407 protein-coding genes, 1 tRNA gene, 9 pseudogenes and 4 riboswitches (1 of these 421 only partly in view) are annotated in these 461,373 nt (G+C 43.6%); of the genes and pseudogenes, 293 read left to right on the plus strand and 124 right to left on the minus strand.

Going from position 1 to position 461,373, the window contains the following annotated elements; all coding sequences use genetic code 11:
• Positions 1 to 90: 90 nt before the first annotated feature.
• Positions 91 to 873 (minus strand): GNAT family N-acetyltransferase, encoded by a 783-nt coding sequence (locus ACY8D0_RS11555; protein WP_462410653.1) that lies wholly within the window; start codon positions 871 to 873, stop codon positions 91 to 93.
• A gap of 393 nt (positions 874 to 1,266) precedes the next feature.
• On the opposite strand from ACY8D0_RS11555, the gene ACY8D0_RS11560 reads away from it, so the two are divergent.
• On the plus strand, positions 1,267 to 2,064 hold the full coding sequence (locus tag ACY8D0_RS11560; protein WP_462410654.1) for an SDR family NAD(P)-dependent oxidoreductase: 798 nt from the start codon (positions 1,267 to 1,269) through the stop codon (positions 2,062 to 2,064).
• Positions 2,065 to 2,152: 88 nt separating this feature from the next.
• Here the strand turns inward: ACY8D0_RS11560 and ACY8D0_RS11565 are convergent, their stop codons facing one another.
• The gene (locus ACY8D0_RS11565) at positions 2,153 to 3,772 is read right to left on the minus strand and encodes a PTS sugar transporter (protein WP_462410655.1); all 1,620 of its coding nucleotides are present in this window, start codon (positions 3,770 to 3,772) and stop codon (positions 2,153 to 2,155) included.
• Between the two features lie 342 nt (positions 3,773 to 4,114).
• Between ACY8D0_RS11565 and ACY8D0_RS11570 the strand changes: the two genes are divergently transcribed.
• From ACY8D0_RS11570 to ACY8D0_RS11585, 4 genes are all read left to right on the plus strand, one after another.
• A complete protein-coding gene (locus tag ACY8D0_RS11570) occupies positions 4,115 to 5,443 on the plus strand; it encodes an Nramp family divalent metal transporter (protein ID WP_462411349.1) in 1,329 nt (442 codons plus the stop codon).
• Between the two features lie 123 nt (positions 5,444 to 5,566).
• Positions 5,567 to 6,070: an RNA polymerase sigma factor gene (locus ACY8D0_RS11575; protein ID WP_462410656.1), complete on the plus strand. Its 504-nt coding sequence runs from the start codon at positions 5,567 to 5,569 to the stop codon at positions 6,068 to 6,070.
• Positions 6,070 to 7,392, plus strand: coding sequence for a hypothetical protein (locus tag ACY8D0_RS11580; RefSeq protein ID WP_462410657.1), 1,323 nt, complete (start codon positions 6,070 to 6,072; stop codon positions 7,390 to 7,392). Before ACY8D0_RS11575 ends, ACY8D0_RS11580 begins: the two co-directional genes overlap by 1 nt.
• Before the next feature lie 22 nt (positions 7,393 to 7,414).
• Complete coding sequence (locus ACY8D0_RS11585; protein WP_462410658.1) at positions 7,415 to 7,957, plus strand: hypothetical protein; 543 nt, start codon at positions 7,415 to 7,417, stop codon at positions 7,955 to 7,957.
• 40 nt (positions 7,958 to 7,997) lie between these two features.
• Here ACY8D0_RS11585 and ACY8D0_RS11590 read toward each other — a convergent pair whose 3' ends face one another.
• Positions 7,998 to 9,281 carry a M20/M25/M40 family metallo-hydrolase gene (locus tag ACY8D0_RS11590; protein WP_462410659.1) on the minus strand — a complete coding sequence of 428 codons (1,284 nt, stop codon included), beginning with the start codon at positions 9,279 to 9,281 and terminating at the stop codon, positions 7,998 to 8,000.
• A gap of 120 nt (positions 9,282 to 9,401) precedes the next feature.
• Between ACY8D0_RS11590 and ACY8D0_RS11595 the strand changes: the two genes are divergently transcribed.
• A complete protein-coding gene (locus ACY8D0_RS11595) occupies positions 9,402 to 10,361 on the plus strand; it encodes a tetratricopeptide repeat protein (protein WP_462410660.1) in 960 nt (319 codons plus the stop codon).
• A 231-nt stretch (positions 10,362 to 10,592) separates the two neighbouring features.
• Here ACY8D0_RS11595 and ACY8D0_RS11600 read toward each other — a convergent pair whose 3' ends face one another.
• Positions 10,593 to 11,171, minus strand: a complete 579-nt coding sequence (locus tag ACY8D0_RS11600; protein WP_462410661.1) for a DUF2087 domain-containing protein — start codon at positions 11,169 to 11,171, stop codon at positions 10,593 to 10,595.
• Between the two features lie 307 nt (positions 11,172 to 11,478).
• Here ACY8D0_RS11600 and ACY8D0_RS11605 point away from each other — a divergent pair, with 307 nt between their 5' ends.
• The 4 genes from ACY8D0_RS11605 (at position 11,479) to ACY8D0_RS11620 (ending at position 15,262) form a co-directional block, all read left to right on the plus strand.
• Positions 11,479 to 12,192 carry a DUF5058 family protein gene (locus ACY8D0_RS11605; RefSeq protein ID WP_462410662.1) on the plus strand — a complete coding sequence of 238 codons (714 nt, stop codon included), beginning with the start codon at positions 11,479 to 11,481 and terminating at the stop codon, positions 12,190 to 12,192.
• A gap of 23 nt (positions 12,193 to 12,215) precedes the next feature.
• Positions 12,216 to 12,932 carry a small-conductance mechanosensitive channel gene (locus ACY8D0_RS11610; RefSeq protein ID WP_462410663.1) on the plus strand — a complete coding sequence of 239 codons (717 nt, stop codon included), beginning with the start codon at positions 12,216 to 12,218 and terminating at the stop codon, positions 12,930 to 12,932.
• Positions 12,933 to 13,038: 106 nt separating this feature from the next.
• On the plus strand, positions 13,039 to 14,466 hold the full coding sequence (locus ACY8D0_RS11615) for an amidohydrolase (protein WP_462410664.1): 1,428 nt from the start codon (positions 13,039 to 13,041) through the stop codon (positions 14,464 to 14,466).
• A 223-nt stretch (positions 14,467 to 14,689) separates the two neighbouring features.
• Positions 14,690 to 15,262: a hypothetical protein gene (locus tag ACY8D0_RS11620; protein WP_462410665.1), complete on the plus strand. Its 573-nt coding sequence runs from the start codon at positions 14,690 to 14,692 to the stop codon at positions 15,260 to 15,262.
• Between the two features lie 293 nt (positions 15,263 to 15,555).
• On the opposite strand, the gene ACY8D0_RS11625 is transcribed toward ACY8D0_RS11620, so the two are convergent.
• Positions 15,556 to 16,344 (minus strand): glucose-1-dehydrogenase, encoded by a 789-nt coding sequence (locus ACY8D0_RS11625; RefSeq protein WP_462410666.1) that lies wholly within the window; start codon positions 16,342 to 16,344, stop codon positions 15,556 to 15,558.
• Between the two features lie 10 nt (positions 16,345 to 16,354).
• Positions 16,355 to 17,212 (minus strand): GRP family sugar transporter, encoded by an 858-nt coding sequence (locus ACY8D0_RS11630; protein ID WP_462410667.1) that lies wholly within the window; start codon positions 17,210 to 17,212, stop codon positions 16,355 to 16,357.
• Positions 17,213 to 17,658: 446 nt separating this feature from the next.
• Here ACY8D0_RS11630 and ACY8D0_RS11635 point away from each other — a divergent pair, with 446 nt between their 5' ends.
• Positions 17,659 to 19,050: a C40 family peptidase gene (locus tag ACY8D0_RS11635; RefSeq protein WP_462410668.1), complete on the plus strand. Its 1,392-nt coding sequence runs from the start codon at positions 17,659 to 17,661 to the stop codon at positions 19,048 to 19,050.
• Positions 19,051 to 19,138: 88 nt separating this feature from the next.
• Here ACY8D0_RS11635 and ACY8D0_RS11640 read toward each other — a convergent pair whose 3' ends face one another.
• The 4 genes from ACY8D0_RS11640 to ACY8D0_RS11655 form a co-directional block, all read right to left on the minus strand.
• Positions 19,139 to 19,642, minus strand: coding sequence for a DUF5381 family protein (locus ACY8D0_RS11640; RefSeq protein ID WP_462410669.1), 504 nt, complete (start codon positions 19,640 to 19,642; stop codon positions 19,139 to 19,141).
• 171 nt (positions 19,643 to 19,813) lie between these two features.
• Positions 19,814 to 21,166 (minus strand): (Fe-S)-binding protein, encoded by a 1,353-nt coding sequence (locus tag ACY8D0_RS11645; protein ID WP_462410670.1) that lies wholly within the window; start codon positions 21,164 to 21,166, stop codon positions 19,814 to 19,816.
• A complete protein-coding gene (gene glcD / locus ACY8D0_RS11650) occupies positions 21,163 to 22,575 on the minus strand; it encodes a glycolate oxidase subunit GlcD (RefSeq protein WP_462410671.1) in 1,413 nt (470 codons plus the stop codon). The genes ACY8D0_RS11645 and glcD overlap by 4 nt, the downstream gene beginning before the upstream one ends.
• Positions 22,576 to 22,887: 312 nt before the next feature.
• Positions 22,888 to 24,690, minus strand: coding sequence for a SpoIID/LytB domain-containing protein (locus ACY8D0_RS11655; protein WP_462410672.1), 1,803 nt, complete (start codon positions 24,688 to 24,690; stop codon positions 22,888 to 22,890).
• Positions 24,691 to 24,978: 288 nt separating this feature from the next.
• On the opposite strand from ACY8D0_RS11655, the gene ACY8D0_RS11660 reads away from it, so the two are divergent.
• From ACY8D0_RS11660 to ACY8D0_RS11720, 13 genes are all read left to right on the plus strand, one after another.
• Positions 24,979 to 25,968, plus strand: a complete 990-nt coding sequence (locus tag ACY8D0_RS11660; protein WP_462410673.1) for an N-acetylglucosamine kinase — start codon at positions 24,979 to 24,981, stop codon at positions 25,966 to 25,968.
• Between the two features lie 131 nt (positions 25,969 to 26,099).
• The gene (locus ACY8D0_RS11665) at positions 26,100 to 27,053 is read left to right on the plus strand and encodes a GNAT family N-acetyltransferase (protein ID WP_462410674.1); all 954 of its coding nucleotides are present in this window, start codon (positions 26,100 to 26,102) and stop codon (positions 27,051 to 27,053) included.
• A gap of 63 nt (positions 27,054 to 27,116) precedes the next feature.
• The gene (gene murQ, locus ACY8D0_RS11670; RefSeq protein ID WP_462410675.1) at positions 27,117 to 28,031 is read left to right on the plus strand and encodes an N-acetylmuramic acid 6-phosphate etherase; all 915 of its coding nucleotides are present in this window, start codon (positions 27,117 to 27,119) and stop codon (positions 28,029 to 28,031) included.
• Between the two features lie 5 nt (positions 28,032 to 28,036).
• Positions 28,037 to 29,086 (plus strand): serine hydrolase domain-containing protein, encoded by a 1,050-nt coding sequence (locus ACY8D0_RS11675; protein WP_462410676.1) that lies wholly within the window; start codon positions 28,037 to 28,039, stop codon positions 29,084 to 29,086.
• A 17-nt stretch (positions 29,087 to 29,103) separates the two neighbouring features.
• The gene (locus ACY8D0_RS11680) at positions 29,104 to 29,820 is read left to right on the plus strand and encodes a PIG-L deacetylase family protein (RefSeq protein ID WP_462410677.1); all 717 of its coding nucleotides are present in this window, start codon (positions 29,104 to 29,106) and stop codon (positions 29,818 to 29,820) included.
• A 16-nt stretch (positions 29,821 to 29,836) separates the two neighbouring features.
• Positions 29,837 to 31,432: a beta-N-acetylhexosaminidase gene (gene nagZ, locus ACY8D0_RS11685; protein ID WP_462410678.1), complete on the plus strand. Its 1,596-nt coding sequence runs from the start codon at positions 29,837 to 29,839 to the stop codon at positions 31,430 to 31,432.
• A 95-nt stretch (positions 31,433 to 31,527) separates the two neighbouring features.
• Positions 31,528 to 32,694, plus strand: coding sequence for an anhydro-N-acetylmuramic acid kinase (locus ACY8D0_RS11690; RefSeq protein ID WP_462410679.1), 1,167 nt, complete (start codon positions 31,528 to 31,530; stop codon positions 32,692 to 32,694).
• 129 nt (positions 32,695 to 32,823) lie between these two features.
• A complete protein-coding gene (locus ACY8D0_RS11695) occupies positions 32,824 to 34,155 on the plus strand; it encodes an ABC transporter substrate-binding protein (RefSeq protein WP_462410680.1) in 1,332 nt (443 codons plus the stop codon).
• A 73-nt stretch (positions 34,156 to 34,228) separates the two neighbouring features.
• Positions 34,229 to 35,161, plus strand: coding sequence for a carbohydrate ABC transporter permease (locus ACY8D0_RS11700; RefSeq protein ID WP_462410681.1), 933 nt, complete (start codon positions 34,229 to 34,231; stop codon positions 35,159 to 35,161).
• Between the two features lie 12 nt (positions 35,162 to 35,173).
• The gene (locus tag ACY8D0_RS11705) at positions 35,174 to 36,130 is read left to right on the plus strand and encodes a carbohydrate ABC transporter permease (RefSeq protein WP_462410682.1); all 957 of its coding nucleotides are present in this window, start codon (positions 35,174 to 35,176) and stop codon (positions 36,128 to 36,130) included.
• Between the two features lie 384 nt (positions 36,131 to 36,514).
• A complete protein-coding gene (locus ACY8D0_RS11710) occupies positions 36,515 to 37,666 on the plus strand; it encodes an exo-beta-N-acetylmuramidase NamZ family protein (protein WP_462410683.1) in 1,152 nt (383 codons plus the stop codon).
• A 27-nt stretch (positions 37,667 to 37,693) separates the two neighbouring features.
• Positions 37,694 to 38,647 (plus strand): GNAT family N-acetyltransferase, encoded by a 954-nt coding sequence (locus ACY8D0_RS11715; RefSeq protein WP_462410684.1) that lies wholly within the window; start codon positions 37,694 to 37,696, stop codon positions 38,645 to 38,647.
• A 57-nt stretch (positions 38,648 to 38,704) separates the two neighbouring features.
• Positions 38,705 to 39,553, plus strand: a complete 849-nt coding sequence (locus ACY8D0_RS11720; protein WP_462410685.1) for a MurR/RpiR family transcriptional regulator — start codon at positions 38,705 to 38,707, stop codon at positions 39,551 to 39,553.
• Positions 39,554 to 39,621: 68 nt separating this feature from the next.
• Here the strand turns inward: ACY8D0_RS11720 and ACY8D0_RS11725 are convergent, their stop codons facing one another.
• A complete protein-coding gene (locus ACY8D0_RS11725) occupies positions 39,622 to 39,936 on the minus strand; it encodes a DUF2628 domain-containing protein (protein WP_462410686.1) in 315 nt (104 codons plus the stop codon).
• Between the two features lie 275 nt (positions 39,937 to 40,211).
• On the opposite strand from ACY8D0_RS11725, the gene ACY8D0_RS11730 reads away from it, so the two are divergent.
• The 7 genes from ACY8D0_RS11730 (at position 40,212) to ACY8D0_RS11760 (ending at position 46,901) form a co-directional block, all read left to right on the plus strand.
• Positions 40,212 to 40,697, plus strand: a complete 486-nt coding sequence (locus ACY8D0_RS11730) for a DUF456 domain-containing protein (protein ID WP_462410687.1) — start codon at positions 40,212 to 40,214, stop codon at positions 40,695 to 40,697.
• Positions 40,698 to 40,844: 147 nt separating this feature from the next.
• Positions 40,845 to 42,089 (plus strand): ATP-binding protein, encoded by a 1,245-nt coding sequence (locus tag ACY8D0_RS11735; RefSeq protein WP_462410688.1) that lies wholly within the window; start codon positions 40,845 to 40,847, stop codon positions 42,087 to 42,089.
• Between the two features lie 278 nt (positions 42,090 to 42,367).
• Positions 42,368 to 44,044, plus strand: coding sequence for an alpha,alpha-phosphotrehalase (gene treC, locus ACY8D0_RS11740; RefSeq protein WP_462410689.1), 1,677 nt, complete (start codon positions 42,368 to 42,370; stop codon positions 44,042 to 44,044).
• A 149-nt stretch (positions 44,045 to 44,193) separates the two neighbouring features.
• The gene (locus ACY8D0_RS11745) at positions 44,194 to 44,571 is read left to right on the plus strand and encodes a GntR family transcriptional regulator (protein WP_462410690.1); all 378 of its coding nucleotides are present in this window, start codon (positions 44,194 to 44,196) and stop codon (positions 44,569 to 44,571) included.
• Positions 44,568 to 45,488, plus strand: a complete 921-nt coding sequence (locus ACY8D0_RS11750) for an ABC transporter ATP-binding protein (RefSeq protein ID WP_462410691.1) — start codon at positions 44,568 to 44,570, stop codon at positions 45,486 to 45,488. Before ACY8D0_RS11745 ends, ACY8D0_RS11750 begins: the two co-directional genes overlap by 4 nt.
• On the plus strand, positions 45,448 to 46,197 hold the full coding sequence (locus ACY8D0_RS11755) for a hypothetical protein (protein ID WP_462410692.1): 750 nt from the start codon (positions 45,448 to 45,450) through the stop codon (positions 46,195 to 46,197). The genes ACY8D0_RS11750 and ACY8D0_RS11755 overlap by 41 nt, the downstream gene beginning before the upstream one ends.
• 2 nt (positions 46,198 to 46,199) lie before the next feature.
• Complete coding sequence (locus ACY8D0_RS11760; protein WP_462410693.1) at positions 46,200 to 46,901, plus strand: hypothetical protein; 702 nt, start codon at positions 46,200 to 46,202, stop codon at positions 46,899 to 46,901.
• Positions 46,902 to 46,965: 64 nt separating this feature from the next.
• Here the strand turns inward: ACY8D0_RS11760 and ACY8D0_RS11765 are convergent, their stop codons facing one another.
• Positions 46,966 to 47,808 (minus strand): serine hydrolase, encoded by an 843-nt coding sequence (locus tag ACY8D0_RS11765; protein ID WP_462410694.1) that lies wholly within the window; start codon positions 47,806 to 47,808, stop codon positions 46,966 to 46,968.
• A gap of 334 nt (positions 47,809 to 48,142) precedes the next feature.
• On the opposite strand from ACY8D0_RS11765, the gene ACY8D0_RS11770 reads away from it, so the two are divergent.
• From ACY8D0_RS11770 to ACY8D0_RS11790, 5 genes are all read left to right on the plus strand, one after another.
• Positions 48,143 to 48,430 (plus strand): autorepressor SdpR family transcription factor, encoded by a 288-nt coding sequence (locus ACY8D0_RS11770; RefSeq protein ID WP_462410695.1) that lies wholly within the window; start codon positions 48,143 to 48,145, stop codon positions 48,428 to 48,430.
• Positions 48,427 to 49,053 carry an SdpI family protein gene (locus tag ACY8D0_RS11775; RefSeq protein ID WP_462410696.1) on the plus strand — a complete coding sequence of 209 codons (627 nt, stop codon included), beginning with the start codon at positions 48,427 to 48,429 and terminating at the stop codon, positions 49,051 to 49,053. Before ACY8D0_RS11770 ends, ACY8D0_RS11775 begins: the two co-directional genes overlap by 4 nt.
• A 200-nt stretch (positions 49,054 to 49,253) precedes the next feature.
• Entirely contained in the window at positions 49,254 to 50,240 is a 987-nt protein-coding gene (locus tag ACY8D0_RS11780; RefSeq protein WP_462410697.1) for a PrsW family glutamic-type intramembrane protease, read from the plus strand.
• Positions 50,241 to 50,459: 219 nt separating this feature from the next.
• The gene (locus ACY8D0_RS11785; RefSeq protein WP_462411350.1) at positions 50,460 to 51,794 is read left to right on the plus strand and encodes an L-cystine transporter; all 1,335 of its coding nucleotides are present in this window, start codon (positions 50,460 to 50,462) and stop codon (positions 51,792 to 51,794) included.
• Positions 51,795 to 51,953: 159 nt separating this feature from the next.
• Positions 51,954 to 52,106, plus strand: a complete 153-nt coding sequence (locus ACY8D0_RS11790; RefSeq protein WP_462410698.1) for a hypothetical protein — start codon at positions 51,954 to 51,956, stop codon at positions 52,104 to 52,106.
• Positions 52,107 to 52,216: 110 nt separating this feature from the next.
• Here the strand turns inward: ACY8D0_RS11790 and ACY8D0_RS11795 are convergent, their stop codons facing one another.
• The 6 genes from ACY8D0_RS11795 to ACY8D0_RS11820 form a co-directional block, all read right to left on the minus strand.
• On the minus strand, positions 52,217 to 52,690 hold the full coding sequence (locus ACY8D0_RS11795; RefSeq protein ID WP_462410699.1) for a hypothetical protein: 474 nt from the start codon (positions 52,688 to 52,690) through the stop codon (positions 52,217 to 52,219).
• A 167-nt stretch (positions 52,691 to 52,857) separates the two neighbouring features.
• Positions 52,858 to 53,514 (minus strand): helix-turn-helix transcriptional regulator, encoded by a 657-nt coding sequence (locus ACY8D0_RS11800; protein ID WP_462410700.1) that lies wholly within the window; start codon positions 53,512 to 53,514, stop codon positions 52,858 to 52,860.
• Positions 53,515 to 53,945: 431 nt separating this feature from the next.
• The gene (locus tag ACY8D0_RS11805) at positions 53,946 to 55,391 is read right to left on the minus strand and encodes a 6-phospho-beta-glucosidase (RefSeq protein ID WP_462410701.1); all 1,446 of its coding nucleotides are present in this window, start codon (positions 55,389 to 55,391) and stop codon (positions 53,946 to 53,948) included.
• Between the two features lie 59 nt (positions 55,392 to 55,450).
• Complete coding sequence (locus tag ACY8D0_RS11810; RefSeq protein ID WP_462410702.1) at positions 55,451 to 56,833, minus strand: PTS transporter subunit EIIC; 1,383 nt, start codon at positions 56,831 to 56,833, stop codon at positions 55,451 to 55,453.
• Positions 56,834 to 57,683: 850 nt separating this feature from the next.
• Positions 57,684 to 57,833 (minus strand): aspartyl-phosphate phosphatase Spo0E family protein, encoded by a 150-nt coding sequence (locus tag ACY8D0_RS11815; protein ID WP_462410703.1) that lies wholly within the window; start codon positions 57,831 to 57,833, stop codon positions 57,684 to 57,686.
• Positions 57,834 to 58,054: 221 nt separating this feature from the next.
• Positions 58,055 to 59,362 (minus strand): MFS transporter, encoded by a 1,308-nt coding sequence (locus tag ACY8D0_RS11820; protein WP_462410704.1) that lies wholly within the window; start codon positions 59,360 to 59,362, stop codon positions 58,055 to 58,057.
• A 313-nt stretch (positions 59,363 to 59,675) separates the two neighbouring features.
• Between ACY8D0_RS11820 and ACY8D0_RS11825 the strand changes: the two genes are divergently transcribed.
• From ACY8D0_RS11825 to ACY8D0_RS11840, 4 genes and pseudogenes are all read left to right on the plus strand, one after another.
• Positions 59,676 to 60,278 (plus strand): TetR/AcrR family transcriptional regulator, encoded by a 603-nt coding sequence (locus ACY8D0_RS11825; protein ID WP_462410705.1) that lies wholly within the window; start codon positions 59,676 to 59,678, stop codon positions 60,276 to 60,278.
• A 356-nt stretch (positions 60,279 to 60,634) separates the two neighbouring features.
• A pseudogene (locus ACY8D0_RS11830) lies at positions 60,635 to 61,548 on the plus strand (Nif3-like dinuclear metal center hexameric protein).
• Between the two features lie 214 nt (positions 61,549 to 61,762).
• Entirely contained in the window at positions 61,763 to 62,188 is a 426-nt protein-coding gene (locus ACY8D0_RS11835; RefSeq protein WP_462410706.1) for an SRPBCC family protein, read from the plus strand.
• Positions 62,189 to 62,247: 59 nt separating this feature from the next.
• Positions 62,248 to 62,691, plus strand: coding sequence for an SgcJ/EcaC family oxidoreductase (locus ACY8D0_RS11840; protein ID WP_462410707.1), 444 nt, complete (start codon positions 62,248 to 62,250; stop codon positions 62,689 to 62,691).
• 75 nt (positions 62,692 to 62,766) lie between these two features.
• On the opposite strand, the gene ACY8D0_RS11845 is transcribed toward ACY8D0_RS11840, so the two are convergent.
• From ACY8D0_RS11845 to motA, 4 genes are all read right to left on the minus strand, one after another.
• Positions 62,767 to 62,904 (minus strand): hypothetical protein, encoded by a 138-nt coding sequence (locus ACY8D0_RS11845; protein WP_462410708.1) that lies wholly within the window; start codon positions 62,902 to 62,904, stop codon positions 62,767 to 62,769.
• A gap of 132 nt (positions 62,905 to 63,036) precedes the next feature.
• Entirely contained in the window at positions 63,037 to 63,156 is a 120-nt protein-coding gene (locus ACY8D0_RS11850) for a DUF3789 domain-containing protein (protein ID WP_462410709.1), read from the minus strand.
• 41 nt (positions 63,157 to 63,197) lie between these two features.
• Positions 63,198 to 63,281, minus strand: a riboswitch (cyclic di-GMP riboswitch).
• Positions 63,282 to 63,411: 130 nt separating this feature from the next.
• A complete protein-coding gene (locus ACY8D0_RS11855; protein ID WP_462410710.1) occupies positions 63,412 to 64,134 on the minus strand; it encodes a flagellar motor protein MotB in 723 nt (240 codons plus the stop codon).
• A complete protein-coding gene (motA, locus tag ACY8D0_RS11860) occupies positions 64,131 to 64,931 on the minus strand; it encodes a flagellar motor stator protein MotA (protein WP_462410711.1) in 801 nt (266 codons plus the stop codon). The genes ACY8D0_RS11855 and motA overlap by 4 nt, the downstream gene beginning before the upstream one ends.
• Positions 64,932 to 65,012: 81 nt before the next feature.
• Between motA and ACY8D0_RS11865 the strand changes: the two genes are divergently transcribed.
• The 10 genes from ACY8D0_RS11865 to ACY8D0_RS11910 all read left to right on the plus strand — a co-directional run bounded on the left by ACY8D0_RS11865 (position 65,013) and on the right by ACY8D0_RS11910 (position 76,380).
• On the plus strand, positions 65,013 to 65,450 hold the full coding sequence (locus ACY8D0_RS11865; RefSeq protein WP_462410712.1) for a YaaR family protein: 438 nt from the start codon (positions 65,013 to 65,015) through the stop codon (positions 65,448 to 65,450).
• 15 nt (positions 65,451 to 65,465) lie between these two features.
• Entirely contained in the window at positions 65,466 to 66,302 is an 837-nt protein-coding gene (locus tag ACY8D0_RS11870; RefSeq protein ID WP_462410713.1) for a flagellar hook-basal body protein, read from the plus strand.
• Between the two features lie 5 nt (positions 66,303 to 66,307).
• Complete coding sequence (locus ACY8D0_RS11875) at positions 66,308 to 67,084, plus strand: flagellar hook-basal body protein (RefSeq protein WP_462410714.1); 777 nt, start codon at positions 66,308 to 66,310, stop codon at positions 67,082 to 67,084.
• 181 nt (positions 67,085 to 67,265) lie between these two features.
• On the plus strand, positions 67,266 to 67,532 hold the full coding sequence (gene flgM, locus ACY8D0_RS11880; RefSeq protein ID WP_462410715.1) for a flagellar biosynthesis anti-sigma factor FlgM: 267 nt from the start codon (positions 67,266 to 67,268) through the stop codon (positions 67,530 to 67,532).
• Positions 67,525 to 68,001: a flagellar protein FlgN gene (locus tag ACY8D0_RS11885; protein WP_462410716.1), complete on the plus strand. Its 477-nt coding sequence runs from the start codon at positions 67,525 to 67,527 to the stop codon at positions 67,999 to 68,001. Before flgM ends, ACY8D0_RS11885 begins: the two co-directional genes overlap by 8 nt.
• An 11-nt stretch (positions 68,002 to 68,012) precedes the next feature.
• Complete coding sequence (gene flgK, locus ACY8D0_RS11890) at positions 68,013 to 69,479, plus strand: flagellar hook-associated protein FlgK (protein ID WP_462410717.1); 1,467 nt, start codon at positions 68,013 to 68,015, stop codon at positions 69,477 to 69,479.
• A gap of 24 nt (positions 69,480 to 69,503) precedes the next feature.
• A complete protein-coding gene (gene flgL, locus ACY8D0_RS11895; protein ID WP_462410718.1) occupies positions 69,504 to 70,382 on the plus strand; it encodes a flagellar hook-associated protein FlgL in 879 nt (292 codons plus the stop codon).
• Positions 70,383 to 70,460: 78 nt separating this feature from the next.
• Positions 70,461 to 70,943, plus strand: coding sequence for a PilZ domain-containing protein (locus ACY8D0_RS11900; RefSeq protein ID WP_462410719.1), 483 nt, complete (start codon positions 70,461 to 70,463; stop codon positions 70,941 to 70,943).
• A gap of 98 nt (positions 70,944 to 71,041) precedes the next feature.
• The gene (locus ACY8D0_RS11905) at positions 71,042 to 72,310 is read left to right on the plus strand and encodes a flagellin N-terminal helical domain-containing protein (protein ID WP_462410720.1); all 1,269 of its coding nucleotides are present in this window, start codon (positions 71,042 to 71,044) and stop codon (positions 72,308 to 72,310) included.
• Positions 72,311 to 72,417: 107 nt separating this feature from the next.
• On the plus strand, positions 72,418 to 76,380 hold the full coding sequence (locus ACY8D0_RS11910) for an OmpL47-type beta-barrel domain-containing protein (protein WP_462410721.1): 3,963 nt from the start codon (positions 72,418 to 72,420) through the stop codon (positions 76,378 to 76,380).
• Between the two features lie 23 nt (positions 76,381 to 76,403).
• Here ACY8D0_RS11910 and ACY8D0_RS11915 read toward each other — a convergent pair whose 3' ends face one another.
• Entirely contained in the window at positions 76,404 to 77,399 is a 996-nt protein-coding gene (locus tag ACY8D0_RS11915; protein WP_462410722.1) for a nuclease-related domain-containing protein, read from the minus strand.
• Between the two features lie 291 nt (positions 77,400 to 77,690).
• On the opposite strand from ACY8D0_RS11915, the gene fliD reads away from it, so the two are divergent.
• Complete coding sequence (gene fliD / locus ACY8D0_RS11920) at positions 77,691 to 79,235, plus strand: flagellar filament capping protein FliD (protein WP_462410723.1); 1,545 nt, start codon at positions 77,691 to 77,693, stop codon at positions 79,233 to 79,235.
• Positions 79,236 to 79,255: 20 nt separating this feature from the next.
• Here the strand turns inward: fliD and ACY8D0_RS11925 are convergent, their stop codons facing one another.
• A complete protein-coding gene (locus tag ACY8D0_RS11925; protein WP_462410724.1) occupies positions 79,256 to 79,939 on the minus strand; it encodes a glucosaminidase domain-containing protein in 684 nt (227 codons plus the stop codon).
• Positions 79,940 to 80,047: 108 nt separating this feature from the next.
• Here ACY8D0_RS11925 and ACY8D0_RS11930 point away from each other — a divergent pair, with 108 nt between their 5' ends.
• From ACY8D0_RS11930 to ACY8D0_RS12050, 25 genes and pseudogenes are all read left to right on the plus strand, one after another.
• Entirely contained in the window at positions 80,048 to 81,127 is a 1,080-nt protein-coding gene (locus ACY8D0_RS11930) for a flagellar hook-length control protein FliK (RefSeq protein WP_462410725.1), read from the plus strand.
• 12 nt (positions 81,128 to 81,139) lie between these two features.
• Positions 81,140 to 81,556 carry a flagellar hook capping FlgD N-terminal domain-containing protein gene (locus tag ACY8D0_RS11935; protein WP_462410726.1) on the plus strand — a complete coding sequence of 139 codons (417 nt, stop codon included), beginning with the start codon at positions 81,140 to 81,142 and terminating at the stop codon, positions 81,554 to 81,556.
• A gap of 12 nt (positions 81,557 to 81,568) precedes the next feature.
• On the plus strand, positions 81,569 to 82,375 hold the full coding sequence (locus ACY8D0_RS11940) for a flagellar hook-basal body complex protein (protein WP_462410727.1): 807 nt from the start codon (positions 81,569 to 81,571) through the stop codon (positions 82,373 to 82,375).
• Positions 82,376 to 82,527: 152 nt separating this feature from the next.
• Positions 82,528 to 82,614, plus strand: a riboswitch (cyclic di-GMP riboswitch).
• A gap of 124 nt (positions 82,615 to 82,738) precedes the next feature.
• Positions 82,739 to 83,680 (plus strand): flagellar motor switch protein FliM, encoded by a 942-nt coding sequence (fliM, locus tag ACY8D0_RS11945; protein WP_462410728.1) that lies wholly within the window; start codon positions 82,739 to 82,741, stop codon positions 83,678 to 83,680.
• A gap of 97 nt (positions 83,681 to 83,777) precedes the next feature.
• Positions 83,778 to 84,047: pseudogene (gene fliN / locus ACY8D0_RS11950) on the plus strand (flagellar motor switch protein FliN); the annotation flags it as partial.
• 15 nt (positions 84,048 to 84,062) lie between these two features.
• On the plus strand, positions 84,063 to 84,422 hold the full coding sequence (locus ACY8D0_RS11955; protein ID WP_462410729.1) for a flagellar protein FliT: 360 nt from the start codon (positions 84,063 to 84,065) through the stop codon (positions 84,420 to 84,422).
• 13 nt (positions 84,423 to 84,435) lie between these two features.
• A complete protein-coding gene (gene fliS / locus ACY8D0_RS11960) occupies positions 84,436 to 84,807 on the plus strand; it encodes a flagellar export chaperone FliS (RefSeq protein WP_462410730.1) in 372 nt (123 codons plus the stop codon).
• A 33-nt stretch (positions 84,808 to 84,840) separates the two neighbouring features.
• Positions 84,841 to 85,230, plus strand: a complete 390-nt coding sequence (gene flgB, locus ACY8D0_RS11965; RefSeq protein ID WP_462410731.1) for a flagellar basal body rod protein FlgB — start codon at positions 84,841 to 84,843, stop codon at positions 85,228 to 85,230.
• A 5-nt stretch (positions 85,231 to 85,235) separates the two neighbouring features.
• Complete coding sequence (gene flgC / locus ACY8D0_RS11970; protein WP_462410732.1) at positions 85,236 to 85,670, plus strand: flagellar basal body rod protein FlgC; 435 nt, start codon at positions 85,236 to 85,238, stop codon at positions 85,668 to 85,670.
• An 18-nt stretch (positions 85,671 to 85,688) separates the two neighbouring features.
• Positions 85,689 to 85,985: a flagellar hook-basal body complex protein FliE gene (fliE, locus tag ACY8D0_RS11975; RefSeq protein ID WP_462410733.1), complete on the plus strand. Its 297-nt coding sequence runs from the start codon at positions 85,689 to 85,691 to the stop codon at positions 85,983 to 85,985.
• Between the two features lie 31 nt (positions 85,986 to 86,016).
• Positions 86,017 to 87,621 carry a flagellar basal-body MS-ring/collar protein FliF gene (gene fliF / locus ACY8D0_RS11980; protein WP_462410734.1) on the plus strand — a complete coding sequence of 535 codons (1,605 nt, stop codon included), beginning with the start codon at positions 86,017 to 86,019 and terminating at the stop codon, positions 87,619 to 87,621.
• An 18-nt stretch (positions 87,622 to 87,639) separates the two neighbouring features.
• Entirely contained in the window at positions 87,640 to 88,641 is a 1,002-nt protein-coding gene (gene fliG, locus ACY8D0_RS11985) for a flagellar motor switch protein FliG (protein WP_462410735.1), read from the plus strand.
• The gene (locus tag ACY8D0_RS11990) at positions 88,631 to 89,371 is read left to right on the plus strand and encodes a FliH/SctL family protein (RefSeq protein ID WP_462410736.1); all 741 of its coding nucleotides are present in this window, start codon (positions 88,631 to 88,633) and stop codon (positions 89,369 to 89,371) included. The genes fliG and ACY8D0_RS11990 overlap by 11 nt, the downstream gene beginning before the upstream one ends.
• Positions 89,364 to 90,689 carry a flagellar protein export ATPase FliI gene (gene fliI, locus ACY8D0_RS11995; RefSeq protein ID WP_462410737.1) on the plus strand — a complete coding sequence of 442 codons (1,326 nt, stop codon included), beginning with the start codon at positions 89,364 to 89,366 and terminating at the stop codon, positions 90,687 to 90,689. The genes ACY8D0_RS11990 and fliI overlap by 8 nt, the downstream gene beginning before the upstream one ends.
• On the plus strand, positions 90,686 to 91,129 hold the full coding sequence (fliJ, locus tag ACY8D0_RS12000; RefSeq protein WP_462410738.1) for a flagellar export protein FliJ: 444 nt from the start codon (positions 90,686 to 90,688) through the stop codon (positions 91,127 to 91,129). Before fliI ends, fliJ begins: the two co-directional genes overlap by 4 nt.
• 24 nt (positions 91,130 to 91,153) lie before the next feature.
• Complete coding sequence (fliN, locus tag ACY8D0_RS12005) at positions 91,154 to 91,501, plus strand: flagellar motor switch protein FliN (protein WP_462410739.1); 348 nt, start codon at positions 91,154 to 91,156, stop codon at positions 91,499 to 91,501.
• Positions 91,502 to 91,514: 13 nt separating this feature from the next.
• A complete protein-coding gene (locus ACY8D0_RS12010) occupies positions 91,515 to 92,117 on the plus strand; it encodes a flagellar biosynthetic protein FliO (RefSeq protein ID WP_462410740.1) in 603 nt (200 codons plus the stop codon).
• Positions 92,118 to 92,140: 23 nt separating this feature from the next.
• On the plus strand, positions 92,141 to 92,866 hold the full coding sequence (gene fliP / locus ACY8D0_RS12015; RefSeq protein ID WP_462410741.1) for a flagellar type III secretion system pore protein FliP: 726 nt from the start codon (positions 92,141 to 92,143) through the stop codon (positions 92,864 to 92,866).
• Between the two features lie 11 nt (positions 92,867 to 92,877).
• Positions 92,878 to 93,147, plus strand: coding sequence for a flagellar biosynthesis protein FliQ (gene fliQ / locus ACY8D0_RS12020; protein ID WP_462410742.1), 270 nt, complete (start codon positions 92,878 to 92,880; stop codon positions 93,145 to 93,147).
• 6 nt (positions 93,148 to 93,153) lie between these two features.
• On the plus strand, positions 93,154 to 93,927 hold the full coding sequence (gene fliR / locus ACY8D0_RS12025) for a flagellar biosynthetic protein FliR (protein WP_462410743.1): 774 nt from the start codon (positions 93,154 to 93,156) through the stop codon (positions 93,925 to 93,927).
• Between the two features lie 2 nt (positions 93,928 to 93,929).
• Positions 93,930 to 95,012 carry a flagellar biosynthesis protein FlhB gene (flhB, locus tag ACY8D0_RS12030; RefSeq protein WP_462410744.1) on the plus strand — a complete coding sequence of 361 codons (1,083 nt, stop codon included), beginning with the start codon at positions 93,930 to 93,932 and terminating at the stop codon, positions 95,010 to 95,012.
• Positions 95,013 to 95,024: 12 nt separating this feature from the next.
• Entirely contained in the window at positions 95,025 to 97,055 is a 2,031-nt protein-coding gene (flhA, locus tag ACY8D0_RS12035; protein WP_462410745.1) for a flagellar biosynthesis protein FlhA, read from the plus strand.
• On the plus strand, positions 97,052 to 98,197 hold the full coding sequence (flhF, locus tag ACY8D0_RS12040; protein WP_462410746.1) for a flagellar biosynthesis GTPase FlhF: 1,146 nt from the start codon (positions 97,052 to 97,054) through the stop codon (positions 98,195 to 98,197). Before flhA ends, flhF begins: the two co-directional genes overlap by 4 nt.
• Positions 98,151 to 99,032, plus strand: a complete 882-nt coding sequence (locus ACY8D0_RS12045) for a MinD/ParA family protein (RefSeq protein WP_462410747.1) — start codon at positions 98,151 to 98,153, stop codon at positions 99,030 to 99,032. Before flhF ends, ACY8D0_RS12045 begins: the two co-directional genes overlap by 47 nt.
• 198 nt (positions 99,033 to 99,230) lie before the next feature.
• Positions 99,231 to 99,938 (plus strand): sigma-70 family RNA polymerase sigma factor, encoded by a 708-nt coding sequence (locus ACY8D0_RS12050; protein ID WP_462410748.1) that lies wholly within the window; start codon positions 99,231 to 99,233, stop codon positions 99,936 to 99,938.
• Positions 99,939 to 100,069: 131 nt separating this feature from the next.
• Here the strand turns inward: ACY8D0_RS12050 and ACY8D0_RS12055 are convergent, their stop codons facing one another.
• The 5 genes from ACY8D0_RS12055 to tagU all read right to left on the minus strand — a co-directional run bounded on the left by ACY8D0_RS12055 (position 100,070) and on the right by tagU (position 109,701).
• Entirely contained in the window at positions 100,070 to 100,666 is a 597-nt protein-coding gene (locus ACY8D0_RS12055) for a sortase (protein ID WP_462410749.1), read from the minus strand.
• 37 nt (positions 100,667 to 100,703) lie between these two features.
• Entirely contained in the window at positions 100,704 to 106,484 is a 5,781-nt protein-coding gene (locus ACY8D0_RS12060) for a beta strand repeat-containing protein (RefSeq protein WP_462410750.1), read from the minus strand.
• Between the two features lie 345 nt (positions 106,485 to 106,829).
• Positions 106,830 to 108,029 carry an MFS transporter gene (locus ACY8D0_RS12065; RefSeq protein ID WP_462410751.1) on the minus strand — a complete coding sequence of 400 codons (1,200 nt, stop codon included), beginning with the start codon at positions 108,027 to 108,029 and terminating at the stop codon, positions 106,830 to 106,832.
• A 130-nt stretch (positions 108,030 to 108,159) separates the two neighbouring features.
• On the minus strand, positions 108,160 to 108,699 hold the full coding sequence (locus tag ACY8D0_RS12070) for an O-methyltransferase (RefSeq protein WP_462410752.1): 540 nt from the start codon (positions 108,697 to 108,699) through the stop codon (positions 108,160 to 108,162).
• Positions 108,700 to 108,777: 78 nt separating this feature from the next.
• The gene (tagU, locus tag ACY8D0_RS12075) at positions 108,778 to 109,701 is read right to left on the minus strand and encodes a polyisoprenyl-teichoic acid--peptidoglycan teichoic acid transferase TagU (protein WP_462410753.1); all 924 of its coding nucleotides are present in this window, start codon (positions 109,699 to 109,701) and stop codon (positions 108,778 to 108,780) included.
• A gap of 471 nt (positions 109,702 to 110,172) precedes the next feature.
• Between tagU and ACY8D0_RS12080 the strand changes: the two genes are divergently transcribed.
• A complete protein-coding gene (locus ACY8D0_RS12080) occupies positions 110,173 to 111,666 on the plus strand; it encodes a carboxylesterase/lipase family protein (RefSeq protein WP_462410754.1) in 1,494 nt (497 codons plus the stop codon).
• Positions 111,667 to 111,718: 52 nt separating this feature from the next.
• On the opposite strand, the pseudogene gpmA reads toward ACY8D0_RS12080, so the two are convergent.
• Positions 111,719 to 112,486 (minus strand): annotated as a pseudogene (gene gpmA / locus ACY8D0_RS12085) (2,3-diphosphoglycerate-dependent phosphoglycerate mutase).
• 196 nt (positions 112,487 to 112,682) lie between these two features.
• On the opposite strand from gpmA, the gene ACY8D0_RS12090 reads away from it, so the two are divergent.
• Positions 112,683 to 113,456, plus strand: coding sequence for an SDR family NAD(P)-dependent oxidoreductase (locus ACY8D0_RS12090; RefSeq protein WP_462410755.1), 774 nt, complete (start codon positions 112,683 to 112,685; stop codon positions 113,454 to 113,456).
• A gap of 176 nt (positions 113,457 to 113,632) precedes the next feature.
• Positions 113,633 to 114,655, plus strand: coding sequence for an NADH:flavin oxidoreductase/NADH oxidase (locus tag ACY8D0_RS12095; protein ID WP_462410756.1), 1,023 nt, complete (start codon positions 113,633 to 113,635; stop codon positions 114,653 to 114,655).
• Between the two features lie 72 nt (positions 114,656 to 114,727).
• Here the strand turns inward: ACY8D0_RS12095 and ACY8D0_RS12100 are convergent, their stop codons facing one another.
• Complete coding sequence (locus tag ACY8D0_RS12100; protein WP_462410757.1) at positions 114,728 to 115,462, minus strand: DUF4230 domain-containing protein; 735 nt, start codon at positions 115,460 to 115,462, stop codon at positions 114,728 to 114,730.
• A 166-nt stretch (positions 115,463 to 115,628) separates the two neighbouring features.
• Here ACY8D0_RS12100 and ACY8D0_RS12105 point away from each other — a divergent pair, with 166 nt between their 5' ends.
• Both ACY8D0_RS12105 and ACY8D0_RS12110 read left to right on the plus strand, forming a co-directional pair.
• Positions 115,629 to 115,937, plus strand: coding sequence for a hypothetical protein (locus tag ACY8D0_RS12105; RefSeq protein ID WP_462410758.1), 309 nt, complete (start codon positions 115,629 to 115,631; stop codon positions 115,935 to 115,937).
• Entirely contained in the window at positions 115,874 to 116,482 is a 609-nt protein-coding gene (locus ACY8D0_RS12110) for a GNAT family N-acetyltransferase (protein ID WP_462410759.1), read from the plus strand. Before ACY8D0_RS12105 ends, ACY8D0_RS12110 begins: the two co-directional genes overlap by 64 nt.
• Before the next feature lie 101 nt (positions 116,483 to 116,583).
• On the opposite strand, the gene ACY8D0_RS12115 is transcribed toward ACY8D0_RS12110, so the two are convergent.
• Positions 116,584 to 117,552, minus strand: coding sequence for a sugar phosphate isomerase/epimerase family protein (locus ACY8D0_RS12115; protein ID WP_462410760.1), 969 nt, complete (start codon positions 117,550 to 117,552; stop codon positions 116,584 to 116,586).
• A gap of 176 nt (positions 117,553 to 117,728) precedes the next feature.
• On the opposite strand from ACY8D0_RS12115, the gene ACY8D0_RS12120 reads away from it, so the two are divergent.
• From ACY8D0_RS12120 to ACY8D0_RS12150, 7 genes are all read left to right on the plus strand, one after another.
• Positions 117,729 to 118,718, plus strand: a complete 990-nt coding sequence (locus ACY8D0_RS12120; RefSeq protein ID WP_462410761.1) for a LacI family DNA-binding transcriptional regulator — start codon at positions 117,729 to 117,731, stop codon at positions 118,716 to 118,718.
• A gap of 14 nt (positions 118,719 to 118,732) precedes the next feature.
• Positions 118,733 to 119,749 carry a Gfo/Idh/MocA family protein gene (locus ACY8D0_RS12125; protein ID WP_462410762.1) on the plus strand — a complete coding sequence of 339 codons (1,017 nt, stop codon included), beginning with the start codon at positions 118,733 to 118,735 and terminating at the stop codon, positions 119,747 to 119,749.
• 208 nt (positions 119,750 to 119,957) lie between these two features.
• The gene (locus ACY8D0_RS12130) at positions 119,958 to 120,764 is read left to right on the plus strand and encodes a sugar phosphate isomerase/epimerase family protein (protein WP_462410763.1); all 807 of its coding nucleotides are present in this window, start codon (positions 119,958 to 119,960) and stop codon (positions 120,762 to 120,764) included.
• A 20-nt stretch (positions 120,765 to 120,784) separates the two neighbouring features.
• Positions 120,785 to 121,780 carry a Gfo/Idh/MocA family protein gene (locus ACY8D0_RS12135; protein WP_462410764.1) on the plus strand — a complete coding sequence of 332 codons (996 nt, stop codon included), beginning with the start codon at positions 120,785 to 120,787 and terminating at the stop codon, positions 121,778 to 121,780.
• A gap of 113 nt (positions 121,781 to 121,893) precedes the next feature.
• Entirely contained in the window at positions 121,894 to 122,856 is a 963-nt protein-coding gene (locus ACY8D0_RS12140; RefSeq protein ID WP_462410765.1) for an ABC transporter substrate-binding protein, read from the plus strand.
• A gap of 207 nt (positions 122,857 to 123,063) precedes the next feature.
• The gene (locus ACY8D0_RS12145; protein WP_462411351.1) at positions 123,064 to 124,539 is read left to right on the plus strand and encodes a sugar ABC transporter ATP-binding protein; all 1,476 of its coding nucleotides are present in this window, start codon (positions 123,064 to 123,066) and stop codon (positions 124,537 to 124,539) included.
• Positions 124,529 to 125,578, plus strand: coding sequence for an ABC transporter permease (locus ACY8D0_RS12150; RefSeq protein WP_462410766.1), 1,050 nt, complete (start codon positions 124,529 to 124,531; stop codon positions 125,576 to 125,578). Before ACY8D0_RS12145 ends, ACY8D0_RS12150 begins: the two co-directional genes overlap by 11 nt.
• 61 nt (positions 125,579 to 125,639) lie before the next feature.
• Here ACY8D0_RS12150 and ACY8D0_RS12155 read toward each other — a convergent pair whose 3' ends face one another.
• Together ACY8D0_RS12155 and ACY8D0_RS12160 are read right to left on the minus strand one after the other, a co-directional pair.
• Positions 125,640 to 126,161 (minus strand): thioredoxin domain-containing protein, encoded by a 522-nt coding sequence (locus ACY8D0_RS12155; protein WP_462410767.1) that lies wholly within the window; start codon positions 126,159 to 126,161, stop codon positions 125,640 to 125,642.
• Positions 126,162 to 126,472: 311 nt separating this feature from the next.
• On the minus strand, positions 126,473 to 130,576 hold the full coding sequence (locus ACY8D0_RS12160) for a phosphodiester glycosidase family protein (RefSeq protein ID WP_462410768.1): 4,104 nt from the start codon (positions 130,574 to 130,576) through the stop codon (positions 126,473 to 126,475).
• A gap of 311 nt (positions 130,577 to 130,887) precedes the next feature.
• Here ACY8D0_RS12160 and ACY8D0_RS12165 point away from each other — a divergent pair, with 311 nt between their 5' ends.
• Both ACY8D0_RS12165 and ACY8D0_RS12170 read left to right on the plus strand, forming a co-directional pair.
• Positions 130,888 to 131,241 carry a carboxymuconolactone decarboxylase family protein gene (locus tag ACY8D0_RS12165; protein ID WP_462410769.1) on the plus strand — a complete coding sequence of 118 codons (354 nt, stop codon included), beginning with the start codon at positions 130,888 to 130,890 and terminating at the stop codon, positions 131,239 to 131,241.
• Positions 131,242 to 131,292: 51 nt separating this feature from the next.
• A complete protein-coding gene (locus ACY8D0_RS12170) occupies positions 131,293 to 131,673 on the plus strand; it encodes a MerR family transcriptional regulator (protein ID WP_462410770.1) in 381 nt (126 codons plus the stop codon).
• A gap of 107 nt (positions 131,674 to 131,780) precedes the next feature.
• On the opposite strand, the gene ACY8D0_RS12175 is transcribed toward ACY8D0_RS12170, so the two are convergent.
• Together ACY8D0_RS12175 and ACY8D0_RS12180 are read right to left on the minus strand one after the other, a co-directional pair.
• A complete protein-coding gene (locus ACY8D0_RS12175) occupies positions 131,781 to 132,680 on the minus strand; it encodes a hypothetical protein (protein WP_462410771.1) in 900 nt (299 codons plus the stop codon).
• Positions 132,681 to 132,976: 296 nt separating this feature from the next.
• The gene (locus ACY8D0_RS12180; RefSeq protein ID WP_462410772.1) at positions 132,977 to 134,647 is read right to left on the minus strand and encodes a glycoside hydrolase family 13 protein; all 1,671 of its coding nucleotides are present in this window, start codon (positions 134,645 to 134,647) and stop codon (positions 132,977 to 132,979) included.
• A gap of 325 nt (positions 134,648 to 134,972) precedes the next feature.
• Here ACY8D0_RS12180 and ACY8D0_RS12185 point away from each other — a divergent pair, with 325 nt between their 5' ends.
• The 21 genes from ACY8D0_RS12185 to ACY8D0_RS12285 all read left to right on the plus strand — a co-directional run bounded on the left by ACY8D0_RS12185 (position 134,973) and on the right by ACY8D0_RS12285 (position 159,476).
• The gene (locus ACY8D0_RS12185; RefSeq protein ID WP_462410773.1) at positions 134,973 to 136,433 is read left to right on the plus strand and encodes a sensor histidine kinase; all 1,461 of its coding nucleotides are present in this window, start codon (positions 134,973 to 134,975) and stop codon (positions 136,431 to 136,433) included.
• Entirely contained in the window at positions 136,430 to 137,116 is a 687-nt protein-coding gene (locus tag ACY8D0_RS12190) for a response regulator transcription factor (protein ID WP_462410774.1), read from the plus strand. The genes ACY8D0_RS12185 and ACY8D0_RS12190 overlap by 4 nt, the downstream gene beginning before the upstream one ends.
• 53 nt (positions 137,117 to 137,169) lie before the next feature.
• Entirely contained in the window at positions 137,170 to 137,766 is a 597-nt protein-coding gene (locus tag ACY8D0_RS12195) for an undecaprenyl-diphosphatase (protein WP_462410775.1), read from the plus strand.
• A 155-nt stretch (positions 137,767 to 137,921) separates the two neighbouring features.
• Positions 137,922 to 139,106 carry an MGDG synthase family glycosyltransferase gene (locus tag ACY8D0_RS12200; RefSeq protein WP_462410776.1) on the plus strand — a complete coding sequence of 395 codons (1,185 nt, stop codon included), beginning with the start codon at positions 137,922 to 137,924 and terminating at the stop codon, positions 139,104 to 139,106.
• A 36-nt stretch (positions 139,107 to 139,142) separates the two neighbouring features.
• Positions 139,143 to 139,838 (plus strand): polysaccharide deacetylase family protein, encoded by a 696-nt coding sequence (locus ACY8D0_RS12205; RefSeq protein WP_462410777.1) that lies wholly within the window; start codon positions 139,143 to 139,145, stop codon positions 139,836 to 139,838.
• A complete protein-coding gene (locus tag ACY8D0_RS12210) occupies positions 139,835 to 141,520 on the plus strand; it encodes a DUF6044 family protein (RefSeq protein ID WP_462410778.1) in 1,686 nt (561 codons plus the stop codon). The genes ACY8D0_RS12205 and ACY8D0_RS12210 overlap by 4 nt, the downstream gene beginning before the upstream one ends.
• 14 nt (positions 141,521 to 141,534) lie before the next feature.
• Positions 141,535 to 142,527 carry a glycosyltransferase family 2 protein gene (locus ACY8D0_RS12215; protein ID WP_462410779.1) on the plus strand — a complete coding sequence of 331 codons (993 nt, stop codon included), beginning with the start codon at positions 141,535 to 141,537 and terminating at the stop codon, positions 142,525 to 142,527.
• An 8-nt stretch (positions 142,528 to 142,535) separates the two neighbouring features.
• On the plus strand, positions 142,536 to 142,961 hold the full coding sequence (locus ACY8D0_RS12220; RefSeq protein ID WP_462410780.1) for a GtrA family protein: 426 nt from the start codon (positions 142,536 to 142,538) through the stop codon (positions 142,959 to 142,961).
• A 177-nt stretch (positions 142,962 to 143,138) separates the two neighbouring features.
• A complete protein-coding gene (locus ACY8D0_RS12225) occupies positions 143,139 to 144,521 on the plus strand; it encodes an MFS transporter (RefSeq protein ID WP_462410781.1) in 1,383 nt (460 codons plus the stop codon).
• A gap of 93 nt (positions 144,522 to 144,614) precedes the next feature.
• Positions 144,615 to 145,763 (plus strand): MGDG synthase family glycosyltransferase, encoded by a 1,149-nt coding sequence (locus ACY8D0_RS12230; protein WP_462410782.1) that lies wholly within the window; start codon positions 144,615 to 144,617, stop codon positions 145,761 to 145,763.
• A 302-nt stretch (positions 145,764 to 146,065) separates the two neighbouring features.
• Positions 146,066 to 147,247, plus strand: coding sequence for an acyl-CoA dehydrogenase family protein (locus ACY8D0_RS12235; protein WP_462410783.1), 1,182 nt, complete (start codon positions 146,066 to 146,068; stop codon positions 147,245 to 147,247).
• Positions 147,237 to 148,109 (plus strand): transporter substrate-binding domain-containing protein, encoded by an 873-nt coding sequence (locus ACY8D0_RS12240; RefSeq protein WP_462410784.1) that lies wholly within the window; start codon positions 147,237 to 147,239, stop codon positions 148,107 to 148,109. The genes ACY8D0_RS12235 and ACY8D0_RS12240 overlap by 11 nt, the downstream gene beginning before the upstream one ends.
• 21 nt (positions 148,110 to 148,130) lie before the next feature.
• A complete protein-coding gene (locus ACY8D0_RS12245; protein ID WP_462410785.1) occupies positions 148,131 to 148,838 on the plus strand; it encodes an amino acid ABC transporter permease in 708 nt (235 codons plus the stop codon).
• Between the two features lie 12 nt (positions 148,839 to 148,850).
• A complete protein-coding gene (locus ACY8D0_RS12250; RefSeq protein WP_462410786.1) occupies positions 148,851 to 149,564 on the plus strand; it encodes an amino acid ABC transporter permease in 714 nt (237 codons plus the stop codon).
• A 22-nt stretch (positions 149,565 to 149,586) separates the two neighbouring features.
• Positions 149,587 to 150,342, plus strand: coding sequence for an amino acid ABC transporter ATP-binding protein (locus ACY8D0_RS12255; RefSeq protein ID WP_462410787.1), 756 nt, complete (start codon positions 149,587 to 149,589; stop codon positions 150,340 to 150,342).
• A 255-nt stretch (positions 150,343 to 150,597) separates the two neighbouring features.
• Positions 150,598 to 153,768, plus strand: a complete 3,171-nt coding sequence (locus ACY8D0_RS12260) for an efflux RND transporter permease subunit (RefSeq protein ID WP_462410788.1) — start codon at positions 150,598 to 150,600, stop codon at positions 153,766 to 153,768.
• Between the two features lie 189 nt (positions 153,769 to 153,957).
• Positions 153,958 to 154,923, plus strand: coding sequence for a class II fructose-bisphosphatase (gene glpX, locus ACY8D0_RS12265; protein WP_462410789.1), 966 nt, complete (start codon positions 153,958 to 153,960; stop codon positions 154,921 to 154,923).
• Positions 154,924 to 155,099: 176 nt separating this feature from the next.
• Positions 155,100 to 155,498, plus strand: coding sequence for a MerR family transcriptional regulator (locus tag ACY8D0_RS12270; RefSeq protein WP_462410790.1), 399 nt, complete (start codon positions 155,100 to 155,102; stop codon positions 155,496 to 155,498).
• The gene (locus ACY8D0_RS12275) at positions 155,491 to 156,402 is read left to right on the plus strand and encodes a DMT family transporter (RefSeq protein WP_462410791.1); all 912 of its coding nucleotides are present in this window, start codon (positions 155,491 to 155,493) and stop codon (positions 156,400 to 156,402) included. The genes ACY8D0_RS12270 and ACY8D0_RS12275 overlap by 8 nt, the downstream gene beginning before the upstream one ends.
• A 123-nt stretch (positions 156,403 to 156,525) precedes the next feature.
• Positions 156,526 to 157,884 carry a M20/M25/M40 family metallo-hydrolase gene (locus ACY8D0_RS12280; protein WP_462410792.1) on the plus strand — a complete coding sequence of 453 codons (1,359 nt, stop codon included), beginning with the start codon at positions 156,526 to 156,528 and terminating at the stop codon, positions 157,882 to 157,884.
• A gap of 50 nt (positions 157,885 to 157,934) precedes the next feature.
• Positions 157,935 to 159,476: an AbgT family transporter gene (locus tag ACY8D0_RS12285; protein ID WP_462410793.1), complete on the plus strand. Its 1,542-nt coding sequence runs from the start codon at positions 157,935 to 157,937 to the stop codon at positions 159,474 to 159,476.
• A 251-nt stretch (positions 159,477 to 159,727) separates the two neighbouring features.
• On the opposite strand, the gene ACY8D0_RS12290 is transcribed toward ACY8D0_RS12285, so the two are convergent.
• Positions 159,728 to 160,639 carry a reverse transcriptase-like protein gene (locus tag ACY8D0_RS12290; protein ID WP_462411352.1) on the minus strand — a complete coding sequence of 304 codons (912 nt, stop codon included), beginning with the start codon at positions 160,637 to 160,639 and terminating at the stop codon, positions 159,728 to 159,730.
• 234 nt (positions 160,640 to 160,873) lie between these two features.
• Between ACY8D0_RS12290 and ACY8D0_RS12295 the strand changes: the two genes are divergently transcribed.
• Positions 160,874 to 161,560 (plus strand): YjjG family noncanonical pyrimidine nucleotidase, encoded by a 687-nt coding sequence (locus ACY8D0_RS12295; protein WP_462410794.1) that lies wholly within the window; start codon positions 160,874 to 160,876, stop codon positions 161,558 to 161,560.
• Positions 161,561 to 161,760: 200 nt separating this feature from the next.
• Here ACY8D0_RS12295 and ACY8D0_RS12300 read toward each other — a convergent pair whose 3' ends face one another.
• A complete protein-coding gene (locus tag ACY8D0_RS12300) occupies positions 161,761 to 162,864 on the minus strand; it encodes a glycerol dehydrogenase (RefSeq protein ID WP_462410795.1) in 1,104 nt (367 codons plus the stop codon).
• A 360-nt stretch (positions 162,865 to 163,224) separates the two neighbouring features.
• On the opposite strand from ACY8D0_RS12300, the gene ACY8D0_RS12305 reads away from it, so the two are divergent.
• Positions 163,225 to 163,944, plus strand: coding sequence for an SDR family oxidoreductase (locus ACY8D0_RS12305; RefSeq protein WP_462410796.1), 720 nt, complete (start codon positions 163,225 to 163,227; stop codon positions 163,942 to 163,944).
• A gap of 184 nt (positions 163,945 to 164,128) precedes the next feature.
• Here ACY8D0_RS12305 and ACY8D0_RS12310 read toward each other — a convergent pair whose 3' ends face one another.
• From ACY8D0_RS12310 to ACY8D0_RS12350, 9 genes are all read right to left on the minus strand, one after another.
• Complete coding sequence (locus ACY8D0_RS12310; protein ID WP_462411353.1) at positions 164,129 to 164,836, minus strand: ABC transporter ATP-binding protein; 708 nt, start codon at positions 164,834 to 164,836, stop codon at positions 164,129 to 164,131.
• Positions 164,829 to 165,608 carry an ABC transporter ATP-binding protein gene (locus ACY8D0_RS12315; protein WP_462410797.1) on the minus strand — a complete coding sequence of 260 codons (780 nt, stop codon included), beginning with the start codon at positions 165,606 to 165,608 and terminating at the stop codon, positions 164,829 to 164,831. Before ACY8D0_RS12315 ends, ACY8D0_RS12310 begins: the two co-directional genes overlap by 8 nt.
• A gap of 1 nt (position 165,609) precedes the next feature.
• Positions 165,610 to 166,545, minus strand: coding sequence for a branched-chain amino acid ABC transporter permease (locus ACY8D0_RS12320; RefSeq protein ID WP_462410798.1), 936 nt, complete (start codon positions 166,543 to 166,545; stop codon positions 165,610 to 165,612).
• A gap of 9 nt (positions 166,546 to 166,554) precedes the next feature.
• The gene (locus ACY8D0_RS12325) at positions 166,555 to 167,433 is read right to left on the minus strand and encodes a branched-chain amino acid ABC transporter permease (RefSeq protein WP_462410799.1); all 879 of its coding nucleotides are present in this window, start codon (positions 167,431 to 167,433) and stop codon (positions 166,555 to 166,557) included.
• 82 nt (positions 167,434 to 167,515) lie between these two features.
• Positions 167,516 to 168,694, minus strand: a complete 1,179-nt coding sequence (locus ACY8D0_RS12330; protein ID WP_462410800.1) for an ABC transporter substrate-binding protein — start codon at positions 168,692 to 168,694, stop codon at positions 167,516 to 167,518.
• Between the two features lie 424 nt (positions 168,695 to 169,118).
• Positions 169,119 to 170,960 carry a bifunctional diguanylate cyclase/phosphohydrolase gene (locus tag ACY8D0_RS12335; protein ID WP_462410801.1) on the minus strand — a complete coding sequence of 614 codons (1,842 nt, stop codon included), beginning with the start codon at positions 170,958 to 170,960 and terminating at the stop codon, positions 169,119 to 169,121.
• 193 nt (positions 170,961 to 171,153) lie between these two features.
• Positions 171,154 to 171,738 (minus strand): DUF5317 domain-containing protein, encoded by a 585-nt coding sequence (locus tag ACY8D0_RS12340; protein ID WP_462410802.1) that lies wholly within the window; start codon positions 171,736 to 171,738, stop codon positions 171,154 to 171,156.
• Between the two features lie 215 nt (positions 171,739 to 171,953).
• Positions 171,954 to 173,456: a sensor domain-containing diguanylate cyclase gene (locus ACY8D0_RS12345; protein ID WP_462410803.1), complete on the minus strand. Its 1,503-nt coding sequence runs from the start codon at positions 173,454 to 173,456 to the stop codon at positions 171,954 to 171,956.
• A gap of 90 nt (positions 173,457 to 173,546) precedes the next feature.
• The gene (locus tag ACY8D0_RS12350) at positions 173,547 to 174,020 is read right to left on the minus strand and encodes an NUDIX hydrolase (RefSeq protein WP_462410804.1); all 474 of its coding nucleotides are present in this window, start codon (positions 174,018 to 174,020) and stop codon (positions 173,547 to 173,549) included.
• A gap of 415 nt (positions 174,021 to 174,435) precedes the next feature.
• On the opposite strand from ACY8D0_RS12350, the gene ACY8D0_RS12355 reads away from it, so the two are divergent.
• On the plus strand, positions 174,436 to 175,068 hold the full coding sequence (locus ACY8D0_RS12355; protein WP_462410805.1) for an FMN-dependent NADH-azoreductase: 633 nt from the start codon (positions 174,436 to 174,438) through the stop codon (positions 175,066 to 175,068).
• Positions 175,069 to 175,143: 75 nt separating this feature from the next.
• Here ACY8D0_RS12355 and ACY8D0_RS12360 read toward each other — a convergent pair whose 3' ends face one another.
• On the minus strand, positions 175,144 to 175,779 hold the full coding sequence (locus tag ACY8D0_RS12360) for a GGDEF domain-containing protein (protein ID WP_462410806.1): 636 nt from the start codon (positions 175,777 to 175,779) through the stop codon (positions 175,144 to 175,146).
• Positions 175,780 to 175,801: 22 nt separating this feature from the next.
• Complete coding sequence (locus ACY8D0_RS12365; protein ID WP_462410807.1) at positions 175,802 to 176,785, minus strand: HD-GYP domain-containing protein; 984 nt, start codon at positions 176,783 to 176,785, stop codon at positions 175,802 to 175,804.
• Positions 176,786 to 177,130: 345 nt separating this feature from the next.
• On the opposite strand from ACY8D0_RS12365, the gene ACY8D0_RS12370 reads away from it, so the two are divergent.
• Entirely contained in the window at positions 177,131 to 177,556 is a 426-nt protein-coding gene (locus tag ACY8D0_RS12370) for an OsmC family protein (protein WP_462410808.1), read from the plus strand.
• A 203-nt stretch (positions 177,557 to 177,759) separates the two neighbouring features.
• Positions 177,760 to 180,276, plus strand: a complete 2,517-nt coding sequence (locus ACY8D0_RS12375) for an EAL domain-containing protein (RefSeq protein ID WP_462410809.1) — start codon at positions 177,760 to 177,762, stop codon at positions 180,274 to 180,276.
• A 97-nt stretch (positions 180,277 to 180,373) separates the two neighbouring features.
• On the opposite strand, the gene ACY8D0_RS12380 is transcribed toward ACY8D0_RS12375, so the two are convergent.
• Positions 180,374 to 181,015, minus strand: coding sequence for a GNAT family N-acetyltransferase (locus ACY8D0_RS12380; RefSeq protein ID WP_462410810.1), 642 nt, complete (start codon positions 181,013 to 181,015; stop codon positions 180,374 to 180,376).
• A gap of 305 nt (positions 181,016 to 181,320) precedes the next feature.
• Between ACY8D0_RS12380 and ACY8D0_RS12385 the strand changes: the two genes are divergently transcribed.
• Positions 181,321 to 182,082, plus strand: coding sequence for an SDR family oxidoreductase (locus ACY8D0_RS12385; protein WP_462410811.1), 762 nt, complete (start codon positions 181,321 to 181,323; stop codon positions 182,080 to 182,082).
• Between the two features lie 78 nt (positions 182,083 to 182,160).
• Here the strand turns inward: ACY8D0_RS12385 and ACY8D0_RS12390 are convergent, their stop codons facing one another.
• The 5 genes from ACY8D0_RS12390 to ACY8D0_RS12410 form a co-directional block, all read right to left on the minus strand.
• Positions 182,161 to 182,760 carry a 4Fe-4S single cluster domain-containing protein gene (locus ACY8D0_RS12390; RefSeq protein WP_462410812.1) on the minus strand — a complete coding sequence of 200 codons (600 nt, stop codon included), beginning with the start codon at positions 182,758 to 182,760 and terminating at the stop codon, positions 182,161 to 182,163.
• Positions 182,761 to 183,630, minus strand: a complete 870-nt coding sequence (locus ACY8D0_RS12395) for a ComEA family DNA-binding protein (protein WP_462410813.1) — start codon at positions 183,628 to 183,630, stop codon at positions 182,761 to 182,763. It lies immediately after the preceding gene.
• Between the two features lie 97 nt (positions 183,631 to 183,727).
• Positions 183,728 to 184,456 carry a hypothetical protein gene (locus ACY8D0_RS12400; protein ID WP_462410814.1) on the minus strand — a complete coding sequence of 243 codons (729 nt, stop codon included), beginning with the start codon at positions 184,454 to 184,456 and terminating at the stop codon, positions 183,728 to 183,730.
• 1 nt (position 184,457) lies between these two features.
• The gene (locus tag ACY8D0_RS12405; RefSeq protein ID WP_462410815.1) at positions 184,458 to 184,685 is read right to left on the minus strand and encodes a DUF2997 domain-containing protein; all 228 of its coding nucleotides are present in this window, start codon (positions 184,683 to 184,685) and stop codon (positions 184,458 to 184,460) included.
• Between the two features lie 20 nt (positions 184,686 to 184,705).
• Positions 184,706 to 186,370, minus strand: coding sequence for an AAA family ATPase (locus ACY8D0_RS12410; protein WP_462410816.1), 1,665 nt, complete (start codon positions 186,368 to 186,370; stop codon positions 184,706 to 184,708).
• A gap of 465 nt (positions 186,371 to 186,835) precedes the next feature.
• Here ACY8D0_RS12410 and essC point away from each other — a divergent pair, with 465 nt between their 5' ends.
• The 14 genes from essC (at position 186,836) to ACY8D0_RS12480 (ending at position 206,284) form a co-directional block, all read left to right on the plus strand.
• On the plus strand, positions 186,836 to 191,431 hold the full coding sequence (gene essC / locus ACY8D0_RS12415; RefSeq protein WP_462410817.1) for a type VII secretion protein EssC: 4,596 nt from the start codon (positions 186,836 to 186,838) through the stop codon (positions 191,429 to 191,431).
• Positions 191,424 to 191,675: a methyltransferase gene (locus ACY8D0_RS12420; protein ID WP_462410818.1), complete on the plus strand. Its 252-nt coding sequence runs from the start codon at positions 191,424 to 191,426 to the stop codon at positions 191,673 to 191,675. Before essC ends, ACY8D0_RS12420 begins: the two co-directional genes overlap by 8 nt.
• 29 nt (positions 191,676 to 191,704) lie before the next feature.
• Positions 191,705 to 192,010, plus strand: a complete 306-nt coding sequence (locus tag ACY8D0_RS12425) for a WXG100 family type VII secretion target (protein WP_462410819.1) — start codon at positions 191,705 to 191,707, stop codon at positions 192,008 to 192,010.
• A 28-nt stretch (positions 192,011 to 192,038) separates the two neighbouring features.
• A complete protein-coding gene (locus ACY8D0_RS12430; protein ID WP_462410820.1) occupies positions 192,039 to 192,344 on the plus strand; it encodes a WXG100 family type VII secretion target in 306 nt (101 codons plus the stop codon).
• A gap of 121 nt (positions 192,345 to 192,465) precedes the next feature.
• Positions 192,466 to 193,206: a hypothetical protein gene (locus ACY8D0_RS12435; RefSeq protein WP_462410821.1), complete on the plus strand. Its 741-nt coding sequence runs from the start codon at positions 192,466 to 192,468 to the stop codon at positions 193,204 to 193,206.
• A gap of 2 nt (positions 193,207 to 193,208) precedes the next feature.
• Complete coding sequence (locus ACY8D0_RS12440; protein ID WP_462410822.1) at positions 193,209 to 194,861, plus strand: Mbeg1-like protein; 1,653 nt, start codon at positions 193,209 to 193,211, stop codon at positions 194,859 to 194,861.
• A gap of 18 nt (positions 194,862 to 194,879) precedes the next feature.
• Entirely contained in the window at positions 194,880 to 195,107 is a 228-nt protein-coding gene (locus ACY8D0_RS12445) for a hypothetical protein (protein WP_462410823.1), read from the plus strand.
• A gap of 12 nt (positions 195,108 to 195,119) precedes the next feature.
• Complete coding sequence (locus ACY8D0_RS12450; RefSeq protein ID WP_462410824.1) at positions 195,120 to 195,425, plus strand: WXG100 family type VII secretion target; 306 nt, start codon at positions 195,120 to 195,122, stop codon at positions 195,423 to 195,425.
• Positions 195,426 to 195,437: 12 nt separating this feature from the next.
• Positions 195,438 to 195,743: a WXG100 family type VII secretion target gene (locus ACY8D0_RS12455; protein WP_462410825.1), complete on the plus strand. Its 306-nt coding sequence runs from the start codon at positions 195,438 to 195,440 to the stop codon at positions 195,741 to 195,743.
• 56 nt (positions 195,744 to 195,799) lie between these two features.
• Positions 195,800 to 197,035 (plus strand): DUF6382 domain-containing protein, encoded by a 1,236-nt coding sequence (locus tag ACY8D0_RS12460; RefSeq protein WP_462410826.1) that lies wholly within the window; start codon positions 195,800 to 195,802, stop codon positions 197,033 to 197,035.
• A 17-nt stretch (positions 197,036 to 197,052) separates the two neighbouring features.
• Positions 197,053 to 197,820 carry a PP2C family protein-serine/threonine phosphatase gene (locus ACY8D0_RS12465; RefSeq protein ID WP_462410827.1) on the plus strand — a complete coding sequence of 256 codons (768 nt, stop codon included), beginning with the start codon at positions 197,053 to 197,055 and terminating at the stop codon, positions 197,818 to 197,820.
• A 15-nt stretch (positions 197,821 to 197,835) separates the two neighbouring features.
• Positions 197,836 to 199,521: a serine/threonine protein kinase gene (locus ACY8D0_RS12470; protein ID WP_462410828.1), complete on the plus strand. Its 1,686-nt coding sequence runs from the start codon at positions 197,836 to 197,838 to the stop codon at positions 199,519 to 199,521.
• A 10-nt stretch (positions 199,522 to 199,531) separates the two neighbouring features.
• Complete coding sequence (locus tag ACY8D0_RS12475) at positions 199,532 to 200,188, plus strand: hypothetical protein (RefSeq protein ID WP_462410829.1); 657 nt, start codon at positions 199,532 to 199,534, stop codon at positions 200,186 to 200,188.
• 63 nt (positions 200,189 to 200,251) lie between these two features.
• On the plus strand, positions 200,252 to 206,284 hold the full coding sequence (locus ACY8D0_RS12480; RefSeq protein ID WP_462410830.1) for an InlB B-repeat-containing protein: 6,033 nt from the start codon (positions 200,252 to 200,254) through the stop codon (positions 206,282 to 206,284).
• A 347-nt stretch (positions 206,285 to 206,631) separates the two neighbouring features.
• Here ACY8D0_RS12480 and ACY8D0_RS12485 read toward each other — a convergent pair whose 3' ends face one another.
• From ACY8D0_RS12485 to ACY8D0_RS12505, 5 genes are all read right to left on the minus strand, one after another.
• Positions 206,632 to 208,596 (minus strand): zinc ribbon domain-containing protein, encoded by a 1,965-nt coding sequence (locus ACY8D0_RS12485; protein WP_462410831.1) that lies wholly within the window; start codon positions 208,594 to 208,596, stop codon positions 206,632 to 206,634.
• Positions 208,597 to 208,822: 226 nt separating this feature from the next.
• Positions 208,823 to 211,450 (minus strand): protein kinase domain-containing protein, encoded by a 2,628-nt coding sequence (locus tag ACY8D0_RS12490; RefSeq protein WP_462410832.1) that lies wholly within the window; start codon positions 211,448 to 211,450, stop codon positions 208,823 to 208,825.
• A 170-nt stretch (positions 211,451 to 211,620) separates the two neighbouring features.
• Positions 211,621 to 212,172 carry a zinc-ribbon domain-containing protein gene (locus tag ACY8D0_RS12495; RefSeq protein ID WP_462410833.1) on the minus strand — a complete coding sequence of 184 codons (552 nt, stop codon included), beginning with the start codon at positions 212,170 to 212,172 and terminating at the stop codon, positions 211,621 to 211,623.
• Between the two features lie 184 nt (positions 212,173 to 212,356).
• Positions 212,357 to 213,217 carry a zinc ribbon domain-containing protein gene (locus ACY8D0_RS12500; protein WP_462410834.1) on the minus strand — a complete coding sequence of 287 codons (861 nt, stop codon included), beginning with the start codon at positions 213,215 to 213,217 and terminating at the stop codon, positions 212,357 to 212,359.
• A 35-nt stretch (positions 213,218 to 213,252) separates the two neighbouring features.
• Positions 213,253 to 214,722 carry a zinc ribbon domain-containing protein gene (locus ACY8D0_RS12505; protein ID WP_462410835.1) on the minus strand — a complete coding sequence of 490 codons (1,470 nt, stop codon included), beginning with the start codon at positions 214,720 to 214,722 and terminating at the stop codon, positions 213,253 to 213,255.
• 412 nt (positions 214,723 to 215,134) lie between these two features.
• Here ACY8D0_RS12505 and ACY8D0_RS12510 point away from each other — a divergent pair, with 412 nt between their 5' ends.
• Both ACY8D0_RS12510 and ACY8D0_RS12515 read left to right on the plus strand, forming a co-directional pair.
• Positions 215,135 to 215,701 (plus strand): M20/M25/M40 family metallo-hydrolase, encoded by a 567-nt coding sequence (locus ACY8D0_RS12510; protein WP_462410836.1) that lies wholly within the window; start codon positions 215,135 to 215,137, stop codon positions 215,699 to 215,701.
• On the plus strand, positions 215,688 to 216,590 hold the full coding sequence (locus ACY8D0_RS12515) for a M20/M25/M40 family metallo-hydrolase (protein ID WP_462410837.1): 903 nt from the start codon (positions 215,688 to 215,690) through the stop codon (positions 216,588 to 216,590). Before ACY8D0_RS12510 ends, ACY8D0_RS12515 begins: the two co-directional genes overlap by 14 nt.
• Positions 216,591 to 216,689: 99 nt before the next feature.
• On the opposite strand, the gene ACY8D0_RS12520 is transcribed toward ACY8D0_RS12515, so the two are convergent.
• Positions 216,690 to 216,836, minus strand: coding sequence for a hypothetical protein (locus tag ACY8D0_RS12520; RefSeq protein ID WP_462410838.1), 147 nt, complete (start codon positions 216,834 to 216,836; stop codon positions 216,690 to 216,692).
• A gap of 164 nt (positions 216,837 to 217,000) precedes the next feature.
• On the opposite strand from ACY8D0_RS12520, the gene ACY8D0_RS12525 reads away from it, so the two are divergent.
• From ACY8D0_RS12525 to ACY8D0_RS12535, 3 genes are all read left to right on the plus strand, one after another.
• Positions 217,001 to 217,450, plus strand: coding sequence for a DinB family protein (locus ACY8D0_RS12525; RefSeq protein WP_462410839.1), 450 nt, complete (start codon positions 217,001 to 217,003; stop codon positions 217,448 to 217,450).
• Positions 217,451 to 217,588: 138 nt separating this feature from the next.
• Positions 217,589 to 218,431 carry a pentapeptide repeat-containing protein gene (locus ACY8D0_RS12530; protein WP_462411354.1) on the plus strand — a complete coding sequence of 281 codons (843 nt, stop codon included), beginning with the start codon at positions 217,589 to 217,591 and terminating at the stop codon, positions 218,429 to 218,431.
• Positions 218,432 to 218,642: 211 nt separating this feature from the next.
• Positions 218,643 to 218,960 carry a hypothetical protein gene (locus ACY8D0_RS12535; protein ID WP_462410840.1) on the plus strand — a complete coding sequence of 106 codons (318 nt, stop codon included), beginning with the start codon at positions 218,643 to 218,645 and terminating at the stop codon, positions 218,958 to 218,960.
• 224 nt (positions 218,961 to 219,184) lie between these two features.
• On the opposite strand, the gene ACY8D0_RS12540 is transcribed toward ACY8D0_RS12535, so the two are convergent.
• On the minus strand, positions 219,185 to 220,249 hold the full coding sequence (locus tag ACY8D0_RS12540; RefSeq protein WP_462410841.1) for an XdhC family protein: 1,065 nt from the start codon (positions 220,247 to 220,249) through the stop codon (positions 219,185 to 219,187).
• 376 nt (positions 220,250 to 220,625) lie between these two features.
• Between ACY8D0_RS12540 and ACY8D0_RS12545 the strand changes: the two genes are divergently transcribed.
• The 4 genes from ACY8D0_RS12545 (at position 220,626) to ACY8D0_RS12560 (ending at position 223,461) form a co-directional block, all read left to right on the plus strand.
• The gene (locus ACY8D0_RS12545; protein ID WP_462410842.1) at positions 220,626 to 221,792 is read left to right on the plus strand and encodes a TraB/GumN family protein; all 1,167 of its coding nucleotides are present in this window, start codon (positions 220,626 to 220,628) and stop codon (positions 221,790 to 221,792) included.
• Between the two features lie 65 nt (positions 221,793 to 221,857).
• Positions 221,858 to 222,346 carry a GNAT family N-acetyltransferase gene (locus tag ACY8D0_RS12550; RefSeq protein ID WP_462410843.1) on the plus strand — a complete coding sequence of 163 codons (489 nt, stop codon included), beginning with the start codon at positions 221,858 to 221,860 and terminating at the stop codon, positions 222,344 to 222,346.
• Between the two features lie 237 nt (positions 222,347 to 222,583).
• Positions 222,584 to 222,913, plus strand: coding sequence for a PadR family transcriptional regulator (locus tag ACY8D0_RS12555; protein ID WP_462410844.1), 330 nt, complete (start codon positions 222,584 to 222,586; stop codon positions 222,911 to 222,913).
• A complete protein-coding gene (locus ACY8D0_RS12560) occupies positions 222,910 to 223,461 on the plus strand; it encodes a DUF2812 domain-containing protein (protein WP_462410845.1) in 552 nt (183 codons plus the stop codon). The genes ACY8D0_RS12555 and ACY8D0_RS12560 overlap by 4 nt, the downstream gene beginning before the upstream one ends.
• A 65-nt stretch (positions 223,462 to 223,526) precedes the next feature.
• On the opposite strand, the gene ACY8D0_RS12565 is transcribed toward ACY8D0_RS12560, so the two are convergent.
• Positions 223,527 to 223,715, minus strand: coding sequence for a hypothetical protein (locus tag ACY8D0_RS12565; protein WP_462410846.1), 189 nt, complete (start codon positions 223,713 to 223,715; stop codon positions 223,527 to 223,529).
• Positions 223,716 to 224,266: 551 nt separating this feature from the next.
• Between ACY8D0_RS12565 and ACY8D0_RS12570 the strand changes: the two genes are divergently transcribed.
• Together ACY8D0_RS12570 and ACY8D0_RS12575 are read left to right on the plus strand one after the other, a co-directional pair.
• A complete protein-coding gene (locus tag ACY8D0_RS12570) occupies positions 224,267 to 225,619 on the plus strand; it encodes a glycosyltransferase family 2 protein (protein WP_462410847.1) in 1,353 nt (450 codons plus the stop codon).
• Positions 225,620 to 225,892: 273 nt separating this feature from the next.
• The gene (locus ACY8D0_RS12575) at positions 225,893 to 226,942 is read left to right on the plus strand and encodes a M14 family zinc carboxypeptidase (RefSeq protein ID WP_462410848.1); all 1,050 of its coding nucleotides are present in this window, start codon (positions 225,893 to 225,895) and stop codon (positions 226,940 to 226,942) included.
• 242 nt (positions 226,943 to 227,184) lie between these two features.
• On the opposite strand, the gene ACY8D0_RS12580 is transcribed toward ACY8D0_RS12575, so the two are convergent.
• Positions 227,185 to 227,613, minus strand: a complete 429-nt coding sequence (locus ACY8D0_RS12580; protein ID WP_462410849.1) for a hypothetical protein — start codon at positions 227,611 to 227,613, stop codon at positions 227,185 to 227,187.
• A 256-nt stretch (positions 227,614 to 227,869) separates the two neighbouring features.
• Between ACY8D0_RS12580 and ACY8D0_RS12585 the strand changes: the two genes are divergently transcribed.
• Positions 227,870 to 229,930 carry a beta-galactosidase GanA gene (locus ACY8D0_RS12585; RefSeq protein ID WP_462410850.1) on the plus strand — a complete coding sequence of 687 codons (2,061 nt, stop codon included), beginning with the start codon at positions 227,870 to 227,872 and terminating at the stop codon, positions 229,928 to 229,930.
• A gap of 131 nt (positions 229,931 to 230,061) precedes the next feature.
• On the opposite strand, the pseudogene ACY8D0_RS12590 reads toward ACY8D0_RS12585, so the two are convergent.
• Together ACY8D0_RS12590 and ACY8D0_RS12595 are read right to left on the minus strand one after the other, a co-directional pair.
• Positions 230,062 to 231,740, minus strand: a pseudogene (locus tag ACY8D0_RS12590) (multicopper oxidase family protein).
• A 218-nt stretch (positions 231,741 to 231,958) separates the two neighbouring features.
• Entirely contained in the window at positions 231,959 to 232,243 is a 285-nt protein-coding gene (locus ACY8D0_RS12595) for an HNH nuclease-like protein HlpB (RefSeq protein WP_462410851.1), read from the minus strand.
• Between the two features lie 231 nt (positions 232,244 to 232,474).
• Positions 232,475 to 232,556: riboswitch (glycine riboswitch) on the plus strand.
• A gap of 90 nt (positions 232,557 to 232,646) precedes the next feature.
• Between ACY8D0_RS12595 and ACY8D0_RS12600 the strand changes: the two genes are divergently transcribed.
• From ACY8D0_RS12600 to ACY8D0_RS12625, 6 genes are all read left to right on the plus strand, one after another.
• Positions 232,647 to 232,922: an ACT domain-containing protein gene (locus ACY8D0_RS12600; protein ID WP_462410852.1), complete on the plus strand. Its 276-nt coding sequence runs from the start codon at positions 232,647 to 232,649 to the stop codon at positions 232,920 to 232,922.
• Positions 232,923 to 232,940: 18 nt separating this feature from the next.
• On the plus strand, positions 232,941 to 234,302 hold the full coding sequence (locus tag ACY8D0_RS12605; RefSeq protein WP_462410853.1) for a PFL family protein: 1,362 nt from the start codon (positions 232,941 to 232,943) through the stop codon (positions 234,300 to 234,302).
• Positions 234,303 to 234,730: 428 nt separating this feature from the next.
• Positions 234,731 to 235,060, plus strand: coding sequence for a GtrA family protein (locus ACY8D0_RS12610; RefSeq protein WP_462410854.1), 330 nt, complete (start codon positions 234,731 to 234,733; stop codon positions 235,058 to 235,060).
• A gap of 44 nt (positions 235,061 to 235,104) precedes the next feature.
• Positions 235,105 to 235,749 carry a phosphatase PAP2 family protein gene (locus ACY8D0_RS12615; protein WP_462410855.1) on the plus strand — a complete coding sequence of 215 codons (645 nt, stop codon included), beginning with the start codon at positions 235,105 to 235,107 and terminating at the stop codon, positions 235,747 to 235,749.
• A gap of 226 nt (positions 235,750 to 235,975) precedes the next feature.
• On the plus strand, positions 235,976 to 236,362 hold the full coding sequence (locus tag ACY8D0_RS12620) for an FxsA family protein (RefSeq protein WP_462410856.1): 387 nt from the start codon (positions 235,976 to 235,978) through the stop codon (positions 236,360 to 236,362).
• A 221-nt stretch (positions 236,363 to 236,583) separates the two neighbouring features.
• Entirely contained in the window at positions 236,584 to 236,754 is a 171-nt protein-coding gene (locus tag ACY8D0_RS12625) for a hypothetical protein (protein ID WP_462410857.1), read from the plus strand.
• Positions 236,755 to 237,083: 329 nt separating this feature from the next.
• On the opposite strand, the gene ACY8D0_RS12630 is transcribed toward ACY8D0_RS12625, so the two are convergent.
• On the minus strand, positions 237,084 to 237,626 hold the full coding sequence (locus tag ACY8D0_RS12630) for a chromate transporter (protein ID WP_462410858.1): 543 nt from the start codon (positions 237,624 to 237,626) through the stop codon (positions 237,084 to 237,086).
• Positions 237,627 to 237,641: 15 nt separating this feature from the next.
• Positions 237,642 to 238,271 (minus strand): chromate transporter, encoded by a 630-nt coding sequence (locus ACY8D0_RS12635; RefSeq protein ID WP_462410859.1) that lies wholly within the window; start codon positions 238,269 to 238,271, stop codon positions 237,642 to 237,644.
• 206 nt (positions 238,272 to 238,477) lie between these two features.
• Between ACY8D0_RS12635 and ACY8D0_RS12640 the strand changes: the two genes are divergently transcribed.
• The 4 genes from ACY8D0_RS12640 (at position 238,478) to ACY8D0_RS12655 (ending at position 241,651) form a co-directional block, all read left to right on the plus strand.
• A complete protein-coding gene (locus ACY8D0_RS12640) occupies positions 238,478 to 239,365 on the plus strand; it encodes a LysR family transcriptional regulator (protein ID WP_462410860.1) in 888 nt (295 codons plus the stop codon).
• Between the two features lie 230 nt (positions 239,366 to 239,595).
• Complete coding sequence (locus ACY8D0_RS12645) at positions 239,596 to 240,132, plus strand: transposase (protein WP_462410861.1); 537 nt, start codon at positions 239,596 to 239,598, stop codon at positions 240,130 to 240,132.
• 348 nt (positions 240,133 to 240,480) lie between these two features.
• The gene (locus ACY8D0_RS12650) at positions 240,481 to 240,909 is read left to right on the plus strand and encodes a CBO0543 family protein (protein ID WP_462410862.1); all 429 of its coding nucleotides are present in this window, start codon (positions 240,481 to 240,483) and stop codon (positions 240,907 to 240,909) included.
• Positions 240,910 to 240,973: 64 nt separating this feature from the next.
• Positions 240,974 to 241,651: a uracil-DNA glycosylase gene (locus ACY8D0_RS12655; RefSeq protein ID WP_462410863.1), complete on the plus strand. Its 678-nt coding sequence runs from the start codon at positions 240,974 to 240,976 to the stop codon at positions 241,649 to 241,651.
• A 270-nt stretch (positions 241,652 to 241,921) separates the two neighbouring features.
• Here ACY8D0_RS12655 and ACY8D0_RS12660 read toward each other — a convergent pair whose 3' ends face one another.
• Positions 241,922 to 242,176, minus strand: coding sequence for a DUF1292 domain-containing protein (locus ACY8D0_RS12660; protein ID WP_462410864.1), 255 nt, complete (start codon positions 242,174 to 242,176; stop codon positions 241,922 to 241,924).
• Positions 242,177 to 242,440: 264 nt separating this feature from the next.
• Here ACY8D0_RS12660 and ACY8D0_RS12665 point away from each other — a divergent pair, with 264 nt between their 5' ends.
• Positions 242,441 to 243,835 carry a S8 family peptidase gene (locus ACY8D0_RS12665; RefSeq protein ID WP_462410865.1) on the plus strand — a complete coding sequence of 465 codons (1,395 nt, stop codon included), beginning with the start codon at positions 242,441 to 242,443 and terminating at the stop codon, positions 243,833 to 243,835.
• A gap of 78 nt (positions 243,836 to 243,913) precedes the next feature.
• Here ACY8D0_RS12665 and ACY8D0_RS12670 read toward each other — a convergent pair whose 3' ends face one another.
• From ACY8D0_RS12670 to ACY8D0_RS12685, 4 genes are all read right to left on the minus strand, one after another.
• Complete coding sequence (locus ACY8D0_RS12670) at positions 243,914 to 244,684, minus strand: YhcN/YlaJ family sporulation lipoprotein (protein WP_462410866.1); 771 nt, start codon at positions 244,682 to 244,684, stop codon at positions 243,914 to 243,916.
• A gap of 165 nt (positions 244,685 to 244,849) precedes the next feature.
• Positions 244,850 to 245,746, minus strand: a complete 897-nt coding sequence (locus ACY8D0_RS12675; RefSeq protein ID WP_462410867.1) for a DMT family transporter — start codon at positions 245,744 to 245,746, stop codon at positions 244,850 to 244,852.
• A gap of 72 nt (positions 245,747 to 245,818) precedes the next feature.
• The gene (locus ACY8D0_RS12680; RefSeq protein WP_462410868.1) at positions 245,819 to 246,391 is read right to left on the minus strand and encodes a lysophospholipid acyltransferase family protein; all 573 of its coding nucleotides are present in this window, start codon (positions 246,389 to 246,391) and stop codon (positions 245,819 to 245,821) included.
• A 54-nt stretch (positions 246,392 to 246,445) separates the two neighbouring features.
• The gene (locus tag ACY8D0_RS12685) at positions 246,446 to 246,865 is read right to left on the minus strand and encodes a PaaI family thioesterase (protein ID WP_462410869.1); all 420 of its coding nucleotides are present in this window, start codon (positions 246,863 to 246,865) and stop codon (positions 246,446 to 246,448) included.
• Between the two features lie 266 nt (positions 246,866 to 247,131).
• Here ACY8D0_RS12685 and ACY8D0_RS12690 point away from each other — a divergent pair, with 266 nt between their 5' ends.
• Together ACY8D0_RS12690 and ACY8D0_RS12695 are read left to right on the plus strand one after the other, a co-directional pair.
• Positions 247,132 to 247,701: a TetR/AcrR family transcriptional regulator gene (locus ACY8D0_RS12690; protein WP_462410870.1), complete on the plus strand. Its 570-nt coding sequence runs from the start codon at positions 247,132 to 247,134 to the stop codon at positions 247,699 to 247,701.
• 57 nt (positions 247,702 to 247,758) lie between these two features.
• On the plus strand, positions 247,759 to 248,706 hold the full coding sequence (locus ACY8D0_RS12695; RefSeq protein ID WP_462410871.1) for an SDR family NAD(P)-dependent oxidoreductase: 948 nt from the start codon (positions 247,759 to 247,761) through the stop codon (positions 248,704 to 248,706).
• Between the two features lie 102 nt (positions 248,707 to 248,808).
• Here the strand turns inward: ACY8D0_RS12695 and ACY8D0_RS12700 are convergent, their stop codons facing one another.
• The 3 genes from ACY8D0_RS12700 to ACY8D0_RS12710 all read right to left on the minus strand — a co-directional run bounded on the left by ACY8D0_RS12700 (position 248,809) and on the right by ACY8D0_RS12710 (position 250,951).
• Positions 248,809 to 249,378, minus strand: a complete 570-nt coding sequence (locus tag ACY8D0_RS12700; RefSeq protein WP_462410872.1) for a DUF6241 domain-containing protein — start codon at positions 249,376 to 249,378, stop codon at positions 248,809 to 248,811.
• Between the two features lie 216 nt (positions 249,379 to 249,594).
• Positions 249,595 to 250,230, minus strand: coding sequence for a class D sortase (locus ACY8D0_RS12705; protein WP_462410873.1), 636 nt, complete (start codon positions 250,228 to 250,230; stop codon positions 249,595 to 249,597).
• Between the two features lie 4 nt (positions 250,231 to 250,234).
• Positions 250,235 to 250,951 carry a cell wall anchor protein gene (locus tag ACY8D0_RS12710; protein ID WP_462410874.1) on the minus strand — a complete coding sequence of 239 codons (717 nt, stop codon included), beginning with the start codon at positions 250,949 to 250,951 and terminating at the stop codon, positions 250,235 to 250,237.
• A gap of 184 nt (positions 250,952 to 251,135) precedes the next feature.
• On the opposite strand from ACY8D0_RS12710, the gene ACY8D0_RS12715 reads away from it, so the two are divergent.
• A complete protein-coding gene (locus ACY8D0_RS12715; protein ID WP_462410875.1) occupies positions 251,136 to 251,570 on the plus strand; it encodes a VanZ family protein in 435 nt (144 codons plus the stop codon).
• 59 nt (positions 251,571 to 251,629) lie between these two features.
• Here the strand turns inward: ACY8D0_RS12715 and ACY8D0_RS12720 are convergent, their stop codons facing one another.
• Positions 251,630 to 251,767, minus strand: a complete 138-nt coding sequence (locus ACY8D0_RS12720) for a hypothetical protein (RefSeq protein WP_462410876.1) — start codon at positions 251,765 to 251,767, stop codon at positions 251,630 to 251,632.
• A 723-nt stretch (positions 251,768 to 252,490) separates the two neighbouring features.
• On the opposite strand from ACY8D0_RS12720, the gene ACY8D0_RS12725 reads away from it, so the two are divergent.
• The 3 genes from ACY8D0_RS12725 to ACY8D0_RS12735 all read left to right on the plus strand — a co-directional run bounded on the left by ACY8D0_RS12725 (position 252,491) and on the right by ACY8D0_RS12735 (position 255,326).
• Positions 252,491 to 253,327: a hypothetical protein gene (locus ACY8D0_RS12725; RefSeq protein WP_462410877.1), complete on the plus strand. Its 837-nt coding sequence runs from the start codon at positions 252,491 to 252,493 to the stop codon at positions 253,325 to 253,327.
• A gap of 66 nt (positions 253,328 to 253,393) precedes the next feature.
• Positions 253,394 to 254,974, plus strand: coding sequence for a prolipoprotein diacylglyceryl transferase (locus ACY8D0_RS12730; RefSeq protein WP_462410878.1), 1,581 nt, complete (start codon positions 253,394 to 253,396; stop codon positions 254,972 to 254,974).
• Between the two features lie 181 nt (positions 254,975 to 255,155).
• Entirely contained in the window at positions 255,156 to 255,326 is a 171-nt protein-coding gene (locus ACY8D0_RS12735; protein ID WP_462410879.1) for a hypothetical protein, read from the plus strand.
• A 262-nt stretch (positions 255,327 to 255,588) separates the two neighbouring features.
• On the opposite strand, the gene ACY8D0_RS12740 is transcribed toward ACY8D0_RS12735, so the two are convergent.
• Both ACY8D0_RS12740 and ACY8D0_RS12745 read right to left on the minus strand, forming a co-directional pair.
• Positions 255,589 to 256,770 carry an aminotransferase gene (locus ACY8D0_RS12740; RefSeq protein WP_462410880.1) on the minus strand — a complete coding sequence of 394 codons (1,182 nt, stop codon included), beginning with the start codon at positions 256,768 to 256,770 and terminating at the stop codon, positions 255,589 to 255,591.
• Positions 256,767 to 257,270 carry an Lrp/AsnC family transcriptional regulator gene (locus ACY8D0_RS12745; RefSeq protein WP_462410881.1) on the minus strand — a complete coding sequence of 168 codons (504 nt, stop codon included), beginning with the start codon at positions 257,268 to 257,270 and terminating at the stop codon, positions 256,767 to 256,769. The genes ACY8D0_RS12740 and ACY8D0_RS12745 overlap by 4 nt, the downstream gene beginning before the upstream one ends.
• 445 nt (positions 257,271 to 257,715) lie before the next feature.
• Between ACY8D0_RS12745 and ACY8D0_RS12750 the strand changes: the two genes are divergently transcribed.
• Positions 257,716 to 257,841: an anti-repressor SinI family protein gene (locus ACY8D0_RS12750; protein ID WP_462410882.1), complete on the plus strand. Its 126-nt coding sequence runs from the start codon at positions 257,716 to 257,718 to the stop codon at positions 257,839 to 257,841.
• A 177-nt stretch (positions 257,842 to 258,018) separates the two neighbouring features.
• Here the strand turns inward: ACY8D0_RS12750 and ACY8D0_RS12755 are convergent, their stop codons facing one another.
• Positions 258,019 to 258,849 carry an N-acetylmuramoyl-L-alanine amidase gene (locus ACY8D0_RS12755; protein ID WP_462410883.1) on the minus strand — a complete coding sequence of 277 codons (831 nt, stop codon included), beginning with the start codon at positions 258,847 to 258,849 and terminating at the stop codon, positions 258,019 to 258,021.
• Positions 258,850 to 259,021: 172 nt separating this feature from the next.
• A complete protein-coding gene (locus ACY8D0_RS12760) occupies positions 259,022 to 260,593 on the minus strand; it encodes an N-acetylmuramoyl-L-alanine amidase (protein WP_462410884.1) in 1,572 nt (523 codons plus the stop codon).
• A gap of 258 nt (positions 260,594 to 260,851) precedes the next feature.
• Between ACY8D0_RS12760 and galE (ACY8D0_RS12765) the strand changes: the two genes are divergently transcribed.
• A complete protein-coding gene (gene galE, locus ACY8D0_RS12765; RefSeq protein ID WP_462410885.1) occupies positions 260,852 to 261,823 on the plus strand; it encodes a UDP-glucose 4-epimerase GalE in 972 nt (323 codons plus the stop codon).
• A gap of 78 nt (positions 261,824 to 261,901) precedes the next feature.
• Here galE (ACY8D0_RS12765) and ACY8D0_RS12770 read toward each other — a convergent pair whose 3' ends face one another.
• Positions 261,902 to 263,200, minus strand: coding sequence for an NCS2 family permease (locus ACY8D0_RS12770; RefSeq protein ID WP_462410886.1), 1,299 nt, complete (start codon positions 263,198 to 263,200; stop codon positions 261,902 to 261,904).
• A gap of 211 nt (positions 263,201 to 263,411) precedes the next feature.
• Between ACY8D0_RS12770 and ACY8D0_RS12775 the strand changes: the two genes are divergently transcribed.
• The gene (locus ACY8D0_RS12775) at positions 263,412 to 266,456 is read left to right on the plus strand and encodes an efflux RND transporter permease subunit (RefSeq protein WP_462411355.1); all 3,045 of its coding nucleotides are present in this window, start codon (positions 263,412 to 263,414) and stop codon (positions 266,454 to 266,456) included.
• A gap of 93 nt (positions 266,457 to 266,549) precedes the next feature.
• The gene (locus ACY8D0_RS12780; RefSeq protein ID WP_462410887.1) at positions 266,550 to 268,511 is read left to right on the plus strand and encodes a bifunctional 2',3'-cyclic-nucleotide 2'-phosphodiesterase/3'-nucleotidase; all 1,962 of its coding nucleotides are present in this window, start codon (positions 266,550 to 266,552) and stop codon (positions 268,509 to 268,511) included.
• Positions 268,512 to 268,548: 37 nt separating this feature from the next.
• On the opposite strand, the gene ACY8D0_RS12785 is transcribed toward ACY8D0_RS12780, so the two are convergent.
• Genes ACY8D0_RS12785 through ACY8D0_RS12795 form a run of 3 tightly spaced genes read right to left on the minus strand, consistent with a single transcriptional unit; the run spans position 268,549 to position 271,584 of the window.
• Positions 268,549 to 269,445 (minus strand): glycine betaine ABC transporter substrate-binding protein, encoded by an 897-nt coding sequence (locus ACY8D0_RS12785; protein WP_462410888.1) that lies wholly within the window; start codon positions 269,443 to 269,445, stop codon positions 268,549 to 268,551.
• Positions 269,445 to 270,296: an ABC transporter permease gene (locus ACY8D0_RS12790; protein WP_462410889.1), complete on the minus strand. Its 852-nt coding sequence runs from the start codon at positions 270,294 to 270,296 to the stop codon at positions 269,445 to 269,447. Before ACY8D0_RS12790 ends, ACY8D0_RS12785 begins: the two co-directional genes overlap by 1 nt.
• 1 nt (position 270,297) lies before the next feature.
• Positions 270,298 to 271,584: a quaternary amine ABC transporter ATP-binding protein gene (locus tag ACY8D0_RS12795; RefSeq protein ID WP_462411356.1), complete on the minus strand. Its 1,287-nt coding sequence runs from the start codon at positions 271,582 to 271,584 to the stop codon at positions 270,298 to 270,300.
• A gap of 286 nt (positions 271,585 to 271,870) precedes the next feature.
• Here ACY8D0_RS12795 and ACY8D0_RS12800 point away from each other — a divergent pair, with 286 nt between their 5' ends.
• Positions 271,871 to 272,437: a GbsR/MarR family transcriptional regulator gene (locus ACY8D0_RS12800; protein WP_462410890.1), complete on the plus strand. Its 567-nt coding sequence runs from the start codon at positions 271,871 to 271,873 to the stop codon at positions 272,435 to 272,437.
• A 24-nt stretch (positions 272,438 to 272,461) separates the two neighbouring features.
• Here the strand turns inward: ACY8D0_RS12800 and ACY8D0_RS12805 are convergent, their stop codons facing one another.
• Positions 272,462 to 276,001: a bifunctional 2',3'-cyclic-nucleotide 2'-phosphodiesterase/3'-nucleotidase gene (locus tag ACY8D0_RS12805; protein ID WP_462410891.1), complete on the minus strand. Its 3,540-nt coding sequence runs from the start codon at positions 275,999 to 276,001 to the stop codon at positions 272,462 to 272,464.
• A gap of 543 nt (positions 276,002 to 276,544) precedes the next feature.
• Here ACY8D0_RS12805 and ACY8D0_RS12810 point away from each other — a divergent pair.
• On the plus strand, positions 276,545 to 277,378 hold the full coding sequence (locus ACY8D0_RS12810; protein ID WP_462410892.1) for a YitT family protein: 834 nt from the start codon (positions 276,545 to 276,547) through the stop codon (positions 277,376 to 277,378).
• A gap of 43 nt (positions 277,379 to 277,421) precedes the next feature.
• Here ACY8D0_RS12810 and ACY8D0_RS12815 read toward each other — a convergent pair whose 3' ends face one another.
• Positions 277,422 to 277,568, minus strand: a complete 147-nt coding sequence (locus ACY8D0_RS12815) for a hypothetical protein (protein ID WP_462410893.1) — start codon at positions 277,566 to 277,568, stop codon at positions 277,422 to 277,424.
• A 329-nt stretch (positions 277,569 to 277,897) separates the two neighbouring features.
• Here ACY8D0_RS12815 and ACY8D0_RS12820 point away from each other — a divergent pair, with 329 nt between their 5' ends.
• Complete coding sequence (locus ACY8D0_RS12820) at positions 277,898 to 278,338, plus strand: ferritin-like domain-containing protein (RefSeq protein WP_462410894.1); 441 nt, start codon at positions 277,898 to 277,900, stop codon at positions 278,336 to 278,338.
• 85 nt (positions 278,339 to 278,423) lie between these two features.
• Here the strand turns inward: ACY8D0_RS12820 and ACY8D0_RS12825 are convergent, their stop codons facing one another.
• Together ACY8D0_RS12825 and ACY8D0_RS12830 are read right to left on the minus strand one after the other, a co-directional pair.
• Positions 278,424 to 278,702, minus strand: a complete 279-nt coding sequence (locus tag ACY8D0_RS12825) for a hypothetical protein (protein WP_462410895.1) — start codon at positions 278,700 to 278,702, stop codon at positions 278,424 to 278,426.
• A 400-nt stretch (positions 278,703 to 279,102) separates the two neighbouring features.
• Entirely contained in the window at positions 279,103 to 279,666 is a 564-nt protein-coding gene (locus ACY8D0_RS12830) for a glycerol-3-phosphate acyltransferase (RefSeq protein WP_462410896.1), read from the minus strand.
• Between the two features lie 124 nt (positions 279,667 to 279,790).
• Here ACY8D0_RS12830 and ACY8D0_RS12835 point away from each other — a divergent pair, with 124 nt between their 5' ends.
• Positions 279,791 to 280,126 (plus strand): hypothetical protein, encoded by a 336-nt coding sequence (locus ACY8D0_RS12835; protein ID WP_462410897.1) that lies wholly within the window; start codon positions 279,791 to 279,793, stop codon positions 280,124 to 280,126.
• 64 nt (positions 280,127 to 280,190) lie between these two features.
• Here the strand turns inward: ACY8D0_RS12835 and zupT are convergent, their stop codons facing one another.
• On the minus strand, positions 280,191 to 281,000 hold the full coding sequence (gene zupT, locus ACY8D0_RS12840) for a zinc transporter ZupT (protein ID WP_462410898.1): 810 nt from the start codon (positions 280,998 to 281,000) through the stop codon (positions 280,191 to 280,193).
• 487 nt (positions 281,001 to 281,487) lie between these two features.
• Positions 281,488 to 282,900, minus strand: coding sequence for a S1C family serine protease (locus ACY8D0_RS12845; RefSeq protein ID WP_462410899.1), 1,413 nt, complete (start codon positions 282,898 to 282,900; stop codon positions 281,488 to 281,490).
• Between the two features lie 163 nt (positions 282,901 to 283,063).
• On the opposite strand from ACY8D0_RS12845, the gene gloA2 reads away from it, so the two are divergent.
• Positions 283,064 to 283,450 carry an SMU1112c/YaeR family gloxylase I-like metalloprotein gene (gloA2, locus tag ACY8D0_RS12850; RefSeq protein WP_462410900.1) on the plus strand — a complete coding sequence of 129 codons (387 nt, stop codon included), beginning with the start codon at positions 283,064 to 283,066 and terminating at the stop codon, positions 283,448 to 283,450.
• A gap of 431 nt (positions 283,451 to 283,881) precedes the next feature.
• Positions 283,882 to 284,100 (plus strand): annotated as a pseudogene (locus tag ACY8D0_RS12855) (TM2 domain-containing protein); the annotation flags it as partial.
• Positions 284,101 to 284,112: 12 nt separating this feature from the next.
• Here the strand turns inward: ACY8D0_RS12855 and ACY8D0_RS12860 are convergent.
• Complete coding sequence (locus ACY8D0_RS12860; protein WP_462410901.1) at positions 284,113 to 284,313, minus strand: hypothetical protein; 201 nt, start codon at positions 284,311 to 284,313, stop codon at positions 284,113 to 284,115.
• Between the two features lie 51 nt (positions 284,314 to 284,364).
• On the opposite strand from ACY8D0_RS12860, the gene ACY8D0_RS12865 reads away from it, so the two are divergent.
• The 9 genes from ACY8D0_RS12865 (at position 284,365) to ACY8D0_RS12905 (ending at position 294,275) form a co-directional block, all read left to right on the plus strand.
• The gene (locus tag ACY8D0_RS12865) at positions 284,365 to 285,021 is read left to right on the plus strand and encodes a 5-bromo-4-chloroindolyl phosphate hydrolysis family protein (protein WP_462410902.1); all 657 of its coding nucleotides are present in this window, start codon (positions 284,365 to 284,367) and stop codon (positions 285,019 to 285,021) included.
• The gene (locus ACY8D0_RS12870) at positions 285,018 to 286,193 is read left to right on the plus strand and encodes a toxic anion resistance protein (protein ID WP_462410903.1); all 1,176 of its coding nucleotides are present in this window, start codon (positions 285,018 to 285,020) and stop codon (positions 286,191 to 286,193) included. The genes ACY8D0_RS12865 and ACY8D0_RS12870 overlap by 4 nt, the downstream gene beginning before the upstream one ends.
• Positions 286,194 to 286,376: 183 nt before the next feature.
• Positions 286,377 to 286,461, plus strand: a riboswitch (cyclic di-GMP riboswitch).
• A 55-nt stretch (positions 286,462 to 286,516) separates the two neighbouring features.
• On the plus strand, positions 286,517 to 286,681 hold the full coding sequence (locus ACY8D0_RS12875; RefSeq protein WP_462410904.1) for a hypothetical protein: 165 nt from the start codon (positions 286,517 to 286,519) through the stop codon (positions 286,679 to 286,681).
• Positions 286,682 to 287,336: 655 nt separating this feature from the next.
• A complete protein-coding gene (locus ACY8D0_RS12880; RefSeq protein WP_462410905.1) occupies positions 287,337 to 287,483 on the plus strand; it encodes a hypothetical protein in 147 nt (48 codons plus the stop codon).
• Positions 287,484 to 287,793: 310 nt separating this feature from the next.
• Entirely contained in the window at positions 287,794 to 289,479 is a 1,686-nt protein-coding gene (locus ACY8D0_RS12885; RefSeq protein ID WP_462410906.1) for a serine hydrolase domain-containing protein, read from the plus strand.
• Between the two features lie 21 nt (positions 289,480 to 289,500).
• Entirely contained in the window at positions 289,501 to 291,567 is a 2,067-nt protein-coding gene (locus ACY8D0_RS12890; RefSeq protein ID WP_462410907.1) for a glycoside hydrolase family 3 protein, read from the plus strand.
• A gap of 27 nt (positions 291,568 to 291,594) precedes the next feature.
• Positions 291,595 to 292,851, plus strand: a complete 1,257-nt coding sequence (locus ACY8D0_RS12895) for an exo-beta-N-acetylmuramidase NamZ family protein (RefSeq protein WP_462410908.1) — start codon at positions 291,595 to 291,597, stop codon at positions 292,849 to 292,851.
• 137 nt (positions 292,852 to 292,988) lie between these two features.
• On the plus strand, positions 292,989 to 293,945 hold the full coding sequence (locus tag ACY8D0_RS12900; RefSeq protein ID WP_462410909.1) for a DUF4405 domain-containing protein: 957 nt from the start codon (positions 292,989 to 292,991) through the stop codon (positions 293,943 to 293,945).
• A 201-nt stretch (positions 293,946 to 294,146) separates the two neighbouring features.
• On the plus strand, positions 294,147 to 294,275 hold the full coding sequence (locus tag ACY8D0_RS12905; protein ID WP_462410910.1) for a hypothetical protein: 129 nt from the start codon (positions 294,147 to 294,149) through the stop codon (positions 294,273 to 294,275).
• Between the two features lie 20 nt (positions 294,276 to 294,295).
• Here the strand turns inward: ACY8D0_RS12905 and ACY8D0_RS12910 are convergent, their stop codons facing one another.
• The gene (locus tag ACY8D0_RS12910) at positions 294,296 to 295,240 is read right to left on the minus strand and encodes a nuclease-related domain-containing protein (RefSeq protein WP_462410911.1); all 945 of its coding nucleotides are present in this window, start codon (positions 295,238 to 295,240) and stop codon (positions 294,296 to 294,298) included.
• A gap of 205 nt (positions 295,241 to 295,445) precedes the next feature.
• Between ACY8D0_RS12910 and ACY8D0_RS12915 the strand changes: the two genes are divergently transcribed.
• The 5 genes from ACY8D0_RS12915 (at position 295,446) to galE (ACY8D0_RS12935) (ending at position 300,273) form a co-directional block, all read left to right on the plus strand.
• Positions 295,446 to 296,348 carry an ABC transporter ATP-binding protein gene (locus ACY8D0_RS12915; protein WP_462410912.1) on the plus strand — a complete coding sequence of 301 codons (903 nt, stop codon included), beginning with the start codon at positions 295,446 to 295,448 and terminating at the stop codon, positions 296,346 to 296,348.
• Position 296,349: 1 nt separating this feature from the next.
• On the plus strand, positions 296,350 to 297,087 hold the full coding sequence (locus ACY8D0_RS12920) for an ABC transporter permease (protein WP_462410913.1): 738 nt from the start codon (positions 296,350 to 296,352) through the stop codon (positions 297,085 to 297,087).
• 5 nt (positions 297,088 to 297,092) lie between these two features.
• Positions 297,093 to 298,226: a sensor histidine kinase gene (locus tag ACY8D0_RS12925; RefSeq protein WP_462410914.1), complete on the plus strand. Its 1,134-nt coding sequence runs from the start codon at positions 297,093 to 297,095 to the stop codon at positions 298,224 to 298,226.
• Positions 298,223 to 298,825 (plus strand): response regulator transcription factor, encoded by a 603-nt coding sequence (locus tag ACY8D0_RS12930; RefSeq protein ID WP_462410915.1) that lies wholly within the window; start codon positions 298,223 to 298,225, stop codon positions 298,823 to 298,825. Before ACY8D0_RS12925 ends, ACY8D0_RS12930 begins: the two co-directional genes overlap by 4 nt.
• 467 nt (positions 298,826 to 299,292) lie before the next feature.
• Positions 299,293 to 300,273, plus strand: a complete 981-nt coding sequence (gene galE, locus ACY8D0_RS12935; protein WP_462410916.1) for a UDP-glucose 4-epimerase GalE — start codon at positions 299,293 to 299,295, stop codon at positions 300,271 to 300,273.
• A gap of 277 nt (positions 300,274 to 300,550) precedes the next feature.
• Here galE (ACY8D0_RS12935) and ACY8D0_RS12940 read toward each other — a convergent pair whose 3' ends face one another.
• From ACY8D0_RS12940 to ACY8D0_RS12950, 3 genes are read right to left on the minus strand one after another with little or no spacing between them, the layout of a single operon-like run.
• Positions 300,551 to 301,696, minus strand: coding sequence for a glycosyltransferase family 2 protein (locus ACY8D0_RS12940; RefSeq protein WP_462410917.1), 1,146 nt, complete (start codon positions 301,694 to 301,696; stop codon positions 300,551 to 300,553).
• 17 nt (positions 301,697 to 301,713) lie between these two features.
• Positions 301,714 to 302,712: a glycosyltransferase family 2 protein gene (locus ACY8D0_RS12945; protein WP_462410918.1), complete on the minus strand. Its 999-nt coding sequence runs from the start codon at positions 302,710 to 302,712 to the stop codon at positions 301,714 to 301,716.
• Positions 302,713 to 302,736: 24 nt separating this feature from the next.
• Complete coding sequence (locus ACY8D0_RS12950; RefSeq protein WP_462410919.1) at positions 302,737 to 303,738, minus strand: glycosyltransferase family 2 protein; 1,002 nt, start codon at positions 303,736 to 303,738, stop codon at positions 302,737 to 302,739.
• 368 nt (positions 303,739 to 304,106) lie between these two features.
• Between ACY8D0_RS12950 and ACY8D0_RS12955 the strand changes: the two genes are divergently transcribed.
• Both ACY8D0_RS12955 and ACY8D0_RS12960 read left to right on the plus strand, forming a co-directional pair.
• Positions 304,107 to 304,814 (plus strand): glycosyltransferase, encoded by a 708-nt coding sequence (locus ACY8D0_RS12955; RefSeq protein ID WP_462410920.1) that lies wholly within the window; start codon positions 304,107 to 304,109, stop codon positions 304,812 to 304,814.
• A complete protein-coding gene (locus ACY8D0_RS12960; protein WP_462410921.1) occupies positions 304,811 to 305,497 on the plus strand; it encodes a glycosyltransferase family 2 protein in 687 nt (228 codons plus the stop codon). The genes ACY8D0_RS12955 and ACY8D0_RS12960 overlap by 4 nt, the downstream gene beginning before the upstream one ends.
• A 333-nt stretch (positions 305,498 to 305,830) precedes the next feature.
• Here ACY8D0_RS12960 and ACY8D0_RS12965 read toward each other — a convergent pair whose 3' ends face one another.
• Entirely contained in the window at positions 305,831 to 306,610 is a 780-nt protein-coding gene (locus ACY8D0_RS12965) for a hypothetical protein (RefSeq protein ID WP_462410922.1), read from the minus strand.
• A gap of 513 nt (positions 306,611 to 307,123) precedes the next feature.
• Positions 307,124 to 307,450 carry a hypothetical protein gene (locus tag ACY8D0_RS12970; protein ID WP_462410923.1) on the minus strand — a complete coding sequence of 109 codons (327 nt, stop codon included), beginning with the start codon at positions 307,448 to 307,450 and terminating at the stop codon, positions 307,124 to 307,126.
• 441 nt (positions 307,451 to 307,891) lie between these two features.
• Here ACY8D0_RS12970 and ACY8D0_RS12975 point away from each other — a divergent pair, with 441 nt between their 5' ends.
• The 3 genes from ACY8D0_RS12975 to ACY8D0_RS12985 all read left to right on the plus strand — a co-directional run bounded on the left by ACY8D0_RS12975 (position 307,892) and on the right by ACY8D0_RS12985 (position 312,144).
• A complete protein-coding gene (locus ACY8D0_RS12975; protein WP_462410924.1) occupies positions 307,892 to 309,559 on the plus strand; it encodes a MotA/TolQ/ExbB proton channel family protein in 1,668 nt (555 codons plus the stop codon).
• A 75-nt stretch (positions 309,560 to 309,634) separates the two neighbouring features.
• Entirely contained in the window at positions 309,635 to 310,369 is a 735-nt protein-coding gene (locus tag ACY8D0_RS12980) for an OmpA family protein (protein WP_462410925.1), read from the plus strand.
• Between the two features lie 26 nt (positions 310,370 to 310,395).
• The gene (locus ACY8D0_RS12985; RefSeq protein ID WP_462410926.1) at positions 310,396 to 312,144 is read left to right on the plus strand and encodes a hypothetical protein; all 1,749 of its coding nucleotides are present in this window, start codon (positions 310,396 to 310,398) and stop codon (positions 312,142 to 312,144) included.
• Between the two features lie 69 nt (positions 312,145 to 312,213).
• Here ACY8D0_RS12985 and ACY8D0_RS12990 read toward each other — a convergent pair whose 3' ends face one another.
• The 7 genes from ACY8D0_RS12990 to ACY8D0_RS13020 all read right to left on the minus strand — a co-directional run bounded on the left by ACY8D0_RS12990 (position 312,214) and on the right by ACY8D0_RS13020 (position 326,094).
• Positions 312,214 to 315,033 (minus strand): GAP1-N2 domain-containing protein, encoded by a 2,820-nt coding sequence (locus ACY8D0_RS12990; protein WP_462410927.1) that lies wholly within the window; start codon positions 315,031 to 315,033, stop codon positions 312,214 to 312,216.
• Complete coding sequence (locus tag ACY8D0_RS12995; protein ID WP_462410928.1) at positions 315,030 to 316,298, minus strand: TRAFAC clade GTPase domain-containing protein; 1,269 nt, start codon at positions 316,296 to 316,298, stop codon at positions 315,030 to 315,032. Before ACY8D0_RS12995 ends, ACY8D0_RS12990 begins: the two co-directional genes overlap by 4 nt.
• Before the next feature lie 13 nt (positions 316,299 to 316,311).
• Positions 316,312 to 316,950, minus strand: coding sequence for a beta-mannanase (locus tag ACY8D0_RS13000; protein WP_462410929.1), 639 nt, complete (start codon positions 316,948 to 316,950; stop codon positions 316,312 to 316,314).
• Between the two features lie 31 nt (positions 316,951 to 316,981).
• Complete coding sequence (locus ACY8D0_RS13005) at positions 316,982 to 318,268, minus strand: vWA domain-containing protein (protein WP_462410930.1); 1,287 nt, start codon at positions 318,266 to 318,268, stop codon at positions 316,982 to 316,984.
• Between the two features lie 102 nt (positions 318,269 to 318,370).
• A complete protein-coding gene (locus tag ACY8D0_RS13010; protein ID WP_462410931.1) occupies positions 318,371 to 320,734 on the minus strand; it encodes a hypothetical protein in 2,364 nt (787 codons plus the stop codon).
• Between the two features lie 95 nt (positions 320,735 to 320,829).
• Positions 320,830 to 324,213 (minus strand): tubulin-like doman-containing protein, encoded by a 3,384-nt coding sequence (locus ACY8D0_RS13015; RefSeq protein WP_462410932.1) that lies wholly within the window; start codon positions 324,211 to 324,213, stop codon positions 320,830 to 320,832.
• 111 nt (positions 324,214 to 324,324) lie between these two features.
• Positions 324,325 to 326,094 (minus strand): vWA domain-containing protein, encoded by a 1,770-nt coding sequence (locus ACY8D0_RS13020; RefSeq protein WP_462410933.1) that lies wholly within the window; start codon positions 326,092 to 326,094, stop codon positions 324,325 to 324,327.
• A 230-nt stretch (positions 326,095 to 326,324) separates the two neighbouring features.
• On the opposite strand from ACY8D0_RS13020, the gene ACY8D0_RS13025 reads away from it, so the two are divergent.
• Genes ACY8D0_RS13025 through ACY8D0_RS13035 form a run of 3 tightly spaced genes read left to right on the plus strand, consistent with a single transcriptional unit; the run spans position 326,325 to position 329,197 of the window.
• Positions 326,325 to 326,474 carry a hypothetical protein gene (locus ACY8D0_RS13025; protein WP_462410934.1) on the plus strand — a complete coding sequence of 50 codons (150 nt, stop codon included), beginning with the start codon at positions 326,325 to 326,327 and terminating at the stop codon, positions 326,472 to 326,474.
• Positions 326,467 to 327,399, plus strand: a complete 933-nt coding sequence (locus ACY8D0_RS13030; protein WP_462410935.1) for a hypothetical protein — start codon at positions 326,467 to 326,469, stop codon at positions 327,397 to 327,399. The genes ACY8D0_RS13025 and ACY8D0_RS13030 overlap by 8 nt, the downstream gene beginning before the upstream one ends.
• A 13-nt stretch (positions 327,400 to 327,412) precedes the next feature.
• A complete protein-coding gene (locus ACY8D0_RS13035; RefSeq protein WP_462410936.1) occupies positions 327,413 to 329,197 on the plus strand; it encodes a hypothetical protein in 1,785 nt (594 codons plus the stop codon).
• A 29-nt stretch (positions 329,198 to 329,226) separates the two neighbouring features.
• On the opposite strand, the gene ACY8D0_RS13040 is transcribed toward ACY8D0_RS13035, so the two are convergent.
• Positions 329,227 to 329,526 (minus strand): hypothetical protein, encoded by a 300-nt coding sequence (locus ACY8D0_RS13040; RefSeq protein ID WP_462410937.1) that lies wholly within the window; start codon positions 329,524 to 329,526, stop codon positions 329,227 to 329,229.
• 400 nt (positions 329,527 to 329,926) lie between these two features.
• On the opposite strand from ACY8D0_RS13040, the gene ACY8D0_RS13045 reads away from it, so the two are divergent.
• Entirely contained in the window at positions 329,927 to 330,838 is a 912-nt protein-coding gene (locus ACY8D0_RS13045) for a CPBP family intramembrane glutamic endopeptidase (RefSeq protein ID WP_462410938.1), read from the plus strand.
• A 43-nt stretch (positions 330,839 to 330,881) separates the two neighbouring features.
• On the opposite strand, the gene ACY8D0_RS13050 is transcribed toward ACY8D0_RS13045, so the two are convergent.
• Together ACY8D0_RS13050 and ACY8D0_RS13055 are read right to left on the minus strand one after the other, a co-directional pair.
• On the minus strand, positions 330,882 to 331,502 hold the full coding sequence (locus tag ACY8D0_RS13050; protein ID WP_462410939.1) for a hypothetical protein: 621 nt from the start codon (positions 331,500 to 331,502) through the stop codon (positions 330,882 to 330,884).
• Positions 331,503 to 331,821: 319 nt separating this feature from the next.
• The gene (locus tag ACY8D0_RS13055) at positions 331,822 to 331,950 is read right to left on the minus strand and encodes a hypothetical protein (protein ID WP_462410940.1); all 129 of its coding nucleotides are present in this window, start codon (positions 331,948 to 331,950) and stop codon (positions 331,822 to 331,824) included.
• A 419-nt stretch (positions 331,951 to 332,369) separates the two neighbouring features.
• Here ACY8D0_RS13055 and galU point away from each other — a divergent pair, with 419 nt between their 5' ends.
• Complete coding sequence (galU, locus tag ACY8D0_RS13060; protein WP_462410941.1) at positions 332,370 to 333,242, plus strand: UTP--glucose-1-phosphate uridylyltransferase GalU; 873 nt, start codon at positions 332,370 to 332,372, stop codon at positions 333,240 to 333,242.
• A gap of 50 nt (positions 333,243 to 333,292) precedes the next feature.
• On the opposite strand, the gene ACY8D0_RS13065 is transcribed toward galU, so the two are convergent.
• A complete protein-coding gene (locus ACY8D0_RS13065; protein WP_462410942.1) occupies positions 333,293 to 334,279 on the minus strand; it encodes an LCP family glycopolymer transferase in 987 nt (328 codons plus the stop codon).
• A 281-nt stretch (positions 334,280 to 334,560) separates the two neighbouring features.
• Between ACY8D0_RS13065 and ACY8D0_RS13070 the strand changes: the two genes are divergently transcribed.
• The gene (locus ACY8D0_RS13070; protein WP_462410943.1) at positions 334,561 to 335,478 is read left to right on the plus strand and encodes a glycosyltransferase family 2 protein; all 918 of its coding nucleotides are present in this window, start codon (positions 334,561 to 334,563) and stop codon (positions 335,476 to 335,478) included.
• Positions 335,479 to 335,526: 48 nt separating this feature from the next.
• Here the strand turns inward: ACY8D0_RS13070 and ACY8D0_RS13075 are convergent, their stop codons facing one another.
• The gene (locus tag ACY8D0_RS13075) at positions 335,527 to 336,417 is read right to left on the minus strand and encodes a glycosyltransferase family 2 protein (RefSeq protein WP_462410944.1); all 891 of its coding nucleotides are present in this window, start codon (positions 336,415 to 336,417) and stop codon (positions 335,527 to 335,529) included.
• Complete coding sequence (locus ACY8D0_RS13080) at positions 336,404 to 337,699, minus strand: flippase (protein WP_462410945.1); 1,296 nt, start codon at positions 337,697 to 337,699, stop codon at positions 336,404 to 336,406. The genes ACY8D0_RS13075 and ACY8D0_RS13080 overlap by 14 nt, the downstream gene beginning before the upstream one ends.
• Before the next feature lie 381 nt (positions 337,700 to 338,080).
• On the opposite strand from ACY8D0_RS13080, the gene ACY8D0_RS13085 reads away from it, so the two are divergent.
• From ACY8D0_RS13085 to ACY8D0_RS13110, 6 genes and pseudogenes are all read left to right on the plus strand, one after another.
• On the plus strand, positions 338,081 to 343,279 hold the full coding sequence (locus ACY8D0_RS13085; protein ID WP_462410946.1) for a PA14 domain-containing protein: 5,199 nt from the start codon (positions 338,081 to 338,083) through the stop codon (positions 343,277 to 343,279).
• 367 nt (positions 343,280 to 343,646) lie between these two features.
• A complete protein-coding gene (locus tag ACY8D0_RS13090; RefSeq protein WP_462410947.1) occupies positions 343,647 to 346,268 on the plus strand; it encodes a YfhO family protein in 2,622 nt (873 codons plus the stop codon).
• A 186-nt stretch (positions 346,269 to 346,454) separates the two neighbouring features.
• The gene (locus ACY8D0_RS13095) at positions 346,455 to 347,315 is read left to right on the plus strand and encodes a DUF6056 family protein (protein ID WP_462410948.1); all 861 of its coding nucleotides are present in this window, start codon (positions 346,455 to 346,457) and stop codon (positions 347,313 to 347,315) included.
• Between the two features lie 489 nt (positions 347,316 to 347,804).
• A complete protein-coding gene (locus ACY8D0_RS13100; protein ID WP_462410949.1) occupies positions 347,805 to 348,782 on the plus strand; it encodes a glycosyltransferase family 2 protein in 978 nt (325 codons plus the stop codon).
• A gap of 103 nt (positions 348,783 to 348,885) precedes the next feature.
• The gene (locus tag ACY8D0_RS13105) at positions 348,886 to 349,290 is read left to right on the plus strand and encodes a GtrA family protein (protein ID WP_462410950.1); all 405 of its coding nucleotides are present in this window, start codon (positions 348,886 to 348,888) and stop codon (positions 349,288 to 349,290) included.
• A 335-nt stretch (positions 349,291 to 349,625) separates the two neighbouring features.
• A pseudogene (locus tag ACY8D0_RS13110) lies at positions 349,626 to 350,258 on the plus strand (transposase); the annotation flags it as partial.
• 99 nt (positions 350,259 to 350,357) lie between these two features.
• Here ACY8D0_RS13110 and tnpC read toward each other — a convergent pair.
• Positions 350,358 to 351,955, minus strand: a pseudogene (tnpC, locus tag ACY8D0_RS13115) (IS66 family transposase).
• A gap of 91 nt (positions 351,956 to 352,046) precedes the next feature.
• Complete coding sequence (gene tnpB / locus ACY8D0_RS13120) at positions 352,047 to 352,331, minus strand: IS66 family insertion sequence element accessory protein TnpB (protein WP_462411357.1); 285 nt, start codon at positions 352,329 to 352,331, stop codon at positions 352,047 to 352,049.
• A gap of 159 nt (positions 352,332 to 352,490) precedes the next feature.
• Between tnpB and ACY8D0_RS13125 the strand changes: the two genes are divergently transcribed.
• Genes ACY8D0_RS13125 through ACY8D0_RS13135 form a run of 3 tightly spaced genes read left to right on the plus strand, consistent with a single transcriptional unit; the run spans position 352,491 to position 355,732 of the window.
• Positions 352,491 to 353,732 (plus strand): site-specific integrase, encoded by a 1,242-nt coding sequence (locus ACY8D0_RS13125; protein WP_462410951.1) that lies wholly within the window; start codon positions 352,491 to 352,493, stop codon positions 353,730 to 353,732.
• Complete coding sequence (locus ACY8D0_RS13130; RefSeq protein ID WP_462410952.1) at positions 353,725 to 354,732, plus strand: tyrosine-type recombinase/integrase; 1,008 nt, start codon at positions 353,725 to 353,727, stop codon at positions 354,730 to 354,732. The genes ACY8D0_RS13125 and ACY8D0_RS13130 overlap by 8 nt, the downstream gene beginning before the upstream one ends.
• Entirely contained in the window at positions 354,707 to 355,732 is a 1,026-nt protein-coding gene (locus ACY8D0_RS13135) for a site-specific integrase (protein ID WP_462410953.1), read from the plus strand. The genes ACY8D0_RS13130 and ACY8D0_RS13135 overlap by 26 nt, the downstream gene beginning before the upstream one ends.
• Before the next feature lie 159 nt (positions 355,733 to 355,891).
• Here the strand turns inward: ACY8D0_RS13135 and ACY8D0_RS13140 are convergent, their stop codons facing one another.
• Positions 355,892 to 356,086 (minus strand): hypothetical protein, encoded by a 195-nt coding sequence (locus tag ACY8D0_RS13140; protein ID WP_462410954.1) that lies wholly within the window; start codon positions 356,084 to 356,086, stop codon positions 355,892 to 355,894.
• An 85-nt stretch (positions 356,087 to 356,171) separates the two neighbouring features.
• On the opposite strand from ACY8D0_RS13140, the pseudogene ACY8D0_RS13145 reads away from it, so the two are divergent.
• Positions 356,172 to 357,001: pseudogene (locus ACY8D0_RS13145) on the plus strand (transposase); the annotation flags it as partial.
• A 146-nt stretch (positions 357,002 to 357,147) separates the two neighbouring features.
• A pseudogene (locus ACY8D0_RS13150) lies at positions 357,148 to 358,349 on the plus strand (IS256 family transposase).
• A 392-nt stretch (positions 358,350 to 358,741) separates the two neighbouring features.
• Here the strand turns inward: ACY8D0_RS13150 and ACY8D0_RS13155 are convergent.
• The gene (locus ACY8D0_RS13155; RefSeq protein WP_462410955.1) at positions 358,742 to 359,692 is read right to left on the minus strand and encodes an LCP family glycopolymer transferase; all 951 of its coding nucleotides are present in this window, start codon (positions 359,690 to 359,692) and stop codon (positions 358,742 to 358,744) included.
• 477 nt (positions 359,693 to 360,169) lie between these two features.
• On the opposite strand from ACY8D0_RS13155, the gene ACY8D0_RS13160 reads away from it, so the two are divergent.
• The 12 genes from ACY8D0_RS13160 (at position 360,170) to ACY8D0_RS13215 (ending at position 373,059) form a co-directional block, all read left to right on the plus strand.
• Positions 360,170 to 360,868: a glycosyltransferase family protein gene (locus ACY8D0_RS13160; protein WP_462410956.1), complete on the plus strand. Its 699-nt coding sequence runs from the start codon at positions 360,170 to 360,172 to the stop codon at positions 360,866 to 360,868.
• A gap of 72 nt (positions 360,869 to 360,940) precedes the next feature.
• Positions 360,941 to 361,558, plus strand: coding sequence for a YveK family protein (locus ACY8D0_RS13165; RefSeq protein WP_462410957.1), 618 nt, complete (start codon positions 360,941 to 360,943; stop codon positions 361,556 to 361,558).
• Positions 361,559 to 361,601: 43 nt separating this feature from the next.
• Positions 361,602 to 362,804 carry an O-antigen polymerase gene (locus ACY8D0_RS13170; RefSeq protein WP_462410958.1) on the plus strand — a complete coding sequence of 401 codons (1,203 nt, stop codon included), beginning with the start codon at positions 361,602 to 361,604 and terminating at the stop codon, positions 362,802 to 362,804.
• Between the two features lie 2 nt (positions 362,805 to 362,806).
• Entirely contained in the window at positions 362,807 to 363,643 is an 837-nt protein-coding gene (locus ACY8D0_RS13175; RefSeq protein WP_462411358.1) for a glycosyltransferase, read from the plus strand.
• Positions 363,644 to 363,659: 16 nt separating this feature from the next.
• Positions 363,660 to 364,358: a glycosyltransferase family 2 protein gene (locus ACY8D0_RS13180; RefSeq protein ID WP_462410959.1), complete on the plus strand. Its 699-nt coding sequence runs from the start codon at positions 363,660 to 363,662 to the stop codon at positions 364,356 to 364,358.
• 107 nt (positions 364,359 to 364,465) lie between these two features.
• Positions 364,466 to 365,344: a glucose-1-phosphate thymidylyltransferase RfbA gene (rfbA, locus tag ACY8D0_RS13185; RefSeq protein ID WP_462410960.1), complete on the plus strand. Its 879-nt coding sequence runs from the start codon at positions 364,466 to 364,468 to the stop codon at positions 365,342 to 365,344.
• A gap of 14 nt (positions 365,345 to 365,358) precedes the next feature.
• On the plus strand, positions 365,359 to 365,919 hold the full coding sequence (gene rfbC / locus ACY8D0_RS13190; RefSeq protein WP_462410961.1) for a dTDP-4-dehydrorhamnose 3,5-epimerase: 561 nt from the start codon (positions 365,359 to 365,361) through the stop codon (positions 365,917 to 365,919).
• A 10-nt stretch (positions 365,920 to 365,929) separates the two neighbouring features.
• Positions 365,930 to 366,955 carry a dTDP-glucose 4,6-dehydratase gene (rfbB, locus tag ACY8D0_RS13195; protein WP_462410962.1) on the plus strand — a complete coding sequence of 342 codons (1,026 nt, stop codon included), beginning with the start codon at positions 365,930 to 365,932 and terminating at the stop codon, positions 366,953 to 366,955.
• Complete coding sequence (rfbD, locus tag ACY8D0_RS13200) at positions 366,952 to 367,803, plus strand: dTDP-4-dehydrorhamnose reductase (RefSeq protein ID WP_462410963.1); 852 nt, start codon at positions 366,952 to 366,954, stop codon at positions 367,801 to 367,803. The genes rfbB and rfbD overlap by 4 nt, the downstream gene beginning before the upstream one ends.
• Positions 367,804 to 368,158: 355 nt before the next feature.
• Positions 368,159 to 369,220, plus strand: coding sequence for a glycosyltransferase family 4 protein (locus ACY8D0_RS13205; RefSeq protein WP_462411359.1), 1,062 nt, complete (start codon positions 368,159 to 368,161; stop codon positions 369,218 to 369,220).
• 158 nt (positions 369,221 to 369,378) lie between these two features.
• Positions 369,379 to 371,886 (plus strand): N-acetylmuramoyl-L-alanine amidase, encoded by a 2,508-nt coding sequence (locus ACY8D0_RS13210; RefSeq protein ID WP_462410964.1) that lies wholly within the window; start codon positions 369,379 to 369,381, stop codon positions 371,884 to 371,886.
• A 108-nt stretch (positions 371,887 to 371,994) separates the two neighbouring features.
• Positions 371,995 to 373,059 carry a glycosyltransferase family 4 protein gene (locus ACY8D0_RS13215; RefSeq protein ID WP_462410965.1) on the plus strand — a complete coding sequence of 355 codons (1,065 nt, stop codon included), beginning with the start codon at positions 371,995 to 371,997 and terminating at the stop codon, positions 373,057 to 373,059.
• 101 nt (positions 373,060 to 373,160) lie between these two features.
• Here ACY8D0_RS13215 and ACY8D0_RS13220 read toward each other — a convergent pair whose 3' ends face one another.
• On the minus strand, positions 373,161 to 373,802 hold the full coding sequence (locus ACY8D0_RS13220) for a YigZ family protein (RefSeq protein ID WP_462410966.1): 642 nt from the start codon (positions 373,800 to 373,802) through the stop codon (positions 373,161 to 373,163).
• Positions 373,803 to 374,045: 243 nt separating this feature from the next.
• On the opposite strand from ACY8D0_RS13220, the gene ACY8D0_RS13225 reads away from it, so the two are divergent.
• From ACY8D0_RS13225 to ACY8D0_RS13245, 5 genes are all read left to right on the plus strand, one after another.
• The gene (locus ACY8D0_RS13225) at positions 374,046 to 375,188 is read left to right on the plus strand and encodes a sensor histidine kinase (RefSeq protein ID WP_462410967.1); all 1,143 of its coding nucleotides are present in this window, start codon (positions 374,046 to 374,048) and stop codon (positions 375,186 to 375,188) included.
• 95 nt (positions 375,189 to 375,283) lie between these two features.
• Entirely contained in the window at positions 375,284 to 375,976 is a 693-nt protein-coding gene (locus ACY8D0_RS13230) for a response regulator (protein ID WP_462410968.1), read from the plus strand.
• 162 nt (positions 375,977 to 376,138) lie between these two features.
• Positions 376,139 to 376,978, plus strand: coding sequence for a DegV family protein (locus tag ACY8D0_RS13235; RefSeq protein WP_462410969.1), 840 nt, complete (start codon positions 376,139 to 376,141; stop codon positions 376,976 to 376,978).
• A 134-nt stretch (positions 376,979 to 377,112) separates the two neighbouring features.
• Positions 377,113 to 378,606 carry an ATP-dependent helicase ComFA gene (locus ACY8D0_RS13240; protein WP_462411360.1) on the plus strand — a complete coding sequence of 498 codons (1,494 nt, stop codon included), beginning with the start codon at positions 377,113 to 377,115 and terminating at the stop codon, positions 378,604 to 378,606.
• 16 nt (positions 378,607 to 378,622) lie between these two features.
• Entirely contained in the window at positions 378,623 to 379,339 is a 717-nt protein-coding gene (locus ACY8D0_RS13245; RefSeq protein ID WP_462410970.1) for a ComFC family protein, read from the plus strand.
• Positions 379,340 to 379,392: 53 nt separating this feature from the next.
• On the opposite strand, the gene ACY8D0_RS13250 is transcribed toward ACY8D0_RS13245, so the two are convergent.
• Positions 379,393 to 379,887 carry a spore coat protein gene (locus ACY8D0_RS13250; protein WP_462410971.1) on the minus strand — a complete coding sequence of 165 codons (495 nt, stop codon included), beginning with the start codon at positions 379,885 to 379,887 and terminating at the stop codon, positions 379,393 to 379,395.
• Between the two features lie 270 nt (positions 379,888 to 380,157).
• Between ACY8D0_RS13250 and hpf the strand changes: the two genes are divergently transcribed.
• The 5 genes from hpf to ACY8D0_RS13275 all read left to right on the plus strand — a co-directional run bounded on the left by hpf (position 380,158) and on the right by ACY8D0_RS13275 (position 384,663).
• Complete coding sequence (gene hpf / locus ACY8D0_RS13255; protein ID WP_462410972.1) at positions 380,158 to 380,703, plus strand: ribosome hibernation-promoting factor, HPF/YfiA family; 546 nt, start codon at positions 380,158 to 380,160, stop codon at positions 380,701 to 380,703.
• 270 nt (positions 380,704 to 380,973) lie between these two features.
• On the plus strand, positions 380,974 to 382,536 hold the full coding sequence (locus tag ACY8D0_RS13260; protein WP_462411361.1) for a gamma-glutamyltransferase family protein: 1,563 nt from the start codon (positions 380,974 to 380,976) through the stop codon (positions 382,534 to 382,536).
• Positions 382,537 to 382,701: 165 nt separating this feature from the next.
• Complete coding sequence (locus tag ACY8D0_RS13265) at positions 382,702 to 383,274, plus strand: chromate transporter (protein ID WP_462410973.1); 573 nt, start codon at positions 382,702 to 382,704, stop codon at positions 383,272 to 383,274.
• On the plus strand, positions 383,271 to 383,801 hold the full coding sequence (locus ACY8D0_RS13270) for a chromate transporter (protein WP_462410974.1): 531 nt from the start codon (positions 383,271 to 383,273) through the stop codon (positions 383,799 to 383,801). Before ACY8D0_RS13265 ends, ACY8D0_RS13270 begins: the two co-directional genes overlap by 4 nt.
• Positions 383,802 to 383,817: 16 nt before the next feature.
• Positions 383,818 to 384,663 carry a DUF1028 domain-containing protein gene (locus ACY8D0_RS13275; RefSeq protein WP_462410975.1) on the plus strand — a complete coding sequence of 282 codons (846 nt, stop codon included), beginning with the start codon at positions 383,818 to 383,820 and terminating at the stop codon, positions 384,661 to 384,663.
• Positions 384,664 to 384,822: 159 nt separating this feature from the next.
• Here ACY8D0_RS13275 and secA read toward each other — a convergent pair whose 3' ends face one another.
• On the minus strand, positions 384,823 to 387,330 hold the full coding sequence (gene secA, locus ACY8D0_RS13280; protein WP_462410976.1) for a preprotein translocase subunit SecA: 2,508 nt from the start codon (positions 387,328 to 387,330) through the stop codon (positions 384,823 to 384,825).
• Between the two features lie 553 nt (positions 387,331 to 387,883).
• Between secA and ACY8D0_RS13285 the strand changes: the two genes are divergently transcribed.
• The 15 genes from ACY8D0_RS13285 to ACY8D0_RS13355 all read left to right on the plus strand — a co-directional run bounded on the left by ACY8D0_RS13285 (position 387,884) and on the right by ACY8D0_RS13355 (position 406,014).
• Positions 387,884 to 389,272, plus strand: coding sequence for a cytochrome c3 family protein (locus tag ACY8D0_RS13285; protein WP_462410977.1), 1,389 nt, complete (start codon positions 387,884 to 387,886; stop codon positions 389,270 to 389,272).
• A gap of 27 nt (positions 389,273 to 389,299) precedes the next feature.
• A complete protein-coding gene (locus ACY8D0_RS13290; RefSeq protein ID WP_462410978.1) occupies positions 389,300 to 390,454 on the plus strand; it encodes a NapC/NirT family cytochrome c in 1,155 nt (384 codons plus the stop codon).
• Positions 390,455 to 390,585: 131 nt separating this feature from the next.
• On the plus strand, positions 390,586 to 391,290 hold the full coding sequence (locus ACY8D0_RS13295) for a tetratricopeptide repeat protein (protein ID WP_462410979.1): 705 nt from the start codon (positions 390,586 to 390,588) through the stop codon (positions 391,288 to 391,290).
• Between the two features lie 16 nt (positions 391,291 to 391,306).
• Entirely contained in the window at positions 391,307 to 392,272 is a 966-nt protein-coding gene (locus tag ACY8D0_RS13300; protein WP_462410980.1) for a 6-bladed beta-propeller, read from the plus strand.
• A gap of 173 nt (positions 392,273 to 392,445) precedes the next feature.
• The gene (locus ACY8D0_RS13305) at positions 392,446 to 393,615 is read left to right on the plus strand and encodes a cytochrome c3 family protein (protein ID WP_462410981.1); all 1,170 of its coding nucleotides are present in this window, start codon (positions 392,446 to 392,448) and stop codon (positions 393,613 to 393,615) included.
• 179 nt (positions 393,616 to 393,794) lie between these two features.
• Entirely contained in the window at positions 393,795 to 394,826 is a 1,032-nt protein-coding gene (locus tag ACY8D0_RS13310; RefSeq protein WP_462410982.1) for a cytochrome c3 family protein, read from the plus strand.
• Between the two features lie 179 nt (positions 394,827 to 395,005).
• Positions 395,006 to 396,820, plus strand: a complete 1,815-nt coding sequence (locus ACY8D0_RS13315) for a cytochrome c3 family protein (RefSeq protein ID WP_462410983.1) — start codon at positions 395,006 to 395,008, stop codon at positions 396,818 to 396,820.
• 186 nt (positions 396,821 to 397,006) lie between these two features.
• Positions 397,007 to 398,108 (plus strand): peptide chain release factor 2 gene (gene prfB / locus ACY8D0_RS13320; RefSeq protein ID WP_462410984.1). Its coding sequence is split into 2 segments (ribosomal slippage): positions 397,007 to 397,078 and positions 397,080 to 398,108, totalling 1,101 coding nucleotides; the frame shifts between segments, so codons are not numbered across the junction.
• A 244-nt stretch (positions 398,109 to 398,352) separates the two neighbouring features.
• A complete protein-coding gene (locus tag ACY8D0_RS13325) occupies positions 398,353 to 399,168 on the plus strand; it encodes a YitT family protein (protein ID WP_462411362.1) in 816 nt (271 codons plus the stop codon).
• A gap of 51 nt (positions 399,169 to 399,219) precedes the next feature.
• Entirely contained in the window at positions 399,220 to 399,531 is a 312-nt protein-coding gene (cccB, locus tag ACY8D0_RS13330; RefSeq protein WP_462410985.1) for a cytochrome c551, read from the plus strand.
• A 374-nt stretch (positions 399,532 to 399,905) separates the two neighbouring features.
• Positions 399,906 to 400,592 (plus strand): cell division ATP-binding protein FtsE, encoded by a 687-nt coding sequence (gene ftsE, locus ACY8D0_RS13335; protein WP_462410986.1) that lies wholly within the window; start codon positions 399,906 to 399,908, stop codon positions 400,590 to 400,592.
• Positions 400,582 to 401,475, plus strand: a complete 894-nt coding sequence (gene ftsX / locus ACY8D0_RS13340; protein ID WP_462410987.1) for a permease-like cell division protein FtsX — start codon at positions 400,582 to 400,584, stop codon at positions 401,473 to 401,475. Before ftsE ends, ftsX begins: the two co-directional genes overlap by 11 nt.
• Before the next feature lie 116 nt (positions 401,476 to 401,591).
• Positions 401,592 to 402,872, plus strand: a complete 1,281-nt coding sequence (locus ACY8D0_RS13345) for a murein hydrolase activator EnvC family protein (RefSeq protein WP_462410988.1) — start codon at positions 401,592 to 401,594, stop codon at positions 402,870 to 402,872.
• Positions 402,873 to 403,112: 240 nt separating this feature from the next.
• Entirely contained in the window at positions 403,113 to 404,567 is a 1,455-nt protein-coding gene (locus tag ACY8D0_RS13350; protein WP_462410989.1) for a S41 family peptidase, read from the plus strand.
• Positions 404,568 to 404,820: 253 nt separating this feature from the next.
• A complete protein-coding gene (locus ACY8D0_RS13355) occupies positions 404,821 to 406,014 on the plus strand; it encodes a PDZ domain-containing protein (protein ID WP_462410990.1) in 1,194 nt (397 codons plus the stop codon).
• Positions 406,015 to 406,113: 99 nt separating this feature from the next.
• Here the strand turns inward: ACY8D0_RS13355 and bacA are convergent, their stop codons facing one another.
• On the minus strand, positions 406,114 to 406,911 hold the full coding sequence (gene bacA / locus ACY8D0_RS13360) for an undecaprenyl-diphosphate phosphatase (RefSeq protein WP_462410991.1): 798 nt from the start codon (positions 406,909 to 406,911) through the stop codon (positions 406,114 to 406,116).
• A 289-nt stretch (positions 406,912 to 407,200) separates the two neighbouring features.
• Between bacA and ACY8D0_RS13365 the strand changes: the two genes are divergently transcribed.
• On the plus strand, positions 407,201 to 407,437 hold the full coding sequence (locus tag ACY8D0_RS13365; protein ID WP_462410992.1) for a hypothetical protein: 237 nt from the start codon (positions 407,201 to 407,203) through the stop codon (positions 407,435 to 407,437).
• Between the two features lie 79 nt (positions 407,438 to 407,516).
• Here ACY8D0_RS13365 and ACY8D0_RS13370 read toward each other — a convergent pair whose 3' ends face one another.
• Entirely contained in the window at positions 407,517 to 408,575 is a 1,059-nt protein-coding gene (locus tag ACY8D0_RS13370) for an ABC transporter permease (RefSeq protein ID WP_462410993.1), read from the minus strand.
• Positions 408,572 to 409,297 carry an ABC transporter ATP-binding protein gene (locus tag ACY8D0_RS13375; RefSeq protein ID WP_462410994.1) on the minus strand — a complete coding sequence of 242 codons (726 nt, stop codon included), beginning with the start codon at positions 409,295 to 409,297 and terminating at the stop codon, positions 408,572 to 408,574. Before ACY8D0_RS13375 ends, ACY8D0_RS13370 begins: the two co-directional genes overlap by 4 nt.
• Positions 409,298 to 409,750: 453 nt before the next feature.
• Between ACY8D0_RS13375 and ACY8D0_RS13380 the strand changes: the two genes are divergently transcribed.
• The 6 genes from ACY8D0_RS13380 to ACY8D0_RS13405 all read left to right on the plus strand — a co-directional run bounded on the left by ACY8D0_RS13380 (position 409,751) and on the right by ACY8D0_RS13405 (position 414,439).
• Positions 409,751 to 410,206, plus strand: a complete 456-nt coding sequence (locus ACY8D0_RS13380; RefSeq protein WP_462410995.1) for an RrF2 family transcriptional regulator — start codon at positions 409,751 to 409,753, stop codon at positions 410,204 to 410,206.
• On the plus strand, positions 410,184 to 410,381 hold the full coding sequence (locus ACY8D0_RS13385) for a YezD family protein (protein ID WP_462410996.1): 198 nt from the start codon (positions 410,184 to 410,186) through the stop codon (positions 410,379 to 410,381). Before ACY8D0_RS13380 ends, ACY8D0_RS13385 begins: the two co-directional genes overlap by 23 nt.
• 149 nt (positions 410,382 to 410,530) lie before the next feature.
• Positions 410,531 to 411,595, plus strand: coding sequence for a sulfate ABC transporter substrate-binding protein (locus ACY8D0_RS13390; protein ID WP_462410997.1), 1,065 nt, complete (start codon positions 410,531 to 410,533; stop codon positions 411,593 to 411,595).
• A 14-nt stretch (positions 411,596 to 411,609) separates the two neighbouring features.
• A complete protein-coding gene (gene cysT, locus ACY8D0_RS13395; RefSeq protein ID WP_462410998.1) occupies positions 411,610 to 412,446 on the plus strand; it encodes a sulfate ABC transporter permease subunit CysT in 837 nt (278 codons plus the stop codon).
• Between the two features lie 56 nt (positions 412,447 to 412,502).
• The gene (cysW, locus tag ACY8D0_RS13400) at positions 412,503 to 413,321 is read left to right on the plus strand and encodes a sulfate ABC transporter permease subunit CysW (protein WP_462411363.1); all 819 of its coding nucleotides are present in this window, start codon (positions 412,503 to 412,505) and stop codon (positions 413,319 to 413,321) included.
• A gap of 32 nt (positions 413,322 to 413,353) precedes the next feature.
• The gene (locus ACY8D0_RS13405; protein WP_462410999.1) at positions 413,354 to 414,439 is read left to right on the plus strand and encodes a sulfate/molybdate ABC transporter ATP-binding protein; all 1,086 of its coding nucleotides are present in this window, start codon (positions 413,354 to 413,356) and stop codon (positions 414,437 to 414,439) included.
• 17 nt (positions 414,440 to 414,456) lie between these two features.
• On the opposite strand, the gene ACY8D0_RS13410 is transcribed toward ACY8D0_RS13405, so the two are convergent.
• Complete coding sequence (locus ACY8D0_RS13410; protein ID WP_462411000.1) at positions 414,457 to 415,074, minus strand: TetR/AcrR family transcriptional regulator; 618 nt, start codon at positions 415,072 to 415,074, stop codon at positions 414,457 to 414,459.
• 165 nt (positions 415,075 to 415,239) lie between these two features.
• On the opposite strand from ACY8D0_RS13410, the gene ACY8D0_RS13415 reads away from it, so the two are divergent.
• From ACY8D0_RS13415 to ACY8D0_RS13435, 5 genes are all read left to right on the plus strand, one after another.
• Positions 415,240 to 415,824 carry a putative ABC transporter permease gene (locus ACY8D0_RS13415; RefSeq protein WP_462411001.1) on the plus strand — a complete coding sequence of 195 codons (585 nt, stop codon included), beginning with the start codon at positions 415,240 to 415,242 and terminating at the stop codon, positions 415,822 to 415,824.
• Positions 415,825 to 416,023: 199 nt separating this feature from the next.
• Entirely contained in the window at positions 416,024 to 416,569 is a 546-nt protein-coding gene (locus tag ACY8D0_RS13420) for a GNAT family N-acetyltransferase (RefSeq protein ID WP_462411002.1), read from the plus strand.
• 376 nt (positions 416,570 to 416,945) lie between these two features.
• Complete coding sequence (locus ACY8D0_RS13425) at positions 416,946 to 417,317, plus strand: ArsR/SmtB family transcription factor (protein ID WP_462411003.1); 372 nt, start codon at positions 416,946 to 416,948, stop codon at positions 417,315 to 417,317.
• A 139-nt stretch (positions 417,318 to 417,456) separates the two neighbouring features.
• Positions 417,457 to 418,386 (plus strand): cation diffusion facilitator family transporter, encoded by a 930-nt coding sequence (locus ACY8D0_RS13430; RefSeq protein ID WP_462411004.1) that lies wholly within the window; start codon positions 417,457 to 417,459, stop codon positions 418,384 to 418,386.
• A 198-nt stretch (positions 418,387 to 418,584) separates the two neighbouring features.
• Complete coding sequence (locus ACY8D0_RS13435; RefSeq protein ID WP_462411005.1) at positions 418,585 to 419,094, plus strand: DoxX family protein; 510 nt, start codon at positions 418,585 to 418,587, stop codon at positions 419,092 to 419,094.
• Positions 419,095 to 419,151: 57 nt separating this feature from the next.
• On the opposite strand, the gene ACY8D0_RS13440 is transcribed toward ACY8D0_RS13435, so the two are convergent.
• A complete protein-coding gene (locus tag ACY8D0_RS13440) occupies positions 419,152 to 421,503 on the minus strand; it encodes an immune inhibitor A domain-containing protein (RefSeq protein ID WP_462411006.1) in 2,352 nt (783 codons plus the stop codon).
• 428 nt (positions 421,504 to 421,931) lie between these two features.
• Between ACY8D0_RS13440 and ACY8D0_RS13445 the strand changes: the two genes are divergently transcribed.
• The 29 genes from ACY8D0_RS13445 (at position 421,932) to ACY8D0_RS13585 (ending at position 451,284) form a co-directional block, all read left to right on the plus strand.
• A complete protein-coding gene (locus ACY8D0_RS13445) occupies positions 421,932 to 423,230 on the plus strand; it encodes an ABC transporter substrate-binding protein (protein WP_462411007.1) in 1,299 nt (432 codons plus the stop codon).
• 51 nt (positions 423,231 to 423,281) lie between these two features.
• A complete protein-coding gene (locus tag ACY8D0_RS13450) occupies positions 423,282 to 424,223 on the plus strand; it encodes a carbohydrate ABC transporter permease (protein WP_462411364.1) in 942 nt (313 codons plus the stop codon).
• An 11-nt stretch (positions 424,224 to 424,234) separates the two neighbouring features.
• Positions 424,235 to 425,059, plus strand: coding sequence for a carbohydrate ABC transporter permease (locus tag ACY8D0_RS13455; protein WP_462411008.1), 825 nt, complete (start codon positions 424,235 to 424,237; stop codon positions 425,057 to 425,059).
• Positions 425,060 to 425,215: 156 nt separating this feature from the next.
• Complete coding sequence (locus ACY8D0_RS13460) at positions 425,216 to 425,452, plus strand: CsbA family protein (protein WP_462411365.1); 237 nt, start codon at positions 425,216 to 425,218, stop codon at positions 425,450 to 425,452.
• A gap of 378 nt (positions 425,453 to 425,830) precedes the next feature.
• Positions 425,831 to 427,810, plus strand: a complete 1,980-nt coding sequence (gene uvrB, locus ACY8D0_RS13465) for an excinuclease ABC subunit UvrB (protein WP_462411009.1) — start codon at positions 425,831 to 425,833, stop codon at positions 427,808 to 427,810.
• Between the two features lie 7 nt (positions 427,811 to 427,817).
• Positions 427,818 to 430,691 (plus strand): excinuclease ABC subunit UvrA, encoded by a 2,874-nt coding sequence (uvrA, locus tag ACY8D0_RS13470; protein WP_462411010.1) that lies wholly within the window; start codon positions 427,818 to 427,820, stop codon positions 430,689 to 430,691.
• A gap of 129 nt (positions 430,692 to 430,820) precedes the next feature.
• On the plus strand, positions 430,821 to 431,135 hold the full coding sequence (locus ACY8D0_RS13475; RefSeq protein ID WP_462411011.1) for a magnetosome magnetite crystal formation protein family: 315 nt from the start codon (positions 430,821 to 430,823) through the stop codon (positions 431,133 to 431,135).
• Positions 431,136 to 431,214: 79 nt separating this feature from the next.
• Positions 431,215 to 432,324, plus strand: a complete 1,110-nt coding sequence (locus ACY8D0_RS13480; protein WP_462411012.1) for a DUF4097 family beta strand repeat-containing protein — start codon at positions 431,215 to 431,217, stop codon at positions 432,322 to 432,324.
• Positions 432,325 to 432,336: 12 nt separating this feature from the next.
• Complete coding sequence (locus ACY8D0_RS13485) at positions 432,337 to 432,705, plus strand: phage holin family protein (RefSeq protein ID WP_462411013.1); 369 nt, start codon at positions 432,337 to 432,339, stop codon at positions 432,703 to 432,705.
• A 156-nt stretch (positions 432,706 to 432,861) separates the two neighbouring features.
• Positions 432,862 to 433,797: an HPr(Ser) kinase/phosphatase gene (gene hprK, locus ACY8D0_RS13490; RefSeq protein ID WP_462411014.1), complete on the plus strand. Its 936-nt coding sequence runs from the start codon at positions 432,862 to 432,864 to the stop codon at positions 433,795 to 433,797.
• Positions 433,798 to 433,817: 20 nt separating this feature from the next.
• A complete protein-coding gene (lgt, locus tag ACY8D0_RS13495; RefSeq protein WP_462411015.1) occupies positions 433,818 to 434,633 on the plus strand; it encodes a prolipoprotein diacylglyceryl transferase in 816 nt (271 codons plus the stop codon).
• Between the two features lie 41 nt (positions 434,634 to 434,674).
• A complete protein-coding gene (locus ACY8D0_RS13500) occupies positions 434,675 to 435,619 on the plus strand; it encodes a nucleoside recognition domain-containing protein (protein WP_462411016.1) in 945 nt (314 codons plus the stop codon).
• Positions 435,612 to 436,256 (plus strand): pyrophosphatase PpaX, encoded by a 645-nt coding sequence (gene ppaX, locus ACY8D0_RS13505; protein WP_462411017.1) that lies wholly within the window; start codon positions 435,612 to 435,614, stop codon positions 436,254 to 436,256. Before ACY8D0_RS13500 ends, ppaX begins: the two co-directional genes overlap by 8 nt.
• A 4-nt stretch (positions 436,257 to 436,260) precedes the next feature.
• Positions 436,261 to 436,803 (plus strand): acyltransferase, encoded by a 543-nt coding sequence (locus ACY8D0_RS13510; RefSeq protein ID WP_462411018.1) that lies wholly within the window; start codon positions 436,261 to 436,263, stop codon positions 436,801 to 436,803.
• A gap of 179 nt (positions 436,804 to 436,982) precedes the next feature.
• Positions 436,983 to 438,155: an ATP phosphoribosyltransferase regulatory subunit gene (locus ACY8D0_RS13515; protein ID WP_462411019.1), complete on the plus strand. Its 1,173-nt coding sequence runs from the start codon at positions 436,983 to 436,985 to the stop codon at positions 438,153 to 438,155.
• Positions 438,148 to 438,777 carry an ATP phosphoribosyltransferase gene (hisG, locus tag ACY8D0_RS13520; protein ID WP_462411020.1) on the plus strand — a complete coding sequence of 210 codons (630 nt, stop codon included), beginning with the start codon at positions 438,148 to 438,150 and terminating at the stop codon, positions 438,775 to 438,777. Before ACY8D0_RS13515 ends, hisG begins: the two co-directional genes overlap by 8 nt.
• A 4-nt stretch (positions 438,778 to 438,781) precedes the next feature.
• Positions 438,782 to 440,065 carry a histidinol dehydrogenase gene (hisD, locus tag ACY8D0_RS13525; protein ID WP_462411021.1) on the plus strand — a complete coding sequence of 428 codons (1,284 nt, stop codon included), beginning with the start codon at positions 438,782 to 438,784 and terminating at the stop codon, positions 440,063 to 440,065.
• Between the two features lie 96 nt (positions 440,066 to 440,161).
• Positions 440,162 to 440,749, plus strand: a complete 588-nt coding sequence (hisB, locus tag ACY8D0_RS13530) for an imidazoleglycerol-phosphate dehydratase HisB (protein ID WP_462411022.1) — start codon at positions 440,162 to 440,164, stop codon at positions 440,747 to 440,749.
• Between the two features lie 33 nt (positions 440,750 to 440,782).
• The gene (gene hisH / locus ACY8D0_RS13535; RefSeq protein ID WP_462411023.1) at positions 440,783 to 441,409 is read left to right on the plus strand and encodes an imidazole glycerol phosphate synthase subunit HisH; all 627 of its coding nucleotides are present in this window, start codon (positions 440,783 to 440,785) and stop codon (positions 441,407 to 441,409) included.
• A complete protein-coding gene (gene hisA / locus ACY8D0_RS13540) occupies positions 441,406 to 442,131 on the plus strand; it encodes a 1-(5-phosphoribosyl)-5-[(5-phosphoribosylamino)methylideneamino]imidazole-4-carboxamide isomerase (RefSeq protein ID WP_462411024.1) in 726 nt (241 codons plus the stop codon). Before hisH ends, hisA begins: the two co-directional genes overlap by 4 nt.
• Positions 442,132 to 442,893 carry an imidazole glycerol phosphate synthase subunit HisF gene (hisF, locus tag ACY8D0_RS13545; protein ID WP_462411025.1) on the plus strand — a complete coding sequence of 254 codons (762 nt, stop codon included), beginning with the start codon at positions 442,132 to 442,134 and terminating at the stop codon, positions 442,891 to 442,893.
• Positions 442,890 to 443,522, plus strand: coding sequence for a bifunctional phosphoribosyl-AMP cyclohydrolase/phosphoribosyl-ATP diphosphatase HisIE (gene hisIE, locus ACY8D0_RS13550; RefSeq protein WP_462411026.1), 633 nt, complete (start codon positions 442,890 to 442,892; stop codon positions 443,520 to 443,522). The genes hisF and hisIE overlap by 4 nt, the downstream gene beginning before the upstream one ends.
• A 573-nt stretch (positions 443,523 to 444,095) precedes the next feature.
• On the plus strand, positions 444,096 to 445,589 hold the full coding sequence (locus ACY8D0_RS13555; protein WP_462411027.1) for a tetratricopeptide repeat protein: 1,494 nt from the start codon (positions 444,096 to 444,098) through the stop codon (positions 445,587 to 445,589).
• 140 nt (positions 445,590 to 445,729) lie between these two features.
• Entirely contained in the window at positions 445,730 to 446,680 is a 951-nt protein-coding gene (gene trxB, locus ACY8D0_RS13560; RefSeq protein WP_462411028.1) for a thioredoxin-disulfide reductase, read from the plus strand.
• Positions 446,681 to 447,121: 441 nt separating this feature from the next.
• The gene (locus ACY8D0_RS13565) at positions 447,122 to 447,580 is read left to right on the plus strand and encodes an 8-oxo-dGTP diphosphatase (RefSeq protein ID WP_462411029.1); all 459 of its coding nucleotides are present in this window, start codon (positions 447,122 to 447,124) and stop codon (positions 447,578 to 447,580) included.
• A gap of 45 nt (positions 447,581 to 447,625) precedes the next feature.
• Positions 447,626 to 448,519 carry an RNase adapter RapZ gene (rapZ, locus tag ACY8D0_RS13570; RefSeq protein WP_462411030.1) on the plus strand — a complete coding sequence of 298 codons (894 nt, stop codon included), beginning with the start codon at positions 447,626 to 447,628 and terminating at the stop codon, positions 448,517 to 448,519.
• A complete protein-coding gene (locus ACY8D0_RS13575; RefSeq protein WP_462411031.1) occupies positions 448,516 to 449,499 on the plus strand; it encodes a gluconeogenesis factor YvcK family protein in 984 nt (327 codons plus the stop codon). Before rapZ ends, ACY8D0_RS13575 begins: the two co-directional genes overlap by 4 nt.
• 514 nt (positions 449,500 to 450,013) lie before the next feature.
• Entirely contained in the window at positions 450,014 to 450,964 is a 951-nt protein-coding gene (gene whiA / locus ACY8D0_RS13580; protein WP_462411032.1) for a DNA-binding protein WhiA, read from the plus strand.
• 62 nt (positions 450,965 to 451,026) lie between these two features.
• Positions 451,027 to 451,284 carry an HPr family phosphocarrier protein gene (locus ACY8D0_RS13585; RefSeq protein ID WP_462411033.1) on the plus strand — a complete coding sequence of 86 codons (258 nt, stop codon included), beginning with the start codon at positions 451,027 to 451,029 and terminating at the stop codon, positions 451,282 to 451,284.
• Positions 451,285 to 451,496: 212 nt separating this feature from the next.
• Here the strand turns inward: ACY8D0_RS13585 and clpP are convergent, their stop codons facing one another.
• Positions 451,497 to 452,099 carry an ATP-dependent Clp endopeptidase proteolytic subunit ClpP gene (gene clpP, locus ACY8D0_RS13590; RefSeq protein WP_462411034.1) on the minus strand — a complete coding sequence of 201 codons (603 nt, stop codon included), beginning with the start codon at positions 452,097 to 452,099 and terminating at the stop codon, positions 451,497 to 451,499.
• Positions 452,100 to 452,305: 206 nt separating this feature from the next.
• Between clpP and ACY8D0_RS13595 the strand changes: the two genes are divergently transcribed.
• The 9 genes from ACY8D0_RS13595 to gpmI all read left to right on the plus strand — a co-directional run.
• Positions 452,306 to 452,377 (plus strand) — tRNA-Arg (locus ACY8D0_RS13595).
• Between the two features lie 235 nt (positions 452,378 to 452,612).
• Positions 452,613 to 454,385, plus strand: coding sequence for a hypothetical protein (locus tag ACY8D0_RS13600; RefSeq protein ID WP_462411035.1), 1,773 nt, complete (start codon positions 452,613 to 452,615; stop codon positions 454,383 to 454,385).
• A gap of 175 nt (positions 454,386 to 454,560) precedes the next feature.
• Positions 454,561 to 455,883, plus strand: coding sequence for an RNA polymerase factor sigma-54 (gene rpoN / locus ACY8D0_RS13605; protein WP_462411036.1), 1,323 nt, complete (start codon positions 454,561 to 454,563; stop codon positions 455,881 to 455,883).
• Between the two features lie 23 nt (positions 455,884 to 455,906).
• On the plus strand, positions 455,907 to 456,152 hold the full coding sequence (locus ACY8D0_RS13610; protein ID WP_462411037.1) for a glutaredoxin family protein: 246 nt from the start codon (positions 455,907 to 455,909) through the stop codon (positions 456,150 to 456,152).
• A gap of 141 nt (positions 456,153 to 456,293) precedes the next feature.
• Positions 456,294 to 457,316, plus strand: a complete 1,023-nt coding sequence (locus tag ACY8D0_RS13615; protein WP_462411038.1) for a sugar-binding transcriptional regulator — start codon at positions 456,294 to 456,296, stop codon at positions 457,314 to 457,316.
• Positions 457,317 to 457,395: 79 nt separating this feature from the next.
• A complete protein-coding gene (gap, locus tag ACY8D0_RS13620; protein ID WP_462411039.1) occupies positions 457,396 to 458,403 on the plus strand; it encodes a type I glyceraldehyde-3-phosphate dehydrogenase in 1,008 nt (335 codons plus the stop codon).
• Positions 458,404 to 458,524: 121 nt separating this feature from the next.
• Positions 458,525 to 459,709: a phosphoglycerate kinase gene (locus tag ACY8D0_RS13625; RefSeq protein WP_462411040.1), complete on the plus strand. Its 1,185-nt coding sequence runs from the start codon at positions 458,525 to 458,527 to the stop codon at positions 459,707 to 459,709.
• Positions 459,710 to 459,734: 25 nt separating this feature from the next.
• A complete protein-coding gene (tpiA, locus tag ACY8D0_RS13630) occupies positions 459,735 to 460,496 on the plus strand; it encodes a triose-phosphate isomerase (protein WP_462411041.1) in 762 nt (253 codons plus the stop codon).
• Positions 460,489 to 461,373, plus strand: the 5' portion of a protein-coding gene (gpmI, locus tag ACY8D0_RS13635) for a 2,3-bisphosphoglycerate-independent phosphoglycerate mutase (protein WP_462411042.1). Its footprint extends 651 nt past the window's final position; the window shows 885 of its 1,536 coding nt (coding positions 1-885); it begins with the start codon at positions 460,489 to 460,491; its stop codon lies off the right edge, out of view. The genes tpiA and gpmI overlap by 8 nt, the downstream gene beginning before the upstream one ends.

Below are 461,373 nucleotides of genomic sequence, written 5' to 3' on the forward strand. Positions count from 1 at the left end.
GACCCCCGGTGCAGTAACGCATTAACGTGCTGGGGGCCTGACCCCCGGTACAGTAACGCATTAACGTGTCGGGGGTAAGGCCCCATCTCACTATCGGTACATGGTCCACATGCCGATGTCTTGGAAGCCAAGCCGCTTGTAGATTCGGCCTGCTTCGGGGTTGTCATAGAATAGGCACAGGGTTTTTCCTTCGGCAAGGACGTCTTTGATTAATTGATTCATGATGGTTGTTGCCAGGCCTTTGCGGCGATGGTGCTTGCTGGTGCAGACTCCGACAATCATAGCGGACAGGGAGTTTTCAGCAGCGGTGGAAACACATGAAGTGATGACACCGTCTTCAGCCGTATAATATGTTCTGGCTGTTTTGGTTTCCATGGAATGAACTAACATCTCCCGTGCATTATTGGGTATTTGAAACTCATCGATGGAACGGCGCAGTTCAATAATCTGATCTACATCCTCCATAGAGGCGACTTTTATATCCAGATTCTCTTTATTCAGAAACTCATCCGTCACGCATTCAGCAAAGAAGGTAACTTGCTTTTTCCCTAGTTGTAACCCTTCGGCCGCTTCAAACTTTTCCACTATTTCGGTCTTTCCTGAGAGTTGGATTGGCTGCTGATAGTTTTGAATAATGGAAACAAATCCAGCCAGGTCGAAGTCTCCTTTGGCATAAGGAATAAAAGATTGATAGTATCTCAGCAGTACAGCCTTAATGGTGCCCTGTTCATTAAACTCCCCCCAAAGCTCCTGAAAATCAGAAGAATATCCAAAAGCCTCGATGTCGCCGATCATGAACAGATTGATAGATGGTTCCTCGCTCAAAAAAGCAAGGACTTGCTGATGGTCTTGCACTGTCAGCTTTCGAATCACGGCCATTTCCCCCTTTATTTTCTATATAGATTAAACATTAATTTATGAGAATTCAAGAAATTTTTAAAATAAGGATTGAATAGGAAAAAGCGGGATCATTATATCCACGCTAATTTTTGTTGTTTACCCATTAATACCAACAATTAAAAATTATTATTAACTTTTTGCCTTGAAAAGTTTAAGTGTAAACGGGAATCCGAAAGAATAAAGTATATATTTATAATGTTCACAAATTTTTCACTTCCGCATGTAATCGCAACCAATGTTGATGAATTGGTGATGTTAACATTTTATAATGGAAACTATGTGATAATTTTCACATACCTTTTTTTGATAAAGGTTTTAAATCAAAGTGTACATAAAATTACCAAAGCAAATAAGGAGGAATGGAAAATGGAATTTGGGTTAAAAGGACGAGTTGCCATAATCACCGGTGCTGCTTCAGGAATTGGAAAAGAAACAGCCCTGACTCTAGCGGGAGAGGGATGTAATCTTGCTATTTGCGATATTAACCCTGATAGGCTTGAACAAACAGCTGCTGAACTTCGCAGTAAAGGAGTTCTGGTACTAGCAGAAAAGGTTGATGTATCCAAACTCGAAGAAACTGATGAATTCGTTGCAAAAACAGTGAAAGAATTCGGCAAAATTGATATTTTGATTAATAATGCCGGTACTGGAAGACTAAGTGATCCGATGGAACTTCCTGAAGACGAATTTAGGCGTAATCTTGATTTAATGTTGTTTGCCGTCATTCGGTTGATTCGGGCAGTTGCTCCACATATGCGTAAAGCAGGATGGGGACGTATTATTAACCTTTCATCCATGTTTGGAAAACAGCCTGGAGGATTATTGGATTATGATTCGATCAAAGCGGCTGTTATCATGATTACAAAAGAATTTTCCAACTATCTTGCAGCAGATAATATTTTGGTGAATGCTGTCTGTCCAGGCCCGATCCGTACTCCACTATGGGAAGCTCCTGGACAACTTGGTGAACAACTATCCCAAATGCTTGGTAAACCATTAGAAGAAGCGATTGATTTTTACGCAAAAACTAATATTCCGTTAGCGCGTTATGGCCAGCCGAAGGAAATAGCCAACACAATTGCTTTCCTCGCCTCTGATAAGGCAAGCTACATAACGGGACAAGCCATCAATGTGGATGGAGGAATGGTAAAAACCACGGTTTAATTTAATTAAAATGAGCAAGGGTAGAGAGGACGTTCTCTACCCTTGTGTGTTTATGGAATTCAATACTCAAACTACTAGATGAAAAAGGTTACCCAGCTATCTGCTTCGTTTTACCCTCCGCATCAATAGCATGGTTATTTTTCTTTGCTAATTTGTTCGCCAAAAAGGTAATTAAAAACGAGCAAACTAAGCTTCCGGCCATGGCGATGATGAAGCCTACTGCGTGATTGGATAGCAGTGGCGCCATAAACGATGGAACATACGCTGTGCCGCGGACATTAAACAATCCGACCAGCAATCCGCCGACACCGGCAGAAAAAATTGCTCCCCCAAATACCACCTTGCTCGAAAACATAAACGGGTAAGCCGCCTCAACAAAGGTGCCGAATCCCATGTTAATCGCAAAACCAGGTGCCGCTACCGCCGCCTCGCCTTTATCGCGCGGTGCAATAATATTGGCAAGGGTAATCCCTGCCGACACCATAACCAAACCGACCATATCCACAGCGCCCAAGAAGCTGTTTCCGGTTTTCTCCATTTCCAAAAGAACAATTGGAAGAATGGCAGCATGATAAACCCCACCCATGATGGCCGGCCAAATCAAAAGCCCGGCAATCAAACCGGCTAACGTACCGTTTGTGGAAACAAGTAAATCAATCAACCAGCGAATTCCGCCACCCAACCATAACGCAACTGGGGCAATCAGAAAATAGACGGCTAACCCAGAAATCAATCCAGAGATACCGCCGGCCGCAATATTAACGGTCGTTGCCGGAAACCGCCACTGAATGCATTTTCTGAATATGTATTGAACCAAGAGACCCGCGCAGATACCTCCAATGATTCCGCCAATAATGCCGCCTTTCACCGATAAAACACCCGCAACAATCCCAGCAACAATCGAGACATCATCAAGATCTGCCACCTGCTTGGCAGCGACAACCGCCAACACTACAGGCAGGGCATTGATCATTAAATCAAATACGTCGCTTAGCCCAGATAACCCGGGAATCTTGCTGATGGCCAGCACCAGGGCCATGGCAATAAATCCAGGGAGAGACGATAACATCATCCCGCGCAGGTTAATCCGTTTGAATGGTGAGCCCGACGATAGTTGATCCTGCTTTGCCGACTTGCCGATAATTGGACGGTAGGATAGGCCAAAATGTTTGGCCAAGGTCGTCAAAAACGTTACGGCCCTTGTCCGGTTGGTGGTGCCAGTGGTACCGGAAGTGGCAATGACGTTTACCCCTTTGGACGCGATGGTGGCCATGGAGGTACCGCCTGTCCCCGTTGCGGGCAGTCGTTTTATTGCTGCCGCCTCAACGGCCTGTTGATTGGCCCCTTTTGGGTCGGCACTCATGAAAATAACCGCATCGATTTCCCCATTCGTAATTTGAGAAGCGATTTCCTTATCGAGCTGGGCAGCCGCCTCATTCACCTCAGCAATTTTGCCCAACGCTATAACGGTTGGTTTTTGGTTTTGCCCGTCCCAAGCATACAATTCCGCCAAAGTATCCTCTTTTATATTGTCCATGGATGCTTTTGCGGCAATAAATTGCAGGGAGCCGCAAGCCATGCCGGCTGCCTCTATCTGTAGCAGCAGTTCATCCAATAGTTTTTCAGGATCCTTGCCGCCTAAATAAAATAAATTTCCTCCGCTGCTGCCAAGAATGGCAATTCTCTTCTTTGTACCAGCTTCCCCCATCTCATTCACCCTTCCAAACTGTCGAATATTGTTATTTTATAATAGAATCATCCGTTACTCTAATAATAAGGTAAAACTTTAAATTATTAAAGCGTTAAATGATTTTGTACAAAATCATTTATTTTGAATATTGGCTCCTTTTTATACAACCAATAATTTTTTATAAAGGAATGTTTTTTGGTTGAAGGAAACTTTCTGAGGGAGTAGAATATAATAAACATAAAAAGATTGTCTAATCTGAAAGTTGCCCTTGTGCAACATTTATATCCTATTTCAAATTTAAAAATTTAAATAAAATAAAGGATGGTGAAGAAAGTGAACCAACAGGAAGCAGCATCCCATTTGGCGGATGAGAAGAAATCTTGGCAAAATGAAAATGTTACCCCAAGTCTGCAAGAGGTTCACAAATCGATCCCCATCAAAAAAACGGGAAGCTTTTTTCGGAGATTACTAGGTTTTATCGGTCCAGGCTATCTGGTAGCTGTCGGATATATGGATCCTGGAAACTGGGCGACCTCGATTGCAGGGGGATCGGCGTATGGCTACTCGCTCCTTTCGGTGATATTAATTTCTAACTTAATGGCGATTCTATTGCAAGCCTTGTCGGCGAAATTGGGGATTGTCTCTGGACGGGATTTGGCCCAGGCCTGCCGGGACCATTTCAGCAAACCGGTTTCGTTTGTACTCTGGATCTTATGTGAATTAGCGATTGCGGCGTGCGATTTAGCCGAAGTGATTGGGGCCGCGATTGCCTTAAATCTATTGTTTAACATTCCGCTTTTATATGGGGTATGTCTTACCGCTTTTGATATTTTACTGATTTTGCTTTTGCAAAATAAAGGATTTCGCTATATCGAGTCTTTCGTCATTGCTTTGATTGCCACCATCGCGGTTTGCTTTGGCTTTGAACTGATCCTATCAAAACCGGAAATTGGGGGCGTCCTCCACGGTTTTATTCCAAGCGGTGAAATTGTAAAAAATCCCGATATGCTTTATATTGCCCTTGGCATTTTGGGAGCAACCGTGATGCCCCATAACCTATATCTTCATTCCTCCATTGTTCAAACAAGGAAATTTGATGATACAGTGGAAGGGAAACGGACAGCGATCAGGTTTGCCACCATTGATTCAACGGTTGCCTTAATGTTTGCCCTGTTTGTGAATGCGGCAATTCTGATTTTGGCATCAGCCGCCTTCCATACAACGGGGCATCAGGATGTGGCAGAAATACAGGATGCCTATCATTTGCTGGACCCACTGCTCGGTTCAGGCGTGGCGGGAATCTTATTCGGGGTCGCACTGCTTGCTTCCGGACAGAATTCCACATTGACGGGAACTTTGGCAGGCCAAATCGTCATGGAAGGATTCTTGAATGTCCGGTTAAAACCATGGCTGCGCCGGCTCATCACACGAATGATTGCCATTATTCCAGCCGTGATTGTCACCTTCCTGTACGGTGAAAAAGGTACTGGCGAATTATTGATTTTAAGCCAAGTCATCCTGTCCGTCCAATTATCATTTGCCGTGATCCCGCTTGTCCTATTTACCAGCGATAAACATAAAATGGGCCCTTTCGTCAATAAACCATGGGTCAAAACAATAGCTTGGCTAATCACCTCCATCATTGTTGTCCTAAACGTATACTTGCTTTGGAGTACTTTTTTCGGTTAAGAAAAATCCCCATTCATTTGGGGATTTTTTTATTTTAAAAGAGGGTGCTTTAGTGTGTAACTTCTTTTTAAAATCAACGTTTTGATTTGTATAGACGTCTAGAAGAAAAAAGGAGCACGACAAGTGGATTGGGAGAAAATATGGATTGATCATTGGAAAGAGATTTATGTGTTTGTCTTTTTACGAACCCGCCATAAACAGGAAGCCGAAGATATCACGCAGGAAACATTTATCCGGGCAATCCGGACAGAGGGACGGTATGCGGATGAAACGGTCAATATCCCGGCCCTACTAAAAACCATCGCCAGAAACCTGATCATTGACCGATGGAGGAAAAAGCAAAAAACGGAGGACCCATTACCCCTGGAACCCGAACAGGTCCTGGTCGATAAGGGGAACGATTTAGGAAGAATGCTCGAGCAAAAAGAGCAGGTAGCCTATGCCCTGTCCTTATTAAAAGAAGAGCAGAGGAAAGTGATTGTACTGCGTTTGTTACAGGGACTTTCGATAAAAGAAACCGCTGCCCAGCTTGGGAAGTCGGAAAACTATGTGAAGGTGACCCAGTTCCGGGCGATTCAAAGGATTAAGGAACTGGTGAAGAAGCAATTTGTGGAGGAGGCTTTGTAATGAATTTTTCCAAAGAAGACAGACTTTCCATGTATATCGATCATTTGAACCTTCAAAAAACCGGGACGGACCTAGATATACCGGATGATCAAGAATGGGAAGAGCTGATCGATACCGTTCACTTGGTTCAAATAACAGGTCTAATAGATATGCCAACTCCTGATTTTCAAGAAAAAGGGAAGCAGAGAATCAAACAAGAGTTAGAAGAAAGACAACGGAAGGCCATCGTGATCGAGGCGCCCAAAAAACGCTCGTGGAAAAAATATTATCTGCCATTAGCCGCTGCTTGTGTAGTTGCTCTATCTATTATCGTGCCGACACTATTTCCGGATCAAAAAGTGGAAGCGGTGCAAATTCGGGCCGTGAAGGAGGAACAGCTGGTTTCGTTGGGCGTGACGAAGGTCAATCATCCAGTGATGCTGTCCGGCGGTGCGGGCATTAGTTTTGAAAAGGATGAAAAAATTGTGAAGTGGAACCAAGCCGATGCTTCCTTCAAAGAATACCCACTGGAATCCTTTCAATATATGAGAAGCCCGGATTGGTCCCCAAACGGCAAGCAGATCGCCTTTTCCGGGTATCAGACCATGAATGCAGGAATTTGGGTAATGGAAGAGGATGGCTCGAATGTTCATCAACTGGCCGCCCCCGAATCTCCAGATGAATTTTATGACCACCCGTCTTGGTCCCCTGACGGCAAGAAGCTCGCTTTTGCCAAGAAACGATATACCTTGAATGATTCACATGGCGTGAATCAAACAGGTGAAGAAGTATGGACGATTGAGATGGATACGGGGAAGTTAACGAAGGTTGCGGAGGGCTCTGAACCTAGATGGTCCCCCGATGGCAACCAGATTGCCTTTACTAAGACTAGAAAAGACGGTGAATCGACACAAAAAGAGGTTTGGTTAATCAACACCGATGGTACCCATTCGAGAAAATTAACCGATGGGATGGAAGCCAGTTGGTCGCCGGATGGTCAATTTATCACGTTTGCCAAGGATACCATAACTCACAAAAAATCAGAAAAGCCAAAAGCGGAGATTGTGACCACTTTCCGCGAGATTTGGGCGATTCATCTGGATAGTAAAAAGGAATCCCGTTTAACGACGTCAAAAATAAATGAACAACAGTTAAACAGCCTGATTTCGTCTTCCAAATCAGAAACAAGCAATTTGCCCATGGAGTTTGTCGTGAACGGGCAATATAGCGATTGGCAGCCAAGCTGGTCCAAGGATGGGAAATCCATCGTGTTTGTCAGGGATACCAATGAGGAATCGGAAAATCACTTCAGCTTAATGAAAATCTCTTTGAAATATGAATAATCACAGAAAGAAGGACAACAACATGAAGTCGGGAATCGCCATTTGTTCTGTTTTACTTGCCATGGCCGTCATGGCAGGCTGCGCTCACGTGTCCTCGGCAAAAAAGGAAGTTACGAATCATGAAGACAAGGCGGTCAATGATCCGAAATCCACAAAGAAGGAGACGGCCGAAAATACGAATGCTAACGGACAAGAGGTCCAATTGGATCATTTAAAATTAACCGTAAGCAGCAAATGGAAAGTCGAGAAAGGCTTGGATTCTGCTGCCTTTTCCATCGATGGCAAACCAGTAGGGCTCATTGAGAGCTTGGCTTATTCTGATTCATTGGAGGCGCTGCTGCCGAATCAATCCATTGTAAGCAATAAACAGAAGCTTGAACAGCTGCCATTTGAGGCGTACCAGGTCACAACAAGCAGTGACGCCGTCCAGTCAGCTTCCAAAAAGGAGACCCATATCTATATTTTCGTAGAGCCAAAAAAAGAAGTCTATGACATGCACTTTGATGCAAATGCCGTCAACCAAGAAACCATCCTGGAAATGGTGAAATCCCTTTCCATCTTTTAAAACTATGGGGAGGGTTCTCCTGGAGCCCTCCCCGTGGATCTTACTTAATTAACTGGTGATGCAATACCGACTCTACGAGCAATACGGTTTCGAAGGTGGACTTGTAGTCGACGGATTCTGTTTCCCTGTGCTCGTTCTGGTAGCCGGCGGAAAGGTTGACAGAAGGAATGCCAAACTCGGCAAAAACCATGGCGTCGCTAATGCCTCCAGGTGTGATGCACCAATTCTCCATTCCAGCCAACCGGCCTGCCTCCTCAAACAACCTGCCGTACTCCTCAGTGCAAAATGGCACAAAGTCACTCCAAGAAGTCACAATATCCCTGTTGCCGCGGCGGTCAATCACGATGGCGGCATCCACATCTTCGATAAAATCTTGGTCGATTTCCCGTGAGCCGTGGCAGCCGATTTCTTCTTGAACGGTAAACGCAACTTTTAGGGTGCCGCAAAAATTGGTCTTTTTGACTCTGGCCAGAATTTCCATAATGGCGGCAATTCCTGCCCGGTCATCGGCGCCGAGAATCCCTTCCGAACTTTTTAGAACGGTTCCCTCCTCGAGTATTTCACGGCCTTCGACAATCTCCATGACTGTGTCCATATGGGCGGACAGCAGAATCGTCGGGCCATCGCCAAGTTCAAGATACCCGAGCAGGTTGCCTTTCCGGTCCACATAAGTATAGTCGGCTAGGCGTGATAACCGCCCCTTTAACCGTGACCGGAAATGCCGCTCATTCGTGCTTGCTCCAGGAATATTAAGCATTTCGATTAAACTTGCTTTAAAATGTTTTGCGTGAAGATCGATTAAATATTGAGGATTCTTCCACACATGGTACAGGTTTTCTGCCAAATCAAGTAATAGTGCCTGCTCGTCCTTTGGATACAAAAAAGTAACGTGTTTACCCTCGATTCGTATGCTTAAGCTTGGAGGGGTGGCCGCTTTCAGGATGCTAATGTGCTTTCCCGTAAGGTAACTTTTCAAAAAGATTCTGGCGGTACCCCTGCCATGGCCGTCGCAACTGCCATACGTCTGCATGCCAAGCTCGTTCATCCAGCGGATTACTCCGCGGATGCAGGGGTCAAAATCAGAAAGCGGTAAATCACCGTGAACCGGATCAATCAGCATGCCACGGCCTGGGGATTCAATCCCATAGACAGCTTCCTGCAAGCAAGAAATCAATTGTTCGTCGGTTCCCCCGTTCGTTTCATGAATCACTTGCTCCGCAGCCATAAGCAATTGGCCTGCGTTACTTAAGTCTCTTTTAAAAAATACCATCCGATCTTGTTCCTGTAATCCATGTCTTGCCAATAAAATATTTTTGTTTTTCATATCCAACATCTCCTCTTAAGTTCTACAATGAGTATAACGAAGCTGGTGTGACACGCTGTCACGGCAGAAAAACAGAAATTTCCCTGTCTTAAGAGAAATTTAAAAAAAGAGGTGAAGGCTGTGTTGGATAATGAATACGAATTTCATCCGATGATGGAGGAAACAAGAATTAAAGAGTCATTGGAAAAGGCGAAAAGGCAGAGGGACAGGAGCAAGGTAGAGGAAGAGACCAAGAAACTGGTAAATTTATATGTTTCCCAGGGAGAGTATTTTAAAATGGGGGACCGGCCGGACCCGAATATGGCTAAACGCTATTTAATCAAGGCACTTTCTTTGCAAAAAGATCACCCTGTTGCCAATTACCGGTTAGGTTTTCTGTATTATCGGGAAAAACAATTCACCAAGGCCGTATCCTATTTTGAAAAGGCCTTGGACGGCTCGCGTGATGAGGACGTGGAAGAATTAAACGATACCCAACGGATGCTCTCAAACATGTTTCTGGTTAATTGCGGTATCAAGATTGCCAAAGAAGCAATCCGCGAGATTGATTTTATCGAGGAAAACCTTTATTCCGACCTGGAAATCGACCGGATTGAACGTTATAGAAATGAGATTCTTGTCTTGGAAGAGGACATTTTTGATAAAATGTTTTACCGGAAAATAGAAGATGGGGTAGAAGAAAAGATTGGGGAATACGAGTTTAATCATTTTATTCCGGCGAAAAAACAAGTCTTATTGAAAAGCTCCGATCAAGGTTTGCAAATCGTACTTCAACATGAAAGACCGGTTTCATTAAACCCAAAAGCTTTCTATGTCTTATATGGCATTCTGACAGGAAAAGGGTTTAAAACCTATAATGAGTTAAAAGAGATAGCTGGTGAAGGCAGCGGCCAGGAAATTACCGATGATTATCTCCGGCAAATCATCAGGCGGCTTTCCAGGGACCTCCCTTATTGGGACAGGATCGTTGAAACGTCGATGATTCTAAATCCGGACACGAGAAGAAATGTGGCGGGCATCAAGCTTGCCGAGGGATATTCTGCCTGTATTCTTTGCCGGGTGGAAGATCGATTGCCTTGAGGTGCCCATGGGAACCGTCCGAGGGCAATGTGAAAATCCGTTTGAAGAGATAAGAAAGCTAATAGCCTGGAATGCAGGCCGTTAGCTTCTTTGATTTAATAAGTTCATTTCTAACATCCCTATTTCCCCGAAGGCTCTTTTTCCTATGGCATGGTCTTTTGGAGCCCTTCCTATTTCTGCTCGGGCGTTATAATTATTTTCGGTCCAGTACGAACAGTCGAAATGGTTTCTTTAACTCAGCCACCACAGCTCAACCGGATTTAGCTCATATTGATTGTTTTCCCGATACATAAACTGGCACATGATCAACTCGCGCCTCAATGTGGCGTAATCCTCATGAAATTGCTTTAAATATTCATTGATTTCCTTTTCCGGATAGACCCTCCCGAATTCCAATCCTTTGGCCATATGCTCAAGCACTACCAGCTTCTTCTTCCGCTGCGCTGGGTAGTTTTTCAGTTTTCCATCCTTTGTAAAGAAGTTCTGTATAATCGCTGCGCGTTCCTCGGCTGTAACGGTCATTTCCATGCGTGCATCACCGCCTGTTCCCACATTTAAAATGGCTTTTGCGCTTCCTTCTAGAATTTTGGTATTCAAAGAAAAATAGATGGTATTTTTCTCCCGTTTCTCTTTAATCAATCCGACCTCCCGCAGTTTCGCCACATGGTGAGTAATGGTCGGAGGCTTTAACCCAAGCTTTTCGGCAATCGCTTGGCCATGCATGGGACCTTGTTGGAGCAGGCCGATAATCCGAATCCGGGTTAGGTCGCCCAGCGCTTTATGAAATTCAACCAACCTGTTCAATTGCATTAATATATCCACCTACTTTGACGTTCATCTAATTAGATTATAATCGAATTAGTTTGAAAAGCAAGAGGGAGTGAAGTGTGGAGACAATACTTGTAGCCATTTACATGGACCACCCATTGGAAGCGTTTTAAATAAAAAGCTTGTCAGAATGCCTATCAGAATGATTGATTACTGGTAAAAATTGGTTTTAAATATGATTTATATTCATCAGGATGAGCGGCCGCTCAAGATGAATGGCGGGAGGTGACCGGTTAAACAAAGTATTTTTTTCGTCCATAAAATATAACAAACGATTAGGGGGAGTTAAATGGAACATGCCATGAAATTAGCCACGAGTTCTCCGGTTTGGGTGTTTGCCTCCATTGTTATTTGTATTGTCATTTTTCAAGCCATTGTTTTTATTCGACTAGCGTCCAGAACGAGCCAGAGTGTGGGAATGACAAGGTCGGAGGTGAAGAGCGCGCTAAAGGTGGGGGCCATCAATTCCATTGGTCCGGCGATGTCTAGCTTGATTATCGCCATCTCGCTGATCACCTTTCTTGGTGAGCCTGTCACGTTCATGAGGTCTGTTGTCGTCGGGTCTTCCGCGACTGAAGCTGCCGGAGCGAGTCTTGCAGCCAATGCGTTTGGAACCGAAATCGGCGCGAATGGCTTCAATGAACAGGCCTATACAGTCGTGGTTTGGACATTGTGCCTGGGAGGGTTAGGCTGGCTGCTGGTTGCAGCTTTGTTCACGAAATCGCTTGGCAAGTTTCAAGAGAAAATCTCCAAAAAAGGCGGCAATAAAAGCGTCAATATTATGGCCATTGTCTCCGGTGCCGCCATGCTGGGTGTGTTCGGCAACTTTGCCAGCGGCGAGCTGTTGAAGGGAGTTACCAATGCAACGGTTATTCTAACCTCTGCCGTCTCCATGTTTGTGATTTTAGTCTTCGCCAATAAATGGAAGCAGAATTGGTTAAAGGAATGGTCACTCGGGATTTCGATTTTAGCCGCGCTAACGGTAGGTTTCTTTTTGGCATGATAAGGTAGAAAGGGGACTAAAAAATGGAAATGAATAATAAGGCCATCACGGCCGGGGAATTAGTCGTCAGTCCTGTCAACTCTCGTCTGGAAATGGCAGAATTCCATCAAAAATCCCATTTTTGGGGCCGCCTCACCATGTGGGCGGTGATTATTCTAAGTGTCTCACTTCCTATGTATCTATCATTTGTAATGGGCTACCATCCAGGATGGCAGCCGATTATCGCCGCTTTTGTGGCATATGCGGCCATGGTTGGCTATGCATGGGTGGTTGAACCAATTTCCTACTATCCGACCTTGGGGGTTTCTGGAACCTATATTGCGTTCTTGACCGGCAATATCGCCAACATGTGCCTTCCCGCGGCTGCTGCCGCCCAGCATGTGGTCGGTGCCGAACCGGGGACTAGAAAAGGGGAAATTACGGCAGCCTTGGCCATCTCCGCAGCTTCTTTGGTCAATGTGTTTATCATATCCATCATTATTGCCACTGGTTCTTATCTCATCTCAGTCATACCACCCTCGATTCAAGCATCCTTCCAATTTATCGTACCAGCTATCTTTGGCGGCATACTGGCGCAGTTTGCCATCAAAAAGCCACTATTCGGCCTCTTCGCGATCGCAGTCGGCTTAATCATTAACCTGACACCAATCGTGCCATTCTTCAGAGGAATCATCTGCATTATCATCACCGTCACCGTCAGCATTTACATCGAAAAACTAAAAGCCCGCAAATTGGCGTAAAGCAGGGGGACGGTTCCCCTCACCGTAAAGTGAATGAAGGTGAGGCACTGGGAACAAGTTCACTGTTTTCATAAAAAAACTTTCATATGAGGAGCTGATGTTTTACATGAGTAAGGAAAACATTTTGGATTGGATTCAATGCCATCAGGAGGATTTTACAGGCATGGCCAAAAAAATCTGGGAGAACCCGCAGATTGCTTATGAAGAAACATTTGCGGCCGAATTGCAGATGGCCACGTTGGAAGAGGCTGGGTTTACGATTGTGCCCAACGCGGGCGGGGCTCCCACTGCGTTTGTGGCCGAATATGGTTCCGGCAGTCCAGTAATTGGGATTCTGGGAGAGTATGATGCCTTGCCGGGATTGTCGCAAACGGTCAGCACGGTACATACCGAGGTGGTGCCGAATGGACCGGGACACGGCTGCGGCCATAATTTGCTAGGAACGGCGGGAGTCGAAGCCGTCATGGCGGTAAAAGAGGCAATGAAATCAGAGGGGCTGGCGGGAACGATTCGGTATTATGGCTGCCCGGCGGAAGAGGTGCTTTCAGGAAAAACATTCATGGCGCGGGAAGGTGTGTTTGATGATTTGGATTGTGCGTTAACCTGGCACCCTGGGATGTCAAACTTTGTGGCCAATATGAGCATGCAGGCCATGGTTTCGGTTAAGTTTCATTTCAATGGGATCACGGCCCATGCCGCGGGAGCGCCGCATGCCGGCCGGAGCGCCTTGGACGCAGTGGAGTTGATGAATGTCGGCTCGAACTTTATGAGAGAACATATGCTGGATGGGTCACGTATCCATTATGTAATCACCAACGGGGGACTGGCGCCGAATATCGTTCCGGATCAGGCGAGTGTCTGGTATTACCTAAGGGCGGCAACCAAGGAGCAAGTGGACGATATGCTCCGCAGAGTAAAGAATATCGCGAAAGGGGCAGCGTTGATGACGGAAACGGAGGTCCAATCTGAGATTTTGGCGTTTGCTTATCAGACCCTTCCTAATGATGCGTTGAACGACGTGATGTATGAAAATATGAAACTGGCCGGGGAGGTTTGTTTTACGGAGAGCGAGAGGGAATTTGCTCGTGAGTTGGTCGGCACAGTTGATCCCGCCATCGTGGAAATGTCGAAGCGGCAGTTCGGCGGCCGCATGGAGGAGATCCTGCCGACAACGTTTGACTATTACAAACATATGAAGGGAGTAAGCGTCGGCGGTTCAAGCGATGTCGGGGATGTCAGCTGGATTACGCCGACAGGCCAGATCATGACGACCTGTGCCCCGGTAGGCGTTCAAGCCCATTCATGGCAGGCTACTGCTTCTTATGGCTCAACTATCGGATTCAAAGGTATGCACCTCGCTGCCAAAACAATGGCGCTATCCTTATTTGACCTATTATCAAATCAGGATCTTATTGACCAAGCAAGGGAAGAGTTCGCGGCCGTCACGAAAGGGAAGCCATACATTCCGGGAATACCGGAAGAAGTGGAGCCGCCGGTGGGGAAAATTGAGAAAACGCCAATCCCGGCAATTTAATAGATGGGGGAGTGATGAAAGTGGGGGGCTTGTCCCTCCACTTTTATTGTGTAAAATTTTTTCGATAATGTTCCGGAGAAGGAGAACCGTCACTATGATGACAATAATTCAATTTCTGGTAAAAGCATCCGCAGGTACCAATGAAACTTTTACTCAAATAAAATCGTATATGTACAAGTGATCGCAAGTGTTTATTTGAATGGAAATGGAATGAGGTTTAAAATTGGAGAAAAAAATTAGCTTCTGGAAAAGTCATGCCATGTACTTATTGCTGGTCTTCTTCATTGGAGCCATATGCAGCCTACTTCCAGAAGAATCGTATGTCATGTTTAGGATTAATATGGGAATATCTCTAATCGGTATGATGCTGGCTTATTATTGGTATCGAACGATAGAAGATTACCTACGGTATAAAGCATGGGTCTCGTTTCTTATGATTTTTTTATTAGGACTTTTTGCCGTGATACCATTGCTGAGGGCAACGTTTCATACATTTCTGTTTTACCCTGCTTTATTATTCTATTTGGCGATGCTTATATATTCCATGCTGGTCGCCAAAACAATTTTACCTGTATTACATAGGCTGATCAGTATCAAATCGGCTACCATCATAATGTTAGTTCTCTTCCTGGTTAATGTGATTTGCACCTTCACCGTAACAGCGGATGACCGCGTGATCTATCTCAGTTTACTAGATCAGTACGGTAACGGTATGTTTTTCTCTTCTCTCTTTTTTGGATGTGGTTTATTGTTTACCTTTTGTACCTTCGTTACTCTTGACAAATGGAATTATTAACATGAACATGGGGACGGTTCCCTTGTCCAGAAAAAGCCAAGGGAACCGTCTGAGAACACTGGAAGATACTTTCAAATAAATGGAAGGACTCAAATGAGGTTTCTATTGGACATTGGGTTAAAAATAACTGCAGGATGTACCCTATAGTCCCTCTAAGAGACATTTTTATTCAAAAACACAAGCAATGTGTCTAATATAAGTGTTCTATAGGACATTATGGATCTAAAAATAAACAAACTGTCCAATAGAGCTCCTGCCTATTTTTTCAGTAGTTTCGAACAGTCCCCCTGGACCTACCCTTTCCCCGCTTGGAATCCGGGGAATTTTGTCATTCCTCCATCGGCGAATATCGTGATTCCGGTTACGTAGCTGGCTTCGTTGGAGGAGAGCCAGGCGGCGACGGAGGCGATTTGCTCAGGTTTTCCGATGTAGCCCATAGGAATGAGTTTTTCGACCTCGGCTTTCTTTTTCGGATCGGCAAACTTCTCCGCATTAATCGGCGTATCAATGGCACCAGGTCCAATGCAGTTCACGCGGATCCCTTTTGGAGCAAACTCCAGTGCCAGCGTTTCCGACATTAGTTTGATCCCGCCTTTGCTTGCGGCATAATGAACGAAGTGCGGCCAAGGAATGACCTCATGCACACTCGACATATTGATAATCGAGCCTTTAATATGGTTCTCCACCATATAATCAATGGCTTCCCTGCAGCCGAGAAAAGCGCCTGTCAAGTTGGTGGCAATCACCCGGTTCCAATCCTTTAGAGACAAATCCTCTGACGGGACCTCGTTTTCGACCCCCGCATTATTTATCATGACATCAAGACTGCCAAAATGGGAAACCGCCGCATGGACCAGATGTTTGACATCTTCCTCCTTAGTTACATCTCCTTGAATGCCAATGGCGTCTCCACCAAAGCTTTTAATCTGGGCAATCATTTCTTCAACGGCAGGATCATCATCCTTATAAAAATTGATGACCACTTTCGCTTGTTCCTGCCCAAACCGGTAGGCCATCGCTTGGCCAATCCCTGTGGAGGCACCCGTAATCACAACCACTTTTCCTTTTAAATCCGGATACATAAAAAGCCTCCTATTTTTTAGTCAACCCTAACAGCACTCCACCTGCAATGATCAGGACACAGCCTACAATCATAAACACAATTTGCCTTTTCGATTTTTTTTCATGGAGGAGAAAAATCCCGCCGAGAGTGGAGATGATAATCCCGGTTTGGGAAAGTGAGAAGCTGGTGGCGACACCTATTTTGGGTATGGATAACAATAGCCCAAGGTTGCCCGCTGCCCACAAGATTCCGGTGAGTGTATTTCGAATGGCAAACTTATTAAACGGTTTGTGCCGGAAGGTGAGAAGGATGGCGCCAAACAGCATTCCAAAGGCTTGAGGCAGGATAGCCGCCCACCCATCTAAGTTAAACCATCTGACAATCACAACATAAGCCAAAAAGCCTGCGGTCGAAATTAGTAATAAGACATAGCCCTTTTTTGTGCTTCCGCTATTTTTCTCCCTATCTTCCTTATCTCGTATGGCTGTAAAAATGACTCCGACGATAATGAGAAGAATGGCCATCATGCCAATGATGATGACGTTCCGGGTTGTCCATTCTTTAAAAACAAGGACCCCGATGAGAGTGGTTGCGGCCAATTGCATGCCTGTCGAAAGAGGCACTGTTTTTGACACCCCTAAGTACTGAACCGTTCCAAGTTGGTTCCGTTGGCCGACTGCCCAAAAAATCCCCGAAAGAATGCCGATGATAAAGGTGAGCGTCGTAATGGGAGGGTGGACGATAAAAAATAATACAATCGAAAAAAGCAACGCCCCAAAGGTAATTCCTAACGTCTGGCTGTAAGCATCGCCGCCAAGCTTGACACTAACTAGAACAATGCTGCCCCAACAAAGGGCTGGTATAAGTGCTAATAAAATTCCGGCCAAATTCTCCCCCTCTTTCGAATATTCCTAAAGATATATTTACCAATATTTTGTGTTTTAACCCAAGGTGAGTGATCAGGGGGGAGGGATCTGCTGACATACTCAATGAAAGTTAAAAAGTCTCTATAGACCACAAGTAAAACGCTGTTGTTGATTAATTTAAATAAATCCCCCACGATTATGGCTCTGAAATCATGGAAGGCCCATGGGAGAGTGAATAGTAAAAAGGAAAATCTTGGGTAAAGGGGATGTTTGGAAAAATACCATGAGAATCGTCTTCGCCCAAAAGGAAGTTTTCTTTCCCATTTTTATAGTAAAAAGTTTTGCCTTTTCTTCATTTACCTTTGTAGATCCCTATTAAACTGCCACTTTTGACGGATGGTCATTTGTCGAAAAATACATTATTATGTCTATTGATGTAAATTAAGGAAAGGTAGGAAATTGTTGAAGTGAAGAAAAATCTAGTAACAGCAGCGGCCACGGCTGGGCTTGTCCTTACAGCTTTTGGAGCCACAGCAAGTGCAGAAGAACCCGCATATACCGTTCATCCAGGAGACAGCCTTTGGAAAATTGCCCAAACCAATCATTTGACTGTTAATCAATTAAAAGAGTGGAATGCTCTTACAAGTGATAAAATCTATGTAAATCAAAAACTTTCACTCACTTATACCGTAAAAAAAGGGGACAGTCTTTGGAAGATTGCTAAAGAAAATGGAACAACAGTAAGTGAGCTAAAACGCTTGAATGGAATGACTTCTGGTTACCTTCAAGTAGGAAAGCAATTGAAGATAGCAGAATCAGATGTAACGGATTCTTCTTATACGATTCAAAAAGGAGACACTCTTTCCGAAATCGGGGCGCGGTTTAATCTAACAGTTTCTCAGCTTAAATCTATGAATCAATTATCTTCTGATACGATTTATGCCGGAAAAACGTTAAATGTAAGCAGTGCAGGTGCCACTGAAACGACGCAGACAAATGTTGCTTCAACTACTGATGACGCTGCGGGAACTAATGGTACATCCGAGGGGAATACGGCGGTAACTTCTGACGCAGCAACCTCGGTGGTTTCAGGTACCGAAACAGATGCAGCATCAGGAACTACAACAGCTCCGGCAGCTACAGAAACAGCGACAGATGTAACAGCGCCGGCCGCTTCAAGTGGAACTACAACCGAAAACACACCAGCGCCATCAAGTGCGGCCACACCGGAAACGCCAAAGGCAGAATCAAGTGCCGGTACAACGGTAACAGCACCAAAAGTATCTAGTCCGTCTCCATCGGCGACAACACAAGACGACTCGAGTACAACAACGACGGTAACACCGCCAGCGACATCAAGTACACCGGCACAGGCAACCACACCTGCCGCTTCAAGTACAGCTAAAACTGAAACAGCACCGGCGGCTTCTAGTTCGACAGCAGCTGCTCAAACGCCGACAGCATCTACTGAAACAGCCCAAAAACCTGCTGCATCATCTGCTTCTCTCGTGGAAGATGTGATTGCCGAGGCGAAGAAATATATCGGTTCTCCATATAAATGGGCAGGAAACACTCCAGCAGGATTTGATTGCAGCGGCTATACAAAATATGTATTCGCCAAAGTGGGAATCACCTTGCCGCGAACCGCTGAAACGCAATGGAATGCAACTAATCCGGTAAGCTCACCAAGTGTGGGAGACCTAGTTTTCTTTCAAACTTATAAAGTCGGACCTTCCCATGTGGGAATCTATCTAGGAAACAACAAGTTTATTAGCGCAGCATCAACTGGCGTTGTCATCTCCGATATGACATCTACCTATTGGAAAACTAGATACCTAGGCGCAAAAACCCCTTATTAAGGGGGAAATTGAGACGGTTCTTGTGGCCAAAAAGGCTACTAGAACCGTCGCTGAACCTCATTTTGTAGTAGAAGAACCTTCCCCTGCTTCACGCACTCTGCTTTTGTTTCCGTTTCTCCCAATTGTTCTTTAATTCTGGTGCAGCATGAGGAATAACATAGGTTTCAATGACATAGTCGATGGCATCCTCGTTTACTAAGTTATATGTATTGAATTTAATCCTTTTATTATGGAGGGTTCGGACAATTAATATCTTGAATGAAAGTCCGGTCCAGTAGATATCTTTTATCTCATGAAAGGCTACTCGTTTTTTTCTGCTCTCAAGGTAGCCGTTTTCAACCGTCAATAGCACCTTGCCATGTAAAATGGCTGATAAAAGTTGAAATAATTTTGTGGCAAAAAATAAACCCCCAAAAATACCAATGGGGATGCCGGCGATGGCTCGTGAGATACTTGAATGAGGTACAATATAAAATAGAATGAAAAGCGAAGCAAGTGTCATAAGACCAATACCAGAAACCATACAGCCGGCCCAAAATTTTAAGTAGACAACTTCTACTTTACCGTTTGTCACTTTAATATTATTTGTCATATCTATAATCCATTTCTTTCGTAATTACCAAATTATAGTCAAATAAATATCTAACAGCAATATACCAAATCGTATATCCTTCTATTATCCTATTTGATTCCGGAGAAAAGTCCTAGAAATTAATAAACCACCCAAGGCGTTGAAAGCCGGGTGGTTCTGTAAACTTGTTCATCATGTCCTTGAAGCAGGAGCTTCATCCTTTAGCTTCACTGCCTCAATTAATAGATCGACGATATGGACGCCCCGCATTTTGGAGCTCAGTCCTTCTTTTTCGATGCCAAGTTGCATTTGTAGCAGGCAGCCGGGATTGGCGGTGACAATGGTGGTGGCCTGGGTGGCCTTGGCCTGGGTCATTTTGTAGTCCAGCATGACCATCGAGCTTTCCGATTCAATGATGTTGTAAATCCCCGCTGAGCCGCAGCAACGGCCGGCGTCTTTCATTTCCTTGTATTCTACGCCTTGGATTGATTGGAGCAAAGTCCTTGGGGCGGACTCCGTTTTCATCACATTTTTCAGGTGGCAGGAATCCTGATAGGTAATCACCTGTTGCGGGAGCTCCAATTTCACCTTTTCATGGAAACCAACCCTAACCAAGATCTCCGAAATATCCTTGATTTTTTCCGTGAACCTCTTAGCCCGTTCCTTCCACTGGGGGTCGTCCTTCAGCAAATGATCATATTCGACCAAAAAGGCCCCACAGCCCCCGGCATTCGTAATGATAAAATCCACCTGCAAGTCCTCGAAAGCTTGAATGTTTCGTTTTGCGAGATCCTTGGCGCCTGCTTTCTCACCGCTGTGCCCGTGCAAGGCGCCGCAGCAGGTTTGATTTGGTGGAATGACAATCTCACAACCGGCCATTTGCAGCAGCTTCATGGTGGCATCGTTGGTCTTCAGAAACATCGTATCCATCAAACAGCCACTGAAAAACGCCACCCGATGCACTTGCTGGCCAATCGCCGGCAGATGTTCCGGCCGATTTTTCATTTCCTTCATGGTTGGCACTTTAGGCAGCACTTTTTCCATGGCAGCCAGCTGATCTGGCAGCAGTCCCAAAAAGCTGATATTTCTGGCGAATGTCTGCAGGCCGGAACGCTGGTAAAACCCTAGCAGGCCCGTCACCGCCCGCATGCGGTTTTGGTTAGGGAATAACCCTTGAAACACGGTTTTCCGGACTACCCGCGCTGGCAGAGAATGCTTCTTGTTTTGATTGATGATATCGCGGGCTTCCTCGAGCAAATGCCCGTAATTCACACCAGACGGGCACACCGGCTCACAGGCCCTGCAGCCGAGGCACAACTCAAGGGACCGCTCAAAGTCTTCATCCGGTTCGATCACCTCGTCGACCACGGCCTTCATTAAGGCAATCCGGCCGCGGGGAGAATGCGATTCCTTGAAGCCTGATTCGATATAGGTGGGGCAGGATGGCAGGCAAAACCCGCAGCGCATGCAGTTTAATAGTTCATTTTCGTCCATCCGGGCTTTGAATTGTTCCTGGATTTTGGCTTGTTCTGTTGCCGTCGTCATCTTGCTACCACCACGCGTTTTCTTGTTTCCTTGGCAAACACCTTGCCCGGATTCATGATATTGTTGGGATCGAATGCCGACTTTATTGCTTTCATGGCGGCAATTCCTTCTTTTTTCAGCTTCCATTCGAGGTAAGGGGCTTTCATCTCGCCAACCCCGTGTTCACCGGTAATCGTGCCGCCCAATTCAATCGCTTTTTCAAAAATCTCGGCAAATGCTTTTTCGACCCGTTCCATTTCCTCGTAATTCCTAGAATCGGTGGCACAAGTGGGGTGGAGGTTGCCGTCACCGGCATGGCCGAACGTGCAAATGGTTAGCTGATATTTTTCGGTAATCTCATTAATCGCCTTGACCATATTGGCAATCTCCGATCTTGGAACGGTTGCATCCTCAAGAATGGTCGTTGGCTTTAATCGGGCGACGGCGGAAAGAGCGGCGCGCCTTGCCGTCCGTAATGCATCGGCCTCCGCTTCAGATGCGGCAATCGTTACCGACACCGCGTTTTCCAGCCGGCAAATTTCCGCAATTTTTTCGATATCCCGTTCGACCACTTCAAGTGGACCGTCCTGCTCAATCAGCAGAACTGCCTCTACATCGGTTGGCAAGCCGATTCGCGCGAAATCCTCCACGACTTTTAAGGTCGGCTGGTCCAAAAATTCAAGCGTGGCCGGAATGATTTTATTGGCAATGATTTTTGAAACTGACTTGGCAGCAGCGGCAAGATCTTGATAGTGGACCAGCATTGTTTTTCTTGTCTCTGGCATCGGAATCAGCTTCAACATCGCTTCGGTAATGATAGCAAGCGTCCCTTCCGATCCGACCAAAAGGCGGGTCAAGTCATAGCCGGCCACATCCTTGGCCAGCTTTCCGCCGGTCCGGATAATATCGCCATTGGGCATTACGGCTTCAAGGGCAATCACATAATCGCGGGTTACCCCATATTTGAGACCGCGCAAACCGCCGGAGTTTTCGTTGATGTTGCCGCCAATGGTCGAGATTTTCATCGAGCTCGGGTCAGGCGGGTAGAACAATCCCTTTTCCTCGACCCTATTAATCATATCCAGCGTAATCACGCCGGGCTGGACCGTCACGGTTAGATTTTCCTCATCAATTTCGAGGATATGGTTCAAATGTTTAAAAAGAAGGACAATCCCGCCTTGAGTGGGGCAGGTGCCGGCGCAAAGATTGGTTCCTGAACCGCGCGGGACAATTGGTACTCCATGTTCGCTGCAAACCTTGACAATTGCGGAGACTTCCGCCGTATTCCGCGGGCTGACAACAGCTTCCGGCATTGATTGGAAGTTAGGCGTGGCGTCATAGGAGTAGACCAATCGTTCCGTCTTGGAATCGGCAAAGTTTTCCGCCGTTACAATGTTAATGAGTTTTTCTTTTACTTCGTTGGAGAGCATCCTGTTTTCCTCCTGTTTGACAAAGAAGATTATGTTCTATGAATCTATAATATAAAAAAAACAGGTTCATGCCTGCTGTATTTTTAAAATTTATTATGAATTTTTTGAAAAATAGGTGTAGGAAGAAGTGCCGGTACATGAAAAGTTGCACTTTATATTGAACAAATAAATGGTCGTATGTTTCTCAGGACAGAACAAATCAAGTCAAAAACTATAATCCGCTTGGAAAGTATATAAAATCTACCAATCATTACATTCATTTTTAACAGGGGCGGCCAGTATCGGCAACCCCTGCTTAGACTACTACTCGGTCTAGTTATTTCCTTTTGGTTCTGGTGCCCCAACCACCGATACATTTACTAGATTCATATTCGGATAGTAGGAGGTTAAGATTTTGTCAAAACTTACTCCAGCTAAGCCCAGCTGGGAAGCACCGTATTGGCTCATCCCAACACCATGTCCGTTGCCGCCGCCATAGAAAGTGATTCCAGTTTGGTCATTAATCTCAAAGCTGAAGAAGGCTGATGGCAGGATAGAATAGTTTACTAATGCTGTATCCGTATAGTTGGTGCTTCCACCTTTTGCACGATATACAATTACGGCTGGTCCGCCAGTGAATGTTGCTTGAGGGCGAATCGTAAAGCGAATATTGTATTCTTTCACAATTTTATAGGTGCCTGTTGAACCTTCGATGACAAGCTCCATAATATTGCCGCCGTCACCGCGCTTTGCTACGTACATGTTTTTGAATTCACCGATACCAGCAACAGGTATTGGTTGGCTAACAAACTCGCCAGCTTCATTTTGGGTTAAAACAAATTTTGGATCAGCGCTATATCTTGCACCAATGTTTTTATTAATTGTGTTTGCCAGCTCTTGTTTGGAGAGACTAATCTTCCATCTGAAATATAAGGAAGTATCATCATAGCCTCTGTATGACAAGTTTTTGTAAAAATTAAGAACTTGCTCTTCATTGTGTGTATCAATTTGCAGCATCTTGGACGAGTCGCTTGGATCAAACGTATAGCTTTGGCCCAAAAGATATGGAGCCACTGTTCCAGGGAAAGAGCCATCGGCATCTGACCAAACCTGATGTCTGGAAGCTCCAAAGCCGCCGGAAGTGGAATAGTATCTGGCATCTACTAAGCTGCCATCATTTCCATACATAATTGTACCTTTTGTTTCTTGAACGGCTTGTGTGGTAAGAGCATTTTCAGCCGAGTTGTTATACACCTGGCTCATGACACTATCCAGTACAAAATAACCGTCTTTAGCGAATCGGTCACCGAGGTAATCACCCAATGCATAGGTTCTCGCAGCAACCGCTTGTGCTTTTAAAGCATTTAAACCAAAGGAAGACGGCATTTCGCTTGGCACCACCTGGTAAAGGTAATGCTCTAAGTCAACCTCGTTAATTAAGTGCAGCTTATTTCCCGCAACAGAAGTAATCTCAAAAGAGCCTCTATATGCAGGCGTAAAAGCAGAACTTCCTGAGCCTCTCTTAATATTTTCCACTTTTATCTTACTAGATTCATCCGTAGAAACGTAGATTCTATTTTTTGTAGAATATAATTCTGAGCCATCTGCCTTGGTGATAGAAACAGTGCCGTCAGCAGATTTGAATGTGATGACCTCATTGGCATCTGCCGAAACAGTGTGTTTTGCAAGCTTGTCCACAATTGTAAGACCAGTCGGTGAGCTTAATTGAATTTGGTCATGCTCCATTGAGCCGAAGTTTGTTGTCATAATTCCGACTCTCATGTTTTCGACCGGGGTAACCCCATCAAGAGTGATTTTGGTGATTTCACGATCGCCATTCACCTGAATGGTCGCATTCTCAGCGCCAACTCGAACGTCCGCAAGGGACTTTGGATATTGTTTGCCATTTACCCATTGTTGGATGGTGTAGTCTTCAGCAAGCTTTAAATTTCCTTGATACTCAAGCTCTATGGTTGATGCCGCTGCATTTTTTGCCATGATTTTTTCCGTAAAAGTCCTTTCAGGCTTTGCGGCGGAAACAGTTGATTGGCTGGAGAAGAAACTAAAAAAGAGAGCTGTCACAATCATAAGGATTGACCAGGCACTAACGACTTTTCTTGCACTTTTTATACGCATTTTATTCCTCCTGCTTTCACTTTTTTGGTGGCGAAGCTTTCAAAGGTAAAAATACCCAGTTACTAAAGACACCTCTCTTTCTATAAAATATTCATTCTATGATGTCTAAAAGTTAAGTATCTAACATAATATTTCAAATTAAATATAGAATATTTGAAATGGTGTTTCAATGAGCCTATAGTCCCAGTGTTCCTATTTTTTGACATTATTTTAAAATTTAATTTTATTAAACTAATAAATTATTTGAAATAATATTTTGAAAATGTATAATAAAGGTGTAAAAAACTTATGAGTTTTAGGAGTTTGATTGACATGTATGTACTTGGAATTGATGGTGGCGGGACGAAAACAAAAGGCGTCATCGCTGACCAATTTGGAACAGTTTACGCGAGTGCGGCCGTTGGCCCGACTAATCAGAATGGTGTGGAAATACAGGCTGTGGAAAGGGAACTGTCCGCATTATTTGCATCATTACAAAACCAGAACCCAAATGTATTTTCTCTGCTGCATACAGTGTTTGCTGGAATGTCCGGGGTTGACAGGCCTGAGGCAAAGGAGGTCATGAAAAAGCTTCTGGCAAAAAATCTTCCCGCCCATGTCAACATTATCGTCGATAACGATGCCGTAAACGCCTTGTACTCGGGTACATTGGGGGTCCCGGGAATCGTGCAAATCGCCGGGACCGGCTCCATCACTTATGGCATGAACGGGGACGGCGAACGGCAAAGGACAGGCGGCTGGGGCTATTTGGTTGATGATGAAGGCAGCGGCTATGACATGGGAAGGGCTGCCGTTAATGCTCTATTTAAGGCATTCGATGGAAGAGGTCCCGAAACCATTCTGACAAACATGGTCCTTGAGCATTTCCGTGTTCAGGAACCGCCTGAGCTGATTCCATTCCTCTATGAAACAGGGAAATCGAGATTGGCCATCGCGCCGCTCAGTCAATATGTTTCAACTGCCGCAGACCGGAACGATGAAGTAGCCAAACAAATTATCCAGCAGGCCGGCGGCAAAATAGCTCAATCGATCGGGAGTTTAAGCATAAGACTATTTAAGGACCATCCTGGGCCGATTCCAGTGGTCACGGTTGGCGGGGTCTTTAATCGGGCAGATTTACTCACACCCGCCATACAATCAAAACTGCAAGAAATGAACATAAAGGTTCATTTCATCCAACCGAAAATTGCTCCTGTATGCGGTGCTGTAATTGCTGGTTTGGCCAGCATGAATCAAGCAATCGAAACAAGCTTCGTAGAAAATATGAGGAACGTGTGAAATAAAAATACAAAACTGTTCAATTATTTGTGATTTTTTATTTCAAATTTTCTGGTATCTTGGTATAATGGAACTATCAAATAAAACGTAAAAAAATGAACCATCAGGCTGGGATAAAGGAGTGGCCATGGATGAGATATATACCATGGGATGTACAACGATTACTAGAGTTAGTCAATCTGTGGAACTCCAGTATTGGCGATCAATTCCCGATGACAGGGGAACTTTTTAAACAAAACAGCTTTGATGATGTCAACATCTTGCCGCAAGGATCGTTAATTGCGATTGACGACCATGAGCAAGTTGCTGGGTTCATTGTATCAAAGAGATTTAAAGAGAGAATCCCTATACAATTAAATGAAGAAACAGGCTGGATACAGGCTATAATGGTTCGTTCTAATTCTCGTGGTAAAGGCATTGGGAGCGCTTTATTAAGGGAAGCGGAGTCTGCCTTCAGGGAAAGCAACTGCAAGAAGGTGTTTCTAGGGCGTGACCCATACCATTACTTTCCTGGTGTGCCATTGGAATATAAGGAAACAAAAAAGTGGTTTGAACGAAGAGGTTATCTGGCCGCTGGCATAGAATCGGATTTAATCCATCACTATCAGCCAGATGATAAAAATACATGGCCGGAGCTTGAGAACGTTCAAATTTCACTCCTTCAAGAGCAGGAAAAGGAAGCCTTCTTGTCTTTCTTGCACCGATGTTTCCCGGGGAGATGGGAATATGAGGCCTATCACTATTTTCTTCGGGGCGGGAAAGGCCGGGAATTCGTCGTATTCAAAAAAGCGGGCGAAATGATTGGATTCTGCAGGATCAATGATGCCAATTCCCCTTTTATCGCCCAAAATGTGTACTGGTCGCCTCTGTTTAAGGAACCCTTGGGAGGGATTGGCCCGCTTGGAATTGACCGATCGGAACGGAAAAACGGATATGGATTAGCCATCGTTCAGGCTGCCGTTTTCTTTTTGCGAGAAAGAAAGATTAATAAAATCGTCATTGATTGGACAGGATTAACAGAATTTTATGGCAAGTTGGGTTTCAAAGTATGGAAAGAATATCAACAATATTTTAAAGACTTGTAATCCTTTCTAAGAGCAATCATAGATTCACCGTTATTTAAGTAACTTTGGAAAGGCGTGTCGAATGTGAATGTTAACATTACTAGCTTAACAACAGAGCAGCGAAATGAACGGTCACGTAATATTGATCAGCTTTCAACGCTTGAAATGATCGAACTGATGAATCAAGAAGACAGTACGGTCGCCACGGCTGTGGAAGCGGCATTGCCGCAAATCGGAACCGCGATTGATGCTATCTATCAGGCGCTGAAAAACAATGGACGTTTATTTTATGTCGGGGCAGGTACTAGCGGGAGGCTCGGAGTGCTGGACGCGGCGGAATGCCCGCCGACCTTTTGCACGCCGCCAGAGCTGGTGCAGGCAATCATAGCCGGCGGTGAACAAGCCATGTTTACGGCGGTTGAGGGGGCAGAAGATAATCAGGAACAGGGAGCAAAAGATTTGGAAAGCAGAGGCTTCAGACAATCTGATGTGGTTGTCGGAATTGCCGCAAGCGGAAGAACCCCTTATGTGATCGGGGCCCTGCAGTATGCGCGGCAGCTTGGGGCGTTCACCATCTCGCTCTCCTGTAACGCAAATGCAGAAATGAGCCAATATGCTGACCATAAAATCGAAGTGGTGGTCGGACCGGAAGTGTTGTCAGGCTCCACAAGGTTAAAGTCGGCAACGGCCCAAAAGATGGTATTAAACATGCTGTCCACCGCCACGATGATAAAGCTTGGCAAAATATATGACAACCTTATGGTGGATTTAAATGCGAGTAATTTAAAGTTAGTCGAAAGGGCAAAACGGATCGTCATGGAAATCACCGGTGTTCCGTATCAGGAAGCGGAGGAAGCCCTTAAGAAAACCAATCAAAAGGTAAAACCGGCTATTGTCATGTTGACAGCCGGGGTCTCAGTGGAGAAAGCATATGAACTACTCGGGCAAGCAGATGGTTTTACCCGAAAGGCAATCGAACTTGCCAAAGAAGGGAAGTAATCTGCATGAAAAAACATGTACTCGATTTTCTTCAAGCTGAAATCGACCAGGAACACATTCCTGGGGCTGCCATCCATATATCCTATCAAGGGGAAACCCTGCTGCAAGAAGCGGTCGGCTATCGGGCCGTTTATCCTGCGAAGGAGCCGATGCGGCCAAATACGGTGTTCGATCTGGCTTCCTTAACCAAACTCGTTGCGACACTGCCGGTTGTTCTCAAGCTAATGGAGGAAGGGAAATGGCATCTTGACGACAAGGTGGCCCGCTTCTTGCCGGAATTCGGGAAGCACGGAAAATCGGAGATTACGCTCAAACATTTATTGACCCACACTTCAGGCCTTGCCGCCCATTATGAATATTATCGTGAGAATCTGTCAACCGAGCAAATATTGGACCGGATTTATCAGGACCAGCTTGTGGCTGGCATCGGGGAAAAAGTGATTTATAGCGACCTTGGATTCATCACGCTTTACAAATTGATTGAAACGGTAACGGACGAACCGTTTGAGGAATATGTGAAACGGGAATGGTTTGAGAAGCTCGATATGCATGAAACAGGCTTCCGCCCCCGTTTTGAACGGGAACGATTTGCCGCGACAGAATTCAGTGAAAAGCTAAACGGTTATAAGCATGGGATTGTTCATGATGATAATACCGAAAGCATGGGCGGCATCAGCGGCCACGCCGGTTTATTTTCGACGATTCATGACCTGGCCCATTATGCTTCGGTGATTGAAAATGAGGGAGTTTTTAACGGAAAGCGCCTATTATCGAAGCAATCGCTGCGGATTGCCCGAATGAATTATAGTTCCTTCAGCCCAGAATTCAGGGGCTTGGGCTGGATATTAAAAAGCCCAGCCAACTCAAGCTGCGGCGACTTGTTTTCTGGTTCGTCCTATGGCCATACAGGCTTTACCGGAACGAGCATATGGTTTGACCCTGAAATCCGTCTGCATGTAATTTTGCTGACCAACCGGGTCCATTTCGGAAGGCAGGATCCTATTCTTCGTTTGCGGCCCAGGTTGCACAACATCATCCGGTCACATTTCAATTGACCAAGGGGGAAATCGATATGACCAAGAAAATTCACCTTATGCTGGTTGGCGCCCATTGCGGCGACGTGGAACTCCAAGCGGGTGCCATCGCCCACAAATACGCCAAAGCGGGACATGAGGTAACGTTATTGCATCTAACGGCCGGTGAAAAAGGGACACCGGCAGGATTGAGTGTGGAGGAGTATCGCGAACAAAAGATCAAAGAGGCTGAAAAGGCCGCTTCTGTGTTGGGCGCGAAAAGCATTACCCTTGATTACAAGGACGCGGAATTAAAGGATGACGATGAAACCATTTCCCGTGTCGCCACCATCTTCAGGAAGCTAAAGCCGAATGTGGTCATCACCCATTGGGAAAACAGCATGCATCCCGACCATGCCCTTTGTCCAAAAATTGTTCAAGCCGCGTGGTTAAAGGGTGCCCTGCCAGGCTTTGATCTCGAGGGGCTGCCGCCGCATTCTTTGACCAGAATGTTCCATAGCGAGAATTGGGAGGACATGGAAGGTTATATCCCCGATATCTATGTGGATGTGACCGATGAATTCGATACGTACCTTGAGGCATTATCCCAATATTGGTTCATCATGAATTCAAAGGATTTCCGTTATTACGATTATTATAAGGCACTTGGAACCATGCGGGGCTGCCTGAACCGGACCACCTATGCCCAAACATTGAAGTTTCCTACAGGAGCGAATATCAGAAGAGGACCAAGCATTCCAGGGTTTGATCTGTAAAAGGGGGAGCCAAATCTTGAATAGCAGTGAATTGCGTAAAAAGGCAGGCCAGCTGTTGGTCATAGGATTTAAAGGAACAACAGCTTCCGAAGAAATAAAGGAATTAATCAGAGAGCATCATGTCGGGGGGATTATCCTGTTCGGACGGAACATCGGGACACCCCAAGAAATTTTAAATTTGACTAATGAACTTCAAAGGGAGGCCAAGCTGGCAGGTCACGAAAGGCCGCTCCTCATTTGCATCGACCAGGAAAATGGGGTAGTCCGGCGGCTTGGCGAGGGAACGACGATCTTCCCTGGGGCTATGCTGCTCGGGGCGACCGGCCAGCCAGAAAATGCCTATCAGGTAGGAGTGGCTACCGGAAAAGAGCTAAAAGCGCTGGGCATCAATTGGAACTTGGCGCCCGTGCTCGATGTGAATAATAACCCTGAAAATCCGGTCATTGGGGTCCGGTCGTTTGGCGAGTCGGCCGAAATGGTCAGTCTATTTGGCAAAATGGCCATGAAGGGGATGCAGGACGCCGGGGTTATCACTACCTTGAAACACTTCCCGGGACATGGGGACACCAATGTGGACTCGCACCTCGATCTTCCCGTCATTTCCCATGGGTTGGAGAGGCTTCAGGAAATCGAGCTAAGGCCTTTCATCGAAAGCATCGAAGCAGGTGCCGATACGGTCATGTCCGCCCATGTGTATTTTCCGGCTATCGAGGATACGCCTGGCGTGCCGGCGACTCTTTCGAAAAAGGTCATCACGGGCCTTCTCCGCGAACAGCTTGGCTTCGATGGTGTGGTAACAACCGATTGCATGGAAATGAATGCGATCGCCAATACGATCGGAACAGCCGCCGGCGGGGTGGCCGCGATTAAAGCGGGTGCCGATTTGGTCATGGTATCCCATCTGCATCATTTGCAGAAAGACACCATCGATAAAATTGCTGCGGCGGTAGAAGCGGGAGAAATCGACGAATCGACGATAGATGCCGCGGCAGGCCGAGTTCAAAGATTAAAAGATAAATATATTCATTGGGATGAACTGAACCTTGATCAAGAGGCGACTGTTCCGGCAGTCGTTGGCTGCGAGGAGCATGGTCAATTGGCAGAAAAGATCTATCAGCAGGGTGTGACCGTTGTTAAAAACAACCATCTCTTGCCACTAGATCCCATTGGCGGGCAAAAGGTACTGGTGGTGTATTCGGAAAATAAATACACCATGCAAGTGGAAGATAAACGCTACTCGTCTATGCACCTGGGGCAAGCCATCAGGGAGTTTGATCCTGAAGCGGAAGTGGTGGAACTATCGAATCCGGCAACAGATGAAGAAATCGATAGCGCAACGGTAAAAGCAAAGGATTTTGATGTCATCATCATTGGCACGTTGACCGCCAAGCCAGGGGATTCTCAAGTTAAATTGGTGGAAAAACTTTACGAAACTGGCGTGCCGGTAGTCGTTGTGGCCACGAGAAGCCCGTATGATTTGGCGTATTTGCCTGATGTTCATGCCTATATATGCACATACGAATTTCCATACCCGGCCCTAAAAATGGCCGCCAAAGCAATTTACGGGTCCGAAAATGTGACAGGCCGGTTGCCAGTGACCATTCCCCTGTGATAGAATTTTTAGAAAATTCACCATAAATGTCTAATAATGGGGGAGAAACACCGGACTTTGTCGAAATTATACAGGTGTGAGGGAGGCCTTTAAACTTGCAGACACAAAATCAAAAGTTGGTTGTCGGGCTGATGTCAGGGACTTCTTTGGACGGAATTGATGCGGCATTGGTAAGGATTGCCGAGGATGCAGGGGATATTCAACTGAAACTTCTGCATTTTGCCACCATGCCTTATCCGGAATCGGTGCGGGAACAAATTTTACAATTATGCGACCCGAAACAAGCGCGGATTGAGGACATTTCGGCGATGAACATGCTGCTCGGCGAGCTGTTTGCGGATGCGGCCCAACAGGTCGTGACCGAAGCGAACAGGACGATGGACGAGATCGATCTCATCAGTTCGCATGGACAAACGATTTTTCACCAGCCGGAAGCAGTGGAAATCGCCGGCTATCCGGTGGCCTCCACCTTGCAAATCGGCGACATTGGCATGATTGCCGAGCGGACCGGCGTCACGACCGTGGGCGATTTCCGAACACGGGACATGGCGGCCGGCGGGCAAGGGGCCCCATTGGTGCCTTATGCCGACCACCTGCTATTTCGGAAAACAGAATATGGGCGTGTATTGGTCAACATTGGCGGAATCGCCAATATCACGGTGCTGCCGCCTGAACAAAGCGAAGCGAGGGTCCTTGCCTTTGATACCGGGCCTGGGAATATGATTATCGATGCCTTTGCCGGCTGGGCTACAAATGGAAAACAGTCCTATGACGAAAATGGCTCGATGGCAGCAAGCGGGCAAGTCGATGAACCATGGCTCGCCGAACTGCTATCACATGATTATTATAAACAAACAGCGCCGAAAAGCACTGGCAGGGAATTGTTTGGCATCGAGTACGCCAAGAAACTATGGGAAGAGTCAAGCCATCTTTCAGCCGCCGATAAACTGGCTACCATCACGGAATTGACGGCGTGGACAATTGCTTCCGATATTTCAAGATTAATAGACAGCCATCAAATAAAAGAAGTGTTTGTCAGCGGCGGCGGATGGCATAACCGTACGTTAATGAACAGCTTAAAAAGCCATTTGCCTGGAACCGTAACGATTGGAAGCACCGACGACCTCGGTATCTCAGGTGACGCGAAAGAAGCCGTTGTATTCGCCCTGTTGGGTTACCAGTGTTTGATGAAACGGTTCAACAATCTGCCGGCGGCTACAGGGGCAAAAAATGAAGTCATCATGGGAAAAATCGCTTGGTAATTGCGGCGATTGAATAAAAGAAAAAGAGCTGCTGAAGGGGGGCGAGGGCCGGAAACAAACGGTGATTAGGTGTTGCTGGGTAATGAAACATGAACTTATTTTATGATTGTCATTAAGGGGGAAAATCTAATGAAGAAGATGCTTAGCCTTTTTCTTGCCGCTTCATTAAGTGTGGGGACTTTAGCGGCATGCAGCAGTAATGAAAAAGAAGCTTCCAAAACCACTGACAGCGACAAAGATTGGACAGGCACCATTACCGTTTGGGATGGTCCGCGCTGGCCGGATGATAAAGATAATAAATACCACTGGATGGAGCAAAAAATTAAGGATTTCGAAGCGGAACATAAAGGCGTCAAGGTTGAGCTTGTTCAAGTTCCATGGGCCGAGCTTCCTAACAAGCTGGGTGTTTCCATTGCCGGAAAATCTTGGCCGGATATCGCGCCGGTAGATATTAGCGGCAGCGCGGTCTCGATCGACCAAATCGACCAAGGCGTTCTCGAATCCGTGGATAACCTGTATACAAAAGATGAATTAAAGGATTTCTATCCAAATGCACTTGATGCCTACACGTATGATGGCAAGTTATATGGTATTCCTAACTCCATGACCGTTCACACTATGCTGTTGAACCTTGACCTATTTAAAGAGCGTAACGTAGAACCGCCGAAAAATGGCGAATGGACTTGGGATGAGTTCCTTGATACAGCGGAAAAGTTGACGTTTGACCGCGATGGCGATGGCAAAACCGATGTATATGGTTTCTCCACTTACATCCTGCCTGGCTACTATGAAGCATGGCCATTCTTCTATATCGATGGCGGAAGTCCGTTAAATAAAGATTTGACCAAGTTCACTTTCAATGATCCTAAAGCGGTTAATGCAATTCAACGCTTGGCAGACCTGAAATTAAAAGACAAAGTTTCTCCTGAATCATCAGGCGGTGCAGACGTTGGCGGAACATTCCAAGCATGGGCCAATGCGCAGCAAAGAACGGTTGCCATGCAGCCTTGGGCCACATGGGCAATTGGTGCAGCACAGGGCAAATACCCTACCAATTTCGCGGTTGCTAACTACCCAACCGGCAAATCCGGTAAACCAGTTACGATCGGCGGCGTAGGCGGCTGGACCATGTTCCACCAAGAAGATGCCGGCAAGAAGAAAGTCGTTGGCGAATTCATGAAGTATATCAATACAACAGACGAACAATTCGAGATGGCCACCAAATATGGCACGTTCCCTGCACGGAAAAGCACGGCCGACAAGGATCCATATAAAGACAATCCACAAATGGCCCGCGCTCAAGAGATGTCTTCTCAAGCTGTCATGCTTCCACGCCATCCGGAATGGAAAAAAATTGATGAAGCCATCCAAACCGAACTTCAACTCGTGTTTAACGGTGAAAAAACAGCCAAACAAGCGATGGACGATGCCCAAAAGAAAGTCGATGAGTTCCTGAAATAAGCAGTAACCAACTTGGCGGGCCCATGCGAAAAGCAGGGTCTGCCATGTTTCAATCAAGATTGGGGGAGTTAACTTGAAACCCGTTCAACATGTAACCAGCAGTGCTGCCAAACCATTAGATTTGGCAAGAAAAACATCTGTATGGACCCAAATGAAAAAGAATTATGCCGCCTACCTCTTTTTACTTCCAAAATTAATCCTGTTTACAGCATTTATTGCGATACCAGTGGTATGGGCATTCGTATCATCCTTCCAGGAATACAAAATCTTTGGAAGCGAGTGGGTCGGCTTTGAAAATTATGTGAAAGTTTTTCAAAGCAGTGCTTTTTACGATGCATTAAAGAACACGTTTCTTTTTACGGTCGTAACGGTACCATTTAACGTCATAAGTGCACTCATTATTGCTTCTCTCATTCATCCCCTCGGCAAATGGTCCCAGAGCTTCTTCCGCGGAGCCTTTTATCTGCCAACCGTCACCTCCATGGTTATTGTCGCGATGGTTTGGCGCTGGATGTATAACCATGATTTCGGATTATTCAACTATGTGCTGGGCTGGTTTGGAGTCGAACCGATTAACTGGTTAGGCCAAACCTCTACCGCACTCTGGTCCTTGATCATCATGCAATGTTTGATTCCATTTGGTGTGGGGATCATTTTATATCTTGCCGCGATGGGATCGATTTCGCACTCATTATACGAAGCGGCCACCATTGACGGGGCGAGCGGGTTTCAAAAATGGCGGCATATCACGATACCGATGCTGAAGCCGACCACCCTCTATTTGGTGTTGTTAAGCACGATTGGCTCCTTCCAGGTATTCACCCAAATCATCATGATGACGGGCGGAGGACCAGGTACAGCCACAGAAACACTTGTCCATTTAATCTATAAAACAGGCTTCCGCGATTTCGAATTCGGTTACGCCGCGGCACAATCGATCGTTTTATTCTTTATCATTCTTATATTTTCAATTATTCAATTCCGTGTGCTTCGGTACGACGATTAGGAGGGAAACACCATGGAAAAATTAAACAAAACAATCATCTATGTAGCACTGCTTGTCTTTTCTGTCGTTTCCCTCATGCCGTTGTATTGGGTATTCAGCACCTCCATGCAATTAAGCAAATACCAGGATGAAGACTTGAAACAATCGGTTTCCTATGTCGATTCCAATCCTCCGAAATTGTATCCGATGGGGGTTCCGGAATATTTCGAGCACTGGGGCAAAGCGCGTGATGCCGAAAAGGCCGGGGATGACAAGGCTGCCACCTATCACAGGGAAATCATGCATGAAATTGTAAAGGACAGTTTTTCCGGATTTACGACATTGTTTAGTAAAAATAACATCGGCCGCTGGTTCATCAACAGCACGTATATCGCTGTGGTTGTGACCGTGGGGATTCTGTTGTTCGACTCGATGGCGGGGTATGTGCTCGCCAAGAAACAATTTCCGGGGCGAAACCTGATCTTCTATATAATAGTGGGGACGATGATGATTCCAGGCCAAGTAACCTTGGTTCCGATGTTCATGATGGTGAAAAACTTGGGGATTATGGATACCCATTGGGCGCTGATTTTCCCTGACTTGTCCATGGTATTTGGCGTGTTCCTGATGAGACAGTTTATGTATTCTGTTCCGGATGAGCTTCTGGATGCCGCTAAAATTGACGGCGCCGGCGAATGGAAAACTTACTGGAGTATTGTTTTGCCTCTGGCAAGGCCGGGGCTGGCCGCACTGGGAATCTTCACCTTTATGAACGTGTGGAATTCCTTCCTATGGCCAATCATCGTTTTGAATGATGCCAACCTTTATACGCTGCCGGTCGGATTAAAATCACTGCAAGATGCCAACCTGGCCAGCTTTAAGTTGTTGATGAGCGGGGCCGCGATTGCCTCCATTCCAATGATTATCGTGTTCGTCTTATTCCAGCGCCATTTCGTCAAAGGCTTGACCTTGGGCGGCGTAAAGGAATAGTAGAAGCGGAGTGATGGCTTGGGACTACTAAACTATTTTTATTAACGACCGATTCAGCAGCAAGAAGGTTAAAAGGGGCGTTAATAGAGTGGTATTAACGACCGAACTCCCTCTAAAAAGGGCTAATAGGGTAGTTAATGACTCGTATTAACGACCAATCTCAGGCAAAATGGCCTAGAAGAGTAGTTAATCAGACATATTAACGACCGTTCTCAACCAAAACGGCTTCATAAGGTAGTTAATCATAAGAATGCAAAAAACACTGTTACCACTCAAAATAACGTCACAGGGTCGTTAACGAGGGTACCTCACCTTTTAAGCCAGGTCCAAGTGGTAAAAGCCATAGAGTTTTTTAACAGCCCTTTTATGAAAAGAGGTATATCAATGAAAATCGGCCTTGATGTTCTTTTTGAAAAAAATACTTTGGACTATAAAGGAAAAAGAATCGGCCTTGTCACGAACATGACAGGGGTCAATCAAAAACTAACCCCAACGATTGACCTGTTTCATGGGCATCCGGACCTGCATCTGACAGCCCTTTATGGACCTGAGCACGGAATACGCGGGAGTGCTAAAGAAGGAGAAAAGGTCGAGTCTTTTGTCGACCCTTATACCAATGTGCCGGTGTATAGTTTGTACGGGGCTTCCAAGAAACCAAGCAAGGACATGCTGGATCCGGTCGATGTGGTGTTCTTTGATTTGCAGGACATCGGGGCAAGGTATTACACCTACATTTATACCATGGCCTATATGATGGAATCCTGTGCTGAACACGGGAAGCAATTTGTCGTTCTTGATCGTCCCAACCCGATTTCCGGAACAGTCGTGGAGGGAAATTTGGTCGAAGAGGGTTTTCGCTCCTTTGTCGGCTTGTATCCCATCCCTAACCGGCATGGCATGACGGTCGGAGAATTGGCCCTCATTTTTAAGCATGAATTCGGCATTGCTTGTGATCTCACGGTCATTCCGATGGAGGACTGGAACCGCGGGCAGTATTACGATGAAACCGGGCTGTTCTGGGTTCCGCCTTCACCCAACACAACAGGAATCGATATGGCTACCTTGTATCCTGGCACCTGTTTGATGGAGGGCACGAACCTGTCGGAGGGAAGGGGCACGACACGTCCGTTTGAATATGTCGGGGCTCCTTATATCGATGGCTACCGGTTGGCCAAGGCGTTCAATGAAAAGCGGCTGCCTGGTGTATTGGCACGCCCGATTTCGTTTAACCCCACCTACCAAAAGCACAAAGATAGCACATGTGAAGGGGTTCAGCTTCATGTGGTGGACCGGAAGGCAATCCATTCGTTGAAAACAGGCCTGACCTTACTCGAAATCATTGCGGAAATGTATCCAAATGATTTTGGTTTTGTCCAGTACGGCGAAAAACCACGGTATATGATGGACTTGCTGGCTGGTACAGACCGTTTAAGGAATCAAATCCTGACTGGAACAACCAACGTGTTTTTAGAGCAGTGCGAGGAACAATCAGAGGCTTTCAAAACCAAAAGGGAGCCGTATCTTTTGTACAAATAAAGCTTATAAAATCCCGAAAAGGAGCAAATGATGGTGATATCCTATCGTTATTATCAGCCTGGCGATGAGCAGAAAATTGTGGGGCTATGGAACGAAAGCCTTCCGCATGACCCGATTACTTCCAAGCGATTCCGCAATCTTGTGCTGCTGGACGCGAATTTTGACCCGAAAGGCCTGCGCGTGGCTACGGAAGATGACAAATTCATCGGATGTGTATATGCTGTAAGAAGACTGCTGCCGATGGACGGTACAGAGTTAGAACCGGAAAACGGCTGGATTCCATTCTTTTTTATCCATCCGGATTACCGGCGGACCGGGGTGGGTGAAACGTTAATGAAAGCAGCCGTTGACTTTCTTGCATCCGAAGGCCGGAAACAGGTGTTTTTTGCCTCTTATGCGCCCAATTATATTTTGCCTGGCATCGATGAACAGGCTTACCCGGAAGGTTACGCCTTTCTTTTGAGCCAAGGATTTGAAAAGCAATACTCGCCCGTGGCTATGGACCGCAGCCTGGTCGGCTATGCCCCATCCGACCTTGTCATGGAGTTGAAAAAGCAGCGCGAGCAAGAAGGATACTCTTTCGCAACTGCCGAGGATAAAGACTTGTACGAAGTCATTCAATTTGCCAATCTCGAATTCAATCCGGATTGGGGCCGGGCGATTCGGGAAGGAATCCTGCAAGGCCTTCCGCTGCACCGTATTTTGGTTGCGAGAAACGACCAAAAACTGGTTGGTTTTTGTATCTACGGCGGCTACGAAGGTATCCCAGACCGCTTTGGACCGTTTGGGGTCGACCCAGAGGAACAAGGCAAGGGGTTAGGGAAAATTTTATTAAACGAATGCCTGAAAAACATGCGCGCCGAAGGGCTGCATGGCGCTTGGTTTCTGTGGACCGGCGAAAAGAGCTCTGCCGGATACCTTTACAAAAATACCGGATTTGAAATCACACGCCGGTTTCATGTAATGAAAAGAACCATTTAAAATAGAAACAAACTAAGAGAGATGATGCCCATGTCATTCATGACCGGAGGACTCGTGATGCTGTCAGAAATGCATTCGAGCCTTCCTCCATCCGAACAAAAAATTGCCTTGTATATCCTAGATAATCCGCAAGAATCGATTTCTTTAACCGCAAGCGAGCTGGGGAAGCGGAGTTCCACCAGCAGCGCCGCCGTGATCAGGCTTTGCAAATCACTTGGCTTAAAAGGGTTCCAAGACCTGAAACTTCGCATCGCCGGTGACTTGCAAAAAAACAAACCGGTTGGAATTCGCGATATCGAGCCAAACGAGCCTGCTGTGTCCATCATTGAAAAGATGACCAATAACAGCATCCAAACCATCCGTGAAACAGCGGAATTGCTGGATTATGAAGAACTAGAACGGGCCGTGAAGGCATGCCAAAACGCTGAAATGATTCACTTTTTTGGGGTCGGCGCTTCCAGCATCATTGCCCAGGATGCCCAGCAGAAATTTTTGCGCATTGACAAAAAGGCGACGGCTTTCCCGGATTTCCACATGGCCGCCACCATGGTGGCAAACGCCAATGAAAATGACGTGGTAGTGGGGATTTCTTTTTCTGGTAAAACCTTTGAGGTGGCCAAAATTCTTGAGCTTGCCAATAAAAAGGGCGCCCATACGATTAGCTTGACGAAGTATGGTTCATCATTGGTTTCCGACCAAGCCGATATCAAGCTGTATACTTCCGCCACAAGGGAACCCACGTTTAGAAGCGGGGCCACCTCCTCAAGGATTGCACAGCTCCATGTAATCGACATCCTCTTCATGTGCGTGGCCTCACAAGCATACGAAGAAACCGTCAAACACCTGGATGCAACCAGGGAGATGATTGACATTCTACGGGATAATATCAAACAAAGGCAAAAATAAAGAAAAGCACAGGCGCGTATGTGTTTTTAAAATCAAAAATGGCTGACACTTAGTGTCAGCCATTTTTATTATGCAGTTCTAGAAAGGATTTGTTGGCTTTCCAACAATGCTTTTGACTGTTCATCAGCCGGTTGGTAGCCTTTTTCAATCAATTCTTTAATATAAATTTTATTATAAACAAAAGAGAAGACAACTCCGCTGACCCATGCACCAATACCAAGAGTAAATGAGCCAAGTACCAATTCGATGACGACCTGGATGACGGCCCATTTTAAATCGCCGCGGAATAAGGCAGGGAAAAAGCCAAAGAAAAATGTAGTCCAGCTAAATCCAACCTTTACTTCCTTTGTTAATCCACCAGAATTTTTTAAAACAGCTTTCAAGTAAACAACCCCCTATATTTTATCTTATCTTTGTAATGAAGAGAAACATAGGCTTAAACGGTAAATAAGAAATAATAGCTACATCATTGATTATATTCCTCTTCTGTGACAATAATACCACAAATCCGACATTTTTTTTACCTTTTTTACAAATATATTTAACAAATTAATGGGAATTTTGGTAGAAGGAAGACCAATTGTAGGATGGGTTCCAATGTTACAAATTGGTAAAGAGAGCCTAAAATGGATTATAATTGGGTGAGAGGTGACTTTGCATGGTAGATGTCCTATTGTGGATTCTTGTGATTGCCTGTTTTATCTTGAGTTTTGTTGGCCTAGTGTACCCAATCATCCCGGCGGTATTGGTGATTTGGGCCGGGGTCTTGGTGTATCAATTTGGGATTGATTCGAATGAACTTTCGTGGATTACGTGGACCATGCTGGCACTGATGACGATTTTATTGTTTTTGGCCGATTATTTGGCTAATCTCCATTTCGTCGATAAAGCCGGAGGATCCAAATGGGGGATGCGGGCGGCGACCATAGGACTGATTGTCGGCAGCTTCGTAATTCCACCATTTGGCGTAATTATCGTACCATTTATCCTGGTGCTCCTTATCGAATGGCTGCAAAAAAAATCGTTCCAAGAATCCCTAAAAGTCGCGTTTGCTACGCTTATTGCCTTTTTAAGCGGAACCCTGGCCAAAGCCGTCATTCAACTGATTATGATTGGGGTTTTTGTGGCTGATGTATTTATCTAGAACTATCGGGACGGTTAAGGTGGTAAAAGCCACAAAACCTTCCTATGTTTTTTCATTCTAATAATTGACAAATTTTTTAAAATATTTAAAAATTAGTATACATAGTAATTTGTTTCCTCCCTTAATATCTAAGTTTCGAGGTGCCGCATGGAAATTACTAACCACTTTTTCTTTAATCTATCTTTATTGCTGATTATTCTATTTTTTAGTGTGATTTGGGTTGAGAGAAAACAAGGGAAAGTGGTTTCCAAACTTTGGCTATATGTGTGGTTCATGGCCCTTTTAGGATCGTGCCTCCTGTTTTCCTATCATAAAGACCACTATATTTATTTGGATTTGAGGTCCATTCCCATCTTAATTGGCGGTCTTTATTTTGGCATTGGCCCCTTATTATGTGTCTCGGTGATTTTACTTCGGGGATTCTATGGACTGGACATGGGATTTTTTCTTAATGTCTTGCTGTATGTGGCCCTTGCCATGGTTTTCTGGAAAGTCCACCCATTGTTCTGGGCGCAAACTCCGAAACGCCGCTGGCTTTTAACGATTCTCTCAGGAATTCTTTTGAACATCCTGACCGTTGTTTTAATGGAGGTTGTCAGCCCGCCGGAAAACCGGTTGGACGCCTACTTTGCTTATCTTGTCATTCCTTCGTTAGGGCTCGGGATGATTTCTTATGCGATTGAGTTTGTCAGCAAGAATTCGCAAATGCGGCTCGAATTGGTGAAGACGGAGAAACTGCATGCGGTGGAGCAAATGGGAGCGGCCATCTCCCATGAGATTCGAAATCCATTGACCGCCGCTATCGGTTTTGTCCAACTGATGCAGGAACATCAGGTGGCCCCAGCGAAAAGGCAGGAGTATTTGTCGATTATCAGGGGGGAACTCGAATCTGCCGAGCGTGTCATTCAAGATTATTTGACGTTTTCAAAGCCTACTTTGGATAAAATTGAATCCATTGATGTTAACCGGGAACTGCAGCAGGTGGTGAAAATCCTAAAACCGACAGCGAATAAGCATTCTGCCAAGATTGTTACCAACCTAGCTATCAGTTCCTTTATTTACGGAGACCGCCAAAAATTCCACCAATGCTTTATCAATGTGATCAAAAACTCGATTGAATCCATGCCCCATGGCGGATTTATATTAATCGAGACCAACACAAGCGAATCGGATATCACGATTTCAATCAAAGATACCGGAGTCGGCATGACGAAAGAACAGATTGAAAAGCTGGGCGAACCTTATTATTCCACCAAAGGTTCAAAAGGAACCGGACTCGGGATGATGGTGGTTTACAGCATCATCAGGGCGATGGAAGGAAAAATATATGTCGACAGTGAGGTAGGGTCCGGGACGGTATTTCGATTTGTATTGCCTTTAAAAAATATCTAGGGAAAAAAATCTGTGTCCGGTGGATGCAGATTTTTTTGTGGATTCCAGTAAGTACCACTTAAATCTACGCAGGGTTCTTTTAGGGTCTATTGACAAACTTGTATATACAGGTGTAGGATAAAGGCATGCACTAACCTGTATATACAAGTTGCAGGCGCATGGATGAAAGCGATTTATTCTAAGGACAATACGGTCCAGTGGGATTATTTTTTCAAAATGAATGGTAAACGATAATACGAGGTTAAGTAAGTATAAACAATAATGGGATGGTGAGAGAAATGGCACATCCTTGGTGGAAAAAAGCAGTCGTCTATCAAATTTATCCGAAAAGTTTTTATGATACAACAGGCAATGGAATTGGCGACTTGCCGGGGATTATCGCAAAATTGGATTATTTAAAGGAATTGGGCGTAGACGTGGTCTGGCTGACGCCCATCTATAAGTCACCGCAGCGTGACAATGGCTATGATATCAGTGATTATTACGCTATTCACGAGCAATACGGAACAATGGCGGATTTTGACCGCTTGCTGGAGGAAGCCCACAAGCGCGGCATGAAAGTCATCATGGACATTGTCGTGAACCATACGTCAACGGAGCACGAGTGGTTTAAGCAGGCTGCTTCTTCAAAAGATAACCCGTACCGCGATTTTTACATCTGGCGGGACCCAAAGGAAGATGGGAGCGCACCGACGAACTGGGTGAGTAAGTTTGGCGGCAACGCGTGGAAATATGATGAAAAAACCGGCCAATATTACCTGCATCTGTTTGATGTCACACAGGCTGATTTAAACTGGGAAAATGAGCGGGTCCGTGAAAAAGTCTATGAAATGATGAAGTTCTGGTTCGAAAAGGGCGTCGATGGCTTCCGCTTGGATGTCATTAACTTGATTTCGAAGGACCAGCATTTCCCTGACGATGAAACAGGAGACGGACGGAAATTTTACACGGATGGCCCGCGTGTCCATGAATTTCTGCAGGAAACCAACCGTGAAGTGTTTTCCAAATATGAGGCAATGACTGTAGGGGAAATGTCCTCAACTACGGTGGAAAATTGTATTCATTATACCCGTCCAGACCAGCACGAGCTGAGCATGACGTTTAATTTTCATCATTTAAAGGCGGACTACCCAAATGGCGAGAAGTGGACGGTTGCCGATTTCGATTTCTTATGGTTAAAAAAGATCCTCTCTACCTGGCAGGTGGAAATGAACAAAGGCGGCGGCTGGAATGCTTTGTTCTGGTGTAACCATGACCAGCCGCGGATTGTGTCACGCTATGGGGATGATGGCCGGTACCGGGTGGAGTCGGCCAAAATGCTGGCAACGGCAATTCACATGATGCAAGGAACGCCATACATCTACCAGGGCGAGGAAATTGGCATGACCAATCCGAACTTTGATAGGATAGAAGATTATCGCGATGTGGAATCCTTGAACATCCATAAGATTAAGCTGGAGGAAGGCTTGAGTGAGGAAGCAATTTTAGCGATGCTTAGGCAGAAGTCACGCGATAACTCACGGACTCCGATCCAGTGGAATGCAAGAGATAACGCCGGTTTTACTTCCGGGACACCTTGGATTCCGGTTGCGTCCAATTACCAAGACATTAATGTCGAGACTGCGTTAAATGATGAAGAATCGGTGTTTTACCACTATCAGAAGTTGATCCAGTTGCGGAAGCAATACGACATCATTACCGATGGGGACTATCAATTGATTTTAGCCGACCATCCTGACCTATTTGCCTATGTGCGGAATGGGGAGAACGAAAAATTGCTGGTGGTTAATAATTTCTATGGAAAAGAAACGAAGTTTGAATTTCCTGACGAAATCGAAACCGAGGGATACGGGATTGATATCCTGCTCTCAAACTATAAAGACTCAACCAGTGATGTCGACAACTTAAACTTGCGTCCATATGAGTCCATTGTTTATCATCTAAAAAAACAATAATTTGATGCTGCAGGGGGTCGATTCTTGTGCTTTATTTTAGAGCACAAAGAACCGGCCCCCTGCTTTTATCTATTGACTAATATTACCAATTAATATATACTGCATTACAACAGTAATGCACTATATCGGTAGGAAGGAGGGCTGCCTAAATGCTAAATCTCGACGGATCCAAGCCGATTTATGTTCAGTTGGCGGAGTGGCTGGAGAATGAGATATTGAACGGAGAATTTGGCAGCGGCCAAAAAATCTACTCCCAATACCAGCTGGCGGAAATGTTCAATATCAATCCTGCCACCGCGGCCAAAGGGTTAAATATGCTCGCGGATGAAGACATTCTCTATAAAAAGCGGGGCCTTGGGATGTTTGTTTCAGAAGAGGCAAAATTAATCATCCTGACGAAACGGAAAACCCAGACCTTAACGGGATTGGTGGAGGAACTGGCTACAGAGGCGAAACGTCTGCAAGTCAGCAAAGAGGAACTAATCGACATGATTAAGGCGGCCATGACAGGGGAGGGAAAGGAATGAATGTCATTGAATGTACAGGATTGACCAAAACGTATGGAGGGATTAGAGCGCTTGATAATTTCTCCTGCAGGATCGAGGAAAATAAGATAACCGGTTTAATTGGCCGCAACGGTGCCGGGAAAACCACTTTGCTCAAAATAATTGCCGGCTATTTGCGGCAAACTTCTGGGGAAATCAAGGTTTTTTCATTGACCCCTTTTAACAACCTGACCGTATCGGCGAACGTGATGTTTGTCCACGACCAACTGAATCTGCCCACCGCCTTGACCCTTGAAGAAATATTGACAGTGGCAGGGAGTTTTTACCCCAATTGGGACCGTGAACTTGCTGCTCGGCTGTTTGCTTATTTTTCTTTCCATCCGCTTCAGTATTATCAGGGCCTGTCCAAAGGGATGAAAAGCACTTTCAACATGATTCTTGGCTTATCCGCCCGCTGTTCCTTGACCTTGTTCGATGAGCCGACAACCGGAATGGATGCGGCGGTGCGGAAGGATTTTTACCGGGCATTGTTAAAGGACTATATGGATCATCCGCGGACCATTATCCTGTCCAGTCACTATTTGGATGAAATCGAGGATTTATTGGAGGATCTTCTCGTTGTAAAAGCAGGCAAGCAACTTCTCCATTCTCCTATTGCCGATTTACAGGACTGGGCGGCAGCCGTTCAAGGCAAGGATTCCTTAGTAAAAGAATGGGCTGGAGACAAACAGATACTTTTTTCCAAAAGTATCGGGGACGACAGGATGTACACGGTTGTCAGGAATGATTTCTCTGGTAAAGAACGGCAACGTGCCCGTGAAGCGGGGCTGGATTTGATGCCAGTCTCGACAAGCGATCTATGTGTCTACCTAACCGGCAACTCGAAAGGGGGGATTGATGATGTCTTTGATGGACATAACGATGACGGAGGTTATTAAAAAGCAGTACGCTTATAAAATGCGGGCGTATATCCAAGTTTTTGTCTCTCTTATCTTCCTGCAGTTGTTAGCGGTCCTCTTCTCTTTATCAGGAGTGGGTTCCATGGGCTCAAGTGACGGAATGGTGGAAACGGAGGTCCGTTATTATTCGGCCGATTTCGTGGAGGTGTTTACCATGCTGTGGGGCTTTATCAGCGCGGTGCTCATCACGACAAAGGCTTACCGGAACGATGACTTTATGTTCATCACGAGCCGGGTCACAAGCAATCTATCCAATATGCTATTCTTGTTGACTGCCAGTTTTATAGGAGGAATAACGGCAATTCTGTCATCCTATCTGCTAAAACTCATCGTGAACCTGTTCATCAGCGATTATTTTATCAAAGGCACGCCGGTTCTATCGGTATCTTCGGAAATCCTGTTGGGGCTGTTCTCGGCATTCCTGTACATTTTTCTGTTCAGCATGCTGGGGTATTTGGCAGGAACGCTGGTCCAGCTGCATAAATCGTTTGCAGGCCTGCTTCCGGCAGCGTTTTTGGGAAGCCTGTTCCTGGATACGGCAGACGGAAGGTCCGGGGTCTTTGCCCATGTGTTCCAATTTTACCATTCAGAGTCTTCCATTCTTCTTTTCACCGTAAAAATCATGGTTACCGCCCTTGTGCTGTTCCTGGCATCGGCCTGGTTGTCCAATCGATTGGAGGTACGCTGATCATGAGCCTGATCATCCTAGCTCTTTTGCTAGCTGGAGTAGTTGTTTTCGTCACAAAAGTGATGAATGGAGGAACTGTCAGCCGGGGAATGTTTTCTTATCAAAAACGGGTCAAAATGGTGTTCTCCGGGTATGTAGCCGTGCTGCTCATCTGCATGGCCGTGACGATGTTGTTTCCTCCGCCGGGAGCAACCGACTTGAAGCAGGTGAAGGACAAAGACATTGACCGGGAAAGCCAACAACTTTATCAAATGGCGCTTGCCGGACGAATTGAAGAGGTGGGTCCTGAATTTTTAGGAAAGAAGTGGGATTATGATTTTGGCGGGCAGCAGCTAAATTTGTCTACAATGGATGACGGAACCATGAGCATGCCTGTTATGGTAAAAAGAAAAACCGGAGATGACGGAAAAATTGAAGTGGCCTATTACCGGGCCAGATACAGTATGGACGGCTACGATCTTACAGAACAAATCGGGCCGCCGCGGATCCAACTGTCAGGAAATACCCTAACAGTGCTTAAACCAGCGAAAAACAAACTAAAATTTACCGAGTTTAACAGCGTCTATTCAGTCAAGCAATTCACCGGAGAGTCCGACACTGGCCATTCTTCCTACACCATAGGAGGCACACGGATCCTATACCTCTCCATCCCTGAAAATCTTGAACTCAATCCCAACAATCTCGATATTCAGTATGTGGAATGAGGCTTGGGACAGGTCAAACGAAAGAAAAAGGCACAACTGCTCGTTGTGCCTTTTTGCATGTTTCCTATTTAGCTCCTTCTTCCAAAAAACGGAATACAGCTGCACCGATTTTTTGCACAATTGGATTCCCGATTCTTTGAGCAGTGTCGTAATCGGTGGTGGTGGTCACTTCGGCCAATACTGCAATGGAGACCTCGTGGCTCGGGATGAGAAAGTAGCCGGCATCATGTGTCACGTTATCGGTTTCACCGGTCTTATGGGCGATGGGTTTCCCCTTAAGAACGGATCCGAATTTGCTATCCACTTGCTGGCCTTTCATCCACGTAAGAATCTGGCCGCGTGACTTGGGAGACAGGAAATCACCGGTATAGATTGCATTCAGTAACGCTATGGTATCGGCCGCATCTGTCACATTCGGCGGCTCGTTGATAAGCGGGCCGGGAAACATCTGCCGGTTAAACTTCATGACTTTCAGCCCGAGATCATCCAGAAGTTCTTGGACGGTCGGGATCCCGACATAGTAAAACAATACATTTGTCGCGGTGTTATCGCTGTATACGATTGTGCGGCGGGCTAACTCCGATACCGTCGTGTTAAAAGGCATGGCCTCATCTTGGGTGATGCCGGAACCGCCAACCACCATGTAGGGGGAGACGGTCATGGGGGCATCAAGGGTGATGACCCCGCGGTCGGCCTGCCGCATCAAGGCGGCAATTAACGCGAGTTTAATCACGCTCGCGGGATTGTAAGGAGCCGTTGAACCTAGTTGAAGCGAACGTTGGACACCTTTCCCTGATAAATCAGTCATCGCAATCGATACCCGCACGCCCCTTGCTTTTGCCTCTTTCAGTAACGGCACGATGACCGCCCCTATTTCAGGCCATGATGTTAGTTGTTGGTCTTTCAATTCTCTTCACTGCTTTCTTGTTGATAGGTATTTTTAGAACTCTCATTCAAAAATTCTGCAAATTCCATAAGAATCCTTTTTGATTCTCTAAAGACTTTTAAGAGTTTATCAAAATATTTAACAAGTGGTCTTGTCTTATCCCTATTATTAAAATATTATATATTTAGATGTTTATCTAAATAACTAAACACAGCTTTTTTTAAAAAGAAGTCTCTGTAGAATTAGGTTGTTGATTTCCGCTCCAGCCCCGTTCTCCCGCAGGAGTCGAGCTTATCAGCTCCAATCAACAGAGTTAAATAATTAACTTTTTCGATTAACAGACAAAAAGAAAAGAGTGTTTGATATGAATGATGCTTTCAAGGCGTTGTCGGACCCCAGCAGGAGGAAAATTCTCCAGTTGTTGAAAAAGCAAGACCTGTCGGCTGGTGAAATTGCCGATCATTTCAGTATGTCAAAGCCCAGCATATCCCACCATCTGAATTTATTGAAACAGGCCAATTTGGTCGATGCCGAAAAAAAGGGCCAGCAGGTGATTTATTCTCTTAATACAAGTGTGTTTGAGGATGTGGTCACTTGGTTTATGGACTTTCTGACAAAAGAGGAAGAGGGAGAAACGAAATGAAAAAGCATTGGTTTGGCTTATTTATGTTATTATTGACCGTCATTGGAACGGTAGTGGCATACCCGTATTTACCCGACCAAGTGGCTGAGCATTGGAACTATAAAGGAGCTCCCGACCGCTATGGCCCGAAACCCTTTGGTTTATTTTCCATGCCGCTGATTATGTTAATTTTGTACCTTGTCACCATGATATTGCCTAAAATTGATCCGAAGAAAAATAATTACAAACGTTTCGAAGGCACGTATTACCTAATCATGAACGGAATTCTTTTCTTCTTGTTGCTATTTCAAGCTGTCAAAATCACAACTGGTTTAGGATTCGTCAACCCGGAATATGTGGTTCCTGAACTAGTCGGCTTCTTGTTTATCTTTATTGGCAATTTGAGTCCCAAATTCAAACACAATTACTTCGTCGGCATCCGGACGCCGTGGACCTTGGCGAGCGAAGACGTATGGAAAAAAACACACCGTTTCGGGGGAAAGGTGTTTGTCATATCAGGAATTTTGCTGCTGATGGTCCCCATCATACCGGCAGCCATCCAAGCCTACTACGTCATACCGATTATTGTGCTCAGCATAGCCCTGATTATGTTATCTTCCTACTATTTCTATATCAAAGCCTAAATCTTGTGTGAAAACCGCGGGAACAGTTCGTGTGGAGGTAACCTTCCCCGCACCCGCACATTTTTAACCAATAGTTGGGCATACTCTTTCCTGAGATTGTTATTGATGGTTAAGAGGGGTGAGGTTTTTTGAAATGCCCGCAATGTGTTTATTCGAATCCGGATGGGGTGAAGTTCTGCCTAAATTGTGGCGAAAAGTTTATGAAGAATAACACGCCGGAGGAAGATACTAGCTTTTTTTATGAGTTTGCCCATTATGTCGATGCGGTACCGAAGTTTGAGCGTTCCATTGAACCAAAATTTCAAAACGTCTTTTCCCGTGTTCTCCGGAATCACAGCGACCTGGAAGCAGAGCGGCTGTTTATTGTCGGTACGGCGCTGACCACTCCCAAAATTACCGAAGTGACGGACACCTGGCCAAAGCCTTGGCTGTTTGCGAGGGTGTTCATCATTGCGCTTCTGGCGTTCGCGGGTTTTTATGCAGGTGTCAGCTATTTTGGGAATGTGAATTTTATCCCAGGACTCATCCTCGTCGGTTCCTTTGCAGTTCCCTTTACGACATTGATTTTCTTTTGGGAGATGAACGCCCCGCAAAACATCGCTTTTTACCGGGTAATGTATTACGTGTTGGTGGGCGGCATACTCTCGATGTTAGTCGCTATCGGTTTTTTTGATATCCTTCGAAATGTCATTAACCCCATCACAATTGGCATAGCTGAGGAGCTGGCCAAAGCGATTACAGTCATAATTTTTGTGCGATACCGGAAATACAAGTACATTTTGAACGGGCTATTAATCGGTGCTGCCGTCGGCGCGGGGTTTGCTGCGTTTGAAACGGCGGGATATGCCTTAAGGTCACTACTTTCCGGAGATGGTGCCAATCTTATTAACACCATCCTGTGGCGGGGGGTTTTTGCTCCAGGCGGGCATGTCGCTTGGGCAGCCCTGACAGGTGCAGCTTTTTGCAGGGTACAAGGGGAACAGCCGTTTAATCTCAAACTGTTATTTCATTTTAAATTTTGGCGCGTTTTTGCCCTGGTCGTGGCGATGCATGCACTTTGGGACACTCCTATCACAGGAATGTTTCCCTTTGGTCATATTTTTTTGATGGTTGCTTCATGGATCGTCGTTTTCCTGCTCATTCGTGCCGGACTGAAGGAGATAGGAAAGAGGAAATCAGTGGTTTAGATCAAGGGACTGTGTCTGTTCTTCCGAAATTGGAGGATGGGGCAGTCCTTTATTTTATGAAAATAAATTATATTAGAAAAATAAAAAATATGTCTAATATAACTATTCCTACTTGATATATAGGATTAATAGTATTAAAATGGCATAGTAAAATATAAGGGGGGAAACAAATTGAATACTGTACTTATCATTATTAATATCATTATTTTACTGGCATTAATGGCTGGTTTATTTGCCATGCAAAAAAAGCATGTTTCTTTTTCCAAACGTGTTTTCACTGCACTGGGCTTAGGTATCGTTTTTGGCTTTATTATTCATCTGATCTATGGTACCACTTCTGCTATCACCACAAATACAATAGATTGGTATAACATCATCGGTAACGGTTATGTCAAACTGTTGCAAATGGTGGTTATGCCGCTTGTATTTATTTCGATTGTAGGTGCGTTTACGAAATTAAAACTGACTAAGAACATCGGAAAAATTAGTTTCTTAGTTATTGCTCTCTTGCTTGGAACCACTGCGGTTTCGGCTGCCCTTGGGATTGGGTCCGCACTGGGTTTTCACTTGGACGGCATCCACTTGAGTGAAGGGGAAGCGGAAAAGGCCCGCAATGACATGATTCAGGAAAAAGTGGTCACTGTACAAGATATGACCGTACCACAGCAAATCGTTGAGTTGCTTCCGAGCAACCCATTCCAAGACTTGACTGGTGCCCGCCCAACTTCCACGATTGCCGTCGTTATTTTTGCTGCCTTTATTGGGGTTGCTTATCTAGGAGTAAGGCGCAAACAGCCTGAACAGGCAGAGTTTTTTGCCAAAATCATTGATACGTTGTACACGATCATTATGCGTGTTGTCTCATTGGTTCTCCGATTAACTCCTTACGGCATTTTGGCGATTATCACGAGAGTTATGGCAACGAGCGATTATAACGCCATCATAAAATTAGGGAAATTTGTCATCGCTTCTTATGTGGCATTGATTGTGATGTTCCTTGTGCATTTGCTGCTCATCACGATAGCGGGATTGAATCCTGCCAGCTATGTGAAAAAAGCATTGCCAACCTTAACATTTGCTTTCTCTTCACGTTCGAGTGCAGGAACCTTGCCATTGAATATCAAAACACAGACGAAGGATTTGGGGGTTTCGGAAGGGATTGCCAACTTTGCGGGTTCATTTGGACTATCCATTGGTCAGAATGGCTGTGCCGGCATTTATCCTGCGATGTTAGCCATCATGGTGGCACCGTCGGCAGGAATTGACGTAACCAGCATTTCCTTCATTATTACACTGATTCTTGTAGTGGCAATTAGTTCGTTTGGTGTTGCCGGAGTGGGCGGCGGCGCGACATTTGCTGCCTTGATTGTCTTGTCCGTCTTAAACTTGCCTGTGGCCATCGTCGGTCTGTTAATTTCAGTCGAACCACTGATTGACATGGGTCGTACAGCATTAAACGTAAGCGGCGCAATGACAACCGGTGTTTTAACTGCCAAAATAACTGGCGAACTCGATCAAGAAACCTACCAACAGTCAAACATCGCGGAAGCATAAAAGAAGAGGGGGACTATTCTTGTGCATCATTTATATGAGCACGAGAGTAGTCCCCGTTTTTTATAATTCGGGAGAACTTCCCCCGGGATGTAATTGGATATTCCTTGACGTTTAGCCCAAAACTAATATGGAATTCAATGAAAGAAAGAGAGTGGGACCATGTCAAAAGCCAAAGCCAATAACAATAAGCCAAGACAAAACACGATGGACGGCGGCCCGATTGCCGAAGGCGTTAATAGTGATAACTCTTTCAGCGATCATGGTTTGGAAAACGCCAGCAAGTTAAGCAAAGCAATGAAAAAGGGAAAATGAACCCTTGAAAGGTTCTGACTGTTTTTAAGCTGCAAGGTGGCTATCGTGCAACAACAAAGGGAAGGCCGGATTCTCTAAGAATCCGGCCTATTGTGTGACCAATGTATTGGTTAAAACCCGTTAAATCTTCTAGTCTTTTCAATCAAAAACTGTATACCATAAAGTAGATAAGCTTTGTAGTTTAAGTAGATAAAGAACTGGATATGATTTATTCGGTTAAGGCTGATGATTTTTAATTTTTTCAGGATGTCAATAAAAAGAAAAGCAAACAGCCCGTCAGCGATAGCATTGAGTAATACAAACTTTTTAAAGTTACCATAGGAAAACTTCAGTAACCACATGGAAAGCGGCATATAGGGTCCGATACTAAAAGGAAGTTCATCCTTAAAAAATGATTTATGCCCATCGTAAAACTTCCACCAATTCCGTCTGTTGCCATAAATATGATTCAAGATTTCAAAAAAAACAATAAACACACCCGCTATAGAATAACGTTTGAAACTTCGCTTACCTATAAATAACAATGTTAACCATGGAACTAATATTAGCAGCAAATTAAAAATTAAGTGTCTCTTTTTGATCATAACGAATTCCACCCCAACCACTGTCTTTACTCTGTCTTATGATATCCAAATAATTCCTTATCATTCAGGATAAAGTTCCCCTTCATCAGGTTAGCAGTGGAAGACTACAGACGATAACCCACAGAGGTATGTGAGCTGTCCAATGACATGCCTACTGGGGTTGGTTATTACTGCTGAAATTCTTTTAAGTAGCGATAAATCGTTGGTTCAGAAGTGTCCAAACGGTTAGCCACTTCTGTGACCGCACCCTTTAATAGAAATACTCCTTTTGTATGCAAATCCCCAACGATCTTTTTTTTCTCTTCCAAAAGAATTCTTGAAGGATCGGGATCATACCCTTTCAAGACCTCAACAATCGTTTGATGAAGAAGTTCTTCCATAGTAGGGGTGAATTGCTCTTGCCTATTGTCTTCGTCCTTAGTATCTTCTAGATTCTCAATCATTAACAAGTTATCCAAAGTCATTCTCGCTTGGTGCAACTCTGTCACATCAATATTGACGCAAAGCATGCCTATTACATTCATTTCTTCATCTTTAATGAAAAATGTAGATGATTTCAAGATCTTGTCTGTATTGGCTACTCTTCCTACATAGTTAGTAATATAATTTTTATGCTCATATTCTTTAGCCTGGAGAATCTTTAAGGCTAAGCCAGTAATAGGACCTTCAATCTCTCTGCAAGTGATGTGATTATTACTTATGGCAATAATTGATTTTTCCATATTCCGCAAATCATGTAGAATAACTTCACAGTTTTTTCCGTAGATTTTAGAAATAAATTCTACCATTGGTTTATAAGAATTAAGAATGGCTTCTGGTGACAAAATTCATTCTCTCCTTGCCTTGTATTTATCATATTACAGTTTAGGCTATCATTTTTGATCCAATCAGAATCATAAGGAATACCGAAAACTCGATAGCGGTGATAAAATAGTATCACTTTGATTATTTTTTATCAAACAAATTCCTTTCCAATCCTCTTACCCTCCTTCCCGAGCCCAAAATGTTAGGTGCAGTACACATTTCATTGAAAATAACGTCAAAAAAATGCGATACCTCCATCTCAACATTGGAAATACCGCATTTTTTTATTTTTTTCATTATGACTTTATGGATACTTTCTGACCATCATTGATAACCTTTTTACGCTGTTTGTGTGTCAGATGGGTGTCCTTTGTGGGTTTCTTGAAAAAAACCCTTGAAACTGGCCATTTATTCTCTTCCATTCATGATCATTTCATAAGATATTGATTGGTTAGTTAAGATTTTCACCGTTCGTTTCGATTACCTTTTGATACCAATGAAAACTATCCTTTTTCAATCTTTTCAATGAGCCAATCCCTTTGTTGTTCTTATCGACGTAGATAAAGCCGTATCTTTTTTCCATTTCACCTGTAGAACAACTTACTAAGTCGATGATTCCCCAAGGGGTATAGGCGATGAGTTCTACTCCATCCGTTATCGCTTCTTGCATTTGCTTGATGTGCTCTTTCGTATAGGAAATTCTATAATCGTCATGAATTTTGCCATCTTCGACCACATCAAATGCACCAAGACCGTTTTCTGTAATCATAACGGGCACCCGATACCTGTCATATACATGATTCAAAGTCCACCTTAAGCCCTTTGGGTCAATCTGCCAATTCCAGTCATTCATTTCTAAATACGGATTTTTTGCCCCGCCCATAATATTTCCGGATGTTTGAGAGGTATCAGGGTTAGCCGTTTTGCAGATTGTCATATAATAACTAAAAGTGTAGTAATCGCAGATACCCTCTTTCAAAGCTTGTTTATCTTCTTCGGTGATATCTAATGTAACATTATTTTCATTAAAGTAGGTTAAAGCATAATAAGGATATTCACCTTTTAACATGACGTCCCCACAGAAACAGTTGCGAAATTGATCTTCTTTTTGTGCGAGCAGCATATCATCAGGATGACAGGTTAATGGGTAAACCGTGATGTGACAAATCATGGTTCCAAATTGAAAATCCGGATTAATTTCTTTGCCCAATTTTACAGCCAAAGCGCTGGCAACGAGTTGATTATGTAATGCCTGAAAGCGCATATTTGGTTCATCTTCCTGATGCTCAAAATAGACTGTTCCTTCATGAATGATACCTCCGTGATTCCAGTTGCCTAGAGGAACGGTCAAAGCGTTTATTTCATTAAAAGTAATCCAATACTTTACATCATCTTTATATCTTTCAAATAGGACCTTGCTGAATCTTATATAATGATCGATCACTTCTCTAGAAGACCATCCTTGACACTTGGTTACTAAATGATAGGGCAATTCATTATGATAGATACTTACCAACGGTTCGATATTATATTTCTTTAACTCTTTAAAAACATGATCATAAAATTGCAGGCCCGCCTCATTTGGCTCTAAATCATCGCCATTTGGGAAAATTCGAGTCCAGGCGATAGACATGCGAAACATTTTTAATCCCATTTCCGCAAATAGTTTAATATCTTCTTTGTATCTATGATAAAAGTCAATTGCTTCATGGGAAGGATAGTATTCTCCGTCCATTACACCGGGAGTGATTCGGCGGGGAGATTCTTTCGCCCCATCTGTCATGACATCGCTGATGCTAACACCCTTGCCGTCTTTATTCCAAGCTCCTTCAAATTGATTGGCAGCTGTGGCTCCTCCCCAATAGAAATGATCAGGAAAAGGTTTCAGTTGTCTCATTAAGCATTCTCTCCATTACTTTATTCAATTTATTGACTTCCAGTTGCTGCGATACTCGATTAACTCGCTTTTTCAAGTGCTGCCTCTTCTGCTGGATCATCTTTAAATCCAACAATATAGGTGGCTATGGCAGCTACAATAAAAGCTACAGAAAAGGCGAGAGCTACATAAAATACATTTCCGGGATCCCCGATGAACATTGGTAAGGTTAAAAAGGATGGTCCTCCCATTGCATAAGCTTTAGCCTTCAAGAAACCGGCAATACTTCCGCCAACCATTCCTCCAAATGCTGCGCAAAAAAAGGGCCGTTTTAATCTTAAATTAACTCCATAAATGGCAGGCTCTGTTACACCGGATAGTGCTGAAATGGTGGCGCTGGCTGCGACTGTCTTAGTATTTTTATTTTTAGATTTTAACCACACACCAAATGATGCGCCTGCTTCGGCCATATTCGCGCTTCCAGATGCCGGGCTAATGTAGTTAAATCCAGAACGGGATAAACTATCCACTAACACAGGGACCATACCGTGATGTAACCCTGTTACAACCATTGTGGAATAAATCGCACCATATATTAGTCCTGCAAAGATGCCGCCTTTTTCAAATAACACACTCACTCCACCAGCAATATAATTCCCTAGAACTTGTCCAAGCGGTCCGATTAATAACAAGGCGACAGGTGCTGCTATTAATATCGTAAAAGCTGGCACGACAATGATCTTTAAAGCTTTTGGTGTTCCTTTGTCTAATAGTTTTTCCACATAAGAAGCAAACCATATCGTCAGAACAATAGGTAAGACACTGCCGTTGTATTTAATCAAGCTCATCGGAATATGTAAAAAATCAATTTTTGAGACTCCCTCAGCAATCATGCTGGAAAAAGTAGGATGCAGCATAGCACCAGCAATACCGAGAGCTACATACGAATTCATCCCAAAAATCCTGGCACATGAAAAAGCTAATAGAAATGGAAGATAGGTAAATACACCATCGCTTATGGTAGTTAATACCGTATAAGTTGGACTATCTCCTGAAAGAAGTTTAACAGCAACTAACATGGCTAAAATAGCTTTAATGAGTCCGGCTCCGGCCAATGCGGGCACGATAGGATTGAAGATGCCGGCAATGGTATTTAGTATTCTAGTGAATACACCATCTTTGGATTTATTTAATTCTTGTTTGTTTCTGTGATTATCACCAATTCCGGCTGTTTTTACAAACTCCTTGTAAACATTTGAAACATCTGGGCCAATTACAATCTGTATTTGGTTCCCTTTTTTTACAACTCCTAGTACACCTTTGATTTTTTCTAAAGCCGTTTTTTGAACTTTACTTTCATCGGCAATTTGGAGTCTTAAACGTGTCATACAGTGAGTGGCCTCAATTATATTTTCTGATCCGCCAACATTTTTTAAAGTACTTTTTACCAATTCCTCATACATATTAGTCACTCTCCAACTTTTAGTGAAAGCTATTCTGTTGTTTCAGAAATTTTTTGCTCCTATTAAATGGGGGGTGTAAAAGTTTTTCTAATGTATGCAAAATATTGTCTAAGTTGATTTCTGTATTTTGAAGGTTCCTCATACTTGCTCCAATAATCGTTTATAGACTATTTTTGCCTGAAGTAAGTTTATTTGCCACCCGCCTATTCATGTTTGTATTTATCGCGACTATAGTATTTTTATATAGTGAACAAAAGATTGTTCTACTCACTCTTTTGGTTCATTCTATAAGACTCCTTATAGTCAATAAATTAAGAGTTAAGAGTTTTTTATATTAAATCGAGAAATTAGTAAACTCCATAATAATTTATTATTACGATAGTAATTTTATATTATCCAATCTTATTTTTACTGTCAATTGAGTTTTTGGAATTTTCAAACAAATAATCTTGATAAAAAATTATCATACCATTTATTGAACTGGTGGATGAGGTAATGATCCATGAACCTAGTTACCCTAGTAATTTTCTCAATCCCAAGATTTTGGGCGGACTGCTGCGGAAGTCAGTCAATATATTATTGATTATGCCGATGTAGTAGTAAATGAAGGAACTCCTTACAGCAGCAATGGTGAGGGGGATTTAAGAGTTGTTCAAGGATGTTCTAAAGAGGAATAGAGGAAAAGGTGATCGTTCCATATCTATTGGAAGAGATCACCTTCTGACATCTTACCCAAAGGTCTGTAAAATTTAGTTATTGATAACATTTTCTAATCTATTTTATATAGAAAGTAAAGTAAAAAAATACAAAGGTGGCTATTAGATGTATTGGTGGATAGACCAAGACTTTATTAGCTATGACTCATTTTCAAAAAGATTAATTCGTCCAGCAGATGGCTAAGTTTAATCGTTTCCGGCGAGGTGAATCCTTTGCTCATCCCCGTATTGATCATCTTGTTTCTTACTGTTTCAATTCTATTAATTAACTCTTCTGCACTCATTATATAATTCCCCTTTTTTTACAACACTGGATTTATTTTAACAAGTGAAAGCGTATTCAATGCAAGCATTTTTTTACATATTTTTAACATTTTTCAGCTGATTCCTCAGTTTTGACAATAGATTGACAAAATTTGCTACTAAAGTTCTAGATTTTAATTGGTATTTAGAAATTATTAAATGTAAAAAAACGCTAAACGAAATTCGTCTAGCGTTTTTTCTTTTAAACGGATATGGATTTGTTATCCTTCAGTGGTACAACACTATCATCATATCTAGATATTTTTCTGGTATCTGGGATAAAGAAGGAAAGAATGAGAGAAAAGGCCACCCCTGTCATCATGAATCCTCCAAACACATAAGGGGAAGCCCCATACTTTTCTAACATCGTGGTCCACATCATTGGTCCAAAACCCGCAACAGCTGCTGAAACTTGATAGCCGAATGATAAGCCTGTATAACGGACTTTAGCTGGGAACAGCTCTGAAAAGATGGTTCCTTGCGTTGAGAAGATAGCCCCCCAGACAATACCTAGAACAATTACTTGCATGATATAGAAAGGAACCGTTCCCTTAGGAATAATCGTAAAGTAAGGTATTGCCAGGATGAGAAACAGAACTAACGAACTAATATAGATAATCTTTCTGCCAACAAAATCCGAAAGATAGCCGACCAGTGGAATAGAAACAATCATGGTTGCACAGCCGATGGTAACAGCGGTTAAAGCAATTTCTCTTGAATAACCGAGATGAGTGGTTGCATAGACAAGAATAAATGACATGGTAAAGACATTAAAAAAACCATCACCCAGTTTCATACCAATCAAGTGAAACACATTTTTCCAATAATGACGAAAGGTTTCTACTACTGGGACCTTCGTAAGATCCCCACTATTTTTTTGCTGCTTAAATGCTGGTGTCTCATCAATCCCACTGCGAATCCAAAATGCCAATACGATCAGCACAGCGCTAAATAGGAAAGGAGCCCGCCATCCCCATGCTAAAAATTGAGCATCGGTTGTTAGGGAGCTAATAAAAGTAAAACTAAACGTTCCTAAGACTAACCCTAAAGGTACACCAAGTTGAGGGATGGAACCATAGAGTCCGCGAAGACCTTTTGGTGCATATTCTGTAGCCAATAAAACAGCTCCTCCCCACTCACCACCAAGGGCAATCCCCTGCAGGAGTCGAAGCAGAACTAATAGAATAGGAGCAAGTATACCAACTTGTCCATATGTCGGAAGGACACCGATGAGCAGCGAACTACCGCCCATCCCAAGCAGGGTTAACATCAAGCTTGCTTTTCTGCCTAATCGGTCGCCATAATGACCAAAGATTAAGCTGCCAATAGGTCTAGCGGCATAGCCCACTCCAAACGTCGCAAATGCGAGTAGAAGTGAAATAGCAGGATTTGTGCTTGGAAAAAAGAGCTGTGAAAAAACTAGTCCAGTAGCTGTACCATACAAATAGAAATCATACCATTCAATAACAGAACCAGAAACACTTGCAAATAAAACACGTGCTTTATTCATAACGTAACCCCTTTCAGTATTCAACTCATTCAATCAGTAGGTTTGGAAAGTACTCTACAGGTTTGTCCAAACTCAAACGATCTTGTCCCCCTAAAACGCTTACCCCTTTGTTAGATAATTTCACAGACCGTAGTCTGTAATTAATTCTAATGAACAAGAAACTTACAGTCAATATTCTTTATTAAAATATTCTAAATTTAATTAAAATTATAAATATAATTACCGTATTATAGTTTTGAATTGTTTCTTAATTAAAAGATTAGTAAAATAACAGTGAAAGCACTTACAATTTGCGGAGAAACGGAGCTTGCAAATGTCACGACCTACCAAAAGACAACAGAAAGCCATGCAAACTAAACAGCGAATTATAGATACAGCTCTGGAGCTCTTTGGTAGAAAAGGATTCGACTGTGTTTCAGTTGATGAAATAGTCAAGACTAGCCGTACATCAAAAGGAGCTTTTTATGTACACTTCAATTCCAAATATGAGGTGCTCCTCGAAAAATTTAAAGAAATGGATGAGTTTTTTGCCGAGTATATTAACACATTGCCAGAAGAGACAAGTAATTATGAAAAAATACTCCTTTTCACCGAATCCCAATTGATATATTTAAGAGATTGTATGGGCATGGATTTAATCAGAACTCTTTATATGAGTGCTTTAGTTCCAAATCAACCCAAATTCCTTTCGAATACTGACCGCCATCTTTTTAGGATTGTCCATACATTTGTTCATAATGGGCAAGAAACCGGAGAGTTTAAGAAAAATTTATCAGCCCAAGAGATTACCATGTTAATTACTCGCTGCATGAGAGGCACGCTGTATGATTGGGCATTGTTTGGCGACGAGTTGGATCTTGTTAAAGAAGGGAAAAAGTTTATCCAAACCATCCTAAACGGAATCCTCACAAAATAAAAAACACTAAACCTCAAAATGCAAGGTTAGAGTTTTTCCCCTTGATGAATGACCATTCTCTCAAAACTAGCATATAAAATGGATGCAAACACCCTTGGTGAATGGTAACACGTGTGATAAGTGTAACGAGTTCACTTTATATGTACAAATTACCAACCTAATTACAAGTAAAAACGCATTAGGATTCTAAGACGAATTCTAATGCGTTTTTCTGTGTTATAGAATAATCAAGTTTAAAACAACAGAAGTGATTTTATATAAGGAAAAGGAGAATTTATGTTAAGATTTTTCTATCATTAAGTGAAAAATTATATTAAAAAATAAAAAACTTAAAAACCATCTGGGGGAGTTATTTTATGGTTGAGCTCAAGGAAATAGTGTCTAAGTTAGATGATGAACTTGATATAAAATCATATGGAAAGGATGCATCTTTCAGTCGATTCATACCAAGAGTTTATGAACCTTTAAATTTTGATTGGAAAGCAGCCTTTGAAAAAGACTTTGTGGAATTATTTAATGGCCTCATGTTAAAAGGGGATACAAATGTAGAGAAAATTTTTCTAGCTGTGTTCCCTACAGACCAAGTATTGAAACGGTTTATAGAAGAAAGCAAAAGCGGTGACTTCCTTTTTATGCACCATCCCTTATTGATGGAGTGTGGGGACCCAAAAGGGGAATGGGGACAAGGTTTTGTGCCAATTAAAGAAAAATACATTCAACAAATGAAAGAGAAAAACCTGTCCGTTTATACTTGCCACATCCCATTGGATTGTCATAAACAATTGGGCACAAATATAGCCATGGCCAAAAGGCTAAATGCCGAAATCCTTGTTGATGCATCATTGCAGGCAAAAAATGAATATGTCCTATATGCTAATATCGAAAAAACAAACTCTGACAAGCTGATTTCCACTTTAGAGAAAATCTTTGAAATTCCTTATGTTGATTTTGAAGGTCAAAAATTGGCAGATATTCAAAGGGTTGCGATTGTTGCTGGATGTGGTGATGTAGTGGATTGGATGAAAGAAGCGGAAGAGAATGGTGTTCAAGCTTACATTACGGGCGAAATCCATTGTCATATTGATAATGAATATGGTAAAAAAAATACAAACAAATGATGGACTACGCTTCGAATACTTCGATGTCTTTAATCGGCGTTTCCCATTCCGCATCGGAATATCTTGTTCATAGGACATTAATGAAGGAATGGTTCGAGAAAAACTTTCCTATTGAAACAGTTTTAATCCCACAGGAAAAATGGTGGTTATAAAGGTAAGCTGTGAAATGAGAGTTAGATCTTTTGATTTGGGCTTCTAGTCATTATGCTGCCCTGTTGTGTTTATTAAGCCATTTTTGCAAATGATATGATGGATTGATTGCATGTGAGTTCGTTGAAAAAGGGAAACTATTTGACATAACACTAAAAGGTGTTATTATAACTAGTGACATTAAAAGGTGTTATATAGATTTGGAGGTATTAAGGAATGGAAATAAATGAAACACTACCGGAAATCCGCAAAACGATGGTACTGAAAGCACCGATTGAAAAGGTATGGAAGGCCGTTTCAACATCAGAAGGCATAGCTGCTTGGTGGATGCCTAGTACCCTTGAACCGCTCATGGGCCATGAGTTCGTTCTTCAAGCAGGGCCATTCGGGGATTCTCCTTGTAAAATTACCGAGCTTGACCCTCCAAATAAGATTGGTTTCAACTGGGGAAAAGACTGGCATCTTGAATTTGAATTGAAAAAGGTAGATGAGGCGGCCACGGAGTTTACCTTGATTCATTCTGGATGGGATGCAGAAAAAACCACGGAATTTGGGCAACCGCACACAGTCATTCGTGGAGTGATGGACGGCGGCTGGGAGAAAATCGTCAAAGAAAAGCTTCCTCACTATATCGAAGGATAATCTATTGGATGCATCCTTTTTCTTAATAGAAATTAAATACGGATGAGGAGAAAATCTATATGGAAAAAATAGACATAGTAAAAACAGTATATACTGAGCTTTTAGATGCTTGGAATCATCGGAATGCACGTGATATGGCCAAGTTATTCGCTAAGGATGGAGAGATGATTGGGTTTGATGGAAGCCAAGTTATTGGCAATCAGGAAATTTTTGCGCATGTAGCGCCCATTTTTGAGCATCATTTAACTGCCCGATATATCAGCAAAGTGAAGCATATCCAGTTTCTTAGTCCTGATATTGCTATTTTGAGGGCCATTGCTGGTATGGTGCCCCCTCAGCAAACGGATCTCAATCCCAATGTAAATGCGCATCAAACTTTGGTATTGGTAAAGATGGATGGAGTATGGCGTATTCAACTGTTTCAAAATACACCGGCACAATTTCATGGAAGACCCGAGTTGGTGGAGCAAATGACAAATGAATTGAGGGAGTTGTTGTCATAAAACGGAAGTGAGCTTTTTACTTTTATCGGTCTAGGGAAGCAAAGGGGGAAGTGCTATTCACTTCCCCTGTTTTTCTCAATATTGGTTTGTCAGCAAGGTCAATAGTGTACTAAGGACTGCGGTGCCAAGCAGTATAAACACATAGGCTGCCTTCTTTTTTAACCGTTTCCTCCGGACATATTCTTCCGGTGTGGTCCATAAACTTTTTGACATAAAACATTACTCCTTTATGATGAGGCTGTGTTAGGCTTGCTTGCTTTTTTCCGCCCCAATGCGCTTTTTTACACAGCCGTTATAAAAAAATGAATAGACCCTAAACGGAGGATTGTGTTAGGGTCTATGTCACTATTCTTTCGTTACAGATAATTCGATATGGCGGTCTGCCTCTTTGGCAGCTGTCATTAGACTCATAATTACTAGCATGAAAAAGGACCCCGTCACTAAACCTGCAGCAAAAGCAAACATTGTGTTCCCTCCGTTTTACATAAATCGCAGGAAGGTTCATATTCGGTAACTGGCTAGCATAGCGTTGCGCCTTAGCCCCTGTAGTTTTGCGCCATCACCTTTCGGTCATTTTGCCCTTTCGTACGAGTTATGAATGTGATTAACAGTATTTACCTGTTATTTTTTATATCGGCATCCTTCTCCAAAAAGTTTAGGGTTCAAATAACAACTTTTTAAAAAATAATTCCTACACAAGTAAAATTGCGGCAGCCATCATCAGCTGCCGCGCAGAATTACGATGGTCACCCGGCGGTTGGCCTGGCGATGCTCGTCTGAGTCATTGGGATAAAGGGGCTTAAATTCACCATATCCGGAAAACTGCATCCGGCTTGGGGCTACCTGCTGGGTCTCAAAATAGTGAAGCACGCTTGCGGCACGCGCCGCGGAAAGCTCCCAGTTGGAAGCATAACTCGTATTGTGGGCCGGCACATTATCCGTATGCCCTTCAATATTGATTGGATTAGGCACCGTATTGATCAGGCCGACAATTCCGTTTAGAGTCTGATACGAACGCTCCTTCAATTCCGCCCGTCCGGAATCAAACAACACCACTTCTTTTAGGGACACCTCGATTCCTTTTTCTGTTTCCTGAAGCGTAACCGAGCTTTGCAGATTGTTGGCGTTGATGTAACTTTCCAACTGCTGCTTTAACACATTGAGTTCTTTGTCATTGTTTTCTCCGGTCTCTTCCTGTTCGGCATCCGCTTTAGGGAGTGTAGGAGACAGTCCGGCTTTTTTCTCCTCAATTTGGGTTCCCGTCAGTTCCGACTGGAACGATTCCATGATGGATTGATATTTCTCTTTGTCAATCGTGCTGGCCGCATACAGCACAATAAATAACGCCAGCAGTAATGTAAGCAAATCCGCATAGGGGATCAGCCAGGACTCGTCCGTATGTTCTTCGTGTTCGTTGTCAAACACCCGCTGCCGTCTTTTCATGCCATGCTCTCCTCCAAGTCCTCCCCAGGTTGTTGTTTTTCTAAGGCCTTTCGTTCGGAGGGTGGAATATGGACAGACAGTTTTTTCTCTAAAGCGCTTGGGAGCACTCCTTGATAAATCGACAATAGCCCCTCAACCATTAAAAGCTTTAATTCCTGCTCCTGTTTGGACAGCCGCTTTAACTTGTTGGCTAGCGGGTTCCACAGCACATATCCGGAAAAAATCCCGAGCAGGGTGGCGATGAAGGCAGCGGCGATGGAATGGCCGATTTTTTCAATTTGCGATAACGAACCGAGAGCGGCAATCAAACCGACGACGGCACCAAGCACCCCAAGTGACGGAGCATAAGTGGCTGCTTGTGAAAAAATCAGCGCACCTGTCTTGTGGCGCTGACTAATCGCTTCTATCTCCTCCATTAACACTTCCTCGATAAATTCAGTTTCATACCCGTCAATAATCATTTCTAATCCTTTCTTGAAAAAAGGGTCATCTGCGGATTCGGCCATTTCCTCCAGTGCCAAAAATCCTTCCCGTTTGGCAACTTCCGCGCATTCGATTAAAATCTTTACCTGTTCTGCTTTCGAAGGGAGCTTCGGTTCAAACAGGGCAATTTTCAGCAACTTCGGGAAATTCTTGATTTCGCGAAACGGAAACGCAATCAACAAGGCGGCAACGGTACCGCCAAAAATAATCAAAAATGCCGCAGGGTTGTTCAAAGCCGTGAGCGGCGCGCCTTTTAAAATCATTCCGACTCCGATGACGAGCAGTGCTAATAAAATTCCAAAAATACTAGACATAATTTTCTCCTTTGGTTTATTCTTTAGTGTAGTTTTATCAAAAGCAATTGCTCCGTGTACTTTGCGAAAGGGGTGCCTCGAATGAAGATCCAACAGACCCATGGAGTCAGCCAGGAACGCTTTGTATCTGTCCGGGAAAAGGGAAAGGATTCCCTTGCTTTCCAGCAAGTTTTTCATGAAACACAGCACGATTTCACCGGGGAACGCCTGCAGACGCTTCTGAAACAGCTGGACCAAAACGGAAGCCGCCTTGCTGCCTCCCAATCCGTTAAGGATTTGCTTGACTATAAACAAAGCATCCAGGATTTTTTAAAAGAGGTCGTGCAGAACGGTTATTCCTTAGAAGAGTATCGGCATTTTCAATCCAATGGACGAGATAAGAAGCTGAAAATTATTAAACAAGTTGACCAGCAGTTGATTAAAATTTCGGAACAGGTCATGGAAAAACAAACCTCATCGGTGGAGCTGTTAAAGACCATCGGCGAAGTAAAGGGATTGTTGGTCAATTTATATACATAAGGGAGGACTGAGAATATGCTGAGAGGGATTGATACGGCCGCATCCGGCATGATTGCGCTGCAAAGAAGACAAAATGCGTTGACGAATAATCTAGCAAACGCGGAAACGCCCGGTTTTAAACAGGACAGCAGCCCATTGCGGTCATTTCCGGAAATGCTGCTGTCGCGCATCAATCAAAATACAGGGATGGCACCCAAAATTGGGACTTTATCCATGGGGGTCTATAACCAGGAGAACTTGCCCTTATTTTCGCAGGGAAGTTTGGTAAGCACGAACCTGCCGTTTGATGTGGCGATCAACGACCAAGCACTTGCACCAAATCTGGAAAACGGCCAGACTGTCCAGCCGGCTGCTTTTTTTGCGGTACAAACAGCGGATGGGGGAATACAATTAACCCGCAATGGCCGGTTTTCGGTCAATGAAAATGGCCAACTGGTGACAGCCGCTGGAGATTTGGTATTGGGAAAGGACGGCCAGCCGATAGCGGATGCAGAAATTTCCGGTGGTGATATCTCCATCGGAACGGATGGTGAAATTATTGTGCATCCGGGAGACACTGCGAGTGCACGGATTGTTGGTTCGCTCGGCATCATGGTGGTAGACAATCCCAATCAATTAGTCAAAAAAGATAATGGATTATATGAACTGGAGGGTGCCACGGCGGTGATGCTGGAGCAAACCCTCCCAGCTGGATTGCAGCTGCAACATAAAATGATTGAGCAGTCGAATGTCGACCTGTCGCAAACAATCACCGACATGATGGGCAATATCCGCCTGTATGAGGCCAATCAAAAAGTCCTCCAGGCTTATGACACAACGCTTGAACAACTAAACACGATTGGAAGGGTATAACGGGTATGAATACATCTTTATTGATTGCCTCATCTGGAGTCCGGGCCTATCAGGGCAAGCTGGACACGATCGCGAATAATATCGCGAATGTGGACACTGAGGGCTTTAAACGACGGGAAGCCACCTTTTCCGAAAACTTGACGGTTTCGATTCAAAATCAGGCGGATACACAAGAGGAGGTTGGACGGAAGTCGCCGCTTGGAATCCGGACCACGTTTGGTTCCCGGATTGCGGCTACACCGATTGAGTGGACCCAGGGTGCACCGAAGCAGACTGATCAGCCGTTTGATTTCATGATTGAAGGCAGCGGGTATTTTCAGGTGCGCCGATCGACTGACTCGGGAACGGAAGTTTTATACACGAGAAGCGGAGCGTTTCAGCAGACCCCGATCGGAGCCGGACGCTTCCAGCTCGTTAATGCCCATGGTGATGTGTTGTTAGACCAAAACGGCAATCCGATTGAATGGAGCAACGACCAGAAGTTTGTTGTGGCGGCTGACGGAACGATTGAAGGGACTAACCAAAGAATTGGCGTAGTCAATTTTACCAATCCCCAATTGCTTAAAGAGGACGGCGGCGTTTACCGGTTATCTGGTGGAGCGGTTACAGGGGCGGGCTCGGATGTTCAAATCAGGCAAGGATATTTAGAATCGTCCAATGTCGACCTAAATCAAGAGATGACTGATATGGTTAAGACGCAAAGGGGCTACCAAGCAAATGCCCGAGCACTAAGCTATGCGGACCAAATGATGGGGATCGCCAATGGCATTATGAGATCGTAACGATGAAAGGCGGCGGCATTTTTACAGTGCTGCCGTCTTTTTTAATAGCCATAGACCCAATCGGGAGTCGAATGTGGGTTCTTTGGAAAAACTTTAACAATTTCAAAGAAAAATTCCCTAAACAACAAACCATCAAGTGCCGATACATCAGGTAAGGAAAGAGTTTAAAGGAGCGGGCGTAATGAAAATCAATCCAATCAACCGAATTGATGCGGCTTATCAGGCATATCAAAAGAATCAACAGCCTCGGACGGAGGAAAAGAAAGAGGCACAAACCGATAAAGTGGAATTATCAAGCGAAGCCAAGCTGCAAATCCAAAAAGACAAAGAGGCCAAAATTGAGCAACTGAAAGCACAAATTGCCAATGGCACGTACAAAGTCGACAGTGAAAAGCTGGCCGAAAAATTGTTGTCAGTCTGGAAGTCGGGTGCAAAAATCGATGAATAGCCTGACCGAAGTTTTGCGGATGTTAACCGACCTGCACATGACTCTGCTCGAGACCGCCAAGAAAAAACAGGAAATTCTAATATCTGCAGAAATCAATCCGCTGTTGGCCGTGATGGCGGATGAATCCAAGCTCATCAAAAAAATCAAAGCAGTGGACCGGATGAGAATGGATGTGTTAGAGCATGACTATTCATATTTTCCACTTTCAAAACTGATTGAAGAACAGCAGGATGATGAGATAAAAGCAGAGTGGACGGCAAAACTGGAGCTATTGCAGCGCTTGTTTGAGGAAATCGAAAAAGTCAACCAGATGAATCAGCAGCTGCTTGAGCAGGCGCTAACCTATACTCAGTTCATGATCGAGCAAATGCTGCCGCGACGGCAGGAAACCGGGCTTTATAATGCGGGCGCAGAAACCGCTTCTCAGGATGCTCGAGAGTATGCGTTATTATTTGACTTAAAGGCATAGGGGAGAAAACAATGTATTCTACCTTCCATGGTTTAGAAATCGGAAAAAGAGCGATTTTATCACAACAGACAGCCCTCAGCACGACCGGACAGAATATTGCCAACGCCAACACGAAAGGGTACACACGGCAGGAGTCAGTGCTTTCGTCATCCATTCCTCTCGCATCCCCGAGCCCCAATAACGGCACGATTCCGATGCAAATGGGTACGGGTGTGGAAGTGTCCGAGTTTCGGAGGATTCGTGAAAACTATTTAGATTCCCAATTTCGCAATGAACAGCAGCAGGCTGGGTTTTTGGAAGCCAAGGCAGATTCCTTGTCCCAACTGGAGGATGTGTTCAACGAACTTTCCGGCACGGGCTTAAGCACCTCTCTCAATAATTTTTGGCAGGGGCTGCAGGAGCTGGCGAAACAGCCAGAGAGTTTATCGGCGAGAGTGATCGTTACAGCGAACGGAAAAGATTTGGCTGACAACTTAAATCAGCTTTACTCAGGAATTGCCGATGCAGAAAAAAGTATGGAGGAACAGCTTCAGGCAAAGGAAGCTGAAATTAATTCTGCTGCCAGTGAAATTGCTTCTCTTAATCTGCAAATCTCTAAAAGTATAGGCTCCGGACAACAGCCGAATGATTTGTATGACCGCCGGGATTCGCTGCTTGATAATCTTTCGAAACTGGTGGACATTGATGTAAGGCAAGGTGATAATGGCCGGGTCAATGTTTTGGTTGGCGGCGAGAAGCTGGTCAATGGGAATAATGCAAGCGAGGTTAGCATCGACCCGGATAAAGGCGGGTTGCTCGTATCCGACAGGCTAGTCTCGTTAACTGGCGGTGAAATCCAGGGATTACTTGAAACCCATGGTTATACGGATACCAATGGAAAAACGGTTGGACGGATTCCTGAATTGCGGACGAATCTCGACCTTTTGGCGACGACCATAGCGGAGGGCTTAAACGAGATTCATGCCAGTGATGAAGCGAGAAATTTGGATGATATTCGGGCGCGGAGCACGGATCCAAATGCCGCACTGGATCAACTAAAGTTTTTTGTCGATAAAGACGATCACACCCAGCCGCCGAAAAATGCCGGGAGCATGATCGTGAATCCGGAGCTGCTGGATAACCCATCTAAAGTGGCTGCGGCCACATCGGATAATTTCGGCGATGGTTCGAATGCCTTGAAAATGAGTGATTTGTTTACGGGAAAACTTAATATCGGCGATACCAACACGACAATTGGAGACTTCTATCAAACAGTCATCGGCCAATTGGCAACGGAGGTTCAGTCGGCAGAGCAGTCCAGCAACGATGCGGATATGATGGTGACCATGGTGGATAATCAGAGACAGTCCGTATCGGGTGTGTCGATTGACGAAGAAATGACGAACATGATCCGTTACCAGCAAGCCTACAATGCCGCTGCCCGTTATGTGTCGGCGGTCAATGATTTGCTGGATACGTTGATTAACGGAATGAAATAATTATGACGGGAAAGGGGGATGAGGATGCGAATTACGCAGCTAATGATCAGCCAGCAATTCATTCAAAATTTTCAGCGCAACAATACGTCCATGGAGAAGATCAATGGACAAATTTCCACTGGGAAAAAGTTTGAAAAAGTATCGGAACAGCCCGGTGCGGCGTTAAAGGGTTTAACGCTTCGTTCCTCCCTGAGTCAAGTGGAGCAGTACCAAAAAAACGCGCAGGACGGCATTGATTGGAGCACCGCGGTGGATGGGGAGATTGGCAATGTCACCGATGTGCTCCAGCGCGTTCGCGAGCTGACGGTCGAGGCCAGCAGTGATACGGTGAACGAAAATGACCGGAAAAATATCGCCGTAGAGATTAGCTCCCTGATCCAGCAGGTGGGAGATATCGCGAATACCGCCTATGGCAGCGGCTACTTGTTTTCGGGTACGGACTTGAACACGCAGCCATATCAGGATGGTGTTTTGCAAGAGACCAACCCTAGCGGAAAAGAGTGGACGATTGGCCAGGGCATGAGTGTGAATGGAAAGGTTCATGCCGTTTCGGTGTTTGGTTTTTCCCCTGATGGGAAAAATTTGTTTGAAACATTGGATGGCCTAGCACAAACTTTAGAGGGCGGAGAGAACCCGGGCTCGCTATTAAATTCGATTGACCAGCAGCTGGATAACTTGATCACCCAGCGGACAATTGTCGGGACGAATCAAAACCTGCTTGAGTTGGCGGCTAACAAGTTAGATCAGGCCCAGTATCTGCAGCAAAAAATGTTGTCCGATACGGAAGATACCGACATTGCGGAAGCCTATACGCAACTGACCCAGCAGGAAACAGCCCTGCAGGCGGCAATGACGGCTGGCAGTAAAATATTGCAGCTCAGCTTGGCGGACTTTTTACGATAAACATAGAGAACACAGCGGTGTCCCCATCTTGGAAAGAAGGTGGGGATGTCTTATTTATAAAAGATATGAGGGGAAAGCATGGTAATTTTAGCAGGGGTGGCAGGAGTTATTCTAGTTATTTCTATTATATATGCAATGAACGCTAAAAAAACGGAAAAACGGACGGAGGCAAAACCTGAGCCGAAACCGGTGAACCGCCGGGATAATTTCAGGGTTCGGGTCAACCTCCAAAATTCGGTGATGGAGGTTCTTCAGGTAGGTGCCAATAATCTGCAGGAGTTTGACGAATGTGAAGTAAAGGATATTAGTGTGGGCGGAGTGGGCCTTGTCAGTTATTATGACCTTCCATTGCAACAACAAGTGTTTGTCAAGTTGCACTTCTACCTGAACGGAGAGGCGTTTACTCTGGATGGCCGGATTGTCCGCAAAATCGAAAGGATAAACCGGAGCAGTTTCTTCTATGGAGTCGAGCTTCTTAATCTATCCAACAAAGATGAAGAACGTCTATTGAAAGAAATTGTTGCTTTGGAAAATCGTCGCAGAAAAACGGCCATAAAATAAATTATTTTTCTCGTTTTTCCCTCTACACCATGGGGAGTGGTGTCGATACATAGAAGTACAGAGGGAAAAAATTCCTCAATTACAGGAGGTATACAAAAATGAGAATTAATACTAATGTTGCAGCTCTTAACACTCATCGTCAGTTAACGGCCGCATCCAACAATGCAGCAAAAAACATGGAAAGGTTGTCATCAGGTCTTCGGATCAACCGCGCCAGTGATGATGCAGCAGGTCTTGCCATCTCTGAAAAAATGCGTGGACAAATCCGCGGATTGGAAACAGCACAACAAAACGCACAAAACGGTGTTTCTTTGCTTCAAACGGCTGAGGGTGCTTTGAACGAAACTCACTCGATTCTTCAGCGTATGCGTGAGCTCGCTGTTCAGTCTGCCAACGATACCAACACTTCTTCTGACCGTGAAAAGCTTCAAGCAGAGATGAATACTCTATCAGAAGAAGTAAGCCGCATTGGTTCCACTACTGAGTTTAATGGTAAGAAACTGTTAAATGGTTCATTTGATGGTACATTCCATATTGGGGCCAACCAAGACCAAAACATGAGCATCCAAATTGGTGATGCCCAGTCATTTAGTTTAGGGGTAGCAGGTTCTGTCGGTATTGAACAAACAAGCACCTATACTGCTGGCTCGGCAACAACAGGAGATACATTAAAGGCTGGAACTTACAATGTTTCTAAAAACGGATCAACATATGAAGTGAAAGATGAAAATGGAAAGGTAGTTGCGGATAGCTCTGACGGCTTAACCTTTACTACAAAAGCATTTGATGGAACTACTGGGGATGATTCCTTTACATTTAGCCAAGCTGTTACTTCAGGTACATTAAGCTATGACGGTACAGATGTTAAAGCAACAGCTCAGTTTACCAACAGCGGACTTGAAGCAGGTTCCTATACTTATAACGCAACGGATAATGTCCTTTTGGATGCGCATGGGGAAGTGGTGGCACGTTCTACAGACGGCGTTGATTTCAAGGGTGATAGTGGAACCTCAGTATTTAAAGCCACAGTAGCATTAACAGATGGCGATGAACTTAAAGTAGGCGGAGCGGACATTTCTAATCAAGATGCAGCCAATACAGCGATTACTTCCATTAACAATGCGATTGAAACAGTTTCTGCAGAGCGTTCTAAAATGGGAGCCGTGCAAAACCGTCTAGAATTTACCAATAACAGTTTAGGAACTACTGCTGAAAACTTAACATCAGCTGAATCCCGTATTCGTGATGTTGATATGGCAAAAGAAATGATGACATTCACTAAGAATAATATTCTTTCTCAAGCAGCCCAGGCTATGCTTGCTCAGGCTAATCAGCAGCCACAAAATGTTCTTCAATTACTTCGTTAATAGATTGAAAAGTGAAAGCTTACTATTTTCTCTCATCTTTTTGTATAAAGCCGGAATCTCGCTATTCCGGCCCTTTTAAATATTTTTTAAAAAAGGAGGGGTTTTTTTTGAGGAAGCTCAAAACACTCCCACTGATCGTCAGTGTTTTGCTGATTGCACAACTGTTCTTTCCGATGATTGGCGCTCTGGCGGCGGAGCTGCAGGCGCCTGCTAATCTGAAAATCTATGAACGGTATCCTGGCAGTGCAGTCATTGAATGGGATACGGTTCCATACAGTTCTGGATATAAAGTGTACCGCTTGGACGGGGATGTAAAGACACAAGCGGCCCAGGTTACTACTAACAAGGCGTATATCTCCCTAAAAGAAGGAACCTATACCTATGCAGTCACCTCGATTGTAAATGGGCAGGAATCACCCTTATCTCAACCTGTGTCCATTGACATCGTTTATCCAGAAATGCAGGCACCCACAAATATAAACGCATCAGTACAACGTTATTATGATGTAACTCTAAGCTGGGAAAGTGCCAGCTATGTTCACTATTATAAAATCTATCAGGTAGTGGATGGAGTCAGGAAATTAATTACTACAACAGAACAAACCACTTATCCTTTTAAAACCTTGTCTGAAGGACATTATGTATATGAAGTTACCAGCTATAATAGTATCTTTGGAGAATCAGAGCAGGCGGCCCATATTGAAGTGGATGTCGTTTATCCACAAATGGAGGCCCCTGCTAATCTCAAATATTCTATAGCAAATGGTAATGATGTAACATTAAGTTGGGACCGTGCCACCAATGCAAATAAATATAATGTTTATGAAGTAGTTGATAATAACAAAACACTTGTTACTTCTACGACTGATTTATCTGCTGTGATAACAAATGTATCGGAGGGAGCCCATCATTATGAAGTGACCTCCTACAGCTATACTTTTAAAGAATCACAGAAAGCAACTGCAATTGATGTTGAAGTCATTCATCCAGATTTACAGACACCAGGCAATTTGAAGTTTTCAATCACAAACGGCAATGATGGAGCCTTAAGCTGGGGCAAGGTGGATTATGCAACGAACTACAAGGTCTATCAAATCATTGACGGGTCAAGAGTGCTGCTAAAGCAGACTCCTTATCAGCAGTTCAGTTTTACCAACATGGAAGAAGGAAATTATATTTATGAAGTAACGGCATTCAGTGACCGATTTGGTGAGTCGGCCCCAGCAAGGCTGGAGCAGCAGGTGGTTTATCCTGAAATGCAGAAACCTGCAGGATTTGCTGCGACGGTTTTAAATGTCAATACCCTCTATCTAAAATGGAACAAGGCGGAATACGCAACAACTTATAAAGTGTACCAGGTGGTAGATGGGGAACGGAAATTTGTTGCTGATATCAACAATACATATACAGCAATAAATAATTTACCGGAAGGTCATTATGTATATGAAATTACCTCCTACAGTGACCGCTTTGGAGAATCAGCTGAGGCTTCGCGTGTAGAAGCGGATATTGTTTATCCAGAAATACTTCCGCCGTATGTACAGGCATATGCTAATCAGGAAGCAAAGTCAATAGCTCTCTGGTGGGATGCAATCGATTATGCCACCTCCTACGATATTTACCAAGTAGTAGATGGACAGCGCACGCTCCTGCAAAATACACCGAATAACCGGATTGTTTTTAACAATATGCCTTATGGGGCATATACCTATGATGTCGTCGGGCGCAGTAAATATGGAGACTCTGATCCTTCTAATCAAGTCACGGCCAGCATTGAGCCAATTTTAGAAGCGCCAACCACTCCAAAAGCTTCGGTTACAGGGAACGACGCAGTCCTTAGCTGGGATCCAGTAAAAGATGCGGACTCTTATAATGTATATGAAGAGGTCAATGGGGAACGGCTTCTTGTCGATAACACGACAGATTCGGAATTAACGTTAGAAGACCTGGAGCCTGGTGAACATACGTACGTCATAGTTCCTGTTTCCGTAACAGGGAAAGAATCCAGCAGCTCCACAACCATCAATGTGGACGCCCAACAATTGGATACCACCCCGCCAGTAACAGAATCAAATGTAGTAGACAAGTGGTATCAAGGGGAAGCAGCAGTAGAACTAACCGCAAACGATGATTTAAGTGGCGTTGCGAAGACTTATTATTCTTTAGATGGAATCAACTTTGCTGAAGGCACAAACTTCGTAGTAAGTGAACCAGGAATCAAGACCGTTTATTTCTACAGCGTAGATAACGCAGGCAACCTAGAAGAAGTAAAAACAGCTGAAGTGAAGGTTGACGAAGCACCTCCAGTAACTACCTCTAATGTACCTGAGGGGTGGCTAAACGATTCATTCCTAGTTGACCTAACTGCGACAGATGATTTTAGCGGAGTCGAAAAAACCTATTACTCTATCAACGGTTCTGAATATACAACCGGTTCAAGCTTTGTAGTCAGTGATCCGGGAGTGAATACTGTGACCTTCTTCAGTATAGACCGAGCAGGAAATATTGAAGACGAAAAAACAGTTGAAGTCAAGATTGATAAAACAGCTCCAGAAACCGTAGCGAATATAGAAGACAAGTGGTATCAAGGCGACGTGGCAGTAGAATTAACGGCTACTGACGACCTTAGTGGAGTAGCGCACACCTACTATTCGATTAACGGCTCAGAATTTGCCGAAGGAACATTGTTTACGGTTACAGATGAAAGCGTGAATAAAATCTCCTTCTATAGTGTAGATAATGCAGGCAATGTTGAAGAAACACAGACAGTTGAAGTGAAAATTGATAAAACAGCACCAGAGACCGTCTCTGATGTTACTGACAAATGGTATCAAAGTGAAGTTCTTGTAAAATTAACAGCAACGGATGACTTAAGCGGAGCAGCACACACCTACTATTCTGTTAACGGTACCGAATATGTAGAAGGTACAAGATTCACTGTCAGCCAACAAGGCGTCAATAAAGTCTCCTACTACAGTGTGGATCATGCCGGCAACGTAGAAGAAGTAAAAACAGTTGAAGTAAAGATTGATAAAAACGCTCCAGTAACAACATCCAATGTGATCAACCAATGGAATCAAGGGGACGTGACAGTAGAATTAACGGCAGCGGATGATTTAAGTGGAGTAGCGCATACCTACTATTCTGTGAACGGCTCAGAATTCGCAGAAGGTACCAGTTTCACTGTAACAGATGAAGGTGTCAATAAAGTCTCCTTCTACAGCGTGGATAACGCAGGCAACGTAGAGGATCCGAAGACGGTTGATGTGAAAATGGACAAAACGGCTCCTGTCACAGAATCCAACGTAAAAGACCAGTGGAATCAAGGGGATGTAGCTGTAGAATTAACACCAACAGACAATCTAAGCGGTGCAGCGAAGACCTATTATTCTATAAACGGTTCCGAATTCACAGAAGGAACAAGTTTTACAGTAAGTGAAGAAGGGATTAACAAAGTATCCTTCTACAGTGTCGATGACGCAGGCAACAAAGAAGAAGCAAAAACAGTCGAAGTGAAGATTGATAAAACAGCACCAACTGTTACCGTCCCGATGAAAACGGAAGTCGCTCTTGGCTCCACCATCACAGTGGATTACACGGCTGTGGATAACCTTTCAGGGATTGTGGCAGAAGAAGTCACTCTTAATGGGAAGAACTATCAAAAAGGTGACCCAATCAATCTTGACCAGCCAGGAGAGTACAAACTCCTTGTTAAAGCAACTGATGCAGCAGGGTGGACAACTCAGGTGGAAAAAATATTTGTTGTCTACGTGGCAGCTGACCTTGAAGTCTTGCCAAAAGTGATTAAAGGAAACAAAGGTGTATTTACCGTAAAAGTCGATTTGCCTTGCAAATATCTGTTCCAGACATTTAATGTTCCTACCGTTAAATTAAACGGCGTTTCCGCAGCCTCTAAGAATTTTGGTCTGCAAATGCAAGCGGAATTCGGAATGTTCAAATTCGAGCGGGAAGATTTTGATTGGAAAAAAGGCGAAACCGAACTTGAATTGCGCGGTTACCTGGATAATGGTGTTTTGGTGATAGCCAGAACCACAGTTGATGTAAAATAGCGAACATGCCCTAGGAATCCATCCTAGGGCTGTTTGATTTTGCCTGGCATTCCTTTTAAAAAATAGATTCTTGCTTTATTAGACCCAGAGTATGCGAGATTCATAGTAGATAGCAAATATTTAGCTATATCGGAGGAGGCTAGATGAAGGAACTCACAGCACTTTTTATTGGTAATGTTAGAGTCAACAAGGAGCAGAAAGTCTTGAATCGCAGGGATGTGGGCATCTTTGGATTGGTAGTTGCATTTTGGGCAAACCCAGGTTCCATGTTTGCGGACCATCCCGAATGTTGCATCCTCCGGACACTGAACGCCGGTAATGATATCAGATTGGGGAATTTGGTAGTAAGGCAGGGGATCAAATTCTTTAGATGCATGATACTTTACAAGGTTTTTGCGCAGTCTTTTTAGTTCCTTTGGATCTATTTTTCCCTCCCTATAATGATTTCTGAGCAGTTCTACTTTTTCAGGAATTTCGAAAGCGAAACAAACTTTTCGGGAAACTTCAGCTCTGTTCGTTTCGGCCTTTAAAATCGTCGATGGCTTGCTAATCACGGCAAGTGTAATAATCGGTAGATTGTCAATACCCCAGTTTTGGAGCAATTTTTTAAATAGCCGTTGATGCCTTGTTCCTTGGGAGATCGGATCCTGATAGCCTTTTTCAGTGTTGTCTTTGGTTTGAATGATTTGGTGGAAATCCCTATTAAAAGTGAGTGTGCCGGAAATGTTTTTGGTTTCAATGAGAAGGGCAAATGAGTTGGTTATGACAAGCGTGTCAATTTGAAAGTAGTTTTTTCCGGAGGGGTAACGGAGGTCGTGAAAGATATAGTAGTCTTTTTCGGACAGTTCTTGTAAATAATAATCGGTGGTCAGTTCACCGCGGTATCCCGCCCATTTTTTGGCCAGATCGGCTTCGATTTGTGGTCTTTTAGGATGCGTCGGACGAATTCTTCGAAGTAAAGCCTGCAATTTGATGATATCGATTGGAATTTCCCGTTTCTTGATGATCAGATAAATCACTCCTATTCTCTTTTTCAAGATAGTAATTCGCTAATCAGGACTAAACCCCTGCCTATTTAAATGAATTTTTTATAAATGTGTCATTATTCACCAAATTTGGAGATGCTGTTTTATCAGCAAAAATTTCAATATATCGGCAAAATTTTTATTTTATCGGTAAAAAATCAAATATATCGGGAAAAATCACCATTATATCAGGAAATCGGCATTTTTTAAAAATAACCCCTCTATAATCAGAACCAGCCTGCCGATACTACTACAGAGAATATCTTTTATGCGAGGTGACTAGCCGTGAGTACTTCCGGGATTGCCAGGTTAACCGGGTTCGCATCAGGCCTCGATACTGACACGATTGTCAAAAAATTGATGAGTGCCGAGAGCGTGACTCTTAATAAATTAAAGCAGAACCAGCAAAAGCAAACGTGGCTCAGTGAAGCCTACCGGCAGTGGAACACTGATTTTTTGGCCTTTCGGTCCAATACCCTTTTTAATATGAATCTATCAAAAACTTATAATACGTTTGATGTCTCTTCAAGCCAAGGAAACGCAGTATCGGCAACCGCATCAGGGAGTTCCTTTGCCGGGACATACTCCGTTGAAGTCAAGCAACTGGCCAGCTCCGCCACCTTTACGGGCAGCAAAGTGGCACTGGACCCCACAAAAACATTGGGTAACACAATTCAAGGGACCGCGCAATTATCAGCTGATACATCCATTACCATGAAGGTCTATAACGACCCGAAGGACCCGGCTGCCTATCAATCGATGACGCTTGCCATCAAAACAACCGATACCATTGACGATGTCGTGGAAAAAATCAATGGGGCCAAAGACAGCACCGGAAAAAGCTTGGGGGTGGAGGCATTCTATGACCCTACCCTTCAACAATTCATGTTAAAAACAAAGGAGACTGGGGCGGCGGCCCAAATCGACCTCAGCGGAAATACAAGTGCGTCCAGTCTGGGGTTTTTAAGCAATACCCTCGGACTTGATCCAGCGAAATTAATCCAAAACGGCCTAAATGCCGATATCGTTTTCAATGGTAATGAGATCACGAATTTATCAGCCAATACAGCAACTATTATGGGGACTAATTTTACTTTTAAAAATATAACCATCGGGGCCAGCACGGTTACCGTTTCGCAAAATCCTGATGAAGTCATAAAAAATATTAAGGATTTTGTTGACCAATATAATAGCTTACTTGACAAGCTGAATACAGCCATCGAGGAGCCTGTCTACCGGGACTATCAACCGCTTTTGGACGAGCAGCGCACTGAGATGAGCGAGAAACAAGTAGAATTATGGGAGACAAAAGCCAAGAGCGGTCTTCTCCGGAGTGACCGGATTCTTACTGATGTTGTAAACAAGATACGCGGTGCCATGACATCCATCGTCGATAACGGCAGCAGTACTTATCATTCGCTCGCATCGATTGGAATTTCCTCCAATAGCTATCAGGATAAGGGGAAATTGTATGTCGATGAAACCAAGCTACGACAAGCAATCCAAGAGGATCCCGACGCAGTGGAAAAGTTGTTTTCACAGCTTGGGGATACGGATAAAGGGACCAATGGCTTCATCAATCAGCTCTCCGATATCTTTCAGAACGGTATCAAAGACCTGACGAGCAAGGCCGGTTATACGGGAAACAGCCTGTACGACCAAAGCGTCATCGGTAAATTATTGACGAACATTCAAAATGATATTAGCACGCAAAACGATCGATTATCGAAAAAGGAAGACCAATATTACAGCAAATTCTCCGCTATGGAGCAGGCCATCTCTCAATTCAACTCCCAAAGCTCATGGCTGTACCAGCAAACCGGACAATAAAAAAAGGAAGACCCCCCGCATTAAGCGAGCTCGGTCTTCCCGGTTATCGTATCAAAATAGCGTTGAACGCCAGTCACCCAATGGTTATTTAACTGATTCGGGTCGTTGGCTGCGCCAATCGGCGCGTATTTGGCTCCAATTTGAGCAATCGATGTTTTACCCTTGTCCAAATAATTTTCCCGCAGGTTACGGGCCATATCAAAAATGCTGTCCTGAATCGAGTCGTAGGATTTTAACCCGTTTTTGCCCATCATCCCAGCTACATTATATTTAAACCGGGCAGCATTAGAGGTTCCGTTGCCAGTCTCATGAATCGAAATCGCAGCCAAGAGCGCGGGGCTGATTTGATACTTTTCCCCAGCCTCGGCGAAGTATTGCCCGGTATTTTGCAACACACCTTTTAAATAAGAGTTCAGGGCATCAGCATCGATTGCGGCAGTATTTAACTCTGTACCGGTTGTTGCTTGCAAAGGTTCGGATACATCACCGGCCGTGTAGGAATTCAAGCCGGAAAATAGCAATGAAGAAATATCCGAATTGCTAGTTTGATTGAGTTCAGCTTGCAGGAGAGCTTGCTGCAACAGAAGTTCAAACGAACTGCTGTTCAAGCCGGATAGAGAGGTTGATGGACTTTGTCCGATACGTGAAATGTCCATCATGGTTTTGTAAAGCAACCAATTGGTGGACAGATTTCCGATATTCATAGCTGTCGTCTCCTTATCACGTGTTTGTTTTTATTTTATCTCTATTATACCTCTATGAAAATAACTTTTCTAAAAAAATACTTATTTGTTAAAAAGTAGGTGAAAAAAGTGATCCAGCTTGCAGCAATACAGAATCAACTCAGCAAACAGCCGAGTAAAACAACTGGAAAAGAGGGAGAACCGACTGCTGCTTTTGATCTGTTGCTCCAATTGTCCAGCCAGGAGGAAGAACCGGAAAGTGAGCCAAATGCAGACCTACCTCAATTGCTGCTGTTCCCGTTCCTTCAACAGGCAGGCCGCATAAATCAGCTTTGTCCTAATGCGGGAAATCCCGATGTTGAATCTAATCAGGAGGGATTGCTTCAACCGGTAGTAGTGACAACAGGAGATATCCCAGCTGCCTTGTTACCTGAACACCCCGACATACCGGCTATGGAACTTCAAACGAAAGATGGAGTGACTGGAGAACAGCAATCGGGAACAGGCACCTTTCAGGTATTGGATGGGAGATCCCTAGCGGAACCGACACTTAACAAAGAAGAAGCCATCCCCTTTCAAATGCAGACTAAAGAAGATGTAAGTGGATGGGACTCCCCACAAAAGGCGACCGATGATGTTCAAGTGGTGAACTTAACACCGCAGGTGATGGTGTCATCCGGAAATGAAATGACAACTCAGGCCATGGTTGCCCCTAGTGGGGATCCGACCGACATGCCGGCTCAAACCGTACGGGCGGATCGTTTCGACCAAGACATCACGCAGTTTATCGAGTCCGCTATCCAAGTGTCCGGTTCCGAAGATGGAATTGAGGCGGCCTTTACTCTGGTGCCGAAGCATTTAGGGAAAGTGGAGGTCAAAGTTAAAATTCAGGATGGACAAGTAACCGCAGAATTCTTGACCAGCACGCCGCTTGGTAAGGACTTGTTGGAAACCAATGTCCAAGCATTGCGCTCCAGCCTTGAAACACAAGGACTGCAAGTGGCCAAAATCGATATCACCCAGCAAATCCAAAGCCCGGCCCTCAACTTCATGGGAACCCTCTCGCAACGGGGAGATTCACATGGCAGACAAGGCCAACAGCCGGATTCCCGAAAGCGTGGCGGCCTGCAAGCGATACAGCCCCAAGAAGAATATCGCGAATATGATTTGCCTATAGATGGGGCTTCACAAATTAACACAACTGCCTAAGGAGGACCAGCCGTGACAACGATTAATTCTATCAACAACTACACAACCGCATCCGCAAGCACCCAGGCAAAACAAGATTTAGGAAAAGAAGCGTTTCTTAAAATATTGGTCACCCAACTGCAAAACCAAGACCCGACCCAGCCGCAGCAGGACGGGGAATTCATTGGACAAATGGCGCAGCTCAGCGTACTGGAGCAGTTGTCCAACTTAAATAACTCGCTGACAGCCTACCTCGAGTCAAGCAATAATCTCAGTCAGCACTCGTACGTGTTGGGCAATACCGTCACCTGGACGAATCCTGAAACCAATGCACAGGAGAGCGGAATCGTTACGGGGATTAATTATAAAAACAATCAGGTCTACTACAAAGTCGGTGACCAAGAAATTGTATCGAGCAGCATCACTTCCATGGAAATCAATCAAAACTAGGGGGAAAACCACATGTTACGTTCATTAAATTCAGGAGTATCAGGGCTTAAAGGGTTTCAAACGAAGTTAGATGTCATTGGTAATAACATTGCAAACGTCAATACCGTAGGATTTCAAAAAAGCCGGGTCATGTTTGAAGATATCTTCAGCCAGACCGTAAAGGATGCAACTGGACCCAAGGATAATCCCGCCTCAGGCGGTACCAATCCGATACAAGTCGGGTTGGGAACTAAAGTGGGCAGCATTGATACGGTGTTTACGCCGGGAAGCCCGACGACAACGAATATCGGCACCGACCTCTATATTGATGGAGATGGCTTCTTTGTGGTTCAAAATGCGGCCGGGGAACAGTTTTTAACACGGGCCGGCAATTTCAAAGTAGACAGTAACAATCAGTTGGTCTCCCAAAATGGCTTGTTTGTTTTAGATCAAACAGGTGCCACAATTACCATTCCGAATAAATACATTTCCTTTGCCATTGACTCCACCGGGGAGATCATTGGGGTGGATGCGAAAGGCAACAGTGTAGATTCCACTATTAAAATCGGAACCGTAGAGGTAAACAATCCAGGCGGGCTTGATAAAGCGGGAGGATCTTTATATTCGTTAACCCCAAATGCCGACAGCCGCAGAATGGCAGGTCTGCTAAAACAGGGCAGCGATGCTTCGATTATCTCAGGCGCCCTGGAAATGTCGAATGTCGATTTGTCAGAGGAGCTGACCGACATGATCACCGCTCAAAGGGGCTTCCAAGCCAATGCGAAAATCATCACCGTGTCCGACTCCATTTTGGAGGAACTAGTAAACTTAAAACGATAACCACCAATGTGAGAATATCATCCCAGATATTCTCCTTTTTTTGACAAAAATATATATAATTCGAACGCATTCGTCATTTTATGGGGGTATTCTACAAAATTTATTTGAAAATATATATTTGTAATGTTATCATTTTCCTAGAATAATTCGAAAATTGATAAAGGCAAACCTGGGGAAACCCAGTGACGCAAAGCTAAAGGGGCTAAATTGTCAATACAGTATGCTCGCCAGCTACCGATAATAGGTTTGTTGTCCTAAACTATCTATGTTTATTTGCTATGGACGAGACTATTCTTCGGGGTGGTCTCGTCTTTTTTTGTGGGCATATTTAAATAGTCTTTAAGGAATAAGAGGTGTGAATAAATGGACAATGGTATGCCGAATTCCCTAAGTTTTGGTGGTGGCCCAGCTGAACCAAAAGTCTACGATTTTAAAAAAGCATTGCGGTTATCAATGGAACAGGTCCGGGTTCTGACTAGAATTCACGAGAACTTTGCTTATCAATTTGCTTCGTTTATCTCCTCTGAATTGCGGACGTTTGTCCAAGTGGATGCCGCCAGTGTGGAACAGATGCTGTACGAGGAATTCATTAATCAGCTGCCCGATACCACGATTTTAAGTGTGTTTGAATCCGGAGAGCAGGGCATCCGCATGGCGATGGAATTGAATCCGCAAATGGCGTTTGTCATGATTGACCGTCTTTTGGGCGGTAAGGGGACCATTGGGGAATGGGGAAGAACTTCTCTTACGCCGATTGAATCAAACGTATTGAAGCGCCTGCTTGAGGGCGTGGTCCAAATTCTTCAGAAGGCCTGGAGCGATATTATGGTCCTGCCGCTTGCGTATGTCAATATGGAAACCAATCCGCAGTTTTTACAATTGGGAATTCCCACTGAAACCGTAATCGTCATCCGCTTCCAGATTACCATCGGAAAGATGGAACAGATGATGCATTTGTGTATTCCTTACATATTGTTAGAGCCGTTTATACCCAAACTGTCCTCCCATAACTGGTACGGACATGGAAAATGGGCGAAGAACAAGGATGAAAGTGAATTTTTGCAAGGGCGGATTGAGCATTTGACGGTTCCGGTTATTACAGAATTGGGACGGGCATCCATCACGATTGAGGAACTGCTTGGACTTTCTGTGAATGATGTTATTCAATTGCACCAACTGGTCGATGAGCCTTTGCAAGTAAGGGTCAATGAAGAAGTGAAGTTTTTCGCGCATCCTGGCACGAAGAAATCCAGGGTAGCAATGAAAATTGAACATGTGGTGGAAGGAGAGAGGGCGCGTGATTGAGCAGGGGAAACTCACCCAGGATGAAATGGCTGCCTTGCTTGGCGGTGACAGGCAGGAAGTGGCCGAAAAGCCGTTTCTGTTTACAGAGCTTGAGCCTGATCCTGACCAAGGACCTCAAACAGAACAAATGAACTTAGACCTCCTTTTGGAGATCCCGTTAGAGATTGTCGTGGAACTGGGGAGAACCAAAATGAAAATCAGCGAGGTGCTGGAATTAACGAGCGGTTCCATTGTGGAGCTGGACAAGATGTCAGGGGAGCCGGTTGATATTTTTGTCAACAATAAGCTGATTGCCAGGGGCGAAGTGGTCGTCATCGAGGAGCACTTTGGCGTAAGAATTAAGGAAATTTGCCAATCACCTTTATAAAAGGGATCCAAACATATGTATGAGGAAAAACAGGCTCAACTTAATCATTATTTGGACTTAACGGTGAGGGTTTTGGAGGCGCTGAAGCAGGGGGCCGAGGAGAAGGTACCGGAACTCATCGGGCAGCGGGAAGAATGCATAACCGCCATTAACCGGCTGGATGAGAAAGCGGGGAAGCCACTAATGAATGAATTCATTCGCAGGATTTTGAACCAGCTTTTGTCCCTGGAAGAGGAAATCAAACCAGAGCTTCAGCGTGTGATGCGGGAAATGTCCAGCCGAAACAGGAACGAGCAAAATAATCAATTCGTCAAGAGGCAGTACGAAGATTGGCAGGCAGTTCCTAAGGGTGTTTTTTATGACCGGCGGAAGTAAGGAGTGTGGAAACATGAAGAATTTAAACGAAATTTACCAGAGAAACCAGGTGTTAACGGCCAAACCTGAAGAACTGACACTCATGCTCTATAATGGCGGGGTCAAAAATCTCTATCAGGCAAAAGTGGCCATCGAGAATAAGGACCCTGCGAAGGCCCATTCTTTAATCATAAAAACGCAGGAAATTCTTACAGAGCTTATGGTGACGTTGAATATGGATTATGAAGTATCCAGGTCTCTTTTTTCTCTCTATGAATATATGAAACAACGATTGATTGAAGCGAACATTGGAAAAGATGCGGGAATAGTGGATGAAATAGAAGGAATGTTTCGGGGGCTGAAAACCACTTGGTCAGATGCCATTAAAACCATGAAGACCAATTAATCAGCAGTTATTTTAAAAAGAGAGGGTGACAAGATGAACCAGCTGATTGGAATCATGTCGAGTGCTTTGGATGCCTCTATGTTACGGCAGAAGTCCATTTCCAATAATATTGCCAATGCCGATACCCCAGGGTACAAGCCAACCAAGGTTTCCTTTGAAGAGCTTCTGCAAAAAGAAGTCCAAAGCCAATTTGTCGGGAAACGCACGAATAGCAAACATGTCACCATCGGAGCGGCCTCTGCTATTCCTACTGCTAAGCTCGAACAGCAACAAGACGTTGCATTTTCCACAAGCGGGAACGGTGTCGATTTGGACGCGGAAATGACACAGCTGAGCCAAAATAATATTTGGTATCAAGGATTAACCTATGGAATCAATGAAGAGTTTAACTTATTAAAAACATCGATTAGTGGAAGGGGATAATCACCGTGTCGATTTTTCAATCTTTAAATATCAGTGGTTCCGCGTTAACCGCGAATCGCCTTAAGCTGGATGTTGTATCCTCTAATATCGCAAATGCCAACACCACGAGAAGCCAATACATCAACGGAGAATGGGTTCCCTACCGCAGGAAAATGGCTGTAGTGGCATCCAACCAGACCCCGGCATTTGCCAATTATCTTCAGAACGAACTCTCAGGAGTCCGCGTTACCAATATTGTAGAAGATACTACCCCGTTTCAGGCCGTTTATGACCCGTCAAACCCAGATAGTAATGAACAGGGCTATGTGATGATGCCCAATGTCGATGTGACGAAGGAAATGGTCGACTTAATGTCGACATCGCGAGCATATGAAGCCAACGTCACCGCATTCAATTCAGGCAAATCGATGCTACTGAAGGCTTTGGAGATTGGACGTTAAGGATAGGAGGAATCGAACATGAACATTGCGAGTTTACAAGGAGCAGGCAGCGGTTTTTTGCAAACCAATAAGCCCCAGGCCGCTGCAGAAACTACCAACTCCTTTGGAAATCTGTTGAACCAGTATATACAAGAGGCTAATGGGAACGTTCAGGACTTTGAAACAAAATCACTGGCTTTGGCAAAAGGGGAAGACATCAACCTGCATGATGTGACAATAGCAGCCCAAAAAGCAAGCATTGCTGTCACTTTAACTACACAAGTGCGTGACAAGGCAGTGGAAGCTTACCAAGAGATAATGAGAATGCAAATCTAGTAAAAATCTGCAGAGGAAATAGTGGAGAAGCATGATTCAACAATTACGCAACTTGAAAGAAAAGTATATGGATTATTGGAATTCGGTCAGCAAAAAACAAAGATTCCTATTTATTGGTCTATTCATAGCGGTGATATTGGCTTTATCTCTCACTATTTATTTTGTATCGAAACCGACCTATGTCCCGCTGTTTACCAATGAACTAAGCCAAAAGGAAATCGGCGATATCAAGGCGGAATTGGACCAGGAAGGCTATACCGACTACAGATTGGACAAAAATGGGACGATGATTTCGGTGCCCCAGGAGGATGTCGACAATTTATTGGTTTCCTTGGCATCTAAAGGTCTGCCGAAAACTGGCACGATCAGTTTTTATGACATGACGAAAGATTTGCAGTTCGGAGCAACTGACCGACAGCTGGATGCGATGGAAAAAGAGGCGCTTCAAGGCGAAGTGGCAGACCTTCTGACCCATGTTGAAGGGGTCAAAAATGCAGCGGTTGTGATTACGACCCCTGATGAGGGTTTGTTTGCCCGGGAGGATGAAACCGAAAAAGCTTCCGCTTCCGTGGTCGTGGAATTAGAACCGGGTTATGAATTAGATGCAAAGGAAATCGAGGTCCTGTATCATCTCGTTTCGAAAAGTGTCCCCAATCTTCCTAAAGAGAATATCGTCATAACCGACCAAGGCGGACAGGGACTGGATTTACCGGGTGAATCCACAGGTGCGCTAGATAATTATGACCAGCAACGGAAAATCCAAAAGGAAATCGAAACGGACATCCAACAAGACCTGCAGCAGATGCTCGGGACGATTATCGGGAAAAACAAAGTGCTGGTACAAGCATTTGTACGGCTGAATTTTGACCAGGTGAAAACGAAAGAAGAATTAGTTGAGCCTGTGATTGAAGATGAAAATGGCAAAAAAACAAAAGGCTTGGCTGTCAGTGTGGAAGAAATTACGAAGGAATACAGCGGGAATGACACCGCCACGTCTGTGGATGGAACCGGCCAAACCGATGTACCGGAGCAATATCCCTCCGGTGACACATCTCAGGAAAACACGTCGAAGGAATTGGAAAACCGGGTGAACTATGAAGTGAATCGGGTCACCAATGAGATTGTTAAAAGCCCTTATCAAATGGAGGACTTGACCATCAATGTCGGCGTCGAGCCACCCGATCCAAAGAACCCAAATTCGCTTACGGCTGATACAAAGGAAAATATCCAGCAAGTTCTCTCTAATGTTGTACGAACGGCATTAAGCTCGAATACGGGCCTAACCGATCAGGATATCGCATCGAGGATTACCGTATTTTCTCAAGAATTCAGCGGGAAGACGCAAGCGCCAAAACTCGAGGAGAAATCCAACAGTCTGCCGCCTTGGCTTATGTACGCCCTGATCGGTGCCGCAGGATTGATTTTGTTGCTTGTCGTCCTATTACTTCTGCTTCGGAGAAGGAAAGCAAAGGATGAAGAAGACGAGTTCTTTCCTGCCTTTGAAGAGGCCAAGCATGAACCTATTGAGCTGAAGGAAGATGAAAAAGTCGCGATTAAGAAGCAAGTGGAACAAATGGCGATGCAACAGCCGGAAGAATTTGTCGGTCTGTTGCGGAATTGGCTTTCGCGTGATTAGTGAAGGGGAGCGAACAGAGTGGAACAGTTTACGAACACACAAAAGGCAGCCATTTTACTGCTTTCCGTCGGTCCAGATGTTTCAGCCGGAATCATGAAGCATCTGCAAGAGAAAGAGATTGAGAGCATCACAAAGGAAATCACGGAGCTGCGCAGGGTTACTCCCGATGTAAAAGAAGCCATCATTCGGGAGTTTCACCAGCTGGCTGTCGACTCCAATATTGTCTCTTATGGCGGCATTGATACGGCAAAGGATTTATTAAAACGGACCTTTGGCCCTGATAAGGCAGCGGGGTTCCTCAAACGGATGGGCAATCAGACCAGCAACCGTCCATTCCAATTTATCCAACAGATTGAACAAACCCAGATTTTTCACTTGCTGCAATACGAAAATGCCCAAACAGTCGCCTTGGTTTTGTCCTATCTGGATGCTGAAAAGGCGGCAGCAGTACTCTCGGCCTTTCCGCCCGAGCGGCAGATTGAAATTGCAAGAAGGATTGCGATGATGGATACCGCATCGCCGGAAACCATTCAGCAGGTGGAGCAGGTATTGCAGGAAAAGCTGACGATGACCAGCTCACAAAAACAAGAGGCACAAAAGGGAATCGATTCGATTGTCAGCATTTTAAGCAGTGTTGACCGCGGAACGGAAAAGAATATCCTGGAAACATTGGGTGAACAGGATCCCGATTTGGCCAACGAAATCAAACAGCGGATGTTCGTGTTTGATGATATCGCCTATCTTGATAACCGTTCTATCCAAAGGGTATTAATGGACGTACAAAATCAGGATTTGGCTTTGGCGCTCCGCATGACGACACAAGGCGTGAAGGATGCCATCTATCGGAATATTTCCAAACGGCGTGAAGAAGGGCTTGAAGAGCAGCTGAACTCAAATGAGCAGATACGCATCAAGGACGTGGAGGATGCCCAAGGACGGATTGTCACAATTATCCGCAAGCTGGAGGAAGAGGGCGCTATTATCATTTCTCGAAATGGGGAAGAGAATCTTGTCATCTAGATTGGTAAAAGCAGTAAATGTGGTTGCAAACGGACAAAAGGTTGTGGATGTGCCAAAGCTGGGGTTGCTTCGGGAAAAACTGCCCTCCCGGGACGTCCTTGATTTGCAAACGGAGGACCTGACGGCTGAGCTGGAGAGGCAAAAGGAACGGGCACAAAAAGAATTCGAACAGTGGCGTGCCAATGAAGAGGAAAACTTCCGAATCCAGTTGGAGGAAGAAAAACGCCTTGGGTATGAAGAAGGCTATCGGCTTGGTATCGAGGATGGCCGTATGCATGCCCAGATGGAATATCAAACGCAATTGAGAAAAGCGGCCGGAATCCTTGAGGAAGCCTATCAAGAAAAAGCAGAAATCGTCAAGGAAGCGGAGCCGTTTGTGATGGAACTGACGATGGAAATCGCCAAAAAGGTTCTGCAGCAGGAATTAAAAACCCATCCCGACGCTCTGATCCATATCATTAAACAAATGCTCGCATCCGTTTATGAAACGGAATCCGTCTCCATTGGCGTCGCCCCCGAAGATTACTCGTTTGTCCAAAAACAACGGGAGCAATTACTGGCAATGGACAACGGCCAAGTCGAAATCAAGGTGTTTCCCGATTACTCGATTCAAGAAGGAGGCTGCATCATCCGGACCTCCTCCGGCAGTGTGGATGCACGGATTGATGTCCAGTTGAGTGAAATCAAGAAGGTGCTGCTCGCGTACCAACAGGAGGAGCGCCATGAGTAAATGGGACAGTAAGCCATACCTCGAATTGCTGGAAACCATCAATCCGATCAAGATGAACGGGAAAGTCACCCAGGTAATTGGTCTGACGATTGAATCACAGGGCCCTGATGTCAAGCTGGGCGATATCTGCCATATCTTTTCCCCGCAGCAGCAAAAGCCGATTATGGCAGAGGTGGTCGGCTTCCGAAATCACAAGGTCCTGCTGATGCCGCTGGGAGAACTTCAAGCGATTGCCCCAGGGTGTGATGTGGTTTCCACCGGAAAGCCGTTAACGGTGAAGGTGGGAATGGACCTGTTGGGCCAAGTGCTCGACGGGCTGGGCAACCCGATGGATGGCGGCAATCTTCCGGCGGGACTTCCCGAAGCGGGGACGGACAATCAGCCGCCCAATCCTTTGACCAGACCAAGGATTTCGGAACCGTTAAGTGTCGGGGTGCGGACGATTGACGGACTGCTGACGGTGGGCAAAGGCCAGCGGGTCGGTGTTTTTGCCGGCAGCGGCGTTGGAAAAAGCACATTGCTTGGCATGATTGCCAGAAACACCGAAGCCGATGTGAATGTAATTGGCTTAATCGGTGAGAGGGGCCGGGAGGTATTGGACTTCATCGAGCGGGACTTGGGTGAAGACGGTTTGAAAAAGTCCGTTGTCGTGGCCGCCACTTCCGATCAGCCAGCGCTGATTCGTATCAAGGGAGCGATGATTGCCACGGCCATAGCCGAATTTTTCCGAGACCAGGGGCTGAATGTCAATCTTATGCTCGATTCGGTCACAAGGTATGCGATGGCCCAAAGGGAAATCGGTCTGGCAATCGGTGAACCTCCGGCAACGAAAGGCTATACCCCTTCAGTTTTCGCACTGTTGCCGAAGTTATTAGAGAGAGCCGGAACCAACGAAAAAGGCAGCATCACGGCCTTCTATACGGTGCTGGTTGACGGTGATGATATGAATGAACCGATTGCCGACACGGTTCGGGGAATTTTGGACGGCCATATCGTGCTGGATCGGAATCTGGCCCGTAAAGGGATCTACCCGGCCATTGATGTATTATCGAGCGTCAGCCGGGTGATGAGTGAAATTACCACCGCGGACCATTTGCGGGCAGCGGAACGTCTCAAACATCATATGAGCGTGTATCAAAATGCCGAGGACTTAATTCAGATTGGGGCTTATAAGCGGGGAACGGACCGCGACATCGACCGGGCTGTGGATGTCAAGGAGTGGATTGACCAATTCGTGAAACAAGGGACGAAAGAATCCCCATCGATTGAAACCACTGTCGATTTATTGTTGAAAAAGTTTGGGGAGGATCCTCTATGACATTTCATTTTCCATATATGCATATTTTAAACCTTAAAGAAAAGGAAAAAGACCAAGCACTATCGGAGTTCGGTCTACTGACGCAAAAGAAAGAAGCGATCATGAAAGAATATCGCTCGTTCGAAGTAAAAAAGGATGAATTTATACAACAGGCTCAGGAGCGCCGCAGTACCTCCATTGCGGACATCCAGCAACGTAATGAGTATCTTTCTTCTTTAGACCGGAGACTGGCTGGATTGAAAGAACAAATCGAGTTATTCGATAAGGAGATCGCCGACAAACAGACGGAACTTTTAGCCAAACAGCAAGAGGAAAAGACATGGTTCCATTTGCGGGACAAATCCTATGAGAAGTACATCCAAAAACAGAAAAAAATCGAGCAGGATCTGATGGATGAAATGGCCACCATCCGTTATTACCATCAACGCTTGTCCATATAGACGTTTCAAAAGGAGAGGACGAATATGAAAGAGCAGAGGACGGGAGCGACCGGGGCTGTTCAGTCGGTACGGTTTTCACCGCTGCCAGACGAGGGAGCGGTCACATCAGGCAAAAAGCAGATTCAGTTATTAACAGATGTGTCACTGCATGTTTCCTTTGAGTTGGGAAGGACAACCAAGACCGTCCGGGAAATTCTTCAGCTCAAGACCGGGTCAGTGGTTGGGCTGGATAAGCTGGCAGGAGAATATGTCGATGTTCTTGTAAACAAACAGGCTGTGGCGGTCGGGGAGGTTGTCGTGATGGATGACAAATTTGCTGTCCGGATTACCGACGTCATTTCCCAGGTGGAAAAAGAGAAAAAGTGGAAATGAGAGGGAGTTGCACGTGCGAATATGGAAAAACTGGCTTGTCCTTCTAATCGTCAGCCTAATCGGTTTGCTTGTGCCGGTGACACCCGTGCAGGCGAAGGAGGGGACGGTGTATGAACAATTTGAGAAAACACCTTCTGCCGGACAAAAGGAAACGGTCCAATCTCCCGAGACAACGGATACTTCCATCGTCCCATATGCGGCAAAATTTATCGGTTCCTTCCTATTAATAATAGCCCTATTGTTTGTCCTGTTAAAATATCTTTCTGGAAAAAAAGGAATCTATGCCAAACGGGGGCCGTTCCATGCATTAGGTGGCCATGCTCTCGGCAAGAACCGCTCCGTGCAGATGATCCTGATTGGCGAGACTTTATACATATTGGGCGTGGGTGAAGATGTCCAGTTGATTCGGGCGATCCCTCCCGGCGAGGAACAAAGCAGGCTACTCGAAATCATTGCGGAAAAACCGGCCGATGCGGTGTCCACCTGGAGCGCAAAAATCAAAAAAACGTCCCAGCAAAAATGGGAGGAGCTTCTGTTAAAAAAATTAAAAGAAGAGAAATCGGACGGCGAGGAACAGTCGTCAGGTCCCAATGGGAAAGGGGGTGACCGGCGCTGAAAAAGCTGATTCTTCTTACACCTTTGTTATTCTTTTTAGGGCATTATACCGTTTTTGCGGAAACTACCATCTCAACGGTGCCGGGCATCCACTTTGATACCGGGGGAGCAGATGCTTCCGGTACAGCTTTATCCATTAAATTAATCCTTTTATTGACGGTATTGTCGGTGGCGCCGGGTATTCTTTTGCTGATGACGTCGTTTACCCGGATTGCCATTGTCCTGTCATTCGTGCGGTCCGCGCTCGGCACGCAGCAAATGCCGCCAAACCAAGTGATCATGGGACTAAGTTTGATCTTGACCTTTTTTATCATGGGCCCGACTTTTCAAGAAGTGAACCATCAGGCGCTTCAACCGTTCATGAAAGGCGATATGAATCAGGAACAGGCCATGAACAAAGCGGCCGCCCCGATGAAGGAATTTATGGCCAAGCAAACCCGTGAAAGTGACTTGCAGCTATTTTTGGATTATCGCGGGGAAACCAAAAAGATGGAATCGGTTCAAGACATCCCGTTGACAGCTTTGGTTCCGGCCTTTGCCATCAGCGAGCTGAAAACAGCGTTCCAGATGGGTTTTCTCATTTTTATTCCGTTTATCATAATCGACATGATTGTGGCGAGTGTGCTGATGGCCATGGGCATGATGATGGTGCCGCCGTCGCTGATCTCGCTGCCGTTTAAAATCTTGCTGTTTATTTTAGTGGATGGCTGGCAATTGGTCGTCCAATCGTTGTTTGTAAGTTTTCAATAAGGAGTAACCGTATGACACCTGACAGCATTATGGGGCTGGCGCAAAGCTCCATTTATCTAACGATCCTTGTTTTGGCGCCGATATTAGGTGTGGCCTTGGCGGTGGGGCTCATCATCAGTATTTTTCAGGCGATAACCCAAATCCAGGAACAAACTCTTTCTTTTGCGCCGAAAATTATTGCCGTTTTTGCCTGCCTGCTCGTGTTTGGTCCCTGGATGCTGACGCATCTTGTTGATTTCACCAAAAATATCCTGACGAACCTGCCGAATTTTATCGGGTAACCAGTTATGGCGATTTTTAACGAGATTCCATTATTTTTGCTGGTGCTTGTCCGGATGAGCTGCTTCTTGGTGGCGGCACCGTTATGGATGGAGCGGGAGGTTCCGGCTATTTTTAAAATGGGGACCGCACTTTTTATTTCATTGCTGGTGGCCGGGTTGATTCAGCCGGACCAGGTCATTGAAATGAATGAGAGTTACCCTTTGCTTGTATTAAAAGAAATGGCTGTCGGTTTAGCTCTAGGATTTTTCACAGCGGTATTGCTCTATGCAGTGCAACTGGCCGGGAGCTTTATCGATTTGCAGAGCGGATTTGCCATGGCGACCATGTTTAATCCGTCCACCGGAATCCAAGAGAATCTGACAGGAAGATTTTTTTACCTGTTGGCCATTCTTTTTTTTCTGTCGATTAACGGCCATCATTTGTTGATTCGAGGAATATTAGCGAGTTATGACTGGATTCCCGTTGAATCTTGGCTGCCTGCTGCCGTTTCTGAAAATCTAGTCACTTTGGCGCTAAGTACTGTCAAAAACATGTTTTGGCTGGCAATCTTAATGGCTTCGCCGATTGTCGGGACGATGTTTTTGGTCGATATGGCACTGGGGATTTTGGCAAAAACTGTTCCGCAAATGAATTTGTTTGTTGTCGGGATTCCCATTAAAATGGCCGCCCATTTTATCGTGTTATTTGTGTTCATACCTGTGTTTTTGGTTATCATGGAAAAGCTTGTTTCAACGATGGTTTCGTCATTGGAACAAATGCTGCGGATATTAGGGGCGTAAACATGTACCTACGATTTGATTTACAATTCTTTGCCGAAAAAACCGAGAAAGCCACACCCCAGAAAAAGCAAGAGGCAAGGAAAAAGGGGCAGGTCGCAAAAAGTACGGATTTATCGAATGCCGTTGTCCTGTTAACTTCCTTTGCGGTGCTGTCCTTCTTAGGCGGGAGCATGGGGGAATATCTTGTGCAGCTGTTTCGCCAAGGGTTTAGCGACTGGCTGGTGATGGATTTGAACCAAAAGTCGGTTTCGCTGTTATTTACCGAGCTATTGAAGGATAGCGTGCTGATTGCGGCGCCTTTGATTTTTGCGGCTTGGCTGGGCGGGTTTGTATCGACGATTGGCCAGGTTGGGTTTTTGGTATCCACTGAATCACTCAAAATGGATTTGAAAAAAATCAACCCAGTCGAAGGAGCCAAGAAGATGTTTTCGGCGCGGACCCTGGTTGAGTTCATCAAATCGATTCTAAAGCTAATCGTGATTTCGGCAGTGACGGGGCTCTTTCTTTGGAAGCAAAAAACCGTGTTAGTCAACCTGCCGCAAATGGAACCGCTCCGGATGGCCTCGTTTTTGGGAACATTGATGGTGAAGCTGGGCCTTGTGATTTCAGCGGTCTACTTTGTTATCGCGGTGGCCGATTTATTTTACCAGCGGTTTGAACTTGCAAAGAGTTTGCGCATGTCCAAGCAAGATATTAAAGATGAATTTAAGAAGACGGAAGGCGATCCGCTGATTAAACATAAAATCAAGGAAAAACAGCGGCAGATTTCACAAGCACGGATGATGCAGGATGTGCCAAAAGCCAAAGTCGTTGTGACCAACCCGACCCACTTTGCGGTGGCAATTGCCTATGAGGCCGGGAAAACGACGGTGCCGGTGGTCGTGGCGAAGGGTGCTGATTATCTCGCGCAGAAAATTAAAGAAGTCGCCAAGGAGCATCGGGTCGTGATTATGGAAAACAAGCCGCTCGCCCGTACGCTTTATGCATCGGTTGAGATTGGCGAGGAGATCCCGGAAGAACTGTTTAAGGCAGTCGCGGAGGTGCTCGCTTACGTTTATAAGGTGAAAGGGACACTTGGCAACTAAGGGGAGAACTAGATGAACTTGAAAAATACAGGTGTGTTAATAGCGGTGATCATGATTGTCGTGATGATGGTGCTTCCATTGCCGACGATCCTATTGGATATCCTGCTATTATGCAATCTATCGCTGTCGATTATGATTCTATTAATCACGATGAATACGAAGGAGCCGCTTGATTTTTCCATCTTTCCGTCCTTGCTTTTGTTGACGACCTTATTCCGGCTTTCATTGAATGTCTCCAGCACGAGGTCGATTCTGACCAATGCCAAGGCGGGTAACGTGATTGAAACGTTTGGCGACTTTGTCGTCGGCGGGAATGCGGTCGTCGGCTTTATTGTGTTTTTGATTTTGGTCATCATTCAATTTATCGTCATCACCAAGGGATCGGAGAGGGTTGCAGAGGTCGCCGCCCGGTTCACCCTTGACGCGATGCCGGGGAAACAAATGAGTATTGATGCCGATTTGAATACCGGCATGATCAATGACCAAGAGGCGCGGAACCGCAGAAAAAAAGTCGAACAGGAAGCCGATTTTTACGGATCCATGGACGGTGCGAGCAAATTCGTCAAAGGCGATGCCATCGCCGGCATCATTATTTTGATCATCAATGTCCTTGGCGGATTTATTATTGGCATGACCATGCATGGTATGGATTTTGCCCAGGCGATTCAGACGTTTACTTTGTTATCGGTGGGAGACGGGCTCGTCAGCCAGATTCCGGCGCTGTTAATTTCGACGGCAACCGGGATTATGGTCACAAGGGCGGCTTCAGAGGGGAATCTCGGTGATGATGTCACGAAGCAGCTGTTGTCCTATCCGAGCCTGTTGTACATAGTTGCCGGCTGTATGGCCATGCTTGGACTGGTCACCCCGATCTCGTTTTTCTTGACTTGGGGGCTTGGCGGCTTGCTCGCTTTCGCGGCGTACAGCATTCGGCATAAGCAGACCAAGCAGGAAGCGGCCATCGAGTCGACGCAATCCGAACAGCAGATGGAGGAAGTCCGCAAACCGGAAAACGTGTATGCCCTGTTACGGGAGGATCCGATTGAGTTTGAATTTGGCATCGGGCTAATCATGCTCGCTGATGTGAACCAAGGCGGCGACCTCCTGGACCGGGTGGTAGCCATCCGCCGGCAGATTGCTTTGGATTTGGGGTTGGTCGTGCCGGTCGTCCGCATCCGTGATAACATCCAGCTTCATCATAATGAGTACGTGATAAAAATCAGGGGAAATGAGGTCGCCAAAGGGGAAATCCTACTCGACCATTTCCTGATGCTGAATCCGAATGATGAGGAACATGGGCTTGAGGGGATTGAAACAGTTGACCCGACATTCGGTCTGCCAGCCCTGTGGATTACGGAAGACCAGAAGGATGATGCCGAAATATTCGGCTATACCGTGATCGACCCGCCGTCGATAGTCAGCACGCATTTGTCGGAGACGATGCGCAAGCATGCCCATGAACTGCTAGGACGGGAAGAAACTGCCCAATTAGTCCAGCATGTGAGAGACACGCATCCGGCGTTGGTGGAAGAATTAATTCCTGGCGTTCTCGCTGTCGGCGATGTTCAGAAGGTGCTGCAAAAGCTGATGAAGGAAAATGTCTCCATCCGCAGTTTGTCGACCATTTTTGAGGCTCTTGCCGATTATTCCGTTTATACGAAAAATCCGGACATCCTGACAGAATATGTGCGCCAGGCGCTGGCCCGCCAGTTAACATCGCAATATGTGCGGAATGGTGTGGTCCACGCGATTCAGGTCGGAGCGGGAATTGAAAAGAAACTGGCTGAATCGATTCAGCGGACCGAGCATGGCGATATTCTGGCAATTGACCCGGAAGCTTCGAATCAAATCATTCTCACATTTACGCAAAAAATCGAGCAGATGGCCCAATTGGGTATCCGCCCGATTATCTTGACGTCAGCGGGCATCAGGATGTATGTCCGGCAATTGATGGAACGAGCACTGGCTGATATCCCGATTCTTTCCTATAACGAGCTGGAGCCGAATGTGGAAGTACAGAGTGTTGGAGTGGTCAATCTATGATGATCAAAACCTATGTTGTCAACAGCATGATGGATGCCTATCCAATGATTTTTCAAGACCTTGGGACAGATGCGTTCATCTTGAATACCAAACAGATTAAAACCGGAGGATTTTTGGGCCTGTTTCGAAAAAGGCAGATTGAGGTAGTCGCAGCGGCTGACCTTTCCACGGACCGGCAGCGGCCGGCAGAACCTGACAAGCCTTTGGTGAGTTTTCAAGAAACGGAACGTTCCGATTCAAAGCCTGATGTGTTAAAGGAACTGTCAGAAGTAAAGGGCCTGCTTTATTCAATGGTAAAGGACGAAGCCGCCAGCATCCCAGCAGCGCTGGAAATATGGGTGGCGCGCCTGCGCGAGCAGGAAGTCGACGAAGAAGTCATCCAGTATATTGTGAAAAAACTAAAATTGCGCTATAAAAATATCAATCTTGTGACGGATCAGGAAATCGGGCAGACACTATATGAAATTGTGAAACAGCTTTTTGAAGAGGGGATTGCCGAAAAGGCCGGCATGGGTACGGGGTTTATTACGCTTCTGGGACCGACCGGGGTAGGAAAGACAACTACGATCGCCAAGCTGGCTGCGGCGCGTGTGTTCCAGCAAAGGCAAAAAGCAGGCCTTCTGACCACGGATACTTTCCGAATCGCGGCGGTGGAACAGCTAAAAACTTATGCTTCCATATTAAATGTTCCGTTAGAGGTGGTTTCTGAGCCCGGTGAGCTGACGGGGGCTATGGACCGGCTGAAGGGGTGCCCGATTGTGTTCATGGACAGCGCCGGCCGGAATTATTTAGAGGATGAGTATATTGAAGAAATTAATCAATATTTACGCTATGACGTTCCTCAGGAAAATTATTTAGTTCTCAGTATGACGTCTCGTTGGCGGGATATGCAGAAAATTGTCGAGCAGCTGAAGGCTGTTCCGATTGATAAGCTGATTCTAACAAAATGGGATGAAACGACGTGCTACGGGGTCGCGCTGAATATGGTCTATCACTTTCCCTATCCGTTAGCATATGTCAGTTTGGGACAAGAGGTCCCTCAGGACATTATGGCAGCCGACCCTCACTTTATGGCAAAACAGCTTCTAGGAGTAGATGAGAATGTATCAGGATCAAGCCTATCAACTAAGACAACTATCTAACTCGGTAACCTGCCGTAAGAAGTCCTCGCGTGTGGTGACCGTTGCCAGCGGAAAGGGCGGGGTAGGAAAGTCAAACTTTACCTTAAGTTTTGCGCTCAGCCTGATGGACCTTGGAAAAAAAGTCGTCGTGATCGATCTCGATATCGGGATGGCCAATTTGGATATTTTGATGGGCACGACTCCGAAATATCATTTGCTGGATATGATTCGCGAACGGAAAAGCCTCTGGAGTGTGCTGGAAAAAGGCCCAAATGGACTAGAGTATATTGCCGGAGGGTCCGGGTTCCGTGAACTATTGCAGTTGCAAGAGGAAGAGCGGCGGTATTTTTTCCAAGAGTTAGAGAAGCTGCATGGCTATGCCGATATTATTTTGATCGATACGGGAGCCGGGTTAACGGTGGAATCCCAACAATGCCATCTTGCCGCGGATGAAGTAATTCTGCTGACGACCCCGGAGCCGACCTCGATGGCGGACGCGTATTCGGTTGTAAAAATTTTGCACAGCCAAAAACCGACGATCTCCTTTCAGTTGGTGGTGAACCGGGTGTCCCGGCAAAGGGATGGCGTCGAGGTAGGCAGCAAATTTAAGTTAGCGGTTCAGAGATTTTTAGATAAAGAGTTAACAATTTTTGGCGCGATTCCGGATGATGCGACTGTGATGCAGTCGGTGTTTAAACAGGTTCCGTTCTATCTCGCCTACCCGCGATCGGCAGCGTCCGTGACGATGAGACGGCTGGCGGAACGGTTTGTCACAGGGGCGGATGATTCTGTGTTACCGGAATCCGGCGGGATCAAGGGATTCATCCGAAATATGTCGCGCCTGCTGAAGGCGTAGGGGCTTGCTGCAGGCAGGAGGTACCTAGCGGCAATTACGGGCAGCGTATTTGTGATTTGAGTTATATCAGGAAAAAAATAAATATATCAGCAAAAAATGCATTTTATCGGGAAAAAAATCAATATATCAGCAAAATCAACGAGTTTATCAGGAAATCGGGGCGCATCGTTAAGTTAAACAATGGAGAGGAGAATTTAAATGGAATGGAATGTAGAGGAAGTCATCGATCAATATATTCCATTGGTTCATAAGGTGGTTTCGCAAATGAGGAGGAGCTTATCCAGCCAAGCGGATGAAGACGACCTTATCTCTTTTGGAATGACCGGATTGTGGGACGCGGGAAAACGGTTTGACCCGGCGCAGGGGATTAAATTCGAGACCTATGCTGTCCAACGGATCCGCGGCGAGATACTGGATGGACTAAGAAAAAATGACCATGTGTCCCGTACCTTGAGGAAGAAAGAAAAAACTTACAGGGAAGCGACAGAAACACTGGAACAATCCTATCTGCGCCGTCCGACCCCGGAAGAAATCAGTGAGCATATGGGGATCAGTTTGAAGGAATACCAACAAACCCAATTGCAGTTATCCTTTATCCACCAAGATTCTTTAGACCAGCCGCAAAACTTGAAGGAGAATTCCGTGGTTCAACAAATTGAGGACCATACCACCGTCAGGCAGGAAGAGTGGCTGGAAGCAAAAGAAGAGAAACGCATTCTTGCCGAGCTCATTGACGGTTTGCCGGAACGGGAAAAGATAATTTTGTCACTCATCTACTTTGAAAACCTTAGTTTTACCGATGTAAGCAAAATATTCGGGCTGCACAAATCCCGAATCTCCCAACTGCATAACCAAGCCATTAAACGGCTGCGCACCGCTTTCGAGAAACAAGTGAAAGATTGGTAGAGATTAAGATTTTAGAAAAATTCTGTTTAACCCTAAACATTGGTTTAACTTTAGCCGATATTACATATAAAGGTTTATAAGGCAAAAAAAGACCATTGATCCCGATAGAATCAATGGCCGATAGTAGATTGTTATATTTTTAATTTGGCGTAAAAAATAACTCTTTTTTCCCCTGACGCATTACAAGTAATTAATGTCACGGTTGGATTCGTGTCCAGATCCTGATTTAACGGAGATAAATTAGTAGGTTCGACCATCTCTTTTTTATAAATGATATATTCTTTCGTAATCCCGTTAAGGTCCTCTAGGCGAATCGAATCGTTTATTTTTAGGTTTCTCAGTTTTCCGAACAAGGAGCCATCCCGCATATTATGTCCAGCCAATACAAGGTTTCCTTGTTGATGGATGTCCGGGCCCGTTACCTTTGTAATGGAAATGGCGAGGTTTTTCTCGGATGCGCCGTCTAGAATGACGTAAGAAAGACCTAAAGCATCAATTTCGACTTTTCCAAGAATGGTCGCCCCGTTTTTCGATAGTTTAGGCGGTTTGATGGTTTGCCGTATCGTTTGTAACGGTTCCTTCTTTTGATTGGCTTGGACCGTTTTTTGAAAAATTTGCTCCGCTTCTTTTCTCGTTTGTCCTTTGGTCCAATCGGAATAAAAGAAATATGCTCTAATGCCGATCAAAACAATGAGAAGGGACAAAATCATTTTGAGTTTCCAATTCATTTAGACCACCTGTTTTTTTTCAAAATAAGAATTGGACTTATTGTTTTTCTCCGGTCTTTCTTCTTCTGAAAACCATGGAGAAAAGGCTGGCTATAAGGGCTGCGATACCATAGTCGACAATTTTCTTTACAGGATAACCCTCTCCGGTTTTTGGCAGGGTAGTAGTTCCCGTTTGAACAACCGTTTGAGTGTTACTGTCACTGGTCACGCTGGCCTTTGCAACTGTTACATTTACGATAACTTTCGTTTCTCCTCCGTTGTGATCAACGACAGAAATGATAAAGGAATCGTCGCCAGAGTACTGAGTGTCAGGCGTATAAGTCCATGTTCCGTAAGGATTAATGGTCGCTGTGCCATGTCCTGGCTGAGTTGCAACGGTATAGGTTAAGGAATCGCCATTTGCATCGGTAGCCTGAATGCTTCCGGCAACGGCCGTACCGGCCTGAGTCGAGGCGTTCACCGACCCGTTATTGGCAACGATTGGTGCTTGGTTGACCTTTATCAGGATTGTTAAGGAAGTCGTCCCTCCATCGCCGTCGGAAACTGAAATGCTGAACGAATCCGTTCCGGTATATCCTTGAGCAGGAGTATAAATCCAGGACCCATCCGGATTTACTGTTGACTCTCCGTGTGCGGCTTGAGTTGAAACTGCATAGGTGATGATGTCGCCATTTGCATCAGTGGCTTTTACATTTCCGGAAACAGGCGTGTTGACTTGAGTCGAAACATTTACATCTCCGTTATTGCTGATGATTGGCGCTTGGTTAACTTTTATTTGTACTGTAAAAGGTGTATCTCCTCCGTCACCGTCAGAAATGGTCATGGTGAATGAGTCGCCTCCGGCATAGCCTTGGTCAGGAGTATATGTCCATGTGCCATCATTATTAACTGATGCAGATCCATGGGCAGCCTGGGTAGAAATTGTATAGCTTAAAGCATCCCCGTTCGCATCAGAAGCAATGATTTTATCGGAAACAGGCGTATCAACAGGAGTCGATACACTGACCAATCCATTGTTGCTAACAACTGGAGCTTGATTCACCTTAATGTTCACTGCATAGAAAGTATTGCCGCCGTCATTATCCGAAACCGTAACAATGAACGAGTCGTTTCCGATATATCCCTGGTTAGGAATATACGACCAAGATCCATTTTGGTTAACAGTGGCTGATCCGTGTTCCGTGCGAGTTGAAACAGTATAAGCCAAAGCATCTCCATTATCATCGGTCGCTTGAACACTTCCGGAAATAGGAGTATTTACTTTAGTTACTATATTTACTAAACCATTGTCTCCAACAACCGGAGCTTTGTTGATCTTTACTTGAACTGTAAAGGAAGTAAATCCGCCATCACCGTCGGAAACCGTGATAATGAATGAGTCGGTTCCGTAATAGTTTGTGTAAGGCATATATGTCCAGTTACCATTGATATCAACCACGGCAAAACCGTGAGCACCTTGGGTAGTAACCGTATAGGTTAAAGTATCCCCGTTCGCATCGTTGGCGCCGACGCTGCCAAAAACAGGCGTATTAACCTGTGTTGAGACACTAGACGGCACGTTATTACCAACAGAAGGAGCTTGGTTGACTTTGACATGAACTGTAAAGAAAGTAACTCCGTTATCGCCATCAGAAACTGAAATGATGAATGAATCGCTTCCGACATATCCTTGGCGAGGGGTATATGTCCATGTCCCATCCGACCCGACAGATGCCGTCCCATTAGCGGCTTGGGTTGCAACGGAATAGGTTAAAGTGTCCCCATTGGCATCGCTGGCACCCACGTTACCAGAAACAGCAGTATTGATTTGAGTCGAAACACTAGTCGCACCATTGTTGCTGAAAACCGGAGCTTGGTTGACTTTGACTTGGACCGTAAAGGAAGTAACTCCGTTATCGCCATCAGAAACTGAAAGGATGAATGAATCGGTTCCGACATATCCTTGGCTAGGGGTATATGTCCAAGTACCATCCGACCCGACAGATGCCGAACCGTGAGCAGCTTGAGTAGTAACTGAATAGGTTAAAGCGTCCCCATTGGCATCACTGGCACCCACGTTACCGGAAACAGCAGTATTGACTTGAGTTGAAACACTAGTTGACCCATTGTTGCCCACAACCGGAGCTTGGTTGACTTTGACTTGGACCGTAAAGGAAGTAACTCCGTTATCGCCATCAGAAACTGAAATGATGAATGAATCGGTTCCGACATATCCTTGGCTAGGGGTATATGTCCAAGTACCATCCGTACCGACAGATGCCGAACCGTGAGCAGCTTGAGTAGAAACTGAATAGGCTAAAGCGTCCCCATTGGCATCACTGGCGCCCACGTTTCCGGAAACAGCAGTATTGATTTTTGTCGAAACACTAGTCGATCCATTGCTTCCAACAGCTGGAGCTTGGTTGACTTTGACATGAACCGTAAAGTACGTAACCCCGTTATCGCCATCAGAAACTGAAATGGAGAACGAATCGGTTCCGACATACCCTTGGTTAGGAGTATATGTCCAAGTACCATCCGGACCGACAGATGCCGCTCCATTAACAGCTTGAGTAGTAACTGAATAGGTTAAAGCGTCCCCATTGGCATCACTGGCACCCACGTTACCGGAAACAGCAGTATTGACTTGAGTTGAAACACTAGTTGACCCATTGTTGCCCACAACCGGAGCTTGGTTGACTTTGACTTGGACCGTAAAGGAAGTAACTCCGTTATCGCCATCAGAAACTGAAATGATGAATGAATCGGTTCCGACATATCCTTGGCTAGGGGTATATGTCCAAGTACCATCCGTACCGACAGATGCCGAACCGTGAGCAGCTTGAGTAGAAACTGAATAGGCTAAAGCGTCCCCATTGGCATCGCTGGCACCCACGTTACCAGAAACAGCAGTATTGATTTGGGTTGAAACACTAGTCAATCCATTGCTTCCAACAGCTGGAGCTTGGTTGACTTTGACATGAACCGTAAAGTACGTAACCCCGTTATCGCCATCAGAAACTGAAATGGAGAACGAATCGGTTCCGACATACCCTTGGTTAGGAGTATATGTCCAAGTCCCATCCGGACCGACAGATGCCGCTCCATTAACAGCTTGAGTAGAAACTGAATAGGCTAAAGCGTCCCCATTGGCATCGCTGGCACCCACGTTACCAGAAACAGCAGTATTGATTTGGGTTGAAACACTAGTCAATCCATTGCTTCCAACAGCTGGAGCTTGGTTGACTTTGACATGAACCGTAAAGTACGTAACCCCGTTATCGCCATCAGAAACTGAAATGGAGAACGAATCGGTTCCGACATACCCTTGGTTAGGAGTATATGTCCAAGTCCCATCCGGACCGACAGATGCCGCTCCATTAACAGCTTGAGTAGAAACTGAATAGGCTAAAGCGTCCCCATTGGCATCGCTGGCACCCACGTTACCAGAAACAGCAGTATTGATTTGGGTTGAAACACTAGTCAATCCATTGCTTCCAACAGCTGGAGCTTGGTTGACTTTGACATGAACCGTAAAGTACGTAACTCCGTTATCGCCATCAGAAACTGAAATGACAAACGAATCCGTACCGACATACCCTTGGTTAGGAGTATATGTCCAAGTCCCATCCGGACCGACAGATGCCGCTCCATTAACAGCTTGAGTAGAAACTGAATAGGCTAAAGCGTCCCCATTGGCATCGCTGGCACCCACGTTACCAGAAACAGCAGTATTGATTTGGGTTGAAACACTAGTCAATCCATTGCTTCCAACAGCTGGAGCTTGGTTGACTTTGACATGAACCGTAAAGTACGTAACTCCGTTATCGCCATCAGAAACTGAAATGACAAACGAATCCGTACCGACATACCCTTGGTTAGGAGTATATGTCCAAGTCCCATCCGGACCGACAGATGCCGCTCCATTAACAGCTTGAGTAGAAACTGGATAGGCTAAAGCGTCCCCATTGGCATCGCTGGCACCCACGTTACCAGAAACAGCAGTATTGATTTGCGTCGAAACACTAGTCGCTCCATTGTTGCCCACAACCGGAGCTTGGTTGACTTTGACATGAACCGTAAAGTACGTAACCCCGTTATTGCCATCAGAAACTGAAATGATAAACGTATCCGTACCGACATATCCTTGGTTAGGAGTATATGTCCAAGTCCCATCCGACCCGACAGATGCCGCCCCATTAGCTGCTTGAGTAGAAACGGAATAGGTTAAAGCATCCCCGTTCGTATCAGTGGCTGTGATTTTATTGGATACTGGCGTATCCACAGGTGTAGAGACGCTCGACGGCACGTTACTGCCGACAACCGGAGCTTGGTTGACCTTCACTTGAACCGTATAAGAAGCAACTCCGCCATTACCATCGGAAACTGAAATGATAAATGAATCAGTCCCTGCATACCCTTGATTAGGAGTATACGTCCAAGTTCCATCCGCACTGACAGATGCCAAACCATGTGCAGCTTTAGTAGAGATCGAATAGGTCAATGCATCCCCGTTCGCATCACTAGCACCGACATTATCGGAAACAGCCATATTGACAGGAGTCGAAACACTGGCCGAGCCATTGTTTCCCACAGCAGGCGCCTTATTTACCTTCACGTTAACATTTACAGTGGCAGTTCCGTTATTCCCATCCGACACAGTAACTGTAAAACTATCAAGGCCATAGAACCCTTGCCTTGGTATGTAGGTCCAAGAACCATCATTCGCTACACTGGCTGTTCCACCTGACGCTTGTTTTGTAACCCGATACACCAATGAATCATTATCGGGATCAGCAGCCGATATCATTCCATTCGCCTGAGCGTTTTCCTGAGTCAAAACCGACTTTTCGACCGTTGGTTGGCCATTAACTGTAGGCGGTTGGTTCACATCCTGGACTTGGACGCCAACAATTACAGAAGCCGAACCCCCAAATCCGTCAGAGACAGTTATGGTAAAGCTATCATCACCATGAAAATTAGGGGTTGGTGTATATGTCCAAAAACCCTTACTATCAATAGCCGCCGTTCCATTCTGTGCTTGCGTGGATATGGCATAGGTTAAAGTATCGCCGTCTAAGTCGCTTGCAGATAGGGTGTCTGTTTTTGATTGATCTTCCAACAAAACAATTGGGCTTTCAAAGGTGCTGTTTATTACAGGAGCATTATTTTTAAAACGAATTCTGGGGCCCCATGCTTCTTCCAGGGTAGTAGGGTTTCCATTCATTCGGTCCTTATTGTAGTTGCTTGATTGTGCAGAAGTAGAGTAAAACATTTGTATAGGTGTACTTAAACCTATTGAGGTAAGTTTAGTAAACTCTGATAGAGGCATCTTCCAATCAATATAGTAATCTGGATTATTGCTAAAGGAACTTTCTGCCGTACTAATGGAGGCATACTCCGAAACAGGACCGGACCAGAGCAGCCTTTCCGCTTGGTCATTCATGGAATTCAATTCTTTTGTATCATTTCTCCAGAGCTCTACCTTTTCACCATTTCCGTTGATGGAAACCATGTATTCCCAATCGCGGTCCTCGGTATCGGAGTTAAATAATACGGTCCACGCGTATTGACCAAACATCGATTTACCGTTTCCGTGCGGGTCGCCATTTACCCTCATTCGAAAGTAGACATAATCATTATCTACAAAATAGTAGACGGAAGGACTCGAGACGTCCCCGACAATATCCGTGCTTGAAGGGCTTTGGTCCTCTGGGTCATTGGTCGCCAGGACTGAATAAGGCATCCAATTGATGGTTGCTGCCTGTGCGGTTTGAATAGGTAACTGCGATAAAACAAGTGACCCAGCCAATATGTACTGCATTTTTTTACCTTTCATAGGCTCTCCTCTTTCTAAAGGCGATTTAGTATTTATCTAACTAGTTTCATAGGTTGAAAGTTGATATTTGAGTAAAAAGTCCCGCGAACTATGACAAATATCATAGCATATAGTTCATAATATTTACAAATTATTTAATGTTATTACATAATTATACAATATTTGTAAGATTTATAGTGAAAAAGGATGATTTTTGACAAGGGAGGCAACGTTGGTTCTAGTGCGTTTCTGGGAGGGGGTGTGTTCGTTGATAGAGAGTATAAGAACATTGGAATTCAATAATCCTAATCATTTAATCGCATTGGTAAAAAAGAAAAAGCCACCCTGAAGGAGTGGCATGCTGTTCTATTCATTCTTGCTTGGACGATGGAGTGCCCACACCATTAATCCAATCATAATCATGATTCCACCGGTCAAACAAACTCCTGGCCATTTCCACAATCCCCAAGCATAACCACTGAGAGAAGAACCGAGTGATCCTCCGAGAAAGTAACTGACCATATATACCGTGTTTAAACGGCTCCTTGCCTCGGGAATCAGGCTGTAGATTCTGGTTTGGTTGGAGACCTGAGCCCCTTGGACGCCCAAATCAAGCAGAATCACTCCGGCCACCAATCCCCAAATATAGGCTCCCAAGAACCCGAAAAACAGATAGGATACCAACGTAATCCCAATTAACAAGCCGACGATTTGCTTGATGTTAAAGCGGTCGGACAAACGCCCGACAATCGGCGAACCGGCTGCTCCAACTACCCCGACTAAGCCGAAAAGACCGGCGACTTCAGCTCCGTAATGGTAAGGCGCCCCTTCGAGAAGAAACGAGAGGGAGGTCCAAAAGATACTAAACGCGCTAAACATCATGGCACCAATCATCGAGGCTTCCCTTAAAACCGGCTGGGTCGCAATCAACTGACCCATCGACTTAAAAAGTTGAGGGTATGATAACTTGGTTTCGGGATGACTTTTTGGAAGAAATGTCCGCAAGATGACGGCTAAGGCTAACATCATGAGGGCAGCAATCCAGTACATCGCCCTCCAGCCAAGAATTCCGCCAATAACTCCTGAAAACGTTCTTGCCAAAAGAATGCCGACGAATAAACCGCTCATGACGATACCGATGACTTTCCCTTGTTCCTTATACCCAGCCAGTTGGGCAGCAAGAGGAATAATCACTTGTGGGACAACGGTGGTGATACCTACAGCTAAACTGGCAGCAAACATCCAGGGCAGATTTTGTGCGGTAGCCACACCAATCAGGGAGGCGGTGACAGCGAGCAATAAAAGCACAATCAAACGACGGCGTTCCGTCATGTCACCCATCGGGACAAATAAAAACATCCCAACCGCATACCCGATTTGCGTCACCATCCCGATATTGCCGACCTCATTGGCCGAAGCATGAAACGTCCGCGCCATCTCAGCCAAGAGCGGCTGATTATAATAAAGATTGGCCACCGCCGCCCCGCATGCAAGAGCCATTAATAAAATCATCTTTTTAGACAAGCTTTGATGTTCCGCAGCTGCCGTTTCAGTGTTTGCACTCATTCCATCAAAAACCCCTTTGGCTGAATTCAGATTGATGATTATACAATAATTGAAGCACGGTAAATGGTCTTATGCACAACCAAGGAGCATAAAGAAGGCCGCCAGAATTACCAAATGGATCAAAACATGCCTAATCCATCCTTGTCAATAAAAGCATGCCGCTTTCGATGGAGAGCTGAAAGGCTGAGTAACTTTTATCGTTTGATACCAGACCAATAAACTCTTGAAGTTCTGTATGATGTGAGAGAATGTTATCGACGATGATTAGTCCGTTCTGTTTTAAAACGGTGCGCAGGACAGACCACCATTCCACATACTCTTTTCGGTCTGAATCCAAGAAAATCAGGTCCACCGAACGGGGCTGAAGCTGCTTTATGTATCGGCCGGCGTCTTGAACGACCAGGTTAATTGATTCCTGCATTTCGGCCTGTTCAAAATTGATTTTGGCAAGGTTAGCTTTGGCGGCGGAGTATTCAATGGTAGTGACCAGTCCTTGATTTTTGGCCGCACTGTCAGCCAGCCAAAGGGTGGAATAGCCATTCGATGTGCCAATCTCGAGGATTTGTTTGGCTTGGGTAACAGTAGCCATGAAAGACAACAATTGCCCTGTTTTTGGGGTTACATTCCGCATCCGTTTCGACTTCTCTGTCAACCCTTTATCATTCTCCAACCCGAACCTCTCGAGTTCTTCCAGCAAGGCCTTTAATTTTTGGTCCCTATACTTACACCTTCCCGATCTTTTCAGATATTAATTCAACTCCAGTTGTGCCTTTAATTCATTTTGCACCCTTTGTTTTTCTTCCGCGGACACGAGCCCGTAGTAAATATCGTTGATAGTTGTTCCTTGTTCTTTGATTTCCAGCTGTTCAATGCTGCTGCCGGCATCCTTGTAGTTCATTTGGATATCGACCAGCTGGTCAAACGTAAGGTTTGTTTTTACGTTTTTTCCAAGCGCTGTGAAGATATCGGAAAAATTAGTTAAGGATGACATACTCATGCCCTCATGGATAATGGCTTGAATGATTTGGCGCTGCCGGGCTTGGCGGCCAAAATCACCCCTAGGGTCATCGTATCTCATTCTTGAATAGCTCAGGGCTTCGTCTCCATTTAAAGTTATTTCCCCTTTGGCGAAATGGATGTTATCATTGGTAAAATCTAAGTCATTTTGGACCTTAACACCGCCCACTGCGTCGACAATGTCTTGAAATCCTTCCATATTAATTTGGATGAAATAATCAATTGGGATATTCAGAAAGTTCTCCACCGTATCCATAGCCATAGGCACACCGCCAAAGGCATAGGCGTGGTTAATCTTATCTTCCTTTCCTTTCCCGATAATCTCGGTTCTTGTATCACGGGGGATGCTCAGCATTTTAACCGATTTGTTATTAGGATTAACGGTCAATACAATAATGGTGTCGGAACGGCCTTTGTCTCCTTCGCGCTCATCCACCCCAAGCATGAGGACGGAAAACGGGTCTTTTTTTTCAAAAACAACTGGTTCCTCGCGTTTCTCCGATTGTTTCCGTTCAATAGGCTGATGCATGGTGACGACTGCGGTCTTTAATGAATGGTAAACGGTGTAGGCATAGGCTCCGCCGCCAATCACGAATACTAACAGAATGATTCCAACGACTTTTGGCCACACTCTTCTTTTATTCTTATCTTGCATGAAAATTCCTCCAATAAATGGAATTTTTGTACACTCATAGAATAACAGATAAATATGAAAAAAGAACTAAATATATACAAGGGACTGAAAAAGTCCGTCAAATATAGGTTGTGTATATTAATGGGGCTGTTGATTTCCGCTCCAGGCGGCTACGCTTTCCGCGGGCGTGCCGGGGAGCCTCCTCGGCGCTGTAGCGCCTGCGGGGTCTCCCCTGCCCCGTACTCCCGCAGGAGTCTTCGCCGCCTTCCGCTCCAATCAACAGTGTGTTTTTAATTATGTAAAACTTAAAAAAGGTATAATTCCTCATTATTAAGGGGATTATAGCTTTTTTGTTTTATAATTATCGAATCAATTTCAATTGGGTGAGAACTATGATAGCCGGATGTTTTTAGGGATTTTGTTGTAAGAAAAAGGAAAATGCCTCGTTCTCACCGAATACAATTTAATAGGTTGTAGGAGAGGAGATTGTGTATGTCTAATATTCTAGTTGAAAGCGCTTACGGTAAGTTGCAGGGAGAATCGCTGGATGGGGTTTGTGTGTGGAAAGGGATTCCTTATGCAAAACCACCGGTTGGACCGCTTCGGTTTCGTGCCCCGGAACGCCCTGATTCTTGGGAAGGTGTCCGTGATGCCACCGCCTTCTCACCTGTTGCCCCACAGCTGCAAAGAGAAATCATGAATTTTTTTGGCAATGATATCTCAAACATGAGTGAGGATTGCCTTTATTTAAATGTGTGGTCACCGGGGGCGGACGATAAGAAACGCCCGGTCATGGTTTGGATTCACGGCGGGGCGTATCTCTCGGGATCAGGGTCAAGCAGCTGGTATGACGGCGCTTCGTTCGCGACTCAAGGGGATGTGGTGGTCGTCACGATCAATTACCGGCTGGGGGTCCTCGGATTTTTACATCTTGCCGAAATAGGCGGGGAGGAGTATGCAGTTTCAGGGAATTGCGGCATTCTGGACCAAGTTGCGGCCTTGCAGTGGGTCCAAGAAAATATTGCCGCATTTGGCGGGGATCCAAACAATGTGACCATATTCGGGGAATCCGCCGGAGCGATGAGCGTTGGGGTATTGCTGGGATTCCCATCGGCGCAAGGTCTTTTCCAAAAAGCGATCCTCCAAAGCGGTGCCGCCGCGAATGTCCATCCTGCAGGGAAAGCCACTAAATTTGCCCAGCAGATTTTGGATGCTTTGCAAATAAACCCTGCCGAGCTTGCCAAATTGGAGGAAATGCCGGTTGAACAGCTCTTGCAAGCTGCCGATGTCGTGCCTTCGATGAGCCTGGCCCCGGTGATCGATGGTGTATCGCTTCCGAAACACCCGGAAGAGGCGATTGCAGAGGGTTCAGCCAAGGATGTTTCTATTTTAATTGGCACCAACAAAGATGAATTCAACATTTTCAGTGTGTTTGATCCGGAATGGAAGAACGCGGATGAGATGAAGGCCACAGAGTTGTTTGAAAATACATTCGGTCCGCTGCTGCCGATTGTTTCCAAACAATTCGCCGGAGGTGCTCCGCTCAATCAGGAGCTTTTTAATAAACTGGTCACGATTAGCATCTTTACATACCCTGCACAAAGACTTTCGGAGCTGCAGGGTAATCAAGGTGCACCTGTTTACATGTACCGGTTTGACTGGGAAACCCCTGTTTTTGCTGGGGCACTCAAGGCCACGCATGCGTTGGAAATTCCCTTTGTCTTCAACACGTTAAACATGCCAAAAACGGAGAACTTCACAGGTTCTTCCCCGGAACGCCAGATTGTGGCCAAACAAATGCACCAAGCATGGATCAACTTTGCCCACAGCGGAAATCCCAACACGGAGGCCTTGCCTGAATGGCCAACTTATGAAACAAACAACCGGTCAACCATGATTTTCAACCTGGAAAGCAAAGTCGTCGATGATCCAAACCAAGAAGACCGTATTAAATGGGAACAAATCAGTTTGGCACTTAAAGCGTGAACGTGAGGTTGTGAGCCGCGGGGGACGTTTCAAACAGGAACGTCCCTCGTTTTCATCCTATCCAATTGTGGTTGTTTGGATCATCCAAGTCGAAATGTTTCGGGATGGAGCCGTCCGTTATTTCTCCTTTAAGGTTGAGATAGTAGTGACGGATCGGTTTTAATTGGTCGTCCAATTCATAGACAAGCGGGATACTGTTGGGAATATTGAGGCTGACGACGCCATCGTCGGGAATTTGGTCGAGATATTTCACCAGCGCCCGCAATGTGTTTCCGTGGGCCGAAATAATGACACAATGATTCTGCTCGAGGTCCTGGATGACTTTGTCCCGCCAATAAACCAAGACTCGTTCTTCGGTGTCGAGTAAGCTTTCGGTTAACGGAACTTGTTTGGCATTAAGACCGGCATATTTAGGGTCGTTCAGGTCCTTTAGATGGGCCTCCCGTGATACAGCGGGAGGCCGGACATTGGCGGAGCGGCGCCATTCACTGACTTGCTCTGCCCCGTACCTCTCTGTCACTTCCTCTTTGTCCATGCCCTGCAACGCTCCGTAATGCCGCTCGTTCAATCTCCACGACTTAGAAACCGGAATCCATGTCAAATCCATCTCATGGAGGAGAATCCACAAGGTCCGGATGGCCCGTTTCAGAACCGATGTATGGGCCGCATCGAAGACAAACCCATGTTTTTTTTAAATTGCTCCCGCTTCCCGCGCCCCATTATAGCCCTCATCTGTAAGGTCGATATCCAGCCAACCGGTAAACCGGTTCTCCAGATTATATTCGCTTTGCCCATGCCTGATAAAAACGAGCTGCTTCAAATCCAACACCTGCAATAAAGTTTTTTTTAGCATTCCCTTACATAGGAGATTAAGCCGTCTTGAGAAGGGAAGGCAAGCTGTTTTTTAGCTTAGTCATAAGGACATTGGGAGATGGGGAAATGTGACTTTTCTTCACTATGGACTATGACTTTTTCTTATTATATTAGGTTACAGACGAAAAAAGGGGAGGATTAACATGGAATTCAGAGGTAAAGTGGCAGTCATTACGGGCGGTACTTCCGGTATTGGATTTGCTGTTGCCAAGAAGTTGGCTGAGATGGGGGCAAAGGTGGTAATCGTTGGGAGAAATGAAGCAAAAGGTCTAAAGGCACTAGCTCGGTTAAAACAAATACATGAAGATATCCAATTGATCTCTTGTGATGTGACCGACGGAGAGCAGGTCAAACGCATGATGGAAAGGACCGTACATGATTTTGGAAGGCTGGACTTCGCCTTTAACAATGCAGCCAATGATGAAGTCACATTTGCGTATACGGCAGATTTTTCTGAACAGGATTACGACCATTTAATGGACAGTACTCTCAAAAGTGTTTGGTTGTGCATGAAGTATGAGCTGCAAGTCATGTCTGAACAAAGGAACGGGGTCATTGTGAATACCTCGTCTGTGGATGCGTTGTTATGCTCGGCTGGGACAGCTGTTTATTCCGCCGGAAAGAGCGGGGTGATTGCGTTAACTAAATCCATTGCCCAAGAATACGGTCCGCTGGGGATACGCGTGAATGCCTTAAGTCCTGGAGCGATTCGGACTCCGTTATTGGAGAAAAAATTCCTGGGGGTACCGGAGGACGAGGCTATTCGAAGCGAGCAGCGGTATAAAGAACTGAATGCGTTAGGAAGGATCGGTACAGCAGATGAAGCGGCATCGGTTGTGGTGTGGTTGTTTTCAAACCAATCCTCCTATGTGACCGGACAGAACATTGTCGCGGATGGCGGAATTAGTTTGGTCTGAGAAGGAACAAATCAAAGGTCTCCGAAACACCCGTCCCTGCATTTTAATTAGCCGAATGAACAGAATAACCTAAGTAAGCGGATAGTTTGAAGCTATCCGCTTACTTAGGTGTAAAAGTGGAATATCCTTCCGTTTTGGGTGAGGATAGGTTAGCTAGAAGAAAGGAAGGGATGTTGATGCCGTCGTTAATGGAGCCATTTGAATGCAAAGGCCTTCAATTGAAAAACCGGATTGTCATGCCGCCGATGTGCCAATATTCGGTTGAAGCGAAGGATGGAAAGCCGAATGATTGGCATTTTACCCACTATACTAGCAGGGCAGTAGGCGGAGCCGGTTTAATCATTATGGAAATGACCGATGTGGAACCGGATGGCAGAATTACCGACTATGATCTTGGGATATGGTCTGATGAACATATTCCATCTTTTAAGAGGATTATCGAGGCATGCCAAAGCTATGGAGCCAAAGTGGGCATCCAGATTGCCCATGCCGGCCGAAAAGCGGAGGATGCCGCTCAGCCTGTATCTTCGTCTGCCATCCAGTTTTCGGAACAATACAAGCAGCCGAGGGAATTGACCACGGAAGAAGTGCAAGCGATGGTTGGCAAGTTTGAAGCGGCGTTCGGACGGGCGGTCAAAGCCGGGGTTGATACGATTGAAATCCATGGGGCCCATGGTTACTTGATTCATCAATTCCAGTCCCCCTTAACCAATCAACGGACAGATCCTTACGGCGAGGATAAAGCCCGCTTTGGGATGGAAGTCATCCAGGCAGCACGGCATGTCATGCCGGATTGGATGCCTTTGATTATGAGGATTTCTGCAACGGAATATACAGAAGGCGGGTACGGCATTGATTATGCGATTGATTTGGCTAAACGTTACCAGGAAGCTGGGGTGGATATTTTCCATGTGTCATCCGGCGGCGAAGGGACGACAGGTCCGGCTGCGGCGGGTCCTGGCTATCAGCTGGATTTGGCTCAATCCATAAAACGGGCGTTGGATATCCCTGTGATTGCTGTTGGCCGGATGGAAGATCCGAAACTGGCGGATGAGGCAATTCGCGATGGTAAAGCGGACTTGGCAGCGGTCGGCCGCGGCATGCTGCGCAGTCCATACTGGGCCAGTGAGGCATCCATTGCGTTAGGCGGAAAACCTCTGACAACAAGACAGGTAGCCGCCGCTTATAGCATCCGGTAAATGGTACTACTAGAAAGAGACAACTACTGGCATAAAAAACAAGGCAACGGTGTAGGACCGTTGCCTTTATTTTTATTCAAACGAAACCTTGACAGTATAGCCCATGTTTTTGAAAAAGTCTTTTAGTGCAAGGCGGGCATTGGTTTCCGCCGTCTTTAACAATCCGAATTGAACGGCTTCTTTTTCGGCTTTTTGTTTCGCGAGATCAGCCAGTTCAAAGGCTTCTTCCCAGTTCGCCTCACTGCGGAAGATCCCTTCAACAGAGTAGGTTTGGATGTGTTTGAAATCGATGGAGGGGTCTTGGACAAAAACCGCATGCGGTAACTTAATCGTAATAGTTTTCGTTTTGTCATCCAAAGTGATGTCCTTTTGGGTAAGGTGCTCCAAGTCGACACCTGCGGTTACATCTGTAGGAATGACCATGAATAAGGTTCGTTTTGATCCGGGAAAATTAAACGAGATGGTTTTACCGAACAATTCATTATCTTCTTTTGGAATGATCGTCTTGATATGTTCTTTTGCTGTCGCCAATGTCGACAGCTTTTGGATGCTTTCCACGGCTGCCCCGCTTTTCAACGCTCCCGCTTTCTGTGAGTGGAACTGCCAAGCGAACATGGCAGCCACTGCGAGGATGGCACCAAGAATAATCCCCGTCATCCAAGGGCGCAATGAAAACAATCGGTTTCTGTGCTTACTGGCAAAACGGGGCTGTACTGCTACAGTAGAAGCCGTTTCCTTTTCTGTCTGCTTCAACTGGGCAGCAAGATAGTCTAGTTCCGCTTTCGATAAATTTCCCTCTTTTTCCACAACATTTCCCCCTAATAAAAGTGTGTTCTATGAGTATTATACTAGAATTCTACAAAATTCGGGAAGTACGGTGATGGTCCTTGTGCTACATTTATCATGAAATCCAGGGTTTTTTTGTTAAAATGGTGATAGTTGGATATTGTTATAAACGAGGTGAAGATGCGTGATGGTTCAAAGTGAATATCAGATTAATAGATTGGATGAAGAGGATGTGCCGGGGCTAGTCAGGCTCACAACTTCTGTTGGCTGGGAGTATGATGAGCGCGAATTTTCCACGATGCTTTCCGCCGGAACCTTTTATGGCCATAAAAATGAAACCAGCGAATTGATTTCGAGTGCTGCGATTTTTCCTTATGGAGAGGAATTGGCCTCTATCGGGATGGTGATCGTGAAAAATATCGAGGTAAAAAATTGGCCCAAGAGGTGGTTCAGCAATGTATCGATTCGGTATCAAAGGATACGACGATTATGCTGATTGCTACCGATATGGGGAAACCTGTATACGAAAAGCTTGGATTTCATACGGTGACTACCGTACATAAATGTTTAGCTGAGCGTTTTAACTCTCCGGCAGGGTATCAAAGTGTATATGAAATCAGACCGTTGACAGATGCCGACTTCGATGCGGTTCGGGAGTTGGACCGGGCTGCCATCGGGGCAGATCGGGTAACGTTTCTGCGTGCACGAATCCAGCAAGCGAAGCTGGGGATTGTCGCCCGAAATCAGTTGGGAGAGAGGATAGGGTTTGGATTGAGTATCTTAGGGCCAGCCCATTTAGTCTTGGGCCCGATTGTGGCACCAAACCATGAAATAGCAAGCGCCATTATTGCTCATCTTGCTTCGGGACACCAAGGAAGTATTCGACTCGATGTCCCGAACGGACAAGAAGCCCTGCTGCCCTATTTACTACAATCTGGATTTAAAATTTTGGACCAGTCGCCTGTCATGATTCGCAATACGTCCCACCTGCCGGCCAGAAACCAAACCCTTTTTGGCTTTGCGTCTTTGGCGTTTGGGTAGAGGGGCCTGCCCCCCACTTCTCTAAATGTTTACTGCGGTGACGCGGCGGGGGACAGGCCCCCACTGCAATAACGCGTTACTATGGCAGGGGACGGGCATTTTTATGTCCACCACATGTCGCCAACGGAATCTTGTACGATTACGGGTTTAAGGGTTTGGAGGGCTTTGGTGAAGCCTTCGTTGATGGACATGAGCCCGTCTTCGTGTTCGATGCTGACGACGTAATCATAGCCATAGAGACGGAGGGTGCTGATGATGTCGGCCCAGACTTTGGTTTCGTGTCCAAAGCCTACGGTGCGGAAATACCAGGCACGGTTTCTCATGTCGCTGTAGGAGGTCATATCGGTGAGCCCGTTGCGGTTTAGGTTCGGCTGGTCGATGATGGTGTCCTTCGCATGGAAGTGATGGATGGCATTTTCACGGCCTAAGACTTTAATGGCCTCCACTGGGTCTATGCCTTGCCACCACATATGGCTGGGGTCCAAGTTGGCACCGATGGCCGTACCACAGGCTTCCCTTAATCTTAGCAGGGTGGCGGGGGTATGTACCGAAAATCCGCCATGCAGCTCCAGCCCGATTTTCACATTATGCCCCTCCACAAAGGCGGCTTTCTCTTTCCAATAGGGAATGATTTTTTCTTCCCACTGCCATTTTAAAATTTCTTGGTATTCATTCGGCCAAGGGGCGACCGGCCAGTTGGGATATTTGGCATTTTCATGGTCGCCAGGACAGCCGGAAAACGTATTAACCACAGGAACCCCCAGCTTACTTGCTAGCATAACCGTCTTTGTAAAAACAGCATCCGCCTCCTCGGCGATGTGTTTCTGCGGATGGAGGGGATTCGCATGGCAGCTCAACGCACTAATCGATAACCCTCTGCTTGTTATTTTTTCCAAAAACTCTTTTTGCTTCTGTTCATCCGCCAACAATTCATCGACCTTGCAATGGGCATCGCCGGGATAGCCACCAGTACCCAATTCAACGGCTTCAATCCCTTTTGCGGCCACATGGTCCAACATCTCATCCAACTTTTTTTCCGAAAATAAGACGGTGAAAACGCCTAACTTCATCGAAATACCCCCGTTACCAAAAATGTAATCCATTACATCCTATTCGAATGAAGGAACAATCATTATCACTATTTATTGAACCAGGTCCAGCATTTATTGATATAACCTTCATATAATTTAACAACCTGTAATCCATTACAAAATAGATGAATATTACGTTGAAAGTGGGAAACATCATGGCCAATATTCAACAGGTAGCTCAAAAAGCCGGTGTTTCCGTTGCGACGGTTTCCAGGGTGCTGAATAACGTGCCGTCGGTCAGTCCAAAGACCCGTTTGAAGGTGGAAAATGCAATCAGGGAGCTAAACTATGAGCCAAGTATGCTGGGGCGGAATCTCAGAAACTCAGAAAGCCGCCTGCTGCTCGTGTTAATCCCTAGCATCTCTAATCCCTTTTACACGGACATCATTAAAGGGATTGAAACGATGGCTATTTATAACGATTACCACATCATGCTCTGTGAAACCGACTCGAATCCGCAGCGGGAAGACATTTATTTTAATATGGTAAAAAATAAACTCGCGGATGGAATTATTTCCATGGACCCAACCGTCAAAAGGCAAAAATTGAATGAACTAGCGGAGCACCACCCGATTATCCTGTGCAGCGAATACGAGGAGGGCGGCACCATTCCCTATGTCACGATTAATCACGAGCTGGCCGCCTATCATGCGGTGAAGCATTTGATTCAATTGGGCAATAAAAAGATCGCCCTGATTAATTCGGATGAAAAATTTTTATATGCCCGCCTGCGCCGGAAAGGGTACGAACGGGCGTTAAGGGAGTTTGGCCTCCCCATCCGGAGGGAGTGGATTTATCACACCGAGCACTTGGATTTTCATGATGGTGTCCATGCAATGAGAAGACTGCTTCAATTAAATGACAGGCCAACAGCGGTGTTTGCGGTATCTGATACCTTGGCTATTGGGGCATTAAAAGAGCTCAACGTCAACGGTTTAAAGGTGCCGGAGGATATAGCGGTCGTAGGGTTTGATAAAATCAGCTTTTCCAACATGACGAATCCGACGTTGACGACGGTGGCGCAGCCGATGTATAAGATGGGCTGCACGGCGGCCCATATGCTGATTAACCGGATCAAAGGGAACGAAGTGGAAAGCATGGTATTGGACCATGAATTGGTCATTCGCGAGTCGACAATGGGTTAGGGGAGGTTTGGAGATTGAATGTAGGAATCATTGGCTGCGGGTCGATTGCGAGATTCCGCCACGCACCGGAATATAAAGCAAATCCGCATGTAGAGGAAATGGTTTTCTTTGATCGAAGCCTGGAAAGAGCGAAAGAACTCGCCAACGAGTTCGGCGGCAGGGCCGTAGAAACGGTGGAGGAGCTGTACGAGGATCCCGAGATTGTGGCCATTAGCGATTGTTCCTCCAACGATGCCCATCATATCTATTCCACCAATGCACTGCTCCACGGCAAGCATGTCCTTTGTGAAAAACCGCTGGCCATCAATGTGGAATGCGCGGAAAAAATCTTAGAGGCGGAGCGTTCGTCCGGGATGAAGCTAATGGTCGACCACAACCAGCGGTTTACCAAGGCCCACCGTAAAGCGAAGGAAATCATTGACAAAAAGGAACTGGGCGAGGTGTTGACCTTTAAAACCTGTTTCGGGCACCAAGGTCCGGAAAGCTGGGGCGTCGATAAATCGAACGAGACGTGGTTTTTTAAAAAAGACCGCTCGTATACGGGAGTTGCCGGTGACCTAGGCATCCATAAGATTGATTTGATCCATTATTTGCTAGATGACGTGGTGGATGAGGTCCATGCCTTCCACGGGGCACTGGACAAGGTGGACGAAAACGGCGAGCCGATTGGGGTTTGCGACAATGTGGTCTGTGCCCTAAAGACCAAAAAGGGCCGGCTTGGAACCGCCTCATTTTCATGGACCTACTATGGTTCAGAAGATAACTCCACTACCATCTACTGCCAAAAAGGCATCATCAAAATTTACCAACATCCCGTAGACCAGCTCATCGTCGAGACCAAAGACGGAGCCATCATCAAATACGAACTCGAGCCAATCCAAACCAACAACAACCAAACCACTACAGGCATCATCGACTCCTTCATCGACGCCATTCTCCATGACAAAGTGCCCTTAGTAACAGGGCAGCAAGCACTCTCAGCACTAAAAGTAATCGAGAAAATCCTGGGTGCCAGCCCCCCGACTCGGTAACGCGTTAAATTAACGGGGGCCTGTCCCCCACCACGGTAACGCGTTAATCAGACGGGGGCCTGTCCCCCGCTATGGTAAAGCACTAAATCTATATGGGCAGGAAGTCGTAGTGCGATGTTAATAAATTTCAGGTTTTTTTAATAATATTTATGTAACGGATTACATAGTATTTAACAGATAGATTGCTATTTAATAAAGGAGAGGTGGAATGTTAGAGCAGCTTGCCATCAATTCTAATACGTACCACGGGTTTTCTATAGAGGATGCCATAAAAGGGGCGAGTGCAGCTGGATTCACGAGGATTGAATTAGCTGCCGTGGGTGGCCATACGGCTCATGTGTTGCCGGACATGTCGCCGGAGGAAATCAGCGGGATTAAGAAATTGCTCAAAGATTACGGGATGACATGTGTGGGGATTGGGGCCCATAGTAATCTCATGCGGGAAGAAGGAGTCGCAAACCTGCTTAAAAGCATCGATCTCGCGATGGAGTTTGATTGTCAGTATATCATTACTGCTACCGGCGATGCACATGGTGACCGGGATGTGATTGAAGATGAAAAAGTTTTAGCCGCCAATCTGGAGCCCATTATTGCAAAGTGTGAAAGGTTCCATAAGAAGCTGGTCCTTGAAACCCACGGGAACAACTATCCGACCGGTGCATCCTTGAAAAAACTGGCCCAGACGCTGAATGACCGCGTCAAAATCAACTACGACACGGCCAATGTGATATTTTACGCCAATAGGCTCCCGTATGATGATTTAGAAATTTCTGTGGATTACGTTGAATTCATGCACTTGAAGGATAAGCTTGGCGCCTATCATGAATGGAATTTTCCGGCTATCGGGGAGGGCAGCCTGGATTTTCAGCGGATTTTTTCGACGCTTAAGAAAGCGGACTATCAAGGGCCGATTAGCGTGGAAATCGAATTCACCCCGGCAGGGCCTGCCAATTTGGAGGAAGTAAACGATTCTGTGAAAAAATCCTTCCGCTATCTTTCCAAATTACTAGGTTAAAAGGGAGGGTTAGGAGATCAGTGAAAAATATTGGTCTGGTTGGATTAGGGTTTATAGGAAAAACGCATTTGGAAGCTTACACACAAATTGATAATGCCCAAGTGGCAGCCATTCACACCAGGAACCCTGCAAGCGCTCCTGGTTATTACGAAGGTTTCTTTGTGAAGGATTTCGACGAACTGTTGGTAAATCCTGAAATCGACATTATCGACATATGTTTACCGACCTATTTGCATGAAGATTACATGATTCGGGCGGCCAACGCCGGGAAACATATCATCTGTGAAAAACCGTTAACTCTGACGCTTGAGTCAGCCAACAGGATCATTGAAGCTGTGAACCGGAATAGCGTCAGATTGTTTGTTGCCCATGTGCTAAGGTTTTGGCCGGAATATCAAGTTATAAAATCCTACAGTGAGAGTGATAAATTAAGAGACATTGAGATCGTGCATGCCAAACGGCTGGGTCAGGTACCGACATGGAGCAGCTGGTTCCAATATCCTGAAAAAAGTGGCGGCGCCTTGTATGACCTCCATATCCATGATATCGATTACGTCTCTTATTTAATGGGTGATGTGGATTCCGTCTATGCTGTCGGGAGCAGAAACCGGTACGGGGCATGGGACCATATTATGACGACGCTCAGTTTTAAAAATAACAGCAAGGCGTTTGTGGAGGCATCGCAGCGGATGCCGGACGGGTTTCCGTTTACGATGTCCTTTCGGGCCCAATCGTCCCAATGTGCATTGGATTTTCAAGTGTCCTTCGGTAAAAATATTGAAAATAAGGGTAACAGTGATAAAAAGTTAATTTATTACGCTGACCAGAAAGCGTCTTCCATCGATATTGCTGGCGGGGATGCGTTTCGTAAAGAACTCGCCTATTTCGTGAATTGTCTCGAATACAATGAGGAGAATATAGTCATTCCATTATCTGATGTGCTGTATACGTTAAAGGTTTTGAAGGCCATCCAAGCCTCATTGGAAACGGGCCGGGTAGTTCGGATCAAGCCTTAGTCTATAGGAGCAGCACTAGTAAACTGCGTTGTCCAAATAGAAGGCACCAAAATGTAAACGTTTAAAAGTGAGAAATGATAGATATCTAACTTTCATAAAAGGGGGTTATTTTCATGAGGAAGGTTTTATCCGCCTTTCTGATTCTGTTTTTGATGCTTTTGAGCGCGTGTGGTTCTGATAGTGCAAATAATAATGACAAAGGCGATAAAGGCGAGAAAAAGCATAAAATCGGGATCCTGGCTCCTGCCGTAACCCATGGCTGGGTGGCCGCCGTTGCCTACCATGCCGAAGCACGGGCAAAAGAGCTCGGTGATAAGATTGAGTACAAGATTCAAACCAGCAATAATGCGGAAGAAATGACTTCACAATTGGATGATTTAAAGACATGGGGCGCTGAAGCTATCGTCGCTTTCCCGCAATGGGAGGGCATGGAGGTGCCAATTCAGCAGGCCATTGATGAAGGGGTTAAGATCGTCAACTTTGATATTGCCATCGATGCCAAAGGCGTGTACCGGGTGGCCGGAGACAACAAGGACATGGGAATTCAAGGCGCTAAGTACGTTGTAGACAAAATTGGCAAAGAAGGTACGGTCGTCATGCTCGAAGTGCCGTCTTCCGGTTCGGTTTCCGAGCTGAGGAAGGAAGGTTTCGTGGAAAACTTGAAGAAAATTGCGCCTGATATGAAGGTCCTTACCTATGCTACCCAATTTACTAGGGAAGATGGTTTGAAAGACTTTGCGGACATATTGACCAAGAACTCAAAAATTGATGCGGTGTATTCTATGGACGATGAAACCTCCATCGGGGTTCTCCAGGCCATCAAAGAAGCGGGCAGAACCGATATCAAGGTGGTCACCGGCGGCGGAGGCATGCAGGAATACTTCAAAATGATGCCGGAAAACAAGGACATCTGGATTGAATCCGCCCTCTACAGCCCGGCCATGGTCAAAGACGCCGTCGACATCGCCCTCAAAATCCTAAACGGCGAAAAAGTCCCGGCAGAAACCATCATCCCCACCACCATCGTCGACCGAGACAACTATCAAAAATTCCTGGATCAAGGTTCACCATACTAATTCGGCGGGGGCCTGACCCCCGCTGTTTTAACGCGTTACAGTGCCGGGGGCCTGACCCCCGCTAGATTAACGCGTTAAAGGACTGGGGGCCTGTCCCCCACTTTATTAAAGCGTTACTGTGATGGGGGGCCTGACCCCACTGTTGTGAGGATGTGATGTGGTTTGTTGTTAGAGATGAGGAATGTTTGTAAGTCTTTTGGGAGTAATGTGGTTTTGAGGGATGTGTCGCTTGAGTTAAGGGGCGGGGAGATTTGTGCGTTGCTGGGGGAGAATGGCGCGGGGAAGTCGACTTTGATGAATATTCTGGGCGGGGTTTATTTCATGGACGAGGGGACGATTCTCCTTGACGGCAATCCTGTGAAGTTTAGTGCGCCCCGGCAGTCCCAGGAGGCTGGGATTGCCTTTATCCATCAGGAATTGAACCTCATCAACGATTTGACCATCTATGAAAATATGTTTCTGGGACGGGAGATCAAGAATAAATGGGGCTGGCTGGACCACGAAACGATGATCCAAGAAACCGAAAAAGTATTCAGGAAGATGAATGTCCAGCTGGATCCCAGAACAATGGTCCGTGACCTGGATGCCTCGTACAAGCAAATCGTCGAGATTTGCCGAGCTATGATGATGAAGGCAGCGGTCATCATCATGGATGAGCCGACCACTTCCCTAACTGACCAAGAAATTGAACGAGTGTTTTCGATGATGAAAACCCTGAAGGAAAACGATGTCGGGATCATTTTCATCTCCCATAAACTGAATGAGGTCATGCAAGTTTGCGATCTATACATGGTGCTCCGAGATGGACAGCTTGTGAAGAAAGGAACCGTCAGCGAAGTCACAATCGCTGACATGGCCCGGTATATGGTGGGCTATGAGGTGAGAACCGAACCGCTCAGCCGGGAGAAAAAGTTAGGTGAAGAGGTGTTGCGGGTAGAGGATTTTAACCTTGGGGGGATATTTCGAAACATCAGCTTCTCCATACGTGCAGGTGAAATCTTAGGCGTGACTGGCCTGCTTGGCGATGGGCGCAGCGAACTGTTCCAAGCCATTTTTGGGGCGGAAAAATGGACATCCGGAAAACTATTTTTAAACGGGGACACCGTCTCCCTCAAAAGCCCCGCACAGGCCATTCAAAAAGGGATCGCCTACCTGCCAAGGAACCGGAAAGAAAATGCCATCATTAAAGACCTCGATATATTCGAAAATGCCTCAATCGTGACCTGGCCGAAATTCTCCAATCGGGGTGTCATCAATACGCCCAAGCACGAGACGGTTTTTAAAAACCAACGGACCGCACTGAAAATCAAAATGGAAAAACGGACTGACAGCATTAACAGCCTTTCCGGCGGGAATCAGCAAAAGGTGGTACTCGCCAAGTGGCTTGCGGCCGAGCCGAGACTGCTAATCCTAGACAACCCCACCCAAGGGGTCGACGTGGGGGCAAAAGAAGAAATCTACGATATTATCCAAAAACTTGCCGAACAAAACATTGCTGTCGTCGTGCTTTCCAGTGAGGGCCAGGAAATTATCCGCATTTGTGATCGCGCTCTCGTCATGTACCATGGCGTGATTCAGGGGGAACTCACCGGCAGGAGGATGAACGAGCAAAATATCATGAGGCTTGCTACGGGTGGAGAGTTGACTGAAGCGGGAGAGGAGGACGCAAAAAATGGAAAATGAGGCTACTGCCGCCGCCAATAAAAACTTCTTAGCATGGATCAAGGGTAAATGGTCGCGGGACCCGCTATTCAGTACGGCCATAGCCTTTTTGATCATGGTAGTTTTGCAAACATTGGTCCTAGGCTTCGATTATGATTCCTTTGGCGACTGGTTTGACTCCTGGATCAATAATTGGATTAACTTGCTCCGCAACAATGCCGGGGTGGGGATAATTGCATTGGGGATGACACTGGTCATCATGACCGGCGGAATTGATTTGTCGGTCGGATCAACACTAGTTGCCGCGGGCGCTTTTGGAATGGTATTGCTGGATACCGGAACAAGAGGCATTTTGGGAGGTCTTGGATTGACAGGACTGCCAGCTTTTATTGTTACAGTGCTGTTGGTCATATTGTTGGGCTATCTGCTCGGCCTCGTAATCGGCGTGACAATTACGAAAGGCAAGACGCCGCCGTTTATTGCGACCTTGGGTGCAATGATGATTTTCCGGAGTCTGACCCAGCATTTTATGCAGGGCTATAACCCAACCGTTCCAAGAGAGTTCCTCACCATTTCCAGCTTTCGCATCGGTGATTACTTAATCATGCCAATCCTTTATTGGGTTGTCATCACCCTGATCCTTTACTATGTGTCGAAGCGGACCGTGTTTGGCAGGCAAATTATCGCCGTCGGATCCAATGAACGGTCTGCCAGGCTTTCCGGTGTTCATGTAGAAAAAGTAAAGACACGGGTTTACGCATTGATGGGAGTCCTCGTAGCCATCGCTGCAATTATTCAAGTGTCACGAATCGGTTCTATGGATTTTGCCAATGCCGGAAGGGGCATCGAAATGGATGCCATCGCTGCGGCTGTCGTTGGCGGAACAAGCATGAGCGGCGGTCGGGGCTTCATCATGGGCACGGTCTTCGGGATGCTCATCATTGCCGTCATGAACAATCTATTAAACTTATTTGGGGTGCCGCCGTTCCTGCGGGAAGCATTCAAAGGGTTTATCGTCATTTGTGCGGTGCTATTGCAAAGAAAGGAAAAAACAACGTAGGCCGGGACTGAAGAATGGGGACATTTCTTCTGCCACCATACACAAGAAATGTCCCCATGTTTTATTTTTGTTCTAGTGCAGCGTCGATTTCAGTTTGAAGTTCGTCGGCCGTTAGTTCTACTGGAAATTGGAACTCTTTGTTGTTAATGAATACTGTTGGAACCATTTTTACGCCCCGGCGGATGGCCTCGGCGGTGACATCCAGGCTGATATTGATGTTATTCGGCTCTTCCTTCAGCTGATATTTTTCACCAAGCATACGTTTAATGTCTTGATTCGTTGTCTGATCCCACTCCGCTTGCGAAGCAAATAATTCCGCCATGATTTGCCTTACCTGTACCGGATACTCATAATCCAGATGAGTATTGATTAATGTCCCAATCAGCAGCATTTCTCTCGGCTTGTCATAATGTTTGATGATATACTCCACTTGCCCATTATCGATGTACTTAGGCAAAACCTCTTCCGCCATCCCGAAGAATGTGGCGCAGTACGGGCACGCTAAGTTCAAAAACACTTCCACCTTAACTGGTGCATCTTTCTTGCCGAAACATAACTGTGCATTCTCTATTTGGCTTGTCATTTAACATCCTCTTTTTCTATAAAAATTTAAATTTTCTAACTTTTATAAAGTTTAATAATTCACCATAAGGTTGTCAACTTTATAGCTAAAACTTTACAGTATAAGGCACAATTTCCATGGACCAGCACGTTACAATCCAACGTCCGAGACAACGGGATGACAGCGCCGTATCTGAACTGGAAGCAAGAGTCATCAACCACGTTATGAACACATAAGATATTTTTATAGAAAAAAGGAGAAGTGCAAAAATAGGCACTTCTCCTTTTCATTAAACTAGTGGTTCCAAATCTTTGTCAGGTAACTTCCCGTGTTTATTCCTCGAAATAATCCTCATTTACGACAGTAAATTCATCAATGGCCTCTCCATCCGATGTGACGGTCGTAATTGTGATTTTGTCTTTGTCGACTTTTGCCTGCAAGGAAACCGCGATATTTTCCATGTTGACAAAGTCGAATTTCTCATCGGCGACCGCGTCGTAGTGTTTTTTGCCGGTAGTGCCAGCTACCACATACACGGTTCCGTGGGGATCCTCGACTCCCGCTTTGATCTTTTTCGTTCTGCCGTAAGAGTGGTCATGCCCGGAGAACACGATATCAATTCCGAGTTCATCCACAACCGGCGGCAGTTTTTCCTTCATGTTTTCATTGCCGCCAAACGGATTTGTGTAATATGGCGGTTTGTGGGTCACAAGGATTTTCCATGGCTTGTCAGTGGACGCTACATCCTGCTTCAACCACTCAAGCTGAGCATCGAGCACCTCGGCACTGTCCGTATAGCCCAGCACACTGATGTGCATGTTATTGTAATCCACCGAATACGTCCCGCCTTTGTCAGCGTCTGGTCCGTTTTCCGGCGAGTTAAAGATTGATTTGGCCAGGCTGGCATCGGCATCCCCCATGTATTCATGGTTTCCGAGCGTCGCCACAAGGTCGGTTGACCGAATTTTGCTGTAGCTATTCAAGACATTCAAGGTATCTTCCCATTGCTTAAACTTGGCGGACTCATCGACCAAGTCGCCGACATGGATCATGAACGCCAGGTCTTTTTTCTCCAAATCACCGAGGATCTTTGAAAAATCACTCAGGTCAGCCGGCGATTGCGTGTCGCCCAACACAGCAAATTCAAAGCTTTGTTTCCGGCTCAAGGTTTTGAAATCCTGCCAATCGGACCAGTTTTCGCCGTCCCCGACACGGTACACATAGTTTGTATTTTGCTGCAGCTTCGTCAACTTGATTTCATTTACCCGGACAATTCCGTTTTTCGCAGGATCCTGCTCACCGGAGAAAACTTGGCTGCTGGAGGTGCCGCTGACTGTTTCCAACGCCTGATCACCAATCCGGCCATAATCCTGTTTCCGGGCGTATTGAATGACTGTTTTTTCATTCGCTAACGGGCTCGACATCCAGGTGAAGCCTTTTTCTTTATAAGGGTCGCCGACAGGAGTCGAGACGATGTTTTTGATTTCTGTCTTCGCCGCAAGAGCAGGGTAGGTCTGGGTATTCACTTTAAAGGAATACTTCCCGTCCTTCACGGCATATAAAGCGATTGTTTTCACTTCATCAGTAATCTTATCCACCCGAAGTGTGCCGTTGGCATCCGTTTTGCCCAGTGAAATCGCATCCTTGTTTCCACCGATGACGGTAAAAATTTCAGCGTCGGCAACTGGTTGATTATTTGGATCCTTCACGTTTATCACAGCCGGCTTGCCAATTAAGATTGGTTCTGCTGTCAGATTAAAGGCTCCGATGACATCCGCGCTGGCTGGCTGCATGAAATACGTGGATACAAAGTTGGCATCCTTCGGTGAAGCATAGGTTAAGCCCGCTTCCAGCATTTCATAGGTTAACTTGCTGCCTTCTTTCGTTGATGCCGGGACGCGAATTCCAATCGTCGCAGCATCTGCGGCGGCTGTTTCGCCGGTATTCACCAGGTTCAGCGTGAGAATTCCCGTTGACCTATCATAGCTATAGGTGCTTGTATTAAACCCGTTTGAAAAATAAACACCCTCGAATGGGTAGTCTTTATCGACTTTGAGTTTCAAGGTAGAACCGGAGATCTCCGCCGGATTGGAAGCCTTCACGACAAGTTCAAAAAGGTCGCCCAGCAAGGCTTGCTCTTGCTTTTTCACCACGTCCATCTTCGCTGAACCTGTGTTGACCGTAAAATAAACGGTTTTGACGGCTTGGTTTCCGAATTTATCCGGGACCATAAAGGCAGCCTGGTGGGTACCATCCGCCCATTTATAACCTGTCAGTGAAACGGAACCATCCATGTCATAGGAAAAATGGCCTGGTGCTTGGGAAAAATCTTTTCCATCAACAAGAACTCGAATTTTTTCCCAATCAATTCCTGTTTTGAACGGATCGTTCTCATATTCATTCACATTAGCTTTCAAATTGACAGCATTGGTAGTAAAAGCTTGCCCATCCACGTTGATAGACTGAATTTCTGGGGCAAATAAATCATCGACCTTTTCACCATAAACAGCGCGAATATTATCGACATAGATGGTACCTTTGGTCATCGGCCCGGTAATGCCGGATTTCGTCGACATTAACCGAATCGTTTGGGTACCAGAAAGCTTGAAAGGACCGGTAAAGGTAGTAGGAATTTCTGCCTCGATATATTTCCAGCCTGTCCAATCGACTCCTGGCGTTTCATTGGTGAGATTGATGGTCTGTGTTTTACCATTGCCGTCGACAAGGTTCATCCGCAGCCAATAGCCTTGTGATTCCGGAGTGGCGTACACCCACATGCCAATGCCGGTAGGATTATCCGGAATGCTGATATTGGAGCCAGGTCCCGCATAAGCGCCAAGTGTGGTTCCTGTTTGGGCGCTGGTTAAATCAAAATTAAATTGTAAGGACTGATTGCCAAAACGGACAGGTGCCGGATAGGCCGATAAACCAAGTGACGCTTTTTCCCCGCGGCCCACCACAGTGGGTTTCCAGCCGCCAAGACCGTTTTCAAAATCAAACAAGACTTCAGGAAGCTTTCCGACCGACACTTTGATTTGTGCTTGCAGGCTGGTGTTCTTCAAGCGGGCGGTAATGGTGCCTGATACTGTTTTATCACCGGTGTGAAGCACGCCTGTTTCATCAATGGTTCCCATGCCCTCAGGGATGTCAAACTCGATATCTTGTAAGTTCCATTTGACTTCTCTCTTTTGATATTTCGTGATTAAGTCTAAATCCGTTTCGCTGTTTTTCGCAGCCGTCAGTTCTGCTGATGGAAAATACATTTCATCTGGCTGGGCAATTTCAACAATGCTCTTTCCAACCTCATTTCCTTGATATTTCAGGATGGCTTCGAACTGGCCCGTTTTTTTATTGGATAAAAAGGTTCCATTTTCGTCGATGGTGCCGAAGGATGAGTCAGAAATTTCCCAAGTCAACCCAGAGGACGGCAATGCGGCGGAAGCCATTGATTTATCCCTTCCCTTGGCCGTAAACTTTATCGAAGATCCCGGTGTAAACGATTGATCGTATGGTTCGATATGTGCCGACGCAAATGCATGATCGGATGGTTCTTTTGACACAACCAGCCAAGTGTTGGCCACACTTCTTTCCGAACGATCAGAAGGGGAGTTGTCGAGCTCCAATTTATCTCCGCCCAGTTCGCGGGTGGTGAAGGTGGCGGACCCGCCGCCATCCAGGTTCAGCGCCGTCACGGCCCCTAAGTCAATCATCAATTGGGCTAAATCCGGCATCGAAATTCCGGCTGAATAGGGCTCTTGCCTGCCATCGATTACAGCAAAAAAGACATCGCCGTCTGCTTTAATTCCCACTGCAGTCCTTGGCTCTTTGTCCGCTCCCGTTTGCGGAGTTTGATAGATTTGGCTATTTTTTACGAGGATCGCATTGCCGCCGAGTGCCTCTTGCAGCTGATCCTTCATTCCCTCATAGAGGGCTCCGTCACCGATGACCGCTTGGCCGGATTTGGTGATTCCGAAGAACCTCTGTGAGGAGGAGTACTGGGTTTTCACAGCTTGTCCATCTTTGTAAACAATCCCGATTGGCTCGCCTGTCGCCATATTATAAAAATCAGCGTTTACCGCGGCTACCACCTTATGATTCTCGCTGTCTGCCGCGGAAGCTTGCTGCCTGACCGGCTGCAGGCCAAAGGCGGTGCCATCATTCGGAGTGCCCGCTTCAATCGCAACACTCGGATTATGTACATCCACATCGACTACGAAACTCTCAATCTTCTTACTGTCTTTTCCTTCAAAGCTGTAGTGCTTTTCTACTACTCCCGGAGCAATGTCTGCTCGATACTCATTAATGGGCGACTGAACAATGGGTGAACTTAAATCAAAGCTCCCTAAAGCTGACGTCAAACCCGGCGATACGACACTGCCCGCCAGCGCCATCGACAGCGTCACCGGCAAAAATCGCCTCTTCCAACCTCTCCTCATACAGCACCTCCAAAATTTTGATGGACATCAGCAGAATCTGTCAAATTCATACTATTTTAGCAATATTAAGCTGATATTAATTTCATGTTAAGAATTCTCTGATACTATTAAAATAGGTATAATAGCCTAGAAGTGAATTCGACGGCACGGTTTTACAAATATTTCCCAATAAATGGCGATGGCATTTTGTCGCTGTTAGGTAGGCCGGTCACAGGAAAACCCAAAAATCCGTCTTGCCTTAGAGCGCGCTCAAAGGTTTATGCTAATGACATGAAGTGATTGGTATCAATTTTTAATGGAGGGAAATGTGCATGGATGATCGGTTTACAAGGGGTACAGTGAAATTGTCGGAAGTCGATGGAAGTGTTGGCGAGCAAGTTGTGGCCCCGCTTGGTGATTTGGGAAAGTATATTGTTGAATTCGCGTTTGGGGATATTTATTCAAGGGATGGATTAAGCTTAAGAGACAGAGAGATAGCCACAGTGGCTATGCTCACCGTTTTGGGGCATTGTGCGCCGCAATTAAAGGTTCACCTGGCCGCTGCCTTAAATGTCGGTATCACCAAAGAGGAGCTGGAAGAGATTATTATTCAAACGGTGCCATATTCCGGCTTTCCAACCGCAATCAATGCCTATCATTTGCTAAAGGAAATAACCAACAAATAGCAAGGTTTGGTGCAATGGTTATAATTCCACAAGGACGGTATAATCAGGAGTATGGAAAAATTTATCAGTATACAACAAATTGCAAAAATAACCAATCTATCGGTTCACACTCTCCGTTACTATGAAAAAATCGGATTACTTGCTGGGGTAGATCGAAATGAAAGTGGCTATCGACAATATTCGGAGAAAGATCTTTCTTGGATTCATTTTTTAATCCGTTTGAGGGAGACCGGTATGTCAATTTCTGACATGAAAAAGTTTTCCGATTTACGCAGTCAGGGAGAGAGTTCGATTAAGGAACGCCGTGAATTGTTAGAGGAGCATCAGCGGAAGGTTACTGCTCAAATTGAAGGGCTTCAGGAGAATCTTAAAAAAATAGTGGAAAAGATCGACTACTATAAAGGAATGGAGGACCCAAACACATCCAACTAGGTCACGTTCTGGCCGATGCCGGGTGAGTCAGTTTATACCAAAACCACTCGATACTTTTTAGCAACAAAAGCAAGAAAAAGCTGTTCGACTAGGAACAGCTTTTTTGCCTATTTATAAATTAATTCGTACCCGGTATATCCAATCGTTTCATCAATCCATGCTGTAAAGGATTTGGGAATATCCTTTTTACGGGACGGGTCATTCGTATAATAATTAATGGTCCCATTTTCAGAATCGACGGTTGCCGCATAGGCATATCGGTCATTAATCATAATGATGCCCCTTAGCTCGGTGGCCACCCCTCTGACAAAGCCTTCGATCACTCTGGCATTTAGTCCGTCAAGATCCTGTCCTTCTGAATAGGAACCCATCGTATTTAAAAATAATGGATAATCCTTTCCGACGGCAGACCTAAAGATGTCATCTTCCTGTTTATTTTGCAGAATCCCCTGTTTAATCAAATCGGTTTGAATATTTTTCCCGCCTCTATCATAATCTCCTTCAAAAACCGCACCTGCTCCGGCCCAGTATTGACATGCATCATTTTGGGAAATATGAATTTGACTTTTGGAAATATCGAAGTCCAACTGGCATCCAAATTCTGATTCTGTAAATACCGCTTTGGTTCCTTGAATCGCAGCCTGGCCTTCCAGATTTCCAATATTGCCACCGGCAAAGGTAACCAGTGTAAAATCAAACGTTTCTTTCGTTGCGTTTTTGATTTTCAAGAACCCTTCATAATGGAGTGTATTCCGTGTCCAATCCCCGTCAAGTATGAGGTCCGTGTTCTCCAATTGAATATTGTTCTTTTCATCCGTAATCTGTTCCTCGTTCTTCTCTTGCTTTTCCTTATCCATTTCCTGTTCCTTTGGACTGTCGTCCGTTTGCATGGGTTTTGCAGAAGCGGGAACAGGCTTGTCTTCTTGATAGAACCGTTCATATCCAAAGTATGCTCCCCCGCCGACGAGTCCAAGCAAAATTAAAGCCATGAATAATTTTGTTTTCAACGTCCTCTCCCCCTTAAGTACATAGACCTATTTTGGAATACATCTCCTGGCTCTAAATATACGGGTGATACGACATAATATCTATTAGGTGTCACATCTCAACATTATTTTACCACAATTTTCTATTTGGTCAGGCTGTTTATCCTGTATGCCGAAAATTTTTTGAAGGGGAGGAGGTGGGCGGAAGTGAAAAAGGGGAAAGGGGGCCGGCAAACATAAGTGGGAGTTTTCCTTAATTGGGATAACGAAAAGGGGCCGGACCCCGCAACCTGTGAGATCCAACCCCTGATTCCTTGTTAAAACCGATATACTCTAGCTTCATAAGGATTTAAAGTAAGTTTTCTGACTTTTTTATGCCTAGGAACTTCATAGTTATGAAGCAACAGGTTCCGGTACTCCAATGATATGCCCGTGAAAGTGGCCGGCTTTAACGAAAGATTTGCGATCACCACCGCTCTTTCCGTACCCAGTGCACGGATGTAAGCGTAAATCTGCCGGTGATTTCGCTGCAGTAAATGATAGGTGCCGTAGGTAAATACCTCGTTGGCTTTCCTTAAAGTAATTAAGTTTTTATAAAATTGCAGGATTGAATGGGCATCGTTTTGCTGTGCTTCGACATTGATGCTCCGGTAGTTCGGGTTCACCCCAAGCCAAGGGGTCCCGGTGCTGAACCCGGCATTTTGTCCGTCCGACCACTGCATCGGCGTCCGGGCATTGTCGCGGCCTGATGCCCAAATCATCTCCATGATGTCCTCATGGGGAACGCCCGCGGCCCGCTTCAAACGATACATATTTTTCGCAGAAACATCATTATATTCTTCTATATTTTCAAACATGACATTCGCCATTCCAATTTCCTGTCCTTGGTAAATAAACGGGGTCCCCTGCATCAGGAAGTACATCGCTGCAAACGCCGTCGCGCTTTCTCGCCAGTACTCTTTGTCATTTCCCCATGTGGAAACCACGCGGGCTTTGTCATGGTTCTCGATAAACAAGGCATTCCAGCCCTTGTTTTCCAAGGCTTTTTGCCAGCGGGACAGAACAGCCTTCAACTCGATGATATTGAGCTGCTTCTTCTTTTCTGCATCCCAAAGGGCGAGATGTTCAAATTGGAACACCATATTAAATTTCCCTTTGTTTTCACCGACCCAAAGCTCCAAGTCTTCCTTATCCTCGACCGTCACGCCATTCGCTTCGCCGACGGTCATAATATCATACTTGGCAAACGTTTCTTCCTTTAATTCCTCTAGAAACGTGTGAATTCCGTCGACATTCATCATTTTTTCAAAGCAGGGGACGTAGGGGAGGTGCTTTGGGTTTGGCATATCGTTAAAGCCGGGTTCTTTCTTGATATGGCTGATGGCGTCCACCCGGAATCCGTCAATGCCTTTGTCGAGCCACCAGTTAACCATGTCATAGAGAGCGTTTCGAACCTGTGGGTTCTCCCAATTGAGGTCTGGCTGCTTTTTTGAAAAAAGATGCAGATAATACTGGCCGGTTTCTTCATCATATTCCCATGCGGGACCGCTAAAAATGCTTTCCCAGTTATTCGGTTCTTTCCCGTCCTTGCCGTCCCGCCAGATATACCAGTCGCGCTTTGGGCTGCCCTTGGAGGAACGGGATTCGATAAACCAGGGGTGTTCATCGCTGGTGTGGTTGATAACCAGATCCAAAATCAGTTTCATGCCTAGGCGATGGGTCTCGGCGAGCAGCCGGTCAAAGTCGTCCATCGTCCCGAACTCAGCCATAATCTCCTGATAATCGCTGATATCATAGCCGTTATCATCGTTTGGCGATTGGTACATCGGGCACACCCAGATGACATCAATCCCTAAATCCTTCAGATAATCGAGCTTCGAGATGATTCCCGGGATATCCCCAATCCCGTCCCCGTTGGAATCCATAAAACTACGCGGATAGATTTGGTAAGCCACGCATTTTTTCCACCACTGTTCATGTTTTTCCATTTCACCGACCTCCTTACGATTAGATATCCTCACTATACCACGGCCATTCCCCAACCGTACTAAAAGTTTATAGCACCGGGGAACATTAAATTTAGAGGCAAAAAGTCTGCTTTCCATGATATTTAAGAAATTTTTAATCTTTCATTAATGGGCTGTTAAAGGCTTTTGCCTATGATATTCCTGTACCATGAATTTAATGAGTGGAACTCACCGCAGTTCCTATTGGAGTGCCATTGAACTCCTTTCATTTTGTGAATAGCTCTTCACATGAGGCAACTATAAGTTCAGCCAAAAAGAAATTTAATCAGGAAGTAGTGTGGAGAAGATGTCGATTCGTTTACGGCTTTTATTATCGTATCTTGCTATGATTCTTGTGCCGGTGTTTTTTGTTGTTTTATCCACACTTTTAGTGGCCTTGCTTTTTAGAGGGGATATTAAAGAGCTAAAAAACATTTACTTACCCCCGGAACATGAACAACATATGACAGCACAAGATCAATTATTGATCGATCTGCACAAGGAAACCATCAACAATCCAGGACTCTTTTTGGATCAAACCTATTTGAAAAAGATTGACCATCAATTGTATCAAGTGGAAAGCACCTCGTTGGTTGTAAGAAAGGCGAATAAAATCATTTACCTTCCAGAGAAATTAAAAGGGTTAGAAACAGACGAACTTCCCATATTCGGTTTGTTTGGTGAAATAGAACCGGTTGAACGGGTCGCTCATCAGTTTGTGTCCATTAAAAAATTGGATTTCTATTATCCTGACGGTACAGAGGGCTCGTTATTCTTTATTACGGATGCCAGCAGCCTAGCCAAATTTGTCCGAACCTCCTTCCCAATCCTATTTATCGCTTTGATCATCATTTTAATCGGCACCAATGGGCTGCTGACCTATTATGTGTCAAGAAGTATCATTCGGCCGATTCGGGGACTGCAGAAAGCGGCACGTCAGATGAAAGAAGGGGACTTGACGCTTCCCATTCCGGTGACTTCCAAAGATGAAATCGGGCAGCTTGCCCAAGGTTTTGAGGAAATGAGGGTCAGGTTACAAGAATCGATTGAAATGCAGCTGGCCTATGAAGAAAATCGCAAAGAGTTGATTGCTAACATTTCTCACGATTTAAAAACGCCGATTACAACCATAAAAGGATACGTGGAGGGGATACGGGACGGGGTGGCTAACAGTCCGGAAAAGTTGGACCGGTACGTCCAAACCATCCTGTCGAAAGCAAACGAGCTCGATCACATGATCGATGAACTGTTTTTGTATTCCAAGTTAGATTTGCAGCGGCTTCCTTTTCATTTTGAAAAAATTCATTTTGACCAATATGTTCGGGATTTCGTGGAGGAACTACGGTTCGATGTAGAAGATAAGCAGGTGAAAGTGGACTTGCACATAGAACAACAGGAGGATTTTCCAATTATCGGTGACCGTGAGAATATGAAACGGGTAATTACTAATATTGTAGAAAATTCATTGAAATATAATGATAAACCGGACAAACGGCTTGTCTTCCATTTATCCGCATCCGGTTCCCATGTTCTTTTCAGCATCTCGGACAATGGGCCGGGGATTTCCGAGGAACATTTACCCTTGATCTTTGACCGGTTTTATCGTGCCGATGTGGCACGGGGAACCCAAAAAGGCGGGAGCGGATTGGGATTATCCATTGCCAAGCGGATTATTGAAGAACATCATGGTTCGATTTGGGCAGAAAGTCAAAAAGGAATAGGAACCACTATTTCCTTTACATTAGAAAAAGCAGGTGAAGAGCAATGAAACAGGTGTTAATTATTGAAGATGATCAGAGCATTGCCGAACTCGAACGGGATTACCTGGAATTGGACGGATTTACAGTAGAGATTGCTTTAACAGGCAACGAAGGATTAGACCAAGCATTGACCAAAGAGTTTGATTTGGTGCTGCTGGATTTGATGCTTCCAGGGGTCGATGGTTTCCAAATCTGCAAAGCAATCCGGAAGGAGAAGGATATCCCCATCTTAATGGTCTCCGCCAAAAAGGAAGACATTGATAAAATCCGCGGGCTAGGGCTCGGGGCAGATGATTATATTGTCAAACCGTTTAGCCCGAGTGAACTGGTAGCAAGGGTAAAAGCGCACCTCGCGCGCTATGAAAGATTGATTGGCAGGGAACCGCAAAATGAAGGTATTTTGATCCGCGGCCTCAGGATTGACCCGGTTTCAAGGCGGGTATATGTCAATGATCATGAGGTGGTGTTTACCACAAAGGAATTTGATCTGTTAACCTTTTTTGCCCTCAATCCGAACCATGTGTTCAGCAAGGAACATTTATTTGAAAAACTATGGGGCATGGATTCAATGGGAGATATCTCTACTGTGACGGTACACATCCGGAAAATCCGGGAAAAGATCGAAGCGGATCCGTCCAACCCTCAATATATCGAGACCGTGTGGGGGGCCGGGTACCGGTTTAAGGGGTAATGACAGTTATCCGTTTTGTAAGGAAAACGAACTAGCTTGTAGGGAGGACTATTATGTTATCAAAATTTGATTATATGGCATTCCAATGGATCAATCATCTGGCGGTCAGTGAGCGGATGTTTAATCCGTTTATGGTGTTCTTGGCGGAGAAAGCAGAGTATTTATTTTTTGCCGGACTTCTTTTTTATTGGTTTTATCAAAAATCGGAGAACCGGAAAATGGTGGTAGAAGCTTGTGTGTCAGCTTGTTTGGCTTTAGGCGTAAACGTGCTGATTGGCTTGTTGTTTTATCGTGACCGGCCGTTTGTTTCCCACCATGTCCACTGGCTAATTGATCATGTTAAGAATGCCTCATTCCCGAGCGACCATGCGACAGCGGCATTTGTCATTGCCGCTTCCATTTGGATTTGGAGGAAACGGGATGGCTGGTTTTGGCTGGTGCTCGCTGCCGGAATCTCCCTGTCCCGCGTCTGGACGGGTGTCCATTACCCATTAGATGTGATCGCCGGAATGGCAATCGGAACAGGGGCCGCTTTCTTGGTACACGATTTATTTTATAGATGGAATAGATTAAATAAGCTTAGCTGGTTTGTGATTTCGTTCTATGAAAGAATCGAAAATGCGGTTCTGAAGAAGACAACCAGGCGGTAAATAGCATCCTGCCCGTGATGAAATACGGTTTTAACATCGTCTATTAAACTAAGAATTTTAATGAAATTTTAATCTGCTATTCATTAGATTTTTAGAGTGATTGCTTACGATGGTATTGAGAACTTAGTAAGTGGATGTTTAGGAGATGGTATGCAATGAATGAACTAAAGAAGGATAAAATTTTGATTCTATCCGCCTCATATGGCGACGGGCATACGCAAGTGGCCGATGCTATTAACGAAGCAATTCATTTAACCCATCCAAATGCCGAGTCCGTTATGATGGATATCATGCAGTGGCTCCATCCGTTCCTTTTTCCAGTCAGTCATTATGTTTACAGTCGAATGATCAAAAGGTTTCCTCAGGTTTACAGTTATTTTTATAAAAAAACCAGGGAAAGAAGCTCTTTCTCAATATGGCTAAATGAGCTTATGACAACCGGTATGGGTTCCATGCTCGAAATGATCAGGAATATGCAGCCTTCTGTTGTGGTGTGCACCTATCCATTTGCAGCGGGCATTATGTCTAAACTAAAGGAAAACCGACTGGTGGATATTCCTCTGGTGACGATTATTACCGATTATACCGACCATTCCTATTGGGTCTATCCGTATACCGACCAATATATTGTCGGATCGAAAGAGGTTGGTGACCGGTTGGTGGCACTAGGGGTAGAAAGCGATAAGATTCAGCATTCCGGTATACCTGTCCATAAAAAATTTGTGAAATCACAGCCGCGTGAGTCCCTCGCGTCAAAATATCAGTTGAATCCCAATACCTTCACTCTTCTGATTATGGGAGGGGGAGAAGGATTCATTGGGAAGGGGTTATCCACGTTTCTGGCACTGGAATATCTGCCGGACTCGATTCAAATCATTATTGTTTGCGGCAGAAATAAGAGACTGAAATTGCGGCTGGAGGAGCAGCTCAGCACCTCTAAGCATCACATTCTGCTTTTGGGGTATTGCGATAATATCCATGAATGGATGTCCCTTGCTGATTTAATGATTACAAAACCAGGGGGAGTCACCACGTCGGAGGCACTGGCTAAGGAACTTCCTTTATTGCTTTACCGGCCGCTGCCCGGCCAGGAAGAAGATAATGCCAAATTTCTAGTAGAGTCCGGATTGGCCCTGCTCGCTGAAAATGATGAGGATTTAATCAGCAAAGTCACAGGCATTATGGAAGATACAAAGCCATTGGATTTAATGAGACAAAGGTCAAGGCTGTTTCATTCCAAATCCGCGTCGCTTGATGCACTTGAGGCAATCATACAGACAAGGCACCTTGAAAATCACCCGTATCCTGCGGTTCCAGTCGGAGCAGGGGTAACTATTTAAAGCGGTTTGACAGTAAAAATAATGAGGAGAACACATATGATACTGACATTCATTCTTTTAGCCATTATCATCATTTATCTATTTTATACCGTGTTCCCTTATTTCCTTACCTTTGGTTTAGGGAAGCACGGATTGCGGCACAGCCGTAAATCTTCCCATATTGCATTTACTTTTGATGATGGCCCAGACCCGGTTTACACACCGTTGCTTCTTGATGTATTGAAAAAGTACAACATTAAGGCCAGCTTTTTTGTTTTAGGTTCCAAAGCCGTCAGATATCCGCAGTTGATCAGACGCATGCAGCAAGAAGGGCATTTAATTGGCATCCATAATTTTGTCCATAAATGCAACTGGCTGATGTTTCCCTGGACCGTTCACCGGCAATTGGAGTCGAGTGCTCGGATTGTCCAAGCGATTACGGGCACTAAACCGGTCTACTATCGTCCGCCATGGGGCTTATTAAATCTGATGGATTTTTTCACCATCAAGCGATTTAAGGTTGTATTGTGGTCCGTCATGGTGGGGGATTGGAAACGAAAACCTGGAAGTGAACAAATTAAGAACCGGCTTCTAAGCAAGATTAAACAGGGAGATATCATCCTGTTGCATGACAGCGGGGATACTTTTGGGGCGGATGAGGATGCCCCGATGAATACTATTCAAGCCTTAAAAGATGTCTTAAGAGAGTTAACTAACAAAGGCTTTACATGTGTAAGGATTGATGAGTTATGAGTTTTTGGCAAAATTGGAGCAAAGAGAAGAAGCACCTGCTTCTGGCCTGTTTGCTGCTCGTGATCTATATATCTCCGTTATTTATTTTAGGGGAGAATGCCCATATCAGGGTTCATGACAATTTGGATTCGAACATCGCCTGGTATCGTGTACTCAATAACAGCGGGCAATTATTCGGAGGCATTGACAGCACAATCCCTCAAATTATCAATGGGCTGCCCCGGAATGCTTTTGGCACGGAATTCAGCGGCATCCAGTGGCTGCATCAGCTGTTTCCATCGATGCTGGCGTATGCTCTGAGCCAAACGATTACCAGGATATTTGCCTTTTTGGGGATGTATCTTCTGTTGAAGCGGCACTTTGTGAAGGAAGAGGAAGCCTATCCGATCCGTGTTTGGGTATCACTGGCGTTTGCCCTGACTCCGTTTTGGCCGTCCGGTATGCTCAGCACCCTTGGTATGCCGCTTGCACTCTGGGCATTTTTGAATATAAGAGAGGGCAAGCACGCATGGAAAGAATGGCTAACCCTAATCTTACTCCCGTTTTATTCCAGCTTTGTGTTGGGATTTTTCTTTTTCCTGTTTGCCATGGGGCTGCTGTGGGCCAGGGATTTGCTTGTCAAAAAGAAATTCAACGGCATCTTTTTGGCCAGCATAGCGATGATGACAGCTCTCTATTTGCTCATCGAGTACCGTCTCGTGTATTCGCTTGTGTTTCCGGAAGCGCCGACCAGCCGCAATGAATTTGTCAGCTCGACCCTCGGTTTTTGGCACACAATCCGGTTGGTTTTTAAAAATTACTTCTTAGGGCATACGCATGTGCTGACGATTCATACACCTGTGATTGTCCCGTTGTCGTTTATCGTTCTTTGGATGTTACGGAAAAAACCAAAGGGCTGGCTGGAAAAACGCTATTATGGCTTGTTTATCCTAAATTTCGTTTTATCCGTTTGGTATGCGTTTTGGTTTTACAAGGGTTGGCAGCCGTTAAAAGACCGGATTTCGCTTTTAAATACGTTTAATTTCGCCCGATTCCATTTTTTGCGGCCGCTGATTATTTATGTCATGTTTGCAGTCGGCGCCTGGCTCCTATGGCGGATGGGCAACGGTAGGAAGAAGTTCGTCAAAGTCTGCCTTGTTCTTCAACTGGTCGTGTTATTTGGGGCAAACGATGAAATTGTCTACAGGGTGGCTGGAAAACCTTCAGTGAAGCAATTTTATGCAACAGAACAGTTTCATGAAATTGACCAATATATTGGGAAGCCCAAAGACAGTTACAGGGTGGCGAGCATCGGCATCCATCCGGCCATCGCCCAGTATAATGGTTTCTACACCTTGGATACTTACAATAACTATTACCCGCTAACCTATAAACATGAGTTCCGGAAAATCATTGCTCCCGAGTTGGCTAAAAGCCCTGTGTTGAAGAAGTACTTTGACACTTGGGGCGGCAGGTGCTATATCTTTGTGGCCGAGCTTGGAAAACATTATGAGTTCAAAAAGGATTCCAAGGTCAAAATCCGCCATTTGCAGTTAAATACCCGTGTATTTAAACGAATGGGCGGACGGTATATCTTCTCGGCAGTACCGATTGGCAACGCAGAAGAGAACGGGTTAATTTTAAAAAAAGCATTTGATCAAAAAGATTCTGCCTGGAGAATTTATCTTTACCAGGTGAAATAAAGGAGTTGTTCATTATGAATAGTCCTGTATTGACAATCGTGGTTCCGTGTTATAACGAAGAAGAAGTACTGGATGTATCAGCAGCGGTACTTTCCAACGTCCTTCAGAATTTAATGAGTGAGCGGCTGGTTTCTCAGGATAGTAAACTCCTGTTTGTCGATGATGGCAGTACGGACCGCACATGGGAATTGATCCAGAATGAATGCGAGACCAATCCCATGGTAACCGGGTTGAAGCTTGCCAGAAACGCCGGACACCAGAATGCGCTGATTGCCGGTCTTGAGACTGCCTCAAAGGCATCGGATTGCGTCATTTCTATTGATGCTGATTTGCAGGACGATATTCACGTGATTCATACTTTTCTGGAAAAGTTCTGGGAAGGCTATGATATTGTCTATGGTGTGCGGGACAGCAGGGAAACGGACACGGTTTTTAAACGGACGACCGCTTTAGGATTCTATAAATTTATGAAAAGGATTGGAATCAACCTAATACCCAACCATGCGGATTTTCGCCTGATGAGTAAACGGGCGTTGGAAGAACTTTTAAAATACACAGAAACCAACCTGTTTCTTCGCGGCTTGGTGCCGCTCGTGGGTTTTCCATCCACTAAAGTTTATTATGACCGCAAAGAGCGCATGGCCGGTGAATCCAAATATCCGCTAAAGAAAATGCTGGCATTTGCCTTTGATGGCATCACTTCTTTTAGTATTGCGCCCATCCGGATGGTTACCTTTATCGGCTTTTTAGCCGTATTGATAAGCGCTGCAGCCGGGACTTATGCGCTGGTGGAGGAAATGCTGGGACACACTGAATCAGGCTGGACGTCGCTCATGATTTCCATTTGGTTTGTCGGCGGGCTGCAATTATCAGGAATCGGGATAATTGGCGAGTATATCGGGAAAATTTATCATGAGGTCAAACGGCGTCCAAGGTATGCTATTGAAAAAGATTTATATTCGCAGCACTTCTTGAAACAGCCAAAAACAGAAGCCGCAGTCAGATAGGAGCCCGTATGAAAAATTCTTTTATCCGGTTTATTATGGTAGGAATCTTAAATACAATCGTGGGGTTGTCGATCATGTACCTTCTTTTGCATGCTGCAGGCTTTTCCTATTGGCTGTCCACGTTCCTTGGCAATTCCGTTGGTGCATGTGTCAGTTTCTTTTTAAATAAGAGTTTTACGTTTCATAGTGAAAATCCGGTCCCTAAGAGTGCGTTTCGGTTCATCATTGTGATTTTGGCTTGTTACTTTGTTTCTTATGATTTAGGAAAGTATATCGTTCTCTGGGTGCTGCACCATAACGATTTTCTCCCTTTGAATGTAATAACCGATTTATCCGTCCTTACGGGAACCGGCTTGTATACCGTGTTAAATTATTGGGGGCAAAAGTTCTTTGTCTTTCCAAAAAGGAATGCGGTAGAATGGGAAAATTATTAGATCATTATATGTTGACATACTAAGGGCCGTGGAAATTGCATACCAGGGCCCTTTTTGTTCTGGGTCCTTTAGGTTTCCGAAGGAATTTAATAAACTTTTAATCTTTCATTAATCAGATGTTAAGGGCTGAAGACTATGATATTCCTGCAGGATTAAGTTAAAGGAGAACTCTAACAGTTGAAAAAAAACCTGTGTTTCAAAACATTATATACCTTATTTGTTTTTATTATTTTGGCTGCTTTTGAGCATATTATCATAGGTTTATTTCCGCCTTTATTTCAATACATTGCAGATGATTTAAAAATAGATTTTTCAAAACTTGGTTTTATTTCGGGTGCGAATATCCTGGTGACGGCACTGTCTTCGATTGTTTGGGGATATCTTTCAGGAAAATTCAAACGGAAAATCCTCATCGTGATCGGTACGGTTATATGGGTCGTCTCAATCTTTTTAACCTCCATCAGTGAAAGTTATTTACAGCTTTTGTGGTTTCAAATGATGACAGGGCTGGGTTTGGGCTGCTTGGCATCCATTGGGTTCAGTGTCTTGACCGATTGCATTCCCTATCATAAACGGGGGCTGGTTTTGAGCTTATGGGGAATGGCCCAAGGTTTGGGGGGGATTATCGGGGCAGGGATGGTGTCCTTAACGGGGGCAAGCCACAGCTGGCGTTGGTCGTTTGAAACAGTGGGCTTTATCGGGCTGTTTCTCATCCTTCTGATCCTGTTTGTGGACGAGCCAGCTAGAGGGGCTGCTGACCCAGAGCTCCAAACGAATGGCGTTTATCATTTTAAAATTGAAGCCAATCAAGTAAAAAAGCTACTGTTAAAAGGCAGCAATCTATATTTATTTTTCCAGGCTTTCTTTTTTAATATTACTACTGGCAGTATGATTTGGATTCCAAGTCTATATGTCTATAAGATGATCCAGCAGGGTTATAAGATGGAAACCGCGGTTATGGCGTCTGGGATTTTTTTCGCCTTATTCCAGCTTGGCGGCATGACGTCTGCATGGTTTGGCCAGCTTGGGGACAAGGCACAAAGGAAGAATGGAAAAGGAAGGGCCAATTTGACCGCCTTTTTCGTCATCCTGACTATGCCCTTATACATGATTTTTTTCTTTCTTCCTATGGACGGTCTTATGTTACCTGTTACTAAAAATCCGCTGGTTATGCTCATGGCGATTTTAAAACAGAATATCGTGAATCCTTGGATGCTGGTCTCGTTTTTATTAGCCTTTGCTGCATCGGCTGCCCAATCGGCCAATACACCGAATTGGCTGGCCTTAATTACTAATGTGAATCTGCCCGAGCATCGGGGAATCGCCTTCAGTGTGGCTAATCTGTTTAACAGTCTAGGAAGGACGATTGGGAACATGGGGGTAGGCATACTTTTGGGAATGTTCTCTCCCCAATTCAAAGAACCATTAAGCTTTATTGTCACATTGGTCCTGTTGCAGGTCTTCCTTATCCCATCTGCTTTTTGTTACTTGAAAATGGGGAAAAGCAATATGACAGATATCGACCATGTCAAAAGGACTCTTAAGGAAAGAGCCGGATAGATTTGATGTTGACCATAGTTGAAACACTAGTAATCTTGATTCTTGGAATCCATTCTTCTAGTTAAAAAATAGCAGTAAGAAAGGCTTGATACCATGACTAAAAAAATTCTGGTAATATCGTCTGACCATACAGGCCATGGACATAAGAGTATCGCTGAAGCTTTGAATGAAAAAATTGGCGTGAATGATAGCATTGATATCCATGTAGTGGATGGATTTTCTTTAGGAGGTTCGGCACTGTTGAAAATCGGTAAGTCCTATGGTCCGATTACCCGATTTTCCGCCCAGCTTTGGAACGCCATCTGGCATATTTCGGCCATGAATTCCTTGCTGGTGGACAAATTTATCGAAGCCATGATCAGAAAAAATTTACTGACTCTATTAGATGAAGTAAAACCTGATCTGATTTTATCCATTCATCCCAATTTCAATGGTTCCGTCATTAACATCTTGCGTAAGGAAAAAAATCAGATTCCTTTCGGCACTCTGATTGCGGACCTTGTTAATATCTATCCGTTATGGGCCGACCCAAGGGCAGATTTTATCTTGAGCCCTACGGTGGAAGCCAAAGAGAAATGTATCGAATTTGGTGTGCCGGAAGAAAGAATCCAAGTGGTGGGCTTTCCTGTTCGCGAGAGATTCTTTAGCAAAACCGTAAATAGGGAGAAGAGAGAATCCGCCTTCCGGTTTTTAATGATGAGCGGTGGGGAAGGTGTCGGCAATATGAGCAGCATCGCCAAGGGACTTCTTGAACATTTCGATTGCACCGTAAGCATCATTGCAGGGAAAAATGAAATGCTGAAAACCGAACTGGAGTCTTCCCTGAAAGGACGGTTTGGGGAACGGGCGCAAATTTACGGGTTCGTCAAGAACATCCAGGAGTTAATGCTAGAGGCAGACATCGGGATTATGAGAGGCAGCCCGAATGTCATGTTCGAAGCTGTCGCCACGAACTTGCCGATTGTCATTACAGGAGCCCTTCCCGGACAAGAAAAAGACAATCCACGGTTCGCCGAACAGCATAATCTGGGAGTTTATTGCCAAAACACTAAACACCTAACCTCCATAATTGAAGGACTAGCAGCCGATAATAGACAGCAATTAACTTCCATCATGCAATCCCAAAAAAACTATATCAACAAAAATGCATCAGAAAACATCCTAAAATTCCTACTCACAGCCGAAAAACAAGAATACATTCCCGTTAAAAAAGGATTGGCCAACCCTTCAACACTTTACTAGAGTGGGGGCCTGTCCCCCACCGCGTTAAAGCATTACTATGGTGGGGGACAGGCCCCTTTTTATGCCCTCCCCTTACAATCCCTCGCTAATTAATTGATTTTCCAAGAATTGATACCATTTAATTGAATAGTAATTTTTTCCTGAAATCTTATAATTCCTAGTTGACGGATAGGATTAGTCTTGTTTATGATATGTAATAGAGTTGTAATTTTGAAAAAATACATTATTTTTAGATTATTAGAAAACGGAAGGCTCCGTCTATAAGTCTTTTCTATTTCAAGCTTTAAGGAGGCTGCAACAGCATGCAGGAATTATTTATTCGAAACAGCAAACAACGTGAGTGGATCGAACGACTGTCCCCATTGGAAGATACATTTAAACAACGAGCTGCGGTGATTGACCTAGAAGGAGGCTTCCCGCATGCGAATATTCAAGCTTTACGAGAATTGGGGTACACCAAAGTTACATTGCCAGAGGAACTCGGCGGCTCAGGATTTTCTCTCTATGATGCGATTCTATTACAAGAAAAGCTGGGAAGTTTTGATGGCAGCACAGCACTATCGATTGGCTGGACATTAATGACGGTAGGCGAATTGTTTGAAAATCGCTATTGGGATCCGCAAAAATTAGCTTTTTTTGCAGAAGAAGTGAACAACGGCAGCATCATTAACCGGGCGGTGAGTGAGGTGGCTACAGGCAGCCCGATTCGCGGCGGCCGGCCGGGAACCAGTGCCAAGTACATAGATGGTAAATGGGTGATTAATGGACGCAAGAGTTATACCACCTGCTCACCGGAACTAGATTACTTCCTAACTTCTGCTTGGATAGAAGAAAAAGAAACGATTGGTTTTTTCCTCATTCCGAAAGAAGCAGAAGGCCTCTCGATTGAGGAAAATTGGCATGTGATTGCGATGCGTGGTACTGGCAGCCATGATTTAGTTTTAAAAAATGTGGTCGTGGAGGAGTCAGACTTAGTCGAAATTCCTGAATACAATACTGGATTTAAACTCAATGGATGGGGCTTGCTGATCCCTGCTGCCTATTTAGGAATCGCCCAGGCGGCCAGAGATTATGCGCTCCATTTTGCCAATACCCATTCACCCAATAGTATCAAAGGTACCATTGCTGGGCTTCCAAATGTGCAGACACTATTAGGTGAGATGGACTTGGAATTATACAAAGCCAGATTTGCCCTTTATGGAGCTGCCGAAGCCTACATGGATGAGGAACGTATTCAAAACATTACGAATGAAGCACTTGTTGCCAAACATATCGTGACCAATTCAGCCATAACAGTGGTTGATAAGGCGATGCGGCTAGTGGGAGCCAAAAGCTTGCAGCTGTCAAATCCCCTGCAGCGCTATTACCGGGATGTTCGGGCCGGACTGCATAATCCACCTATGGATGATTTAACGATTTCAAAAATTGCTCAAACCGCCATTCAACAATATGAATCTAAGGGAGGAAAGAACAATGAAAATTAGTAGGTTTTTAAAAGTGACAGCAACAGGGGTGGCTTTAGCAGCGCTTATCACAGGATGCGGATCAACCACCTCATCTGGCTCAAAGTCGGACTCAGCAGAATCTAAAAAAGAGGTTAGAACCGTAAAAGTGGCATTTGATCAAGGAGGCAAACCTATCGGATATGTGGATGAAAAGGGAAATCCGACTGGATATGAGCTTGAAGTGATGAAATTGGTTGATAAGGAGCTGCCAGAATATAAATTCGAATATGTGCCAACCACAAGTGAGGACTTATTGGTTGGAGTGCAGCAGGGAAAATATCAAGTCGGGGTAAAAAATGCCTGGTTCACAGAAGAAAGAACGAAAAGCTATATTTTTCCTAAAGAATTCCTCGGTCTTAGCGGAGTTGGTTTATTGTTGAAAAAGGATAATGAGGATATCAAGGATTTAGCTGAGTTTGCTAAAAATAAGCTTTCTTTAGCTCCTATTGCGGCCAGCAATGCCCAATATACGATTGTAGATGAATATAACAAAGCCAATCCTGACAATAAAGTCAAACTGGAAGCCGGAGATGCCTTCTCAGTAGATGTTGTTCAGTGGGTAAATGAAGGGCGCGTAGACGGGGGCATCTATTTAGGAGCAACATATGAAAAGCAAGTTCTGGCAAAGGACGGTCCTTATCATAATTTAGCCGATCAAGTTGTCTATAATGAGTTTACTGTTGTCAAAACCTGGCCATTATTCAACAAAAAAGAGCAAGAATTCGCCGATGCCTATGACAAAGCGATAAAGAAATTAAAGGATGAAAAGAAGACGAACGAAATTATGGTGAAATTCTATAATAATGATCTATTCAAATTACTGGATACTGTAAAAAGGTAATAACAAAAATGGAGGCAGCACATGCAAAAGTATTTTGATGTCAGCTACATGTGGAATGCCATTCCACAGCTTATTCCATTTCTAAAGGTAACCTTTATGGTAGCCTTGCTATCGGTTTTGTTTGGGACGGTTTTAGGATTTATTTTAGCCTCTATGAAATTGGGACCGAGTAAAGTGGCGAAAAAAATCGCCAATGGTTATACCACCATCATCAGATGTACACCATCCATTGTTCTGTTATTTCTGGTTTATTATGGACTTCCGGCCATTGCCAGCAATTTTGGGACAGACATGAATACTCTTCCCACCGGTGTCTTTGTGGTCATTACCTTTTCGCTTCAGTTTGGTGCATTGATGTCAGAGGTGATGCGCACTGCTTATGAAGCAATAGACAAAGGCCAATTTGAGGCGGCTGTCAGTGTCGGGCTAAGCCCGGCACAGGCATTCCGGAGAATTGTTTTACCTCAGGCGTTTGTCGTAGCTTTACCCAATTTCGGCAACAGCTTCCTTGAATTGATGAAAGAGGGATCGTTAGCTTACACCATTGGGCTGGTAGATATTATGGGGAAGGCGAGTCTTATTGTATCCAATAACTATAATTCTCATTCACTAGAAATATACCTTGGATTATCGCTTATTTACTGGATTTTATCTATTTTAATAGAGCAGCTTTTCTCCGTGCTGGAGAAAATATTCAGTAAAGGCAAGCAAGTAATCAAAACAACGTAAGGGGGTGACAGAGTGTCGGTCGGCTTGAATTATCAGTTTTTAGTGAATACCTTTTTTGTTGCATTATCTGGGGTGCCTATAGCACTGATTATTACAGTTGTTTCTTTGCTCATTGCTCTGCCCTTGGGATTTTTGCTTGCCTTATCGCGGATTAATCGAATCCCCGTCATCAGTCAGTTTGCGCGGGTGTATGTTTCTTTTGTGAGAGGGACCCCAGTCATTGTTCAAATTTTTATTATCTTTACCAGTGTTCCCTTGCTGCTGACTCCTATCTTTGATAAATATCATGTAAAAACAAGCATCTATGACATCAATCCAATTTGGTACGCATTCATTGTTTTTTCCTTGAATACGACAGCTATTTTAATAGAGGTATTTCGTTCCGCGATTAGCACGGTAAGCAAAGGACAGCTAGAAGCTGCCTATTCGGTTGGTTTGAACAATGTGCAGGCATTTCGGAGAATTATCATTCCACAGACATTAGTGGTTGCATTGCCTAATATTTGTACAGCAACGGTCAATCTCATTAAAGCTACCTCTTTGGGCTACGCTTTGTCGTTACGGGAGATAACGTTAAGAGCCCAAGTGGCAGCCAATGTCGGCTACAATTATGTGGAAGCGTACATCGATATCTTTTTGGTCTACCTCCTTTTATGCAGCTTAGTAGAATATCTATTTAAGTTGTATGAAAAACGACTGAGGAAGTATAAAGTAGCGGGTGCCTGAAATCAGGACTGGAGGCAAAATCATGTTAGAGATTAACAATATCCATAAATCCTTTGGTAACAATGAGATTTTAAAAGGAGTACATTTAAAAATTGATAAGGGGGATGTGGTAGTCATTCTCGGCCCAAGCGGGTCGGGGAAGACGACCTTGCTCCGGTGCATCAACTTTCTAGAGAGGGCGGATGAGGGGCAGGCGATTTTTGGAGAGATTGATGTAAACCTCAAATCTGCCTCCAAAAAACAAATTCATCAAATCAGGCAAAAGACCGCGTTTGTGTTTCAGAATTATAATCTGTTTAATAATAAAACAGCGTTAGAGAATGTGACAGAAGGTCTTATTATTGGGAGAAAGGTTCCAAAAGCGGAAGCTAATGCGATAGGGAAGCAGGCATTGGAGAAAGTCGGTTTGTCAGATAAGTTGGACTCCTACCCTAGTCAGTTGTCTGGAGGCCAGCAGCAGCGGGTAGGCATCGCTAGAGCCATTGCGTTAAATCCCGATATTATTCTATTTGATGAGCCCACATCAGCCCTCGATCCGGAACTGGTCGGGGAAGTATTAGCCGTTATGAAGACAATCGCAAAAGAAGGAACAACCATGCTGGTTGTCACCCACGAAATGTCTTTCGCCAAAGATGTAGCAAACAAAGTCATCTTCATGGACGGGGGAGTCATAGTAGAAGAAAACACCCCTCATGAAATCTTCTCCAGACCAAAAGAAGAAAGAACCAAGCAATTTTTAAAGCGGGTCATACCCGAGGACTTCATTTATAATATTTGAACAAAAAGGGGCCTGTCCCCCACTGCTTTAAAGTAGTGGGGGACAGGCCCCCGTTGCGTTAAAGCGTTGCTGTAGCGGGGGGCCCTTTATATGACTTTCCGCTGCCAATACATGACTTCCTTTATTACCTTCTTCACTACTGGGTATGATTTCCAAACTTTATACTAGGTCTTGTTGGGATATTTTTCTAGGTCTGTGGTCGTAGTCAAGATTACAGTAACCGTCCGATGTTGGAAATTGGTTGGAAAACCTATAATGAAAAAGTCAAATTCAGTAAAACGACTGGACTTAAATGTAAAGAACCGGGTGGAGAAAAAAATAAGTAGTAAAGGGGTAGAAAAAATGCAGTCATGGATTAAGTTTTCACTAAAGAATGCAGGCGTTATTTTTATTGCGATGATCATGGTGGTCGTGGGAGGGATTTTTTCGGTACGGACGATGAAGATGGAATCAATGCCGAATGTCGACATTCCCTATATGGTTGTACAGGTTCCGTATATAGGGGCGACACCTGAACAAGGACTCGAGGATATCGGCAAGCCGTTGGAACAAACCTTATCGGGACTAAAGAAGCTCGATAATTTGTACATCGAAGCCCACAGCAATGTGGTCGTGGCTATTCTCGAGTTCGAAATGAGCAAGGATATGGATGAAGCGGAAAAAGATGTGACCACAGCGGTTTCCTCCATGAAGCTGCCGGAAGGAGCGGAGAAACCGGATATCCTAAAGGACGGTCCTTCAGCGATGCCGGTCTTCACATTTGCGCTTGTCTCGGAAACCGCCAATCAATCGGACCTGACCCAATATATCAACGAGAAGATCAAGCCGGCACTGACTGGCATCGACGGGGCCGGAGGCATTGATATTTCGGGTGAAACGGAAAAGGAAGTCGCGATTAAGCTGGACCCTGAAAAAATGCTGCAGCATGGCATCACATATGAAGCAGTCAAGCAAACATTGTCAGCCAACCATTTTTCATTTCCGGCCGGGCAGGTCAATGTGGATGATAAAACATTCAATGTGCAAGCTGACTTTAAACTGGATTCTGTTGAGGATGTAAAAAACGTTCAAATATTATCACCGGCGCCAACCGGTATCCAAAAAGTGAAACTGTCGGACGTTGCCGACATTACCTATGGCAATAAAAACGAAACCGTCTATACAAGGTTAAACGAAAAGCCAGCCGTTCTTGTGGAAATGAAGGCCCAAGCCGGTTCTAATGCCGTGCAATTAGTAAGCGAAGCAAAGAAAAAATTGGATGAATTGAATCTTCCCGAAGGCTACACCTTAACCAAACTTTACGATACATCGAAAGAAGTTAAATCGTCAGTGGATAGTATGTTGCGGGAAGTGTTGTTGGGCACCTTGTTCGCAGTCATCGTGACATTCGTGTTCCTGCGTAATATCCGGGCCACCATCGTCGCGGTCCTGTCGATTCCCTTATCCATTTTAGCCTCGATGATTACCTTGAAGTATTTCGGCTACAGCTTGAACATGATGACACTGGCCGGGATTGCCGTAGCCGTGGGGCGGGTCATCGATGACTCAATCGTTGTCATCGAAAACGTTTATCGCCGGACATTAACGAGCCCGAACCGGGATGAAAAACTGGTTCTGACGGCAGCTAAAGAAGTGGGAGGAGCGATTACTTCGTCCACCCTTACAACAATCGCCGTATTCGGACCATTGTCGTTTGTGCCGGGGATCATCGGTAAGTTCTTTGCCCCGTTTGGCATCACCGTCATCGTGGCGCTGGCGTTTTCGTTAATTGTCTCGTTAACCGTCGTGCCGTTGTTGGCGAAACTGTTCTTGCTGCGGATTAAACCGAAAGAGGAAAAAGAAACGATTTTTGAAAAAGCGTATAAATCAACTCTGTCTTGGGCGTTAAAAAGAAGAGCCATCACCCTTGTGTTAGCCATCCTCATGTTTGCCGGATCGCTTGTCTTGGTTCCGATGATTCCACAGAACTTTTTGCCGCAGGAAAAAGCGGTATCCTACCGGCTAACCGGGGAACTGCCGGCCGGAACATCTTTGGAAAAATCAAACCAGTTGGCTGTGGAAATGGAGCAAATTTTAAAACAGGAGAAACAGGTCAAATATATTCAAACGATTGCAAGCGGCGAATACATTCGTTTTTCCATTGACCTGAAGGATGACACCACCAAGCAGCAAACGGAAGCTTTTGAAAAACGGGTCAGGGACCAATCGGAAAAACTGGACAGCGATATGCAGGTGGCACTTGCCCCAGTCGGGATTGTCGGAACCAGCGGCCTCGCGTTAATGGTGGAAGGCGGAAATGCCAATGACTTGGAGAAAGCGGGCAACATGATCACCGAAAAGCTTCAGGGCATTGAGGGCTTGGAAAATGTGGAATCCAACCTTTCCGGTGTCAAAGAGCAGCTGCAGCTGGATATCCATGATGAAAAGGCGGTTGAAAAAGGGCTAAGCCCGATTATGGTGGCCGGGTTTGTCAGAGAACTGATATCCGGTGACAATGTCGCCAACATGCAAGTGGACGGAAAAACGACCGGTATCCATTTAACCTTGAACAGCGAACCATTAAATTCGATTGATGAAATCATGAGCCAGAGCATGACCAACGCCATGGGTCAGCAAGTCCTCCTTTCAGAAGTGGCGAGCTTGAAAAAAGCGCCAAGCCCTTCCGCTTTATATCGGTTAAACCAGCAAGCTTATGTGCAGATTAGCGGACGCATCACCACCGACAATAGTTCAGGAGTGCAGGCGGAAGTGGATAAACGGATGAAAGAGCTGGATTTGCCGGAAGGGATCACCTACCATTCTGAAGGCCAGGCGCAAGCAATGAATGAAGGGTTTACCAATATGATGATTGCCATGGCCGTAGCCGTTGTACTCGTATTTATCGTGATGCTAATCGCATTCGGAAACATGATGATGCCTGTTGCCATCCTGTCATCGCTGCCGTTTTTATTCTCGGGAGGCTTACTGGGATTGTTCGTGACGAAGCAGGCGCTGGGGATGCCGGCTCTAGTAGGGTTCTTGATGTTAATTGGAATCGTCGTGACCAACGCGATTGTGTTAATGGACCGTGTGAAGCAAAATGAAGGAAAAGGCATGGAGTTGAAGGCTGCCCTGATCGATGCAGGAAAAACACGGCTTCGCCCGATCCTGATGACGGCATTGGCAACGATTGGTGCGTTACTGCCCTTGGCGCTTTCCAGCGAAGGCGGACTCATTTCCCGCTCTCTCGCCATCGTGGTCATCTCAGGACTAACCACATCGACGTTATTAACATTAGTCATCGTGCCAACCACCTACCACATCATGAAAACCATCAAGACCAAAATCGCAAAGAGGAAAACCAGCAAGGCAGCCAAAGGGAAGCGCGGGGCCGGTTCTGTTGCCTCCATCAAGGAAGACACCATTATCGCTTCAAGCAAATACTAGGAAAAATCGGCAAAAAACCTCGGGGCCATACATCCCTGAGGTTTTTTGTGCGAAAAAGTTGATCCGCTTGCCTGAAACTCTATTCAAAAGATGCCTGAAATTTGACACATAACCGACGTCGTCCGGCATTCCTTTTAAGATATAATAGTTTTTGGTTTTTGTCAGAACATATCTAGAATTAAGGAGTCTATGACTATGCTAAAAAAATCCAGGGTTTGCACACCTGGCTTATTGATGGATTTTTTGGCTGTCTCTCAAAAAGCAGCCATTGCCTCTCAACCGTGGATTGGCAGAAATAATAAGATAGAGGCTGACCGGGCTGGAACAACAGCCATGCGGGAGGCGATGAACGGGATTCATATGTACGGCAGGATTGTGATAGGCGAAGGGGAAATGGATGAAGCCCCGATGCTCTACATTAATGAGGTGCTTGGAACCGGAAACGGCCCCCATGTGGATATCGCGGTAGACCCTGTAGAGGGGACCACCTTAATGGCGCATGGACAGGCCAACTCGCTTGCGGTTATTGCGGTCGGGGAACGGGGAAGCCTGCTGCACGCCCCCGATATGTATATGAAAAAAATAGCTGTGGGTCCAAAAGCAAAAGGCTGCATTGATATCGAGAAATCCTTAACGGAAAATATGAGAGCCGTGGCCGAAGCACTGGGAAAAGAGATCACGGATTTAAATATCATGATTCAGGACCGTCCCCGTCACGAGGTGTTAATCCATGAAGTCATTGAAGCTGGCGCCAGCGTGAAGTTATTTTCTGATGTGGATATAACGGGAGCAATTGCCACCGCTATTGATGACATCGACGTTGATATGTTAGTGGGAACGGGCGGCGCACCGGAGGGAGTCATCTCCGCAACTGCCTTAAAGTGCTTGGGTGGGGACTTCCAAGGTAAACTAATTCCACAGAATGAGGAGGAGTATACCCGCTGCCTCAAAATGGGAATCACGGACCCTGAAAAGCCGTTAACCCTAGACGACATTGTCAAAAGTGACGACTGTTTTTTTGTCGCCACCGGCATAACCGGAGGCACCCTATTAAAAGGCGTCAGGGCCCAAAATGGAGCGCTAAAAACCCATTCCCTGTTTACCATCGGTGGAGCAGCCAACTGCTTCCAGTATGTGGATTCGACTTTTTATTAAAATGAAGCCGATTGTCAGAAAAGTGCAGGATTACTTCAAGTAAATATCAGAATGAATGTGAGTACCTCGGGGCTTTTGACAGCCTTGAGGTTTTTTTATAGAAAAAAATTTTCATTTTCGCTTGACTTAGAGCTAACTCAAAGTAATAGCATGTAAATAAAAGGGAGGCGATGTTCATGTTTAGTATTTCGGAGGTATCAAAGGTAACGGGATTTTCCGCTCATACTTTAAGATACTATGAAAAAATCGGATTATTTTCCAAACCGGATCGAAGCAGTGGGAAACGCCTGTATTCCGAAGGGGATATCCGGCTGCTCCAATTTATGAAGGTTCTCAAAAATACGGGAATGTCTCTAGAGAATATCCAACAATTTTTAGTCGATGGATGCATTTTAGAAAATCAGGAGCCAAGGGATGAAAAAAGTCCAAAGGTGCAAAAACGGATTGATATATTACAAAGGCATTTACATTCGTTAAAAACACAAAAGGAAGAAATCGAAATGGTGATTAAGCTCACGGAAGAGAAACTGTCCATTTATCAAGAAATGTTAGAGGGGGACGAAAAGGATGGGTAAAATATATGCGATGTTACTGGGGTTTGCAGTTTTTACGGGTGCAACTTTTAATTTGGCGAAATTCTCAGTTGAATATTTCTCAGCAGCCAGTGCGGCGGCATGGAGATTTGGAATTGCTGCCGTGGTGATGGTATTAGTTTTAGGAATACGGAAAAATATCAGATGGAGCATGATACGAAAGTATGGAGCGTTGTACTCCATTTTAGGGGTCATCGGCATTTTTGGGTTTAACGCATTCTTCTTTATTGGAATGAAATCTACCTCACCCCTAAATGGGGCCTTAATTATGGCGGCCAATCCGTTGCTGACCTCCATTTTGGCTTATTTCATTCTCGGGAACCCTTTAACAAAAAGGCAAGTGATGGGGATTGTATTCGGTTTAATAGGTGTTGTATTGGTTTTAACCCATGGATCGTGGGAAGTCATTAAAACTCTCTCGCTATCTAAGGGTGACTTCCTTGTGCTGCTGGGCAATGTATGCTGGGCTTTGTATGGGGTATTGGGCAGGAAGTACTTAAAAGGGAGTTCATCTATGGAGACGACTACCTACACGATGATGGTCGGTGCTGCATGCCTTGTCGGCTTATCCGTTTTCCTGCCGGGAACTGAACCTCTTCCGTCAGTACCCTTAGCGGCCTGGGGCGCGATTTTATTTATGGCCGTTTTCACATCGGTATTGGGTTATTTATGGTGGAACAAAGGGATGGAAAGGATAGGGGCAAGCAAGACCTCGTTATTCTTTAACTTGGTTCCGGTCGTCACCATGATTTTGTCTGTCCTCACAGGAACACCGGTCTCCATTTCCCAACTGTTGGGGACGGTACTGGTTATCACAGGGGTACTGGTTTCAACTGGCTTTTTAAAAATGAAACGGAGTCGTAACCTCTCGACCCATCAGGTATGATGTGAATGGCGCTGCTGATTCACCGCATCCCATCAAACAGCCTCATCCTTCTCAAAATTCTATTATCGTAGTATTATTAAAATAATTTAAATTATATAAAAATAACAAAGGGTTGGAGCTGTAATGAGATTAGAAAAGCTAGAAGAGTTGATGAATAAGAGAAAAGAAGAGTATTTGGAGCAGCTGTTTAGGCTGCTGCGGCACAAAAGCATTAGCACGCAGAATGTGGGCATCAGGGAATGCGCCGGGCTGGTCCAGCAGATGATGGAGGAAATCGGCATTGATACCCGATTAATCGAGACGGAGGGACATCCGGTTGTCTATGGGGAACTCATCAAACCGGAGAATGCCTTTACCCTCCTTCTCTATGGGCATTATGATGTCCAGCCGCCTGAACCCCTAGAGGAATGGATATCGCCGCCATTTGAACCGGCCGTCCGCGATGGCAGAGTGTATGCCCGCGGCGCTGGGGACAATAAAGGGCAGCTGATGGCCCAGCTTCTCGGAATTAAAACGTACTTGGATATGTTCGGCGACCTGCCGATCAATGTCAAGTTTGTGTTTGAAGGGGAAGAGGAAATCGGCAGCGTCCATCTGGCTTCCTTTGTAGAGGAGCACAAAGAGCTATTGCGGGCGGACCTTGTCTACACGGCCGACGGCTCTTCCCATAACAGCGGCCTGCCGCTGATCCTGCTTGGGGTAAGGGGGATGCTGGCGGTGGAATTAAAAGCGAAAGGAGCCGGCTGGGATAATCATTCAGGCAACACTGGCAATATTGTTCCCAATCCGGTCTGGAAGCTGATCGACTTATTGCAGACGATGCGCGATCAAGACGGGCGCGTGTTGATTGACGGATTTTACGATCATATTCGCCAGCCTTCTGGGCGGGACATGGAGCTGCTTCGCGCTTTACCCTATGACGCGGAAAATATCGGAGAGAAGATTGGCTTTACCTCTCTTGAGATGGACGGCGAAGCATATTACCGCAAGCTGACCATGGAACCGACCTTTAACATCTGCGGAATCCAAAGCGGCTATGCTGGGGAGGGGGTGAAGACCATCATCCCGGCTGAAGCGGTGTTGAAGATGGATATTCGTCTGGTCGTCGACCAAGACCCGATGGATATCTACGACAAACTTTGCCGGCATGTCCAGAGGCACGCCCCTGACATGGAAGTCAACTACATGGGTTCAATGCTTCCGTCGAGGACGCCGGCCGACCTTGAGGTCATCAGGGTCGTGACGGAAGCGGTCGGACAAGCCCATGGCCAGGAACCGCTAATCCAGCCGAGCCTTGCCGGGTCGCTCCCGGATTATGTTTGGACCAAAATTTTAGGGGCACCGTCAATCATTGTCCCTTATGCCAATTTTGACCAAAGGAATCATTCCCCGAATGAAAACATTCGCATCGATTATTTTTTTAACGGCATGAAGTCCATCTGTCATGTGATTCATGCCCTTGGAGAATTGGCCAAGTATTAAGACTAGAGAAGCAGAGCTTAGTTTGAGCAGAGAAAGGCAGGATTTTAGTAATGAGTCAAATTCAACAAGATGTATCTTCGAAACGTCCGAAATATTTGTCGTTATTAAATGGTGTAGAACGCGCCGGCAACCGGCTGCCCCACCCAGTATTGATTTTTCTCTATTTAACGGTTTTTGTGGTGTTGGTTTCCTGGATACTCAATAAAATAGGCATAACCGTAGCGGTGCCTGGACAGAAGGGGGAGCTGGCGGTCAAAAGCCTGCTCTCCGCCGAAGGCATTCAATTTATGCTAACCTCAATGATTAGCAATTTTGTAGAGTTTAAACCACTGGGGCTGGTCATCACATTTACCCTTGGAGTGGGACTGGCAGAAAAATCAGGCCTGTTTGAAGCAGCGATTAAACGGACTCTTGTGAAAGCGCCAAAAGGCGTGATTACCTATTCCGTATTGTTTATCGGGATTATGAGCAATATCGCAGCGGATTCCGCTTATATTATTGTACCGCCCATGGCCGCCATGATCTTCCACCTGTTTGGCAGGAATCCAATTGCAGGTTTGGCGGCCGGAATTGCCGGGACCGGCATTGGCTTTACGGCCAATCTATTAGTCTCCTCCTTTGATGCCGCTTTAAGCGGCCTGTCGACCCATGCGGCCCAGGCCATTGACCCAGGCGTTGTGGTCAAAACGGTAGACAACTGGTATTTTATGAGCGCATCCGTGATTGTGCTCACCATTGTTGGGGCGTTTGTGACTGAAAAAATCCTGGAGCCAAGGCTGGGAAGTTATCAGGGCGACGTCAAAGTCGAACTGGACGATGAGACAACCAAGAATCCGTTAATCGGGAAGGGCTTGCGGAATACCTTGATTGCCACTGTTCTTTTTTGGGGTCTTATCGTGCTGGCCCTGTTGATTCCGGATTCGCCATTAAGAGGGAAAAACGGCAGTATCATGGAGTCCCCATTTATGGATGGCATCAACACCATTCTATTGTTGTTCTTTTTGGTGGTCGGACTGGCCTATGGAATTACGGTGAAAAAAATAACCGGAATCCATGATGTGGTAAAAATCATGGGGGAATCGATTAAGGATATATCAGGGTTTATTGTATTGGCGTTTTTTATCGCGCAATTTATCGCCTATCTAGGATGGAGCAACCTGACCGTGTTTACCGCGGTCAATGGCGCGGACCTACTGAAGTCAGCTCATTTGTCGGGAATGCCGGCGGTCATCCTGCTGGTATTGGTAACTGCACTGTCGAGTTTGTTTGTCACTAGCGGTGTCGGCCTCTGGTCGCTCTTGGCCCCGATTTTCGTGCCGATGTTCATGGTGTTGGGCTTTCACCCGGCGTTTATTCAAGTGGCTTACCGGATTGCTGATTCCGTAACCAACATGATCACGCCGCTGAACCCGTTTGTCGCCGTCATGCTGGGATTCCTGATTAAATACGACAAAAAGGCAGGGCTCGGGACCCATATAGCGTTAGTGTTTCCATACACCGTCGCTTTCCTCATTGCATGGATTGTGATGCTATTGGTATTTGGTTTGTTTCATATTCCGGTCGGGCCGAATGTAACGATGTACTTAGAATAAAGTGCTTCAAATTATGCACGATGAAAAAGTGTCGAGGAGGACCCCTCGACACTTTTCATTTGGCACTTAAAAACATTCAAAAGACTGGACGCTTTGGATAATATAATTCCCGCTTCCTCGTTATGTTCGCGGACAGACTGAGGGTTGCGGCGTAAAAAAACACAACAAGCTTGTATTAGCTTGTTGTGCCTTCCATCCATACTGCAGTCCACCATACGCTGTGTACGGTCCGTAAGTTTTTGAATTATTGTTCACTTGAAATCCAAGTCTTTGATCGTGGTTTTTTTATAAGTTCTGCTGAGGTCATGTGCCTTTTTGTATAACGGATTTTGATTGCCGTGGCTCATTTGGCCGACAAATTTAATGGTTACCTTATCTTTTAACGGCTCCCATAACTCATGGAGTTCTTTTATGTAGGGTTTTACGTTTTCTTCGTACGACTTGCTGTTGAAGGAGATTGCTTTGGTCCATGACTCCTGGTCTGTTATGACCATTGCTTTGGTGAAGTTGTTCTTCTTGATGAGAATAAGGGCATCCAGCAGGGCCAGGTATTCACATATATTCGGTTTGGCAGTTTGGATGTTCCGGAGGTTGGATATGCCGGTTACGATATCCCTGTTTTCAACAAGCACCAGGCCGGTTCCCGCTTGGCCTTTGTTAAAATTGTACGAACCATCCATGATGACAAAGGGAACTTCTCTTGAGACATTCTTGCAAAGTGGCATTAAGAATTTTTCCTTTGAACTCCTAGGTTGAGGTTCTTTTGCAGCGGTTTTAGTACCTTTCCGGTAATGGTCCAAGATATCCTGTATATGAAAAAATTTCTTTTCTCCCACCTGCTCAAAAGGCATTCCTTTTTTTAGAAGAGGTGCTAAATGCTCCTTTGTGATTCTTAGTGTTTGGAGAATCGTTTCTTGTGAGACATATTCTTGTAATGTCCTGCCTTTTTTATCACGAAAATCCTTTTCTAGTCTCTCTTGGGAGGGGGAATAGGTTTCCAGCCATTTTACGACTTCGGATTCCAGAAATCGATATTGGGTTCCAATCAGGTAATGAGGCATGCCGTCATTCAGGCAAGCATTTATTTCAGCCTTCGTGAGTTTTAATTTTGCTCGCAACTCGTCTTTTAACAGTAAGGTAACTGTGGGGTTCGGTAGGGTCATTTTATTCAAAGTTCTCACCTGCATGATTAATATGGTAGAAAGACGCGTTCACACTTCTGCCGAATCCATCTATCCCATTTATTTTACCAATTTTTTGCCGATAGTGTTAATAGTTAGTAGATTTATGCAAACGGAACTAGAAAATTTTAATGTCTTGACCCTCCTATGTTATTGGCGTAACCTTAAAAAGGTTAGTATTCTAGCATACCTAAAAAGATGGAAGAGGTGCTACTCTTGAAACGGTACAAAACGTTATTGTTCGATGTTGATAATACCCTGTTGGATTTTAGTGCGGCTGAAAGAGAAGCATTGAGATCGCTTTTTGAAGAACAAAAGATTTCATTAACATCTGAAATGGAACAGAGCTATATGCAGATCAATCAGGGGCTCTGGAAGTCCTTTGAAGAAGGAAAAATCGACCGTGATGAAGTGGTGAATACTCGATTTTCGCTTTTATTTCAGGAATATGGGAAAGAGGTAGATGGGGAGTTTCTAGAAAAGCGGTACCGTTCCTATCTGGATCTGGGCCATCAGCTGGTGGAAGGCGCCCTGGAGTTAATCACCAAACTGCAAAGCGGACATGACTTATATATCGTGACAAACGGCGTAGCCACAACTCAGGATAAACGCCTGCGAGCTTCTGGACTATACCCATTTTTCAAGGATATTTTCGTATCGGAGACCGTCGGTTTTCAAAAGCCAATGAAGCCATACTTTGACTTCGTCTTCGCCAAAATTCCAAATATCCTATTGGAAGAAACACTCATCATCGGCGACACCTTTAACTCAGACATCAAAGGCGGATACCTCGCCGGCATCGACACCTGCTGGTATAACCCAGAACAAAAGCTCAACCCAACCAACATCACACCAACCTACGAAATAAAAGAACTAGAAGAACTGTACAGCATCCTAAAATAAAGAATGGGGCCTGTCCCCCACTGCAGTAACGCTTTACTGCAGTGGGGGACAGGCCCCCGGTACTTTAACGCGTTACTTAGGCGGGGGACAGGCCCCCAACGTATTAACGCATTACCAGAGTGGGGGACTCGCTCCATTCGTGTTTCTAATTCAGAAAAGATATATATCATCCAAGGCGACAAGCTAGTGTGTTCTTATGCCTAAGCAATCACGAGGCTTCTTGATAGTTGATCCACGGCAATAATGGCATTCGCTACATCATCGGCTGTAATCTCCGGTGACTGGTTGCTCATGGTTTCTCCCTCTTTGGTAGCGGCTATGCCTACTTTCACAAGATCGTCATAGCTGGCGTCTTCCAAATGTAATTCCCTCAACGTGGTTGGAAGCCCTAATTGACGGTAAAAATCAATATATTTCATGATTTCATGATGTGGATGCAGTTCTAACACTAATTGAACCAGTGTCCCGTAGGCAACTTTTTCTCCATGGGTTAAGTGATGGATGTCGCCGTCAAGGACGGTAAATCCATTATGGATGGCATGTGCGGCAGCTAATCCGCCGCTTTCAAAGCCGATGCCCGATAGTAGTGTGTTGGCTTCTACCACCGCCTCCACTTGCTTAGTTACCAGGCCTTTTTGTACAGCTTGGTAGGCAGGAAGGCCGTATTTGAATAAAGTTTCCTCACATGCCTGGGCTATGGCTTTGGCGGCAATGCTTACTTTCCCTCCAGCCATGGTGGTGCTGTCACTATTGATTGTGGCTCGTACCTCCACCCATGTCGCCATGGCATCGGCTATGCCGGAAGCCAGGAATCTGGCAGGGGCTTTTGCAACAACGGCTGTATCGACCAGAACAAGGTCGGGATTTTTCTTATAAAATTTATAGGATTCAAATTCGCCTGACTCCGAATAAATAACGGCTAAAGCGCTTGTCGGGGCGTCAGTGGATGCTGTGCTGGGAACAATCACTACTTTTACATTCAGGCCGTCTGCAATGGCTTTGGCGGTATCAAGGGTCTTTCCTCCTCCAATCCCGACGACCACATCGGCATTATGGGATTTTCCAATTTCGACTACACGCTGTATTTCCTGGAGGGATGCTTCACCATTAAATGGTACATAGTGATAATTGAGTTTTTCCTCGGTTAGACTGGCAGTTATGGTTTCTCCCGTAATGTTCCAAACAATCCCATCCGAAAGAAGCAGTGGTTTTTGGCCCATTTCGCTTAGATAATGCCCAATGCTTTTTAACACACCTTTGCCTTGAATGTACTTACTTGGTGATTGAAATATAATGACTGACATAATAATCTTCCCCTTTCACCGATTTGAACTACCAATTCCATTATAGCACTGGAAAATTTTATTAAATGGATGTTTGCAGACTGTCATAAAAGGTTCAAAATTCTTAAACAGTGAAACTCCTTTCTCTCCTGGAGGTAAAAGATACATTTTATGGTATCATGGATTTATCCTCAATTTAGGGGCAAGTTTTCCGTATGTTCAGATGTCCTATGTGGTATTGTTTAACTTCAAAAAAGCTTTTTCATTTTTTAATATTTTTTAAGTTCAAGAGGGATTTTAAAGAGCTGCCATGCCGCAATTTCAATCTTCTAGTGATCCCTTCTTTGGATTAACAATTGAAACAAGTTGGGAGGAATGAGGATGGGGAAAGTCATTTTTGTAACGGGAGCAAGCAGAGGGTTGGGCTTAGCTATGGTTGAACAATTCTTAAAAAATGGCTGCTTCGTATGGACAGGTGCCCGGACAAAGGAAACTCCTGAGTTGACTCAGCTAAGGGGCCAATACCCAGGGATGCTGGAGTGTGTGGAGCTGGATGTTTCCGATGATCAAAGTGTGCAGAGGGCTAAAGAGTTCATTTTTAGCAAAACAGAAAAAATTGATTGGCTGATTAACAATGCTGCAATCTTGGGGGAGATTCAATCTACCTTGTTCGACCGGCTTGATTTCGATGAGATGCTGAAGGTTTATAATACGAATGCTTTAGGTCCGTTGCGGATGGCTAATGCTTTGATTCCGCTGGTTTTAAACAGTGACAGCAAGTTGGTTGTCAATATTTCTTCCGAGGCAGGGAGCATTCAGGATTGCAGGCGGGTGAATCAATTTGCTTACACAATGTCGAAGGCGGCGCTTAACATGCAGTCCAATTTGCTGCATAATCAGCTTGCTGAACGTGGCGGGCGTGTGCTGACGCTTCACCCTGGCTGGATCCAATCCTATATGCAGGGAAAATTGGATGAAGCAGCCGACCTTACACCGGAACAAGCGGCAAGTTATGTTATACAAGTTATTTCAAACTATGAAGCTAGCAGTGAACGTCAAGCTAAATTTTTAGATTACTTGGGAAACGAGAGGCGCTGGTAAAGGGACAAGGAGAGAATCTGGTTCAAACACTTCAGTATAACAACAAACCCAACCACACCATACAAGAACAATAAAATGGGGCCTGTCCCCCACTGCAGTAAAGCGTTACTGCAGTGGGGGACAGGCCCCCGGTACTTTAACGCGTTACTTAGATGGGGGATAAGCCCCGCTTTATTCCGCTTAATTAGGCTCCACCGAGGTAGGCGTTTTTGATGTCTTCGCTGGCCTGTAGTTCGGCAGCGGTGCCGCTCAGGCCGATGCGGCCGGTTTCGATGACGTAAGCGCGGTCAGCAACAGACAGGGCCATGTTGGCGTTTTGTTCAACGAGCAGGACGGTGGTGCCAGCTTTGTTGATTTGTTCAATGATATTGAAGATCTGTTTCACCATGAGAGGGGCCAGCCCCATGGAGGGTTCGTCCAAAAGCAAAAGCTTTGGCCTGGCCATGATGGCCCTGCCCATGGCCAGCATTTGCTGTTCACCGCCAGAGAGCGTGCCGGAAAGCTGCTTGCGGCGCTCCAGTAATCTTGGGAAGAGCTCATATACCTTCGCCAAATCCTCGCGTACCTCACGCGAGTTTTTTCTTGTGAAGGCTCCTAATTCTAGATTTTCTTCTACCGACATGTTCGAAAAAACACGGCGTCCTTCTGGCACGTGGGAGATGCCGGCTTTTACAATCGATTGCGGCACCTTGCCTGAAATTGCCTTCCCCATATATTCAATATTTCCTGATTTTGGCTTCAGCAGTCCTGACAACGTCTTGAGCAGCGTGCTTTTTCCGGCTCCATTCGCCCCAATTAATGTGACGATTTCCCCTTCTTTCACCTCTAACGTAACCCCTTTTAATGCATGAATATTTCCGTAAAACACATTAATATCGTTGACTTTAAGCATGGTCACCCGTGACCTCCTCACCTAAGTAAGCCTCAATGACCTTTGGATTGCTGCGAATCGCTTCTGGTGTCCCTTCAGCGATCAGCTGGCCATGGTCCAATACATATATCCGTTCGCAAATTCCCATCACGAGCTGCATATCATGTTCGATTAACAGGATGGTCAATCCAAATTGCTTTCTAATAAACGCAATGAGTTCCATCAATTCATGCGTTTCCTGAGGATTCATGCCGGCCGCCGGTTCGTCCAGTAATAACAATTTTGGACCTGCTGCCAAGGCGCGGGCAATTTCTAATCGCCGCTGCTGGCCGTAAGGCAAATTTTTCGCCAATTCGTCTTTGTACTGGTCCAAGTTAAATATTTTTAAAAACTCGAGTGACTTTTCCTCCATGATTTTTTCCTCGGAAAAATGACGGGGGAGGCGAAGAATTGAGCTCAATATGGAATTTTTCGCCAGTGAGTGGTAGGCCACCTTTACGTTATCCAACACCGACAATTCACCGAAAAGCCGGATGTTTTGAAAGGTCCGGCTGATGCCGCGGCGGGTAACCTGGTAGGGGGCAAGACCGTTCAGGCGTTTGCCATCAAAAGTAATCTCGCCCTCCGTTGGGGTATAGACCCCGGTTAACAGGTTGAAGCTGGTCGTTTTCCCGGCGCCGTTCGGCCCAATCAATCCAACAAGTTCTCCTTGGTGGATTTCCATATTAAAACCGGAAACGGCCTTCAATCCGCCAAACTGGATTCCGGCATTTTTTACCTGCAATAATGCCATCCTAGTTACCCCCTTTCGCGGTGGTGCGCTTAAATAGATCTGTGATTTCGCGAGTGCCCATCAGCCCTTGAGGACGATACAGCATGACAACCATCAACACGACACTATAGATAATCATCCGTGTTTCCGGGAATTCACCTAAGAACGTGGAAATGACGGTCAATAACACGGCGCTAATCACGGCGCCTGAAAGACTTCCAAGCCCGCCAAGAACAACAAAGATTAAGATATCAAATGATTTTAAAAAGCCAAAGTTGGTTGGCTGAATGATATAGAAATTATGGGAGTACAATCCGCCAGCAATTCCTGCGAAGAAAGAGCCTAACGCAAAGGCGGCAACTTTGTAAAAAGTCGTGTTGATTCCCATGGCGTCAGCGGCAATTTCATTTTCCCGAATCGAGATACAAGCACGGCCGTGTCTCGAGTTGGTAAAGTTTGAAATCACTAGAATCGTAATGAATAAGCATGCAAAGGCAGACGTCCAAGTCGTAAGGTGCGAAACCTGCATTCCGGAAGCACCGCCGACATAATCGATGTTTAAAAAAGCAATCCGGATAATCTCAGCAAAACCAAGGGTGGCAATTGCCAAATAGTCGCCCCGGAGCCGCAAAGTAGGAATCCCGACAAGAAGACCCGCCAGTGCGGCAACCGCGCCGCCTGCCACGAGCGCCACCACAAAAGGCATTTCCAACTGCATCGTAAAGATGGCGGAAACATAGGCGCCAACCGCAAGGAACCCGGCATGGCCAATGGAAAACTGTCCGGTGATTCCGATGACTAAATGGAGACTGACCGCCAAGATTACATTGATGGCTATTGAAATAATCAAATTACTATAGAAAGGATTCAGCATACCCGTCTGGATGAGGTATTGAATGACTCCATATACAACAAGGGCAAGTACAAGAAATAGTACGAATTGTTTTGGTTTTTTCATAGCACTCACCTACACTTTCTCTCTTGTATTTTTTCCAAAGATGCCAGATGGTTTGAAAATTAAAATCAAAATCAGGATGAGAAACGCGGCGGCGTCTCTCCATAAGGAAAAGCCCATCGCACTGACAATTGATTCCACGACCCCAAGAATAATGCCTCCGACCGTGGCGCCGGGAATACTGCCGATGCCGCCAAGAACAGCGGCGACGAAGGCCTTTAATCCAGGGATGACGCCCATGAGCGGATCAATTTTTGTATAGTATATACCAAAGATAACCCCGGCTGCTCCAGCTAACGCGGAGCCTAGCGCAAACGTAAACGAAATCGTTTGGTCGACGTTAATGCCCATTAACCGGGCGGCTTCCATGTCATGGGAAACGGCGCGCATCGCCTTGCCCATTTTGGTACGTTTAACAACAAATTGCAAAATAATCATAAGTACTACGGATACCAATAAGATGAACAGGGCCTGACTGTTGATGTGGGCGCCGAACAGATTGATGGATTTGCTTGGAAGAACCCCTGTTGGATAGGCCTCAGGCTGTGCCCCGCGAATATAAATGGTTCCGTATTCAATGAACAATGACATTCCGATGGCTGTAATCAATGCGGCGATTCTCGTAGCATTCCGAAGCCGCTTGTAGGCGATCCGTTCAATCAATACTCCAAACACGGCACAGACAACCATGGATAATACAAGTGCCGGGAAGAAGCTTAATCCCCATCCCTTAATCGCATAAAACCCGATGAAGGCACCGACCATAAAGACGTCACCGTGCGCAAAGTTAATCAGTTTAATAATTCCATATACCATCGTGTAGCCTAATGCGATTAAGGCATAGATGCTGCCGAGTGAAATTCCGTTGATTAGCTGCTGTAACCACTCCATGCGTTTTGCTCCTTTTTACGGTAGTTTTTTCATATAAAGTAAAATGGAAGGAAAATCCCTTCCATTTTACCAGCTGTGTGTTTTAAGGGTTCACTTTCGTTTTGAACACTTGCTTGCCGTCTTGGTATTCCAAGACAATGGCTGTTTTGACAGGATGGTGATTTTTGTCAATGGTTAGTACACCTGTTATGAGTGATAAATCTTTTGTTTTGGCTAAAGCTTCCTGGATTTTGCTTGAATCTGTGCTTCCGGCACGCTTGATGGCATCGGCCAAGAAGTATACTGTGTCATAGCCGAGCGCGTTGAAGGCGTTTGGTGCTTCGCCGCCGTTTGCTTCTTTAAAGGCTGTCACAAACTTTTGCACTTTTTCATCTGGGTCTTCAGATGAGTAGTGGTTGATGATGTAGGTGTTATTTAACGCATCGGCTCCGGCTAATTCTACAAGTTTTGGAGAATCCCAGCCGTCTGCACCAACTAATGGAACATCGATGCCTAATTCACGAGCTTGTTTGACGATTAAGCCGACTTCTTCATAGTAACCTGGAATGAAGATGAACGATGGATTCTTTGCCTTGATGCGTGTCAATGTCGCACGGAAGTCGGTATCCTTCGCCACATACGCTTCGTCGGCCACGATTTTGCCGCCCGCTTTTTCAAAGGTTTTCTTGAATGATTCAGAAAGGCCTTTAGCATAATCGCTGGAACTGTCGGCAAAGATTGCGGCATCTTTTACCTTTAAGGTGTCTAAAGCAAAGTTAGCTGCGACTGTGCCCTGGAATGGGTCGATGAAAGAGGTCCGGAACACGAATGGACGTACTTTGCCTTTTTCATCTACAGTAACGGTTGGGCTAGTACCGCTAGGTGTTAATAAAACCGTCTTTGTATCATTGGCGACTTGTGCTTGAGCAACGGTGTTTCCGCTTGTTGCCGCACCAATCACGGCAGTGACTTTGTCCTGGCTGGTTAATTTTATGATCCCGTTTGTCGCTTCAGATGCATCTGATTTATTATCGACTTTTACGACATCAATTTTTTTGCCATCAACCCCGCCATCCTTGTTGATTTCTTTAATAGCCATTTCGATTCCTTTATCCAAGGATTCGCCATAGGAAGCGACGTTTCCTGAAAGCTCCAAGTTTACTCCAAGTTTGATTGTGTTTGAGCTGCTTCCACTGCCTGAGGTGGCGTTCGCTCCGGAACAGCCAGCAAGGATTCCAGCGACTAAAGCTGAAGCCATGACCACTTTACTGATTTTCTTCATCTAATTGCTCCCCCTAAAGAAGTTTTTTAATTTTTCTGACATTATCATCCGAATGTTAGTCAGCCAAAAGAACTAGTAAATTAGTTAACAATTAGTATATTAAAACAATTTTTAATATTAGTCCAGTATATTATTTTAATATTTCTGAAACTTACAATATTTGTTTAATGACAACGTTTTCATCTAAAGAAAAAGGGTATTAATGTTAAATCCAATAATAATATTATTATTATTATAGAAACAGGATTACGGTTCTGCTGTTGAGAAAAGGATAGTGTTACCTCAGGACATTTTGTCAGAATGAAAGAAAAAAGCCCCCTTATATGAACAGGGGGCGGACTACTTACCAGTCAGGATTCTTTTGATATTTGGATCCTCATTAAAAGTTTTTGGTTGAATGGGTCAGTAAGACGTTTTAGGATCATTACCGGGCACCGCGCAGCACCAGTACCGTCCCCGAGTTTTCGGAAGCATCCTGTTGCTTAATCATCTTGATGAAGGGTTCGATAAATTGCGGGTCAAATTGTTTGCCTGAGCATTGCCGCAGTTCCACGAAGGCCTCTTGGAAGGTTTTGGTTCTTTGATAAGGCCGTTCCGTCGTCATGGCGTCGAAAGAGTCAATGACGCAGAGGATCCGCGCCAATTTTGGAATAGATTTTTCTTTTAGTCCATAGGGGTATCCGTTTCCGTCATAGCGTTCATGGTGAAGTTCGACTAGGGGAATCAAGTCTTCTAGTTTTTTATTTGTTGAAATGATTTCTTTTCCCCAGGTTACGTGTTTTTTAATCATTTCCCATTCTTCCGGATCGAGCTTCCCTTTTTTATTTAAAATATCCCGCGGGACCTCAATTTTTCCAATATCATGGATTAGCGCCCCAAGAATCAGCGTTTTTCGTTCGTGTTCACTTAATTTGAGAATCCTTGAGAATTCCACTGCATATTGATAAACACGTTTACTATGGCGATAGGTATAAACATCCTTGGAAAGGAAAATTTTTAATTGATATTCCAATTCCTCCAAATCTTTTTCGAGCGAAAGGGATTGGAGAACAGAGTATTCCGAGTGTTCATTATAAATTTGTACAAGGTTTTTGCCCTGGTTTTTGGCTGCATACATGGCTTGGTCGGCTTTATTAAGCAATTCCGAAATACTGTAGGTCGCTTTTTCGCATTCAGCGATACCGGATGAAAAAGATAAACAGCCGTAGGGGAGACTTTCTACCCCTTTATAGTAGGTATCATTGACCTTTTTTCGAAGATCATTCATAAACGAATAAGCAGCAGTGCTATTCGTGTTAGGCATAATGATCGAAAACTCTTCTCCGCCATAGCGGGCAACAATATAGTTTGCTGCTTCCGCTTCTGTCTTTAAAAGGGCGCCAAATTCCTGAAGTAGGTGGTCTCCTTGAATGTGACCGTATAAATCGTTGTATTTTTTAAAATCATCGATATCGAGAATGGCAACACTCAAAGGCTGATCCGTTTCCTTTGCGGCAACCACTTTCTTTTCCAGCACTTCTTTAAAATAACCGTGATTGTTGAGGCCGGTAAGGAAGTCTTTATTGGCTTTTTCTGAGACTTCTTTAAATAAACGAAAATGTTGTTTGAATGCTAAAGATAATAGAAACGCAATTCCGGTGAATAGGACCAGCCCGAATATATGGTCGGTTTTCATTAACACAGCAAGCACCAATGACAATAAGAGAGTTCCAATGTATGTGGCAAGAGTCTCTTTAAAAAGGTCAATGAAAAAGTTAAGTAAGTTTTCAGTGATGGACAAAATAAAATAAATACCGATTAAAATTAGGTTTATGGCAAAATAGGTGCCAAATGACAATAAATAGGGTATGAGGTTTTCAATATGGATATTTCCAATCATCCCACCTGTAAACTGAAAAACATAGCTGGAACCAATAATCATCAAGGAATAAACAGAGAAGTTAAAGGTGTGTTTCCACCATGCGATTTTTCGTTGAGACAATGCAAAGATAGCGGAATGAATCAGTAAAACTAGTAATGTAAACTTTAATCCAAACAAAAAAAGGCTAGCCAAATAGATGGAAGAGTCCATTGAAAGTGAATTTCCATTCGGCGGAAGAAGAATGGTGTAGTAATTAAGCAATAATATGGATCCGGAAACGGCATAAATCATGATCCAGTCCATGCGGGAGTATTCCGGGATTTTAATTAAGAAGTAAAATAACAAAATGCCAAGGGTGGAAACGATGAATAGATATGTGTGTGCAGGTGTTTTAAAAATACGCATAATCATCACTCTCAAAATAAAAATTTAAGGAGAAGTAAAAAATTTACTTCCCCTATGATTCTACAACTTTGTTAGACTAGTTTAAAGCCAGAAGTTAGAGCAATAATAACAGAACCGATAATAACTGCATTGTAAAGAATGCTGGTTAATTTGATGCCTTGTTTTTCATCCTTTTTCAACTTTCTCACCTCCTTTAAAGAGATGTAACGGACGGATCCGCTTTTTTTGATTTTGATAAAGGATGATGTACCATCAAATACTGAATGAAAAAGAAGATTCCAATATTCATTATAATGTCGCCAATGCTGATGATTTGTGTGCGAGGATAAGGATCCGAGATGGGAATCACATCACCCAAAAATCCAAGATGGGTGGAGGAGGTCAGTAATGCATGCTTCGCATACAAGCTTTCTTTTAAAGCCTCGATATATCCTGGATCCAACACGGCAGCCGCATGTTCTGAAACGGGCATTCTTCCGCCGTTTAGCACCATGACTAGAAAATTTAAAAAGACACCTATGAAAATGAAAAGAAAGCCGCGGTTATGACGATTGATATATAAAAATATCAATCCAAGGACATACACTGCGATATAAATATATCCGCTTATGTCACCGAGAAAGCTGCTATCATTCTGAAAAGTAAAGATGACAAATTCAATCGCCAACAGCAGCGGGAAAATCCAGCCCCACTTCAAATTTAAGTGCGCCATCCCCCGCAAATTCCCTTTTCTGAGCAAACCGACAATAAATGAAATAATAATTCCATCAAATACCATAAATTCAAACCTGCCTAACCAGTCATAAGGACCTAAAAAATTCCAAAAATTCACCCGAAATGAAATATTTCTACAATAATTTTCTACCATACTATAAACAAATAAATTTTCAAAATCAAGTGACAGCTTTGTGCAATTAACGCGGTGGGGGCCTGTCCCCCACTGCGTTACCGTGGTAAAGCGAATGGATGCGGACAGCAAAAAGTCCCCGCTGATCACGGGGACTTATAGGAATGTACTTTATTGTTGGGTATCTGGATGGTCTCGATGGTTCCTTTGCTTTGTTTTTTGTTACGGTACATTTCCTGGTCCGCCAGTTCAAGGAGTTCTTCCAGGGTGATGTGGGTTCCTGGGGTGTACTGGTACAGTCCGTGGCTGACGGAGATTGGGTATGGTTTTTGTTGTGTACCGGTGATGGCTTGGAAGTCCATGTTGATAGTTTCCCATATTTGCTGGACTTCGCTTGGTTGTTTGTTGTAAAAGATGACGATAAATTCATCGCCACCGAGCCGAAACAGGATGTCATTTTGACAGATTTGCCGGTTAATGGTGTTGCAACATGTCCTGATTAGGTCATCGCCTGCATGATGCCCGAAACAGTCGTTTACGATTTTTAAATTATTGATGTCAATATAGCAAAGAATAAATCCTTGGGATGTCGAATCTCCGGTTAATTCCTTTTGCAACAGTTCAAGGCCGCTTCGGCGATTCCTGACCCCTGTCAGAATATCCATTGTGGCATGTTGCATTAATTCTTGTTCTTTTTCCTTCATAGCTGTAATGTCCATTGTATCAATTAGAATGCACGTGTCATCTAGGTAGTCGACTAGTTCAAAATGCAGCATCGACCATTTTTTTTTGTAAGGTGTAATTTGTTGTTCGGTTATGTAATTTTTAATGCTTTTCTCTTTTTCCAGCTTGGTGATTATGTTTTGCATTTCCTCGGGATGCGTAAACAGAAAACTGCCTGGGTGAAGCAATGAGATATTTTTATAATTTAACTGATAGTAGTGGATTGCCTGATTATTGATCAGCAGCATCTCACCATCCGTTTTTGTCAGAATTAACGGGGTAGGGTTCATATGAAACAGTCTGCGAAAGCTTTCTTCATTCCTCAGCAGCTTCTGCGTTTTTAGAAAATCACTTTGGCGATACCGGTAGAAAGATAAACCAATTGTATAGGATATGACGACACTCCCGGTGGAGTTAACGAGTTTTACTAAAAATGCTATGTCAATTGAATGAACCAGGCTCATCCCGACAGCAAAAATTAGGTGGGTCACTAGCAAATGGCCAAACAGGTATTTAGGCTGAATGGGGAAAATCACGGCCACAGCAAATACAATAATTAAATAGGCGTATATGTTCCCGGTAAAGGTTTGGCTGTTAATCGAAGCAAACGCCCCTAACCATAAATAAAAGAGAATATACCCATTGATGATGAAGTCATTAGGAGAGTTTTTATAGTGGCGATAAAGAAACAAATAAACAATTGATGCGGCCAGCCCGGATAAATGAACAGCAGAAAGCGCCCATCTATAGGCTGGAGATTTAAGTGAGGTTAAGATGAAAAAATCAAAAATAAAAAAAGCAGGATAAGTGAGGATTAACATGAATGATACATACCTTAATCTCTCAAATGAAATCCCGGTATTATGAAGCAAAAACTCTTTATCATACAAGGCAGACCTTTTCCTAAAATCAATTAAGAAAGACATAAAGAATCACCCGCTTTCACTTATCCAAAGTAGTGTAGCATAACCGGACGGGCCTGTCATTAGTGAACAGGGGCCTGTCCCCCCATAGCTTTAAAGCGTTAATGAAGTGGGGGACAGGCCCTCCATTTTTTTGATTTCAAATGAAATCAGTTCACCGCTTGAGGAATAGCGGCATTCAAATCGTCTTGGTTCGGTGTTTGGATCCAGGATTGTCTCGAGGAACAATGGGATGTTAGTGACCACTTCGCTGCTCTGCAAAATCCAGTCTATTGTTTTCCATTCCAATATTCCTTCTGGTGAGTCGATAACAGTTCCTGCAAAATCTCTACTAATAAAAACGTATATTTGATCGGCTCCATCGAGTGAAATGATGCCTCTATAGGAGAGGTCGGTTACCTGCAGACCGGTTTCTTCCAATACCTCTCTTTTGCAGCAGCAGGATGGAGTCTCGTCTGGTTCAATCTTTCCCCCTACACCGTTCCATCTTCCTTTGTTTGGTTCCTTTGCGCGTAATAACATTAAAATTTCCTCGGATTTGATGAGAAAACAAAGTGTATATTCCAAAATGGTTCACGCCTTTTCTACTATCTTTTTATAGAAAAGTATAGTTTAAGTTTTATCTTATGTCACTGAAGAAAAGACATTTGTGTAAAAGTGAAAGAGAATTAGATAAACGCTTGATTAAAAAATATTTCTAGGGAAATAAGTCGAAAGATGCTGCGGAATTGTAGAGATAATGTATTGGACACCTCAACATACTTAAGCATAAGGATAATCGAACTTCAAGATTCATCTTTTCCTAGACTTGTTTTAGCTGTTTTTTGTAGTTCTTTTTAACCGGAATGCTCGTGATAATACAGGGCTTTCGGTTCAAAATAGACGTTACGAGTGCAGTTTGTTTGACCATTTATTTCAGTTTCATATATTATGACACCGAGATTTTAATATCTGAGATTTTATTAGAAGGAGCCATAATAGAATGAATGTATTAGTAGTAAAAGCAAATAATCGCCCAGCTTCAGAGGCCGTTTCAAGTAAAATGTACGAGACTTTCATGGAAAATGTAGAAGGTGTCAACGTAACCACGTATGATGTCTTTGCAGAAGACATGCCCTACTTCGGACAAGACCTATTCAATGCCTTTGCCAAGACACAAGCAGGTGAAGCTTTGGCAGATATAGAAAAACGAATTTTGGCCGCCAAACAAAAAGCAATGGACGCCTTCGCTGCTGCGGATGTCGTTGTATTTGCATTCCCTCTGTGGAATTTAACCATCCCGGCCAAATTACAAACGTTTATTGACTATGTATACCAAGCTGGATTCACATTCAAATATAACGAAAATGGCCAATTAATCAGCTTAATGACTGACAAAAAGGCCATCATCTTAAGCGCGCGTGGCGGCATTTACTCCACTCCGGAAACTGCTCCTATGGAAATGGCCGTTAACTACATTAAGAACGTCGTTGGCGGCATTTTCGGTTTGGAAATAGCTGAAGAAGTGATCATCGAAGGCCATAATGCATCACCTGACCAAGCCGATGAAATCATCACCAAAGGTTTGGCCAAAGTAGCAGAAACAGCCAAAAAACTTCAAACCGTAGCAGTTTAACACATTAACGCGTCGGGGGCCTGTCCCCCGGTGCTTTAACGCATAAACGGAGTGGGGGGATTGGCCCAACTCCATTTATCCGCTTTGGGAAATTTTCATATTGTACATGCTTCGATCCGCGACTCTTAGGAGTTCGTCTAGGTTAGTTCCATCGTGTGGATAGGTTGCGGTGCCGACGGAGACGCAAATTTCCGGGCGGGTGGCTGAGGCTATTTTAAGATTATGATGGATGTGTTTTATGATTTCTTCATTTGTTTCTTTGGAATTGGGGGACAGGATAATGAATTCATCCCCGCCCCACCGCGCGACAATATCCTTATCGAAAATACTTTTCTTTAATTGTGCTGCCAGCAGTTTTATTAATTTATCCCCTTCTTTATGACCCCAATTATCATTAATGGCTTTAAAGTTATTGATATCAATGAACAAGATCGAGATATTCCTACCGCTTCGGTCTGCGTACGCTTTCATTTTAAAAAAACATGTATCCATGTATCTTCGATTGTACAGTCCGGTCAGTGGGTCTTTTTCCGAGAGAAATTTTACCTTATCATATTGATGACCGAGCCACCATGCAATCAGGAGCATGATAGGCAGACTAACATATTCCATCTTGCTGACGGTGCCATCCTTCAAAAAATAATAAACCATCTCAAACATATTAATTGAAAGAAATAAACTAAATATTACAATCCTGCCTTGATATTTCATGATTTTCCACCACACTAAACACCTATGATAACTTTCGTTCCATACCTTTTTGCAGAATAGTTTCCGGTTCCTCAGCCTCCTTTGAAGCATGGGCTAAAAAGTCAATCTTTGTAGTGGAGGTGAATAGGCTTAGGAAAACATCGGTTATTTCAGGGTCAAATTGAGTTCCTTTATTTCTTTTTATCTCTTCAAGTGTTTTTTCCAGGTCGATGGCATTGCGATATACCCGTTTGGAGGTCATGGCATCAAACGAATCGGCAATAGCCATGATCCGGGCAACTAGCGGAATTTGTTCCCCTTTTAGCCCTTGTGGATAACCTTTTCCATCATATCTTTCGTGATGGTATAAAACCAAATCAAGAACACCATTTTCTTTAAAGCTGGAAACATGTTTGATGATACCATAGCCAATTAGGGGATGTTTTTTTATAATCGAATACTCTTGTTCTGTTAAAGAGCCCGGCTTCATTAATATTTCCTCTGGAATCCCAATCTTTCCAATATCGTGCAGTAACCCGCCTTGGGAAACCGCCTCTACTACCCGTTTCGGCAATCCCATTTTTTGGGCGATTTCAACAGCATACTTAGCGGCATTCTGGGAATGGTCGGAGGTATAGGTGTCCCTTGAATCCAGTGTTTTTGAAAGGGCGGTAATTAATTCAATGCTGTCTTCTTTATTTTTATGAATCTGCTTCATGAGGCCAACAGAAATTAAGTTGATTAGCAAATAAGTAGGCTCAAGAATGGCAAACGCCAAAAGGCTCAATGATCCAGGTCCGAAGAGAAGCCGCGCAAAGACGATAACAGTAGTCAGCGTAACTAAAAACAAGCCCTTTAATTCGTAAAACCCAAACCCTAAGAAAGCGGTTGCGAGAATATAAAAAACATAAGAATGATTTTGTTCAATATCATAGAAATACAAGACAAAATTGATAATGACTATAGCAAAAAAACCATAACGAAAATAAACAGGCCTATTGAGTATGTAATTTATTTTCCGACTCAAATCTATTCCCCCCAATTCAGCAAATCTAGTTTGATTTCCACATAGGTCTATTCATTCCCTTTGATGTATAACTACAAAAATTTTACTATAAACAACTTACAATTCCGTCAATTATCCAAAAAAGTCAATAAATAGACAAAAGTGGAAAGGGGGGCTTGTCCCCCCATCAGTTTAAAGTGGTAACGTAGCGGGGGCCTGTCCCCCAGCACTTTAAAGTGGTGACGTATTGGGGGCTGTCCCCGCCTGATTACTCGTCCGGTGTATGGACAAATATGGTTTTAATATAGTAAAAATAAGGGAGAGCATAACAGGTGATGATAAGGAAAAGAGAAAGGGGTTTTTGTGATGGAGTTGACTGTGCAATGGAATGGGAAAATGGCTTTTTCGGGGGTGACTCCCTCTGGGCATGAAATTCATTTGGATGCGGCGCCGGAAGTAGGCGGGGAGAATACGGGGGCGAGGCCGACAGAGCTGCTGCTGCAGGCGGTGGCGGGATGCACCGGGATTGATATCATATCCATTTTACATAAAATGCGGCTTGAGCCGGTTTCTTTCCATATGGATGTGAAAGGCGATCGGGCCGAGGACCATCCAAAACGCTTTACCACGATCAACATTCATTATGCGCTGAAAGGGGAACTGCCTGAAGATAAAGTGGTCCGAGCGATACAATTGTCAAAAGACAAATACTGCTCGGTTGCCCACTCCTTGAACTCGGAAATTACTTCAAGCTACTCCATCAATGGGGTAATGGGGGAAAAAACACTATAAGCTTTAAAACAGAGAAAGTGAACCGGCCAAAGGAAATCCACGCGTTAATGGGGTGGGGGCCTGTCCCCCAGCTCATTAATGCACTAACGTGAAATGTGATGCGGGGGCAGCCGATTAATCCCCATTTTTTTCATAATGAAAAGGGTTTAATGCATCCGATATATTATATATAGATAGTTATGTTCAAAAGGGGGGCGCTGGTGATGGAAGACCCTATCAAGCGGTTATTGCTGAAACCAGAGACAGATTTAGAAACGGGTAACCGGTCGATTTCAAACTATGGCCCGCAAGCGGACTTTTATTCGTTAATTTTTCAACATTACCCAGATGCCATTTTTACAGTAGATATAGAGGGGAATTTTTTAAACATTAATGATAAAGTCGAAGACATTATCGGATATAAACCAGAGGAATTAACTGGCGGATTCCACCATTTGGTGAACGAAAGGGAATTGGGCAATGTGCTTAATCATTTTGAGCTTGCCTTGAAGGGTGAACCACAAAATTATCACTGTGCCGTTATTCATAAACAGGGACATTTAGTCCATGTCTATATCACGACCATTCCCATAAAAGTTAATGGAGAAATTATCGGTCTTTACAACTTTGCCAAGAATCTTACGGATTTATATCAGAAAGAAACTGAATTGCTGAAAATTACCAACAGCTTGAATCTGGCCCAGGAGGTGGCCAAGATTGGCAGTTGGGATTGTGACACTGAGACAGAAAATGTGTACTGCTCTAAATCCCTGCTCGCGATTTTGGGAATAAACAATCAAGATACAGTCCCTACTTATGATTTGCTCCTTCAAATGGCCCTTCCGGAAGATCGGGAAAGGATTGACCGTCACTTCAACCGCACCAAACAGACTGGTGCAGACCTGGATTTGGAATTTAAGTTCCTCCGGCCGGATTCTTCCATTATGACGGTGCACTTGAGAGGCGTGGCCAAAAAAGATTCTAATGGCAGGGTGCATCGAATTATTGGTGTGATATATGATATTTCGGAGCAAGTTATTATCCAAAAGCGACTGATGGATAGCGAAAAGAAATTTGAAACAATCGCTGGAAATATTGATGTCGGTATATGGTCCATGGATGTCTTGAAAAACAAAATCGTGTACGGGTCTCCCGGATTAGTGGCGATTACCGGATATACTGCGGAGAGTTTTTTGTCGGGGCAAAAAAGTTGGGCTGAAATTATTCATCCGGATGATAGAAAAGCATATTGGAATCGTCAGGAAAAGCTCATAAATGGAGAGATGATTGTCCATCAATACCGGATCTTGCATGCAAATGGCGAAGTGAAGTGGATTGAGGATAAAACTTTTCCAATCTTAAATACATCGGGGCAGTTAATAAGGCTTGATGGTATTGTGCAGGATATCAGCGACAGAAAGCGGAACGAAGAGGAAATCAATTTTTATGCGTTCCACGATTATTTGACTGAATTGCCGAACCGGAGGATGTTTGATAAAAAACTGAAAGAGCTCATTTCCGAGTGTCAAGAGACAAATGATAAATTTGCCTTATTTTACTTGGATTTGGACCGTTTCAAATTCGTCAACGATACATTAGGTCATGAAATGGGAGATAGGCTGCTCCGTGAAATTTCCAAGAGACTGGCTTCCCTGTCAGGTGACCAAGCTGTTTTCAGATTGGGTGGGGACGAATTTGCAATCATTCATCGGAACCTCCTGGAGCAGGACCCTGTTCTTTTGGGAAAAGAAATTGTCCATGAAATCGAAAAAACGGCCCTTATTGAGAGCTACGAAATTCATATTACAACGAGCGTTGGTATCAGTATTTTTCCAGAAGACGGGGAAACGATAAAACAGTTAATTGCGAATTCAGATGCTGCGTTATACCGTGCCAAAGAATTAGGCAAGAATAATGCCCAGCTTTTTTCAAAATCCTTAAATATCGAGGCTTATAAAAAGTTTATCTTGGAAAACGACTTAAGAAGAGCTATCCAACGGGAAGAGTTTATTCTTCACTACCAGCCTAAAGTCGATGCGTTAACGGGGGATGTTATCGGGGCCGAAGCCTTGATCCGATGGAATCATTCTAATCTTGGACTGGTGCCACCCGCAGAGTTTATCCCATTGGCAGAGGAAACTGGTTTAATTAATGAAATGAGCAGCTGGGTCATTCAACAAGTTTGCAAGCAGCTAAGGGAGTGGGAAATGCTAGGTTTACCGCGTGTTCCGGTTTCCATTAACCTTTCTGCAAAGACTTTAAGGAAAGCTGACCTGGTCCCAAATATCCAAGGGTGTCTAATCGCCTACTCGATTCCCCCAGGCTTAATAGAGATTGAAATTACCGAGGACTCGTTAATTAAAACAGGCGGATCAGCGTTATTGACCATCCAGCAATTGAGGGATTTAGGATTATCCATTGCCATTGATGACTTCGGAACCGGTTATTCTTCTATTGGTTATTTGAAAAAATTTAAGGTCGACACCATTAAAATCGATCGCTCCTATATAAAGGACATCTATGAAAATAGCGAAGATTCCACCATTGTACAATCTATCATCCTGCTCGCAAGAGGACTGCGACTGAAAATAGTCGCAGAAGGCGTCGAAACCGAAAAACAATGGGAAATATTAAAACGATTAGACTGCCACTACCTCCAAGGCTTCCTATTCAGCAAGCCAGTACCGGCAGAACAATTCACGACAATGCTGGCGGGAAAAGCCAACACTATGCCGCTTTAATGTAATGGGGGCCTGTCCCCCGCTGCGTTAATGCGTTACCGAAGTGGGGGACAGGCCCCCACCTCCTTTTTTGGGTAAGTAAGTGTTTTTCAGTCTACTATTTAAAATGTTCGTCTTGGATGAGGGAGATGAATTCTTTTAGTATGGTTTCCCGTTCGTTTACGTCTGAATGGATATAGCCAAATACTTCTGCGATGGCTTCTTGGATTTGCTTCTTCGGCAACAACTGGACATTGGAGGATGGCCGGAAGTAAAGGTACATTGGGAATCCGCCGGAGTTTGTCGGCAATTGGTAGGGCACATTTAATTTTCTGGCACCCAATCGTTCATAAAAGTTGATTCTTCTCAGCTGTTCTTCCCGTTTCGGTCCGTCCTCTTCCTCAGGAATTTCCACTTCTATGAACATCCCGATGATCCCATCCTGCTTGGATTGGGCAATTTTGTTGAATAACAGGGTCCCGTATCCCGCATTCCGGTACCTTTCATCAATGGCCATATAATCAAGCCAGATGGCTTTCACATGCTCAAACTCATAGGTAAACGCATAGCCAACAATCTCGTCAAAGATTTTATGCTTGGCCAACAAGAACCTGTAATTCTTTTTGGCTAACAGCAATTCAAGATGTTCATATTTTTTTATTTCATCTGGCGGAAAATCTTGTAAGAACCGCTGATAAACATCTCTCAGATCCTCTAACTCGCCTTCAATGATCTCAATATCATTTAACTCTCCCGTCACATTCAAACCGCCTTATCATATGATGTTTTTCCTTTCCTCTCAATATTTTGCCACAAAGCTAAATTTGAGTACCTACCATTTCCACAGTAATAATACCATTTATCCGGATTATTATATAAGAAAAACAAAACCGAAAACAAAACTGAACATATAGATTTTTAGTGAACTCTTCATTGCTTTAAAGTGTGGGGGACAGGCCCCCACTCCATTAAAGCGTTACTGCGGTGAGGAACCTATCCCCCAGTGGATTATATGCCAGGTGTTGGGGAAAATGATTATTGAAGTTAATTGCAGGAGGAGTAGGGATGAATGTATCAGGGAATACGATTTTGATTACTGGCGGTGCTTCTGGTATAGGGCTGGCGTTTGCGGAGCGTTTTTTGGACAGGGGGAATGAGGTGATTGTGGTGGGCCGGCGCCAGGAGAAATTGGATGAGGCGAAGGAAAAGTTCCCAGCGCTGCATGTCCGCGCGTGTGACGTGTCTAAAACAGAAGACCGGAAAAGCCTTGTCGAATGGGTGACAAGCGAATTTCCACTGCTGAATGTTTTGGTCAATAATGCCGGAATCCAGCAGCGGGTCAACTTGCTTCAGGCCGAGAAGGACTGGGACTACTACCAAAACGAGATTGCCATCAATGTGGAAGGACCCATTCACCTGTCAATGCTGTTGATTCCGCATCTCCGAAAGCAAAATCAGGCGGCCATCCTCAACGTCTCTTCCGGTCTAGCGATCATGCCGGGAGTCTGGGTCCCCATATACAGTGCCACCAAAGCGGCGATCCACTCATTTTCGCTTTCCTTAAGGCATCAGCTGGCGGACACCAGCATTGGAGTGATAGAAATTTTCCCACCAGCCATCAACACCGATTTGGGAGGCGTTGGCCTCCATACTTTTGGCGCGCCATTGGACCACTTTGCCGACACGATATTTCAAAGATTGGAAGCCCAGCAACTGGAAATCGGCTACGGCGGCATCGAGGAAAGGCTGAATGCATCAAGAGAAGAAATCGCTAAAGGAATCAAACGGGCATGGGAAGGATTTTTAAAAAATAATCCGGATTTTTAATCGTACGGCATGAGCCAGTTTTACATCAGCCAAAAAAAGGGTGCCTTTGGAAGGGCACCCTTGCTATTTGTTTACTTGCTATTTAATTAATTCCTTAAACAATCCCTCTAAATCTTCAATTGTCGCCATGCCGTTCGTAAACACCCGGCCATCTGGCTTTAAGGTAACTTCCAAGCGGTTGGGAATATCCGTTAACCGGTCTTTCAAACCGATATAGCAATCCGTCAAAAAATGATACCTTTGATTAGAAGACCCAACCCAAGGGCGACTCAAATCGCGTAAATCTTTCCGGAACGGTCCGTCAATCAAAAGGTCGGTCACACTCAGCAAATCGTTCCAATCTGGCCGGTTGGCCCCGCGGATATCCTCGAGCAGGTATCCGGAGAAGGTCATCACTGACATACCCGCTTTCTTCAACCTGCCGCCCAGCTCAGCAAGACCGGCAGCCTGCTCAAAGGGTTCGCCGCCTAAAAACGTAATTCCTTCCACTTTGGGACCGGATAAAATCCGTTCCGCGAGTTCGGAGACCGTTACCTCATAGCCTCCCTTAGGGGACCAAGTAAACGGAACCGCGCAGCCGGGGCAGTGGATAGGGCAGCCTTGAACTTGAAGGCAGGCCCTTTCCCCTGGACCTTCTACCCGCGTATGGGGAATGAATTGGTGGATTCTCAGTTTCATTTAAAAATCCACCATCCGACCCGCATAATGCTTGTTCCGAGGATCCTTCTGGCCAGAAACCGTGACCAGCGGCCGGATCCTCTCCACAATATGCGGTTTCAGGCCGAGAATCTCAGCAAAGTCTTCAAGGGATTGAAAGCCTCCCAAGTTTTCCCGTTCCTGAATTGCCCGTTTCGCAAAAATCGGGCCGACACCCGGTAATGTGGCGATTTCAAACTCTGTTGCTTGATTCAGGTCAACCAGATTCGGAGCCGGTACAGGAACTGGTTCACTGTTGACTACTACAGGCTCCGATGCTGATGGTCCCTTTTGCAAGGACACAGCCCCAGGCTCTTTTTGCCAGTCCGGCCCTGATGATTTTTGCAATGATGATGCCGGTGCCTTTTGCAAGGATGCCTTCGAATCTGCCTGCTGCGGATATGGCTTCGGAACTTCCGTGTTCATCCGTTTCATGGCAGGTTGTACAGGCGGCTGCTGTGAGGGAGCCTGATTAGAGCCCATGCCATATTCCGCTTGAATCTGTCCGCGCAATCTCCGATCTTCTTCGGGACGGCGCATTTCAATGGCTTCCAACCGATAAAAATACTCTTTACGGATCCGGAAAGCATGGATGATTGAGATAATGCCCCCGCCAATCATGGAATAGCCAATCAAATCCCATTGCCAAGCGTTTGTGGAATATCTCTCCCCGAACACACAGAGGAGAATAAACGGAATCGTATAAAGGGCACCATACATCGACCATTTTTTATGTCTAGCTTTGCGTCCAATAATGAAAAAACCAATCCAGTTAAAAATAAACGTAAAGGTAAAAAGCATCCACAAGGAATGTCTCACTCTCCAAATGGTCCCTTTGGGTGATGTCGACATGCTCCTCTTTCCTCCTCAAAAACTAATTCTGAATAATACTATGGTAATGCTTCTATTAAAAATAGAATAGGGACAGATTTTCCCAAGAGCATCATCCCTAGATATTGAGTGTAATCACGATGGAGTTATCTTCCATCACTTCCTCGGATTCGATTGATAAATTTTTCTCCGCCGCTCTCTCCTTCAGTTTCTCATACACAATGGCTTGAACGCAGCGTTTGTATTCCTCATCCACATCGGAGATATACATGAAAATATCACGCAGACTAGGAGCATTTCTGATTTCCACAGAAAAAGGAGCATCCCCATGCTGGAGGAAAGTAAGTTGGGTTCCCTGAACATTGCAGGTAATCCGTCCATTGGCCCCTTGGGTCGGGTTCACGCCGAACTCCTTCAACGTGCGGGCCAGGAGGGCACCATCACGAAAATTGGTGGGGAAGGTCTGCACGGAATCGCTCTTAATCTGTTCTTCCGCCTGATGGACAGTACCGGTAAAAATTTTCCGCTGAGATTTTTGCTCCAGATCCTGCATAAACTGCTCGAGCTCAGCCGGAGAATCGGATTTGGCAAAAATCGCTGTCCACTTGCCATCTATGTATTCCCAAAAGAAAAATTGTTCCTCGCCATTTAAATGGGTCTTGATTGTGCCGCCATATTTTTCGGCGTCATATCCTGCTTCGTATAAAGTCTGAATTAAATCAGCTTCTGTTTCAATCGTTGTCGGTACTTGTACCTGCAGGGTTTCAGTCCATTCTTCAAAGACATCTTTATGCATGACAGCCCGCAGTGCAAGGGCAATCGGAATAAGGGCTAACGACACGGACATGCTACGATTCCTCCTTTGCTTTCAATTTCATCGTATTCGTTTCGACTTCTTCTAATTCCAATTCTTCCACTTCATAATATTCTGGAGTGTATTCGGATTCGATGGTCTCCGCACCTAACAGTTCTTCGAGAAGCGAAATATAATCCGTGCATTTTTTCCCTTTCACCCCTTGAACCTCTGCTTGAATGTGACCATCTTGAAATATTTGAATTCGCAATTGTTTTGCCATTTCAAAAACGTCCTTTCTGTCTAGAAATCAACGGCCCGGCCGCCGCGTGCCGTCCGGATATCTTCTTCTTCAGCAGGCGGTTCCTTTTCGAGTTTTATCACACTCTTGTATTCCGCGCGGTCCTCTTTTGGCGTGGCCGCCACCGCACGGATATTGGCCCATTCGCGGATGGAATGGATTTGCTCCGCCTGGGTAATCGAGAGCGGCACCGTATTATGGATTGCCTTTACAAAATCACCAAATTCAATGCTCCGTTCCTCAGAAAACGCCTCGAACAGAGCCGATATCACAATTTGCTCCACTTCCGCTCCGACATAGCCTTCCGTTAACTGAGCCAGCTCCTCAAGCACCTGGTCCGTCAATACAAAATGGCCTTTTACTTGAGGGTTGTTTAACCGTTTTTCGATGTGAACACGGAATATTTCCATCCGTTCTTTTAGTGTTGGCAGGTCGACGAAAAAGATTTCATCAAAGCGCCCCTTCCGCAATAATTCTGCCGGCAAAGAATGAATGTTATTCGCGGTGGCCACCACGAATACCGGCTTCGTTTTTTCCTGCATCCATGTTAAAAAGGTTCCAAAAATTCGGCTGGACGTGCCGCTGTCGCCTCCCGAGGAAAGGCCGCTGAAGCCTTTTTCAATTTCATCGATCCATAGGACGGACGGTGCAATGGCTTCCACGGTTTGAATGGCTTTCCGCATATTTTCCTCACTGCTGCCGACAACCCCGCTAAAGATTTTCCCCATATCAAGCCGCAGCAGGGGCAGCTGCCACATCGCACTGATCGATTTGGCTATTAAGCTTTTTCCGCAGCCGGGTACTCCTGTAATCAGTACACCTTTTGGCGCCGGCAACCCATATTTTTGCGCCGAGTCAAGCCAGGATTTGTTCCGCTTCTTCAACCAGCGCTTCAAGTTCTCGAGTCCTCCGACATCCTCAATCTTCAGGTCACTTTTAATGAATTCCAGAATACCGGACTTTCTGATGATTTGCCGTTTCTCTTCCATAATGACTTCAACGTCGTTAATATCCAATCTGCCATCCTCAACCATCGCCCTGGCAAAGGCATTCTCCGCTTCCTGGAGGGTTAACCCCTGAGCTGCTTTGGCCAGCCGTTCCTTTTCCTCTTCATCCAGGTCAATCACGATCCGGCCGCTTTGTTGGTTGGCATAAATCATTTCATCTAGAACGTATTTGATTTCGGAGAAGGTAGGAAGGTCAAACTCGACAATGGTGACATCCTTTTGCAAATCATCCGGTAACACGAGGCTGGGACTGACAAAAATCACATTTTTGGGGCTTGGGCTTTGCTTTAATGTAGGTACAAGATCCCGAATTTTTCGGATAAGTTGGTTATCCGCCTGCCGGCCATTATTGCCGAAATACACGTGGAAGTCTTTTAAAATGAAGATGGCAGGCTCATTGTATCGTTCGATAAACTCAAGGGCTTTGAGCGGGGTCTTAGTTTCTTCTTTTCCCTTTTCGCCATTTTCGGACAATCCTTTTGTCACACTCCAAGTAAATACCTTACGGCCGGTCTTTATCAAATTGACATCATCGGCAACCGATTGAATTACCGCGACGGCCCGTTCCTCTTCCCAAGTCGCTATATATAAGTAGGGAAAACGTGCTTTTAAAAGATTCGAAATTAATATCTTGAAATTTGAGTTGGCTTGTTCGCGCATAATCATTACCCCTTTAACCAATTTCCACTATTGATATCTTATTTTGTGACATACCGTAATAAAATTCAACTAAAAACTGACAAAACCCTGCTAACAACTTCCTTTTTTCTACCATGCATACACCTATAATAGATGAATGAATGGCGAATGTTACGAAAATGTGTCAAAAAATAAAAGATTTATGAACAAATTTACATTTTCTGTGCTAAAATAAGTGTCAGTTAAACGGATTATGCCAAATATATTATTGGCGTTAAAGGTCAAAAAGCACCATATTCAACATGTGGCTCAGAATAAGAGAGAGTTTATTTATCAGAAGGTTATAAAGAATAGGTAAATAATTGGATGCTTTTCGGGAAAAAAGTCGCATGAAATAAGTGGAAAACTTTGGGATAATTGGAATGTTTCTTAGTTGCAACAAAGATAAACATCTTAAGAAAAGATAAGTGTCAGGGGAAGTAGTAGATGATTGTTACCTTAATCAATAAAGAGAGCATTAACTCCATCAGTTTACCGGAAAAAATCAGGGGACAATATTGGATTTATGATTCAAACGGAGCGTCCTCCAAGAAACTAATCGGAATCGAAGGCATAAACGGTGAGTGGCTTCTAAAATCCAACAAAGATGTAAAAGTGCTGGACCATTCAGGCCAACCGATCCGCAACACGGTATTAAGCCCGTTAAGTATTTATAATTTGGAGACCAAAGACCACGAAAGTAAGACAATCGTGTTTACAGAACCGACAACGGATGACCGCCAAATCTATACGAAGTACTTGGTAGACCGTGATGTGGACCTTTCGATTGGAAGAACCGGTCAAAACGATGTGGCACTAACGAATCAATTCGTTTCGGCATCCCATGCAAAACTGTCCTTTCGTAATGGACAATGGAGCATTACCGATCAAAATAGTACAAACGGAACCTTTGTTAATGGATTCAGAGTGACAAATAAGAATTTAAACATTGGTGACACGATATACATAATGGGCTACAAAATAATCATTGGAAACTTTTTTATCGCCTTAAATAACCCCGATGGGACCCTTTCTGTAAAAGCCAACGCACTTAAGTCGTTTATTAATCAAGCGCCTGTACCTGTAGATGAAGACGAGGAATACGAGGCACCCCCAACGGATTATTTTTACCGATCTCCACGATTTAAGCGTGATGTGGAAACGGCAGTATTTAAAATTGACTCGCCACCGTCAAATGCGATTGGCGATGAGATGCCCTTGATGTTGGTGCTGGGACCATCCGTAACAATGGGGATGGCTTCCATGACAACGGCTATCTTTGCTGTCAATAATGCCATGGCCGCAGGTGACTTTTCCAGAGCGATGCCTTCTATTGTCATGTCATGCAGCATGCTGCTTGGTACCATCATGTGGCCGATTATGTCTAAAAGATATGACAGGAGACGGAGACGTAAAAAGGAAAAACTGCGCCAGGAAAAATATAAGGAATATTTGGATAAAATTGCGATCCACTTTGACGAGGAAATTGAAAAGCAGGAAGAGATCCTGCGCGAAAATCACGTTCCGGTTTCAGACCTTGTCAACCGAATTGATAAGGTCGACAGAAATCTATGGGAACGCGGATTGGGGCAAAACGATTTCCTAAAGTTGAGGGTCGGTACTGGCAGCGGAATACTGGAAGCCGAAATCAGTTATTCAGAAAAGAAATTCTCGATTGATGATGACAACCTCGAAGAAGAACTATATACCTTGGTTGAGACTCCTAAGGTTTTAAAAAATATACCGATCACCTTATCGTTATTTGAAAATCACATTTCCGGTGTGATTGGAGCGCGAAAACAAGCGATTGATTTCGTTAAAGGTCTAATTTTCCAATTGACCAGTCTATATAGTTATGATGAAGTGAAATTGGTGTTTGTGTATGACCAGAATGAAGAGGATGACTTTGGTTTTACAAGATGGCTGCCACATGTATGGAGCAACGATAATCAATTCCGGTTTATTGCCACAAATAATAATGAATTAAAGGAAGTTTCTGCCTACATAGAAAAAGAAATAGAGGCCCGTTTCCAAATTAATGACAGTGACTTTGAAGATGTTAAGCCTTATTATATTGTGTTTGCGATGAGCAAGGACTTGGGAATCAGGGCAGAGATGCTAAAACAGGTTTATTCGAAGAAAAAAAATCTACATATTAGTGTGGTTACTTTTTACGATGAACTCAAAAATCTGCCAAAAGAAACGACCATGGTTGTGGAACTGGAAGAAAACAGCGGGAAATTGTTTGATAAAAACGATATCACCGGGAAATCTGTATCATTTGTTCCAGATTTCGATATATCAAGAGATCCACACGAATTAAGCGTTAAGCTTGCCAATATTCATCTTGACACGTTGGCCGACTCCTTTAACCTGCCAAAGATGATTACGTTCTTGGAACTGTTTGGTGTGGGGAAGGTCGAACACTTGAATGCTTTAACACGGTGGAAGGATAATGACCCTACGAAATCACTGGAGGCCCCTGTGGGTGTGGATACATTAGGGGAATTATTCAAGCTCGACCTGCATGAGAAATTTCATGGGCCGCATGGTCTGGTCGCGGGGATGACCGGTTCCGGTAAGAGTGAGTTTATTATCTCCTACATCTTATCCTTGGCAGTCAACTATCATCCGAACGAAGTCGCGTTCATTTTGATTGACTATAAAGGCGGCGGTATGGCCAAATCATTCGAGAACCTCCCGCATACGGCCGGTATCATCACCAACTTGGATGGAGCGGCAATCAAGAGATCGCTAATTTCAATCGAAAGTGAATTGAAACGCCGCCAGTCCATTTTTGCCGATGCCTCAAAGCAGGTTGGCGAGAGCAATATTGATATTTATAAATATCAAAAGCTTTATCGTGAAGGCGTTGTGAGCGAGCCGCTGCAGCATTTGTTCATCATTTCGGATGAGTTCGCCGAGTTGAAAACGCAGCAGCCTGAATTTATGGCGCAACTGGTGTCTGCGGCACGGATTGGCCGGAGCTTAGGGGTTCACTTGATTTTGGCAACCCAAAAGCCTAGCGGTGTCGTCGATGACCAAATCTGGAGTAACAGTAAATTCCGCGTCAGCTTGAAAGTCCAGGAACGGGCCGATAGCATGGATATGCTCAAACGGCCGGATGCCGCTGAACTTACCGATACAGGACGCTTCTACCTCCAAGTCGGATACAACGAATTGTTTGAAATGGGCCAGTCGGCATGGGCAGGGGCACCTTATTATCCTTCTGATAAAGTGGTAGTAGAAAAGGATAATAGTGTGGTAGTCATTGACCGAAACGGAAGGCCGATTAAAGAAGCAAAAATCGATAAAAAGAAAACCATGTTTGCCAACCCGAAAAAGCAAATGGATGTCATTACCGACTATCTGCGCAATATTGCAGTGGAAGAAAACATCAGAATCCGTCCGCTTTGGATGCAACCAATTCCGGCTATGATTCTATTAAATGATGTGAAGCAAAAATACAATATCCGTCATGAAGATTCTTTCGTGCTTAACCCAGTAATCGGTGAGTATGATGACCCGGCAAGACAGCAGCAGTGTTTGCTCCGTCTGCCGCTTACAGAGGAAGGAAACACCATTGTTTACGGGGTAGCGGGAAGCGGGAAAACAACCTTCTTAAATACCATGGTTTATTCGCTCATGCAGGAGCATACGCCGGATGAAGTCAATATTTACTTGCTCGACTTTGCTTCTGAAACCCTTAGGGCATTTGCCAAAGCCCCTCACGTGGGGGATGTGATTCTCTCTTATGAGAGTGAAAAGATTAATAACTTATTTAAAATGCTCTATGCTGAAATAGAAACCAGGAAGAAGTTATTTGCCGATTATGGCGGTGACCATGCTTCTTATATTAGGGAAACCGGTGAAAAGATGCCGTCCATCGTGGTCGCAATCAATAACTTTGCCGCGTTTACCGAAATGTACGATGAAAAAGAGCCAGCCGTATCCTACCTGTCACGTGAAGGAATCAAGTACGGAATTTACTTTGTCTTAACGGCTCTCGGTACAGGTTCTGTTAAATTCCGTCTGTTGCAAAACTTTAAACAACTGCTGGTGTTGCAATTAAATGATGAAGCAGATTATTCAACCGTCGTTGGTAAAACGGAAGGTTTGTATCCTTCGAAATTCAAAGGCAGAGGACTTGTCAAACGGGATGCCATCTACGAATTCCAGGTGGCTCATATAACAGAAGAAGCTGTGCCATACCAATTTATTTATAACCAATCCATAAAGCTTCAGGTGGCTTGGAAAGGCAATTCGGCCAGAAAGATTCCGATTTTGCCGGATATGGTGGATAAGGAATTCTTGTCCGAATATGTTGGACCGGAGGGAAGCTTAACGATCCCAATCGGTGTAGAAAAGAACTCGCTTCAAGTTCATTATTATCCATTCGGAAAATCTTATTTAAATATGATTTTATCTGCTTCTACCGAGCATCTTCCTTTTACCCATGAATTAGCCGGTTTTATGGCGCAAAAATGTGGGCTTGATGTGACGGTGATTGACGGACAGCAAAGTTTTATCGATAGGAACAATCAAGATGTTTCTTATTATTCAACCGTTAAAGAGTTTGAAAATGTTGTAGCTGCACTATTTGAACTAGTGCTTTACCGTAATAATACTTATAAAGACGCGATTGAAAGGGGAGTCGAAGTGGAACACTTTGACCAAAAGGTCATACTGATCAATTCAATCGCGGCACTAAAGAATGCCCTATCAAAAGAAGGACAGGAAAAGCTTGGCTTAATTTTAGAAAGAGGCGATGCCAAGTATAACATGACGATTCTATTTGCCGAACAGTCCAAGTCAGTCCAAGGTTTGACTTTTGATAAGTGGTATAAGGCCCAAATCAATCCAGGCGATGGCATTTGGGTTGGCGGTGGCATTACGGAGCAATTTAACCTCAAGGCTACAAAGCAAACATCTGAAATGCGTGAAGACATGACAGCTGAATTTGGTTTCTCCCTGCAAAAAGGGAAAGGTGTAAAGGTGAAGCTATTAAACTCAGAAAAGGAGAATCGTGACAGCGATGAATAAAGTGCTTGTTGAAATTTTCCTTCCGGCTGCAGGAAAGAGCTTTGATGTTTACATACCATTGGAAAGCCAAATGAGCGAGGTACTGCAAATGGTTTCCGCTTTACTGAGTGATTTATCAGATGGAAAATACAAAGCCAATAACCATGCAGTGTTGTGCGATGCAGAATCCGGAATAATTTACAATATTAACATGGCTGTTGCCGAACTAGGGATTCATAACGGTTCCAAGCTCATGCTGATATAAATTTTTAATGTTTAGAAAGGAGAAAGAAAATGGGTAAGAAAATTAAAGTAACTCCTCAAGATCTTGACACAGCTTCTCAGAAATTGGCTGACATTTCGGAAGCATATAGAGGACTTTACAATCAGTTAGTTCAAGTGGCTACCACGATGGGAGAAGCTTGGGATGGGGAAGATAACCAAGCATACGTAAATCAAATTTCCACGTTTAGTGAAAATTACTTAAAGGTAATGGTCGAAAGATTAAGCCAAGCAAGCGGCACACTTAAAACTCAAAGCCAGCAATATGCTGCTAGACAAGATGCCAATACATCGATGGCAACAAAGTTAACGAACTAATTGCTTATTTTGGAAAGGAGTGGAGAAGATGGCAGGAACCATTAAAGTAAATACGGCGCAAGTTGCTGAAATCGCGCAAACTCTTGAAGGTATCAACAACAAGCTTATGGATGAATTAACACGCAGTAAAGAAACCATTAATAATCTTAAAAGCACTTGGGAAGGTGAAGGTGCAGACGCAACCGTTGCTGCATATGAGGAATTTTCTCAAAAGTACTTCCAAACCTACTATGATATCATTACCAGCTATGTAGATTTCCTTCGAAGAAATGTTGACCAAGGCTACTTCGAAACAGAAACAACCGTTGTAAGCTTGGCGGATCAATTTAAATAATAAAAACTAAATCTAAAGGCGATGGGTTTTTCCGTCGTCTTTAGTCACATTCAGAAAATAACTCCTCTGAGAGTGGAAATAGATTTGCTGTTTTCTCTCTTAATGAAAGTAGGGTTTAAATATGATAAAGAAGTTTTTAAAAAAGGTGGGTGTCATCATTATGGGGCTATCGATTTTCAGCTTGATTGGCTGCAGTGAAATTGATAAAGAGCAGGCGGCGGATGTCGAACAATTGTTACAGAAGAAATATAATCAAGAATTTGAAGCAACACATATTGGCGGCCGGTATGGCACAGGCAATGATGGGACTGTAACCACTTATCTGCATCCAAAAAATAATGAAGATTTACTATTTAGCGCTGTTATGAATGAGGATGGGAAATTGGTTTCCGATAACTATATTCCTAGACTGATTAGTCATTCAGTAAATGAAGTAATAAAAAGGGAACTGGGATCAGAAGGAATTGATAGTGAGACTAACACTGTTGTAATGGAAGCTGACAGTTCATCAGAAACCAACCCGGAAATTTCACTTAGGGAATATGTGAATTCTTATAAACCTGGCTATTTTTCAGCCGATATGATTGTCAAAGAGTCCCCAGGGTTAACACCTGAGAAGTTTGAATCTGCATTAAACGCTGTTTATACCGCAGGCCTGAAGACTGATTTTCAAGTTGCCATTCATGTGATTTCAGACGGGAATTATGAAGCTTGCCACAAGGAGTTCATGAAGCAGATACAAATTTCAGACAGTATGTATGTTGATTTTGATGTTGTAAATGAAATGAAACTATACATTGATTCAGAAGGTTTCCACGTTTTTGAAGTTGGTAAATCGGCATCGGACAAGGTTGGTGAATAGCTTTGACAAAGGATCATTTAACGGATCAAGATCTGAAATTTACAACCGATATTGCGTATTTAGACTTGGATATATTAAATAAGAATATGCGTTTTGGAAAAGGACCATATTCGGTAGGAAAACTTTTAAATGTCGATGTGGACGGCAGGCCCGATAAGATTCCACAGGAACATTTTGATAAATTGGTTGCCGGCAAGAATACTTATGGAGATAAAATTGTTAGTTTGGATCATACAAAAGTAGACCAATTGCCTGATTATGCATTAGAGGACTGGAAAGTTGTCAAAACGTTTGATCGTAATAAGCCAGGCCAATCAGGCCTCTACGCTGTTGTTTTAGATACGCCGCAAGGGTTGGTTGTCTCATTTCGTGGAAGTGAACCACCTTCGGAATTACAAAATATCCAACAAGATTGGCTCGGGGCAGACATGGGGCTTCTTGCAGGAGACCTGACAGCGCAGCAAGAAGATGCGGAAAAATTTATGGATGAGTTAAAAGAAGAAGGCTATTTTGATAAATATGATAATATCACGTTTACAGGACATTCCTTAGGAGGGAATCTTGCGGAGCATGCAACCTTCTATGCTGCCCAAATTGACGTATTGGATCGGATTAAACGGACTGTCAGCTATGATGGACCAGGTTTCACTGATGAGTATATCAAAGACCACCAAAAATATATAGATATGGTCAAGGTGGCAAATATAGACATGGATCATTACCAACAATCCCTTGTAGGCGGATTGTTGCAGCGTGTTGACGGAATTGATTACCAATACGCAGAATTGAAAAAGGACGGATTTGCGCAACATGGAACGCAGTACGTCAAGTTTGATGGGGAAGGCAACGTCGTGGTCACTGATCAACCTGATGCTTTCTCAACCGCATTTTCAAAGTACATAACATCTCCTTTTTCCCAAGGTATGGACCGTCTAATAGGCCCTAAAGCGGCATCCATCTTGGTAAGCGGCTTGGCTGCACTCTCAGCAGGTGCTTTTAAAATAGGAAAAGTAATGTATAAAGACGGAAAGTTTACAACTACCGGTAAAATTGTCATTGCGGCAATAGCAGTGGGATTGGTGGTTTCAGTAATCGCATTTCCTGAGGTATTATTTGCAGCGGTTGCAACAGTGGTGATAAATCTAGTGAGGTCTGTGATAACTACTATGGTTAGAGTAATAGTTTATGATTTTGTTATGGACCGGTTGGAAGCATTGAGGGATTACTTGGTGGAGGAACTTTTCCCGCAAATCGTGGATTCTGTTGTGAAAAAACTCCATGAAATGGGAAGATGGGCTCAAAAAGAAATTGAAGACTTCCACAATATGCTGATGAATGCCTACAATACGGTGTTTGGCGGCCTCAAGAACCTGTTCGGTTCCGGCCAGAAGGCTCATGCCACACCACATATTAAACTGGACACCTCCAGATTGCACACATATGCGGACCGATTGGAATCAGTAAAAGGACGCCTTTCATCTATCGATTCCGATCTCAATGTCCTTTATTTAACAGAGGGTCTGATGGATATTATCAATCTGGCCATTGCTGAAAATTTGCCTACGAAAGGGCAAATGAATAGACTTATTGATTATTTAAGGGATACCGCATCAGCCTTTGAAACGGCTGAATCCAGAATCATCAGCAGATTTTAATAGGAGGGGCGAAGCAAAATGTCAAGTGGTTTAAGTGGTGTGAAGTCCGAATTAAACCGTATTATAACAGAACTTGAAAGCATTGAATCCGGACTCCAGCGTGACTTTGAGGGGATTGGCAGTGAAGTGGCTGCTGCGAAATTACGGTCTTTTATCCATGAATGTGAAACCGCGAAGAGAAGCTTGGACAGGGTGAACCCGTCTAATCTTGCAGAGTGGTTTCTGGAAAAAACACAGGGCAAATAAGGGGGGGAACCTATGGCAAGTCGAATTGCCGTCGATACCGGGAAGGTTCTGGAAGCAGCGAACCGATTAAGCCAAATCAATAACCAAATTGATGACGATTTTGAGAAACTCGAGACAGCCATCAAACATTTGAGCAGCGAATGGCACAGCAATGCTTCAGAAGCCGTAATCGGCCACTTTCATCAAATAAAGGACACCTTGAAGGAAAATCGTCACAAGGTGATGGACCAGCAAGTTAAGTTCCTTAAAATGCAGGTCTCCGATGGATATAATGTGACGGAGACAAATGTTACAAGATTAGCGGACGCTTTTAAATAGGGAGGAATAAAAATGAGTCCGTTCATTAATGTCAACTATACGGAATTTGAAAAGGCGGCAACTGCCGTGGACAGCTACGTTAATAAGCAGAAGGACAAGATGAATCATGCCAATCAAGTAGTGGCAGAACTGGGGGCTTCTTGGCAGGGGAAAGATTATCAAGCATTTAAAGCGAGCTGGAATGAGCTCGATGATGCTAAATCCACTGCAGGGAATATGAAAAAGGCCATGGAAGATTATGCCGACACCTTGCGTTATGTAGCCGACCAATATAAAAAAGCGCAAAAAGTGGCCATAGATCGGGCCAATAGCTTATAGAATAACAGGCTATTAAACTATTTTTCATGATACGATTTTGATAGCAGGAGATTTTTATGGGAAAAACAACACTGGAAAAGACAAAAAATAAATATGTGGTTGTTAACAAGTTAAACTATCCCGAGGCCATTAATGAGCGGGAATTAAACGGCATCGCTCGCGGCCTGCTGGAAGGGCTCATCCCCGTTACAGCCGAAAGCAGCAAAAAAGGGCTGACCCTGAAAACTTCTATCGTTGGCATGATGTCCTTAAAATCCTATTTTAGCAGTGTGATGAGCAAGAAAATGTTCTTGGATATGGTCAGGCAATTAATCATTGTTGTGAAAGAGTGCGAAAGGCATTTATTGAACGTCAACAATCTGGTACTTGATTGTGAGTACATTTTCCTTGATCCCAGCACCAAAAAAATCAAATGCATTTTTTGGCCGATTGTTAACAACCAGAACCCATCTGGCATAGCCGAGTTTTTTCAGGACCTCCCATTCCGGGTGATCTTTTCAAAAAATGACAATCACGATTATGTCGGTTCTTATTTAAACTACTTTAAGAGCCTGACCCCGTTTTCTATTAATGGATTTGAAAAATTAATTCTCGAAATGATGGGGAAAACCGCAGAAAACAATTCACATGTCCCATCGGGTTCTACCGGTTTCGGCGATGACAACCGCCCTGTGCCCAAGTCCGAGGAAGTCAAAGCGGATGTTGCTGCGATTGCTTACAACCCGTTAAGCCAAGCCGCTCCGGCCCCTGAACCTGAAGGGAAACAAGCAGTGCCGAAATTCTGCACCAATTGTGGAAATCCCCGTGAGGAAGGCGCTAAGTTTTGTGTCCATTGCGGGTCGTCGTTTAAGGCGGAGACAGCCCTGGCTCCGGAGCCGGTTGCTGAAGAGCCTCAAGCAAGAAAAGCAGGCACCCAAAGCTTTAGTGAAACCACCGTGTTGGGCGTGGAGGATTATGGCGGAACGACGGTCCTTGGCGCTGACGCCTATGAGGAGCCGTCCTTTCCTTATTTAATCAGGGAGAAAACGCAGGAGAAAATAAGCGTGAACAAGCCGTCCTTCCGAATTGGCAAGGAAAGCAAATTCTGCGATTATTTTATTTCCGACAATAACGCGATCAGCCGCAGCCATGCGGACATTATCACGAAGGATCACCGGTATTATATCATCGACCAGAACTCTACCAATAAAACCTATGTGGATGGCCGTGTCATTCCGGTGCAAAAAGAGGCAGAAATTTTTTCCGGAACAAAACTGCGACTTGCCAATGAAGACTTCGTATTTTACATATAAGCAAGGAAGGTTCTGAAATGGAGATACTAACCGCCACATATACAGATGTCGGAATCAGGAAAGCAACAAATCAAGACAGCTTGTGTTTGAAAATCGCCGAAACCTCCGTCGGAAAGGTCGTTTTAGCCGTCATTTGCGACGGGATGGGTGGACTTTCCAAGGGGGAAGTTGCCAGCGCCAGCGTAATCCATGCCTTTTCAGAATGGTTTGATAAAGAACTCGCAACACAACTCGGGAAAGGCGATATGGACGAAATCCAGTATCGTTGGGAACGGATGATTAAAGAACAAAATCAGCGAATTGCAGAGTACGGGCAAAGAATAAAAATACAGCTTGGAACGACATTAACGGCTTTGCTTCTAATAGATACGAAGTTTATGCTGATTGGCCATGTCGGTGATTCCCGGGTTTATCGGATTTGCGACCGGCTCGAGGTCTTGACAGAAGACCAGACATTGGTCGCATGGGAGGTAAAACGCGGCAGCATTACTCAAGAGCAGGCCCAAATCGATCCAAGACGAAATGTTCTATTGCAATGTATAGGTGCTTCCAAACTCGTTGAGCCGCAGTTTATCACGGGAAGGCCTGTGCCCGGCGAAGTATATATGCTATGTTCCGATGGTTTTCGCCATATGATTACCGAGGATGAGATGTTTGACGCCTTCTCGCCGCAAACGTTAATCAATGAAACCGTGATGGAACAAAAAGCAAAACAACTCGTGGAACTTAACAAGCAAAGGAATGAAACCGACAATATTACGGTCATGCTTGTTAAAATTGTGTAAGGATGGGGATTTCGTTTGGCAGCAATTGGGTCGATAGTGGAAGGGAAATATGAAATACTCAAGCTGATCGGACAGGGCGGAATGTCAAAGGTTTATCTTGCCATGGACAACCGCCTTAACAAACAGTGGGCAGTAAAGGAGATTGAAAAAAAAGCCAAGGACCGCAACAACGAAGTTATTTTTCAAAGCGCGATTGCCGAAGCAAACATGATTAAGAGGCTGGATCATCCGGCATTGCCCCGTATTGTCGATATTATTGATAACGGCGATGTGATTTATGTCGTCATGGACTATATCGAAGGGGAGCCGCTCAGTACCATATTGGATGAGTACGGCGCGCAGCCGCAGGACTTGGTAATCGAATGGGCAAAGCAGCTTTGTGAAGTGCTGGATTACCTGCATACACGGAGTCCGGCGATTATCTACCGGGATATGAAGCCGGCAAACGTCATGCTGAAGCCGGACGGGAACTTGAAACTCATTGACTTCGGGATTGCCAGGGAGTACAAAGAGCAAAATCTGGCGGATACGGTCAGCTTGGGAACCAAAGGGTACGCGGCGCCGGAACAGTTTGGCGGAAAAGGACAAACCGACGCCAGAACCGACGTGTATTGCCTGGGCGTGACACTCTATCATTTGGTGACCGGCCAGAACCCAAGTGAGCCTCCGTACGAGTTATATCCAATCCGGCATTGGAATCCGTCTTTATCCGGCGGTTTGGAGAGAATCATTCAAAAATGCACGCAGCTGAATCCTGACGACCGTTATCAATCGTGCGCCGAGCTGCTCTACGCGCTTAACCATTATGAAGAAGTGGATGACAAGTACCGCGCCAAACAGAAAGCGAAACTGCGCAACTTCAGCATTGTCGCCGTTTCTGCCATCCTTTGCTTGATGATTGGCGTATTAGGCCAAGTGATGAAAGTCAAGACCAACAACGCCAGCTACAACAGCAATATTCAGATGGCGGAAAAGGAATCTTCTGAATCTCGGAAAATAGATGACTATTTAAGGGCGATTGATATCAAGCCGACAGAAACAAAGGCTTATATGGGCTTGATTGATACGTTTAAAAACGATGCCGCTTTTACCGTTGATGAAGAAGAAAAGTTAAAGAAGAAAATCAACTCGCATTTAATCGAGTTCCGCAACAATCCGGACTATCCGGACCTTGCTTTTGAGATTGGCAAAATCTATTGGTATTACTATGATTATGGTAAAACCGAGACGAATGATAACCAAATCACGCGGATGAAAAGCTCGATCCAATGGTTTGAGGATGCTGCCCGATACGGTTCCAAGGATCGGGATTATTATGAGATGGCCGCCGTGTACCGGGATATCGGCAAGTTTAATCAGGATATTACCCTGAATATCGAAGAAGCTTCGGACAAAGGGAAATACCGTCCTTATTGGGAAGATATTAAGGATCTCAATAAAATGATTGAGGCTCACCCTGACGAAAGTGAGATTGTCAAACTCGAACTCTATAAGCTGACCATGTATTCTGTTGAGACATATGCAAGAAAATTCAAAGCGGATGGCATAAAGGAAAGCGAAATCCGTTCCGTAACGGAGTCTGTCGAGAAAGCCACTAGAAATGTCGCCGTTAACGCGGAAAAAACAGAAACGATTAAAAATGAAGTAATCAATCGCTTTGACCTGACCGCTCAGGCAATTGATCACGCATATAACGATTAGGGGGATTTCCATGGATGCAACCACCTGGCAAACCATTTCCATTGTGGGATTTTCCCTTGCAGCGGTACTGCTGGCAAGTGCCATCATCCTGTTTTTTAGACTGAGGATTTTGGCCGTCATCGGCGATTTGAGCGGTAAAACCGCCGCCAAGCAAATTCAAGAAATCCGCGAACAAAATAAGCGGACAGGCGATAAGCGCCATAACCCCGGCTCCTTTAATATTGCGCGCGGGAGTTTAACGGAGCCAGTTAAACGAACAGGCAGAACCGGTAAAACGGCGAACCCGACTGGCGGTATATCGAAACGGCTGGTAAAAGACAAAGGGTTGACAGCCCAGACATCCAGTCCTGCGGCTGCCGAAATCCTGCCGACAGAAGTCATCCATCAACATGAGGCCCCTGTCTATGATTTTGCGGCAACAAATGTTTTAGGAGAAGGCACTATGGTGCTGGCGCCCAATCATGGACCAACCGGTGAAACATCCGTGCTGTCCGAACGCACGGAATTTCTCCATGATGGAACAGAAGTCCTTGGGCAGGACTATGGAACGACAGTATTGAATGAAACGGCCGAATTGGCAAATCCATATGAGCCGGTAATACCGCCTGCCGTTGAATTCAAGATTGTCAAAGACATTAAAATCACCCATACCGATGAGGTACTTTAAGAAAGAATGCCGACTAGAATGGTTTAGCAACGAGATATTTAAGGGGAACGAGGAGAGAAAATCATGTTTCGAAAGAGGAAATCGAAGGTCACCCGCATTTTAGCCATGATTCTGGCTATCTTGCTGGTGACCTACAACATCCCGGCCAGTGCGATTGTTCAAGTTTTCGCACAAGGCGAGGATGAAACGGCAGTACAGCAGACCGATGTGGCTGCCGGGCAAAACCAAGAGGTTGAGGCAGGGCAGACACCGGAAAGTCCGGGAAATCCGCAAACCGAACAACCGGCCCCTGCACCGAATGTAACCGTTAATCAAACAGGTCAAGGCCATGTGGAGATTAATGGTGCCGAATACTCGGCTCCGATTTGGATCAGTGAGGGAACCACTGTGCCAACTGTCATCACCCCTGGGGAAGGGTACGAGATTCAATCTGTCACAATAGGCGGAGAAACAAAGGAAGTTGCAGATAAGACCCGTTTTGAAGACGATATTCAAATCACATCAAATACAGTTATCGAGGTATCGTTTGTTTTACAATCCCATAAGATTCAGTTTAATGACTTTCAAAACGGGACGGTTACGAATGATGCCGATCAACAGCCGGTTGCTGCCAATGGGGAAATCAGTGTCCAGCATGGCACAGAGCACTCCTTTACGGCAACTCCGGATACCGGATATCATATTGAAAGCATCAAAGTTGGTACGGAGTCTATTGATCTTCCAACTGATGTAAAGAAAGAAACGAACAGCTACCAGTTCACTGTTCCCATGGTAACCAAGAATGTAGACGTGGAAGTGAAATTTGCTGTCAACACCTATACGGTTACCTTTATTGCCGGTGAAAACGGAACGGTCGATTCGCTTGCTTCCAGCGGCGGAACCGTTCAAGTCGACTATGGGAAACAAACCTCATTCACGGCCATTCCGGAACAGAACTATCATGTAGAAAGCGTAAAAGTAGGCAAGGATTTTATTCCCATTCCGGAAGATGTAAAAAAAGAGACAACCAATTTCCCGTATGAAATCAAGAATATCACTTCCAATATTGAAGTGAGAGTCACATTCTCTATTAATACGCATGAGGTAACCGCAACCGTTAAAGGCGGGAATGGTTCCGTCAGGTTGGATAAAGACTCCGTTGAACACGATGGAAAAGCAACGGTCACGATTTTCCCTGATGAGTCGTACAGGGTATCAGAAGTGAAGGTAACTGATGCCAATGGTGAAAGAAGCGTTAGTCTGGAAAGTGCTAATTTTATATCCAATGACAATGAAACTTTCACTTATATCACGGATAATATCACTTCAGACACGAGGATTGAAGTTTCGTTTGAAGCAATGCCTGCAGCCCAGCCGTGGGACAAGTTTGTTTCCATTGACCCTAATGCAGGAACGTTAATCCAAAAGGAACGCACGGATGGAAGTAATTTTGATAACATTTTGATCTATTCAAGGGATGCCAAGTTGACTGTAAAACCAATCGATCCCTATAACCGAGTCAGTTTCTCCAGGATTTTTGGCTGGAGTCAAGAGTATACTTTACGCGAATCCACTGCCATTAGTGATATTCGTGTCAAAACAAAAGGCAATTTCTATCAGAAAAACGAGAAATGGATTAGCCTGCCGGACAGATTATTTCTCATCATTGATACGAAAAACCCAGAAGTAAAGGATATCAAATTAACCGATGATAACAATCAAGACGGTATTCAGGTCGGAAATAAAGTCTGGTTCAAGAGTGCCGTGACTGTGTCAGGTACAATCGACAACGTAAAAAAGGATGAAAAGACGGGTATTGAGTACTCCACCGACATTGATAAAGTCTACTACAGCAAAGGCGGGTATTCTGAAACCGACCGTCAAGAGGCTGCATTTGACCCTAAAACCAAGGAGTTTACTTTTACAACTCCAGATGAAGCCTATCATGGCGATTATACTGTATGGGCTGTTGATAAAGCCGGCAATCAATCCCAGGTTGAGAAGATAAACATTAACATTGATAAAGCCGAACCTGCCCTTGATGGCGACGCAACAAATAAAGCAGTTCTATTATCTGCTCAATCAAAGAATAGCAGTTTTGCTGCCAAAGTAATCAATTTCCTCACTTTTGGAACGTTCTTTAATGAAGATATTGAAGTAACCGTCAACGCAGTAGACGAAGCTTCTGGGATTAAAAGCATTACCTTGCAAAAAGACAAGGAGAATCTTCCAGAAAGTGAATCGGACAGCTTCAGACCAACCGGATTAAAAGCGGTCAATACGTTTACTCTGGATAAGGGATTTGACGGAAAACTGACTGCCGTCGTGACTGACAACGTTGGCCATCAATATAAAGTCCTAATCACAAACCAAAACTCCAATATGATGGCGGAAAATGGCGAGGTAATGATTGAGACGGAACCGCCAACTGCAAACATCAGTGTCAATCCTGCCGGCGATGTTACAGAATATGTTGACCAGGAGGGGAATCAGTTCTACAGCGGGGATGCAAAGTTTAATGTCACCGCCCAAGATAAAAAATCCGGCATCCATTCCGTAAAGATAGAAGCTAACGGAAAGACATTCAAGGATGAAAAGGATTTCCCGAACAAGACAGAAAAAGAAACAAGTGAACTCAGTTATCCATTCACAACCGGCGACCTGAAGGATGCAGGAATCACCAACGATAACGAGGAACATTCCTACCAAGTGTCCGCTGTTGTTAAGGATAATGCGGGAAATATAAATAGTAGTTCAATTGATAAAAAGATTTTTATCGATACCGAAGCACCGCACCTGACGGGGGGCAAAGAGGCCGTAAACATCGAATACCAATACGATGAAACTTGGGCTAAAGCCTTGAATTTCCTTACATTTGGAACCTTTTTCAACAAACAAATAGCCATCAAGGTAAATGCCAGTGATAATGAATACGGTTCTGGCATTAAAGACATCTATGTAAAAGCGACTGACGATAAGCAAGAAGTGCAGAAATTGAAGAATGAGTCGGACAGCAGCAATCTGGCAACATTCACCTTGGATGATGTTCATTTCAAAGGAACCTTGGATGTTGTTGTGACCGATAATGTCAACAATCAGGCTACTTATGAAGTTTCCGGGGCAAACTCCAATATTTTATCCGAGAAAAACCGGGAAATCATGATTGAGCAAAATGCACCGTCTGCGGGGATTACGGTTAAGCATGATGCGGATGTTTCTTCCGTCACCAAAGATGGCAAAGAATTTTACAGCAATGATGTGACATTCGGAATTCATGTCGGGGATCCGGATTCGGGAGTCAATGCGGTAAAATTGCATGTCAATGGAAAAGAAATCGAACAAGACCAATATTATTTCCAGAATGGAACCGAAAAGCAAACCAATCCTGCGATTCATGACGTACCTACCGCATCTTTTGGCAGCAAGGATGTAACCATCAACGACGACGGGTCATACAAGCTTTCGGTAGAGGCCATTGACAATGCGGGAAATATCATTGACAATCGGGAAAACTCGGAAGACCCTGCTAAAGTAGAAAAAACCATTTATATTGATAAATTGGCACCAATTCTATCAGACTTTATTTTTACAAATGAGGACAATGACCAAAATGCCAATAAAATCACAGATAATGTCAGCCTTACAGAATACGGGTTCTATTTTAAAAAGAATACCCGTGTCACTGTAAAAGCAATGGATCTGGCACAACTGGAGGATCCCGCAACTGGCGTGAAGACACCTGTGAGTGCTGTGAGTGGCGTTCAATCCATGGTTATTTACTTGAAAGATTACGAGAACGGCAAATATTATGCTGTCGATGGAAACGGCTCTTTAAAAGAAGTGGCTGAATCTGAAAAAGAAACATTCCAAATCCCGACAGAAAGCGATGTAACCTTCGAGGTTCCTGCATCGTTTAAAGGGCAAATTTTTGCAAAAGCCATTGACGCTGTCAATAACACCAGTGCGTTCAATACACCGGATGGTACGGTAATCGAAGATGCCGCAAAGCACGCGGACAAATCATCGATTAACATTGATCCGGCCTATAAAACCAATTATAAAGACAATAACGGTTTAGACCTTTACCGTGAAAACATGAAGGTGAATGTCACGGTGGCCGACAGCTATTCCGGTCTTAGTGAAATTGAGTGGTCAGTAACGGCCCCTTATGACACGGCAAATAATCAGGCCGGTAAGGTGAAGGTGGACGATGGGGGAAACCTTGATCCAACAACCGATACAACTGGCTGGAGCAGCACAAAGATGGATCAAAACCTTGTGACGGAAATGACCAAAACCCTTATGGTCAGCAATAATAGCAACGACATTGTAGTAAAAGTAAAGATTACCGACCGGGCAGGAAACGTTTCGGAAAAGGAACTGAAGTTCAGTATCGACAAAACGGCTCCATCGATTAACGTAACCTATGATAACAATACACCGGACCGGGATAACACCGATTATTACAAAGAGAACCGCACTGCCACGATTGTGATTACCGAGCGCAATTTTAGGCCGGAAGATGTGGTAGCCACCATCACTAACACGGATGGCGTGATTCCTAAGGTGACAGGCTGGTCAACGGCGGCTAATGCAGCTGACCCTGACAAGACGACGCATACGGCAACGGTCACCTACTCAGCTGATGGTGATTACACATTTGACATCTCGTATAAGGATAACGCCGACAACGCGGCGCCTGCCGTCGCGCAGCAAAAGTTTACGATTGATAAAACGATACCTGAAATCAAGGTATCCTATGACAATAATAGTGTTTCAAACGGAAACTATTATAAGGCAGGCAGAACCGCTACCATTTCGGTTCACGAGCATAACTTTGATCCTAGCCGGATTAAGGTCACCGGAACGGCAACAGATGGCGGAAAATCCATTGCCTTCCCGACACTCAGTGGATGGTCAGCCAGTGGCGACACCCACACGGCGACAATCCGATACAATGCTGATGGGAATTACAGCTTTGACATTGATTTTACGGATATGGCCGGCAATGTAGCGGCGGATTATAAAACCGACGCTTTCTTAGTCGACCAGACCGCTCCGGCGCTAACGATTACAGGGGTGGAAGACCAATCCGCCAATAAGGGGGATGTTGCTCCGGTTATTGCCTATTCCGATACAAACTTCAATAAGAATGGGGTATCGATTAGCTTAACGGGCGCCAACCGAGGGAAGGTCAAGCCGGACGGCAGCTATTCCGATGCACCGAATGGCCAAGTATTTGCCTTCAAGAATTTCGAAAAAGCAAAAGAAAACGATGACCTGTATACGCTGACTGCCACGCTGACAGACTTTGCGGGAAATCAAACGACCCAAACGATCTTGTTCTCTGTCAATCGCTTTGGTTCCGTGTATGTGTTTGATGATTCCCTGAAAAAAATCGCCGGTAAGTTCGTGAAGGATGAACGGGATGTCATCGTTACCGAAACCAATGTGGACAACTTGAAGCCTGAAACGATTAAGGTGAAGATGACCAAAAACGGTACGCCAACCGATTTGGTAAAAGGAAAAGATTACACTGTTAGCGAAACCGGAGGTAAAGGCAAGTGGAGCCAATACCGATATGAAGTGAAGAAGGACCTGTTCTCAGGCGACGGTAAATATTCTGTGGCCCTTTACTCTGAGGATAAAGCTGGCAATGTCAATGAGAATATCAACGAAGCCAAGAAAGCGGAAATCTCATTCGGTATCGACAAGACTGCTCCGGTCATCGTGCCAATCGACATTGAAAGTGGCAAACAATACCCGGTTGAAAACAAAACCGCCACCGTTTCGATTAAGGATAACCTGGTTCTTGATGGGGCTGCTATCTATTTAAATGGAAAGAAAGTGGATCAAAAGGTTGACGGGGAGAATTTCAACTTTGAAATACCAAGCTCCAACTCCAAACAAGATGTGAAAATTACAGCAGTTGATGCGGCAGGAAATGAATTGCAAACCAATGTAAATGATTTCCTTGTGTCAACCAACCTGCTTGTCCGTTGGTACAACAACACCGGATTGTTTGCGGGTTCCATCGCCGGTATCAGTGGCATTGGAATTGCAGCGACCGCGGCTGTTGTGATCAGGAGCCGACGGAAAATAGCAGTTGATGAATAATAGGAGGCAAATCGGATTATGTTAGAAGAATTCACCCTTACGACATGGCTTGTGGTGGCGTGTCTGGTGCTTAACCTCGTGACTTTGATACTGGTAATTGTATCTCTCAGGCAAAATAAGTCAGGGGCCATCGCAAAAGGCGGCTCCGCTGGACAGGGCACTGCTTCCAAGGCAGGTCAGCCACAGGGAGGCGCAGGAATTGTATTTTGCCGTAATTGCGGCAACCAATATGACTCCAGCCTATCTGTCTGCCCGAGCTGCAAAGTTCCTAGATAATGGGATGACCAAATAGTATAGAAAAAGCCAGATCCTTTTAAAGGAGCTGGCTTTTTTACTGATAGATGAAATTAATTTGCTTCTTGGATATTGGTGAGGCGGAAATTGCCGTCCGAGTAAGTTTCGGCGGAATAGTACCAATGGTACTCTTTTGTTTCGGATGTTCCGTCCGCGTAATTGATTTTTATTTTCTCATCGGTAGTAATATACCCCTGACCGCCTTCGCCCGAATAATCGGTAACCTTGAAGTCTAGGAGATCTTCGGTAATTTTCTTGTCGTTTAAGGACTTCACAAGGGCTTGCTGGTCTTTATATAACTGGCTGTCAGGATACAGGTAGGATGAGACTTCACTGAATTCATTGTCGTTGATTGCGTTAATCAATCCGTGAAGATAATCACTCATCAAATCCGTAATATCGGATGTAACCTCGGTTGCGGCCATTGATGCTGCCGTTTCAGCCCCAGTATACGTTGTCGTATATTCCACAGGCTTTTCAACCGTTTTTTCTTTCACATGTTCATCATTAAAGGAGTAGGTTTCATCCTGGGAGTCGACTAACCATGCTTTCGACCCTTTATCATAGGTCAAGTAATAACGGACGTCGTGCGCTGCACTTTCTGTTTCCGCATTCTCACCCTCATAATAGTAAGCTTCATTGAATTTCTCTTCCGTATCGACAGTAACAACCCAGACCCCATCCTGATAGGATACATCAAAACTGTCCAAATCGAATACAGTGGATAGGTGCTTGCCTTTGTACTTTATCCCGTCTTCAGCATTAGAATTGATGTCATCCTGTGTGCTGCCGGTCCCATTGGTGGTAGCTGTGGTCAGTTTGGAGGTATCACCGGATGTAACGGCCATCAAGTACTGGTCCTGAAATTTAAGAACCTGATCGATAATCTGGGTTTGGAATGCATCATCATTACCTAAATTGAGATGGACGGTTTGTCCTTTAATGGGCACTTCCTTGGTTTTTATTTTACCCCAAGGTGTTTCGGCTTCCACTGAAAGTTTCATGGAACCATCCGTTAACACCGGCCCGAAGGTTGGGTTTTCGAATGGATTGACGCCCACATCTTTCCCGTTGATGAACAGTTTTCCTTTTACGGAAGAGGTATCAGCGTCCGCCCCTAAATCAACGGTAACATCTTTGCCGTCCAATGTTAAACTGACCTCTTTTTTATCAGCCCCGCCCATTAAGGTCACTTCTTTTTTCGTGACGAGATTGGTAAAGTCCGTTTTTAATTCTGCCTTGAGATTATAGATTCCCGGTAAATAAGGTCCGTATGTTTTTTCATAATCGGGTTTCGTGGCTTTCCCCAGTTTAGTTTTATCCAAATAAAGTGTGGTGTCTTTGTAATTGGTTGATAGATTGAGATAAACCATATCCACGTTTATTTTATAGGTATCGAAAAATAAAAACTTTCCGCTTTTTTCAAGGTTAACAGCCCCGTCCGAGAGTAACCCGTCGGCGAGTTTGTTGAGCATCGAGGTATTGGCATTTTTCGTTTGGTCGTAATACTTAGATTGATTTTTTAGTGTCTCAATCAGGCCGGAAACTTCGTCAGGATTATTTTTATAGTATTTCATAAACCCTTTGACGGTTTTTTCGTTAATCTCCGCTTTTTTATCCGTGCTGGAGAGCAGTTTCGCCACAGCCTGACCGTCTTTTTCCACAAGCGCCGATTCAAACTTATCAATCAGCCGGTCTTTTGAGGTTAAGGTTTCTGCGGTTTTATACCCGCCAAACAGCAGGACCAGTACGACCCCTGATGCTATTAGCAGGTTCCGAGTCTTCGCCGGCATTGGCTGTTTCTCGGTCGCCCGTGCAGCTTCGGCTTGTCGGCTTGCAGATTGTTCCGCGTGAATCTGATTGGGGGCAGGCACAGTGGTTTGCCCCGCTGTATTGCCTTGCAGCGGTTCGGCAGCAAGATTTTCATGGGTGTTGGCCCGGTTTACAGGTGTCCCGCATTCGGGACAAAACTGGGCGCTTTCGTTTAATGACTTTCCACATTCTCGACAGTAAATCATAGTTGGTTATGTATCCTCCAATTTCCCTGGTTTTACAATTGCATCCTTTTAAGCAATCTATTAACCATTATAGTACTTTTTTAACATGATAAAATTAGTAATTTAATAGTAAAATTAACCAACTGTGAAGAGGAAGGCAACGACCCTCTCCACATGAAGGCATGAAAAAGCCATCCACATTGTTCAAGTGAATGGCCATGTCACTTTTCATGTCTTGCACCACTGCTTATGGGGTCAATGTTTTAATGTTGCCACCGTTTAGAGAACCGATGGAGTTGATGCCTGAAATAAACCAGCTGTTATCTTCCTTATTGTATTTATAGGTTATGGTTTGATTCAGATCCTCCGTCTCTGAAGCTTGGGGTTCTCCTCCTTGTGTGGAGGTGGTGGCATTATACTGGAATGAAGCATCGAAGGACACTTCATAATTGTCTTTTTTTCCGTCATTGCGGAATTCAAAGCTGTCCAAATCATACTTGGCCGACAGCAGGGTGCCGTTCCAGGCGGTTTGGCTGGCCTGGTTATCTTGTATCTGATCTTGGTATGTAGATACCAAACTGTCATCCAAATGCTTCAATTTTGCCGGATCATTGGATGTGAAAGCCTCGGCATAACTCTGGGCGTACTCCAGGCCAATATTCATCAAGGTTTGCTTTAACTCGTCCGTCAGAGGGTCAATCTCGAGCTCGACATTGCCATTGTCAGTCAGGGTGATTTCTTCGCTTCGGATCTTTCCCCAAGGAAAAGCATACTCGGCAAATAGTTTCATGGATCCGTCTGTTACGACGGGCTCGAGTGTGCCCGCTTCTTCTACGGTCATCCCCGTATCTTTATTATTGATAAATAAGCTGGCCTCCGGGAAATTGGTGTCCAAGTTAACGGATTCGCCTTTAAATTCAAACGCCAGGTTGTTTTCCTGCTCCTTGTCAGGGGCACTGTTGAATAATTCTAACGTCTTTTCTTCTTCAATCGATGTGATCTCCGTTTGCCAGACACCCTTCAAATGATAGAGTCCCGGCATTAATGGGCCAATATCCTTCGTGTCCTTTTCCCCGTCAAGATGAGCGACTTCTTTTTTGCCAAGATAAAAAACGGTGTGATCTTTATTTGCGCTAATCGTCGTAAACTGCGGAATGACCTCAATTTTATAAGTATTGATGAGGAAGTACTTTTTAGCGCCCTTTTTGATCGTAAACGCCGGTTCTTGTCCAGCGTTTTCCGCTTCACCGGCCGCCTTCGCTGTTTGAATCGCGCTATCCCCGGCTTGCTCTTTTAAGCTTGCGACCAAAGGGGATAGTTCTTGAGGGTTTTCATCCAAGTAATCCAGGAAATAATTGATTTCTGTTTCTCCGATTTTCAGGCGGTCATCCGGCGAAGCAAAGAGCCCGGTGAGTGTTTTTTTATCCTTATGAATGATGGCATTTTCAAATCGGTCAATCGTATGGGCTTCGTCATTCTGAATCGTAAAATAGGTGTAAGCCCCAAAAGCGCCCAATCCCAGGACCAGGAAGAAAATCGCAATATAGGTCCATTTCTTGATGGTCCGTTTAATCTTGGATGATGCTTTGGGTTTTTGTTTCTTCTCCGGTTTTTGTTTTTTTTCCGTTCTTGGTTCCGCTTTTGGATTCTCACTAACGGCTTGCTCTTGTTCCTTAGGCCTTTGCGATTCGGGAAGAGTGGAGATTGGCTTAGTGACCCGTAATTTAGTGAGTTCCTGTTTTATTATCCTAGTATCTTGGTAGCGCTCGTTTGGATTTATTTTTACCAGCTTTTGAACAATGTCGCTCAATTCGCGCGGAACTTCTTGATTGATGGTGTAAAGCGGCTGCTGGGTAGAGTAAATAAACCGGCCTCCCGAGAGTAGATAATAAATCATGGCGCCTAGCGAAAAGAGGTCGGTCCGGTGGTCGGTTTGGGTGTTCTCAAACTGTTCCGGTGCTGCAAATCCAATCGTCCCCATCTGAACGGTATCTGCTTGTTTGCCCTCTTGGTATTTCCTAGCGATGCCAAAGTCGATTAACTGGACATTGTCTTTTTCATCAATCATGACATTGGTCGGTTTTAGGTCGCGATAGATAATGGGCGTCGGTTTATGATGATGCAAGTAATCCAGCAGGTTGCAAATCTGGATCGCATACTTGATTACCCTCTGATAGGGGAGCGAATAACCGGATTCCTCGAAGATTTCCGCTAAGGTCCTTCCCTTTATGTAATCCATTACCAAATAGGTTTTGCCATTTTTGTTTGGCGGGTAGTAATCAACAATTTTTGGAAGGTTCGGATGATCCAGCGACACGAGCATTTTTGCTTCTGCAACAAATTCATCGTAATCCCCTGGGTCCATCATGGTTTCCTTAATGGCCCATAGCTTTCCTTTTAACCGCAGGTCTTCCGCCAGATAAACCGTTCCCATACCGCCTTTTCCTATAATGGACTTCACTTTATAGCGGTCAAATAACAGTCCGCTTTCTTGAGCCGACTCGCCGTTTTCAGCGGCGGACGATCCATCGTAAAATAAAGGCACTGTTCCATCGGAATGGCTTTCACGACTGGTAATCGTCACATTATCAGTCGCATGGGAGGCAGGGTTCTCCACCAGAACCTCCGTTTCATTGGGCAATTCGGTTGGCTGGTCTTGGCCATCATTTGATAACAGTGTGGTTTCAGCGTCCTGGTTTGGACCGGTTGGACTTGGATTCGTGGCAAATATATGTACCGTTCGGTTATTGGCTTCATCAGGCGGTGTATTCCGGGTTTCCTGATTGCCAAGGATGACCGTTTCCGATTCTTTACTACAACTTGGGCATAGCCCATTTTCATCTAAGCGGCTTCCGCAATCTTTACAAAACTTCATTTAACATTCAACCCCTAAATCATTGCAATTGCTTTTATATAAATATCAAAATTGTTTTTTAATAGGATTCTATTTTAAAAGAGCATTGACCGGTTATTGGCGGTTTTTCACTCGATTGGAAAATGCGGGGCCAACTCGGTTCAAAATTAAAAGGAACACTATCTGTTCCTTTACTTCATCATATGTCCGCATTCACCGCAAAATTTGGAGTCTGCTTCAATCTCGGCATCACAGTTAGGGCAAAATATGGAATCATTTGATTCTTGAGGACTGGGTTTATCGTTTAAGGTTCCAGTCAAACCAAGGCTGACGGTTTCCATGTTCTCGCCGGGCTGTTCCAGTATAAGGGAAGCCTCTTGTTCATTTATTTGAATGGTATTGAATCTGGTGCCGCAAGCTGAACAGAACTTGGCGTCCAAGGCGACTAAATTACCGCATGTGCACTGTTTTTGGTTCCAAATGGCCTTTATATCAATTTCCAGCTGGCCATTTAGCGAAAGAAGTTCATGAATTTGGTTAACCTCTACATCGACAAGGTTTCCAATCTGAATTTGTGGGTTATGATATTCAGAAAATACTTTTCTGCCGATTTCGGTAAATAATGATTGAATCAGGTCATTATTTTTTCCAATTTGAGATTTAAGCCGGTTGGCTTCTACTGTATTAATGGCCTTCGTGCCAGCTTCTGAAACCCCTTGTTTAAGCTTATTGAAAATACTCACTATCTTCTCTCCTTATGACTAGAATCAACTTGGTTTGCTCCAACACGTATGTTTCTATTATACTAAAAATTTCCCGTGTTTTGGGGAATAATTTCATCCTGCCACAGGGTATTAAATTTGGTTCCGGGCGATGGTTTTATAGAAAAAAGCACTCACCCAATTACGGATGAATGCTTTTTGATCCTTACATGCCAAATGGGTTAAAAGCATTGCCGATGGCATTTTTAATAGATTCAAACAAAATGTTTGCCATAATATAAATAGTAATGAAAGTGGCCAAGTAAGTTAATAGGGTGCCATAAATGACATCGAGCCCTTCCGTTGTATTTCGCTTAAAGCTGGCAATAACGAGCGCCGGAACAACGGTAATGGAACCAAAGATGGCAAACAGCAAAATAAAAAATGAAAATTTCATTTTTAAGAGGCTAAGCAATAGAGCCACCAACAGCAAAGCCGTAATTGGCAACAGGAAGGAGCCGAACCTGGCAATCACTTCTTTATATCCTGCTTGTACTTTTCCCAATTTAATGGCACCGAAAGTGAATGCGGAAACCAAAAAGATAAAGACAAGGTAACCGAAGAAAGGTTTGACCACCGCATCGCCGAATGGCGGGGTGATACTTTCGACTGCACTGTCAAATAAACCACCGCCGAAACTGCCCAATTCTTCAAGGATTCCTTTTAAACCGAAGTATAACACCAGCGGCGTAAACAAGGCGTATAAGCACATCGTGATGATGCCATTGACAAATTGCTCGCCGCCGTAAAACTGGCTGGTTGAAAAAGGTCTTTTTAATACTTCCATCGCATATCCAAAGTATAGCTTTGATATTTTCTTGGTTGTTTCTATATATTGGTTTGCCGCAGCCGGTTGTGCAGGCTGAGCTCCGTTATGGTGAGCTTGCGGGTTTTGATAATACGGTGTTTCCACCCGGTTAATGGTATCGGTTGCTGCTGCCGTCTGGCTGGCAGTCGTTAAATTTGTTCCGCAGTTTTCGCAGAACTTGCCTCCCTGATTTTCATGGTTACAATTTGGACAGATCATTTCCCCAACCCTTTCTTCTCTCTATTTTTTAAAAATTAATTGGCCCAAGCGGTTGTGTATTGCTTAGGATTTTCCTCTTTGGACTCATACAGGTTTTCGGAGTCCTCGTCGAATCCGTAGCTGTTCGAATGGTCTTCGACAAGCCATTTCTTTTTATCCGGGTCGTAAACCAAATAATACGTCCAATCTACACTATCATCAGATAATTCTGGTGTCTCTCCCGCGTTGTAATAATCCGAATTGTAATACTCTTCCGCATTCACTCGGACTTTCCACTGATCGTCATCTTGGTAGAGGGAAAGTGAGTCTAAATCGAATGTTGTTCCTAAATACTTTCCTTGGAACAGCCTGCCGGATTCTTTAGCGGAGTCAATTTCTGACTGCATCTCTTCATTTTGATCCGCTGTTTGTGTCGTGAACTTAGACATATCTCCTGAAGTATAGGCCTGCATCCACTCCTGCGCATTCAATACCAGTGTGTCGGTAATGGATTTCTGAAGATTTTTGTCTTGGGATAGATCGAATTCGACTTCTGTATCGTCGATTTTGATTTCATTTGACTTGGTTTCTCCCCATGGCAATTGGGCCACCACTTGCAATTTAAGGGACCCATCGGTGAGGATCGGCCCGAAGGATTGCTCGGAGAACGGATTCACCTTCAGTTCTTTGCCATTTAGCAGTACTTTCCCTTTAAGGCCTGAATCATCAATATCAGAATATAGGGTGACGTCTTTCCCTTCTAAATAAGCGTCCACTTCTTGCTTATCCCCGCCAGTTAAGAGGACATTTTGTTTATTTTTTAACGTTACATAGTCATTTTTTAAGCTGGCTTCCACTGTATAATAGCCTGGCACGAATGGACCGACTGTCTTTGAAAAGTTATTTTTATTGGCTGTTGCCACTTTTTTTCCGTTAACTTTCAATTCTGTCTTTTCATAGTTTGTGGCTAGTGACATATAGACAGGTTTGATGGTGATTTCATACTTATCGTAAAATAAGGTTTTACCGTTTTTCCGTAAATTAAATAATCCTGAATCCATCGTTTCTTCTATGTACGATTGGCTGTTTTTCGAATCGCTTTTTACCGAGTCATAGTACTTAGACTGTGACTTTAATGTTTCGACGATGTCTTGGACCCGATCTGGATTCTCTTCCAAAAACTTCATTAGTCCCTTTAAAGAATCCTGATCAATTTCCAGCTTTTTATCTGTGGAAACCAACAGGCTGGCCAGTTTATCCTGATCTTTTTCAATCAGTGCCGTTTCGACTTTTTCTATTTTTCTGTCTTTACTGGTCAGGTTTTCTCCTGCTTTATACCCTCCAAATAGGACCCCTAAAACAACTACCCCGGCAATAAGGAGTTTCTTGGTTCTAGGATTCATGGGTTGCCCGCTTTTTGGCGCAGAAGGTGGAATGTTTGCCTCTCTCTCTACCGGTTTCCCGCATTCCTTACAAAAAGCCGTCCCGCTTGCTAATGATGCTCCGCACTCCTTACAAAATGACATGTTCTCCTTTTCCTCCCCCAAAAAAATACAATACTATAACCATATTAATTTTATTTAATAGGTCATTTCCCCCCGTGCAAAAGTACGAGAAATTAAACAGCTTCATTATTATACAATAACAATCCAACAAATTGTATAAAAAATTTCCGATTATTTCCCGTTTTTCAGGCTGGAATTACCGGTAATTATTTCCTGCCCGCTACACTGAAAAAGAGAAAATGGGGCCGGCACCCCACCGCGGCAGAGCGTTACCAGGCTGGGGGACAGGCCCCCGCCTGATTAACGTGCTAAAGTGTCTATGCTTTCGTGGGGTTGTGGTTTTCTTTTGCACGGAACGCAATAGTATTGTACTATTCTGAAAATTACTTTTACCTTATAATAAAAAATATAAAAAGGGAGTGGGGTTATGTGGATGAAAAAGTGGAAATTGGCATTCTTGCTATTGGCAAGTTTTTTCCTTATTTTTGCAATTGTAACCATATTCAGGACCGCAACCGTAATGTCCAAACAGCCTGTGCCAAAGCCAACGCAGGCAGTCATTGACGAGGATGCTGCAGTTGGGCATTTATCACAGGCAGTCACCTATAAAACGATCTCCTATCAAGACCGGAGTAAGTTTGACTTTAGTGAATTTGATCGATTCATTGCCTTTTTACAAGAAAGCTACCCATTGGTCCATCAGCAGCTGGAGTATGAAAAAATAAATGATTACGGGCTGGTCTATAGATGGAAAGGAACAGATCCTGGCAAAAAACCAATTGGTTTGACGAGCCATTATGACGTAGTGCCTGTTTTAGGAGGCACCGAATCCAATTGGGAGCAGGAGCCTTTCAGTGGGGCGGTAAAAGATGGAAAGATTTGGGGGAGGGGAACACTGGATGACAAAATTGGGGTCATTGGCCTATTAGAAGCCACGGAACAATTGTTAAAAGACAAGATTTGCCCCCACTCGCGACATTTATCTGATGTTTGGCTTTGACGAAGAAATTGGCGGCGATGAAGGGGCCAACGTCATTGCCCAAACGTTAAAAGACCGGGGAATCAAATTTGAATTTGTGTTGGACGAAGGCGGGGCCATTGTCGAAAACATGGTGCCGGGAGTCGACCAGCCTGTCGGGGTAGTGGGAATTTCTGAGAAGGGGTCAGCAACGGCCGAACTTTCCATTGAAGGCAGCGGCGGCCATTCCTCGCAGCCGAAAAACCACACCAATATCGGGAGAATAGCGGCAGCGATAGCGAAGCTAGAGGATACCCAGTTTAAAGGAGACCTTCGAGGTCCTGGGGAGGACTTGTTCCAATTCGTGGCACCCGAGATGAGCTTTGGGATGAGGTATGTTTTTGCTAATAAGTTCATTTTCGAACCAGTGATTGAAAAAATATTATTAGGTGAGCCAGCTTCGGCTGCCTTAATCCGAACTACGATTGCGCCAACTATTTTCCAGGCTGGAGAGCAATACAATGCCCTGCCTGAAAAGGCATCCACAATGATCAATCTCCGGTTAATGCCGGGAGATTCTTTGGAAAAAGTAAAGGCCTTCATCGAAGATACGATTGATGATGAAGATATTCAGGTAACCTTGACAGGAAGCGAAGCCACGAAGGTGTCTTCTACAGACGGCTGGGAATTTAGTGCAGTACAGCAGGCCGCCAGAAACGTCTATGGCCAAGCCGTCATAGCAACGTACCTCATGTTTGCCGGCTCAGATGCCAAGCATTATGATGCTGTCTCGCAAAATACTTACCGATTCCTGCCTGTACAAATCACCTCTCAAGATCTCAACCGGATGCATGGGACGAACGAACATGTCACAATTCAAAACTACATCAACGCCATCAAGTTTTATATTGAAATCATGAAGGAAGTATAAGATGCGTAACTCCCTTGTGCTTTAACGCGGTAATCAGCTGGGGGACAGGCCCCCAGCCTGGTAATGCTTCACCGCAGTGGGGGACTGTCTCCATCGGCGTTAATTAATGTTTTTCCCTTGTTGCTTGATGGTCACATGTTTAGGTTGTTTTGGATGGGAAGTCTTGCCCCCGTCGTCTGGACCGGTCAGGGTGTTTCGTTGGTCTAGTACGTTTCCGGAGTATTCAATCGGGTTTTGATCTGCCATTTTTTCCACCTCCTATGTCTAGGATGGATGATTGGGATGAAACCTACTCAAGAGAATCAGACAGGGCAATAAGATTTAGTGTAAATATTTGGATGTTGCCTGGCGATAAAGTATAATAGGGGGTATCTTTTGAATTAGTGATGTTTATAAGGGAGGCGGTTGGTATGAGGACAATTAGGAAAATGTTTGAGCACATGCATTGGGCTAACTTGCGAATTCTAGAAACCTTAAAGACTAGTGGAGATGGTAATCACCAGGCGAAGCAGCTGCTTTCTCATATCCTACTAGCGGAAGAGGTATGGCTTAACCGCCTAAAAGGTTTAAGCTGTTCACCTCAAGCAATATGGACAGAGCTTAGCCTTGAAGAATGTTTGCGGCTAGCGGAAACCAACCATAAAAACTTTGCAGAACTGCTTTCAGGGCTGTCTGATGCAAATAGCGAAGACATCATTACCTATAAAAATAGCACCGGCAAAGAATTCACTACGTCTCTAGCAGACATCTTAACCCATGTCGCATTGCACGGACAATACCACCGAGGCCAAATCAACCGTCTCCTCCGGCAAGAGAACCTCGAACCCATCAATGTCGACTACATTACCTACGTAAGATAGGTGGAGAGGCAGAAAAATCAAAGCCCTTCATCATAGTAATGCGTTAATCGGGTGGGGGACAGGTCCCCAGTGCTTTAAAGTGTTAAACATAAAGGATGTGCAAGAATTTTGTCTATTATAAATGAGGATGTAAAATCAATGGTTTCGGTTAGCCGAGGCAAACTGCGGGTGGATTGCGAAAATTGCTTTGGCTTGTGTTGTGTGGCGCTTGCTTTTGCTGCTTCAGCGGATTTTAAAGCGGATAAAGACATTGGTACACCTTGTCCGAATTTGGGTGCGAATTTTCGCTGCGGTATCCACCAGAATTTGAGGCAAGAAGGGTTTAAAGGCTGTACGGTGTTTGACTGCTTTGGCGCCGGGCAAAAGGTGTCCCAGGTTACTTTTGAGGGAAAGGATTGGCGTGAGGACCGTGAAACGGCTAAGAAGATGTTTGACGTATTCCCCATGATGCAGGAGCTTCATGAAATGTTATGGTACCTGACAGAAGCCCTTTCCCTGGAGGCTGCTCATTCTATCCGCGAGGAGCTGTGCATGAAACTGGAGAAAACGGAGCAGCTTACTTTGCTTGGCCCTGATGCTCTCCTAAACCTGGACATTCCATCACACCGTTTTGAAGTCAATACTCTGCTGTTAAAGGCTAGCGAACTGGTTCGCACCGGTTCAGCAGTTCTTCAGAAGGGAACTAGGAAAAACAAGAAACTGGACCATCGGGGAGCAGACTTTATTGGGGCAAAGTTAAGAGGGGCCAATTTTAATGGTGCCAACCTAAGAGGCGCCTACCTTATTGCTGCTGACCTTCGTGGGGCCGATTTAAGAATGGCTGACCTTATCGGTGCAGATATGCGAGATGCCGACCTGAGCGGCGCGGACCTGAGGGGAAGTATTTTTCTGACTCAAGTTCAGGTAAACTCGGCGAAAGGGGACACAAAAACCAAATTGCCGGATTCACTCGTTCATCCTGCTCATTGGTCCGCCGCATAATTAAATGTACCTAGATGGAAAGCCAAAATTCTAAATTAGAAACTAGCAAACTAACCAAGATTCGAGTCCTGTCCGGACTCTATTGTCTTGGTTTTTTTATTCCCCTCTACATGTCAGACTTGTGTTCTTAAACCAAGATTTGTTAGTTATCCATTCATAATATGGGCACTATATAGTTAACCATTATGCATTTAGGAACGAGGCGTAACGAATGGAGACCTTTCCTGTGGTTTATACCAACTTTTGGGACAGCATTATAGCAGTCCCTCTGGTTGTCATCCTAACAGAAATAATCAAAATGATATTGTCAATCTCAAAACCATATGTACCTGGACTAGCCAATGCACTAGGGCTCATCATTGCCGTCTTCTTTGCCCATCCCAAAAGTATCTGGGCGGGTATCTTCATGGGATTTTTTTATGGAAACGCAGCTTCGGGAATGTACTCCTCGATAAAAACCCAAATCCGTGCCTATAGAAGAACAGGGAAATACCAAAAAAAGCATCCGCCAAGTGCTCCGCCACGGTAATGCGTTAACACGCCGGGGGACTGTCCCCCGGTACAGCAATGCGTTAAAGCGAAATGGAGGGAGGCCTGTTTAGTTCTTGTTGGCATTGTCCAAGATCTGGAAGGTCATGTGCACTGCAGCATATAGGTTTGGAAATCTTCATGGGTAGCGATTTCTGTTGATGCAGTATGGAGTATTTTTACTCAATTGATGCCCGCACATTAGGACCAAGATGCCGTTCGGGTTCAGAAAGCTTTGATTTTGCGGTGGCATAGGGAACCTCCTGTCCTTCCATTTTTAAAAGCAGTTAATTCAGAAAGAATGCTGATCGTAATTTCCTCAGGTGATTCGGCCCCAATATCCAGGCCTACTGGCGAATGAATCTTTTCCTGAAGCTGGCTGGCAGTCAGGTTGGTTTCCTGACCAATGAGTTCCGTTAACTTGGCAAAACGCTGCCTCGATCCAAGCAGACCGATATAGTTCAAATCAGCTTTTAATAAATAAGATAATGCCGCTTGATCTGACTCCAAATTGTGGGTCATGATTACGGCATAAGACCCTGGAGGAATCGGCACAGATTCATAATCGCTTTTTCGGATCAAAGCCTTGTCGATATCAGGAAAATAGGTGGAGAGATAAGTTTCTCGGTGATCAATTACCTTTACTCTCCATGGCAGGTTGCTCGCTTGTTTCGCAAGTAAAGCTGCATCGGGACCGGAACCGATAATAAACAGCCATGGGAGTGGCTGGATAGGCTCGACATACACCAGAGCTTCACAACCGTTAACCATAGTTTCTACCAAACATGGCTTCTGCGGGTTATTCAAAGTCAGCCATTCTGACTGCCCGTATTCCTCATTCCACTGGATACCGGGCTGCAATTGAGCATGATTGGACGATTCAATGACAGATAAATAGAAATAAGGGGTATCGCAGGTTAGGCGATTTTGTATTTCAGAAAGAAGTTTGCTGGCCTTTTCCCGATGGTTGATTGGGTCAAAGGGTTCAAGCCAAACGGTAATGACCCCATTGCATCCAACTCCGAGCCCCCATAGTAAGTCGTTTTCCCAGCGAAAATCGTATTTAATTATTTTGGGAGTATTGGTAGTTAACACATCCCGTGAATGTTCCAAAAGATCGGATTCTACACATCCGCCGCTCAACATGCCATCAATCTCCCCAGTTTCATGTATTAGGCAGCGCGCACCTTCACGCCGGTAAGAAGAACCATCAGCCTTCACAATTGTGGCTAAAACAGCACGGAGCTGTCCATTATAACAGCGGACCAGCCCTTTATAAATATCCTTCATCTAAGGCCACCCCCTAAGTACGTCGTTTCATAAATGAATAAATGTTGCACCTTTTCGATAGCCATCCGGAGAAAAGGTCACCACTATTCATTTTATTCTCTTACTGATTTGATAAATTCCATAAATCTCGGCAAAAAGAGAAGCTCCATATCCGCGTTGCCAAAGGGATATTTATCATTTGGCAATGGCGCACAAAACGCACCAACCATTTCTACGGTTCAGTAATGCGTTAAAGCGGTGGGGGACAGGCCCCCAGTGCAGTAATGCGTTAAAGATGAAGGGGACATGCCCCACTATTTTGCTGTTTTTTGGCTGCCGGTTAATGGTATAATAGACGAATAAATCTTTTGTATTCGGTCTTTAAAGGAAGGTATGTATGAGCGAGGAGAATATTACGAGGATTCATTTGGATGGCAAGGAATATATTTTGATAGGAACGGCACATGTTTCGAAGAATAGTGCTGAGCAGGTGAAAGAGGTCATTGAGGCAGAACGGCCGGATTCAGTTTGTATCGAATTGGACGAGCAGCGTTACCAAGCAATTACGGAAGGCAGCAAGTGGAAGGAAATGGACATCATTCAGATCATTAAGGAAAAGAAGGCCTCGCTCTTATTAATGAATCTGGCCATCTCCTCTTTTCAAAACCGTATGGCCAATCAACTCAACATCCGTGCGGGCTCGGAAATGATTCAGGGCATTGAATCCGCGAAGGAAGTCGGGGCCAATCTGGTGTTGGCCGACAGGAATATCCAAGTTACCTTTTCCCGGATATGGGGCAACCTTGGCTTCTGGGGCAAAGCCAACCTACTTACCTCGGTTATTGCCAGCATCTTCAGCAAAGAAAGCATCACGGAAGAAGATTTGGAAAAAATGAAGGAACAAGACACGATCAACGCGATGCTCAATGAATTTACCGAAAGTTTTCCTAGGCTGAAAACGCCGTTGATTAATGAACGGGACCAATATCTGGCGCAAAAAATCAAGGAAGCGCCCGGAGAAAAAATCGTCGCCGTTTTAGGGGCAGCCCACGTCCCTGGCATTAAAGAAGAAATCAAGAAGGAACAGGACTTGGATCTTCTGACGGCCTTGCCGCCAAAATCGGTTGTTCCGAAAATCATTGGCTGGAGTCTGCCTATTCTCATTTTAGCCATGATTGTCTATACATTTATTGCAAGCCCGTCAGCCGGCCTCGACCAGACCATCAGTTGGATTTTATGGAACGGGTCATTTGCGGCACTCGGAGCGGCAATTGCTTTGGGTCATCCGTTGACCATCTTGACGGCCTTTGTGGCCGCACCGATCACCACCTTGCATCCGCTTTTGGCAGCGGGATGGTTTGCTGGTTTGGCCCAAGCCTATGTCCGCAGGCCGAATGTCAAGGATTTCGAAACACTGGCAGAGGACGTCTTTACCGTAAAAGGGTTTTGGCGGAACAAAGTCAGCCGAATTTTGCTGATTGTTGTTTTATGCAACCTTGGAACGACCTTTGGCTTGTTCATCGGAGGAACGGACGTCATCAAAACATTTTTGGAAAATTTATAAGATTAAAAGGATGAGATCTTCGTGATTCATCCTTTTTTTAAAGAGATTGGAGGGCCCCAACAGAGATGGTACAAATAAGAAACGTAAAAACAGAAGATCTATCTGAACTGGTGATTGTAGAAAACCTTTGTTTTACAAAAGAAGAGGCCGCCACGATAAGTGCATTTGAGGAGAGGATTCAAATGATTCCGGACAGTTTTTTCGTGGCTGAAGAGGGAGGTGCGGTTGTCGGGTTGGTTAATGGGCCCGTTCTGGACACCCCCTACATAACCGATGACCTGTTTAGTAAAATTAAGGCCAATCCTCCAACGGGGGGCCATCAGAGCATCTTGGGATTAGCGGTGCGGCCATCCCATCAAAACCAAGGAATTGCCACAGCGCTTTTGACTCATATAGAAAAAAAAGCAAAAGAAAAGGACCGCGAAACCGTGACCCTGACTTGCAAAAAAGACTTAATCAACTATTACAAAAAACACGGATACGAGAACAACGGGGTCTCTAGCTCCACCCATGGCGGGGTGGTCTGGTACAACATGGTGAAAAAGTTGTCATAAATAGAATTTCCAAAAAAGACTAGAGGGGACAGTCCCCTGGTAATTTAATGCGGTGAACTGGCGGGGGCCTGTCCCCCACGACTTTAACGCGTTAAACGGCCGGGGGAATGTCTCTTTTTTAGTTGCGCGACTTTTCTTGAAAATAGTAAAAAGACCGATTGAACTTTATATCGACAGCCGATATAATATAACTGTAGACGATATATCGCCAGACGTAATAGATGAGAGGTGATAATTATGAAGGAAATGACCGAACACAATGCATTGACGGAAGCCGTTTATTATATTCTTTTATCCCTCTTTCAGCCAATGCATGGATACGGCATCATGCAAAATATAAAGGAACTAAGCAATGGGCGTGTATCACTTGGGGCGGGAACGCTGTACGGGGCGATTAATACATTGCAGGAAAAAGGCTGGATTAGGCCATTGCCGAATGAAGTGAATTCACGCAAAAAGGAGTATGAAATTACGGAAATAGGAAAATCAGTCGTTGAGCTTGAACTCATGAGGTTAAAGGAACTTATTCAAAATGGCGAGGCCATTGCGGGGAGATGGGAATCATGAAACATGTAATCAGGAAATTATTTTATGATTTTGAGAAGGAAGAAAGATTTATAAATGACATGTCAGCCAACGGTATGGCTTTAATTGATTATTCATGGTGCAAATATGTGTTTGAGGAAGCGCCCAAGGGGGAATACATTTACCGGCTCGAATTGCTTGAACATCCGGCCAATCATCCGGAAAGTCAGAATTATATCCAATTTATGGAAGATACTGGAGCGGAACTCGTGGCTTCGTATCACCGCTGGGCGTATTTTAGAAGAAAAGCCGCCGATGGTGAATTTACCATTTACTCTGACTTGGATTCCAAATTACAACACTACAAAAGAATAATGACTCTATTCGCGGCAGTGGCCGGGTTAAACTTCCTCATTGGAATTTTGAACCTATTCCTCGGAAACCTTTCTGCAACCACAGGAAGACCCCCCATTAATACTTACATGTCCATATTATCCTTCTCCGTCGCCGCACTGCTGCTAATATTTATCATCTTACCGCTAAACAAAAAAATAGAAAACCTGAGATCGGATAAGGGAATCCATGAATAGGGGAAAGTCCCCGCCACGTTAATACTTTAGCAGGGTGGGGGCCTGTCCCCCACCTAGTTAAAGCACTAAAGCATGCTGGCTAGTTTTTCTTCGATGTATTGGTTGACCAAGAGATGTTGTTTGAGTGAAAGGGATATATAGTCAGGGTTGGCTGGGCCGTGTTGGGTGTATAATTTCAGAAGTTGTGTTTTTGTGCTGGCTATTTCCTTTAATAGGTCAATGTTTTCGTTTGGGATTTTTCGGATGCTTTCCATAGTACACCTCATACAGCATTATTGTGGTTAAGGGATAAACTTTTCTAATCGTACCACTAGTCATTTTTAAACGAAATGGACTAAGAGAAAATAGAAATTTTCTAAAAAATGATAAATGATAGTAAAAAAATAAATGAAAAAAATTTTTCCCACAGAAACCACAGAGCATTATAAAATAGTTCTGTATCGTGTGCTATATCAACATAATTTCCTCAGTAAAAATAAAATAATTTAGTGATTTCAGAATGGTTGGTTTATTTATCTATTGGATAAGCCAATAAAACTAAAAGGACTCCTTTGTATTAGAGATATAATGGGGACGTTGCATAACGAAATGATAGAAACAGCCCACCCTCAAAGTAAATGAAATGGGATAGCACTTCGGCGGTTTAACGTTTTACCATGTTGGGGGCCTGTCCCCCTGCACTTTAAAGCGGTACCTTAAAAAAGTTTCCCCTCCTTTTTTGTAATATATTGAAAAATCCCCATATTTAAAATATATTATATTATAGTAGTTTAGTACTATTACTTTGGTCGGGGAGGGATGTTTTATGAAACCGATATTAAGTTCAGTGCATACCCGTTTGAATACGTTGGAAAGGAAACTGTATGTTCCTATTAGGACCAAGTTTTTGATTAGCCACTTTGTTGCATTCCTATGGTTGTGCTTGACTATTTTGTTTGCCCTTCCTTGGATAAAGGATTTATCTCAGGTTGTCACTATGCCGATTGCTTTATTTATTATAAGTGGGATTTGTTACATTCCCGGCTACATGAATGCCTTTTTAGTCATCAGCCTGCTTCTGGACCGACAACCATCGTTTAAAAATAAGTTCCCCGGTGATGACATCACCGTAATGATCGCCGCACACAATGAAGGAACAAGAATTTTTCAGACATTGAAATACATCGACCGCCAAGACTATTCAGGAAAAATAAAAGTTTTTGTGATCAATAATTGTTCCACCGACCAAACAATCTACGAAGTCTCAAGAGCTCAACAGGAATTATCTATCGAGATTGAACTGCTTCATGAAGATACCCCCGGAAAGTTTCATGCTTTAAACCATGGCTTAAAATTTGTCACTACACCCTATGTCATTACCCTTGATGCAGATACCTTACTTCATTCATCATCAATTCGATATATTGTCGCACGGATGAAATCCAGTCCGGAAGATGTTTGCGCGGTTGCAGGTTCGGTTTTGGCTAAAAATAGCAGAGAGAACCTGTGGACCAAGATTCAGGAGTGGGATTACTTTTTAGGGATTGCATCCATTAAAAGACTGCAAGGATTGTATCAAGGAACCTTGGTTGCCCAAGGTGCTTATAGCTTATATAAAACCCATTGCATCAAGGAAGCAGGCGGTTGGCCGGACGCTATCGGGGAAGATATTGTGTTAACCTGGCGGCTGCTTCAAAAGAAATGGCGCGTTTATTTTGAGCCATTGGCTGTATCTTTTACAGAAGTTCCCAAAACCTTTAAACATCTAGTCCGTCAACGGGCGCGCTGGGCAAGAGGGATGATTGAAGGATTAAGAGAAATAAAGCCATGGAATCAGCCCCAAGTGTATGTAAAATATCTGACTGGAATCAACTTCATCATGCCATATTTAGATGCCATCTATACGGTATGTTGGCTGCCTGGGCTAATTTTAGCTTTCTTTGGCTACTACTGGATTGTCGGTCCTATGACACTGCTCGTTCTGCCCTTAACCCTTCTTAGCTACAGCATCCTTTATTCCTACCAGAAAAAAGCAGTATTTAACCCGTTAAATCTCAAAATAAGAAAAAACTTACTCGGTTTTATCTTTTTCGTCCTATTCTACCAAATGATTATGTCACCCGTTGCTGTTCTCGGATACATACAAGAAACATTCAAAACAAGAAGAAAATGGAGTTAAAAACAAAAGCAATAGGACAAGTTCCTATTGCTTTAACATTTTATCACAGTGGGGGACAGGCCCCCACTGCAGTAAAGCGTTGACGCGCCAGGGGACAGGCCCCAGGTAATTTAACGCGTTATCAGAGTGGGGTAAAATACCCATGAGTAAGCTGGTTTTTATCCGAAATATGGTAGAACAACCCTATGTACAAGCTATTATTATATTTTGTACTATTGATAGTGTAATAGAATATGGAATTTTATTACAAATATACCAAATGGAGGTTGTTGAATGAAGAAAAAGATTCTAGCACTATCATTATCCGGTTTAATGGCTTTTGGGGGGCTTACTGCTGTGTCTGTTCCAGTCAGCGCTGTAGGGGAAGGTCCAAACGTTGGCGGCAATGAATCAATCCAAACCTCGATTCTCCATACATACGAGGAACTAGTCGATTTCCTCCAAACACAAGATGCCAAGCAGGATGCCATGAAGCTTGAAGTCATTGGGCAAACTGTCAAAGGACGTGATATTTATCTAGCCAAATATATCACTAACCCTTCTAACCCTACCATTCTATTTTTAACCCAGCAGCATGGGAATGAGCAGTTGACCACAGAGGGGGCCCTAGAATTTATTAAACATTTAGGAACACAGAAGATGAAAGGTGTCCTTGATAACGTCAATATTCTCGTCGTCCCCATGCTCAATGCGGACGGAGCCATGGGAGACGTGGACTTTTCTCTAGATGATTATATGGCAGACGGTGGAAGGCATTTAACTCGCTATAACGCCACAGGGACAGATTTAAACCGTGATCACGATGCCAAAGCCCAGCCTGAAACTCAAGCCCTGCACAACAATGTGCTGAAAAAGTACCACATAGATTATATGGTCGACCTTCATCATCAAGGAACACAAAGTCAAATAAACGGAGAGTATGTGTCCGGTTCCATCCTATACCCGACCAATGCAAACGTGAAGCCTGAAGTTTTAGAACGATCGAAAAAACTGGGGGCAGTGGTATATAATGCGGTAGATTCTACCGGCTGGGGCCATATTGGCAAATACAATGGCGGTTCCGAGACAAGAATCGGACGAAACGGTGCTGCAGTTGAATATGGTATATCCACACTGCTATTCGAAATGCGCGGCATGTCCGACCATGAATATGAGCCATATGTGCTGGGACAAAAGAGTAATGGATACCTAATTAAACAAACCATTACCACCCTCGACGCCACAGTCAAAGCCATCGCCGACGGTTCCATCGAGCAAGCCGACACCAGCTTTTGGGACACCCTCCCAACCCAAACCTCAAGACCTGGGGAAGAAACTGAATAATAGAAAAAAGGGACAGTTCTTCAGCTGTTTAACACGTTAACAGGCTGGGGGCCTGTCCCCCAGTGCGTTAATGCGATACTGCATTGTTGATTTGTCCACTCATGCGTTATGAGTCTCTAGCGGAAAAACTCCGTCCGCTTCTTCAGCACGAAGGTATTGTTCCGGGGATTTTCATTCTATTAAAATACTGACCTTCCCGCTATATCAATCAAGCCCATCCTCTAGTGGCGGGAAATTTCTTTTTATTCCTCTTCTCCATCTTCCGTTTCTGTCTCTCCATCTTCCGCTGTTTCAGTTTCTTTTGCTTCCTGAATCCTTTCATTCAGTAAATCATAGGCATTCATTCGCATTTTAGCGCTGCTGATGAGCTGGTCCATGACTTGTAAGAAGCTATCATAGTCTATATTATTTTCGCTGCAGCCTTTTATCAAATTAATAAAATCATGCTCCAGCATTCCGTAGCCTTTTTTAAAATCGTTAGGATCCATCGTTAAAAAATACTCCTCATCCACAACAAACTCATTCATCACCTTCTTCGTCAAGTGTTCCTTTGTCACTTGAATGGCCTTCTTTTCCTCCTCGCTATAATGCTGCTCATCCTCATATACCGAACAAAGCGTTAAATAAATATCCTCAAGCAATTTTGTCGGGGACAAATAATTCAACTCCATACCCTTCTCCCTCGCAAAGAAATGAAAACCGAAACACTGCCACATCTTTTACTAGATATCTTATTAGCATTTCCATTACTGCAAAATTTATGTAATAGTTGGGTCCTCCCTCCAATAAGGGGTGTCCCGTAACTGCAATAATTAAGTTTTAATTCTGAATTTTTTACAAAGTAACGTTGAAATTATAAAATACTAATGTAAGCGCTAAAAAAACGATAGATTGAATCATAAATAGAAACCTAAAAGGGAGAGTAATATGTCTAAATATGATAGAACCTATATCACTAAAGCGAATTTTATGCTTCATGGAGGAGACTACAATCCGGACCAATGGCTGGACCGTCCCGACATATTAGCGGATGATATCAAATTAATGCAACTATCCCATATGAATACTTTTTCTGTCGGCATCTTTGCCTGGAGTGCGTTGGAGCCGGAAGAAGGGATCTATAACTTTGAATGGCTAGATAAGATTTTTGACGATATTCATAGTATCGGCGGCCGGGTAATTTTGGCGACACCAAGCGGAGCCCGTCCTGCCTGGATGTCACAAAAATATCCAGAAGTGCTCCGAGTCAATACGGCACGGGTAAAGCAATTGCACGGCGGACGGCACAATCACTGTTTTACTTCTCCGGTCTACCGTGAAAAAACGCAACAAATGAACAAACTGCTGGCCGAACGTTACGGTCAACATCCCGCTCTGCTCATGTGGCACATCTCGAACGAATATGGCGGTGACTGTCATTGTGACATGTGCCAAAATGCTTTCAGGGAGTGGTTGAAAGAGAAATATAACCATGATTTGAAGGCGGTTAACGATGCCTGGTGGGGTCCGTTCTGGAGCCATACCTACTCAGATTGGTCCCAAATTGAATCTCCTTCTCCGAACGGGGAACGTATGGTCCATGGGCTAAAACTTGATTGGCGCCGGTTCGTGACCGACCAGACCATCGATTTTTATAAAAATGAGATTGTGCCATTACAGGAAATCACGCCGGATGTACCGATTACGACCAACTTCATGGCCGACACGTTGGATTTAATTCCGTTTCAAGGCCTGGATTACAGCAAGTTTGCTAAGCATTTGGATGTCGTGTGCTGGGACGCCTATCCCGCATGGCATAATGATTGGGAAACGACCGCGGATTTGGCGATGAAGGTCGGATTTATCAACGATCTATACCGCAGCCTGAAGCAGCAGCCATTTTTAACAATGGAAATGACCCCGAGTTTGGTTAACTGGCACAAGGTCAATAAAGCCAAGCGGCCTGGCATGCATCTGCTGTCCTCGATGCAAATGGTGGCGCATGGCTCTGACAGCATCTTCTATTTCCAATGGCGGAAGTCACGCGGGTCATCGGAAAAATTTCACGGGGCAGTTGTAGACCATGATAATAGTCCGAACAACCGGGTATTTCAAGAGGTGGCTAAGGTTGGAGAAACTTTAGAAAAATTAGCAGATGTAGTCGGGACCAACCGTCCATCGGATGTAGCAATCCTCTATGATTGGGACAGCAACTGGGCCATCAACGACGCCCAAGGTTTTGGTTTGGACACGAAGCGTTATCCGCAAACCTTGCAGCAGCATTACCGCACCTTTTGGGAAAAAGATATACCGGTTGATGTCGTCACAAAGGAACAGGATTTTTCCAACTACAAGTTATTAATTGTGCCGATGCTGTATTTGATAAGCGAGCAGACGATATCTCGGTTAAAGTCGTATGTGGCCCAAGGTGGCAGGTTGGTAATGACTTATATCAGCGGGCTTGTGAATGAACATGACCTAACATATTTGGGTGGATGGCACCAAGATCTTCAGGAGATGTTTGGCATGAAGCCGGTAGAAACGGATACGTACTATCCTAGCGACCGAAATGCAATCCATTTCCGTGACAAAACATATGAACTGAAGGATTATGCAACTGTTATTGAAGTCAATGGAGCAGAAGTGGAAGGTGTTTATCAAGATGATTATTATGCCAACACTCCTGCTGTTACCAGCCATCAGTATGGTGAGGGAAAAGCCTTTTACATTGGCGGCCGACTAGAAGATGACTTCCAGAGGGATTTTTACCAAGAAATCATCCATGAATTGTCTATTGAATCGGCAGCGGACGTCAAACATGGCAATGGCGTATCGGTACAAGTCAGACGTTCTCAGGAGAAAGACTACCTCTTCATCATGAACTTTACAGAACAGAGCCAATCCGTCACACTCGGTTCCACCGTGAAAGACGTGATAACAGGTGAAGAACTCACAGATCACCTGACATTGGAAAAATACGAAGTAAGAATCGTAGAAAAACAAAAATAACACTAAAGAGGGCCAGCCTCCTCGCTTAAAAGCAATGAGGACCGGTCCTTTTTAGCACTTTAAAGTAGTGGGGGACAGGCCCCCGCCACAGTAAAGCGTTAACGTAGCTGGGGAGCCAGCCCAGGTTAATTTCATGATTGAGGGGGGATTTTGATGACTTTGTCCAAGAGTTTGTTGATGAGGGATAGTGAGATGAACAGAGGATTTTCATACTCGCATTGGCAGTTTCCATTTTCGTGGTCGCAGCATTGTGTATACGAGTCATCAGCGCAAACCCCTTGAATCGGCTGGCATGGGTCGAAATTCGGGTTTTTTAGCACTTCGTATGGCCGCATCATATCGTTGTCTTCGTGTTCGAGGATGTGGCAGTGCCATGGATAGATACCAGTAAACGGTCCAAACCGCGCGATAATCCGCGTCACTTCCCCTGGATTTGCCCGCACCGTATCCTTCCAGCCGCGCTCATTTTCGTCCGGCGGGATGAGATCCCCAAATTGAAGTGATGCCGGGTTGCGTGGGTCACCTGTGAAAGCCTGCCGATTCAAAATTTGGAAGTGCACAAGATGCAAATGAATTGGGTGTGTGTCTCCTGTGTTATTGTATAGCTCCCATACTTCGATCGTTCCGTTATAAGGCGTCTCGGTTAAAGGCAAGTCAAACCACTGCAAATCATTTAACAATAGGAGCAGCCGTTGAAACTCATCCATTCTCTCCTCTAGTGTGTTAATTCTCGTAACAACAGCTTCATCTTTATTCAGGCGTTCCAGACAGCTGAGCCGTTTAGGTATCTCACTGGTGTCGGGGTGAGAAAGACTTTCTTTTACACGGAACTGCATAATCTGAGATAGGTCCTCATTAGGCGCATCTCCTGCAGGAAAGGGAGCATTGGCACTATTAGTAAGAATAATCCGATTTCCATTTTGATTTGAAAAATCAATGATTACATCGGCCCGCTCCGCCGGGGCTAGAATAATCGTGTTCGTTTCTACCTTGGATTCCAATAAGCCGCCTTCGGTTCCAATTTGGATAAACTTTTGACCCGAGCTCAATTGCATTTTGTAAAAACGGGCATTTGATCCGTTTAAAATGCGGAAACGATATTTCCGGGGTTCTACCTCCAAATAAGGCCACACTTTTCCGTTTACTAAAATCGTATCTCCAAAAAATTCTGGTACGATAGATGGGTTAGGAAAGTGGGGAACTTCTTCCGGAGGCGGTATGACATCGGGTTGAGAAGAATAAAAAAGTTCACCATTCGGATAGAAAGACCGGTCTTGGATTACCATGGGAATTTCATAGGGTCCGCTTGGCAGATTTAAGCTCTCTTCCTGGTCATCCCGAATTAGATAAAATCCTGCCAAACCCGCATACACATTAAGGCGTGTGATACCCAACGCGTGGTCGTGGTACCAAAGAGTGGTGGGTCGCTGACAGTTAGGATAGTAGTAGACTTTTTCAAGAAATTTTGGCCCTCTTTTTTCAAAATCACGAGTAAACCAAGCTTCAGGATAACCATCGTACTCGGGCCGGACGCGTCCTCCATGTAAATGAACTACCGTTCGGACAGAAGGCTGGTCTGGCGTGGTTCGTTTTTCCATTTGACATATATCGGTTCGTTTCTTCTTACCTCAAAAGTTGGACCAGGGTAGGACCCGTTGAATCCCCAAACCGTTGTTTCAGGCAAGTCCCGGTGCAGTTTTTGCTTCACTTGTTTCATGGAGACTTCGTAGTAAGGTTTGCCATTCCGGAATCCCACCGGTTTAACGACGGATGGAATGGGCAAAGTATCCACAAACTTTTTAAGCTGCATTATGCTGTTCTCCTTTCGCAAAAAGTAATTACGTGTCCAGACATTCCTATACCATGGACATACTATAGTTAATGTAGGAAATGGGAAAATGTCTGGACAAGTATGGAGAAATAACGATTATGGGCTTGTAAACTAGTACACTTGTAATTTTTTAACAGCAAGGGGAGGAATAGACAGCTATTTATGAACGAAGCAGGCAGCTATCGCTGGGGGGGATGTTATCTTTTCCTCCGTTCCTTCGACTTTTTTATTTTCATGATTTTGCTCGAAGGTTGTTTCCGAATCCATTTGATAAACCGGGCCAATTTTTCATCTTTCCTTAAATCAGGAATAGAAGTCAGCCGTGCTGCAATTTCTTCATTGGTATAAAGGGCATGAATTTGCTTATGGCACGGAATGCAAAGGTTGGCAGTGTCCCCGAACGTTCCGCCCATCTCCTTGGGAAGCAAATGATGAACCGTAATTTCCACCTCCTCCCGTCCACAAAGCTCACAAATCCCCATAAACCAACCCTCCAGCCAATTTTTGTATATTATTATGCGCCTTTTTAAGAAATTAAATGTGGAGTCTGTCCCCCGCTAGAGTAACGCATTACCGCAACGGGGGCCTGTCCCCCACCTAAGTAATGCTTTAACGCAGCAGACAAACTCTTTTCATTGACTGAATCAGGATATATTGCTACTATTGGTTTAATTCAATTAAGCGCGATGAATGCTATGGATGATACTATAGCAGGAGCAGCTTCTGGAGAGACCCCATGGATTGGTGCGGCGCCGAAGGATTCATAATCTCAGGCAAAAGGACAGGAGAAATGTGGTGCAAAGCCAAAAAAGTTGCACACGTTTTTTCCCTGAGATTGGACATAGGATCCAATCTTTTTTTATTTTTCATAATGAGGTGGGAACAATGGCAAGCAGACGTGCAGTCGTAAGTGTAATCGGGAAGGACAAAGTAGGGATTATTGCCCGTGTGACAACTATATTGGCGGACAATAAAATGAACATTTTGGATATCAGCCAAACGATTTTACAGGAATTTTTTACGATGATGATGATTATCGATGTATCACAAACCAACGATTTAAATAAACTGCAGGATGAATTGAACCTTGTCGGTGAGGAAATGGATTTAAAGATTCACATCCAGTTAGAGGAAATTTTTCAAGCAATGCACCGAATTTAAGGGAAGGGGTGAGGCAAAATGAACATTGGCATGGATGAAATACTGCAAACCATTCGCATGGTGCAAATGGAAAACCTGGATATCCGAACTGTGACCATGGGCATCAGCCTACTTGACTGTGCCGATTCTGATTTTGAAAAAATGAACCGGCGGGTTTTGGAGAAAATTATGGGCTATGCGAAAAACTTAAGGGCAACGGCCGAGCAAACGGAAAAGGAATATGGGGTTCCTATCATCAACAAGCGGATTTCCATTACACCGATTGCGGAAATTCTAGGGAATGCCACTGTGGAACAAGCGGTGGAATTGGCCAAAACCCTTGACCAGGCTGCCAAAGAGCTGGGGGTTGACTTTATTGGCGGTTTCTCTGCCTTGGTTCACAAAGGCATGTCAAAGGGGGACGAGACCCTGCTTAAGGCGTTACCGGAAGCGCTAAGCGTCACTGAGCGGGTCTGTGCTTCTGTATCAGTTGGAACAACCCGGACGGGAATTAATATGGACGCCGTTAGGCAACTTGGTTTTATTATTAAGGATGCCGCGGAACGCACGAAGGACCAAAATGGGATTGCCTGCGCCAAGCTGGTCGTCTTTTGTAACCCTGTGGAGGACAACCCCTTCATGGCGGGAGCCTTTCATGGTGCCGGTGAGGGAGAAGCGGTCATTAACGTCGGCGTCAGCGGCCCCGGCGTGGTTTTAAATGCACTAAGAAAGCATCCGAATGTAGATTTAGGAGAAGTTTCCGATATTATTAAAAAAACAGTCTTTAAAATAACTCGTGCCGGCGAGTTGATTGGCCGGGAAGTGGCCAAGCGTCTTGGAGTGCCGTTCGGAATCATGGACTTGTCGCTTGCCCCAACCAATGCCTTAAATGATAGTGTGGCCGAGATTCTTGAGGAGATCGGTTTAGAGAGGGTAGGAACCCACGGAACGATCGCGGCGCTCGCGCTTATGAACGATGCCGTGAAAAAAGGCGGGGCGATGGCAAGCTCCTATGTGGGCGGTTTAAGCGGTGCGTTTATTCCGGTCAGTGAGGACAACGGCATGATACGGGGCATCGTCGACGGGGCGCTGACGTTATCCAAGCTGGAAGCCATGACCTGCGTCTGCTCGGTCGGTCTTGACATGATTGCCCTAAGCGGTGATGTAACACCGGCTGCTCTTTCCGGCATCATCGCTGATGAAGCGGCAATTGGTATGATCAACAAGAAAACCACAGCGGTTCGGGTCATCCCGGTTCCTGACAGCAAAGAAGGCGACATGGTCGAATTCGGCGGCCTGCTCGGCAGAGCCCCCGTCATCGGCGTCAACCCCTTCAGCCCAGAAAAAATGATCAACCGTGGCGGCCGAATCCCAGCCCCGCTCCAAGCCTTAATCAACTAGCAACACGCAAATAACCAACAAATCAAAAAACTAAAAAAAGCTCCTGTTGTAGAAGTTGAAAAACTCCACTACAACAGGAGCTTTTTTACTTTACCAGAGTGGGGGACAGTCCCCCGCTGCTTTAAAGCATTAGTTGAGTGGGGCGTTGTCCCGACTATTATAAGTGGTTTGGCTTTATCCGATTCATTCGGGTTTGGGTGTCAAAGTCAGGTATGTTTGGCGAATATATCGGGGAAATTTATCTTGAGGTCTATCACCGACCGAGACATGGTGATTGAGTAAGATTCGTTTTTCTCAATCCTTTATGGAGCAAAAAAACTGAATCTAATGTAAGATAGGAGAGTCTATGAAAGGTACATTTGTCCACTTTATCTTGGTAGGAATCATAAATACGTTCGTAGGCTTGAACATTATGTACCTGTCTTTGCATGCGGCAGGGCTATCCTACTAACTGTCAACGTTCCTTGGAAACTGTGGGTGCGTGTGTAAGTTTCTTTTTAAATAAAAATTTCACATTTAATAGTAAAAATCCGGCACCAACATCTGCCCTTTGTGATAATGGCCTGTATTTCATTTCCTATGATGTCGGAAAAAATATGGTGGTTTGGGCATTAAAGAATAACCACTCGCTTCCATCCAATATCAAAACCGACCTATCTGTCCTTATAGGTACTGGACTGTATAAGTTGTTAAATTACTTGGGACAAAAGATATTTGTTTTTTCCAAAAGGCAATCGGTTAATTTAAAAAATTATTAAGAGAAATATATGTACTAGCAATTGTATGCCTGGAGGACATGTTCATGAGTCTAAAATACCATCTGGTTATTGCTTTTATGATTAGTTTAGTCTGTGTGGGCGGTTTTCTTTTTACTGCTTCATTAATAAGTGATCACCATATCATTAAATTTGACAGTATTGTCATTGCTGCAATTCAAGGACTGGAGTCGCCATGGGTGACAAAGGTAATGAAATGGTTCACCTTTGTTGGTTCTTTTCCAGTCATTACGGTCATCAGTGTGGTTGTCATTTTCTTTGGTTACAAAGTTTTGCATCACCGTCAAGAAATCATATTATTTATCTTTGCGATCATTGGCTCAACCGTGATAAACCATATTTTAAAACAGGTTTATCACCGGGTCCGGCCCGATATTCATCGGTTAATCAATATCTCAGGCTACAGTTATCCAAGCGGCCATGCCATGAACGCATTTACCGTCTATGTCATTCTTACTTTTTTGCTTTGGCGCCATATTCCCAGCAGGTGGGGAAGGACCTTGTTAATCGTCTTTAGTACGGTTATGATTCTAGCAATTGGAATCAGCCGGATTTACTTGGGAGTACATTATCCAAGCGATATTATCGGAGGTTATTTGGCAAGCGGATGCTGGCTGACAGTGGCCATTTGGTTTTTCCAGTATTATAAAGAAAAAAAGCGGTCCATGTAAAAATTGCATGGTGATAGGTTGCCGCCTGGACCCTGTCCCCAATCCAGCTAAACCCCGGATTATTAATGAAATCTTAAGGAGTAACCATGATAATGGGAAACAAGGGAGGGCAGCTTAGTCGCTCTGGCTTGCACGACAGGGAAATTCCCATAGTAAAAAAGAGGTCCACCTGCCTACTGGCTAATAGGGGATACTCACCAGTTTACCGCCGAAAAGGAGATTGCCTATGCGTTATTTATTTTTCTTTATTATAGCCGTACCCGCGGCCGATATAGGGTTATTATTGGTTTCAGGTAAAGTAATCGGAGTGTGGCTCACGGTGATGCTAATTATCTTAACAGGTGTCCTAGGGGCCTATTTGGCAAAGAAGGAAGGGCTGCAAACACTCAGAACCCTCCAAGCACAACTGCAACATGGTCAACTCCCTGGCGATGCCGTCCTGGATGGGATTTGTATCCTTATTGGAGGGACCCTTCTCCTGACACCAGGCTATATCACCGACATTACCGGCTTTCTCATGCTGTTTCCACCAACAAGAAAAATTATCAAGCGATACATGCTCAAACACATAAAAAGGAAAATCACTCGCAGCAATATAAAAATAATCAAATAAACACAAGTCGAAGAACTCCGTGGGCTAGACCCCAGTGCATTAACGCTTTATCGAAGTGGGGGCCAGTCCCCCAGTGCGTTAACGCTTTACCCTGATGGGGGACTGACTGGCCCTTGGCATTTGTCACACTTTAAGGACATTTTGCATAATGTTTTGATAGGGAAGTATAAAGTTAGTTTAGCAGGAGATAATTGGGATATGGATGAGAGGGAGGTTTTATTGTGAGACAGCCTTTTGACTATGCCCAGCTATTTTATAATGAAGTGATTTTCTATTTGGAACAAAAATGGAACCGCCCGTTAACAGATCATGAGCGGAATGTCCTGGTTGAGGGATATCGGTTTGGCCGGATGGTGGAAGCTGAAAATGAAATAACGATCCTTCAGGATTAACCAGACAAATTTATTGTGTGCTCCCCAAAAAGACCAATATCGTTCTAAATGCGATTGATTGTCCTATTGCTACGAATACGCTGTCGCGTTAACGCTTTACTCTAGCGGGGGACAGACCCCTATTTTTTTAGCCGATAGGCCCGTCGTTCAGCGTATTCTGAACAGGGGATGCACACTTTTATGACATTACCCTTGTCATTAACGTATTTTCTCAACGGTTTGGTCTTCCGCTGACAGATATTGCATTTGTTTTGAAACAAATCAAAAAACCCCATCCTCCTCACTCCCTAGTCTGAAATATGCTTCAACATATTATATTCTCAAAAACTCTAAGAATACAGGGCAATGCCCACTAAACCAGAGATTATGATGACATAGACAGGGTTCCACCGGAGCTTCATCAGTGCAAATAACGATAAACCAAAGATGAGCAGCATACTGATGGATTGGAAAGAAACATCAAGCGTGACTAAATGATTGGCTTGGGCAAATTTTACGGCCGCAAAAATAATTAAACTGGTGACGATTGGCTTTAATCCGTAAAACATGGATTCTACGACGGGATGATGATGCAATTTTAAAAAAAAGGAAGCCACTACGACGACTAGCATGATGGCAGGCAGTAAAATAGCAGCCGCAGATGTGACGGCACCGGCCACCCCAGCAGCGGAATATCCCACAAGAATGGCACTGTTTGCCGCAATCGGCCCCGGGGACATCCCCGCGATGGCCACCATATTCACCAATTGTTCGGTTGTCATCCAGCCATATTTGGTGGCTGCCGCCTCAATAAGCGGTATCATTGCATATCCTCCGCCAAAAGAGACAAATCCCAAAAAGAAAAATGTGTGAAACAATTCCCACAATACCATACTAAAATTCCCCCGTTAAATTCCGGCTCCCATAAAATAATCCGGGTTATTGGCCGGGTCCTTCGCTTTTTCATGCTTCAACTGAACTTCCAAGCCCAGCTTTCTTTTTGTAAAAATGGAAGCCATTCCGGCTATGGCACCAAGAATAATGGCCAGTACTGGATGGATAAAGAACAAGGCCATAACACCCGCCAGCATGATCAGAAAGGTCGTTTTGTCAAAAATCGCTGTCCGTGCTGTTTGGATGGCCGCATACACAATGATGGCCACAATCGTCACCCTAATCGAGACGAAAGCCGCTTCCAGCTTCGGATTGCCATGAATGAAAAAATAACCAATGCCTAAGGCCAACACGATGATAAAGGTTGGCAGCGAAACACCGATCATCGCCGCCAGGGCTCCTTTGATGCCGCCGACCCGGTGGCCAATAAATGAAGCGGAGTTAATCCCGACCGCTCCAGGCACCGATTGGGACAAGGCAAAAACTTCAGTGACCTCTTCGCTTTCCAGCCAGTTCCTTTTTTCAACGATTTCCCTTTCGATTAATGGAATCATCGCAAACCCGCCGCCAAAGGTTACAGGGCTGATTTTAAAAAAGGTCCAAAATATTTGAAATAACTTCTTCGATTCACTGTTCACGTTCATCCTTCTTTCAAGAGTGGCTAGGTTCCCATCTTTAATACCGGAATTCCTGCTACATCATTTCTATCTATTAAGTTATCAGATAAACCAAATGGGGTAAATTGCAACAAAGTTATAAGGTATAACCAAACTGTATATCCTTGAGATACCTTAACCATTGTATGTTACTATATTCCATATAGTATGTACATGCGTAGGGGGTTGTTTCATTGAACATAGAAAGCTTGAAAATGTTTTGTTTGGTGGTGGATGAAGGAAGCATAAGCCAAGCAGCTAGGTTAAACTATGTCTCCCAGCCAGCCGTTACCAGGCAAATTCATCAGTTGGAAAACTTCTACGGAACCTTGTTGTTTGACCGCACGGACGGAAAAATGAAGGTCACCGAGGCAGGCAAGTTGTTATACCCTTTTGCCAAGTCGATTGTCCGCGACTTTAATCGCTCCAAGGAAGTCATTACACAGGCGATGGGTGAATACCATACAAACCTGCATGTGGGCGCTTCGTTAACGATTGGGGAATACTTGCTGCCGCGTTTGTTGGGCCGTCTAAAAAAACAACACCCGGAAATAAAGGTATCATTAACCATAAAAAATACGCCGGGCGTCATCGAGGACCTGGCGAATGATGTAATTGACCTGGCCTTGGTGGAAGGAATCTTTGAAAATACTGGTTTTATTGTCGAAAAATTTGCGGAGGATGAATTGATTCTCGTTTGCTCGCCTGACCACAAGTGGAAAGAGCGAATTGAGATTGAAGAGCTTGCCAACGAAAATATGATTCTGCGTGAATCCATCTCCGGAACTAGGATTATCGTTGAAAATATGTTGAAAGAATATGGTGCTTTGGAAAAGATAGAAAGCTACATGGAGTTAGGCAGCACCCAAGCGATCAAAAGCGCAGTGGAAGCAGGCCTTGGAATCAGCATCCTGCCAAGGCTAACCGTAGCCAGAGAACTTGAACAAGGCATCCTTCGGGAAGTCACCATCAACAAAATCCACATCAACAGAAACCTATGGCTCGTCAAAAAAAACCAGCGATTCCATAAAACCAGCGTCACAAACTTCCTGGACTACATCAAAAATGACACCCAGGATTAGGGAGCCAATCCCCCGGCAGATTAACGCGTTACCTTGGCGGGGGCCTGTCCCCCAGCTGATTAACGCGTTACCTTAGTAGGGTGTCCTTCCATCCAGACAAGACAAGAATATTTTAAAGGAAAGGGAGGATTTTGATGTATGTTGTTGAATATTGTTGATTGTACTTCAATAATTTTGAGAAAGAGGTGTGTCCCTTGCCAAGGAGACATCGAGTATGGTTTCAGGGGGCGATGTACCATATTACATGCCGTGGAAATCGCAAGTTTGATTTATTTTTGGATGAGCAAGACTTTCGAACTTACCTGAATTTGTTAGAAGAGACCCGCAGCTTTTATCCGTTCCATCTCCATTCCTATTGCCTCATGACAAACCACGTTCATCTTCTCTTAGAGACCGTTGACTATCCACCGACAGACATCATGAAAATGATCAACTTCCTTTATGCGATCTACTTCAATAAACGCCATGAACTGGTTGGACATGTTTTCGAAGGAAGGTATAAGGCAAAGCTAATTGAAGATTTACACCATTTCATTGTCACCAGCAGGTATATTCATTTGAATCCGGTCGAAGCCAACATGGTTGATTCCCCAGAACTCTATCCCTGGAGCAGTTACCACGCATTTAACTCCGACCCCGACCCCGACCCCCATGTAAACACCACAAAACTATTATCCAACTTTCCCGAACCACAAAAAGAAAATTACCAGAAATTCGTCCTGGGTCTGCCGCCTTACTGTACAAAAGGAACCACGGTACTTCATTAGGATGAGGCCAGTCCTCCGCCGCTTTAGCACGGTAATAAGGTGGGGGACTGGCCCTTCATTTTTTTGACATAATAAAAGTTTGGTATTACAAAATAAAATGGTCAGTAGACCATTTGTATAAAATTGGTAGTTCGTTGTATTTATTTGGTAGAAAAGTTATTCATTTTTTAGGAGGATTCCCTTAATATTTCAATTAATGATGGAACTAGGAGTTGATTAGATGGGGATATAGACCAATTAATAGGGCTGGCTGAAAAAGTAAGAGACCTGCGAAATCATTATTGGCTTCATGAAGTTCTGTTTTCTTTTAATTGGTGGTTCCTGTTAGCTCTTGCGGTGGTACCTTGGTTGATATGGTGGAAATTGGTGGATAGGAAACGGATTTTAGAAATCCTTTTTTATGGCTGCCTGATTTCCGTTTATTCCGTGTTATTAGACGATATTGGCTCCTTTTTTGTGTTGTGGATTTATGAAGCCCAGTTGGTGCCCATCACTGCCAGGCTTAATCCGATTGATTTAACCATCATGCCGGTAACCTACATGATTGTCTATCAATTTTTAAAAAAATGGAGGCACTTCTTGGTGGTTCAGGCCATTCTCGCTTTAGGTGCATCTTTTCTGTCGGAGCCCCTATTTACCTGGATGCATATCTATAAGACGATAAATTGGGAATTTTACTACTCCTTTCCGATTTATTTAGCTTTAGGGATAATGAATAAATGGCTGGTCGAAAGATTATCGAAACTACAGAAGGAATTACCAAGTGATTCTAATTGATAGAGTGCTTATTCATTTTTATAATAGTGATATTCAGCTAATAGGAAATGAGTGTGCAAGCTAGATGACTATTTTAAAAAATGATTGGGCTCTTCTTTTGGAGAGCGAGTTCGAGCAGCCTTACTATGAACGGCTAAGAAAGGTCCTAAAGCAGGAATACCAAACAAAAGTGATTTACCCGGATATGTACGATATATTTAATGCCCTGCACTTTACTGCATATGAGGATACAAAAGTGGTGATTATCGGTCAGGACCCTTACCACGGATCAGGACAAGCCCAGGGATTAAGTTTTTCTGTGAAACCTGGTATCACCATCCCGCCATCATTAAAAAATATTTATAAAGAGTTGCATAGTGACTTAGGGTGTTATATCCCGAATCATGGTTCCCTAGTTAAATGGACCAAGCAAGGGGTATTGCTCCTAAACGCAGTATTGACTGTACAGGCGGGAAATCCCAATTCCCATAAAGGCTTGGGGTGGGAGCAATTTACCGACAAGATTATCCAAACGTTGAATGAGCGGGAGACTCCGGTTGTGTTTATCCTTTGGGGGAAATTCGCCCAACAAAAACAACAACTCATCACCTTCCCGCAACATTTCATCATTAAATCCGCCCATCCAAGCCCATTCTCCGCCAACAACGGTTTCTTTGGCAGCAAACCCTTCTCCAGAGCCAACGCCTTCCTCAAGAAAATCGGCAAAGAAGAAATCGACTGGCAAATCCCCAATATAGATTAGGATACCAGTCCTAGCAAATCCCCAATAATTTACAGCATTAACGTGGCGGGGGACAGGCCCCCATTGGATTATCGAATTAACGTGGCGGGGGACAGGCCCCCACTGGATTACCGCATTAACGTGGCGGGGGACAGGCCCCCACTGGATTACCGCATTAACGTGGCGGGGGACAGGCCCCCCACTGGATTACCGCATTAACGTGGTGGGGGACAGGCCCCCGCTGGATTACCGCATTAACGTGACGGGGGCCTGGCCCCTCATCTTCCTTTTCTATTCCGCAGGTGCATTCTCTACAGCAATTTGGTAGGCGTCGAGGACGGCTTCGGTTTCTATTGGGTTGTTGATTCCTATTAGGTATTGGCTGCCTTCTTCGTCTTCTATTTTCATGACGATGGTTTCTTTTTCATTTTTAAGCAGGGCGTAGGATTCTTCTTCCATATCAAAGAGCGCTTCAATAGCATACTCGATTCGGTTGCCGTGCTCATCCTCAACCGTTATATAATCCCTTGGTTCATCCTGTTTCATCGTTTTTCACCTCGTTACGTTCTCAAACATACTGTTCCCAATTCGAAACTGATTCATAAAAAAGAAATACAGTTTTCCTGGAGTTTCAAGAATCCTCTGTTATACACGTGAAAATATTCATTAAGATACATTATCTAGTCGTAAAACGGCTATTGTAAGAATACAGAATCCGGAAGTGTGACAAAGGGGCTGCCTGTATCCTATGCACGCCTATCGGCCCCAATATTCCGCTATTAATATCATAAAAGAGCCCGAGGTGTTACCATGAAGCATAAATGGTTAATTGGCCTATCCGCCATTGTAGTAGTAGTAGTAGTAATTGCCATAGTGGCGATTAGACCCTACCGGGAAACGGAGGATCGCATCCAAACCCGCAGCAGGACCGAAAACAAAATCATCCAAGTGCGAAACTTGCAACAAAATTCACCTCTCACTATCCGGAAAGTCGACAGCATCGGGGCCAATGAAAACTTAAAAATGCGGCTGAACAGCACCCCGACCGTAAAAATTATTCATCATAATCACAAGGATAAGAGTCATTACTATGACAATGAAGTCATTGTCCATTTTAAACAAGCGCCAAACGAAGCGGAGCTGCAAAAAATCCTGACCGATATCGACGGCATCATCAAAGAAAAACATGAATTTGCCATTATGTTTAAATCCAACAGCCAATCACCGGAAAAACTAATGGATTATTTTAACCAGATGGAAACTGTTGAGTTTACGGAACCTCATTACATCTACATGCAGAACGATGTAAACGATACCTATTACAGCGGCTATCAATGGAATCTGCCGGCCATAGGCACAGAGGACGGCTGGAATATCACCCGTGGTTCAAAAGACGTCAAGATTGCTGTGATTGACACAGGAGTGGACCTTGACCATCCGGACCTGGCGGGAAGACTTTTACCTGGCTACAATACGGTAGACGACAATGACAATCCCGATGATGATAATGGCCATGGCACCCATGTTGCCGGCATCATTGCCTCCTTGACGAACAACGGAGAAGGAGTCGCGGGGATTACCTGGTATAACCCCATCATTCCTGTAAAAGTCATGAACTCGGATGGTTCAGGGGGATCATTCGATGTGGCGGAAGGCATCCGCTGGGCGGTCGACCATGGGGCCAATGTGATTAACTTGAGCTTGGGAAATTACCAGTCATCCTCCCTGTTGGAAAATGCTATTAGCTATGCGCAAAGCAAGGATGTCGTCGTCATTGCGGCGGCCGGAAATGATAATACCAGTCAGCCCAGTTATCCAGCGGCCTATAAAGGAGTCCTTGGGGTGGCAGCGGTGGATTGGGATGGGAAAAGAGCTGAATTTTCGAATTATGGGGATTACATCGATATCGCCGCCCCTGGGGTTGAAATTCCAAGCACCTACTTTCAAAGTGAATACGCATCCCTATCCGGAACCTCCATGGCTGCGCCTCATGTCACGGCCTTGGCGGGACTCATCCGCTCTGTCGACCCCAAACTGAGTAATACAGAGGTCATTGAGGTGATCAGGAATAATACGCAAAAACCAAAGCCAGGCATGGCCCCTTATTACGGCAGTGGGATTATCAACAATGTAGCGGCATTGCAGGATGTCTATAACAAGCACGATAATCAACCTAAAAATCAAATTCAGCCAACAACTGACTAATCCCTAGGACAGCGAATACGATAAGAAACAAAAGACGAGCAAAAAAGGGGCACTACCCGAAAAGGGTGCCCCTTGATATTAGCGGAAGAATCGGCGTACAGCATCTCCAAAGTCATCGAGCAATCCGTTGGCGTTACGTCCGTTATTCAAACGGTTTGTAAAGTCTCCCATTTGATTGTAAAAATTGGTATCGTAAGAAACATAAACCTTGTGAATGCTCTTGTCAGCCGAACGAACTCGGTCCGCAATCCGTTGCTCCAACTTATTGGAAACTTCACTATAGGTGTTTGCCCCTGTGCCGGTACCGTTATTGTTATTGAGGTGGTTTGTGCCCGTTGTATTATTGTTTCCATTGATACTATTCGTTCCAGCTTGCCCTGTCGTATTGCCAGTATTGTTAATCGTGCTGAAACCGGCATTGCCTGTATAGTTGTTAATGGTTTGATCTCCGGTATTGGTATTTCTTCCTCCTGTGTTGCCGGTTGTGTCAGGCAGGTTCATTTGTCCGCCCCGTAAATTGGCACTGTTGAGGTCGCGGTTCCCGGCTGCACCAAGATTGCCGGCCGTGCCGTTGTTGTTATTCCCATTTAGTCGAACTGCTACATAGGCATTGTTGTTGCGGATAATAACTCTGGCATCATCGACTTCATCCATGCGCTCGACCCGTCTTTCCGCAAGCGTGGATAGCCGCAATCGACCGTTATCCTGTGTGTTTTTTCTGACCGTATTGACATTCATATTGTTATTGTTATTTCTGGCAATATTGTTTGAAGTATTGTTGTCCCCATTACAGGCCGTCAATCCAATGAGGGAAACCGCAAAAGCCAAACCAAGCAACGGTTTTTTCATGTAATCTCCTCCAAATAAAAAATGAACTACACCCATATCATGGCTTATTTATATCAATACATGCGGAGCTCCCTGATGTAATTTTTGGGCAAAAAGTAATAGGGATCTAGTCGAAAAAAGCACAAAAAAGCCCCCTTTAAAAAAGAGGGCTTCAACAATGGTACCTTATACCGCTTCCTTAAGCGCGGCTGTTTTTTGCTGTTGGTTGATAAAAGTAAAGACTCCAACCAACACCAGCAGGCCTCCGGCAATCTGCCAAATGGTCAGCTTCTCACTCAACATAAAGTACGCCAGAGTGGACGCCCCGACAGGCTCACCCAGAATACTCATGGAAATCGTCGTCGCGTTAACATAGTTTAGCAACCAGTTATTAATCACATGGCTCATCGTCGGCACAATCGCCAATAGAAGGAAAATTCCCCACTCTTTTGCAGGGTATCCGGTAAATTCCACACCTGTAAACAGGTTATAAAGACTAAGAATGACGAAAGCGAAGAAAAATACACAAAAGCTGTAAATCCAATGCGATAATTTTTTCACGACGCTTTGGCCGATTAACAAGTAGCCGACCACGGCAATCACACTAAAGAATGACAATAGATCGCCAAGGATGGCATTTTTGCTTAGTGCAAGGTCTCCCCAGCCAATCATGAAGGCACCAACAATCGCAATTCCCATCGTGGCCAAGACAGTACTGTTGGCGCGTTCCTTAAACAGGAAAAAGCCCCCGATTAAGGAAACAACCGGCTGCAACGCAAGAATGATTGTGGAACTGGCCACTGTGGTCAGCTTCAAACTGCCAAACCACAGAACAAAATGCATGGCTAAAAAGGCTCCGGAAAAAAATAAGAACAGCCAGTTGCGTTTGCTGATTTTTTTAAACTCATGCCGGTTTCTGATCACCATTGGCAGCAATAATAAGCTTGCCATGCCCATACGGTACATACTTAAAATCGAGGCCGGCGCATCCGACCATTTGACAAAAATGGCCGAAAACGAAATCGCGATAATCGAAATCGCCAGCGGCAGGCCGATCGATACAGAACGTTCTTCCTGATTCATGGTTTCTCCCTCTCTAGTTGTCATTAATGAATAAAATTAGCTCTGCCGGTCTGTTTTAAAAAACACGGGGAACTATGCATTTAAAGTATTCATTTTTTCTTCAAGCAACCGATTATAATGCTCCCTGGCTTCCTTGGATACTTCAGTCATCATGATGGGTTCGCCGAAAACCAGCCTCGCTTTCTTACGTAAAAGCAGATCTTTGAAATTATTGGGCCCGCTGTAGGCAGCCGGAATAATCGGCACCTTTGCTCGCTGGGCAATGGTAATCGCCCCTTGTTTGAGGGCCATTTGTTCAGTCTTCCTCGTTCCGGTAGGGAAAATCCCTACGACTTCTCCTTTTGCCAAAAGCCGATGGGGGATTTTTAACACACTTGGGCCAGGATTTGCCCGGTCTACCGGAAAGGCATTTAATTTGTTCAAAAACCAGGCAATAAACCTGATTTCGAATAACTCCTTCTTGGCCATGTAGTGGATGGGAGTAGGAAGGAGGGTCACCCCAAGGTAGAGGATATCTACCCATCCAGTATGCGTACAGGCGATAACATAGGGGCCGGACGGTGGTAGATACTGTTTGTTTTCCACCTCTATTTTTCCGAATAGACGCAATAGCACCCTCACAAGCCTAGCAATGAAATGATACAAGTCAAATTCCTCCGGTTAGATAAGTTGGGATGGGAAACGTTATCGTCCAGCACGTTATTCCCCGGTTACAATCATGCAGGTGCCGGTGGCATGGGCCACCAAGCTGTCTTTCGAATCGTAAACCTGGCATTCTACAAGGCCCATCGCATCTTCTCTTTTCGTCACTTTGCCCACGGCCCTCAACTTTGTTGTCCAAATGGGTTTAAAAAAGTTAAGCTTCAGTTCAACCATTGTATAAGAAACATGGTCAGGCAAAGTGGAGGCAAATGCACAGCCCATTGCCGCATCGGAAAGGTCACAAAGAATCCCCCCATGAAGGGAGCCCACGGCCTCATCGGGCCCTTCGGCTGCTTTCATTTCAAAAATAGCAGCGCCATCGCCCAATTCCACTAAGTCGAAGCCGGAAAATTGGCTCATTGGCGGGGGAGGCATTTCCCCTTGCCTCATTTTTTGCAAGGTATTTAGATTTGCCATCCATACACACCCCATTCCTGATCGTTTACTATCAAAAATTTCGAGAAATTTTGAGAAATAATACTTACAATAAATTAACAATAATACTATTAATCTGCCAAAAATTATACTACTACTAAGGGAGATACAGCGCAAGAACTATTTGGTGTTTGGCTTTATCGGTGTAAGACAAAGGTCTAGAAAAAACATAAATGGAAATACTTTACAAAAAATGAAGGGTAAGGTATTATTTAATTGACCAGTGGTCAACAAGGAGGATACAGCAAATGTCACCGCGTAAACTAGTCCAGCAAGAATTAACAAGGCAAATGATTATGGATGCGGCAAGAAATTTATTCGTGATGAGAGGCTATCAGCATGTTTCCATGCGGCAGATTGCCAAAGAACTCGACTGCAGCCATGGAACCATCTATTATCATTTTAAAAATAAGGCAGAACTTTTTTACGAGTTAGTGGAAGATCATTTTGCTTTGCTTGACCAGAAGCTTCAAGAAGTACTTCTTATGGATTTGGATAACATGGAAAAGCTGAAACGGGTTTTGGTCGCTTACATTGAATTTGGCCTTAATCACCAGAGCCACTATGAAATCATGTTTTTAACCAAAGATGAAGAAGTTAGAAATTTATTAAACCAGGGCCCAAACAAAAGCTACGAAAACTTTGCCCAAAGTGTGGCTCGTTTGAGCGGCAAGCAACTAAAGGTCCAGGAAATTTGGTTGTTATTTTTGTCCCTGCACGGGTTTGTGACTCATTATTGCCAATATGTGAATGGCTATGAAGAGGTCAGGTCCCTTGCGGAGGCGCATGCTGATTTTTTATTAAAATCCATTCACTAATTATTTTTGCGGTTAACTGACCAGTGGTCAAATGAACCGGGAAGGGGAGAAATATTCATGGAAAAAGCATTGGTTTTAGGGGCTTCAGGCGGGATTGGGTATTCAATTGTAAAGGAGTTATCGTCGAGAGGGGTTCAAGTGACGGCCTTTGCCAGAACGAAATCCAGGCTGGAACAATTGTTTGCGGCGGATTCAAATGTTTCCATCTTTGCAGGAAATCTTTTTCAGCTAGATGATTTACGGGAAGCCGCAACTGGAGTGGATGTTATCTTTCATGCGGCAAACATTCCCTATGAGCAGTGGGAAGCGAGCCTGCAGAAGTTGGTTTCAAATATATTGACTGTAGCAAAAGAAAAATCGCTAAAGCTGGCGATGGTGGATAATATCTATGCTTATGGCAGAGCGGGGAATAGAGTGGAGGAAACGACGCCGAAAAGTCCGCATACCAAGAAGGGCAAAATCCGCCTTCAAGTGGAAACCATGGTAAAGGAATCAGGAATCCCGTTCATTCTTGCCCATTTTCCTGACTTTTACGGGCCCAATGCGGAAAACACTTTGCTCCATTATACACTGAAGAGCGTCGTGGATAATAAGAAAGCGGGATACGTCGGGGACCCTAAAATAGCCAAAGAGTTCATCTATACACCAGATGCGGCCAAAGCGCTGGTTAATTTGGCCTTACATGAAGAAGCCTATGGCCAGGTTTGGAATATTCCCAGTGCAGGGGTGATTACGGGTGAGGATTTAATCGCAACGCTTCGGGAAGTTAGCGGCTTCGATAAAAAGGTATCTATCATCGGCAAAAATATGATCCGGTTCCTTGGTTTGTTCAATGTGGGGATGCGGGAAGTGGTCGAGATGTTTTACTTGAATGAGGAACCGGTGGTATTGGATGGCGGCAAATATGAAAAAGCGATTGGGCCGCTGCCTCGCACCCCTTATAAACAGGGAATGGCCACGACGCTGGAATTTATGGCTAGGAACTCCGTAAGTTCAAATGATTGAGGCCGGCCATGAGTGGGATTGGAGCTTTCATGAAAAGGAGAAGTAGAAAGATAAATCCGGCATCTCTTACAGAAGATGCCGGATTTGTTGGTCAAAATCACATTATTGAAGGCCCATGTCGGCCAAATATTCTTGTCCAAAATTATTCATCACAAACGTTTTTTCCTCTGATGGGCTCATGATTCCATAGGCCCTGCCGACTGTACCATCCTGGTAATTCCAAAAATAATTGTGGTCAGTATCAATACTGGCAAAATTACTGTTTTTCCATTTATCAAGGATTTCCAGCATATCATTTTTTAACTCAAATTGGCTGTTGTTGACAATTTCATAAACCTGGTTAATGGTATCGGGAATCATCGGGATGGCGCCCCATTTGTCCTCTGCCTTCACTTTTTGGTGGGTCATTTTATGCATGACCTCAATGACGGCCTTCTGGGAGCTAGTCTGATCAAGCCCAATATCATATTGTACCCCGCCAATCTTAGCTGTTTGCTGTTTCTCTATTTCTTCCTGCCTCTTCGTGGCATCCTCAACCGGAGCCGTATCAGCTTTTGTGGTCTCCTGCTTTGCGTCATACTCAGCAGCATGATCCATCACCTTATAAACCCCAAAACTTCCACCCGCCAAAACCACCAAAACAATAGCCGTAATCAGCAATATCTTCTTCACAATTTCCCCCCTGACAGCTATCTTCAGCTACCTCTACTTTAACAAAATATTCAAATACTTACCAGGAAAACCGAGGCCAATCCCCCAATGCACCAACGCGTTACCAGGATGGGGGCCTGTCCCCCAGCGCAGTAAAGCGTTACTGTGACGAGGGGGACTGGCCCCGCAAAAAACCGCAGCCTTTTGTGGGGGCTGCGGTTTGTGAGTGGATTTGGGTTAGTTTGCTTTTGCAAGCGGGTTGCTTTTTAGATTTGTGTAGACGATAAACCGCTGCGGTGCGCTTCCGATATAGTTGAATGGGTAGCATGTGGTCAGGGTAAGTGTTTCGTAATCAGTCGGGACAGCTACGGTTTCATCGTTGGCATCGACGATTTTGGTTTCAGTGGCTTCATAAACGAAATCACCATAAGGGGTAGAGAAGGTAATTTCATCACCGAGCTTTAAATCTTCTAATTTCCTGAAGACCGTATCACGGTGCCCACTTAAGAGAACATGACCGCCTTGACCTGGCAGGGCGCTGCCAGCCATGTGGCCAACCCCCATTTTAAGCTCATTGTCATGAGTACCCTGCACGACCGGATAGGACAGACCAAGCGAGGCAATCGATAAATCACCCAGTTTTTCTCCAGGAGATGGCAAAGTCGTCCATGCTTCCGTGTCAAATTTCCGTTCAGTCTGGTCGGGCTTATAGGGAGCAATGACGGTTTTGGCTAAAAGGGTCGTTTGTTTGGTCATTTCCCAGCCGAATATCGCAATAACAGCGATCCCAACAACAATCAGGAAGGTCGGTATGCCGAGCAAAACCCATTTCCACTTATTCCGTTTTCTTCTCTTTTTGCGCTTTCGTTCCATTAGATTAAGCTTGATTCTCCATTCTTCGAACCGTTCTCATAGCCGGAACCAAAGCCAGTCCGCCTAGAACCACTAGCAAGCCGCCAACTGCCATTCCCAATGGAAGGTCAGAAGCTGTTTTGGGTAATGTCGAACTTGGCATTGGCACAAAGCTGCCCGATTTCTCAAGCTCTTTTTTGGCTTTAACGGCATCCTTCAACGCATCCAATTTGGCATCAAAGGCAGCAGCAGTGAAATCGGATTTTTTAGGGTCAACTGTTGCTAAAACATTCCCTTTAAGGTCTTTAATTTGGATGACTAAATTTTTAGCATTATCTATGCTAAGGCTTGATAAATCAAAAGCTTTGCCGCTTTTATCTACAAAAGCCACCTGCAAGTGAGCCTTTTGCGCACTATCTAAAAACAAGTTAGCTAAATTAGTGCGTTGCGCATCTGTTAGGCTATCGGGTGAAGCAGTGGCGCTTTTTAATAGTTTTGCGGCTGCATCCGAATTTTTCAAAATATCATTGAATTCCTGCTGAGTTAAGTCCACAGATTGCAGATAAGCATATAAGTAATCGACTTGGCTTACGCCTAATGCTTTCAAAGAAGTCACTAGTTCCTGGGCATACTCAGTAGTGCTTGCCGCTTTTGCTTGGTCCAATGCAACCGGACTGAAAACCGAAAGCGAAACCCCAAGTGCGGCAACAATTGCCCCTTTTTTTACAATATTAAGTGCCATTAGTAAATCATTCCTTTTATATTACAATTTTATTAAAAATATAACATAAAACGGGAAATTATTCTATTAAATTCTAAATAAACCAATAAATCGTCCCAATTCGCCAGTCAAAGCCTAAGATCATAACAAAGTATACTTCGAATATTTCTGGACAAAGATGGTAAAAGGAAAGGGGGAATCATTTATGAAAAATATAGCCATATTCCTTTGGATGCTTCTCATTTTCGTGTTGACCTGTACAGCCAGCTTTTCGGAATTGATAACAATTGGTGAAGTTAGATTTCAATGGGAAACTCATCCTCAATTGGCTGATTTATTCGAATCAATGCCTCATAGGTTAACCAACGGTTTTCTCAGGCAAAAAGTGGGGCATATCTTGGCTTTCTTAGTGTTTACCTTGCTGCTGCAAAGAAAAATACTGTCTAAATTCCTTATCTTTATTGTTGCAACAAGTTATGCGGCTTTTACAGAGGTCCTTCAATTATTTTTTACAAGAGACGGGAGAGTCTTTGATATAGGATTTGATCTTGTGGGGATTGTCTTGGCATTTGGTATCGGGTTATTGTGGGTTCCTCATTCGAAACATATTGATATAAAGGGCAAACAGAAATTATATTAAAATATAAATAAAACCCTCGGGAAATATAAAATTCCCGAGGGACCAAGACAAAAGGTTATTTATAGATGGTTGGCGATAATTGTTAATAGAGCGCTGATAATTACAGTTCCAAGGAAGATAAAACCCATTGTAAAAAGTTTTTTTCTTTGCTTTCGCTGAAGAACTTCTTCAGGTGTAAGCCAGATATCTTTAGACATGAAATTTTCTCCTTTTTCTTGATGCTATGTTTTGGCGATTTAAAAGTTTTTTCACATTGATAATGCTATTTAATTATATACTGCAATAATATTTGTTGTCATTCACTTATTGAAAGGGAAAAGTATCCACCAGTTTGAAGGAAGGTATGTAAAGCACGATAGTGTGTCCAAGGAATGAGTCGTTTATTTCAACTTGAAGTGAAGTTGAATACAGTGGCCGTTCCGAAGGGGAAATCTTACCGAATCAAAAAAACAATCAATTTAATCCAGCCAAATAAGGCGATCCACAACGGAATGCTTAATGACGTCCCCCATAATAGGCCAACTAACAAATTTCCCCGCTCTTCCATCCAAACCACTCCTTAACAGTTTGTAAGTGAAACTTTTTACGTTATCCCTGTCGATGATAATGCCAGCAACGTATTAGAAGGTCTTGGAGCTTAATGGTCCTTTTCCTAAACAATATCAAATTCTCTTTGCAGAAATAGGGGAAGACTGGCATATACAGTAGAAAAACTATCGACAGAAATAACCAATATAGGGTTGATAGATTTGTATGTTTCCCTGAAACTATTGATTACATTCAAGAAAAGAGGAAGTTAGTAGCGGACATCCATAGGAGAAAAGAAGGATTTTCATTGGAAGGTTTAGAAAACGGTCGAAAACTGTATAAACACCCCGAATCATTTTCCGAGAACTCCAACATGAGGGGAGGTGAAATTTTTGCAGTTCCGCCAATTTTTAATACTAGGTTTGATGGCTGGAGCAGCCTTCCTTTTACCTGACAATGCCTTTGCCGAGAAAAACAACGTGAATCAGCCTCAGGCAGTATCCCAAGCAGTGGAAAAGCAGGGGAACTCGAGTAATGTGAATCAAGCTTCATCGCAAGCAGGCACCCCTCTGAAAGCAGAAAGTGCAAAAACGAAAGAATTGCCAGCGGCAGCCGCTGAAAAGGGAAGCCCAAGTAATCAAGCAGCAAAACTGCTGCCTTCACAAGCCGCTTCATCTAATAGTGCTTCTAAAGAAGATAAGAAGCAACTGCCAGTGCAGGCGAATGAGCATGCACAGTCCAATAATGGCCAGGGGGAGAAAGCAACAACCGAGACTTCCAATGCTGCCGTGAAGGATGGGGGAATAGTGGAGGAAGATCAGCAAATGGGCGCTGACCTTGACAGTAATCTGTCCCCGCCTAAAGGTGAGACCGAGAAAACTCCTGTACGTTCAAAATCTGCGGGGGGAGCACCTATTCATGTGGAACCTAAGGTGGCTGCACAGGGTGAAACGCAGTCTCCACAACCGTTGAACGATGAGAGACGTCCTGCTGATAGCGGCAAGCTGCCAAATGATGATCAGGCAACGAATTCAAATCAGCGGACCAACGCTGCTGGAAGTTCCCCTAATGAACGAGTCAGCGGCAACACTGGTATTCACAGTCTGGTAGATAAGTGGTTTGAATGGGATCGACAGTATGAAACTGAACTTTTTCTTTTCTATTATTCTCGGCAGGAGTGGTTAACAAACCAATGGGTAAATGCTCCGCCATCGCCTCCGCCGCAATAGAGCTCCTACTTAAATAACGTTTCCCGCAGGTAAGACACGGAACACATTTAAAAGGAGCGAATAAAAATGAAACATTATCTTAATCCAAATATGGTTGTAAAATCTTTTGCATTAGCTGGAGCATTGACAGTAGGAATTCTCGCCGGCGGCCAACTAACGGAGGCGGCAGGTCCGAATCAAGGAAATGCCGGCCATGCCGTTCAAGCTGGAAATGCAGTAAAGGCCCAGGCACCTGCTTCAGTCAAGCCAACTGTAAATGCTCAACAGATTACAAACGGTAACGGGAATGCTCAGGCTAATGAAGAGAAGGCTAGCAAATCGCAGGCCAGTGTACATGCCAGCGAAACGGCAAAACTTCATGCCGCACCTAATTCGGCTGTTCAGGGCAAAGGTGAAAAAACTGCCACAGAAGAAACACCTGTTTCTGAGCCTGCAGTTGAAGAAACCGTTAACCCTGAACCAAATGTAGTGGCTGAGCCTCAAGAGCCGGAAGTGGTATCTGAAGCACCAGAGACAGCACCTGCACCAGAAACGCAGGAACCGGCTGTAGCGGAGGAAGATGAGGCTGTAACTACAGAGGCAAAGGTTGACGAAGATCAACCAGCTACTGAAGTTGAAACCGTTAAACAAGAAGATGAAGATCAAGATGCTGACAAGGACGAAGATTCTTCCAAGAACTATGACATTCAAGTTGTTGTCAAAACTAATAAAGATGACGAACATGAGGCTGTAGAAGAAGAATCAGATGATGCCGAAAAGGTAAATCCATCTGCGGCTAACAAAGCTCACTCCCAAGCGGCTGCTCACGCAAGTGAAACCGCTAAGGCACATGCCAATGCAAACTCAGCGATTTTTGCCGGCAGTATAACTGCTGAAGAAACAGTCTCTGAAGAGCCTGTACAAGAGGAAGCAGTTGTAACGGATGAGGAAACTGCTGAAGAATCAACTGAAGCAGTAACTGCTGAAACCCCAGTTGAGGAAACAGCTGTTGAAGTAGAAGATGAAAACCAAGTTGCTGCTGAAGAAGATGCTGTTGCCGAAAAAGTAAATCCGTCTGCAGCAAACAAGGCACACTCCCAAGCGGCTGCTCACGCAAGTGAAACCGCTAAGGCACATGCCAATGAAAACTCAGCGATTTTTGCCGGCAGTGTGACTGCTGAAGAAACAGTCTCTGAAGAGCCTGTACAAGGGGAAGCAGTTGTAACGGATGAGGAAACTGCTGAAGAATCAACTGAAGCAGTAACTGCTGAAACCCCAGTTGAGGAAACAGCTGTTGAAGTAGAGGATGAAAACCAAGCTGCTGCTGATGAAAAGACAGAAAATACTTCTGAACAAACGGAAGTAACAGCTATTGAAGATGCACTAGAGTCTTCTAACGTTGTAGTAGAAGATGAGGCAACAGGAGAATTTGCTGAAGTGACTGAAGAATCGACAGATGTAACGGAAGAAGAAGCGGTAAGCCCATCTCAAGAAAATAAAGCAGCGGCACAAGCAAGCCTAAATGCAAGCAGTATAGCAAAAGAACAGGCTGCAGAAAACTCTGCTGTCCTTGCTGGAACCGTGGTAACTGACGAAGAAACCACAACTGTAACAGAAGAAGCTGGGGACGAAGTTGAAACAGAAGCAGGAGTCCAAGCTATTCAATAATTAGTTTGTAAAAACCGAAGGATTTTCCTTCGGTTTTTTTGTTCTTAGGGCTCTTGACCACGAAAACCTGCCCATTTTTCAATTAGAAATGCTCCATAATTCCGCCTGTTACATATGTCTAGAGTGTAAGGGAAATCTGGGAAAGTGGGTGTTGAAAATGTTTCCATTTTTCGGAGGTGGAATGGGTTATCTGGGTGGACACGGTTACCCTGGTGGCTTTGGCGGGTATGGCTATTCTCTAGGTGGCTATGGACATGGAGGATATGGCGGTTACGGTGGCTATGGTTACCCGTATTATCACCACCATCACCATTTTCCATATCACCACCACCATCATGGGTATTGGCATTAAGGGGAAAAGAAAAAGAACAGACTATTTGAGGAGGATAAGGCAGCTGCCCTATCCTCTCTTACATAACTGGATAAAGTCTGCAAGTGCCTGTCCGTGCTTAGGACAAATGAGACAGAGGGGGCACGGTCATTGAGAAAGCCGTTCAGCGCCCGAGAAATAGGAAAAAGAGAGATATCGGTCACTGAAGTGCATACCATCATCAGCGACCAATCCTCTCTAAACAAAGACCTCACTGGCCTAATAATAAGGTGCATTAATAAAACTATACCAAATTTCTTGCCTGGATAAACCGTTGCATTCGTTTCAGAGCCTCCTGCAGCTGGGGCATGGAGGTTGCATAAGAACAACGGATATATCCTTCCCCGCTCTCCCCGAAAACATGGCCGGGAACGACCGCCACCTTTTCTTCGCGAAGCAGCTCCTCAGCAAATTGTTCCGACGTAAGTCCGGTCGATTGAATGGAAGGAAACACATAAAAAGCTCCGCCTGGATTATGGCACGACAGTCCAATTTGGTTTAACATCTGCACCATGAAATTCCGCCTGCGGCGATAGCTTGCCCTCATCGCCTCCACTTCGTGATAGCCGTTGCGAAGCGCTTCAATGGCGCCGTGCTGGAGCATATGAGGGGCGCACATGGTAGTATATTGATAGACTTTTAACATGACCTCCACCAATTCCTTGGGTGCCGCGAGAAAACCCAATCGCCAGCCTGTCATCGCAAAGCCCTTGGAAAAACCATTAAGCAAGATCGTCCGATCATACATCCCGTCAATGGAAGCGAAACTTGTGTAGGGTTCATCCTCATAATTTAATTCAGCATAAATTTCATCGGAAACGACAAGCAAATCATATTTTTCAACAATCTCGGCGATTTTCTCCAATTCCTGCTTGTTTAACATACTTCCTGTAGGATTGTTGGGCGAACTGATTAAGATTGCTTTGGTTCTATCAGTAATTTTTTGTTCGAGCTGTTCAGGGGTCACCTTAAATCCATTTTCCGGCGATGTTGAAATCGCCACCGGTTTCCCTCCCGCTATGCTGACCAAAGGGGCATAGGCGACAAAAGCCGGCTCGACAATCAAGACTTCGTCTCCTGGGCTCAAAATGGTACGGAACGCCAAATCCAATCCCTGACTGGCCCCAATCGTTACGATAATTTGGTTGGCCGGATTATACTGGACAAAAAACCGTGTGCTCAAATATTTAGCGATCTCCTCCCGCAGCTCCAAAAGGCCAGGGTTGGCCGTATAAGAGGTAAACCCCTGTTCCAATGATAAAATAGCCGCTTCCCGAACATTCCACGGGGTTACAAAATCTGGTTCACCAACCCCTAGTGAAATCACGCCTTCCATGCTGGATGCCAGATCGAAAAATTTACGAATCCCGGATGGCTGCAAATCCTTTACAGTCTCCGATAAATAATAGGAATATTCCTGTCTCATGGGGTTACCACCATTCGCCGGTCTTTGTCTCCGCCATCATCAAATAACACGCCATCGTGCTTGTATTTTTTTAGCATGAAATGAGTAGTGGTCGATACCACATTTTCAATCGGTGATAATTTTTCCGAGACAAAAGCCGCTACTTCCTGCATCGTATTGCCTTCTATCGTTATCGATAAATCATAGGCGCCGGACATTAAGTACAGGGACGATACTTCAGGAAAGCGGGAAATCCGTTCGGCCACCTCGTCAAACCCCACTCCCCGTTTTGGGGTCACCTTGACTTCAATCATAGCGACGACGTTTTCTTGCCCCTCCACCTTGCTCCAGTTAATCAAGGTCGGGTAACTCATAATAATTTTTCCGTCTTCCAGCTTCTTAATCGTTTCCCGGACCGTTTCCTCGCTGCACATTGCCATTAAAGCGATCGTTTCTACAGAAATTCTATGATTTTCCTCCAATATTTTTAAAATCTCAATTTCCTGATTGGTTAATTTCATCCGTTTTTCTCCTTTGGGTTAAATATATTCTATTGTTGATTGTAAATGGATTTTCGATGGCTGTCACGAGAAAACATACCTAAAAATGCGATTTTTAAGAGTAGGACAATGTATATCGGAGTAAATCTAATTTGTTAGTCTATATGTCAAAACAAGATTGTTGATCCAATATTTGGTAAATATTTTATATAATATTGTTATAATTTGTATGAAAAAAGGTTGGGAAAATTTTGGAATGACGACAAATTATAACACCGTAATGTAAAAGCACTATATATAATAATGACATCATGATTCATTAAGAAAACAGTCCTAATGAAATGAAATAACATAGTATATAGGTCATGCTTCATTAGTATTTATATAAAGCGATAATGAATGGGTTTAAAGGAAAGGAGCATAAGCAACCCAGATGGACAATCGATAGTGTTATAGGGGTGAGACAATGGTGATTACTGATGTGGAAACGCAAGTATTGGATGAGGAATGGGTAGCACTTATTTTAGAAGCAAAAGAACTGGGACTTTCCATTGATATGGTAAGACAATTTTTTGATCAGAGCAAAGATTAAAAGCGATAGATGCTTAAAAATACATAAAGTTGGCTGACTTTAAGAAGAGGTCTTTCCCTAAACCGGCGGACCCAAGTTCTTAAGTTCAGCCATCTTTTTTTCCTGTAAGATACTATTCAAGTATGGTTGGGAAAACTTATTTGTTACCAGGACCTTTAGAATCTACAATATCATCCATTATTCGGTCAGGAAGGCATCAGAATACCCGGCCTGTCTGATTTGGTCCAAGAGAGCCTGGGCATTTTCCCGGTTTTCAAATGCACCGGCCTGAACCCGGTACCAGGTTGTCCCCGTTATCACAATTGGTTTGACATAGGCCTCAAAGCCCTGTGAAATCAGGGAAGCGGCAGGATTGTTAGCATTTTCTTTGGATGTAAACGACCCGGCGATGACTTTGTAAAGTATACCTGCTCCAGGGACAGGGGCAGGGGCGGGATTTGACGCTGGAAATGGGGCTGCTTTGCGAGTGAGGCCGAATGCCCTGGCCAACCCATTGACATGGCCTTGGGCTGCATTTTCCCGCCATGATGCCTGTTTCATCAGGGTGCTGTCGTGGGCATTGCTGATAAACCCGTTTTCCGTTAAAACTGCCGGCATGGAGGATTCACGGAGCACATGAAAATTGGCCTTTTTTCTCCCGCGATCGGCCAGTTGATTCAATTTGCCCACTTCTTCATGAATGATAGCCCGATATTTTGAGGTTGTGGAAGAGTCCGACAGGCCGCTGTAAATATAGTCCTCATAACCTTGGGCAGAGCTTGGCCCGGAGTTGATATGGACAGACAAAAAAAGTTGCGCTCCCCAGGCGTTGGCTTCAATGGTCCGCTGACTTAGACTTTTTGTTGCATCACCAATTCGGCTCATCATCACTTCAATATTCTCATAGTTATTTAGAAGGATTGTCCGAATTCTTAGCGCAATATCCACTGACACATCTTTTTCATTCAAGCCATTCCCCTGCGCACCGGGATCATTTCCTCCGTGTCCCGGATCTAAATAAAGTTTCATTACCATCACCTCCTTACTTAGTTATTTTATTGAAAAAGTAAAAATTGGTACGGGCCTATGACCGATATGGCTTGTCCCCAATTATTATTTATAAAATAACAGGTGAATCAGACAGGGGGATTGAAAAAAAAGAAAACCCTTGCTTTCCAAGGGTTCCTAGTCTTCAAAGATTTTAACTTGTGATACTGCTTCGTACCGCCTGCATAGTACCGACCGCTGACTCAAGCATTCTTCCATAAAGGTTCAAAACGGATTGTCCGTAGCTGGCACCAGGAACAGCCCATTTTCCATTTAAGCCGGTCCAAGTTGGCGCGGAGCCGCGGGAGACTAAATGGAAGCGGGGGTCAACAAGCGGATATTGGTTTGGCAGCGGGTTCGTTGTGGTGTATGCATACAAATGCTGCATATGGGCAATGACTCCCTCTTCCGATGAGGCAAAGATTGCTCCCGGATTGCTGCCCCCAGTCGCCCCAATCCCGGCAAAATTGTTTTGTCCCGGCTGCACCGCTCCAGTAAACCGGAAAAAGTCCGTCTCGTGCATGGCTTGCGCAAAAGCAACGTCGCCTCTGATCCCGTAATATTGGCCAATTTGTAAATAAAGGTTACCTAATTCAGGCGCACTCGGATTGATTTGTTTGACAAATTGGTCCATCTGCATTGGGGACAGCAGAGTCGGGCCCAGAATGGTATCGACAGGCAGTGCATTATTGCCGGATTCTGTTCCTGCAACTGGTGTCTCAGCCAGGTCCGAATCAGGCGTTATGGTCACTGGCGTTTCGGGAACAGGATCGGCCGGCGTTTCAGGCTCAGTCGCAGCAGGCGGGGCTGTTTCAGAACTAGGTGCTGTTGGCTCAGCCGTGTTTGCCGGAGCCGAATTGCTTGCATCTCCCCGATCGGCAACGATAAAGGCATCCTGGAAACCGGCGCTTCTGAGTTCGGTCAGTTTATTTTCTGCATTCGCACGATTAGCGTAAGCACCTGTTTGCACCCGGTACCAGGACACTCCGTTGATGACCGTTGTATCCACAAAGGAATTAATTCCTCGTGCATGAAGCGAGGCCACCCGCTCGTCGGCATTATCTCTTGACCGGAATGAGCCTGCAAGCACTTTAAACAGGGTCCCAGCGGGCGCATTCGCCGTCTGCTGTGGGCTGCTTGACGCGGGCGGAGCAACAGGTGCTGGTGCTGGATTAGCCTTTGGCTGGAGATTAAACGCCCTGGCTAATCCATTGGCATGTCCTTGGGCAACGGTTTGGCGCCATTCCGGCTGACTCATGAGCGCAGCATCACTGGAATTGCTGATAAATCCGTTTTCCGTCAAAACCGCATCCATTTTAGATTCCCTTAGTACATGGTAATTGGCTTTTCTTCTTCCACGGTCCGGAAGCTGGTTTACTCTGATGACTTCTTCATGAATCATTTGTTGGATACTTGCGGTCCGGGACGAATCGGATAACCCGATGTAAATATAGTCCTCATAACCTCGGGCTGAACTGCCGGCCGAATTGATGTGAATCGACAGGAAAAAATTAGCCCCCCATGCATTGGCGTCGTTGGTCCGTTGAGCTAAGCTTACAGTGGCATCGGTCGTGCGGCTCATTTTCACTTGAACATTTTCATAGTTGTTGACTAAGATGGATTGTAAACGAAGGGCAATATCGAGTGTTATATCTTTTTCATTTAGTCCATTACCTTGGGCACCCGGATCCGCGCCTCCATGACCTGGATCTAAATAAATCTTCATTACATCTCCTCCATACTCTAATTTTCAGGCAGCAACAAGGGAAAGGTGGTATTGGCAGGTCCTTGTCATGTTATTCATTCGGCGCCCAACTTGTTCTAGGACTTTCGATTCCACTTTATTGGGAAAACAGGACTAGGGATAAAAACTGCATTTATTTGGTATGTGGGTATCTTTTACAATAGTATCATTCGAGCAGCCAGATTACGAAAGTGTTATAATACGGTAGGAAAGTGAATCTTAACTAAGGGGAAATGAAGCATGATACTAGTTGTCGGCGGTGCCGGCTACATTGGCAGCCATCTTGTTAAGGAATTAGTCGAAAAAGAAGAAGTAGTCGTATTGGACAACTTGTCTACCGGCCATCGGGAATCCGTCGACCCGCGGGCGATTTTTGTGAAAGGTAATCTCGGGAACGAGGATGACCTCAATATGGTCTTTAGAAGTTATCCAATCAAAGCAGTCATGCACTTTGCCGCCAACAGCCTTGTTGGGGAGTCAGTAGTAGACCCGTTAAAGTATTATGAAAATAATGTGGCTGCTACGTTAACTCTATTAAAAGTTATGACGAAATTCAAGGTGAAGAATTTTATTTTTTCATCAACGGCCGCGACCTACGGAATTCCAAGTGTGGATATTATCAATGAATCGACGCTAACGGCGCCAATCAATCCGTACGGACATTCCAAGCTCATGGTTGAGCAAATCCTCGCTGATTTTTCAAATGCTTACGGATTGCATTATGTGGTGTTGCGCTACTTTAACGCAGCGGGTGCACATGAGTCCGGCGTGATGGGGGAAAGCCATAATCCTGAGACCCATTTAATTCCAATTATCCTGCAGCAGCTGTTAGGACAGAGGGAAAAGATTTCGGTGTTTGGCTCGGATTACGATACGAACGACGGCACCTGTATCCGTGATTATATTCATGTCACCGATTTGGCTTCCGCCCATATCCTTGCCCTTGAGGCGCTCCTCTCTGGCAAAAAAACAGCCGAAGTTTACAATCTTGGAAACGGCCTTGGTTACTCGGTGAAAGAGGTTATTGAAACTTGCGAAAAAGTAACGGGCAAACAAGCGAATGTGGAAATGGCCGACCGCCGTGCCGGCGACCCAGCAAGACTGGTCGCTTCATCCGATAAAATCTTTTCTGAACTTGGCTGGAAAGCTGAACGTAACCTGGAAAAGATTATCGCCGACGCTTGGAACTGGCATCAAAACCAACGGTACTAAGCCTAGTTGCCCAAAAATGAAAAAATGGAAATACTAATAAAAAATGAAGCCAGGGCAAATGCCTGGCTTCATTTATTTTTATTGTAAAAACGCTAATTGAATAAAGAATAGCACTGCAAACACCCAAACCAGCGGATGGACTTCACGCCATTTTCCCTTGGCTGCTTTTAAAAGTGGGAAGCTGATAAAACCGAGCGCAATTCCAGTGGAAATACTGGAAGTAAGCGGCATACTCAAAATCGTCAAGAATGCAGGAAACGCTTCATCAAGCTCATTCCAGCGGATTTTCGCAATGCTGCCCATCATCAAGCTGCCGACAATAATCAGCGCCGGTGCCGTAATGGCGGAAATGCCGGAAACCGCACTAACCAGCGGTCCAAAAAAGGCCGATAGGATAAACAAAATGGCAACCGTCAATGATGTCAGCCCGGTCCGGCCGCCTGCAGCGACCCCGGATGTCGACTCAATAAAGGCCGTGGTCGGGCTGGTACCAAAAATCGCGCCAACAGCGGTTGCAATCGAATCAGAGAGCAGTGCATGACGGGCTCGCGGCAGTTTGTCCCCCTTCATTAACCCTGCTTGATTGGCTACGCCGACCATCGTTCCAGTCGTATCAAAAATCGTTACCAGAATGAACGAGAATACAACGGCGTACAGACTGTAATGGATAACATCTGTAAAAGCGGTCAGCGGATTGGAAATCATTAGACCCTCAGGAAAGGATGGCAATGCGACAAATCCTTCTTTAAAGTGAATTTGCCCCGTGAAAAAGGCAATAATTCCCGTAATGATCATGCCAAAAAATAATGCCCCGTTGACCCTAAGCGACATCAAAATAAGAGTGATGGCCAGTCCAATCAGTGTTAACACGACAGATTTCTCATGAAGGTTGCCCAGTTTCACCAAATTGCTTGGGTCCGCGACAATAATTTTCGTTAAGCGCAAACTGATAAAAGCGATAAATAGACCAATTCCTGCCGTAATCCCATATTTTAAATTCTCCGGAATGGCTTCAATTAATTTTTCCCTAAGTGGCGTTAATGACAAAATCACAAATATAATGCCGGCTACAAAAACAGCAGCAAAAGCCGTTTGATAGCTAATCCCTTGGTGGGCGCCGACAACGGAGTAGGCAAAGTACGCATTGAGGCCCATCCCTGGCGCAATGGCAATTGGATAATTGGCAAACAAGGCCATCCACAGGGTACCGACGACGGATGCGATAATCGTAGCGGTGAACACTTGCTGAAATGGCACCCCTGCACCGGATAGAATCACAGGGTTGACGACCACAATATAAACCATGGTAAAAAAGGTTGTAATACCAGCCATCACTTCTGTTTTGATGCTGGTTTGGTTCTCTTGCAATTTAAACATAGAAGTTCCTCCAAAACACGAACGATATAATATCAACTTAACTATAATATTCGTTTGATAGTAATATTTCAATAGGTAAATTTAGTTTATCCCTTTTGCGTCCATTCATGACCCCTGTCGTCAGCTTGTTTCTGATTGCTATGTTTTATATAGTAATATGTAAGATTTTTACATAACAAATTTGCGTGATTGCCAATAGGGGGTTATTCCCATCCATATCAGTCATTTTTTCATTAAACGGCCAGTGTTTACTTTGGTTACAATGCTTCTTGCCGTCATCTTAGGAGCGGTTTCCTTATTCAATATCCCGATGAAGTTGATCCCTGAAATCAGCCCGCCAGTCGGGGTAATCGTCACCACCTATCCGGGAGCCAGCCCCAAAGAGATTTTGGAGAAGGTGACCAAACCGTTAGAAAGCAGTTTGGCCACCCTGCCTGGCATCAAAACCATGACATCCACGTCACAGGAAGGTGCCAATCTCATCATTTTGCAGTTCTCTTGGGCAACCGACATGGAGGATGTGCAGGATGAAGTCCTTCAAAGGCTCGACATGACGATGTTGCCTGATGACGTCGGGAAGCCAAGGTTTTTAAAATTTGACCCATCGCAATTTCCAATCCTCCAGCTATCGCTCCAAGCCAACAGGAATGAAGTAACCTTAAGGCAACTGGCGGAACAACTCAAGCTGGAGCTGAACAAGGTAGATGGGGTGGCAAGCGTAAATCTTTCCGGAACTTCTGTTAAGGAGGTTCGGATTGAGTTGGACCAAGAAATGCTGCGAATGTTCGGGCTCAGCCAAGCTGATGTCGTTCACATCATCCAAGCCAATAACATATCGCTTCCAGGCGATACCATCGTCACAGAGGGAAAAGAGCTGACCACCCGAATCATTTCAACGATTGATTCTATTGAAACCCTAAAGGGGCTGACGGTCGGCATCAATCCCATGAACGGGATGCCGCTCCTATTGGCCGACATCAGCCAAATCGAATTAACCAAGGCGGACGACCATACGATTACCCGAACCAACCGGAAACCATCTGTCCTGTTGAGTGTCCTGCAGCAATCTGATGCCAATACCGCAGCTGTTTCCAAAGAATTCACCAAGCGGCTAAAGGAACTTTTGGAAAAGGAAAAATACAAGGACATTGAATCGGAAATCCTGTTTGACCAAGGGGATTACATCCGGATGGCAATTGGCAGCATCTCCGATTCGCTGTGGATTGGCGGTCTTTTAGCCATGGCCATCCTATTCTTGTTTTTAAAAAATATTACCAGCCCGCTGATTATCGGCGTCGCGATTCCTTATTCGGTCATAGTCACCTTCGTGCTGATGTATTTTTCTGGGTTTACCTTAAACATTATGACCCTCGGCGGACTGGCACTTGGGATTGGGATGCTGGTTGATAACTCGATTGTTGTCATCGAGAACATTTACCGGCACTTGTCGATGGGAAAAACCGCACAGTCAGCGGCCATCGACGGGACCAAAGAAGTGGGGGCTGCCATTACCGCTTCCACGTTCACCACGGTGGTGGTTTTTTTACCGGTGGTCTTTATCACAGGAATTATCGGGGAACTGTTTACCGAATTTGCCTTGACCATCTCCTTTAGCTTATTGGCTTCCTTATTTGTGGCACTGACGGTCGTCCCGATGCTGGCAAGCCGTTTGATAAAAAAACCAATCCACATCCGGGAAAACAGGCGGCAGAAAAATAGCTGGCAGAAGCGTCTGGAAAAATCAGTCCGTTGGGCGCTCAGCCACCGGGCTTTGGTGTTACTTTTGACCGTCATTTTACTAGTCGTCAGCTGCTTTGGATTAACAAAGGTGGGGACGGCTTTTTTACCCAACACGGATGAAGGATTTTTTAGCGTTGTGGTAGACCTGGAAAATGGGGCTGCTCTTACGGAAACGGAGAAAGTCATGACTGCGCTTGAAAACCGGCTGAAGGATGAAGCGGAGGTGGATACCTATGTAAGCCTGATTGGTACCACGCAAGAGGAGAGTTTCAGGGGCACGACCAAAGCAAATGTTGCCGAACTTTACGTGAAAATGAAAGACCTGAACGGCAGGGGCCGCACGACCTTTGCCTTTGTGGACGATGTGAAGGAAGAATTGAAAAAAGCCGCCAGGCAGGCCAATAAGACGGCGGAGCTTTCCTTTAACCTGCAATCCACAAGCGGAACACACCCCAATACCCTTACATTTAGTGTGCGGGATACGGATAAACAGCGGTTAAAACAGTCTGTCGATAAGATTTATGATCGCTTAAAAGGGCTTAATCAGGTGAATGAATTATCGACCGACTTGATGGAAAAAGTGGACGAGGTCCAAATAACGGTTGACCGGGACAAGGCCTTGATGAATGGATTGGCCCCCGCGCAAATCGCCATGATGGTTAATGATGTCACCCAGGGGACCAGAGCCACCCGGATAGTAACAGGGAATGGGGAAATCTATAGTGTTTTTGTCGAGTATGACCGCGAAATCACAAAGGATTTGGACGGGCTAAAGGGGCTGCTCATGAAAAAGCCAGATGGCAGCTATGTGACGCTGGGGGAGGTAACCCATATAGAGCGAAAAAGCGGACCGGCTGCTATCAGGAGAATGAACCAGCAGGATGCCGTCCAATTCACATTGAAATACAAAACCACCACCAATTTGGGTGAAATGGGAAAACGGGTGGATCAGGAACTTGCCAAATTGAACTTGCCTGCTGAGACGGAAGTGGTGTTTAGCGGGGAACGGGAACTGCTGCAATCTTCATTGGACGACTTAATTTTCGCTTTTATCCTTGCCATCGTGTTTATTTATCTGGTAATGGCGGCCCAGTTTGAATCATTAAAATACCCATTTGTCATCATGTTTACCGTTCCTTTGATGGTGATTGGCGTGGCCGCAGCATTAACCATCACGCACACGCCAATCAGTCTAACCGTCATCATTGGGGGAATTGTCCTGGCGGGCATTGTGGTTAACAATGCAATCGTAATCGTTGACTACATGAATCAAAAGAAGGCAGCCGGTATGGATAAGGCAGAAGCCATCGTCGTGTCGGTGAAGGATCGGACAAGGCCGATTTTAATGACCGCGTTGACGACGATCCTTGGATTAATTCCGCTGGCGTTGGGGATCGGGGAAGGCACGGAAATCAACCAGCCGATGGCCATTACAGTGATCGGCGGCCTCGTCAGCAGCACCTTCCTTACCTTGTTTGTCATACCCATCGTCTATAGCCTGTTTGACAAGAAGTAGACAGTGTAGTTCATTCCAAATAAGGATCATATTACCAACGTATTTGGGGATAATATATCTGTTTAATGGCCATGGATGAGGGAGGATTCAGGTTTGGTAAGTAAAATCCATTTACTATTCGTTTCATTGGTGCTAATGGCCGGCGTCATCGCTGGACAATGGCGGCCATTGCGTGTTGCGGCGGAAGAGGGGGAACCTGTGATTCAATTGCGTTTATTGGAAACGACCGACATACATGTGCATTTGGCCAACTATGATTATTATCAAACAAAAGAGGACCAGGGAGTGGGGCTCGTCAAAACCGCCTCGCTGATTAAGCATGCGCGGGAGGAAGTCCTCAACTCCCTTTTATTTGATAATGGTGACAACATTCAAGGTAACCCATTAGGTGACTATGTGGCCAAGGTAAAAGGTTTGAAAAATGGCGAAACCCATCCGGTATTCCGCGCCTTGGACCGCATGGGATATGATGCCGTAACAGTCGGCAATCATGAATTCAATTACGGGTTGGATTATTTGAACCGGGCCATTGAAGGGGCAAAAATGCCGGTGGTGAACGCAAACGTTTATCAAGCCATGGAAGATGAACCCTATTTTGTTCCTTATGTCATCTTGGACAAAAAAGTCGTTGATAATTTGGGTCATACCCATAATTTAAAAATTGGCGTCATTGGCTTTGTTCCTCCGCAAATCATGGAATGGGATAAAACCAACCTGGAGGGAAAGGTCACGGTCAAGCCCATTGTGGAGACTGCCAAAAAATATATTCCGGTTATGAAGAAGAAAGGGGCCGATGTGATTGTGGCCCTTGCGCATACCGGAATCAGCAGTGAATCGTATGAACCCGGCATGGAAAACGCCGCCTATTATTTGGCACAGCTCGACGGAATTGATGCCATTTTATCTGGGCACTCCCACAATCTTTTTCCGGGGCCGTTATATAAAAATTTGCCCCATACGAATCTTGAAAAAGGGACCATCCATGGGAAGCCTGTCGTCATGGCTGGAGCATTTGGCAGCCACCTTGGAATCATTGACCTAAATCTGCAAAAAAAGCAGGGCAAATGGTCCGTAGTGGACGGAAAAAGCATGGTCTGGGGGATTGATGATGAAAAAGTAGAAACTCTTGCCCCGCCCGATCAGGAGATCATGAAAGAAATATTACCCGAGCATCAAGCAACGATTGACTATGTGAATCAGCAGGTCGGGGAAACAACAACCCCCATATACAGCTATTTTGCCCTTGTGCAGGATGACCCTTCCGTGCAAATTATTAATAATGCGCAAAACCAATACTTAGTGGAAAAATTAAAAGACCCTGCCTACGGGAAATTTTCAAATCTACCTGTTCTCTCGGCGGCAGCTCCCTTTAAAGCAGGTGGACGCGGCGGACCAGGGTATTATACTGACATACCTGCAGGCACGTTAGCAACTAAAAATATTGCGGATTTATATGTGTATCCCAATATGCTCCAGGCTGTCTTAATCAACGGTGCACAGCTAAAGGAGTGGCTGGAAATGAGTGCGGGTCTCTTTAATCAGATTAACCCAACACAGCAGGGGGAGCAGCAGCTCATCAATCCCCGTTTTCGTTCCTATAATTTTGATGTCGTTGATGGGGTGAACTACCAAATAGATGTGACAAAGCCTGCCAAATATGACCCTAATGATAAACTGATTCATCCAAATTCCAGCAGGATCGTGAATCTCACTTATCAAGGAAAGCCGGTGACGCCTGATCAGAAGTTCATTGTCGCCACGAATAATTACCGGGCTGGAAGCAAAACGTACCCGGGAGTTAGCCAAGGGGAAGTGATTTTTAATGGCCCGGATGAAACCCGGCAAATTCTGATGAACTATATCCAAGAAAACGAAACGCTTAGCCCGACTGCTGATGGCAATTGGTCGATAGCGAAATTCAATGGAACCGCGACGGCTGTATTTGAATCCTCGCCAAGTGCCCAAAAGTTTGCCAAGCAATTCGCCGATATTCAATACCTCGGTCCTTCAAACGGGGGATTTTCCAAATACCTTTTGGATCTAACTGTACAATAAAAAGGGCAGTGCGCGCGGCACTGCCCTTTTTATTTTCTTACTTTAAATCCTCTATCGAATCAATATCCATATACGACGGAACTACCAGTCCCAGTTTGGTGCCTTTTAGGTTTTCTCCCAGATCTTCGAATTTGCCTTTATATTTTTCGTAATAGTCGGCATGGGTGGAAGGCAGCCAGGCAGCCACGATGCCGTCTAAGCTTCCGTCCGCAATACCGGTCCACATGGGGCCAGCTTCGACCTGGCGGAGAGTTACCTTATAGCCGAGGTCCGACAGCACTTTTCCAACGACATTCGTGCTGGCAATTTCACTATCCCATGCCACATAGCCAAGAGTCAGCTTATCACCGGATACTTTGTTGACACCATCCGTCCATTCACTGACTTTATCAGTGTTATCTTTTATCCAGCTGGCAGCGGCATCTTCAGGAGAAGTCCCGCCTTGAATATCGTTCATGACAATGGCCATATCGTCAGCTGTCCAATTGAAATGATCGAGTACCTGATAAGCCTCTGGGGCATCTTTCTTTAAGCCGTTGCGCACGACAGTATGAATGCTTTCGTCTTTCCCAAAAACACCTTTTGGGTCCTCTAAGTATTTTAAATCAAAGCTGGCAAACATCCAGTGTGGTGTCCAGCCGGTGACTATAATTGGTTCCTTTTTGTCATAAGCTTTTTTCAGGGCAGCCGTCATCGCTGCACTGGAACCTTCCACGAGTGTCCAGTCGTCTAGGCCATATTCCTCAATGGCTTTTGCGCTGGCCTTCATTAAGCCGGCACCAGGGTCGATTCCGATGATTTTATAATCGACCGATTCGCCCACAGATTCAGAACCTGAAGTCTCTTTGTCACCGCTGGTCTTGTCGGACCCGCAGGCGGCGAGCCCCAATGCTAGTAAGGCTGCCGAAAGCATGAACATCCACTTTTTCCTCATTACATAACTCCCCTTTGTTTTTTATTTTTTCCTATATTTTGAGTGATCCGGTCGAGGACGATGGCGATGACCACAATTGCCAAACCGGCTTCAAACCCTTTCCCGATTTGAATCTGGGTGACCGCGCGGTATACATCCGCACCCAGTCCCGGCGCCCCAACCATGGATGCGATCACCACCATTGACAGGGCCAGCATGATGCTTTGATTAATCCCGGCCATAATCGTTGGCATGGCAAGCGGCAGCTGAACCTTTACCAGCTTCTGACGTGTGGTTGATCCAAAGCTTTCAGTGGCTTCGATAATATCCGCAGGCACCTGTTGAATTCCAAGAATGGTCAGGCGGATTGTCGGCGGCATGGAAAAGATGACGGAAGCAACCACGCCAGGAACCACGCCGATATTAAAGAAGAAGATGGCAGGTATTAAGTAAACAAACGCCGGCATGGTTTGCATAAAGTCCAAAACCGGAGTAATCATTTGCCGGAAAGCTTGTTTTTGTGACGCCCAAATTCCGATAGGCACTCCAAGTAGAATCGAGATGATAACAGCTGTTAAAACAAGTGCCAGTGTTTCAAGCATCGGTTCCCAATACCCTAAATTGGCAATTAAAAATAAACCAATCAAGGTGAATAACGCCAAACCTTTATTTGATACTTTCCAGGCGAGTAAGGTTAAAAGAATCATAAGTACATAGGATGGAATAAATTCAAATCCGGCAACCAGTCCATCTACAACGGCTTCAAGGACGTTAGTGATTCCATCAAAAGCTGCTTCCAAGTTGACCGTCAGCCAGTTTACTAGAACATCGACCCAATCAGCAATGGGAAGCTTAGGTAACCAGTTTTCCATATCAATTCACCCCCTCAACTGAACCGAATGGCCTATCTGGCAATTCCGACTGGCCTGACGCCACTTCCGTTCTCGTGGTTTGCACAAGCTGCCATTCCTCTGTTCGGCCGGCTAAAGCCCCGATCACAGCGCCTCTGACCAAGATGCCAAGAAGACGTTTTTTCTCATCGACTACCGCAACGGGAATGACGGCAGTAGAAACTTTTTCAAATAAGTCGGTTAATACGGTATCCGGCAGTACCGTAGGGACATTCTCTTGTAAAATTGAGGGCAGCCCTTCTTTTCGTTCAAGGGCATCCTTGGCGTCTGAAGCAGTGATTGCTCCAAGCAAGGTTTTCTTTTTATCCACGACGTATATACTTGAGATTCCTAGTTCTCTCATCGTTTGCAATGCGACCCTTGGCCCTTTGTCAATAGATATTGACTCTGCACGTTTCATGACGTGACGGGCTGTTAATACTTTAGAAAGGTCAACATCTTCTACGAATCTCTCAACATAGTCATTGGATGGGTTCATCAGAATTTCCTCAGGGGTGCCGATTTGGACAATCACTCCGTCTTTCATGAGAGCAATCCGGTCTCCAATCCGGAGCGCTTCGTCCAAATCATGAGTGATAAACACAATCGTTTTTTTCATGGTGGACTGCAGTTCCAGCAATTCATCCTGCATATCTTTCCGAATCAATGGATCCAAGGCGCTGAAGGCTTCATCCATCAGTAAAATATCGGCGTCATTGGCCAGTGCCCGGGCCAGCCCGACCCGCTGCTGCATCCCGCCGCTTAATTGGCTGGGATATTGCTGCTCATAACCTTCGAGGCCAACGAGCTTCAAAGCCCTCATCGCTTGATCTTGACGCACTGTTTTCTCAATTCCCTGGATTTCTAAGCCGTATTCAGTATTTTCGAGTACGGTGCGATGGGGGAGGAGGGCAAATTTCTGAAACACCATGCTAATTTTTTTTCGACGGAGGTTAATCAGTTGTTCCTTGTTCATCTTGATGATATCCTCGCCGTCTACGTAAATTTCACCTGAGGTGGGTTCAATTAGTCGATTCAGCATTCGTACTAAAGTCGATTTGCCGCTTCCTGAAAGGCCCATAATGACAAAAATTTCGCCCGCTTCCACCTTAAAACTAGCTTGGTTGACCCCAACGGTTGCGCCTGTCTTCTTTAAAATATCCTGCTTGGCTTCACCTTCTTTTAATAGCTTCATAGCCATCTTTGGCTTGCCAAAAACCTTTGTGACATTCCGAACTACAATCTTATTCATTTGTTCACCAGCCTTCATATCCTTATAAAAAGTGTTAGACTCTTCTATGGTGCCTGATGATGATTTTAAAAGTAACAACTTTTACTTTTTAATTGTATTGTTACTTGGATGCAATTGGCAAATGTGGTAATTGGTTAAAATCGTTCATAAAGTACGTACAGAAAAAACTGAATATAATAAATTTATAAAATACTTAGAAATCCTCCCGAATACTTCGGTTTCCTCCCAAAGTGTTTTCTTTACTTTTAAAATTATCGTGTTAGTCTTATAAAAGATACGTAATAGAAATGGGTGGGAATGAACCATGGAAGGTGAAAAGAGGCTAGTTCAGGCCCGTGAACGGGTAATCGAGGCAGTATCGCAGAACATGAATTTATACGGGGTTACGGAATCCGTTGGACGGTTGTATGGCGCTTTGTATTTCCAAGATGGTCCTTTGACGCTTGATGAAATGAAGGAAGAGCTCGGTATGAGTAAAACGAGCATGAGCACTTCTGTTCGAATTCTCCAAGACCTTAAAATGGTGGATAAGGTTTGGAAAAAAGGGGTAAGGAAGGACCTCTACCAGGCGGAATTGGATTGGTATCAGACCTTTATCGACTTTTTTACCATCAAATGGAGAAATGGCATCTCAATTAATGTCTCGGCAATGGAAAAGTCACGTTCGGAATTGGAATCACTTGTAAAAGATCCTATGGTGGATGAGCAGATTAAGCAGGAGGCAGCCAGTGACTTTGAAAAGCTGATCGAAGCACTTGAATATTATGATTGGCTCAATCGGTTGGTTGACAGCTTTGAATCAAAAGAAATTTTTAACTATATCCCCAAACAGTCAAACAAAAAAGAAAACCAGCTTAACGAAAGGGCCTGACCCCGATGTTAAGCTGGTTTTTGTTTAGTTTACACGTTGGATACGGCCTTCTGCTTTGTACTCGAATGGGTTTGCAAGTGTTTTGACGTAGTCCACAGTTGCTTGCAGGTCATCTGAACCCACTTCTAACCCGCTCGCCAGCGGAAGAATTCCGTAGCTGGCATTGCCATACATGTAATTGTTTACGACAACGGAATATTCTTTATTTGGATCGATTTTGCTTCCATCTGGCAAGAAGATATCTACGACTTGGCCAGTTCCGGCAGCACTGTCGAAGGTGAAGGTATACTTGAATCCGGCAATATGGAAGTCAAGTCCTCTTGCGGTAATTTGCTTGTTCAATACCTCCCGAAGATCTGCGCCGCTAAGGTTGGTTTTGTTCAGCACATTTCCAAATGGCTGGATCGAGAATAAATCACCGAAAGTAACTTCTCCGGCGTCCAGATTGGCACGGACACCTCCGCCGTTCATCAGGGCAAAGTCACTGCCCATGGCTTGTTTCATACCATCGGCAATCAAGTTTCCCAAACCATTGTCTGCATTTTCGCCAACTGCCACAAATGCTGAAGGGTACGCTTTAACTAAATTAACCGAAGAATTTCCGACTACTTGAGCCTTCAGTGGCGCTACCAAGTCTTCATATTTTTTCATGATCGCCGAAACTTCAGGATCTGGAGTGTATTGGTCTTGATAAACAGTAACCACTTCGGCTTCTTTTTTGACAATGTCGCCTGTTTCAGGGTTGATGAGCAAATCGACATCAGAGAAGGCAGAGCCGTAAGAATAGGCTTGGACGATTAACTTGTTGTCCACGACCTTGTCATTGTAAACATGGTTATGGGCTGAAAAAATAACATCCACTTCATCGTCTACTTTTTCGGCAATTCTTGATGCATCATATAAATCCGTATAACCGTCTTGTGCTGCTGGATTATGGGCAAGCACCACAATGGCCTTCACGCCTTGTTTCTTTAACTCGGCTGTATATTTATTAATAGCTTCTACTTCATCAGTAATTTGCAGGTTCTCATTGCCTTTGGTCACAATCATATCCGGAGTTTCTTGGGTGATGACACCGATAAAGCCAATTTTTTGGCCTGCTACTTCTTTAATGGTATATGGCTCGTTTGTGATCAGCTTACCCGTTGATTTGTCAAAAGCATTCGCCGCTACAACAGGGAAGTCCATTCCATCATAGCCTTTCGTTCCTTTTGGATGTTCGCCGCCATTCATCATTCGGCGCAGCTCGGCAATGCCTTCGTCAAATTCATGGTTTCCCAGGGTGCCGACATCCATGCCTAAAGACTCCAATACTTCAACAGTTGGTTCATCTTGGAACAGGGCGGAGATCAGCGGACTTCCGCCAATCATGTCTCCGGCATTGACAAGCAGGGTATTAGGATTCGTGGCTTCCTGCTGGCGAATCGCAGCGGCTGTGTATTCCATGCTGCCGGCAAGCCGGTCTCCCACTTTCGTGTCTGTATCAAGCTGGCCATGCAAATCATTTATACCAAGCAGCTGCACGTTTACGGGTGTGAAGCCGATGTCCAGTTTATAAATTCCAAATCCTTGAGCGTCTTTCTTTCCAGTATAGGAGATATTGCCGCTGTCCTTGGTATAATTCGCGCCTTCTGGTGAAGAGGTAAAGGTCACGTTCACATCTCCAGGAATAGGGGCAATCGACCAGTTATTATCAGCTGTTGGTGTTATGGTTCCGACTTCTGAGATATAGTCCATCAAGATTTGACGGTTTTCATCAGCAGAATCAATGACGAGTTCACTGCCTTTGACACCAGGGAAGTTCCCGCCTCCGCCGGCACGGTAGTTATTCGTGACCACGATAAAGTCTTGGTTAAGATCTACTGGTTGTCCATTGTAAGTCAGGTTCACAACACGGCTTGAGTCAGGGTTGACCACATTCCCTTTTACATCATATTTTGCTGGGACCGTCACATCAATTTGGTATTGTACTCCGTCGATGACATCAAAGTTATAAACCGGAAAATTAGGATCTAATAAAGCTTGTTCATCGGTTTTTTTAGGGTCAATCGTATTATATTTGCCAGCTGTCATTTCAATCCATTCTTTAACGGTAGAGCCTTTTACTTTTATCGCTTTTAATGTGTTGTCATACAGGTAAAGGTCTCCTGCGCTTCGGATGGTTAAATCGCCTTCTTTAATTTCCGTATATTCCGCGACTCCGTTGCGTCCGGCTTTAAATGGAGCACCGACAGACAGAACTGGCAGGTCTTTCAGTTCAGGCTTGTTCGTGGCAATGTACTTTTCTGCATACCACTTTTGTGCATTGGTTACCACTTGGATGGAAGGGTCATCCTGCACAAGGGCAAAATAGCTGTAAATGTCATCGGTTGTTTTGCCGATTGGTGTATTGACGTAATTAATCGTTGCTTCGTGGTCGGCTTTAACAGCGTCCACAATAGATTTCACTGGTTCTACCGCCGGCGAATCAATCTCGCGTGTCTGTGATTGAGAATCGGCTACTTTCCATTTGCCTTTTTCCTTAACAAGATCCAGGTCGATAATTCCTAATGAACCGCCGCCATAACCGGCTTGAACGGCAGGAACACCGTTTATGGTTCCTTTAGCATTGTCTACTCCAGGAAGAACTTTGCCGCTGGCATCTTTAAATAGTCCATCCAGTGCAGTTTCTGATTTTGCCGGGAATAGTTTATGAGTATGAGAGAAGGTAATCGCATCTATGCCAGGCACTTCACTTAGTGCGTATATGACATCTTCTGTATTATCTTTATTTCCGCTGAATCCGGAGTGAGTCATGGCAACAATAATGTCTGCGCCTGCTTCACGCATTTGCGGGATAAAATTCTTCGCCGTATCCACGATATTTTTGGTTATGACTTTTCCATCAAGGTTAGCTTTATCCCAGTCGTTGATTTGCGGAGGCACGAAACCGATGAAACCCACTTTAATGACATTTGTCTTGCCATTTTTATCGGTTACTTTTTTATTGATAATTTTATAGGGAGTAAATTGGTTTACATCATTATCTGGATTAGTATCATGGTCATCTACATAAACGTTAGCGTTGATGTATGGGAAATTTGCATCATCATAGGCTTCTTCAAGGAAATCCAGACCATAGTTAAACTCGTGGTTGCCCAAGGTGGCCATATCGTAACCCATTTGGTTCATCGCTTTAAATACCGGATGGACTTCTCCCTCTTCTAATGGATCCACTTTGGCTTTATAAGTGCCAAGAGGAGTCCCCTGAATCAAGTCCCCGTTATCAACCAATAGGGTGTTTTTGGCTTCCCCGCGGGCTTTATTCACCAGCGCGGCTGTGCTGGCAAGTCCAACTTTTGCATATGGGGCATTTTTGTAATAGTCATAGTTTAGCAGGTTCGTATGAACGTCGGTGGTTTCCATTAGCCGAAGATTTACTTCAGATTGAATGGAATCCTTAGGACCTTTCGCATTTGATTGGGCATTGACTTGTGTGGCTGAGAAGAACGGCATGGCAAGTAGTGTTACGGCAAGTGACGTTGACAAGATTTTCTTAGTACCGCTGGAATTTGTCTTTTTCAACCTGGTTTATCCCCCTAATTTTTATTTTTTTGCAGCAAAAAATGTCAGAATCCTTCCCAAAACAGAAATGGTGAGCTGACTTGAACTGTAAAACGAACAACCGCTACCTATTCTTAATACTCTGTTTTTTATTAAGAATATCCTTTCTGGTTTTTCTCCTGGATTTCTGGTATTTTGATCATTTTCTGCTTTTTTTTGTATCCAGTTCCTCTTTATCATAAGAAAATTCTATGTTTTCTGTAAGGGAAAGAAGTCATAGGACAATGGGTGCGTTTTCTCCGAATGATTAGTATAACAGTTGCCATGAATATACGTATTTCGACTGAAATTATTAATATACGACACTATTTATTGTCGAATATTCGTATTTTGAGGGAGTGGGATAAGGTAGGAGGATATAGGAAAATATAACTATAGCGCAGGGTTGTTTACAAAAAATTTACATGTGAATTTTGTAGATTGAAATGCTCTGTTATAGTAATATCAAATGGAATTTATTAAATATATTGGTGAATCGACTTAAGATATTGAAGGATGAAAAATATGAAAAAAACATTAAAAGATTTTGCCATGATTTTGGTTGGTGCTGTCATTTTTGCAGTTGGTGTCAGCTGCTTTACGATTCCTAATCATTTGTCGGAAGGAGGCATTTTAGGAATCACCATTATCACACACTATCTATTCCAATGGTCCCCTGGCATTGTTAACTTCGTATTAAATGCCGTTCTGCTTGCTATTGGCGCTAAATTTTTTGAAAAAAGAACGTTAATTTATACGCTGATTTCCATTGCGGCCTGTTCGGGATTTTTATATGTAATGGAGGATATGGGGAAAAAGCTAACGGACGATTCCTTATTAGCGTCGCTGTTTGCCGGTCTGTTAGTAGGCATTGGATTAGGGTTTATTTTTAGAGCGGGAGGAACGTCAGGTGGAACTACCATTCTAGCTAGAATCGGGAATCAATTATTTGGGTGGAGTATTGGCAATGTCATGCTGGTTTTAGATTTGGTAGTTGTGGCGGGATCGGTCTTCATCATTGGTTTGGAAAAAACGATGTATACGGTGCTGGTCGTGTATATCGGGGCTAAGGCAATTGATTTTATCGTCGAAGGGCTTGATGAGAGGGTGGCCGTGCTAATTATTTCCAACAACTCAGGAGAGATACTCGAAATAATTAAGAATAAAATGCTGCGTGGCCTTACCGTATTGGACGGACGTGGGGGTTACACGGGGCAAAATAAACAGGTACTTTATATAGTAATTAGCAAGCAAGAAATTGTCCGCCTTAAGAATTTGATTCATGAGACGGATAAAGATGCGTATGTTACGGTTCATAATGTGCATGAAGTAATGGGTAAAGGCTACAAAGCCAGTTAGAAAGGAACCAGTCCCTATTTCGGGACTGGTTTTACTTTATTAATCAGGTTAAAGTATCCTCTTGCTGATTGTTTTGTTGGATCAGGTCCCTTACATCCTGAGTGATTTTATCAAAGGTTTGGTTGACACGATCCATGACTGCCTCTGGATCGTTTGCTGCCTTGCCCTCGCTGCGGTTATCTTTATCCATGCTATCACCTCCAATGATAGGATGTGTAAATATGGAATGTATAAACATGAAAATTTGGCGGGAGGTTCGGCAAAGCAAGGGCGTGACCGGCATTTAACCGGGAATGCTTGGTTACCAATAAAATCCAAAAGTAAGTCGTAAGTTTGCAAAAATAGGTGGTAAAGAGCTAAAGATGTGTCGTAAACCAGGGAAAATAGGCAGTAAAAGTCTACAGAGGGACCATCAGACTGCCGGTGGCAACCAATAATGGCCGAGAGATTGTTTTGTTTTATTGCACCCATAAGCTCCCCCTCCCGTAAAATAAATAAAGAACGCGGGGAGGTGCAACCATGTATCCTTTTACCAATTATTTGGATGCGATAAACAGACAGACCAACCAACTCATCGGTGACATTGAACGGGCAATCAATGGGGAATATAGCGCCATTGACTGCTACGCCAAGCTGGCCAATTTGGCACGAAACCAACAAGAACGGGAGCAAATTCTTGAAATTCGCCAGGATGAAATCAAGCATTACCAACATTTCGTCCAAATTTATCAAAACCTGACCGGTAGGCAGGCACAGCCGAAAATCATCGAAGATTGCCCCAACACCTATGTGGCGGGTCTCGAGTTTGCCCTTCAGGATGAACAAAAAACAGTCGATTTTTACCTGGAAATTTCCGATATGGCCACAGACCCCTATATCAAGGAAGTATTCAATAGGGCAGCCAAAGACGAACAGAACCATGCTGTGTGGTTTCTTTACTATTTTGTCAAAGCTAAATAAAAATGCGGCAAGCACCGTGTGTGGACAATACTGCAAATTTGTTCACGCACGGTGCTTGCCGTTTAATGGAGTGGTGGTCCGCAGGTTATTCATTGCCGTTAGATGTCCTTTTTTCCTTTGGTGCCTCGCTTGCAGAGGCCTGATTTTGACTGGCTTCCCCTGTTTTCCTCTTTTTGTCGCTCAAATTAGGTAGGATGAGCAGGGCGAGGATAATCAGCAAAGCCCCAAAGAACTGTTGTGTTCCGAAAATGAGATAAATTCCGTAAATGATCATGAGAATACCAATCAGCCGTTGAATCCATCTGATGATTCTCAGAGCTATCCCCCCTAGATGTATTGATATCCAAAACTTACCATATAGCATAAATATTACGTCCTTAAGACTTATATGCGTTATTTGTCGTTTTGTTATCCCAGCTTAAAGAAAGAGAATGAACTTTTTGTAAAATTTTGCTGGACAAGCGCATATTCCCCAATCGTATGTATATTTAAGGTTCTCCCTTTTTAATAAAACCCATTTATTACTATAAAAAATTTTTTTGATTATTTATAAGAAAGAAACTGTATCATGTGGGTACATGTGTCCAGTGTGGTTTAAAAGGAATGGAAGGTTATCGGATTCTTGTGGAAATAAATACTTGTGTGGGGAATGGTTCGTTTAAAATGGCTGGTCTGCCGGATGCTGCCGTAAAAGAATCAAAAGAACGGGGTTTCAATCAAGACACAATAAAAAATGTCCGCTCCAAGCGAACATTTACTAGCGTCTATTTTTTTATTAATCTTTCTTTTATATCGTTCTTTTGAGTTATCAATATAAGTAGAACAATGACAACTGCGAGTAGGCAGGATTCCCATTGATAGTGCCTGATGGCCAGAAATACAGGAATCACCAAAAACGAGCTCAATCCTGCAAGGGTGAGACTTTTCCAAACCAAATAGAAAAGGAGGAAAATAGGGATTACCGCCGGTATAAGCAGGGGTTGGAAAACGGCCATCCCTCCTACAAAGGTAGATATTCCCTTGCCACCTCTGAATTTCAAGAATACAGGTTTTAAATGCCCGAAAATGGCCAGTGCTAAACCGGCCAATTGAACAGGCTCAGAAAATTCGAGATAACGGGCAGCCAAAACCACGAGTGCACCTTTTAGGGCATCCCCAAGAAACGTAAAGAGAAAGGCCTTTTTTCCATAAAGCCGCCCAGCATTTCTCGCGCCGACATTACCGCTGCCTTGATTCCGAAGGTCCCCGCGATAAAAAAACTTTGACACCAGATAGCCAAACATCAGATTGCCAGCCAGATAAGAACAAGCCAAGTACATCCAGACCATCGAACACCACTGCCCATCAACCAAATTGAACTTCTTACTTTATTATATAGGGTTTAGGACAAATAGTGTGTATAATGGTCAGTTTAAATGAATTGTTTTAAAATATTTAACAAGGGGGATCAGCATGAATAAGAACATCAAAAGTGTTTTAGTATACATTGGATTAATAGCAGCATTAATGGTCTTGTTTGCAATTGGGTATGTTGTCTCGATTGTATGTTTCTATCTTTTTATTGGAATTATTATGCTCCCAATCGTAGTCGTTCTAACTCCGATTGCCATTTTGGCATTATGGTATTTTGTACTGAAACCAGTAAAAAGCATCATCCTGAAATTGCTGTTATTGATCATGCCATATCCAATTTATTACCACCTGCTCATGTATTTGGATAAGGAAGTCTCATGGAGTGGGGAAAGTACGTTAAAAATGTATGTAGATTACTTTAAGGAATTGTTTTAATAAGATGTTTGAGATTCAAAAAGAACCCCCACTGCTTTAGCGGTGGGAGTTGACAGAAAGAATCCTAGATAAACAGCAGCAAACTAATCGCCATGACGGCCATGCCGCCAATCAAACCATAAATCGATAAATGGGCTTCATCATATCTTTTTGCCGCCGGAAGTAGTTCGTCAAGGGAAATGAACACCATAATCCCTGCAACGGCTGCAAATATGACCCCAAATGCAATTTCGTTCAAAAATGGCATCAAGAACAAATAGGCAACTAAAGCGCCAATCGGCTCCGATAGGCCAGAAAGGAAGGAGAGTTTAAACGCCTTCCGTTTATCACCGGTAGCAAAGTAAACCGGTACCGATACGGCAATTCCTTCGGGGATGTTATGAATCGCAATCGCCACCGCAATCGCAATGCCCAGCTTTGGGTCCTGCAACGCGGACGTAAAGGTGGCAATTCCTTCCGGAAAGTTATGAATTCCGATGGCCAATGCCGTAAACGTGCCCATCTTTAATAAGTCTGGCTGCTTCACCTTACTTCCGTTGCCATCCATATCCTCCACGGTACGAAGCTCGTGGGGGTTGGTTTGTTTTGGGATGAATTTGTCGATGGAGGCAATCAACAGCATTCCTGCAAAAAAGCCGCCGACGGTCAGCCAATTACCAGGCACTTTGCCTAAAGCATCCACGAGAGCGACTTTTGCTTTGACAAAGATTTCAATCATGGACACATAAATCATGACACCCGCAGAGAACCCAAGAGTGAACGATAAAAACTTTGTATTGGTATGGTGAGTGAAAAACGCCAGCAGGCTGCCGATTCCGGTTGCAAGGCCTGCGAACAGCGTCAATCCAAAAGCTAATAACAGGTTTTCCGTCACTTTCGTTTCCCCTTTCTCATTTTCTTAAATTTTGCAGAATAGTAATGAAGGATATTTTTAAAGTTATACTTTTATATGCTTGAGTTCAGAAATGTTTCCTAAGAGAAACATATTGCCCAAACATACCTATAAAAAAAAAGGCTCTGTTAATTTTGGCTATTGATTTCCGCTTCAGTCGCTCGCTTTAAGCGGGATTGGGGGAGCCCTCGGTGCTAGAAGCCCCTGCAGGGTCTCCCCCCAGCCCCATACTCCCGCAGGACACTGAAATTCATCCCCGAATCCGCCCACGCACGAAGAAAATACGATAGCATTTCGAGGAGTCGAGTGCCTTCCGCTCCAATCAACAGAGTTAAAAAAATTAACATTATCGTTTAATAGAGCAAAAAAAAAGAGGGATGCAGTAAATAAACTGCATCCCTTCTCGCCGGGTGGTGTCTGTTATATACGAAACCCTAGTTTCCTACACTTAGTGTATCCCATTGATAACTTACTTTTCTTCATCTTTTTGGTTTTGTTTTTGCTGCTGTTGCTGCAGGGCAAGCAAAATATCCTGGATATCAATTTTTCCATCATTGTTTACGTCCGGTATGGCAGCCTCAGGCTGGGATGGCGGCGGGGAAGCGGGCGGTGTGGCAGAACCGGTACTTACAGAAGCCGCTGGAGCTCCCCCCGCCACGGCAACCGCTGGCTTTGGCTTCAGGGCAAACGTAAAGATTAGCAGAATAATAATGATCAGGCCGGCAACACCGTCGACAATATAAAAGATGGTGGTATAATCCGACCATAAAATTTTGCTTGAGTCTTGCCGTTTCACGGAATTACTGATATATTCCTTGATTTCCGAATGATTTGGGTAAATCCGCTGAACCGCTTCGAATTTTTCGAGAGCTTGTTTATAGTAGCCTCCCCAATATAGTTTCAGGCCGTCCCGGTAAAGCTGATCCGTCTCACTCTTGGCATTTTTCGCGCCTGCTTGATTAACGAATTCCTTGACCGTATTGACCGGCACAGCAAAATTAAAGCCTTGCACTTCCTGTCCATTGACCGTATCGCCCCTGAACGTCAATAACCCGATAATCTGGCCTTTGTCATTGATCACCGGACCGCCGCTATTCCCATGTGTGGCCGCGGCATTGATTTGAATGACTGGACTTCCTTGGTCAGTTTTTTTCTCGGTGGCCGAGATTTGTCCGGCATTCATGGAAGAAACAAGCGAGGAATCCGGTGATAACAGGTCGGAATCAGCGGCAGCAGGATATCCGCTCACCCAAATATTATCTTGGTTTTGAATGTCATCGGAATCGCCCAGTGTTAAAGTAGGCAGGCTCTTGCTTTCAATTTTCAGCACCGCCACGTCTTTTCCTTCATTAATAGGGGCCCCGTAGCTTTTTATTTCCCCGTCCAGCTTTTCACCGCCAGGCAAAATCACCTTGGTTACTTTTTCAATCCCGGTATATTGGGTCCATGCGACCAAATAATCATAGGCCACGTTGTAATCTTCCTGGAAGTAATCGGCCATAGTGGCGACCAATTGATCAAAGGCGGCATTTGCGACCTCCTCGTCTTCCATTTTTCCGACCTCAACGACGTGGGCATTGGTGACAACGTATCCGTTCGAACTAATGACCGCTCCCGAACCGGATCCTCCGATGACGGTTTGGTATCCTAGTTGGTTAAAAACCGCTTCTACATCGGGATTGTAGTCATTAAATTGCCAGCCGACCACCGCATAATCGAGAATCCGCACAACAGCCGGTTTGGTGTATTCAGCGAGTTTTTGGGCGTTGGATAATTTCCCCGTGGAGGGCTTGATATTTATTAAGAAAAAGGACGTTACAATCACTGCAACTAGCAGCAGAATGATAGGGATGGTAATAAGGGCCCTTTTTTTCAAATGCATTTCACCTCTTAAAAATGGAATTTTGGAACTACAAATGTAATATATTCCTTGTTTTAAAAAATAAAGTTAGTCCCAATTAAATAATTTTTCAGCAAGCTTTCAGGTGGCCAAGACTTTTTGTTATCATGGTGGATAGAATGTTTATATAGGAAGGTTGTTGACCATGAAACTAAATAAAATCCATCATATTGCAATTATTTGTTCCAATTACGAAAAGTCTAAAGAGTTCTATGTGCAGATTTTAGGACTAAATCCCATCCATGAGGTTTACCGAGCGGAAAGGAATTCCTACAAGCTTGATTTAGAGGTGAACGGACAGTATCAGATTGAGTTGTTTTCTTTCCCCGCCCCGCCTGAGCGGCCAAGTTATCCGGAGGCAGCAGGCCTGAGACACCTGGCTTTTGAAGTGGAGGACATTCAAGCAGCGGCGGCTGAAATAACGGAGCAGGGGATAGCAGTCGAGCCAATCCGAGTCGACCCGGTCACCCATAAAAAGTTCACCTTCTTCAGTGACCCGGACGGACTGCCGATTGAACTGTATGAGCAATAAAAATAGTGATTATGTTGTAAATTTCGGAGACTGCAAAAATTTTAAATATTGTCAAATTGGTATAAAAATCTATTTTCCCAGTGGGTGTAAAATGAATAATATGATAACTTTTCTACACCTATTTTTTGGGGGGGATTTGTGTGAGCAATTGTTATGTTCATCCTGATGCGGAGGCAGTCGGCATTTGCGTCGGCTGTGGGAAATTTATTTGCAGTGGCTGCAACACCGAACTGAAAGGAAAAAATTATTGTAAAAGTTGTTTGAATGATTTATTTGATGAAAATAAGCGGAAACTCGAGAAATTGGAAGAAAATAAACAAAGCCAGCCCATGGTGTTCATGAATGCCGGGGGAGGCGGGGGAGCCTCTAGTTCATCCAGTTCCTCGAGCAGTTCCAGTGCCGATAGCCGCGGGGTTGCACCAAGGTACACTAAAAACAAAACAACAGCAGGTATCTTGGCCATATTCCTCGGCGGCATCGGTGTACATAAATTTTATCTCGGCAGATGGGGCTGGGGAATTCTTTATTTATTATTCTTCTGGACTTACATTCCGGGAATTATTGGCCTCATCGAAGGAATTGCCTATCTTGTTTCCAATCCGGATGACTTTGCCAGAAAACATGATCCCGGATATATTCCTTATTCGTAACTGAACATACGATCACAACGCGACAGGGGTGAGGGCCGTAATATGCAGCCGCTCACCCTTTTCTTCTGCCTTAGCAGTCCTTTCCTTAACCATATACGTCTTAAGCCCTAGAGAACTTTCCGTTTGCAGTCTATGGTAAGCAGGAGTTTTTTCGTGTATTGTGGAAGTAGTAAAGGAAATCGTTTCCTTTTCCGCTATGGCTGAAACATTCATCTTGTTCATCCGTATGAATATAAAGGATTATGAGTCAGGAGTCGATTTATTATGAACCCGTTTCTTTCGTTTATCATTCGTTCACTCGTTGCTGTCCCTGTCACCATCATTACAGGGTTTGTCAGTTTTGTTTTCTTTGACGTCAACTTTCTCCCGTCTGTAGGCTATGCCATCCTTGGCGGAGTCATTGTTCATGTCATCCTGTCCTTAGTCATGACTCAGCAATTTTTGAAAAAACATCAACTAACAAGGAAAGAATACCGTTATATTCGAAAAAATTTGGCGGAAGCCAGCAAGAAAATCCGCCGATTAAACAAATCATTGTTTGATTTCCGTGACCTTTCCTCTGTCAAGCAGAGAATGGATATCATGCGGATCACCAAGAAAATCCAAAAGATGGCCGCCAAGGAGCCGAAGCGGTTTTACCAAGCCGAGCCGTTTTATTTTTCCCACTTGGATTCAATTGTGGAGCTGACCGAAAAGTATAGCTTCCTTGCGTCTCAGCCGAAAAAAAGCATCGAAATCAATCAGTCTCTTATTGAAACGAAACAGACTTTAAATGAAATGACTAAAGTGTTGGAAGATGACTTATATACGATCGTTTCCAATGATGTGGATCATTTGAATTTTGAAATAGATGTAGCCAAGCATTCCATCAATCGATACAAAGATTCGAAATTTCCCGATAAGAACAGGTGGTTTAAATGAACGAAAACAATCCGAATTTAAACAAAAAAGACAACTTACTGGACGATATTCTGGCCGACCCGTTTGGCGAAGGCCATCAGACTGCCAAAAGCCCGGCCCCGCAGGCCCAAGATGCAAGGCCAGTCAAATTAATCGATACGATTCCGGAGGAGCACCGGGCCAAGGCCTACCAGCTGGCGGAACAAATTGACCCGACCAATCATCAAGCGATGATTCAATATGGCAGCCAGGCCCAAAGCAAGCTGTTATCGTTTTCCCATAACATGCTAGAACATGTGCAAAAAAAGGATGTCGGTGAAATCGGCGAAATTATCGCTGACTTAATGAAAAAATTGAACGAAGTGAATCCGGATGAACTAAGGGATGAGAAACCATCCTTTTTTGGCCGTTTGTTCGGAAAAATATCTAACTCGATGCAGGAAGTACTCTCGAAATACCAAAAGACGGGGGCGCAAATTGACCGGATCAGCGTAAAACTCGAACGCAGCAAAAACGTCCTGTTATCCGACATCAAATTGCTGGACCAGCTTTATGATAACAATAAGGAATATTTCCATGCTTTGAATGTGTATATCGCTGCAGGAGAAATCAAACTTGAAGAAATGTACCAAAAAACAATCCCCGAGTTGAAGCGCAAAGCAGAGCTGACCAATGATCAGATGAAATTCCAAGAAGTCAACGACATGATTCAATTTGCCGACCGTTTGGATAAACGACTGCATGACTTAAAGTTGAGCCGGGAAATCACGATTCAGGGCGCACCGCAAATTCGCCTGATCCAAAACACCAACCAGGCGCTTGTGGAGAAAATCCAATCGTCGATCGTAACGGCCATTCCATTATGGAAAAATCAGGTGGCGATTGCTCTGACATTAATCCGCCAGCGTCATGCGGTAGAAGCACAAAAACAAGTTTCGAAAACCACCAACGAACTGCTGCTTAAAAACGCGGAAATGTTAAAAACCAACACAATTGAAACCGCGAAAGAAAACGAGCGCGGGTTGGTCGATATTGAAACATTGAAGAAAACACAAGAAAACTTGATCAGCACATTGGAGGAAACATTGAGGATTCAAGAGGAAGGCCGGAATAAACGCCGGATCGCCGAGCAGGAATTGGCCGCGATGGAAAATGACTTAAAATTAAAATTGCTAGAAATCAAAGGAAACTAACCCTAAGCCTCTTGTGCGCAGAAGCGCCAAGAGGCTTTTTTATGGAGCAGCTGCCTAGTCATTGCTGAAGAAAGGCCTGGTCCCATGGTCGCTAATAGTTCGGAAAATTCAGATTCAATAATAGGAAGCATGTCACTTTCCTTTTTCTCTTAATTTATGTATATTTTTGATAAACACATAAATCGTACGAAACGGCAAAACCATTGAAAAATGGTGACGCAAAACTATAGGGGCTACCGTCTAAGAACAATGCCAGCCAGTTACCGAACACGACCAACTTCCACGGTTTATGTATGCATAACAGAATTGAGGAGGGGCTTCATGTGTTAAGAATGATATTAAAGGGCAAATATTATTATCACGTCTTCCAGCACCGTCATAATGAACTGCTGCAGCAGGATTGTTTATGTGATGATTTAAGGAAAAAATTAATGGTAAAAGCAATCTACCACAATAGCAAAGTTGTGGAGATTGCTGCGCGTTTGTAATTGAATGAGAAGTACGCCGGGCCCCAATCCCGGCGTACTTTTTTTATGGAAAGTATAAAACTTTTGACCTTGAGAATTGTCTAGCTCTAGCGCCCTAGCGGTGAGACGCCTTCGGTCTCCGCCCTACGATAAGCCAAGCATGAACGCGCTTCGTTCTTCGTGTTTCCTTTATCCCGTTCAACGGGCAGTAGATTCTCAACTGCCCGTAAGAACCCGATTGGTTCAACTAACAATCAGCGAGAAAAACGCTCGCTGATTGAAGTTTCACCTTATCCCGTTCAACGGGCAGTAGATTCTCAACTGCCCGTAAGAACCCGATTGGTTCAACTAACAATCAGCGAGAAAAACGCTCGCTGATTGAAGTTTCACCTTATCCCGTTCAACGGGCAGTAGATTCTCAACTGCCCGTAAGAACCCGATTGGTTCAACTAACAATCAGCGAGAAAAACTTTCGCTAATTGAAGTTTCACCTTATCTCAGTTGGAGCCCAACACAAGGAAGGCTTCGTCAGCATAGGCTTCGCACGAGCAAAAAGCGTTAGCTTTTTGGAGGAGGCCTGTCGTGCGCTGACCAGGGGTTGCGCTTTTCTTTGTCTAAATTTCTCATGAATATCCAAAAAATGGACAGTCTAATAGTAGACAAAGGAGGAATTCTTTTGAAAAATAAACAGGATGATACAAGCGAAGGGTTAAACCAAATCTTTGAAATCATTAATGCAAAAGGGGATATCGGCGAACTGGAGCAAATCGTAGAAAAAACAGATGATTTCAACCAACAGGAAGGAAAGCCAACTGAATCATAAGTCTGAGCTAATGGACCTAGGCCAACAAACCGGGTCCATTTACGCTGTCATGTGGAACAAATGTGGGTAAAAAACTGGATAATGGGGATAAACTATCTTGTTTTGTGAACAACTTCTATAGAAATGTGTATAACTGTCATTTAGTGGTCATACAAATCTAAATTTTCAAACTAATGTATTCAACTCTGTGGATAATTATGTGGATATATATGAAAAACTGTTGATAACTAGGATAAATCTGGGGAAAACGTGTGTATAATCGTTTTGGAGTAAATAGGTAAATGTATTCACAATGAATGAGGGAGGATTTATGAAAAAAAGAGCCATGATCTTTACAGCAGTTTGCACAGCTGTAATAGGCACAACAAACGTACAGGCTTCCGAAGGTACGAAGAGTAGCCCGAACATGGAAGTGAAAGAGAAAAAAAGCGTCTCCGCATTAAAGAACCCGCACTCTGAAATGATTTGGAGTGCCTTCTCCATCCCTGTCGCCAGTGTATTGAAGCCCAGCTCTCCACGAGAAGCCAAAATGATTGCCTCCCCACTTCAACAAATCGACTCCATTATCAACAACTCCATTTCGCAGCAGTATTTCCCCGGTGCAGTTGCTTTGGTCGCGAGAAGCGGGAAAATTGTCAAACATACGGCATACGGTTACTCCGCCCGCTATACGGACAGCAAGCTGTCAGAAATGGACCGGCCAATCTCAATGAGGAAAGACACGATTTTTGACGTGGCCTCCATCAGCAAAATCTTTACTACGGTGGCGATTATGCAGCTTTATGAGAAAGGACTTTTCCAGCTGGACGATCCCGTCTCCAAGTATATTCCCGCATTTGCGGCCAACGGAAAAGAAAAAGTCACGATCCGCCAGCTGTTGACCCATACGTCAGGATTGAAGGCTTGGCTCCCGCTCTATTCACTAGAAGGATCGCGAGAAGAAAAACTGCGGCTGGTTTTTCAACAGCCATTAATAAACAAGCCCGGTGCTTCATATGAATACAGTGACTTAAACATGATCACCATTGGCGCTCTAATCGAACAACTATCCGGCAGGCGTCAAGACGTGTTTGTCAAAGAACATATCACTAGGCCGCTGGGAATGAAGGATACGATGTATAATCCGCCAGCTTCTTTAAAAAAGCGCATTGCCGCCACCGAGTATCAAGCGGTTCCGGCACGCGGCCTTGTCTGGGGCAAAGTTCATGATGAAAATGCTTGGTCGCTTGGAGGGGTGGCGGGGCACGCGGGCGTGTTTTCCACTGCCCAAGACTTAGCCAAGCTGGCCCATGTGTTTATCAACAACGGAAAATATGGCGGGAAAACCATTTTAAAGCCGGAAACAGTAAAGTTTATTTTGCAGAATCAGAACGGGTCCTTCCGGGGGGATGATCACGGACTTGGCTGGGAGTTAGCGCAAAACTGGTACATGGACGCATTATCGGAAGGGACCGCTTCTTTTGGCCATACTGGATTTACCGGGACTTCGATTGTGGTCAATCCGAACAGCAAAACGGTTGCCATCTTGTTGACAAACCGAGTCCATCCGAGCCGAAGCATGGGACCGGTAAACGAGACAAGGAGACTTTTTGCCCGCCAAGTTGCTGACGCGCTACCGGTTTCCATACCAGGAGGAGGCACCGCTTGGTTTGCCGGTTACGGGGACAAGGTAAACCGGAAGATGGAAGCGGATTTGCACTTGAAAAAGGATGGCACCTTATCCTTTTCAACCTGGCACATAATGGAAGATGGCTGGGATTTTGGCTATATCGAGATTTTTCGAACGGGCACATGGAAAAAAGCTGCCGAGTTCGCGGGGACCAGCAACGGCTGGGAAAAACAACAGTTACCCGTGCCGAAAGATGCAGAAAAATTGCGGTTTGTCTACAAAACGGATGGCTCCATCAATAAACGCGGCTGGTATGTAGGTAATCCAAAACTTGGCGGCAAAAAACTGAAGTTTTACCGGAATGACTGGCAGGTGAGGGATCATTAATTTTACCAAAGGAGGGGAAGCATGTTAAAAAGTTTGAAAGTGGCCATGATCATCTTTTTGACCGTGGTCATCTTAACCGCTGCCATGCCGAGTTCGCGGGAACCGGCCTTAACGAGAAAGCAGGATTTAGTCATCGACTTGAACGTACCCCAAGTGACACGGGAAACCGTCGGCGGCCAAATTCAGCTGAATGCCCTTCGTATTGGGGAGGATGGCCATTTTATGTTGGCCACTGAAAAGTTAAAATGGCAGTCCTCTAATAAAAAAGTCGCGAAGGTGGCGAACGGCAATGTGAAACGAGCCGGCCACAACGGAAAGTCGTTGATCACGGTGAGCGACGGCCGCTCCACGGACCGGATTGGAATTCGCATCAAGGGCGATAAGATTTTTGTGAAAAAAGAACAAGGGAAGCGTTATGACGTGATAGGCAAGGTAATTAAAAATATGACGATGGAAGAAAAGGTTGGCCAAATGTTGATGCCGGATTTCCGGACCTGGCAGGGACAAAATGTGACCGTCATGAACGATGAAATGGCCAAACTGGTGAGTGACTATCACTTGGGCGGTGTGATTTTGTTCCGTGAAAATACGGTCACGGCGGACCAAACCGCAAGACTCGTCAGTGCTTATCAGGATGCGGCGGAAAAATACGCTATGTTGATTTCGATTGACCAAGAAGGTGGAATCATCACTCGGCTGCAAACCGGAACCGACTTTCCAGGCAACATGGCTTTGGGCGCGGCACGCTCTGTGAAATTGACTGAAAAGGTGGGCAAAGCCATCGGGGAAGAACTGAGCGCGCTCGGGATTAACATGGACTTTGGCCCGGTCCTCGACACCAACAACAATCCCGATAACCCGGTGATTGGCGTCCGCTCATTCGGGGAAGACCCGAAGTTGGTGGCGAAATTAGGAAACGCTTATATGAGGGGGCTTCATGAAACAGGGATTGTCTCAACAGCCAAGCATTTTCCCGGCCACGGCGACACGGCGGTCGATTCCCATATTGGCCTGCCGGAAGTGCCACATGATATTGTTCGTCTGAAAAAAGTGGAGCTATACCCGTTCCAAAAGGCGATGGATGCTGGCATTGACGCGGTCATGACTGCGCATGTGACCTTTCCGAAAGTGGATGATACGAAAGCCATCTCCAAAAAGGACGGTTCGGAAATTACAATCCCGGCCACCTTATCCCATAAAGTGATCACCGGTTTAATGCGCGAGGAGATGGGCTATAACGGAGTCATTGTCACCGATGCCTTGAACATGGGGGCAATTGCCGAACACTTTGGCCCTGTTGACGCAGCCATCCGCGCTGTGAAAGCGGGTGCCGATATCCTGCTGATGCCAGTCGGGGTTGAAGATGTCGCCAATGGGCTGTACGAAGCCATCCATTCCGGGGAAATTCCGATTGACCGGGTGGAGCAGTCCGTTAAGCGAATCCTCACCCTGAAGCTGAACCGCACCATTGTGAAGCCGAAAGCCGACAAGAGTGTGGAAGAAAAGGCGGCCAATGCCCTTAAAGCAGTTGGATCGGCGGAACATAAAGCCATTGAAAAAGAAGTCGCTGCAAAATCAATTACGCTAGTAAAAAACAGTGACGTGCTTCCGCTAAAAGCAACGAAAGAGGATAAAATCGCGGTGGTAGGAAACGCTGGCTCCTACGTGAACTTGCTTGCGGAACAAGTGAAAAAGCAACATGACAATGTTATGTATATCCATACGCAGTCAAAACTTAGCACGGCACAACTGAGAGCAATAAAGGATGCCAAATATGTCATCGTTGGTACCTATACTGCCAGTGTTTCGGGGAGGGCTCCTGCTGCAGGGCAAATGCAGTTGGCCAATCAGCTGATTTCCGAGATGGATGTACCGGTTATTGCCGTTGGGATTCGAAACCCTTACGATGTCATGTCCTACCCTGATGCTGATGCCGCGTTGGTCCAATACAGTTACCTTCCAGCCAGTTTCGAAGCAGCGGTTAACACCATTTTCGGTAAAAATAATCCGACAGGACGGCTTCCAGTGACCATATACAACCATGATGGTAGTGTCTTGTTTGGTTATGGACATGGGCTGAGGTATTAAAAGTCAAGAAAAAAAGCGGGGACCCCGATGAAAAAATGTCTAGCCGGTGTGATGGCCATGTTGCTGATACTTTCAGCGGTCAAAGCCGCCAATGCCGCCAATCATCACCATGAAAAAAAGGAATCACCGTTCCGGTTAGGAGTGGAGGTTTTGCTTGAGGACCGAAATGAGTTGATAAAAGGAAAGCGTTTCGGGCTGATCACCAACCCCACCGGTGTCGATCAACAACTTCATAGTATCGTAGATAGGCTTTACCATCATCCTGATGTTCAATTAACGGCGCTTTTTGGCCCGGAACACGGCGTTCGCGGCACCGCCCCGGCCGGTACCCATGTGAAATCGTATACCGATGAAAAAACCGGGGTCCCCGTATACAGCCTATACGGCGCGACGAAAAAACCCACCCCTGAAATGCTTGCCAATGTGGATGTGTTGTTATTTGATATTCAGGATGTCGGTGCCCGCTTTTATACCTACATCTACACCATGGCATTGGCCATGGAAGCAGCGAAGGAAAATCATATTCCGATAATCGTGCTGGACCGGCCAAACCCCATTAACGGCACGGACGTGGAAGGCCCGATTATGGAACAGAAATATACTTATTTTGTCGGGGAATACCCGATTCCGGTCCGCCACGGGATGACGGTTGGCGAACTGGCCCGGATGTTTAACAAGGAATTTGAAATTGGCGCCGATTTGACCGTGGTGAAAATGGAAGGCTGGAAGCGCAGCATGATTTATGACGATACCCCGTTGCCATTCCTGAAGCCCTCACCCAATATCCCGACGTTGGATGCTGCTATTTGTTATCCGGGCACGGGCCTTATCGAAGGGACGAACGTTTCGGAAGGAAGGGGGACACCGCGACCATTTGAATGGATTGGCGCTCCGTTTATCAACAAAGATAATTTGGCCGCCAAACTGAATTCCTATCATCTGGCGGGTGTGACCTTCCAGGCAGCTTCGTTCATCCCGGCCACTTCAAAGCATATGAATCAATTAAGCCACGGTGTCCAAATACATATCACAAACCGAGAGTCCTTTAAGCCGTTTGAAACGGGACTATACCTTGTTAAAACGATTCACGACATGTATCCGGAAAATTTCCGATTCCTGGCACCAAGCAGCGCAGGCACCTCCTTCTTTGACCAGCTCGTCGGCAGCGGTTCCATCCGTGCTGGGATCGAAGCTGGGAAATCCATTGAGGAAATGAAAAAGGAATGGCAGCCTGCGTTGGACAAATTCATGAAAGTCCGGGAACGGTATCTTCTTTATAAATGAAGTGCGGCATCCTTACAGAACTCGCCTGTTAAAAATGGGCGGGTTTTTATTTTTTGGTTTCTTAAGGAATATTTAAGGTTGAGCCATTAAATTAAATTTAGACATTCGGAAGTCGTAAATTTAAAAGGAGCATAACCATGGAAAAGAAAAAAAGCTCGAAAATGATCACATACATCAAGTTTGGACTAGATCTATTAATGGCAGTAACCTTTGTTTTATTTTTCAACAAGCGTGTTTTAGGAGGCTTGACGTTCCATGAAATTGCAGGCTTGGCGATTGGAGCCGCATTTTTTACCCACATCGCACTCAATTGGCGCTGGGTGAAAAACGTGACGCTGAAGCTGTTTGATCGCAAGCTGCCTGCTAAAACAAAATTGGGATATGTGTTAAACCTGTTGTTATTGATTACGATGGCCTTTATTATCATCAGCGGTATCTTCATCTCTAGAGTCGTGTTCCCGAATATCAACGTAGGGAATGAGCAATGGTTCAAAATGTCCCACATGGCCATTTCTTATTTGGCTCTAGTCTTAGTGGCAGCCCACGTCGGATTGCACTGGAAATGGGTCATCAATGTATTTAAGAATATCGTGAAAATCAAAACCCCTAAACCTGTCTTGGGTGTTATCGCAAAAGTAATGACTGTCGGGTTATTAGTGTTTGGAAGCTATGAAATCTACACATCCAGTTTCATGAATCAACTCCAAAGAGTAACTACCGTGTTTTCCTCTTCTTCCCAAACAGCAGGGGGTGACTTCCATGGCGGCGAGAAACCGGATTTTGCAGGCAGCGGCTCTGAAACTGGAGCACGGCCGGACTTTGCAGGTGGCAGCTTCGAAGCAGGAGACCGGCCAGACTTTGCAAATGGTGAATTCAAAGGCGGAGATTTCGACAAATCGGCTATGACAGAAGGCGGATTTAAAGGTGAAAAAGGAGATTTTGGAAACGCGAGCGTCATTAGTGTCATTGTCCAGTATTTTGGCATTATGTCAGTGTTTATCATTATCATCTATTATCTTGATAAATGGCTTGGGAAAAATAAACGTAAAAAGAAACAAACGAACAAGAATAAAGACGAACTGGCAAGTGCTTAAATTGGATGAAGAGGTCTGCCTTAGTAGAAGCAGATCTCTTTTTTTACTACCGGGAAGATAAAGGTGTTGCATCCGGATAACAATAGAATGAAAATTCAGCAAATTCATTAACGACCATTCGAGCGAAAAAAATTAGAGAAGAGTAGTTAATCAAGGCTATTACCGACCGAACCAGGGAGCAAAAGCGGAGAAGGGGAGTTAATGGGCGGGATTACCTACCGTTCGAGGATAGAGAAGGAGAGAACGGTAGGTAATCAAAGTCTATTAACGACCGAACTGAAGGCAGGGAGTAGAGATTGGTCGTTAATAAAAAATGGTAAGCAAAAATGAAATTTTTCATAAAAGGAAGCTCATTTTGAATGTAAGCTGGCAGGAGTAATCTTTCCCACATAATAAGTCCATTGGCCAACGCCAACAGCGTAATAGTTTTGCTTCAGTATCCTCCCAATCGTCTTCATAGACGCAAACGAATGGGTCCATTCATAAACAACGTTTGAAGTTATTTTAAGGTCTGGGAACAAGAGCCTCAGCTCCTCTATACTCCTCACAATAGCAGTATCAATCCACTCCACATGTCCGCATGTTTGGCAAATAGCTTTCTTTCCATGATTAACCATAGAAAAAGAGTTACAAATCCCACACGTAGGACCCTTTTTTAGAGTATGAAATTCATAAGATGGAAGTCTGGTGAAAGTAGGTTTAGTAATATGCAAAGAAACTAGTTTTTTAGCCAGCCTGATGTGTCTTTCCGTTGGTTTCCCGGGGAGCGCATCTAATTTTTCCATGAGGTGAGTTAATTGAGTTGGCAAGATAAATGGTTTATGAAGAGGGGCTTGGTATAAAGAGAATTCGGGGTTCACGAATACAACAGATCCTTCTGTAGAGAGATAGTATCCAAGATTTTGCAGTAACTGTCGAAGCAAGGACTCACAGCGGGTTAATTGGAGAAGTGGGTCCTTTATTTCCTTACCGGAAAGGGTGTAAAGCCTATCTGATTCGTAAAAATAATCGCCTTCATAATTTTTTATCTCGTATGGAAAAATAATATCCTTTGAGATGATTAATGAATCAATCTGAAACTGAGTACCTTTAACTTCTAGCAGCAAATCGTTCAGTACCAAAATTTCGCTCTGCAGCCTCCCAGTCATTTGATCAAACCTTACTTCGCCTTCGTATCCTTTTTCAAGATTTAAGTAGTTTCCTTTATCTGTTTTTGATAAGGTCATTCGGACATTTAATATTCTTAGAATCTTTAACTCATCGGATAAGGCTCGGTGTTTTAAAACTATTGCCATAGGCATCTTCCTTTCAATATTGACCTATACCAATCATATATATAATATCTCTTCTAGGTTTAAGGAAGGAGTGAATATTTTGTTAATAATTAATCATGCTGAAACAATATGACATTTGTCACCCCGTATTGGTGACAATCCTTACTAAAAGTGACACCCCCTTCCACAGTACAATAAAGTCAAGAAATCAGGAGGTGTTCCACAAATGAACGAAGTTTTAACAGTGAAAAACGTGACAAAGTCATTTCAACATAAAACAGCCGTCCACGATGTATCTTTTTCCATCACCAAAGGAGAGGTAACCGCAATCCTCGGGCCAAACGGGGCCGGAAAAACAACGACCATTTCAATGATCCTAGGCCTCTTAAAACCCACATCAGGAGAAATCCGGTTATTCAACCGCCAACCGCACGAAAAACAAGTCAGGGAAAAACTCGGTACCATGCTTCAGGAAGTCAGTGTCATAGAAGGCTTAAAAGTACGTGAAATCCTGGCGTTAATCAGAAGCTATTATCCGGAGCCGCTTCCCATGGAAAACCTCATCCGCCTGACTGGCCTGACAGAGCAAGACTTAAAAACAAGAGCGGAAAAGTTGTCCGGCGGCCAAAAGCGCCGGCTCAGCTTCTCCTTGGCACTGGCTGGCAATCCTGAATTGATTATTTTCGATGAACCGACCGTCGGCATGGACATCACCGCTAGAAAACAATTTTGGCAAACAGTAAGACAGTTGGCCGACCAAGGTAAAACAATCATCTTTTCCACCCACTACCTGCAGGAAGCCGATGAAGCGGCAGACCGCATCCTGTTGTTCAAGGACGGAAGCATTGTCGCCGACGGAACGCCGGATCAAATCAAAGCCAGCATCAATAAGCAATCTGTTTCATTTATCGTCGACCCAGAAACCTCACTGGAAAGATTGTATCAACACAGCGAAATCGACCGGATTTATCGAAAAAATAACCGGGTCTATGCCGAAGCGGCCAACACCGACCGGGTACTGGAGCTGATTTTTCAAGAAAAAATGGGGGCACGGGATATTCAAATTGAACGCGGCAAGCTGGAGGAAGCATTCGAACAGCTGACCAGCGGAATAAAGGAGGCCATTTAGCATGAAAGCATTTCAAATGCAATGCAAAACAGAGATGATCAGGGTTTTAAGAAATCGGTATTTTGTCTTTTGGTCATTGGTGATGCCCATTATTTTCTATTATGTGTTTACGAATTTAGTGAATTCGGATGTGCCAGATAAAGAAGAATGGCAGGCCCATTATTTAATGTCAATGACTGTGTTTAGTGTCATGGGCTCTTCGATGATGACACTAGGAATTCGAATGGTACAAGAGCGTTCGCAGGGCTGGTCCACCTTCATCCGTACGACTCCTTTGTCTGACAGTGTTTATTTTGCTGCCCAAATGATTGGCCAAAGTGTGATCCATGTATTGTCAATTACCATTATTTTTATCGCAGGTGCGATCATTAATGATGTCAGTTTATCTGTCCTTGAATGGGTGATGAGCGGCTTGTGGATTTTGTTTGGGTCACTTCCGTTTCTTGCAGTGGGCACAATGATTGGCTTGATGAAAAAAGTAGAAACCGCCGCTGGCATCAGTAATGTGGTGTATATGGTCTTAGCAGTAACCGGAGGCTTATGGATGCCCCTTGAGGTTATGCCGAAAATAATGCAAAATATTGCCCAGTGGCTGCCTTCCTATCATTTTGGCAACGGCGCCTGGGAAATTGTCCGCGGTGAGCTGCCGGATTGGAAAAACATTCTGATATTAATCGCCTATTTGGCCCTGTTCATGCTACTATCAAAGTATATTAGAAGAAAACAAGAAGCGGTGTGATGAGAATGAACCGAAGATTTAGCCTATTCCCTAGCCAATACGGTTTCTTCCCTTATATCTTCCTAGTCTATATTGGATTTCCAGTCTTTTATTTGACGAAGGAAGAACATGGACTGAAACAGCTGATTGGCTACGGAATGGTGCTCCTGTTCTTGGTCACGTACCGGCAGCTTTACTTTTGCATGGGGAATAAAAAGTTCACCTACTGGCTGTCGGTACAGATGGCCATTGTGTTTATCTTGAGTATGTTTTATAGCTTAAATCATTTTTTTCTAGGATTTTTTCCGGCGAATTTCATTGGCTGGTTCCAGAATAAAACGGTATTCTATCGCGGACTGGTGAGCCTAGCGTTCATCGAAATTTTCCCTATTGTTTATCATATCCTCATGACAGGAAGTCCATTGACGTCCAAAGAACTGATATATTTTATTCCCTTTTTAATCATCATGCTGATTTCCCCGTTTGGGATCCGCTCGATGAATCGCAGGATGGAGCTGGAAAAGCAGCTTGCTCAAGCTAATAAGCAAATTGAAGAATTGGTCAAACGGGAGGAGCGGGTAAGGATTGCCAGGGATTTGCATGATACTCTTGGCCATACATTATCCCTATTAACATTGAAAAGCCAGCTAGTGCAGCGGCTAATACCTGCAGACCCGGACCGGGCTAAAACTGAAGCAAAAGAAATGGAAGTCACGTCAAGGGCAGCGTTAAAACAAGTGCGCGAGCTTGTCTCCGATATGCGTGCCGCTACAATTGCCGAAGAATTGATACAAATTCAGCAGATTCTTCGGGCTGCAGGCATTACCTATCAATATGATGGGAAAGCTGATTTTTCCAGGATTCCCCCGTTTACGCAAAACATAATCGGCATGTGCATTCGCGAAGCGGCCACCAATGTCGTCAAGCATAGCCGGGCTGCCCATTGTTCCATTTCTGCGAAGCTCTCGACTGAAAAAATAAACATTACCGTTTCGGATGACGGTATGGGAGTCCCGAATGACCAGTTGTTTGGCAATGGCCTAAACGGCATGAAAGAGCGGCTGGCCCTTGTCGATGGATTTCTTTCGTTATCGAGCCATAATGGAGCCGTGCTGGAAATAACGGTACCAATTATTAAAAAAGAGGAGGCGGCCGTGTGATTCGGTTGTTGATTGCGGAAGACCAGCGAATGCTGTTGAGCGCGCTCGGGTCTCTGCTAGATTTAGAGTCTGATATGAAAGTCATTGGCCAAGCCACCAATGGGGACGAAGCACTAAAGTCCATTTTGAAACTCGAGCCGGACGTCTGTTTAATGGACATTGAGATGCCGGTAATGAATGGCTTAGAGGTGGCAGAAGAACTGGTACGCAGGTCTGCATCCAGCAAGGTGATTATTTTGACAACTTTTGCTCGACCCGGTTTTTTTGAGCGTGCCGTCAAAGCTGGAGTTCATGGCTACCTGTTAAAGGATGGAGAAATTGATGAGCTCGCCGATGCCATCCGCAAGGTAGTTGCAGGAAAGCGGATCTTCAGCCCAGAGCTGACGTTTAACGTCATTCGTGAAGAGAACCCGTTGTCTCAGAAAGAACAGGAAATCTTAAAGCTAGCGGCTTTAGGTAAAACTACTAAAGAAATTACCAAAGAACTTTATCTTTCCTCCGGCACAGTACGCAATTATATATCGGAAATCATCCACAAGCTCGGCGCCAAAAACCGCACAGAGGCCGCCAGCATTGCCGAGAAAAAAGGCTGGATATAAACTAATTGATACAGAAATAGCTCTCGATTATTCGGGTGCTATTTTTTTATAAAAACGACCATAAACACCGCCCTATCTAGTGCCCTTTCTGGCTTGGACAAGCTACCCCTTATCCCATTTTGAATAAATTAATACTAGTTTACAAGGAGGGGAAGGACAAGACATGGTAAGAAAAGCAATTATTCCAGCAGCAGGGGTATGGAACTAGAAATCTGCCAATCGCCAAGGTTTTACCGAAAGAAATGCCAATTTGCGCCAGGCGTGATATTGAAGGATTTGATAGAGGTAAACGATGTACAGCCGCTTTATTTTCTCTAAAAACTGAAGCGAGCTTTAGGTGGTTAATGATTTGATATACTGTCCTCGTTAGTCTTTGTAAACAATCAGAAAAAAGGACGCCTAATAATAGAAGAAGTCGGCTGTCCAGTCCAACTTGCTTTTTCTAAAAAAATAAGGGAGGCTAACCCATGATCTTAGTTACAGGTGGTGCTGGATATATTGGCAGTCATGTCACAAGAGATTTGTTGGATAAAGGTTACCAGGTTTTGGTCCTAGATAACTTGTCCACCGGGCACAAAGAAGCGGTGGATAAAAGGGCAATCTTTGTTTTGGGGAATTGTGGAGATGAAGAGATTTTAGATAGAATTTTTCAAAAGTTTAAAGTGGAAGCTGTGATGCATTTCTCAGCGAATTGTTTAGTAGAGGAATCGGTTCAAAATCCATTGAAATACTACAGCAATAATGTCGAGCAAACGATTTGTCTGTTACGCAAAATGAATCAATATGGTGTGAGGGCATTTATTTTTTCATCAACCTGTGCTACTTATGGAATTCCTTCTACTGCTATTTTGACAGAATCCCACCCGCAAATTCCAATTAATCCTTATGGACGATCAAAATTAATGATGGAAACCGTTTTGAAGGACATCTCTGCCAATCATAATTTGAATTACGTGATTCTGCGCTATTTTAATGTAGGCGGCGCCCATACATCAGGGCAAATCGGTGAGGATCATGATCCTGAAACACATCTCATTCCAAACGTAATCAAGCATTTGCAGGGAGTAACAGACGTCATAAAGGTGTTCGGAAACGATTATCCTACGTCAGACGGAACAAGCGTTAGGGATTATATCCATGTCTCCGACCTATCTAATGCCCATATTTTAGCATATGAGTATCTATGCCGGGATGGGGGAAAGTCAGAAATCTTTAATCTCGGGAATGGAACCGGTTATTCGGTATTGGAAATCATAAAAGCTTGTGAAACAATAGCTAACCGAGAGGCAACTATACAGTTCGAACCAAGAAGGTCAGGGGATCCGCCCTTGTTAATTGCTTCGTTTGAAAAAATTAAACAATACCTAGGCTGGGTTCCAAAGCATGATTTATCTGAAATTATCCAATCTTCCTGGAATTGGCATGAAAAACATCCAGATGGATATTAATGACCAGTAGGAAAAGAGTATGGCAGCCTGTAAAAAAACTATCCACCGTCTTTGGTGGATAGTTTTTTGCTTTATAGCAAAATGCCTATATCTTAATTACTTATTTCTGGCGTATGAAACGCCCTATGGCAACCAATGTTCAAGTATCTAAGCTTGTATGGAGGAATATTGGACCCAATCCATCTTTCTGTTTCATCATTGAAACCATCAACTGTTCTGCACGGTTATTAGCAAGGATGATAATACTATAAGTAATGGCCTTAGATTATCTCCTTTCCTATGAATATAATAAAACATCAAAGGCGTACTTCCATTCAGGAAAATCCTCAATGGCGTCTGGAGGAGTACTGAGCTTACTTTTCGCAAGGGAAGCAAACTTATTTAACTTTTTGTACTTGCCCATGGAAAAATAGTAAAGCATTTTCTCAAATCCTTTTACAAAGTTGGCTTTATTTTCATCCTTTAAAAGATCCATATGCTGTGAAAGTACAGTTGATAATTGATGGTAGGAAAAACCTTTTCTTAAGCCTAAGGATAAAAGATAAATACTCGTATGGGGATATTTTCGGCATAGCTGGATATACGTATCATCTTCTGTTTTATTTCTTTCAGGGTTAATCGGGCTCAATTGCTGATAAGCTTCTGCCTTTTCAGAAAAACGAAAATCCCCCCCATCTTGGAAAAAGCGATAACCGAACTCCCAATCTTCCTTTCTGCGAAAGCTCTCATCAAACCCCCCTAAATTTTGAAATGTGTCCTTAAGGATGGAAACATTGCCCGTGCAAAAAGAAATCCAAGGAAACTGAAAATCTTTCATTTCAGGTCCATATAATTGAATAATCTCTCCAAACATTTTGACCCACGGTCTGTACCAATTAGGGCAAAACAAAAAGGAATCGATTTGATTGTGATAAATATCCTTTATTTTCAATAAGGGAGAATCCATGCCTGCCAACCTTCGATTGGAGAAGAAGGGATTGGCAAAGGCCTCTTTAAGATCCTCCTTCTGATAGTCATACCAATGATTACCAAAGTCATAGGTAAGGACATAATGCCAATTGCCCATTCCTGAAAGGGCGAGTCGGGGGTTCAGGTTATGATCGTTAACATGATTCTGGATAAAGTCATAGGGCAAAATAAAGTCGCTATCGCAAAAAATGACTAGTTCCCCTTCAGCTGCTTCCACACCCAGGTTCCGGGCAGGACCGGGGCCAGTATTCACTTTAGAGGCAATGATTTTTAAATTGTTAAAAGAATTAGCCTTTAGGTATGGGACTGTTAAATCTGTAGAACAATCATCCGATACTATGATTTCATAACGGGAGGAGGGGTAAGATTGATGGTTTAGTGAGTGCAGCGTATTTTGCAGGAGCGGCAATTTGTTGTAGGTTGGAATGACGATACTGACAAGTGGGTAAGACATGGATATCACCACCAGTTTTAAAAAATATTCCAGAGTCTGAAAAAGTCCTGATTGATTATTAATCCTTCCTGTTTCAGCCGATCAATGACTTCGTATGAAAAACCCCCATCCAGTACAATAATGGCATCAATTTGGTTATCTCCCCATGCATATTGTATTTCAGGATAATCATCCACCTCATCAATATGGCTTTGATGAGTCACATTCATATTAAATAACGGGCAAATATGCTCTAAATAATGCTGGCAACCGGATGCAGGTCCGATAATGCCCAATTTTGGCTGACGATTCAATTTGTCCAATAAAAGCTTATTGATATGGGAACTTGCTATGGTTAAAGATTCCTTGCAGGTTTGTGATTCTTTAATATTGCTTAAAGAATTGGCTTCCACCCGATACATATATAGAACCTGTGGAACCTTTTCAATAATGCCTTTATCCAACATTCGAATCCATAAATCAAAATCTTGTCCAATCGAGTATTTCTCATTGTAACTGCCAACCGCTTGAAAAAAATGTTTTGAGAATATCATTGACCCATGAATCACAGGGGGCGCCACAAAACGAAACTCCTTAATTTGCTCGTTTGTTAAAGCCATATTACTCCACTGCTTACCGTTCAATATAGATTGATCAACCGGCTCATTTCCAGGAATACTTTTTATCATGCAGGCCACCCCTGCAAGATAAGGATGCTTTTTTAGATAAATCAATTGCTCTCGCAATCTATTGGGGAGGCTGATATCATCTGCATCCTGCCTAGCAATCCATTTGCCCCGGGCCTTGCTAATTCCAAAATTCAAGGAAAATGTTTGTCCATGATTTTTTTCTAAATGATAAATTTTTAAACGCCGGTCCCGAAACGATTCCAGGATTTCCTTTGTTTTATCGGTAGAACCATCATTCACAATAATGAATTCAAATCTTCGATAGGTTTGGTTTAAGATGCTATCGATTGATTCTTTCAAGTGGGATTCACCGTTATAAACGGCCATAACAACAGAAACTTTCACCATGCTTTTCGCTCCAACCTTAGTTAATTAATTAACAACGTTCCAAATTCTAAACAGGCTTTTATTAGGCTGCAAGCCATATTGCAACAATTCCGATTCCGTCATATCAGTAGTTTGATGAAAAGAATCCAGCAAAATCACGGCATCGATATTTCCCTTTTTTAAATACTTGATTAACCGGGTTATATCAGAAGAGTAACGAATATATTTGGAGACCTTCAAGCCGGATGAGTGTGAGATATGATTGAAAAAATGAATGCAGGCTCTTTTAGTGCCAACCACCAAAACTCTCGGTTTTCTGCCTAAATTTTTGGATAACATCCGATGGATGGCAGACGCAGAAGCTTTGAGAACCTCATCACAAGTAGTTACTGTGTCATTTCTGCTCAATGAATCAAGATTGATTCTCCATTGATAAAGAGTTCTGGTTATTTTGGTGAGGTGTCCATATTCTTGCATCTTTAGCCATAAATCATAATCATAGGCAATACGATAACGAGGATCATAATGCCCAGCCTTTTCGTAAATTTCCTTTGAATAAAGCATGGAACCATGGACTAAGGAACAGCCGTAAAACCGATTATCAAATATTTCCTGATGGTGCACTAACCGGTTTGAACCATTGGTTTCTGCTTGAAGCCTTTCAGTACTAATGGGTGATTCTCCTGGAATACATTCAATTAGTGAGCCCACACCAGCAAAATCGGGATTCTCGGTTATAAAGGCTAGTTGCTCCTCCAGCCGTGTGGAAAGACTCACATCATCGCTGTCCTGTATGGCAATCCACTTTCCGGAGGCCAGTCTAATTCCAACATTTAAGGCATTGGCAGCCCCCTGGTTATGTTCCAAATGAATCACTTGGAGCCGGGGGTCTGTATAGGAGTCTAATATTGCTTTGGTCCGGTCGGTGGAACCGTCATTAACAATAATGAATTCAAAGTCTTTATAGGTTTGATGCAAGATGCTGTTTAATGCTTCTTCCAAATGTTGTTCTCCATTGAAAACCGCCATTACTACTGAGATATCCACCGTTTCACCCCTTTTCGTTTTGGTTTTAATGACCTTTCACTTGCCATACAATAAAGGTTTTCAATTTACTATATTCATTGTAAAAAGGTTCAGACAGGGCCATTGACCTTCTGTATGACCAATTTCCGATAACGTTATGCCGTGCCGAATAGGCTGCCAAATTCATAAACAACCTATATAAGAATCCAGTCTTTATTTGCTAGGTTTAGGGAATCTGATACAAAAAAACCATCAACATCGGTTATTAACGCTTTTTTTTCATGGTTCACCTCATTTCTAAACTGACACTTACATACTATGAAATAAAATGCCGTTGGTTTGGGTAGGCCGCCAGATGATAAAAACGTAGTAGGCAGGTGAAGCAGCCTTTGGTTTCCGTTGTATTGTGCACAATGAGAGAAGATTTTCTTACTCGGGCTGTTAAGCAGTTCCTTCAGCAAACTGTGCCGGAGAAAGAACTAATTATCGTTTTAAATCATAATAAGATGCAGTTAGAGAATTGGCAGTCCAGGCTTCAATCTTTTAACGATATACGGGTATTCCAGATGGATGAAGCTAAGACCTTAGGAGAGTGCCTGAACTTTGGGGCCTCTCAGGCCAGGCATTCGATCCTTGCAAAAATGGATGATGATGACTATTATTCACCCGATTATTTGTCGCGCTCCATCCAACAATTGAAGGACAATCAGGCCGATGTAACGGGAAAAGCGGGGATATTTGTTTATTTCCAAAATGACAAACTCCTAGCGTTATTTCGCCCACAATTACAACGAAGACTTTTAAAAAGTCCGCACTTTTTTCTGGCAGGCGGGACATTGGTTTTTAAAAAAAAAGTATGGGAAACAGTTCCGTTCCAGGAATTAAGTGAAGGGGAGGATGTACAATTTCAGAGGGATTGCCTAAGCAACAGATACGTTGTTTATTCCGGAGATTCTTATGAATATGCTTTAATACGATATGGCAAGTGTCATAACCATTCGTGGCAGGCTTGGGATGATGCCTTTCAAAAGCAATGTAAACGAATCGCTGTAACGGACCTTTATGAGAAGTGCGTGAGGGAAGGAGGAGGATTATGATTTCCGTCGTGGTCTGTACCAATCGTGAAAATTTTGTTCCTCACATCATAGAAAACTTCCAAAAACAGAAGATAGAGGAAAAAGAGCTTCTGTTAATTTTGAATGCACCGATAAAAAAAATAGATTTATCCCATGCAGACATGAAAGTTTTTTCTTTCCCAGAACATGTTAGTTTAGGGGAATGCTTGAATTTTGGAATAAAGGAAGCCAAATATAATTTTATTGCAAAAATGGACGATGATGACTATTACGGTGCCAATTATTTGCAGGATGCTTATCTAGGGCTGAAGCAAACTGGTGCGGATGTAGTAGGGAAAAGCACTTTTTATATTTACTTTCAAAACAATCACGAACTTCGTCTATATAACCCGAATCATGAACAAAAATGGCTCGATTCAAAGGGCCTATACCAATCCGCCGATTTTATGAGCGGAGCGACCTTGGTTTTTAAAAAGGAAATTTTCCAAAAGGTGAAGTTCCCCGATGTAAATCGGGGAGAGGACAGCGGATTTCTGCGGTTATGCTATAAAAATGAGCTGAAAATTTATTCTTTATCGAAAAATTATTATGCCTATGTAAGGTATGGTTCCCAACATCATCATTCGGATGTTAAAGATTATGTTTTAAGGAAGAGAAGCCGGTTTGTTGCTAATATTCCTGCTATTGAAGGATTTTTTGGCTGATAGCGAAAGTATAAAACTTTCCTATTAGCCACAAGTGCACTAAGAACAGCTCCAACTACAACGTATCGCAATCAAAAAGGTGTGCTCTTCGGAAATATGCCTCTGTCTTCGACCCCCGGCATGCGCCAGTCGGAGAGTTATCTTTAAGAATTAATGTGGGGGCTGTCCAAAAAGCAAAGCATCAGACACCACACCACAATATATTGAGTATTAAAAAAAATATTCTATTTTTGGTTTGGGCGTGTAGTCATACCCATAAACGGATGCCCCTTTATGATATCTTGGAGAACCAAATCAATTATAGAGATATCTCTTTTTTAAATTAACTCTGTCTTATTCTCTTATTAGATAACGATTCATCGTAATCAGAGATTCACCTTTTACGGGGTGAATCCAAAAATAATCTGGATGCTTTTGTGCTTCTTTAACTTTATCTAAGCTGATATCTTCCTGATAAAAGACATATTGAGTACACTCTTTACGTAACCACGGGTATTCTCTGCATTTTGCCCCCTTACTCATAGCTAATGTAACAAAGAACATTTCTTCTAACGCTACGACATTTGTGGCTGGCCATAATAATTCTAATTGATCTATATTTATCTCAGAAAGCATTTTCTTAATTATGGAATGTCGGTATACCTGTCCAGGATTGAAATAACGTGCGAAATAGTCTGTTTTAAATATTGGCTTCCACTTTTCCCATTCACTCCACATAGAAATTCCTGGACCAAATTCTGGATAGTCAGTAGGAGCGTGCTGTATATGAAAATAAGAACCCATGCAATCGTAGTCCTTCATAAATTCCTCTAGAAATGATTCAAATCCGTGTTTAATAAATAAGACATCATGGTCTAAATTGACTAGGTAGTCATAATCCGCTTCCGTTTCCTCTAGCCACCTCATGATGTCAAAAAGGTAGGGGGTTAGATTGCCCCAGCGCAAGGGCCTGCTATATGGGCAAATGGGGAGACCTAGACTTTGACCGAACTGTGTATCGGTGCCTCCATTATATAATACGATTTTTGCATTAGGATTGAAGAAACGTATATTCTTTATTTGTTCAGCCAGAACTCTTTCATTATCGTGGGCCAATATGGCAAAGTAAATCAATTATCACCGCTCCCTTTAATCATATAGAATTCAAGATTGGACGTACACATGAAGGTAAAATGCCCATCAAATGCTATTCTTTTTTTACCAAAACGGAGTTTCTGCTCAAACATAAAGTATGTTTCTATCCTGTTTTTTGAATACTTTGGACTACCATGAATAAAGGCACTGTCCAAAAAGTCAGCGAACTGACCTTTTTGATCCCCTTCTTGGAATTTGTATTAAAATATGACTGTAATATAATTAGAGGTTAATTTCCGCTCTAAGAGCTTTGCTTTCTGCGGGCGGTGCAGGGTGTTACCGCCTCAGCCCCGGGCCGCCTGCTGGGCCTAGACAAAGTTAGTCGAATTCAGGATAGTGGCGTTGGCCCACAATAATCTGAAAGTAGAAGGCATCGCCAGCTACTTCCAGAAACAATCATATTAATAGAAAATTAGGTAAAGAATAACAAATCATGATTTCCGCCTGCTTAATAAATGGACTTATTGGACCGCATCTTACCTTCAGGTAGTTTTAGATGTCCATTAAGTCAACGGTAAAGCTTTCGATATCTTTACATCGAATAACTGTAAGCCTTTCGGAGATAAATGGAGTCATTACCTCAGGTTCCATAATTTTCACGCAACAGTCCTTCGTTACCTCTTCTAATTCACCCATAATAATATCCCCGGATTTGGTTTTAATGGTAATATCATTAAATCTAAAGTTCTTCAGGATGCGGCATAAACAATCTTTTTTGCAGTTGAACCCATCTTTCTCTTGACAGCAGCAACAGTCATCATCTTTATCGTGATGATGATGTTTATCTTTGAAATGATGCCTCTCCTTGCGACAGCCCATGTATCTCTCCTCCTTTCCAAAAGTGACTCAGAAATAATATATTCAAATGAAAACGTCGAGGACAGGGCTATAACACTGATTTTGGCAAATTGATAAACAAAAAACTATTGAACAAGTATGGCAGAAAAAGTGATGGATGAAGAAGGGGGGCGGCACCAATCCAACTTTTTTTAGGGGCAAGTTAACAAAAGTCCATATGATGAAAGAAAGCCGGCCTTGGAAAGGCGGAACCATACAATCAAACTGGCGATGTCCGTGCAAATCCACCTTCTGACGATTAGAACGGCAAAACAACTGGGAAAATATTATACCCCATTGACAGGAAAGAAAAGGAATATAGATTTCTACCTATTTTTGTCGCTGTTTTGATACAATTATCATAGGAATTTGTGTTCAATTTAAACAAAGTTCTTCAATATATTTAGGAGTGGGACAAAGAAGATGAAGAAAAACTTGCTGCCAGTTTTAACGTATTCTCCAGCTGCATTACTTTTTATTTACTACTTAAGCGGAGGGATTTCAAAATTTGGTTCAAATGAAGTTATTGTTCTAACAGTCTATCTCGTTCTCGGGACCATTGCTAATTTCTCCATCAATAGCAATCATTTTATATTTTCATATCTTAAACAGCAGGACGAGGATGTAACAAAAAATCCTGAAGCTAACCAAATTGCTTCGAATATTTGGAGAGAATATATTACCAAAAAAGAAACCACAAAGGCACAGCTCAATATTTCATCCTTCATTGAGATGTATATGTCCGAACATACCATTGAAAACAATACCAATATTGTCAAACGAATGAAACTGATTCATACGTATGCTTCGATTTCAATTCTTGTCGGGGTACTGGGAACATTTGTCGGATTGGTGTTCTCCCTTGCAGCCATCAACCCGGAAAATATCGATAAGTCAATCTTAAATATTTTGTCGGGGGTTCACACTGCCTTTTTTACAAGTATCGGCGGGATTCTGTTCTCAATTGCCATCAACCTTCATTCAAAAATTAGAAACTCGGAGCATCTGCTTTTGCAAGTCATGTTAAAAATTGAGAACTATATTACTCAAAAGGACCAAAAGACAGCGGATTACTATGTCGTGGAAGCGCTTGGTGAAGTCAAAGAGGCGATTTTTAACATGGGACGGGCCTTCTTGGATGTTGCCGGTATAGCAAAGGAATTCAAAACCGCTACAGATAACCTCAACGCCTTTAATAATGAATTTCAGCAAAACACAACTGCCGTCAGCGGTCTGTTTGGCGATATGAAAGTGATTACCAAAGCGTTTAATAAAAAAGCAACATTGATCCATGACGACTTTTCCAAGCTATTTGATTACTTTCATAACCAGGACGAATATTATCACGCAACGAGAGAATCTTTTGAGCAAACCATTGTCGAATTGAAGGCATTCGCGGGGTATCAATCCAGAAATATGGACGGCATTGTCAAAAGCAATGAAAAAGTCCAGAAATTACAGGAAACACTGTTTGTCAACGTCCAACAGGCGGTTCAAAATTCCTACAATGAAATGCACGAATTTTTCCAGAACACCTCCGCGCAAATCTCTCAGATTGCTGCTCAAAGCCAGTCGCAAGGCGAATTTAATACAGAGATTGCCGGGGCAATTCATAAACAAATGGAGAAAAACCAGGCAAGTCTGTTAAAGCAGCTGAACGAATTGAACAACCAAAACGGTATGGTGAATGACTCATTTATGGGTACTGTAAAAACGCTAGAAAGTTATTTCACAACGAATCAATGGTTTGAAACATTCTCACAAGAATTAGAAAGCTTGATGAAGCTGAATAGTGATACATTTAATCATCAATCAAAACTTTTAACCCAATCAATCTCAGAAGATATGAAGAAACTTATCAAACAGAATCATGAGGCGTTTCATAACCAGGCAGAGATGTTGACGAAAGCAATTCAGCAATATCAAGAGGGAACTGGTGAATTGTCTAGACAATTGGGGAACATGACGGATTCGGATTCTGCTTTGCAAAACAGTGTAGATGAGCTCAACAAAACCACGAGTAAGTTGATAAAAAAACTAAACCAGCCAATGCCTCAACAAGCTGAAGCAGAGCCTGTTGTTAACGCATAATGCCTAAAGTCCTTTCAGATGGAAACCAAAGAGAATTTTAATCATTGAATCTAGAAGGAAGAAGGATGGAAGGTTATGAAAGAAAACTATAGAAGACTAATAACGGGACGGGATGAGGATTCCAATTTCTGGCCGACGTTTACCGATTTACTATCAACGATTCTGCTGGTGATTCTGATCATATTTGTGGCGGTCATCATCAGCATCAATAAAGAAACCCAAGCGATGCAGGAAAAAATGAAGGCAAGCCAAATCGAAATCGACAAGCAGGCCAAACAAATTGCTGAAAAAGAAAAGCAAATTGAGATGTTATCCTACATTCAGAAAGACATTGTCAATGATTTGGACCAGGAGTTTAAAAAGCAAAATCTCGCGATATCCATCGATAAAGATACCGGTGCGATTAAGTTTAGCAATGACTTACTGTTTGAAGAAGGACAGGATGTCATTAAGCCTGAGTTTCAGCAGATGCTGCACCAGTTTATCCCTATCTACTTTGCCACCCTTTATGGCAAATATAAGGATCATATCGCGGAGGTTGTGGTTGAAGGTCATACAGATGATAAAGGCGACTATATGTATAACCTGGATTTATCTCAACGCCGGGCCTTCAGTGTGGTCAAATACATTTTAAGTGATGAGTTCGGAGACTTTCCTTACAAGGATGAGGTGACGAAAAATATTACCGCCAATGGCAGGTCAGAAAGCCAGTTGAAAATGACCAATGGACAAGTGGACCGTGACCAGTCAAGACGGGTTGAATTTAAATTCAGACTGAAAAATAGTTCTGAAGGAACCGCAACCAACTAATTCAAGTTTGTCAGGGAGCTGTGAAAATGGCTGACATAAACCAATATAGAATATTGAGGGAACTTTATACCGGTGAGCATTTAACCGTTTACCAAGCAGAAGATACAAGCAGTGGAGACATCACCATCATAAGGTTGATGAATAAGCTGGTTTTCCGTGATTCCTGGAAAGAGTTGTATCGCCTTTACGGTAATCAAATTACCAACTATAAATACCTGCCTGCCGTAAAGCGAATCGATGAATTGGATGATAGCACTATTGCTGTATTGAACGGAAGTGAAGGAAACCTATTAGAAAAAGGACAAATCCTAACGGGGAGCCAAATTGACCAGCTGCTGGAGGCAGTTATCCATTTACACCAAAATAGCCTTGTCCATGGGAAAATTTCTAGGTTCCATATTTGGATAAAAGAAAGCGGAGGTCTCACCTTATACGGTGCCGGTGAGAGAGAGGTTTTATACCCTGAAAGTAAGCTTACCGTTCAGGATGATATCAATCAATTGATTGCTCTTCTAAGAAACCATTCCAAAATCAATAAATCCTATTTTGAGGGCATTGGATTTGAAACGATAGAGGATCTGCAGGAATGGACTCTTTCAAAACTGGCGTTTCCTAAGCCTGGCTTAGTGGACAAGGGGGTAACAGCCAAGACGGTTTTTGGGAAACCGACAAAAGTCCAGCAAACAATGGAAGCGAGGCAAGAACCGGTTCCTGTTCCTGCCCAATCCCCCGCAAAAAACAGTCAAAAATCAAATCCACTGATCAAATGGCTTGTGCCTGCAGCTGTTTTGCTGTGTATCGTCATTGGCTCGGTTTGGGCACTAGGGCTGCCGGATTCTGCTGCTAAGAAAGCAAATGGCAACAGTGGGGAAAAACCAGCTGCCGCCAAAAACACCGCAACGATGCCAGCCCAAAAAGGCGAAACACAAAAAAACAGCCCAACGATCAACTTGAACCGGTTTGCCGATTTATTTCCAGGCTGGGAACTAATAAACGGTGAATCCATTAATCTGGCAGGCACTCCATATACACTAGTAGCCGTTGCACAAAAACGTGATGACATGTCAGGTGTCGTGAAGGTCGCAATGTTAACGGAAGCCAATGGCAGTACGGCGAAGGTGTGGGAGTCATCGGAATATGAAAGCCTTTTGGCGGAGCCCAAGGACTATATCCATTCGTTTCTGACCCTTACCCAGTCTGATCAGCAAAAGGCACTCTTGGTGTTTGATTTGCCAGATAACGGATCGTTAGGAATTGCTTCCATTTATGCCATAATGATTCAGCCGGGGGGAAGTGGCCAACAAGTTTGGACAGGGCCTGGATTTGGGATTAAAAAGCAGAATGATGTGATAACGGTAATGGACATCGGGGTGAAAAACTTATCCTTGTCAAATGGCCAGTTTAATCTGGAGGAAAAGACGAGAAGTGAATCGGCTCCTGCTGGTGCGAAAACCGTGCTTTTTGATATTGATCCTTCTGGGGCCGTCATCCCAGTAAATGACAAGGAAATATCCGTAAAAGTAGGGGATAAATTAGCTTTCATACCAGCCAATGATGAAGTAAAAAGGAAATTTGATCAAGGTGAAATTTCAATTTATACAGATGTGTACACGACAGGCAGTTTTTCATTAGCCAATGCTTATTTGCTCGATCATGGCAATTATGTGGAGTTTGATGCACCGGGAGAATTTCATTTCGTCCTTGAGTCGTTCGGCGGACCGGAATTAAACTTTGACCATCCAACTCCGACGTTTACAGCAAATGTAAAAAAATAAAAGAGACACAAAAAACGCAGCGTCTAAAATGAACTGCGTTTTTGTGTATGTGGATTATATTTGCAATTTCTATTTATTTGATAGATTTGATTGAGATGTAAAAGGATAAAGGGTAGGTTCTTCTTTTTCACCTTTTATTAACACTAATTGTTTACCATCCAGACTTATATTGGTGACTCCCTCTTCATGAACCCGATAAATAGGGGTAAGCGTCTCAGTTGTTTCAATTGCATCTTTTAAATTAACTGAGTAAATCCACAGGAACGTTTCACCGGTTTCATCTTTTGCCACTAGCACCACTTCTTTGTTTTGGTCATCAATGTCAAAATCATTCTCAATTCCTTTAAGAGAAAATTCCTTTTTTAGCTTCCAGCCTTTTTCAAAGGGGCTTGTCCCAGTGTCGGTTGCAACATCCAACTGAAAATTTCCATTATCGTTATTAGTTAGTGTAACCCCTTGAACTTGCATTGAAATCCTCTTGAATTGAGGTCCTTCAAGATTGATTTGGTACATTTGATTTTGTTCAGTACTTTCTTTAAATTGTTCTAATAAAATAGGGGAGTCTTTTATTTCTTCCTCTTTCTTAGACTCCTTTTCCTCTACTTTCGGATTGCTAGTTTTTACAGCGGCTTGTTTATCATTCTTGCCTGAGAAATAATCAACTCCGAACCATGCTCCACCACCGGCAACCCCAACAGCCAGCAGGGACAATAACAGCTTTACTCCATTTTTCTTAAAAAATTTCATTATTGGACTAGCCGTTTCGGTTTCTACTTCTTTCAGCAGTTTTTTAAGGCTGCCGTTTGGTATTTCTTTTAATGCATTGCGGCAGGTTTTATCTTTCCAAATTGACTGGGGATGTTTAATTAAATAACTTCTTAGTTCCAATTTGTATTGTTTATTCACTAGCCAATTTGTGTGCATTCTAATGAATGCTACGAATGTTTTCTCATCACTGAATTGAACAAGATGTTTGAAAATGCCGCGATAATCAACTTCCCCAGTATCCGAACTATAGGCCATGATTAAGACTGGAAAATGCTCAGGAGCAACCTTGGTTAATAATTGTTTGAGGGTTTCTCTAAGCAGTTCACGATCGATCCTTCCTAATGGATTCAGGCTGACAAATGCGGCTTGTGATGGATTGCTGAGCAATTTGTGTAGTGTGATGGTCACAGTATAATTACGCATCGATTGCTCATCCTTGACCTTAACATCGTTCGGGAAAATTTTACCGAACTTTAAGATATCATCGATGCTCAATTTATTTATTTTCATTGAACCAAGTAAGGCCAGCTTGGCGGCCTTGACCATTTCCGCTTTAAGACTAGCAAACTTTGGATTTATTATATTTAAAGAAAAATCATTAACCGTGAGTACTCCATCGAATGCTTGCCGCTCATTTTGGATAGAAGTATATACTTTACTTATGGAAAGCGAATGGAACATTTCAACATTCAACAGAATGGGCAACCCCAACAGTAATTTTACTTGGTTGAGGATGTCCTTAATACTTGCTCCTTGCTTGAATTGTTCCTCGAGATATTTCTTCAATAGGTCTTCGTAAAATATGTGTTCACTAATAAAGTTAATGATCACTTCATTGGTGAACTTATCCTGTTCAATGATTTTCCAAAGCTTAAAGAAGAGTGGATCACTCTGGAAGTTTTCAAGTGTATCGAGGACAAAAGAAAGTGCTTCATCGCTGCGGACGATTTTATTTACAGACACCACAGCACGGATATAATCGAGAGCAATGCTCGAATCCCGTACATATTTTTCTTCGGTCAGAATTTTGACAAACAGCTTCACCAATGGCAATTTCTCATCGCTGTTTGTCTGCAAAAAATTAACAAGTCCATTTAAAAAGCCAACTTTATTTTTTGGATAAATGGAGGCATCACTGCCGTTTAAGGTTAAATACAGGTCCGTCAAATGATAGTAACTTGATAGCTGAAGCTTTTGTTCCTCCGGCAGACCTGACAAGGCTGTCTCGGCAAACTCAAAGAAATCGTCCATTCGTTTGTATTGTGAAAAGCGCTCTATTGCAAAGTCCAGGTACTCATGCTTTTGGCCGGTAATATCGACACCTGATATCCGACCGTTGGCAAAATCAAAAATGAACTGTTTTTCAATCGAACGGTCCGCCGTGTTTAACGTGCCTGGCTCATAAAACATGACATGGATATAGTTTTTGCCCTCCGGGTCGCTTGTAAACGTCATGGCTCCCAATTTTCGGCGATGGGCATACGGCAAGTAGAGGTAGAGCAATTCCAAAAGCTTTAGAGAAGCCTTAGAATAATCCTGCAATGGAACATTCAAAGAGATAAACACTTTTTTCTTTCCGGAGACGGAAGTTAACACAGCGAATAACAGCTGCTTAAAGTCGTCATCATTAATGCCTAATTCCGCCATCAGTTCCTCTTTCTTAGCAAGAACATCCTCGGTTCCATAACTAACCGTCACCAGTTCAGGCAACGTTTTTCCCTGATCCATATTATAGGAAGTTTGGTAGTCATTTAGTTGAAATAGCTTTTCTGGTTGTTTGATCCATTCTTCCTTCCGGGCATCGGGGATTATATAGTTGTGCATAAAATAAGCACTGCGCTCGCCGGTGAAATCGGCTGGAACGAAAACAGCTTGCCCAATAACAAGATCACCGGTTTCAGGTTGAAACAAGGTGACAGCCTCCGGGTAGGCAGAAGCGTCTTTCTCCCCGCGGGTTGTTAACGCTTTTGGTGCTTGATAGATGCAGAACGGATGCAAGTATTTTTTTACAAACGAAGGCTGAAGACCTTCGGAAATCGCTATGGTGTCATACCCATCTGTGGTAGAAAAGATACCGCCCCGTTCCCGTGTATATAGCTGTTGCTGAATTTTCCCACTCATTGCTGATGTCTCCCTTCGATGTATCCCAGCTTGTAAAGCAGCCAAATGAACGGTTCATCGACACGAATCGGACTGATTATTCCGCTTACTTGCTGGCCAACCGGATTGCTTCCTAAAGCGGAAACTGCAAAATAAGAAGCATCTCTGAAGTAGACATCAATAGAATCCACGAATGGTATATCTACCTTTGATAGGAACCTTCTCACTTCACCATTGATATTTTCATATTCATCAAGGTTTAGGTATCCTTTATGGATGACATTGTGGAATACATTGCTATTCGAACGGATATATTCACCATCTTCCGAGCTTAAAGCGTTTAATAAGTCACTCTTGGTTATTACAACTGCTGTCGGGATATCCGTTTTACTGTTTTCCTGATGGGCAATGAAGTCTTCAAATAGCGAAATCACTACATCGCGTGGCTCTGACGCCAACCCGACAATTTTCCCCGGATTATCGCCCATCTGATGGATTAATTTTTCACGAATGGCACGTACCTGCATCGGGTCGACCAAGAATAGAATGCCAGCCGAATTTTTGATATGCGGAGCATGAAGCTGCAGGTATTCTTTTTCGGTCATCCCTTCACCGGCTACATCAAAAAATACAAGTGTCAGCGGAGCCTTATGTTCATCTTTAAACACAAATTGAAAGATGAACGGTTCCTGCCGTTTGGTCACAGCCGTTGCTTCTAGCAGATTGCCTTGTTCAAAAAGCGGAATCTCATATTCATCCCGAAATTTTCTGCTGATGGAATTGTTTAACGGCAGACAGGCCGCGTTAAAATTGTTTGCTGTCACACGCTGAAGCGTATGAATGAGTGATGTAATATAAACAGATTTTCCGACAGAAGTAGCTCCAACAACTGAAACAATATTGCTGGGATATTTACCCGCTGTGACAGGAAGTTCGTTGTGGCAGCTAGGGCAAAGGCGATTCTTAGTGACAACCGCATAACGATCGGATATTCCCATCAAAACGTGGTCAGAGTATATCTTACTTTCTTCATTTATGGTAGAAGGGTCGATTACCGCCTCAAGTTCATCAATTGGTGCAAGACCAAATTTTGCTCTGTAATTGTTTAGCTTCTCATCTTCCTGAAGAGCCAAGGCTTCATCATCATCACGATGGTGCGCCGCTCGGAAAACGACATCCTCATGATGAAACTTGGAAAAGCAGTATGGACAGACGATATCATAGTATGGCAATCTTGTATTCTCTGGAGGTTTCTTTTCAAACATTCTTTTCAGTTTACCGAACATGTTGGGTCTCTCCTTATTCTGGAATCAGCTCATAGATTTCTGCTGATTGTTTACCATTGCTGAAAAAGATTCGTATATATTCGTCCTTGTTGAATTCAATTTCTGGAAGCTCCGTTTTACCAGCCGGGAAGTCACGGACAAAGGGAAATACCGTCCCGTCTTCAACCGAAATGGGGGGAGAACCGGTCTTTTTTACATAAACTAAAAGGTCCTTATCAAGCGGGTATTCAGTATCAATGGAGATCAGCACCCGTTTTTTGGGACGTAAAAAGACTTTTTTTACCACCATTGAAAACTTAATCTTTGCTTTAGCACCCGTAATAAAAATGAGATTGTTTTTATTTTCCTGAGCATAAACGATCAGGTTCCCGTCGCGCTTCTGGCAAGGGAAGATTCGATAGGCATATCGCCCGAAACCATCCAGCCTGCCTAGATAACCTTGATTGGCCTTATATTCCTCACGGGTGTAGAGCCTTATATCTTGCTTTTCCAATTCATTTAAAGGTTTAATTGAATCCGCAGGAGCTTTATAAATATAAACAAAGTCAATTTCTTTTGACCAAAACCAAGTTAAGTGAATTTCCGAATCTCTTACGGTCTTTCGTAAATCCTTTATTTCATGACCAGGGGAAGGTATTGGTTCCCAGTTCACCTGCAATCACCCACAATCTTATTTCGTGTTGTTATTTCATGCCGAAATTCCGTTTGGCTGTATCTCTTCTCTGCTGTGTGCCCCGTACAGATGAACCCGTACCACTGTAATGATGGGGCGTTCCTCCTGAAAATTTTTCACGTATTGGAATGATCATCGTGCCTAGGCCAGTGGCAGTTGTTAACAGGATATCGGCAACGAGCCGGTAGGAGAATCCCGATAGAAGAGCGGAGTCCTGCAAACCGATTTCAAGAACTAATCCGGCCAATAAACCGGATGCCAGCCCTGTTATCGAGTAACTTTTTGCTAAATAACGATTGTCAAATAGGATTCCTAGTGCCAGGCCAAACAATCCGCCGATTAATGTAATCAATAAAACATGCAGGACAGCAAGGTAGGTGCTGTCTTTAAATACGCCGTATCTTTCAGTCACTAGCAGCCGGTCTTGGTTTTCGAGATAGATCTTCTCAAACACATTTTTTAAGTCATCCGCATTTTTGACATCATGGAACGAGCCGCCTGTACTTGAAGCAATTGATTTGAGCAGCTGGGCCCCGCCTTTGTCAATCTTGCTCATGCCCACGGTATTGATGACAATGTCTTGTTTTTGGTATGGCTTGACGACAGAATCGAGATCCAGTTCACTATACCCATCGGAGAACAGGATGACCATCGGTTTTCGTCCGGCTTTTTCATGGCTGTTCATCTCTTTCATCGCTCTATCTAAGGCATTCCCGATGTCTGTGCTTCCGCTTGCTTCCAGAGCGTTAATCTGGTCAATAGCATCCGCACGTTCGTCCTTGTCACTTATTTTAAACATCGGCTTCGTGACAAAGGCGTTTTCGTTAAAAGAAATGATAGACGCGCGATGGCTTGGCTTCATATTGGAAATAAGCCCGCCCGCAGCCATTAGGCTCTCATGGTCCGGGTCTGTCTTGTTCATGCTGTCCGAAATATCCAGCACCAGTACAATATCGTCCGGGGGTTTAACATTTGCGAAATTAAGAGAATATAAGAATTGAAAAATGATTCCTCCAGCAAATAACATCACGAGTGTCGAGGGGATTAAAACTTTCCACGAAAACCCCGAGTATTCAACTCGCCAGCTGCGTCCATTTATCACAGGTGAGATGATTTCTGCCAGTAAACAAAGGAGCCCGGCAATCAGGGCTAGCAGGCCAAAATATGCGCCCATTAGCAGGATATTGGGCCAAACTCCATAAAAGTTGGCCAGTAACCATTCGCCAAAGACAGCCCCGATGACACCGGCAATCAGGCTAAAAATAAAAAACAGGAAGCTAAATTTTCGGACAGGCATGTTGAAAACTCCTTACCATATAGGATGGATCATTCGGGACAATTTTAAGATACTGTCTGATTTGCAAGGTAGGATTGGGCAGTGCTGCCCCTATCATTGCCTTCATTCCTGCAGGATGCCAACAGTTCCTCCGCTAGAGTGAAACTCATATCCATTGTCTGAATATGTTGTGTAATATCTTTTTCCTTTTTGGTAATACATCAGGTCTTTTAACTGAAAACCGCCCATAAGGGTAAGCTTTTCGATGCCGCTCGCTGTTTTTTCATGGGCACAGCCCACTTTAAACAGGCGGGTTTCTTGTTCTTTTTCTAGAGCATACCGCATGAATTTGCTGTAGAAGTCTCCAAAAAAGTATCTTTCCTCATAACGGTGTTCCTGTGAGTAGTTAAAGACCTCAATTTGAATAGAAGAGTTATCGTGCAAGCGGCGGTATAGCTGCTTGAATAAGTCCTCTTTTGTGAGAACCTTCTTGTCATCATAATGCGTCATCACGTTGGCTCTTTCTAATAGCTCATCTTCAAAGCTGCGATGAAACTCTTCCTGGGTTAGGATTTCATGATTGCAAACGTCAAGCAATCTTTCTAGCAATGCTTTCGCTCCATTCTCAAGAATAGACAGCAGATTGCCAAAAAAGCGCTCTTCCGAAAAGAAGTGGAGACCGCGTTTTTCCTTAAGTTTGGCGGTTATGCCCTTAATCATTTCACCATAATATTCGCGGATATTTTTATCCAGATAGTCATCGGTGTCATATAGACTCTCGGCAGCCGCTTGCTTTAGCTGTGATTCAACCTGCTGGACTAGCTCAATTTTTGGAGCCAGATACTGATGTTTCTCCTCTAAGACTCCAAGGTAGTGTTTTAAGATGACTTCCTTTACCTCAAGCCTCAGCATTTCATACTTGGTGCCATAAACGGTTTCGAAAAAGTACTGTAAGAAGCTGCTTAAGTTTTTCTTATCGGAAAATGGCAGATAGCTCTTCTTAAAATCACAATGGTCGACCATTTGCTGGTAGTGCTGTTCCATCCGTGCTTCCGCTTCTAATTTTTCATTCTTTACGTCCCGGAGCATTTTTTTGATTTCATCGACTGCACTTACGCTACCCTCGGATGAAGGGGCAGTCCATATATAGGCGCAGTAAAGGCCGTATTTTTCATTGTTAATAATGTTTGTTTCCAAACAGCGCTCGATATGTGCTTTCGGGTTTATCGTTTGCAGATGCTCGCGGACGGGCTCTTTAAAGTTGACAGCGAAGAATCTTTCTGTCCCGTCTTCAAATAAGTGCTCTTCGGCTTCCCGAACAGACAATTTTTTGATTGTCTGATAGGAGTTGGTCACACCCATTAATCCATTCATATCGTCGATTTTTTCGCTCGAGGGGAGGATCATCTGATAATATTTTTGAAAGTTTGCCTCTGTGAGTTCTAACAGGTTAAGGACAGTTTCACGTCTTTCGGTCCCAGCTTCTTTTAACGATGCCAAAAGTTCTTGGAAGAAATGGTTTGCCGCATTTAGGGCAATGGCTTTATTGGGACGGCTTACTTTTGCAAAGCCAGCAGAAGCATAAACAGGTTCATTTAAACTTCCCCGAATTCCCTTTTTAAAGTCCTGGTGGTTATAGCTGTCCATTTTTTCATGGTAATCGGTTATCATTTTGCGATTTTTTAATAAATTGAGATTACTGATAATCTCATAGTTTTGCTGGGCGGCATCACTCGAAATTAAGCCGGCTTCATTTTTGTCACTTAATAAATACACCATATCAAACAGTGGGGAAGGTGGGTGTGTGACTGTCAGCCGCAGGTGGTCCTCTGTCAGCTGGAGATCACGGCTAAAAGTGTATTCATCGCTTTGATAGCGATCCAGCTCTTTGAGAAAGCTAATCCCAAGTGAGGTGGAGTAGGCAAAATGATCGCCGTCCTTCTTTTCTGTTATTAACCCATATAGGTCGACTTCTACCGATCGAAAAGATTCCTGAAGGATGCTTTTTAGCAGCAGGGTCAATTCTTGGATTAGGATATTGGATGGGTCGTCAATGGCAGTTACTACGCATAGGTTCAGCTTGATTAAAGAAGAATAAACCTTCCCGTATTCCGCCATCATCGTGGAAAGTTTTCGGAAGTCCTTATTCAGTTCAATTAGCTTGTTGTCGTCCTGGTTAAAGGCGTCATATAATCCTCTGCGAATGGTCTTACGGTCAAACCCTTTTCCTGGAAGCTGAAAAGAAACAACGTTCTGGCTGTTCTGCAGCGTCTCTGTTTGATAAGCATGAAAATAGAGCACACCTGAGCTGTTGTGCCATCTTTCTTCATTGATTTCCATAATCGATTTCATAGCATCTTTGACGCTATCTCCCAAAAACAAAAAGACGATTGGGTGGTTGACACTTCGCTGTTCATTTTCTTCAACTGTCATTTTTTCCAGTTGATTAGAAAAGTTAATGGCGTATTTTTGCAAAAGTTCTCTCAATGTTGTTTTCCCCCCATAGAGAAACAATTCCCGATAAAAAATAGGTATGATAGGCCACAGGCAATAATGCTTGTGGCCTAAATCATCCCGAAAAACTACGACTGTAACTGACGGAGCATGTCATTCACTTTAATCATGATTTCTTTATAGAAGCTGTAAAGCTCCTCGCCATTCATCAAATCCTGCCAGTCATAATCAAGGGCTTCTTTTTCCTTTGCATAAGTGACAGCCATTTCTTCAAGTGCAGCGACAAGCTCAGTTGCATTTTCTTGGGAAATCATTTCATTGCTTCGTTGGTCTGATTTCTTCTCAAGCTGGTCCATTTTCCTTGTCGGTAATGCTTTAAAAGCTTGATAAAGTTCAAAATCAACAAATTTGGAAGTCTTCATTAAATTGACTAGCGGCTCCCATGCATCTTCTTCAATTTCTTTATCGTACACGTATAAAGCGCCACGTTTGCGAATCGTTTTGGTATACACAGCTTGGATAAATTTGTTGATTGATGCTTCTTTTTCATTTTGAGCAGCAATAAATTGTTCAATCTCTGTCATTTTTTCTTGTATTAAGCTATACTTTCTTACTTCTTGCTTCACTTTTTCAATCAGCTTGGGAGAGCGGATAAAGTTTTCCTTGGCCATATCTACATTGGTGCTGCCAAAAATATCGATCATGCCATCTGGATTCATGCCGCCGTTAAACATTTCTTTCAGTTGGCGGTGAACTTGCTTCAGGTTTCCTAGGCTTGCCTTGCTGATGTGTGTTGGATCAATTTCATACTGGGCGTACAGGTCAGCTATGCTGATTTCTTTTGTAAAATGGCATTCGAATCTTGCGCTCGTATTTTGGTCGGTATTTTTCTCGGCAATTACCTTGAACCCAATTGCTTGATCAAACATGGCGCGAACGCTGGCGTTGTATGCCAGGAGGCGCTCATTCCGGTAAGTGTCCCCCCATGACCTTTCAGGGATTGGGGAAGGGAGGTAAGCCCAGTTTTCCTTCTCGGTTTGCACGAGGTGACGGCCAATTCCTTCTTTTTCTAATATAGTTTTCTCATAGGTTTCTTCAAACTTTTGCAATGGTGAATAAGAATACAAAGGAATTCCGTTTTTCGTATTTAACCAGAAAATACGGTTCTTCAGTTCACTTTGCTTAACAGTGAAATTAGAGAAGGAACTCTTTTGATAATTTTTGACCCCTGCGTAAATATTTGGCGCCTTTACAGGGAGGGAAACAAATCCCCACTCTGGGAAATGAAGCGATCCATGGCTGTCTCTCAGGTGGAATACAGGCAGCGCATCCTTATCAAGGCGTGCGGCAATTCTTTCTTCAATAATCCGGTCGATTGGCTGATCGTCGCCGTATTTGATCCGTAAAAAGTCTTCCATGGATTTGGTGATTAATTCACCGAACTGGTCGCTTAGGAACTCTGAAACAGTGCCGATGATATCGATATCAGTTTCATTGACCCAATATGCAGACTTCTCAAGGAGCATTTCTGACCAGTGCTGGATTAATAGTTCTCCGTCTTTCGAGTTAAACATATTCTGGATTTCACGGGCGACATCTGGAACACTGACGACCTGCCAGTAGTAGGTCGCATTATTGTCATGTCTAACTTCTTCGCCATTGACCAAAATATTGGCGTTCTTTTGGAAAATATTTTTCAGCGCATCCAGGATTTCTTTATAAACTTCATAAATCTTGTTATTTTGGCTGTTGATTTGCTGGGACAGGTCTTCATAAAATTCAATCATTTCTTCGATTCGTTCTTTTTCTGCCCGTGCATAATATTCATTTAACTTAGCTTCAATATAGGCGTTCTTTTTCCTATCTTTTGAAATGAAGGCACTTCGGGCATCTTCAAGCTTATTGAAAGCATACTCCTGTTCCGATTGGATCGCTTTCGGCAGGCGCTCTAACCGGTCGCGCAAACCATCAATATATACTTGGATGGTTGTTAATAAACAAAAACTATCTTTGGAGTAAATCAGGCGTGATGCATAGATTGGCCCTTTTTTGGGATTTAAGAACATTCTTTCCACTTGGCGGCGGAACTCTTCCATAATTTCACCAGGAAGCTGCCGTTTGTATTTGCGATATTGTTCCTTTGCCTTAAGTAAGTACTCTCTCGATAATTCTTCATCTAAGTTGGTTACAGATGTTTTAATCACATTGTTGTAGGAGAAACGCTCACTATTTTCATAGCCGGAAAGTGCTTCTGGGACACGCTCGTTAAATCGTTGGTGAAGCGAATCCGGATCAATCCGAAGTTTTTCCGCAAATTGATCGACGTCTGTTTGGTCCGGATTGGATTCAAACATGCTATTCATTTTTTCAAACAGTTTGTATCCTACGTATGTGGTCATTTCTTCAACAGGAATTTCGGCAGTAGCAGCACCAATAACGTTGTAAAGGTAGTTAGCTGCATATGGTTTATGCATTCCTGCAATATTAGCGTGGATATTACTAATATAGTCATGAATCGCAAACTCGTCAGAGAATTTATCTTCACTGGCCATGAAGTTCGTGATGTTTTCTGCCGTAACGTTCATACAGTAATCGTAGGCATTCTCAAGCCATTTTCCATCCAGGTTGGTTCCTGAGATGAGGTGGCAAAGGTTAAATGGCGGCAATTGCGAGTTAACCGTAAGCATATTGCCGTATTTCTGAATCCATCGTTCATTTCTTTCCTCTGTATTCATCCAATAGTCGAGCTCTTTTAAGGCTGCATAGCCATTTTTTTCAATATATTCGGCCGTATGGTAACTGATCCCTTTCTTGGACAAGTTCACGTCTGGGGTGAAGAGGTAGCCAAGGATGTTTAGGCGGTCAGAACCGGCAGATCCATATTTTTTAGTCATAATGCCTCTAACGATGTAGGCGATATCAAGGAAACAACCGCTTCCTGTTCCGCCAGAAAGGCCAGTGAGAATGAAGACATATAGACGCTTGCCTGTTCCTTCGAGCACGGCATTAATTTTCGTGTCAATGGTTTGGACGACTTGATTAATTTTGGTGAACATCAGCAGTCGGCCTGCCTGACGGATACCGGATGCTCCGCTGATTCCATCGGTGATCGACAATTCCGGTGATAACCATTCCTTGATATAAGGCTCCATCGTGCTGCGGTTGGACAGCACGCTGCCGATTTCCGGGTTAGACAGAAGAACGTATTCTTTAATAGGATCTAGTCCAATTCCCTTGTATTTTTTGTTCTTGTCTTGTTCATTGGTTTCAAAAGCTAAAAACTCAATGTTATTTGGCTTTTCCTTTTTCTTTTTGGAAAGAGGGTCTTCTGGTAATTTAAACCGGCGGTTGACTTGATATTTGAGTCTTAATAACGCATCAATCCCCGTACCGCCAAGTCCAATTACAAGCATCGGATTGTCAATTGTATCAACACGGATTTTCTCTGAAATAATTCCTCCGCCCATGGAAACATCTAACTGTTGGATATGTTCTTTTACACTTGCTCTCATGCCACTATTCCTCCTTGGCTGCCATTCCTATATATATGGACGATTAAATTTCATGTAAAGCTTCAATATTTTGTCAGGCCCATTTTGATGGACCTGACAAGTTGTGGCTGCTTAACTGATATATTCAATATAAACGGATTTATTCACCTGTTTTAAGACAATTCTCAGGCGGTCATTCCGTTTAATGACCTGGCCTTTCTTTGCATCAATGGCCCTGCCGCTTTTTTCAATCGTACAGTTTGATTGATTGATGATCAGCAATGAGTCACCGGCAGCCGGTTTAAAGACAATTTGGTTAGTCTCGGCAAATTCCGGATTCAGCCCAAGCAGCTGATGAAGCTGGAACTTTCCTTTAAACCCTTTTAATTTTCTATATTGCGGATTGGAACGTTCTCCGGTATCTTCATCCTTTATTTCTACCACCATTTGGCCGCTGAAACCGCGATTGTTCTCTTTCCATTTTTTAAACAGGAAGTAGAGCAAGACACCGATTACTAGGACACCCAAGACGATGAGAGCGGCTGTTAACCATGGGAACGGTTTGTCTTCATCTGTAGAAGAATTTGTTGCAGGTGCAGCTGCCTTTTTTTGCACCGTAATTTTTTGCGGTGCCGTTTCACGGAAGAAACTGTTATCCTCTGCTTTTACCGATACTTCATAACTGCTAGAATTCCCCAATTTAAACTGGCCGGTAAAGCCTTTATCATCAGCTGATAGGCTGACTTCTTCTGTTTTTCCATTGTCCAGATCCTTCACTAAAACTGTAGATTTCATCGATTTATAAATCGAAGTATCTGCCACGGGTGTGCCGTTATCTTCAAAATAGGCATTGATTTTCACCGTGTCTCCGGACTTGTAAGTTTTCTTAGAAAGCGGGTCCATCTTTAGCTGCAAATCATAGTTGAAGATTAGATTGATATCAATTTTATCCTGTGGAACTCCTTTGACTTTAAGCGTCCAATCCCCTTGGACCGGCTTGGTTAGCTTCACCATCGAATAAGTCCGTGATTGGGTCATTAGGGCCTGGTCAGAAGGGATAGGGACTTCTTTGCCAGCTGGGTCCACTAGCTTCACTTCTACCGGCTGGTTGGAAATCATGGAAATGTTGGCTTCTAAGACATTTTCATTCGGAACATTAATTTTTACATCTTGGAAATCGCCATTTGCCACCAGCTCAGTCACTGGAACGATTTTTAATTTGAGGTGATTGGCAAAAATTTCACTGAGAATATCCGGCAGCTGGTCTGCTGAATTGGCTTCAAAGAATTTTCCGTTCGTGCTGGAAGCCACATTCGAGAGAACATCTTTATTGAGCTTGCCATTGGCGTTTAAGCCAATTGTGTAAATCGGATATCCTTTTGCTTTCGCATCGGCAACGGCTTGATTTAAATCATTATTTGCCTGTTCAAGTGTTCTGGATCCTTTTGGGTCCAGTTCGTTATTCCCATCCGCCAAAAGAACAATCAGCGGATAATAGCCTTGTTCATGGCTGGAGTCGAGCACCTTAACGGCTTCTTTTACCCCGGCCGATAAATCAGTATAAGTATATTTGTCGACAGAATCGATGAAGTCTTTTAGGTCTTTTTTGTCTTGGTCCGATTTAATGGTAACCAGCGCCTTTTCGCGCATGACTTTATCGGCATAGGCAATGGCGCCAATTTTATCGCCTTTTAAGGAGGCCATGTCGACAAACATCTTCATCGCTTCACTGCTAATATTATTGGGATCACTGCTCTTCATCGAATTACTGACATCCACTACCAGCATTCCCTCAATTCGGGAGCTGGAATTTGTCGGGCTGGCCGCTAGTGAATTTAGCAAACTGAAATGCCAAAGAAGAATAGTGATGACAATAAAACTACTAAACCATTTTTTTAACATCTGTGAACCCCTCACTATAAGCAGTTTTCCTGAAAATTCGATTCATCACTACAAAAATTGCATGATACTACTATTTTACCACCGTTACCAGTAGATTCCCAAACAATTCTCGCCTAGAAATATTATAATAGTACTATTATAATATAAGGTAATGTATTTTTTGGTAAAATATTGGGATGCTTTGCAGAAAAATGTCCCAGTCCCATAAAAAAGCAAAAGGGGAAGTATATATGTATAACATTGGCTTTACTAGTCTTCTAGTGATTATCCTTTTTTGGAAAGCTTATAAATTGATAAAAAATAAACGAAACAGCGGCAATTTTCAAGAAATCGATGAGGAATTGATCATCATGCTTAATGAGGGTGAAGCTAATGGCTAAACAGGCCGTACAACTAACGAAGAAGAAACGGACGAAGTTCCGCTTTCAAAAGCTGAAAATGTGCAAAAAATGCAACCGATACTCTGTACTAAAAGATGATCACTGCCCCAAATGCGGTGCTGCCTTTGTCGAATTGGATAGTTTAGTAAAAACCATTGTGAAAAATAGATTATTAAATGAAGCAAGTCTAATCTTAATCCTGGTTTGTATCGGAATTGTCGCTGCTCCTACTGTAAAAGCCTTGTACTATTCCTTATTTGCCGGGTTAGTTTTTTGTTTAATTTATGTGGTACTAACCGTTTTCTACTTTAAGTCTGAACACTTCATTCAACTCAAGAAATTGCTCCGAAGCGACCTTCCAAAAATCAAGTCTGGCATTCAATATGATACGGTGTTGGCTGAGGAAGACGCCAGGGAAAACTTGCTTGCACCATCATATGAAAAGTATCGGGAAATAGGCGGCTTTATCTCGAACGATGAAGTGAAAAAGCGGCAAGTCAGGGTGTTAAACCAAATTATCTTGCGCAGTGACATGGAACTGGAGATTGAAGGGCTTGTTCCTTTATCCTATGATGCTGATTTTGTAACCTACACGTTAGAGGCCATCAAGATCAATCGCAGCTTAGTGACCAAAAGATGTATTGGGTATTTTGTTCAGTATAAGGAAGAAGTCATCAGGGATTTTGGCATGGATTCCCTTATTGCGGTGGCAGGAACAGCAATGAGAATGAAGCTATATATTCTCGAGTTTTCCGATTTTATTGAAGAATTCCTTGAGTACTTCCCAAAAGAACGGGTATTAAGGCTTTGTAACATTATCTATGCCAACCCTGATATCAATTGGGGAGCCCTTGGTGAAAAAACAAAAAGCTTAGTGACTGTGAAATATAATTACGATCCCGATTTTAAGCGGTTTGTTTCGTAGAAAGGACTAACATATGTTCAAACTTACCGTATATAAAAAAGTGAATTTTTCACGAAACTTTATTCTCATTCTGCTCGCTGTTATGATGATTCTCGTTGGCGGTAAAATTATACTTGCTCATGAAAAGCTCACCCTTTTTGAAGAAGCCATGGGTCTTTTCCAAAAAGGGGACTTAATTGCCGCGGAGAAAAAGTTCCGGGCTGCAAAGCTCAACGTTGCGGTTACCGACCATAACAAAGAAATTGATCAAAAGCTTTCTATTTTATCCCCAATTCGTGAGCAAATGGAAGACTGGGATGATAAAGCAGCAGATGAATTCGACGATGAAAATTTGGATGAATTGGTTGATGTGTATGAAAACTGGCAAAAAAATCGGGCAAAATGGATTGAAGCAAGCCCAGTGAAAAAAGACATGTACGAAGAAATGCTTGCTCTCACTGGAATCGATAAGGATTTGCAATTTTATTTTTCTAAAATAAAAAGTAAAGAGATAGCAAAATTACAAACTGGCAGCCTAAAGGATCAGGATGAAGAAGAAACCATCTACAACAAGCTAAATAAGATACCAGCAGCATACTATGGCAGCGAGTCGGCCAGAACAAACGAAATTCAAGATGCATTTTTAAAATATTATCAAGACCAAATGAACAAGATGATTGCAGCTGACGATTCATTAATTGAACTGGTCTCAGAAGCCAACCGTCAATTCGGAATGCTGTCCAATTTTTCGATTGACAGCGATTGGCTGGTATCGACACTTGATGAACATTTACTTAAGGTCCTGAAAACGTCTATGGACGCAAAGGACTATGCGGCCTTTGCTGAGCAGGCGAACTCCATTCAAAAGCTTTCGGCAAAGATGGACCAGTCGAATGTTATTGTCTATATTGAAAAAACGAAAAATGAGTTACTGGCAAATGCCAAGAAGTTGGCAGGTGCCAATAAGTATGAGGATGCGGTGAAAATTTATGAGGCTCTGAAACCGTTAGAGGATACTGAACAACTAGTTGCGGAAACCAATCTTGCTTGGGACCGATATGAACCAATTCGTGTCCTGCAGCGATTATATCCCGACAAGCAATTTCCTCAGTTTGTCAATGCTAGAAACAAATGGGGGACAGATAGTGCAGTGGCGGCAATAGATGCTGAGGGAGGCATTTATTTTGGAAAACTGATTGGCGACCAGGATATGACAGTAACGAAAGGGACACTTTTAAGTGGTACAACCGTAAATAAGCTTGAACTGAAGAGTAGCTTTAACGGATCCGATATACCGATGATTTTTGTCGATGCCAAATCCACCTCGCGCAAGCATCAATACCTGGCATATGAGATTCAAAGCAGTACAATGACGGAAATTCTTAATGTTCACGCAGACAATCTTACAGTCGAACCGGATGGGGCGCTCTTAGTGGACAACCCTGTAGGTCAAGGGGAAGGCGAGTTGTCTTACTACGAACCAGACTACTATGGGAAATACAGCTTCTCGAAAATTAAAGTAGATTATACAGATATCAATGTGCAGGATATTACCCAGTATCAAGGACAAAAGGTACGGTTTCCCGCCAATATCGCAGCCAACTCCAGTAAAGGGCCGCTAGTAAGGATTAGCCAGACCTATAATTATTCTACTTATCGATATGATACGAGCTATTTACTCCTTAAAGGTGCTTCACAGGTAAACAGCTACTATAGCTCTTATTATATTGGTACGTTTAATAGCTATGACACCATCACACTGGATACCGGTGAAACCGTACAGGTACCGGTTTTCCAAGTGGAAAAAGTCGATAACTAACGAAACAGGCTGACTCGGGTCAGCCTGTTTTAGTTGTTTTTTGAGAGTGGTATAAATCGGTTGAATATTCCCACTGCGGTCACCTTTCCCATGCCCACATCGGAAAAATCTGTTCTATAAACCGTAAATAAATAGTAATCTTTCTGTGTGGTACCCGTATCAAAAATCGTTTTTCCGGCAACGGAAAGGAAGCCTTTTTCAATAATGTTCGAAGATTGTTCCATCGTTTGCTGGTTCACCCACTCGACATACTCGGAGCGTTTCGGATTAGTAGCTAATAAAACAGCCACAATGGCGATGACAAGAATAATTGATAAAAAACGTCTCATCTCTCTAACCCCTATTCTATAAAATCAATCACAAGGAAGTTGATACCTCTAGCTTGTACATCATATGTCCTGTTTTCCCTGAAAATGACAAAGATATACGCTTTGGTCAGGAGTTTCCTGATTATATGGTTGGATGATAGAAGTGGTCTTTGGAATATTTCTAATGATATTTACCAAGTGATATGCTAAATTATTACTATTACAATCTATTGAAAGTGGACTTCCATTACGGAGGATTCTTCATAAAGGGGTTGCGGTATGTCAAGAAAATGGAAGTGGATCATTGCCTGTTTCTTATTCTTGGTTTTATTCAATGGACTTGGGATTTTGGCTGTTCATCTGTTGGCCGGATAAGGGGCAGTGCTGCGTAAACCCATCTTAATTACAGGGAGAGGCGTTCATGACTACAAATTTAACTGAACCGATATCGAAAAAAATGTTAGTGGCCATCCTGATGGTGACGTTCGGGGCAGAGATCCTTCTCTACCTAAACCGTTATAGCTATTTGGCCAGTACCTTATATGACGCTGTGATGGTTTCGTCGTTTTTTGTCGGTTTAAAACTGCATCGCCGCCTTCAGCCCCAGGAGGCAAGCCCCAAGCCAAAAAGGAAACTCATGCTCCAATTCACTGGTGCTTTTTTAATATTTTTCTTGGGCAGCTATGTTGTCAATATATACTCCAGTTATAGCTTTGATGATTTCAGCACGGACTATGACCAATATGTTCAGGACTATACGGTGGCGCAAACATCCGCAAACTACGAAGCGGGCACAGAAGTAGACTCTAGCCCGCTTTGGACGTTTGCCGATCAAGTCGATACCCTTGGGGCAGACATCTACACGGATATGCTAGCCGGGCTGGAAGAGGTTTGGCGGCTTGCTTATATGATCCTAATTCTTATGGTTTGCAAAAAAATCTTTTCCCGCCGTTGGAAGAGGGGATCACGGGATATTTTTCTCATGCTTGCCCTGTTTCTGACTTCCATTTTATTTGGAGTGGATCATACGTTAGACACGGCCGAGCCATGGCCCGTGAAAATCGGTGCGATTGTGACCTTCGCCGATATGGGTTTGGTGTTTGGAGTCATCTTGTTGTGGACACGTAATTTGTGGGTGGTGGTACTGGTCCATTCGTTTTATGACATCACGGCCACGTTATCGTGGTATTACTTCTATTATGCCGTTGAAGTATTTGCATTGGGTGTTTTCATTTTGCACATCATTCTGTGGAGTTTGGAAAAATCGGCACAAAAACGTTTAAAACAGCAGCAGGAAATAACGGAAGCCATTGCCGTCACCAATGAGCAATGAAAAGAGGCTGCCTCTGGCTGCAGCCTCTTTCCTATGTGGTATTTTAATAATGGTTTATATTATATTCAAAAGGTTTCTGGTTAATCCAATATTGGATGGAACCATCTTCGCGTATTTGATATTCAATATCTTGTTTATCAAATGCTCTTATAAGGCTATCAAGGGCTAACTCCTGTTTCACTTCCAGCTCGATTTGGTATCGATTGAGTGAATGGTGGTCAAGGGGACTCGATACAGCAAGGTGGGATAGGATCGTGTACCGATGCTCCATCATAACAAGAAAATCCTGATGATGCTCTTTAAAACCAGCAGGAGCTGAAAGGTCATTGGCCTTGTCCCACAACTTTTGCTGCGCATTTATTGCCTGCTGAGGATCCGATGTGATTTTGCTGGTAACGTCTGCTAATAGACTGGCGCTTTTTTGGTTGAGTTCCAGCTCTTTGGATAAATAGTTTTGAATGCTTTGAGTGGATGGTACAGCCATATTCACAGCAAAATAACATAAAATGAAACCTATAGCTAGGAGTCCGATTAAGATAAACGGCCATTTAGATATGGGCTGTACGAAAACTGGAGAAACGGTTACTGTTTCATCATGAAGTATTCCGTTTACCTTCAGTTCTTCCAGTTCCTGCTTCACCTTTTGTTGGGCTTGCGTCAACATGATTTCTTCTCCGTTTCATTCGTGAGGACTGTTCTTTTCTATATCTCATTTTATAATACTAATGTACCATATAAAGGGGTAATTTTGTAAAAAAGCAGCGTATTTTGTAATAAAACCCGAGCAATTTATATAACGGGATTATGCTGGATACTCTTATTGCGGGTAAATAACAGTGAAAAGGGTGTCCCAAATGTCGGGGGACACCCTTTCGTGGTTTTAAATGGATATCCAATCTTGTTTTCCTGGAATCCACGCCCAGTTCCTAAGGTTACACGATTAAAGCTCCTGTTTAAGTGTTCATTGGTAAAAAAAGAATGTGCTAGGAGAATAAACGTTTACGGGGCCGGCTTCCTACTTTAATATAAGTATAGCCATCATTGTCGCGGAAGAATTTAATGCCAATGAACTTCAAAGGAGTGGAAATCTCTTTCATATGTAATAAGGGCAAACTCCCAACCTCCTAATAATTTACTCGTTGTTTCTATCATATAATGAGTGGAAATGTTAGGAAACCAATAGAGTTCGATAAATTCCGACGAGATTCGTGATAATCAGTATGTAGAATCATAAAATTTCCCGAGAAATACAATATTTTGACACTGTGTATGCTATAAACTTAAGTGGGAGTAAAACCCACTAGGGCTCAGCTGCAACTTTATGTGGTTAGGCAAAAAGTGCTAGTAAGGATGTCACGTGGAATGGGCAGGTCTATCACTGCTGCGAACGTTTTTTCATTGCCCTTTTCTTTAATTTAAATTTCAAATTTATAACAAAATATAATATAGTTAAATTAGACGTTAAAAGATATGGTAATGACCATATTAAGAATAATTGGGCTTTTTTAAGTAGTATGAGGAGGAAGATTTAATGAAAAAGGTAAGAAAAGCCATAATACCTGCAGCTGGACTAGGGACACGCTTCTTGCCGGCCACAAAAGCCATGCCAAAAGAAATGCTGCCGATTGTGGATAAGCCAACTATCCAATATATAGTGGAAGAGGCTGTAGAATCGGGCATAGAAGATATAATTATTGTCACGGGTAAAGGAAAAAGGGCCATTGAGGACCATTTCGACTTTGCTTATGAACTGGAACAAAACCTATTAAGTAAGAAGAAATATGATCTGTTGGAAAAGGTTCAGGAGCCGTCAAAAATGGCCGATATTCATTATATTAGACAAAAGGAACCAAAAGGCCTGGGACATGCAGTTTGGTGTGCAAGGAACTTTATTGGCAATGAACCCTTTGCTGTTTTACTCGGCGACGATATTGTCCAGGCTGAAACTCCATGCTTAAAACAGCTAATTGATGTGTATGACAAAACTCATTCGTCTGTTATTGGTGTAAAGAGAGTTCCGGATGAAGAAACGAATAGATATGGAATAATCGATCCAATTGAGCAGCACGGCCGGTCTTATCAAGTCCGCAATTTTGTAGAGAAACCACAGTTAGGAACAGCTCCATCAAATTTAGCGATTATCGGAAGATACGTTTTTACTCCAGAAATTTTTATGTTTTTAGATAAGCAGCAAATTGGTGCAGGTGGAGAGATTCAGTTAACCGATGCCATCCAAAACTTAAACCAAATTCAACGTGTATTTGCTTATGAATTTGAGGGCAAAAGATATGATGTTGGCGAAAAGCTAGGTTTCATTGAAACGACTATAGAATTCGCTCTTCAAAATGAAGAAATAAGGGACGAATTATTAAAATTCATGGCGAGTCAATTAGAGTTAAATTAATAAACTGTAAAAACCCCCTTCTTATAAAAGCTGAAGGGGGTCTTTGTCATTTAATTAGTACTTGCGACGGTTTCTTGTTGTAAATTAAGGTGTGCCCGCAATTGGTCAGAAATGTTTTGCCGTGTTTCATCTGCCACAAGATAATACCAACTGCCATTAATCATTTTACCAACACCCGATATTTCCATTTTTTCAATGGTATCAGCTGCTTGTTTATACGAGGATTGAATATCAAGCATCTCATCCAGCGTTAAATTAGTTTTTACATTGTTCTCAAGTGCTTCGAGAATATCGTTATATTTCGTAAGGGTTGAAAAAGATTTACCTTTCTCAATAATTTTTGAAATGACTTCACGTTGTCTTTCCGCACGGCCAAAGTCACCTCTTGGATCGGCTTTTCTCATTCGGGCATATTGAAGAGCCTGCGTTCCATTTAAATGCTGTGGACCCTTTTTTAAAGTAACTCCATCTAACTCGAAGGCATATTGGTTATTGACATCAATACCGCCAACTGCATCGACAATATCCTTAAAACCTTGCATGTTGACTATTACATAATAATCTACGGGTACATTTAAAAAATTTTCCACTGTATCAATTGTTTCTTCTATTCCACCGTAGGCGTACCCTGCATTTATTTTATCAATATGGTTCTTTTTAGGGTTGTTCTTGTTAATTAGTTCGGTCCGTGTATCCCGGGGAATACTTAATATTTTAGTAGACTTAAGCTCGGGATTCACCGTAATAACTAGCATGGAGTCGGTCCGGCCTTTATCGCCATTACGTTCATCTACACCGACTAAAAGAACAGAGAACGGGGTCTTTTCCTCCACTTCCACCTTAGTTTCCCGTTTTTCCGATACTTCCCTTGAAATCGGCTGGTTCATTTTATCGACCGCGCTAGCAACATTAGAATAGACATTGTAGAAATAAATGCCACCGCCAATTATCAAAAACAACACTAAAAATGTATTGTACTTCAGCCATTTTTTCTTTTTCCTTTTGCTGGATTTTCTATCTGTTCTTGTTGTATTCATCCTCATTTACCGCCTCTTTATTTATGGATATGCTAATACCTTCCTTCAATAGGTTCCAAAAGGAATTAAAGGGAAATCTTTTTTACATAATATAGACGGAGAAATAGGTCGATGGTTACACAAACTTTTATTAAGAAGAATTATTTATAAAAGTTGAAGGGCGCTTTTACAAATGAAATACCGTTGGGTTCTCTTTTTATTTATTATGAATGTCAAAAAATTTATAGTAATATTAGTATCATAATGGTCAAAATGCTTTATAAACGATAGGAGTATATCTAGTGAAAAAAGTACAAATATTATTGTCTACCTATAACGGCCAAAAATTTATAGCTCAGCAGTTGGATAGTCTTTTGCAGCAGGAATATAAAAATATAGAGATTTTGGTTCGCGATGATGGTTCAAAAGATAATACTGTGGATATTTTAGAGTCATATGCAGCAAAATATCCCGCCATTAAGGTCATAAAGGGTAAGAACATAGGGGTTATTTCCAGTTTTTTTGAACTGGCTTTGAATGCATCTGAGTCTGCAGAATACTTTGCGTTTTGTGATCAGGATGATTTTTGGAAACCTCAGAAAGTATCACGAGCTGTGGACTTATTGGAGAAGGAAGAAGTCAACATTCCATTACTGTATTTTTCCCGTTTGGATATAGTAAATGGAGAACTTCAGTTTTTAAAACATTCCCAAATACCGCCGAGAGGCTATAGTTTTGAAAATGCCCTGATTCAAAATATTGCCACAGGATGTACGATTGTCTTTAATAATGCCATGCTTCAATTATTCAAAAAGAATGTACCGGCTGTGGACAGGGTAACGATGCATGATGCCTGGTTTTACTTATTGGCTGCCGCATTTGGAAAAATCGTATATGATCAAGAATCGCATCTTCTATATCGTCAACATTCCTCCAATGCATTGGGAATGGCAGACAATAAAATCAAAAGTGCTATTGTCCGTTACAAGGCTTTTCAGAAAACCGGCAAGGAAAAGCCTTTTACTAAGCAGGCAGAAGAATTCTATAGGCTTTATAAAAATGAACTATCGGATCATCAAAGGGAATTAATTGAGGACTTTTTATATAAAAGGGACTCTTTTTTGAAACGGATAATTTATAGCTTGAATACACCACTGTTCAGACAGAATAAAAGGGACACGGTGATTTTTAAACTCCTGTATTCGTTAAATAGCTATTAACAGAAAAAACGCAAAGGTTCATAAAGAATCTTTGCGTTTTTCTAGTGATTAGAGTTTACGGGCACCTTTTTTTCCTAAAAAGGCGTCAAATAACCCCTTGAACATACTAGCTAACTTTTTAGGACGATCCTTCTCAAAAAGCAGGATAATAATAAATTCCTTAGCTGTTGCGATAAAGTCTTCTTTTATCCATTCTTTTTCAGTTCGGAAGTACTTCTTATAGGTATATATACGGTTTCTGGTCATGTAATATCGGCGGATATAATTATGATTTGTAGCCATTACAGTTGATCCGAGAAATTTATGCTGATTCGTATTCCCAAGATTATGAACCATAGATACTTGTGGAGACATGTATATTTTGTATCCATGACTGCGGGCACGTAGGCAAAATTCATGATCAAGAAAATCGATAAAAAAGTCTTCTTTGAAAAGGCTTATTCTGTTAAAAATTTCCTTTTTCATTAAACTGCCTGAAGTAATTACCGTTATTCTCTCTTGTAATTGTTTGGACTCATGGATTGGGGAAACTTCTTGGTTTAATTTCTTTTCCACCCAATTTGGTGCAAGAATCGCTACTTCTTCTTTATGTTCATGGGCTTTATATGAGGCCAGTATTTTTGAAAAATAATCTCCGGTTATCTTACTGTCTTGGTCAAAGGTAGCAATCCACTCCACCTGGTTCATCTCGGATGAATGTAAAATATATTTTATGCCTTGGTTTAAAGCATAACCAAGGCCCATATTATTCTGATTATAAAAGATGACTGTGTTTTCGTCTTGCTCCAATTGTTTTAAAAAAGCCTTTGTATGATTGGAAGAACCGTTATCGATAATTACTAGCCGCTTGCATGATTGGCTGATCGATCTTACATTTTCAATAACATCTTCTTCTGGATTGTAAGTAACAATAATCGATGCAACATTATTTTCTATCATTAGAAAGTTCCTTTCTCACCTTAATTTGCCCTTTCAATTTCCATACATGTATTCCTTTCTTCCACAAAAAGATGGCCATTAATAGCGTTGCAAAGCCTTCAGTAAGAATCGCGTTCCAGGATGTGCCGACTTCTTTAAAATTAGGAATCAGGATGAACATTAATATAACGCTTAGTATACTTGCCAAGATGTAAATCCTGGATAACTGCTTTTTATAATCAAAATTAATCATCGTCAGAATGCCAAATACATTTGCCCATCCAAGAATTAATGGGAGCCCCGCTAAAATACGAAGCAGAGGGATGATCGATTTATACTCAGACCCTAAAGCAATGTTGACTATTTCTTCTGCAAAGATGGCGACAAAAAGGGATAATGCTCCCATTGATAGGGTAATCAAAACAAAAATTTTACTGATTATGTTTACTGCAGCTTGTCTGGATTCCTGCAACGCTCTGCTTAAGAACGGATAAACCGTTTGTATCAGCGGTGAAATGACACTAGAAATGGCCTTTACAACTTTTTCTGCACTTGAATAATAACCAACCACTGTATTGCTTGCAAAAAAGCCTAGAATAAATGTATTGCTGGTTGTGTATAAACTCGTGACAAGATTTGAGACAAAGATGTCCCATCCCTCTTTTAGTTGAAGGACAATATCAGTTTTTGTCGGTTTATATAATGGTATTTTATATTGAAAAATTACAATGTATAGCCCGATCACACCTATTGCAATATAACCAAGTGAATTTAATACAGGAACAATTAAAAATTGCTCTTTTCCTTTAACAAAAACAAATATTCCAATGGTAAAGATTAACTTTGAAACAATATTTAAAATGGAAATAACCTTCATTTGCTCAATACCCTGAAAAAACCAAACCGGGAATAAGACATTTCCGATGACCATTCCAAAGGTAAGCAGATAAATAGTACTGTTATGTTGAAATTTCGGGACAAACATCACTAAAACAATTAATATAACCAGACTGATTACAAGCAATAAAATTCTAACCAGCATCACAGATGAAAAGATTACGGATAGTTGCTTTTTATTATCACGATTCAAAGAAATTTCTTTGGTAGCAATTAAATTGAACCCGTAATCGGTAAAGAGTATAAAATATTGAATCAGAGCCTGGGCAAAACTTATAATCCCGTACTTGCTCGGACCTAAGACTTGAAGTAAATACGGTAAGGTTATTAATGGAAGTATAAAGTTTAAACCCTGCATGCTCGCTAAAGAAAGAAAGTTAGTAAATAACCGTTTTTTATTAGACATGTACTATCAGAATGCTCCTTTTTTGTTATCATACCTATGATACGATTGTTAAACAAACATTATTCGAGATAGACCGCAAAGACGCTACACTGAATTATTTTATAATAAATTAGTCAACTGTGGTAAAGAAAACAAAAATATTTAGGTAAAGAGGTTTTTCTTGGTAATTGGCCAGGGAAAACCTTTTTTTGGCAAAAAGCTTAGATTAATTACAAATTTATTAAGGTTTTTAACATAATATGTCGTTTTTTACGAGATTAGTAATTTTTTCATTATAAAATTCGATAAAGAATATGATATTCTACTAAATAGATACAAAAAATGTATCAACGAAACTTTAAAATCTATGAAAATATTTTCTAAAGGGGGGTTTTGGGCAGGTTGAACCAAAACTTAATATGGCGATATGGAATTGGAATGATTGCAGCTTTATCCATTGTTGGAATTACATCTGGTTCCTCTGTTAAAGCCGATACTTCTGTATATATTCCTGAAACTGGAAAGCCTGTACACTACAATTGGGGATGGGGAAGTCCGGCTCCGGGAGTGGGGTCAGACCATTTTACTTCAGTTTTCGACCAATCAGGGAATTACGCTGCGGGAGATTATTTTCTTCAAACTTTTGCAGACGATGGAGTCAAGGTGGAGGCAGATGGGAAGACACTGATCAACCGCTGGAGTGATTATACCGGCAAAGTAGACAGGGCCCTTTGGTTGGGTGTTTCAGGGGGGCAACATACAGTCAAAACCCACTATCTTGAGAATGTGGCCTCTGCAGCAATTTACTCCGATGTGGTACCGTTTGGATCCTGGCTGGCGTACTATTACCCGAATGACTCGTTAGCAGGTATGCCAACAGCGGCAAAAGTGATTTCGCCTACGGATAACTTGAAAAAGCTTTCTGAAGACTTTGGCACAGGTACTCCTGATGCGGGAATTAATCCCGACCATTTTTCCGCCAAATATACAACAGCCAAGCGAATTACGGCTGGTGAGTATATCTTACGGGCAAAAGCGGATGATGGTATTCGCGTCTATGTAGACGGTACACTCGTTATTGACCGCTGGAACGAAAGCGGTGGTTACAGAGAGGACTCGATTAAACTCAACATAACTGATAATACTGATGGAAGTACAGGGGAAAAAGATGTCCACTGGGTAAATGTAGAGTATTACGATTCTGTAGCAGGGGGGAAAGTGGAATTTTCCCTTGAACCATTTTCAAAGGCGATCGACAATTCTTGGGTAGGTGAAGTATACCCTAATAAAAATTTTCAAGGTACTCCTACTATCATTGGTGGCGAAAATGCGAACAGTCCAATACCAAATTTAAACTTCGATTGGGGCTGGAATGGTTCTCCACATCCATCTATACCGGCAGATAGTTTTTCGGCGCGATTTACCAAGAAGATGACTTTGGAAGCTGGAACGTATATGTTTACAGCTAATGGTGATGATGGAGTACGGGTAAAATTAGACGGGGAAACAATCATAGACGCATGGCCAAATACAGGATTCCAGGACCAGAAAAAACAGGTTAATGTAACGGCTGGTAAGCACACCATAACGGTGGAATATCTCGAAGATGTGGGACGAGGATTCCTCTCGTTCGATTTTCAGCGCTTCGGCCAACTGCCTGTCCAAATAGAGCGTGAAGTACGCCATAATTGGGGCTGGGGGAATCCGGCAAATGGAGTAGCGGGAGATTATTTTACTGCTGATTTTGACCAATCAGGGGACTACGCCGCAGGGGATTATTTTCTTCAGGCCTTTGCTGACGACGGAGTCAAGGTAGAAGCAGATGGGGAAACGCTGATTAACCGGTGGAGTGATTATACCGGCAAAGCAGACCGTGCCCTTTGGCTTGATGTCACAGGGGGCCAGCATACGGTCAAAACTCACTATCTTGAAAATGTGGCATCAGCAGCAATTTACTCCGATGTGGTACCGTTAGGATCCTGGCTGGCTTATTATTATCCGAATGAGTCGTTAAGCGGTATGCCAAACGCTGCAAAAGTGATTAATCCTACCGATAGCTTGAAGAAGCTTTCGGAAGACTTTGGCTCAGGATCGCCTGCGGCAGGAATAAATAGCGACCATTTTTCTGCCAAGTATACAACTGCCAAAAGGATTCAGGCTGGGGAGTATATTTTGCGGGCCAAGGCAGATGATGGAATTAGAGTTTATGTTGACGGCAAGTTGGTCATTGACCGCTGGAAGGCCAGCGAATATCTCGAGGAATCTATTAAACTAACAATTTCGGACCGCCCTGATGCCAATACGGGCGAAAAGGATGTGCACTGGATAGATGTAGAGTACCTCGAGCAAACCGGAAACGGCAAAGTGGAGGTTTCAATCGAATCATTCGCAAAAGCCATTGACAATTCATGGATTGGCGAGCTTTATCCAAATAAGAGTTTTCAAGGCACTCCGTATGTCATTGGAGGCATGAATGCCCTTAATCCGATTTCGTCAATTAATTTTAATTGGGGTTGGACAGGGTCACCGCATCCTGCGATACCGGCAGATGGATTTACAGCGAGATTTACGAAGATGGTCAGCCTGGAAGCTGGAACTTATGTGTTTACCGCAAACGGAGACGATGGAGTGCGGGTAAAACTTGATGACAAAACGATTATTGAAGCATGGCCAAACACAGGATCCGTGGAACAAAAGAAACAAGTTGAGGTTGATGGTGGAACTCATACCATAACGGTTGAGTACTTGGAAGATGTGGCTCTCGCTTCCTTATCGTTTAATTATCAGCGAATGTCCCAGCTTCCGATTCAAGTTGAACGGGAGGTCCATCACAATTGGGGCTGGGGAAGCCCAGCAAATGGAGTATTGGGAGACTATTTTACAGCGGATTTCGACCAATCAGGGAACTACATTGCAGGAGATTATTTTCTTCAGGCCTTCGCTGATGATGGAGTTAAGGTAGAAACAGATGGGAAGACGCTGATTAACCGGTGGAGTGATTATACCGGCAAAGCAGACCGTGCCCTTTGGCTTAGTGTCACAGGGGGCCAGCATACGGTCAAAACCCACTATCTCGAAAATGTGGCCTCCGCTGCGATATACTCCGATGTAGTTCCGTTTGGATCATGGCTGGCATACTATTATCCGAATGAGTCGTTAAGCGGAATGCCAACTGTGGCAAGAGTGATTACTCCTACCGATAGCTTGAAGAAGCTTTCCGAAGAATTTGGCAGTGGCTCTCCTGATGCCGGAATAAATCCTGACCACTTTTCCGCCAAATATACGACAGCCCAGCGGATTACAGCTGGCGAATATATCTTGCGGGCCAAAGCGGATGATGGAATTCGTGTCTATGTTGACGGCAAGTTGGTCGTTGACCGCTGGACGGCGAGCGAGTATCGCGAGGATTCTATTAAACTTACAATTTCGGACCGTTCAGAGGCCAAAGCGGGCGAACAGGATGTTCACTGGATTGATGTAGAGTATCTCGAGCAAACCGGAAACGGCAAAGTGGAGGTTTTGCTTGAACCATTTAGTCCAGCAACCGTAAATAATTGGATTGGGGAAGTATATCAGAACAAAAGTCTTGAGGGCTCACCTATTATTATTGGGGGGGGCAACTCAATGAATCCCATTAACACAATTAATTTTAATTGGGGGTCAACTGAAGATTCTCCACATCCAAGTATCACTGGCGACAATTTCTCAATGAGGCTTACCAAGAAGGTTCAACTAGATACCGGCACCTATTTGTTTACAGCCAAAGCCGATGATGGCATGAGAGTGCTCCTGGATGGTCAAGTGATAATGGACTACTGGCAAAACTATGATTTTAGCGAAAAGCGATATGCGCAATATATAGAGAGTGGCCAGCATACTATCACTGTTGAGTACTATGAAAATGTAGGAAATGCTAATCTATCATTTGATATGAGGAAATTGAGCTCTACTAAAGTTTATTATGAGCAAAGTCAAAATGTCCAAACGTATTGGGGAGCAGGAAGCCCAGTCAATTTCCCTGCGGAAGGCTTTGAAGCTGTCTTTGATCAATCTGGTTCATATTCAGGGGGAGATTACTTTCTTCAAACCTTTGCTGATGATGGGGTTAAGGTTGAAGTAGACGGTCAGTTGTTAATCAATAGATGGACAGATTACACTGGGCAGGTGGATCGTGGCTTATGGCTCGGAGTAGGATCGGGAAACCATTCTATTCAAACTTATTACTACGATAATGTAAGTTCAGCAGGTGTATTTTCTCATGTGGTGCCGTTTAATTCTTGGCTTGCTTATTATTACTCAAACGAAAGCTTATCAGGATTTCCAGCCGCTGCAAAAGTCTTGAATCCGGTAGGCTCAAATAAAGCACTTTCAGAAAACTTCCTGAATAACAGTCCTACTTCAGGATTACCTAACGACCATTTCTCCGCTCGTTATACAACGGCAAAACGAATCACTGCGGGAACCTATCTTTTTAAAGCCAAACAAGATGACGGTGTTAGGGTTTACGTAGACGGCAAGTTGGTAATAGATGACTGGAACAACGGAGGAGTAAGAGAGCAATCTGCAAGAGTGACGATTTCAAACAGAGCGGATGCGCCTTCTGGTCAGCAAGACATACACTGGATAGAAGTAGAATATTACGATTCTGAAAGTGTAGGAAGTATTGATTTCTCAATTGAGCCTTTAGTGGGTCCAATTTATTTATCAACAAGCTATAATTATACTTTGAACCAAATGGTTGAAACCCAAATGAAGACTATTCCTCAAACTGATTTGCATTCTAAATACCTTCGAGAAGATGCACTTGTTAAAAATGCGTCTGGAACTTGGGTGGTCAACGGAGGATGGAATGTAAGAGGCGGTCCAGGGACAGATTATCCAATTGTGGGGACCATTAATAGCGGGATCCCTGTTACAATCGTCAATACATTTACTACGCCAGGACAGCCAACTTGGTACCAGGTATCAGCATGGATTAACGCTCTTAACAGTGACGTTCTTTATTATGTCAATCCTACTAATTTTGCTAAGGGTTCAACAGAGTACTTTCAGTTCTTGAAATTATCTGAAAGCGCTGGGTTGAACATAGACGAAGTAAATAACAAAATTCTTAGTGGAAAAGGGATTCTTCAAGGGAAGGCCAGTTCCTTTATTGAAGCTGGTACGAAGCTGGGAATAAACGAGGTATATTTAATTAGCCATGCTTTACTGGAAACGGGCAATGGTACATCCGACCTTGCAAAAGGAGTATTGGTTTCATCCGTTGATGGACAAGCTGTAGAGCCTAAGGTAGTTTATAATATGTATGGTATCAATGCAAAAGATTCTTGCCCAACACAGTGCGGTTCAGAGTATGCCTATAAAATGGGCTGGACGACCCCTGAACTTGCTATAGTAGGTGGGGCTGAATTTATTGCTTCCAGCTATATTAAAAAAGGGCAGGACACATTATATAAAATGAGGTGGAATCCTGCAGCCCCAGGTACGCATCAATATGCAAGTGATATTGGCTGGGCGGTTAAGCAAGTAAATAAGATTAAAAATCTATATGATATACTTTCAAATTATATTTTAGTTTTTGAAGAACCAAAATATCAATAGATGAACCAGTTTTAAAAAGGGGGCTGATTTTCAGTTCCCTTTTTACATTGAGCGATTTCAAAATTATGAATGTGATCTAAATTGAAAAGTAAATTTTTCTTCATTGAAAAGGATTAATATTTTTTTGAAAAAGTAAAAATCATTATCACATTGGTAAGCCGTATGTCTAAATAGGATAATTACGGTTTGGTAAGGGGGAATCCTTGATAAGGTTTACCGCACTAAATTATTTATATATTTCCATAAAGTAAGGAACGATATTATTGAGATAATTGAAGTATTAAATGATTAGCCTTATATTATAATTATTTAAGGTTTAAAAAAGAAAGCACAAGTAAAGTTTTTGCAAAACAGTTGGAGGTTACGAATGAAAAACTTATTTAATAGGTCGGGAGGTTATCTTCTTGCGTTTTTGTTGCCGTTTATTTTGCTAGGTGGGGTTTTTGCGGTTTGGGGGGTATATCCCTTTGGTGACCGTTCCATCTTAATGTCGGACCAATTCACGCAATATATACCGTTTTACCAACATTATTATGACATATTAAAAGGGAAAGGTTCCTTTTTTTATGCGTGGGAAGCAGGAATGGGAACCAATTTTTGGGGTACGTTTGCATACTATCTAGCAAGTCCTTTATCCCCCATTGTCTTGTTATTTAACCAGAAGCACTTACCTGAGGCATTTATCATCATGACACTTGCAAAAGTAGGTTTATCTGGTCTATTCATGTATCTATTTCTTTCCTTGCAGTTTAAGTCAGAGAGGACTATAAAATGGACCTTTTCCACTTTCTATGCATTAATTTCGTTCTCAATTGGTTACTTTTTTAACATAATGTGGCTGGATAGTATTTATATGCTACCTTTGGTTCTACTGGGAGTGGAAAGGCTATTTCGAAAAAAGTATCTTTTGTTCCTGTTTAGTTTATCCATTTTATTTATTTCAAATTTTTATATGGCATACATAACTGGTTTATTTACATTCCTTTATTTTGTCTTGCGAAATTTTCTGGAATCGAACAGCAATTGGAAAGTAATACTTTTGAGGTTTTTCTCATTTTTTGCTTGTGTATTTGCAGCGGGAGGAATCTCTGCTTTTGTTACTGTTCCCACCTATTTACTATTAAAGGTTAACGATCAGCCTGCAAATTGGTCTGGGGCACTTCAACCAGCCTTCGGATTCTTTGAATTTATTGCGAAGTTATATAACGGTAGTATTAATCTTTTAACCATGCCAAATGTTTTCTGCGGGTTATTAGTGTTGCTACTTGTCCCTTTATTCTTTAGTAGTCCAAAAATAAATAGTCGTGAGAAAATAGTATACTTCTTACTTTTATGTATTTTGTTCTTAAGCTTCCAGATTGATGGGTTAAATTATATTTGGCATGCATTTGAAAAACCATCAGGTTACTTACAGCGCTTTGCTTTTGTATTTTCCTTTATGCTCATTTTTTTAGCGTTTAGAGCTTTTTTGGTCTTTGAAAAAGAAAATTTCCCTTCGTTATTAAAGACCTATTCAGGTCACGTTTTCCTTATAATGATCTTGACTGCATTAGTGCCGGAATCGATGTCAATAAGGAAAGCATTAATTAATATTTCTTTGCTGACATTATATAGTCTTATTCTTTATGGAAAGATTGTTGTTGTACCCAAGAAACAGCATTACATTGCCATGTTGCTTCTTTTTTCAGCATGTTTGGATATGGGGTTTAATGCCTATAGTCATGTGAAAACATTAAATAGTTATCTTGGTTATAGTTTTACAAGAAACCAATTTGAACTTAAAAGTTCTGACTTTATACAGCTTATAAATGATTTGAATAAGAAAGATAAGGGTTTCTATCGAATTGGCACAGCAATGAGTTTACCTTGGGATAAGTCCCAGGAATATCGGCATTTTACTGGTGATGTACCTATTGATGTGAATGAATCTTTACTCTATCGATATAAAGGGATGTCAAATTTTAATACTTTATCAAATGGAACACTTCATCAGTTTATGAACCGTTTAGGATATAGCTCTACATTAGGGTCGCGTTCATTAACCCAAAATAAAGGGATATTAACATCGGATTCCCTCTTCAGTTTTAAATACTTGATTACCGATCAACCAATTAATAAGCATGGATATGAAAAAGTAAGATGCAAAGAGACTGCTTGCTTATATAGAAATATTAATGCAATGCCAATAGGTTTTATGATGGATGATATTCCTACTGCCATACAGGTAGAATCAAAAAATTCATTTGAAGTGCAAAACCACTTTTTAGGGCCGAAAGGTACAAACATAGACTATTTTGTGCCTATTAAAGCAATAAATATTCAATATCATAATGTTGAGATAAATAATAATGGTGGTATGCAATATGTGAAAAAAATAGATGCACAGCAAGAAGGCTATATGGAGATGACTTTTGATGTAAAAGGTGAAAAACAACTTTACACACTCATGTCCCTGGGAAATGGATTCAATCAAACCAAAGTCTATGTTAATGGAGGTTCATTTGGCTTATATCCAACCTATCATAATGATCAGGTGTTGGAATTAGGAGCTTTTACGGATGAAACAGTGAAGATGAGGGTAGAGTTTTTAACTCAGGAAACAGTATTGTCTAATCAACTATTTTATGCTTTGGATATCCCTAAATTTGAGCAACGAATTAATGAGCTGAAGTCAAATTCACTTAAGATTAAAAGTTGGTCTGATACATCTATTCAAGGAACCATCAATGCCAAAAAATCTAATACCCTATTTCTTTCTATTCCATATGATAAGGGATGGAATGCTTCTATTGACGGCAGGAAAATGCCTGTAAGACATTTAGGCGGGTTTATAGGTCTTAATGTTCAATCAGGGAAACATAATGTTAAGCTGTCATACAGTGTTCCTGGATTAAAAATAGGTATTATTATCACGGTTTTAAGTTTTATTGGTGTAATTGGAGCTTTTTTGATTAGGAGACGGATTTATCGGAAAATAATTCCCGATTGATTCATGTCCCCTTCAACCTTCTCAGGTAGTGGGGACTTTAATAAAACCTTGATTAACCGATCGTATTGTAGGCAAAAAGAGGCTACTATGATAAAATTATTTTGTTTTAAAAATGAATGATGATCGAGGCGAAGGGAAGAATAATACATTGGAATACTGAATGTATCATTATTTTGAGGTGGAGTTATGACAAAAAAAGTAAGCTTGCCATTTTTAATAGGCGTTTATATTGCCTTGTATTTGATTCAATTAAAAATATCACTTGTTAATGGCAGTGATGATACATGGTTTGCTAATGCCTCGGAAACCGCACCATACTTTGAATGGATTCGCATGAGGTATACAACTTGGTCAGGCAGGCTTTTTCCTGATACGATGTTATATGTTCTGTTAGATGAATATTTATGGATTTGGAGATTATTGAATCCATTGTTTTTGCTGCTTTTATCTATTGGAATTATAAGGGTAACAAAAAAAGAAGTAACGAAAGTCGATGTTATGATAGGGATTGTAGTTCTAGGGTATATTAGTAATAACATTTTAAATGCAGGTATCTTCTGGATTACAGGCTCTATGAATTATCTTTGGCCAATTGCATTAGGGATAACAGCCATGATACCCTTTATGTCCAAGGTTTTTGAATGGGAACATTCATTTTCAGGGATTATTTGGATCATGTTTTACCTATTTGGAATTATTACAACTATTTCTAATGAACAAGTCGCTCTCTCTATGTCCGCTTTTTCTATTATTTCATTAGGTATATTATATTTTCGTAATAAAACGATCGATATTAAATTTATTCTCTTAACATTACTTATTTTGACTGGTACCTCTATCTTAATCTTTGCTCCAGGAAATCATCTTCGATGGGAGAGCGAGGTTGAATCATGGTTTCCAGGATATGACGAATTAACATTAAAAAGTAAAATTCACTTAGGAATCATCTGGTTGTATAAACAATTGTTCACAGAAATGAGAAATATCCTCATACTATTATCGATGATTATTTCTTTTCATTTATGTAAAAGAAAAGAAAAAAAATAATATTATCTTCCTTACTTTTTCGTTTATGTTCATAGTTGTACTTTCTTCAATTTTGTTGAATAAGCAAATGTTAACTAATTTCGATCTAATTAATTCATTTAGATTTACCCAAAATATAACGCACATATGGAACAGTGAAAATGGATTTGTCATTGCATTTATTCCATATTTATTTTGGACTATTTTTATATTGCTATTGTTTTATTTGATATTATCAGTAAGTAATCATAAAATATTTCATGCTTTATGTTTTGCTGCATCAATCTGTACCATGGTCATTATGTTCTTTTCACCAACCATTTATGCTTCTGGCCCTCGAACATTAGTTGTAGGTTCGGTTTTGCTGATTATTATAGGTGTAACTTTAATACAAGAATATAAATTAATTGGAAATAAGTTAAGTGTTATTATTTTTTGCTGCCTGCCTTTTCTTAATTTCCTTCAACTTTATATTATTTGGTAATTTAATTAAAAAGAAGGTGTATTTACTTGAAAGTAGTTTCAATTGTGGTACCTTGTTATAATGAAGAAAAGTCTGTCAAATTATTTTATGCTGAGGTAGCTCCTGTTCTTGAAAAGATAGACAATATTGATTATGAAATAATCTATGTGAATGATGGTAGTAAAGATCAAACGGAAGATGAAATGCGAGAACTAAGTAAATCAACTAATAACGTAAGGTTTATTAGTTTTAGCAGAAATTTTGGAAAAGAGGCAGCCATGCTTGCTGGAATAGAAGCCTCTCTAGGGGATGCTGTTATATTAATGGATGTGGATTTACAGGACCCTCCGCACTTATTGCCACAAATGATCGAAGATTGGTTGCTCGGAGGGTATGATGTTGTGTATACCCGCAGATCGACTAGAAGCGGTGAGCCCCCTATTCGCAGCTGGTTTGCAAAGCAGTTTTACAATATTATCAATAAAATGAGTGATGTCCATATTGTGGATGGTGCAAGAGATTATCGATTAATGGACCGAAAAGCAGTGAATAGTTTCCTACGTCTTAAGGAAAGAAATCGATTTGCAAAGGGACTATTCATGTGGGTGGGGTATAATTCAAAATGTATAGAGTTTGAAAATGTTGAAAGGACTGTTGGTAGCACAAGCTGGAGTTTTTGGAAATTATTCCATTATGCAATAGATGGAATTGTTTCCTTTACGATTTCACCGTTAAGATGGGCTACCTATTTTGGAATTTTCACGGCAGTAACTGCTTTTCTTTATATGTTTTTTGTCATTTTTTCAAAAATATTTTTTGGAAATTCAGTTAGTGGATATGCTTCAATTGTATCAATTTTACTATTTTTTGGGGGGATACAGTTAATCTTCCTTGGCATTATAGGTGAGTATATTGGAAGGATCTTTATTGAGGTTAAGGCAAGGCCTAACTTTATAATTAAAGAAGAATTGAGTGCCAAAAACACCAATAAAGAAAAGGTTAGGAAAGCAGTCATTCAAAAGTAATCTTGCGACTAATCCCTCCTTTGAATGAAGAAAATGTTATTGCATAGGCATCGGCATTGACGATGCCTATCTATACTTCTGAGAAAAATTTGGAGAAATAAAAATGAAGATAAACAAAGAATTGATATTTTATCTAATATTTGGTGTTTTAACAACCTTAGTGAATATCATTAGTTATTGGCTTTTATCCAGAATATTCCATATGGATTATAAATTGGCTACAACCATTGCTTGGCTTTTATCGGTTATTTTTGCTTTTATCACCAACAAACTATATGTATTCAACAGCAGAAGTCTGGAAACAAAGACATTAGCCAAAGAATTTATTTCATTTATTTTCTTCAGGATTCTTTCCTATTTGGTTGACCTTGCCGTCATGGTTGTCATGATTGAATGGATTAAATCGAATGATATATTCGCAAAAATAATCGCGAATATAATTGTTGTAATCCTTAATTTTTTTGCGAGTAAGTTTTTGATTTTTAGTAGAAGTGAGAAAAACAATTAACATAGATAGTTTTTTTCAATAAAAAATAGCCTGGCTTTTGCGAGGGCACTGAAAAAGTCCCTTAAATTTAGGGTATGTGTCTAAATTGGGCTGTTGATTTCCGCTCCAGGCGGCTTCGCTTTCCGCGGGCGTGCCGGGGAGCCTCCTCGGCGCTTTAGCGCCTGCGGGGTCTCCCCTGCCCCGTACTCCCGCAGGAGTCTTCGCCGCCTTCCGCTCCAATCAACAGAGTTCTTTTACTTAGGCTTAATTTAAAAAAGGTATAATTTCTCATTATTAAGAGGATTATACCTTTTTTGCTGTATAATTATCGTATCAATTTCAAATGGGTGGGTACTATGATACAAAATCAACAATCAATGATTTTTAGTCCTTATAATGGTATTTATGATTTAGTGGTTCCGAAAGATAATCTTTTGCGTAAACTGAACGAACTGGTTGATTTCTCCTTTGTTTTTGATGAACTTAAGGATAAATATTGTCATGAAAATGGTCGAAACGCTATCGACCCTATTCGCATGTTCAAATATTTATTGTTAAAAACTATTTATGACCTATCTGATGTCGATATCGTTGACCGTTCGAAATATGATATGTCATTTAAGTATTTTCTTCACATGGCTCCGGAGGAGCCGGTAATCGAGCCAAGTTCTTTAACCAAGTTTCGAAAACTTCGTTTAAAAGATGTAAACCTTTTAGATCTTCTAATCAATAAAACCGTTGAAATTGCTATCGAGAAGGAAATTATTAAAAGTAAATCCATTATTGTGGATGCCACCCATACAAAATCTCGATACAATCAAATGACACCAAGCGAAATACTGATGGACCGTTCTAAAAAGCTGAGAAAAGCAATTTATCAGATTGATGAATCAATGAAGAACAAATTTCCCCTTAAGAATACAAATGATGTCTTGGAAGATGAAATTGCGTATTGCCAAGAACTTATTGACGTGATTGAAAAGGAAGAAAGTAAGCCCGAATTATAAAAAAATAAGCGTACCTTCAGGTACGCATCACAAATAGCCGTAAATCCTAATTTTTTTAATCAAATTTACGGCTTATTTTAGTTATTTGCTACATTCTGCCTTAATCATTTTTGACCAGGGCATGTACTGATCTAAAATTCCAGGGTTTTGCTGGATTTCGAGATTCGGTAGATCCGTCAAAAGTTTCTTTAAATATTCATAGAAATCAACGCCGTTACTTTTGGCAGTTTCTGCGATACTCAAACAAATGGAATTCGCTTTTGCGCCAGCTTCACTCACACTAAAGAGCCAATTTTTTCTACCCAGAACGTTAGGCCGGATTGCGTTTTCGGCGGGATTATTATCAATTTCAATGCGCCCGTCATTGAGGAAGGCTTTGAGACCGTTTGCCCTGTTCAATGTGTATTCAGCTGCTTTCGCTTACGCATTTTTCCCGTAGAATGGTGACTTTTTAACCCATTCAAGGAATTTATCTACAATTGGCTTTGAGTATTTTTGGCGTTTTTTTCTTCGCTTACTCGGAGACAAATGTTTAAATTTCCTTTCGAGTCGAAATAAATCGTCACAATAGCTCACACCAATCCGACCTTTCCTACTGTTCGCTTTCAGCCAATAACAACGAACATGCGCCCAACAATTTGCGAAGGTAATGCCCTCCAATTTACCATAAGCAGAATAGCCGTCGCAAACAATCGTGCCAGAAAAGCCTTCTATGAAACTTTCAAGGACAGATCGGGCACGTGATAATGCGCTATGAAAGATAGTCATGGGTGGTCCTTGGTATGGAGCACTTCGCGCCACCCAATTGTAGGCATTTGTTTGACCAGATTTCCCATCGGATCGGTAGAGGATTTGTCCATATGTTTCATCAATATGTAAAAGAGATTTATCCATCATCAAATCTTTCATTCGTAGGTATATAGGCAATAACCAATCGTGTGATGCACGAATGACCCAATTCGGAAGGTTCTTATCATTGGTATTGAGGACATACCGATCCCATTCCTTTACCTGACGGTAAAGGGGTAAGTATTGTACAAATTTATCATAGATGACTTTGGCAAGCACGCTAGGACTTGCGATGCTGCGTTGAATTGGAGACTGTGGAGCTTTACCACGTTTTATTTGAGCCTTTTGAAAGGCATCGCCTTTACAATTTTTACATTCATACGCGTGTTCAATGTGTTGAACTTTCTTTAATCTAGCAGGAATAAATTCTGCTTCTTCGCGAACGATTGTACTGCCAATTTCAATCATTTGCCCTTGGCAACAGTCACAAAATGTATTTTCCGGATGATGGTGAATAGCTCTACCTCAATACCATCATGAATGGAATCATTTCGTTTTTTCTTTTGAACTTTTCGGACAACAGTGTAAGAAATTGTCTGTTGGCTTTGTTCTCCTGTGTGCTCAGGTTCATTAAAAGACGGGTCATGGTCATCTTCAAATAGTGATACTTGCCCATCTGGTGTATTGTATTTCGATTTTTCGGTTTTTGATCCATATAATAGCTTAGTTAATTGGCGAACTTGCTCGGTTAACGCTTCGTTCTGTTTCAACGATTTATCCAATTTTTTTGATAGTTCCTGGTTTTGTTGATTCGAATGATCCAATTGCTCTTCAAGCAATCGAATTAATCTATCAAATTGATTCTCACTTGTAGAAGAAACGTTCGTCACATCATTCACCACTCTTTGTTCGGATTCCACTCTCCTTATTATAACGAGTTCGAACAGTGGAATAAAGGTAAAATAATAGGCTTTAACGAATTTAAAAAACACCTTTTGTTGATGGTAGAATCGCCTTTGGCTGCTGGATTGATAATCCTTCAAGGAGCCAGCGAAGCTCCTGTTGTGAAAGATTGCGAACTTCATTTTCATCTTTTGGCCATTGGAGTTTGCCGTTATCCAAACGTTTATAAAGCAGGGCGAGGCCATCACTGTCGAAATATAAACATTTATAGCGATCTTTACTCCATCCAGAAAATAAGAAAATAGAATCGCCATATGGATCAAGTTCGAAAGAATCTTGGATCAGTGTTGCCAGGCCATCAATTCCTTTTCTCTTATGAGAACAGTCACATAAGAGAAATTATGGGAATTGTTTAACTATGGAAAATAAATTGAAGAAAACCCGTAAAAACCGCAAGGTATGTGATTAACACTCCCCATAATGTTCCATACTGAATTTATCTAATTGAAAGAGAGGTATTGTATGGATCATACAATTAATGGGCTAATACATGAGGTATTAAAGTCGCTTAGACAGGATGGATATACCGAAAAAGGTGTTAAAAAACATTCCCAGACTTATTCACTCCTAGTGTTCTATGCGGATAAAGTTGGCCAACCGAAATATAGTGAAGAACTTGGGCAAGCATTTGTAAAGGAAAGATATGGGGCATCTTTCGATACCCGTAGAGGTAATAACAGTCAGTATGTAACTGAAAAAATTCGCCATCTTAATAAACTTTGGCATTTCCAACAATATGGTACAGTCCATTTTGCTGCTAGAAGTGGGAAGAAAAAACCTTTTCAGTGCCCTGGTTGCTTTTCAGATGTGTATGAAAAGTTTCTAACCTTCTGTGAGTACAAAGGATACACGGATCATAGCCGCCGTTCCTTAATATATCCCGTAAAGAAGTTCCTTACATTTCTAGATGCCAATAAAATATCATCCATGGATGATATTTTAGCAGGGACCATAACCAGTTTTATGACCTTGTATATTGACTGTTCAAAAGTTTATCTAAAAACATTAACATCAAAACTAAGTGTCTTTTTCCATTTCCTTTTTGAAAATCACCTAGTATCTCATGAACTTCACACATTCCTTCCTGATATCCGATATGTGAGGGACTCATTCATCCCTTCTTCTTGGAAAAAAGAAGATGTTATTAAACTAATGAAATCAATTGATCGTAGTAATCCAGTTGGTAGGCGAGATTATGCAATGTTAATTCTTGTTGTGAGACTTGGACTTCGCACAAGCGATATTCGCAATATTAAAATTACTGACTTTAACTGGCAGAACAGAACAATTCATATCATACAGTCTAAAACCCGTGAGCCACTTGAACTCCCTCTACTAGAAGATGTTGGTTGGGCCGTTATAGACTATCTAAAGAATGGTAGACCAATAACTGATGATATTACATTATTTGTAAGACACTCCCCGGAGGGAGGACCCATTTCCGAGAGGAATAAACTTCAAAATGTTCTTCACAAACATATGCGAATTGCCGGGCTTGAGCTTCCAAAGAACGAACATAGAGGCTTACACTCCTTAAGAAGTAGCCTTGCTCGAACTATGCTTGAAAATGGTGCTGCACTTCCCGTTATCTCGGAAATTCTTGGGCACAGGAATACCCAGAGTACAAGTCATTATCTAAAGATTAACATAGAAGCGCTAAAGAAATGCCCCATTGATCCCGAGGAGGTGTTCCTTGATGAATAAGTCCCATTATGAGTGGAAAAGCGCTATATCATCTATCATAAAAGATTTCATTGATGAGAAACATCTTGCTGGATACCGTTTCCGCTGTCAAGAAAGATGGATGAAACAGTTTGATAAGTATTGTTATGAAAAAAATATTAGTATAGATCAACTTAATAGAAATCTATTAGAACAATTTTGTTCCAAAAATAAAAGCGAAGCTAGGATGACATATGAGGGCCGACTCTGTTTAATGCGGCAGTTCGCTAGATATCTTTTAAAACACGGATACAAAATTGAAATTCCAATCACACCAAAAAAGCGATTTTCTTATCCAATTCGTATTCCATATATATATACCGCAAGTGAGTTAAAAGAAATCTTTATACAGATTGATAATTGGATTTGGACATCACAAAGCCGGGGATATCGAAGACAAATAGACCCACTGCTCTTTCGCATGATTTATGGTTGTGGGTTAAGAGTTATGGAAGCACTAAGGTTAAAAGTGACGGATGTCAACCTCGAAGAGGGCTATCTATCTATCATTGATGCCAAGAACGGAAGAGACCGGATTGTTCCTATGGCAGAAAGCTTAATTAACCGATGTAGAGCCTATTCCCAACAAATGCACTTATTAAGTAGTCCAAGTGATTTCTATTTTCCAGGTCGCACATCAGGAACTCATATATCCCACACTAGTACATACAAACGTTATCGAGAATACTTATGGAGAGCGGGCATTTCACATACAGGACATGGCCCAAGAATACATGATCTGCGCCATACATTTTGTGTTCAACGATTTAAAATGTGGGCTCTTGCTGGGAATGACTTGAACAACCTAATGCCATACCTTTCGGCATATCTTGGTCATGCGGATTTTAGGGGAACAGAATACTATCTTCGACTTACTGCTGATTTATATCCAGAAATTATTTCAAAACTAGATTATGCCCACGGCTATATAATCCCTGAAAGGAGCTGTAGTTTAAGTGAAGAAAGAATCAGATTTTGCTAAACACTTGTCCAGTTTTCTCACCAGATATCTTCCAGGGACATTAAATGTCAGTAAGAATACAATATCTTCCTACAGGGATACCTATAAATTATTCCTTTTGTATTGGCAAGAAGTGAAGAAAACTCGACCAGAACATCTACGACTGGATATGATTACGCGTGAATCCGTCTTGTGCTTTCTTGATTGGCTTGAAAACAGTCGTGGTTGCTGTATTTCGACAAGAAACCAGCGCTTGGCTGCGCTCCACTCTTTTATACGCTATGTACAATTAGAGAGCCCAGAAAATTTGTTTGAATTACAAAAAGTATTAGCTATTCCAATAAAAAAGAGTCCCCGACCTGTTATTAAGTTTCTTACATTAAGGGAAACAGAAATCTTATTAGCGCAGCCGGACACTTCCACTAAGGCGGGGAGAAGGAATCTAGTTTTATTGTCACTTATGTATGACAGTGGTGCAAGGGTACAAGAAATAATTGATCTGACCTACCAGGATGTCCGGCTTGACGCACCATCTGTTGTCATCCTTCGTGGCAAGGGAAATAAAACACGTTCCGTCCCATTAATGAAGAATACAACATCTTTGTTAAAGAAATATATTACAGAACAAAAATCAGGATACAGCACCTTATTGAACGATACACCATTATTCCTTAATCAGCAGAAACAAAAATTAACTAGAAAAGGAGTAGCCTATATTCTGAAAAAGCATGCCGAAAGCGCATGCCTAGATTCCGAATTTCAAAGAAGGGAAAAGATAACATGTCATGTGTTAAGACATTCTAGAGCAGCACATATGCTGCAGGCCGGCATTCCCCTAGTTTATATCCGCGATTTTCTTGGCCATGCAAGTGTTAAAAGTACTGAAATATATGCAAGGTTAAACGATGAGATAAAAAGGAAGGCCATGGAAGAAGCGTATATTAATTTAAATATGCAAGATTTTCCTTCCTGGCAGGAGGATGCTAAGTTGATGGATTGGCTTACGGATTTATGCAAGTAACCCAATTATATAAAATTATGGGAAGTATATTTACTGCTTTGATTATGTAATAAACAATTTTCGAGTCCCTACTTCCCATAATAGTACTCTTCGCATAATTTCTCATGTCCGTTTTACCACAAATGATATAAATATTTTTCACACTTGTAAAATCGTGTTTCACCGATCTTTCAACTCCCTCATAACGGTTTGGATGATGTGCTCATCTACGCCGTTGAAGAAGGAAATCTCAGTATTGCCGGCTTTGATCGTGCAAGTAGGATTTGAGGAGACCGTTGCTGGATTTGAAGTGGAAATTTTTTCGTTATCGGTATGTAATTTGACAGGGACGATGGTTAGTTTTTGTTGCGACATATGAAAAGCACCTCCTTAAATTGATACCTTGATCGTACCAGGAGTTGCTGCTGTTTTATATGCGTTGTTTGAATACGGGCTTACGGAAGAAACTCTTATTGAGTATCCAAAAGTAGAGGTACAGTTAAACCTATTAAAGGAAACGGTTACTGACGATATTGAACATTTACAAAGCTCGGAGGATAAAGATGCAAAAGTAGGGCATAAAACTGCTGATTCCTCATTCTTTGGTTATAAAACGCATATTGCCATGAGTGAAGAACGGATTATTACTGCCGCAACAGTTTCTACCGGGGAAAAGAATGACGGAAAACAATTAGAAACACTTATGGAAAAAAGCATCCAAGCAGGGATGGAAGTTGAAACTGTAATTGGGGATGCAGCCTATTCTGAAAAACGAAATATCGAATATGCAAATGAGAATGATATAAAATTAGTAGCTAAATTAAACCCTTCCGTCATGCAAGGCTTCCGCGCAAAAGAAGATGAATTTGAATTTAATAAAGATGCTGGCATGTATGTCTGTAAGGCAGGGCATATGGCAATAAGAAAGGCACGTGGAGGTAAAAAAGGCGTAGCCGCCAATCAAGTGAACACCTACTACTTCGATATTGAGAAGTGCAAACGATGTCCTTTCAAGGAAGGCTGTTATAAAGAAGGAGCGAAAAGCAAAACTTATTCTGTAAACATCAAATCAAACGAACATAAAGAACAGGCAAAATTCCAAGAAAGTGACTATTTTAAAGAAAAATCAAAAGAGCGCTATAAAATAGAAGCAAAAAATAGCGAATTAAAACACAGACACGGGTACATGTTGCTAAATCCTCGGGTCTAATTGGCATGGAATTGCAAGGTGCCATGGCAATATTTACAGTGAATTTAAAAAGAATTTTGAAACTTATAGAACAAAAATAGAGACAAAATTACCCAAATGAACAAAAAAGACGACTTAAAATTCACATTTACGGACAGTGCGGAAAAAGTTGTGTAAATAAGTTTGTTATCAATCCTCCTTGGCAAGAATTAGGATAAATAATACTTGCTAAGGAGGATTTTTCGACATGAAAATTCCAAAGGAATTGATCAAAGAAATCATAAAGGAACAGAAGTTCACAAGCACCAATCAAATCATGGATACCATTAAAGAAATGTTTGCAGTTATCCTAGAGGAAGTGCTCCAATGTGAAATTGAAGAGCAGCTAGGATACGAAAAACACCAACGTCGTGGTAATGAACCAAACAATTACAGAAACGGATCAACCAAAAGGAAATTAAAAACACAATTTGGCGAAGTGGAAGTAAATGTTCCTCGGGACAGAAAGGGCTCGTACGAGCCACAAATCTTGGACAAATATCAAAGGAATACCGACGGAATGGAAGATAAAATACTGTCACTATACGCTCATGGCATGTCCACAAGAGATATCCAGGAACAGGTCAAAGATCTCTATAATATTGAGATTTCCTCCGAGTTAGTTAGTAAAATCAGTGAGAAAATTATGCCACAAGTGAACGAGTGGCAAAATCGAGCACTTGAAGCCTATTATCCTTTTATTTTCATGGATGCCATTCATTATAAAATTCGAGATAATCATCAAATTGTTTCGAAAGCAGCATATGTTGTTCTAAAGGAATCAATAATGAAGGGTATAAAGAAATTCTTGGCATCTGGGTTGGGGCAAACGAGAGTAGTAAGTTTTGGTTAGGCGTGTTGAATGATTTGAAAACCAGAGGAGTCAAAACGGTCAATCTTTTCTGTGTGGATGGGCTTTCAGGGCTTAAAGAGGCCATCCAAGCTGTGTATCCTTTTGCCGGTATTCAGCGTTGTATCATTCATCAAATCCGTTCAAGTACCAAATATGTTTCTTATAAACATTTAAAAGAGTTTGTCGCTGACCTTAAAAAAATATATTCTTCAATTAACGAAGAGTCTGCTTTAGAAAGACTCATTGAATTTAAGGATAAATGGGGCAAAGAATATCCTTCTGCGGTTAGGTCATGGGAGGAAAATTGGGATATTTTAGCTACCTTTTTCGCATATCCGCAGGAAATTAGGATAATAATATATACTACGAATATTATTGAAGGACTTCACCGTCAATTTAGAAAAGTAACAAAAACCAAGTCTATTTTTCCAACTGATGATAGCTTAAGAAAAATGCTTTACTTGGCATCTCAAAACATTTCGAAAAAATGGACCATGCGTTATCGAAACTGGGATATGATTTTAAATCAGCTTGAGATTCTGAACCAAACATCATAATTGGGGACTCTGTCCCCAAACCCCTGAAGTTTATCGCTTTTGTTTTCCCTAAAACGGACAAAAAAACGGACCGCACTAAGTCCGTCCGTTTTAGGGTAAAATCCATAAAACCGCTCAGGTTGCACTTCTGCATTGCCCTATCCTGTTTTATGGTAAAAGCCAATATTATTTTTGACAAACGATGTTTTTTTATACCTATTTATTCTTGCCTTGCGAAGATTGTCAAATAATACTTACACAAGATTTTCCGCAGACCCCATTTACGAATTTTAAAGCCGTCTTTTTTTAGTTGTGCTTTAGAAAACTCTCGAAAAACCGAAGGTTTTTCAGTGCCCTCGCTTTTGCCAGGCTATTTTTTATTTTCATAGAGCTTATCTTTTGCAACGAAAAATTTAATATATATCTATTGCAGGAACAGATTCTGTTTCTAATCCTAAATGGGCTCGTAGCTCATCAGAAAGACTTTGTCTTGTTTCATCCTCTACAATATAATACCAGCCACCATTAATCATTTTGCCATTGCCCTGAATTTCAATTTTGTCAATAGTTCCTGTAGCACTTTTATAAGATGATTGGATATCAATCATGTCGTTTAATGTTAGATTAGTTTTAATATTCTCCTCTAATGCCTCAAGGATTTCGTCGTAATTAGTTAATGTTGAAATAGATTTACCTTTATCAATAATTTTTGAAATAACTTCCCGTTGTCTTTCTGCACGGCCAAAGTCACCTCGTGGATCAGCCTTTCTCATCCGTGCATATTGAAGTGCTTGCGTACCATTTAAATGCTGCGGTCCTTTTTTTAAGGTTACGCCATCTAATTCAAATGCGTATTGGTTATCTACATCAATTCCTCCAACTGCATCAACGATGTCTTTAAAACTTTCCATATTAACCTGAATATAATAATCGATTGGAACATTAAGAAAGTTTTCCACTGTATCAATAGTTTCTTCGATTCCGCCATAAGCATAACCTGCATTAATCTTGTCGATATGATTCTTATTAGGGTTATCTTTGTTAATTAGTTCAGTACGAGTATCACGTGGGATACTTACAAGTTTAGTAGATTTTAATTCAGGATTAACGGTCATCACTATCATTGAGTCCGTTCTTCCTTTATCACCTTTACGCTCATCAACACCAACCAAAAGAATTGAAATAGGATCTTTTTGTTCGACTTCAACTTTTGTCTCCCTTTTCTGGGATACGTCTCTAGAAATCGGTTTATTCATCTTATCCACTGCACTGGCAACATTACTATAAACATTATAGAAATAAATGCCTCCGCCGATGAGTAAAATAAAAATTAGCAAAAGACTAAATCGAAGCCACTTTTTCATCCTCTTTTTCGTTTGCTTCCTACCTTCTCTACTAGAAGTCATATATATAAAATCCCTTCTTTACAAAATTTAGGCAAGTCTTCACAATCATAATTAAAATTATAATATCGAATTCTATTTAGTTCAACAGGAAATAAAAAAAAACGACAGATAAAGTACAAATTATGACAACATGATGATATAATTGTTTTTTGTAAAGTCGAGATTTAAGCTAAGAATTAAGAAATTTGTCGAACTCTTTGTTTAGCAAAAATTACATGAATTAATATTAAAATAAAGAAGATAATAAAGGAGCAAGTTCTGTCAGATTTTAGATAGGTGTCTTTATTTGATGTTACAGGGTTATCGTAAATCCTTTTTAGATTAAACGAAAGAGTGTGAAAAGTTTGTCCAAAGCAAAGGTTGCTATTAGTATCGTTACATATAACAGTAAGCATATTTTCAATGTCCTTGATAATTTAATTAAGGAGTTCAGTAATGATCAGCGCTTTCGATTTATTGTATTTGATAACAATTCTGATGATGAATATAAGGAAAAAATTAAAGAACTACGAGAATTTTGCTGATATTACTTTTTATCAAGAGAATAAGGGATTTGGGTTTGGTCACAATTATAATTTATTAAATGCATCTGAAGAGTATTTCTTAGTTTTTAATCCAGATATAATTTTAGTGAAAGACGATTTAATCAAAATGTTAGAGGTGATCGAAAAGGATGGAGAAATATCACTACTAGTTCCAAAAGTATTAAATTCTGATGGTACACCACAACATTTAATGAGAAATCGCGTTTCGGTATTTGATTATGCTTTGCGCTTTATTCCGTTTCAATTTGTAAAAAAGTTATTCGATAAAAGATTGGCTTCCTACGAATTGAGGGATATTCCGAATAATCGGTATGTAGATATTCGGATTGGCTCGGGCTGTTTTATGTTATTGCGGGGCCAGGACTTTAAAAAAGTGGGCGGATTTGACGAGCGGTATTTTATGTATTTTGAAGATTATGATTTATGTTTGAAGTTGGGAAAAGATAAGAAAAAGCGAATTGTTTATTCACCATTCTCTAGTGTAGTCCATTACTATGAACGAGGAGCTCATAAGAACTCCAAGCTATTTAGAATCTTTATTCAATCCATGTTTAAATATTTTAATAAATGGGGGTGGAGGCTATTTTAAGAAATTCATTATGATAATGTGTTTGATTGATTGTATAGATAATTTATTCTTTGAATTCTAATGGAGGTTATCATGGACGGGTCAACATATATTTCAGATTTAATTAAACTGTTAAAAAAATATCTTTGGCTAATTATTCTTCTAGGCGTAATAGGTGGTGTTTTCGGGAAAATTTCAGCATCAAAGGGCCCGGCTCCAACATATGAAGCTTCAGCCCTAGTGTTAATAAAACCACAATTCACACAAACCAATACTATTATCAACCAAGCGGATGAGACCAACCGGTTTTTAAATACAGCTCAAACTTTGGTTAATACCCCAGTCGTTTTAAAGACAGTAAAAAAAGACTTGAATTTAAAGGAAAATACAAAAGAGTTAGCTGGAAAAGTTAAAACTAGTATTGAAAACGGTTCTGAAATTTTGAGAATTACTGTAGACGATAGTAATTCCACCAAAGCCACCAATGTGGTAAATAAAACCGCTGACGTATTTCAAAATGAGATAAAAAAATATTTAGATGTAAAGTCGGTTCAGGTGGTTGAAAAAGCAATTAAAGGCCAAGAAAGCGAGATAATGCAAACAAGACCCAATGCAAATATGATAATGGGAATAGTGATTGGTTTATTAATTGGGGTTATTCTTTCACTCGGGTTGAACTTTTTTATTAAGCCCTCAAGAGTGAACACATAACAAAGCTGCCATTATACATTAATGAAAGGGGGCAAGTTATAGCTTGATAAATCCCTACTTTATTTATATACTTTCATTTCTAGCTGTTTTAATAGCTTATATCCTTAGATGGTCACAATTATTCCCTACTTTAGGAATATCTTTGCTGCTTTTTTTGGGATGTTCAATGGTTGTTGCATATTTTTTAGGAAGAGTTTTTATGAAGCAAAAAGTTGTTACTTTCTCAAAAGTATACTATAAGAAGTATGTAGATTGGGTCACATATGGGATTCTTGTAGGATATTTCGTGGAGTTCTTATATCATAAAAACTTCCCGTTGCTTGCAATTTTTATCAACACACCACTAAGCTATCATGAATTTGGTATTCCAACCTTTCATGTGTTCTTAGTTACCTTTAATTCGTTTTTTTCACTTTACTTATTTCAAATTGTGTTATCAGAATCCCAATATAAATTTAGATCTATTCTATTTTTTGGACTCACATTAGTGCCATCCATATTAATACTAAACAGAGGTATGCTCTTAATCATTTTAATGAGTTGTGTATTTATATATTTAATTAAGTACCAATCAAAAATCACATTCAAACAAATTACTGGCCTAGCAATTTTAATGATTTTGGTTTTATATTTGTTCGGGGTGGTTGGAAATATAAGAGTAAACAATTCATACCATACAAATACTTCCTTGACAGACAACAGTCTCTTTTTACAAATTGGCGGGGCAACTGATGAATTTAAAGAATCAATCATACCAAAAGAATTTTTTTGGGCATATATTTATCTGGCATCCCCTCTTGCCAACCTAGAGAAAACAATAGATAATTTTGAGTTTGAAAGTGACGTGAGTCTTTATAATTCATTCGTTTTTACAACGACTCAGTTATTACCGGATTTTATTAGCAAGAGGATCGTTCCTCTATATAATATGGTGATTCCAGACGATGTACAAATTACGCCAGAGTTAAATGTATCTACTGCCTTTGCACAGCCTTATGTAATACTTGGTTGGGTGGGAATTACATTTTACACCCTGTTCGCTTTTTTCTTTGCATTTTTCTATATTCTCTTATTAAAAAAATTGAACAGTGATTTCATTTTAATCGGCGTGGTCTTAATGAATTCTATATTTGTTTTTACTACATTTAATAATATGTTTGCATTTACAGGGTTAAGTTTCCAATTGGTTTATCCTGTTCCTTTTTATCACTATTTAGTGAAAAAAATTAATTCCAAAGGCTGTTAATGATGAAGATAACTTTAGTAATAGTACTATATAAAAGTACATTAAATCAGTCGACTACATTTTGTTCCTTGTTAGACTCTTCCAAAAGGAACATGGAATTTTTAAAAAATGTATCAATTGTCATTTACGATAATAGCCCAAATGAACAAAGTCTTGAGGGACAAAACCTTTCTGGTCTTAAAATCATATACAAACATGATTCAAGAAATTTAGGGATTGCTTCAGCTTATAACTATGCTTGGTCTATCGCCCGGGAAAATGGATCTGATTGGTTAATGTTGCTTGATCATGACACAAACTTAACTGATTCCTATTTAGACGAAGTTTTAAATCTTCCTGAATTAAATGGAAAAATTGCTGCAATTGTACCAAAGGTTTTTAACGGAAATACCTATATTTCACCTGTTTATAGTCAGTCTCTGCGTCCTTTACAGCGTGAAGTGCCTGTCACGGGGCTTCAGGAACAACCGGTTATGGCCATTAATTCAGGTGCCCTTCTTAAGTTGGACTTTTTAAATGAAATCGGTGGTTTTAATGAAGACTTTCCGCTTGATTATCTTGACCATTGGATATTTTATAAAATTTATGAAACAGGTTGGAAGGTCAAGGTATTAGAGGCTACCCTTGAGCATGAATTGTCCGTTATGGATTACAGTAGGGTTTCCTATAAAAGATATCAAAGCATCATTGATTCTGAAATGAAATTTTATAAATTCTATAAAAAAGATATGTACTCGTCCTATAGGAAACAGTTAGCAAAGAGATTCCTAAAGCAGATTTTAACTGTAAAAAATAAGAAAATTGCAATGTATACTTTACGTAAGCTTTTTTCAATGTAGAAGGAGTTATTGGAAGATGTTATCTGTTTGTATGGCAACCTATAATGGAGAGCAATTTGTAAAACGTCAGCTTGAAACTGTCCTCAAACAGCTGAACCCAGCAGATGAAGTGATTGTTGTCGATGACTGCTCAAATGACAATACAGTGAAGATTATTAAAGAAGCATACGGCAATCGGGTACAAGTTGTGGTGAATGAAAGTAATTCTGGTGCTATTAAAAGCTTCGAAAAGGCGATATCTTTGGCTAAAGGAGATATCCTTTTTCTATGCGATCAGGATGATGTATGGGAAGATAACAAAGTTTCAGAAGTCATGAAGGCATTCGATGAACAGGGGGCAGACCTTGTCGTGCATGATGCTGCTGTGGTGAATGGCAATCTCGAAGTAATCGATCCATCCTGGAATAATTATAATAGGAACAACATAAAACAAGGAATTCTAGGTAACCTATTAAAAAATGCTTATACCGGTGCAATGATGGCTTTTCGTAAGGAATTAGTGTCAGACATTTTACCATTCCCATCTGAAATTGAAATGCATGATCAATGGATTGCCCTTGTCTGCATGTTGAAAAAAAAGAAAATGGTGTTTATCAGTCAGCCGTTAATGAAATATGTCCGCCATGGAGGCAATGTTACGGGAATGACAAAAAGGACCCTAACCAAACAGGTAAAAGGAAGACTTCAAACTATTTTAGCCATCGCAAAATATTAACGGCATTGATTGTTACGTTTATGTTACATTTTTGTTCTTGTTTGTTCTTTTCGGTATCCTTCTTTATAATGGTGAAGGACCATAATTATGTGAGGAGTTGAATGATTTTGAAAGGAATTATTCTTGCGGGCGGCAGTGGTACACGGCTTTATCCTTTGACAAAAGTCGTATCTAAACAGTTGTTACCTGTCTATGATAAACCGATGATTTATTATCCGCTGTCTGTGTTAATGCTAGCAGGCATTAAGGATATTTTAATTATTTCTACACCTGAGGATATCTCGCGGTTTGAGCAAATCCTGGGGGACGGCTCTGATTTAGGAATGAACTTTACATATAAAATCCAGCCCCATCCGGGCGGATTAGCACAGGCATTCATTCTAGGGGATGAATTTATTGGGGATGATAACGTTGCGTTAGTGCTTGGCGACAATATCTTCTACGGCCATGGATTGACCAACCTGTTGCACAAGGCTGCTTCTCGCGAAACTGGTGCAACAGTGTTTGGATATTATGTTAACGATCCTGAACGGTTTGGTGTCGTTGAGTTTGATGAGTCAGGAAAAGCCATCTCTATTGAAGAGAAGCCTGAAGTCCCTAAGTCCAATTATGCAGTTACGGGCCTTTATTTTTATGACAATCGTGTTGTTGAAATCGCAAAAAGTATTAAGCCGTCACCACGGGGTGAATTAGAAATTACGGATGTCAACAAAGCTTATCTGGAAATGGGCGAATTAAGTGTTGAACTTCTTGGACGTGGTTACGCTTGGCTGGATACTGGCACACATGCTTCGTTATTAGAGGCGTCCCAATTTATTGAAACAGTTGAGAAGAGACAGTCATTAAAAATTGCCTGCCTTGAAGAGATTGCGTTCAAAATGGGTTATATTACAAAAGAAAAACTTTTAGAACTTGCTGAGCCATTGAAAAAGAACCAATATGGCCAATATTTGATTAAGATTGCCAGTCAAGGATCCATTCGATAAGTGAGGTTAAACACATGAATGTAATTGAAACGAAGTTACCAGGTGTAAAAATTTTAGAACCAAAAGTCTTCGGTGATCACCGGGGCTATTTCATGGAAAGCTATAATAAAGAGCTGTTTGAAAAACTGGGGTTGCATTATGATTTTGTACAGGACAACCAGTCCTTGTCAGCTCCGACCGGAACACTAAGAGGACTGCATTTTCAGCTTAACCCAAAAGCCCAAACGAAAGTTGTCCGTTGCATTACTGGGGCGATTTATGATGTAGCTGTTGATATCCGCAAAGGTTCGCCGACTTATGGAGAGTGGGTAGGGGTAATTTTAAGCTCCGAAAATAAACGTCAGCTTCTGGTCCCAAAAGGATTTGCACACGGCTTTTGTACATTGGTTCCTGACACCACTGTTGCTTATAAGGTGGATGAATACTATTCACCAGAGCATGATGGCGGGATTTTATGGAATGATCCGAACCTCGGGATTGATTGGCCCACTGCCAATCCAATTTTATCTGAGAAAGACACCAGGCACCCAAGATTAAAAGATGCAGCCCATCTAAACTTTACTTACGAAAAATAGGAGGTAGCTCATGAAGTTATTAGTTACAGGCGGTGCGGGCTTTATTGGAAGTAACTTTGTCCGCTACATGGTAAATAAGTATCCGGAGTATAATATTGTTAATTTAGACTTACTGACTTATGCAGGAAATCTCGAGAATTTAAAGGACATTGAGAATAAACCAAATTATAAGTTTGTCCGTGGTGATATTGCCGATCGTGATTTTGTGCAAGGTTTATTTCAAAAGGAAAAGTTTGATTATGTGATTAACTTTGCTGCTGAGTCGCATGTGGACCGTAGTATTACGGACCCAGGAATTTTTGTGCAAACGAATATCCAAGGGACTCTTGCCTTATTGGATGCTGCCAAGAGCTTTGGTGTTGCCAAATATCTTCAGGTTTCTACTGATGAAGTATATGGTACCTTAGGCGAGACTGGTTATTTTACAGAGGAAACGCCATTAGCAGCTAATAGTCCTTACAGTGCAAGCAAAGCAGGAGCTGACTTGCTTGTTCGTGCTTATCATGAAACGTTCGGGCTTCCGGTCAATATTACACGTTGCTCCAATAACTATGGGCCATACCATTTCCCAGAAAAACTGATTCCATTAATGATTATTAATGCATTAAACGATAAAGAACTTCCTGTCTATGGTGACGGCTTAAATATCCGCGATTGGCTTTATGTTGAAGACCATTGCCAAGCGATTGACCTGGTGCTTCATAAGGGACGCGACGGCGAGGTATACAACGTTGGAGGTAATAACGAACGGACCAACATTGATATTGTTAAAACCATCCTAAAACAGCTCGGCAAGCCTGAATCATTAATTAAATATGTAAAAGACCGCCCTGGTCATGACCGCCGTTATGCTATTGATGCTACAAAATTACGCACAGAACTCGGCTGGCAGCCAAAGCATAATTTTGATACAGGTATTAAAGAAACAATTGATTGGTATTTAAACAACAGGGAATGGTGGGAAAATATCATCTCCGGCGACTACCAAGAATACTTTAAATCGCAGTATGGTGACAGATTAGGGGTAGAGAAATGAAGGTTGTTGTTACCGGTGCGGCCGGCCAATTAGGGCAGGACGTTCTTTTAGAATTAGAAAGAAATAATCACCAGGCTTTCGGTACTGATCGTCAGCAACTAGATATAACAAATGAGGCAGACGTCATTGCGTATATTGATGAGGTAAAACCGGATGTGATTCTTCATTGTGCTGCTTATACCAATGTGGATGCAGCTGAGGAAAATGAAGAGCTTGCTTATCAAATCAATGGATTGGGTACAAAAAACTTGGCTAAAGCGGCCAAACAAGTCGGGTCTAAATTATTATATATCAGTACTGACTATGTTTTTGATGGTACTGCCACAGAACCATATGAAGTGGATGAGCCTACAAAGCCATTGGGAGCATATGGACGGACAAAACTTGCAGGGGAAGAATTTGTTAAAGAGTATCTTGAGCAATTCTTTATTGTTCGGACTGCTTGGGTATTCGGTATTTATGGTCAAAACTTTGTTAAGACAATGTTGCGTCTGGGTAAAGAACGCGGTGAGGTTGGGGTCGTTCACGATCAGGTTGGTTCACCGACTTATACCGTAGATTTAGCGAAGTTCATGGTTGAATTAATGGAAACGGAAAAATATGGTGTATATCATGCTACCAATAACGGGGTATGTTCTTGGTATGAATTTGCTGTTGAAATTTTCAACCAGGCTGGATTGGATATAACCGTTAATCCGCTGACTACAGAGCAATTTCCGCGGCCTGCAGCCCGACCAAAGTATTCTGTCCTGAGCAAAAGGAAAATTGAAGAGCAGGGTTTAACTCCGCTTCGTGATTGGAAGGAAGCCTTGGCTGCCTATTTAAATGAAGCAAAAAAAACGAACTGATAATTTTATCAGTTCGTTTTTTTTGACCCAGAACCAGTTTACAAAGATAATCACTTCCCCGGTATGTGTTCCGTGTTAATATCTCAATGAAACCTTTTGTAATTTATACCGTCTATACAATTGTGGAATAACACAGCTTAAGGATATGTTAAGAATATATTGTTACATTCTTTAAGTAATGTAGAAGTAACATGAATGAATTAAATGAAAATTAATAGAGTGTTTATTTAAATGAAACTGTATGATATAATCCATTAGGATAGATTTTATGCGGTTCAGAATAAATTTACTGAATATAAAATGTAAGTATCCATGCCATTGTTGCCGTGGATATGAAACAACGGAGGGCCTTATGTTGTCTTATCTTAATCTAGCAATCTGTTTTTTTGCTGCTATTATTCTTACACCGTTAGTAAAAAAACTTGCATTTAAAATTGGAGCAACAGATAAACCTAATCAAAGAAAAGTTCATTCACGTATTATGCCTAGGTTAGGCGGACTGGCCATATTTTTAAGCTTTATTATAGGTGTTCTAATTTTAAAACCTGTTGGGGAATATCATTTTCCAATTATATTAGGAAGTTTCATTATAATCCTGACAGGAGTTATAGATGATATAAAGGAAATTTCGCCAAAGCTAAAATTAACAGGGCAAATTGTGGCTGCTGCTGTAGTAGTAATATATGGCGGTTTAAAAGTCGAATTTATTAATTTACCTTTTGGCGGTACAATTGACTTTGGATATTTAAGTATTCCATTGACCATGATTTGGATTATAGGTATTACCAATGCAATTAACTTAATCGATGGGTTAGATGGATTAGCAGGTGGCGTATCATCCATTGCATTATTCACTATTGCAGGTATGGCCATTGTGATGGGGAACTGGTACGTTACAGTTATGGCACTGATTGTTGCAGTAAGTACATCAGGGTTTCTATTTTATAATTTTCATCCGGCCAAAATTTTTATGGGAGACACGGGTGCCTTGTTTTTGGGATATATGATCTCTGTGTTATCCTTATTGGGGTATAAAAATGTTACGTTTATCTCCTTGGTCATTCCGATTATCATCTTAGGAGTTCCCATTTCGGATACATTCTTTGCTATCATTCGCCGTGTTGTTAATAAACAGCCAATATCGGCTCCGGATAAGTCGCATTTACATCACTGCTTATTAAGATCAGGATTTACGCATCGCCAAACAGTCCTGTTAATCTACGCAATGGCAGCAGTCTTTGGTTTAAGTGCGTTCATCTTCTCACAATCAACTGTTTGGGGTTCATTAATTGTTATCCTGGTACTGTTGATCATGATCGAAGTGATCGTGGAGAAGATTGGGTTGGTCCGAGAAGATTATAAACCCTTGTTAAAGTTTATGAAGGGCTTTAAACCTATTAATATTAGAAATAGATAATGGAAAGAACCTAAAAATCTAGTAGATTTTTAGGTTCTTTTATTTTATAGGCTCTCCCTGATAAAAATCAGTCACATTATGTAGACCTTTGTCATATTTTCATAGATATTATGATATTATATACTAATCAATGGTTTTAATTTCTTAGGAGGAGGATAATGCGAAAAAAAGTTTTCATTTTAATAGGTTTATTGTTTATGGGTCTCTCCCTTTTTCCAAGTGGAAGTACTACCTTTGCATCAGGGAATCCATCGGTGTCCTATGCTGTCCACGTGCAGGACATTGGCTGGCAGGACGCTGTTTCTGATGGTAAAGTATCTGGAACAGAAGGACAATCAAAAAGGCTGGAAAGTATTAAAATTTCCGTGAATAATGTGCAAAATTTAGGGGTTAAATACTCCACACATGTACAAGACTATGGTTGGTCAGCCTATAGTACAAATGGGCAAGAGAGTGGATCTACAGGACAATCGAAGCGTTTAGAGGCCATAAAAATCGAACTGACTGGTTCGAATGCAGCCAATTATAATATTTATTACCGAGTTCATGCTGAAAGCTACGGATGGATGAACTGGGTAAAAAATGGAGAGATGGCTGGAACTTCTGGACAATCCAAACGTTTGGAAGCAATTGAAATTGTCATTCTAGAAAAAGGAGCCATGCCGCCTGATAATAATGCCTCTAGCGAACTTATCATATTAGAGCCATCGGTAAGCTATCGAACCCATGTGCAGGATTATGGATGGCTGAATCTTGTCTCAGATGGCGAATTAAGTGGCAAAGAAGGTGAATCCAAACGCTTAGAAGCGCTCCAAATCTCACTAAAAAATAGTCCGTATACGGGAGGAATATCTTACACAACCCATGTACAGGATTACGGCTGGTTAAATAGTGTATCTGATGGAGAAACCAGTGGAACAACCGGACAGAATAAACGAGTGGAAGCCATTCAGGTGAACTTAACAGGGGAAATGGCTAAACATTATGATGTTTATTATCGTGTCCTCTCCCAATCTTTTGGTTGGCTTGGCTGGGCTAAAAACGGGGAATCTGCAGGTACAGAGGGTCTTTCTAAGCAATTGGAAGCTATTGAAGTTGTTTTAGTTAACAAAGGTGGAGCAGCTCCCGGTTCGGTTGATAAGCCATTTCTTACTAAGCCATCAGTTTCCTATTCCTCACAAGTTGAATCATATGGGTGGCTTGATGCTGTAAAGGATGGAGCCATGAGCGGCACCAGTGGGCTTGGGAAACGGCTTGAAGCCTTAAAAATCAATTTGCAGAACAGTCCCTTTAATGGTGATATTACATATTCAACGTATGTTCAAGATTATGGCTGGATGGGCAATAAGGTAAATGGTGAAATTGCTGGTACAGTCGGTGAAGGTAAACGGGTAGAAGCCATTAAAATGAGTTTAAGCGGGGACTTGGCAAATTATTATGATATTTATTATCGGGTTCACGCCCAATCGTTCGGCTGGTTAGGCTGGGCAAAAAATGGAGAGTCTGCTGGTACAGAGGGACTTTCTACACGATTGGAGGCAGTTGAAATTGTCCTGGTTGACAAAGGTGGGGCTGCTCCAGGATCATTGGATAAGCCGCTTATTACCAAGCCAACAATCGTATATTCCACTCATGTAGAAGACATCGGCTGGCAGGCATACGCAGCAGACGGTGCATTAAGTGGAACTGAAGGGGTAGGAAAAAGATTAGAAGCCATTAAGATTAATTTACAAAGTGCACCATACAGTGGGGGCATTACATATACCACGCATGTACAGGATTACGGATGGCTAAGTAATGTATCTAATGGTGAAATATCGGGTACCACGGGACAGAGCAAACGTTTGGAAGCAATTAATATAAATTTAACTGGCGAAATATCAAATTACTTTGATGTTTATTATCGAGTTCATATTGAATCTTACGGTTGGTTAGGCTGGGCCAAAAATGGGATGAGGGCCGGTTCTGAGGGGCTTTCCAAAAGATTAGAGGCTATTGAAATTAAGTTAGTACCTAAGGGTCAAGGGGAAACAGTAAGTGTTAGTGGAGCATTCATACAGTACAAGCGCCCGTTGACAATATTTTTAGACCCTGGGCACGGAGGTACTGACCCTGGTGCGGTTGCTGGAGGGTACAAAGAAGCTGACTTGAACTTATCAGTTGCTAAAAAAGTGCAATCTTTATTATTAAGCCGTGGCTATACAGTGTATATGTCTCGCACCAGCGACACCACTGTAGAATTATTGGATAGACCACAAATGGCCAATAATTTAAATACGGATATTTTCGTCAGCATTCATACTAATTCAACAGGAACCAGTTCAACAACTGCTGCCGGAATAGAGGGTTATTATTACGAATATGATCCAGCATACCCTTCAAAAATCAATGCATCTATGCATAATGATCCAGAAAGAGTTTCCAAGAGCGTGACACTTGCGAACTTAATACAAGAAAATATGGTTGAATACACAGGTGCAACTAACCGTGGAACCGATGGTGCATCATTTGCGGTTATAAGGGAAGCTGCTATGCCCGCAACTTTAGTAGAAATGGGCTTTATTAACAATTCAAGCGAACGACAAAAGTTATTTACAGATTCATACCAAAATGTACTAGCCAAAGCAATCGCTGATGGAATTGATGAATATTTCAGGACTTATTAGTCCAATCAGATTCTTTACTTTAAGAACAGAAATTCCGAATTTTTACAAACACATTTTTGTTTTCAAATCCTCCTTGATGGACAAACTTATCACAAGGAGGATTTTTTTATGCTCTATCTTACCTTGATATTATGTTTTGTCTTATCAGTTGTTATAACACCGCTTATAAAAAAATTAGCTTTCATCATAGGGGCAACCGATCGTCCGAATCAGCGTAAGGTCCATCAATCCATCATGCCTAGGCTTGGCGGTTTAGCCATTTTTGTTAGTTTTCTCGCAGGAATCCTTCTTCTCCGTCCTGAAAACCAATTCTCTGCGGCAATATTGCTCGGCTGCTTCATTATTGTTTTAACAGGACTCTTGGATGATTTGTTTGAATTGCCGGCGAGATATAAGCTAATAGGTCAATTACTGGCTGCGCTAGGTGTTGTTTTTCTTGGTGATTTGCAAGTAGTTTTCATTAACCTCCCGTTTGGCGGTCAAGTCCAGTTTGGATTGTTTAGTGTTCCTTTCACGTTACTTTGGATTGTGGGGATTACTAATGCAATAAACTTAATTGATGGTTTAGATGGATTGGCAGCAGGGGTCTCTTCAATAGCGCTAATTACAATAACTGGAATTGCTTTTATTCAAGGTAACTTGTTTGTGGTTGCCGTTGGCTTAATTGTTCTAACCAGTACATTAGGCTTTTTAATTTATAATTTCCATCCGGCCAAAATTTTTATGGGTGATACAGGTGCTCTGTTCCTAGGCTATATTATTTCAGTTTTGTCCCTTCTTGGATTCAAAAACATCACCTTTATTTCGTTCGTTATTCCTGTCATTATCTTAGGCGTTCCCATTTCAGATACCATATTTGCCTTATTAAGGCGAGTGATTCAAAAAAAACCTTTATTAGCTCCAGACAAATCTCACCTTCACCATTGTTTGCTCCGTATGGGCTACTCCCACCGGCAAACGGTACTGATTATTTATGCAATGGCTGCATTCTTTGGTTTGGTGGCCATCATTTATTCACAGGCCCGGGTTGGTGGAGCATTATTCTTAATAGCAGTCGTCATCCTATTAATCGAAATTCTTGCCGAGAGAATTGGTCTGGTAGGGAGAAACTACCGGCCCGTTCTAAACATTGTCGAAACCTTACGGACAAGTATCGCCAAAGGGCGGTCATAATGTTACAAAAAATACGGTACACCGTAAAGATTACGGGTACCGTATTTTTTTCCCAATTGTTTTCCTTATCAAGTCCTATTATAATTTCCCTAAAGAAACCGTTAGCTCTTTACAAAATCTTCCTCTAAATAGACAGTCTCACCTGATTCGATTACGCATTGGCCGTTCGTCAATTCGGTCATCCAGTCCGTAAAAAGTTGGGTTCTACTTTCATCGACGAAGGTTTCAATGTTGACGGTATCCAAATAATGAATTTCTTTGATTTTGTACTCAGAGGCCCGAAGCTCTTTTTCAATTTTACCGAGCAAGGTATAATCGAGTTTGACATGCATAACTTGAACAAGTTGTCTTTCAACAATGCCAACTGCATCCAGGCCTTCTGACGTGGCTTTCCCGTAAGCGCGAATCAAACCGCCTGCACCGAGCTTAATCCCGCCAAAATAGCGGGTGACAACCACAACGGTATCTTTTAGTTTCCGTTTTCTCAAAACCTCAAGAATTGGGACACCAGCGGTTCCACTTGGTTCACCATCATCATTAGCTTTTTGAATTTGATCATGTTCACCAATCAGGTATGCCGAGCAATTATGGGTAGCGTCCCAATGTTCTTTCTTGATGGTCTGTATAAATTCTTGAGCTGCTTGTTCCGATTCTGCTCTGGAAACATGAGCGATAAATCGGGACTTTTGGATGGTAATTTCATGTTTTCCATATAGTTTAACTGTTAAATATCGGGGCAACATCGTGAAATCCTTCCTTTATTTAAAAAAGTTTCTGTAATATACCTTTAATCTGGGTGTAAAGTTCGAATGGTATAATAAACATAGTCGTAATAGGCAAAAAGAAGTAGTAAATTCCAATTTCATTTATTATACTACTTTAAGGCAATGAAGGCTCGGGTCTAATGGCTGTGCAAACCAATTATTTTTTAAAAAGTCGTTAAGTAAATGTAACGAACCTAAAGGGAAAACCCTGGAGGAGCCAAAATGAAGATTAAACAAATGAATATGAAATCGATTGATGAAATCCGCGAAGAAATGATGGATACGGTGACATGCAGTAAGAGTGACATTTTTCGAATTAGCGAACAATGCCGAGATGATTACGAGAATATCACCAATGAATTATCATCCATTCAACAAATGATGGTGAAATTGATGGATGAGGGCGATGAGCTTGAAATGCTCGTAAACGAGGCAAGACAGAAGCTCTCGGAAGTCAGCAAAAATTTTAAGCTCTATTCGGAGGAAGAGATCCGGGATGCTTACGAAAAAGCCCATCAGTTGCAAATGGACCTATCCATCAACTGGCAGTATAAAAAGCAATTGCTTGAAAAAAGAGATGAACTCGAGCGCAGGTTAATAGGACTGCATTCCACGATAGATCGTGCCGAGCAGCTTATCTCTCAAATATCCGTTGTCATGAATTATCTCCAGAGTGATCTTAAACAATTTGGGGAAGCGTTTGAAAACGCGAAAGCAAGAGAAGATTTTGGATTGAAAATTATTGAAGCGCAAGAGGAAGAGCGCAGGCGCCTTTCAAGGGAAATTCACGATGGACCTGCCCAAATGCTCGCCAACGTCATCGTTCGATCCGATTTGGTGGAACGCGTGTTTCGTGAAAAGGGACCTGAAGAGGGCTTTTCGGAAATTAGCAGTTTCAAAAAAATGGTTCGGGCTGCCCTTTATGAGGTGCGACGGATTATTTACGACTTGAGGCCAATGGCCTTGGACGATTTGGGACTGGTGCCAACTCTTAGAAAATATCTTCGGACCATTGAAGAGTACCATAACCAATCCGAAATCCTGTTCATCAATAAGGGCCTTGAGTGCCGGCTTCCGGCAAAATATGAAGTGGCTTTGTTCCGCTTGATTCAAGAATCAGTCCAAAATGCATTGAAGCATGCCAAAGCCTGCCAGATTAAAGTCCAATTGGACATTGCCAATGATGGAATTACCGTTTTAATAAAAGACAATGGAATCGGCTTTGACCCAGCCCATAAAAAACCGGAGTCGTTCGGATTAATCGGAATGAGGGAACGGGTTGATTTGCTTGAAGGCGAGATCACGATAAATTCTAAAATTGGCAAAGGAACCGAGGTATCCATTTCTGTTCCATTAAATAGTTAATATTTATAATTTCTTTTGAATATTTATATTACAAGCACTATATAGGAATAAAAAAATTCTTTTGGGAAATAAAGAGAAACTAGGAGGAGTTACATATGACGACTACTACTACTAAAATCGCCATTATTGATGATCACCAGCTTTTTAGAGAAGGCGTTAAAAGGATACTAGAATTTGAAAAATCATTTAGAGTCGTTGCCGAGGGGGATGACGGCAGCGAGGCAGTGACCATTGTCGAAGAGCACCGCCCGGATGTGGTGATTATGGACATTAATATGCCGCAAGTGAACGGCGTGGAAGCAACCCGCGAGCTGATTGACAAATACCCGGAAACAAAGGTAATTATTTTATCAATCCATGATGATGAAAACTATGTAACCCATGCACTGCAGACCGGCGCTAGCGGTTATTTGCTAAAGGAAATGGATGCGGATGCCTTGATTGAGGCGGTTCGCGTGGTCGCTGACGGAGGCTCTTATTTGCATCCAAAGGTTACACACAATCTAGTAAATGAATATCGTAAACTGGCTGCTGGCGTTTCCCATGGCGGTTCTTACGTCCAAACAGTAGAAATCCGCCGCCCATTGCATTTACTGACACGCCGTGAATGTGAAGTGCTGCAAATGCTTGCGGACGGTAAAAGCAACCGCGGGATTGGCGAGGCGTTATATATCAGTGAAAAAACGGTTAAAAACCATGTAAGTAATATTTTGCAAAAAATGAACGTGAACGATCGTACCCAGGCAGTTGTATCAGCGATTAAAAATGGCTGGGTTGAAGTTCGCTAGTCTGCCGTATAAAAGGAATCATTCAAAGGGGCATGCCTATGTGCATGCCCTTTTCATGTTGGGAAATTTTTTTCCATTGATACTGCATTTTCAGTTGCTTTCAGATACAATGGGTATTATGGCAAATTTTGTTGTAATACTAAACAAGGATGGTTTTTTAATATGAAAACGGCAATTGTCACGGACAGTACCGCGTACATACCGGAAGATATACGGGAGAAATGGAATATCCATATGATTCCGTTACAAGTGATATTTGGAACAGAGGTCTTGCAAGAAGAGATTGATATAACAGCTAATCAATTCTATGAAACGGTAAAAACAAAAGAACTTCCCACCACATCCCAACCGCCAATCGGCCAATTTTTCGAATTGTTTGAAGAACTGTCGAAGGATTACGATGCTGTCATCAGTGTGCATTTATCGAGCGGGATTAGTGGGACGTACCAAGGGTCCATCACGGCCGGAAGTATGGTGGAAGGTTTTAAAGTGTATGCTTTTGACTCGGAAATTAGCTGTATGGTCCAAGGTTTTTACGCAATAGAAGCGGCGGAAATGGCTGAAAAGGGAGAAACCCCTGAGATGATCTTGGACAGGCTTGAAGAGTTAAAAAAAACAGCCCGTGCCTACTTTATGGTAGATGACCTTTCCCATTTGCAGAGGGGCGGACGGTTGTCCGGGGCCCAAGCCTTTATTGGCAGCCTTCTTCAAGTTAAACCCTTGCTACATTTTGAGAACAAGGTAATTGTTCCGTTTGAAAAAATACGCACCAAAAAAAAGGCACTGAAACGGATTAGTGACATGTTGGGAGAGGACGCTTCCAGTGGAGAAGCCTATCGTGCTGTTATTATCCAAGCGAACCGAGAGGATGAAGCAAACGAGTGGAAATCCGAACTGGAGGCACAGTATCCAAATGTCGAGTTCATCATCGGCTATTTTGGGGCTGTGATTGGTACCCATTTGGGTGAAGGCTCGATGGGGATGGGATGGATGAAAAAGTGACTACAAAAAGCCAGGCAAAAATGCCTGGCTTTTTGTAAGTAGAAGAAGATATTTTATGTAGAAGGATTTCATGCAATATGTGGCGAACTTTCTAAATGTACTGAAGATGAGGCAAAAAGAAGAGGGTGGTTCCCATAAGATTTATTATAAAAAATAATCTACTTATTCCCCAAAAGTTCTACACAGACGATTCCCACCGAATCTCACAAATCCAGGTGATCCCCAGTCCGCAGCTAAATCCTAATTTCGGCTTTAACCCCGAACTCCAAAAACTCCTCACCGGTAAACAACTCCTTTTAGATGATATTCCTTTCCCGCCCCATGAAATCCAAACCCATTATGAAAATGGCTATATTCTCTACCGTAAAGGGATCGAGTACAACGGTAAACAACCAATATGTGCCCGTTGCGGAAATAACGATCTTCAAGAGTTTGGCTCATTTAGGTGCGCAAGATGCGGGGAAATGTGCCTTTATTGCCGTCACTGCATCATGATGGGGCGAATCAGTGAATGCACACCGCTCATCGGCTGGACCGGACCGGAGCCGGTAACACCACTGCCAGCAAAAATCATGGGCTGGTCCGGTTCCCTTTCCAAAGGCCAACAACAAGCCTCGGAGCGGGTAGTCGAAGCAATTCTGCAAAATAAAGAATGGCTAGTCTGGGCTGTTTGCGGTGCAGGCAAGACCGAAGTGCTTTTTGCGGGGATTGAGGCGGCCCTCTCCGCCAAAAAGCGAATTTGCATTGCTACGCCGAGAACAGACGTCGTCTTGGAGCTGACACCCCGGCTGAAATCCGCCTTTCCGGAAATAAAAGTGGCTTCTCTATATGGCGGCAGTGAGGACCGCCATGTATATGCCCCGTTGACCATCGCCACCACCCACCAGCTGCTCCGCTTTTACCATGCCTTTGATGCCATCATCCTCGATGAAGTCGACGCCTTTCCTTATACGGTAGAGGAATCCCTACAGCATGCCGCCATTCAAGCGCGAAAGCCAGAATCATCGATGATTTATCTGACGGCCACTCCGAACCAGAAATGGCAGCGGGAATGCCGGACAGGGAAACGGAACTTCACTACCATCCCAGCCCGGTTCCACCGTCATCCGTTGCCGGTTCCAGTACTCACCTGGTGTGGGAATTGGCAAAAGCGGCTCCATAAAGGTAAACTCCCGCCAAATGTAATCCAGTGGGTAAAAACCCGCCTAAATTCCGGAAAACAGGCCCTGCTCTTTTTCCCCCATATTCTTTTGATGGAAACAGCCCTTCCAATTCTTCGCCAGCTTGCCCCCGGCATTGAAGCTGTCCATGCGGAGGACCCTGAGCGGAAGGAAAAGGTCCAAAAAATGCGCGCAAAAGAAATACCCCTTTTGCTGACGACGACCATTTTGGAGCGAGGGGTTACGTTTCCTAACATTGATGTGGCTGTAATAGGTGCGGAAGACGCCATTTTTACTGAAAGCGCGCTTGTTCAAATAGCTGGCAGGGCAGGCCGCAGTAAGGACCACCCTACCGGGGACGTCACGTTTTTTCACTACGGAAAAACAGAAGAAATGCTGAAAGCGAGAAAGCAAATCGTGATGATGAACACTGAAGGTTTTAAAAAGGGACTTCTGGACCGCAAGTAAAAAGGGGATGAATCACATGACTGTTTTTCGGCAGGAGAGGTGCTTGAGTTGTGGCCAGCCAATCAGCGCATCAGTGGGCTGGAGAAAGCTGTTTTCAATTGAAACTGAAAATTTCCTTTGTGAAGAATGTGAAAAGAAGTTTGAAAAAATGGAAGGCGAAACATGCCGGATTTGCGGCCGTTCGTTGGAGTTATTAAGTGGGAACTATCGGCAAGGGGATATCTGTCAAGATTGCGTCCGGTGGGAGGAGGACCCTCAGTGGCAAGGTGTTCTTGAGAAAAACTACTCTCTGTTTCACTACAATGATTATTTAAAAGAAGTCATAGCCAAGTATAAATATCGCGGGGACTATGTGTTGGCCAGGGTATTTTCAGAGAGGATAAAGGGGGTATTATTGAGTATAGAGGCGGATTTATTCATTCCCATTCCGTTAAGTGAGGAGCGGATTTATGAGCGCGGATTTAATCAAGCGGAAGCACTATTAATAGAAGCGGGATTTGTCCCAAACCCTATACTTACCCGAATACATTCGGAAAAACAGTCAAAAAAATCACGGATCGAGCGTATCCATCTCCCTCAAGTTTTTCAACTCACTCCAGAGGCCTGTTTGGAGGGAAAGAAGGTGGTCCTAATTGATGATATTTACACAACAGGTTCCACGTTAAGGCATGCAGCTAAACTCCTAAAAAGGGCGGGGGCGGCTAACGTCTTCTCACTCACCATTGCGAGGTAGATATAGTCATGATGGAAATAGGACGGCAGATCTCTGCCGCCCTGCAACTTTCCTTACTCCCTCATTCCAAGTGCTTTCTCGGCAAGTTGAATGTCATTGCCTAACAACCTGCCCAAATCATAGGCGGGATAATAGCCATGCTCATGCATATAATTGAACACTCTTTCATGGCCTTGAATCGCCCCGGTTAATTGTCTGCTGAATGTTCTCCTTAGGGCAGGAGTAGCCGTTTCCGTTATCGCAATTGCCAAATTGCGTACCAGTGTTTTCGATAGGGCCAGCAAGTCAGCGGCGAAAAAGCCCATATCCTCGCGGACCTCCTCTTCACGCGTTTGATAACCCGCTGCCTGAGGGTAAAATTTAAGCAATTCCCGAAGGTTGGCCTCAAGGTCACGAATACATCTCCGGTATAGTTCCTTTAACGCCGGATCGGTCACTTTATTGATGGACATTTTTAATTTCATAAGCCCGGTGGACTGGAAGGCGACCAATTCATGCAGCTCCAATGTTTCATGCCAGGCCAATGTTCTTCTCTCTTCAGTGGTCATCGAGCATCCTCCTTTGATCTCACATCAATTTAGGCTATTCGACTGCCATGTTGGTGGAAAATTGTCCCTGATAATATTAAAAAAAGGACGAATAACCAATCATTTTACCTAACTCTCAAACGAAAGGCAAAGGTGATGGGGTAACTTTCTCACTATTTTCCTAGTGTTTTTGTCAAAAAAACGACAAATATTTTATTTTGATCTAGCAGGATTCTCATGGGGTAAAATAGAAATGTAATACATAGCCTTAAATAAAGGAGGACTCCACACATGAACTATAACGTACGTGGTGAAAACATTGAGGTAACTCCAGCAATCAGAGATTATTTAGAAAAGAAAGTTTCTAAATTGGAGCGCTATTTTACAGAAGCACCAAATGCTAAGGTCAATGTGAATCTTAGATTTAATCCAGATAAAACTTCCAAAGTAGAAGTAACGATACCGCTGCCGAATTTAACTCTTCGTGCTGAAGAAACAAATACGGATATGTATGCAGGCATTGACTTAATTACCGATAAGCTCGAGCGTCAGATCCGCAAACATAAAACGAAAATAAACCGAAAGTTCCGTGAAAAAGGAAATGTTCCGCCTGCATTTGCCCCAACTGCAAATACGGAAGCGCAGGAGGAAGATGAAGATTTGGAACTCGTCCGTACCAAACGGTTTGATTTGAAACCAATGGACAGTGAGGAAGCCATCCTGCAAATGAACCTGCTGGGACATAGTTTCTATGTGTTCACCAACGCGGACACCAACCGGACAAACGTTGTCTATCGCCGCAAAGACGGCCGTTATGGCTTGATTGAGGCTCAATAATAAGAAGAGAGCAACATTGGTCAGTACTGTATGGCCTAAAGTTGGACAATTCTTAAAGAATAAAAATTTTCTAAAATAAAAGAACGTTGCTTGGTTTGAGCCAGGCAGCGTTTTTTTAGTGTCGGCAAACTAAAAATTTTTAACTGTCAAATTATTTCGATATACTAAGTTTTGAATGTTCATTATAATAGATAACAAGAATAAGAGAAAGAGGTGTAAAAGGTGAAATTTGATTTTCAATATCATCCCTATCCTTCACGCCGGACAACCATGTTTGCCAAACGTGGAATGGTGGCGACGTCACAGCCGCTTGCGGCACAGGCAGGACTGGAAATTTTAAAAAAAGGCGGCAATGCCATTGATGCAGCCATCGCGACAGCGGCCGCATTGACGGTGGTGGAACCGACCTCCAACGGTATCGGAAGCGATGCGTTTGCGCTTGTGTGGACAAAAGGAAAGCTCCATGGACTCAATTCCAGTGGTCTGGCACCGCAAAAAATGACCATTGATGCCATAAAAGAGCGCGGTTATGAGAAAATACCGGCACATGGCATGATTCCGGTTACTGTTCCAGGGGCACCGGCCGCATGGGCGGAGCTATCGAAGAAATTCGGGCGCCTGCCGTTTACAGAGGTGCTTAAGCCAGCAATAGAATTGGCGGAAAATGGCTATCCCCTACCCCCGACACTTGCATTTTTCTGGGAACGGGCCTATAAAAACTTCAGACAAAATTTAACGGGGGATGAGTTCCAATCATGGTTTGAGACATTTGCTCCGGAGGGGAGAGCGCCGAAGGCAGGAGAAGTCTGGAGTTCTAAGGGCCATGCGAAGACGCTGCGGTCCATCGCTAATACGTGTGCGGAAAGCTTTTATCGTGGGGAACTTGCAGAAAAAATAGCCGATTTTTCCAAACGTCACAATGGCTTCCTATCTAAAGAGGATTTGTCGGACTACCGGCCAGAATGGGTCAAGCCGATTAATGTCCATTACCGTGGCTACGATGTATGGGAGATACCACCAAACGGGCAGGGACTTGTCGCCCTTTTAGCCTTGAATATTGCCAAAGGTTTGGATTTTACAGAAAAGGACACGGTCGATACTTATCATAAGCAAATTGAAGCGATGAAATTAGCTTACACCGATGGCAAGGCGTTTATCACGGACCCTGCGGATATGAAAGTCACGGTAGAAACGCTACTGTCAGAGGAATATGGTGCAGCGCGCCGCAGTGAAATCAGTGGGGAAGCATTAATGCCAAACCCATATCAGCCACCTAAAGGAGGAACCGTTTATCTTGCCGCAGCCGACGATGAAGGCAACATGGTGTCCTATATTCAAAGCAATTATATGGGCTTTGGGTCTGGAATAGTGGTGCCGGGTACGGGAATTTCCCTGCAAAACCGCGGATATGACTTTTCGTTAGACCCGGAGCACGTGAATGCGTTGCGTCCTGGCAAGAAGACGTACCATACGATCATCCCTGGCTTCTTAACGAAGGGTGACCAGGCTGTTGGCCCGTTTGGCGTCATGGGCGGTTACATGCAGCCTCAAGGGCATATGCAGGTGATCATGAATACGATTGATTTTGGATTAAACCCCCAGGCGGCACTGGATGCGCCAAGATGGCAGTGGATAGAAGGCAAGAAAGTTCAGGTTGAGCCAAGTTTCCCAAGCCACATCGCCCAAGCGCTGGCGCGGAAAGGACATCAAATCGAAGTGGCTGTTGATTCCGGCGGCTTTGGACGCGGACAAATTATTTGGCGCAACCCGGAAACCGGCGTGTTAATGGGAGGCACAGAACCGCGGACGGATGGTTCCATCACGGCGTGGTAAAATAACATCACTTGGAGTGGTAAGATGCTGCGGGAATGTTGCTTTCCTGAAAAAAGGATCAGGAAAAGCAGCATCGGCATTTACAGACATGAATGGACCTGGCTATGAATAAGCTGGGAAATGAATAGCTTTGTATAGTTTACCTTTAGAAAGGGGGGACCAACTTTGAAGCAATGGCATATCTTTTTAGCGTTCTTCCGGGTTGGCATCCTTGGTTATGGCGGCGGACCGTCTTCGATTCCGCTTGTACATAAGGAAGTAGTCGAAAAATATAAATGGATGGACTCCGATGAATTTGGCGATATACTGGCGCTCGGAAACGCCTTGCCCGGCCCGATTAACACGAAGATGTCGGGGTATATTGGCTACCGGGTCGGCGGATATTTGGGGATGATCATTGCGGTCGCTGCCACCATTGTCCCGACCATCCTCTTTATGGTCATCCTTTTGACCTCATTAAATGCGTTTAAGGACAAACCGTGGGTCCAGGGGGCCACAAAGGGCGTTGTCCCCGTGGTGGCCGTGATGCTGGGGACCCTGACATGGGATTTTGTCCAGAAGTCGAAAAAGTCCAGTCTTGGCTGGAAATGGACAATTATTTTGGTAGTGGTGAGCCTGATTATCCTTCAGGGATTGGGCCTTCATCCGGCCATCTTAATTTTTGCCTTATTATTGGGTGCGCTATTAAAGGGCGATTCCGGTAAAGCCGCCAAGAAAAAGGAGAAGGAATCAGCATGATCTACTTGCAAATCTTTTTAGCCTTGTTTATCCCTGGGATTCTCGGATATGGCGGCGGTCCGTCTTCGATTCCTTTGATCGAGGCAGAGGTTGTGGACCGTTATCATTGGATGACCGTTCAGGAATTTTCTGAGGTACTCGCCATGGGGAATGCCCTGCCTGGACCGATTGCCACGAAAATGGCCGGTTATATCGGCTACGCCCAGGGCGGGGTGCTGGGTGCCATCGTCGCGGAATTTGCAACGGTAGCACCGTCTCTCATCTTAATGATTGCCCTTTTGAGTTTGCTTATGAAATATAAAGAATCACCAAGGGTCAAAAATATGACAACCATCGTTCGGCCTGTTATTGCGGTGTTGCTTGGAGTGATGACCTATGATTTCATTTTCCAATCTTATCAGGGGTTTGGCATCTGGCAGACCTTGTTTATCGGGGTGGTCAGCTATATCTTAATGGAAAAAATAAAAGTGCATCCTGCCTATGTGATTGCCGGTGCACTAGTGTATGGAGGAATCTTTTTAGCTTAAGTTTGGAGGATAACAGATGACATTCTCAATTGTTGGTTATGACCCGGTCGAAAAAGAATGGGGAATCGCCGTGCAGTCTAAATTTTTAGGCGTGGGCGCAGTGGTGCCTTGGGCAAGGGCGGGAGCAGGGGCTGTGGCCACCCAGTCGTATGCCAATACGGCATACGGTCCCAAAGCTCTCACTTTAATGGAACAAGGAAAGTCGGCACAGGAAGCACTTGAGTTGTTGCTGGCTGATGATCCGGACAAAGAAATGCGCCAGGTCGGGTTAATTGACGCTGAGGGGAATGGCGCCACGTTTACTGGCTCGGCTTGCTACGATTGGGCTGGCGGTGTGACGGGTCCCCATTTTGCGGCCCAAGGAAATATTTTGGTCGATGAAAGAACGGTTGCGAGGATGGCTGAGACGTTCCAGACGGCTGAGGGCACGCTCGCTGAACGACTGCTGGCTGCATTGGGCGCTGGTCAGGAGGCAGGCGGTGATAGCCGAGGCAAACAATCGGCCGCTCTGTTGGTTGTAAAAGAGAAAGGCGGTTACGGTGGCTTTAATGATCGCTATATTGACCTCCGGGTGGACGACCATCCTGAGCCCATTAAAGAGTTAATTCGGATTTACCAGCTGCAGCAGCTTTATTTTGCCCCGTCTAATCCTGAAAAGGTTGCGGCGGTTGAAGGAGCCATAAGAGAAGAGGTCATCCGCCAGCTAGCCCGGCAAGGTTACCTTCCGGGGCAAGAGGCCACCGATGAGGTTTTATATAAGGCGATCACAACATATCTTCACTCGGAAAACTTTGAGATGCGTGAACAAAAAACCGGATGGATTGATTTAGAGGTTTTGGAGTTTATGAAACAGCAAGCATAGCCAGGCGGTTGCCTGGCTTTATTGAGTTGTACTGGTAGTTTTGTGGGGGATTCTATAAAACTCCGTGGAATTCTACAAAGAACAAAGGGACACCATGTCAAACAAAGTATAAACAAAAAGAGAGCCGGCGTTTTTCACACCGACTCTCTCGAAAAAGAATTACATCGCTGCCCCGTGGCAGTTTTTATATTTTTTGCCGCTGCCGCAAGGGCATGGATCATTGCGGCCGATTTGCTCTTGGTTTACTTTTGGCTTGCGTTTGACCGTTTCGCTGTCTTCCTTCGGATTCACAGCCTGACCCTTAGCGACTTCCTGGCGCTCCAGGTTGTTGCGGATCTCCGCTTTCATAATATACATCGCGGTTTCTTCCTCAATCGATTGAATCATCGCTTCAAACATCGCGAAGCCTTCATGCTGATATTCACGAAGCGGGTCGATTTGCCCGTAAGCCCGGAGGTGGATACCTTGGCGAAGCTGATCCATAGCATCAATATGGTCGATCCATTTCGAGTCAACCGCCCGAAGGGTTACAACCTTTTCAAACTCACGCATTTGATCATGCAGAAGTTCTTCTTTTTCATCGTAGCGTTGTTTTACCTTAGCGAAAATCGTCTCAACCATTTCATCCGGGTCTTTACCTTTAAGATCCTCTAACGTAATGTCACCTTCAGGAAGCAGGTTGGCATGTACATAATCAACAAGACCCTGCAAATTCCATTCTTCCTCGTCCTCATGACGAGGTGTATGGGCTTCAACATTCCTCTCGATTGTCCGCAAAATCATGCCATGCACAATTTCTTTGAGATTTTCCGACTCGATTACTTCATCGCGCTGCTTGTAAATGATTTCCCGTTGCTGGCGAAGTACATCGTCATATTGGAGAAGCTGTTTACGGGCGTCGAAGTTATTGCCCTCTACCCGTTTTTGCGCCGATTCCACGGCACGGGTCACCATCTTGCTTTGGATGGCCTGTGAATCATCCATGCCAAGTCTTTGCATCATAGTCTTCATGTTGTCTGAACCGAAGCGGCGCATCAGTTCGTCTTCCATCGACAAGTAGAACTGAGTAATCCCAGGGTCCCCTTGACGTCCGGAACGTCCGCGGAGCTGATTGTCAATCCGGCGGCTCTCGTGACGCTCGGTACCGATTACGGCCAGGCCGCCCAGTTCTTTGACGCCTTCGCCAAGCTTAATGTCCGTACCACGGCCGGCCATGTTGGTGGCAATGGTAACAGCACCTCTCTGGCCTGCTTCCAGGATAATTTCCGCCTCACGGGCATGATTTTTCGCATTCAAAACATTGTGGCGGACGCCTTTTTTCAAGAGCATTTTCGAAATCAATTCAGACGTTTCAATCGCTACTGTACCAACCAGTACCGGCTGACCGGTCATATATCGTTGGGCAATGTCCTCTACTACCGCTTTGAACTTGCCGTCGATGGAGGCGTAAATTAAGTCCGGACGGTCATCACGGACAATCGGGCGGTTGGTTGGGATGACGATAACATTCATATTATAGATGTTACGGAATTCTTCTTCTTCCGTTTTGGCGGTACCGGTCATACCAGCCAATTTTTCATACATACGGAAGTAGTTCTGGAACGTGATGGTGGCCATGGTCATGCTTTCGTTTTGAATTTCCACGCCTTCTTTTGCCTCAATCGCCTGATGCAGGCCTTCGCTGTACCGGCGCCCCTTCATCAAACGGCCGGTGAATTGGTCAACAATGACGACTTCCCCGTCCTGCACAACATAATCAACATCCAAGTGCATGGTTACGTTGGCTTTAAGGGCTTGGTTGATATGATGGTTTAAAGTGACGTGCGAAATATCAAACAGGTTTTCGATGCCGAACGCTTTTTCCGCTTTGCTGATTCCTTCTTCGGTCAGCATGACGGCTTTAATTTTTTCATCATAGGTGTAATCCACGTCCCTCGTTAAGGTGCGGACAAAAGCGTTTGCCTGCATATAAAGGACAGCTGATTTTTGAGCTTGTCCTGAAATGATTAATGGAGTCCGCGCTTCGTCAATCAAAATGGAGTCGACTTCGTCGATGACGGCATAGAAAAGCGGGCGCTGAACTTTTTGTTCCTTGTACAGGACCATATTATCTCTCAGATAGTCGAAGCCAAGCTCGTTATTCGTTCCATATGTGATATCAGCTGCATAGGCTGCCTGCTTTTCATCTTTATCCATGCTGTTTAAGTTTAGGCCGACGGTTAATCCTAAAAACTGATACAGTTCACCCATTTCGGTGGCGTCACGGCTAGCCAAGTATTCGTTGACGGTTACCACGTGGACACCTTTGCCCGATAGAGCATTGAGGTATACCGGCATGGTAGCCGTTAAAGTTTTACCTTCACCGGTCTTCATTTCGGAAATGTTACCCTCGTGGAGAGAAATACCACCCATGAGCTGTACATGATATGGATAAAGGCCAAGGACGCGGCGGGCACCTTCCCGGACTACAGCAAACGCTTCAACAAGCAGATCATCGAGTGATTCGCCTTTTTGATAGCGGGCCTTAAATTCTTCCGTTTTTTCGCGAAGCTGTTCGTCCGTAAGTCTCTCGGTTTCGGAAGCAAGTGCTTCAATTTGGTTGGCGAGCTTGTCTAATCGTTTTAGCTCACGTTTGTTCAGGTCAAAGACTTTATTTAAAATCCCCATATTACGATGAACGCTCCTTTTTGTCTTTACTAAAAAGCCACTAAATACTATTGATTTTGCTAGATAATCCTTTCTCCATCTTACCATTTTCAGCGATAGAGTGACAACCTGTTAGCGCCACTGCAGAATTTGTCAATTTGTGCTGATTTTAAACAGGACTCGGAAACCCTATGAAATCCTGTACTAAGGAAATTATCTTAATCATACTAAGTATCTCCCTGCCATAAATGTTCGGTTTTTCGACAAATATGGCAGGTGGCTGAATTTGGTGTCGGTTTTTTAAAAAAATTTACAAAAATGAATAACAAACATGGTTTTATGTATAAATATAACAAATGTATACATATTTGCACTGTATTAATAATGTTAATAGAATGCTTATATATCAATATTTGCATGTTGCTTTTGGGCGAAAATGGAGTGCTTCTTTTTATTAGGAAATATTCACAAATTGTACATTGGAATATACTCCTAGAATGATAGATACTACCTTTAGAGAGGTTAATCTGGAAAATAAATTGATATCCAAATACATATGGGAAGGGTGAGGAAAGTGGCCTTTTGGGGGAAAAAGAAAAACAAAGAGACCGATCCCGAAACTAGAGAAGAGAAAAAAAAGGGAATCTTCCGCCGACTTTGGCATTGGGTCAAAAATATAGACTGGAAGGATCCAGTTACTCGCTGGAAAATGATGTTTGCATCCATAATCGCGCTGATTGTGATTGGGGGCGGAGGATATGGAGTCATCGCCTTTACCAACTCTCCGACATTCTGTTCCTCCTGTCACGAAATGGCGCCGGAACACTCAACATATGTTGCCAGCTCACATAGCAACGTAACATGTGTCCAGTGTCATATTAAACCAGGTGCTGTAACCATGATGGTACATAAAGTGAAAAGTTTAAAAGAAGTGTACTACCATGTAACGGGAGTCCCGGAACAAATTGTGCAAACCGTGGATGAAGCAGTTTCGGATGAAAACTGTTTACAATGTCACTCGGAAAACCGGTTGGTGACCGCTTCGGGGGACTTGAAAGTAAATCACAAAGGACATATCGAGGAAGGCGTGCCTTGTATTTCCTGCCACTCAGGGGTCGCCCATGGAAAAATCGCATCACGCGAATTAAACACGGAGAAAGACCGTGATAAGTTTTCGGATGATGCAAACGGGGACTTAGTCCTAGAAAAAGCATACACAGCCCCGAATATGGGAACCTGTATCGATTGTCATGATAAAGTCAACAACGGTGAAAAGCCGTGGAAAGATGTCTCTTATCTTGTTCCGAAGAACCCAGAAGAAGAGACGGAGAAAACCGAAGAGGTAAACGCCAAGAAAACAACAGAATCTGCAAAGGAAGAAACAGCAAATACTGAAACGGCCAATGCTGCTGTCCATGATGAGAAGACTCAGGACATTATTCTCCAAGCCATCGGAAAACAGCAAAAAGACGTGAAGCTTTCCATGGCATGTGAAACATGTCACAAACAAATAAAAGTTCCTGATAGCCATAAAGTCGAAGGCTGGAATGGAAATCACGGGACCACAGCTATTCAACAATTGGATCAATGTGTTAAGTGCCACCAGGATTCCAAGTGGATTAGAGAGGTTTCCAGTGAGGACCTTGATTCAATTATCAAATTGAGCGGGCAAGGAACGGAAACTAGCAAATATACGCCAAATTTGACTGTCGTGAAAGATGCGACAAGAACGAACCAGTTTTGCAGTGCATGCCACGCAAACCGGCCGGCAGGACACTCTGAAAGCAATCAATGGTTGACAGCACATGCTGCAAATGCCCAAACAGCGGAACAAAAGGCTGAATGTTTCGTCTGTCACGACCGCGAAAAGCCGGCAGATGGTTCAACGACTGAAAAGGCCCCAACAGATGTATATTGCCAATATTGTCATAGGACTGGCTTTAAAGATGATGCCAAAAACTAATAAACCGTAAACAGGAGGGTCGCATTTATGGATGAAGAACATAGGAGCAATCAGCCGTCCCCTCCCAAATTTCGCTATAAATTCTATAAAATCGCAACGTTCACTGTGATGTTTTTGGTCGTCTTTTTTGCCATCGGCGAAATAGGGCTAAAAGCAACCACCAGTTCGGGATTTTGCGCATCGTGTCATGAGATGAAACCCGAAGTTTATACGTGGAAAGCATCCACTCATAGCGAAGTTGATTGTACAAATTGCCATACAGATCCCGGGCTCAAGGAGATAGCTAAGGATCAAGCAACAGGGGTCATCAAAAAGCTCCGGAATGAAGAGGAACTCTCGGCCGCCATTATCCGAATGGCAAACGAAATACCTGACAGCGCATGTGAAAAATGCCACAATATGTCAAATCGAAATGTGACTGCATCCGGGGATATTATTATTTCCCATACGGAGCACAAGGACAAGAATATTAAATGTACCCAGTGCCATAGCGGTGTCGCCCATGGAAAAGTAGCCGACAGGAACATGACTTTCAAGACCGACTATGCCAAATGGGATGCTTCACTTGGAAAAACAGTCATGTCTGAAGTGGAATACACCCGACCGACGATGGATACTTGTATGGAATGTCATGAAAACAGACAAATCACAACGGAATGCAGTGCCTGTCATACAACGGGCATGCTGCCAAAGAGCCATAAAGATGCGGACTTCAAGACAAAAACACATGGACTACAGGCTAAGGATGAATTAAAGGATTGTAATTCTTGTCACAAGTATATGTCAACGTCTGAGTTAGAAGGATATGAAGAAGCATCTGTTTTATCGAAATACTTAAGCACAGAGAATAAAGGCACTGACAAGAATGCAAGTACCTATGCAAAAGAAAATACTTTCTGTCTGGAATGCCATAAAACGCGCCCGGCCAGCCATACAGATAACTTCTTTAGCAGTCATGGATCAGAGGCTAGCAAAAATCAGGAGAAATGTTTCACCTGCCATGAAAATAATAAAACGGGAACAGCCGGCAACAACGCGGTAAATTGTTCTACATGTCACCAGAAGAAGCACCTGAATAAATGGCGGGAAAATCATCCTATTTCAGTTGGTAACGTAACAAAGCCGCAGGAAAGCTGTTATACCTGCCATGTGAAAAAAACTTGCAGTAACTGTCACAAATAAAACTGGCCCAAGTTCACTTGGGCTTTGTAGATTATTTGAATATTCCGTGTTGGAGCTTTTGTAGGTATCAGCATTCACGAATGGCTTCGAGATTTCAACAGGAAAAAAGATAGAACATGAGGAGGATTCTTATGGAGGCCCATGAACTCCCTATTATAGAAGAGCCTGAAACAAAAGAAACACGAACGAAGAAAAAAAATGATCGGTTTACGAAATTCCAAGGGATTTCACTGATTCTTGCAAGCTTAATTATTAGTTTAATTGGCGGTTACTTTATTACTGATAAATTTTTCTGGTCCAATGAGAACGAAAGCAGATTAGAGCAGCAGGTTTCCTATTATGAGGCATTAGTCAGCAAGGAACCTAATAAACCGGAACATCGGATAAATTTAGGTTATTCCTACCATTTAACAGCTAATGATGAAGAAGCTGTCAAGCAATTACAGACAGCAATTGATTTGGATAAGGAAAATGTCGCCGCCTACTTCAATCTGGGGCTCGTGTACAATGATCAAGAACGCTATGATGACGCCCTTAAGCAATCCAATAAGGTGACAGAGCTGGCCCCAAGAGATTACAAGGGTCATTTATTAGAAGGAATGGTTTACCGAAAGCTGAAAAAGTATAAAGAAGCATTAGCGTCTCTTCAAGAAGCGGATAAGCTGATGCCTGCCAATAACGATATCATTTTTGAAATGGGCAGAGTGGCTGAAGACCAGGGGAATGTAAAGGACGCAGAGGAATTATACAAAAAGGCCCTAAGCTATGACCCGCTTTATAAACCAGCTTCGGAGGCACTTACCAGACTTGCTGGGAAAGATAAGGACAGCAAATAAAAGGAGATGACAAGAATTGAAAAAGACAACAACATATATATGGATGAGTGCCATGGTTGTACTTTCAGCAGCCCTATTCTCAGTAATCACCCTTTTAGATCTGGGACCAGCTCTTAAACCTTTGGTGGCGGCGGCGAATCCAACTAGTGGAGAGCCTGAGTTTAGACAATCATTCTACGGCAGTTTTGAAAATCCATTAAATAAACCGATGGATGTAACAAAAATTGGCGAATACATTTATGTCACCGATACGAAAAACAATCAAGTACAGGTGTTTGATCAGTCTGGAAATAATGTTTCCAAATTTGGCAAAGCGGGAACAAAGGATGGAGAATTCCAATTTCCATATGGAATTGCCGGCGATAGTGATGAGAACATTTATGTAGCGGATTTATATAACGGAAAAATTTCAATATTCAATACAAAAGGCGAATTTATCAAAAATTTCCCGGACCAGGATAAAGTCATTCAGTCCCCTGGCGGTTTGCGCATTTATGATGACAAATTATATGTCACAGACATTAAGGCAAACAAATTATACGTGTTAAGTATGGAAGGCAAGAAGCTAATGGAAATTGGCGGCGCCGGACAGGAGGATGGAAAGTTCATCGCACCAAATGCTGTAGCAGTCGATAAAGAAAATAAAATTTATGTCTCGGATTCAGGAAATAACCGAGTCCAAGTCTTTGACAAGGATGGAAAGTTTCTTAAAGTCATTAATGGTTCAAAAGATGGAAAAGGTTCAGCGATATTCGTAAATCCACGCGGTGTTGGTGTTGATTCCGATGGAAATGTGTACGTGGTCAGCAATTTATCCCACAATGTGTATGCCTATGATAAAGATGGAAATGAATTAGAAGTATTAGGCGGAATGGGTACTGAAAATGGTCAGCTGTATCTGCCAAACGGACTTTACATTGATGAGCGGAATGTTATTTATGTAACGGACACAATCAACCAAAGAATCTCAGTTTTCTATTAATCTAGCAGTATTGGAACACCAAAAAAACATTCGAAACCCTCCCTGTAATGTTTTTTGGTGGCAACAATATAGTTACCATAAAGGTGGTGATGCTTGGAAATAGGGAAAAGGGTTTTTATAGGCTTAAAAATTTTTAGAGAGAAAAAGAGAGTTATTTTGGGAGGTTTTAGAAAATGAGCAAGGTAAAATTGGGCTTTTCAGCATTGATTACGCTTATCTTGATAAGCATGTTTGCTGCCTTTGCTTCAGCAGAGGAGTTCACTCCAACGCCAAGCAATCCAGCTCCAGACATTCATGTTGGCACAATTGACAACAATGGCGATGTTAACCAACACAAAACACACGGCAATTTCCAGAACAACACTAACTCTTGTGCCAACTGCCATAGCACTCACACTGCCGACGGTGCAAACTTATTGAAGTTCGAGGAAACTGAGTCTGATTTGTGCTTAACATGCCACGACGGTACTTTAGGCTTCTATAACGTATTAGGACAAGGTTCTGGTGCAGGTACTTTCAATACTACACATGAAAGTGCTTCTATGCACAACGTTGGTACAGTGGAAATTGGTTCAGCTCCTGGTGCATTAGACAATAAATCGACAGATGAATTGCAATGCTCCAGCTGCCACAATCCACATGGTTCTACTAACGACCGTTTATTGAATAATACTGTTGCTGGTGTTACTTATTCAACAACACCTATCAAACTTGATTTAACAGAAGATCCAGCTTTTACTGCAATCAACAGCAGCTCTACTAATTCTGGATTAAAGATTACAATATCAAAAGGTCCAAAGGCAGATGCTGACAAAGTAACTTATGCTAATTTCTGTTCGACATGTCATGATACTTACGATACAGCTAGTGGAAAACAAACAGCTCTTGGCCACTACTCGCATACTACCAACAGCTCATCACAAGGTAGAAGCTGTGCAGCCTGTCACTATGCGCACGGTACTGACATTACCCTGTTGAAAGACGTAGCAGGTAATACAATTGCAGATTACACGAAGCCAGTTGCTGAAGGCGGCAAATATGGCTGGTCAGAAGCAACCGCTACAGCTTACATGAAAGACATCAGTGAAAAAGGTTCTTCTCTCAAGAAGTACACGAACATGGCTGTTTGTTACACTTGTCATACATCTAGCCACAGCGAAGGTCTTGTTGGAACTCCTTCAACAGACCCAAATGCTAAAGAATCACTTAGAAACTGGAACGGAGCTTATATGCCAGCACAAACTGGTGATCCAGTGGACGGAACAGGCTCACTTTGGAACTGGGTATGGAGCGGCCGACATGGCTGGGTTCCACAATTCAACGAAAAGGCTAACATCAAGTAAAAAAAGCCAACAAATAGCCCCACTATTTGTTAGCTCTTAAAAGGATGAAATAGTGACAAGGTAGTAATAGATTTTACTACCTTGTTTTCTATCACTATTATTGCGAATTGTCACATAATTGTCAAAAGTTATAGCTTATAAGAGAGAGAAAAAAGAAAATATTAGGGAGGTTTTTAGAAATGAGCAAGATAAAGGTGGGCTTTACAGCACTTTTTACGCTTATTTTGCTCAGCATGTTCGCCGCCATGGCATCTGCTGAGGAACCGTTTGTTCCAACTGCGAGTAATCCTGCACCTGGGATTCATGTTGGAACAATTGATAACACTGGTAACGTTGCAACACATAGAACACACGGAAATTTCCAAAACAACACAAACTCTTGTGCCAACTGCCACAGCACCCACACCGGAGATAGCGCAACATTATTAAAATTCGAAGAAACTGAATCCGATTTATGTTTATCCTGCCACGATGGTACTTTAGGCTTCTATAACGTAGAAACAGCTTCTGGTGCCGGTGTATTCAACAGCACCCATGATTCGGCATCCATGCACGATGTTGGGACCGTTGCAATTGCTTCTGCTCCCGGTGCATTAAATCCTACAGATGAAGAATTACAATGTTCCAGCTGCCACAATCCACACGGGTCTACGAACGACCGTTTATTAAAAACAACTGTTAACGGCAAAACTTATTCTACGGCAGCAATTGACCTGGAATTAGTTGAAGACCCAGCTTATAAAGATCTTAATCTTGTTACAGGCCCTACTGGTTTAAAAATTTATAAATCTAATGGTCCTGTTTTTGTAAACCAGGATTCGCCAGATGTTCCACAACGTGTATATTCAGATTTCTGTTCTGCATGTCACGAAGACTACTTAAAGTCCAGCGGTGCTCAGCGTGCGGATGGACACTATACACACACTACAAACAGCTATAAAGCTGGACGTAACTGTGCTAGCTGTCACTACGCTCACGGAACTGATATCACACTATTAAAAGATACAGCTGGAAAAACAGTTGCTGATTATGTGAAGTCTGGTTGGACTCAAGAAAAAGCTGAAGCTTACATGAAGGATATCAGTGAAGGCGGATCCGCTCTCAAGAAGTACACTAACATGACTGTATGTTGGGCATGTCACCAATCTACACATAAGTTAGATACTCCTCTAGTAGCAGGCGGAAACTATTCTGGTAAACCAACCAGATAAAAGTTTTGACTTTTAGTAATTTAGAACAAGTAAACAAGGCCCGTAATAGTAATAATTACCGCCTTGTTTACTGCTCCAAAATACATTTAAAATGTCAAAAAACTTTACCTAACGATGAAAATTAATGAATATTCAGTTGATATAATGAATAAAAAGGCAAATTGAAAAGGATGAATACCTTGAAAAGGATGAACTCAAAACGAAAACTAATTTCATACGTTGCTTTATGGAGCATTATAATTGGTTCCCTCCTTTCCTATTCTCCTGATACCCATGTTCTTTCGGCAACCGGTGTCCCAGAAATAACGATAGATACTCCTGGGGCTGATTACGTGTCTGATGTCTCTAAGGTTCTATTTACTGGGAACATTTCAGATGATTTAACTACTTCTGACAAACTTCTCGTCAAGGTTTTTGAACAAACAGAGGGGTCAGAACAGCCAACTGACATTACGGAACAAGGTCAGTTGCTTCTTCCATCAAGTGACAAATCTAAAGAGTTTTCTTATTCAAAGGATTTTAATGAAGGAGTTCATAAGGTTTCCTTTATTGTCACGAATGAAGAGGGAATCAGTAGTACTCCTTTAGAGATAACTTTTACTGTAAAACAACCAGCGGCAACACAGCAGGTTGAAAACGCGTCATCAACGGCCAATGCGGGAACAGACTTAACAGAATTGGGGACATATGCTACTGACACCGAGGCTGCAAACCCTCCTGCTGAAGAAATTGGCAATCGCCCATATTTGAAAAGGATGTATTTAATCCCGCGGGGAACCGAAGGGAGATACAATCCCGAAACACCGGACGCAGATATCAAAGACTTTCTTCCTGCAGAGGATATGACCAGGGTACCGCTGGATAGCATCATATTATTGGATATTAGAAGCAAGGGAGAATTCAATCCAGACCAAGTACTGATATCCCTATTTGGAAATAAAGAAGCCGGAACAGAAAAGTTAATCAATCCTGATTCCAAACCTATTGAAGTATCTGATGGAACTAAGTCGTATCTTTATACGTTTACACCTAAAGGAGAAATGCTTGCCGCTAGTTCCTATTTTGTTTATTTGAATCCAAACCTGGTGGTTCCAAGATTCTTTAAATTTACTACTGTAAGCACCAATTATAGTAAGTATCAATTTGACGGGGATAATGATGTCAGGCCAAAAGATTATATTCATGGGCCTTTTTCAAATGTAACGAACGCATGCGCCTATTGCCATAGTACTCATACCGGGTCAACATCCACTCTTGAAGGCGGTAAGTATGGAACGGATACAGATGACTTATGCATGGCCTGCCATGATGGAACTAACGGTTCACCAAAGCTTGAAACGAATTATGCAACAAATAAGCATACTCAGGACACTAGTGTTTCTTGTTCGAGCTGTCATAATCCGCATACCCCTGGAACGAAGGATAACCCAAATAGTCTGCATAGTGCTTTAACGTATAAAAAAGCTAGTACAGCTACCGGCTCTGCGGATGACTATTCATTGTGTTTAAGCTGCCATAATGGTGTTTCAGATGAAGAAAGTGGTCAAGCATTTACTAATATTGCACAATACTACAAAGATGAACCCTATGTTAGTCAATCCGGACATAAAATTACTGCAACTGCTGATAGCGGAAGCCAGCTAGATGGACAAATTCCATGCGCAGAATGTCATGAAACGCATGGTGCCAAAAATCAAAAAATGCTGCGGGAAAACTTGGGAAATGTAAAAATAGATGACACTCAAAAGTTATTTGCAACTGAAGGCACAGAGTGGAACGCTTCCAATGAACGAAATTTTTGCTTAAGTTGTCATAGTAGCCAGACAGAGCTCTACGGAACGAAAGCGACATTTAGCATGACTAAGAAAGATGGCACTCCTAATACAGGACACCAAGATACTAAATCACAGTGTTCTTCGTGCCATGGCGGCACAAGCAAATCCTTTATAGAAGCTGCCCACGCACCTGCTAAATTATCTGATCAAACACCATAAATGAAAAACACGAGCGGGAAAAAGCCCCTCGTGTTTTTCATTTTATTTACAGTTTTAATATTTCATTATATTCTTTCATCCACCCATTTTTTGAACTTTTTCCGGTTTTTACGTTATAATGGACAAAGACTAATCAAGAAAATTAGAATAAACTATAATAAAGTATTCTAAATAGAGGTGACGAATATGGAATTAGCGGAAATTCGTAATGAACTTGAAAAAACAGCTAAAACATTAGCGGACTTTAGGGGGTCTCTTTGACCTTGAAAACAAGGAAGCCAGGATTGCTGAGCTAGAAGATGAAATGCTCCATCCGGACTTTTGGAACAATCAAGATATGGCACAAAAAGTCATAAGTGAATCCAATGCCTTAAAAGATCAAGTCCACGAGTTTTACGAACTCAATGAGATCTTTGAAAATCTAGAAGTAACCTATGAACTGGTCAAAGAAGAAAGCGATTCCGAGCTGCAGGAGGAGCTGGAAGAAGAGCTTGGACAGCTGACGGAACGCTTGAATCAATATGAACTGCAGCTTCTCCTAAGCGAGGAGTATGATAAAAATAATGCCATCTTAGAACTGCACCCTGGTGCCGGCGGAACCGAGTCACAGGACTGGGGATCGATGCTGCTGAGGATGTATACCCGCTGGGCAGAGAAGAAAGGCTTTAAAGTTGAGACCCTTGATTATCTCCCAGGGGATGAGGCAGGTATCAAAAGCGTGACACTTGCCATCAAAGGGCACAATGCATACGGCTATTTGAAAGCGGAAAAAGGCGTTCACCGTCTAGTGCGGATTTCACCGTTTGATGCTTCGGGACGACGCCATACATCGTTCGTTTCCTGTGATGTGATGCCGGAATTCAACGATGAGATTGAAATCGAAATTCGCACTGAAGATTTGAGAGTAGATACTTACCGAGCAAGCGGGGCAGGCGGGCAGCACATCAATAAAACCGAATCTGCCATCCGGATTACCCATATTCCGACGGGGATCGTGGTTTCCTGCCAAACGGAGCGCTCTCAAATCCAAAACCGCGAGCATGCCATGAAGATGCTGAAATCGAAGCTGTATCAGCGGGAAATTGAGGCGAAGGAAAAAGCATTGGCGGAAATCCGCGGTGAGCAAAAGGAAATCGGCTGGGGCAGCCAGATTCGCTCCTATGTGTTCCATCCTTATTCCATGGTGAAGGACCATCGGACCAGTGCGGAATCCGGTAATGTTCAAGCAGTCATGGACGGAGATATTGATCAATTCATCGATGCCTACTTGCGTTCAAGAATTTCATAATAATTTTTACGCCACAGTTTAATGCTGTGGCGTTTTTTGCGCAACCATAATTAAAACCCCAAGCTTTGCTAAATACTATATAGATATTTTACCGCTTTATCACGGCAGTGGGGTCTCATTTACACCCAATACGTGCCATGTTATACTCACTCTCGGTTAATCATTAACAATGATGGTTGAGGAGAAAATATCTATGAATTTTTTAGGAAAGTTACAGGCATCCAACCCTAAATCACAAATCGTGATGGATTACATAATGGTACTTATTGGTGCGGCTATCATTGCCGTGGCGTTTAACGTTTTCCTGCTCCCAAACCAAGTCGCATCCGGCGGTGTCAGCGGGATCAGCACCCTCCTTACATCTCTGTTTGGCTGGGAACCGGCTTATGTCCAGTGGGCGTTTAACATCCCCTTATTTATTTCCGGGGTGGTCCTGCTGGGGAAGCAATTTGGGGCTAAAACCTTAGTGGGGACCGTGTTCTTACCCTTTGTTGTGTTTTTAACAAAAAATGTGGAGCCTTGGACCCATGATGCCTTGCTCGGTTCGTTGTTTGGCGGGATTGGTGTCGGATTGGGATTGGGAATTGTGTTTCGCGGCAATGCTTCCACGGGCGGGACCGATTTGGCCGCTCAAATCATCAATAAATACACTGGTTTTACCTTGGGGCGGTGTGTCGTCCTAATTGACGGCCTGATTGTTTTGGCTGCCGCCGTAGTTTTTGATATCGAAAGGGCTTTGTACGCCTTAATAGGCCTTTATGTCACAAGCAAAACTATTGATTTGATTCAAATTGGCTTTGGACGTTCGAAAATGGCGATGATTATTACTGAAAATCAGGAGGAAGTCCGGCAAGGGATTTTGCATAAAATCGACCGTGGTGTGACAAAACTATCGGCATATGGTGGATTCACCGAACACGAACGTCCAGTTCTGATGTGTGTGGTCGACCAAACGGAGTTCACAAAATTGAAACAATTGGTCAAAGCCATTGACCCATCAGCATTTGTCATCGTAATGGATGCGGCTGAAGTGCTCGGGGAAGGTTTCAAACGAGCGTAACACTGGTATACTTATACATTGATGGGAATTGTTACTTAAGGGGGGATTAGCATGAAGAAAAAAATGTTGACTCTATTAATCGGAACAGCCTTTGTGATGGGACTGGCCGCTTGCGGCGGCGGGAATGATAAAGGCGGAGATACCGCTTCGGACGCAGCGAAAATTTTTAATCAGAAGTGCTCAAGCTGCCATGGCGAAAATCTCAAGGGCGGCATGGGTCCGGACTTAACGAAAGTAGGCTCTCGGTACTCTGAAGATGAAATCCGCAATATTATTAAAAACGGTAAAGGCGCCATGCCTCCAAACGTCGTGGAGGGCGATGACGCCGATCAAGTATCAAAATGGCTCGCCGCCAAAAAATAATATTTCTTACGCCCTGTGAATCACCACAGGGCGTTTAATATACACCCCGAAAAAAACTCCAAAACATTTTCCAATTTTCCGCAAACATTGACAGTGGTACCACAAAGTTATATTGTAATTCAATGAATTAAATTCGACAAAAAGAACATTGAAACTGCAAATATATTGATTTTATTGTGAAAAATCATGATAAAAGCTATCTTTTGAAAAGAAACTGTAATACAATTACCACTTTTTTTAGCGAATTATGATGTTATAATAAATCTATGCAAAAAAAAATACACTGATTTTATGGGTTTTTGGTTCTTTTTGTGAAACAGTATAGAATGTTGTCGAATTTTCTCTATACGAAAATAAAATGACAGGTGATCTGAATGATAGAAATGCAAGAAGTATATAAGAAGTACCCAAATGGCGTTTCGGCCATTAATGGAATAGATGTCCGGATCAACCAAGGCGAATTTGTTTATGTCGTCGGTCCAAGCGGTGCCGGAAAATCTACCTTTATTAAAATGATGTACCGCGAAGAAATTCCGACATCAGGAACCATCACACTTAACGGTGTGAATGTTGCCAAACTCAAGAATAATAAGGTGCCTCAGTTCCGGCGTCAGCTGGGTGTTGTGTTCCAGGACTTCAAACTGCTCCCGACACTTACAGTCTATGAAAATGTTGCTTTTGCCCTTGAAGTAATTGAAGCCCAGCCCAAATATATAAAAAAACGCGTCATGGAAGTGCTGGATTTAGTCAATTTGAAGCATAAAGCAAGAATGCTTCCAACTGAGCTTTCAGGTGGAGAACAGCAGCGTGTCTCGATTGCGCGTTCGATTGTCAACTCTCCAAAAGTCGTCATTGCCGACGAGCCTACCGGTAACTTGGACCCGGACACGTCATGGGAAATCATGAAGATTTTTGAAGAGATTAATAATCGGGGAACCACTGTGGTGATGGCTACCCACAACAAAGAAATCGTTAATACAATCAAACATCGCGTCATCGCCATTGAAGGCGGAAAGATTGCCCGTGATGAACAAAGAGGTGACTACGGTTATGAAAATTAGAACACTTGGCCGTCACGCCCGTGAAAGTTTCAAGAGTATCAGCAGAAATGGCTGGATGACATTTGCCTCCGTTAGTGCTGTTACGATCACCCTCATCTTGGTGGGTGTTTTTCTAGTGATTATGATGAACCTGAATCGTGTGGCACAGACCATAGAAGATGACGTGCAAATCCGCGTTCACATTGACGTAGCCGCCACGAAACAGGACCAAGACGCGTTAAAGGCGTCAATGGAAAGCATGCCTGAAGTAGGCTCTGTCAAGTTCTCTTCAAAAGAAGAGGAACTGAGTAATTTAGTCAAGAGCATGGGTGAGGAAGGTAAGGCGTTTAAATTATTTGAACAAGATAACCCCTTAAATGACGTATTTATTGTCAAAACAAAAAATCCAACCGATACCATGAACGCCGCGAAGAAAATTAAAAAACTCAATTTTGTTTCAAAAGTTAACTATGGTGAAGGCAAGGTTGAAAAGTTATTTAAATTTATCAAGGCAAGCCGAAACGTTGGGGTAGTGTTGATTATTGGACTGTTCTTTACAGCAATTTTCTTAATCTCCAATACTATTAAAATTACGATTATTGCACGGCGCCGGGAAATTAAGATTATGAGATTGGTAGGAGCCACGAATGGCTTTATCCGATGGCCGTTCCTATTGGAAGGGCTATGGCTGGGAGTTCTAGGTTCATTACTCCCGATTATCCTGCTTTCAATCGCTTACTACCGGGCGTATGACTATATCGGCCCAAGACTTCAGGGCACTTTTATTAGGGTACTGCCATTCGATCCATTTATGTATCAGGTTTCCGGAATCCTCCTGTTAATGGGAGCCCTGATTGGAGTATGGGGCAGCGTCATGTCCGTGCGTAAGTTTTTAAAAGTATAATCCAGAACCAGAAAGGCGTTTTAATAGCCTTTCTGGTTTCTCTGTTTAAAGGAAAAGCACAGCAACAGATAAACAATGATTTACTTGATAGGGAGACATGGGAAGGGAGAAATCGAATGAGACAATCAGTGAAAATGCTCACCATTGCCGCTTGCATAGGACTAGGGACTGTGTTGGGAGGAATTCCTTTACATACGAATGCGGAGTCCGTTTCCAGCATGAAGAAAAAACAAAGCAACCTGCAAGAGCAACAATCGGATGTTAAAACAAATATTGAGGATGTCCAAGGCAAAATAAACGACATCCAGGGTCAAAAGTCCGACGTTCAAAGCGAATTGCAGAAGATTGATAATGAGATTGGCAATACCACTAAAGAAATTGAAGCAAAAACGGCTAAAGTAAATGAAACAAAGGCAGAAATAACGAAGCTTCAGGATGACATCAAGGTCATAAACGATCGGATTGAGAAACGCAATCTTCTCCTAAAGGACCGGATTCGCAGCTACCAGGAAACAGGTGGTGTCGTCAATTATCTGGATGTCCTTATGGGAGCCACCAGTTTCAGTGATTTCGTTGATCGTGCGAATGCGGTTGCCACAATTATGCAAGCAGACCAAGGAATATTGAAACAGCAGGAAACAGATAAACAGGCACTTCAAGATAAAGAAGCTCAAGTTCAAAAGGACTTGGCAAGTTTGGAAAAGATGGTCGCAGATTTGCAACAAATGAATCAGCAGTTAAACGCCCAGCACGCTGAAAAGGACAAGCTACTGGGAGAACTTTCTCAACAAGAGAGCGAAGCAGAGGAAGACATGATGGACTTGCAGGAGCAGGAGCAAATTCTATCAGCCCAGGAAACAGCAATTCAAAAGGCGATTCAACTTGAGCAGGAACGTCAAGCGGCGGCAGCTAAGGCAGCAGCAGATGCGGCGGCAGCGGCAGCTAAGGCTGCATCCAATAGTGGTGGCAGCACCGCAAGTGCGGCACCGGCACCGGCAGTTTCCAGCGGAAGTTTCACTCGACCAGCATCAGGCAGTATTACTTCTACTTATGGCGTGCGCGGAGGAACCATGCACTGGGGTGTGGACATTGCGCAGGCCGGCACAGTCCCGATTGTAGCCGCTGCTGACGGCGTTGTTTATGTATCCCATTACTCCTCCAGCTATGGTAACGTGGTTTATATTTTACACAATATCGACGGGCAAATGTACACAACCGTTTATGCGCATATGAGATCAGCTGGTGTATCAGCTGGAACAGTGGTTAAAAAAGGCCAGCAAATTGGCATCATGGGCAACACTGGTGATTCCAGAGGCCAGCATCTTCACTTCGAACTCTACCGCGGAAAATGGGCCCAACATACAGCCATTAATCCTATGGGAATTGTCCCACTATAAACATCATCAATGGATGAAGCACAGCTTCATCCATTTTTTTTTTGCACCTCATATCTATTCATAACTCGTCCACTCCCAACATATATGTTAATAACCGGGGCAGGATTTTGCCGCTCCATTTGCAAAGAAAATAACAAACATGGCAGGTCCATATTCCTCTGGCAAACCATTGAGGAAGTAGGGCTGCCATTGGCAAATTTTCTTTTTTACAAAGACGGGCAGATATGAAGGAGGTCTTGGATGAATCGAAAATGGGTTGCCTTACTGATGACCGGTTCGCTACTGACAGGGGCGGGAGGGGCATTTGCAGGGCTTCAATTATTGGACAAGACGGAAAAAACGTCACAGCTAGAGCAGGCGGTCACTCCGGGGAAGGAGTCTGTGATGACAGCCTCGGAATCTACCGACCTGAAAAAAGTGGAACAGGCCTACGAGCTGATTGAAAGCCGTTATGTAGAAAAAGTCGATAAGGAAAAGCTGGTGGAGGGCGCGATATCCGGAATGCTCTCCGTTTTGGAGGATCCGTATTCGGTCTATATGGACAAAGAAACGGCGCAGCAATTCACTCAAACTTTGGAGTCATCGTTTGAAGGGATTGGAGCCGAGGTCGGGACGGTTGATGGGAAAATTGTGATTATTTCTCCTTTCAAAAATTCTCCAGCAGAAAAGGCAGGAATCAAGCCAAATGACCAAATTGTAAAAGTCGATGGTAAAAGTGTCGAGGGTCTCAATTTACAAGAGGCGACGTTACAAATTCGCGGCAAAAAGGGCACCTATGTCACGTTGGAAATCGTTCGTGATGGGCTGAAAAAACCGCTTACGATTAAAGTAAAACGTGATGAAATCCCTCTTGAAACTATTCATTCGGCCGTCAAGAAGCAAGACGGTAAAAAAGTAGGCTATATTGAAATTACCACTTTTTCGGAAAATACAGCACAAGATTTTAAAAAACAGCTCACGGAGCTTGAAAAGGACGATATCAAAGGTCTTGTTATTGACGTCCGCGGTAACCCGGGCGGTCTGTTGTCAAGCGTGGAAGAGATTGTGAAAGAGTTTGTTCCCAACAAGAAGCCATATGTCCAAATTCAGCAGCGGAACGGAGATAAACAGCGTTATTTTTCAAATATTACGAAGAAAAAGGATTACCCAGTTGCGGTCTTGGTAAACAAGGGAAGTGCCTCGGCGTCGGAAATATTAGCTGGAGCGTTAAAGGAAGGGGCCGGTTATCCGCTTGTTGGTGAAACCACATTTGGAAAGGGAACCGTCCAGCAGGCGGTGCCAATGGGGGATGGAAGCAATATTAAGCTCACGTTGTTTAAGTGGCTGACCCCAGAAGGAAATTGGATCCATAAAAAAGGAATTAAGCCAGATGTGCCGGTCGATCAGCCAGCCATTTTTAGGACGCATCCAGTTCAGGTAGAAGAGACGCTGGTGGAAGACATGAATAATGAGCAGGTCCAAAACGCTCAGGAAATTTTATCAGGATTAGGTTATGCCCCAGGACGGAAAGATGGATACTTTAGTGAACAAACGACCATTGCCGTTAAAGGCTTCCAGCAGGAAAATGACCTGCCGGCAACCGGAAAAATTGATGCTAAAACCGCATCGAAACTGGAAGAGGCGGCCATCAAAGAAATGAAAAAGGAAAAAAATGATATGCAGTTGCAGACAGCGTTGCGGCTGGTTTTGAAATAGTTTAGAAGATTGGAAACAGTGAACCTTGCATGAAGGGTTCACTGTTTTATTTTTTTATACTATAAGAACTCTTAGAATAGGCTTCGCAGGAACAAGCGTTTTGTGCTTGTACCGAGGTCGCTTGCGCTTTTCTTAATAATTTATTTTTTCTAGTATCTAGCAATACTTTTTATTATCACAATTTGGTAAAATAAAATTTAAGAGACTTTTTTATTTATCAGTGACGAATTTTTAATAGAGGCAGGTGGCAGGAGTGGTGCAATTATGGCTTGTGGAGTTTCTGAAAGGGGCAGGCAAGTTATTTCTTCATCCTGTATTTTACTATCTCGTTTTCCTGGCCGGTATATTAGGGGTAAGGAGGGTAAAACGCGAGAGGAAGAACTTCCATATTCGGGCAGAGGATGCGTATTTCGAACTTAAGCAGCTGTTCCCAAAGGGGATTCTGATTGGACTGGTGTTGTCTGTGATTTCGATTGCCGCGGGCTTGGCGGTCCCATTTGCGGCCCTTGTGTTAATCGCTGGATTTACCTTTTTATTGACACTGACAACCAATGTCCGGTGGATTTCTCCTGCCTATACAATCAGCGCGGCGTTTTTTGCGGTTATCGTGTTAGGTGAAAATGGAGTGGGGGTTCCGGTATTTTCTAAAGCCTTCCAGTCAATCGGCGACAAGGTATATCCGTCCATCATTGTCGTTCTCGGTCTGTTGTTAATAGCGGAGGGAGTCCTGATTGTTAAAAATGGACCAGAAGGGACCTCTCCTAAACTTTCAAAAAGTAAACGGGGCAAGACCATTGGGGCGCATGAAGTCAAGCGGGTTTGGATGCTGCCGATGTTTTTGCTGGTCCCGGGAAATGCGCTCCAACTGCCATTTGAGTGGTGGCCGGTGTTTCATTTGGGGGCGAAAGAATACTCATTAATTCTCGTTCCGTTCGCAATTGGTTTTTATCAGCAAATTAAAGGAATGCTTCCTGGTGTTGCCGTTCGGCAGCTTGGCCGTCAGGTTATTGTACTCGGGGCGCTGGTAACCCTTCTTGCCGGGGCCAGTTATTGGTATCCACTGCTGTCAATTATCGTTGCGGCGCTTGCTGTAATTGGCAGGGAATTGATCTCCTTGTTTGCGCTCTTGAAGGATGATGGCAAACCGGTTTATTTTTCAAGAAAGAATCAGGGCTTGATGATTATTGGAGTGATTCCCGAATCACCAGCGAGCAAAATGGGGCTCAGGGTCGGGGAAATTATCGCTAAGACCAATGGCGTATCAGTCCGCGATGAAAACGTGTTTTATGAAGCCTTGCAAAAAAACCGGGCTCATTGCAAGCTGGAGGTGTTGGACACCAACGGAGAAATCCGTTTCGTGCAGCGCGCCTTATTTGAAGGTGACCACCATGAACTGGGAATCTTATTTGTCCAAGACGGGCAGAAGTATGATAAGAAAACAGGATAATGTATTTTTAATAAGATCCAAGGAAATAGTTAAAGCTCGACGCATTGTCGAGCTTTAACTATTTAAAAGAGATTTAGGGTAAGTACCGCCTATAAGGTCCTATAAAATCACAAAAACTGTAAATAAAATCGCTAGTATAATTCTGTAACCAGCGAAAAGATTCAGGCCTATTTTTTCTATTAACTTAAGAAAGCCAACTGCTACTAACATCGCGACAACAAATGCAGTCACAAAGCCGATAGAAAACATCGGAATGTCGCTTGAATGCAAGAAATCCAGACTCTTAATAAAGTCTAAACCAGTTGCCCCCACCATAATCGGCAACGCCACTAAAAACGAGAATTCCGCTGCCGTTTTATGATTTGCGCCTGCAATTAACCCTCCAGAAATAGTAGAACCTGCACGGGAAAACCCAGGGATTACTGCCAAGCATTGAAATAGCCCGATCGTTAATGCTTGTTTGTAACTTAATTCATCCACTGTGCCGGCAGAGAATTTTGGATGCCGCTTCTCTGCATAAATCATCAAGATAGCTCCTGCGATAAGACTTATGACGACCACCTTAGGAGAGAAGAGTTGTGTTTTAATAAAGTCATGTAACAATAGCCCGACTAGTGCAGCAGGTATAACCCCTAATATAATGTGAATCACATTTAACTTCTTTACGGGTTTTCCAATTGTACTGAAATTTAATAGTGAGAGGTATCTCCTCCAGTATAATACTAAAATGGCCAGCATCGATCCCAACTGGATGATAACCTCAAAGGTATTTGCCTTTTGGCCTTGAAATCCTAACAAACTGCCCACCAAAATCAGGTGCCCGGTGGATGATACAGGCAAAAATTCTGTTAAACCTTCTACGATTCCCAATATAAAAGCAATAATATTTTCGGACATGATTTTTTTCCTCCATAGATGCTTTTTCCCACTTAAGATAATGGAATACCCATATGATAGTAACACAAAAAACCATATAAGTAATTATGAAAGCTGAGAAAAGAAATTAGCCTCCTCATAGCGTCTGATAATAGATAGGTGAAATGTCGAAATTTGACGAATAACAATAGGAGCTTGAATGCGTTTACTACTGTTATTATTACTTTATTATAACTATTGTAAAAATTGGCTTAGTTAAGATTAATCCGAATAAGGGGTATATCGAAATTCAGGGCAAGGGGGTAGACACATGGATCAAGTGCAGGGTAACAGAAATATCGGGGATACACGGGGAGAAGAAGCAAAAGGCAAGACCGTTCGATTAACCATTGAAATTCCAGAAAACATCAGGGAAGAATTTCGCGATGCGGTGGAGAGAAATGGAAAGTGCATGAAAGACGTACTGAGACTATATATGCAAAAATACATATGGAAACAAAGTGAATTGCAAAGAAATAGACAAAAACGCCGCCATAATATCGGATAAATAGAATGGTCATACAAAAGCGGCTTCCATTTGGAGGCCGCTCCATTATTTAAGCTGTTCCATGCCTGACACGGCTAATCTATAACGTCCGGTACTTCTTCAATGCCAATATGTTGAGAGCAATAAACAGAACCGCGAAAACAGCAAGGGCCAACAGGTCGCCTCCAATATCACCTAAACCGGCTCCCTTATACATAACGCTTTTTAATGCATCCCCGGCGTAATACATCGGAAACACCTTGGCGATGGCCTGCAGCCAACCAGCCATTCCTTCGAGCGGAAAAATCCCTGCAAAAAATACTTGCGGTACGACAGCTATGGGAATAAACTGCAGCATCTGGAATTCTGAAGCCGCGAATGACGATAGCAGGGTACCTAAAGAAAGTGCCACGAGAGCCAAAAGCAAATTAATGATAATCACATGAAATATCGAGCCTGCCAGCACAATATCTAACACGTTTATTGAATAAAGAACGACAATAATGGTTTGAATAACAGCGAATATCCCATAACCTGCCAGGTAAGCGAAGACCACTTCTGCTCTCCGGATCGGCGTCGACATCAGACGTTCCAGGGTCCCCGTGGTTCGTTCGCGGAGCAGGCCAATCCCTGATATGATAAAGACGAAGAAAAACACGAAGAAGCCAACCAAAATCGGACTTAACACATCAAAAAAGACGGTATCTTTATCTCCGTATACATAAGTTGTGGCCATCTTATTTTGCACCATGTTTCCTGCAAGAGCAGGATTTTGCTGAATGAATTTTGCTTGGGAAACGGATGCTGCTGCTTGGTTGACTTTCAATTGTAAAGCACGTGCAGTGCTCGGGTCATCATTTTGAAGGATTAAGGATAACTTCCCGTTTTCCTCCTGGAGCAGCCCATCCAGGTTATCCTCCGTTACCGTTTCTGAATCAGCTTTTGCATATTGCTTCACATCGATATCGGCTTTTTCAATGCTGGTAATAAGAGTTTTATCAATTCCCACGACACCCAGTTTGGGATTGACCGTGTTTCCATTAAACAAGAAATACATTAGGGTCAATATCAATAATGGAGCCACAAACATAAGCGCCAGAGTGCGTTTATCGCGAACCATCTGCCGGCAGATCCTTTTTATCAACGCCCATACTCTCATGATTGTTTTCCTCCCGCGAGCAAGAATACCTCATCGAACCGCTCGACACCGTACATTGCCTTCAGTTCCTGAGGTGATCCGCTGGTAATGATCCGTCCATCTCGCACCATGGCGACAAAGTCACACCTCTCGGCTTCGTCCATGACGTGGGTGGTAACAATAATCGTCTTGCCTTCTTCATTTTTTAACCGCAACAGCTCATTCCAAATCGACAATTTTAATTCCGGGTCAATCCCGACAGTGGGTTCATCCAAAATCAAAATCTTTGGGTCCTGGATCAGGGCGATGGCCAATGACAGCCTCCGCTTCATTCCCCCAGAGTAAGCGGCCACCCGTTTCTTTAAATCCCCCGTCAGATTAACCAAACCGGCTGCATACGCAATCCGCTGTTTTTGTTGTTCTTTTTTCAATTTATAAAGGGAGGCGAAAAATTTAAGATTCTCTTCCCCGGTTAATTCTGTATAGAGGGCATCGGACTGTGCCATATAGCCGATGTTCTGCAGCATCGCCAAATGAGGCATTTTTTCATTTAAGACATGAACGGTACCGCTATCCGTCTTTTCCATGCCGACAATCATTTTGACGAGCGTTGTTTTTCCCGCCCCCGACGGCCCAATCAGTCCAAATAATTGTCCTGTTTCAATTGTTAAATCGATACCACTTAGAACGGGCTTCTTATTATAATTTTTACTTACCTGTTCGACCCGAATGGCTGGATTCATCGCCAATCTCCCCTTCATGGTTGTTATGCTTTTATTTTACTGCCCCAATGGAAATAAACAATAATCAAAAATCGACAATGTGTTGAGTAACTACTAAAAAGAGACCATTTTTTAAAGCTCTGTTTAATATGGCTGTTGATTTCCGCCGCTCCAATCATCAGTATCGTTTAAAAGAGACTTTTTTTAAAAAAGGAGATTGATTTTTCAGATAAAGCATATTATGATAAAAAAGTAATCCTATCAATTTAATAGGAATTCAACAACAGTGGCTGATCAGACAAACTGAAGGGCACTTATCTTAGTTTACGGGATAAGTGCCCTTTTACTTATTCACAGCATATATTGTTTACCAGATTACAGCCAAATAAAAAAGTTGTCCCAGTGGAATGCGGGCATCATTTTTTCCGCCGAATCTTGACTGAATTACTCAACATTAATTTGGGAGGATAAACCATGAAGGTATCAAGTAAAGGGGAGTATGCATTAAGGGCATTGCTGCTGTTGGGGAATCACCCAGGAAAAGTAATGGGCATTCAGGAGATCTCGGATAAAACGATGGTCAGCGTCCATTATCTAGAACAACTTCTGCTTCAACTAAAAAAACTGGGTTATGTCACAAGCAAACGGGGAGCGAAGGGAGGTTACATGCTGCAACAGGGGCCAGAGGAAATTAATATTGGCGCCGTCATCCGGGATCTGGAAGGGCCGCTGTCACCAATGGGGTGTGCATCGGTTACCCAATACGAGCCCTGCCCGCTAGAGGAAGGATGCCAGCTAAAACCGTTGTGGTCCTTGGTGAGAGATACGATTGCCTTCGTTCTTGAGCGCACCACGCTTGACGATTTACTGCAAAATCGAATCAGCAAATTAGAGGGGGAGGATTTTGTTGTCATTAAAAGGACGTCTTGATGAGCAAATCATCGAAAAAATTACCAGTTTACTAGAAGGATTGGAGTTCGGAACCGTGCAAATCACGGTCCATGATTCACAAATCACGCAAATTGACCGATTGGAAAAATATCGGTTTCCGCTCCAAACCAAAGCCCAGTTGTCAAAACCAACACCTCCAAAAAGCAGGTATTAAAAAATGAATAAACCGCCGATCGGACAGCCGAAGGCCCTTTAGTTTTCAGGTACATGATCATGTACAAAAACTATGGGGCTTTTTTTGTTAAAAAAAAAGCCCATCATCCGGGCAATAAGCCCTATTAAATGATAAGGGAGTCTACCGAAATGATGAAAAAGATCTGGATTACGTTATTTTCGTTAACATTACTATTATGGGCTGCCGGGTGCTCCAATCAATCGGCCAGTACCGAAAGCGATACAGGAAAAAAGGCGAATGACACTGCAAAAGAAGTAAAGCCGCCGGTTGAGCTTTTGAATGTTTCTTATGACCCGACAAGGGAGCTATATGAAGAATATAACCAAAGTTTTGCATCTTACTGGGAGAAGAAAACAGGACAAAAAGTGACCATTAAGCAATCACATGGGGGTTCCGGGAGTCAGTCTCGTGCCGTGATTGACGGCCTTGAGGCAGATGTGGTGACACTTGCCCTTGCCTACGATATCGATGCGATCGCCCAAACAGGCAAGATTGCGGAAGACTGGCAAAAGCGGCTTGATGACAATAGCTCCCCATACACTTCGACTATTGTTTTCTTGGTTCGCAAAGGAAATCCAAAAGGGATCAAGGATTGGGATGACCTTATAAAAAAAGGTGTTTCCGTGATCACCCCTAACCCGAAAACATCCGGCGGAGCGAGATGGAACTATCTAGCCGCATGGGGGTATGCACTGGAACATAATAACGGGGACCAAGATAAGGCAAAAGATTTTGTCGGCAAACTGTATAAAAACGTGCCGGTTTTAGACTCAGGAGCACGCGGTTCCACGACCACATTTGTGGAACGGGGCATTGGTGATGTGTTGATTGCCTGGGAAAATGAAGCCTACCTTGCCATTAATGAGCTTGGAAAAGATAAATTTGAAATCGTGAACCCTTCTATGAGTATTTTGGCTGAGCCGCCTGTTTCCGTGGTGGATGAGGCAGCCAAGAAACATGGAACAGAAGAAGTCGCCAAAGCTTATCTTGATTATCTGTATACGCCGGAAGGCCAGGAAATCGCTGCAAAGAATTATTACCGCCCGCGCAATCAAGATGTGGCCGATAAATATGCTGACCAATTCCCAGATATCAAACTATTTACGATTGATGAGAAATTTGGCGGCTGGAAACAGGCCCAAAAAACCCACTTTGATGATGGGGGTATCTTCGACCAAATCTATCAACCATAAGGGAGTGCACCAAATTGGCAGCAAAACAAAAGAGCCGCCGGGTTTTGCCCGGCTTCGGGCTTTCCATGGGATATACCATCGTTTATCTTAGCTTGATTATCTTGATTCCACTGGCAGCCCTGCTGCTAAAAGCCACTACGCTAAGCTTTTCCCAGTTTTGGGAAACGGTAACGGAACCGAGAGTCGTAGCTTCCTATAAACTGACCTTGTTCACATCGTTGGTCGCGGCCATCATCAATGCCGTATTCGGGACGCTGATTGCCTGGGTCTTGGTCCGATATCAGTTTTGGGGCAAGCGGATGATCGACGCTTTGGTCGATTTGCCCTTTGCCCTGCCAACGGCTGTTGCCGGGATTGCCCTAACGACCATCTATGCTCCAAACGGCTGGATTGGCCAATATTTTGAAGCGATAGGCGTGAAGGTTGCCTACACCCAGTTTGGGATCATGATTGCGCTGACGTTTATCGGACTGCCGTTTGTCGTCCGTTCTGTCCAGCCGGTGCTGCAGGATCTGGATCAACAGTATGAAGAAGCGGCTTCCACCCTGGGGGCCGGTTCGGGACAGATCTTTCTTAAAATCATCTTTCCTGCCATTTTCCCGGCTGTCCTCACAGGCTTTGCGCTTGCGTTTGCAAGGGCTTTAGGTGAATACGGGTCGGTGGTGTTTATATCCGGCAATATGCCGATGAAGACAGAGATTGTCCCATTGCTGATCATTACGAAGTTAGAACAATACAACTATGGCGGAGCAGCAGCCATTGCCGTCGTCATGCTGGGATTTTCCTTCATTCTATTATTCTTGATTAATTTCTGGCAGTGGAGAACAGCGAAAAAACATCAAGTGACCTAGAGGAGTTTTTGAAAATGGTTAGTAGAGAGGTAACTTTACATTTTGATTCCACGGCGGTGAAAGCGGCAAGCCGGTTTGCCTCGATTCGAAAATGGCTGTTAATCGGTGTTGCCCTCCTGTTTTTGGGGCTGTTTATCCTGGTCCCCTTGCTGGCTGTTTTTTCGGAGGCGTTAAAAAAAGGGATCCAGCTCTACTTTGCGGCGCTGACAGAACCAAATGCCTGGGCGGCCATTAAGTTGACGTTAATAACGGCTGTGATTGCCGTACCGCTTAATACGATTTTTGGTGTGATAGCGGCGTGGGCCATCGCTAAATTCAACTTTAAGGGGAAAAATTTCATGATTACCCTGATTGATATCCCCTTTGCGGTTTCCCCCGTTATTGCCGGCCTTGTGTTTGTCCTGCTGTTTGGTTCGCGAGGGGTGTTGGGACCATTCTTGGCCGCACACGACATCAAAATTATCTTTGCTGTACCGGGCATTGTGCTGGCGACCATATTTGTGACGTTTCCGTTTGTGGTTCGGGAGTTGATTCCCATCACTCAGGACCAGGGGACAGAGGAGGAGCAGGCTGCCATTACGCTAGGTGCCAACGGCTGGCAGACGTTTTTTCGAGTCACCCTTCCCAATATCAAATGGGGCCTGCTGTATGGGGTGATTCTCTGTAATGCCCGGGCGATGGGTGAATTTGGTGCGGTTTCGGTTGTTTCCGGGCATATCAGAGGGATGACCAATACCATTCCGCTTCATGTCGAGATCTTGTATAACGAATACAACTTTACCGCCGCCTTTGCTGTGGCGTCGTTATTAGCCTTGCTTGCCTTGGTGACCTTAGTGATAAAAAGTATGGTCGAGTGGAAAACACAAAAACACTAGGACCGCAGGAAATGAGATGGGGGATAGATGAAATGGGAATCAGCATTTGTGATGTTTCAAAGGCATTCAGCAGCTTTCCTGCCCTTAAAAATGTGGAGCTGGAAATACCGACAGGTGATTTTGTTGCCTTACTCGGGCCGTCGGGTTCCGGGAAAACGACATTGTTACGGATGATTGCCGGTTTGGAAAGCCTGGATTCAGGGAAAATTCTGTTCAATGCTATTGATTATACGAATAAAACCGTAAAAGAACGAAAAGTCGGGTTTGTTTTTCAGCATTATGCGTTGTTTCGGCATATGACAATTTTTGAGAATGTGGCGTTTGGTTTGAAGGTAAGGCCACGCCGGCTTCGCCCCTCGAAAAAAGAAATAAAGGAAAAAGTCCATGAATTATTGAGGCTGGTCCAGCTGGAGCATTTAGCGGACCGCTACCCTTCCCAGCTTTCCGGGGGCCAGCGCCAGCGGATTGCGCTGGCACGAGCGCTGGCAGTTGAACCGGAAGTTCTCCTGCTGGATGAGCCGTTTGGCGCGCTCGATGCCAAGGTGCGCCAGGAACTGCGCCATTGGCTTCGAGAAATTCACCAAAAATTGAACATCACGACGGTGTTCGTGACTCACGACCAGGAAGAAGCACTGGAAATGGCTGATACGATTGTTGTGATGAACAAGGGGATGGTCGAGCAGATTGGGTCCCCGGAAGAGGTTTATCATCATCCTGCCAACGCGTTTGTCTATAGCTTTTTAGGAAGAGTCAATGAAATTTCCGGTTCGGCCTTGTCGGATAATACCGAGCGGGTAACTGATTTGGAAAACGGAACGGTTGGGTATATCCGGCCCCATGAAATCGTCTTGAAAAAATATTCTCAAGGCCAAAGTGTACCTGTGGAAGTATCTCATGTCCATGCGGTTGGCAGCTCCGTAAGGATCCAATTAAAGCGCCGCGATACAGATGATTATTATGAAGCGGAAATGACCATAGAAAAATACAAGGAATTTGGCATTGTAAAAAAAGGCGACCCGCTATATGCCGAGTTTAACAATATTGTGGTTTTTGGAACCGAACCGGAAACGGCCCAGAACTTGGCGGATAATCCCAAGTTGAGGGCGGCTTTTAACTAACATGAAGTGGAGATTAGCTAATCTCCACTTCTATTATTTAACCCTGCTGTGTAGCCGGGGCCTAGCAGTGTCATTTTTGCTAAAATTAGTGTCATTTCCTCAGGCGGCTGTTTCATACCTGTTTCCAGCCAATACTGGACCACTCCCAAATGGGCCGAACTGATGTAGGAGAGAAGGAAATCCACAGGAACAAGGATGTCCTCTTGGTTTACCTTGGATAGAAGGATTCCGTGCATCAGGGATTTTATCATTTCTTTCAGTTTCACCTGAAAACTAGGATCGCCCTTTGGTCCCAGCAAGGCTTTTATAAAGGTTGCGTTCTCCCGAAAGTACTCAAAAAGTTTCACGATTTCTGGAAACGGTTCATTTTGCGTGGTATAGGATATGGCATCTTTGGGGTTTAAATTGTGGACAATCTTTTCCAGTCCTGAAAAAATCTCTGCTTCACTTTTCTCCAACAGGTCGTATTTGTCCTGGTAATGAAGATAAAAGGTGCCGCGGTTAATGTTTGCTTTTTCGGTGATATCTTTTACTGTAACAGCGTCAAAGCCTTTTTGTTCGATTAACTCGGTCATTGTATCGCGGATTAGTTGCTTGGTGCGGAGCGCTCGTTTGTCCGAAGATATATTTGGCATAATGACAACACTTCCTTTGGGTCCATTATAATCCACGTTTCGAATAATACTCAACACACTGTTCATTATTAATTTGGTCATAAATTAGGAATTTAGGAATAGTTTCCAAAGCCTTGGTTAATCCTATAATCGTCATTTTTGAACGATAAGAGGTGTTTAGCCTGAATGATCAGCATGTTGAACAGTATTGAGTTTCAAAATATTGATATTCTTCATATCGAGGGAATGGCAACGATTCTGTTTTATTTTATGGTCTATTCGTTCTTCGGCTGGATGCTAGAAAACAGTTTTAACCTTATTACAAAGGGAAAGTTTCTGAAGGATAATTTTTTATATGGACCGTTTAAACCGATGTATGGAATAGCACCGTTACTGTTGGTTTTATTGGACCTGCCTGGTCTCCACTGGGGGCTTGTGCTATTGTTATGCTTCATTATTCCCACAGCCGTTGAGTATGTGAGCGGGGTCATGCTTCAGAAGCTGTTTAATCGCCAGTGGTGGAATTATTCGGATATGCCCTTACAGTTGCATGGCCATATTTGTTTGCCATTTTCATTTTGTTGGACTGTGCTTTCATTTATGCTTTTAAAATGGATCCATCCGGCTGTCGCAGAGGTCTATGTGACGGTTCAGCCTTACTGGGCTTGGGTTTGGTCGGTAATGGGGTTATATTTGCTGGCGGATTTGGTATTAACCGTTAGAAGACATGCAGCAACGAACCTTGTTACAGAAGGGATTCGGCCTGAATAGGCCAATGAATTATGGTGCGCAGTCCATGGTTTATCAATGCTCACGTACGGATAAAAAAATGCGATGGCCGTCACCGAGATTGGCCGTTAACGCCTGAGTACAAGCTTAATACAAAATGTTCAACTCCTTCCATAAAAAAAGAAGGAGTTTTCTGTTTTGTAAAGAAAATAGTCTTCAGAATTATAAGGGGGGCGATTAGATGAGGCTGGATGGCACTTGTGTATATGTACGATTTTTAGAAGAAAGAGACGCTGAAGCAATGCGGGATTTGTATATCAGAAATAAGGACTTTTTTCAAAAGTACTCCCCGAAACGCCGTGAAGAATACTATACTTTAGAACGCCATCTAAAAGCGATTCAATCTTCCATTGAAGGCAGAAAATTGGATAAGGAATATTCATTCGGAATTTTTTTGAAGGAAACAGGTGAACTCATTGGGGATATTGATATAACAGGAATAATTAGGGATGTGCTGCAGTGCGGCAATATAGGCTATGGTCTTGATCAAGGCCAAAATGGCAAAGGATATACAACGGAAGCTGTTAAATTGGTTGTTCACTACGGATTCAAGCAGCTAAATCTACACCGGCTCATGGCTGGTGTCATGCCAACTAATAATGGCTCTATCCGCGTTCTGGAGAAGGCTGGATTTCAAAAAGAAGGCATGGCCAGAAAAAATGTCAAAATTAATGGGAAATGGGAGGACCATATTCAATTTTCCATTCTTGAAGAGGATATCCAATAAGTAAGCGCCGATAAACTCCCAAAACCTTCACAAAATCCAGAAAAACTCACTTGACGACAATCCTTTGCCCTAAGGCATGGGTTTGTCGCCAAGGCTGCCTCTTGAGGACAATTTTAATCCTGTGACTCCTCATTTTGTCACCCATTAATTTTTCCCAACAAACTTAACTGGCATCGATATCACTTGCTATGACCAAGCTTCATGCAAACAGCCTCGCTTTAGGTTCCCCCCAATAACAAAACCATTATTCTTCTCATTTTTGTGCAAATTCCAAGGATCATCACAAATAAAAATTTCCTTTCAAAATGATTGACATTCAAATGCTCATTTGAATATCATATAATCAAACGAACATTTGAATGAAGTGGGTGACCCTATGATCGAACGGGACATATGCGAGGTAACCTGCGACGGAAGTGAAAAAACTTCACTTCTTAAACAGCAGATTGACCAAACAAAGAATATAGTAGAAGTGACAAAGCTTTTTAAGGCATTATCGGATGAAACTAGGATGAAAGTCGCTTATGCGCTTACGCTTGAAAAAGAATTGTGTGTATGTGATGTGGCAGAAATTGTCGGGGCGACAACGGCAACGACCTCCCATCATCTGCGGCATTTAAAAAGCCTTGGACTTGCCAAATACAGAAAGGAAGGCAAGCTTGTCTATTATTCCCTTGATGATGACCATGTGAAACAATTAATCCACATCGCCTTTGCCCATCAAGAGGAATTAGCAGGCCGAAGTTGAATTCAACGCTCATTTGAATTGAATATCATCTGATTGAAGAAAATAAACTTTATTCGGAATTATTCCGGTTTAGGGGAAGGTTCTTTTTAAAAAAGATAAATATGGAGCCAATAAAGCTAGGGCTCTTGGGGGGATAAAATTGGGACATCATCACCATCATGGCCATTCCCATGGCCATTCGCACAGTCATTCCCATACGGGGAATAAAAAAGCTTTATTCAGCGCCTTTCTTTTGATTGCAGCGTTTATGATAGTGGAAGTCGTCGGGGGTCTGTTAACCAACAGTTTGGCTTTGCTCTCGGATGCCGGACATATGCTCAGTGATGCCGTTGCCCTTGGATTAAGTTTTTTTGCGATTAAGCTTGGAGAGAAAAAGGGCACCCAGGATAAGACGTACGGCTATAAACGGTTTGAAATCATTGCAGCTGCTCTAAATGGCCTGACACTTATCATTATTTCGGTTTATATTTTTTATGAAGCTTTTCAGCGATTTTTTGCTCCGCCGGAGATTCAAAGCACAGGAATGCTGTTGATTTCGGTTACCGGGTTGATTGTGAACATTGTTGCAGCTTGGATTTTAATGCAAGGTGACAAAGAAGAGAATCTAAATGTCAGAAGTGCGTTTTTACATGTGCTTGGCGATATGTTAGGGTCAGTCGGGGCGATTATAGCTGCATTACTGATCATGTTTTTCGGCTGGGGGATTGCGGACCCGCTTGCCAGCATCATTGTGGCGGCCTTGATTTTAATCAGCGGATTCCGTGTCACAAAAGATTCGTTCCATATTCTAATGGAAGGCGCCCCGACACAGATTGATGGCCACCAGGTCAAAATGGCGCTGGCCAAGATTCCGTTTGTGAAAGAAGTGCATGACCTGCACATCTGGACAATCACATCCGGGTATCCGGTGTTGAGCTGTCATATTACGATTTTGGATAACGGCATCCATGATGAGGTGCTGTCTCAATCGCAAAGGGTTCTGCACGATAAATTCGATATTGAACACAGCACGATTCAGGTGGAAAAAGAAGCAAATGGCTGTCCCAGTCCGCACGGGACATGCAATTGAAAATAGCGTGATTAGCAGGTGCATCGGGTTGATCCTGGTGCCCTTTTTATTGTGATTTTAAGTGTGTTCAAATTTTCGCCATATGTTTTTTAACATTATGTGAACATATTCACATTTGCCAACATTTTAACCGTGAAATGAGTTATATTCTATGTGTGAAATCATTCATTATTCATTTTAGAAAGGGAGCGACCTTCAATGGTTAAATGGTTAAGAGAAAGTACAGTTTCTTCAGTTATTTTATTAGTTTTTCGTTTAGTCTTGGGTTATACATTCATTTCAGCAGGCTTTGGAAAGTTAACAGGGGGCGGCTTTGATGCATCAGGCTTCTTAAAAGGCGCCATCGGCAATCCGGTAAAAGGTCCTGAAGGGGATATTCTATACGGCTGGTATGTAACATTCTTAAAAGGTTTTGCCCTGCCGAATGTTGATATATTTAATACAATCGTTCCTATCGGAGAGTTCTTGATCGGTCTAGGATTAATTCTTGGATGCTTAACTACTGCAGCAGCGTTCTTTGGTTTAGTGATGAACTTCTCCTTCTTCTTGGCAGGTACTGTTTCATCTAACCCGCAAGATATTTTCTTAGGCATGTTTATCGTATTCAGCGGCTTCAATGCAGGAAGATACGGCTTAGACCGCTGGGTAATTCCTTTCGTCCGTAAGACTGTGTTTAAACAAAAAGCCAGTCCGGGTCAAACCGTTTAAATACTGAACACAAAAAAGGGTGTCCCTCTAGGTGGGGATACCCTTTTTTGTTGATTCCTATTTTAAAATTAATACTTTTCCAACTGTTCCATCGGCGCTTTCACCGACAACCCGGAATTTTAAGCCATACTTCGGAATGTTGCGTCCGGCATCGACCAATCCCGGATTGCTGTAGTCGGCACTGTCATCAAACAGCGGGTTGCGCTGTGTGAAGTTATCGGTCATCGTAAATTGACCTGGATAGTTAATGAACATCTTCTCTGTTTTGTTTAAGCCGAAGGCAGCGTCATGCAATTGATAACGAGAAGAACCAAGGGCCTTGTCGCTCCAAGATAATGCATGCTGGTCAGAGTCGACCACTCCTAGGAATCCTTCGCCAGGGTGGATGCCTGTCCAGTTATTATCGTAGGATTCATCTACATACCAGACCACTAGGCCTTTGTCATAGCTCATTAAGCTTGCGCCACGGCGGATGTGGGCTAAGCCTGCATCGACACCGTTGTGGGATCTCCATTCTAACAAGTAATATTGTTCAGAGAAGAATTTTCCTTCATCCTTTTTAAACCCATCCAATGTGAACGCTGATGTGGCACCATCCGCATTGTCGGTAAGGATTGAAGCACCATCTGCTGTGACGGTAATATCATCGACATAAAAACCTGGCATAGCAACAGCGACGTCGGACCAGTAATTGAACCTTAATTCAATCTTTTTGCCAGCATAGGCGGATAAATTAAATGTAGCATCTACCCATCCATCAGATTTACCGGTGATTCCGTGACCGGGATTTTGCTCATTCGGATTTTTATTGGTAGTGATATTTCCTTGAATAGAGGTCCAGTCAGTGGCACCTGTTTCTCTTACTTGTACAGAAGCATAATCCCAATCTTTTTCAATGTCATACCAAGTTTTAAACTTCAATTCGGCGCTAGTCTTGCCAGTGAAATCTAAAGAAGTGGTTATGGAGTTGTCCAGCTCATCACCGCTGCCGCTGAAATATTCAAATTGGCCGCTTGGCGGCGTGTTCACAACGGTTTGCTTATCAGGCAAGTTGATGCGGACAGCATCGTTATTGGTTCCTTTTGTGGATGCCTCATCAAGTAGAACCGTTGTACCAGCTTTAGTTACCTCATTAGCATTTAGTGTCTGCCCAGTTAGCCAGTTTCCGCCATGCAAATTTTGCAGCATTTGTCGAGCAAACGGGCTAAAGCCTGTTGGTTCGGTTCCTGGAATATCCCCAGACCAGCTGCCGCTGGACATAATCGACCAATACTCAATGGCTTCGCCGGCACCACTGTATATTGTGTCGTATTCATCAGGAAGCCCTAGGTCATGTCCAAATTCATGAGAAAATACGCCAGCCGCTCCATCTTCCGGTTCGATGGTATAATCCCAAGCGCCTAAAAGACCTCCATAACGGCCACTATTGGAATGTCCACCCGGTACTGCAACAGGTCCAGTAGATAGCTTGGACCGGTGCGACCAAATGGCATCCCCGCCAAGGGCACCACCGCCTGCTTCTTCACCAACCCCGGAATGGATGACCATTAAGTGGTCAATTATGCCGTCCGGTTCGTCAAAAACACCATCACCATCGTAATCATCGCGATCCCAAACATCGTACTCACTTAAATCAATACTAGGATCTTGAGCGGCTTTTGTAAGAGCTTCATAGACTAATGATCTTGGTCGTGCATCATTTCCGTCAGGAGCCGGTACATTTTCACCATAATATTTTGCTGGATGGTCCGCTGTATACCAGCCTGCAACCGTACCCTCTACCGAATAGCTGCCGCCGGATTGCTGCTCATAGTATTGCTTCATGGAGACAAGATTTTCACCATTTGGACCTTCATAACCATCTTTTCCAAAAATCATATCCTGGAAGTGATCATGAGTGTAATCCTCATACCACATATCGGTTTCATCTTTAGTAATCGAACTTTTTTCATAATCAGGGAAATCAATTGCTAGAACAAGGACCTTATCGGTACGAACATCGCCGTTATATGACTCTTTACTTACAGGATCAACGGTATCTTTCTTGGCTTGTCCCAATTTATTGCCGCTGCCATTCTTAAGGCCGTTAGAGGCGGTCTTTTCATTCCTGCTATCAATCTTAAGTGAGGATGGAATTTGATCTTTTGTTTTAGTAGACTTTGCCTTCGCATTTAAATAATTTTTCAATGCTTTTTCCGCTTCTGCTGGACTCGCATTTTTTGCTAGTTTACCTTCCCGCTTCAGCATCTCAATTAACTTCTCATCATTGGCAATGCCCAAGTCAGCAGTCACACCATATTTGACTGCTGACTTGGCTGCTTTCACGTTCGGCGCTGCCATTGCCACATTGAATAATCCTAAACCTAGTGAAACGGTTAATGCAGTAGAAAGAATCTTCCTTTTCCCCATAAAGCTCCCCCTTGTCCCAAATGAAATTTTTTCCTTTCACTAGAAAAAAGCTTTGTTCCCCCTCCGTGGATACTAGTTTTTATGTTGTGCTATCTGACTGGAAATTTAGCATCCCTAAATAAGTAAATACATTATAATGATATAACCGTGACTGAAAATTGTAAATATTACAAATATATTCTGACAAAAATAGAAAAATAGTAACAAAATGTTTGGATAGTCCAATCAAAACCCTTAATTGTAACAATGTTTCAAGAATAATGTTATACGATGAAACATTGCTTAATATACTCGGGATAGGACTAACTAGGGGAAAGTCCCTCACTCTGGTAACGCTTTAACATGCTGGGGGACAGTCCCCCGCTGTTGTAACGCATTAACGTGCCGGGGGACAGTTCCTAATATTTTTAAGGAGGCTCCACAATTTTATGGGCAAAGCGGGGAAAGCGTGGTTAGTTGGGGTATTTGTATTCATTTTAATGTTTGCGGCAGCCTGTTCGAAAGACACGGAGAAAACCAACACGGAACAAAAGCCATCCAAAGATAATGAAAAGACTGAAGAAACGGTGACTTTGACGATTGGAAGCTGGAGGACCGAGGACACTGCGAACTATGAAAAGGTCATAGCTGCCTTTAATAAACACTACCCAAATATCAAAGTGGAATTCAAGCCATCTAAAAATACAGAATATAACACCATCCTTAACACGGCTCTGCAAAGTGGCGAAGGACCGGATATTATCCACTTGCGCCCGTATGCGCCAGGCATTGCGTTGGCGGATGCTGGTTATCTTGAACCTCTCGATGACGTCAAAGGCTTGGATGTCTTCCCTGATGCTGCACTTCAAGCATCAAAGGGTTCTGACGGTAAGCAATACGGTGTGCCAGTTAACATGAGTACCACACAAATGTTTTATAACAAGAAAACTTTTAAAGAACTAAACCTAAAGGAACCAAAGACATGGGATGAATTTATTGCATTAAATGAAACTATCAAAAAGAAAGGCATTATCCCTATTGCCTTGGGTACGAAGGAAGGCTGGTTACTGTCTGCGGCACATGGAATTATTGGCCCGGCCTTTTATGGCGGCAATGATTTTGTCGACAAAATGACCAAAGGACAAACACAGTTTACCAGCGATGAATTTGTCAATTCCATTAAAGCAATGGACCAATTAAAGAAATACTTCCCGGCTAATTATGAAGGACTCGGCATGGATGATATCCGGACCTTATTTGCGACCGGGCAGGCCGCAATGTTCCCGATGGGAAGTTGGGAAATTGAGGTCGTCCGCGGGTTGAATCCTGATATCGAAATCGGCTACTTCCCCATGCCGTCCGCTATAGGCAAAGAGGCGACTATAACGGCATGGGTAGACGGATCGTTCGCGTTAAATGCGAAATCCAAGCATAAAGAGGAAGCGAAAAAATTCATGGAGTTTTTAACGACGAAAGAGTTTGGCGACCTATTCACCAACGAGTTTAAGATGATCAGCGCCATGCCTGGCGTGAAGTCAAAGGATGAACTGGTCACAAGCCTAAGTGAGGCCGTAGAAAAAATCTCTACACCTTATATGATGGTCGTTTACTTTGCCGGCGGAAACCCGACAACGAAAGTAACATTAGAGACCGAACTTCAGGGAATGTACCTTGGAAAACAGACCCCTGAAGGAGTCGCAAAAAAAGTGCAGGAAAGTGCTGATACTTGGTTTAAGCCTGTTCAATAAAATGATGTGAAATTTTTCTAATAGAAGTAGGTGGCGGAGAATATGCAGACGATGCTGCAACCTAATACAGTAAAACAGAAAATGTTAAAGAATCGGAAGAGGTGGGGAATTCATCTCTTCCCAATTCCCGCCCTCGCAATCTATGGATTATTCATTGTATACCCGTTATTGGCAGCTTTGACGTATAGTTTTTATGATTGGAAGGGCATTAGGCGTGGTGTCTTTATCGGACTGGAAAACTATAAAAACCTTTTCACCCAAGAGCCATTCAGCGGCTATTTTTGGAATGCCTTTGGCCATAACGTTTTGTATTTTGCCGTAGAAATGGTGGTGCAAAATGGATTAGCCTTCCTGTTGGCCTTCATTATATACCAAAAAATTCGCGGAGCTGAGTTTTTGAAAATAGCCTATTTTCTTCCCAGGCTATTATCAGTTATTGTGGTTGGATTTTTATGGAAGCTGATTTTGAACCCTAACTACGGGGCATTAAATGTACTGTTTGGAAAGTTTGGTTTGGAAAAACTCCAAAAAGCATGGTTGGGTGACCCAGATACTGCATTGATGGCCATCATTCTTGTAAATTGTTGGTTTGGCATTGGGTTTGCCATATTAATCTTTTTGGCCGGGTTCCAAGCCATTCCACGAGACTTGATAGAAGCAGCAACATTGGACGGTGCTAAGGGCTTAACAATGCTTAGAAAAATCATGCTGCCGCTCATGGTGCCCTCTATCATGATTATGACGGTGCTTACGTTTATTCAGTCTTTCGAAGCATTCGAACTAGTTTACGCGATGCAAGGGTCACAGGGAGAGCCTTATCATGCGACCGATACACTGGCGGTGTTCTTCTATCGTTTGGCGTTTGGCGGAGGGACGAGCGACTCGACGGCAATTGGCCTGGGTTCCGCCCTAGCGGTCATTTTATTCTTGTTTATCTCAATCATTACGGCATTCTATTTAAAATACATGCAGAAAAAAGAAGTGGACATGTAGGGGGAATGAAGTTGAAGCAGACAATCTGGATAAAGCCTTTCTATTACGTTATTGCCTTCGTAATTGCCTCTATTAGTCTATATCCCATTATTTTAATGATTCTGTCCTCGTTTAAGCCGAGCATGGAAATTTTTATGCAGCCACTCTCTTTTCCAAAGGAGTTCAGTCTGGATACGTACAAAAAATTGCTGGACCAGGTTCCTTTTCTAACCTATTTCTATAATAGCGTGTTTGTCAGTGTGGTTTCGGTTCTACTGATTCTAATTACGACTTCCCTGGCTGCTTTTTACATTGCCCGCTATACCTTTTGGTGGAATCATCTTATGTTTTTTATCTTTTTAATGGGGATGATGATTCCGATTAAGCTGGGAATTGTGCCTTTGTTTATTTTAATGAAAAATCTAGGGTTGACGAATTCCTTGTGGTCGTTGATTTTAATGTACACCGCTACAGGAATACCGTTGTCCATTTTAATTTTGACGGGATTCTTCCGGACGATGCCGGTCGAGTTGGAGGAAGCCGCACGAATGGATGGGGCGGGCGATTTGCGGATTTTATGGAATGTCGTCTTGCCGTTGATGCGTCCGGCGCTGGGGACTGTCATGATCATTAACTTTATCCAATCCTGGAATGACTTCTTCTTTCCGTTAATTTTTATTACCGATGAAATGAAAAAGACGATACCGGTAGGCATGATGTCACTGTTTGGCGAGTATTCGGCCGATTGGGGAGCGTTGTTTGCCGGATTGACTTTGTCTTCGCTTCCAATGATTGTATTATTCTTTATCGCCTCGAGACAATTTATGGAAGGGCTGACTGCCGGTGCCGTCAAATAAGTCTAAAGATCAGAAGCGTCCCGCGAGCTCGAGCCCGCGGATTTTTTATGTCTGTAAAATTTGAACGGGGACACCAGACTTTTTGGTTGCAATTTTGTGGATAACTTTCTAGAATTAATTTACAAAAGTTTTATAAATGAGGTGTACCATTTGGAAATGGTAATCAAATATTTATCGGCGCTGATATTGCCGGGGGTAATGGTCATGCTGTTTGCCCGCGTCACCTATAACCGTCTGATTGGACTCGTCTTAACTGTTGCCCTGATTGCGGCTTCTGTATATAAAGGCTACACGGATGCCTTTTCACTGATTGTAGTCGATGCCTTTTCGTTAACAGCCGGTTTTTGGCTGGCAGCCAAAATGAAACCTAAACCAGTTAACAACAATGAATAACACAGTCTGCCTATGGAAGGCAGGCTGTTTTTTTTCTAAGGAATTAAGCGCCGATTAAAGCGGGTGGACAAGTCTCCTGACCGTCCTCTCAATGGCCGATAACGATAAAAATAAAGGGAAGCGGCCACTAAGAAGCGTTCTAAATGCCCGACAAAGTGACAAATAAATAGGACCGGGAAGTAAGTGGCCCCATTATTCTTTTTATAAAAAACGAATACAAGTTCGCATATTATTGGTTTGTTTTTGGGGGAATGTGGTAGAATGTTACTATGATTAAAAATAGACCCCTTTCCAGTACCATCCCGGTCATCAAACAGCATTCTCATACTGGAAAAGTGCCCGTTAAAGGGTGGATTTTATAGACGGGAGGAACCATTTGTGAAGGACCAATTTGAGTTAGTTTCCAAATACTCACCTCAAGGGGACCAGCCGGAAGCTATCCGGCAGCTGGTCGAAGGTGTCAATAACAACAAACGTTATCAAACCCTGCTCGGTGCGACCGGAACAGGGAAAACATTTACGATATCAAATGTCATCAAAGAGGTGAACAAACCGACTCTGGTGATTGCCCATAACAAAACATTAGCCGGACAGCTCTACAGTGAGTTTAAGGAATTCTTCCCGAACAATGCCGTGGAGTATTTTGTCAGCTATTACGACTACTACCAGCCTGAAGCCTATGTACCTCAGACCGATACTTTCATTGAAAAGGATGCCAGCATCAACGATGAAATCGATAAACTGAGACACTCCGCGACATCTTCCCTGTTTGAACGGAAAGATGTGATTATCATTGCCAGTGTATCCTGTATTTACGGACTCGGTTCACCGGAAGAATACCGCGAGATGGTGCTGTCGCTCCGGACGGGAATGGAAGTGGAACGGAACCAGCTGCTTCGTAAATTGGTTGATATCCAATATGAACGGAACGATATTGATTTTAAACGGGGAACGTTCCGGGTCCGCGGTGATGTCGTTGAGATTTTCCCGGTATCCCGCGATGAACACTGCATACGGGTTGAATTTTTTGGCGATGAAATTGACCGAATCCGAGAAGTAGACGCACTCACCGGGGAAATTATCGGCGAGCGTGACCACGTCGCCATTTTCCCGGCTTCCCACTTCGTAACAAGAGAAGAAAAAATGCGTTTGGCGATTGAAAATATTGAAAAAGAACTCGAAGAACGGCTCACCGAACTGAGAGCGGATGAAAAACTACTAGAAGCGCAGCGCATTGAACAACGGACCCGTTATGATCTGGAAATGATGCGGGAAATGGGCTTCTGCTCAGGGATTGAGAACTATTCACGCCACCTGACGCTCCGCCCTGCAGGCTCCACTCCTTATACCTTGCTCGACTTCTTTCCGGAGGACTTCCTTCTTGTCATTGATGAGTCCCATGTCACTTTGCCGCAAGTCAGAGGAATGTTTAACGGAGACAGGGCCAGGAAACAGGTGCTGGTAGACCACGGGTTCCGTTTGCCGTCCGCCATGGATAACCGGCCGCTGATGTTCGATGAATTTGAAAAGCATATCCACAATGCCATCTTTGTCTCGGCTACTCCTGGACCATTTGAATTGGAACACACACCCGAAATGGTTGAGCAGATTATCCGTCCGACAGGATTGCTCGATCCAATCATTGAAGTTCGGCCAATTGAAGGACAAATCGATGATTTAATCGGAGAAATCCAAGACCGGGTTAACAAGAATGAACGTGTGCTTGTGACGACACTGACGAAAAAAATGTCCGAGGACTTAACGGACTACTTGAAGGAAATCGGCATTAAAGTCCAGTATTTGCACTCGGAAGTAAAAACGCTTGAGCGAATTGAAATTATCCGTGAGCTTCGTCTTGGCAAATATGATGTGCTCGTCGGAATCAACCTGCTCCGGGAAGGCTTGGATATCCCGGAGGTATCGTTAGTTACCATACTGGATGCTGACAAGGAAGGCTTCCTCCGTTCTGAACGGTCGCTGATCCAAACCATTGGCCGGGCGGCGCGGAATGCCAACGGTAAGGTCATCATGTATGCGGACCGCATGACGGATTCGATGGAGAAAGCTATCAGCGAAACAAAGCGCCGCCGTGAAATTCAGGAGGAATACAACCGCAAGCACGGAATTACGCCACAGACGATTCAGAAAGAGATTCGGGAATCCATTCGGGCGACTCATGCTGCGGAGGACCAAGAGGAATACAAACCAACGGCAGCATTCGGCAAAATGAACAAAAAGGAACGGGAAAAACTGATTGCCGATATGGAAAAAGAAATGAAGACAGCGGCAAAGGAGTTAAACTTCGAACGGGCCGCCGAGCTTCGTGATTTAATATTGGAATTGAAAGCGGAAGGATGACGAAACAATGGCGATGGAAAAATTGATTGTCAAAGGCGCCAGGGCCAATAACTTAAAAAACATTGATGTCACCATTCCGAGAGATAAGCTTGTTGTATTAACGGGACTTTCCGGTTCAGGAAAGTCCTCGCTCGCGTTTGATACGATTTATGCGGAGGGGCAGCGCCGGTATGTCGAGTCCTTATCGGCGTATGCCCGGCAGTTTCTCGGCCAAATGGATAAACCGGATGTCGATACAATAGAAGGATTATCACCTGCCATATCGATTGACCAAAAAACTACCAGTAACAACCCGCGGTCAACGGTTGGCACGGTGACGGAAATTTATGATTATTTAAGATTATTATTTGCTAGAGTAGGACATCCCACCTGTCCAATCCATAATATCGAAATCTCCTCACAAACCATTGAACAAATGGTCGACCGGATTCTCGAATATCCGGAACGGACGAAAATGCAAATCCTTGCCCCGGTCATTTCCGGACGCAAAGGGCAGCATGTAAAAGTTTTCGAAGAAATAAAAAAGAAGGGCTTTGTCCGCGTGCGCGTAGACGGGGATATGCTCGACTTGAGCGAAGACTTCGAATTGGATAAAAATAAAAAACATTCCATTGAAGTGGTAGTCGACCGGATAGTGGTAAAAGAAGGAATTGCCGCACGTGTGGCCGACTCCCTTGAAACCGCGCTCGACCTTGGCGAGGGAAAAGTGATTGTCGATGTCATTGGGCAAGAAGAGCTGATGTTCAGCGAGAACCATGCCTGCCCGATTTGCGGCTTTTCCATCGGGGAACTGGAACCGCGGATGTTTTCGTTCAATAGTCCATTTGGGGCCTGTCCGGAATGTGACGGGCTGGGGTCCAAACTGGAAGTTGACCTTGACCTTGTAATCCCCAACAAAGACCTCTCATTAAAACAGCATGCGATTGCCCCTTGGGAGCCGACCAGCTCACAATATTATCCGCAGCTGTTGGAAGCGGTCTGCGGCCATTACGGCATCGATATGGATATCCCTGTAAAGGATATACCGGGCCATCTACTTGATAAAGTCTTATATGGGTCGGGAAATGAAAAAATTTACTTCCGGTACGACAATGATTTTGGGCAAACCCGCGAAGGCTATATCCAGTTTGAGGGCGTCCTTCGCAATGTGGAGCGCCGCTATAAAGAGACCAGCTCTGACTTTATCCGGGAGCAGATGGAAAAATATATGGCCCAGCAGCCTTGTCCAACCTGTAAAGGACACCGTTTGAAAAAAGAGAGCCTTGCCGTGTTAGTCAACGGTCATCATATTTCCCATGTCACCGACCTTTCGATTGGAGAAGCCATGCAATTCTTTGACGTCCTGGTGCTCTCTGAAAAAGAAACGCAGGTCGCCAGGCTGATTTTGCGTGAAATCAATGAGCGGCTTGGTTTCTTAATAAACGTAGGACTTGATTATTTAACTCTTAGCCGAATGGCCGGGACCCTTTCCGGGGGAGAAGCCCAACGGATTCGGCTGGCTACTCAAATCGGATCCAGGCTGACCGGCGTGTTATACATTTTGGACGAACCATCGATTGGCCTTCACCAACGGGATAATGACCGTCTGATTGAAACCTTGCAAAACATGCGGGATATCGGCAATACCTTGATTGTCGTCGAACATGATGAAGACACGATGCTGGCAGCCGATTATTTGATTGATATTGGGCCAGGTGCTGGAGCGCATGGGGGTGAGGTCATCGCTGCGGGAACACCGGAGGAAGTAATGGCCGACCCGAATTCGCTGACGGGGCAGTACCTGTCTGGCAAAAAATTTATCCCGCTGCCACTGGAACGGCGCAAACCGGATGGCCGTTATATCGAAATCAAAGGAGCGGCAGAAAATAATCTTAACAATATCAATGTGAAATTTCCTTTAGGTATGTTCATTGCCGTCACAGGGGTATCAGGTTCTGGAAAAAGTACCTTGATTAATGAAATCCTCCACAAGTCTCTGGCCCAAAAGTTGAACCGGGCCAAGATGAAGCCGGGGCAGCATAAGAGCATTAAAGGCCTTGAGCAGCTGGAGAAAGTCGTGGACATCGACCAGTCGCCAATCGGGAGAACCCCGCGTTCCAACCCGGCCACCTATACCGGCGTGTTTGATGATATCCGTGACGTGTATGCGGCAACGAACGAGGCCAAAGTCCGCGGTTATAAAAAGGGCCGTTTCAGTTTCAATGTCAAGGGCGGCCGTTGCGAGGCGTGCAAAGGTGACGGGATTATCAAAATTGAAATGCACTTTTTGCCGGATGTTTACGTTCCTTGTGAAGTATGCCATGGCAAGCGTTATAATCGGGAAACATTAGAGGTGAAATACAAAGGAAAAAATATTTCTGAAGTCCTCGATATGACCGTTGAGGAAGCGCTGAAATTTTTTGAAAACATACCAAAAATCAGCCGGAAGATCCAGACAATCTATGATGTCGGCCTTGGCTATATGAAGCTTGGCCAGCCTGCCACGACCCTTTCCGGGGGAGAGGCGCAGCGTGTCAAATTGGCATCCGAACTGCACCGCCGGTCCACAGGCAAAACGTTCTATATCTTGGATGAACCGACGACCGGACTCCATGTCGATGATATATCAAGGCTGTTGGTTGTCCTCCAACGTTTAGTTGAAAATGGGGATACTGTGTTGGTGATCGAGCACAACCTTGACGTGATTAAAACTGCTGATTATCTCATCGATCTGGGTCCAGAAGGCGGCGATAGGGGAGGAACCATTATTGCGACAGGGACTCCCGAAAAAGTAGCGGAAGTACCAGAATCTTATACAGGCAAATATTTGAAACCAATTCTGGATCGGGACAGGTTGCGCATGCAGCAGCAAATCGAACAGAAAAGCGCCATAAATGCATAAGTGAAGGGAGAGCTGATATCCAACGAAAGGTTATCAGCTCTTTTTTGGTATAATGTGCCTATTTTTTATGAAAGACAGCGAAACTTAAAACTTCCTCATCCGTAAATTAATGGATAAGGGGGAGATCCAATGGATAGTAGAAAAATACTTTCGAGTTTGTGTTATTTTAGTATATTTTTTGCCGGTTTTATTTTTCCGCTGGTGGTTTTATTGGCCAGCAACGATGTCATTACCAAGCAGCATGCAAAAAAATCATTGCTGTCCCATTTGATACCACTATTCTGTTTGCCGCTAATCGCATTAATTTTCATTTTTGAATTTGTCGGCCTGGGAAACGACATACCGGTATTTTCCATCATCAGCATGGCGGCTCTTGGTATTATTTCTCTCATCGTAGTCATTTGGAACATTGTTAAAGGCGTAAAGGTGTTACTTTCTGAATAGAAATACTAATGATGAATCATGAAGCCGGGGATTGCGGTGGTCCAAAAGGAATAATTTTTAACACGATGGGGTGGAAAAAATGAAAGAGGAACGCAAGCGGATTTTAAGAATGGTCGAAGAGGGTAAACTGACAGTGGATGAAGCATTAACCCTGCTGGAGGAACTGGAAAAGGATCAGAAAACCATGGAGCAAAAGCAAGAACAAATCATGAATGAGCTTTCCACTGCTGTCCAGTTCCAAGAATACAAAAAGGAAGACCCCTTTAATGCCAAGTTTCAATCAACGAAAGAAAAGATTTTTGAATTCGTGGACTCAGCCCTCAAAAAAATCAAAGACATGGATTTTGATTTGAATTTTGGCCAATCCATTGATATATCCCATATTTTTCAACATGGGAATGCGGAAGTAAGGGACGTGGACATCGATATTGCCAACGGTTCCGTCCGACTTTCCGCTTGGGACCAACCGGACGTTAGGGTGGAGTGCCAGGCGAAGGTTTACCGGGTGGAAAACCAAGACCAGGCACGGGACACTTTTCTTCGGGATGTCGTTTTTTCCCTGGAAAGCGGACGGCTGCGTTTTGTGACCCAGCAAAAATGGATAAAGGTGGATACCGTTATCTTCCTTCCAATGGCTGATTTTAATAAGGCGAGAATCAGGTTATTTAATGGCTCTGTAACCGGCAGCGGCCTCAATGCCAATGAATTGCGGGTTAAAACCGCAAACGGAAAAATCAATCTCGAAGGGATTAACGGGAAAAAGGCGGAAGTGGAAACCGCGAACGGGAAGATTTCCGTTACCCATAGCCAATTCGATGAACTTGCGGCGGAAACCATTAATGGCGCAATTTACCTGAGAGGCGATTTTAAAAAGACCGAAGCCATTTCGTTCCATGGGGCCATAACAGCTGCCCTGGATGATACCCGAAGTGAGTGGCTCCATGCAAAGACCACAACGGGAACCATTGACTTGTCGCTTCCGGAAAATACACCGGTTAAAGGGGAGCTAAAGACGAACCTTGGGGGATTTAATCTTCAATTAGTCGGTGTCCAAATTCTTGAAGAAAAAAGCGAAATGATCCAAAAGTCATTACGATTCCAATCTATCGACCAGCCTGACACTGGTTTGAAAATCTATGGAGGAACGAAAACAGGTTCTATTACGCTTAAAAAATCATTGAATCAGTAGGAGTTTTTGTGCATGAGGTGGTTAATTGGGTGTTTCATCAATGCAGTATTGTTTATGGCATTTGCAGGATATTTTCATGAAAGTTTTTACCTGACTGGTTTTTGGTCTGCGTTCCAAGCCAGCATCCTGTTATCCATCTTAAATATTTTGGTCCGCCCGCTGTTAATCGTATTTACCCTTCCGGCCACTGTTTTAACAATGGGGTTGTTTCTATTTGTTATTAATGCGATTACGCTGGAGTTGACCGATTATTTTATGGGTGATGCTTTCGAGATTGACGGGTTTGGTATGGCCTTGTTTTTTTCCATACTCATGTCATGCATTAACATCATTATTCAAAAAACACTGCTGGAGCCATCCAGGTCTTCTAAACGAAAATGAAAAAGGTGCTTCCGTGAAATCGGGAAGCGCCTTTTTTCTATTTTCCATGAACGAAAGTATGGTTCTTGTTTAAAAAATGTTAAAATAGGAGGTAATTGTTGAAAACCGATGGAAAATCAATGAATACCGTTTTCCATGATAAAAGGAGGGGCCCTTTTGCCTAAAGTACGTACCAAAGATATTCTCGAAAAATTTCAGCTTGAATTGATTAGTGGAGAAGAAGGTATTAACCGCCCAATTACCACCAGTGATATTTCACGGCCGGGGATTGAAATGGCTGGTTACTTTGAATACTATCCGGCAGACCGCATCCAATTGCTGGGGAAAACGGAGCTTTCCTTCTTCTCCCGACTGCCTGAGCGGGAAAAACTGTCAAGAATGCAGCAATTATGCATGGATATTACACCGGCGATTATCGTCACAAGAGGATTGGAAGTGCCGCCTGAACTTATCGAAGCCTCCGAGCAGGAGTCTGTTCCCGTTTTAAGGGTGCCAATGAAAACGACCCGTTTTTCCAGCCGACTGACCAACTTTTTGGAAAGCAAACTGGCACCGACCACTGCTGTCCACGGTGTATTGGTGGATGTTTACGGGATTGGCGTACTGATTACTGGGAAGAGCGGTGTGGGTAAAAGCGAAACGGCTTTGGAATTGGTAAAACGCGGGCATCGGCTTGTGGCGGATGACTGTGTGGAAATCCGCCAGGAAGACCAGGACACATTAGTGGGAACCTCCCCAGAACTCATCGAACATTTATTGGAGATTCGCGGGCTGGGAATTATCAATGTCATGACATTATTTGGTGCTGGTGCTGTTCGAAGCAATAAGCGGATAACGATGGTCATGAATTTGGAAATATGGGATTCTAAAAAACAATACGACCGCCTTGGACTTGATGAAGAGACCATGAAAATCATTGATACTGAGATTCCTAAGCTGACGGTTCCGGTTCGACCTGGACGAAACCTTGCCGTCATTATTGAAGTGGCAGCAATGAATTTTCGATTAAAAAGAATGGGCGTGAATGCTGCCCAGCAGTTTACAGACCGGCTTTCTGATGTCATTGAAGACGGCGACCATGATGAGCTGTAGTTAAAAGGGGAGAGACAGATATGAACGAAAACATTCAGCCGCTAAATCCAATTGCCTTTTCACTGGGCCCGATTGAAGTCCACTGGTATGGGCTCATCATTGGCACCGGCTTGGCTTTGGCGTTGTTTTTGGCGATACGTGAGGAAAAACGGCGCGGGCTGCCAAAAGATACCTTTGCTGATTTAATGTTATGGGCGATTCCCATTGCCATCATTTCAGCGCGGATTTATTATGTCATTTTTGAATGGGACTATTACCAAAGCCATCCTGGTGATATCGTGAAAATATGGAATGGCGGCATTGCCATTCACGGTGCCCTGATTGGCTCCGTCCTGACTACCTTTGTGTTTAGTAAAAAACGGGGGATTTCCTTTTGGAAGCTGGCCGACATTGCCGCGCCAAGCATTATTCTTGGACAGGCTATCGGCCGCTGGGGAAATTTCATGAACCAAGAAGCGCATGGCGGCGAGGTGACACGTGCGTTTTTGGAAAACTTGCATTTGCCTGATTTTATCATTAATCAAATGTATATTGATGGCACCTATTATCATCCGACCTTTCTGTATGAATTTATCTGGGATTTTGTCGGATTTATCCTGCTGCTCTTGCTTCGCCGCGTGAATTTGCGCCGTGGGGAAACATTTTTATCCTACGTTATTTGGTACTCGATCGGCCGGTACTTTGTCGAAGGCTTACGGACCGATAGTTTGATGCTAGGGAGCCTGAGAATGGCACAGGTCATTTCTATTGCCCTCATTTTGGCTGCCATCAGTATCATGGTTTACCGCCGGGTCCGGAACACTTCCAAGGCACATTATTTGGATTTGGAAAACTAACGTAGAGAGAGAAAACAATTTTTAAAAGGGGATTTGGGGAAATGCTGTTTGGTTCATTGAAAAAAGGGCTGCTGGTCGGTCTTAAAACAACATGGACTTTGGGGAAAATCATTTTCCCGGTTACGTTAATCGTGTCCATCCTGCAGTACACCCCTGTTTTGCCATGGGTGATAAAACTAATTTCCCCAATGATGAAGCTGATCGGCTTGTCTGGGGATGCGGCGATACCCCTTGTGCTCGGGAACTTTTTAAACCTGTACGCCGCGATTGGAGCGATTCTAACGCTTGATTTATCGGTAAAAGAAGTGTTTATCTTAGCCGTTATGCTCTCGTTTTCCCACAATTTGTTTATCGAGTCGGGCGTTGCCATGAAAGCTGGAGTTAAATTGTGGATTGTGCTTGTTACCCGGCCTGGTCTCGCAATTGTTTCCGCTGTTGTCATTAATCTTGTCTGGCATGGCGGCGGGGATGCCGCTAAATATGGCTTGATAGACTCAAATATGGAGCAGGCGTCAGGGTGGATGGGGATTATCCTCCAATCGCTAGAAAAAGCAGGACTGGGAATCCTCCAGATGGCAATGATTGTCATACCGTTAATGATGGTCATCCAAATATTAAAAGATATCCAATGGCTGAATAAATTTTCACGGGCAATGGCTCCGGTCACCAAATCATTGGGCATGCAGGAGAACACATCCACGACGATGGCAGCCGGCCTGCTTTTTGGCCTAGCTTACGGAGCGGGTGTCATGATTCAGGCCGTGCAAGAAGAAGGGGTCAGCCGGAAGGACGTAACTCTGGCATTCATTTTCCTTATGGCTTGCCATGCGGTAGTGGAGGACACGCTGATTTTCGTACCTCTTGGAATTCCTGTGCTGCCCTTGTTTTTAATCCGCCTGAGTGTGGCCATCGTGTTAACCCTGATTGTCGGTACAATTTGGAAACGCACGGGCCTGTTAAAAAGAAAGGAAGCAACCTATGACTAACAAGATTACCACCTTATTATTTGATTTGGATGGAACGTTAATTGATACCAATGAGTTAATTATTACTAGTTATCTGCATACACTTGAAAAATTTTTCCCGGGGAAATATACCCAAAAGGATGTTTTGCCCTTTATGGGACCAACGCTTCATGAGGCGTTTGGCAGTATTGACCAAGAACGTGTGGAGGAAATGATTGAAGAATACCGGACCTTTAACATCGCCAATCATGATGCACTGGTCAGGGAATTTGCCGGTGTCCATGATACCCTTAAGAAGCTCCATGAAAAAGGGTTTAAGCTTGGGATAGTGACAACGAAACGTCTCGATGTGGCCATGAAAGGGGTCCGGTTAATGAATTTGGATCCGTTTTTTAATGTGGTCATTGCCTATGACCATGTAATAAAGACCAAGCCTGATCCGGAACCAATCCACAAAGCATTAGAGAAGCTGAATTCAACCCCTGATGAGACCATCATGGTCGGTGATAATTTTCATGATATTCTCGGCGGGAAAAATGCCGGAACAAAAACCGCGGGTGTCGCGTGGGCATTTAAAGGACGGGATTACATAGCAAATTACGAACCGGACTACATCCTGGACCATATGACCGATTTATTAAAAATTGTCGGGGTGTGAGAAGATGAGAAAGACGACCCGCTATCCTGTTGAAGGGGCTAACTCTTTGTGGCATGTCTACAAGACAGTGCCGTTTTGGAAGGTCGTGAAAAATTTTATCGTGATTGAGCTTGCCCGCTATACCCCGTTTTTGGGCATGAAAAACTGGCTATACCGCACGTTCCTTGGGATGGAAGTCGGCAGTCAGACGTCCTTTGCGCTCATGGTCATGCTCGATGTGATGTTTCCGGAAAAAATCAGCGTGGGCAAAAATACGGTCATCGGCTATAATACAACGATTCTGGCTCATGAGTATTTGATTAGGGAATACCGGCTAGGGGAGGTCAAAATCGGCAGCGAAGTGATGATTGGCGCCAATTCTACCATTCTCCCCGGGGTCACAATCGGGGACGGCGCCTTTGTGTCAGCGGGCACGCTGGTCCATAAGGATGTTCCCGCCGGAGCATTCGTGGGGGGAAACCCCATGCGGGTGATTTACACGAAGGAGCAGCTGGCCGAACGCTGGGCAGATGACCCGATTTATGGAAAAACAACTGCTAATCAATAAGCCTTGTCATGGTTTGACGAGGCTTTTTTCGTAAACACAGTTTGGATGTAATCTATTGATAATCGAGTATTTTCAGACTTTTTCATTGACGGACAGTTAAATAAGGTTTAAACTACTACTATTAACTTTAATCCTCTAATATATTAGCAGACTAAAGCGTATGAAAAGGATGAGCAGGGATGAGTCGCTTGTTTATGTTTGAAAAGCCATTGGGAATGCGGGACACGCTTCCTGAACTATATGAGAAAAAGCATCGGGTCCGGTCACAAATGGCGGACACCATGAGGCAATGGGGTTACGAATTTATGGAAACCCCGACACTCGAATACTATGAAACAGTCGGCGCAGCGTCCGCGATTAACGATGCCCAGCTATTTAAATTGCTTGATAAAGACGGCCACACTTTGGTCTTACGGCCTGATATGACAGCGCCCATCGCTAGGGTTGCTGCTTCCAAACTTTTAGACGAAAATCTTCCCGTCAGATTAGCATATAGTGCCAATGTGTTTCGCGCCCAGCAGCGTGAAGGCGGACGGCCAGCAGAATTCGAGCAAATCGGGATTGAATTTTTAAATGACCAAACCGTTTCTTGTGATGCAGAAGTCATTGCCCTATTGATTTCTTCGTTAAAGAGAGCGGGATTATCGGAATTTCAGGTATCCATTGGCCATGTGGGCTTTGCCCAAGAGCTATTTATGCAAATCCTCGGGACAAACGGCCGGGCCACAGCCTTGAGAAAATTTTTATATGAAAAAAATTATGTCGGTTACCGTGAGCAGATTAACTCTTTTCAGTTATCGACCATTGATAAGCAAAGGTTACTTAAGCTGCTCCAATTAAGAGGAAGCGGCGAGATTTTCGGCAATGCTTTGGACATCATTGAAAATGACAAAGGCAAACAGGCCATTCTCGAACTGCAAGAACTTTGGGAAGTCATCAAGGATTATGGTGTCGAAGACCATGTGAAGTTCGACCTGTCCATTGTCAGCCATATGAGTTATTATTCTGGGATTTTATTTGAAGTATATGCCGGAAACGTCGGCTTTCCAATCGGGAATGGCGGCCGCTATAGCTTAATAGAGAAGTTTGGAAAAAAAGCCACCGCAACCGGGTTTGCCGTAAGAGTCGATATGCTGCTTGAAGCACTGGGCGGCGGGCCGCTGCAAGAAGCCACTCATTGTATCTTGTTCAGTCAAGAACGCCGAAAGGAAGCCTTCCAATTAGCACAAAGCCTGCATGAGCAAGGCAAAAAGGCTGTGCTTCAGGATATTACCGGTGTCAATGACCTCGATGCGTTCACCAAAAAATTTGCCGACACTACTTATCTGATCGGAGGGCGTAAAGATGACTAACGTACTGACGATTGCCATGCCAAAAGGGCGTATCTTTGAAGAAGCGGCGGAAATGCTGCGCAAAGCTGGTTACAAGCTGCCCCCTGAATTTGATGATAACCGCAAATTAATTATCGAAGTTCCGGAGGAAGGCTTGCGGTTCATCCTGGCCAAGCCGATGGATGTCGCCACCTATGTGGAACATGGAGTGGCGGATGTTGGCATTGCCGGTAAAGACGTGCTTCTCGAGGAAGAGCGGGATGTTTACGAACTGCTTGATTTAAAAATCAGCAGCTGCTATCTGGCTGTCGCCGGGCTTCCCAATACCAAAATGAATGAGGTGGCCCCGAGGGTTGCCACGAAATATCCGAAAGTGGCCGAAGCCTATTTCCGAGAGCAAGGGGAGCAGGTGGAAATTATTAAGCTAAACGGTTCCATCGAACTAGCCCCCATGATTGGACTCTCCGACCGAATTGTCGATATTGTGTCGACAGGGAGAACTTTGAAGGAAAATGGGCTGGTCGAATATGAAAGAATTCAAGAGGTTACATCCAGGTTAATTGTTAACCCCGTCAGCTATCGAATAAAAGATACACAGATTGATGAATTAGTAGAACGTCTTCATGAAGTCGTGGAGGTTTAATCATATGAGAATCGAAAAAGTAACAGACTTGGTATCGTTAAAACGGTCCATCGAAGCGGGAACCTCCGAACAGCAAGCTGTTGTCAAAGCGATTATTGCCGATGTGCGGGCCCGTGGCGATGAAGCGTTAAGAGAATATACTGAAAAATTTGACCGAATCCAACTGGCTGATTTTTCAGTTACGGAAGCGGAAATCGAGGAAGCCTATCATTTGGTCGAAGCCGAATTAATTGCCACAATTCGCGAAGCAGCGGAAAATATCCGAAACTATCATGAAAAGCAGCTTCGGCCATCATGGATGACGACCGAAGAAAACGGGACCATTCTTGGTCAAAAGATCACCCCGCTTGATTCGGTTGGCGTGTATGTGCCTGGAGGGACGGCGGCCTATCCGTCATCTGTTCTAATGAACGTTGTTCCTGCCAAAGTGGCCGGAGTAGAACGGATTGTTATGGTGTCACCGCCGAGCGAAAACGGCAAACTGCCGCCAGGTGTGCTGGTAGCGGCAAAAGAAGCAGGCGTGAAAGAAATTTATAAAGTGGGCGGCGCCCAGGCGATTGCGGCACTCGCTTACGGTACAGAAACAATCAACCCTGTCGATAAAATTACCGGACCAGGCAATATTTTTGTGGCATTGGCAAAGCGGGAAGTCTATGGCGATGTGGACATCGATATGATTGCCGGACCAAGTGAAATTGCCATTCTGGCAGATGATACTGCCCGCGCCGACGAAGTGGCAGCGGACCTGTTGTCACAGGCGGAACATGACCCAAGAGCCTGCAGCGTGCTGGTGACCCCGTCTGAACGGCTTGCGGAACAGGTGGCAGCGGAGGTTGAAAAGCAGCTCTCCACATTACCACGCAGGGAAATTGCTGCCAAAGCGATTGCCGATTATGGCGCTATTTACATAACAGCAGATATCGGCGAAGCGGTCGCTGCCGTGAACCAATTGGCACCCGAGCATCTGGAGGTGCAGTGCGAGAATGCAATCGGACTGCTTGGAAAAATCCGTCACGCTGGTGCAATTTTTATCGGACGCTATAGTTCGGAACCAGTCGGTGATTATTTTGCCGGACCGAACCATGTCCTGCCGACAAATGGCACCGCCCGGTTCTCCAGTCCGCTGAATGTCGATGATTTTCAAAAAAAATCGAGCGTGATTATCTACAGTGAAACAGCTTTAAAACAAAATGCTTCCAAAATTGCCCTATTTGCCCGCAATGAAGGCCTGGAAGCACACGCAAGGGCAGTAGAAATTAGGGTTCAAAACGACAAAAAGAATGATTAGTAGAAAAAACCTGCAAACTAACCTTTCATTTGGGAATTTGGCAATTTTATTTGCGAATCGCAAATTGGCTTAAAAAATAAACAGGGGGCGGACCTCATGACAAGAACGGCAAGCATCGAAAGAAAAACAAACGAAACCAACATCCAACTAAAATTTGATATTGATGGCGAGGGGCAGACCAATCTGGAAACAGGCGTCCCGTTCATGACCCATATGCTTGACTTGTTTACCAAGCATGGCCAATTTAATTTAACGGTGGATGCAAAAGGCGACACGGATGTCGATGACCATCATACGACAGAAGATATCGGGATCTGTTTAGGCCAGGCGCTTCGTGAAGCACTCGGTGACAAACGCGGAATTAAACGCTATGGGAACGCCTTTGTACCGATGGACGAGGCGCTCGCCCAAGTGGTGGTGGACCTCAGCAACCGGCCGCATTTTGAAATGCGCGGTGAATTCCCTCAGGCGAAAGTGGGGACCTTTGATACAGAACTCGTTTATGAATTTCTATGGAAGCTCACCCTTGAGGCCCGGATGAATCTACATGTCATCGTTCATTATGGAAAAAATACACACCATATGATTGAGGCCGTTTTTAAAGCTTTGGGCCGTGCCCTTGATGAGGCAACCATGATTGATCCGCGCGTCAAAGGCGTTCCGTCCACTAAAGGAATGCTATAAACAAAACGAACAAACCAGGGGGTGGCAGGCACCATGATTGGGATCGTCGACTATGGAATGGGAAATCTGTTTAGTGTCAGCAAGGCATTGGAACGTTTGGGTGCCGATTATTTTATCTCAGCTGAGGAAGAAAAACTGCTCAGCGCAGATGCGTTAATTCTTCCTGGAGTGGGGGCATTCCGCGATGCGATGGAGCGGCTGCCGGCAGACACGGTTAAAAAATTCGCGGCTACTGGCAAGCCGCTGCTGGGAATTTGCCTCGGCATGCAGCTGTTGTTTGAAACGAGCGATGAAAATGGCCTGACAGAAGGCCTTGGCCTGTTACCGGGGCATGTCCGACGGTTTCCAGGGAAAACGAAAGATGGCGAAACCTACAAGGTGCCGCATATGGGCTGGAACCGCCTTGATTTCGTGAAGTCATCACCGCTATTGGAAAATTTGGAAGAGGATTTTGTCTATTTCGTCCATTCCTATTTTGTCAATGCCGAAAACTCCGGCGTGCTGCTGGCAAAAGCTGATTATCACGAACAGGTTTCGGCGGTTGTCGGACGGGACAATATTTACGGGATGCAATTCCATCCTGAAAAAAGCAGCAGGCTCGGAATGGCGCTGCTGGCGAATTTTTTTAAACTGGCTGAAGAAAGGAAAGCGGTTCGATGAGTATAACAATCTACCCGGCAATTGATATGCGTGGCGGAAAATGCGTACGCCTTCTCCAAGGGGATTATGATCAGGAAACAGTCTACGGCGATTCGCCTTTTGATATGGCCCGAAAGTTTGCGGCGGACGGTGCCCAGTGGATTCACATGGTGGACCTTGACGGGGCGAAGGACGGCAAACGAGTAAACGACCGGTTTGTCATCCAAGCCGCCCGGGAGCTCGGTAGTGTAAAGATTCAAATCGGCGGGGGGATCCGTTCAGAGGAGGATATCCGCCATTATCTAGAGAATGGCGTCGACCGTGTCATCATCGGAAGTATTGCCGTGTCACAGCCAGAGTTCGCCATCGAGATGATAGAAAAATTCAGAAACAAAATAGCGGTTGGCATCGATGCCAAAAATGGCTATGTCGCCACCCATGGGTGGTTGGACACCTCCAAGGTCAAAGCGGTTGAACTGGGTAAACGATTTGCCGATGCGGGTGCCGAGACATTTATTTTTACAGATATTGCTACAGACGGAATGCTTTCCGGTCCTAATATTGCCGCGGTAAAGGAAATGGCAGAGGTAACCGGAAAATATGTGATTGCATCAGGAGGAGTAAGCAGTTTAGCGGACTTGAAGGCCTTGGCTGATGAGAACATCCCAGGGGCGATTGTAGGGAAGGCCCTCTATGAAAACCGGTTTAGCTTAAAGCAGGCACTGGAAGAGGTGGAGGTCTAAATGACACTGACAAAACGTATTATTCCCTGTCTTGATGTCAAAGACGGCCGCGTCGTAAAAGGTATCCAATTTGTTCAGCTCCGCGATGCAGGCGACCCGGTGGAACTTGCGCGGGTTTATGATGAACAAGGGGCAGACGAACTGGTTTTTTTGGATATTTCTGCTTCTGTGGAAGGCCGGAAAACCATGGTCGAGGTCGTTAAAGCCGTGGCTTCCCAGCTGGCCATCCCTTTTACGGTTGGCGGCGGCATCAATTCCCTTGAGGATATGAAAAAAATTCTCCGGGCCGGTGCCGATAAGGTGTCACTGAACACCGCCGCGGTTAACAACCCTGGATTAATCAGGGAGGGGTCCAGTTTTTTCGGGTCGCAATGTATCGTCCTCGCGATTGATGCAAAATTTGATTCCGAAATTGGCACTTGGCGGGTGTATACCCATGGCGGCAGGACACCAACAGATAAAAAAGTGATAGAATGGGCTAAGGAAGGTATGGAGCTAGGCGCTGGGGAAATTCTCCTGACCAGCATGGACAGTGACGGAGAGAAAACCGGGTTTGATTTAGAACTGACAAAGGCTGTCAGTGAAGCCGTTTCAATTCCGGTAATCGCCTCCGGGGGCGCAGGAAACGCGGAACATTTCGCGGATGCTTTTATCCAAGGAAAAGCGGATGCCGCCTTAGCCGCCTCGATTTTCCATTATAAAGAAACCTCAGTAGAGGAAGTCAAAAGCTATTTACGCAAAAAGGAAGTGACCGTCCGATGAATACGGACAACATTAAATTTGATGAAAAGGGATTAGTCCCTGCGATTATTCAAGATGCAGAAACACTGGAAGTATTGACCCTCGCTTATATGAATAAAGAATCCTTGCAAAAGACGCTTGAAACAGGGGAAACTTGGCTCTACAGCCGCTCCCGCCAGGAGTTATGGCATAAGGGAGCAACCAGTGGCAATACGCAGCAGGTGGTCAGCATCAGTTTCGATTGCGACCAGGATGCGCTGTTGGTTAAGGTAAACCCAAAAGGCCCTGCTTGCCATACCGGCGCAGTCAGCTGTTTTGACCAAGGAGTGACCGAACGGAAACCAAGTTTGGGTGATTATCAAATCCTGCAAACTCTCGAACAGATCATCATCGACCGTGAACGCCAGCGTCCGGAAGGTGCTTATACCACCTATTTGTTTGAAAAAGGCGTCGATAAGATCTTGAAAAAAGTCGGCGAGGAATCTGCAGAAGTAATCATTGCGGCCAAGAACCGCAGCCATGAGGAGCTAAGATGGGAAGCGGCAGATCTGCTCTATCACCTTCAAGTATTGCTGGTGGAGCAAGGCCTTCCATTTAAAACCATTTTAAAAACTTTGGAAGAACGCCACAACACAAAAGACCGGTCCTAATGGGCTGGTCTTTTGTGCAGGGAAAAGAAAGTATACTATATTCGGAGCTTGAGAATGGGCTAGCTCCAGCGCCAAAACATATTCGAAGAAGCTGATGTTCAGCTCGTAGCAAAGTCCACGAAGCATTTCAAAGTAGCAGTTCATGATGTTTAATTTAACAGGTAGTATCTTCGCTCGTCGTGTTTCCATTATCCTGTTCAACGGGCAGTGGATTCTCAACTGCCCGTAAGAACCCGATTGGTTCAACTAACAATCAGCGAGAAAAGCGCCCGCTGATTGAAGTTTCACCTTATCTCAGTTGGAGACCTCCACAAGAAAGGGCTTCGGCAGCATAGGCAGCGCACGAACAAAAAGCGTTAGCTTTTTGGAGGAGGCCTGCCGTGCGCTGACCACTAAGGAAAGCTTCTTAGAGAATATGCTTCGCAGGAACAAGCGTTTTTTGCTTGTTCCGAGGGCGCTTGTGCTTTTCCTATTTGTGCTAATTTTTCCATACAAGCCAACTCTAATCCCTTCTCGTACGGGCACTTCTTGTGATATACTACATAAGTTATTAATGGTTTAGTGGAGGACTTCATGGGTAAAAACGCAAAAGCAGGAATTCATAACGGGAAAATACTTTCATTTGTGCCTACAGGTGAATACTATTTTAAAAAGGGAATAAAAGCATACCATCGGCGTGATTTCCAAAAGGCAAAGAAATACCTTGGCCGGGCATTGCAGCTTGAGCCGGGTGAGCCAATGATTGCCTGCCAGCTGGCGATTGTCTTAACTGAACTGGGCGAATTCGAACATTCCAACCGTCTCTTGCATCTCATCCTTGAAGATCTTGATTCTGAATTGGTAGAATGCCACTACTTCTTAGCAAACAACTATGCCCACTTGGGATATTTTAAAGATGCTTATCACCATGCTCAGCTATACTTGCAAATGGATCCGGATGGCGATTTTGCAGACGATGCTGAGGAGTTACTGGAGCTGCTCATGTTGGAATCGGATGATCTTGAAGAGGAATTCTACGAGCAGGATGACCTTATTACCATGCAGGAACAGGCCCGCGAACTGCTCGAATCAGGCTATTTTAGCAAAGCCGTCGAGCTGCTGAAGGATGTTGTAAAGGAATATCCGGAATACTGGTCGGCTTACAATAACCTTGCGCTTGCCTACTTTTACTTAGGCAAGCCGGGAAAAGCAGAACAAATACTAAATCAGGTGTTGGAACTTAATCCGGGCAATCTCCACGCATTGTGCAACAAAATCGTGTTTGCGCACTATCAGGGGAAGAAGAAGTATGTCACTGAGATGCTTGAGCCTTTGAGGAAAGTCCAGCCTCTCATCAGTGAACACCAATATAAGCTTGGAACCACTTTCGCCCTTGTTGGCGAATATGATTTAGCTTATTTCTGGTTAAAAAAATTATATAAAAATAACTTCCCAGCAGATGCCCCTTATTATTATTGGCTTACTTACGCAGCCTATTACACAGGACATGAAAATTTTGCTAAAAATATTTGGAAACTGCTGCTGGAACTGAATCCGGAAAAAGAAGGACAGGAACCGTGGAATAAAACAGGGGCATCCCCTGACGGTTTTGAGGATTTGGCGGGTTCGATTTTTCAAAAAATGGAAAGTGACTATGTCGAGGAGCGATTGTTTGCCTTGTTCTTGACAACCGTTTCAAACCATAAAGAGGAAATCATCACATCGAAGCGGCTGTTCCAAAATCAAAAATTCACTCCATTGGAAAAGGAGTATATCTCCTTGATTCGATCCGGAAAACAATCAGTAACAGCCGATGCACAAGCAGTCGCGGAGCTGTTTTATGAAAACTATCAGCCCGTTGGCGCAGTGGAATCGGGATTGTATTTAATGTGGTTTTCTGTTTTTGTCGAAGGGTTTAAGGCAAACATCAGCTTAACCAATAAACAGGCATGGGCAGGTGCTGTGGAATATGTATGGCACCGGCTTCGCAGCGAAAAAATATCGCAGCAAGAGCTAGCCAGCCGCTATGGAATATCTGTGTCCACTATTGGTAAATATGTAAAAAAGGTCAATGAACTATTAGACTAATATCGGAAATGTATTTACTGCACTGACTAGGTGTTTTCGCTTTTCTTGTGAGCAGATTTTTGGACTATAATTCGTTTGTTTAATACGATTAAGTAGGAAATACTATACTTAATCGTTTTTTTATATAAGGAGTGAAAACGATGTCTGAAGAGAAAATTTACGACGTCATTATTGCCGGGGCCGGCCCTGCAGGCATGACCGCAGCTGTATATACATCACGAGCAAATCTTTCAACCCTCATGATTGAACGGGGTATGCCCGGAGGCCAAATGGCCAATACCGAAGATGTAGAAAACTATCCTGGCTTTGAAAGCATCTTAGGCCCTGAATTATCCACAAAAATGTTCGAGCATGCGAAAAAGTTTGGTGCGGAATATGCATATGGCGATATTAAAGAAATCATCGACCATGGCGATTATAAGATTGTGAATGCAGGATCCAAACAATATAAGGCACATGCAGTGATCATCACCACGGGTGCCGAATATAAGAAGTTGGGGGTTCCAGGTGAAAAAGAACTTGGCGGCCGAGGGGTATCTTATTGTGCCGTTTGTGACGGCGCCTTCTTCAAACAGAAGCGGCTTTTCGTTATTGGCGGAGGCGACTCTGCGGTAGAAGAGGGAGTTTATTTGACACGTTTTGCGTCGCAGGTAACTATTGTCCACCGCCGCGATCAGCTTCGCGCCCAAAAAATCTTGCAAGATCGGGCGTTTGCCAATGAAAAAGTCGACTTTCTTTGGAACCATACTGTTAAGTCCATTAACGAAAAAGACGGGAAAGTGGGCAGCGTGACCCTCGTTTCAACGAAGGATGGCAGCGAGCAAACGTTGCTGGCTGATGGTGTATTTGTGTATGTCGGCATGGTTCCGCTCTCGAAGCCATTTAAAAACTTGGGTATAACCAATGAGAATGGTTATATTGAAACCAATGACCGCATGGAAACGAAAGTACCTGGCATATTTGCCGCCGGGGATATCCGGGAAAAGACCCTTCGCCAGATCGTAACGGCAACAGGCGACGGCAGTATTGCCGCCCAAAGCGCACAGCACTTTGTGGAAGAGCTCAAAGAGGAAATGAAACTTAAACAATAAAGTCCTATCTTTTGTCCCGCATTGGGGCGCAGGTGTCTATTGAAACTCAAAAAAGGGTAAATTACAAAAAAGTAATTTTTTCTTCACCCAAATGTAACAGTCGTGAAACATAGATGGTATATGATTATAGATATTGACCCCCTTTAAAAATATAGACCTTTTCGGCACAGGACCAGCAGCCTGTGCTTTCTTTTTGTCCATTTGCTTTTATGACGTGACGGGGGAAATACATAATCAGATTTTGGGCAATCATAGGAAAAGTTTCCTTCTCCGGATAACATGAGAAATCATATAATAAACTGAAAACTCAAATTGGTATTCATTGTAGCTATATCCTAAAAATAGTATAATGAAATGAATATATACCTGTTATATCAGGATATCACAAGCTGGCTTTAGCGCCTAAACAAGGCGTTTACGTTTCTAAAGAAGGTGTAAAACATGCAGCGGGTCACCAATTGTGTACTAATTAAAGAGGGTAAGATATTGTTGCTCCAGAAACCGCGACGCGGATGGTGGTCCGCGCCAGGCGGAAAGATGGAACCTGGGGAATCGGTCCGTGATTCCTGCATCAGGGAATTTCGGGAAGAAACCGGTGTCTATTTAAAGAATCCACAGTTAAAAGGAATTTTTACGATGATTATAAAGGAAGGCGAGGAGCTGCTTTCGGAGTGGATGATGTTTACGTTCATGGCAACGGAATCCGATGGGGTCGACTTGGATGAATCAGAGGAAGGAAAGCTTGAATGGCATCCAATCGACCAAATTAAGGGCCTGCCGATGGCTGCTGGTGACTACCATATCATCGACTACATGATTCATGGAAAAGGAATCATTTACGGTACCTTTACCTACACAAAGGATTTTGACCTGATCGGTTATCGATTAGACCCAAGTTAATAGATGTAATAGCTATCTCAGCTAAAATTTTAGGGGGAATAAAAAATGAGCACCGGTTCGACAAGTGATATTCAAATGGTCATCATAACCGGAATGTCTGGAGCTGGAAAAACGGTTGCCATACAAAGCTTTGAGGATTTAGGATTCTTTTGTGTGGATAATTTGCCTCCCACATTGTTGCCGAAATTCCTTGAACTCATGAAGGAATCGGGGAATAAAATGAATAAAGTAGCCCTTGTAATGGACCTAAGGGGCAGGGAGTTTTTTGATCACCTTTTTAAAGCATTGGATGATCTGGCGGAAACATCCTGGGTCACACCGCAAATCTTATTTTTGGATGCGGATGACGCTACACTAGTGCGAAGATATAAAGAAACTAGACGTTCCCATCCGTTGGCCAAAACGGGTTCACCCCTTGAAGGCATTACGATGGAAAGGGAACTGTTAGAAGAACTAAAAGGTCGCGCGCAAATTATTTACAACACTTCCCAGATGAAACCGCGGGAATTACGTGAGAAAATATTATCTGAATTCACGCTGAACAGTCATTTAATTTTTACTGTCAATGTCATGTCATTTGGCTTTAAACATGGAATTCCGATTGACGCTGACCTTGTGTTTGATGTGCGTTTTTTACCTAACCCGCATTATATTGAGCATATGCGGCCAAAAACAGGATTGGATGAGGAAGTTTCAAGCTATGTCTTGAAATGGAATGAAACCCATAAGTTTTTGGAAAAAGTAACCGATCTGCTTAGTTTTATGATGCCGCACTATAAACGGGAAGGAAAGTCACAATTGGTGATTGCGATCGGATGCACCGGCGGCCAGCACCGCTCTGTTGCATTAGCCGAATACATTGGACAATATTTCCAAAAGGATTATAAGACAGTGGTATCCCACCGTGACATTGAGAGGAGAAAGGAAAAGTCAACATGAGAGATTATGGTCAGCCAAGAATTGTCGTCATTGGCGGGGGAACAGGGCTTCCTGTCCTGCTTCGTGGCTTGAAGCAATACCCTGTAGACATCACGGCTATTGTAACGGTAGCTGACGATGGCGGCAGTTCCGGCAGAATTCGTGAGGACCTGCATATTCCTCCTCCAGGTGACGTCCGCAATGTGCTGGCGGCACTATCCGATGTTGAGCCACTCGTAGAGGAGATGTTTCAACACCGGTTTGATACGTCCAATGAACTGTCCGGGCACTCGCTAGGGAATTTAATTTTAGCCGCTATGACCTCAATTACGGGTGACTTTGTTCATGCCATCCAGGAAATGAGCAAGGTATTAAATGTTCGGGGGAAAGTTTTGCCTGCCGCTAATCAGAATGTTGTTTTGCATGCGGAAATGGAGGACGGCACGGTGATCTCGGGAGAGTCGAAAATACCTTATTCGGGGAAAAAAATAAAACAGGTGTTCTTGACTCCCAAAAATATACGTCCCCTGCCGGAAACAATCCAAGCGATTCGTCAGGCAGATATGATTGTAATCGGTCCAGGAAGTCTATATACGAGTATTATGCCTAATCTGCTAGTTCCAAGATTAGGAGATGAAGTTTGCCGCTCACATGCCAAAAAAGTCTATATATGCAATCTAATGACCCAGGCCGGCGAGACACTCGGGTATTCAGCCAGCGATCATGTTAAAGCATTATATGACCATATGAGGCGTTCGTTTATCCATACAATATTAGTGAACAATAAAGAAATTCCTGCGGATGTCCAACTGCGTTATAATGAAGAACTGGCATATCCCGTTCATTATGATTTGCCACGGCTGTCCGAACTTGGCATTGAAGTGGTCCATGCAGATATTGCTGACTTGGAAGATGGCGCATTACGTCATGATCCCAAAAAGGTGGCAGAAATTTTATATAATTTACTAATCGTTGAAACCAAAAGGCGGTATAAAGCGTAAATATAAGAAAAGCGCAAGCACCTTCGGAACAAGCACAAAACGTTTGTTCCTGCGAAGCCTATTCTAAGAACCTTTTCTTAGTGGTCAGCGCTCGACAGGCCTTCTCCAAAAAACTATCGCTTTTTGTTCGTGTGATGTTTATGTTGCCGAAGCCTTCCTTGTGGAGCAATCCAACTGAGATAAGATGAAACTTCAATCAGTGAGCATTTCTCTCGCTGATTGTTAGTTGAACCAATAGGGTTCTTACGGGCAGTTGAGATTCTACTGCCCGTTGAACGGGATAAGGGAAACACGAAGAGCCCGAGGTGTATTCGTGCTTGATTTTTCGTAGGCATAGAGCGAAGGCGTCTCGTCGCTCAGGTGCTGGAGCTGGACAACTCTCAAAGTCTTAAACTTTTAATGCACCTATTAAAAGGCGGTCAGTTAGGCTGTTACTGTATCTATCAATTTCTAAGTTCTGGCAGCAGATAGGTTTTCTGTTTTAGTGAGTAATTCAGTATAAGGGGGTAAGGGGATGTCTTTCGCTTCAGAAACAAAAAAGGAATTGACCAACTTGGAAGTGAAGGCCTGCTGCATTCGGGCAGAATTATCGGCGTTAATCCGAATGAACGGTTCCCTTTCCTTTTCCAATCGTAAAGTCATCGTAGATATTCAAACGGAAAATGCTGCGATTGCCAGGAGAATTTATATCTTAATTAAAAAGAGTTACCAAGTACAAGTGGAACTACTGGTTCGTAAGAAAATGCGCTTGAAAAAGAATAATGTGTATATTGTCCGATTGACCGAACGGGCGAAGGAAATTTTGGAAGACACACAAATCATCGGTGAAAATTTTACGTTCATTCACCATATATCCGAAGACCTTGTGAAGAAAAAATGTTGTAAGCGTTCTTATTTACGAGGCGCTTTTTTGGCCGGCGGCTCCGTCAATAACCCGGAAACATCGTCCTATCATTTAGAGATTGCTTCGATGTATAAGGAACATAATGATTCATTATGTGAGTTGATGAACAAATTCGGTCTGAACAGCAAAACACTGGAAAGAAAAAAAGGCTATATTACGTACCTGAAAGAAGCCGAAAAAATCACCGAGTTCCTAAATATTATCGGCGCCCACAATGCCCTGCTTCGCTTTGAGGATGTGCGGATCGTCAGGGACATGCGCAATTCTGTTAACCGCTTGGTCAATTGTGAAACGGCCAATCTTAATAAAACCATTGGCGCCTCTCTAAGACAGGTGGAAAATATCCGGTTTATCCAAGAAACGGTCGGTCTGCAAATTTTACCTGAAAAATTAAGGGAAATCGCCGAGTTGCGCTTGAATTATACGGATGTGACACTAAAAGAACTAGGGGAAATGGTGTCAGGGGGAACCATCAGCAAATCCGGGATTAATCACCGCTTGCGAAAAATTGATGAAATAGCGGAAAAATTGCGTGCTGGTGAAACACCAGCCATCAAATAATCGCAAGAATTTATTTTTATAGATAATAGATAGATAACATCTAAATGAGGAGGAAGTTCAAAATGGTGGTAAAAGAAGCAACAGTAAAACTAAAAACAGGTCTACAAGCGCGTCCTGCCGCATTGTTTGTTCAGGAAGCAAACCGTTTTTCGTCTGACATTTTTTTAGAAAAGGACGGTAAAAAGGTTAATGCCAAAAGTATAATGGGGTTAATGAGCCTTGCAGTGGGTTCTGGAGTTGTCATCAATATTATCGCAGAAGGCTCGGATGAAGAGGAAGCCCTCCAATCCTTAACGGATTTTATTGAAAAGGAACAATAATTCTTTTCGCTAGCCGATAGGAAAGTATAAAACTTTCCTATCAGGCATGAGTGCACTAAGGAAAGCTTCGAAGCATCAGCACCGCAGTCGAAAAGCTGTGCACTTCGACGAACTGCGCTTCTGTCTTCGTCCTAAAAACGGGCTGGCTAATCGGCAAGTTTTCTTCATATAGAAAAAGCAATCAGCCAGTTGGCTGATTGCTTTTTACTGCCTTACTTATTTTTTTGATCCAAGGTGTTACGTGTAATGATATGATCAATTAAGCCATATTCTTTTGCACGTTCCGCAGTCATGAAGTTATCACGGTCGGTGTCTTTTTGAAGTACTTCAAGTGGCTGGCCTGTACGTTCTGCAAGAATGCCATTAAGTTTTTCACGAAGGAATAGGATGCGTTTGGCCGCAATTTCGATTTCAGTTGCTTGACCTTGTGCTCCCCCTAGAGGCTGGTGAATCATAACCTCCGCATTTGGAAGGGCGTAACGCTTGCCTTTTTCTCCAGCTGCTAGTAAGAAGGCACCCATTGAGGCAGCCATTCCAAGGCAAACAGTGGATACATTTGGTTTAATATATTGCATAGTATCGTAAATAGCCATTCCAGCAGTGATGCTGCCGCCAGGGCTGTTGATATAAAGCGTGATATCCTTTTCAGGGTTTTCAGCTTCCAAGAATAATAATTGTGCCACAATGCTGTTGGCAACATTATCATCAATAGCGCTGCCCAGCAAAATAATCCGATCTTTTAATAGGCGGGAATAAATGTCATACGCTCTTTCGCCGCGATTCGTTTGTTCAATGACTGTAGGAATCAAATTCATTCTTCTTCCTCCTTTGATTAGAAAAGGTAAAATCTTCTGTATTGTTATCATACACTGATGGTCAATAAAGGTCAAACATTTCGACTCTTATTTTGTTCGACAACTTTCCCTCATTCAGCATAACCAAACTGTTTCAATTTAAAACGTAAAATACCCCTTGCAAATCCCAACCGTTTGTCATATAATAATTAAGTCGCTGATGATAAGCCCTCGTAGTGCAATGGATAGCACGCAAGATTCCGGTTCTTGAAATTCGGGTTCGAGTCCTGACGAGGGCGTCATAAAAGCCTCATGTTCATTGATAACATGGGGTTTTTATTTTGCTCTTTTTTCAACTGTCATCATTTCCTCTTATTAAACCACATAATAGTTTAACATCATTCCTTTTACCATTTTGTTCTTTGGAAAGACCGAAATGTTCTTCAAAAAGCTTCACGTAACTCCTATAAACAGGTAAAATATGGATTAAGGGATATTAATAGTCATAGTATCAATACCTAATGGGGGAAATCTATGAAAATGAAAAATTCTATTACTGAACTGAAGCTGTCAGATAAGAAAAATCGCAGAAACTTTTTATCAGGACTTTTTTTGGGAAGTCTTTCATTCCTCACCTATTTTCTTTTCAAAAAGGAAGTAATCAGTGCTGAATCTGTAAAATCCGTTAATGGATTAATACCTGACGAAAGCGGGAATGTGCTTATAAATGGTTTAGAGGTAAGTAGTTTTGACTACCTCTCTTTAGATCGTTCCCTAGAGGGCGGAACAAATGATAAAGACAATTATAATCAATTGCTTGCCTTGGTAACGAACGCAAAAGAGACCAAAAAAGGTTTATATATTCCAAATGGGGAATACTACATTTCAAAGAGTCTGACTATTGACGGCATTCAAAATATTAAAATTGATGGAGACATAGTATTGGCCAAAGGCAAAGTGCTGGAGATGGCCTATGACAGCCGCTCGACAGACAGTCTCAATTGGCAGGTTAGCAAGGTAACAGGGAAACTTAGACTAAGTGGCATAAAAAATGGATGGATTCAGGTTTATGAAGCAGATGAACTAGAATTATTTGCCGATGGGGACGACCCTGCACGTGACAGTATTGCTTACTCCCAATTTGTGCTGGGTACAATTAATAAGCTAACCGTTCTTTCAGAGGGAAGAGAGACTGGCTGGATTAACGAAAATAACTTTTTGGGCGGAAGACTAAACAGCATTATCATTGACGGCAATTATGGGCACAACAATAATACATTTATCCGTCCATTCTTAGAAAGTGCCGAAATTACGATTAATAATGGTGAAAGCAACAAATTTGTCGGTGTTCGCCTTGAAGATGAAAATAAGATTTTCTTCAGCAGCAAAACGCATTCGAATATGATTATTCAGCAATGGGCTGGAATTCCGCGGTCCGGCTACGAAAGTATTGGGGCCACCGTAACAGATAAAGGGACAAATAATGTTTATATCCATGATTTATTGAGCGTTAAAGAAAGACTGAATTTGTTTACGGTCAATAATAAAACAAAAGTATTCAATGGGTCCTCAGAAAATGGAGCAAAGTTTCATGCAGGGCTGGATTTTTTGAAGGTTGAAGACTGGAAGGATGTTTATGAAACAGATCTTATACCTGTCATTAATGGCAGTATGTTTCGGTTGCACTCGGATCAAGCAAATTGGCGGCCGGTTATATCCGTCTTTGATGAACAAAGAAATCCAATCCAAGGGGCTGAAAAAGAATACGTTAGTATGGCAGGGTTTGATTGGCATAAAGAAGGATACTATGGGACCAATTCAAATGTGGCAGAGGCAATGGGCGTTGTTGCACAGCCCAAGGTCAAATACATTCAAATTAAAATAGCTTCTGGAAAACCGGCTGCTCCATTCCGTTTTATTTCGCTGTATATGATGATGGATAAGATCAAAGAAGCAGATTTGGCCGCACAAGTGGATACTAGCCCACGCCCGATTGCATTATCATCTGCCCCTGCTTCGGGATTTGCCAAAACAGGGCAACTTGTGAGTAAGAAAAAAGGAGGGATATGGACCTGTACCAAAAGTTTAGAAAGAAGAGTATCAGAAACGGCTTTAGCGGGGGCAGTGTCCATCTCGGTTAATGATGCAAAATCAATTGCTAATGGAGATGTAGTGGGAATTCTTTTAGATAATGGAGAAACCCATTGGACAACCGTTTCTAAATTGTCAGGCAGCTCGTTTTCCATTGAACCTTTGCCATCGAAGGCAAGTGCTGGACAGCGAATGGTGTTTAATGATTGGGTTTAACTTTGTACCGGACCCCAGTCCTGACATTCGGGCTGGGGTAAACCCGGGGAATGTTCTGACGGTGCTTTAACGTTTTATGGTCCTGAAATTCACTATACACCGCTCACATTTATACGAATGTCTTATTCACGAATTTCTTCCTTTCATGTAAAATAAACCAAAAGGGGGGATTTGGATGCAATTTAACGCAGGTTTATGGCAGCAACAAACTTTAAAGCCGGCCATGACACAAGAGCTGTCACAAGCAATTGCCCTGCTGCAATATTCGGTTGAGGAGCTAACGGCATTTTTGGAGAACAAGGAGCTCGAAAACCCGCTATTGCATCTGGAAAACGTTACGGTCCAGCCGATAAATCCCTTGATTGACCGCCAGCGCCGGAAACACCAAAAGATGGAGCGAAACTGGGTGGAACAAATAGCCGACCAGTCCATTTCACTTGAAGAACAGCTTATTTCCCAATTGGAGATAAAATCCATATCACTTGCACAACTAAAGGTAATCCGCTGCCTAATCCAACATTTAGATGAAAACGGTTACTTTTTGGGCGATTTAAATCAGATTGCGGGGGAACTGTCTGTCACTATGAATCTGGCAGAATCAGGCCTGGCGTGCATACAAACGCTTGACCCTGCTGGTATCGGCGCAAGAAGCCTTCAGGAGTGTCTGCTCCTGCAAATGAAAAGACGGAATCCCGATCATAAACTGGCGTTAACGATCATTTCAGAATACTTGGTTCCTTTGGCCGAGCGAAAATGGAAAACTATCGCCAAAGAGCTTCAAATCACCTTAAAAGACATACAAGAGGTATTTGACCAAATCCAGCTGCTCAACCCGAAGCCAGGGGCAGCTTTTAAAAATGAAAGATCTGCCTACATTATTCCTGATGTGATTGTGGAACAAATTGATGGTGGCTTGATTGTTAGATTAGTGGATGATTCCATTCCGAAAATCAGTTTTAATGAGTCCTATTATCAACAATTTCATAACAAGGACTCGCAAGTGAACCGTTTTTTACAGGAGAAACTTCAGGATTACCAATGGATTGTCAAAAGTATGGAGCAACGGAAGGAAACCCTGGTGAAAGTAGTCAAGAAAATCGTAGAAAAACAGCCTGGCTTTTTTCAGAAAGGGCCATCTTTTTTGACACCGATGACGATGAAAGAGGTGGCTGCTGAACTTCAAATCCATGAATCGACTGTGAGCAGGGCCATCAGGGAAAAATATGTCCAGACCCCTGCAGGGACCTTTGCATTAAAGACGTTTTTTACAAGCACCATCCAATCTATGGACAATGAAGAGAATATCTCTTCTACTCAAGCCAAAAATTTGATCCGTCAAATCATTGATAAGGAGAATAAAGAAAAGCCACTTTCCGATCAGGACATTATGGAAAAATTAATGGCTGTCGAAGGGCTGGTTATCTCAAGGCGCACCGTAGCTAAATATAGGGAGCAATTGGGAATCCCCTCTTCCTCAAAAAGAAAAAGGTTTAATTAAGTTACAAGAAAGGAACCAAAATAATGCCAACCACGATCACACTATATACCAGAAAAAGCTGCCCCCTTTGCGACAAAGCTAAACAAGCCCTAATGGAGCTTCGGGGTGAGTTCTTTTTTGAGTTTGAAGAAATTGATATTTATGATGACGATGAATTAACTGAACGCTTTGGCTTAATGATTCCTGTAGTATTTATAGATGGAAAACAGGCAGCCTATGGGCAAGTTAACAAATTTGACATAAGAGAGCGTTTGCAAAAAAATATATAGAACATATAGGTTGAATTTGGTTATCACTACTGCTAAAATGAAAAACGTAGTCAGGGTGATTTTTTTTAAAGCCCGTGGGACATAATATGTCTATGGTGGACATTTTCTGACCAACAGCATATTATAAAGGAGAAGGTTATCATGCAATCATTCATCGACATTGCAAAAAGATTATTACCCGATTTCCTTCAAGTCCTGCAAAAAAGATACTCGATACTACGATACATAGGCTTTATGCAGCCGGTCGGCCGAAGAAGTTTAGCTTCCAGCCTTGACATGACTGAACGGATTCTCCGCACTGAAGTAGAATTCCTCAAAGAGCATAACCTTATTTACACAAATAATGTAGGAATGAGTTTAACTCTTGAAGGGAAGAATTTACTGGAGGATCTTGAAGAGTTAATGCGAGAGCTAAAAGGGTTCGATGTTCTTGAAATGGAACTTAAGCATCGGCTTAGCATAAAAAAAGTCATTATTGTACCGGGTGACAGTGATGAATCGCCTATGGTGAAAAGTGAGCTTGGCAAGGCCTGCGCAGTATGCATGAAAAAGCTATTAACAGGTAAAAATATCATCGCTGTGACGGGTGGATCAACCATGGCTGCGGTAGCCAACAAATTATCTCCTGAACCAAATAATAAGGAGATTGTGTTTGTGCCGGCACGCGGCGGGGTAGGAGAGGACGTTCAAAATCAGGCTAACACGATTTGTTCAAAGATGGCGGAAAACGCGCATGCTAAACATCGTGTCTTTTATGTTCCTGATCAAGTTAGTCCTAAAATTTACGATTCCTTAATCCATGAACCGGGCATCCATGAAGTTTTAAATCTGATCCAGTCTGCCAACATAGTTGTGCATGGAATTGGGAATGCTATGACAATGGCCGAACGAAGGAAATCCAGCCCTGAGATTTTAGAAACATTAAAAACCGGTAATGCGGTTGGGGAAGCATTCGGCTACTACTTTAATGAACAAGGAGATATTGTTCATAAGGTCTTGACAATCGGATTGCAACTGGAAAACCTATCGAAAATTCCCAATGTCCTCGCTGTTGCCGGCGGGGCCTCAAAAGCAAAGGCTATTAAGGCCTATATGAAACAAGCACCGGAAGCGACCATCTTAATTACCGATGAAGGTGCCGCCAAAAGACTGTTAAAAGGTTAACAGTATTCACCCGAAAAACGTTTGAAAAAGGGTTACCCTTTTTATAAAAAATATCCACGTATACAAGGAGGAAATAATCATGACAGTAAAAGTTGGTATTAATGGTTTTGGACGTATTGGACGTAACGTATTTCGTGCAGCGTTAAATAACAGCAACATCGAAATTGTGGCAATCAATGACTTAACAGATGCTAAAATGCTTGCGCATCTTTTAAAATATGATACAGTTCACGGAACTCTTTCCGAGGATGTAACTGTTGACGGCGAATATTTAGTTGTTGGCGGCAAAAAAGTAAAGGTTATCGCTGAGCGCGATCCTGCACAACTTGGCTGGGGCAACCTTGGCGTAGATGTAGTAGTTGAGTCTACTGGCCGTTTCACAAAGCGTGAAGATGCTGCAAAACACCTTGAAGCAGGCGCTAAAAAAGTTATCATTTCTGCTCCAGCAACTAACGAAGACATCACAATCGTTATGGGTGTTAACGAAGACAAATACGATGCAAATAACCATCATGTATTATCTAACGCTTCTTGTACTACAAACTGCTTGGCTCCATTTGCAAAAGTATTAAACGATACTTTTGGTATCAAGCGCGGTATGATGACAACTGTTCACTCGTACACTAATGACCAACAAATCCTTGATTTGCCACATAAGGACTACCGTCGTGCACGTGCAGCAGCTGAAAACATGATTCCAACTTCAACTGGTGCTGCTAAAGCCGTAGCTTTAGTATTACCTGAATTAAAAGGCAAATTGAATGGTATGGCTATGCGTGTTCCAACTCCAAACGTTTCTATCGTTGACCTAGTTGCAGAATTAGAAAAAGACGTTACTGTTGAAGAAGTAAACTCTGCATTAAAAGCAGCAGCTGAAGGTCCACTAAAAGGAATCCTTGCTTTCAGTGATCTTCCATTAGTATCTAGTGATTACAACGGTGCTACTGTTTCTTCAACTGTTGATGGATTATCTACAATGGTTCTTGAAGGCAACATGGTAAAAGTATTGTCTTGGTATGATAACGAAGTTGGTTACTCCAACCGTGTAGTTGACCTAGTTGATTACATCGCTGCAAAAGGACTTTAATCCATTATTGGATTGAAATTCCGATTTCGTAACGACTACTATTAATACGGTGTTTCCAAACGGGGAGTGGGGAGAATTCCCCCACTCCTTTTCTCATGAAAAGTAATAGGAGGACCAGTCGATGAACAAAAAATCAGTAAAAGATATCGATGTAAAAGGTAAACGCGTTTTTTGCCGAGTGGATTTTAACGTACCCATGCAGGATGGAAAAATCACGGATGATACAAGAATTCGCGCCGCGCTCCCAACCATTCAGTATTTAACAGAACAAGGGGCAAAAGTTCTTCTCGCCAGCCACCTTGGACGCCCAAAAGGAAAAGTTGTCGAAGAAATGCGGTTGACACCAGTTGCTGCAAGGCTTTCTGAACTGCTTGGAAAAGAAGTCAAAAAAGCCGATGAAGCTTATGGCGATTCCGTTAAAGGATTAATTGACACATTAAACGAAGGGGATGTTTTACTATTAGAAAACGTCCGCTTCTATCCTGGTGAAGAAAAGAACGATCCTGAGCTTGCCAAGTCATTTGCTGAACTCGCAGATGTTTATGTGAACGATGCATTTGGTGCTGCACACCGTGCCCATGCTTCAACAGAAGGGATTGCGCATCACCTTCCAGCAGTATCTGGCCTGTTAATGGAAAAGGAACTAGATGTTTTAGGAAAAGCTCTATCCAATCCAGAACGCCCATTTACAGCCATTATCGGTGGAGCAAAAGTAAAAGACAAAATTGGTGTCATCGAAAATCTTTTAGAATTAGTAGATAATTTGATTATCGGCGGTGGACTTGCCTATACCTTTGTTAAGGCACAAGGACATGAGGTCGGCAAATCTTTGCTAGAAGCAGACAAAATTGATTTGGCCAATTCCTTTATAGCTAAGGCAAAGGAAAAAGGTGTCAACTTCTATATGCCAGTTGATGTTGTGGTAGCAGATGATTTTTCAGCAGATGCCAACACAAAAGTTGTCAGCATCGAAGAAATACCTGCAGAATGGGAAGCACTTGATATTGGTCCCAAAACCCGTGATATTTACCGAGATGTCATTCAAAATTCCAAACTTGTCATCTGGAACGGACCAATGGGCGTATTTGAAATCGATACGTTTGCAGAAGGTACCAAAGCGGTTGGCCAAGCACTTGCAGATGCTGAAGGCACATACTCAGTCATTGGCGGCGGTGATTCAGCTGCAGCTGTTGAAAAGTTTGGATTAGCAGATAAAATGAGCCACATTTCTACAGGCGGCGGAGCTTCCTTAGAATTTATGGAAGGCAAAGCGTTACCGGGTGTTGTGGCATTAAACGATAAGTAAGTTAATCAAGAAAGGATGTTCCAGTATGCGTAAACCAATCATTGCAGGTAACTGGAAGATGAACAAAACACTTCCTGAAGCAAAAAGTTTTGCTGAGGAAGTAAAAGGTCTTATACCTGCTTCAGACAAGATGGACTCGGTTATTTGTGCGCCGGCATTATTTTTACAAAGCTTGTTAGAAGTAACCGAAGGCAGCGAAGTAAAAATAGGTGCACAAAACATGCACTTTGAAGAAAGCGGTGCGTTCACAGGCGAAATCAGCCCGAAAGCACTTGCAGACCTGGGTGTTCACTATGTGATTATCGGCCATTCTGAGCGCCGGGAAATGTTTAATGAAACCGACGAATCAGTAAACAAAAAGGTTCAATCAGCCTTTAAATATAATTTGACCCCAATCGTTTGCTGCGGTGAAACACTTGAACAGCGTGAGAACGGTGAAACCAATCAATTAGTCGGCGATCAAGTAGCCAAAGCGCTGCAAGGTTTGACAGAAGAGCAAGTAAAACAAACTGTTATCGCTTATGAGCCTATCTGGGCGATTGGAACAGGAAAATCTTCAACATCTGCAGATGCAAATGAGGTTTGTGCCCACATCCGTCAGGTAGTTGGCAAAGAGTTTTCTGAAGACGTGGCAAATGCCGTTCGCATTCAGTACGGCGGCAGCGTGAAGCCGGAAAATATTAAAGAATACATGGCGCAGCCTGATATCGACGGTGCTTTAGTCGGCGGTGCCAGCCTTGAGCCGCAATCATTTTTAAAATTGCTGGAGGCGGGCCAATATGAGTAAAGCTCCAGTAGCCCTTATCATTCTTGATGGTTTTGGATGCAGGGATGAAGTAAAAGGGAACGCGGTTGCCCAGGCCAAAAAACCAAACTTTGACCGTTTATGGGAGAACTTCCCACACACTCACCTAACTGCCAGCGGTGAAGCTGTGGGTCTTCCGGAAGGACAAATGGGTAACTCTGAGGTTGGCCACTTAAATATCGGCGCAGGACGAATTGTTTACCAAAGCTTAACCCGTGTAAACATTTCGATTCGAGAAGGCGAGTTTGTTCAGAATGAAACCTTCCTTGGCGCAATGGATCATGTAAAGAAAAATGGAACTGCCCTGCATTTGTTTGGCTTGTTATCTGATGGCGGTGTACATAGCCATATTAACCATATGTTTGCCCTGCTTAAGCTTGCGAAAGCAGAGGGCGTTGAAAAAGTTTATATTCATGCGTTCTTAGATGGACGTGATGTCGGTCCGAAAACAGCACCGACATACATTCAGGAGACATTGGACAAAATGAAGGAGTATGGGATCGGCGAATTCGCAACCATTTCTGGACGTTATTATTCGATGGATCGTGACAAGCGTTGGGAACGTGTTGAAAAATCATACCGCGCCATGGTATACGGCGAGGGACCAACCTATACCGATCCATTGCAATTGGTCGAGGACTCTTACTCTCATGGAATCTTTGATGAATTCGTCATTCCTTCGGTAATTACTAAAGAAGACGGCCAGCCGGTTGCAACCATCCAAGATAACGATGCAGTCATCTTTTATAACTTCCGTCCGGACCGGGCGATTCAGATTTCAAATACATTTACGAACAAGGACTTCCGTTCATTTGACCGAGGGCCAAAGCATCCTAATGATCTATATTTTGTCTGCTTA

This window comes from Neobacillus camarae (assembly GCF_054950115.1).

Bases quoted from the DNA above. Each gene is read 5' to 3' on its own strand.
- ACY8D0_RS11560 (WP_462410654.1), top strand. From the start codon at position 1,267: ATGGAATTTGGGTTAAAAGGACGAGTTGCCATAATCACCGGTGCTGCT.
- ACY8D0_RS11565 (WP_462410655.1), bottom strand. From the start codon at position 3,772: ATGGGGGAAGCTGGTACAAAGAAGAGAATTGCCATTCTTGGCAGCAGC.
- ACY8D0_RS11580 (WP_462410657.1), top strand. From the start codon at position 6,070: ATGAATTTTTCCAAAGAAGACAGACTTTCCATGTATATCGATCATTTG.
- ACY8D0_RS11585 (WP_462410658.1), top strand. From the start codon at position 7,415: ATGAAGTCGGGAATCGCCATTTGTTCTGTTTTACTTGCCATGGCCGTC.
- ACY8D0_RS11590 (WP_462410659.1), bottom strand. From the start codon at position 9,281: ATGAAAAACAAAAATATTTTATTGGCAAGACATGGATTACAGGAACAA.
- ACY8D0_RS11600 (WP_462410661.1), bottom strand. From the start codon at position 11,171: ATGCAATTGAACAGGTTGGTTGAATTTCATAAAGCGCTGGGCGACCTA.
- ACY8D0_RS11605 (WP_462410662.1), top strand. From the start codon at position 11,479: ATGGAACATGCCATGAAATTAGCCACGAGTTCTCCGGTTTGGGTGTTT.
- ACY8D0_RS11610 (WP_462410663.1), top strand. From the start codon at position 12,216: ATGGAAATGAATAATAAGGCCATCACGGCCGGGGAATTAGTCGTCAGT.
- ACY8D0_RS11615 (WP_462410664.1), top strand. From the start codon at position 13,039: ATGAGTAAGGAAAACATTTTGGATTGGATTCAATGCCATCAGGAGGAT.
- ACY8D0_RS11625 (WP_462410666.1), bottom strand. From the start codon at position 16,344: ATGTATCCGGATTTAAAAGGAAAAGTGGTTGTGATTACGGGTGCCTCC.
- ACY8D0_RS11640 (WP_462410669.1), bottom strand. From the start codon at position 19,642: ATGACAAATAATATTAAAGTGACAAACGGTAAAGTAGAAGTTGTCTAC.
- ACY8D0_RS11645 (WP_462410670.1), bottom strand. From the start codon at position 21,166: ATGACGACGGCAACAGAACAAGCCAAAATCCAGGAACAATTCAAAGCC.
- glcD (WP_462410671.1), bottom strand. From the start codon at position 22,575: ATGCTCTCCAACGAAGTAAAAGAAAAACTCATTAACATTGTAACGGCG.
- ACY8D0_RS11655 (WP_462410672.1), bottom strand. From the start codon at position 24,690: ATGCGTATAAAAAGTGCAAGAAAAGTCGTTAGTGCCTGGTCAATCCTT.
- ACY8D0_RS11660 (WP_462410673.1), top strand. From the start codon at position 24,979: ATGAGTTTTAGGAGTTTGATTGACATGTATGTACTTGGAATTGATGGT.
- ACY8D0_RS11665 (WP_462410674.1), top strand. From the start codon at position 26,100: ATGAGATATATACCATGGGATGTACAACGATTACTAGAGTTAGTCAAT.
- ACY8D0_RS11675 (WP_462410676.1), top strand. From the start codon at position 28,037: ATGAAAAAACATGTACTCGATTTTCTTCAAGCTGAAATCGACCAGGAA.
- ACY8D0_RS11680 (WP_462410677.1), top strand. From the start codon at position 29,104: ATGACCAAGAAAATTCACCTTATGCTGGTTGGCGCCCATTGCGGCGAC.
- ACY8D0_RS11695 (WP_462410680.1), top strand. From the start codon at position 32,824: ATGAAGAAGATGCTTAGCCTTTTTCTTGCCGCTTCATTAAGTGTGGGG.
- ACY8D0_RS11705 (WP_462410682.1), top strand. From the start codon at position 35,174: ATGGAAAAATTAAACAAAACAATCATCTATGTAGCACTGCTTGTCTTT.
- ACY8D0_RS11710 (WP_462410683.1), top strand. From the start codon at position 36,515: ATGAAAATCGGCCTTGATGTTCTTTTTGAAAAAAATACTTTGGACTAT.
- ACY8D0_RS11715 (WP_462410684.1), top strand. From the start codon at position 37,694: ATGATGGTGATATCCTATCGTTATTATCAGCCTGGCGATGAGCAGAAA.
- ACY8D0_RS11720 (WP_462410685.1), top strand. From the start codon at position 38,705: ATGCTGTCAGAAATGCATTCGAGCCTTCCTCCATCCGAACAAAAAATT.
- ACY8D0_RS11730 (WP_462410687.1), top strand. From the start codon at position 40,212: ATGGTAGATGTCCTATTGTGGATTCTTGTGATTGCCTGTTTTATCTTG.
- ACY8D0_RS11735 (WP_462410688.1), top strand. From the start codon at position 40,845: ATGGAAATTACTAACCACTTTTTCTTTAATCTATCTTTATTGCTGATT.
- treC (WP_462410689.1), top strand. From the start codon at position 42,368: ATGGCACATCCTTGGTGGAAAAAAGCAGTCGTCTATCAAATTTATCCG.
- ACY8D0_RS11745 (WP_462410690.1), top strand. From the start codon at position 44,194: ATGCTAAATCTCGACGGATCCAAGCCGATTTATGTTCAGTTGGCGGAG.
- ACY8D0_RS11750 (WP_462410691.1), top strand. From the start codon at position 44,568: ATGAATGTCATTGAATGTACAGGATTGACCAAAACGTATGGAGGGATT.
- ACY8D0_RS11755 (WP_462410692.1), top strand. From the start codon at position 45,448: ATGATGTCTTTGATGGACATAACGATGACGGAGGTTATTAAAAAGCAG.
- ACY8D0_RS11760 (WP_462410693.1), top strand. From the start codon at position 46,200: ATGAGCCTGATCATCCTAGCTCTTTTGCTAGCTGGAGTAGTTGTTTTC.
- ACY8D0_RS11775 (WP_462410696.1), top strand. From the start codon at position 48,427: ATGAAAAAGCATTGGTTTGGCTTATTTATGTTATTATTGACCGTCATT.
- ACY8D0_RS11780 (WP_462410697.1), top strand. From the start codon at position 49,254: ATGAAGAATAACACGCCGGAGGAAGATACTAGCTTTTTTTATGAGTTT.
- ACY8D0_RS11785 (WP_462411350.1), top strand. From the start codon at position 50,460: ATGGCTGGTTTATTTGCCATGCAAAAAAAGCATGTTTCTTTTTCCAAA.
- ACY8D0_RS11790 (WP_462410698.1), top strand. From the start codon at position 51,954: ATGTCAAAAGCCAAAGCCAATAACAATAAGCCAAGACAAAACACGATG.
- ACY8D0_RS11795 (WP_462410699.1), bottom strand. From the start codon at position 52,690: ATGATCAAAAAGAGACACTTAATTTTTAATTTGCTGCTAATATTAGTT.
- ACY8D0_RS11805 (WP_462410701.1), bottom strand. From the start codon at position 55,391: ATGAGACAACTGAAACCTTTTCCTGATCATTTCTATTGGGGAGGAGCC.
- ACY8D0_RS11810 (WP_462410702.1), bottom strand. From the start codon at position 56,833: ATGTATGAGGAATTGGTAAAAAGTACTTTAAAAAATGTTGGCGGATCA.
- ACY8D0_RS11815 (WP_462410703.1), bottom strand. From the start codon at position 57,833: ATGAGTGCAGAAGAGTTAATTAATAGAATTGAAACAGTAAGAAACAAG.
- ACY8D0_RS11820 (WP_462410704.1), bottom strand. From the start codon at position 59,362: ATGAATAAAGCACGTGTTTTATTTGCAAGTGTTTCTGGTTCTGTTATT.
- ACY8D0_RS11825 (WP_462410705.1), top strand. From the start codon at position 59,676: ATGTCACGACCTACCAAAAGACAACAGAAAGCCATGCAAACTAAACAG.
- ACY8D0_RS11835 (WP_462410706.1), top strand. From the start codon at position 61,763: ATGGAAATAAATGAAACACTACCGGAAATCCGCAAAACGATGGTACTG.
- ACY8D0_RS11840 (WP_462410707.1), top strand. From the start codon at position 62,248: ATGGAAAAAATAGACATAGTAAAAACAGTATATACTGAGCTTTTAGAT.
- ACY8D0_RS11845 (WP_462410708.1), bottom strand. From the start codon at position 62,904: ATGTCAAAAAGTTTATGGACCACACCGGAAGAATATGTCCGGAGGAAA.
- ACY8D0_RS11850 (WP_462410709.1), bottom strand. From the start codon at position 63,156: ATGTTTGCTTTTGCTGCAGGTTTAGTGACGGGGTCCTTTTTCATGCTA.
- ACY8D0_RS11855 (WP_462410710.1), bottom strand. From the start codon at position 64,134: ATGAAAAGACGGCAGCGGGTGTTTGACAACGAACACGAAGAACATACG.
- motA (WP_462410711.1), bottom strand. From the start codon at position 64,931: ATGTCTAGTATTTTTGGAATTTTATTAGCACTGCTCGTCATCGGAGTC.
- ACY8D0_RS11865 (WP_462410712.1), top strand. From the start codon at position 65,013: ATGAAGATCCAACAGACCCATGGAGTCAGCCAGGAACGCTTTGTATCT.
- ACY8D0_RS11870 (WP_462410713.1), top strand. From the start codon at position 65,466: ATGCTGAGAGGGATTGATACGGCCGCATCCGGCATGATTGCGCTGCAA.
- ACY8D0_RS11875 (WP_462410714.1), top strand. From the start codon at position 66,308: ATGAATACATCTTTATTGATTGCCTCATCTGGAGTCCGGGCCTATCAG.
- flgM (WP_462410715.1), top strand. From the start codon at position 67,266: ATGAAAATCAATCCAATCAACCGAATTGATGCGGCTTATCAGGCATAT.
- ACY8D0_RS11885 (WP_462410716.1), top strand. From the start codon at position 67,525: ATGAATAGCCTGACCGAAGTTTTGCGGATGTTAACCGACCTGCACATG.
- flgK (WP_462410717.1), top strand. From the start codon at position 68,013: ATGTATTCTACCTTCCATGGTTTAGAAATCGGAAAAAGAGCGATTTTA.
- flgL (WP_462410718.1), top strand. From the start codon at position 69,504: ATGCGAATTACGCAGCTAATGATCAGCCAGCAATTCATTCAAAATTTT.
- ACY8D0_RS11900 (WP_462410719.1), top strand. From the start codon at position 70,461: ATGGTAATTTTAGCAGGGGTGGCAGGAGTTATTCTAGTTATTTCTATT.
- ACY8D0_RS11905 (WP_462410720.1), top strand. From the start codon at position 71,042: ATGAGAATTAATACTAATGTTGCAGCTCTTAACACTCATCGTCAGTTA.
- ACY8D0_RS11925 (WP_462410724.1), bottom strand. From the start codon at position 79,939: ATGAATATCGGAAATCTGTCCACCAATTGGTTGCTTTACAAAACCATG.
- ACY8D0_RS11940 (WP_462410727.1), top strand. From the start codon at position 81,569: ATGTTACGTTCATTAAATTCAGGAGTATCAGGGCTTAAAGGGTTTCAA.
- fliM (WP_462410728.1), top strand. From the start codon at position 82,739: ATGGACAATGGTATGCCGAATTCCCTAAGTTTTGGTGGTGGCCCAGCT.
- ACY8D0_RS11955 (WP_462410729.1), top strand. From the start codon at position 84,063: ATGTATGAGGAAAAACAGGCTCAACTTAATCATTATTTGGACTTAACG.
- fliS (WP_462410730.1), top strand. From the start codon at position 84,436: ATGAAGAATTTAAACGAAATTTACCAGAGAAACCAGGTGTTAACGGCC.
- flgB (WP_462410731.1), top strand. From the start codon at position 84,841: ATGAACCAGCTGATTGGAATCATGTCGAGTGCTTTGGATGCCTCTATG.
- fliE (WP_462410733.1), top strand. From the start codon at position 85,689: ATGAACATTGCGAGTTTACAAGGAGCAGGCAGCGGTTTTTTGCAAACC.
- fliF (WP_462410734.1), top strand. From the start codon at position 86,017: ATGATTCAACAATTACGCAACTTGAAAGAAAAGTATATGGATTATTGG.
- fliI (WP_462410737.1), top strand. From the start codon at position 89,364: ATGAGTAAATGGGACAGTAAGCCATACCTCGAATTGCTGGAAACCATC.
- fliJ (WP_462410738.1), top strand. From the start codon at position 90,686: ATGACATTTCATTTTCCATATATGCATATTTTAAACCTTAAAGAAAAG.
- fliN (WP_462410739.1), top strand. From the start codon at position 91,154: ATGAAAGAGCAGAGGACGGGAGCGACCGGGGCTGTTCAGTCGGTACGG.
- fliQ (WP_462410742.1), top strand. From the start codon at position 92,878: ATGACACCTGACAGCATTATGGGGCTGGCGCAAAGCTCCATTTATCTA.
- fliR (WP_462410743.1), top strand. From the start codon at position 93,154: ATGGCGATTTTTAACGAGATTCCATTATTTTTGCTGGTGCTTGTCCGG.
- flhB (WP_462410744.1), top strand. From the start codon at position 93,930: ATGTACCTACGATTTGATTTACAATTCTTTGCCGAAAAAACCGAGAAA.
- flhA (WP_462410745.1), top strand. From the start codon at position 95,025: ATGAACTTGAAAAATACAGGTGTGTTAATAGCGGTGATCATGATTGTC.
- flhF (WP_462410746.1), top strand. From the start codon at position 97,052: ATGATGATCAAAACCTATGTTGTCAACAGCATGATGGATGCCTATCCA.
- ACY8D0_RS12045 (WP_462410747.1), top strand. From the start codon at position 98,151: ATGAGAATGTATCAGGATCAAGCCTATCAACTAAGACAACTATCTAAC.
- ACY8D0_RS12050 (WP_462410748.1), top strand. From the start codon at position 99,231: ATGGAATGGAATGTAGAGGAAGTCATCGATCAATATATTCCATTGGTT.
- ACY8D0_RS12055 (WP_462410749.1), bottom strand. From the start codon at position 100,666: ATGAATTGGAAACTCAAAATGATTTTGTCCCTTCTCATTGTTTTGATC.
- ACY8D0_RS12060 (WP_462410750.1), bottom strand. From the start codon at position 106,484: ATGAAAGGTAAAAAAATGCAGTACATATTGGCTGGGTCACTTGTTTTA.
- ACY8D0_RS12065 (WP_462410751.1), bottom strand. From the start codon at position 108,029: ATGAGTGCAAACACTGAAACGGCAGCTGCGGAACATCAAAGCTTGTCT.
- tagU (WP_462410753.1), bottom strand. From the start codon at position 109,701: ATGCAAGATAAGAATAAAAGAAGAGTGTGGCCAAAAGTCGTTGGAATC.
- ACY8D0_RS12080 (WP_462410754.1), top strand. From the start codon at position 110,173: ATGTCTAATATTCTAGTTGAAAGCGCTTACGGTAAGTTGCAGGGAGAA.
- ACY8D0_RS12090 (WP_462410755.1), top strand. From the start codon at position 112,683: ATGGAATTCAGAGGTAAAGTGGCAGTCATTACGGGCGGTACTTCCGGT.
- ACY8D0_RS12095 (WP_462410756.1), top strand. From the start codon at position 113,633: ATGCCGTCGTTAATGGAGCCATTTGAATGCAAAGGCCTTCAATTGAAA.
- ACY8D0_RS12105 (WP_462410758.1), top strand. From the start codon at position 115,629: ATGGTTCAAAGTGAATATCAGATTAATAGATTGGATGAAGAGGATGTG.
- ACY8D0_RS12115 (WP_462410760.1), bottom strand. From the start codon at position 117,552: ATGAAGTTAGGCGTTTTCACCGTCTTATTTTCGGAAAAAAAGTTGGAT.
- ACY8D0_RS12120 (WP_462410761.1), top strand. From the start codon at position 117,729: ATGGCCAATATTCAACAGGTAGCTCAAAAAGCCGGTGTTTCCGTTGCG.
- ACY8D0_RS12130 (WP_462410763.1), top strand. From the start codon at position 119,958: ATGTTAGAGCAGCTTGCCATCAATTCTAATACGTACCACGGGTTTTCT.
- ACY8D0_RS12140 (WP_462410765.1), top strand. From the start codon at position 121,894: ATGAGGAAGGTTTTATCCGCCTTTCTGATTCTGTTTTTGATGCTTTTG.
- ACY8D0_RS12150 (WP_462410766.1), top strand. From the start codon at position 124,529: ATGGAAAATGAGGCTACTGCCGCCGCCAATAAAAACTTCTTAGCATGG.
- ACY8D0_RS12155 (WP_462410767.1), bottom strand. From the start codon at position 126,161: ATGACAAGCCAAATAGAGAATGCACAGTTATGTTTCGGCAAGAAAGAT.
- ACY8D0_RS12160 (WP_462410768.1), bottom strand. From the start codon at position 130,576: ATGAGGAGAGGTTGGAAGAGGCGATTTTTGCCGGTGACGCTGTCGATG.
- ACY8D0_RS12165 (WP_462410769.1), top strand. From the start codon at position 130,888: ATGGATGATCGGTTTACAAGGGGTACAGTGAAATTGTCGGAAGTCGAT.
- ACY8D0_RS12170 (WP_462410770.1), top strand. From the start codon at position 131,293: ATGGAAAAATTTATCAGTATACAACAAATTGCAAAAATAACCAATCTA.
- ACY8D0_RS12180 (WP_462410772.1), bottom strand. From the start codon at position 134,647: ATGGAAAAACATGAACAGTGGTGGAAAAAATGCGTGGCTTACCAAATC.
- ACY8D0_RS12185 (WP_462410773.1), top strand. From the start codon at position 134,973: ATGTCGATTCGTTTACGGCTTTTATTATCGTATCTTGCTATGATTCTT.
- ACY8D0_RS12190 (WP_462410774.1), top strand. From the start codon at position 136,430: ATGAAACAGGTGTTAATTATTGAAGATGATCAGAGCATTGCCGAACTC.
- ACY8D0_RS12195 (WP_462410775.1), top strand. From the start codon at position 137,170: ATGTTATCAAAATTTGATTATATGGCATTCCAATGGATCAATCATCTG.
- ACY8D0_RS12200 (WP_462410776.1), top strand. From the start codon at position 137,922: ATGAATGAACTAAAGAAGGATAAAATTTTGATTCTATCCGCCTCATAT.
- ACY8D0_RS12205 (WP_462410777.1), top strand. From the start codon at position 139,143: ATGATACTGACATTCATTCTTTTAGCCATTATCATCATTTATCTATTT.
- ACY8D0_RS12210 (WP_462410778.1), top strand. From the start codon at position 139,835: ATGAGTTTTTGGCAAAATTGGAGCAAAGAGAAGAAGCACCTGCTTCTG.
- ACY8D0_RS12215 (WP_462410779.1), top strand. From the start codon at position 141,535: ATGAATAGTCCTGTATTGACAATCGTGGTTCCGTGTTATAACGAAGAA.
- ACY8D0_RS12220 (WP_462410780.1), top strand. From the start codon at position 142,536: ATGAAAAATTCTTTTATCCGGTTTATTATGGTAGGAATCTTAAATACA.
- ACY8D0_RS12230 (WP_462410782.1), top strand. From the start codon at position 144,615: ATGACTAAAAAAATTCTGGTAATATCGTCTGACCATACAGGCCATGGA.
- ACY8D0_RS12235 (WP_462410783.1), top strand. From the start codon at position 146,066: ATGCAGGAATTATTTATTCGAAACAGCAAACAACGTGAGTGGATCGAA.
- ACY8D0_RS12240 (WP_462410784.1), top strand. From the start codon at position 147,237: ATGAAAATTAGTAGGTTTTTAAAAGTGACAGCAACAGGGGTGGCTTTA.
- ACY8D0_RS12245 (WP_462410785.1), top strand. From the start codon at position 148,131: ATGCAAAAGTATTTTGATGTCAGCTACATGTGGAATGCCATTCCACAG.
- ACY8D0_RS12255 (WP_462410787.1), top strand. From the start codon at position 149,587: ATGTTAGAGATTAACAATATCCATAAATCCTTTGGTAACAATGAGATT.
- ACY8D0_RS12260 (WP_462410788.1), top strand. From the start codon at position 150,598: ATGAAAAAGTCAAATTCAGTAAAACGACTGGACTTAAATGTAAAGAAC.
- glpX (WP_462410789.1), top strand. From the start codon at position 153,958: ATGACTATGCTAAAAAAATCCAGGGTTTGCACACCTGGCTTATTGATG.
- ACY8D0_RS12270 (WP_462410790.1), top strand. From the start codon at position 155,100: ATGTTTAGTATTTCGGAGGTATCAAAGGTAACGGGATTTTCCGCTCAT.
- ACY8D0_RS12275 (WP_462410791.1), top strand. From the start codon at position 155,491: ATGGGTAAAATATATGCGATGTTACTGGGGTTTGCAGTTTTTACGGGT.
- ACY8D0_RS12280 (WP_462410792.1), top strand. From the start codon at position 156,526: ATGAGATTAGAAAAGCTAGAAGAGTTGATGAATAAGAGAAAAGAAGAG.
- ACY8D0_RS12285 (WP_462410793.1), top strand. From the start codon at position 157,935: ATGAGTCAAATTCAACAAGATGTATCTTCGAAACGTCCGAAATATTTG.
- ACY8D0_RS12290 (WP_462411352.1), bottom strand. From the start codon at position 160,639: ATGACCCTACCGAACCCCACAGTTACCTTACTGTTAAAAGACGAGTTG.
- ACY8D0_RS12300 (WP_462410795.1), bottom strand. From the start codon at position 162,864: ATGTCAGTCATTATATTTCAATCACCAAGTAAGTACATTCAAGGCAAA.
- ACY8D0_RS12305 (WP_462410796.1), top strand. From the start codon at position 163,225: ATGGGGAAAGTCATTTTTGTAACGGGAGCAAGCAGAGGGTTGGGCTTA.
- ACY8D0_RS12310 (WP_462411353.1), bottom strand. From the start codon at position 164,836: ATGCTTAAAGTCAACGATATTAATGTGTTTTACGGAAATATTCATGCA.
- ACY8D0_RS12315 (WP_462410797.1), bottom strand. From the start codon at position 165,608: ATGGCATTATTGCAGGTAAAAAATGCCGGAATCCAGTTTGGCGGATTG.
- ACY8D0_RS12320 (WP_462410798.1), bottom strand. From the start codon at position 166,545: ATGAAAAAACCAAAACAATTCGTACTATTTCTTGTACTTGCCCTTGTT.
- ACY8D0_RS12325 (WP_462410799.1), bottom strand. From the start codon at position 167,433: ATGGAGTGGTTACAGCAGCTAATCAACGGAATTTCACTCGGCAGCATC.
- ACY8D0_RS12330 (WP_462410800.1), bottom strand. From the start codon at position 168,694: ATGAAGAAAATCAGTAAAGTGGTCATGGCTTCAGCTTTAGTCGCTGGA.
- ACY8D0_RS12335 (WP_462410801.1), bottom strand. From the start codon at position 170,960: ATGCGTATTTTTAAAACACCTGCACACACATATCTATTCATCGTTTCC.
- ACY8D0_RS12340 (WP_462410802.1), bottom strand. From the start codon at position 171,738: ATGGTATTTGATGGAATTATTATTTCATTTATTGTCGGTTTGCTCAGA.
- ACY8D0_RS12345 (WP_462410803.1), bottom strand. From the start codon at position 173,456: ATGTCTTTCTTAATTGATTTTAGGAAAAGGTCTGCCTTGTATGATAAA.
- ACY8D0_RS12355 (WP_462410805.1), top strand. From the start codon at position 174,436: ATGAATGTATTAGTAGTAAAAGCAAATAATCGCCCAGCTTCAGAGGCC.
- ACY8D0_RS12360 (WP_462410806.1), bottom strand. From the start codon at position 175,779: ATGAAATATCAAGGCAGGATTGTAATATTTAGTTTATTTCTTTCAATT.
- ACY8D0_RS12370 (WP_462410808.1), top strand. From the start codon at position 177,131: ATGGAGTTGACTGTGCAATGGAATGGGAAAATGGCTTTTTCGGGGGTG.
- ACY8D0_RS12375 (WP_462410809.1), top strand. From the start codon at position 177,760: ATGGAAGACCCTATCAAGCGGTTATTGCTGAAACCAGAGACAGATTTA.
- ACY8D0_RS12385 (WP_462410811.1), top strand. From the start codon at position 181,321: ATGAATGTATCAGGGAATACGATTTTGATTACTGGCGGTGCTTCTGGT.
- ACY8D0_RS12390 (WP_462410812.1), bottom strand. From the start codon at position 182,760: ATGAAACTGAGAATCCACCAATTCATTCCCCATACGCGGGTAGAAGGT.
- ACY8D0_RS12395 (WP_462410813.1), bottom strand. From the start codon at position 183,630: ATGTCGACATCACCCAAAGGGACCATTTGGAGAGTGAGACATTCCTTG.
- ACY8D0_RS12400 (WP_462410814.1), bottom strand. From the start codon at position 184,456: ATGTCCGTGTCGTTAGCCCTTATTCCGATTGCCCTTGCACTGCGGGCT.
- ACY8D0_RS12405 (WP_462410815.1), bottom strand. From the start codon at position 184,685: ATGGCAAAACAATTGCGAATTCAAATATTTCAAGATGGTCACATTCAA.
- ACY8D0_RS12410 (WP_462410816.1), bottom strand. From the start codon at position 186,370: ATGCGCGAACAAGCCAACTCAAATTTCAAGATATTAATTTCGAATCTT.
- essC (WP_462410817.1), top strand. From the start codon at position 186,836: ATGATTGTTACCTTAATCAATAAAGAGAGCATTAACTCCATCAGTTTA.
- ACY8D0_RS12420 (WP_462410818.1), top strand. From the start codon at position 191,424: ATGAATAAAGTGCTTGTTGAAATTTTCCTTCCGGCTGCAGGAAAGAGC.
- ACY8D0_RS12425 (WP_462410819.1), top strand. From the start codon at position 191,705: ATGGGTAAGAAAATTAAAGTAACTCCTCAAGATCTTGACACAGCTTCT.
- ACY8D0_RS12430 (WP_462410820.1), top strand. From the start codon at position 192,039: ATGGCAGGAACCATTAAAGTAAATACGGCGCAAGTTGCTGAAATCGCG.
- ACY8D0_RS12435 (WP_462410821.1), top strand. From the start codon at position 192,466: ATGATAAAGAAGTTTTTAAAAAAGGTGGGTGTCATCATTATGGGGCTA.
- ACY8D0_RS12445 (WP_462410823.1), top strand. From the start codon at position 194,880: ATGTCAAGTGGTTTAAGTGGTGTGAAGTCCGAATTAAACCGTATTATA.
- ACY8D0_RS12450 (WP_462410824.1), top strand. From the start codon at position 195,120: ATGGCAAGTCGAATTGCCGTCGATACCGGGAAGGTTCTGGAAGCAGCG.
- ACY8D0_RS12455 (WP_462410825.1), top strand. From the start codon at position 195,438: ATGAGTCCGTTCATTAATGTCAACTATACGGAATTTGAAAAGGCGGCA.
- ACY8D0_RS12460 (WP_462410826.1), top strand. From the start codon at position 195,800: ATGGGAAAAACAACACTGGAAAAGACAAAAAATAAATATGTGGTTGTT.
- ACY8D0_RS12465 (WP_462410827.1), top strand. From the start codon at position 197,053: ATGGAGATACTAACCGCCACATATACAGATGTCGGAATCAGGAAAGCA.
- ACY8D0_RS12475 (WP_462410829.1), top strand. From the start codon at position 199,532: ATGGATGCAACCACCTGGCAAACCATTTCCATTGTGGGATTTTCCCTT.
- ACY8D0_RS12480 (WP_462410830.1), top strand. From the start codon at position 200,252: ATGTTTCGAAAGAGGAAATCGAAGGTCACCCGCATTTTAGCCATGATT.
- ACY8D0_RS12485 (WP_462410831.1), bottom strand. From the start codon at position 208,596: ATGATTTACTGTCGAGAATGTGGAAAGTCATTAAACGAAAGCGCCCAG.
- ACY8D0_RS12490 (WP_462410832.1), bottom strand. From the start codon at position 211,450: ATGAAGTTTTGTAAAGATTGCGGAAGCCGCTTAGATGAAAATGGGCTA.
- ACY8D0_RS12500 (WP_462410834.1), bottom strand. From the start codon at position 213,217: ATGATCTGTCCAAATTGTAACCATGAAAATCAGGGAGGCAAGTTCTGC.
- ACY8D0_RS12505 (WP_462410835.1), bottom strand. From the start codon at position 214,722: ATGTCATTTTGTAAGGAGTGCGGAGCATCATTAGCAAGCGGGACGGCT.
- ACY8D0_RS12510 (WP_462410836.1), top strand. From the start codon at position 215,135: ATGAAAAAGTGGAAATTGGCATTCTTGCTATTGGCAAGTTTTTTCCTT.
- ACY8D0_RS12515 (WP_462410837.1), top strand. From the start codon at position 215,688: ATGTTTGGCTTTGACGAAGAAATTGGCGGCGATGAAGGGGCCAACGTC.
- ACY8D0_RS12520 (WP_462410838.1), bottom strand. From the start codon at position 216,836: ATGGCAGATCAAAACCCGATTGAATACTCCGGAAACGTACTAGACCAA.
- ACY8D0_RS12525 (WP_462410839.1), top strand. From the start codon at position 217,001: ATGAGGACAATTAGGAAAATGTTTGAGCACATGCATTGGGCTAACTTG.
- ACY8D0_RS12530 (WP_462411354.1), top strand. From the start codon at position 217,589: ATGGTTTCGGTTAGCCGAGGCAAACTGCGGGTGGATTGCGAAAATTGC.
- ACY8D0_RS12535 (WP_462410840.1), top strand. From the start codon at position 218,643: ATGGAGACCTTTCCTGTGGTTTATACCAACTTTTGGGACAGCATTATA.
- ACY8D0_RS12540 (WP_462410841.1), bottom strand. From the start codon at position 220,249: ATGAAGGATATTTATAAAGGGCTGGTCCGCTGTTATAATGGACAGCTC.
- ACY8D0_RS12545 (WP_462410842.1), top strand. From the start codon at position 220,626: ATGAGCGAGGAGAATATTACGAGGATTCATTTGGATGGCAAGGAATAT.
- ACY8D0_RS12550 (WP_462410843.1), top strand. From the start codon at position 221,858: ATGGTACAAATAAGAAACGTAAAAACAGAAGATCTATCTGAACTGGTG.
- ACY8D0_RS12555 (WP_462410844.1), top strand. From the start codon at position 222,584: ATGAAGGAAATGACCGAACACAATGCATTGACGGAAGCCGTTTATTAT.
- ACY8D0_RS12560 (WP_462410845.1), top strand. From the start codon at position 222,910: ATGAAACATGTAATCAGGAAATTATTTTATGATTTTGAGAAGGAAGAA.
- ACY8D0_RS12565 (WP_462410846.1), bottom strand. From the start codon at position 223,715: ATGGAAAGCATCCGAAAAATCCCAAACGAAAACATTGACCTATTAAAG.
- ACY8D0_RS12570 (WP_462410847.1), top strand. From the start codon at position 224,267: ATGAAACCGATATTAAGTTCAGTGCATACCCGTTTGAATACGTTGGAA.
- ACY8D0_RS12575 (WP_462410848.1), top strand. From the start codon at position 225,893: ATGAAGAAAAAGATTCTAGCACTATCATTATCCGGTTTAATGGCTTTT.
- ACY8D0_RS12580 (WP_462410849.1), bottom strand. From the start codon at position 227,613: ATGGAGTTGAATTATTTGTCCCCGACAAAATTGCTTGAGGATATTTAT.
- ACY8D0_RS12585 (WP_462410850.1), top strand. From the start codon at position 227,870: ATGTCTAAATATGATAGAACCTATATCACTAAAGCGAATTTTATGCTT.
- ACY8D0_RS12595 (WP_462410851.1), bottom strand. From the start codon at position 232,243: ATGGGGATTTGTGAGCTTTGTGGACGGGAGGAGGTGGAAATTACGGTT.
- ACY8D0_RS12600 (WP_462410852.1), top strand. From the start codon at position 232,647: ATGGCAAGCAGACGTGCAGTCGTAAGTGTAATCGGGAAGGACAAAGTA.
- ACY8D0_RS12605 (WP_462410853.1), top strand. From the start codon at position 232,941: ATGAACATTGGCATGGATGAAATACTGCAAACCATTCGCATGGTGCAA.
- ACY8D0_RS12610 (WP_462410854.1), top strand. From the start codon at position 234,731: ATGCGGCAGGGCTATCCTACTAACTGTCAACGTTCCTTGGAAACTGTG.
- ACY8D0_RS12615 (WP_462410855.1), top strand. From the start codon at position 235,105: ATGAGTCTAAAATACCATCTGGTTATTGCTTTTATGATTAGTTTAGTC.
- ACY8D0_RS12620 (WP_462410856.1), top strand. From the start codon at position 235,976: ATGCGTTATTTATTTTTCTTTATTATAGCCGTACCCGCGGCCGATATA.
- ACY8D0_RS12630 (WP_462410858.1), bottom strand. From the start codon at position 237,626: ATGGTATTGTGGGAATTGTTTCACACATTTTTCTTTTTGGGATTTGTC.
- ACY8D0_RS12635 (WP_462410859.1), bottom strand. From the start codon at position 238,271: ATGAACGTGAACAGTGAATCGAAGAAGTTATTTCAAATATTTTGGACC.
- ACY8D0_RS12645 (WP_462410861.1), top strand. From the start codon at position 239,596: ATGTACCATATTACATGCCGTGGAAATCGCAAGTTTGATTTATTTTTG.
- ACY8D0_RS12655 (WP_462410863.1), top strand. From the start codon at position 240,974: ATGACTATTTTAAAAAATGATTGGGCTCTTCTTTTGGAGAGCGAGTTC.
- ACY8D0_RS12660 (WP_462410864.1), bottom strand. From the start codon at position 242,176: ATGAAACAGGATGAACCAAGGGATTATATAACGGTTGAGGATGAGCAC.
- ACY8D0_RS12665 (WP_462410865.1), top strand. From the start codon at position 242,441: ATGAAGCATAAATGGTTAATTGGCCTATCCGCCATTGTAGTAGTAGTA.
- ACY8D0_RS12670 (WP_462410866.1), bottom strand. From the start codon at position 244,684: ATGAAAAAACCGTTGCTTGGTTTGGCTTTTGCGGTTTCCCTCATTGGA.
- ACY8D0_RS12675 (WP_462410867.1), bottom strand. From the start codon at position 245,746: ATGAATCAGGAAGAACGTTCTGTATCGATCGGCCTGCCGCTGGCGATT.
- ACY8D0_RS12685 (WP_462410869.1), bottom strand. From the start codon at position 246,865: ATGGCAAATCTAAATACCTTGCAAAAAATGAGGCAAGGGGAAATGCCT.
- ACY8D0_RS12690 (WP_462410870.1), top strand. From the start codon at position 247,132: ATGTCACCGCGTAAACTAGTCCAGCAAGAATTAACAAGGCAAATGATT.
- ACY8D0_RS12695 (WP_462410871.1), top strand. From the start codon at position 247,759: ATGGAAAAAGCATTGGTTTTAGGGGCTTCAGGCGGGATTGGGTATTCA.
- ACY8D0_RS12705 (WP_462410873.1), bottom strand. From the start codon at position 250,230: ATGGAACGAAAGCGCAAAAAGAGAAGAAAACGGAATAAGTGGAAATGG.
- ACY8D0_RS12710 (WP_462410874.1), bottom strand. From the start codon at position 250,951: ATGGCACTTAATATTGTAAAAAAAGGGGCAATTGTTGCCGCACTTGGG.
- ACY8D0_RS12715 (WP_462410875.1), top strand. From the start codon at position 251,136: ATGAAAAATATAGCCATATTCCTTTGGATGCTTCTCATTTTCGTGTTG.
- ACY8D0_RS12720 (WP_462410876.1), bottom strand. From the start codon at position 251,767: ATGTCTAAAGATATCTGGCTTACACCTGAAGAAGTTCTTCAGCGAAAG.
- ACY8D0_RS12730 (WP_462410878.1), top strand. From the start codon at position 253,394: ATGAAACATTATCTTAATCCAAATATGGTTGTAAAATCTTTTGCATTA.
- ACY8D0_RS12735 (WP_462410879.1), top strand. From the start codon at position 255,156: ATGGGTTATCTGGGTGGACACGGTTACCCTGGTGGCTTTGGCGGGTAT.
- ACY8D0_RS12740 (WP_462410880.1), bottom strand. From the start codon at position 256,770: ATGAGACAGGAATATTCCTATTATTTATCGGAGACTGTAAAGGATTTG.
- ACY8D0_RS12745 (WP_462410881.1), bottom strand. From the start codon at position 257,270: ATGAAATTAACCAATCAGGAAATTGAGATTTTAAAAATATTGGAGGAA.
- ACY8D0_RS12750 (WP_462410882.1), top strand. From the start codon at position 257,716: ATGGTGATTACTGATGTGGAAACGCAAGTATTGGATGAGGAATGGGTA.
- ACY8D0_RS12755 (WP_462410883.1), bottom strand. From the start codon at position 258,849: ATGAAACTTTATTTAGATCCGGGACACGGAGGAAATGATCCCGGTGCG.
- ACY8D0_RS12760 (WP_462410884.1), bottom strand. From the start codon at position 260,593: ATGAAGATTTATTTAGATCCAGGTCATGGAGGCGCGGATCCGGGTGCC.
- galE (WP_462410885.1), top strand. From the start codon at position 260,852: ATGATACTAGTTGTCGGCGGTGCCGGCTACATTGGCAGCCATCTTGTT.
- ACY8D0_RS12770 (WP_462410886.1), bottom strand. From the start codon at position 263,200: ATGTTTAAATTGCAAGAGAACCAAACCAGCATCAAAACAGAAGTGATG.
- ACY8D0_RS12785 (WP_462410888.1), bottom strand. From the start codon at position 269,445: ATGAGGAAAAAGTGGATGTTCATGCTTTCGGCAGCCTTACTAGCATTG.
- ACY8D0_RS12790 (WP_462410889.1), bottom strand. From the start codon at position 270,296: ATGGAAAACTGGTTACCTAAGCTTCCCATTGCTGATTGGGTCGATGTT.
- ACY8D0_RS12795 (WP_462411356.1), bottom strand. From the start codon at position 271,584: ATGAAGGCTGGTGAACAAATGAATAAGATTGTAGTTCGGAATGTCACA.
- ACY8D0_RS12800 (WP_462410890.1), top strand. From the start codon at position 271,871: ATGGAAGGTGAAAAGAGGCTAGTTCAGGCCCGTGAACGGGTAATCGAG.
- ACY8D0_RS12810 (WP_462410892.1), top strand. From the start codon at position 276,545: ATGAAAAAAACATTAAAAGATTTTGCCATGATTTTGGTTGGTGCTGTC.
- ACY8D0_RS12815 (WP_462410893.1), bottom strand. From the start codon at position 277,568: ATGGATAAAGATAACCGCAGCGAGGGCAAGGCAGCAAACGATCCAGAG.
- ACY8D0_RS12820 (WP_462410894.1), top strand. From the start codon at position 277,898: ATGTATCCTTTTACCAATTATTTGGATGCGATAAACAGACAGACCAAC.
- ACY8D0_RS12825 (WP_462410895.1), bottom strand. From the start codon at position 278,702: ATGCTATATGGTAAGTTTTGGATATCAATACATCTAGGGGGGATAGCT.
- ACY8D0_RS12830 (WP_462410896.1), bottom strand. From the start codon at position 279,666: ATGGTCTGGATGTACTTGGCTTGTTCTTATCTGGCTGGCAATCTGATG.
- ACY8D0_RS12835 (WP_462410897.1), top strand. From the start codon at position 279,791: ATGAATAAGAACATCAAAAGTGTTTTAGTATACATTGGATTAATAGCA.
- ACY8D0_RS12845 (WP_462410899.1), bottom strand. From the start codon at position 282,900: ATGCATTTGAAAAAAAGGGCCCTTATTACCATCCCTATCATTCTGCTG.
- gloA2 (WP_462410900.1), top strand. From the start codon at position 283,064: ATGAAACTAAATAAAATCCATCATATTGCAATTATTTGTTCCAATTAC.
- ACY8D0_RS12860 (WP_462410901.1), bottom strand. From the start codon at position 284,313: ATGAATGTTTCAGCCATAGCGGAAAAGGAAACGATTTCCTTTACTACT.
- ACY8D0_RS12865 (WP_462410902.1), top strand. From the start codon at position 284,365: ATGAACCCGTTTCTTTCGTTTATCATTCGTTCACTCGTTGCTGTCCCT.
- ACY8D0_RS12870 (WP_462410903.1), top strand. From the start codon at position 285,018: ATGAACGAAAACAATCCGAATTTAAACAAAAAAGACAACTTACTGGAC.
- ACY8D0_RS12885 (WP_462410906.1), top strand. From the start codon at position 287,794: ATGAAAAAAAGAGCCATGATCTTTACAGCAGTTTGCACAGCTGTAATA.
- ACY8D0_RS12890 (WP_462410907.1), top strand. From the start codon at position 289,501: ATGTTAAAAAGTTTGAAAGTGGCCATGATCATCTTTTTGACCGTGGTC.
- ACY8D0_RS12895 (WP_462410908.1), top strand. From the start codon at position 291,595: ATGAAAAAATGTCTAGCCGGTGTGATGGCCATGTTGCTGATACTTTCA.
- ACY8D0_RS12900 (WP_462410909.1), top strand. From the start codon at position 292,989: ATGGAAAAGAAAAAAAGCTCGAAAATGATCACATACATCAAGTTTGGA.
- ACY8D0_RS12905 (WP_462410910.1), top strand. From the start codon at position 294,147: ATGGGCGGGATTACCTACCGTTCGAGGATAGAGAAGGAGAGAACGGTA.
- ACY8D0_RS12910 (WP_462410911.1), bottom strand. From the start codon at position 295,240: ATGGCAATAGTTTTAAAACACCGAGCCTTATCCGATGAGTTAAAGATT.
- ACY8D0_RS12915 (WP_462410912.1), top strand. From the start codon at position 295,446: ATGAACGAAGTTTTAACAGTGAAAAACGTGACAAAGTCATTTCAACAT.
- ACY8D0_RS12920 (WP_462410913.1), top strand. From the start codon at position 296,350: ATGAAAGCATTTCAAATGCAATGCAAAACAGAGATGATCAGGGTTTTA.
- ACY8D0_RS12925 (WP_462410914.1), top strand. From the start codon at position 297,093: ATGAACCGAAGATTTAGCCTATTCCCTAGCCAATACGGTTTCTTCCCT.
- galE (WP_462410916.1), top strand. From the start codon at position 299,293: ATGATCTTAGTTACAGGTGGTGCTGGATATATTGGCAGTCATGTCACA.
- ACY8D0_RS12940 (WP_462410917.1), bottom strand. From the start codon at position 301,696: ATGTCTTACCCACTTGTCAGTATCGTCATTCCAACCTACAACAAATTG.
- ACY8D0_RS12945 (WP_462410918.1), bottom strand. From the start codon at position 302,712: ATGGTGAAAGTTTCTGTTGTTATGGCCGTTTATAACGGTGAATCCCAC.
- ACY8D0_RS12960 (WP_462410921.1), top strand. From the start codon at position 304,811: ATGATTTCCGTCGTGGTCTGTACCAATCGTGAAAATTTTGTTCCTCAC.
- ACY8D0_RS12970 (WP_462410923.1), bottom strand. From the start codon at position 307,450: ATGGGCTGTCGCAAGGAGAGGCATCATTTCAAAGATAAACATCATCAT.
- ACY8D0_RS12975 (WP_462410924.1), top strand. From the start codon at position 307,892: ATGAAGAAAAACTTGCTGCCAGTTTTAACGTATTCTCCAGCTGCATTA.
- ACY8D0_RS12980 (WP_462410925.1), top strand. From the start codon at position 309,635: ATGAAAGAAAACTATAGAAGACTAATAACGGGACGGGATGAGGATTCC.
- ACY8D0_RS12985 (WP_462410926.1), top strand. From the start codon at position 310,396: ATGGCTGACATAAACCAATATAGAATATTGAGGGAACTTTATACCGGT.
- ACY8D0_RS12990 (WP_462410927.1), bottom strand. From the start codon at position 315,033: ATGAGTGGGAAAATTCAGCAACAGCTATATACACGGGAACGGGGCGGT.
- ACY8D0_RS12995 (WP_462410928.1), bottom strand. From the start codon at position 316,298: ATGTTCGGTAAACTGAAAAGAATGTTTGAAAAGAAACCTCCAGAGAAT.
- ACY8D0_RS13005 (WP_462410930.1), bottom strand. From the start codon at position 318,268: ATGCCTGTCCGAAAATTTAGCTTCCTGTTTTTTATTTTTAGCCTGATT.
- ACY8D0_RS13015 (WP_462410932.1), bottom strand. From the start codon at position 324,213: ATGAGAGCAAGTGTAAAAGAACATATCCAACAGTTAGATGTTTCCATG.
- ACY8D0_RS13020 (WP_462410933.1), bottom strand. From the start codon at position 326,094: ATGTTAAAAAAATGGTTTAGTAGTTTTATTGTCATCACTATTCTTCTT.
- ACY8D0_RS13025 (WP_462410934.1), top strand. From the start codon at position 326,325: ATGTATAACATTGGCTTTACTAGTCTTCTAGTGATTATCCTTTTTTGG.
- ACY8D0_RS13030 (WP_462410935.1), top strand. From the start codon at position 326,467: ATGGCTAAACAGGCCGTACAACTAACGAAGAAGAAACGGACGAAGTTC.
- ACY8D0_RS13035 (WP_462410936.1), top strand. From the start codon at position 327,413: ATGTTCAAACTTACCGTATATAAAAAAGTGAATTTTTCACGAAACTTT.
- ACY8D0_RS13040 (WP_462410937.1), bottom strand. From the start codon at position 329,526: ATGAGACGTTTTTTATCAATTATTCTTGTCATCGCCATTGTGGCTGTT.
- ACY8D0_RS13045 (WP_462410938.1), top strand. From the start codon at position 329,927: ATGACTACAAATTTAACTGAACCGATATCGAAAAAAATGTTAGTGGCC.
- ACY8D0_RS13050 (WP_462410939.1), bottom strand. From the start codon at position 331,502: ATGTTGACGCAAGCCCAACAAAAGGTGAAGCAGGAACTGGAAGAACTG.
- galU (WP_462410941.1), top strand. From the start codon at position 332,370: ATGAAAAAGGTAAGAAAAGCCATAATACCTGCAGCTGGACTAGGGACA.
- ACY8D0_RS13065 (WP_462410942.1), bottom strand. From the start codon at position 334,279: ATGAATACAACAAGAACAGATAGAAAATCCAGCAAAAGGAAAAAGAAA.
- ACY8D0_RS13075 (WP_462410944.1), bottom strand. From the start codon at position 336,417: ATGATAGAAAATAATGTTGCATCGATTATTGTTACTTACAATCCAGAA.
- ACY8D0_RS13080 (WP_462410945.1), bottom strand. From the start codon at position 337,699: ATGTCTAATAAAAAACGGTTATTTACTAACTTTCTTTCTTTAGCGAGC.
- ACY8D0_RS13090 (WP_462410947.1), top strand. From the start codon at position 343,647: ATGAAAAACTTATTTAATAGGTCGGGAGGTTATCTTCTTGCGTTTTTG.
- ACY8D0_RS13095 (WP_462410948.1), top strand. From the start codon at position 346,455: ATGACAAAAAAAGTAAGCTTGCCATTTTTAATAGGCGTTTATATTGCC.
- ACY8D0_RS13105 (WP_462410950.1), top strand. From the start codon at position 348,886: ATGAAGATAAACAAAGAATTGATATTTTATCTAATATTTGGTGTTTTA.
- ACY8D0_RS13125 (WP_462410951.1), top strand. From the start codon at position 352,491: ATGGATCATACAATTAATGGGCTAATACATGAGGTATTAAAGTCGCTT.
- ACY8D0_RS13130 (WP_462410952.1), top strand. From the start codon at position 353,725: ATGAATAAGTCCCATTATGAGTGGAAAAGCGCTATATCATCTATCATA.
- ACY8D0_RS13140 (WP_462410954.1), bottom strand. From the start codon at position 356,086: ATGTCGCAACAAAAACTAACCATCGTCCCTGTCAAATTACATACCGAT.
- ACY8D0_RS13155 (WP_462410955.1), bottom strand. From the start codon at position 359,692: ATGAAAAAGTGGCTTCGATTTAGTCTTTTGCTAATTTTTATTTTACTC.
- ACY8D0_RS13160 (WP_462410956.1), top strand. From the start codon at position 360,170: ATGATCAGCGCTTTCGATTTATTGTATTTGATAACAATTCTGATGATG.
- ACY8D0_RS13165 (WP_462410957.1), top strand. From the start codon at position 360,941: ATGGACGGGTCAACATATATTTCAGATTTAATTAAACTGTTAAAAAAA.
- ACY8D0_RS13175 (WP_462411358.1), top strand. From the start codon at position 362,807: ATGAAGATAACTTTAGTAATAGTACTATATAAAAGTACATTAAATCAG.
- ACY8D0_RS13180 (WP_462410959.1), top strand. From the start codon at position 363,660: ATGTTATCTGTTTGTATGGCAACCTATAATGGAGAGCAATTTGTAAAA.
- rfbC (WP_462410961.1), top strand. From the start codon at position 365,359: ATGAATGTAATTGAAACGAAGTTACCAGGTGTAAAAATTTTAGAACCA.
- rfbB (WP_462410962.1), top strand. From the start codon at position 365,930: ATGAAGTTATTAGTTACAGGCGGTGCGGGCTTTATTGGAAGTAACTTT.
- rfbD (WP_462410963.1), top strand. From the start codon at position 366,952: ATGAAGGTTGTTGTTACCGGTGCGGCCGGCCAATTAGGGCAGGACGTT.
- ACY8D0_RS13210 (WP_462410964.1), top strand. From the start codon at position 369,379: ATGCGAAAAAAAGTTTTCATTTTAATAGGTTTATTGTTTATGGGTCTC.
- ACY8D0_RS13215 (WP_462410965.1), top strand. From the start codon at position 371,995: ATGCTCTATCTTACCTTGATATTATGTTTTGTCTTATCAGTTGTTATA.
- ACY8D0_RS13220 (WP_462410966.1), bottom strand. From the start codon at position 373,802: ATGTTGCCCCGATATTTAACAGTTAAACTATATGGAAAACATGAAATT.
- ACY8D0_RS13225 (WP_462410967.1), top strand. From the start codon at position 374,046: ATGAAGATTAAACAAATGAATATGAAATCGATTGATGAAATCCGCGAA.
- ACY8D0_RS13230 (WP_462410968.1), top strand. From the start codon at position 375,284: ATGACGACTACTACTACTAAAATCGCCATTATTGATGATCACCAGCTT.
- ACY8D0_RS13235 (WP_462410969.1), top strand. From the start codon at position 376,139: ATGAAAACGGCAATTGTCACGGACAGTACCGCGTACATACCGGAAGAT.
- ACY8D0_RS13245 (WP_462410970.1), top strand. From the start codon at position 378,623: ATGACTGTTTTTCGGCAGGAGAGGTGCTTGAGTTGTGGCCAGCCAATC.
- ACY8D0_RS13250 (WP_462410971.1), bottom strand. From the start codon at position 379,887: ATGACCACTGAAGAGAGAAGAACATTGGCCTGGCATGAAACATTGGAG.
- hpf (WP_462410972.1), top strand. From the start codon at position 380,158: ATGAACTATAACGTACGTGGTGAAAACATTGAGGTAACTCCAGCAATC.
- ACY8D0_RS13260 (WP_462411361.1), top strand. From the start codon at position 380,974: ATGTTTGCCAAACGTGGAATGGTGGCGACGTCACAGCCGCTTGCGGCA.
- ACY8D0_RS13270 (WP_462410974.1), top strand. From the start codon at position 383,271: ATGATCTACTTGCAAATCTTTTTAGCCTTGTTTATCCCTGGGATTCTC.
- ACY8D0_RS13275 (WP_462410975.1), top strand. From the start codon at position 383,818: ATGACATTCTCAATTGTTGGTTATGACCCGGTCGAAAAAGAATGGGGA.
- secA (WP_462410976.1), bottom strand. From the start codon at position 387,330: ATGGGGATTTTAAATAAAGTCTTTGACCTGAACAAACGTGAGCTAAAA.
- ACY8D0_RS13290 (WP_462410978.1), top strand. From the start codon at position 389,300: ATGGATGAAGAACATAGGAGCAATCAGCCGTCCCCTCCCAAATTTCGC.
- ACY8D0_RS13295 (WP_462410979.1), top strand. From the start codon at position 390,586: ATGGAGGCCCATGAACTCCCTATTATAGAAGAGCCTGAAACAAAAGAA.
- ACY8D0_RS13305 (WP_462410981.1), top strand. From the start codon at position 392,446: ATGAGCAAGGTAAAATTGGGCTTTTCAGCATTGATTACGCTTATCTTG.
- ACY8D0_RS13310 (WP_462410982.1), top strand. From the start codon at position 393,795: ATGAGCAAGATAAAGGTGGGCTTTACAGCACTTTTTACGCTTATTTTG.
- ACY8D0_RS13325 (WP_462411362.1), top strand. From the start codon at position 398,353: ATGGATTACATAATGGTACTTATTGGTGCGGCTATCATTGCCGTGGCG.
- cccB (WP_462410985.1), top strand. From the start codon at position 399,220: ATGAAGAAAAAAATGTTGACTCTATTAATCGGAACAGCCTTTGTGATG.
- ftsE (WP_462410986.1), top strand. From the start codon at position 399,906: ATGATAGAAATGCAAGAAGTATATAAGAAGTACCCAAATGGCGTTTCG.
- ftsX (WP_462410987.1), top strand. From the start codon at position 400,582: ATGAAAATTAGAACACTTGGCCGTCACGCCCGTGAAAGTTTCAAGAGT.
- ACY8D0_RS13345 (WP_462410988.1), top strand. From the start codon at position 401,592: ATGAGACAATCAGTGAAAATGCTCACCATTGCCGCTTGCATAGGACTA.
- ACY8D0_RS13350 (WP_462410989.1), top strand. From the start codon at position 403,113: ATGAATCGAAAATGGGTTGCCTTACTGATGACCGGTTCGCTACTGACA.
- bacA (WP_462410991.1), bottom strand. From the start codon at position 406,911: ATGTCCGAAAATATTATTGCTTTTATATTGGGAATCGTAGAAGGTTTA.
- ACY8D0_RS13365 (WP_462410992.1), top strand. From the start codon at position 407,201: ATGGATCAAGTGCAGGGTAACAGAAATATCGGGGATACACGGGGAGAA.
- ACY8D0_RS13370 (WP_462410993.1), bottom strand. From the start codon at position 408,575: ATGAGAGTATGGGCGTTGATAAAAAGGATCTGCCGGCAGATGGTTCGC.
- ACY8D0_RS13375 (WP_462410994.1), bottom strand. From the start codon at position 409,297: ATGAATCCAGCCATTCGGGTCGAACAGGTAAGTAAAAATTATAATAAG.
- ACY8D0_RS13380 (WP_462410995.1), top strand. From the start codon at position 409,751: ATGAAGGTATCAAGTAAAGGGGAGTATGCATTAAGGGCATTGCTGCTG.
- ACY8D0_RS13390 (WP_462410997.1), top strand. From the start codon at position 410,531: ATGATGAAAAAGATCTGGATTACGTTATTTTCGTTAACATTACTATTA.
- ACY8D0_RS13405 (WP_462410999.1), top strand. From the start codon at position 413,354: ATGGGAATCAGCATTTGTGATGTTTCAAAGGCATTCAGCAGCTTTCCT.
- ACY8D0_RS13410 (WP_462411000.1), bottom strand. From the start codon at position 415,074: ATGCCAAATATATCTTCGGACAAACGAGCGCTCCGCACCAAGCAACTA.
- ACY8D0_RS13415 (WP_462411001.1), top strand. From the start codon at position 415,240: ATGATCAGCATGTTGAACAGTATTGAGTTTCAAAATATTGATATTCTT.
- ACY8D0_RS13420 (WP_462411002.1), top strand. From the start codon at position 416,024: ATGAGGCTGGATGGCACTTGTGTATATGTACGATTTTTAGAAGAAAGA.
- ACY8D0_RS13425 (WP_462411003.1), top strand. From the start codon at position 416,946: ATGATCGAACGGGACATATGCGAGGTAACCTGCGACGGAAGTGAAAAA.
- ACY8D0_RS13435 (WP_462411005.1), top strand. From the start codon at position 418,585: ATGGTTAAATGGTTAAGAGAAAGTACAGTTTCTTCAGTTATTTTATTA.
- ACY8D0_RS13440 (WP_462411006.1), bottom strand. From the start codon at position 421,503: ATGGGGAAAAGGAAGATTCTTTCTACTGCATTAACCGTTTCACTAGGT.
- ACY8D0_RS13445 (WP_462411007.1), top strand. From the start codon at position 421,932: ATGGGCAAAGCGGGGAAAGCGTGGTTAGTTGGGGTATTTGTATTCATT.
- ACY8D0_RS13450 (WP_462411364.1), top strand. From the start codon at position 423,282: ATGCTGCAACCTAATACAGTAAAACAGAAAATGTTAAAGAATCGGAAG.
- ACY8D0_RS13460 (WP_462411365.1), top strand. From the start codon at position 425,216: ATGGTAATCAAATATTTATCGGCGCTGATATTGCCGGGGGTAATGGTC.
- uvrA (WP_462411010.1), top strand. From the start codon at position 427,818: ATGGCGATGGAAAAATTGATTGTCAAAGGCGCCAGGGCCAATAACTTA.
- ACY8D0_RS13475 (WP_462411011.1), top strand. From the start codon at position 430,821: ATGGATAGTAGAAAAATACTTTCGAGTTTGTGTTATTTTAGTATATTT.
- ACY8D0_RS13480 (WP_462411012.1), top strand. From the start codon at position 431,215: ATGAAAGAGGAACGCAAGCGGATTTTAAGAATGGTCGAAGAGGGTAAA.
- ACY8D0_RS13485 (WP_462411013.1), top strand. From the start codon at position 432,337: ATGAGGTGGTTAATTGGGTGTTTCATCAATGCAGTATTGTTTATGGCA.
- lgt (WP_462411015.1), top strand. From the start codon at position 433,818: ATGAACGAAAACATTCAGCCGCTAAATCCAATTGCCTTTTCACTGGGC.
- ACY8D0_RS13500 (WP_462411016.1), top strand. From the start codon at position 434,675: ATGCTGTTTGGTTCATTGAAAAAAGGGCTGCTGGTCGGTCTTAAAACA.
- ppaX (WP_462411017.1), top strand. From the start codon at position 435,612: ATGACTAACAAGATTACCACCTTATTATTTGATTTGGATGGAACGTTA.
- ACY8D0_RS13510 (WP_462411018.1), top strand. From the start codon at position 436,261: ATGAGAAAGACGACCCGCTATCCTGTTGAAGGGGCTAACTCTTTGTGG.
- ACY8D0_RS13515 (WP_462411019.1), top strand. From the start codon at position 436,983: ATGAGTCGCTTGTTTATGTTTGAAAAGCCATTGGGAATGCGGGACACG.
- hisG (WP_462411020.1), top strand. From the start codon at position 438,148: ATGACTAACGTACTGACGATTGCCATGCCAAAAGGGCGTATCTTTGAA.
- hisD (WP_462411021.1), top strand. From the start codon at position 438,782: ATGAGAATCGAAAAAGTAACAGACTTGGTATCGTTAAAACGGTCCATC.
- hisB (WP_462411022.1), top strand. From the start codon at position 440,162: ATGACAAGAACGGCAAGCATCGAAAGAAAAACAAACGAAACCAACATC.
- hisH (WP_462411023.1), top strand. From the start codon at position 440,783: ATGATTGGGATCGTCGACTATGGAATGGGAAATCTGTTTAGTGTCAGC.
- hisA (WP_462411024.1), top strand. From the start codon at position 441,406: ATGAGTATAACAATCTACCCGGCAATTGATATGCGTGGCGGAAAATGC.
- hisF (WP_462411025.1), top strand. From the start codon at position 442,132: ATGACACTGACAAAACGTATTATTCCCTGTCTTGATGTCAAAGACGGC.
- hisIE (WP_462411026.1), top strand. From the start codon at position 442,890: ATGAATACGGACAACATTAAATTTGATGAAAAGGGATTAGTCCCTGCG.
- ACY8D0_RS13555 (WP_462411027.1), top strand. From the start codon at position 444,096: ATGGGTAAAAACGCAAAAGCAGGAATTCATAACGGGAAAATACTTTCA.
- trxB (WP_462411028.1), top strand. From the start codon at position 445,730: ATGTCTGAAGAGAAAATTTACGACGTCATTATTGCCGGGGCCGGCCCT.
- ACY8D0_RS13565 (WP_462411029.1), top strand. From the start codon at position 447,122: ATGCAGCGGGTCACCAATTGTGTACTAATTAAAGAGGGTAAGATATTG.
- rapZ (WP_462411030.1), top strand. From the start codon at position 447,626: ATGAGCACCGGTTCGACAAGTGATATTCAAATGGTCATCATAACCGGA.
- ACY8D0_RS13575 (WP_462411031.1), top strand. From the start codon at position 448,516: ATGAGAGATTATGGTCAGCCAAGAATTGTCGTCATTGGCGGGGGAACA.
- whiA (WP_462411032.1), top strand. From the start codon at position 450,014: ATGTCTTTCGCTTCAGAAACAAAAAAGGAATTGACCAACTTGGAAGTG.
- ACY8D0_RS13585 (WP_462411033.1), top strand. From the start codon at position 451,027: ATGGTGGTAAAAGAAGCAACAGTAAAACTAAAAACAGGTCTACAAGCG.
- clpP (WP_462411034.1), bottom strand. From the start codon at position 452,099: ATGAATTTGATTCCTACAGTCATTGAACAAACGAATCGCGGCGAAAGA.
- ACY8D0_RS13600 (WP_462411035.1), top strand. From the start codon at position 452,613: ATGAAAATGAAAAATTCTATTACTGAACTGAAGCTGTCAGATAAGAAA.
- rpoN (WP_462411036.1), top strand. From the start codon at position 454,561: ATGCAATTTAACGCAGGTTTATGGCAGCAACAAACTTTAAAGCCGGCC.
- ACY8D0_RS13610 (WP_462411037.1), top strand. From the start codon at position 455,907: ATGCCAACCACGATCACACTATATACCAGAAAAAGCTGCCCCCTTTGC.
- ACY8D0_RS13615 (WP_462411038.1), top strand. From the start codon at position 456,294: ATGCAATCATTCATCGACATTGCAAAAAGATTATTACCCGATTTCCTT.
- gap (WP_462411039.1), top strand. From the start codon at position 457,396: ATGACAGTAAAAGTTGGTATTAATGGTTTTGGACGTATTGGACGTAAC.
- ACY8D0_RS13625 (WP_462411040.1), top strand. From the start codon at position 458,525: ATGAACAAAAAATCAGTAAAAGATATCGATGTAAAAGGTAAACGCGTT.
- tpiA (WP_462411041.1), top strand. From the start codon at position 459,735: ATGCGTAAACCAATCATTGCAGGTAACTGGAAGATGAACAAAACACTT.